The sequence below is a fragment of the Streptosporangium sp. NPDC001559 genome (assembly GCF_042893955.1).
GTDB lineage: Bacteria > Actinomycetota > Actinomycetes > Streptosporangiales > Streptosporangiaceae > Streptosporangium.
On the sequence record NZ_JBIAVG010000003.1, the window covers coordinates 1 to 451,399 of the forward strand.

Genomic DNA, 451,399 nt, shown 5'->3' on the forward strand with positions numbered 1-451,399 from the left:
CAATGGACGATTGGGTTGATAGGCCGGGTGTGGAAGCGCGGTAACGTGTGGAGCTGACCGGTACTAATAGGCCGAGGACTTGACCTCAAGGTTTTCTTGTCCATCGCAGACCATGGCTTCGGTTGTGGTGTGATGGGGTTTTGCTCGCGTCCACTAGGCAATTCTGAGGCAGCAAACACCCGTGTGTGCGGTTGTTGTTTGTGTGTTTCATAGTGTTACGGCGGTTATGGCGGAGGGGAAACACCCGGTTACATTCCGAACCCGGAAGTTAAGCTCTTCAGCGCCGATGGTACTGCACCGGGGACGGTGTGGGAGAGTAGGTCGCCGCCGGACAATCTTTGGGGGTCATCCTTTTGGGTGGCCCCCCCTTTTTTTTGTTTGGTAGGGGTGTGGTGGGGGTTGTTTCGAGCGGCCCCTCTTTTTCATGTTTGCAGGGGTGCGTGTGTGGGGGTGGCTGGGGCCGCCCCGTTTTTTGTGTGTGGGGGGTTCCCTGCGGGGGGTTGTTCCCTGGGTGTGGGGTGGCGAGGGCCGCCCCTTTTTTGTGTATGCCTGGCTTTGGGGTGCGTGTGGGTGTTTGAGGGGCGGCGGTAGCTGCCCCTTTTTTGTTTCAGGAGCGGGGTGGGAGGGCGTGTAGCTCGCCGGACAGGACGGTTACCGCTCGTCCGGCCAGTTCCACCCGGTCTCCTCGTACGGTCGTGCGAACCAGGCCGCCACGCTCGGACAGCTGGGCGCCGAGCAACGTGTCCGAGCCGAGCCGGCTCGACCACCAAGGCGCCAGGGCACAGTGGGCCGAGCCGGTCACCGGGTCCTCCGGGATGCCGACCCGGGGGGCGAAAAACCGGGAGACGTAGTCCACGCCCGGCTGCGATGCTTGGGCCGTGACGATGATCCCTCTCGCGTCCACGGCCTCCAGCGCGCGGAGGTCGGGAGAGGCGGCCCGTACCGCCTCCTCGGACTCGACCTCGACCAGATAGTCCCAGACGTTCCTACCGACCCACCGGGGCTCGACCCCGAGTGCCTCCAGTAGCCCTTCGGGAGGAGTGACCTCCTCAAGGGACTTGCTGGGGAAGTCCATGCTGATCAGGCCGTTGTTCTCCCTGGTCGTGGACAGGATTCCGCTCCTGGTGCCGAACCTGAGGGTGTCCGGCGCGGACCCGGTGGAGTAGAGCACATGCGCCGCGGCCAGCGTCGCGTGACCGCAGAGATCAACCTCGGTCTTCGGCGTGAACCAGCGCAGGGAGTACGGCTCGCCGGGTTCCCCACGGAGCAGGAACGCGGTCTCGGAGTGCCGCATCTCCGCGGCGAGGTCCTGCATCCAGCCGTCCGGCGTGGGGTCATCGAGTATACAGACCCCTGCGGGGTTGCCCTTGAAAAATTGATCGGTAAACGAATCAACTGTGTATATATGCACGGCGCAACTCTAGCCGTGTAGGAGATAAGCAGCCCAAAGCGGGTAGAGAGGCCAGACAGGACCGGTGCGCTAGCCGTACAAAGTGGGAATATGCGCTGGGCGTGTCGCGCGGCGAACCTTACTTCGTCGGTTAACGTCCAAGGTTGTAGGGACAGGCCGAGTACGGCGCGGTCCTGTAGGAAAGGACAAGCCGATGGGGGCAGTGCGTAAGGTGGCGAGCTACCTGGGGCTGGGTGGAGCTGAGGACTACGACGAGGCCTACGACTACGAGGACGAGGTCGAGGGCGAGGACTGGCAGCCGGCCTCGGAGCGTGCGGCCAAGCGCTGGCGCGCCGTCGTCGAGCCCTCCCGCATCGTCATGCTCACTCCGCGTAAGTACAACGACGCTCCGATCATCGGCAAGCACTTCCGTGAAGGCCAGACCGTCATCATGGATGTCAATTGCATGAGCACCGCGGAAGCGACAAGAATGGTGGACTTCGCGGCGGGGCTGGCCTACGGCTGCGAGGGGCACATCGAGCGCATCGCGGAGAAAGTCTTCCTGCTGGCCCCCGCGGATGTGGAGATCACCACCGCCTGATCCCCGAAGTCACAGCGGTGCCCCGGGTCGTGTGAGGCCGTACGGCTAGGCGGCCCGGGGGCCCCTGCGTAGCAGGCGGGTGAGTTCCGCCAGGTCGGAGGAGGCTCCCTGGGCGCGCTTGTCGGCCTCACGGGCGTACTCGTGCAGGGCCCACACCGCGCCGTCGGCCAGCTCCCGCAGTTCGGAGAGCTGCTTCGTGACATATTCGGCGTCCGCCCGCTCACGTCGTCGGCGTGACCAGAGCTGGTGCGCCCCTCCAGCGGCCAGCAGTAGCGCCAGCACGGCGGAGGGCAGCGTGGCCGGGGTGACGGCCGCGACGACCAGGGCGGTCACCGCCAGGGCCAGCAGGGAGTAGGCGAGCCAGGGCTTGCCCAGGGTCTGCACACCTTCCACGGCGATGTGCCGTTCGGCGGCGGCGAGGGATTCGGGGTCGGGGCCCGCGGGCCGCAGGATCACCCGGTGACCGAGGAGCGGGATGGAGACAGACTCGGGCGGCGCCACCTGGGTGGCCCTGGTCAGACTCTCCGCGGCGGCCCGTACGATCGGCGCGGCGACGTGCAGCGCGATGGCCGCGAGGGCCGGGTCGGAGGAGGGTCGCAGGTCCTCCAGCAGGTGCTCGATGAGCGGCTTCTCCGGCCGCTGCGGCCCCTTCACGACGCGCTCCGGCCGCACCAGGCCACGCAGTACGGTCAGGGTCTCCTCCGCCGACCACAGGGCGCGTGACGTACGGCCCGTGCCCGCGGCCCTGGTCGTGGTGATCTCAGTGCAGCGGCCGAGCAGGCGGGTGAGCTGGGCGGAGGCCTGGACCGGCTGCGCAAGCTCGGGAAACTCGGCCAGTTCGGGGAAGTCGACCAGCGAGGGCGGCACGACCATCGACGGTTCGTGCGGGGTCAGCGCGCTCAGCCATCTGGCCGGTTCGGATCGTGAGGGTACGGCGACCGCGTCGAGTTTGCGGAGCACGAAGATCTTGCCCGCCGGGCCGTACGCTCCCTGGGCGGCGGCGAGCCAGAGCGCGCGCTGGCCGTGGGACACCGGACGGTCGAGGGAGAGTTCGCCGAAGGCGGTGCCCATCCAGGAGGCGTGGATGCGCTCGCCCTGCCCGCACAGGGCCAGGGAGAGGCACAGGAACAGGGTGGTGCGCCGTTCGTCGAGCTGGGCGGCGCGGCCGAGCGGTTCGAGGGCGTTCTGTTCCCGCAGGAGGAGCAGCAGGGCCTCGACGGCGGGGGACAGCCAGTAATCGGGAACGTTCGTCGAGCTCGCGGGGGCGGGGATCGTGGAGCAGGTGGCGTCGGCGGCCAGGTTCGTCAGGAGCGCCTCGGCGTAGCGGTGCAACTCCGTCTTGGCGTGAGGGTTCGCGGTCAGGTCCATGCTCAAGGCAGAGAACTCTCCGAAGTTGTGACCGATGACCGCGCCAGCGTAGTGCGATTCGGTCATCCCCATCGGGAGGCGCGCCGAATCGAACTTTGCCGGATGATCACCTCGATTTGCCGAATCGAGGTGATCATCCGACGGAACGACTCACATACGGTCGGGTACCGGGACCCCGAGCAGGCCCAGACCGGTGTCCAGAACACGCAGGGTGAGCGCGCACAGGGCGAGCCGGGAGGCGCGCACGGCCGGGTCGACGTCGCTCTTCAGGACAGGGCAGTTCTCGAAGAACGTCGTGAAGGCGCTGGCGGTGTCGAAGAGGTAGGCGGCGAGTTTGTGCGGAGCGGAGTTTTCCGCCATTTCCGCGACGGCGGCACCGAATCCGAGCAGTCGCAGCGCCAGGGCCCGTTCGGCCGGGTGGCCGATGACGATCGGGCCGCTCGCCTGTGCCGGGTCGACCTCGCCCTTGCGGAAGATGGAGCGGATCCGCGCCTGGGCGTACTGCAGGTAGGGGCCGGTGTTGCCGGTCAGGGCGAGCATGCGGTCGAAGTCGAAGACGTACTCACTGTCGTGACTGACCGACAGGTCGGCGTACTTGACCGCGCCCATGCCGACGGCGTGGGCGATCTCCCTGCGCTCCTCGTCGTCGTAGTCGCTGTCGCGAACGACCTCGGCGGCGCGGACCTCTGCCTCGTCGAGGAGTTCGAGGAGCTTGACCGACTCGCCGCTTCGGGTCTTGAACATCTTGCCGTCGCTGCCGAGCACGCTGCCGATCTGGACGTGCTCCGCGTGGACGTGGTCGGGCAGCCATCCGGCGATCTTGGCGGAGGCGAACAGCATCGACATGTGCTGGGCCTGGGTCGCGCCGATCACGTAGAGGAGCCGGTCGGCCTTGAGGTCCTGGACGCGGTAGCGGATCGTGGCCATGTCGGTGGTGGCGTAGCCGTACCCGCCGTCGCTCTTGCGGATCATGAAGGGAAGCGGCTGGCCCTCGCGCCCGGTGAAGCCGGGCGGGAAGACGCACAGCGCGCCGTCGCTGACGACGGCGATGCCGCGCTCCTGGAGCTCGTCACAGACCTGGGCGAGCACGGGGTTGTACATGCTCTCGCCGGCGATGTCGTCGTCGGTCAGCGTGACGCCGAGCTGGGCGTAGACCTTGTTGAAGTAGCGGACGGTGGCGTTCATGAAGATGTGCCACAGCCGCATGGTCTCCGGCTCTTCGGCCTGGAGGGTGACGACCCGGGAGCGGGCGCGCCGGTTGAACTCCGGGTCGGAGTCGAACTTGGCCCTGGCCGCCTGGTAGTAGGCGTTGCCCTCGCCCGCCTCAAGCTGGGCGACGGCGGCCTTCTCACCGATGTCGAGCAGGTGCTCGATGAGCATGCCGAAGGGGGTGCCCCAGTCACCCAGGTGGTTCTGCCGGACGACCCGGTTGCCGATGTGCTCGTGGACACGGGCCAGCGCGTCGCCGACGATGGTCGTGCGCAGGTGGCCGACGTGCATCTCCTTGGCGGCGTTCGGCGCGGAGTAGTCGATGACCACGGTCTGCGGGGAGCCGGTCAGGGCGACTCCCGCGCGCGGGTCGGTGAGCGCCTCGTTGGCCTGGGCGGTGATCCAGTCGTCGGAGAGGGTGATGTTCAGGAAGCCGGGGCCGCTGACCTCGACGGTGCCGGGGAAGTCGGTGAGCCGGTCGGCGATCTCCTGGGCGACCTCCCGCGGGGCTCGTCGCAGTCGCTTGCTCAGACTCATCGCGACGTTCGCCTGGTAGTCGGCGAACTGCGAGGGACGGATCAGCGGGTCTGCGTCGGTGTACTCAGCGCCGAAGGCGGCGCCCAGCGCCTGCTGGACGCGCTCGGTGAGCACGAGTTGCGGGTCGGTCATACCTCAAGGGTATCGGTTGGTCTGTCCTGAACCGGCGATTTATCGGCCGGTCGCACGACCCGGAAGACGGCCGTCAGGGCGAGCGCGGCGACCACGCTGATCGCGACCGAGACCACGTCGTCGGCGGGGTCGCTGAGGGTGAGCGCGAAGAACTCCCGGGTGAACGGTACGGCGAGGGACAGCGCGAACAGCACCACCATGGCCCCGACCAGTGAGACGCGCCACCACAGGTACGGCCTGGCGATCAGGACCAGCGCCCACCAGGTCACCAGGAAGAGAGTGACGACGGCCGCGGTACGGCTCTCCTCCGGGGTCGCGCCGCGGGTCTCGGCCAGGAGGTACGACAGGTGGACGGCCAGCGCGCAGACCACTCCCCAGGGGATCGCCAGGCGGAGCACCCGGGGCACGAACCCCGGTTTGGCCCGTTCGTTGCTCGGCGCGAGCGCGAGGAAGAAGGCGGGGATACCGATGGTCAGCGCGTTGACCAGCGTGGAGTGCCGGGGGGTGAACGGGAAGGCGAGTCCGAAGATCCCGGCGAGCAGCGACAGGACGAGCGCGTAGAAGGTCTTGGTGAGGAAGAGGCTGGAGACGCGTTCGATGTTGGCCAGCACCCGTCTGCCCTCGCCGACCACGGAGGGCAGGCTGGTGAAGTCGTCGTCCATCAACACGACTTGGGCGACCGCCCTGGTCGCGCCGCTGCCGGAGCCCATCGCCACACCGAGGTCGGCGTCCTTGAGGGCCAGGACGTCGTTGACGCCGTCGCCGGTCATCGCGACCGTGTGGCCCCTGGCCTGCAGGGCGCTGACGAAGAGTCGTTTCTGGTGCGGGGTCACCCGGCCGAAGACGGTGTTCGTGTCGAGGATCTCGGAGAGTTTGTCCGGGTCGTCCTCCGGCAGGGTGCGGGCGTCGACCGCGTCGCGACCGCCGGGGACGCCGAGAGCGGTGGCGATGGCGGAGACGGACTCGGGGTTGTCCCCCGAGATGATCTTTATGGCGACGCCCTGTTCGGCGAAGTAGCGCAGGGTGTCGGCGGCCTCGGGGCGGATGCGCTGTTCGAGCACGACGAGGGCCCGGGGCTCGACGGAGCCCACGGGGTCGTTCAGGGTGGCGACCCTGCCGAGGGCGAGCACGCGCAGGCCGGTCGCGGCCAGATCGGCGGCCTGGCCGTACTCGGGGGTCTCGGGGGTGAGCAGGACGTCGGCGGCGCCGAGGACCCAGGCGCCCTTGCCGCCGAACTCCGCTCCGCTCCACTTGCGGGCCGAGGAGAAGGGGACGGTCGTGGTCGCGTTCCAGCCGGGCGGGGCGGGGTGGGCGACCCTGATGGCCTGGACGGTCGGGTTGGGGGTCTCCTCGAGGTTGGCGAGCGCGGCCAGAGCCTCAGTGGTGAGCGGGTCGTCGGCGAGCGGTCGTACCTCGGACAGGTTCATGCCGCCCGCGGTGAGGGTGCCGGTCTTGTCGAGGCAGAGCACGTCGACCCGGGCCAGGATCTCGATCGCGGGAAGTTCCTGGACCAGGCAGCGGCGGCGGCCGAGCCGGACGACGCCGACGGCGAAGGCGATGCTCGTCATCAGCACCAGCCCTTCGGGGATCATGGTGACGATGCCCGCGACGGCGCCGGTGACGGCCTGGCCGAAGTCCTCCGCCTTGTTGAGCTGGCTCCAGGTGAGCAGCAGGCCGATGGGGACGACCAGCCAGGTGATGTACTTGATGAACCTGGTGATGCCCGCGCGCAGTTCGGAGTGGGCCAGGCCGAAGGCACTGGCCTCCTGGGCGAGTTTGGCGGCGTAGGCGTCGTCACCGACCTTGGTCGCGACGTAGGACCCGGTGCCCGCGACCACGAAGCTGCCGGAGAGCACCCGGTCGCCGACGGCCTTGTGCACCGGGTCGGCCTCCCCGGTGAGCAGGGACTCGTCGATCTCCAGACCGCCGGATCCCACGATCTCGCCGTCGACCAGCAGGCGGTCGCCGGGGCAGAGCAGGATCAGGTCGCCGAGCACGACCTTCCTGGGCGGGATCTCGGCCTCCGCGCCGTTCCTTCTGACCCTGACCGGGGCCTCGTTGACGACGGCGAGCCGGTCGAGGGTGCGCTTGGCCCGTAGCTCCTGGACGATGCCGATCGCGGAGTTGGCCACGATCACCAGCCCGAAGAGGCCGTCCTGCCACTGTCCGAAGATCATGATCAGGACCCAGAGCGCGGCGATCACCGCGTTGAACAGGGTGAGGACGTTGGCGCGGACGATCGCCGACAGCGACCTGCTCGACCGCCTGCTCACCTCGTTGACCTGTCCCCGCGCCGTGCGTTCGGCGATTTCGGCCGTGGTCAGCCCTCGGTCGGCCAGCTGCTCCACGTGTCGTCCCCCCGAGGTCGGTGCGAATCCCACCATACGGGGATGGGGAACGCCGGGGGCGTCACCACAGACGATGGGGACGGTGCGCGGCCAGGCGTTCGCCGACGCGGCCGACCACGCCGGTTCTGGCCAGTTCCGCCGCCAGCACGCACGCGGCGCTCACGCCGGTGGCCTGGGAGGCGCCGTGCGCGATGACCACCGTGCCGTTCAGGCCGAGCAGTACGGCGCCGCCGTGCACCTCGGGGTCGAGACGACGCTGCAACCGCTTGATGCGGCCGCGTTGCAGCATGCCGCCGACCCTGGCGACGGGGCTCTCCTGGATCGTCCCGCGCAGTTCGGCGAAGGCGTAGCGGACGCTGCCCTCCATGGTCTTGAGCGCGACGTTGCCGGTGAATCCGTCGGTGACGATGACGTTGACGGTTCCGGTGAGCAGGTCGTGGCCCTCGACGTTGCCGGTGAAGTTCAGGCCGGGGGCGGCGGAGAGCAGTTCGTGGGCCCGTTTGACGAGCTTGTTGCCCTTCTCCGGTTCGCTGCCGATGGTCAGCAGGCCGATCCTGGGGTCCTCGATCCGCAGCGCGGTCTCGGCGTAGGCGGCGCCAAGGTGGGCGAACTGCACGAGCATCTCCGGCTTGACCTCGGCGTTCGCCCCGGCGTCCAGCAGGATGGTCGGGGTGGGCAGGGTCGGCAGGGCGACGGCGATGGCCGGTCTGAGCACTCCCTGCTGGCCACGGAGCCTGAGCTTGCCGGTGGCCACGATGCCCGCGGTCGATCCGGCGGAGACCACGGCCGACGCCTCGCCGCGCCGTACAAGGTGGCAGGCGACGGCGATGCTGGAGCGGGGGCGGCGCAGGCTGGCCAGGGCGCCCTCGTCCATGGCGAGTGCCTCCTCGGCGCGGACGATCGGGATCTCGGCGGTCGCGTCGTGGAGGGAGAGCGCCTCCTGGAGGGGGCGCGGCGCGCCGACGAGCACCACACCGATCCCGTGCTCCCTGACGGCCTGTACGGCTCCCGCCACGATCTCGTGGGGAGCGTGGTCGCCGCCCATCGCGTCGAGGGCTATGGGCGCCATGTCATGCGAAGCGGCATGTGAGGAGGCGTGCGGGGCGGCCGCTGCGGCGCGGGGAGCCTCGGTTTCGGGCAAGCGGTCACCTCGTGCGGGATGGTTTGTCCGCATCGTAGGCGTGCTCCGTGGTGAACGACGCAGTCGGGGGGACCGGGGCGTGTTTCCCAGGCCTCTCACGGAGGGGCTAGGGCCTGTCCGGGAGGTTCCAGTCGCTTCGCTCCCTGGAGACGATGATCTTACCGAAGGTCGCCTTGCCGGTGACCCTGATGACGGGGCCGTTGTCGGAGCCCACTCCGCCGGAGATGCCGCGCTTGGCGAACAGCGCGCTGACCTCGTCGATGACGTGGGCGTTCTCGGGAACCCTGACGATCAGCTTGCCGAACAGGGAGGTGACCTCAAGGGTGATCTCCCGGCCGGGCAGTACCGCGTCGGACAGGTCGACGATCAGCGCGCCGAAGGTGGAGGACAGCTTCGTGTGGCGGCCCGCGATCCACCGGCCGCTCCTGACGACCTTGCTGAAGACCGCGCTGACCTCCTGGTTCTGGGCGCTCAGGCCGCCGGACGGGGCCGTGACCTCCGGCAGGTCGTGGATGATCGGGGCGAGTTCACCGACCGTGACGGCGGAGTAGGTCGCCTCAAGGCGGTCGGCGTGCTCGACGCTGGTGAGGCGCCCCGAGGCGAGGGCCTCGGCCAGTACGGTCGCCACCTGGTCGCGGTCGGCGTCGGAGGCGCGCAGGGCGCGGCCGGCGCCGTTGGCGCCGTTGAGGCCGGGATCCCGCGACACGGGGGACAGGGGAGCGAACCGAGATGTGGGCTCTGGGGAGGTCATGGGGCGATTGTACGGCTATTCGAGATATATCGCGATGACCGATGGCAAAGAAATGACGAACCGGGGAACCGGCCGCTGAGCTGGTTACGTCCGGGTATATAAGCGCCAACGACGCGCGAGAAGCGGGAGAGGTTTACGTCAAAAGCAACAAAAATCGGAGGTAAAACTTAGTGAGCGTGCAAGAGAGCGTGGTGCGCGGGTTTCGCGCCTACACCGCGAAACACCTCGACGACCTGCTACGACGGGCCGGGCTTGACGAGGAGAGCCGGACTCGGGTGAGGGCGGTCGCGACCGTGCTGCCCTTCCGCACGAACGCCTACGTGGTCGATGAGCTCATCGACTGGGCGGCGGCGCCCGACGACCCCGTCTACCGTCTGGTCTTCCCCCAGCCGGACATGCTGCCCGAGGCCGACGTCTCCCGGCTGGCCACCCTGCTGAGGGAGGAGGCTCCCCAGGGAGAGGTCCAGGCCGCGGCGCACGAGGTCAGGCGGCGGCTCAACCCGCATCCCGCGGGACAGCTCAACCTCAACGTCCCCCATGTCGGGGATGAACCGGTGCCTGGAATGCAGCACAAGTATCCGGAGACCGTCCTCTTCTTCCCCAAACAGGGGCAGACCTGTCACGCCTACTGCACCTACTGCTTCCGATGGGCCCAGTTCATCGGCGAGCCCGACCTGAAGTTCGCCTCGGGCGACGTCGCGAGCCTGGTCGGCTATCTGAAGGAGCATCCCGAGGTGACCGGGGTGCTGATCACCGGCGGCGATCCCATGATCATGGGGGAGCCGGTGCTCAGGCGCTATCTGGAGCCGTTGCTCGGCCTTGAGCAGCTGGAGTCGATCCGCATCGGCACCAAGTCGCTGGCCTACTGGCCGCAGCGCTTCGTGTCCGACCCGGACGCCGACGACACGCTGCGCCTGTTCGCCTCCGTGGTCGAGGCCGGCAAGAACCTGGCCTTCATGGCGCACTTCTCGCACCCCCGCGAGATGGAGCCGCCCGTCGTCAGGGCCGCCGTCGAGCGGATCCGCGCGACGGGCGCGGTGGTCAGGACCCAGGCCCCGCTGATCAGGTCCATCAACGACCACCCCGAGACCTGGGCGTCCATGTGGCGTGCCCAGCAGGCGATGGGCATGGTGCCGTACTACATGTTCGTCGAGCGGGACACGGGGCCTCAGGACTACTTCGCGGTTCCCCTGGCCAGGGGGTACGAGATCTTCAGGGACGCCTACGCGAGCGTCTCGGGGCTGTGCCGTACGGTGCGGGGGCCGTCCATGTCGGCGACGCCGGGCAAGGTGTGCGTGGACGGTGTCGCGGAGGTGGAGGGCAGGAAGGTCTTCGTGCTCCACCTCATCCAGGCCCGTGACCCCGGTCTGGTCGGAAAGCCCTTCTTCGCGGAGTATGACCCGGAGGCGGTCTGGCTGACCGACCTGCGGCCCGCGTTCGCCGACCGCTTCCCCTTCGAACCCTCACTGGCCGAGCGCGTGCCCCTGGCCCGGCGGTTGTCGGTCTGATCGGTCGGCCGGAAGGGGTTTCCGGTCAGCGTGTTTCCCGCAGCCCTCCGTGTTGATCCCCGCGTCGACCTCTGTGTCGATTCCTGTGTCGGTTTCTGTGGCGGATCAGAGGCTCTGCGGGTCCTGGGGGCGCGGGGGGCGGACGGAGGTACGGCGGGCGATCTGGGCCTGGAGCCTGGCCATCTGCCAGTGCAGCTCGATGAGCTGCTCGGCGAGCTGCAGGCGTGGAATCTCGGACGGGTCCTCTGTGGCCAGGTGGTCGATCGCGGCCGACAACTCTCGCATCGCGCGCTCCCACTCCATGACGACTTCCTCGGATCGAAATAACGTTCGAATCATAGCGGAACGCCGATCACGATGTCCGTCAATTGCCGTCCGGTGTGGCTCGTCCCCAGAGGGCGCGCCGCCGACCAGGCGGGACGCCGGCGGTCGTGACGCGACACGCCGGTGCCCGCCTGGGGACGGGTCAGCTCTCGTAGACCGGGGCGATGTAGCCGCGGGCCACGGTGTGGGCGGTGATGTTGAAGCCGACGACCGCGGGAGGGGAGTCGGGGCTCACATCGAGCTTCTCCACGTCCAGGGCGTGTACCGCGAAGACGTAACGGTGCGGCCAGCCGGGCGGCGGGGCGGCGCCGCCGTAGGCGTTGATGGAGTAGTCGTTGCGGCCGTGCACGCCGAAGGCGGTGTCCGGGCCTCCCGCGCCCGCGGGCAGCTCGGTCACGTCGGCGGGGATGTCGAACAGCAGCCAGTGCCAGAATCCGCTGCCGGTGGGGGCGTCGGGGTCGAAACAGGTCACCGCGTAGCTGAGGGTGCCCTCCGGGGCGCCCGACCAGCGCAGGTGCGGAGAGACGTTCTGCCCGTTGGACCCCCACTGGTCGAACACGTGGGTCAGGGACAGGGTCTCGCCGTCGCGGACGTCGTCACTCTCGACGGTCAGCGCGGGGACCTGGGGCAGGAAGTCATAAGGAATCGGTGGCCGTGAGGACACGGATTCACCTCCGATGGGAGCGTAGTTCTTGGTCGCTCCTCATCCTGCCCTGTCAGGTGATCACATAGGTGTCTCAGGCGTTGTAGGCGGCGAGGACCGCCTTGGGGTCGCCGTCCATCTTGATCTTGCCCTTGTGCAGCCAGATGACGCGGTTGCAGGTCTCCTCGATCACGTCGAGGTTGTGGGCGACGAGGAAGACGGTGCCCGCCTCCTCGCGCATCTGCATGATGCGTTCCTGGCTCTTGCGCTTGAAGTCGCGGTCGCCGGTCGCCAGGGCCTCGTCGATGAGCAGCACGTCGTGGGCCTTGGCCGAGGCGATGGCGAAGCGGAGCCTGGCGCCCATGCCCGAGGAGTAGGTGGACATGGGGAACTGGACGAACTCTCCGATGCCGGAGAAGTCAACGATGTCGTCGTACCTCTCCCTGACCTGGGAGGGGGTCATGCCCATCGCGTAGCAGCCGAGGACGATGTTGCGCTCGCCGGTCAGCTCACGCATCAACGCGGCGTTGACGCCGAGCAGGGAGGGCTGGCCGTCGGTGTAGACCGCGCCCGAGTGCGGCGGCAGCAGTCCGGCGATGGCGCGCAGCAGTGTCGACTTGCCCGAGCCGTTGCGGCCGATGATGCCGATGGCGTCGCCGTGGTAGGAGACGAAGGACACTCCCCGTACGGCGTGCACCTCCTTCATCTCCGGCCTTCCCTGGCGCTTGACCAGGCGCATCAGGGCGTTGGCGGCGTTGCCCTTCTCGCTGTCCGAGGCCGCGCCGTACACGCGGTAGATGATGTGCAGGTCGTCCACGATGACCGTCGGGGTGCCCGCGCGGGGGTGTGGAGCCTTCTCCGGAGCGGGATGCACTCTGACGTCCGTGCTGGGGACGGCAGGCTTGTCGGCCTTCACTTGGGGCAGCTCCTCGGTCAACTCAGCCACGGCCGTACTTCTCCTCGGCTCGCCAGAAGTACCAGAAGCCACCGATCAGGGCGAACAGTGCCCAGAATATGCAGGTGAACCACACCCAGGGGCGGGTGGGGTGGAACTGGATGAGCAGGTCGCGCATCAGTTCGATGTAGGAGGCCGCCGGGTTGAAGTACATGAGGTCGGCGATCCACTGGGGCATGTGCCCTTGGGCGACGACCCTGTCCTGGATGGAGAAGAACACCCCGGAGGCGTAGAGCCAGGTGCGCGTGATGAAGGGCAGCAGCTGGTTCAGGTCACGTGCGGTCGAGCCGACCCTGGCCAGGACCATGCTGGCGCCGATGTTGAACATCGTCTGCAGCAGCAGGGCGACCGGGAGCAGCAGCCACATCCAGGTGATCGGCTGGCCGGTGACCAGCACGAGCACCATCAGCACGCCCATGGAGATCAGGACCTGCTGGAACTCCTGGATCGTGTAGGCCAGGGGAAGCGCGGCCCTCGGGAAGTGCAGGGCGCGGATGAGCGACAGGTTTCCGGAGATCGACTTCGCGCCGCTGGTCACCGAGCGCTGGGTGTAGGTGAAGACGAACACCCCGGTGACGAGGAAGGCGATGTAGACATTGGGGTCCATGTTGCCCCGGGCGCCCAGGATCACGCCGAACATCAGCCAGTAGATCGCCGCGTTGAGCAGGGGCGTCAGGACCTGCCAGAGTTGGCCCAGGGCTGAGGTGCTGTACTTCGAGACGTTGCGTGAGGTCGCGTACGTCATGACGAAGTGCCGTCGTTCCCACAGTTGGCGTAGGTAGACGGTCAGACGAGGGCGTGCGATGGCACGCCGAAGTCCGTAACGCTCGGCGAGCTTGGCCAGCGGCTCCTGCGGCTTGGCAGGGGTGCCGTTACTCGGGCCGCCCGCCTGGGCGTCCGCGATCGCGGATTCCGGCTGGCTCATGGCAAGGACTCTATTGGATGCGGGTGGATGGGGTGCCTGCGGCGGTGGTCCGCCGCACACATTGGACGGGATCTCCGAGAAAGAGGTTCCAGGGCAATTGTGCGGTTCGCCGCCGGAGCCTCGAACCCCCCGCGACCTCGCCAACGTTAGCCCAGCCGCGGCCCACCCGTGGGCGATGAACGCGAGCATCCTGGACGCGAGGGTATTTTTGCGTGACCCTTCCCGTATCGCATATGACTCTATGTCGGCTTTATATCCTGCTGTGAAGTTGGGCTGGGCCAGTTGGCGGCCGTACGGCATCCGCCGGGCGTGTACGTGACCGAACTGCAACATCACAGAGACAACTCGGTGTGGAGCGGTACGGGATAGTCGCGTCCGACCGGTGTGACGTCGGCGCGTCAGCCGGGACGGCGGGAGCGGAGGGCACGAGATCCTCCGCCGGTCGCGCGGGCTTCGGTAGCTCGCGGCGGCGCCGCCTGCAAAGGGAGGAAACACCGTAATGCGCGTTACTAAGGGCGCACAGGTCATCGCTGGTATCGCGCTGCTCGCTCTCGGCCTGGCCGCGTGTGGCGGACAGGGGGCGACGGGCACGGCGGCGGGCGATCCGCCGGTACGTATGCGGATCGCCGAGCCACAGAAACCGTTCTACCCGGGTGACACCATCGAGACCGAGGGCGCCGAGGTGCTCGGCGCGGTCTTCGCCCCGCTGGTGAGCTACAACGACGACAAGCAGGTCGTCAACAACGTCGCCGACTCCATCAAGACCAGTGACAGCCGGGTCTGGAAGATCGTGCTCAAGTCGGGCTACACCTGGCACAACGGCGAACCGCTGATCGCCGAGAACTACGTCGACGCGTGGAACTACGCCGCCAACCGCGACAACGCCCAGGGCGCCAACAGCTTCTTCAGCCGCATCGAGGGCTGGGAGGACCTGAACCCGCCGGAGGGCAAGCCGGTCACCGTCAAGGAGATGCGGGGCCTCAAGGCCCTTGACGAGCACACCCTCCAGGTCACGCTGAGCAAGCCGTTCTCCCAGTTCAAGACGATGCTCGGCTACGTCGCCTTCTACCCGCTGCCCAAGGCGGCCTTCGACGACAGGGGCAAGGTCACCGAGGCCTACGCCAAGCAGCCGATCGGCCAGGGCTACTTCAAGATGGACCGGCCGTACAACAAGGGCGTCGACCAGACGATCGACCTGACCCGCTACGACAGCTTCCCCGGTACGAAGCCCAAGTTCGACAAGCTCCAGTTCAAGATCTACGCGGACTCGGAGACGGCCTTCAACGACCTGCGCTCCGGCGGGCTGGACATCCACGACGCGCTGCCGCCCGCGGCGATCGCCAGCGCCAAGGCCGAGCTGGGCGAGCGCTACATCGACCAGGCGGACGCCGGTATCGGCTACATCGGCTTCCCGCTGCAGTTCAACAGCACCTACTCCAACATCAAGGTCCGCGAGGCCATCTCGATGGCGATCGACCGCAAGACGATCACCGAGACGGTCTTCGCCGGGACGCGCTCCCCGGCCGACGACTTCATCAACCCCCTCCTGGACGGCTACCGCCCCGGCATCTGCGCGGCCTGCACCTACGACCCCGCCAGGGCCAAGATCCAGTACGAGGAGAACAACGGCCCCAAGCTGATCGAGCTGGGCTACAACACCGACGGCGCGCACAAGGAGTGGATCGAGGCCATCGCCAACAACCTCCGCGCCAACCTCGGCGTCGAGGTCAAGGTCAAGACGTTCGAGAAGTTCGCCATCCTCCTCGACGGCCTGGTCAAGAAGGACTACGGCGGCATGTTCCGGATGGGCTGGTTCATCGACTACCCCTCGGTCGAGAACTACCTGACCCCGGTCTTCTCCACCAACGCCATCAAGACCGGCTCCAACTACGCGGGCTGGTCGAACAAGGAGTTCGACGACCTGCTGACCCAGGGCGACGGCGCGACCTCGCTGAAGGACGGCCTGAAGTACTACCAGCAGGCCGACGACATCCTGGTCAGGGAACTGCCGTACATCCCGATCTTCTACTACCGCACCAACGCGGCCTACTCCCAGCGCATCAGGGGACTGAAGATCAACCTGATCAACCTGGTCGAGTGGAACAAGATCGAGAAGGTCGGCTGAGGAAGGGCGGGGCCGTTCCCCGGCGCCGGGAACGGCCCTGACGGGTCCCGGCGCCGTGTGAGCGGCCGGTCCGGGAAGGCGTCCCCGACGTGGTACGTACCGGAGGCTGAATGGGCCGCTACATCATCAGGCGCCTGGTCCAGGCGATCCCTGTCCTGCTTGGCGCGACCCTGCTCGTCTACGCCGTGGTCTTCGCGCTGCCCGGCGACCCCGTGGAGGTGCTCGCCGGGGACAAGCGGATGGACCCGCACATCGCCGCCGTCCTGCGGGAGAGGTACCACCTGGACGACCCGTTCCTGCTGCAGTACTGGCACTACCTCACCGGCCTGTTCCACGGCGACCTGGGCGTCACGGTCTCCGGCGGGTCGGTCTCCGACATTCTGGCGGGCCGGTTCCAGGTGACCGCCAACCTGGCGATGACGGCCCTGGTCATGGAGGCGCTCGCCGGGGTGGGCCTCGGCCTGTACGCCGCGCTGCGCCACGGCAGGGCGCAGGACTCGCTGGTCCTGGCCGCCACGCTGATACTGATCTCCATCCCGCCGCTGGTCACCGGCTTCGTGCTGCAACTGCTGCTGGGCGTCAGGCTCAAGCAGGCCGGGCTCGACCTCTTCCCCGTCGCGGGCCTGGCCGAGGGATGGCGCGGCTACCTGCTGCCCGGCCTCGTGCTCGCCGGGACCTCGATCGCCTACCTGACCAGGCTCACCAGGACCAGCCTCGTGGAGACGCTGCGCGCCGACTACATCCGCACCGCGACCGCCAAGGGGCTGCCCCGGCGCCGGGTCGTCGGCAGGCACGCGCTGCGCAACGCGCTGATTCCGCTGATCACCTATCTCGGCGCCGACTTCGGAACGCTGATGGGCGGTGCGGTGATCACCGAGACGGTCTTCAACCTGCCCGGTATCGGTCAGCAGCTGTTCACCTCGGTCTCCCAGCGCGAACAGCCCGTCGTCGTGGGCGTGGTGACGCTCCTGGTGCTGATCTACGTCCTGGCGAACCTGGTCGTCGACCTGCTCTACGCCGTGCTCGACCCGAGGATCCGCTATGAGTGAGACCACAGCCGGGCGCCGGGGGCGAGGCGGGTCCACCGGCGGCAGGCACGCCAGGTACACGCCCACGGGGCCGGCGGGCGGACCGTCCAAGCCCGCGAGCCTGTGGAGCGACGCCTGGCAGGACCTGCGGCGGCGGCCGATGTTCGTCGGCGCGGCCTTCGTCATCGCCGTCTTCCTCCTGATGGCGGCCTTCCCCTGGCTGTTCACCTCGATCGACCCTCACAACGCCGCGACCTGCCACCTGTCGGACGCCAGACAGGGGGTGGGCGACCTGCACTGGTTCGGCACCGACAACCAGGGCTGCGACGTCTACGCCCGCAGCGTGTACGGCGCCCGCAACTCGGTGGTGATCGGCGCGACGACCGCCGCCCTGACCGCGCTGGTCGGCGGCCTGCTCGGCCTGCTGGCCGGGTTCGCGGGAGGGGCGCTCGACGCCCTGCTGTCCCGGGTCACCGAGATCTTCTTCGCGATCCCCTCGGTCCTCGGGGCCCTGCTCATCCTGTCGGTCTTCCGCACGGGAAGCGTCTGGACGGTCGTCCTGGCGCTGGCCGTACTGGCCTGGCCGATGACGTTCCGCATCACCCGGGCGGCGGTGATCACGGTGAAGGGGCAGGAGTACGTGCTCGCCGCGCGGGCGCTCGGCGCCTCCGCGTGGCGGATCATGTTCCGGCACATCATGCCCAACGCGATCGCCCCCGTGATCGTGGTCGCCACGATCAACCTCGGGACGTTCGTCGCGGCCGAGGCCGGGCTCTCCTTCATCGGGGTCGGGCTCCAGTCGCCCGACATCTCCTGGGGGCTCATGATCTCCGACGCCAGGAGGCGCTTCCTTGAGGCCCCGGAGCCGTTGCTGTTCCCGGCGCTGTTCCTGAGCCTGACCGTGCTGGCCTTCGTCATGCTGGGCGACGCCGTACGCGACGCCCTCGATCCGAGACTGAGGTAGGGAAAGCCGTGTGGAGGTCCTTGACGGCCGAGCGGGACGGGCACGTCCCCGGCGGGGAGGCGCTGCTGACCGTGGACGGCCTGCAGGTGGAGTTCGTCACCAGGCAGGGCGTGGTCAAGGCGGTCAACGGCGTCAGCTACCGGATCGACCCGGGGGAGACGCTCGCCGTACTCGGTGAGTCGGGCTCGGGCAAGTCGGTCACCGCGCACGCGATCATGGGGCTTCTCGACACGCCGTCCGTCCGTGTCCCGGCCGGAACGATCCGTTTCCACGGCACCGACCTGCTCGCGCTGCGGGAGGACGACAGGGCCAGGATCAGGGGACGGCGGATCGCGATGGTCTTCCAGGACGCCCTGTCCGCGCTGAACCCGGTCTTCACCGTGGGCGCGCAGATCGGGGAGATGTTCCGGGTGCACGAGGGCGTGTCGTGGCGGGAGGCGGAGCGCAGGGCCGTCGAACTGATGGACCGGGTCCGCATCCCCGCCGCCGCGCAGCGGGTGCACGACTACCCGCACCAGTTCTCCGGCGGCATGCGCCAGCGCATCATGATCGCGATGGCGATCGCGCTCGGTCCCGAACTGCTCATCGCGGACGAGCCGACCACGGCGCTCGACGTGACGGTCCAGGCCCAGATCATGGACCTGCTGGCCGAGCTGCGGCGGGAGAGCGGCATGGCGATGATCCTGATCACCCACGACCTCGGCGTGGTCGCCGACACCGCCGACAGGATCGTCGTCATGTACGGCGGTCGTGTCGTCGAGACCGCTCCCGTGCACGAGGTCTACCAGGCGCCCGCGCACCCCTACACCAGGGGGCTGCTGGAGTCGATCCCCCGCCTCGCCCGCAAGGGCAGGGCGTTGCCGGCGATCGAGGGCACCCCGCCGGACCCGCTGGCCATGCCCTCCGGCTGCGCCTTCCACCCCCGGTGCTCCTACCGTCAGGACAACTGCGTCACCGACGCGCCGCCGCGCTACCGGATCGGGCCGACACGCGACAGCGCCTGCCACTACTGGAGAGAGGTCCTCGATGGCAGCCACGGGTGAACCGATCCTGGAGGTCGGCGGCCTGGTCAAGCACTTCCCGATGTACCAGGGCGTCGTCATGCGACGGCGGATCGGGGAGATCAGGGCGGTCGACGGAGTCTCCTTCACGCTCAGGCGCGGCGAGACGCTCGGCATCGTCGGCGAGTCGGGCTGCGGCAAGTCCACCCTGGCCAGGCTCCTGATGGCCCTGGAGAGGCCGACCTCGGGCTCGGTGCGGATCAACGGACGCGAGATCACCCAGGCCAGGGGCTCCGAACTCAGACAGGTCCGCCGCAACATCCAGATGGTCATGCAGGACCCCTACACCTCGCTCAACCCCAGGATGACCGTCGGCGACATCGTGGGGGAGCCGTACGAGGTCCACAGGAAGGTCGTCCCCAGGCGTGAGCGGCGCCGCATGGTGCAGGAGCTGCTTGAGGTGGTCGGTCTCAACCCCGACCATGTGGACCGCTACCCGCACCAGTTCTCCGGTGGCCAGCGCCAGCGCGTCGGCATCGCCAGGGGGCTGGCGCTCAGGCCGGAGATCATCATCTGCGACGAGCCGGTCTCCGCGCTCGACGTCTCGATCCAGGCTCAGGTCGTCAACCTGCTCGAACGGTTGCAGGACGAGTTCGGCCTGGCCTACGTCTTCATCGCCCACGACCTGTCGGTCGTCCGTCACGTCTCCGACCGGATCGGCGTGATGTATCTCGGCAAACTGGTCGAACTCGGCGCGGAGGCCGACGTCTGCGAGCGGCCGGCCCACCCCTACACCCAGGCGTTGCTGTCGGCGGTACCGGTGCCCGACCCCCGGGGCCGCGAGACACGGGGGCGGATCGTTCTGCAGGGCGACCCGCCCTCACCCGCGAACCCGCCGTCGGGCTGCCGCTTCCGCACCCGGTGCTGGAAGGCCAGAGACGTGTGCGCGGAGCAGGAGCCACCGCTGCAGGCGCGGTTCAGCACCGGCCACGCCGTCGCCTGCCACTTCGTCTGACCCGCGGCACCTCCTCAGAGGGATTCGAGAGGGGTACGGCGGGGGCCTGAGGACAGGCGCACGTGCGCGCCCGGCGGCAGCGCGAGTCGCTGGGAGGCGTCGCCGTCGTTGACCGCGAGCGCGACCAGTCCCGCCGAGTCGGTGAAGGCGACCAGCTCGCCGGGAGACACCGCGGCGAAGGTCTCCCTGAACGGCACGGCGGCGTGCCTCCTGCCCAGCCAGACCACCAGGGAGCCGCCGGGCCGTACGCCCACGACCGCCAGGTCGGCCGCGCGGACCGACAGCTGGACGTTGCCGTGGCCGTCGACAGAGAGGACCTCGCCCTCGACCTCGTCGTCACGCACCAGCGACGTCGGCGCGCGCAGCGCGACCAGCCGCTCCGGCGGGATCGGCGGCCCCAGCTCCGCGAGGGGCAGCCCGGTCGCCACGCGCGCCGCCACGGGGGCGAAGACGTCACGGCCGTGGAAGGTCGGGGAGACCGGCTTCCTGAACAGGTCCTCGTTGGTGAGCTCGTAGGCCGTCCGCGCCCCGCCCGCGGCGGAGACCGCCCACGAGAGCACCCCGTTGTCGGGGCCGAGGAAGACGTGTTCGCCGGCCTCGATCGCCACGGCTCTGCGCGAGGCGCCGACCGGGTTCACCGCGGCGACGTGGACGCCGGGCGGGAGGTGGGGGATCGTCTGGGCCAGGATCGCCGCGGCGCGCCGTACGTCTCCGGTGGGGACCAGGTGGCACACGTCGATGATCCGGGCCTGCGGCGCCGTCAGGACGATCACACCGTGGCAGGCGGCGACGTAGCCGTCCGCCAGCCCGTAGTCGGTGAGAAGGGTGATCACTGGAGTCACATCTGGTGACTGTACGTCTCCGAACCGGCCATGAACAGCAGGAAATTCCCGACTATCCTGGCATCGCGCGGAGCCGTACGGCCTGCGGGGGCGCGACGGGAGGGGACAGCGATGGACGACGTGCCACCTCCCGGCGAGGGGACGGGGCCGGAGAACGCTCCCAGGCCCCTCACCGAGAAGGAGCGGGAACTGCTGGCCTTCGAGCGCCGCTGGTGGCGCCGTCCCGGGGCCAAGGAGCAGGCGGTGCGGGAGGCCTTCGGCATCTCGGCGACCCGCTACTACCAGCTGCTCGCCGAGTTGATCGACCGGCCGGAGGCGCTCGCCCACGACCCGATGCTGATCAAGCGCCTGCGCAGGCTCCGCGAGACGCGCAGACGCGAGCGCGCCGCCAGGAGGAGGGGACTACGTCCCTGACGTCCGGGGTACAGCCGGTCATGCGCGCCTGACGCCGCGCCGTACGACCCTTGCCTGACGACGAGCGGGAGAACACCCCATGGAGACCCCCGAAGGACTGCGCGCGATCCTGGCCGACCCCGCCGGAGCGGTGATCGGCCTCGACTTCGACGGCACGCTCTCCCCGATCGTGCCCGACCCCGACGAGGCCAGGATCCACCCGCGCGGCCCGGAGCTGCTGGCCAGGCTGGGCGGGCGGGTCCGCGCCGTGGCGGTCGTGACGGGCCGTCCCGCCGCGACGGCCGTCGAGTACGGCTCGCTGGCCGAGGTGCCCGGGGTGGTCGTGCTCGGCCACTACGGTCTCGAACGCTGGGAGGCGGGCACGCTCACCGCCCCGCCCGTCCACCCCGGCCTGGACAGGGCCAGGGCCGAGCTGCCCCGGCTGATCGAGGGTGTCGAGGGCGCCAGGTTCGAGGACAAGGAGCGTTCGGTCGCCGTGCACACCCGGGGGACCGCCGAACCGCAGGCCACGCTTGAGGCGCTGCGCGACCCGGTCGCCAAGCTCGCGGCCGAGGTGGGACTGGCGGTCGAGCCGGGCAAGTTCGTGCTGGAGCTGCGGCCTCCGGGGACGGACAAGGGGGCGGCGCTGGGGGCCTTCCTCGCCGAACGCGCGGCGCGCTCGGTGCTGTTCGCCGGTGACGACCTGGGGGACCTGGCGGCCTTCGCCGCCGTACGGGCCTCGGGGTTGCCCGGCGTGACGGTGTTCAGCGGTTCGGCCGAGGCGAGCGCGGAGGTCGCCGCCCAGGCCGACATCGTCGTGGACGGCCCGGAGGGGGTGATGGACCTGCTGTCGTCGATCGCCGATGCCATTGAACGTTAAGTGACCGACAAGTGGGGACGATTAACGTCCCCGGCATGAGAAAACTCGCCTTCGCCGCCGCCGTGCTCGCCGGCGCCACCCTGTTCACCGCCCCCCAGGCGGCCTCGGCCTCGGCCGCGCAGGCCTCGGGGACCCTCACCTTCCGCGGCATGACCCTCAAGCTTCCCTCGGGATGGCGGGTCTACGGCGGCGCCGACGGCGTCAAGGTGGTCACGGGGAGGTGCGCGAAGCCGCACTCGGCGTATTTCACCCCGAACTGTGAGGCGTTCTGGATCTTCGGCCCCAAGCAGATCAAGTACGGGCGTGAGCTGTTCTCCGCCTACCGGGGGGACCAGCCGTACTACCCCGCGACCGACGTGCAGCGCTGCCCGTTCGACGCCAAGAGCGGCCAGACGTTCGGCGACGCGTACGCCTCGGGGCTGCGGCAGGTGGGACGCGGGCACAAGGCGGCCTTCAAGGGCTGGCGCGGCGAGTGCTACAGCTACAACGGCAGCAAGCGGACCGGGACCTTCCGCCAGCGTGAGTGGTTCCTGCCCACCTCGAAGATCCTCGTCGTGGACGTGTGGGACAACCCGCGCCTGGCGTCCGTGCTCGGGGCGGCTACCTGGAGCTGACCAGGATGCCGCCGACGGCCAGCACGATCATCACGGGCACCATGAGGAAGGCCTGCTGGGTGCCGGACACGTCGGCGAGCGCTCCCAGCAGGAAGGGCCCGACGCCTGTCGCCGAACTCGAATAGAGGGAGGCGACGCCCGTCGCCCGCTCGGGATGTCCGGCCGTGGCCGTCAGCACCCGCGAGAGCGCGAGCGGGAAGTGCAGCGAGACCCCGACTCCTGAGACGAGCAGCCCCGCGTAGGCCGCCGGCGGGGCCGTACTCGTCCAGAACAGCAGCCAGCCGACGAAGGTGAGCCCCAGCGCGCCGATGAGCAGCGAGGCGGACGGGATCCGCAACGCCAGCCTGGCCCCGCCGAAGCGCCCGAGCGCCAGCCCGGCGGTGAAGGCGGTCAGCGCGCTCGCCGCGACCGCCGCGGACAGGCCCGTGTTGTCGCTGACCAGCTTGGCCGCCCAGAGGTTGAACGAGAACTCCAGCCCGACGCAGCAGAACAGCACCGCCCCCGCCAGGTGGAAGCGCCTGCCGAGCCCCGGGGAGCCCGAGCTCCTGGAGGGCGCCGCCTGATCCTCCCGGGCAGGCGCGGGGACCCACACGCGGCCCATGACGAGCGCGAGCAGCACGGTCAGCAGGGGGGTGAGCAGCAGCGCCGTCCGCCAGCCGAGCGCGCTCTGCGCCGCGAGACTGACGACGAACGGGGCGAACAGGCCGATGGTCCCGCCGACCGCGTTGGCCTCACTGATCGCGGACGGCCCCGCGGGACCGTGGTGCCGGCCGAGTACGGACATGCTCGTGTAGAGGCTGATCGAGCCCATCCCGCCCGCCAGGCAGTACGCGAAGAGCGTGACCTGCGGTGTGTGGCCGAGGACGACCAGCAGCACCCCCACGTTCATCCCGGTCAGGCCCGTCCAGACGGTGGCGCGCGTGCCGAGACGGCGGGTCAGCCGGGGCAGCGCGAGGCCGGTCAGGACGCCGCCGGCGGCCATCATGGTGCCGTGCAGCCCGGCGACCGTCTGTGAGAGGCCCAGCTCGGCGCGGAGCATGGGCAGGGCTGCGCTGAGGCCGTACAGGTAGGTGGCGAAGACACCGAGCTGCAGGTAGACGAGCCAGGTCGGACGATCACGGGTGAGCCTGGCGGTCACGGGTTCCCCCGAACATGAATGAAGCGCGAAGTCCCCTGAACTATCCCATATCAGGGCAAAATCTCAGCCTAGTGTGGCGAGCTGGTCAGCGAACCAGCGCTGCGGGGGAAGGGCGGTCGCCAGGCGGGCCAGCCTGTCCCCCCGTACGGCCCGCTCACACTCGGGCATGACGAGACCCTCGTGGATGGCCCGCGCCGTGGCCGAGACGTCGTAGGGGTTCACCAGCAGCGCGTCCGCGCCCAGTTCGGCCGCGGCCCCCGCCTCGCGTGACAGGACCAGCGCGCTGTTCGGGGACAGCACCGGCCCCTCCTTCGCCACCAGGTTCATCCCGTCACGGATCGGGTTGACCAGCATCACGTCGGCCAGCCGGTAGGCGGCCAGCGACCGGGGATAGTCGTCCTGGACGTTGAGGATCAGCGGATCCCAGTCCTCGGTGGCGTACTCGTCCTCGATCTCCGAGGCGCAACGCTGGACCGCCGCGGTGTACTCACGGTATTCGGGCAGGTCGTGGCGGGAGGGGTAGGCGAAGGCCAGGTGCACGACCCTGCCGTGCCACTCGGGGTGCGTCGCGAGGAACTCCCGGTAGGCGGTCAGACCCCTGACGATGTTCTTCGACAGCTCGGTCCTGTCGATGCGCACGATCAGCCTGCGGTCGCCGACCAGCTCACGCAGGGCGGCCATGTGGGACTCGACGTCGGGCTCGCGGGCGCGTTCCCACAGCGCCCGGCCGTCCACGCCCAGGCCGTGCACGCCGATCCGGGTGGTCCGGCCCGCGTGGGTCACCGTACGGCCCGCGCGCTCGACCCGAGCGCCCAGGACGCTCTCACAGCAGTCCATGAAGGCCCCGGCCCAGCGGTCGGTCAGGAAACCCGCCTGGTCGGCCCCCAGAATGCCCTCGAGCAGTTCGGCGGCGACCTCGTCGGGCAGCAGGCCGAAGTACTCGGGAGGGGCCCAGGGCGTGTGGGAGAAGTGGGAGACGCGCAGGTCGGGCCGTTCGCTCCTGAGCATGGCCGGGACCAGGGCCAGGTGGTAGTCCTGCACCATGACCTTGGCGCCGTGCGAGGCCTCCTCGGCCAGCGCCATCGCGAACGCCTCGTTGTAGGCCTGGTAGGACTCCCACTCCCTGCCGAACCTGGCGTCGAAGTGCGGCCTGTTCGGGGTGTCGTAGAGCAGGTGGTGGACGAACCACAGGGTCGAGTTGGCGACCGCGTTGTAGGCCCGCTGGAAGGTCGCCGGAGGGATGTCGAGCATCCGCAGCGCCCCGGTCTCGTATCCCGCCTGGTCGAGCCGTCCTCCGGGAGCGAGCCGTACGGCGCCGCGGTCGCCGTCGGACAGGGCGGCGCAGACCCACAGGACGTCGAGCTCCTTGGACACCTCGGACAGGCCGGAGACCAGGCCGCCGCCGCCTCTGCGCATGCTCAGCGCGCCGTCCTCCGACATGGTGAAGGAGACCGGGCCGCGGTTCGAGGCCACCAAAATCCCACTCATCTGACCTCCTCGCCCGGGAGGACGTGGCTTGTCCCGAAGGTTAACCAAACGATAACCGGCGACCATAGGATGTCGAGCGACCGTGACCGTTGATGGGAACCCGTGATGGCGCTGGACGAGACGACCGAGGAACTTGCCCGTGCGGCCGCCGGAGGCGACCACCGGGCACTGGGCGAACTGCTGAAGCGGATCGAACCCGAGGTGCTACGGCACTGCGGGCGGATCCTCCCCTACCGGCAGGACGCCGAGGAGGCCTGTCAGGACACCCTGCTCGCCGTGGCCCGCAACATCGCCAGGTTCGAGGGGCGGGCGCGGTTCAGCACGTGGCTGCACATCGTGACCGCCAACTGCGCGCGCACCACCTACCGCTCGCTCAAGCGGCGTTCCGCCGAGCAGAGCTCGGAGGAGCTGCCGCTGCACAACAAGCCCGACGTCGCCAGGGTGAGTGTGATCGCGGGCTCCCGCCTCGACCTGCTCGACGCGATGGAGGCCCTTGAGGCGGACAAGCCCGACCTGGCCCAGGCGCTGGTGCTGCGCGACATCTGCCAGCTCGACTACAACGAGGTCGCCGAGCAGCTCGGCATCCCCCTCGGCACCGCCAAGTCGCGCATCCACCAGGCCCGCAAGTACGTCCAGGGGGCGCTCGGCGACGCCTACGGCTTCTGAGGTTTGTCCGGTTAATGACACACTTCATCTCGTTTGGTGAGACAACTGGTCAGGAGGGGTACAAGGCGAGGTAGAGTGCTTGAGACCTGCATGTCAGGCCCACAACTGAACATTGCTCATCCAGAGGGGTGGAGGGACCGGCCCTGCGAAGCCCCGGCAACCCTCCCGGTTCAAGACTCGCGATCTGGCGAGGGGTCGACCGGGACAGGTGCCAATTCCGGTCTGTGACCAGGGTGGTCGCAGACGAAGATGAGGGAAAGGCCTCGCTTCATGGCGCTCGCGAACACCGCAACCACCACCGCTCTCGACTTCGGTCCCGCCGTCGCTCTCTCCTGTCGTGAGTGTGGTGCCCGCTACGACCTCGGTCCCAGCTTCGCCTGTATCGAGTGTTTCGGGCCCCTTGAGATCGCCTACGACTTCGGGAACGTCACCCGGGAGCAGATCTCGCAGGGGCCGGCCAACATCTGGCGCTACCGCTCCCTCCTGCCCGTCCCGGCGGACGTCGCCTCCAAGCCCAACACCGAGCCCGGCTGGACCAGGCTCGTCAAGGCCGGCAACCTGGCGCGTGAGCTGGGCCTGCGCTCGTTGCACGTGAAGGACGACTCGGGCAACCCCACGCACTCCTTCAAGGACCGCGTGGTCGCCATCGCCGTCGAGGCGGCCAGGAACTTCGGCTTCCACACCCTGTCCTGCTCCTCGACCGGCAACCTGGCGGGCGCGGTGACCTCCGCCGCCGCCCGGACCGGGCTCGACGCCTGCGTGTTCATCCCCGCCGACCTCGAACAGGGCAAGGTCGTCATGGCCTCCGTGTACGGCGGCAAGCTGATCGGCATCGACGGCACCTACGACGACGTCAACCGCTTCTGCTCCGAGCTCATCGGTGACGAGCTCGGCGACAAGTGGGGCTTCGTCAACGTCAACCTCAGGCCCTACTACGCCGAGGGCTCCAAGACCCTGGCCTACGAGATCGTCGAGCAGCTCGGCTGGCGGATCCCCGACCAGATCGTCATCCCGGTCGCCTCCGGCTCCCAGCTCACGAAGATCGACAAGGCGTTCAAGGAGCTGATCGCCCTCGGCCTCGTCGAGGACACGCCGTACAAGATCTTCGGTGCCCAGGCCGAGGGGTGCTCCCCGGTCTCCGCGGCCTACAAGGCGGGCCACGACGTGATCCGCCCCGTCAAGCCCGACACGATCGCCAAGTCGCTGGCCATCGGCAACCCGGCTGACGGCCCCTACGTGCTCGACATCGCCAGGCGCACCGGTGGCGGGGTCGAGGACGTCACCGACCCCGAGATCGTGGACGCCATCCGCCTGCTCGCCAGGACGGAGGGCATCTTCGCCGAGACGGCGGGCGGCGTCACCGTCGGGGTGCTGCGCAAGCTGGTCGAGTCGGGCCGGATCGACCCCGACGCCGAGACCGTGGTCCTCAACACGGGTGACGGCCTGAAGACCCTTGACGCGGTCGCTGACCAGGCGCGTCCCACCGCTGTCATCCGGCCCTCGCTCGACGCGTTCCGCGCTGTCGTCGCCTAGAACTCTGAAAGGTACTGAATTATGAGTGTTTCTGTACGGATTCCGACGATTCTCCGTACGTACACCGGCGGCGCAGCCGAGGTGAACGGCGAGGGTGAGACCCTGCGTGAGGTTCTGCAGAAGCTCGACGCCGACTTCCCCGGGATCGGTGCCCGTATTCTCGATGAAACGGGCAAGATTCGCCGTTTTGTGAACGTCTATGTCGGCGATGAGGATGTCCGTTTCGCCGACAACCTCGACACGGTGACGCCGTCCGGCGTTCAGGTCTCCATCATTCCGGCGGTCGCCGGAGGCTGACCCGGCGAAGGCCGCGCGGGGTCCTGAACGGGCCCTGGGCGGCCTCCCGGCGCCCGATGTCGTCCACTGCCATGGAACGGCGTCCCCAGAACACCCTCACGACACCCGCACCGGCCTGGCCGCGTGCGGGTGTCGTCTTTTGTGATGCAAGCTCACATTTTTGCGCGAAGACATAATGTAATATTTAACTAACTAGTAGTGATAGCAAAACTATGTTGGCGTGTTGAATGCGTCCGTAAAGCGGTAGTTTGCTGGTTGACTCTGTTGCCCCACGGGCTCTCACAGGTATGGTCGAGGACGATCGACGTAGGCGATGTCTCCGCCTCGGAGATTGAGGACCTCGCGAGAGGAATGGGCGGCGTCCTCAAGCCCAGTAAGAGGAGTCGGAAGTGGCGCAAGGCACCGTCAAATGGTTCAACGCGGACAAGGGCTACGGCTTCATCGCGGTAGACGGTGGTAAGGATGTTTTCGTCCATTACTCCGCGATCATGATGGATGGCTACCGTGCGCTCGAACAGGGCCAGAGGGTCGAGTTCGAGATCACGCAGGGACAGAAGGGACCTCAGGCGGAATCGGTCCGGACGGTCTGATCTCGTCCTCCGTCAGCTCGTCGGGAACCCGCTGGCGCATCCCGCGGCAGCGCAGTTCGCGCGGATCGCCCTCGGCATGTCGGCCCGGCTCGTCGCTCCCATCGGCGGGCCGGGCCTTCGCCTAAGCTGACACTCAGGTCAAAGGTCCTTGGCTTGCACTCGTCGGGGGAGAGTGCTAAACAGTGGTTAGCACTCCTCATTGGAGAGTGCCAAACCTGGATCGAGACGATGGGGCCCGCCGAACGGAGTCGCGGGCCCGTACGCCGTCGCGGGCGTCGCCTCGGTCTGGTGCAAGCCACCCTGTGTTTGGGAGGTCTAGCCGTATGGCAGCCAAGATGATCTCGTTTGACGAGGACGCCAGGCGCGGTCTCGAGCGTGGCATGAACCAGCTCGCGGACGCTGTCAAGGTGACCCTCGGCCCCAAGGGCCGCAACGTCGTGCTGGAGAAGAAGTGGGGCGCCCCCACGATCACCAACGACGGTGTCTCCATCGCCAAGGAGATCGAGCTTGAGGACCCGTGGGAGAAGATCGGGGCCGAGCTCGTAAAGGAAGTCGCCAAGAAGACCGACGATGTCGCGGGTGACGGCACCACCACGGCCACCGTGCTCGCTCAGGCGCTGGTCCGCGAGGGCCTGCGCAACGTAGCCGCCGGCGCCAACCCCATGTCCCTGAAGAAGGGCATCGAGGCCGCCGTCGAGCGCGTCTCCGAGGAGCTCTCCAAGCTGGCCAAGGACGTGGAGACGAAGGCGCAGATCGCCTCCACGGCCTCCATCTCCGCGGGCGACCCGCAGATCGGCGAGATGATCGCCGAGGCGATGGACAAGGTCGGCAAGGAAGGCGTCATCACCGTCGAGGAGAGCAACACCTTCGGCCTCGAGCTTGAGCTCACCGAGGGCATGCGCTTCGACAAGGGTTACATCTCGCCCTACTTCGTGACCGACCCGGAGCGCATGGAGGCCGTCCTCGACGACCCCTACGTCCTCGTCGTCAACTCCAAGATCTCCGCGAACAAGGACCTGCTCCCGGTCCTCGACAAGGTCGTGCAGGCCGGCAAGCCGCTGCTGATCATCGCCGAGGACATCGAGGGCGAGGCCCTGGCGACCCTGGTCGTCAACAAGATCCGCGGTCTGTTCCGCTCGGTCGCCGTCAAGGCTCCGGGCTTCGGCGACCGCCGCAAGGCCATGCTGGGCGACATCGGCATCCTGACCGGTGCCCAGGTCATCAGCGAGGACCTCGGTCTGAAGCTGGAGTCCACCACGCTCGACCAGCTCGGCCGCGCTCGTCAGGTCATCGTCACCAAGGACGAGACGACGATCGTCGACGGTGCCGGTGACGCCGAGCAGATCGCGGGCCGGGTCAACCAGATCCGTGCCGAGATCGACAACACCGACTCCGACTACGACCGCGAGAAGCTGCAGGAGCGCCTGGCCAAGCTGGCCGGTGGCGTGGCGGTCATCAAGGCCGGTGCGGCGACCGAGGTCGAGCTCAAGGAGCGCAAGCACCGCATCGAGGACGCCGTGCGTAACGCCAAGGCGGCCGTCGAGGAGGGCATCGTGCCCGGCGGTGGCGTGGCGCTGCTGCAGGCCGGCGCCAAGGCGTTCGACAAGCTCGAGCTGGCCGGAGACGAGGCCACCGGTGCGGCGATCGTGCGCAAGGCTCTTGAGGAGCCGCTGAAGCAGATCGCGGTCAACGCCGGCCTTGAGGGCGGCGTCGTGGTGGAGAAGGTGCGCAACCTGACCCCCGGCGAGGGCCTGAACGCCGCCACGGGCGAGTACGTCAACCTGTTCGAGTCGGGCATCATCGACCCGGCGAAGGTGACCCGTTCGGCGCTGCAGAACGCCGCCTCGATCGCGGCTCTGTTCCTGACGACTGAGGCCGTCATCGCCGAGAAGCCCGAGAAGGCCGGTGCCGCTCCCGCCGTTCCCGGCGGCGGCGACATGGACTTCTAGTCCGGCGCTTTCCCAAAAGAGGCGACCCCGAGGTGTCGGGGTCGCCCCTTTTTGTTTTCCACCCGATTTCTCACCGGTCCGTAAGGCGGGTGTTTCCGGTCGGCCACGTGGTTTACCCGGGCCGGGCGTGTGTTTCCCGGCCGCCGTGTTCGGAGAGCGGACGTTTCCCGGCCGCCAAGGCCTTCGGGAGAGGCGGCCTTTTCCAGCCGGACGGGCTATTCACGGCCCGCCGGTGGAACCGGTCAGCGGAGCTGGGCGGGCAGGTCGCCGGTGTGCAGGACGGTCAGCGAGGTCACCGCCCTGGTCAGAACCACGTAGAGACGGGCGAGGCCGCGTGGTTCCGCGGCCACGATGTCGGCGGGCTCGACCACGATGACGTGGTCGTACTCCAGACCCTTGGCCAGGCTCGCGGGGATCACCAGGAGACGGTGCTCCTCGGTCGCGTCCTGGCTCAGCACCCGGTGCTCCAGGGCCTCCAGGATGGCGGAGACCTCGGCCACCGCGGCGTCGGGGGCGATCACGCCGATCGAGCCCTCGCGGGAGAGCGTCTCGCCCACCACCTCCCTCAGGGACGCGGCCAGGTCCGCGGCGGGCCGTACGGTGAGGGAGCCAAGGCCGGGTCGCAGTGAGCGGGGCGGGGCGAGGTCGGGGGCGACGGAGGGCAGCAGCCTGGCCGCGTAGTCGAGGACCTCGCGGGGAACGCGGAAGCCGAGGGTCAGTTCGGTGACCACGCCCTCCTCGAACCCCAGATGGGCCAGGACCTCCTTCCACGAGCGGGCCGACCAGGGGGTCGTGCCCTGCGCGAGGTCGCCCAGGACCGTGGCCGACCCCGTACGGCACCGCCGTCCCAGCGCCCGCAACTGCATGGCCGACAGGTCCTGGGCCTCGTCGACGACCAGATGGCCCAGCGGGGCGGTCCGCTCGATCATGTCACCGAGCTCGTCCATCAGCGCCCCGTCGGCGGCCGACCACTTCGCGGAGCGGAAGGTCTTCGACGGCTTGGCCCACAGCAGCACGGCCTGTTCCTCGGCGGTCAGGTCGTCCCTGGCCGAGTCGGCGAGGAAGGCGGGGTCGCTGAACAGCCGATGGAGGACCTGCTGCGGGGTCACCTTCGGCCACACCGTGTCCACCAGCTGCTTGACCGGCTTGGACCTGGCGACGGCGTCCTGCACCCGGTCGTCGGGGGACTCGCCGCGCTGTTCCATCCGGACGAGGACCGCGTGGGCCAGCCGCTGGGCCAGGGCCGCGCGACCCGGGGCGTAGCGGGTGGTGCCGCGCAGGGAGGCGACGATCTCGCGGACCTCGTAGTCGGCCACCCGGTAGCGGTTGACCCCCTTGGTGAACAGCACGCCCTCGGTCGGCTTGACGATGTACGCCCACAACGCGCGGTTGAGCACGGGCACCATCCGGGCGTCGCCCTTGATCGCGCTGACCGCGGGGTCCTCGGGCGTCGCGTGGTCGCCCAGGATGTCGGCGACGGTGGTCTGGTCGACCTTGACCTCGCCGAGCGCCGGAAGCACCGAGGAGATGTAGGACAGGAAGGCCCGGTTGGGGCCGACGATCATCACACCGGACCTGGCCAGCCGTTCCCGGTGGGTGAAGAGCAGGTAGGCGGCCCGGTGCAGGCCGACCGCGGTCTTGCCGGTGCCCGGTGCCCCCTGGACGCACACGGTCGTGCCCAGTTCGGAGCGGACGATCTCGTCCTGGTCGGGCTGGATGGTCGCGACGATGTCGCGCATCGGCCCCGAGCGGGGCCGTTCGATCTCCTCGGTGAGGATCCTGCTGTGCCCGGCGCCGCCGCCGGGGGAGTCGCCCTGGTCCAGTCGTTCGTCCTCGTAGGCGGTCAGGTCCCCGCCGTGGTAGCCGAACCTGCGGCGGCGTCTGACGCCCATCGGCTCGGCCGGGCTGGCCTGGTAGAACGCCCGTGAGATCGGCGCCCGCCAGTCGATGACCAGGGGGCGGCTACGGTCGTCGTGGACGTGCCTGCGGCCGACGTGGACGGTCGCGGGCAGGTCGTCGTCCGTCGCGCGGTCCAGGCGGCCGAAGAACAGCGGGGCGCCCGCGTGATCGGCCAGCGCCGCGACCCGCTGGTCGAGCAGCGCCTGGAGGATCTGCTGGGACACCCAGTCGCCCGCGGCGTCGGAGGACAGGGACTGGGCGTGCTCGCGCATGGCGCGCAGGGCGGTCCGGGAGAGTGCCAGGTGCTCGCGCTCGGCGGCGAGGATCTCGTCGGGGTCCGTGGGCTCCGCGGGCCCTGAGGACTCTGTGAGGTCTGCGGGTTCTGTGAGGGGGTCCAAGGATATGTCGGGGGACAATGGATGTCCGGACACGGGAAAGCGCCTCCTGTTCGGTAAGCGGTGGTGGCCATCAGGCAGCGAATCCACCAGCCTAGCGACGCGCCTCGACGGCTCAAACCGATTAACGGCCGCATCCCTTGCGTGAGTGCGTTACCACCGTCCGTGTTTGTGCGTCCAAATCGCTAAAAAGGCGGGAAAATCCAGTGACGCGCACAGATCATGAGGGTATGTCGCCAGTGGCCGTCGAGGCCTAGCGAGGGGGTGGTCGCTTTGGAGAAAGCCTGCGGAATCTCGTGGACCTGACACGAACGACGGCGTGTTCGCCATGGGAACGCTAGTCGTCAGCGAGCACGTCGTCAGCGTCGATGATCTGGTAGGCGTATCCCTGCTCAGCCAGGAAACGCTGCCGGTGCGCGGCGAAGTCCTGGTCCACCGTGTCACGGCTGACCACGGAGTAGAACCGCGCCCCGCCACCGTCGGCCTTCGGGCGCAGCACCCGGCCAAGCCGCTGGGCCTCCTCCTGCCGTGACCCGAAGGTTCCCGACACCTGTACGGCCACCGCCGCCTCGGGCAGGTCGATGGAGAAGTTCGCCACCTTGGAGACGACCAGCACCTGGATCTCCCGGTCGCGGAACGCCTGGAACAGCCGCTCCCGCTCCTTGACCTTGGTCTCCCCCTTGATCACCGGAGCGCCCAGGTGCTCGCCGAGCTCGTCGAGCTGGTCGATGTACTGACCGATGATCAGCACCTGCTCGTCGGGATGGCGCCGGACGAGCGCCTCGGTCACCCGGGTCTTCGACGGGGTGGTCGCGCAGAACCGGTAGCGCTCCTCGGCCTCGGCCATCGCGTACGCGAGCCGTTCCTCGTCGCTCAGGGTGACCCGCACCTCGACGCAGTCGGCCGGGGCGATCCAGCCCTGGTTCTCCATCTCCTTCCACGGCGCGTCATAGCGCTTGGGGCCGATCAGGGAGAACACGTCGCCCTCCCTGCCGTCCTCGCGCACGAGCGTCGCGGTCAGCCCGACCCGCCGCCTGGCCTGCAGATCCGCGGTCATCCGGAAGATCGGGGCGGGCAGCAGGTGAACCTCGTCGTAGACGACCAGACCCCAGTCGCGGGCGTCGAACAACTCCAGATGGCGGTAGACCCCCTGCCTGCGGGTCGTCATCACCTGGTAGGTGGCGATGGTGACCGGGCGGATCTCCTTCTTCGTCCCGGTGTACTCGCCGATCTCGTCCTCGGTCAGCGAGGTCCTCCTGATCAGCTCCTGCTTCCACTGGTGGGCCGAGACGGTGTTGGTCACCAGGATCAGCGTCGTCGCCTTCGCGTGGGCCATCGCCGCCGCGCCGACGATCGTCTTGCCCGCGCCACAGGGAAGCACGACCACGCCGGAACCGCCGTGCCAGAACGCCTGCGCGGCCTCCCGCTGGTAGTCGCGAAGCAGCCAGCCTTCCTCCCGCAGCGTGATCGGGTGGTGCTCGCCGTCCACGTATCCGGCGAGGTCCTCGGCGGGCCAGCCCAGCTTGAGCAGGTGCTGCTTGATGTTGCCGCGCTCACTCGGGTGGACCGCGACGGCGTTGGCGTCGATGCGCTCGCCGAGCAGCGGCTGGATCTTCCTTGAGCGCAGGACCTCCTCAAGGACGGCCCTGTCGGTGCTGGTCAGGACGAGCCCGTGGACGGGGTGCTTGTCGAGCCTGAGCCTGCCGTATCTCGCCATGGTCTCGGCGATGTCCACCAGCAGGGCGTGCGGCACCGGGTAGCGGCTGTAGCCGATCAGCGCGTCGACCACCTGCTCGGCGTCGTGCCCGGCCGCCCGCGCGTTCCACAGCGCCAGCGGGGTCACCCGGTAGGTGTGCACGTGCTCGGGGGCGCGTTCGAGCTCGGCGAACGGCGCGATCGCCTTGCGGCACTCGTCGGCCCTGTCGTGGTCGACCTCGAGCAGCAGGGTCTTGTCCGACTGGACGATCAGCGGTCCGTCACTCACGGCTTCTCCCTCGTTGTACGGCGGGCGAGCCCATGGTCGCACTCACCCGGGGAACTCGCCCACCGCCTCCCCGACCTCGTATGTCCAACGGCGCCGAGACCCAGGACAATCCCGGAGGGTTCAGTCGAAGGCGCCGTTCACTCCGGCGAGGATGATGGCGCCGACCCCCAGGACGACCAGCCCGACGTTGATGCCGATGCTGATCCAGGTCCATTTGAGCAGCCCCTTCGCCCCCTGGGGGTCGCGCTCGACCTTGCCCAGCGCGACACCGGCCAGGACGGCCCCGGTGACGCCGCCGATGCTGACGTAGCAGGTCAGGCCCATGAGGATGCCGACGACCAGCGCGATGATCGCGTGCGTCCTGACGCCGTCGACGTTCTGCGGGGGACCCGGGTAGGGACCGGGGCCGTAGGCCGGGGGGTACTGCCCGTACGGCGACTCGCCGTAACCCTGGACGGGGCCGTAGCCGGGCTGCCCGTAACCCTGCGCGTAGCCCTGCCCGTAATCCTGGTCGTAGCCGGGCTGCCGGCCGTAGCCCTGATCGTAGGAGGGCTGCTGCTGACCCGACCCCTGGCTCGGCTGGGTGTTCTGCAGACCGTACGCGGGGGGCTGGCCGTAGGCGGGAGGCTGGTTGTACGCGGGGGCGTCGTAGCCGGGGGTCTGCCCGGGGCCGGTGCTGTAGGGACTCTTCCAGTCGTCGGGGTTCGCGCTGGGGCCTTCGGGGGGACCACTGCTCACGGGAGCCTCTCACTTCCTTCTTTCGTGCACCAACGATCCCACCGTAGGGGAAACCCGGAAATCCGGGCGCTCACTCGACGTCGGTGATCCCGGTGATGCCGGTGATGCGGTGCAGGGCGAAGCGGTGCACCGCCGCCCGGGTCTCGTCGTAGGCGGTGAGGTAGCCCCCCTCCATCCGGGCGGGTTCAAGGATCCTGCTGGTCGCGTTGCCCTGGGAGTCGAGATAGCCGATCCAGACCTGGGACCCCTGCCGGATGGCCTCACGCAGGGCGTTGATCGTCGCGGTCGCCGGAGAGCGCGGGACCTGCCCGGCCGGGGCGTCGACGGGCGCCCTGCGGGCCAGGTGCGCCGCGTCACCCGCCCTGACCGCCCGTACGGCCGCCGCGACGACCTCGGCCTCCGGGCCGGTGAACGTGACGACCTGACGCGGGAGGGGCTGCCCCTCGGTCCTGCGGACGTCGAGCTGCGCGATGATCACGTCACCGTCGAGGGACTCGGCGGCCGGGGCGTATCCCATCGCGCGCAGCGAGTCGACCAGCGTCCCCCGCGAGGTCTTGGAGGCGATCACGGTGGGGGCGAGCCTGCGCAGCCGCAGCGGGACGGCCCGTCGATCGGCCATCACCTCGTCGAGCAGGGAGGAGTCGTCACACCTGATGTACGCGCCGGCCGTACCGACACGCATGCGGCCGTGCCTGCGGGCCACGTCCGTGACCAGGTAACTCAGGGGCTGCGGCACCGGCGTCGTCGAGTGGCGCTCCAGCATGGACAGCATCTCGTCGGCGCCCTGCCCGGCGTCGAGAGCCCGTCTGATGGACTGCTCGCAGAACCGGTAGACCGTCGCGCCGCCGGTCGACTCGACGTCGGCGGCCAGCGCCAGCCAGCGCCTCAGGTCACCGGTGAGAGGGCCGGGCGCCACGGCGGTCAGGTCGGCCTGCAGGAGCACGTGGTCGAGCGGCTCGGGCAGCAACGGCGCCAGGGCCAGGGCGACCGCCCCGGAACGGCCGCCGCAGGACAGCAGGGCACGGCCGTGGCCCGCGATCGCGCCGAGGCCGGTCACCCCGATCTGCTCCGCCTCCCGCAGCGTGAACTCGACCAGCTGGTCGCGCCTGCCGCCACGACGGCGCGGCTGCTCCCACGTCAGGCGCCCGAGCACCGACTCAAGACCGGGCGCGACCCCGGGGCCCGCGGCGGCGAGCAGGCCGAGCGTGGTCGCGCGCACCTCGGGGGCCGAGGAACGCCGCAGGTCGGGGTGGAGGGCGTTGAGCAGCCGGTCACGCTCGTCACGCTCGCCGATCACCCCGGGAACCCGGTCGGTGGACAGCCAGCCGGACGCCAGCGCCACCCAGCGGTCCTCGGTGCTCTTGATCCGCCAGGCGTCGTAGAGCGGAGTCGGCAGCCAGTCACCGTCGACCGAGCCGCTCGCGGCGATCAGCCCGACCGTGTGGGCCACCTCGATGACCAGCCCCGTCGCCCACTCGGGCAGGTCGAGCAGGCCGGAGGTCCGCTTCAGGTCGCGTACGGCCAGCCCCCCGCCGCGTAGCACGCCGGGCGGGTCGGCGCTCCAGCGCTCGCACAGTTCCTCGACCGCCCGCACGAAGGTGAAGGCCTGCCCCGCCGCGGTGCGGTCGACCAGCTCCTGGTCACGGCCTGTGCCGTCGAGCGGGGGCGGGACGGGCGAGAGGTCACGGTGTATCCGGCCGCCGCGCAGGAACAGGCCCACCTCGCGGGGCAGGGTGACGCTCTCGTCGCCGGTGGCGGCCAGCAGCGCGCGGGAGAGCAGCTCCTCGATCGGGGAGTGGGCGCTCGCGGCGCGCACCTGCCTGCGGGCGTTGGGCACCCGGCCGCTCGGCGGCCCCCAGGCCAGCTCGTTGAGCGCGGACCTGGCCTGCGGCGAGACGCCCTCGACGAGCCGCGCGACGACCTCACGGTCACCGAGCAGCTCGGCCAGGGCCTGCCTGGTGTCGCCGCTCTCACCGCCGGCGTCCCGGATCAGCTCGGCCAGCCGCTCCGCGGGGTGGTGCCTGAACGCCTCGACCGCGGGCGGACCGAGCCCGGCGGGCGTCTCCAGGATCTCCCGCACCCCGGGGGCGGGCACCAGGGCGTTCTGCGGGCCGTACACCAGGGCGAGGGTCCGCAGCCGCTCGACCGTCTCCTTCAGGGCGGCCCGCAGCGCCGTGGCGGTGACCCCCTCGGGCAGCGCGCGGGCCATTTGCTCGCGCAGCGCCCGCTGGTCGGCAGGGGAGGGCAGCACGACGAGCGTCTCGACGACCGAGAGCGTGAACCGGTCGAGCCGGTCGAGCACGCGCCCGACGGCGGAGGGACTGCTCGCCCGCCCGGCCAGGCCCTCGACGTGGGCGGGGACCGGGGTGATGAGTTCGGGGCGCACCGTGACCAGCGCCCGCAGCTGCTCGTCGCTCCGGTCGCGCAGCCACTCGGTGAACTCCGTGCTCATTCCGTCAATGGTAGGAGCCCTGACCGACAAAGCTAGGTTTGGGAAAGTTCGGGTTCACGTGGACATCCTTGGGCCACGGGCAGCAGGCCGAGTGCGAGGGACACCCAGGAGGTGACGAAACGCTCGCGTTCCGTCCGGCCGGGGGGTTCGCCGACGGTCTCCTCGAAGAGAAGACAGTGGACGAGGGAGCCGCCGAGCACCGCGCCGACGGAGGACCGGTCGAGGCCGGCCCCGGCGTACTCGGGCTGGGCGCACAGCCAGGAGCCGATCGCGTCGAACATCGGCTGCAGCAGCCTCGCCCGCACGACCTCGACCAGCTCGGGGAAGTGCCCGAGGTCGCGGAAGAAGACGCGGACCAGCTCGTCCTCCTCCCGGATCACGGCCAGCCCGGCCTCGCACAGGCCCGTCAGCCGTTCCGCTACGGGGGCCGCGGGGTCGGCGGCGCCCATCGCGGCGACCCTGGCCTCGACCCGCACGGCACGTTCGTTCACCGAGGCGGCCAGCACCTCGTACTTGGACCTGAAGTGCCGGTAGAGCCCGCCCGCGCCGGGGGACAGCCCCGCGGCTGACTCGATCTCGGCCACCGAGGTCGCCGCGTAGCCTCGCTCAGCGAACAGGCGCAGGGCCTCTTCGAGGATGCGCTCACGCGTCGATCTGGTCATCTCTGTGCAGACACCTCCACCGCGACCCTATCCAGCGAAAATACGAAGTGCGGGTTCTCCGGGCGGGGATTTGGCATCCTGCCGGAAGCGCCGCCCGGAGGACTCCATAGGGTCTTCCCGCGAGGGCCTTCGGCAGGAGAAGGCCCTTTGGTGAGAGCTCTCACGAGAGCTTCTTGAGGGCCCTGCGGAGGCTTTGTGGAGGCTCCGCGGGGTTTTCGTGGAGGTTTCACGGGGGTTTTCGCGAGCGGAGGAAGGAAGGGCGTGGGCGGGGAGATGGACGCGGTCGGGTTCGACCTGGACATGACACTGGCCGACACACGCGCGGGCATCGCCGCGGTCTACGACGAACTGGCGCTGCGCGTCGGGGTGCCCATCGACAGCGCCGCCGTGGTCTCCAGACTCGGGCCGCCCCTGGAGTGGGAACTGGCCAACTGGCTGCCCGCCGAACGCATCCCCGAGGCCGTCGCGCTCTACCGGGCGCTCTACCCCTCGATCGCCGTCCCGGTGACCACCCCGATGCCCGGAGCCGCCCAGGCCGTCGAGGCCGTACGGCGCGCGGGCGGCAGGGTCATCGTGGTGACGGGCAAGAACCTCCCGGACGCCCGGCGGACGGTCAGAGCCCTGGGACTCGACGTCGACGAGGTCGCCGGATCGGTCTTCGGCCCCGCGAAGGGGCCCGCGCTGGTGGCCTTCGGCGCCGCCGCCTACGTGGGGGACCACGTGGCCGACGTAGAGGCGGCGAAGGCAGGCGGGGCGTTCAGCGTCGGGGTCGCGACCGGACACCATCCGGCGGAGGAACTACGCGGCCACGGAGCGGATGTGGTGCTCGCCGATCTGACCGAGTTCGCCGAGTGGTACGACGGTTGGCGCAGCCCAACCGTATTCGTGTAATTCAGGGCTGAATACACGGTCGCTCCCAGGCCGCGCTGGGCATAACCTACATCCATTCCTTTTCACGACAGTCTGAACGAGGTCACCCCTGTGCCGAGTGGCAAGGTCAAGTGGTACGACGCCGACAAGGGTTTCGGCTTCCTCACCCGCGACGACGGCGGTGAGGTGTTCGTGCATTCTTCCGCGCTCCCCGGTGGCGTGGAATCCCTCAAGCCGGGACAGAAGGTCGAGTTCGGCGTGGCCGAGGGACGCCGTGGACAGCAGGCGCTCTCGGTGCGTGTGATCGACCAGCCCCCGACTCTCGCCAAGACCGCCAAGCCCAAGGGCAAGCGCAAGAAGCCCGACGAGATGGTGGTCATCGTGGAAGACCTGATCAAACTGCTGGACTCGGTGTCGATGTCCTACCAGAAGGGCAAGCACCCCGAGGCCGTGCACGCGAAGAAGATCGCCGCGGTGCTGCGCGCCGTGGCCGACGACCTGGAGGACTGACCGCCTCCCGCTGACCTGCCTCCGCCCATCTCTCCCCGCGTGAGAACCGCTTCTCCCGCGTGTGGAGAGGCGGGCGGCGGTCCGTCCGGCGCGGGTCAGCCGTGCGGGTTGGTCAGCGGTTTGGTCCGCCTGTCCGGCGGAGGGGCGTCGCGCCGGACGACGGTGGTCGTCGTGTGGCCTGAGCCGTTCCCCGCAGTGGGAGCCGGTCGCTCCTCCGGTCGCCGTTCGGCGCGTTCCTCGGGGTCGTTCTCGGGCTCCTGTTCAGGGCGGGGCCGGGTCGCCCTGGCCGCCTCGACCCTGGCGTCCCGGGCGTCCACCCTCCTGCGGCGCCGTACGAGGAGCCAGCCCAGCGAGCCGGCGAGCACGACGGCCATCACGGTCAGCCCGGCCGAGCCGTCGGTGAACAGCGACAGCAGCAGTCCGACCAGGCCGCCGCCCACCCAGGAGACCTGGAGGAACGCCTCGACCACTCCGAAGGTGGACGAACGCACCTCCTCACCGATCTCCCGCTGCACGATCGCGTCGAGCGCCAGCTTGCCGAGCCCCTGGGCGAACGCGGCGACCAGCGCCACGGCGACCGCGGCCCACAGGGTGAAGAAGACGGCCGCCACGATCGTGGTCACCAGTGAGAGCGCCAGCGTGAGCAGCACGATCACCTGTGGGGAGCGTCCGCGCGTCCACGAGGCGACGGCCGTACCCGTCAGACCCCCGACGCCCGCCGCCACGGCCAGCAGGCCGATCGTGACCGGAGGGGCGAGCCCCGGCAGGTTCCTGTCCTGCACCAGGAAGAGCAGATAGAACAGCAGGAACCCCGAGTAGAGACGGACGGCCACGTTGGCCGCCATCGCCTCGGTCACCACCGGCCCGACGTTCAGCAGCGTGCGCCAGCGGGCGGGCCGCTCCTGACCCTCCTCATCGGTGTCCCCGTCGAGCACGTCGAGGTCGGGGGAGTCGACGTGCCGCGGCAGCCGTACGGCCAGCACGCCCAGCAGCAGGAAGAGGACCAGGGCGGCGCGCAACGTCCACTCGGCGCCGAGCCAGGCGCTGACACCCGCACCGACCGGCACCGCCACACCCGCCGTGATCAGGGCGAACAGGGCGACCCTCGCGTTGGCCGTGACCAGCGCGATGTCGGCGGGCAGCACGTTCGGCATGATCGCCGCCCGGGAGACGCTGTAGGCCTTCGACAACACCAGCACGGCCAGCGCCGCCGGGAAGATCGTGAACACGTCACCGGGGACGATCGCCGCGGCCATCGCGAAACAGAGCAGGCCCCGGCCGAACAGGGTGCCCGCCATCACGAAGCGCCTGCCCGAGCGGAACCGGTCGAGGACCGGCCCGACGAACGGCGCGACCACCACGAAGGGGATCATCGTGATCAGTAGGTAGAGGGCGACCTGCCCCCTGGCCTCGTTGACCGGCAGTTTGAACAGGGTCCCGGCCAGGGCGGCGGTGACCAGCGCGTCACCGGCGCTCTCCAGCGCGGTCAGCTCGATCAGCTGGCCGAGCCCGGTACGGCCCGCGCCCTGGGCGTGGGTCAACCGCCGGGAGGCCGCGCCGACCCGCCGGGTCCCGCTCGCCGCCCCCCGCCCGGCGCGGACGGTCATCCGGCCCGCCCCCCGGCCCGCGCGCGCCGTCGCCCGGCCGGCGCCCACCGCGGAGCGTCCGATCCGGCGGGAGACGTCGCCTGCCGTCCTGCGTGCTTGTTCCCAACCACCTGCCACGCATCCAGTCTTACCCATAGGGCGGATGGGATGTATGTGGCGGTCCGTCCTATCTAAGCCTTGAATGGTCAGTGAACAACGGGACAGGTTGCCGGTCGAGGGGAGAGCGCGTTACGGTCCGTTGGCGGCGACCCGGCGCGACCCCGCCCGGGGCCGGTGAAGGTGCTGTTCGCTCCGGGCATGGGTGAGAATGAACTGTGAGTCAGCGTAGCGAGCTAGGCAGTGGGGACAGCGGCCGTCAGGTCGCGAGGCCTGCGGAGGAGGACTCGTGACCCGTCCGAGAACCCGTGCCGTCGTCGTCGACGAGGCCTGCGCCGCCGCGGTCGACCTGGCCCGCTCCGCGATCGAGGAGAACGTCAGACCGGAGGAGATCGGCGACCATCTCGGCGTCGAACCCGAGGGTGACCGCGTCGTCACGCACTACTTCACCTGCCTCGACCGTGCCTACCGGGGGTGGCGCTGGGCCGTCACCGTCGTCAGGGCCTCCAGGGCGCGCAAGGTGACGGTCAGTGAGGTCGTGCTGCTGCCCGGCACCGGAGCGCTGCTGCCGCCGGAGTGGGTGCCGTGGAGCGAACGGCTGCTCCCCGGCGATCTCGGCGTCGGCGACCTGCTGCCGACCTCCGCGGACGACGTACGCCTCGCGCCCGGCTTCACCCAGACCGAGGACGACGTCGACCGTCAGATGATCTTCGAGTACGGCCTCGGCAGGGCCAGGGTGCTCTCCCCCACGGGCAGGGACCGCGCCGTGCGCCGCTGGCACTCGGGTGAGTCGGGGCCGCACACCCCGCTCGCGCACGCCGCGCCCGCCCAGTGCTCGACCTGCGGCTTCTACTGGCCGCTCGCCGGTGCGCTGGGCATCGGTTTCGGGGCGTGCACCAACGAGTACGCCCCCGACGACGGCCGTGTCGTCGCCGCCGACCACGGCTGCGGCGCGCACTCCGAGGCCGCCGTGCTTCCGCACCAGGTCGAGCCGACGTCGCCGATCCTCGACGACCTCGCCTACGACATCGCAGAGGAGTCCTCGGAGACGGACCTCGCCGGCTCCGTGGACGACACCGCCGCCGAGCCGCTGGGTCACTCCTGATCCGACGTCATCACAGGCACGCCGGAAGACCCCGGCGTGCCCCGATGCGACGTGACCTGTGGGGCCCCCGACCTTTGGACTCATCGCTGTGACTGACATCTTCGGCACCGACCGAATGCGCTCCGCCGTACTCGCGGCCTGGACCGCCTCGCCCGCGAGGTTCCGCGAGGACGCCAACGCGGAGGAGGACTTCGCGCTCGGCGGTTACCGGGACCGGCTGATCGTCGAGCTCGCCCAGAACGCCGCCGACGCGGCGCTGCGCGCCGGGGTGCCCGGACGGCTGCGCCTCTCACTGCGCGAGGGAGTGCTCTCGGCCGCCAACACCGGTGCCCCGGTCGACGCCGCCGGGATCGAGAGCCTGTCCACGCTGCGCGTCTCCAACAAGCGTGACGACTCCGGCGCCGCCGGGCGGTTCGGCGTCGGTTTCGCGGCCGTGGTCTCCGTCTGCGACGAGCCGGTGATCGGCTCACTCGGCTCCGGCGTCGTGCGCTGGTCCCGTGACCAGACCGCCGTGCTCGTGGCCGCGGAGGTCGCCCTCTCCAAGGAGTTCGCCGAGCGCGGCGGGCACGTGCCGCTGCTGCGCCTGCCCTTCCCCGCGGGGCCGATCGAGGTGCCCGGCGGCTTCGACACCCTCGTCCGGCTGCCGCTGCGCGACAAGACCGCCGTCGACGCCGTGCGCCGCATGCTCCAGGAGACCAGCGCCGCGCTGCTGCTCGGCCTGCCCGCCCTTGAGTCCATCGAGATCGACCTTGAGGGCGAGACGCGGACGATCCTGCCCGACGGCTGGAAGGTGGTCTCCGCCTCGGGACGGTTCTCCCCCGAGGAGGCCGCGGAACTGTTCGCCGACCGGCCGACCGAGGAGCGGGCCAGGCCGTACTGGCTGGTCCGCTGGGCGGTTCCGGTCGTCGGCACGGCGACGGGGCAGGAGGAGCCCAGGCCGCTGCCCGCCCGGGTGCCGCCCGTCGTGCACGCGCCGACGCCGAGCGACGAGCCGCTCGACCTGCCCGCGCTGCTGATCGCCTCGTTCCCGATGGCCACCGACCGGCGGCACGTGGCCATGGGGCCGCTGACGGACTTCCTGGTCGAGCGCGCCGCCGACGCCTACGTCGAACTGCTGTCCGGCCTCGCCCGTACCTCCAAGCTGCTCGACCTCGTCCCCGGTCTGATGGGCAAGGGCGAGCTGGACGCCCACATCCGCAGGGCCATCCTGCGCAGGCTGCCCGACGCCGCGCTGCTGCCCGCCCTCTCTCCGCCCGCCGACGCGGAGAACCAGCAGGACGCGGGTGAGGAGTGGATCGTGACCGGGCGGCAGGCGTCCGTGGTCTCCGCCCCCGGCGAGCTGCTGCGCAAGGTCGCCCCCATGGTCCCCGGCCTGCTGCCCGCTGGATGGCCGTCCAGGCACCCGGCGATCACCTCCCTCGGGGTACGGCGGGTCGAGCTGGCCGACGTGGTGGACATGCTGTCCGGCGACGTCGTCGCCGACCGGGAGCCGTCCTGGTGGCGGTCGCTGTACGAGGTCCTGCCCGCCGACGACCCCGAGGCGCTCGGCGCGCTGCCGGTGCCGCTGGCCGACGGCCGCCTGGTCAGGGGGCCGCGCGGCACGCTGCTGCTGACCGAGGGTTCCTCCCTCGACCCGGCCGTGCTCGCCCCCCTCGGGCTGCGCGTCGTCCACCCGGACGCCGCCCACCCGCTGCTGCTGCGCCTCGGCGCCGCCGAGGCCACGCCGAGGACGGTCCTTGAGGACCCGCTGACCCGTACGGCCGTCGCCGAGTCCCTGGACAGCGCGGACGCCGAGCCGGTCGCCCAGGCGGTGCTCGCCCTGGTCGACGCGGCCGGGCTGGTCGCCGGTGAGGCCCCCTGGCTGTCCAACCTGGCGCTGCGCGGCACCGACGGCGAGCTGTACCCCGCCGGTGAGCTGCTGCTGGCCGACGGCTCGCTGGCCGGGCTGCTCGACCAGGAGACCCACTTCGGCACGGCCGCCCCCGAACTCGTCGACCGGTACGGCCCGCGGGTCCTGGCCGCGGCCGGAGTGCTCGACGGCTTCGCCGTGGTCAACGACACCGACGTGATGATCGATCCCGACGACTGCGACCACGACCTGGACCGTGAGGACGAGTGGCTCGAAGCCGTGCTCGACCTGCTGCCCGAGGTGGACGTGCCGCCGGTCGCCAGGGAGTTCTCCGCGGTCCGCGACCTGGAGTACGTCGCCGACTGGCCCTCCGCGCTGGCCCTGCTGTCCCGCCCGCCGCTGCGCGCCGTACTGAACCCGCTGCGGCTGCTGGTCGCCGGCGAGGTCGTCGAGGTGCCGTCCTACACGGCGTGGTGGCTGTCCACCCACCCGGTCCTCGGCGGGCGCCGTCCCACCCAGCTGCGGCTGCCCAACGCCGACCCGCTGCTGTTCGGCCTGTACGGCGACGCCCCGGCGGTGGTGGACGAGGCGGCGCTGTCCATGATCGGCGTCCGGACGACCCTGACCGACCTGCTGGCCTCGCACGGCGGTCCCGACGAGCTGCTCGAACTGCTCGGCGACCCCTCCGTCGAGGTGGACCGGGTCCAGCTCCGTGCCCTGTGGGTGGCGCTGGCGGGGGTCGACCCGGTTCGCGTCGCCCCGCCTCGGGCGGTGCGGGCCGTACTGGACGGGGAGATCGTCGTCGCCGACGTCGAGGACGGTCACCTGCTGTCGTCCGGATCCGGATCGGATACGGCGGCGGGGGAGCCGGTGGTCGTCGAGGCGCCCGACCTGCTGCCCCTGGTGGCCGACCGGCCGTTGGTGCTGGCGCCGTTCGACCTGGCCGAGGCGCTGTCCGAGCTGCTCGACCTGCCGCTGGCCGGGGAGGAGGCCGCCGGGGAGGTGACCTCGGAGGGCGCGGTCCGCGAGGTGCCCGCCGCCGTGCGGTCACTGCTGCCCACCGCGCCGACGACCTACATGGAGCACGAGAAGCTGCTCGTGGACGGGGTCGCCGCCACCTGGCGCTTCCACGAGGGCACCGTGCACGCCTCGGGGGTCGAGGGCCTGGCACGCGGGCTGGCGTGGGCGTCCGGCCAGTGGGGTGACCGGCTCGCGGTGGCGGCCCTGCTCCGCGACCCGGCCGCGGTCCCGCTGCTGCTGGCCGAGGCCGACCTCGACAGCTGGACCGCCTCGACCTGACCCTTTTCCGGCCGGTCGTCCGGAGTCGCTCAGGGCCGCTCAGGGCCGCTCAGGGTCGTTCAGGGGAGAGGGGCGGGTTCGTCCTCCTCCCGGGACTCCCTGGAGGCCCGCCGGTCGCGGCGCCGTACGAACCACAGACCGAAGACGCCGCCGCAGATGCCGGACACGCAGGTCCACATCCACCACTGCTGCTCGGGGGCGGGCCGTACGACCAGGAGCACGACCAGGGCGACCGCCCACAGGACGGTCCCCACGAGGATCGTGGTCGTGTCGTTGGTCCGCAGCGGTCGCAGGTCCTGCGGGCGAGGGTGGTTCACGGCTCCAGCGTAGGCGACGAGCCCTTCCCCCAGGCAAAGCATCCTCGGCCAGGGCCCCTCGGGGCGCCGACGGGAGGCACGACCCCGTCCCCTCCGGCCCGGGGTCGCGGCGCGGGGCTACCCCGCCGGGCGCGGCGGTACCCGGCCACCGTGGGGCACGTGCGGGAACATGCGGTGAATTCTCATGTCGTACGGCTGTCCGCTCCATGAGACCATGCGAATCTGCCATACAAGAGTCGAAAGGCCTGCAAGCTTGGCGCTCTGCCGTCCACCTGACCATCGGCCGGCGTAGTTTCCCCCCAGGAGTTCAAGGCATGACCCGCTACACCTCTGTCACCGGTGGCGCCGTGTCCTGGAAGGCGTCGTTGTCCGCCGCCTTCGGGGCCCTTCTCGGCCGTCCGCTCGCCGGGTACGACCGCGGTGCCGAGTACGCCGCCTACTACCACGGGCACTTCTTCCACGAGACACGCATCGACAGGGACCCGATCTGGCTGAACCCGGCGGTCCTGTCCGGAGGCGAGCCGATCGAGGTCGGAGACCTCTACCTGTACGACATGGGGGAGCCGCCCCTGCGCTTCGACGCGGGCCGTTCGCTCTTCCAGTTCTCCAGTCACGGCCTGTCCGACGCCTTCGCCGCGGACCTGGCACAGGCCTGCCTCGCCCCCGACGTCGTCCGGGGCGCCGACCTGGCGCCGGTGCTGTGGCGTCACGACCTCGACCTCGCCGACCCGATCCTGGCGGAGAACTGGCACGTCTGCTACGCCAGGATCGCCTCGGACGGCTCGCTCCTGGACGCGATGCGGGTCGCGACCGGCATCGGCGACGGCCCCGGAAGTCTGATCCCCTTCGAGGGCAACGCCGACGAGACGTGGACCCCGGCCCTCGACGCCGTGGCCGACCCCCGGTTGCGCGCCCACCTCAGCCTGGGCTGTTGCGACGTGGCCGAGGCAGAGGGCCTGACCTACCTGGGCTCCGACGCCCCTCTCGGTCCTCTCCTCGAGGAGGGCGGCTGCTCGGTGGTCGCGGGATGGAAGGACGGCCACGGCCAGGTGGACGTGACGGTCCTCCAGCTCGGCGCCGCCGTCGCAGGCCCGGTCTGACCACGGCGCTCGTCGCCGTGAAGCCGCCCACGTCGTTCGTGTGACCGCACACACGCTCCAGGGCCGCCGATCGGGTCGCGGGGCGGCCCTGGCCTCCGGCTTTCGTCCATGCGTTTCCGCTCTCCGGAAAAAGGACCTCGGGTCGGCCGGGATATCGTGATGGGCTCCGCCCCCGTGGTCGACGTCGGGAACGCCGGCGGTCGTTCACGGGTGCGGTCCCCGGTCGCGACACCTCTTCCCTATCACGCTTCGTGTTCGAAAGATCGCGTGGTGTGGCATCGCGAGGTGAGGCCGGGGGCCGTGGGGCGACCTGGCACGCTGTACGGCTCACATCGAGAAAAGTTCGCGCGGAGGGAATCACATGAGCGGGTATATAGTTAGCAAAGGTAATGACTTATGCTAACGAACCCTCCCAGGAAGGACCCCGTCGCGAGCCTGCGCAGCGACGCCGGTCTGGCTTCGGCACTGCGCGTGTCGCTGGCACGCTTGAACAGACGCCTTCGCAGGCAGGCAGGGGGACACTCGTTGACCCCCACCCAGGTCGCGACGCTCGTCGCGGTGGAACGGCATTCCGGGATAACCCCCGGCGAGTTGGCCGAGCACGAGAAGGTGCAACCGCCCTCGATGACGCGCGTGATCGCCGCGCTGGAAGAGCGGGGGCTGGTGTCACGCACACCGCACCCGTCCGACCGGCGGCAGGTGAGCGTGAGCGTGACCGAGCGGGGCTCGGCCCTGTTGAGGGAGGAACGCCGCCGCAAGGAGGCGTGGCTGACGCAGCGGCTGAAGGAGCTGTCGCCGGAGGAGAGGGCCGTGCTCAGGCAGGCGGCTCCGATTCTGGAGAAGCTCAGCCGGAACTAGGCGACCCCGAGGAACCCAGGGCCTCGGCCGTCCGGCAGGACGCCGAGGCAGCCCCCGCGGCGGCCCCCGAGGCCACCGCTGAGACCGCTCAGGAAAAGGCCGCCGGGACGGTCTCCAGGCCCTCTCCCCGCAGGCGCCTCGTCGGGGTGCTCGCCGTACCCGTGCGGAAGCTCAGCACGCGGGCCAGGCGCGGGCGGATCGCGCGGGCGGCGGCGGCCAGCGAGGTGCAGGCCGTCGAGACCGGCTCCGCGCAGGAGGTTCCCGAGACGCGGGGCGGGATGTTCCGCTCACTGAGCATCTACAACTACCGGCTCTTCGCCATGGGCGGCGTGGTCTCCAACGTCGGCGGCTGGATGCAGCGCACCGCGCAGGACTGGCTGATCCTGGACCTGACGAAGGGCAGCGCCACCGCGCTCGGCGTGACCACCGCCCTGCAGTTCCTGCCGCAGCTGCTGTTCGGGCTGTGGGGCGGGATGATCGCCGACCGCTACCCGAAGCGGCCGGTGCTGATCGCCGCCCAGTCGATCATGGGTCTGCTCGCGCTCACGCTGGGCGTGCTGACCCTGACGGGGAACGCCCGGGAGTGGCACGTCTACGTGATGGCCTTCGCGCTCGGGCTCGTGCTGTGCGTCGAGGTGCCCACCAGGCAGTCGTTCGTGGTCGAGATGGTCGGCCGCAAGGACCTGCCGAACGCCATCGCGCTGAACGCCTCCAGCTTCAACCTGGCCCGCGTGGTCGGCCCCGCCCTCGCGGGTGTGCTGATCTACGCGCTCGGCGGCACCGGCCCGATCTTCGTGCTCAACGCCCTGTCCTTCCTCGCCGTGCTCGGCGGACTGGCGCTGATGCGGACCTCGGAGCTGACCACGCCGGAACCGGTGGCCAGGGCCAAGGGACAGCTCCGCGAGGGGCTGCGCTACGTCATGGAACGCCCTGACCTGCTGCTGCCCATCCTGCTCGTCGGGTTCGTCTCGCTGTGCGCGCAGTCGTTCTCGATGTCGATAGCGCTGATGGCCCGCGAGGTCTTCGGCGCCGGTGCCTCGTCGTTCGGACTGGCCTCCAGCATGTTCGCCGTCGGCGCGCTCGTCGGCGCCCTCATGGCGGCCCGGCGCGTACGGCCGAGCAGGAAGCTGCTGATCGGCGGCGCGCTGTCGTTCGGCCTGTTCCAGGTCGTCACCGGACTGGCCCCGTGGTACCCGCTCTACCTGCTCCTGCTCGTCCCCGCGGGCGTGGCGCTGATCTCGGTCAACACGACCGCGAACACCAGCGTGCAGCTCGCGGCCTCTCCCGAGATGCGCGGCCGGGTGATGGGCATCTACGTGCTGGTGTTCACCGGCGGCGCCCCGATCGGCGCCCCCGTGCTCGGCTGGATCGCCGAACTGGGCGGCCCCCGCATGGGCGTCGCGGTCGGCGGGGTCCTCACGATGCTCGGTGTCGGCGCGGCGATAATGCTGACCAAGGCGATCGGCAGGAGGTCCCGTGCGGTTGTTCGTGGGGGTGCTGCCGCCCCGGCGGGCGTGTGACGAACTGGCCCGCGCGCTGCGTCCCCTCCGGGGGGCGTGGCCCGAGCTGCGCTGGGTCGACCCCGCCAACTGGCACCTGACCCTGGCGTTCCTGGGCGAGGTGCCGCCGGAGGTGCTGCCGGAGGTGCTGCCGGAGCTGGAGACGAGGCTCGCCCGCGCCGCCTCGCGCCACGCGTCGATGACGCTGGCGCTGACCGGCGCGGGCGCCTTTCCCTCTGTCCGCCGGGCCAGGATCCTCTGGTCCGGACTGTCCGGCGCCCACCTCCCGCTCACCCGCCTGGCCGACTCCGTGACGGCGGGGGCGCGGCGGGCGGGAGCCGTACGGGTCGACGACCGCAAGCGCTTCAGAGCGCACCTGACCATGGCCAGGACACGCGCGGAGACCGACGTGAGCGACCTGGTCGAGGCACTCGGACCCTTCGCCGGAACCCCGTGGGAGGTGGGCACCGTGCACCTGGTGAGAAGCCACCTGGGATCCCCGGTCCGCTACGAGACACTCGCGGAGTACGCCCTGGCATCTCCGGCACCCGGTGAGCGGAGCTGAGCGCCGGCTCCTGCCCGCGGTGCTCGCGGTGCTCGGGACCCCGGTCTCCTGAGGTCCCCGCGTGCCCGGCTCAGCACCCCTGGGAAAGGAGTGCTGAGCCCTCCATGACTAACAGCTCAGGCCCTGAATGAAGCCGTCCGCCTGGCCGACGCCGTGACCGGCGGCCCAGCCGCCGGCGTTCCACCAGTAGTCCAGGTAGAAGCCTCCGCCCGCGGGGACCAGGTAGAGGGCCGTTCGTCCGGGGGCCGAGTAGACCCACGTGTCCTGCTGCACGTGGCAGAGCATCTGCGCGTGCGCCGGCGTGACGCCGGCCAGGGTGGCCGCGGCGACGGCGGCCGCGAGAGCGAGGGCGATCCGCTTCGGCGTGGAGATCATTGCGGTGCGCAAGGCGAGAGCCTCCGGGGTTCCGAAAAGGGAGCCTGGCCAGGCTTTATTTAGGAAACTTTCCTGTCTGGAACATACCTGACCAGTCGCGAACGTCAAGGGATCCCGGACCGGTGATCCTTCCGGCACTCCGGGGCTCGACCTCCCGCCGCGCTTCGCCGCCCTCTCCACGGGAATCCCGGGCTTGGTCAGAGGCCATCCCGGGCCCGCGGTCCGCTATGAGCCGATCGCCGAGTACGCCCTGGCGGCTCCGGCACCCGACGGGCGGAGCTAAGCTCCAGAGCGTGGACCGTCCCCGTCGCTGGCTCCTGCCCGTGGTGCTCGCCCTGCTCGTGCTCCTCGTGGTGATCGGCGCCCTCGTCACCTGATGCCGTGGCCTGACGCCGTGGTCGGCTCGTAGACAGCAGGCCGGCCGCCGGGGGAGGGGGAGGGCCCCCTCGCCCGGGGTGAGGTGGTTTCTACCAGGCGTAGTCCTCAGGGGCCGTCTTGTGGCCGGGGAAGATCTCGTTGAGGGTGGCCAGGGCCTTGTCGTCGAGGTTGATCTCCAGGGCCCTCGTGGTGCCGTCGAGCTGCTCGTGGGTGCGCGGGCCGATGATCGGGGCGGTGACGACCTTCTGGTGGAGCAGCCAGGCCAGGCCGACGTTGGCCGGGTCCTCGCCGAGCTCCTCGCAGAACGCCTCGTAGCGCTCGATCTTGGCGCGGTGCTTGTTCAGCTCCTCGACCATGCGCTCCGACGCGGACCGTCCCTTGTCGATCTTCTTGAGGATGCCGCCGAGCAGGCCGCCCGCCAGCGGGCTCCACGGGATCAGGCCCAGGCCGTAGTCCTCGCACGCGGGGATGACCTCAAGCTCGGGGGCGCGGACGATCAGGTTGTAGTGCGACTGCTCGGAGACGAGACCGAGCGTGTTACGGCGGGCGGCGGACTCCTGGGCCTTGGCGATGTGCCAGCCCGCGAAGTTGGACGACCCGACATACAGGATCTTGCCCTGCTGCTTCAGGACGTCCATCGCCTCCCAGAACTCCTCGAAGGGGGTGTTCCTGTCGATGTGGTGAGCCTGGTAGACGTCGATGTAGTCGGTCTGGAGCCGCTTCAGCGACGCCTCGGCCGCACGGCGGATGTTCAGCGCGGAGAGCAGGTTCTCGTTGGGCCAGTCGCCCATCGAGCCGTAGAGCTTGGTGGCGATGACCGTCTTCTCACGACGGCCGCCTCCCTGGGCGAACCACCGGCCGATGATGTTCTCGGTGATGCCCTCGCCCTGCTTCCAGCCGTAGACGTTGGCTGTGTCGAAGAAGTTGACACCCAGCTCGTGGGCGTGATCCATGATCGCGAAGGAGTCTTCCTCCGAGGTCAGGGGACCGAAGTTCATGGTGCCCAGGCAGAGGCGGCTGACCTTCAGGCCGGTACGGCCAAGCTGCGTGTATTCCATATGTCCACCCTAGGCACCTGGAGTGCGCTCCAGGCGAGACCTTGATCCGTGTCTCCCCCCGATCCGGTGCCCCACAGGGCATGATGGCGGGATGGGGAGTAGACCGGGGTATGTCGTGATTCGCGTGCTGGCCGCCGCCGTACTGGCCGGGGCGACGCTGGCACCGGGACTCGCGGCGGCGGACACGGACGAGGAGGGGCACCGGCTGTTCACCTTCAAGGACAGCCGGATCACCGAGTCGAGCGGGCTGGCCGTCTCGCCGACGCACCCGGACATCTACTACACCCACAACGACAGCTCCGACGGGCCGATCTTCTTCGCGGTCGGCGCGGACGGGCGCACCAGGGCGAAGTTCACCCTCCAGGGAGGGTCGGCCCGCGACTGGGAGGCGATGGCGGCCTCCAAGGACCCGAAGACCGGGCGGGGGGTGCTCTGGTTCGCCGACATCGGCGACAACTTCGACGGGGCGTGGCCCGACGTCTCGGTGTACCGGGTCCCCGAGCCGACCACGATGCGCGACGCGGTGATTCCCGCGACGCGCTACCGGTTCAAGTACGAGGACGGCGGCCACAACGCGGAAGGGATCATGGTCAATCCGGTCACCGGCCGCCTGTACGTGGTGAGCAAGGCGTTCGTCGGGGCGGTCTACGCGGCGCCGAAGCGGCTGCGCGCCGACAGGACCAACGTGCTGCGCAAGGTCGGCTCCGCCCCCATCATGGCCACCGACGCCGCCTACGCGCCCGACGGGTCGAGCTACGTGATCCGCACCTACTTCTCGGCGACCGTGTACCGCCCGTCGGGGGACCAGATCTCCCGGCTGTCGATGCCACAGCTCGAACAGGCCGAGTCGATCACCTACACGCCGGACGGCAAGGCGGTGCTGACCGGCAGCGAGGGCAGGAACAGCCCCGTCTACCGGGTGCCGCTGCCCGAACGCGTCCTGCGGGAGACCGCGCCCTCCCCGGCGCCGACCCCGACCGGTCAGGCCGCGGGGGCTGAGGGATCGAAGGACGACTCGACCAAGCTCGTGGCCGACGCGCGGGAGGCCGACGACCGTGAGGCGGGGGTGCCGGGCACCGCCGTGGCGCTCTGGCTGGCGGCGGCGGCCGGCGCGACCGGCCTGATCACCTTCATCGCGCGCCGCGTCCGATAAATACCTAAACGAGATTGAGTACGGCTCCGCAAGCGGTTCGCAACCTGGGCTAGGCATCCTTCGTGTCATGCACGACCAGACAAGGCCCGGCTGCCCCGGGTGCGGCCTGCCCGTCACGGGAGCCTTCGAGCGCTGCCCGCGCTGCGCGCTGACGCTGAAAGGGCCCGCGGCGGCCGAACTGTGGCGGCTCGACGTGGAGCTGGCCGGACTGCGGGCCAGGCAGATGACCCTGCTGGCCCGCAGGAACCACCTGCTCACCCTGCTGCGCGCGGAGAGCGCCCGTCCTGTGGCTCCGGTGGGACCCGGGATTCCGGTGGGGCCCTCGGTTCCGGCGGGGTTCACAGGGGAGGTCGCGCCCCGCAGGGACTTCTCTCCCAAGGCGGTGCAGAACCTGCTGCTCACCCTCGGCGGGCTGCTGCTGATCGTCGCGGCCGTGGTGTTCACCGTGGTCAGCTGGGGACACATCGGCATCGGCGGACGAGCCGCCATCCTGGCAGGGGTCACCGCCCTCACCCTCGCCGCGCCGAGGCTCCTCACGAGCAGAAAGCTGGACGCGACCGCGGAGACGATCGCGATGTTCGGCGTCGCGCTGCTCCTGCTGGACGGCTACGCGGCCCGGCAGGCGGGGCTGTTCGGCGCGGACGGCCCGGAGGCGCGCCACTACGCCGCCGCGCTGGTCGGACTGGTCGCGCTGTCCATGGCGGGATACTCCCGGCTGCTGCCGCTGCGGCTGCCGTTCCCCGTGGCCGTCGTGTTCGCCCAGATCCCCCTGCCGCTGCTCGCGTTCGACACGACGGCGCCGTGGTTCACCGCCTCCCTGGCGGCGGACGCCGCACTCGACGCCGCCCTCCTGCTGCTGCTCAGGACGCCGGAGGGAAAGACCAGGAACGGGTGGGCGACGGCCAGGGTCTGTTTCTGGGTGACGTGGACGCTGGGCGTGCTCTACGGGTTCCTGGACTCGGTGCTGGAGTTCACCGGTGGGGGACCGGTCACCGCCCTGGTCAGGGGCGTGCTGCTCGTCGCCCTGGCCGCCCTCGGCCTCGCCGTCGCCGGACGGGCCGGGCGGGTCGCGCTCGGATTCCTCACCGCCGGGTCGGCTCTCGCGCTGACAGCGGGCCTGGCCGCCCCGGTCTGGCCGTCGCTGCCCTCCGGGTGGCGGGGCGTGCCGTACACCCTGGGGGCGCTCGTGGCCGTCGCGGTCGCGCTGTACCTGCCGGGCCTGAACGCGCGGATCCGCCGGGCCGGAGCCGTCTCCGCGGGGGCCGTGGCAGGGCTCACGGCCCTGCCCGTCGTGCCCTGGGTCGCCTCCGAGGTGCTCATGCCGTTCAGGCTGCTGGAGCGGGTGTGGGCGTGGCCCGCCGTCCTCGACGACGGGTGGGCCGGGCCGCTCGCCTCCGCCGCGGTCGTTCCCGCCCTGCTGGCCACGGCCCTGGCGGTCGCGGCCGTGCGGTGGCCGACCACCGGTTCTCGCGGGGAGAACACCCGGCGGTCGCTGGGCCTGTGCGCTGTGGTGACGGGTGCGGCCGCCGTGCTCGCCGTTCCCGGCGCCTTCGCGCTCGGCCGTTCGGCCGCCCTCGTCGTCCCGTCGGCCCTGGCCGTGGCGCTCGTGGCCCGCATGACCCTGACGGGCGGGGCGTGGTGGGCGCGGGCTCTCGCGGCGGTCGCCGTACCGGTGACGCTGATCGGTGTCGTCACCGCGCTCGCCGGGCGGACCGAGACGTACGGCGCGCTGGCCGTGGCGCTGGTGGCGTGGGCCGTGGCGACGGTCGCGGGGCGGGAGCCGGGGGTACGGGCCGTCGCGCTGGCCATGGCGGTGCTCGCGGCGACCGGCCTGATCTGGGCGGTCGCGGTGGGAACAGGCCGGCAGCCGGCGCCCGAGGGTCTCGCGCTCGCCCTGGCGGTCGGCTCCGTGCTCGCGGTGGCCGCCTGCCTGGTGTACGGCACGGCCGTCACTCCGGAGACTGTCATCCCGGAGACCGCCACTTCGGAAGCCGTCGAGGAGGCGCCTTCCGACTCCGAGGAGGACGGCGCCAAGGAGGAGCCCAAGGGCGGGAGTCCGGTGGTCCGGCGTGACCCCAGGTGGGGGGTCGGGCTGGGGCTGGGGGCGACGCTCGGCGCGTGCGCGGCGTCGTCGATCGCCGTTCCCCTCGCCGGGATCGTCGGCTTCTACCGCCCGTTGTTCTTCCCGTGGACGGGGCAGCGGTTCCTGCCGGACCACCTTCCGATCCTCGTCGTGGTCGCGGCCCTGCTCACGGTCACGGCGGTCACGGTCTCCTGGCAGGTGGCGGGGCGCGGGACGGCGTCCAAGGCGGCCCTGGTCGCACTGCCGGTGCTCCTGGCGACGCTGCCGCTCTCGGTCGGCCTGCCGTACCCGGTGGAGGTCGGGCTGTTCGTCGTGGGGCTGGGGCCCGCGGCGTGGGCGGCGGCGCGTGGCCGTACCGGGTGGAGGTTCGGCGCGGTGACCGGGCTGTGGACGGCGTCGCTGGCGCTCTCCTGGTCACTTGTCGCGCAGACCGCCACGCTGGTCACGCTGCCGGTCGTGGCGCTGGTCGCGGCGGCGACCGCGTTCCTCGGGCGGGAACGGTGGGTGCGGGCCGGGGGTGCCTGTACGGCGACGCTGCTCGCCGGGGCGCAGGCGCTGGCCGTGGGCCTGGCGCTCGGCTGGCCCACGCGGACGGCGGCGTTCGGCGTGCTCGCCGTGGCCTGTGTCGCGGCGGCCGTCGCGGGCCGTTTCAGAAAGGAGACGTTCGCGGCCGGGACGGAGGCGGCCGGATACGCCCTGGCCCTGGCCGGTCTGGCGCTCGCCGCCGACGGCCTCGCGGCGGCCTCACTGGCCTGCGCCGTCGCCGGGGTGATGATGACCGGTACGGCGCTGCGTCCCGACCGCCGCCAGGCGGGATACGTGGGGACGGCCCTGCTGCTCACGGCCTCCTGGCTGCGGCTGCTGGCCTCGGACATCACGGTGGTCGAGGCCTACACGGTGCCGTTCTCGCTGGTCCTGCTGGGGTTCGGCTGGTGGCGGGCGCGTGGGAGGGCCCGTTCCTCCTGGCTCTCGTACGGCCCGGCCCTCGGCTCAAGCCTGCTGCCCAGCGCGGTCGCGACGCTCAACGGGACGGGATGGGTCAGGCCGCTGCTGCTCGGCACGGTCTGCCTGGTCGTTCTGCTGGTCGGGGCGCGGGCACGGCTGCAGGCTCCCGCGCTGCTCGGCGGCCTCACTCTGGCCGTCGTCGTCCTGCACGAACTCTCGCCGTGGATCGCGCGGGCCATGGTGACCGTGCCGCGCTGGGTGCCGATGGCGTTGGGCGGACTGCTGCTCGTGGTGGTCGGCGCGACCTACGAGGCACGGCTACGGGACGTGCGCAGGCTGCGGGCGATGGTCGGCCGGATGCGTTGACCCGGCCGACCATAGATCACCCCCCGGCGGGGGGTACGGCGAGCGTGGCCGGGGTCGTGACGGTGTCAGCGGTGGCGGCCTGGGTGATTCCGGTGGTCTCGGTGGTCTCAGCGCGCTCGGCTGGATCGCCGGTGGTCTCGGGGGCCGAAGCGGCCGGGGCCGTGGAGGCCGGAGTCGTGATGGTGCCAGCGGTGGCCGGGGTGGTCGAGGTCGTGGAGGCGGGAGTGGAGACGGCCGGAGCGGAGACGGCGGGGGTGGCCGGGGCGGAGATGACCGCGACGATCCGGCCCTTCGCGCACGAACCGTCCCGGTCACAGGCCTTGACCGGCACCTCCCAGATCGCCGGGGCCGTCGGCCTGAGCGTCACCCGGCCCTCCGAGGTGATCGACACATGGGGGCTCGCGGCGCCGTCCAGGAGGTAGGTGATCTCGCCGCCATCCGGATCGGAGGAGGAGAGGTCACCGGTCAGTTCGCTGTTCGCCGGGCCGGTCAGCAGCAGATAGGGCGAGGTCGGCGGCAGGTTCCGCACGCACGGGGGCTCGCACGAGATCTCCACCGAGTCGAGAAGATTGCCCTGGTCGGGCTGGTCGCCGGCCGTGGAGATGGAGACGAACTCGAACCGGGTGACGGTCTGGCCCGGCGGGACCGAGTACTTGCCCGTGTAGTGGCCCCATCCCGCGTTGTCGTCGGCTATGTCCGAGGTGTTCTGGCCCATGGGGACCTGGGTGACCCCGCCGATCCTGAGCTGGAGGACGTCCTCGCCCGCGGAACGTCCCCGGTGCGCGAGGTGCCAGGTCAGCGTCGCGCCGGGCACGGTCCTGACGTCCTGGGAGAGCGTGGCGGTCGCCGTACCGTTGACCTCGGCGAACTGCCTGCCCGTGTCGGGCCGTACGGCGGGCACGTCCGGACCCCAGATCTCGATGAGACCGTCACCGGCCGAGGTGCTCCACCCGGGCAGACCGGAGCGCAGGTTGCCCTGCCCGTGCAGGCTGCCGGGCTCCTCGAACCCACCGTTGACCAGCTTGCACGCGGGAGCCGACTCCAGGGCCGGGGCTGAAGCCGGGCCTCCCGAGTCCGGATCCGATTCCGAGGTCGGGACCGGAGTCACCGAACCCGGTCCCGGAACCGGAGCCGGAGGCAAGTCCAAGACTGAGGCCGAGGCCGAGGCCGAGGCCGAGGCCGGGGTCGGGATGGGAGCCGGGGCCGCTGAGGCCGGAAGGACACCGACGGCGGCCCAGGCGGTCGCACAGGTCCACGTGGTCACGCAGAGGAGGGCGGCACTCAGGCACGCCCGGGAACGCGGTCTTTCCATCTGTTCTCCCCCGATCCGAAGGGCACCTGGCCGGGGGGATCAGGCGCTGAGCGGGGAAAATGCTACAGCGATCATCGTGGCCTCCCACTGAGGGACGCGCGGGTCGCGGTGCCCCACGTGGAACGCCGCGAACGTATGGTTACGATCCCCAACAAGGCCCAATAAGGCGCGGTAAGTCCTTCACGTCAGGAGAGGGATGGCGCTAGCTTTCGCACATGGGCGTTCCGGCGGCGATCAGGGAGGTAGGGACGTGAAGGTCGGGGTCGTCGGTGCGGGGATCGTTGGCCTGGCCGTCGCCAGGGAGCTGGCGCTGACTCACGGGGCCACGGTGACCGTCCTCGACAAGGAGGACCGCGTCGGGGCGCACCAGACCGGCCACAACAGCGGAGTGGTCCACGCCGGCATCTACTACAAGCCGGGCTCGCTCAAGGCCAGGCTCTGCCGGGACGGGATGGCCCTGCTCAGGGAGTACTGCGCCGAGCACGCCATCGCCTACGACGAGGTCGGCAAGCTCGTGATCGCCTCGACCCCCTCGGAACGCGCCGGGCTGAACGCCATCGCCGAACGGGCCCGGGAGAACGGGGTCCCCGGAATCGCCGAGCTGGACGCGCTCGGGCTGCGCGAGATCGAACCGCACGCCGTCGGGGTGGCCGCGGTGCACTCCCCGCGCACCGCCATCGCCGACTTCCCCGCGGTCGCCCGTCGCCTGGCCAAGGACGTGGAGGAGACGGGCGGCTCGGTGCTGCTGTCCCACCCGGTGCGCGCGCTGCGGGAGACCGCCCGGGGCGTCGAGGTGATCGCGGGACGGCGCAGGCTCGCCTTCGACCGTCTGGTCGTCTGCGCGGGGCTCGGCACCGACAACGTCGCCAGGATGGCGAAGGCGACAGGGAACGTGCGGATCGTGCCCTTCCGCGGTGAGTACTACGCGCTGGCCGGGGCCTCGAAGGACCTGGTCAGGGGCCTGATCTATCCGGTTCCCGACCCCCGCTACCCCTTCCTGGGCGTGCACCTGACCCGCAGGATCGACGGTGAGGTGCTGGTCGGCCCCAACGCGGTCATGGCGCTGGCGCTTGAGGGCTACTCCTGGCGTGACATCGATCTCACCGACCTGCGCAGGATCCTGACCTGGAAGGGCACCAGGAAACTGGCCGCCCGCCACTGGCGCACCGGGGTCCGGGAGGTGACCGGCTCGATGCTCAAGGGCTCGTTCCTGACGGCGGCGCGCCGCTACGTCCCCGAGCTGACCGGCTCCGACCTGGTCAGGACGACCGGCGGCGTACGGGCCCAGGCTGTGGCCGGTGACGGAAGCATGCTGGACGACTTCGCCATCGACGTGCACGGCCGGGTGGCGCTGGTGAGAAACGCCCCCTCACCGGCCGCGACCTCCAGTCTGGCGATCGCCAGGCACATCGTGGGGTTAACCTCAGTATTGACCAATTAACTCCTTTTTCATGTGGGCGAGTGAAGATAAACCCGTGACCGATTCTCCCGAGGCTCGCCTCCTGATCGTCGAGGACGAGCCCAACATCCTCGAACTGCTGGCCGCCAGCCTGCGGTTCGCCGGATTCGGGGTGAACACGGCGGGCAGCGGAACCGAGGCCGTCGCCGCGGTTCAGCGCTATCGTCCCGACCTCATCGTGCTCGACGTCATGCTTCCCGACATGGACGGCTTCGACGTCGTACGGCGGTTGCGCGGCGGCGGCAGCGACACGCCCGTGCTCTTCCTGACCGCTCGCGACGCCACGGAGGACAAGATCCGTGGGCTGACGGCGGGCGGGGACGACTACGTGACCAAGCCGTTCAGCCTTGAGGAGGTCGTGGCACGCATCAGGGCGGTGCTGCGCCGTACGGGGGCGGGGGACCTGTTCGCCAGGCCGCCCCGGCTCACCTTCGCCGACATCGAGCTCGACGAGGAGAGCCACGAGGTGTGGCGCGGGGGCAAGCCGGTCTCGCTGTCGCCGACGGAGTTCAAGCTGCTGCGCTACTTCATGGTCAACGCGGGACGGGTGCTGTCGAAGGCGCAGATCCTGGACCACGTGTGGGACTACGACTTCCGAGGGGACGTCGGGATCGTCGAGTCCTACGTCTCGGTGCTCCGCAGGAAGATCGACAACGCCGATCCCCGGCTGATCCACACCCTGCGCGGCGTCGGGTACGTGCTCCGCCTGCCTCCGGGACACTGATGAGGCCGATGATCGGAGCCGCTCCGCTCAGGGTCAAACTGATCGCCGTCGTCCTCGTCCTGCTCACCATCGCGCTGGCGCTGATCGGCTTCGGCAGCGTCTCGATCATGCGGGGCTATCTCATCGACCGGGTGGACAGCCAGGCGCAGCTGAACGCGGACAGCGTGATACGCCGTCTGCACCGCAACGGCCCCTCCACACTGGTCGGCAGGCCGGTGCCGTCCGACACCCGGGTGGAGATCCGCGACCCGCGCGGTGAGATCGACCTGCTGCTCCAGGGCACCGACGTGGAGAACAAACGGGGTCCCCACCTGCCGTCCGTCGTGAAGAGCTACCCGTTCGAGATCGACGAGTGGCGGGTCCACCGCTTCCCCCTCGACGACGGCGGAAGCGTCGTGGTGGCCGTGGACATGTCCGAGGTCAGGCAGATCGTCGGCCAGCTCGCCCTGGTCGAGCTGCTCGGCGGAGGCGGCCTCATGCTGATGCTCGCCGGGGTCGGCGTGGTGATCATCAGGCGGAGCATGCGCCCGCTTGAGGAGATCGAGCGCACCGCCCAGGCCATCGCGGCCGGTGACCTGAGCCGTCGTGTCCCCGCGGCCAATCCGGCGACCGAGGTCGGCAGGCTCGGTCAGTCACTGAACAGCATGCTCGCCCAGATCGAGTCCGCCTTCGAGGCCAGATCGGAGTCGGAGCTGTCGGCCCGCCGCTCGGAGGAGCGCATGCGCAGGTTCGTCGCCGACGCCTCCCACGAGCTCCGTACGCCGCTGACGTCGATCAGGGGGTTCGCCGAGTTCTACCGGCAGGCCCCCGAGGTCGATCCCGCGCCGCTGATGCGCCGGGTCGAGTCGGAGGCGGTCAGGATGGGCCTGCTCGTGGACGACCTGTTGATGCTGGCCAGGCTCGACCAGCAGCGGCCCATGGCCATGCGCCCCGTCGACCTGCTCGCCATCGCCGCCGACGCCACCCACGACGCCCGCATCCTCGCCCCCTCCCGTGAGGTCACACTCACCGTGGACGGCGCCGCCCTCATCGTCTCCGGCGACGAGGTACGGCTGCGCCAGGTCGTCGGCAACCTGATGAACAACGCCCTGACCCACACCCCGGACGGCACCCCGGTCCGCATGACGCTGTCGGCGCAGGGCTCCATGGCGGTCGTCGAGGTGACCGACGAGGGGCCCGGACTCAGCGCGGAGCAGTGCGAGCGGGTCTTCGAACGGTTCTACCGGGTCGACTCCTCCCGGGGCCGTCGCGCTCCTGAGGACGGCGGCAGCGGTCTCGGCCTGGCCATCGTGGCCGCCATCGTGGACGCCCACGGCGGCGCCGTCGCCGTGGACTCCGACCTTGGCAAGGGCTCGACCTTCCGGGTGACCCTCCCCCTCGCCCCCGACTCCGCCTGACCACCACGACGGCCGTGCGGGAGGAGCCGGTGGCCGGACGGTGGGACGGCACGGTCCCTCCGCCCGGCCGGGTGGGCTACGAGAGGCCGCCGGGCCAGGTGCCGTCGGGGAAACCGCCGGTGGTGGCGCCGGTGGGCAGGACCACCCGGTCGTTCTCCGCGAGGCCCGAGGTGATCTCGACATACTGGTCGCTCCGCACGCCCGTCGTCACCACACGCTCGCCGCCGCCCTGCACGGTGACCCGCGAGACGCCGTCCTTGGTCCGTACGGCCTGCGCGGGCAGGTAGAGGGCGGCCTGGGACTGGGCGACGGCGACGGTGACCGTGGCGGTCTGGCCCACCAGGAGGTCGGCGGGGGCCTCGTCGAAGGCGATCGTGACGCCGTATCTCACGAGCTGGCCGGTGGTCGTCGCGGTCGGCGCGATGTGGGTGACCGTGCCGTCGTACTTCTTGCCGTCCCGGGTGGCCAGGGTGATCGTGGCGCGCTGCCCCAGCTTGAGGCTGCCGATGTCAGACTCGGTGAACAACGCCTCGATCTGGAGCTCGTCGAGGTCGCCGAGGGTGACGAAGGCGCCGGTGCCCGCCTCGTCGCCGACGGCGCCCGCGACGGACATCACGGTCCCGTCGGCGGGGGCGGTGATCCGGACGCCGTTCAGCTCCTCGCGGGCGTCGGTCAGCTCGGCCTGCGCCCGCTTGACCTGGGCCTGTGCCTGGTCGACGCTGGGCGCCCCCTGCCCGCCGCCGATGCCGTTCGTGCCTTTGGCGCCGCCGTTCCGAAGGCCGGAGGCGCCCTGGCCCTGGGCGTTCTGGCCGGTGCCGCGCTTGGCGCCCTGCCCGGTGCCCTGGCCGTTTCCGTTTCCGTTGCCGGTTCCTGTGCCGGTGCCGGTGCCGGTGCCGGCGCACGTGGTGGGGCCGGGGGAGGGCTTTCCGGTGGGCCTCGCGGTGGGCTTTCCACCGGGCTTCTCACCGGGCTTGGCGGTGGGCCTCGGGGTGAGGGTCGCCTCCGGGGCCGTGGGGGCCGGGTTCGAGGGGCCGGAGCGGGTCGGGGTGACCTCGGGGGTCGCGGTGACCGTGACCGTCACGGTCGCGGTGACGGTCACGGTGACCGTGGGGGCGGGCGCGGGGTGGCCCGACTCCCCGCCGTGCCGCCTCGCCCTGGCGGTCGGTGTCGGCGTAGGCGTCGGTGTCGGTACGGCGGCGGGCCCGGTCTTGACGAGGTATCCGGCGGGCACGATCGCGCCCGCCCCGGCCCGGCCCGCTCCGCCACTGGGCAGGGCGGTCGGGGTGACGGCCGGGACCTCGGTCGGGGCGCCGGTGGAGGTCACGGCGGGGGCGGGGGAGGACGTGCCGCCCGGCACCAGCGTCCGGCCGGGCTCGGCCGTACGGCTGTGCCCGGGTGAGGGGTTCGGCGTGGCCGTACCGGCCGGGGACGGGGCCGGGGAGGCCGGCGGACACTGCGCCCCACCGACCGGCCCGGAACCGGCCTGCCCCTGCCCCTGCCCCTGCCCCTGCCCCTGCCCCTGGCCTTGGCCCTGGCCTTGGGACTGGCTCTGGGGCTGGGTCGGAGTGGGGGAGGCGGCTCGGTCCTCGGCGGCGTCCAGGGCCTCCTGGGCCGCCGCGAGCTGTGCCTTGGCCGCGCTGTACCGTTCGCGGGCCGGTGCCGAGCCGATGGCGGCGAGCACCTCGCCCCTGCGTACCTTGTCCCCGGCCTTGACGTAGACCTTCCTGACCGTTCCCGAACCGCCGAAGGCCAGTTCCCTGGTCCGTTCGTCCACGGTGTTGCCCGCCGCCGAGACCGCGGCGGTCACGGTTCCGCGCCGGGTGGCGACGAGTTCGACCCGGGGCGCCCGCTCGGCGCCGTCGTCGAGGGCGTAGAACACGCCCGCGCCCACGAGGACGAGGGCGGCCAGGGCGAGTCCTCCTACGCGCGCGGGTTTCGGGAGGTTGGTCGGTCTCATGGCGGACCATCTTGGCGTGCCCGATTCACTACCTGCTCACAAAAACCTGAATATTTCCTGTATGTCCATATCGGTGGAAGGCTTGCAGGAAACACTCAGCAAGAGTTGGGTTTAGCCCAAGACTGATACGCCAGGGTCGAGCGCTGTGAAGCTGTCGACCAGGCGTGGGACGCTGCTCGTGAACGGGACCCTGGCCGTCCTGTTGCTGGGCGCCGTGGGAATCGCCTTCTCCTCTCTCGGGGGATCCACCTCCTCCTCCGCGGACGTCGCCTCGGCCGCAGGCGGTGCGGCACGGGCCGTCACGGTGACCCGGAGTACGGTGACCGCCTCGGTCTCCGCATCGGGCGCCGTGGAGAGCGCCCAGGCCCGCTCGCTGGGCTTCGGGACGAACGGCACGGTCAAGAAGATCTACGTCGAGGTGGGGGACAAGGTCAGGAAGGGACAGATCCTGGCCAGGCTGGACGACAGCGCGGCGCAGGAGAGCCTGGACGCCGCCGCGGCGGCGCTCGACTCGGCGGACGACGACACCTCGACCGCCGCCCTCTACGCCCAGTACGTCACCGCCAGGAACACCTACCGGGCGGCCGAACGCACGGTGGCGGCGACCGTCATCAAGGCCCCGTTCGCCGGTACGGTCACCGCCGTCAACGGCACGGTCGGCGGCCCGGCGAGCGGCGGCTCCGCGAACTCCTCGGGTTCCTCCGGCTCCTCGGGTTCCTCCACGGGCTCCTCGGGAGGTTCGTCGAGGACGGCGAGCGGCTCGACCGGATCGGGTTCGACCGGGTTCGTCGAGCTGGCCGACACCCGCGAACTCCAGCTCGTCGGCACCTTCACCGAGTCGGACATCACCAAGCTCAAGATCGGTCAGAGCGCCGCTGTCACGTTCGACGCGCTGCCCGGCGTCACCGCGACCGGCAAGGTCACCCAGATCCAGCCGACCGCCGCGACCAGCAACAACGTCGTCCAGTATCCGGTGACCATCTCCTTCGTCCAGGTGCCCTCGGAGATCAGGCTCGGCCAGACGGCCACGGTCAAGGTCGCCGTGGGACAGGCGGAGAACGTGCTGGCCGTCCCCTCGACCGTGGTCACCACGACGGGCGGACGCAGCACCGTGACCGTCCTGCGGAACGGCGCCCAGACCCCCGTGCAGGTCGAGATCGGGGTCAGGGGCGACACGCTCACCGAGATCACCTCCGGACTCGTCGAGGGAGACCAGGTCGTCCGCCCGGCCGCGACCGGGACCAACCAGCAGGGCGGCTTCCCCGGCTTCGGCGGCGGTGGCAACCGCGGTGGCGGCGGGCTCGGAGGCGTCAGATGACCGCCCCCGTCCTGGCCCTCACCGACATCACCAAGGTGTACGGCAGAGGTGACGCCGAGGTCAGGGCCCTGCGCGGGGTCTCGCTCACCGTCGAGCGGGGTGACTACGTGGCCGTCATGGGCGCCTCGGGCTCGGGCAAGTCCACGCTCATGAACATCCTGGGCTGCCTGGACGTCCCCTCCTCCGGCAGCTACCTCATCGACGGAGTGGACGTCGGGAGCCTGGACGAACGCAGACTCGCCATCCTGCGCAACCGCAAGATCGGGTTCGTCTTCCAGTCGTTCAATCTCATCCCGAGGATGAGCGCGCTGGCCAACGTCGAGCTGCCCATGGCCTACGGCGGGGTCACCGCCCAGGAGCGCCGGGCCCGCGCGCTGGCCGCCCTGGAGCAGGTCGGCCTGTCCGACCGGGTACGGCACGAGCCCAACGAACTGTCCGGCGGCCAGCAGCAGCGCGTCGCCGTGGCCAGGGCGCTGGTCACCTCTCCGGCCCTGCTGCTCGCCGACGAGCCGACCGGCAACCTCGACACCAAGGCGACCGGCGACGTGCTGGAGATCCTCGACGGGCTGAGCGAGTCCGGCCGTACGATCATGCTCATCACCCATGAGGACGACGTCGCCGCGCACGCCAAGCGGGTCATCCGCCTGGTGGACGGGCTGATCGTGGACGACCGCCGCCAGGCGCCGGTCGACGGTCCGCCGCCCCGTTCGGCCGTCAGGCTCCAGTCCATGCCGGGAGGCGCCTCGTGAGCAGGCTGGAGATCCTGCGCTTCGCGCTGCGCGGCCTCGCCGCCAACAAGCTGCGCAGCTTCCTGACCACCTTGGGCATCCTGATCGGGGTCGCCGCGGTGATCCTGCTGGTCGCCTTCGGCGAGGGCGCCTCGCAGAGCATCCAGAAGAGCATCCAGCGGCTCGGGGCCAACACCCTGACCGTCTCCGCCTCCTTCGCCGGGGGCGGGATCGGCGGCCCGGTCGGGGCCGGGTCCTCCCGGCAGGGCAACGGCCCCCGCACCCAGGCCAGGCAGCTCACCCTCGACGACGCCAAGGCGCTGGCCGACCCCGAGCAGGTGCCCTCGGCCAGGAGCGTCTCCCCGGTGGTGAGCACCGGTTCGGCGACCGCCGTACGGGACGGGGCCAGCCACACGATCTCCCAGCTCGTCGGCACCTACCCCAGCTACTTCGAGGCGATGAACAAGCCCGTCGAGACCGGTTCCTACTTCGTCAACGACGACGTGCTCGCGGCGCGGAAGGTCATGGTGATCGGCAAGACGGTCGCCGACGAGCTGTTCGGCACGGCCAGTCCGGTCGGGGAGCAGGTCAGCGTCTCCGGGGTGCCGTTCACGGTGATCGGGGTGCTGAAGACGTCGGGTTCCTCCGGCTTCGGCTTCCAGGACGCCGACGACGTGGCCATCGTGCCGCTGCCCGCCGTACAGCAGAGCCTGACGGGCTTCGGCGCGCTCAGCTCGATCGTGGTGCAGGCGACCGGGCCCGACACGACCACCTCGGCGCAGAACGAGGTGACCGCGGTGCTCGACCAGCGCCACGGCATCACCCCGACGGGCGGCGCGGACTACCGCATCCTGAACCAGGCGACCCTGCAGGAGACGGTCAGCTCGACCGTGGGGATCTTCACCAGCCTGCTCGGCGCGGTCGCCGCGATCTCGCTGTTGGTCGGCGGCATCGGCATCACGAACATCATGCTGGTCACCGTGACCGAGCGGACCAGGGAGATCGGCATCAGGAAGGCGATCGGCGCGCCCAGGAGCGCCATCCTCGGCCAGTTCCTGCTTGAGGCGACGGTGCTGAGCCTGCTCGGCGGGCTGACGGGCGTCGCGATCGCCTTCGTCGGCACCCGCTTCACGATCGCGGGCATCGAACCGGTGCTCGTGCCGTCGTCGATCGTGCTGGCCCTGGGTGTCTCCGTGGGCATCGGGCTGTTCTTCGGCGGTTATCCGGCGAACCGGGCGGCCAAGCTCAGGCCCATCGAGGCACTGCGCCACGAGTGAGCCACAGACGACCTGTACGACCTACGCGAGGAGAAGAGATGGGCGACGGCGCGGACGACAGGACCCCGGCGCGGGAGTTGCTTGAGACCTCCCCGTTCAAGGGCGACCTGGACGGTGAGCTCGCGGCCGGGCGCAGGCGCGGGATCTCCAGGCTCACGCTGGTGCTCGGCGCGGCCCTCGCACTCGTCGTCGGGGTGATCGTGGGCATCCAGGCGCAGAAGGCGCTCGGCGGGCCGACCGGCGACCGGGCCGCCGCCGTACGGCAGGGCCCCGGTGGTTACGGGGCTCCCGGCGGCTACGGCGGACGCGGTGCGTTCGGCCAGGGCGGTGGCCAGGGCGGTGGCCAGGGGAACGGCCAGGGCGGGTTCGGCAACGGACAGCGAGGCGGTCAGGGGGGTGTGACCGTCGGCACCGTGCAGAAGGTCGAGGGCGGCAAGGTCTACCTCAAGCAGCAGGACGGGACCGTCGTCACCGTGAACACCACCGACCAGACGAGCGTGCGGATCTCCAAGCAGGGCGAGGTAGGCGACCTGACCACGGGCGGCACGGTCGTCGTGCAGGGCGCCAAGGGCGAGGACGGCTCAGTGACCGCGACCGCGATCAACGAGGGCGGGGCCCGACGATGACGGTCTCCTCTCTCAGGAAACGTTCAGCCGGACCTGAGCTGCGTTCCAGGGGGGTGAGCAAGCCTCGTGATGTGCTGGACAAGGTCGAAGCCAGGTTGCTGATCGTCGACGACGAACCGAACATCCGCGAGCTGCTCTCCGTCAGCCTGCGCAGATCCGGCTTCGAGGTGGTGACGGCGGCGGACGGCAGGGAGGCCGTGCACTTCGCCGAGCGGATCCGCCCCGACCTGGTCGTGCTGGACGTGATGCTGCCGGACATGGACGGGTTCACGGTCGCCGGGCGGCTGCGGGCGATGGGCGGGCAGATCCCCGTCCTCTTCCTGACCGCCAGGGACGCGACCGACGACAAGGTCACCGGCCTGCGGGTCGCCGACGACTACGTGACCAAGCCGTTCAGTCTTGAGGAGGTCCTGGCCCGCATCCGGGCCGTGCTGCGCCGTACGAGGGGGGATCTGGACCTTCCTGTCCGGTTGAAGGTCGCCGACCTGGAGCTGGACGAGGAGGCGCACCAGGTCTGGCGCGCGGGCACGGCCGTACGGCTCTCGCCGACGGAGTTCAAGCTGCTGCACTACTTCATGGTCAACACGGGCAGGGTGCTGTCCAAGGCGCAGATCCTCGATCACGTGTGGAACTACGACTTCGGAGGAGACGCCGGGGTCGTCGAGTCCTATGTCTCCTATCTCCGTCGCAAGGTGGATATGACCGAACCGAGGCTCATACACACCTTGCGGGGGGTTGGGTATGTCCTTCGGCCACCCCAGAGTGGTTGAATATTCAGCGGACATTCAGCTTCGGCTCAAGTGACGCTGAGCTTCGGGTGTTCCAATGAACAGCGAGTGACCCCCGATCACCCCGCGGTCGCGCGGAAGGGTCGGGCTCGCCTCCAGCTGCGGGGGAGACGAGCTCGAACGAAGCCCTCACGCCGACTTCGGGGTTAAGGCCCCACCGCTCTACCGGGTTCGCCCCCGTGATCCGGTCGAGCGGTGGGGCAAAATCATGTCTAGGGGGCATTTACCGGGGAAAACCGCTCCTATGAGCCGGAGCGACGGGTTGCTCGCGGCGCTGCGCGAGCTGCGGCGCCACCTCGACCGCGACCTGTTCCCCCTGGCGGCAGGAGACGCGAGAGCCGGGCGCGCAGCCCAGAAGGAGCTGGCCGGCCAGCTCGACGACTACCTGATCCCCCGGCTCGCCGCGCTCGACGCCCCGCTGCTGGCCGTCGTCGGCGGCTCGACCGGGGCGGGCAAGTCCACCCTGGTCAACTCCGTCGTCGGTACCGACGTCACCGAACCCGGCGTGCTGCGGCCGACCACACTCGCGCCCACCCTGGTGACCAGCCCCGCGGACGAGGCGTGGTTCACCGCCCAGCACGTCCTGCCCGGTCTGCCCCGGGTGACCGGAGCCCGAGGGCAGCCGGGCACACTGCGCGTGGTCACCGCGCCCTCCCTGCCCGCGGGCCTGGCCCTGCTCGACGCGCCGGACATCGACTCGGTCGTGGCCGCCAACCGCGAACTCGCCGCCCAACTGCTCGCCGCGGCCGACCTGTGGCTGTTCACGACCACCGCCGCCCGCTACGCGGACGAGGTGCCGTGGGGCTTCCTGCGCGCGGCCAGGGAACGCAGCACCGCGCTCGCGGTCGTGCTGTCACGGGTGCCCCCCGAGGCCATGGGCGTCGTCAGGAAGGACCTGGCCAGGCTCCTCGACGAGAACGGCCTCGGCGGGACCCGGCTGTTCGAGGTGCCCGAGCTGACGCTGCCCGAGGAGAACGGCCGCCTGCCGCGCCCCGCCGTACGGGAGGTCGCCGACTGGCTGACCGGCATCGCCGCCGACTCACGGGCCCGCGCCGAGGTGGTGCGCCAGACCCTGTCCGGGGCGCTGGAGAGCCTCGCCGTACGGGTGCCCGCGCTGGCCGACGCCGTCGACCACCAGCACGCCGCCGCCGGGGAACTGCGCTCGCTGACGGCCGACGCCTACACCTCAGGCCTGGCCGCCTTCGACGAGGGCATGCTCGACGGGTCGCTGCTGCGCGGTGAGGTGCTGGCCCGCTGGCAGGACTTCATCGGCACCGGCGACCTGATGCGCTCCCTGGAGAGCAGGGTCGGCCGGTTCAGGGACCGCCTGGTCGCGCTGGTCACCGGCCGTCCCGCCCCGGAGAACGACCTGCGGGTCGCGCTGGAGAGCGGGGTCGAGGCGCTGATCAGGGCCTCGGCCGACGGTGCGGCGGAACGCGCGCTCGACGCCTGGACCGCGCGTCCCACGGGCCGTGCCCTGCTTGAGGAGGCGGGGGTCGTGACGGCGGGACGTCTCGGCAGGGCCTCGGCCGACCTGCCCGCCAGGGCCGAGGCGGCGGTCAGGGGCTGGCAGGGGTACGTGCTCGACCTGGTCCGTGAGGAGGGCGCCGACCGGCGGAGCGTGGCGAGGTTCACCTCCTACGGCGTCAACGGCGCCGGGCTGCTGCTGATGCTCGCGGTGTTCGCCTCGACCGGCGGCCTGACCGGGATCGAGGTCGGCATCGCCGGAGGCACCAGCGTGCTGAGCCAGAAGCTCCTTGAGGCGGTCTTCGGGGACCAGGCCGTGCGCACCCTCACCGTCAAGGCCCGCACCGACCTGCGTGCCAGGGTGGCCATCCTGCTCAACGAGGAGGCCGACCGGTTCACCGGCCTCCTGGACGTGGTCGAACCACCGGGGGAGGCCGGCCCCGCGCTACGGGAGGTGGCGCGGGCCGTACAGGACCGCCGAGGGGAGCTTCCGGTGACCGAAGACGGGCCACGTGCGGCCTCCCGGGGCGGGTCGGGAGAGATCCCCCGGGGTGAGACGAGGGAGATTCCCGGGGACGGGTCGGACGGGGTTTCCGGGGGAGGTGGAGGGTGGTGAAGCTGCTGCGCCGTAAGGAGTCCGCCTCCCTCGACGACCGGCTCGACGCGCTGGCCAGGGCGGCGGACCTGGCCGACGGACGGCTGGACGAGGACGCGGTCGCCGGGGCGCGTTCCGTGGTCACCCGCGCGGGCGTACGGCGTGGCCTGTCGGTCGGGCACACCGTGGTCGCGCTGGCCGGGGCCACGGGAAGCGGCAAGTCGTCGCTGTTCAACGCGCTGTCCGGCACCGACCTGGCCACGGTCGGGGTGACCAGGCCGACCACCTCGACCGCGCAGGCCGCGCTCTGGGAGGGCGAGGGGGCGGCGCCGCTGCTCGACTGGCTCCGGGTGCCCCGGCGCCACGAGGTGCCCCATGCCGAGAGTGAGGCGGCCGGGCTGATCCTGCTCGACCTGCCCGACCACGACTCGATCGAGCCGGCGCACCGCGTCGAGGTCGATCGGCTGGTCGAGATGGTCGATCTGCTGGTGTGGGTGCTCGACCCGCAGAAGTACGCCGACGCGGCCGTCCACGACCGCTACCTGCGCCCCCTCTCCGGGCACCGGGACGTGACGGTCGTCGTGCTCAACCAGGTCGACCGGCTCAGCCGGGACGCCGCCCGGCGCTGCCTCGACGACCTGCGGCGCCTGCTCGGTGAGGACGGCCTCGGCGGGGTGCCGCTGCTCGGGGTCTCCGCGCGCACCGGGGAGGGCATGCGCGAACTCGGTGCCCTGCTGGCCGCCCGGGTCACCGACCGGCGCTCGTGGGCCGTCCGCCTCACCGCCGACGTCGGTACGGCCGCAGCCCGCCTCACCACCGCCTCGGGGACCGGCTCCGGCCCCAGGGAGAACGTCGAAGACCTGGCCGGGCCGTTGACCGCCGCGTTGTCCGAGGCGGCCGGGGTGCCGGTCGTCGTCAGGGCGGTGGCCACCTCGCACCGGCACCGTTCGATCGCCGCGACCGGCTGGCCGCCGACCCGGTGGCTGCGCCGCCTCCGTCCCGACCCGCTGCGCCGTCTGCGCCTCGCCGTCCAGGCGGAGACCGCCAGGACCGAGGCCGCCCGGGCCGGAGGGCTGGTCGGCCGTACGTCGATGCCCGTCGCGTCCACCGTGCAGCGCTCCAGGATGGACACCGCGATCCGCAGGACCGCAGACGCCGCAGCCGAGGGGCTGCCCGAGCCGTGGGCGACGGCCGTACGGCGGGCGGCCAGGGCGCACGGGGACGAGCTTGAGGACGGCCTCGACCGCGCGATAGCCGCCACGTCGCTCGGCTCGGCCCGGCGGCCCGTGTGGTGGCGGGTGGTCGGGGCGGCGCAGTGGCTGGTGTTCGCGGTCACGCTGGCGGGCGGCCTGTGGCTGCTCGGCCTGGCGGGCCTGGACTACCTCCGGCTGCCCCGGCCGGACATGCCGACGGCCGGGGAGTTGCCCTGGCCGACGGTGCTGCTGGTCGGCGGCGCCCTGCTGGGGCTGCTGATCGCCGGACTCTCACGGCTGGCGGCCTGGGCGGGCGGCCGACGCAGGGCGCGCAGGGCGGAACGGGCGCTACGGGCGAACGTGGACCAGGTGGCCAGGGACCTCGTGCTGGATCCGATCGGCGACGAGGTCACCCGCTACCGGGATTTCACCGAGGCCGTCGCCTGCGCCCGTCCCGAGAACAGGAACGAGAAACGCTGAAGCGGGAAGTGCCGGGCGGTACGGAAGCCTTTCTCCCCGGCGTCCGCTGTGGAATTCAGCATTGGGCGGCATGGCCGGCGTTGTAGCCGTCCACCCAGCCTTTCCTGTCCCAGCTGTCCGATTCGTCGTAGGAGAAGCTCGCGGCCTTGTCGCACATGCGGGCCGAGTCGGCATACCCCTTCTCGTAGGCCTGCTGGTAGGCCGGTGGCTTGTCGCCGGGGGCCGTCACCCGCGCCGACGCGGTGGTGACGGGGAGGAACGCGACGCCCGCGAGGGCGAGGGCGGCGAGAAGCGCCGGGCTGGGACGATGCCTGCGGTCCATGGACTCCTCCTCTGACCAGGCCCCCGGAATGTCCACCGGAGGACACGATCGACAAGCCCAGAATACGAAGGGATTTATCCGTTAAGTCGGATTTATGGATTTATTTGGGAGGCCTTTCCCTGGCCCATATCCGGCCGTACGGAAGCCCCGAAGAAGCCGAAACCGGACTTCGGAAAGATTACCGTTCACGGGGGTTGGGCACGCCAGCCGGGTTGACGGCGGAGGCCGGAGGTGATGGAATCCCGCCTCAGCGTCGCAGTGCACCCGGCAAGGAGATCGCCGAGGGCATGGAGGCGCCGAACATGGGACGACCATGAAAACCCCCAACATCCCGGGCGATCGCCTCGCGGCGTTCGGCAACCAGCTGATCGAGGTGCACGACTGGCTCCGCGAGGAGCTGACCAGGCTCGGCGACGACATCGACACCTACCTCGAAGGCCGCATGGAGCGGCCACGGCGACTGCGGGCGCACTGCCTGGCCTTCTGCTCCGCGCTGACCCTGCACCACACCGGCGAGGACGCCGGAGCCTTCCCCGCCCTGGCCAGGCGCTTCCCCGAACTGCGCCCCGTCATCGAGCAGCTCGAACAGGACCACCAGCTCGTCGCCGGCATCCTGCACGACCTGGAGAACCTGATCGAGGGCCTCGGCGACCGGCCTCCCGGCCCTGAGGAGGCACGGCGGGTGCGCGACACACTCGACGGTCTGACCGCCATCCTTGAGTCGCACTTCGCCTACGAGGAGAGAAAGATCGTCGCGGCCCTCGACGCGCTCGGCTCCTCCGGCGACCCCGACTTCAGGCCGCCCGCCTGGCTCGAATCCCTCGGGAACGGCTAGCCGGGAAGACCGTTTCCTGCAAGACGCGTGCCGTACGGCCCGGCGACGATGGGGGCCATGAGCATTGATCTCGCCGCGGCGACGTCCTTCATGGCCACCCACGCGCGTGTCCTCGACCGCCGTCGTTTCGAACTGTTGGCGGGCCGGGCCGACCCCGTCGCCGTGCTGGCCGCGCTCGACGGTTACCGCAACGCCGACGGCGGTTACGGCTGGGGCCTTGAGGCCGACCTGCGCTCGCCGGAGAGCCAGCCGGGCGCCGCGCTGCACGCCTTCGAGGTGTTCGGGGACGTCGCCCCGGTCACCACAGGGCGGGCCGTCGAGCTGTGTGACTGGCTTGGGACGGTCACACTGCCCGACGGTGGTCTGCCCTTCGCCCTGCCGTTGACCGTCCGGGAGGGAACCGCCCCCTGGTGGGCGGCAGGGGCCGAGACCCCGGGTTCGTCGTTGCAGATCACCGCCGTGACGGCGGCCGCCGCGCACCGCGTCGCCGTACACGACCGGGGGGTGGCCGAGCACCCGTGGCTGGCCCGCGCCACCCGCCACTGCCTGGACGTGATCGGGGCGATCGAGGAACGGCCCTCCGCCTACGTGCTGCTCTTCGCCGTACTGTTCCTCGACGCCGTGCACGACACCCACCCCGAGGCGGCCGGGCTCCTGCGGCGTCTGGGGGAGCACGTCCCCGCGGACGGCGTGGTGGCCGTCGAGGGCGGCACCGAGAAGGAGGCGCTGCGCCCGCTGGACTTCGCGCCCCTGCCGGGTCGTCCCGCACGTGCCCTCTTCACGCCGGAGGTGATCGCCGCCGACCTGGAGCGCCTGGCCGGGGAGCAGCGGGACGACGGCGGATGGACCGTCGAGTACGCCAGGATCTCCCCGGCCGGTGTGCTCGACTGGCGTGGACACGTCACCGTCCACGCCGTCGAACTCCTGCACCGCAACGGAATCCTGGCTCTCAGCGGACCGGCCTGAGCCGCCACAGTGAGGTGACCTCGGCGGCGCGGGCCGCGTGCAGCGGGTCCTTCGGATCGGCCGCCCTCGGGTGCCGGGGCCGTACCTCCAGCCTGTCCGCCACCCGCAGCCCCGCCGACCCGAAGGCGGCCAGCAGCTCGGCACGGGTCCGCAGGGCCAGGTGTTCGGCCAGGTCGGACAGGATCAGCCAGCCCTCACCCTCCGGTTCGAGACGTTCGGCGAGCCCGTTCAGGAAGCCCTGGAGCACACGCCCGCCCGGGTCGTAGACCGCGCGGTCGAGCGGGGAGCGCGGCTCGGCGGGCAGCCACGGCGGGTTGCAGACGACGAGCGGCGCGCGCCCCGGGGGGAAGAGGTCGGCGCGCACGACGTCGATCCGGCCGGTCAGCCCCAGCCGTTCGACGTTGTCGCGGGCGCACGCCACGGCACGCGGGTCCTGGTCGGTCGCCACCAGCCGTTCGACACCCCGGCGGGCGAGGATCGCGGCGAGCACACCGGTCCCGGTGCCGACGTCGAAAGCCAGCGACCGCGACGGGAGCGGCGCGCTGGCGACCAGGTCGGCGTACTCCCCTCTGACCGGGGAGAAGACGCCGTAGTGCGGGTGGATCCGCCCGCCGAGCGCTGGCACCTCGACCCCCCTGCCGCGCCACTCGCAGGCGCCGACGACGCCGAGCAACTCGGGCAGTGAGACCACCGAGGGCCCTCGCGCGGGGCCGTACACCTGAGTGCAGGCCCGCCGTACGTCCGGGGCGCGCCGCAGGGGTACGGCGTGCTCGTGGTCGAGTGGCACCAGCAGCCTGCCCAGGACGACGGCACGCCGGGAACGGGCCTGGCGGTGCAGGTGGAAGGCCCGCGCAGGGGACGTCGGGGAGACAGCCGCCTCGGACGGAGCCCGTTCCACGCGTCGCGCCATGGCGCGCATGAGCCGGCGGGCGTTGTGGAAGTCGCCGCGCCACAGCAGTCCGACACCCTGCCGGGCCAGCCGGTACGCGGCGTCGGCGGTGAGCCGGTCGTCGGCGACCAGCACGCGGGTGGGCGGTGGCGAGCCGTTCTCGGAACGCCAGAGAGCGGACCGGGGCTCGCCGCCCTCGGTCCAGTGAATCGTGAGCACTCGGGGCTCCTCATGATCGAACCAGTGATGGTCACGAAGAGCGCCTCGTCGCGGTGTGGACGGTCTCCCGCCTGGTGACGGCGGGTTCTCGGCTCAGCGGGTGACGGCCTCCCGCGAGGAAGCGCGCGCCGGGACGTCACCGAGCACCATGCCGGGCGGTGGGAAGGACACGATCGACCTCCTCATGGGGACGGGAACAACAAGGTATGACAGATCATGGCAGTGAACGAGGCGTCCGGGGGTCGACGCCGTTCACCGGCCCGCGGGCACCCCGCCGGTGATCATGGGGCCGGAGCCAGGTGGTTCCGGCCCGCACCTCCACGCGCGCGCGGGTCATCCCCAGCGCTTGGCGGCGTCCTCCTCGGTGAAGCCGACCAGGGTGACGAGGAGCCGGTGGAGCTGGTCGTCGCCCTGTGATCTCGCCTTCTTCGCCGCGAGATAGGCCTTGGGCTCGAATTCGGGGTTCACCTGGGCGGACTTCAGCACCTCGACGAGGATGTCCCGGACGTTCCGCTCGCCCCTGATGGTGTAGCGGGTCAGCAGGTGCTCCACGTGGTCGGCGTAGCTGAGGAGAACCCGGGGGGCGGCACCCGCCGAGACCACGACGACGTCGCTGGGACCGGCGATGTGGCACCTGGCGTGCTCGTAGAAGACCCTGGTGTGCGTCGCGCTGAGGTGGTCGAGCGCGCCCAGGACGCTCTGGACCGAGCTGCCCCTGCCGGTCAGCGTGTCCTCGGCGGTGAACAGGACGACGCTCAACTCGCCGGGCGTGCCGAGAACGGCCCCGGCCTTGATCACGTCCGTGAAGAACTCCGTGACGCGCTCGGCGATCCGCTCCGAGGGCGTGCCCGAATCGGCGTGGGACAGGTAGGAGATGCCCGCCGTACGGCTCCACATGGCCAGCGCGGTGCAGGTGTGGATGCGCGTGGTCCACGCCCGCTCGGGGCCGACGTAGTAGTAGAGCTGCTTGGCCCGGAAGTCGGACTTGTCCTCGGCGTCCTGCTCGATCGAGATGCCCAGGTCGGACAGGTCGGCGGGGGCGCTCTCCGTCAGGTCCACGAGGTCGATCCGGCGTGCCGGGGTGCCGATGACGAGTCCGAGCGCGGCCACCCTGTTCACCTCGTCGGGGGTGCCGTAGAACCGGACGCGGGTGCGCTCGGGGTAGGCGTCCCGTAACGCGGCGCTCAGCGGGATGAGTCTTCCGGCCTCGTCGTCCACGGCGTTCCCGGCGATGGTCATGCCGACCAGGCCTTCGGTGAGGGAGCCGACGGTCCTGGGACCGGAGAGGGTGTAGGTCACCAGGCTTCCCACGGGGTGGTTCCTGAGGTCGGTCGGGATGTCGTAGGTCGCCTCGGTCTTGAGGTCGCGCAGAACCCCTGGGGTCATGAAGATGCTGCCGCTCGGCATGTAACGCTCCAAAGTGGGGGTGACCCGTTGCCGGGAATCCGAATGGTCCAGACGGGAAGAGTGGGGTCGGCCCCGGACCCCAGGGAAATCCACGCTGGCGAAAGCGGACCGAAGAGGCGAATACGGACCCGCTAATTATGGATGACCGGGACTCCCGCAGCGTAACACCGGCAAGCCTCGCAGAACAGTGAGCGCTTTTCCTCCTCTGATGGCCTGTCTTGCCAGGGTCGTGGCGTGGTTTTCCAGAGGCCTCGGTCGGGTGCTCGCGTGGGATGTCCCGGAATCCTGGCCGTCGCCGTCCATTCGCCGCGGTCTGTTCGGGCGGATAATTCCTGAAAAGCGCTATATAACGCTGAGTGAGAGATTATCCGCCCGCCGGATTCCGGTTTCCCGGCCCCGGTCACCCGGAGATTCCCGGCGCCGGTACGGCGTGCTCGGCCGCCCGGCTGACCTCCTCCCAGCTCCCCCACGTCTCCATCCGCCGTCGGCAGACGTCGAAGGCCAGGTCGTAGACCATGCTCCCGAGCAGCAACCGCAGCGGCGGTTCCGCGCTGTCGACCAGCTTCAGCACGGCCTCCGCGGCCAACTGCGGCTCGCTGTCGATCGAACCCTCCGCCCACTGCTTCTCCAGCTCGGCGCGGAGCGGGCCGTACGGCTCCGCGGGAGTGGTCATGGCCGGGTTGGTGTACAGGTCGGTCCAGTAACCGCCGGGCTCGACGATGGTGACCTTGACGCCGAAGCCCGCGACCTCCATGGCCAGCGCCTCGCTCATGCCTTCGAGCGCGAACTTGCTCGCGCTGTACATCCCGGTGCTCGGGAAGCCGCCGAGGGCGGCGATGCTGGAGACCTGCAGGATGTGCCCGGCCCCCCGCTCCCGGAGATGGGGCAGTACGGCCTGGCAGACCCACATCGCCCCGAAGAGGTTGACCTCAAGCTGGGCGCGGGCCTCGGCCTCGGTGAACTCCTCGACCATGCCCATGGACAGGGTTCCGGCGTTGTTGACGACGATGTCGAGGTGGCCGAAGTGCTCGACGGCGCCGGCCACGGCGGCGAACACGGCCTCCCGGTCGGTCACGTCCAGGGACAGCGTCAGCAGGCGGTCGCCGTACCGGTCGCCGAAGTCGTGCGGGGTGACGGTGCGGGAGACGGCGGCGACCCGGTCGCCGCGTTCCAGTGCGGCCAGGGCGAAGGCGCGGCCCAGGCCCCGGCTCGCGCCGGTGATGAACCAGGTACGTGGGGAGGTGCGCATACGGGATCTCCTCTTTTAGTGAACCGAGACGGTTCGTCTCGTTCGATGTCGGCAACCATAGGGGAGTCGTGTGGGTATGTCAAGACGGTCCGTCTCGTCTTGTGTTTTGCTAGGTTGGACGCGTGACCACGCGACGTCAGAGCACGCCCGACTCCTCCCGGCGCAGCGACGCCTCCCGCCGGGCCATCCTCACCGCGGCCTTCGACCTGGTCGGCGAGGTCGGATACGCCAAGCTGAGCATCGAGGGCATCGCCGCACGGGCCGGGGTCGGCAAGCAGACGATCTACCGCTGGTGGCCGTCGAAGGGGGCGGTGCTCTTCGACGCCTTCCTCGCGCTCAGCGAGGGGGAGGGCGGCGAGGCCGCGCTGCCCGACACGGGTGATCTGGAGGCCGACCTCAAGACGGTCATGCGCGCCACGGTCGTGGAGCTGAACGATCCGCGCTACGACGAGCCGATGCGCGCGCTCACCACCGAGATCGCACACGATCCCGGCCTGGCCGCCGTCTACCGCGAACGACTCGACGAGCCGATGAGGGAGATCAAGAAGCGAAGGCTCGCGGTCGCCCAGCGGGCCGGGCAACTGGCCGGGGATCTCGACCTCGACCTGGCCGTGGACCTGCTCTGGGGCCCCCTGCTCAACCGCTGGCTCCAGCGCACGGGCCCGCTGACCCCCGAATACACCGACGACCTCGTGGAAACCGCCCTGAACGGCCTACGTCCCCGGGGTTGACCTGCGAAGTCTCCTCGACATGGGCGGGACCTCGATATCGATGGAAGAGTCTCACTTTTTGTGTTTGGGTAAACGCGAGGCGTCATAACGAATCGTGTGCGAGAGGGGAGGCGACGTGAGCCGACGGGAGCTCAGGGGGCGCCGGACGAACGAGCCGGACGCAGCCGAGGTCTACGAGGCGGCGCGTCTCGCCTGCGAGCTGGGCAAGGTCGTCCGCGCGATGCGTGAGAGCCGGGGTTGGAGTCAGGACGACCTGGCCCGCACGGCCAGGATGACCCGGACGGCGGTGGCCCGCTTCGAGGCGGGCGTGAGCATTCCCACGCTGCCGATCCTGGACCGGCTGGCCCGCGCGCTGGACGCCGAGCTTGAGATTCGTCTGGCCCCTCGGGCGCCCGCCGCCTGAGGGGCCAGTGAAAGCCGGTTCAGCCGAGGGCGTCGGCCTTGAGGACGCCGACGAGGTTGGTCCATGCGGCCGGGGTGAGGATGAGAGCGGGGCCGGTGCGGTTCTTGGTGTCGCGGAGGGCGTGGTGCCCGCCGGGCAGGGCGGCGACCTCCACGCAGTTGCTCCCGTCGTCACCGGACAGGCTGGACTTGTGCCACCGGGCGGTGGAGAGGTGCCTGGTCAGGTCGTCCATCTGCGCATCGTCTCCTTGATCAGGTTGAGGGACTCGCGCCGGGGGAGGGCGTCGGCGCGGATCGCCTCGTAGCGGAACGCCAGATTCTTCATGTCGGTCGCCCGGTCGGTGACACGGTCGTCCAGACTCTGCGAGTCGATATAGGCCACCGGGCAGGTCTCCCTTGGCAGGTCCGCCAAGGTGAAGCTTCCCAGCAAGCCAAGCACGTTCCGCGCGGTGTAGGGAAGGATCTGTAGGGATACGCGCAGTTGCTCCCCGGCCTCAAGCAGTCGCTCGCACTGCCCCCGCATCACCTCGGGGTCGGCGATGGGACGGTACAGCACGCCCTCGTCCAACACGATCCACAACATCGGCGGCATCCGTCGCTTCAGGATCTCCTGTCGCTCCATCCTGGCCGTCACCTTGTCCTCGACCTGCTCGGCGGTGGCGCCGGGCTTGCGGCTCAGGATGGCCCGCGCGTAGTCCTCGGTCTGGAGCAGGCCGGGCACGATCAGGGCCTCCCAGATGCGCAGGGTCTCGGCCTCACGCTCGAACTCAAGCCAGGGCCGGAACCAGCGGGGGAGCTGGGCCTCCGCCCGGTTCAGCCGGTCGAGCAGGCCGGCGAGGGTCGTGCCGATGTTGAGGGCCTTGTCCACCCTCTTGGCCAGGGCCAGGGTCGGTGCGCGGTGACCGTTCTCGATCATGCTGAGCTGGCTGACCGACAGATGGATGACGTTGCCGAGTTCTCGCTGGCTGAACCCCGCAGCGAGGCGGAATTTGCGAAGTTCTGTCCCGAATCTAATTCGCGGGGAAATGTGGGGATCGATGGGGTCTGTCGGTTCTGCTGCCGACTCCTGTTCCTGCTCCTGTTCCGGGGGGACGACCATCTGCAGCTCCTCTCGGCTTCGCGGATCGGTACCAGGCCATTGTGTAGGTGGATTTAGGAGGTTCGGCAGACGTTCGTGGAACTGTGAAGGCAATGCGAACGGCTTTATGGCCCCCTCGGCTCATGGCTTTGCCACCGTATGAGCGCCGTCCAGGAGCAGGTCGGCGCCTTGGTCAACGAACCGAGTGAAACGGAAATCCAGCCCAATTCGGCTGGGGAAGGCGACCCATGAGACCGGAGAAAAACAGCGAAACCAGCTTTCCCGATCACCCAGAGTCCGCTTCACGGGCGCGCGACGAAGTCCGTGAATGGCTGGGCGCCGACCATCCCGCCTACGAGAACGTCCGGCTCGCCGTGTCGGAACTGGTCACCGACGCCGTACGGCACGCGGGCGGCGAGCCGGGGGACGGCTCGCTGACGCTGGGGCTGCTCGCGCTCGGTGACCTGCTGCGGGTCGAGGTCGTGGACCAGGATGGGGGCACAACCCCTCTCATGGCGTGGCCGGAGAGCTCCCTGCTGTCGGAGAGCGGCCGGGGCCTGGTCCTCGTCGGCCTGCTCTCCGGCGGAAGCTGGGGCTGCCGCTCCCTTGAGCGGGGCCGTACGGTCTGGTGCGAGATCCCCGCGATCCCACGGGACCCTTTTCCCGGGCCTGAGGGCTTTTTCGACCCGCCGGAAACCCTCGACCTTCCCGAGGCGGACGGGCCCGCCTTTCCCGTCTAGCCCCAATGCGATGGTCGCGGTATCTCCCGGAGTGCGATGACATTCCCGGCCGGAACGGAATTTCGGCTTGGCGTTTCCCTCGTTTTCCTATCACCTCTTCCATGCCCGTTGTCCGGTGTGCGCCTTCCGGAACCGGACGACGAACCGCATGGGAAAGGACGTGGGCCTCGTGTCGAGGGCCGGAGAAGCGGGACACGGTGAATGGGCGCGAATGCGGGAGGGATTCGATCGTCTGTGCGGTCCGGGTCGGCCGAGGGTGTTTCGGTCGGAACGATAATGACGTTTGGTGCGAGCCTCGCGTTAATTCACGAACAACGAAATATCCTGAAAAAAGGGGGTTGTAGGGCCGCGATGAGCGGCCTCCGGTTCCGGTCGGCACGAACACGAACGGTAGGAAAATCAGTGACCTCATAAGGAGGACGACAGTGCGCACTGTGATTCACACTGATGGTGTCGCGCCCGCCGAGCGGTTCGAATACTGGCGGCATCTGGTCTCCCGGACGCTGCTGCCGCTGGAGGTCGTCAGCGAGTCTCCCGCCGACTTCCACGGGGAGATGCGCAGCATGGATTTCGGCGCCGTCCACATCTCCCAGGTCAGTTGCTCGGACATATGGACGCATCGCACTGCGAAACACATCCGGCAGTCCGAACCGGAGCTGCTCCAGGTGGCGGTTCCCCTCCGTGGCCACGGCGCGGTGGTGCAGGGTCGCGAGCACGTCGTCATGGGTCCGTCGAACATCGTGGTCTACAACAGCTGGAACCCGTACTCCGTACTGACGACGGGCGACGACGAGGGCACGATCCGGGGCGTCTTCGCCATGGTCCCCCGCGCGATGCTTCACCTGCCGGAAACCATGTCCGAACGGTGCACCCCCTGGGTCTTCTCCAGCAAGGAGGGGGTCGGCGCGCTGCTCCTGGGATTCCTCGGCCGCCTCGTCACGGACGCCGACCGGTTCCAGCCCGGGGAGGCCACCCGTCTCGGCGTGACCGTGCTCGACCTGCTGACGATGCTGCTCGCCGGGGAGAAGGGCACGACGGCCCCTCCCGACACCAGGCAACGCGTCCTGCTGGCGCGGATACACGCCTTCATCCACCGGCGGCTGGCCGATCCCGCGCTCTCACCGGAGACCATCGCCGCGGCGCACAACATCTCCGTCCGGGCCCTGCACCGGCTCTTCCTGACCGAGGAACGCACGGTCGCCGCCTGGATCCGCGCCCTACGGCTGGACCACTGCCGCCGTGACCTGGCCAATCCCCAGCTCGAAGGCAGGCCGGCCCACGCCGTCGCGGCCCGGTGGGGACTCACCGACGCCGCTCATTTCACCCGCGCCTTCCGCACCGCCTACGGCATCACCCCCCAGGCGTACCGGCGCCTGCACGTCCCCGGTCGCGCACGGGCCTGACACTCACGGATAACGACCTGGCGCGTAGACGCAATGCCGTCGGAAGCGCGCGCGGTTCACTCTTGTCCTGCGGCGGGCACCACGGACGACCGGCCCAACGGTCTCCCGCCTCCCGTGTCACGCCACGCCACACCCGCATCGGTGCGGTCCCCGCACGCGGCCGTGAAGAGCGCCCCCAGGAAGACGGCCGGGGATCTCCCGCGGAAGGCGTCGAAACTCCACCAACGAAAGGACGACCGTCCATGCGTGCGAAGGGCATCACATCAGCCGTCACATCGGCCGTCACATCGGCGGGGCGTACGGCGCGGCCCCTGGCCGTGCTGTCGGGCGCAGCGCTGGCGCTGTTCCTCACCGCCCAGGGCGCGGGGGCCACGACCTCGCCCGACGATCCCGCGAACGTGACTTCTCCCGGAGAGGCCAAGAGCGCGACCCCGCCGGAGGCGCAGGCGGCCTTCGCGGAGCAGGGCAGGGCCGCGGGACTGACCGAGGAGCAGATCACCACGCTGCAGAACAGCGCGAACCTCTACCTGTCCACGCTGGGAGGCAGGCAGGTGGCTCTCAACAAGGTCGTCGTCGACGGGCGGGCGGACGTGTTCATCGCCCTCCCCGACGAGGACGCTCCCCGCGACCTGTCCCCCGAGGCCGGGCTCGTCTCCGCCAGCGGCTGCGCGGGGGGCAAGGCGGCCTACGGGCACTTCTGCGCCTGGCGGGAGCCCGGTTACAGGGGCACCACGATCGACATGTACAGCTGCGGGAGGTACACCATCTCCCTCGTCGGCAACGGGTCCTGGGACAACAACCAGACGAAGGGTACGAGGGCGCGGATGTACAACAAGAGCGGCAAACTCATCTACACCACCCCGCCGGCCCACAGCAGGGACAGCAGCGGCGACTGGACCCCCGTGCACAGCGTCAGGAACTGCTAGCGGGGTGACCCGGCTCCGTCGCGACGTCCCGTAGGGCGTCCAGAAGGGGGACGAGCAGGGGGTGGCGTTCCGCGCCGTGCCGTACGGCGGCGAAGACACGGCGTTCGGGGCCTGGGATCGGGCGGATCACCACGTCCGACAGGTCGGGGCCGCGCAGCGCCAGACGCGGAACCATCGCCACCCCGGCTCCGGCGGCGGCCAGCGCGACGACGGCGCTGAAGTCGTCGGAGGAGTGCGCGAACTCGGGGGTGAAACCCGCGTGCTCACAGGCCAGCGCGATCACGTCGTGGCAGGGGTTGCCGGGGTAGGGGCCGATCCAGGTCTCGCCGTGCAGGTCGGCCACCGTCACCTCCCGCCCCGCCAGCGGGTGCTCGCGGGGCAGGACCACGTCGAACGGCTCCGAGTAGAGCGGGATGCGGGAGAGCCTGCGGTCGGTCTCCGCGGGGGCGCCGCGGTACTCGACCGCGACCGCGAGATCGACCGCGCCGTCCAGGACCATGGTGAGGCTCTGGTCGCCCTCCGCGTCCAGGACGCGTACCCGGATGCCGGGCTCCTTGTCCTTGAGCCTGCCGATGGCCGGGGCGACGAGCAGGCCGATGGCGGTGGCGAAGGAGGCCACCTTCACCTCCCCTGCCGTGCCCGCGGTGTAGGCGGCGATGTCGGCGTCCGCCCGCTCCAACTGGGCGAGCACCTCGTTGGCGTGACCCAGCAGGATGCGGCCGACGGCGGTCAGCCGTACGCCCCGGCCGTCGCGTTCCAGCAGTCGGTGGCCGACCTCGTGTTCGAGGGCGATGAGCTGCTGGGAGACGGCCGAGGGGGTGAGGTGCAGCGCGGCGGCCGCGGCGGTGACCGTCCGGTGGTCGGCCACCGCACGCAGGGTCCTGAGCCGTCGCGTGTCTATCACCTGTCCATTTTCGCCGGAATTATTTACAGACGGGCACAAACAGGGGTTGTTTCCGGCCCGCTGGCGGTTATCCACAGGTTGACTTTCGGCGATGGGAGCACCCCTCGGGGGTGGATAACGTTGCCGGGATGGCTACGGGGACAGGGGGAAGGACGCTCACGGCGGTGCTGCTGTGGGCGTCGTTGGCCGTGCCGGTGCTGCTGGCCGGGTTCACCTCAAGGACCGCCCATCCCCTCGCGTGGTGGGGGGCGTTCACCTGCCTGGCGGTGATCGGCGTCGGGGTGGTGCTCGGCCGCTCCCGGCCGCTGGCGGCGATGCTGCTGGGGTCGGGGCTGTGGCTGGTCGAGGCGACACGCGGCAACCCGTTCACGGTGTTGGCGGCGATGGCGGTGTTCGCCTACCTCGCCGGGGTCCGGATGGCCAGGGCCGGTCAGGCGGTGGCCGCGCTCGGCGGGCTGCTGGTCCTGGCGGGGACGGTGACACCGCTGGTCAGGGACGCGGGAGCCGGGTTCGTCGCGGTCTCTGGCACCGTGCTGGGCGCGGTCGTGCCATGGCTGGCGGGACGCGCCCGCAGGCAGTACCTGCTGCTGGCGCGGGAGGGCTGGGAACGGGCCGAGGAGCTCGAACGCGCCCAGCGGCTCATCGCCGAGCAGGCCAGGGCCCGCGAGCGCACCCGCATCGCCGGTGACATGCACGACCTGCTCGGGCACGAACTCGGGCTGGTCGCGCTGCGGATCGGCGGGCTTGAGGTGGCTCCCGGCCTCGACGAGCGTTACCGGCTGGCGGCGGGCGAGGCGCGCAGGGCGGTCACGGCCGCCTCGGAGCGGCTGCAGGAGATCGTGGACATGCTGCGCCACGACACCGGGACCGCCCAGGAGGAGAGCGTCCCCGAGCTGGTCGAGCGGGCCAGGGCCGCGGGCATGCGGGTCGGGCTGAGGACCGTGGGCGACGGCCCCTTCCCGGACGGCTCCCGCCCGGACGGCCCTCTCTCAGGCGGCCCTCTTCCGGCCATGGCCGAGCGGGCGTTGCGGCGGGTGGTGCAGGAAGGCCTGACCAACTCCGCCAAGCACGCCCCCGGCGCTCCGGTCACCGTGACGGTCGAGCACCTGGCCACGGAGACCGTGGTCACGGTGACCACGGGTCCGGCACGCCGCCCTCAGGGTCACACGTCCGGCGGACACGGGCTTGAGGGGCTCAGGGAGCGGGTCCGGCTGTGCGGCGGCTCCCTGCGGGCGGGGCCGAAGGGCGAGGGGTTCGGGGAACCCGGGGGGCTCAGGGAGTCCGGGGAGCTCGCAAAGGGCGCGGGGCTCGGGGGAGGGGTCGGCCGGGAGCCCGGAGAGGGAGCGGGCGCCGTGCCCGCCGGGGAACCCGGCGAGGGGTTCGAGGTGAGCGCGCGCCTGCCCCACGCGCCGGGACCGATCGCAGAGCCGGGTCCGGTCTCGGTCTCCGCGACCCATCTGGCCAGGGCACGGCTCAGGGCGCGTCGCACGCGCGTCACCGCGATCGTCACCGCCGTCACCGCCGTCACGGTGGTCACCCTGGTGGTGGTGGCCTTCATGGTCTACGACGCCGCGTCCTCGGTGCTGACCCCCGAAGATTTCCAGCGACTGCGTCCCGGCCAGGACCAGGCGGCCGTGGCGCGGGTGCTGCCCGGCCGTTCCCGCATCGACGGGCCGGTGCCCGGCGAACCGGCCAGGCCACAGGGGGCGGACTGCCGTTACTACGGCACCCACGCCAACCCCTTCGACGCCTCGCACCGTGAGCTGTTCCGGCTGTGCTTTTCGGACGGCCGCCTGGCGAGCAAGGACTTCCTGCCCGCGGACCGGAGCCCGTAGAGGCCACGCGAGGGTCCCGCGGGGTCGCGTGAAGGTCCTGCGGGGTCACGTGTGAGGTCCGCAGGTTCCCGTATGAAGGTTCCGCAGGGCCGCGGGTGAGGTTCTTGGGGTTGGTGAAAGGGGACGACGGTGGTGCGAGTGGTGCTGGCCGACGACGAGGCGGTGGTCCGTGCCGGGGTGCGGATGATCCTGTCGGCGGATCCGGAGATCGAGGTGGTCGCCGAGGCCGCCGACGGGCGGGAGCTGGTCGAGGCGGTGCGCGCCCACCGGCCGGACGTGGCGCTGGTCGACATCCGCATGCCGCGCCTGGACGGCCTGGCCGCCACCGCCGAACTGCGTGCCGTGGCACCCGCGACGGCGGTGCTGATCATGACCACGTTCAGCAAGGACTCCTACATCTCCCGTGCCCTCGCCGACGGCGCCACCGGATTCCTGCTCAAGACCGGAGACCCGAGGGAGTTCCTGCTCGGGGTCCGGGCGGTGGCCGGGGGCGGCGCCTACCTCTCACCCAGCGTGGCGGCCCGGGTCATCAGGGAGCTGACCGGTGACGACCTGTCCAGGACGGCGGAGGCCCGTGACCGGGTCGCGGTGCTGACCAACCGTGAACAGGAGGTGCTCGCGCTGATCGGCGCCGGACTGTCCAACGCGGAGATCGCCCGCCGTCTCCATCTGGCCGAGGGCAGCGTCAAGACCTACACCAGCACGATCCTGGGCCGCCTGGGCGTGCGCAACCGAGTCCAGGCCGCGGTCGTCGCTCACGACGCCCGGCTGGTGCGCCGCGAGTGAGGACGACCCGGGCCGGAAGCGGGCCTCGGGAGTGGTCATCCGGTACGGCGGGCGGACGGTGAGTGAGGGCGACCCGGGCCGGAGCGGGCCTCAGGCGTGAGGCCGCCGGAGGCGAGCAGCAACGGGCGCAGCGCCGCCAGCCCGCGCAGCCGTTCGACCAGCGCGGTCGCGGGACCGCTGAGCGCGAGCACCACGACCGGCGTCAGCACCCCGCCGAGCAGCAACCCCACCACCACGTCATGCGGGTAGTGCGCGCCGACGAACACCCGTGACGCCCCGCCCAGCAGCGCCAGCACCACCACGTACGGCGCCAGCGCCCGCCAGGCGAGCACCAGCCCGGCCGCCGCTCCGGCCGCGAGCGTCGCGTGGTTGCTCGGCAGGGACCAGTCCCCGTACGGCGGGCACGGCACGATCGTGGACACCCCGCGCAGCGCCCGGCACGGCCGATCCTCCCGCAGCACCACCTTGACGACCTCGCTGACCACGTAGGCGGTCACCGTACCCACCGGGCCGAGCAACGCCAGCGCCATCGTCCCGGCGGAGCCTCTCCTGGCCCGCCACCACACCCACAGGGACAACACGGCGAACACCACGAGCATCCCGTCGGTGCCCGTCTCCGCCAGCCCCCGAAACCACTCCGGCGTTCGCGCCGCGAGTTCCACGACGTCCCGATACAGTCCGCCGTCCATGGCCCCTCCGCATATCCCCTGGTCAACGACCCTACGAAGGTAGAAATCAGGGGGTATGGCACACAGCCGCCGATCGTCGCCGGTGTGCGTTGACTTTCGTCAACCGTCAGGGCCGGGAGAGGTCACCTCCTGGCCGCGACGAACGCCTCCACGGCACGGTCCACGTCATCGAGCGAGTGGGCCGCGGACAACTGGACCCGGATGCGGGCCTTGCCGTGCGGTACGACGGGATAGGAGAAACCGATCACGTAGACGCCCTGTTCGAGCAGCCGTTCGGCCATGGCGCCGGCCTCGGCCGCGTCGCCGATCATGACGGGGACGATGGGGTGGTCGCCGGGCAGCAGGTCGAACCCGGCCTCGGTCATCCGGGTGCGGAACCGCTCGGTGTTGGCGCGCAGCCGTACCCGGGCGTCGTCGGAGGTGCTGATCAGGTCGAGGACGCGCAACGAGGCGGCGGCGATGGCCGGGGCGAGCGAGTTGGAGAACAGGTAGGGGCGGGACCGCTGGCGCAGCAGCTCGCAGATCTCCCTGCGCGCCGAGACGTAGCCGCCGCTGGCGCCGCCGAGCGCCTTGCCGAGGGTGCCGGTGATGATGTCCACGCGGTCCATGACGCCGTGCAGCTCGGGGGTGCCCCGGCCGCCGGCGCCGACGAAGCCGACCGCGTGCGAGTCGTCGACCATCACCATGGCCTCGTACCGCTCGGCTAGGTCGCAGATCTCACGCAACGGCGCGACGTAGCCGTCCATGGAGAACACACCGTCGGTGACGACCAGCCTGCGCCGGGCGTCCGAGGCCTCCTTGAGCCTGGCTTCGAGGTCGGCCATGTCGCGGTTGGCGTAGCGCAGGCGGCGGGCCTTGCTCAGCCGGATGCCGTCGATGATGCTCGCGTGGTTGAGCGCGTCGGAGATCACCGCGTCCCGTTCGTCGAGCAGCGTCTCGAAGACCCCGCCGTTGGCGTCGAAACAGGAGCTGTACAGGACCGTGTCCTCCTGGCCGAGGAAGTCGGCCAGCCGTGCCTCAAGCTGCTTGTGCACCTCCTGGGTGCCGCAGATGAAACGCACCGAGGCCATGCCGAAGCCCCAGCGGTCGAGCGCCTCCCTGGCCGCGTTGACCACTTCGGGGTGGTCGGCCAGGCCGAGGTAGTTGTTGGCGCAGAAGTTCAGCACCTCGCCGCCTCCGGCGACGGCGATGTCCGCCCGCTGGGGGGTGGTGATGACCCGCTCGGGTTTGAGCAGCCCGGCGGCGGCGATCTCGTCGAGGGTGTCACGCAGGTCGGCGCGGACGTTGTCGAACATCAGGCGGTCCAATCCATGATGACTTTTCCGGTCTTGCCGCTCGCCGCGGTGTCGAAGGCCGCGTCGAAGTCGCGGTGGGAGAAGCGGTCGGTGATGACGGGGGACAGGTCAAGCCCCTTCTCCAGGAGAACCGACATGGAGTACCACGTCTCGTACATCTCTCTGCCGTAGATGCCCTTGATGGTGAGCATCGAGGTGACGACGGTCGAGAAGTCGACCGCGAACTCCTCGGCGGGCAGGCCGAGCATGGCGATCCTGCCGCCGTGCGTCATGTTGGCGATCATGTCACGGAGCGCCCTCGGATTCCCGGACATCTCCAGGCCGACGTCGAAGCCCTCGCGCAGGCCCAGTTCGTGCATGCCGTCCGCGATGGAACGTTCCGCCACGTTCAGCGCCAGGTTCACGCCCAGCTTGCCCGCCAGCTCCAGCCGTTCGGGGCTGACGTCGGTGACGACCACGTTGCGGGCCCCGATGTGCGTGGCCACCGCGGCGGCCATCAGCCCGATCGGCCCGGCCCCGGTGATCAGCACGTCCTCGCCGACCATCGGGAAGGTCAACGCGGTGTGTACGGCGTTGCCGAACGGATCGAAGATCGCCGCCACATCCGGATCGACCGGGGTCCTGTGCACCCAGACGTTGGACGCGGGAAGCGTCAGGTACTCGGCGAAGGCGCCGTCACGGTTGACCCCGAGACCGACCGTGTTGCGGCACAGGTGCCGCCGCCCGGCCATGCAGTTACGGCACTTGCCGCAGACCAGGTGCCCCTCCCCGCTGACCAGGTCGCCGACCGCGACGTCCTCGACGCCGGGCGCCACCTCGACGACCTCGCCGCAGAACTCGTGCCCGACGATCAGCGGGGGCCGCAGGGTGTGCCTGGCCCAGGCGTCGAAACCACGGATGTGCAGGTCGGTGCCGCAGATGCCGGTGCGCAGCACCCTGATCAGCACCTCACCCGCACCCAGGACCGGCTCGGGCACTTCGGCCAGCCGGAGTCCGGGCTCCGCCTTCTCCTTGACCAGCGCTTTCATAGAAGATCCCCCCTCAGCTTCCGACCCTACGCACTGTGCCGGGCCGGTTCCCGAGGTGTCCATCGCGGTTTTCTTAACCCGTCCCACAGCATTGCTTCACGCTTGTGCCGAGCTGGGCTTTTCCTCCGCGCCCGAGGGGATCTTCCAGGGATCTAGCGTTCGGCTCTGTCCCGGTTCCTCGTCTCCAGGGGGTCGGGCATCGGAGGCACACCGGGGCCGATCTGGCGGGGGCCGATGTCGCTCTCCGCGGCCTCGGCGACCGCATCCGCGGCGGCCTGCTCGGCCTGGGCGGTCTCCCGCTCGGTCGCCTCCCTGGCGGCCTCGTCGATCGCGGGGATCTCCCTGGTCGCGCTCGACCGGGGCAGCGACTCGGTGAAGGCCTTCGACACGCCCTGGAGCGCGGAGGTGACCTCGCTGGGAATCACCCAGAACGTGTTGCCCTGGCCCTTGGCCAGCTCGGGCAGTACCTGGAGGTACTGGTAGGCCAGCAGCTTGGGGTCGGGGTCGTTGCGGTGGACGGCCTGGAAGACCTCGTCGATCGCCTGGGACTGGCCCTGGGCCTTGAGGATCGCGGCGCTGCGCTCACCCTCGGCGCGCAGGATCGCGCTCTGCTTGTCACCCTCGGCGGTGAGGATCTGGGACTGGCGCTGTCCCTCGGCGGTGAGGATCGCGGCGCGCTTGTCCCGTTCGGCGCGCATCTGCTTCTCCATCGCCTCCTTGATGGTCTTGGGCGGGTCGATCGCCTTGATCTCGACCCGGTTCACCCTGATGCCCCACTTGCCGGTCGCCTCGTCCAGCACACCGCGCAACTGGCTGTTGATCGTGTCGCGGGAGGTGAGCGTCATCTCCAGGTCGAGTGAGCCGACGACGTTGCGCAGGGTGGTGACCGTGAGCTGTTCGACGGCCTGGATGTAGTCGGCGATCTCGTAGGCCGCCGCCCTCGGGTCGGTGACCTGGAAGTACAGAACCGTGTCGATCTCGACGACGAGGTTGTCCTCGGTGATCACCGGCTGCGGGCGGAAGGAGACCACCTGCTCGCGCAGGTCGATCATCGGGTAGACACGGTCGATGTAGGGGATCACGAAGTTCAGGCCGGGCTTGAGCGTGGTCTGGTAGCGGCCGAGCCGCTCCACGTTGCGTGCCCGGGACTGAGGGACGATGCGCACCGCGCGCAGCACCGTGAACACGGCGAACAGCACGACGAGCAGTCCGGCGATCAGCAGTGGGTCCATGTGGTCACCTGTCGTCTACAAGTTGGAGGTCTCGTCCTTCAGGGCGGGAAGGGAAGCCGGAACGGCAAGGTATGCCGTTGTCGCGCGGGGAGGCTCGCTGCTGGGTGGGCCTGAGAACCGTGAACCTCAATGTGACCTCCTCCTCGTTGAGTGGTCGCTGTTGGAATCCCCCGCTTCGGGCGGGGAGGATGTCAGTCCCGGGGATAGACGAGCGCTGTCGCACCCTCGATCTCGATGACGTCGACGACGGCTCCCGCCGGGATCACCAGCGTCTCGTCGTACGCTCTCGCGGACCATTCCTCGCCGCCGATCCTGACCCGGCCGTCCCTGCCGGTCACCTCGCTCAGGGCGTAGGCGGACTTGCCGACGAGGGCCTGGACGCCGAACCGTCTGTCGGCGGGCGGCGGCATGAGGTGGCGTCTGGCGATGGGCCGTACCACGACCATTCCCATCACCATGGCGGCCGCGAACACCAGGAACTGAAGGGGAAGCGGCAGGCCGAGGGCGGCGGTGACGGAGGTGATCAGCGCGGCGCCGCCGAGAAGACCGAGGGCGGTGGTCAGCGTGAAGATCTCAGCGACGCCGAGCACTACCGCGAGAATTAACCAAATGACCCAGTAATCCATCTCCGGCCCTCCTTAATAATGAACGGCTCGGATGTCCAGGAGGTTCCCTTCCCTACGGTATGCCGATATTTGAAACCCGGTAGTCATTCCGCGGGGGTGTTTCGCCGCGTTTCGATGCCGTCGAGCAGACAGTCGAGTCCGATGGTGAAGGCCGTGTCCCAGTCTTTGCCGATCGGCGGGCCGTACTCGGCGAGGGTGGGGTAGCGCTCACGATGCGTCCGCAGGTGTTCCTCGGCCGCCTCCCGCGCCGCCCTCTCGTCGCGCGCCAGCCAGGTGGCCTGCATCAGCGCCGAGCCGATGACGTAGTTGGACAGGCCGTACGCCGCGGCGGACAGGTGTGGTTCGGTGAAGCCCGCGGCGACCAGCGCGGCGTGCAGGAACTCGGCGCGGTCCAGGACGTTCGGCCCCATGAGGGGGCGGCCGAGCAGGGCCGCCGACCAGGGATGGCGCAGCAGCGCGGCACGCCACCCGCCGATCAGGGCCGTGACGTCCGCGCGCCACCGGTCCGCCCCGCCGCCCGAGGGCAGCCCGACGTCGCCGAAGATCGCGTCGAGGGCGAGGTCGAGCACGTCGTCCTTGGTCTTGACGTGCCAGTACAGCGTGGTCGAGCCGGTGCCGAGGCGCTCGGCGAGCCGCCGCATGGTCAGCCGCTCCGCCCCCTCCTCGTCCAGCAGCGCGACCGCCTCGGCCACGATGCGCTCCCTGCTGAGCGGAGGAGCCTCCCTCCTGGTCCGTGCGGGCCGGAACCACACCTCGCCGGCCCCCTGCCGAGCCGTACGGGATGCCCTCACCTCGTCGTCGTCCACACGACCGAGTCTAGTGTCGACGGTCCGGCTGCTAGATCGTTGGTCCAGTCCCTTACGGAGCCGCCTGTCCGTGCACCCGCCGGAGGTATTCCATCGCGTGTTCCGCGGCTGGATCGTGGTTCAGCCGTTCACGGTAGAAGTGGAGCCGAGCCTCGCAGTCGTCGATGATCTCGCTCCAGGTGCGCGCCCAGATGCGGACACCGCCTCCCCACTCGGCGATGCAGCCCGGCGGCCGGTCCGGGGCGCTGGCGTCCCGTCTGACGATGTCCGTCATCTCTGTCGAGACGACCCAGAAGTCCCATGAGACACGGGCGTCGCGGAACTGGGGGTCGCTGACGATCGCCTCGGCGTAACTCTTGATCTGGGCGACCTCGCTCTGCCCGATCTTGACTCTGGGGGCCTTGAGCTCGACCACGAGGTGTTCCCGTCCCGTGCTGCCACGGTGCGCGCGTCCGAGCAGGAGATCGACGATGCCCGTCCTGCCGTCCTCGCGGCGGACAGGTGTCGACCCGCCGACCTCCGAGCCACGGCCCAGTTCCTCAAGGTGGCGTGTCAGTACGGCGTCCAGGCTCTGGTCGCTGACCATCAGCGCGTAGGCATCGCCGAAGATCCAGGTCTCACGCTCCAGGATCCTGTGCAACTCGCTCCGCTCTCTGACGGTCCGGCTGATTTCCGGCTCGAAGACCAGCTTCTTCAGCGCGGCCAGGAAGTCGAGTCGGTCGCTTACCTGCCCGGTCGCCTTGATCACCTCGGAGAGGCTCGTCCGCTGGAGGATTCGCCGGAGCTCCTCCTGTTCCGACTGGGGCAGCCGGAACAGTTCGTCCAGCACCGGATAGAGCCCGCTCGGGTCACGGGCGATGATCTCCCGGAGAAGTCGCAGAGTGGTTCTCTTGCTCTGCGTCGCGCCGGGCAGGCGCCGGGAGATCCTGGTGGCCACCTCGTCGAACATCTCGCGTTCGACCGCCTGGGCCGGTTCCGCGGGCTCCTCCGCGTACGGATAGACCCCCTCGGACTTCCACTCGTGGATGAGCCTGGCGCGGCGTTCCTGCTCACGCCTTTTGACGTGCGCGCGCAGGCTCTCCCGCGCGAGCGCGAGAAGAGGGCCGATCTCGTCCATCTCCGCCAGCGGCAGATCGCCCCGGCGCTCGACGAAGCCGTCCCACAGCAAATACGCCGTGAAGTGGTAGCCGGGTGCCTGGATGCCGGGAGAGAGCTCGTCCAGGACGACCCCGCTGGCGTCGCAGAGGGCGAGCACCCGCCCGACGTCCTTGGGCCATTCGATGACACGCAGTACCGGTGCGGGGTGGACGTCCTCCGACCAGGGCACCGTGTATTCGGCCGTGTCCGTCCACACCATGGCCGGATCGAGGAGCGTGCCCTGGTAGACGATCCGCACGTCGGGGTTGGCCGCGAGGAAAGGGGCGAAGGTCGAGGCCAGTTGCTGGGCGGTGTCCTCGTGGGTGAGACGGGTGACGAAATCGGCGGGAACCGACGCCTCAACCCGCGTCCCGCACGACCCCTCGACGGTCTCCGGCTCGGAGATCTCGAAGTCGGCGGGCCGGTCGACCGCTCCGCTGATCACCGTTCGCTCGGTCCGACCGTCCACCGCTTTCGCGACGCTGATCCAGCGGACCTGCTCACCGAGCGCGAACGCACGGAGCCTGCCCTGCCCGCTGTGTCCGTGCAGCCCGCGCTTCAGTTCGGGGGAGACCTTGGCGGTGGTCTTCCAGGACCCGCCCAGGCCGCCGAAGTAGTTCGCACAGGAGGCGTTCGGCATGCCGTGACCGTTGTCGGTGACGCGGACCGACTCCACGCCGTTCAGCTCGTTGAGCTCAAGATCGATGCTGACGAGGCTCGCCTCCGCGTCCAGCGCGTTCCAGACCATCTCCGCGACCGCGCCGATCGGGTCCCTTTGCTTGGCCAGGCGCAACAGATGGTCGGGCTTGGCCTCGATGTGAACCGTACGCACACGGTCACTATCCCAGACAGCGTGTGAGACCAGGCGAAAGATCACCGAGCCGGAAGAGTCTAGTATGGTGATCGACCACTGGATCAACGGTCTAGTGACTCGATCGCTGGTCCGGTGAGGAGAGGAGGGGTCGTGGGGCATGTCGAGGTCGAGCGGGTGGGGTATCGGTTGCCGGATGGGCGGGTGTTGCTCGACGAGGTGTCCTTCCGGGTCGGTGAGGGGGTCAAGGCCGGGCTCGTCGGCCCCAACGGGGCGGGGAAGACCACGCTGCTGAAGCTGGTCGCCGGTGATCTGCGGCCCGACTCCGGGCGGGTGGTCCACTCGGGCGGCCTGGGGGTGATGCGGCAGTTCATCGGTGGGGTGGGGGACGACAGGACGGTGCGCGATCTCCTGCTGTCCGTCGCCCCCGACCCGATCCGTACGGCCGTCGCCACCCTGCGGGACGCCGAGGCCGTACTGGCCGCGCGGGACGACGAGCCGGCCCAGCTCGGCTACGCGCAGGCGCTCGCCGACTACGGCGACGCGGGCGGCTACGACATGGAGGTCGTCTGGGACACCTGCGCGACGGAGGCCGTCGGCGTGCCGTACGAGGAGCTTCGCGACCGGCCGGTGAACACCCTGTCGGGCGGCGAGCAGAAACGGCTCGTCCTTGAGGCGCTGCTGCGCGGTCCCGACCAGGTTCTCCTGCTCGACGAGCCGGACAACTACCTGGACGTCCCGGCCAAGCAGTGGCTGGAACGGCGTCTGCTGGAGACCGCCAAGACCGTCCTGCTCGTCTCGCACGACCGGCGGTTGCTGGCCACCGTCACCGACCGCGTCGTCACCGTCGAGTCGCGCCGGGTCTGGGTGCACGGCGGCGGGTTCGCCACCTACGCCCAGGGGCGTTCCGACCGGGTCGAGCGGCTCGACGAACTGCGCCGCCGCTGGGACGAGGAACACGCCAGGCTCAGGCACACCGTGCACACCCTGCGGCAGGGCGCGACCGCCAACGACGCGCTCGCCTCCGCCTACCGGGCCGCCCGCACCCGGCTCGTCAAGTTCGAGGAGGCGGGGCCACCGGAGGCGGCGCCCAGGGAGCAGAACATCCGGATGAGGCTGCGGGGCGGACGCACCGGAAAACGGGCGGTCCTGTGCGAGAACCTCGAACTGACCGGCCTGATGCGGTCCTTCGACACCGAGATCTGGTACGGCGAGCGCGTGGCCGTCCTGGGTTCGAACGGCTCGGGCAAGTCCCACTTCCTCAGGCTCCTGGCCCAGGCCGCGGACGGGGCGACCCCCTCCGTGCGCCACACGGGGACGGTGCGGCTGGGGGCGCGGGTCGTCCCCGGGCATTTCACCCAGACCGACGTCCGTCCCGACCTCCACGGCCGTACGCCCGCGGAACTGATCACCACCGGGCACGCGCTGACCCTGAACGAGGCCATGGCCGCCCTCGCCCGCTACGAACTGGCCCCGGCGGGTGCCAGGCCGTTCGAGACGCTGTCCGGCGGACAGCAGGCCAGGCTGCAGATCCTGCTGCTCGAACTGTCCGGGGCGACCCTGCTGCTGCTCGACGAGCCGACCGACAACCTCGACCTGGCCAGTGCCGAGGCGCTCCAGAAGGGGCTCGACGCCTTCGACGGGACCGTGCTGGCCGTCACCCACGACCGCTGGTTCGCCGACGACTTCGACCGTTACCTGGTCTTCGGCGCCGACGGGCGGGTCCGTGAGTCGGCGGAGCCGGTGTGGGACGAGGGGCGGGTCCGCTGAACCCGGCCCCTCGGACGGCTCGGCCGGTCCTCGGGAGGTGGAGGCTCCTGGTTTCTCGACCCCCCTTCAATTACTCTTTGTGATCAGCCAACAACAAGGAGTGATCAGCTTGCGACGTGCAATGTCCACTACTCTGGGCGCTCTTGCCGCCTGCGCCACACTCGTCCTGGCCACCCCAGGCCTGGCCTCCGCCGCGTCCGGAACCTTCGAGTACACCTCCGCCGGACTCCCCAACTCCTTGCTCACGCCGAAGGACAACCTCTGCTACGGCGTCGGTTACTCCGCCGGGGCCACCAACAAGACCAACCGTGACGCGCTGCTGTACGAGGGAAACAGCTGCCACGGCAGGGTCATCAAGGAACTCTCCCCGGGAAGCTCGACGGACACCCGGTTCGAGAGCGTGAAGTTCGTACACTGACCCGCCTGACGCCCGTGCCGCGCTCGTCGGAGCCGGTGGGGGACGAGGGACGGGTCCGCTGACCCGTCCCTCGAATCAGGAGGGACTCAACGCGCGGGCAGGACGGTGCCGGAGACCTCGCCGAGGGTGATCACGGTGCCGTCGGGGCCGGGGGCCGTCGCGGTGATCGTGACCGTGTCGCCGTCCTCGAGGAAGGTCTTCGACGAGCCGTCGGGCAGCTTGAGCGGCTCCGTGCCGTTCCAGGTCAGCTCGATCAGCGATCCCCGCTGGTCGGGGTCGGCACCGGAGACCGTGCCGCTGGCGTACAGGTCGCCGGTGCGTAGGCTCGCGCCGTTGACCGTCATGTGGGCGAGCATCTGGTCGGGCGTCCAGTACATCCCCCGGTACGGCGGCCGCGAGACGACCTCCCCGTTCAGCGCGACCTCCAGCGTCAGGTCCAGCCCCCACGGCTCGTCCCGGCGCAGATAGTCAAGCGGCTCGGGATCCTGCGTGACACCGGGGACACGCGCCTCGGACAGCGCGTCCAGCGGCGTGATCCACGGGGAGACCGAGGTGGCGAAGGACTTGCCGAGGAAGGGGCCCAGCGGGACGTACTCCCAGCCCTGGATGTCCCTGGCGCTCCAGTCGTTGACCAGCGTCACCCCGAAGACGTGGTCGGCGAACCGGCCCGCCCGCTCGCCGAGGGCGGTCGGCGTGCCGACGACGAACCCCAGCTCCGCCTCGATGTCCAGCTTCGCCGACGGCCCGAACACCCCCGCGCCGCGCTGTCCCGACGGCCTGACGACCGGGGTGCCGGAGACGACGACGGTTCCCGCCCTGCCGTGGTAGCCGACGGGCAGGTGGCGCCAGTTCGGCTTCAGCGGCTCGTCGTTCGGCCGGAATATCCGGCCCAGGTTGGAGGCGTGGTCGAGCGAGCAGTAGAAGTCGACGTAGTCGGCCACCTCGAACGGCAGGTGCAGCCTGACCTGGTCGAGCGGGACCAGGTGCGCCTCGACGGCGCCGGAGTCGGTGCGCAGCTTGTTCTGGAGCACCGTCCTGGTGTCCCGCCACGCGGCCGAGCCCCTGGCCATGAAGGCGTTGAGCGAGCCGGTGGCGAACACCTCGTCGTGCAGGACTCCGGCGAGGTCCACGACGTGCTCGCCGTAGCGCACCCCGACGCGTGGGGGCTCCCCCTCGTGCCGGGAGAAGACCCCGTAGGGCAGGTGTTCGACACCCCAGGACATCACACGTTCTCCTCTACTGTTGCCGCGTTCTCGATGAGCCCCAAGGCTCGCAGGTCCTCGATCGGCGTGCTGGTGCTGCACGAACCGTAGGAGACCAGCAGCCGCCTGGCGCGGGTCGCGACCTCCCCGGAGACCTCGCGGGCCAGCCGTACCAGCTCGCCCACGTCCGTCGAGCCCAGCACGGTGACCGGGTCGCGGCCGTCGACGGCGGCGCAGACCGCCAGGACCAGGTTGAGGAAGCCGTGCCGGTCGACGCCGAGCGCCGGGTCGAAGTGGCGCACCGCGTTGTGCAGCCCGGCCGTCGCCTTGAACGGGATGTCGCGTTCGACGCAGTGGGAGATGAACGCGCCCAGGTCCTGGGCGGAGGGGAAGGCGGTGGCGACCGTCCCGCCGCACCTGACCTTGAGCCCCGCCCCAGGGGGCGGGGCGAAGGGCAGCCGGGCCGGGGCGACCTCGACGAACAGCCGGGCCTTGAGGTCACCGAGGTCCACGACCCGTCCGGGGACCTCGACCAGCTCGACGTCGAGATCGTCGAGCGGCGGCAGTTCGGGGGTGTCCAGGACGAGACCGAGCCTGATCGGGTGGTCCAGGTGCTCGCGCAGCTCGCCGATCCGGCTGGCCGCGCACAGGAAACGGTGGGTCAGCACCGGGCTGCCCGCCGCGAGGTCCGCGCGGTGCCTGGCCAGGGCCCTGGCCATGGGCAGCGCGGTCGGCGGGAAGAGCCCGGCGTCGTCGACCAGGGCGTCGAAGAGCGTCATCGGGCCCACGTCCAGGCGTAGGCGGGGTCCTCGACGGACAGGCCGGTCGAGCCGAGGTCGAGGGGCCGGAAGGTGTCGACCATCACGGCCAGTTCGCTCGTCTGCGTGTGGCCCTGCCGTACGGCCTCGACGGAGGCCTCGACGGCGCCCGGCTGGGGGCCGTGGGTGAACCCGGCGGGGTGCAGCGAGATCGAGCCGACGTCGATGCCCGAGCCCTTGCGCGCGGTGTAGTCGCCACCCGCGTAGAACATCAGCTCGTCGGAGTCCACGTTGTGGTGGTTGTAGGGGATCGGGATGGCCTCGGGGTGGAAGTCGAGGGGCCGGGGGCAGAACGAGCAGACCACGAAGTTCGGTCCCTCGAAGGTCTGGTGCACCGGCGGCGGGGCGTGGGTGCGCTTCACGACGGGTTCGAAGTCGCTGATGTTGAAGGCGTAGGGGTACAGGCAGCCGTCCCAGCCGACCACGTCGAAGGGGTGGTTACGGTAGACCAGCCGGGTCAGTCCGCCGCGCGTGCGGACCAGCACCGGGACCTCCTCGCCCTCGGCGAGCATCGGCTCCTGCGGGGTGCGCAGGTCGCGCTCGGAGTAGGGGGCGTGTTCGAGGAACTGGCCGTACTTCGACAGGTAGCGCTTGGGCGGCCTGATGTGCCCGGCGGCCTCGATGACGAAGGCCGTGACGCGTCCCTGGGGGACCCAGCGGTGGATCGTCCCGGTCGGCACGACGACGTAGTCGCCCTCCCCGGCTTCGAGCGCGCCGTAGGTGGACTCGAACGTGACCCGTCCCGAGGCGATGTAGACGCACTCGTCGCCCATGGAGTTGCGGTACAGCTCGCTGGGGGCCTCGGTCGCGGCGTACGACATGCGGACGTCGGCGTTGCCCGCCAGCAGGCCGCGTCCGGAGACCAGGTCACCGCCGGTCGGGAGGTCCTGGGTGCGGAAGTGCCTGGGGGAGAGCGGAAGGTTGGGGGTGAGCGTGGCGGAGGGGGACGCCTCGACCGCCTCCGCCTTGATGATCGCCGTGGGCAGGTACCGGTGGTAGAGGAGTGAGGAGTCGCTGGAGAAGCCCTCCTCACCCATCAGCTCCTCGGCGTACAGCCCGCCGTCGGGCCGCCGGAACTGCACGTGTCGCTTGCGGGGAATCTCACCCACGACGCGGTAGTACGGCATCCGCTTCTCCAAGCTCGTCCGTTTATCGGACATTGTTGTCCTTTATACGTACAACCTTCCGTCAACGAGTGAGCCGATGTCAAACATGGACTCCTGTGTCGGGGTGAAGTATCTTGATGTCGAGATAATTAGGGGGTTGTGGTGATTCATCATGTGCAGCTCGCCTGTCCTCCCGGGAGCGAGCAACTGTCACGGGACTTCTACGAGGGGGTGCTCGGCCTGACCGAGATCCCCAAGCCTCCCCTTCTCGCGGCCCGTGGCGGATGCTGGTTCAGGGGGCACGGCATCGAACTCCACCTGGGCGTCGAGGCCGACTTCCGCCCGGCCCGCAAGGCGCACCCCGGCCTCATGGTCGAGGATCTCGACCACTGGGCCCGGCGTCTGGGCGAGGCCGGTTACCCGGTCGACTTCGCCGACGACTTCCCGGGGATGCGCCGCTTCCACAGCGTCGACCCGCACGGCAACCGCCTGGAGTTCCTCTCACCTGAGGGAGGGCGTCCGTGAACGCCCGAGGGTGAGCGCGGCGACCGCGCAGAGCAGGGCGGGCACCAGGAGGGCGCGGGCCGTGCCGCCGGGGGCCGGGGTGAGCAGGGCGCCCATCACGACCACACCGAGGGTGGCGCCGACCTGCCTGGCCGCGTTGAGCAGGCCGCCCGCGGTGCCTGCCATACCGGTGGGGGCCGCCGCGACGACCGTGGTGACCAGCGCGGGCAGCGCGAACGAGACCCCGAAACCGGTGCAGAGCAGACCCGCGACCAGGAGCGGGTAGGCCGACCCGGTCGTGACCGCGACCGCGAAGATCACACCGCCCGCGGTCAGCAGGGCCAGGCCGGCGGTCACCGGCCCACGCGGCCCCGACCTGGCGACGATCCTGCCGGTGACCAGGGGGTTGACGGCGAACGGCAGCGTCATCGGCAGGAAGGCCACTCCGGTTTCGAGGGGGGACAGCTCCAGGATCCGCTGGAAGAGGAGCGGCAGCACGAACAACACCCCGGCCATCGTGAAGTTGACCGCCGCACCGGCCAGCAGCGCGGGCGTCATACCGGGGGCCCGCAGTACGGCGGGCGCCAGGACCGGCTCGGTGCCGCGCCGCTCAAGCGCCGCGAAGGCCACCCCGGCGGCGACGGCGGCGGCACCGGACCCCAGCGCGTGGGCCGGCTCGCCCGAACCGAGCGCGATGAGCGCGTCGGTACCCAGCCCGAGGGCCACGCAGACCGCGAGCTGGGCGGGCCAGCCGATCCCGCGGTCACCACGCGGGCAGCGCACCGCGCGCCCCGCCGTCATCGCCAGTACGGCCGCCGCCAGCGGGACGTTGATCAGGAACACGGCCCGCCAGCCGGACAGGCCGACCAGCAGCCCCCCGGCGATCGGTCCGGCGGCCAGCGCGGCCCCGCTGACGGCCGCCCACACCGACAGGGCCCTGGCGCGTTCCGCGGGAACCGGGTAGAGCGTGCTGACCATCGCCATTGAGGCGGGCACGCAGGCCGCCGCCGCGGCGCCGAGCAGCGCCCGCGCCGCCACCAGCGTCCACAGGTCGGGTGACAGCGCGCTCAGCAGCGAGCCGGTCCCGAAGAAGGCGACGCCCACCCGGAAGACCCGGTGCGCGCCGAACCTGTCGCTGATCGCCCCCGCGGACAGCAACAGGGCGCCGAACACGACGGTGTAGCCGGACACGGCCCACTGCAGGCCCGCGACCGAGCCGCCGAGCGAGCGTGCCAGATCAGGTTCGGCCACCGAGAGCACGGTCATGTCGAGCAGGACCGTGAAGTAGCCGAGGGAGATGCCGAACAACGCCAGGGAACGCCTGGTGGAACCGATGGTCATGCGGATCACTGTCGTGGGCCGGGCCGTACGGCTCCACCGGAGAGAACGCAGGCTCCGTTCGGAATATCCGAACGCTCCGCGGGGGTTCGCCGGACATGGAGCTTCGCCAGTTACAGGTCTTCGAGGCGGTCGCCAGGCACGGGACCGTCACCGACGCCGCCAACGCGCTCGGCAACGCGCCCTCCTCCGTCTCGGCGCAGATCCGCGTGCTGGAGAGGTCCCTGGGAGTGGCGTTGTTCGAACGCGGCCCCAGGGGAATGGGCCTGACCCCGGCCGGTGAGCGCATGCGGTCGTGGGCGCGGCGGCTCCTCGACCAGGCCGAACAGGCCAGGCTCGACGTCGCCGGAGGCAGGCGGGAGCTGCGTCTGGGCGCGCTGGAGACCATCGCCGCGACCCACGTGCCCGCGATCCTCACCCGGCTGGCCGTACGACGCCCCGAACTGCGGGTCGAGGTGCGCTCCGACGCCGCCAGGGACCGGCTGCTGGCCGACGTCGCCGAGGGCGACCTGGACGCGGCGCTGCTGCTGGACGCGGGGGAGGGGCTCGGCGGGCTCGGCTTCGGCCTGCCGTCGGCGCCGCTCGACTTCCTCGACCTGGAGACCGTACGGCTCGTGCTCGTCGCCGCCCCGGACCACCCGCTCTCCGGCAGACGGGAGGTGACCAGGCGGGACCTGTGCGGCCAGGACCTGCTGGTCAACGTGCCCGCCTGCTCGTTCTGGCTGGCCGGGGAGCGCCTGTTCGGGCAGGACATGCGCCGGGTCAGGGCGGGCGGGGTCTCCGTCATGCGCGCCTGGGCCGAACGCGGTCTCGGCGTCACCCTGCTGCCCGACTTCGCGGTCTCCGCCCAGCTCGACGAGGGCACCCTCGTACGGCTCGCCGTCGAAACCACCCCGCTCGCGCTGCGGCTGGTCTGGCGCGCCGACCGGGAGGACGTCCCCGGCCTGCGCGAGGTCCTGTACGCCGTGGCGGACCCAGGCCGTAGGTTGGGCGGGTGAGCACGTGGAGCGCGGAGCGGCGGATCTCCGCGGCGACCGGTTACCTGCTCCTGCGCCTGGGCGGCCTCGTCCGCGACCGGGTCGAGGACGAACTGCGGCGGTGGCGGATAACGGGCAAGGAACTGCGGGTGATGAGCCTCGCCCACGACCGGGAGGCGTCACAGCGCGACCTGTGCGAACTGTCCGGCCTCGACCGCACGACGATGGTCGCGGTGGTCGACAAGCTGGAGCGGCTCGGCTACGCCCGGCGGGCCCGCAGCGCGGCCGACCGGCGCAAACAGCTCGTCCTGCTGACCGAGGAGGGCAGACGGGCCGTCGAGGAGGCCGTGACGCGGATGACCGAGGTCGAGGCCGACTTCCTCTCGCCCCTCGACCCGGCCGAACGCGAGCTGCTCAACGAGATGATCGCCCGGCTCTACACGGTCCACGGCACCTCGCGCGATTACTGACCGTTTTGGTGTGACTACATAGGGAAATGATTCCTTATGTGGATATCGGGGGCGGCCCCTGGACTGAAGATCGACTGGGCCAGGATGCCCACGTACAACACGATCATGGCGGTCGCGGCGGGCGTGGGGCTGATCCTGGTGGTCGCACTCGGGCACAAGGTGCTGCGCGGCAGGATCAACGACCACTTCGAGGGCTGGGCCCTGGCCTTCGGGGTGCTCGGCCTGATCCTCACGACGACCGGCCTGCACATGACGCTCACCTGGCCGCTCGCCGGGCAGGGTTTCCCCTTCGACAACATCGTCTTCGGGGAGCCCTCACTGGCCTTCGGGGTGCTGCTGTTGTTCGCGGCCTTCTACCTGTGGCGCAAAGGCGTGCTGCTGGCCGCCGCGCTGGACCGCCCCGCCCTGCTCGCCCGTACGGCGGGCCCCGTCTCACTGTTCGTCGCGGGCATGGGGCTCGGATGCTTCGGCATCGCGGCGGCCGGATGGGCCTACACCCTGTTCGCCGCCCCACCCCAGGAGCCCATCTCCGGAGCCTTCGCCGACATGCCGCTGCTTGAGGCGACGTTCATCTCCGGCCTCTACGTCCTGGTCGGCCTGGGCGCGGTGCTCTTCCCGCTGGCGCTGCGGGCCAAGGGGGGAAGGCTCACGACCGTCGTCGGGGTGTGCTGGGGGGTGGCCGGAATCGCCTTCACCCTGTTCGGGGCGCTGAACTACTTCACCCACATCGGCCTGATCGTCAACACCATGTAGGCCGGGGTCAGGCCAGGGACCGGGACAGTTCGACGGCCGACGCGGCCACCCGGGGGCCGACGACGTCGGGGTCCAGCGGGGTGAAGGAGACCACGCCGACCGACGCCTCAAGCCACGGCAGCCCGGGCACGGGCGCCGCGATGCCCCTGGCCCCCTCCTGGAGGTGCCCCTCGGTGACCACGTGGCCCGTACGGCCTTCGCGCAGGGCGAGCACGGCCAGTCCGGCGGCCCCCTTGGACAGCGGGTGACGCGACCCCTCGCGGTAGGCGACGTGCATGTCCGTCCACGACGGTTCGACCACCGCGACGGCCAGCCCGTCCTCCCCCTCGGCGACCGTGAGGTGCGCGGTCGCCCCCACCTCCTCGGCGAGCCGCCGCAGGGCGGGCAGGGCGCCTTCACGCAGCAACGGCTGTACGGCCCTGGCCAGGACGAGGACGCCGAAGCCCAGATGGAGACGGCCCTCACCGTCCCGCCTGACGAACCCCTCGCTCTGCAGGGTGGTGAGCAGACGGTAGACCGTCGGGCGGCTCAGCCCCAGCTCCGCGGCCAGTTCGGTCGGGGTCCGGCCGGGCCTGCCGTCGGAGAGCAGGCGCAGCAGGCGCAGGCCGCGCTCCAGGGTCTGCGAGGACTCCGCGGGCATCAGGGCGTCCACAGGGCTGGGAACATGCCCCGATTATCCGTGGTGTCCCAATGTGGCGCCCGCGCGGCCTCCGCCGTACGGGACCGTCGTTATGGCTTTTCGGTATGGCCAAGCTGAGCTGACTGGGATATGGCGGGCTTCTGGCTATTTCCTGACTAAGCCTGTTGAGGGGTCGGAGATCTGTATAGGGTGCGAAACGATCGTTTTGACTGGATCACTGGGAGTTCGGGACATGCGAATCAACCTGCGACGGACTCTTGCCGTCGGCGCGGCCGTCGCGGTCATCGGAGCGCTGGCGCCGGCTGCGGCGGCCTTCTCACAGGACGACGATCGCAGCTGCAACGATCTGATGGGTGACGACGCCCCCGCCTTCATCGTGTGCCGCTGGCTGGCGAAGCCGGACGAGGCATACGACATCGTGAAGTTCTGGGGCGCGAACGACAACGCCAACCTCAAGGCCGCCACCCCCACCGACGGTCAGTTCATCGACTGCTCCGCCCCGGGAAGCTCCTGCCCTCAGCTTGAGGGCGACGGCACCGTGGGCGACGAGAACACCCCGCTCCCCGAGGGCGCGGACGCCGACGGCTCGCCCGAGTGCGAGGCGGGCCAGGAGTGCGCGGTCGGCGGGTACCAGGAGGGCGGCGACGGCACGGAGAGCGCGCCCGAGCAGAGCAGCGGCCTCAAGCCCACCGGCCAGGCGAACACCGCCCAGAACGCCACGACCCAGACCGCCCAGCAGGCGGCCGCCACGGTCCCGACCCAGCAGGAGGTCACCGCCGCCGCGCAGGGCCCCGTGGGCCAGGTGATCACCACCGCCAAGGGCACCGGCCTGCGCGTCTGGATCGACACCGAGCTGGCCGACGACTGGAAGGCGGGGGCGCAGAACTTCTCCGCCGCCGTCAAGCGGGTCGCCGCCCTGGCCGCCCGTCCCGAGGTCGCCGGAATCCGGTTCAGCTCCCAGCTCGGCTACAACTCGACCTTCAAGACCGACGACGAGGTGCTGGCCTTCGTCACTGCCGCCTCCGCCGCGCTGCGCCAGGCCGCGCCGGGCAAGCGTCTCGGCGTCCACACGGTCGTCCCCGAGCTGGCCTGCGGTGGGAACGAGGCCTGCAAGACCGAGATGCGCAAGCGTTACCCGCTGCTGGCCCCCGAGCGGGTCGAGTCGCACCTGATCTCCGGCCGGGTCGACCAGCTCTCCCTCGACAACGGCCTGACCTACGGCGGCTACACCGCCTGGAAGATCACCCCGGAGCAGGCCCAGGCCAACCAGTGGATCCAGGTCCGCGCCCGCGCCTGGGACGCCCTGGGCCAGGTCGCCGCCGAGGAGACCGGCCTGGTCGGCCAGGTCACCGGGGAGCAGATCGCGGCCAGGGTCTCCAAGCCCGTCCTGGACGGCTCCGCCCAGCAGGTGAACATCTGGACCCGGGTCCAGGACGCCAAGGGCACCGTCACCCGGCTGACCGCCTGGGACGAGTTGAAGAAGCTCGCCCCGATCCAGCGCCGCATGGCCGCCGTCTACACCCCGGCGACCCCCGAGGTGGACACGGCGACCGACCTCAAGAAGATCGCCGAAACCTTCAGCCAGGTCTACCTGACGATCGCCTGACCTCAGGCCGAACGCCGAAACCCCAGCCCACGACCCGAACCGTGGGACTGGGGTTTCGTGTTTCCGCCGAATCGGGGAGCGCCCCCGGCCCGGTCGGTCAGAAGACCGGGCGCCAGGAGCTGCCCGCGCCCTTCTCCGCCTCGAAGGCGGGTCTGGCCATCACCGTGTCGTAGATGATGTGCAGCGCCGTGACGCGCCCGTCGTCGGCCAGTTCGAGGACGTCGACGCACTCGAAGTTCGCAGGCTGCCCCGAGGGCAGGGTCCAGTCGAAGCGGAACCAGATGGTCACCAACGGGGCTCCGGTGACGGTCCTGCCCTGTGTCGTGCCGAGCAGCAGCAGTTTGGCGCGGCCCGTGTCGGCGAACAGCGCGGGGTAGAACTCCGCCGCGGGCATGGGGCCGTACAGGGGGGAGTGGACGATCCCTCCCTCCTGGTACAGGCCGAGCACGGCGTCGAGGTCGCCGCGTTCGAGCCCGTCAAGGTAGGCGTGGGCGAGTTCTTCCGGGGTCACGGTCTTTCACCTTCTCTGAGATCGTCGTTGTTCGGGGTCGTGAGACGTTCGAGGATGTCGAGGTCGAGCTCCATGGCGCTGGTTCCCGGCGGCAGGTCCATGGCGCCGACCGTGTCGGGACTCAACTGCCCGGCGTGGCCGAGCACGGTGGGACCCGCGAGCAGCGCGACACAGCGTCCGGGCAGCCACGGCGGGGGGCCTCCCTCCCGGGTGGTCAGTCGTACGCCGCCCCCTGAGGCGCCCGCGACCGTGCGGGCCGCGTCGACCAGCTCCGCCCAGCGGGGTTCTCCCGCCAGCGCGGCCGCCAGGTGGTACGGCTGCGCGGGGACGAGGTCCCGTAGCGCCCGGAGGTCGGTCTCGCCGGGCCGGGTCCCGGTGGGCACGCGGGGCGCCCGAGCCATGAGGACCGGGCAGGTGAAGACCGTGCCCTGCTCGAACAGGCCGAGGTTCGTGCGGCCGCGTGCGATGTCCCGGCGCAACGCGTCCAGCAGGCCGGGCAGCAGCGTGGTGCGCAGCTCGGGTTCGCCGGCGTCGAGCGGGTTGACGAGCGTGAGGGCGCGTCTGCGCGGGTCGTCGGCGGCCAGGCCGAGGGCGTCCCAGGCGGCGGTTCCGACGAAGGGGGAGGTCACGGTCTCGACGTATCCGGCCGAGGCCAGCGCCCTCCCGGCCGCCCGCCTGACGGTCCCGGGGCAGGACGGACCGGGCGGCTCCTCGGGCAGCGGCGTCTCACCGAGGGCGCGGATGTCGTCGAGGCCGTGTTTGAGCATCAACGTCCGCTCCACACCCACGCCGAAGGCGAATCCGCCGTACTCGGCCGGGTCGACACCGCAGGTGGCCAGCACCCTGGGGTGGACCATCCCGCAGCCGCCCCACTCGACCCACCCCGCCCCCGAGCAGGTACGGCACGCCCGTTCGGGAACGCCGCGGCAGACGGCGCACACCACGTCGATCTCGGCGGACGGCTCGGTGTAGGCGAACCAGTGGGGCCGCAGCCTGGTCACCACGCCCTGGCCGAACACCGCCGCCGCGAAGTGGTCGAGCGTGCCCGCCAGGTCGGCCATGGTCAGGCCGCGGTCCACGACCAGCCCCTCGACCTGGGTGAAGACCGGGCTGTGGGTGGCGTCGAGCGGGTCGGGGCGGAAGACACGCCCGGTGCAGATCATCCGGATCGGCGGAGAGGAGGAGAGCATCCGCCTGATCTGCACCGGGGAGGTGTGTCCCCGCAGCACCAGGCCACAGCCGCGTCCGTTGTCCGACGGGTCGGCGACGTAGAAGGTGTGGTCCCGGTCGCGGGCGAAGTGGCCCCTGTCCATGTTGAGGGCGTCGAAGGCGAACCACTCGGCCTCGACCTCGGGCCCGTCGGCGACCCGGTAGCCCAGGTCGGTGAAGACGTCCACGATCCGTTCGGACATCACGGTCACCGGATGTCGGGCGCCGGGCGGGGCGCAGGAGACGTACGGCGGGGCCGTACCGGTGTGGGGGGCGGGAACACGCCCCCCGGTCGCGGCTCTCATCATCCGTCCTTCAGGGTCCAGGCGGCGATGCGCTCGTGGACCAGGTCCATCTGGTCCCACGCCCGCCTGCAGGTCTCGGCGAGCGCGGGGAAGGCCGAGGGGGGAAGGGCCGTCAGGTGAGCCCTGCCGACGTTCCTGTGGTCGTCGTCCGCCTGGGCGTGCAGGGCGAAGTAGCCGCCCGCCTCCTCCTGGAAGATCTCCGAGGTGGTGAGACCGAACAGGTGGCCGCTCGACTCGACGACCATGTGCACGAGCACGATCCGCTGGGCCTCGTCCATCTGGTACATCTGGGCGACGAACCAGCTTCCCGCCGCCTCAAGGATCGGGTCGTAGACGTCGGTGTCCGCGTCGTACTGTTCGAGCAGCAGGCGGTCGTGACCGAGCTCCTCGCGCAGGTGCTCGCCGTACTCCGCGCGCAGAGGCTCCTCGGAGCAGGTGGCCTGGCGGGCGTGGAGCATTCGCTGGAAGTAGGTCGCCCACACGTAGAGAGCGGCCAGGAAACGCGCACGAAGCACGGGTTCCTTGGTCAGCCTGCCGCTGTCGAACAGGGTGAACAGCGCGTTGCCCCGGTGGCGCAGGAGCAGCGTCTCGTTCAGGCGTTCAAGCTCGGCCAGCGCCTCCCCGGAGCCGCCGAAGCTCGCTCTCGGCGTGTGCCCGTCCTCGTAGAGACCGGCCCCCTCGAACTGCACGGACAGACCGTGGAACTCCTCACCGGGACGGGTGCGGAACCCGTGGTCGCTCTCCGGAGGCACACACACGACGTCCCCCTCGGACAGTTCGCGTTCGTCGGAGCCGAGCAGCAGCACCGAGCCGCTGCAGACCAGGATCATGGACTTGGTCGGATGCCGGTGCACGGCCAGGCTCTCCCCGTCGCGTAGCCGTACCCAGGCGAAGGACGGTCTGCCCGCCTCGGGCAGGAAAGCGGCCAGGGCGTCGTTGCGGCGGAAGTCGCGTTGCTGGCCGAGCTGGTGGATGTCGCCGTCGACCCTGACCGAGGTGATGGCGCGGATGTCGTGGCGGGCGACGGTCGTCACGGACAGCGCCGTGGTCGTCTCGGTGCTCATGCCTGGAGTCCTCTCCCCCGGATCGCGGCGATCCCGCCGCGTGCCATGCGGAACGTCGTTTTCCTCACGCCGACCGAGGGCTCCTGCGCCGTACCGGCGGTCCCCTTGAGTACGGCGAGCAGCCGGGTGTTGTCCATGGGCCGTCCCACGGAGACGCGCACGTGCCCCGGCCAGCCCATCGGCTCGGGCAGCGTGTCGAAGCCCGCCCGCCAGAGTTCGTCGGCGAGGGCGTGTTCCCCCTCGACCGTGACGAAGCCCGCCTCGGCGAAGACGCGCCCGACTCCCGGGCATCCGGTGAGCCCGGCCGCCAGCCGGTCGCGCTCCCCGGTGAACGCCGCGATCCGTTCGCGCAGTCGCGTGGGCCGCGACAGCTCGGCGACGGCCCGCGCCGCCACCGGCCCCGGCAGGGCGTACGGCAGCCGCGTCTTGCGCAGCGCCGTGAGCAGGTCGGGGTGGGCGAACACGGCGCCGAGACGCAGAGCCGCGAGGCCGAGCGCCTTGGACATCGACCGTACGACCACGAGGTTGGGATGCTCGGGGATCAGGTGCCGGTACGACACACGGCCCGAGCACTCGACGTAGGCCTCGTCGATCACGACCAGGCCGTGGAAGGACCCAAGGAGCGCCAGGACGTCCCGCCGGTCCAGGCAGGTGCCGGTCGGGTTGCCCGGGTCGCACAGGATGACGCCCTTGACCGGGAGCGAGGCGAGCCGCCCGACGTCGAGCCGGTCGAGCCGCTCTCCCCGTAACGGGACGGGCAGGCGGGCGATCCGGTAGACCGTGGCCAGTTCGTCGAAGAGCGCGAAACTGGGCGGGGTCACGGCGACCGCGTCCGAGGCGGGTTCGAAGAACGTCCTGAAGACCAGGTCGAGGCCGTCGGCCGCGCCTCGTGTGATCAGGACGCTTTCCGGCCCCCACCGCCATCTGGGGCGGGTGAGGCCGTCGGGCACGGGCTCGACGGCGTCGAGCGCGCGGGTGTAGGCGGCGACCAGGTCGTCGTTCCCGTTGTCGGGATAGTGGCGGTGCGGTCCGCCGAAGGGATTCTCGTTGTCTCTCAGATTGACCAGGTCGTGGCGTTCCCGGCGGGGCGCCGTGGGGAACGTCGGTCGCATCGACCGGATCACTTCACGTGCGAGACCTCCGGCCATGTCTCACCTCCTGCGGAGAAAGCCGGATGGAGGACCCTGGAGACCGATCGGTCGTATGCCTGGGAATCTCCGGCTGGCTCCGCGCTGTCGCGGTGAGTCGGCGGGAGGTCGGCGAGGGGACGACCGATCCGCTGCGCAGGATTGGGGTCAGCTCACGCTGGAAAGCTGAACCGGGTGTGCGTGTGGGAGTCTTTCGTGGTGCGTACGGCGCTCGGAAAAGGCGTTCAGGGGGGCGTTTCCGGGGGCACGGTGCTCATGGGCCGTGTCGTGCGCGGGGGGACGGTGTGACCGTGTGATGCATTGAACCTCACCTCATCGCTACATTATGAAGCTCATTGGCTACTTTAAGTTATTAGGTCGTGAATGGAGAGTCAATAGCCCGCAAGGGCAGGAGCGAATGCTTTGCCATATCGCCGATCCACCACCGAATTTCATCTATTCAGGCGGTGTATTGGTGGATAAATCCACTTGAAGTGGTAAATGTCCGGCGACTATGACGGAAGGTCGGGCGGGGGGCCGTCACGGCCCCCACGGCCCTAAACGAGGAGAAACGGGGGAAATCAGCCGAGATATCCGGCGAATTCCTCCAGGGAGATGAGGCCGTCGCCGTCCCGGTCGATTCTGGCCACGGCATCGGCCGCCCCCTGAGGGGTGAGCGGCTGACCGAGCACCTCCATCAGCCGTGCGAGCTCGGGCGCCGAGATGAGGCCGTCGCCGTCCACATCGATGATCCTGAACGTCGTCGCGTAGTCTTCCGCCACGGTGTGTCTGCCTTCCAGAGGTCGGGGGGAACCGGATCCCCAGCACATTAGCGGCCCGTCCCCTCCCCGAGGAGGGGCCCGCCGAACCTCGGCACGGGCCCCGCCCCGGGCGTCCTGAGAAGGCTCAGAGGACCGCTCCCGACCCCTCCCTCGCACGGCTCCGCGTGGTCTTGGGGCGCGGCGGCGCCGCCTTGCCGCGCCGTTCGAACTCGATCGCCAGCGGCGCCGCGACCAGCGCGGAGGACAGCGTGCCGACGACGATGCCGATCAGCAGCGCGACCGCGAAGTCGGTCAGCGAGTCACCCCCGAGCACGGCCAGCGCCCCGAGGATGAACAGCGCGCCGAGACCCGTGTTCACCGTACGGGGCACGGTCTGCAGGATGGCGTTGTTGACCACCTCGGCGAACGGCGTCTTGCGCCGCGCCCCCCACAGTTCGCGGACCCGGTCGAAGACCACGACCTTGTCGTTGACCGAGTACCCGATCACCGTGAGCATCGAGGCTAGGAACACCCCGTCGATCGGCTTGCCCAGCCAGGCGAACGCGCCGATCACGGCCGCCGCGTCCACGACCAGGGCGAGCACCGTGGCCAGACCGAACGTCCAGCGGAACCGGAAGGCCAGATAGGCCAGCTGCGCGGCGAGCGCGACACCGAGCGCGATCATGGCGTTCCTGCGCAGCTCCTCGCCCAGGCTGGGGCCGATGAGCTCGTCACGCTGCTTGGTGACCGTACCGCCCCCGCCTTCCAGCGCCGTCTCGATGCGCGCCTGCTCGGCCTCGCCGATCCGGCCGGTCCGCACCGAGACACCCTCGTCCGAGGACTGCACGACCGCGTTCGGGAACCCGGCCTGGGAGACCAGTTCGCGGGCGGCGTCGGCGCTCAGCGGCTTGGTCGTTGAGTACTCCATCAGCCTGCCGCCGGTGAACTCGACGCCGAAGTCCAGCCCCCTGACCGTGATCCCGCCGATCGCCGCGACCATCAGCGCCGCGGTGACCAGGAAGTACGGCATCCGCCTGCGCATCAGGGCGGGCTGACGTTCGGTCAGCCACCTGCGGACCCGGCCGACGTCCGCCAGGCCGGTCAGCTTGGGCCGCCTGGCGACCGGGGGCAGGTTCACCGCCCACTGGGCCAGCACCCGGGTGACGACCATCGCGGTGAACAGCGAGGCCACGACACCGATGACCAGCGTGACACCGAAGCCCCGCACCGGCCCCGAGGCCAGGAAGAACAGCAGGCCGGCGGCCAGCAACGTCGTGATGTTGGAGTCGGCGACCGCGCTCCACGCGTTGCGGAAGCCCTTGTCGAGCGCGGGCCGCAGCCGGGGCTTGGCGGCGTACTCCTCCCTGGCGCGCTCGAAGACCAGCACGTTCGCGTCGACGGCCATGCCGATCGCGAGCACGAAACCCGCCAGACCGGGCAGGGTGAGCGTGGCGCCGAGCGCGACCAGCGCGGCGTAGGAGATCAACGCGTAGCAGAGCAGGGCGATGGTGGCGATCGCCCCCGCCAGGCGGTAGGTCACCACGATGAACAGCGCGGTGAGCAGCACGCCGATGACGGCGGCCTGGGCGCTGGCCAGGATGGCCGCGGCGCCGAGCGTCGGGCCGACGGTCCGCTGTTCGACGATCTCGACGGGCACGGGCAGCGAGCCGCCCTTGATCAGCGCGGCCAGGTCCTGCGCCTCCTCGACGCCGAAGGAGCCGGTGATCTGCGTCGAACCGCCCGTCAGCCCGACCCGGCAGCCGACGCCCTCGTTGACCTGGGGGGAGATGAGGACCTTGTCGTCGAGCACGATGGCGACCCTGCGCTTGGGGTCGCCGGGGGCGTTGCAGGCGGCCTCGCCGGTCAGCTTCGCCCACTCCTCGCCGCCCTTGTCGCGGAAGTCCAGCGTGACGAACCAGCCGCCGCCGCTCTGCGGGTCCGTCCCCGCCTCGGCGCCGCTGACGCCGTCCCCGGTGAGCCTGGCGGGGCCGACGAGCAGCTTGGCGCCGTCCTCGTCGGGGATGACGAGCTGGCCCTTGCCGGGAGTCGTCTTCTCGTCCGCCACGCCCTCGACGGCGTGGAAGGTCAGCTGCGCGGTCTTGCCGATGACCTCGGCGGCCCTGGCCGGGTCCTGCACACCGGGCAGCTCGACGATGATGCGCCGCTCGCCGGAACGCGACAGCGGGGCGTCCGCGACACCGAGCGCGTCGGCCCTGCGCCGCAGCACCTCAAGGGTGCGGTCGGTGGCCTCGGCGTCGGCCTTGGCGGTCGGGGAGTCCCTGGTCTCCAGCACGATCTGGGTACCGCCGCGCAGGTCGAGACCGAGGCGTGGCGTCATGGTGAACGCCACGAAGAGTGAGATGGCGATGACGGCGAGCGCCGTCACCGCGCGCACCACGGGGGCACGCGACATGGAAGCCTCCACAGGCTTGGAAGAAGTCCTTGGGTACGGCCCGCGGGTGTGCCGGAGCGCCACAGAGGTGCCACAGAGACGCTGCTGAGACGCCATCGCGGCGCCGTCAGGGTCCGCTGAGAGGCACTGCCGGGGCACTGCCGGGGTGTCCGCGGGCGCGCCGGGACGTTCGCGGGTACGGCGAAGTCCGGAAGGTGTTCCGGGACGTCCCAGGCGGTTCGACCGTCAGGGATCGGGCCGGACGGCGTCGCCACTCCGGAGGTGCCGGGGTGCTTCGCCGTCCTGAACGTCTCGGGCGGAAGCCCGTCCTGAACCTTCCGGACGGAGGTCCGTCCTGAACGTTCCTGGCGGGTGTCCGTCCTTGATGTCCCGGACGGTTGTCGTCCGCCCGGCGTGTGGCCGCCGGGCGGTCAGGTGGCGCTCAGGCGCCTGTGGAGGTGGCCGGAGGGGCTCTGGCGGGGCCGGTCCCCGGTGCCGGGGGTGGGAAGGGCGCCTCGCCCGTGGCGCGGGGCCGCGACCCGGTCGGCAGCAGGGCGGGCGCGAAGTCCGCCTGCGGGACGACGGCCGGGTGACCGCCGCTTCCCGCCGGTCCGGCCAGGACCGAGAGCAGGGTGGAGGTGAGGGTCCCCGGGAGGTGCGGGCGCTCTCCCGCCGACGACTCCTGGGAGAGCGGGCGCCGCTCCGTGGTGATCGCGAAGTGCCGGGGGGCGGCGGCCGTACCGGTGAGCGGGGCCGGGGAGGGGAAGGCGGCGGGACCGGCCGCGACGAGCAGCGGGAACAGCAGGCTGAGCAGCCACCCGAAGGGCGCGCCGTGCCTGAGCTGCCGCATGGTCCCCTCCACAGTCCAGCCTCCACCGTAGCCGTACCGACGCCGTAAGGGGAACGATCACTACTTATATCCCCCATAAACGGGTAAAGCCCGGGTAGTGCGGGCGCATGCGACTGACCCACACTGCCGATCTGTGGTGGAAGAACGCCGTCGTCTACTGCCTTGACGTCGAGACGTACAAGGACGGGAACGGCGACGGCGTCGGAGACTTCAGAGGGCTCACCCAGCAGATCGACCATCTCGACCGTCTCGGGGTGACGTGCATCTGGCTGATGCCCTTCTTCCCGACCCCCGGCCGTGACGACGGCTACGACATCACCGACTTCTACTCGGTCGATCCCCGCCTGGGCACCCTCGGCGACTTCGTGGAGTTCATGCGGACCGCCAGGGACCGGGGCATCCGGGTGATCGCCGACCTGGTGGTCAACCACACCTCCGACGAGCACCCGTGGTTCCGGGAGTCCAGGTCGGGCCGGGACTCGCCGAAGCGCGACTGGTACGTATGGAGGGACGAGCCAGGACCTTTCGACCCGAAGGCGATCGTCTTCCCCGACAAGGAGGACAGCATCTGGGAGTTCGACGAGGGGAGCGGCCAGTACTACCTGCACAGCTTCTACCGCTTCCAGCCCGACCTGAACGTGGGCAATCCCGAGGTCCGTGATGAGATCGCCCGCATCCTCGGCTTCTGGATGGAGCTGGGCCTTTCCGGCTTCCGGGTCGACGCGGTGCCGTTCCTGATCGAGGGGGCCGGTGGCGACCCGCACTCCTTCCTGGCGGACCTGCGCGCCTTCATGAACCGCCGCGACGGCGGCGCGATCCTGCTGGGCGAGGTCAACCTGCCCTACCCGGACCTGATGGCCTACTTCGGTGACGGCAACGGCAACGAGGTCACCATGTGCTTCGACTTCATCGGGATGCAGCGTCTGCACTTGTCGATGGCCCGGGGCCGTCCCGCCGCCCTGGCCGAGGCCCTGCGCGAGCGGCCCGCCCCGCCGAAGGACTGCCAGTGGGCCACCTTCATCCGCAACCACGACGAACTGACCCTGGACAAGCTCACCGACGCCGAGCGCCAGGAGGTCTTCGACGCCTTCGCCCCCGAGAAGGACATGCAGGTCTTCGGCCGGGGAGTACGGCGGCGCCTGCCGCCGATGCTCGACGGTGACCGGCGGCGGCTCGCGCTGGCCTACAGCGTGCTGTTCTCCCTGCCCGGTACGCCGGTGCTCTTCTACGGTGAGGAGATCGGCCTCGGCGAGAACCCGGAGGGGGAGGGCCGGATGGCGGTCAGGGTCCCCATGCAGTGGTCGCCCTCGGGAGGGTTCTCACCCGTCACCGAGCGGACCCCCGTCTCCACCCCGGCCGGGCCGTACGGCCCGCGCGAGGTCAACGTCGAGACCCAGCGCCGCGACCCCGACTCGCTGCTGCACTGGATCACCCTGCTCATCGAGCGTTACCGGGAGTCGCCGGAGCTGGCCTGGGGCGCCTACCGGGTCCTGGAGACGGCGGACGAGGCGGTGCTGGTCCATCGGGCCGACGCCGAGGGCGGCACCGTGGTCGCCGTCCACAACTTCGCCGACCGCGAGGCGAGGGCCGAGTTCGTCCTGGACGGCCTGGGCGAGGGGCAGGTGCTGACCGACCTGCTGGTGGACGGCACACTCGACCTGCCCCCAGACGGCAGGGTCGGCCTCACGCTTGAGCCGTACGGCACGCGCTGGCTGCGTGTGTCGGCGCCCGACGAGCCTCTTGAGGACGCCTCGGCCAAGGGGAGCTGACCACTGCGGGAGGTGGCCGTCGTGGGCCGGGTGCGGGGCCACCCATGGGACCGCATATGCTTCGCATGGCCAGATTTATGGATTTAGTGGGACTTAAAGGGAGAAATTGACCGTGTACAAGGAGTTCGCCGTCGAAGCCGTGGTGTGGCTGATCCCCGTCGTCGTCCTGCTGGGCCTGGCCTTCATGATCACCGCCTGACCGATCTCCGCTGGCGGCTGCTCCGAACTTCGGCTTTGATGACCACATGTTCGGAAAAGCCCGGGAACAGCCGCTGGACTCGCCGATGACACGGTACGCGGGCCCGGGTGTGCGTCCGCTCACTCGAGTACTGATCGGACCCCCCGGCCTCCCGCTGATCTCCGTGACCGGCCTGGCCTGCGTTCTCCTGCTGTACGGCGCCAGCGTCCCCGGCGGCTACTTCATGACCTCCATCTTCGGTGGTCTGCTGGCCGTGGGCATCGCCGTGGTCTGGGCTCCCCGGCTCCTCGTCGGCCTGGTACGCGCCGACGGCCGCCCCGGGCTGCGGCGGTACTGGGCGCGCTGGGCCGCGATCCCCCTCCTCGGGACCGTCACCGCCGTGCTCCTGACCTTCGACACCTCCTACGCCGTCCGGTTCGCGCTGTCGGAGAAGAGCATGGAGGCCATCGCCCGCGAGCTCGTGGCCGGGGGAAAGACCTCCGCCGACCCGGGATGGGCCGGGCTGTTCCAGGTGTCGTCCGTCGAGCGGCAGGGCGGAGCCGTGACCTTCCAGCTCCAGGACACGGGCTTCCTCGCGCGTTACGGCCTGACCTGGAGCCCCGACGGCAGGCCCGGGGTGGACTCCGACGCCGGCTACCGGCACCTCACCGGCCCCTGGTACGAGTGGATGGAGCGGTTTTGACCCTTCCCGGTAGGCCCGTCGACTGGATCCTCGGCGGCGTCGTCCTGACCCTCGTGCTGATCTTCCCCCTGGGCGGGATCGGCTGGCCGCTCTACCTGTTCGTCATGCCGCTGGCCATGACGGCGGCGACGGTCCTGGCCTACCAGGAGGCTGCCAGGGCACGGGCAGCGGACCTCAGCGTTCGGCCAGAACGATCACCGAGTCACCCTCCCCGAGGGTGACCGGACGGGACTTGTCGGGGTTGAGGACGACGCCGAAGTGCGGCGCCTCGTTCGCCCGCTCCGCCAGCCGGTAGCCGATCGCCGTCTCGCCCCGGCGTCTGGCCGACTCGATCACCGTGGCGAAGCCGACCGGCGTGTTCTCGCGGACGTACCGGGTCGCCGGGCGCGGGTAGATCTCCGACCCCCTGGAGTCGAAGAGGTAGCCGAACACCTCCGCCAGGTGCCGGTTCTCGGCGAGCTGGGCGAGCAGCAGGCCGATGACCGTGTCGCTGATCACGATGTCGTCGGCCTCGGTGACCTCGGCCAGGCTCCGGTTGTTCTCGTCGTGCATCTCGCTGACGATCGAGTACCGCTCGCCGAGCGCGGTCTGCATGTCCCTCAGCTGCAACAGCGTCATCAGGGTGCGGGTGTCGGCGTGCTCGGCGGGGTAGCGGTCGTCGGAGAGCACGATCACGTGCTGGTAGACGCCCAGGCCCAGCGATTCGAGCGCGTAGCGGTCGGTGGTCTCGCACTCCTTGGCGTTGACCGTCAGATTGGCCAGCCCCTCGAAGGGGATCGCGGCGTCCGGATGGTCGGAGGCGATGTCCAGCGCGGAGCCGGGCGCCACGTAGCCGTCGAGATAGTGGACGACCTGGCGGCCCCTGCCGTTCCAGTTGAGCACGAGCGTCCGCTCGGGGCCGGGCCTGACGTGCGGGGCCTCGACGATCGCCTCCTCGTCGGCCTCGGCGCCGCCCTCCGCGAGGTGGATCAGCGAGTCGTCCTGGGCGATCACGATGACCTCGTCCCGCGCGGTGATCACCGTGTCCGCCGGCGGGTTCAGCATGACGCCGCCGGGACCGCGCAGCCCGATGACCGTGGCCGTCCGGTAGGCCGGGAGCGCCTGGCCGTACGTCAGGCCGGTGAGGGCGGGGTCGGAGCGCAGGTAGATCTCCCCGGCGTCGAAGTTGAGCAGGTCCATGCAGACGACCGACATGCCCGACTGCCTGGACGACTGCACGATGAGCCGGGAGGCGGTGTCGTCGGAGTCCACCAGGTGGACGTCGGGGCCGCCCGCGAGCCGGGCGGCGGCCATGTTCGCGGTGCGGGCGATCGCGGCGACCACGGGAGGGTGGTCGCCCGCCCGCTTGGCCAGCGCGAGCAGAGTCTTGATGACGTGCGCGTCCGGGTCGTCGCCCTGCGGGGACAGGACGACCACCGAGCGGGCGGCGTCGAGGTTCATCAGGTCGAGGTCGGTGGGCTCGGTCGGCCGCCCGGTCCTGCAGACCAGCTTGGTCCTGCCGAGGTCTCCGACGTGGCGGCGGATCTCGTCCTCCATCCGGGACTTGTCCCGGTCGGCGAGGACCGTGATGACCGACCCCCTGCCGCTCGCGTGCGCCTGGATCAGCTCGGTGACGATCGTGAAGACCTGCTCGGACCAGCCGAGGACCACGATGTGGCCGTTCTCGATGATCCGGGACCTGCCCTCACGCAACTGCTCGAACTTGGTCTTGAGCCCGTTGGAGAGCACACCGACCAGGGCGCTGACGATGAACAGGCCGCCCATGGAGGCGATGAACATCAGGGCGACGAACAGGATGCTTCCGGTGTCGCTGGCGACCTTGCCGGGACTCAGCGTGCGCATCAGCGAAACCCACAGCATGCCGGGCAGGCCGCTGTTGCGCGCGGCGTCCTTGGGGGTCAGCCACAGGCTGAGCAGGCTGACCAGCACGATCAGCCCCAGTGAGATGAGGGCCAGCCAGCCGATCAACGCCACCGTGCCCCGCGACATGGTGTTGTCGAACCAGTACCGTAACCGCTCCCGGACCGTCGGCCTTGACACGGACCCCTCCCCGTAGGTGAACACCGGACCAACAATCGCACAAAAGTTGCATGTCGCTCTGGTGTTCGCAAATTCATGAAATATAGCGCGTTTTCCGTGTTTCTCACGCCGTGCCGGGGTGGGGCCGGAGCTTTACGCCTGCCGGGTCGGCGGCACGGCGATCCGCCGCAGGTCGACGTGCCGGGGACGGCTCGCCGTGTAGGCGACGTCCTCGGACGAGAGCGCGCCGACGGCCTCGAACGTCCGGCCGAGCCGGCCGTCGAGGCCCGGCTCCGGGTCGTCGGCGCGCACGACCGTGCCGGGCCCGGAGCCGGCGGGCGAACCCGCCCTGATCGCGCGGGGCGCCTCCCTCAGCCGGTCGTGAGCTTCGTCCACGGCCCCGGGGGATGGTCGTCCCTGGGCAGCCACAGCGAGGGCTGCAGATCACGCAGCCGGGGCGTCGCCTGGGCGTCCCAGGGGAACAGGCCCGCCCTGTCCGGCCAGACGACCTCCATGAAGGACAGCGGGGGCCTGCGGTAGAAACGCAGCGCCACACCGAACATCGAGCGGTACCAGCTGTGGTCGACCGTACGCGTGACGACCGGGTAGTTCCTGATGACGTCGTCCCGCTCCTGGCCGTCCGCCATCAGGTGACCGGCCGCGACCCGGTCGGCGAGGGTGTTCAGGCAGCGGCGCATCACCTCGACGTCCAGCCCGAACATGGCCGCCTCGGGCGACCTGAAGGTGTGCCACAGGCCGACGGTGAACGCCCACCCCGGGCCGTCCTCGTCCTCGGGGATCATGATCACGGCCCACCCGTCACGCTCGACCCTCCGGATGGTGCCGCGGTCGAACTCGTCGAGTTCCTCGTCGTGCGCGGCGCAGAGCGGACATTGGCAGATGAGCCGGTCGAACATGCCTCTGAGCGTAGTGGTCGGGTGGTCTGCCGCATTTGAGGGGCTTGCCAAGGTTGCGTGTGGGGGTGTCCCGACCTCGCGAAAATGTCGGTGCCGGCCCCTAATCTGGCGGAGCAGGGTTCCCGCCGGGCCCCGCTGGACGACCCGAAGGGCCTACGCCGTGACGACCCGCAACGACACCCTCACCGGTGAGCGCGCCGACCTGCTGGAGACGCTGAGCGTGCACCGGGCCTTCCTGCGAGGCACGGTCGCCGGTCTCACCGACGAGCAGGCCGCGACGCGCACCACCGTGAGCGAGCTGTGCCTGGGCGGTCTCATCAAGCACGTGGCGAACGTCGAGGCCCGCTGGATGCGCTTCGCGACCGGTGACCCCGAGGCGATGACGATGAACGAGGCCGACTGGACCGGCCAGTTCCGCATGCTCGACGGCGAGACGCTCGAAAGCCTGCTCGCCGCCTACGAGGAGGTCGCCCGCACGACCGACGAATTGGTCGCGACGCTCGACCTGGACGCCTCATACCCCCTGCCGCAGGCCCCGTGGTTCCCGCCGAACGCGCGCAGGTCGGTGCGCCGGGTCCTGCTCCACCTCATCGCCGAGACCTCCCAGCACGCGGGCCACGCCGACATCATCCGCGAGTCCCTCGACGGCGCCAAGAGCATGGGCTGACCCCTCGCGGGCCCCGTTCCCGGGCGCTTTCTGAGGCGGTCCACCTGCCCGGTGGGCCGCCCGTTCAGTCCGAGGGCCCGCCTTCACCGCACGGCGCTCCGCTCTCCGGCCCTCAGGAGGCCCCCTGCCGGGCCCCGGCCTCGGTGGCCTCGGCGGCCTCGAAGAGGCTCACGAGGGTCCGCAGCCCCTCCAGGATCTCGGCTCCGGTCGGCGCCTGCTCCGGGTCGGCCAGCCACTGCATCATCACGCCGGACAGCAGGGCCAGCTGTACCGAGCCGAGGGTGCGCGTCGTGCCCTCCTGGAGCGTGTCCTCCTCCACTCCCAGCAGGATCGAGGCCAGCCCCCGGCGGCCCTCCCGCTGGCCGTCGGCGAGATACCTCCGCAGCTCCGGTGAGTGCTCGGCCTGCACCAGCGCCTCGACGCTGGCCGCCCACAGCTTCCTGTGGGTGCCGAACGACTTCGACAGCCGTGTCCACAGGGCCTCGTACCGCTCCTCGGGGGTCGCGGTGAGATCGTCGTAGACGGCGGAGGCCGTCTGCCCGGTCTCCAGGCCCCACTCGTCGATCGCCTGGATGAGCGCCGCGTTCAGCAGCGCCTCCCGCGAGCCGAAGTGGTAGCCGATGGCCGCCATGCTCACCCCGGCCGCCGCCGCGATGTCGCGCACGGTCGTTCGCGCCCACCCCTTCTCCTCCAGGCAGCGCCTCGCCCCGGCGAGCAGGTCCTCGCGATTTCCCATAGCGGGATGCTACTCGCCCTGTTCACGGCGCCACGCGCTCTTGCGCAAATGCCTTAGGCATATGCATTGCGCAAATGCCCAAATCGCCGATACCTTCATGACAGGCGAGAGAGCGGGCCGTACCGGCATCCGCTCGCGAAGCCGTACGGAAGCCGAGTCGAGGAGAGAACCATGAACCATGTCATCGCGCCGACGGTGGCCCCGGTGCGGGCGGAGCTGGACATCGCGGGCCGCCGCCTGTCCTACGTCGACTTCGGCGGGCCGGGGCGTCCGCTGCTCGCCCTGCACGGGCACCTGTCGGAGGGGACGAGCTTCGCCGCCGTCGCCGCCGGGCTGGCCCCCGAGTGGCGGGTCATCGCACCCGACCAGCGGGGACACGGTGATTCGGACCGGGCCGCCGACTACTCCCGCGAGGGCTACCTCGCTGACATCCTCGCCCTGCTCGACCACCTCGGTCTCGACCGGGTGGCGGTGATGGGCCACTCGCTGGGCGGCATCAACGCCTACCACCTCGCCGCCCGCCACCCCGAGCGGGTCACCGCCTTCGTCAACGCGGACGCGCCGGTCGTCCTCGGCCTCGATGGGGGCCCCAGCCCGCTGGCGTTCGTCCTGCCGCTGCCGTACCAGGCGCCCACCCGCGAGGCGCTGGTCGAGGCCCTCGGCGAGGCGGCCCCCTACTTCACCGAGACCCTGCGGGAGAACCCCGACGGCACCTGGCGCCTGCCCTTCCACCCCCAGGACATGGTCGACTCGGAGGACCTCGTCCACGGTGACCACTGGGACGTCTGGCTCGCCACCACCTGCCCCGCCCTCCTCGTCAGGGGCGCCAAGGGCGGTGTCATCCCCGCCGGCCAGGCCCAGGCCATGATCGACCGCCGCCCGAACACCCGCCTCGTCGAACTGGCCACCGACCACTTCGTCCACACCGGCGACCTGCAGGGCTTCACCGCGGCCGTCCGCGGGTTCCTCGGCTCCCTGCCCTCCGCAGGCTGACGGTTCAGACCCCGAGGCGTTCGGCCTTCGAACGCAGGTAGCGCTGCTCGGGGATGCTGGCCGTGTGCCGGGCGGCCAGGAGATACTCCTCGTGGGCCGCGCGCGGGTCGTCGGCCATCTCCAGCAGGTGGGCGCGCACCGCGCGGAAACGGTGGTGCCTGGCCATCCGGTCGTCGCCCTCCAGCTCCTCAAGGAGCAGCAGACCGGCCCTCGGCCCCTCGGTCATGGCGACGGCGACGGCCCGGTTGAGCGTGACCATCGGGTTGGGCGTGAGCCGTTCGAGGATCTTGTAGAGGATCGCGATCTGCGTCCAGTCGGTGTCCTCGGGGTCGGCCGCCTCGGCGTGCACGGCCGCGATGGCGGCCTGGAGCTGGTACGGGCCCAGACCGGAGCGTGACATGGCCCCGGTGACCAGCGCCGTGCCCTCCGCGATCGCGGCGGCGTCCCAGCGAGACCTGTCCTGCTCGGCCAGCGGGATCAACGCGCCGTCGGCACCGGTCCTCGCGGGGCGCCGCGCCTCGGTCAGCAGCATGAGCGCCAGCAGCCCGGCCACCTCACCGTCGTCGGGAAGCCGCCGCAGCACCGCGCGCGTCAGCCGTACGGCCTCGCGGGTCAGGTCGGTCCGGTGCAGGTCGGGGCCGCAGGTGGCGGTGTAACCCTCGTTGAAGATCAGATAGAGCACCTGGAGGACCACGCGCAGCCGTTCGGCCTGCTCGTGCTCCGGCGGCTCCTCGAAACGCGCGCCCGCGGCCCTGATGCGCTGCTTGGCCCGGCTGATGCGGGGCGCCATGGTCGCCTCGGGGACGAGAAAGGCACGGGCGATCTCCGCGGCGGTGAGCCCGCCGACCGCGCGCAGGGTCAGCGCCACCTGGGAGCCCGGGGTCAGCGCCGGGTGGCAGCACAGGAACAGCAGGGTCAGGGTGTCGTCCCGATCACCCCACGAGTGCTCGTCGGGCCCCGGCACGACCTCGGGGAGCTGCGCCGCGACGGTGGCCTCGCGGCGGCGCCTGGCCTGCTCGGCGCGGAGCAGGTCGACCAGGCGTCGGGAGGCGACGGTCGTCATCCACCCGCGCGGGTTGTCGGGGACCCCTTCGACCGGCCACTGCTGCGCCGCGGCCAGCAGCGCCTCCTGGACGGCGTCCTCGCAGAGTCCGAAATCGTCGTACCTGCGGGCGAGCGTGCCGAGAACCTGCGGCGCGAGCGAGCGCAGCAAGTCCTCGAATCCGGTCGCGGCTGTCATGCCCCTCCGCTCACCCCAGGGACTGTCCGACTTCCAGTGTCACACCGGGCTTCCCGCGGAGAACATGATGGGCCGGACCTCGATGCCGATGCCGGGTACGGAGGCGTCCGGGATCATCGCGGCCAGTTCGAACGCGCGCTCCCTGCTCTCGCAGTCGATCATGTAGAAGCCCGCGAGATACTCCTTGGTCTCCAGGTAGGGGCCGTCGGAGACCACCGGGACGCCGCCGTTCACCCGGACGACGGCGCTGGTCGAGGGGCCTTCGAGCACCTGGTGGCCGACCAGCTCACCGGACTCCTCGACCGCTTTGATGAACGGCTGGTGGCCGTTCATGATCTCCTTGCGTTCCTCCTCGGTCAGCGAGTCCCAGATCTCGGGGTTCATGTGCATGATCAGCAGGAACTTCACGGGGTTCTCCTCTCGGCCCGTACCGGCTTCCACGGTGAGGTCGGAGACGGCGTCGAATTCTTGACTCCCCGGCGCAAGATCTGAGAACCCGTTCCGACCTCTCAGTGAGAGGTAACCCTATCTGTCACCTCCTCACCAACGGGACGCATCCACGAAGAGGAGCCCAATATGTCCGTCAGTAATACGGAGGAGACCGAGCCAAAGGCGACAAGCCGCGCCTGGATGGGGCTGGCGGTGCTGGCGCTGCCCACACTGCTGGTCGCGCTGGACATGAACGTGCTGTTCCTGGCGTTGCCGAGGCTGACCTCCGAGCTGGGCGCCGACAGCGTCGAACAGCTGTGGATCACCGACGCCTACGGGTTCATGGTCGCCGGACTGGTGATCACGATGGGCACGCTCGGCGACCGGATCGGGCGGCGCAAGCTGCTGCTGACCGGGGCGGTGTTCTTCGCGATCGCCTCACTGGCCAGTGCCTACGCGCCCAACCCGACGGTGCTGATCGCGGCCAGGACGGTGCTGGGCATCGCGGGCGCGACGGTGATGCCGTCCACCCTGGCCCTGATCACCAACATGTTCCGCAACGGCCAGGAGCGCGGCAAGGCCATCGCCGTGTGGGCCACCTGCAACTTCACCGGCGCCGCGCTCGGCCCGGTGGTCGGCGGCATCCTGCTCGACCACTTCTGGTGGGGGTCGGTGTTCCTGATGGCCCTGCCGATCATGGTGGTCGTGCTCATCGCCGGGCCGCTGGTGCTGCCGGAGTTCCGCCCGCCGCAGGCCGGACGGCTCGACCTCACCAGCGTCCTGCTGTCCATGCTGGCGATCCTGCCGATCGTGTACGGCATCAAGACCCTCGCCACCGGGAACGGCACGGCCACCGTGTCCGTCGTGGCGATCCTGGTCGGCCTGGTGTTCGCGATCGTCTTCGTCCGCCGCCAGCTCCACCTGGAGAACCCGCTGCTCGACCTGCGCCTGTTCACCCGGCGCTCGTTCGCCCTGGTCGTGCTCGCGCTCTCGCTGGCCGGGATCGTGATGGCCGGCGTCGGCCTGCTGGTCACCCAGTTCCTGCAGAGCGTGCTCGGCTACTCCCCGCTGGTCTCGGCCCTGTGGTTCGCGCCGATGGGCCTGGCGGTCGCGGTCGGCACGATGGTCACCCCGGCCTTCACCAAGTCCCTCAAGCCCAGCGTCGCCATCGCCGGTGGGCTGGCGGTCTCCACACTCGGCGCCGCCGTACTGATCGTGGTGAACTCGACGTGGGGGCCGGTGCCGGTCGTGATCGGCATCGCGATCCTGGCGGTGGGCACCGGGCCGCTCTTCACGATCGGCACCGGGCTGGTCGTCGGTTCGGTCCCGCCCGAGCGCGCGGGCTCCGCGGCGGCCATGTCGGAGACCGCGAACTTCCTCGGTGGCGCGCTCGGCCTGGCCCTGCTCGGCACGATCGGGGCGGCCGTCTACCAGCACCAGATGACCGGGGCCATCCCCGACGGGGTGCCCGCGGCGGCGGCGGAAACCGCCCGCGAGACCGTGGCGGGGGCCTCCTCCGTCGCGGCGAGCCTGCCCGCCGACCAGGCCGGCGAACTGCTGCGGCAGGCGCACAGCGCCTTCACCGCGGGTCTCAACGCGGCCGGCGTGCTCTCCACCGTCATCTTCGGTCTCTTCGCCGTTCTGGCCGCGGTCTTCTTCCGCAGGGCGGGCGGTGAGCAGAGCTGACCACGCCCCGAGTCCCCGGCCCGCCGTGTCGGGCGGACCGGGGCCCGGGACGGCCGTCTCACACCGGCGCGCCCACCTGACCACCGCCGGGCCTGGCCCGCCGGGCACCGCCCGCCGTACCGAACCGGCGCATGACGGGTCCCTCGAACAGGCGGAACGTCAGCCACGACACGAGGAGCGTCACGGCGAACAGCAGCGCGCTGATGGCGAGGGCGACCGGGGTCGGCCACGCCCCGCCCGCGCCGAGCAGGTCGTGACCGGTGATCAGGATCAGCCGGTGCCACATGTAGAAGGCGAAGGACACCTCGCCGAGCCACACCCACACCCGCCCGGAAAGGCCGGTGCGCCTGCCGTCCCGGTCGGCGACGGCGCCGTTGGCGATGACCAGCCCGAGCGGGACGCACAACGCCGCGACGAAGGCGTAGGTCGGCGGGATCAGCGGGGTCAGCGCGTAGACGACCACGCTGAGCAGCACGGACCCGGTGTAGCCGAGGGGGATCCTCCTGCCGGTCAGCACCATCTGGGCGAGGAGGATGCCGAAGACGAAGTCCAGCATCCGCACCGGCGGGAAGTGGTAGACGAACCAGGTCTCCCACTCGGTCACCCCGAGGATCGGGTACGGCTGCTGCGCGGGCAACAGGCCGGAGGCGAGCGGGACGAGGAAGATCACCGCCACCACGCCGGCGGCCCACATCCACAGCCGCTCCGGCCTGATCCTGCGCACGAGGCCGAGCAGGAAGGGGAAGCACAGGTAGAAGAACGCCTCACAGGAGAGCGACCACGCCACCGGGTTGACGCTGGTGATGGTCTGCGCCTGCGGGAAGAACGCCTGCAGCAGGAACAGGTTGCGTACGGCGTCCGCCAGGCCGACGGCGTTTCCCACCAGCAGGGTGATGACCAGGGCCGCGGCGAGGAACGTCAGCACGTGGTTCGGATATATCTTGAAGAAACGCCGACGCCAGAACGTCCGCGGCGTGTCGTCGGGGCGCGCCGACCAGGTCAGCACGAATCCGCTGAGCACGAAGAAGAAACCGACACCCGCTCCTCCGCCGAGGGCGAGCATTTTGAAGAGCATCGGGTGAGAGGCGCCGGAGGCGAAAATCCCCTCGACCATCACGTGCAGGGCGAAGACCATGGTTGCGGCGACGAATCGCATTCCCGTGAGTGAGGGAAGACGAGACGGAAGTCCGGTTGGGCGGGGTTCTGACAGGCTCGACGACTCGACCATGTGGCGCGACTCCAAACAGGCCCTCCGCCCGGTCGGCGGGGGAGAGCCGGTGTGCGGTTGGTGCGAACTCTCCGTGCCGTTCCGACGGCCGGGCGGGGTTTTCGAGTGCGAGGTCCGGTTACGGACGGCAGGGCGCTGAGCAGGGACTTCTCTCAGGTCTTCCAATCCGGTACGGCATGGCGACGCCTCCTCCTGCCATGGCTTCCCACGGCTCCTTCGCGGCCACTTCGCGGCTCTTTCCGTGTGCGGGCGCTCGGCGGCCCGGCACACCCGTCGCGGCACCCGTCCCCGATCCGGGCCGTCCGCGAGGAGCCGTCCTCACGGATATGTCGGAGCCGGGTTCGCGTTCTTGACGTCCGCCATCGTTCTTTTCGGGCTTCACAGCATTTTCAAAGAAATCGGGCCGGAGAAGTTGTGGCACTGTCAAGGAACCGCGGTCGGTTCCGACCTTTGAGCGGGAGGAAATCTCCGCCGGGAGACCGGGGCCCGCCCCGGCCCGTCGACTTTCGGGAGAGTGACCGCCAATGACCTCCACGCAGGAAGTAACTCCAGGAAACCTCTCGTCGCTGACCGGCCTGCGCGCCGTCGGCATGCTGTTCGTCTTCGTCGCCCACGGCGCCGCGGCCTCGGTGTTCGCCGACAAGGGCGTCGCCGCCGGTTACAACGCCCTCATCGACAACGGGGTCCTCGGCTTCCTCGCGGTCTCGTTCTTCTTCGTGCTCAGCGGGTTCGTGCTGACCTGGTCGGCCAGGCCGGGCGCGCGCCGCTTCTGGCGGCGGAGGCTGCTGCGCGTCTTCCCCAACCACCTGGTGGTGCTCGTCGTCTCGGCGCTCACCTTCGTCGCGGCCGGGGAGACGATCAGGCTCGTCCCGGCGGTCGCGAACGTGTTCCTGGTGCAGAACTGGTGGCCGGACGCGGACCTGATGTACTACCAGCTCAACGGCCCCACCTGGACGCTCTCCGTCGAACTGCTCTGCTACGCCGCCTTCCCCCTGCTGTACGCGCTGGTCAACCGGATCAAGCCGGGCAGGCTGTGGTTCTGGTTGGCGGTCGTCGGGCTGGTGGCCCTGGCCATGCCGCTGCTGAGCGAACCGTTCCTGGCCGGGTACGGGCCGAGCAAGGTCTTCGGGGTCGGCTCGTGGCCCCAGCAGTGGTTCCTGTACTTCTTCCCGATCACCCGCTCGCTTGAGTTCGTACTCGGCATGATCCTGTGCAAGATCATCCAGACGGGCCGCTGGGTCCGGGTCCCGGTCGTGGTCTCGGCGCTCTGCGTGCTGGGCGTCTACGTCGTGCTGTACTTCCTGCCGCAGAACTTCGTCTTCGCCGCGCTCTACCCCATTCCGATGGCCCTGCTCATCGGCTCGGTGGCGACGTCGGACCTCGCGGGCCGTTCCAGGGTGATGAACAGCAGGCTGATGGTCAGGCTCGGCGACATCTCCTTCGCGTTCTACATCGTGCACATCCCGGTGCTGTTCTCGGTGCACGCCGCGTTCGCCGGGGAGTGGGTCGGATACGCCAACCACTACACCCGGACCCAGTGGAACACCCCGACCGGGATCGCCTTCCTCGTCGGCGCCTACCTGCTGTGCGTGCTCGCGGCCTGGGTCCTGCGGACCGTGGTCGAGATCCCGGCGATGCGCCGCTGGGGCGGGAGCCGTAGGCGGGGGACGTCCGGCCTGTCGCGGCCGAAGGCCCCGGGGCCGCAGCTCCAAGCGTGAACACCGTCGACCGTCACCCCTCCAGGAGAGAACCGATGACCGACGCGACCTATCCGACGCTGTCCTATCCGATGCGGCGCACCTGCCCGTTCGAACCGCCCCCCGGCTACGCCGAACTGCGCGAGCGCCCGACGATCTCCAAGGTCAGGCTGCCGACCGGTGCCCTGGCCTGGGCGGTCACCCGGTACCGGGACGTCAGGGCGATGCTGGCCGACCCGAGGTTCAGCTCGGACATGCGTCACCCCGGCTTCCCCGTCCTGTACGAGCACCAGGTGCCCGCGCCCGGGTTCTCGACCTCGCTGATCGGCATGGACGCGCCGGAGCACACGATCGCCCGGCGGGCCGTGGCCGGTGAGTTCACCGTCCAGCGGCTGCGTCGGCTGCGGCCACGCGTCCAGGAGATCGTCGACGAGCACGTCGAACGCATCCTGGAGGGGCCGCGCCCGGTGGACCTGGTGCGGGCCTTCGCCGACCCGGTCCCGCTCATGGTGATCTGTGAGCTGATCGGCGTGCCGTACGCCGACCGTGACTTCTTCCTCAAGATCTCCTCGACCGTGATGAACGCGCCCTCGCCCGAGGAGGGCGGGCGCGCCATGGTCGAGCTGACGGACTATCTGGACGCGCTGGTCGGCGACAAGGAACGCGCCCCGACCGACGACGTGATCGGCAGGCTGGCGGCCAGGCCGGGGGAGCCGGGCGTCCCCGGACACAAGGACCTCGTCGGGATGGCCTTCATGCTGCTGATGGCCGGGCACGAGACCCCCGCGAACATCATCGCGCTCGGCACCCTGCTGCTGCTCGAACACCCCGACCAGCTCGCCGCGCTCCGCGCCGACCCGGCGAGGACCCCGGCGGCCGTCGAGGAACTGCTGCGGTACTTCACGATCGCCGAGATCGCCACCTCCCGGGTCGCGACCGAGGACGTCGAACTCGGCGGCGCCGTCATCAGGGCGGGGGAGGGCGCCCTGGCCCTCATCACCGGGGCCAACCGGGACCCGGACCAGTTCGCCACACCGGACAGGTTCGACATCGGTCGCGGCAACCACCACCACGTGGCGTTCGGCTTCGGCGGCCACCAGTGTCTCGGCCAGCACCTGGCGCGCCTGGAGCTGCAGATCGCCTTCGACACGCTGTTCGCGCGGATCCCCGGCCTGCGGCTCGCCGAACCGGTCGAGGCGCTGCGCTTCAAGGACGAGGCCATCAACTACGGCGTCTTCGAGCTCCCGGTCACCTGGTGACCGCCGTCTGACCCCGGCCGCGCCGTCCGAGCAGGCGGCGCAGCGCGGTCGGGGTGTGGCCAAGGTGCTCGCGGACGGTCCTGGTCAGGTGGGCCTGGTCGGCGAAGCCGAGGTCGGCGGCGAGGGCGGCGAGGCCATGCGCCGTGCCTCCGCCGCCCTCGTCGCTTTCGCCGCTTTCGATGGGTTCGCCGCTTTCGACGCGCCGGATCACCCGGCCGACACGGACCCGGTTGCGGTATCGCGTCAGTGAGACGCCCATCTCCCGGGAGAAGACACGACTCAGCCGGTACGGCGAGGCGCCCAGGAGAGCGGCCAGCGGGCACAGCCCGGCCGCGTCGGGGTGGTTCGTGATGATCGCCTCACGGGCCGCCGCGACGAGCGCCCGGTCGGCGGGGTTGCCCGGACGGCCCTGACGGTGGCCGGTGGCCGCGGCGACCAGCCCGAGCAGCTCCTCGGTGAGCGCGTAGTCGACGTCGCCGCCGCGCGCCGCGGCGAGCAGCCGCCGGTGGGCCAGGTCGACCCGGGCGTCCACGTAGACCGTCATGCCGGTCCACGGCCCGTCCCAGAGACGCGGGGAGACGGCCACAGAGGTGCACAGGTCACCGCCCGCCGGATGGGCGAACCGCTCCTCCTCACCCGGCGCCGCGAGATAGGCCATCGTCGGGTCCAGGTCGGCCTCGACGCCGTCGGCCCACCGCCTGAACCTGCCACGCCGTACCAGGACCAGCCGGTGCGCCCCGCCGGGATCGGGCTCCGACCAGCGGGTGTGGTGGGCGCGGCAGGTCACCGTGGACACGGCGAAGTGGGGGCGGACGGCGAGGGGCACGGCGGACAGCACGGGGGGACGTTACCCGGGGGGTGCGACAGAAACGGCCCGCAAGAATCTTCAAGACCATAACCGGTGTAGGCGGGAAGCTGGTTACGTAAACGACGACCACAGGAGTCACGATGACCGCTCTCGCGGGACCGACCGCCATCATCATCGACTGCGCCGACCCCCGGGCGCTCGCCGAGTTCTACGGGAAGGCCACCAGCTGGAGGATCACCTACAGCGACGACGAGACCGCCTACCTCGGGGACGGCCCGATCCAGCTCGCCTTCCAGCGGATCGAGGACTACCGGGGTCCGGGGTGGCCCGACGCGGCCAAGCACGCCCACCTGGACTTCAGGGTCGCCGACGTGGAGGCCGCCACGAAGGAACTGCTCGCGCTCGGCGCGACGAGGCCCGGCTTCCAGCCCGGTGGGGACGGCTGGACCGTCCTGGCCGACCCCGAGGGACACCCCTTCTGCATCAGCGCGGGCTGAGGCTCCCTCAGCCGGGGACGTGCGAGGCGTAGAGCGCGTGGAGCAGGTGGTTGAGCCGCTCGCGCTCACGCCGGTCCAGCGCGTGCAGGAAGCGGTCCTGCTCGGCCGCCGCCGCGACGGCGAGGGCGTCGAGCAGGGCGTTCCCGCCCTCGGTGAGGGCGACCGTACGGCGGCGCCGGTCGGTCTCGTGAGTCCTGCGCTCGACGAGCCCCCTGGCGGCCAGGGAGTCGAGGACCGGCACGATGTTGCGGGCGTCCACGGCGACCAGCTCGGCCAGGCGCCGCTGGCCGATGGGCCCCTGCGCGCCGAGCGTCGCGAGGACGACGTACTGGGCCTGGGTGAGGTCGTGGCCCGTCAGGAAGGCGGCCCACGACCGCGCCGCCAGCGACCCCAGCCGCGCCAGCAGGAAACCTGTGCCCCGCTCGAAGTCACTCACGCGGCCCAGCCTAGCCGATAGACATGTTTCATGTCGTTTGGTAGACATGAAACATGTCTATTGAGGAGCGGCACACCCACGTGCCGATCGCCGGATCCCCGCTGCACGTCGTCGAGACGGGCGACCCCCTGGGCAGGCCGGTGCTGTTCCTGCACGGCTGGCCGGAGTCATGGCGGACCTGGCGGGGCGTGATGGAGGCGGCGGGAACGGACGCCAGGCTCCTGGCCGTCGACCTGCCGGGGATCGGCGACTCCACGGGACCGGCCCCCGGCGGGTCCAAACTCCGCCTGGCGGGGATGGTGCGCGAACTCGTCCTGAGCCTCGGCCTCACCGACCTCACGCTGGTCGGCCACGACGCCGGCGGCATGATCGCCTACGCCTACCTGCGACGGTACGGCGCCGCCCGCGTGGTGATCATGAACACGGTGATCCCCGGCGTGGCCCCCTGGAAGGACGTCCTGGCGAACCCGTACATCTGGCACTTCGGCTTCCACGCCGTGCCCACGCTGCCGGAGACCCTGGTCAGGGGACGCCAGGCCGCCTACTTCGACTACTTCTACGACGTGCTTTCCGTCGACCCGGCGAGGATCACCCCGGAGTCACGCCGCGCCCACGCCGCCGCCTACGAGCGTGACACGGCGCTCACCGCGGGGTTCGACCTCTACCGCGCCTTTCCTCAGGACGCGCGGGACAACGCGGCCCTCGCCGAGGCGGGACCGGTCGACACACCTCTCCTCTACCTGCGGGGCGACGGCGAGGGCGGCGACATCACCGCCTACGCCCAGGGCTTCGGCGAGGCGGGCGTCCTGCGGCCGACCACCGCGCTGATCCCCGGCGTCGGCCACTTCGCCCAGGAGGAGGCGCCAGCCCAGGTCTGGAAGCTCGTCCACGACTTCACCAGGTGACGGGCAGCTCGCGCACGCCGTAGATCACCGAGTCGACGCGCAGACCGAGCTCCTCGACCGGACGGGCCAGGGCGAGGCCGGGGAAGCGGGCGAACAGCCGGGAGATCGCGACCTCAAGCTCGACCCTGGCCAGATTCTGGCCGAGACACTGGTGCGGGCCGAACCCGAACGCGACATGGAACCTCGGGTCACGCCGCAGGTCCAGCCGGTCGGGGTCGGGGAAGGCGCGCTCGTCCCTGTTGGCCGACAGCAGGGAGAGCACCACCCCCTCACCGGCCTGCACGGTCACCCCGCCCACCTCCAGCGGCGCCGTCGCCATCCGCGCCATGGGCCCCTGCGTGATCGTCAGAAACCTCAGCAGCTCAGCCACCGCGGGACGGACGAGGGCCGGGTCCGCGCGCAGCTCGGCGAGCTGCCCGGGGTGGTCGAGCAGGGTCAGGACGCTCAGCGCCAGCGCGTTCGCCGTGGTCTCGTGCCCGGCGATCAGGAGCACCCGCGCCATGCCGAGCGCCTCGTCATGGGTGAGCTCGCCGGCGTTCACCCGCGCCGCGATCCTGCTGAGCAGGTCGTCCTTCGGCTCACGCTCCCTGTCGGCCAGGAGCCGGTCGAGATAGACGGCGATCTCAGCGAAGGCGGGCCCCGCGACCTCGGGCGGGTTGGAGGACAGGATGGCCGCGCTACGGGTCTGGAAGAAGGCGTGGTCCTCGTACGGCACACCGAGGAGCCCGCAGATCACCAGAGTCGGCACCGGCAGGGCGAAACGCCGTACCAGGTCGACCGGACCGCCGCCCTTCTCCAGGTCGTCGAGCAGGCCGTCGACCACGCCCTCGATCGTCGGCCGCATCGTCTCGACGCGCGGGACGCTGAACTCGGAGGTGAGCATCCGCCGCAGCCGTCCGTGCTCGGGGTCGTCCATCCGGGTGAACGACAACTCACCCGGCTTGGCGCCGGGCAGCAGCTGGGGGAAGCCGGCGCGCCTGTCGTCGGCGCTGATCCGGGGGTCGGCCAGCACCGCCCGGACGTCGGCGTGACGGCTCAGTACCCAGTGCTCCTCGCCGTCGGCGAAGTGAAGGCGGCAGGGCGGCTCCCCGCGGAGCTCGGCGAGTTCCGCGGGGACGCCGTACGGGTCCGGTCGATGGATGGGAAACGTACGTGCGGTGGGTCGGTCCATGGTGCCCCTTCCTCACAGGCGGGAGGCAGTGTCCCCCAGTCAACCGGCTCGAATCATATGCAGCCGGTAATGCCTGGAGAAGGGGCGAAAAAAACAGAGCATTTTCCGATAAATGGACTTGAAAGGGGCGGCCTTTCCGTTCTCTCTTCCTGACACCCGGGAGTGGGCCGTTCGTACGGCCGTACTGCGTGAACCTGTACCGCGTGAACCTGTGCGGCATGGGCTTGTACGACCGGTGCGCCTACGGTGCGAGCGCGGCATGGAGCGCCCGGATCCGTTCGGCTCAGCCGGTCACACGGCCTTGAGGCAGTGCTCTCCGACGATCTCCAGCTCTCTGGCGTAGATCTCGCGCAGCCCTTCCCAGCCGTGGTCACGCGCCTTCTTTCCGCGGATCGGACACACCGGGTACCCGTCGAGAAGGTGTTCGGCGACGTTGAAGCACAGGTGCCACCCGGCCGCGACCTCCGGCATCCACCTGCGCTCCTTGAGCGTGTGCCGCAGGGTTAATCGTGTCCCGGAGCCGAGCGCGGTCAACTCCCAGCGCAGCCGGTCACCACCCCAGGTGTATTCGAGCAGAGTCGGCGGTTCCGCGCGGCTTACGAACTCGGACATCCCCGCGGAGATCCCCGGCCCGTCGTCGAGCATCGTCAGCGTCGTCTCGCCGACCGTCCCGAGGTCCCTGTCGGCGGTGTAGGGAGACCATTCACCCAGTTGGGCGGGGTCCGTGAGCGCCGCCCACACGCTCTCTGGCGAGTGCCGCAGGTCCCGGACGAAGACGAGAGTCCACCGTCCCCCGTCGGTCTGATAGCCGACCTCGGAGTTCGTCACTGCTCCTCCTGGTTGTCGAGATGGCGTTCAAGGGCGTCGAGATGCCGCTCCCACAGCCGGCGGTACGGCGCGAGCCACTCATCGAGCGCTTCGAACCGCCTGGGCTCGATCCGGTAGATGCGCTGCTGCGCAGCCGTACGACAGGAAATGAAACCGGCCTCCCTCAACACCTTCAGATGCTTGGACATGGTTGGCTGACTGACCGCGAGCACGTCAACAAGCTGCCCGACACTGCTCTCCGCCCTGAGCAGCCGATCGAGGATCCGTCTCCTCGTCGGCTCAGCAAGCACAGCGAACACATCCACAGGCACCCCCCAAATATGCCTCGCCGGGAATATACCTGACAAGCCCTACGGCAAGGCATGAGACGAACGATGGCCATCCGTTCGGTGAAGCGCTGATTTCTGCATGGGACACCCGATTTTCGGCCTGCCATGCGGCCTTATCGAGTTATCCCCAAACCCGGCTTTCAGCCGGCTGAGCCGAGCTCAAACCAGATCATCGTCCCGGCGGAGTCACGATGGAACCCCCACTGAGTGGCGAGGCCGTTGACGAGCGCGAGCCCACGCCCGCCCGTGGCGTCCGGCGCTGAGTTTCCCTGGCAGGGAATCTTCCGGGAACCCGAGTCCTGGACGGTGATCAGCACGCCCCGGACGACGAAGGACACAGTGACGAGGAACTCCTGAGGGCCGGAGGCCAGGCCGGTGGGGTGTTCGACGGCGTTGGTGGCCAGCTCGCTGGTGAGGAGCACCGCGTCGTCGCGGAGCGGGTGGTCGTCCCCGAGCAGCTCGGAGACGAAGTTCCTCGCGGGCCTGACCTGATCGGGGGTCGCCCTGAATCGTCGGGAGATCACGGGGTGGTCCACGAAGGCCGGTTCCGGCCGGGGAGCCCATCCCATGTCCGGACGGGACAGATCCGCGACGTCGCCAGTTGTTGCGCGGAGTCGATCATTGAGCCTTTTTCAACCTGAAATCGCAGGTCATGGGCGCGGTGCGGCGTGTGTCATCTGATCGACAAAGGAAGAAGCCCCTGGTAGAAGGGTTGTCGACCAAGATCAACCTATGCACCAGAGGCTCCAAGTTGTTGTTCTACCGTGCCGCGCTGTCGTTGTCACATCAGACGCTGTCCTATCTGTCCGCACTCATCCGCCGCCACCGCCACACGATCGGTTCGTCCTGGCGCCGCCTCGACCCCGGACGCCAAGCCCTGCTCGTCCTCGTTCACCTGCGTAAAGGAGAGACACTCGCCGAGGTCGCGGCCGGTTTCGGCGCGGGTGTGAGCACCGCCTGGCGCTACATCCGTGAGGCGATCACCCTGCTCGCCCGTCGATCCCCGACCCTGAACCAAGCCCTGCGGGCCGCCAAGCGTGCCGGACACGCCTTCGTCGTCCTGGACGGCACCCTCATCCCGATCGACAGGGTGGCCGCCGACCGGCCCTACTACTCCGGTAAACACCGCCGCCACGGGATGAACATCCAGGTCCTGGCCGCACCGGACGGCGCCCTGCTGTGGCCCTCCGGCTCGCTGCCGGGGTCGGCACACGACCTGACGGCCGCCCGGATCTGGGGCCTCCCGCGCCGCCTGAAGACCACCGGTCTGATCACCCTCGCCGACAAGGGCTACATCGGTGCCGGTGAACACGTCCGCGTGCCATACAAGGGCAGGGACAAACCCACCTCGCAGAAGGTCGCCAACTCCGCCCACGCCAGGCTTCGCGGCCCCGGTGAGCGAGCGAATGCGCAGTTGAAGGCCTGGCGCATCCTGCGCAGGCTACGCTGCTGCCCTCTTCGCGCAGGTCAGCTCGTCAAAGCGATCCTCACGCTTCAACTCCGTGAAGTGAGATGAAAAAGGCTCCTTCTATCGCTGAGAAGCTGATCATATGGATAACGCCATGAAGTGTTCACCGAATCGAGTATGACCATGTCGCGCGACATTGGACTCGTGCGGAGTCGGTGAGCGGTGTGGGGTCGAAGCGATGGAGGGCTTCGTCGCATAAGCGTATGGTTTTGACGGTTGGCCTGATAAGTGTCGTCGGCACCGCCTAGAGTGCCAGCTCATGAGCGATCTCGTGCCTGGAGCCTACGAGCAGATCTTGACGGAGGCTCTCGAACGGCGACTGCGCGTAGTCCCCGGTGAGTTGGTGGACATCGTCTCCGTTGAACAGACAGCTGCGGAGGACCACCTCGTCAGGCATATCGCGGGCCTGGCACGTCATGCATTGCGTGCGGCCAAGTCCCCTGAGCAGCAGATTGACCGCGCGAACCACATCGCTGAGGCGATCATCAAGGGGTTCCTCGACACGGAGGACGAGGGGGAACGGGTCGCGCAGCCCGCCCAACTGCTTACCGAGGTGCGGCGGACCTCGGGGGTTCCTGGGCGTCCGGAACCGTTGACCCGACCGATGACCCCACTGTCCGCCAGCGCTCTACTTGTGAACGGGCGAGGCCAACCGAGCATCGGCACCGAGGTCAAGCGAGAGTTCGCGACCGCTGATCGTGTCGACCTGATCTGTGCCTTTATCAAGTGGTATGGGCTGCGTCTCATTGAGGAGCCGATCAAGGAGTTCATCGCCAGAGGCGGTGAACTCCGAGTAATCACCACGACCTATATCGGCGCTACCGACAGAACCGCGCTGGATCGCCTGGTCGCCTTGGGCGCGACAGTCAAGATCTCTTACGAGACGCACAGCACCAGGCTTCACGCCAAAGCGTGGATGTTCCATCGGCATACCGGCTTCTCAACGGCCTATGTGGGCTCATCCAATCTGTCCAAGGCTGCGCAGCTGGACGGTCTGGAGTGGAACGTACGGCTCACCCAGGTCGAACAAGCCCATCTGCTATCGACGTTCACCGCTACCTTTGAGCAGTACTGGGCTGATCCGGCGTTCGAGGACTACGACCCGGCCCGTGACGGGGCTCGGCTGGCTGAAGCGCTCAAGAGGGAAAGCGGGTCAGCCCCAGCCGATCTGCCCTTGGAGATCGCGGCCCTGGATGTGCTCCCGCGTTGGTACCAGGCGGAGGCACTGGAAGAGCTGGAAGCCGAGCGTGAGGTGCACGGCCGTACGCACAACCTGGTCGTCATGGCGACCGGTACAGGCAAGACTGTTGTTGCCGCGCTCGACTATCGGCGACTGGCGGTTGCCGGTAAGGCTGACAGCGTGCTGTTCGTCGCCCATCAGGAGAAAATCCTGGACCAGAGCCGGGCCACCTTCCGGCAGACGCTTCGCGACGGGGAGTTCGGCGAGAAGCTTGTTTCCGGACACCGGCCGAAGAAGTGGCGGCATGTCTTTGCCTCAATTCAGTCACTAGCCAAAATTAACCTCGACGAGCTTGATCCATCACGGTTCGACATGGTGATTGTGGACGAGTTTCACCATGCAGAGGCTCCTACATACCGGCGCTTGCTTGAGCACCTTAAGCCTCGCTATCTTCTCGGCCTCACTGCTACTCCCGAACGTACTGATGGCGTTGACGTGGGAGTATTCTTTGGTGGGAAAATTGCTTACGAGCTGCGCCTTTGGCAAGCGCTTGAGCAGCAGCTTCTCGCTCCATTTCATTACTTTGGTATTCATGATGAAGTCTCGCTGGCCAACGTTGCATGGCGTCGTGGACGCTATGACGAGGCAGCGCTCAGCGAGCTTTACACTGGCAACCACGACCGTGTTCGCCTCATTTTGCAGGCCGTACAGGAAAAGATCGCCCATCCGAGAAAGATGCGCGCCCTCGGCTTCTGTGTGAGTGTTCAGCATGCCGAATTTATGGCTAATCAGTTCACTAAATACGGCCTTCCTGCTCTGGCTGTGACTGGCGCCACATCGCACGATGGTCGTCAACTTGCCGTACAGAGTCTCAGAAAGGGTGAGGTCAACGTTTTGTTCACCGTTGACCTTTTCAATGAGGGAGTGGACATTCCAGAGCTGGATACTGTCCTATTCTTGCGTCCCACGGAGAGTGCGACGGTTTTTCTCCAGCAGCTTGGTCGTGGTTTGCGTCGTGATCCCAACAAAACATGTCTCACCGCGCTGGACTTTGTCGGCCATCAACATGCTGATTTCCGCTTCGATCTGCGCCTGCGCGCACTCACTGGGCTGCCTCGGCGAAAGCTCCCGGAGGCGCTGCCCAATCCGACGCTTCCTGCCGGTTGTCACCTCCACCTCGACAGCGTGGTGACCGAGCTGGTCCTCGCGAACGTGCGCCGCGCCCTCCGCCTCCCCTGGAAGGACCTTGTCGCCGAACTCCGCTCGATGCCGGAGGTCTCCCTGGCCAGATTCTTAGAAGAGACCGGCTTTGAGCTGGAAGACCTTTATCGGTCAGGAAAGGGAGGGTGGGCCGAGCTACGTCGTCGTGCTGAGAACCTTCCTGTCGTGGAGGACAAGGCCGACCAGAAGTTTGGCCGAGCGATTGGACGCCTGCTACATGTAGATGACCCAGTACGGCTGGCAATGCTCCGCGACGGCTCTACCAGAGACCCGCGTCTACTAGCCATGCTGCATGTCGCGCTACTTGGTGGGGATGTCCCCTTCGACTCAGGCAAGGGGGTGCTGAGCTTGCTGGCGAGCCACCCTCAGCGGCGGGAAGAGCTTCGGGAGGTGGCATCTGTCCTTGAGGAACGCATGCACCGGGTTACTACGGAGATCGAGGGTTTGCCGCTACGTCTTCATGCTCGCTATTCCAAGAATGAGGCGTTGGCCGCATTTGGCGTGGACCGCCCTGGGAATGTTCGTGAGGGTGTCAAGTGGGTACCCGAGGCAAGGGCTGACACTTTTTTCGTCACCTTGCGTAAATCAAAGGGCTTCTCTCCGACAAACATGTACAACGATCGAGCGATCAGTTCGACGCTTTTCCACTGGGAGTCGCAGAGCACCACGCGCGCTTCGTCGCCGACCGGCCAGCGCTACATCAACGGCAGTTCGACCGTACATCTTTTTCTCCGGGAGACCAAGGAAGAGGACGGCTCTCTCGGTGCTCCACCATTTTTCTACGCGGGACCAATGACGTTTGTTTCATCGGAGGGTGAACGGCCGATGCAGATTCTCTGGAAGTTGGCTCACGCGCTACCCGCAGATATATTCTATCAGGCCAGCCTTGCCGCTACCTGAGCTGCTACGGAAAAAGCTGTCTGGGTGATGGTCTCATTGGGAATTCTCGTGGGGGTCTGGATCGCCCGGCTGGAGTTCTCGGAGAGTCTTCCCACTGGGGCAAGGTGGGCCCTGTGGGCTGGCGTGCTGCTACGGTCACGCCCGTGACACGCTCGGTTTATGTAACTCGTGCCGTCGATTTGCGGGTTGAATCGGTTGATGAGGTTCTCGATCGTGTGGAGCGGTCGCTTCAGACGCGCCTGAATCGGGACACCGTAGTACGCAAGCGCCGCTCGATTGGTGCGCGGACGGGCCGCGATACCTGGGTGCGTATTGAGAGGCGAGGGCTCGACCGAATCGGGATCCAGGGCGGGGACGGCACCGCGTCCGTCGAGGCCTTGTGCGGGATCGCGAAGCCGGCCTGGCTCGCCGGCGTCGCGTGGCGGGACGAGATAGAGCCGGTGATGTGGCGGGCGGACGAGACGGAGCTGCTGCTGGGGGCACCGGTGGGCAGCGCCGTGGTGACGGAGGATCCGCAGCTGCCCGAGGAGTGGTGGGCGGCGCTGAACGCCTCCCTGGATGCCCCCGCCACGCAGCACACCACCGGGTCGCGACACCGGATACCGAGACCCTCACGCAGGAACTGCTCACAGGGACGATCCACAGTGTTTTCCCCGGCGGCGATACGGCCGTGGTCGAATGGCGTCTGGCCCATGCAGATTTCAACTGGGCGAATATGACGGCGCCGGTGTTCTGTGTGTTCGATTGGGAGGACTGGGGCATGGCCCCGTACGGTCTGGACGCGGCGAGTCTGTGGGGTGCTTCCCTGGCCGTCCCAGCTCTGGCCGACCGCGTCCGCAGCGAGCGGCGTGACGATCTGGAGAGCCGGGACGGCAAGCTGTGACGCTGTTCGTCGCCGCGAAGATTCTCGGCCCCTACGCCGACCCGGACGACCCCCGACTGGGGGCTGCCCGGGAGACGGCGGAGCGAGTGGTGAAGGAACTTCAGACGGGCTGACGATGGGCCTGCAGCAGCTGCCGGTACTCCCGGACCATCTGATCGTCGAACTGAGGTTCTCCCCGCAGCGCGGACAGCTGCGGTCCGATGGAGAGGGCGCCTGCCACTGTGCAGGGGGTAATCATTCCTGGTACGGGGCATGATTCGGCGCAGGTACGGCAGGATGCCACGTATGGCCTCCTCTAACATCGTGCCGTCCGGCCGTAAGCCCGTTACCGTCCATCGGATCAAGGTCACCTTGGCAGGGTCACGGCCGCCGATCTGGCGTCGCCTTGAGGTTCCGTCTGAGATCACGCTGCGCGCGTTGCACGACATTCTGCAGGCGGCTTTTGGCTGGAAGAACTACCACATGTGGGTTTTTGAGAGCCCACAGGGTCGTTACGGCGTCGCCGACAGGGAGCTACAGACCGCCGGTGCCGCCACACGGCGACTCGACCAGATCGCTGCCGAACCTGGAGACCGGTTGGGCTACACCTATGACTTCGGGGACGACTGGGAGCACGTCATCCTCGTCGAGGCCGTCACCCCGGCGGAGCCAGGTGTCGCCTATCCACGCTGCCTGGCCGGCCGGCGGGCCTGCCCGCCCGAGGACTGCGGCGGTATCTGGGGCTACGACTACCTCATGGAGATCCTCGCCGATCCTGAACACGAGGAGCATGAAGACCGACTGGAATGGCTCGGCCTCGATTCGGCCGACCAGTTCGACCCCACCGCTTTCGACCTGGACCAGACCAACACGGCTCTGTCCCCCCTCGCGTCGGTCGTCATCAAGGACTGACTCACACGAGGTGACGGCCGGGTTGACCGGTCACCACCTCGGCATCGCCGATCCGGGTTCGGTACTTGTCGAAGGCCCGGACAGAGATTTCAGGCCAGAGACTGGACGAGTTCCGGGAGGATCGTGCCCAAGGGGGCGTTGAGGGTGAAGGTGGCGTAGGGGTCGCCTCGGGTCTCGCCCTGGTTGACGATCACCACGGGGATGCCGAGCCTGGCGGCGTGCAGGACGAACCGGCGGCCCGACAACACCGTCAGCGACGACCCGAGGACCAGCAGCAGGCGTGCCTTCGCCACGAGGGCGTAGCACGTGCGCACCCGGTCCGCGGGGACGGTCTCCCCGAAGAAGACGACGTCGGGCTTGAGCGTTCCCCCGCCGCACGCCAGGCACCCGACCACCCGGAACCCGCTGACCTCGGCGTCATCCAGATCGACGTCGCCGTCCGGGTTGATCGTGGTGGTCTGGAAGCCGAAGGAGGGGTTCGCCTGCCGGAGGCGATGGTTCAGCTCCTCGCGCGGGGTCGAGTCGCCACAGTCGAGGCAGACCACGTGGTGCAGGCTGCCGTGCAGTTCGACGACCTCCCGGGCGCCGCCCGCCTGGTGCAGGCCGTCGACGTTCTGCGTCATGATGCCGGTCACCAGGCCCTGCCGCTGTAGGCGCGCGACCGCGTGATGGCCGTCGTTCGGCGCGGCCTGGGTCATCGTCCGCCAGCCGACATGGCTGCGGGCCCAGTAACGCCGCCTGGCCGCCTCACTGCCCATGAAGGTCTGGTAGGTCATGGGGGTGTGCCGGCTCAGCGAGCCCTGCGGCCCTCGATAGTCGGGGATGCCTGACTCCGTGGACATTCCCGCCCCGCTCAGGACGACGACGTCCCCTTCGGCCAGCAACCCCGCCAGCCTGTTCCTGCCCTCGTTCACCTTTCCATGGTGCCTCACCGCGCACGCCGTACGGGCCCGGCGTCAGAGCCGATCGATCTTGGCTCGCGACGGCCTACCCTGGGCGTATGGCCCACGCGAAGACATCCTTTGTCTGTCTGCCTTGCCGTGCCTCGTACAAGCAGCTCTACCCCGGCCCTGATCACCGGGACCGGCTCTGCCCGCGCTGTGCCGCGGCGCTGATCCATGTCGGTTCCGCCTTCGCGGCCCCACGACGGCGGGACAGGGAGGCCTGGCGGGTGCTCTCGTTGTTGCTGCACTCGGGGGTCCGCTTCCACAAGAGCTGTTGCGGTGGCCCGGGCTACCGTCCGCGTACGCTCAGCGAAGCACGCGCACGGATGGCGTACGCCCGCACGAGCGGAGAGCCGTTCGCCAAGGCTCTGACGCGCTACGAACTGCCCTGACGAAGCACCGGGGCGGCGGGCCGGAACACCCGCCGCCCCGGTGCCTCCGGGGGATCAGGTGGTCGGGGCCTCGCTTTCCGCGGCGGTCAGGGCGCCGGCGAACTGGGCCGAGTAGAGGCGGTGGTAGGCGCCTCCGGTGGTGAGGAGTGCCTCGTGGGTGCCCTGTTCGACGATGCTGCCCGCCTCCATCACCAGGATCAGGTCCGCGTCACGGATGGTGGACAGGCGGTGGGCGATGACGAAGCTGGTGCGGTCGGAGCGCAGCGCGGCCATGGCGTGCTGGACCAGGACCTCGGTGCGGGTGTCCACCGCGCTGGTCGCCTCGTCGAGGATCAGCAGGGACGGATCGGCCAGGAAGGCACGGGCGATGGTCAGCAGCTGCCGTTCACCGGCGCTGATGTTGCCGCCCTCCTCGTCGATCACGGTGTCGTAGCCGTCGGGCAGGGAGCGGACGAACCGGTCGACGTAGGTGGCCCGTGCGGCGGCCTGGATCTGCTCCTCGGTCGCCCCGGGGTTGCCGTAGGCGATGTTCTCCCTGATGGTCCCGCCGAACAGCCAGGTGTCCTGGAGCACCATGCCGACGTGGGAGCGCAGGTCGTCCCGGCGCATCGCGGTGATGTCCACCCCGTCCAGGGTGATGCGGCCCGCCTCCAGCTCGTAGAAGCGCATGACCAGGTTGACGAGGGTGGTCTTGCCCGCGCCGGTCGGGCCGACGATCGCGACCGTGTGCCCGGGTTCGGCCACCAGAGACAGGTCCTCGATGAGGGGCCGCTCCTCCTCGTAGCGGAAGGACACGTGCTCGAACTCGACGCGGCCACGCCGTACGGTCGGCGGCACCGGGTCGGCCGGGTCGGGGGTCTGCTCCTCGGCGTCGAGCAGCTCGAAGACCCGCTCGGCCGAGGCGACCCCGGACTGCAGCAGGTTGGTCATGGAGGCGACCTGGGTGAGCGGCTGGGTGAACTGCCGGGAGTACTGGATGAAGGCCTGCACGTCGCCCAGGCTCATCGCCCCGGTGGCGACCCGCAGGCCGCCGACGACCGCGATGGCGACGTAGTTGAGGTTCCCGACGAACATCATCGTCGGCATGATGATGCCGGAGATGAACTGGGCGCCGAAGCTGGCCTTGAACAGCTCCTCGTTCCTGGTGCGGAACACCTCCTCGACCTCGGGGCCCCGGCCGAACACCTTCACCAGCTCGTGGCCGGTGAAGGCCTCCTCGATGTGGGCGTTCAGGGTGCCGGTGTGCGTCCACTGCGCGACGAACAGCTTCTGCGAGCGCTTCATGATCTGCCCGGTGAGAATCGTCGAGACCGGGATGGTCACCAGAGCGATCAGCGCGAGCAGTGGCGAGATCACGAACATCATCACCAGCACGCCGACCACGGTCAGCAGCGCGGTCAGCAGCTGGCTCAACGTCTGCTGCAGGGTTTGGGAGACGTTGTCGATGTCGTTGGTGACCCGGCTGAGCAGTTCGCCGCGTGGCTGGCCGTCGAAGAAACGCAGGGGGAGCCGGTTCAGCTTGTCCTCGACGTCGGAGCGCAGCCGGAACACGGTCCGCTGTACCACGTCGTTGAGCAGGTAGCCCTGTAGCCAGCCGAAGACCGACGCCGCGACGTAGAGCGCCAGAGCCCAGGACAGGGCCGTGGCCAGCGCGCCGAAGTCGATGCCCTGACCGGGGACGACGTCCATCCCGGAGAGCAGGGCGGCGAAGTTCTCGTTGCCCGAGGCGCGGGCGCTCTGGATGGCCTGTTCCGTGGTCGTCCCGGCGGGCAGGTGCCTGCCGATCACGCCGCTGAAGATCAGGTCCGTGGCCTGGCCGAGGATCTTGGGGCCGATGACGCCGAAGACCACGCTGATCACGGCCAGGCCGATCACCGCGACGATCCGCACGCGTTCCGGGGCCAGCCGCCGTATCAGCCGGCGCATGGAGGGCCCGAAGTTCATCGACTTCTCCACCGGCATGCCCCCGCCGCCGAAGGGACCGCGACCGAAGGGGCCGCCTCCCGCGGGGGGGCGCGGACGCGCGGTCGTCATGGGCCGGTTGCCGCTCATGCCGCCCTCTCTTCGGTGAGCTGGGATTCGACGATCTCGACGTAGGTCGGGCAGGAGGCGAGCAGTTCGTCGTGGGTGCCCCTGCCGACGACCACGCCGTCGTCGAGGACGATGATCTGGTCGGCGTCGGCGATGGTGGAGACCCGCTGGCCGACGATGACGACGGCGGCGTCGGCGGTGCGCGGGCGCAGGGCGGCGCGCAGCCGGGCGTCGGTCGTCAGGTCGAGAGCGGAGAAGGAGTCGTCGAACAGGTAGATCTCGGGCTTGCTGACCAGTGCCCTGGCGATCGAGAGGCGCTGGCGCTGACCACCGGAGACGTTCGTGCCGCCCTGGGTGATGGGCGCGTCGAGCCCTTCGGGCATCGCCTCGACGAAGTCGCGGGCCTGGGCGACCTCAAGCGCCTCCCACAGCTCCTCCTCGGTCGCCTCGGGGTTGCCGTAGCGAAGGTTGTCGGCGACGGTGCCGGTGAACAGGTACGGCTTCTGCGGCACCAGGCCGATGCGCGCCCAGAGCATCGCGGGGTCGAGGTCGCGCACGTCGACGCCGTCGACCAGTACGGTGCCCGCGGTGGCGTCGAAGAGGCGGGGGACGAGGGAGATCAGAGTCGTCTTGCCCGACCCGGTGCTGCCGATGACGGCGGTCGTCTGCCCGGCGGCGACGCGGAAGGAGACGCCGGAGAGGACCGGGGCCGCGGCGCCCGGGTAGCGGAACTCGACGTCGCGCAGTTCGAGCTCGGCGCGGGTGCGCACCTGCCGTACGGGGTCGGCGGGCGGGGGCACCGAGGAGTCGGTCCGCAGCACCTCGCCGATGCGCTCGGCGCAGACCGCGGCGCGCGGGATCATGATCGAGATGAAGGTGGCCATCATCATGGAACCGAGGATCTGGATCAGGTACATGAGGAAGGCGGTGAGCGCGCCGACCTGCATCTCCCCGCTGTCCACACGGAAGGCGCCGAACCAGAGCACGGCGACGCTGGAGGCGTTGAGGATCAGCATGACGACGGGGAAGATGAGCGCGGTCAGCCGTCCGACGTTCAGCGCGGTCGAGGTCAGCGCGTCGTTCGCCTCGGCGAAGCGCCGGGTCTCCTCACGCTCCCTGACGAAGGCGCGCACGACGCGGATGCCGGACAGCTGCTCGCGCAGCACCCGGTTGACCTCGTCGATCCTGGTCTGCATGGCACGGAACTGGGGGACCATCCGGGAGACGAGCAGGCCGATCGAGACCAGCAGCACCGGGACGCAGACCAGCATCAGCCAGGACAGGCCGATGTCCTGCCGCAGCGCCATGATGACGCCGCCGACGCACATGATCGGCGCGGCGACCAGCATGGTGCAGGTCATCATCACCAGCATCTGGACCTGCTGGACGTCGTTGGTGGTGCGGGTGATCAGCGAGGGGGCGCCGAAGTGGGCGAGCTCCCTGCTGGAGAAGCCGTTCACCCGGTGGAAGACGGCCGCCCTGACGTCCCGGCCGAAGCCCATGGCGGCACGGGCTCCGTAGTAGACCGCCGCGACCGAGCAGACGATCTGCACCAGGGACACGGCCAGCATCCAGCCGCCCGCGGTGAGGATGTAACCGGTGTCGCCGGTGGCGACGCCCCGGTCGATGATGTCGGCGTTCAGGCTGGGCAGGTACAGCGAGGTGATGGTGCTGACCAGTTGCAGCACGACGACGGCGATGAGGGTTGAGGTGTAGGGCCGCAGGTGGGTGCGCAGCAGGCGGCTCAGCATTGGGGGTCTCCACGTGGGGTCTCGTGGTCCGGGGTCTCCGGAGGGAGGAGATGGTCGTCGTCGTGCCGTCGGCGGATGCCGTCCAGCAGCATGGAGACGATCTCCGCGGGAGGTAGGGGGTCGTCCTCGACGAGCTTGGGATGGCTGCCGGCGACGGTCAGTAACTGCAGGCGGCGCGCCGCCTCCGGGGCGGTGCAGCGCAGCAGGTCGCGGTCGGGGACGATCAGGTTGACGATCGCCTGCCTGATGGCGGCGCGCGGGTCGCAGTCCTCCTCGCCGCGCTCGGCTCTGCCCTCACGGGCGATCCGGGTCACCCCTTCGGCGCCGAGCGCGTCCACCAGCCGGAAGACGTGCGTCGTGTGGTGCTGCATGATCTCGACGGCGGCGACGAGCCGCGCCCGCAGCGGGGCCGTACGGTCGACGGCCGTCAGGTCGCGGATCAGCGGCGTGGCGTCGATGGCGCTGATGATGGCCGCCTTGACCAGCTCGTCCTTGGTGGCGAAGACACGGAAGATCGTGCCTTCGGCCACCCCGGCGGCCTGGGCGATCTGACGGGTGCTGACGTCGGGGCCCTCGGCGAGGATGAGCGCGAGAGTGGAGGCGATGAGCGCGGCACGCCGCTCGTCCGGCGGGAGCGGCGAGGCGCGGGAGGAGGATGGAGAGGTAGAGATCACGCGAATCACCCTATATGAGTGAGTGACTCACTCACTCATATTTATTGGGCGTTGACCGGACGGGAAGGCGTCAGTGGGAGCGCCACTTGGCCAGAAGCTCGGCCTCCCGTTCACGGGTGATCGTGATCTCGGTGGAGAAGGCGGCCTCGGCGGCGCGGATCTCCCGCACCGAACGGCCGAGCGGACGTGGATCGAGTCCCGCGGCGCGGGCCGCCGCCGGGTCGGCGGTGTTGGCGGTCATCCACTCGTCGCCCTCCGACCACAGCGGCAGGGAGGCGCCGTTCTCCCCCTCGGTGAACAGGAAGTCCGCGCCGACCCAGGTCAGGGTCGTCCCGGGCGGCCCGACCTCGGCCAGGATCGCCTCCAGCATGTCGCCGAAGGAGTACGGCGGCGCCGGGCTGACCGCGTGGAAGACCGTGGGAGCGGCGGGGTCGAGCGGCCGGTCGAGCAGGGTGACGATCCAGGAGGCCAGGTCGCGCGCGTCGATCACCTGGATCGGGTCCGTGGGGTCGCCGGGCGCCAGGACCTCGCCGCCTTCGGCGATCCGGTTGACCCAGTAGGTGAAGCGCCCGGTGTGGTCGTGGGGGCCGATCACATAGGTCGGCCGTACGACCAGCGTGTTCCGGCCGAACCTGGCGGTGGCGGTCCGCTCGCACAGCGCCTTCAGCGCGCCGTACGTCTCGTTGGTCACCTCGGTGGGGACCGGGCCGTCGATCTCGGCCAGTGGTGAGTCCTCGGCGAAGCCGGGGGCGGGGGGCGGGGCGTAGACGGAGGTGCTGGAGATGAGCAGGTAGCGCCCGGTGGACAGCGTGTCGGCGAGGAGGTCGACCTGTGTGGGCAGGTAGGCGCTGACGTCGATCGTCGCGTCCCACGTCCGGTCGCGCAGGATCGACAGGTCGGTGTTGCGGTCGGCCGTCAGGTGCTCGGCCTCGGGGAACAGGTCGGCTCCGGTCCTTCCCCGGTGCAGCAGGGAGATCTCGTGCCCGGCCGCGAGGGCCGCCTCGGTGATGTGCCGTCCGACGAACCTGGTTCCACCGATGATCAAAATTCGCATGGCCATAATTTTGTCGTATATGTCGGCTGTGCGGTGGATGGAATTCCCGAGTGTTCCAGCAGGAATGGTCGATAACATGAAATGTCGGAAAAAGGCAGGTAGGGAGCTTTTGGGCTGTCCTTTGGCGGTCGTCGGCTTCGCTGAGAAAGGCGGCAGGGGGTACGTTGGACGTTACCCCTTCCCTACTTCAGGATCATCGCCATGGCAATTCGGCCAGAGCTGGGATCACCGGACAGCTGCCGCCTTCCGGGGCCCGTGCTCGCTCATCCCTCATCGGTTGACGCGGAGGCGTGATGGACACCGCGACAGCCGAACTCGATCCTTTTGTCCATCCTGCCCTTTTCTATCGGGGTGACCACGAGTATCTCCAGGCGACCCTGCCGTTCATTCGTGGCGGCCTGGCGGCGGGAGAACCCGTGGCGGTCGCCGTCCCCGAGCGCAATCTCCGGTTGCTGCGGACCTGGCTCGGCCCGCTGGCCTCCTCGGTGTGCTTCCTCGACATGACCAGGGAGGGCCGGAACCCGGGCCGCATCATCCCCGCGGTCCTGCGCGCCTTCGCCGATCCGCACGAGGGCCGCAGGGTGCGGATCGTCGGGGAGCCGGTCTGGCCGGGCCGCTCGGTGACCGAGTATCCCGCCTGCCTCCAGCACGAGGCGCTGGTCAACCTGGCCTTTCCCGGGCGGGCCGTCACGATCATGTGCCCGTACGACGTCGAGGCCCTGGAGCCCGCGGTCGTCAGGGACGCCGAGACCACCCACCCCGTCCTGCTCGACGGTTCCGGGTTGCGGGTCAGCGACGCCTACGCGCCGGAACGCGCGATCCGCGACGCCAACAGGGCGTTGCCCGACCCGAGAAGGGCCGAGGTCCTGAGCTTCGGGGGCGGTGAGCTCGCGCGGGCCCGTGAGTTCGCCGTCGGGCACGCCGCCCAGGCCGGGCTCCGCGGTGAGCGCCTCGACGACCTGCGGCTGATCGCGGGTGAGCTGGTGGCCAACAGCCTCGACCACGGTGGCGGCAGGGGAGTGCTGCGCGTGTGGACCGAGGACGGCCAGGTCGTGCTGGACGTCAGGGACGCCGGGCACATCACCGACCCCCTCGCCGGGCGCGGGCCGGTCGATCCCCGGCGGCGACGCGCGTGCGGGCTGCTCGTCACCAACCTGCTCAGCGATCTCGTCCGCGTCCACACGGGCGAGGGCGGAACCACCGTCCGGGTGTACTTCACGGTCTGACCATTCGACGAGGGGATTCAGCCGGGTTATATACGAAGTTGACAGGCGGACGCCGCTTTTTTGCCGCTGACGGATTACCAGTTGGAATTAAGGGCGTCGTATGCCGTTTTGGGTCTTTTCTCCGGACCGTGACTGGGTTATCAATGGCGCAGAGGCCAAAAGGCCGGCTTCATCCATCCCGTATCAGCACCGGCTTCCACCGGTGTCGCTCCCATATGCGCCATCACACCCCCCAGAAATAAGGATGGAGAAACGCATGCACCGGTTGAGAAAAACGTTTCTCGGAGTTCTGTGCGGCATCGCAGCGCTCCTCGCCGGACTCATCCCGACCACGAACGCCCAGGCGGCGGTCCCCGACCGCTGGGGATTCGCCTTCGTCGACGTCTTCTCCGGCGTCCCCTCCCTGGCCCACCAGGCGGGAAGCTGGGCGTCGGGACCGACCGTGACCGTCTCACCCGGGGCGACGGGCCAGGTGAAGGTGGTCTTCCCGGGTATCGCGAGCTCCGGCGGTGTCGCGCACGTGACGGCCGTCTCGCCGAACGCCGAATGGTGCCAGTTGCAGACCTGGCTGCCCTCCGGCCCTGACGAGGTCGCGGTCGTCCAGTGCTACAAGTACGGCGGCACCCCGGTGTTCACCCCGTTCACCATCGTCTACGAGACGAGCACCGGTCTGCTGCCCGCGCCGCAGGCGCTCGGTTACATCCACTACAACGGCGGCGGGATCGCCTCGCAGTTCAACTCGTCGGGCGCGGTCAACACGGTCGCCTCGGGCGGGACCGGTGTCTGGGGCGTCACCCTTCCCGGGCTCGGGTCGCCGGGCCCCGAGGGCGGCTTCCAGGTGACCGCCGTCGACCCGCAGCGGCCCGCCCGCTGCAAGATCGGCTCGTGGGGATCGGCCGTCAGCGCGCAGAACGTGAAGGTGATCTGCCATGACGCGACGAGCCGGCCGATCAACACCGGCTGGACGCTGACCTACCAGCGTCAGCGGGCGATCACCGGGGCCGCGGTTCCGCCCAGGTTCTTCGGCTACGTCCTCGACACCAACCCGACGGCGGCCGGGCCGTACGCGCCGACTCCCGCCGGGATCAACTTCAACACCCTGGTGCCCGGTGGGAACACCGTCCAGAACTTCGCGCCCGGACGGCAGGTGACCTTCCCCAAGATCGGTTATCTCCGTGACCACGTCCAGGTGACCGCGTTCGGCCCCGGCCCCGAGTACTGCAACATCTACAAGCTCTGGGTCACCCCGCCGAACGACGCCATTGTCAACGGCGTCAAGTGCTACAACGCCGTCACGTTGAAGCCGGAACGTTCCTTCACCAGCTACACCTCGGAGAAGTGACCGACGGCCGGTGGTCCCGTGCGTCCTCCGGGGCCACCGGCCGTTCAACGACTCCGGATTCCGGTGATCAACCGGATCAACTCGGCGCGCAGCGCGCCGGGGTCCTCGACCCGGTCGGCGATGATTCGCTCGGCCGGGTCTCCTTTCATGATCTCGGCGTAGGTCCGCCCGCCCAGGTCGGTACGGCTCACCATCACCCGGCGCCGGTCGGCCGTGTCCCGCTCGCGGACGATGTGACCGTCGCGTTCGAGCCGGTCGAGCACCGGCCGGATCGTCTGTTCCTCGACGTAGGTGTGGGCCGCGAGTTCCCGCTGGGTCCGGGGACCGTCCTGCAGGACGTGCAGGGTCAGGAAGCCCGCGTGGGTCAGGCCGCGTTCGGCGAGCACGGCGTTCCACTCGCGTTCCACCAGCCGCGCGGCCACCAGGAGCAGGCGGCCGGTCGCCCATGAGGCGTGATCATCCATAAACCCCATTTTTCCGGCCTTCGGCTGAAACCCTCCGTCCACGCTATCCGAAGGATGCTAAGGGTACTTAGTATTTTCGGCCCAAAGAGGGTCAAGGTTCGAAGAGGAGAGCGTATGGGCGTGACGGCGCCGCCGGAGACGGCGGAGACGAAACGGACGCGGTGGGCCGGGCTGGCCTTCATCGCGCTGGCCGTGGCGATGGTCATCTCCAGCACGACGATCACCAACGTGGCCGTCCCGCAGATCATCGGCGACCTCGGGCTCAGCTCGACCGACGCGCAGTGGATCCAGGAGTCCTACGCGCTGGTTTTCGCCGCGCTGCTGCTCACCTTCGGCAGGCTCGCCGACCGGCTCGGCAGGCGCGGACTCCTGCTGACCGGGGTCGCGCTGTTCGCGCTGACGTCCCTGCTGGCCGCCTTCTCCGTCGGCGGGCCGATGCTCATCGGGGCCAGGATCCTGCAGGGCGTCGGCGGAGCCATGATCTTTCCCACGACGCTGTCCCTGCTGAACGCGGGCTTCCGGGGCAGGGACAGGGCGACCGCGTTCGCCGTCTGGGGCGCCACGATCGGGGGGATGGCCGCGCTCGGGCCACTGGTCGGCGGCTGGCTCACCACGGACCTGTCCTGGCGCTGGGCGTTCGGCATCAACATCCCGGTCGCGGTGGCCGTACTGGCCGGGGTGCTGGTGTTCGTGCCCGAGTCGCGTGAGTCGGACGGCAGGCGGGGCGCCGACCTGGGCGGCGCGGTGCTGTCGACGCTCGGTTTCGGCCTGCTGGTGTTCGGGCTGGTCGAGGGAAGGGTCTACGGCTGGTGGCGGTCCGTCGAGCCCTTCACCGTCGGCGGGTGGCGATGGCCGTTCGCGCTGTCCCCGGTGCCCGTCGCCTTCGCCGCCTCCGCGCTGGCCCTGACCGCCTTCGTACTGGTCGAGCGGGGTCGTGGCCGACGTGACCAGGTCGCCCTGCTGGACCTGTCGTTGCTGTCCATCACCTCCTTCCGCAACGGCAACATCGCCGCGCTGATCGTCAGCCTCGGCGAGTTCGGCGTGCTGTTCGCGCTGCCGTTGTGGATGCAGTTCGTCCTGGGCTACTCGCCGCTGGAGACGGGGGTCGCCCTGCTGCCGCTCGCGGTCGGCTCCTTCGCCGCCAGTGCCTTCGCCTCCCCGTTGTCGCGGGCCAGGGGAGCGGCCTTCGTGGTCCGGCTCGGCCTGGCACTGGAGATCGCCGGGATCGCCGGACTCGGCCTGGTGATCTCCGCCGGCACCCCGTGGGCGCTGCCGGTGCCGTTCCTGTTCTGCTATGGCATGGGCATCGGGCTGGCGACCGCCCAGCTCACCGGGGTGGTCCTGGCCGAGGTCCCGGTCGAGCGCAGTGGTCAGGGCTCGGGCACGCAGAGCACGGTCAGGCAGATCGGCTCCGCGCTGGGCATCGCCGTACTCGGCACGTTGCTCTTCGGCGGGCTCAGCGCCGACCTCGACCACCGGCTGAGCCAGGCGGACGGTGTCGACCCGGTACGGCGTGAGCAGATCGTCTCGGCCGTGCAGCGCAGCGCGGGAGGGGCCATCGCCGGACTGTCCCGGCTGCCCGGGGTCGCCGAGGCGGCCAAGGAGTCCTTCGCGGCCGGCACGCGCTACGCGGCGTTCGGGGCGGCGGGCTTCCTCGCGGTCGGCCTGCTGGCCAGCCTGTCTCTCGGCGGGAGCCGTACCGAGGAGTGATCTGGGTAAATCTCCAGTCATAAATATAGACATTCGGGTATTGACGACATAGCATTTTTTGTGTCACGGAAAGCGAAAACCACCTGTGACAAGTGACGAAAAGCCGTGCGACGCAGGAGGCCGCCGGTCGCGCGGGATCTCTCGCGACACGGTCCCGCCCGGCGTCCGCCGCGCCGCGGAACGTGGGAAAGGGGAGACGGACACCACACCGCAGACCCACGGCTCTGGAGGTGGTTCCTCGTCGACTCATACGCGGTTCCCGCCCGCCCCGCCTTCTACGGGGGCGTACGCGGTCAAGGAAAACCGGCGACATAGCCGGTAGACGGTGTTGAACTCCTCGGGCCCCGGTGCTTCGCGCGCACCGGGGCCCGACACACGTCACGGAGGACGCGCCTCCGCCGGAGACGCTTCCGCCGCCGGCTCCGTCTGGCCGTCCGCGCCCGCGGGCTGCTCGACCAGGGCACCCCACTCGACGCGGCCCGCCGCGTCATCGCCCCGGAGACCGGCTTGAGGAGGCCCCGCGCCTGAACGCCGAGCTGAGACGGCGGGTGGAGTCTCCCGCCGAGTGCCCCGGGTGATCCCGCCGGTCAGCGGGTGGCGATGAGCGTGTCGAAGTCCGCGAAGTCGTCGGCCAGGCGACTGCCGGTGAAGTCCCCGACCCAGCCGTCCTCGTCGTGGAAGAACCGGATCGCCACGAAGTCGGGCCGGGTGCCCATGTCGAACCAGTGGGTGGTGTCGGCGGGCACGCTGAGCAGGTCACCCGCCTCGCACAGCACCGCGTACACCCTGTCGTCGAGGTGCAGGTAGAACACCCCGGCGCCCCGGGCGAAGAAACGGTCCTCGTCGTCGGCGTGCGTGTGTTCCGAGAGGAACTTCTCCCGCGCCCTGGCGGCCTGCTCGGCCCACCCCGGATCGTCGGAGGGCGTCATGCGCACGGCGTCGACCAGCACGTATCCCTCCTGGCCGATCACCCGGTCGACCTCGTCGCGGTAGGCGTCGAGCACCTGCTCCGGAGTCGGTTCCGCGGGCAGGTCCCTGACCGGCTCCCACCGCTCGAACCGGATCCCGAACGGCTTGAGCGCGTCGGCGACCTCCTCGGGGTCCTCGGTCCTGGTGAGCACGGTGTCCGGGTCGTCGTCGGCCCAGACGGTCAGCAACGTCATCGGATTCTCCTCGTCACGGGTTCCTGCGGTTTCCAGGGCTTCCCGTGATTTTCTCCCCCGAGCCCGGCGGACTTCTCTTACCTTTCGGGCTGATTTTCCCGTGTGTCGCCGGTGCGCTCCGCCGTACCCCAGAACCACTCGACCTTCGCGGCCCTCCTGCGCCGCTCGATCCACTCGGCGAAGATCCGCCGCTCGACCAGGTCACGGACCGCGTCGTCGAGTACGGCGGGCTCCACAGCAAGCACCTTGACCGTCAGGTCGCCCAGAGCCGTGGGGAAGGGGCCGGCGAGCGTTCCCGGCGCGGCGGACAGGACCATCTCGGCCGCCTCCTCGCCGATCTCCCCGGCCAGCTCCGGCCTGCGCGCGGTGACGAACACCTCACCCGGTACGGCCAGCCCCGCGGCGAACGCCCGCTCGACGTCGGCGAGGAAGTCGTCCGGGCTCCCAAGACCGGGACCGCCGGGGCTTCCGGGGTTTCCAGGGCTTTCGGAGTTTCCGGGGCTTCCGGGGGCGAGGACGACCCTGGCCAGCCGTACGGCGTCGAGTTCGCGGCCGTGGGCGGCGAACCAGTCCTCGACCCGCCCGGCGGCGACCCGCGAACGCAGCCTGGCGACCGAGGCCTCGACCGCGACCAGTTCCTCAAGCTCGGCGTGGGAGATGTGGTTGCGCTCCATCCAGGCCCGGGTCCCGGCGCCGGTCAGCAGTCCGCGCGCCCGGCGGAAGGCGTCCATCGCCCGCTGCAGTTCCGCGTCGGAGATCGGCTCGGGCTCCTCCTCAAGCGCCTCCCGCACCAGGCAGTCCGTCACCAGGCGGTCGGCGACCCCGCGCTCGTCCCAGACGAAGTCCAGGCAGGCGACGGCCCTGGCGACCGGGGTCTCGACGCCGTTGACCCGCAGCAGCAGGTGTTCGGCCGCCCGGTGCACGCCGCGCAGCGGCCAGGGCAGCGCCAGGTCGGGGGACCACGACAGGGAGACGGTCGAGCCGTCGGGTTCCTTGAGGAGCAGGGCGTGCTGGAGGGAGCCGTCGAACTCCTCCCGCTGGGCGACCAGCCGTACCCGGAGACCGGGGTTGGCGCGCCGGAAGGCGCCCAGGTCCGCGTCGTCGGTGAGCACGCGCAACGCCTCAGCGAGTGTCTGGCCGTCCACCATCACGTCAATCCGCTCATGAGCAGGTCGCGGATCGCCGCGCCGATGGGAAGTCCCGCCGCGGCCTCGATCCAGAGGAACTGGCCGTTCGGGTTGATCTCAAGGAAGACATGGCGGCCGTCGGGTGTGAGGATCAGGTCGATCGCGCCGTAGACGAGGCCGAGCCGTTCGACCAGCCGCACGCACCGCGTGGCGATCTCGGCGGGCAGCTCGTGCGTCCCGATGGGGGTGGCGCCCGGGTCGTAGTGCCGCCAGTCGTAGCGCGTGTGGTTGCTCACCTGGGAGTGGATCTCCGCGGCGAAGACCTGCCGCCCGACCACGGTCACCCGTACCTCGACCCGCTTGGGCACGTAGGCCTGGACGATGACCGGGCACAGCCGCAGCGCGTCGGCGTGCGCCACGTCCCCGGGGGTGACCGGCGCCGCGAACCGGCCGAACCGCTCCCCGTCCGCCTCGAACCGGTTGCCGTGCACGGGCTTGGTGATCACCCGTCCCTCGTGCCGGTCGTAGAAGTCGAGGAAGCCGTCCGGATCGGTGGTGATCAACGTCTCGGGCAGCTCGAAGCCGAGCAACCGCGCCTGTTCGAGCTGGTACGGCTTGCGCCCGGCCCGGTCGAGGACCGGTCTCGGGGCGGGAACCGTCAGGCAGTCGAGGCCGTCCCACAACCCCTCGGTCACGGCCAGGCACTCCTGCTCGACGTAGGCTCTCACGCGCTCCCGGCGGATGGCCGGGCTCACGGCAGGGGGCAGCGGCCTGCGGTACCAGAGCGAGGTCAGCTCGTCCAGCACGACCCTGCGCTCTCCGGTGTCGAGCACCCTGCGGGTCGAACCGTCACCCGACAGGCCGATCTCCACGCTCGCGCGGACCGGGTAGGAGGCGGGATCGAAGACGACGACGTCCGCGCCCGCGGACGTGAGGAGACCGGTCACGTGGTCGGCGTGGTCGTCTCCGGCGGAGGTCAGTACGAGGATCATCAGGGATCCCGCACGGGGACGCGGTCCCACACGTCCCCGTGGCGGACCGATCAGCTGTCGCCGGAGGTGTGGCTGTGGCCACCGTGGATCACGATGACCTGGCTCTTCGCGCCGCCGCTGACCTGGAGGAGCTGGTTCTCGTCGAGCTCGGGGCCGAGGGCCGCGATGTCGTCGAGCGTGGTACGCGACTTGCTCACGTCGTTCCTGCCTTTCCTGTTTCCGCGGGCCGTCCGGTGCGGTCCGATTCCGGAAGGCTAGGCGGAGGCGGTCGGGCGGGTCGTCCGTCACGCGGATGATCGGCCGTCCCCCTCCCAGGGGACTCCTTCGGTGATCATCGCGATCGGCAAAAGCGGCATAATGCCCGAGTTAGGTAATACCGGCGACCGATGCCTGGCCCGTGACGCTGTGCCAACGGGGGCGACACAGCCGTCATCGGTCCTCTCTGATCGGAGAACCCATGACCCACGATGTCGTCGGCGAAGGCCTGGTCAAGGCCCTCGCCGAAGAGGGCGTCACGGGCAGCCTCATCGGCCCGACGACCGTCGGCGTCAGTTATCCGGGTGTCACCGACTTCACCATCGACATCGGCGAGTGGCGTGCCCGCGCAGCCGAGGTCCCCCCGGCCGAACTGCCGTCGTTCATCTCGCACGTCGCCCAGGGGTTCGCCAGGTCGATCCGCGCGCAGGCACAGCCGTCACCGCTGTCGTCCGACATCGAGCGGCTGCTGGCCGAGGAGTCGCTGCGGATGCGCCTCTACACCGAGGAGGCGTTGTCCGAGCCGCCCGGCCTGCGGGACTCCCTGCTGACCCGCACGCTCGCCCCGGGACTCGTCGAGACGGTGGTCATCGACACTCCCGACTCGATCGTGCCGCTCAACCGCTCCCGGATCGGCGACAGGTCGGAGGAACAGGTCTTCGGCGCCGCGCTGCACGCCTCCCTGACCAGGGAACCCCACTACGCCAAGACCGACGCGATCTGGGGCGTCCCGATCACACACGTCGGGGAGACCCACCGCTACATCGGCTCCCACATCCACGTGCTCAGGCGCCACGTCGGAGCCGCCAGGTACGGCGCGCTGGTCTCCTTCCCCGTTCCCGAGTACCTGATCGTCCACGAGATCGGCGACACCCACATCGTCGCCGCCCTGGAGGCCATGCAGGAACTCGCCAGGACCCACGTCGAGAAGGGGGAAAAGGCCCTCACCGCGCAGGTCTACTGGTGGTTCCCCGGGGCCTACGAGCAACTTCCCGAGCCGGCCGCGCTCGCCGGCGGGCAGGTCCCCGACCTGCGGCCGGTCGAGGTCGAGGTGAACCACCAGGAGAAGAGCGTCACCCCGCTCACCGCCGACACCGGACGACTCATCGAACTCTGGATGAGCGACCGTGCCTGACCCGATGTGAAGCCCTCACGGCGGACGTTCCTGCGGCTCGGCGGGACGGTCGCGGCAGGAACGCTGCTCCTCGCGGCCGACGCCAGGCTCAGGCACCTCGGGGAGCGAGCCGGAGCCCGGTGGGACGAGCGCTTCGCCGGGTTGCGCCGTACCTGGCGGGACGTGACGGCGGGGGCCGGGTTCCACCCCGAGGCGGAGCCGTACCGGGCGGCGCTGGCACGGCTGGGCGCCATGGCGGCCCGGCACCGGGACGCCATGGCGCCGACCGACGCCTCCCTCTGGCCCGACCAGGTCTTTCCCTCGTTCGTCGCGACCCCGGCACGGCTGCGGACCATGGCCCGCGCCTACGCGTCGCCGGGAACCGGCCTGACCGGCGACGCGGACCTGGCCGAGGCCGTCGCCGCCGGGATCGACCACTACCGGCGGCGGGTGTACGCCGAGGACGCCGGGCAGACCGGCAACTGGTGGCACTGGCAGATCGGTGTCCCCAGGGCGCTCCTCGACGCGGCCGTGCTGGTCGGCCCGCACCTGACGGAGGCACGGAGCAGGGCGCTGCGCGACGCGGTCGACCACTTCGTCCCGGAACGCCGCCTGGCCGACTACAGCGGCACCAGCACCGGGGCCAACCGGGTGGACCTGTGCACGGTGACACTGCTGCGCGGTGTGCTCAGGTCGGACCCGGACCGGGTGGCGCTGGCCGTCTCGGCGCTCTCCCCGGTCCTGCGCCACGTCACCGAGGGCGACGGCTTCCACCGGGACGGCTCGTTCCTCCAGCACACCACGGTCCCCTACCAGGGCACCTACGGAGCCTCGCTGCTGAACGGCGTCGCCACCCTGCTGGCCGTACTGCGCGGCTCGCCATGGGAGATCACCGACCCTAATGTGCGGATAATTCATGACATGGTGGAACGATCGTTCGTCCCGGTCGTCCACGACGGTCTCTGCATGGACCTCGTCAGCGGCCGGGCCGTCGGCAGGCGGCCGTACGGTGACCACGACCGGGGACGCGCGATCGCCGCCGCGATCCTGCTGCTCGGGGAGAGCGCGCCGGCGGCCGACCGGGACCGCTGGCGGGGCACGGTCAAGGGATGGGCGCTGCGGGACACCGTCAGGCCCATGCTCACCGCCGCCGAGCGCGACGACCTGGCCTTCCACACCCGCCTTACCGCCCTCCTGGACGACGAGACCGTCCCCGCCCTGGCCGAACCCGCCGGGCACCGGCTCCTGGCGTCGAGCGCCCGCGCCGTCCACCGGGGGGCGGGCTGGTGCGCGGGGCTCAGCATGGCCTCCTGGCGGGTCGGCCACTACGAACACGGCAACGGCGAGAATCTCCGCGGCTGGCACACCGGCTCGGGAATGCTCACCTGGTGGGCCGAGGGGCACGGCGCCCAGTACTCCGACTCCTTCTGGCAGACCGTCGACCCCTACCGGCTACCGGGAACGACCGTCTCGACCCGGCGCCTGGCCGACGGCGAAGGACAGGGGTGGGGTGACACCTGCCCGCCGAGCCGCTGGGTCGGCGGCGCGAGCGACGGCGGGTACGCGACCGTCGGCCAGCACCTGTACGGCTTCGCGAGCACGCTGGAGGCCTTCAAGTCCTGGGTCTTCCTCGACGACGCCGTGGTCTGCCTGGGCGCCGGGATCACCTGCGCCGACGGCGTTCCGGTGGAGACCGTCGTGGACAACCGCAGGACCTCGGGCGCCCTCACCGTGGACGGCGACGCGGGCTGGGCGCACATCGAGGGACACGGCGGTTACGTGCTGCCGTGCGCCAGACTCCGCACGCTGCGTGAGGAACGCTCCGGCGGCTCACCCCGGGTACGGCGAGACTACGCGACCCTCTGGCTCGACCACGGTGTCGATCCCCGCTCGGCCGGTTACCTCTACCTCCTCCTGCCGGGAGCGAGCATGGCGGAGACCCGGGCCAGGGCCGCCGACCCCGGCTGGGCGCGCGTGCTCGCCAACACCGTCCTCCAACAGGGTGTCCAGGTCGCCTCACTGGGCCTGACCGCCGTCAACTTCTGGGCCCCGGGCACCGCCGGACCCCTGACCGTCTCCGCCCCGTGCGCGGTCCTCGTCAGGGAGACGGACGACGGTACGGCCACGCTCACCGTCTCCGACCCCCGCTGTGACCTGGACTCGTTGACCGTCACCTGGGACCGCGCGGTGGCCGAGGTGCTCGACGTCCCCCGGTCGCTGACGGCCGCCGTGACCGGCCCGCGTCTCACCCTGTCCTTCGGCCGCCTCGCCGACGAGGAAGGCGCCTCACACCCGGTCACCGTACGGCTCGCCCCGCGGGTCAGGGGGTGAACAGCCGTCGTGGCCCGGACCCCTCCTCGCCCATGACGTCGCCGGGATTGACCAGCGCGCACTCCCCGAACGACAGGCAGCCACAGCCGATGCACTCGGTGAACCGGTCACGCATCCGCTCCAGCCGTTCGATGCGCTCGTTGAGCCGATCGCTCCAGCACTCCGAGGCCCGGACCCAGAACTCCTTGCCCGGGGTGTGGTCGGCGGGCAGCAGGGCCAGGACCTCGCCGATCGCGGAGAGCGGGAGACCGACGCTCTGCGAGGCGCGGATGAAGGCCAGCCTGCGCAGCGTGCCCCTGTCGTAGCGGCGCTGGTTTCCCGTGTTGCGCCTGCTGTGGATCAGCCCCTGACGTTCGTAGAAGCGCAGGGCGGAGGCGGGGACACCGCTGCGAGCGGACAGCTCGCCGACGGTGAGTTCCCCGGCGCGTGTCATGCGGCCCACCCTAGCTTGACTTGAACTCTTGTTTAAGTTCCAGGTTTGTTCTCACCCCACCGTCTCGGGGTTCCCCGCTTCGGGGTCCCCAAAGGAGGACATGTCATGGAACCTTTGCGGCTCGCGGTGATCGTGGGCGGCGTCTTCCGCGCGTCCCTGAAGAACGCGATCACCCAGTGGCGGGCCGAACCGGTCGGCTTCGTCTCCTACGGTGGTACGTTCGGGGGCCCGCGGGCGACCGAGCACAGGAAGCAGGCGGCATGACGAACCTCGTCCGGGACCTCCACCCCAACCTGGGCCGCTCCGACGCCGGTGTCGTACTGGTCGGCCGGTGGCCCCTGCGGCACACGCCACCGGAGGTCGTCACCACGGCCTGGGAGAACAGACCGTGGCCCGAAGACCTCGTCTCGGTCAACGTCTACGTCAGCACCGACGGACAGGACGTGCTGGTGTACGAGCAGTGGGCGGGCGAACCGGACGGCCCCCGCTCCCCGATGGGGGCAGAACCGGTCGCCTACCGGGTCTACCGCAGCGGGACCAGGGAGAACGCGCCGGTGCCGGGATGCGTCGTCATCGTCTCCGTCGAGTTCGAAGGCCCCGACCGGGAGCGGCAGGAACGGTGGGTGGACACGGTCTTCGAGGCGCTGGCCGCCGAGACCGACCCGCACCCCGGAGGGATCTCCGGTCACTTCCACGCCAGTCTGGACGGCACCCGGGTGCTCAACTACGCGGAATGGACGGACGAGGCGTCCCACCGGGAGGCCCTGGACAACAGCGGGCGGGGAACCGTCGGCTCCGCACCCGAATGGCAACGGGTCGTGGAGTTTCCCGGCGTGCGGAAGAACGAGTTCAGGCGCTACCACCTCCACGCGAGCCTCGCCAGAACCGGTCCCACCGGAACAGGAGTAACCGGATGACGGATCCAGAGGTCCACGACAGCGGGACGGGCTGGGTGGCCGAGCACATCCGCCGGTACGTCGAGTCCGACGGCGCGGACGGCCACATGTACCAGGGATGGCCGACCCTGCTGCTCACCACCCGGGGCAGGAGGAGCGGCATGCTGCGCCGTACCGCGTTGATCTACGGCAAGGACGACGACCGCCATCTGCTGGTGGCCTCGAACGCCGGCTCGGCGGAACACCCCGCCTGGTATCTCAACCTGAGCGAGGACCCGGCCGTCGCGGTGCAGGTCGGCCCGGACAGGTTCACCGCGAGGGCCCGCACCGCGACCGAGGAGGAGAAGCCCCCACTGTGGCGGCTGATGACCTCGATCTTCCCCCTCTACGACAAGTACCGGGCCGAGGCGTCCAGGGACATCCCCCTGGTGATCCTGGAACGCGACTGACCGAGGACGCTCGACGCCCTGCCCCGGCCACACCGGGGCAGGGCACCCTCGGCGGCGTACCACCCCGACCGCCCCCCGGGCAGTGAGGCCGAACCTCTTCGAAGAACACTCGTTGGACCATGCGCGGTGTGACCCGGGCCCTCGCGTCCACCCTCACCCTGGGAACCGCCCAGGCCCTTCCCAGGGTCTACCGGGGAGGCACCCCCAAGGGCACATGGACCCACTGCGCACCTCACCCGCCGGGCCGCGTCACCTTGTCGAGCCACAGGCGGCGGTTGAAGCCGCCTCGCGCGGCTCGCTTACGGTGAGCCGCCTCCCGAATCTGATCATCGGAGAACCCGAGTGTCTCGGTGAGGGTCGTCAACACCTCGTGAATGTCGGCCAGTTCCCCCAGACGGTCGTCGGGGCTCGCCTGACGTAGCTCCTCGGCCTCCTCGACGAGCTTGGCGGTCAACGCCGGGACCAGCTCCGATTCGTCGAGCACCCTGATCTCGGCCGTCAGCCCATCGGCCTCGATGACCTCAGGAATCCGGTCACGGACCAGCTTGCCATAGGTGATTGTCCGGCTTTGGCGCAAAATGTCGCCCCCTTGATCGATACTGCACGGGTGGATTACCGACGCGGCGTGGTCACCGGTGAGAGCGTATGGCGTGCCATCGTCCTGTACGGCGCCAACTCGGCCACCTACAAGTTCGCCTTCGGCGCGACCCTCCTGAAGGTCGCCGCCACCGGCCGCACCCATGTGACGCTCGAAGAGCTGGCGGTGCCGTACGCGGAACTGCTCTGCCAGGCCCTGCGCCATCAGGACCGGCAGGGCACCGCCGCCCGCAGCAAGTTCCTGGACGCCTGCCGCGCGTTCAACGCGGGCGAACTCGACCGGGACACGCTGCACCGGCGCACCGTCCAGTTCGGCTTCGCCAACGTCGTCGACGCCTTCCCTCAGCTCGGCGGCGGCCCGGCGCCGGTGCGCTACTACGAGGACCGGCGCCGGGACTCCACCGCTCCGGGCCTGGTGTTGCGCGACGAACTCCGCGAACTCGCCCTGTCCGCCCACGCCCCGGACCTCGGCGCCGAGATCACCGCCCGCTGGCGGCTGGTGGAGACGGCGTGGGCGACCGGTGTGTCCGACGCCGTACTCGGGCTGGTCTACGACTCCGGAACCCAGGAGCTGGTTCTGCGGACCAGACGGCGTCGCAAGTCCGTGACCGGGGTCGTCGCCGCCCTCAGCGGATACCAGGACGGCCGTTGCGCCTACTGCGACCAGGTCATGACGGGGCCCGTCGTCGAACACGTCCTGCCGTGGAAACTGCTCACCCGGCACTGGAACGGCCCCGACGTCGACGCCATCTGGAACCTGGTCCTGGCATGCAGGCCCTGCAACGACGCCAAGCGGGACCGGGCGCCGTACGAGAAGTGGATGCCCTGGCTCGAACAGCGGAACAACGACCTCATCGAGTCGCGTCATCCGCTGCGCGAGGTCCTCATGGCCCAGACCGGCGAGACCGCGGCCATCCGGCACGCCACCCTCAAACTCGCCTACCAGAGGGCCACCGAACTCCTGCCCGCTGTCTGGACACCTCCCACGGGACGTACGGCCACCACCTTCCTCCGATGAGGGGGAAGGTGGTGGCCGCCCCCGTCACGTGGTCAGTTCGTCAGGGCGCCACCACCGGGCTGTTGTGGTAGGCGGCGATCAGCCATCGGCCGTCCCGCTTCTCGAAGACCCAGGTCGCGTTCACCTTGCGCCGGTCGTCCGGGACCTCGGTCTCGCCGGGGAACAGGATGGCGGACTCGCTGATGACGATCGCGCCGTCCCTGCCCACGAAACGGATGCCGAGCTGCTTGTTGTGGGTCCAGCTGCCCTTGAGCGGGCCCTCGAAGCCCAGGGCCATGTTCTTACGGATCACCTCACGGCTGCCGCGGAGCGAGCCGGTCATGATGGCGGTCGCGTCCTCGGTGTAGTCGGCGACCATGCCGTCGGCGTCGCCCGCCGCCCACGCCCTGTAGGAGGCGCCCAGCACGGCCTGGATCGCGGCCTCGTCTTCCACACGACTGTCCGACATCGGATTCTCCCCTGTGAACGGCTCGCCGGGGTGTTCCGGCGAGCTCGTCAGTACATACCGGCGGTGAGGTCGGAACTCATCGCGCCGGCGCGCAGAAGACGCCGAGACGTTTCGATCAGGTCCCGGCGACGGCGCGTCCCTCGTCGTCGAGCCTGGTCGCCAGGCCGAAGGTCGCGTAGACGGCGGGGTCCTGGAACACCGAGTTCCGGGTGACGCCGCCGTCGACGACGGTGAAGATCTGGAGCGTGTGCAGGCCGTACCCGTCGCCGACGCGCTGGTAGGCGGCGAAGCCGGGCTGGCCGCCGTTGGCCGTGACCTCCCTGAGGAGCCAGTCCTTGCCGGCCTTCTCGAAGACCCACTCCATGAACAGGCCGTAGTTGCCGCGGCCGGAGAACCAGTTGAGCATCGGCGGCATCTCCATGATGACGTCCTCGGTGAGCAGCCGTTTGAGGCCTTCGACGTCGGCGAGTTCGAAGGCCTTCATGTAACGCTCGATCCAGGCGCGCTGGTCGGTTGCGGACGGCTCGCTGACCCGTTCCCGCAGGTCGCCCATCTCCTTCATGCGGGTACGCGCCCGCTGCAGGGAGCTGTTCACCGACACGACGGTGGTGCCGAGGATCTCCGCCGTCTCGGCGGCGGAGAAGCCGAGCACCTCACGCAGGATCAGCGCGCCGCGCTGCCGGGCCGACAGGTGTTGCAGGGCGGAGGCGAACGCCAGACGCAGGCTGCTGCGGTCGATCACGGTCCCGGCCGGGTCACCCGTGTCCAGCAACAGGTCCGGCAGGGGCTGGAGCCAGGTCGCGTGCTCTCCCTGGACGAACGGCGCGAGCGGGTCGGAGGCGGCGACCAGCCCCGAGGGCAGCGGCCGACGCCCGCGAACCTCCAGGGCGGTCAGGCAGACGTTCGTCGCGATCCGGTAGAGCCAGGTGCGCAGCGAGCTGCGAGTGTCGTCGTACTGCTCCCGCGCCCGCCACGCCCTCAGGTACGTGTCCTGGACCAGGTCCTCCGCATCGTGGGCCGAGCCGAGCATCCGGTAGCAGTAGGCCAGTAGTTCCGCCCGGAACGGTTCTATCCGACGATCGAAGCCCTCTTCCCCCACCACGCCACGCCCCGTCCCGCTGCCGCCGCAATCGCCGTACCTGGCGACTGCGGCGACAATACGCCATGGGCGGATATGTCACCATTTAGTGGTCACTCTTCGGAGTGATGGTGTCCGTCGCAGTGCTTGGCCGTGTTGGCGGGCACGTTCAGCGTGGGGTTGCGGTCGAAGAACCCGTACGGCGTCAGCGAGAATCCGGTGTGGTCGACCGGCATCACCGGCCAGTCCTCGGGCCGTGGGAAGTGGGTCACGCCGAAGGTGTGCCACAGAACGACGTCCTCGCCGTCCAGAGGCCGGTCACCCGCCACGTACGCCGGCAGGCCGTCGCCGCCGGGGTTCTGGTTGACGAACTCGCCGGCCGGGTACCGCTCCTCGGGCGCGTACCGGGTGATCCACAGATCCCGGGTGGTGAACGCCGCCCGCGCGGCGATCGACGAGGACGCGTCCGCCAGCAGGGTCGGGTGCTGCTCGGCGCGCAGCACGTAGCCGGTCGGCTGTCCGAGCCGGTTGGTGCGCTCGGTGCTCACCACGTGCCATGACCGCCCGACGGAGGCGTCCGCGCTGCGCACTCCCTCGGCCTCGCTCGCGATCCGGGTCCGGGTGTGGCCGAAGGCGTTGCCGTACGGATTCTCCGGAGAGACCGGCACCCGGACCGCGTCGACCTCGTCGACCGCGTTCCGGACACCGTCCACCATCATGTCGAGGCGGGCGCTGAACAAGTGCTGGTGGAACGGGGCGCCCAGACCCGGGGCCACCTCTCCGGCGTAGGGCCACTCCTGCAGCCCGCGGTAGGCCGAGGTGAAGAGGATGCCGGTGAGCTTGGCCTCACACTCGATCCTGCCGTCGAGGTAGAGGTACCAGTAGAAGCCGTAGTCGTAGTTGCCGATCGTGGTGAAGAACGAGATCACCAGGCGGCGCTGGCGGCGGACCTCGGCGGAGTTCGGGGTGTAGATGTCGGTGTGCTTCCACAGCGTGCCGTGGTCCTCCTCGTGCAGGCAGATCGCGTTGGGGATGCGCCGCACGTCGCCGGTCTCGTCGGCCAGGTCGACGTCGACGTAGTGGATCTCGCCGAGACAGTCGCAGCCCAGAGTGAGCGAGTTCGCGAACCGGCCGAAGAGGTACTCCCCGGTGTCGAAGTAGTTCTGCCAGAACCGGACCGGCGCCGGATCGCCGTACGGCACGACCATCTCGGCGATGGAGGCGCGGTAGACGATCGGCCGGACCTCGCCGTCGTGGTCGGGGTCGGCGTAGGACAACTGGTGGAGCACCAAACCCTCACGGGCGTCGAACCCGAAGGTGAAGGACCAGTTCGCCCAGGTGATCCGGTCGCCCTCGACCTGGAACGACGGCCCCTCCGGCTGGGTGATCTCGATGGGCCTCAGGGTCTCCAGCGGCGCCGGGCGCCCCTGCGGAAGGTGGAACCTGCTCCGTTCCTCCGGCAGGGGGAAGACGCCGATGTCGATGATCTCGGTCGCCTTCTTCGCGATCAGGTCGACGTAGGCGCTCAACCCGTCCACCGGATGCGCCCAGACATGAGTGTCGGGGTCGAGTACGGCGAAGCAGAGCACCCGGATGATCCGTCTGCCCTCCTCGCCGGGCAGGCCGAAGACGCCGGCCGAGAGCGGGGCGCACACCACCTGCTCGGGGGTCAGGTCGCGCTTGGCCAGCGCGTCGACCCAGGCCGGGTCCTGGGCGAGGATCCCGTCGACCGACATGAACTCCTCGACCAGGATCGGCATCCCGCCGTGGGAACCGTCGACGTCGACGATCGCGGCCACCACGTCGGCGGTGAGGTCGACGGTCACGTCCCGGGCGTCACCGGTCGCGGTGTCGAGCAGCAGCACCCGTGCCCGGCGGTCAGGCCTGGGCCCGGTGCCCGCCTGGAAGGCGAGCACCTCCTGCTTGTGCGGTTCGAGCAGGCCGACGTAGACGAAGCGGACGCTCTCGCCGGCCAGACCGGCTTCGCGTACCAGGGCGGTGGTCCGCTCGATCTCGGTCGCGGTGAGGCTGGAAACCGGGGTGGTCATGGTGGTTGAGGAATCCTCTCTGGGGTGGTTCGCGTCGAGCCGAGCGGCTCGACGCCCTCGACGTCTCGTGTTCCGTCGCAGGGAGCGCACGCGTGCATTCCCGGGCTGCCGCGTTCAGTGGGAAGAACCCGCCTCCGGCCTGTCTCTGGGCTTCTGGAACGGCTTCCAGGGGGCGATCCACATGGCAGGCCCTGGAAAGAGCGGCCTGGTGAGCAACATTTATCAATGGGGCGTGATGGGCGCCAGTGCCAAAAATGTGGCTGAACTGACAGGATTGTTGTGGGCGGATTGAGTGCACCGAAAAGGAAAATGCCCATTGATATCAGCCGTTTTTATGTGAAAAGTCCTATTCGCGATGGTTGGCTGATCGAGGTTCCGGTAGGGATTCCCCTCTCTTTCGCCGGGCTGTCCTCATGGCCGTATGCGGACAAAGAAGGCCGGGCGTCGGCCGCCCGGCCCCAGGGGGTTCGGCCGGACACGAAGGCGCCGAGGGCGCGACCCTCACGAGTGCTCGCTTTGTCCCAGACGAGCACGATCGGAGCGCCGAGTCGCAGGTGCGCCATGGGGGTAGGTCCCGGCGGCCCGGCACCCTCACCACCGGCGTCGCCCCGCGCCGTCCCCAGGTGCGGGCCGTCGGCGGCCTCATCGTCCGGCCGCACTCGTCCTCGAAGCAGACTCACGCCCCCAGGTCCGCCGCGGTGGTTCCACGAGGGGCCAGACCTTGCGTCTTCCACACCGCGATCGCCTCTTCATCGCGCTCGCTCGCCCGGCGCGCCGGCACCTGACACGACCGGCCGCGCCGCCACCGCGGGTCCATGCTCTGCGCCACCGGTTGGCCGACATCCGCGTGACCCGCAGGTCCCTGGCCACCTGCTCATCGGTGTATCCGCATGTGAACAGCTCGGCCGCGCGCAGCCGTATCCGTTCACGCCTGGCTCGTTGCTCGGCGGTCAGCCCGCCGCCTTGCGCATACCGCATGGCCTGGGCATACCGCAGCGGCCCGGCACATTCACATGATCGCTGAACGCCACGAATTAAAGATCGGCACCGACCGGCGAACCGCACATCGGCGAAGGCTCCGCCGTTGGCGCCGAGACAGGAACAGGCACCGATACCCGGTGAACGCCCTCATTGTCTGGGGTGCCGTCAAGCGAACTACCGCTCCGAAGATGTTAGTCCTCACAGGACAGGGGCAACGCGGCCGAGGGACTTTGGCAGAAAACCTTGAATATTTGGCAGGAATTACGGTGGAGCAAACCCAAATCCCAATAGATACTGTGGATGAAATTACGCACGACACGAAGGGCAGTGAAATACGAATGCTTAACCGGATCCTCAAGACGGTTGGCGGCACGCTGGCCGCCCTGGTGCTGACCACTGCTCCGGTATACGCCGGCACCAACACGACCGCCGGCGGCCCGGGCGGCGCGAGCGCGCTCGTCGGCTGCGGTTACGACGAGGTCGGCGGGAGTGCCTACTACACCCACTGCAACTCAAACGTCAATGTCCTTATCCGTGTCGAACGGTACTGGGACCTGCCCGGATACGACCAGTGCGTAAGTCCGGGGTCAACCTTCCTTGGTCTTACATACGAGATCAAGTTCGCGTGGTATAAGGGCGTTCTTTGCTGAACAGGTCATTGAGATGATCTCAGCGAAATAGCTCGAACGAATGGATTTATTGGACGCGCTTCCGGCCTTCGAGAGGTGTTACCGAAGGCCGGAAACAGGTACGGAGTCCGAGCTGGAAGAGGGTCGTCTTCACGGAGGGAAGGCTTACCGCCCGGTTGATGACGGCCTTGGAACGCACGGCCCCGCTCGTACGCCTTGTCCACGTCGATGCCGTAGTTCTGGGCGACGATCTAATTCGTGGGGTAGGCCGGTCCCTGCCAGGGAGGGACCGGCCTGCTCCTCAAGCGCCGTAACCCCATGAATTAAAGACCGGTAAGCGGAGAGTCCGGAGTCACCCGTGGCCCGTCGGCCGGTCAACGGATTTGTCGTACCTCTCTGCGACCCTCCCAGGATGCTGAACGCGGAACTGTTGCGGCCGTTGCTGAGAGCCGCATGGGGACCTGACACCTGTGATCCGGTGGGCCGTGAACAGTGGCGGCCGGACAACCCGGCGAGGAGCCAGTGCGGCACGACGGCGCTGGTGGTTCAGGACCTGCTCGGCGGAGACCTGATCCTTGGCGAGGTCCATGTCGACGGGGTCAAGGCCTGGAACCACTACTGGAACCGGCTGCCTGACGGCACCGAGGTGGACTTCACCTCCGACCAGTTCGGCTCCGGCGAGGTCGTTGTCGGCGGTCGTGTACAGCATCGGCCACCGGCCCTGGGTAGTACGAGGCCAATAAGGAACACTGCGATGAGTATCCCTTCGCCAGCACATTGGAAGGGGCGGCCAGTGACGATTTCGACTTCTCGGTCAAGCCGATCCCGGAATGCGCGAACTGCGCGGCCGGTTCAACGCAGAGCATCTTCTGGATGCGGTACCGAGTGCTCCCTGGAGACACGTTCTATGTGAAGATTCATGACGGGCAGCCACCCGCCCAGTAAGCGCTGAGCCGGCGGGTGTTCCAGGACGCCCGCCGGCTCCTCACGATGGAGACCATGGCATGAGGGAAGACGACCCCACCCATTACGAGGGACTCGTCTCCGCGTGGTTCTCCGATCCCACCTGTCTGACCTGGTGCGAGGGCTCGGGGCTGGACGACGTGGCGCGAGCCTTCGGCGCCGACCTCGCCGCGGCCGAGTCACTGAGCTTCGAGGACGCCCAGCTCGAGCAGTACAACGCGGACATTCCCGGCCTCTTGCCCAGCCTGGTGGCCGGGATGATCGGCGACTGGACGCTGGTCGTCGAACCGAACGGGTGCGAGGGCGCACGACCCGAAGTGCTGAAGGCGTTGTCGGCCCAGGGGCGGGCGGTGAACGTGCTGCTCAACGGAGGCCGGTACGACCGGCTCAGCTACGCCGCCGCCGGGCGGTTGCTGGCCGTCCGGTTGACGTCCTCCCCGTCCGGCTCCGACCGCCTTCCGGGTGACGCCGACGCGGTCATCGACGCGGTCGGCACCGATGACGTCATCGGGCTCCAAGCCGCCGCACTCCTGGCGGCGGAGCACATCACCGGTGCCCGCCTCACGGAGGAGTGGCTGCTGGGTGGCGGTCTCACGCGTCTGCTCGTCGAGAATCCGCTCCCCGACGACATCGTTCCCGATCAGTTACGCGACCACCGCGTACTGAACCGACCCGAAGTACGGGCCATCCTCGATGATCTGTCGCCCGGCAAGGCGGCTTCCATCCGCTATCTGATGACGGAGGCGGTGGTCCAGGGTTCGCAACTGTCGCACCCCGCAGTGGCCGAGGCGCTGGAGTTCCTGCGCGGCGACGACGACGCCATCCGGCGGCGGGAGGTCCGCCGCCAGGTCGCCCTACTGCGCGACGAGGTCTCACGAGAACCCGGTCCGGACTGGACACCACGCCGTGCGGCCGTGAAGGTGCTGCTGGACGCGCTGGGAGACGACCTCACCGAATCCGCGGACGCGGTCGCGGGCCACGCCTACATGGGACATCTCGCCGACGATCAAAAAGCCCTCGTGGTCATCATGAAGCGGTGCCTGCAGCGCATCGGCCGCACCGCGCCATGAACGCGCATCAGAGCTGGTGACAAGCGGCAGGGCCGGTCATCGACGCGATGTGCCTCTGATCGCTCGTCCCGTCGCCCAGGGTGTAAGCCGGGCGGCGGTCGATGCGGCGACGGACCTCGTCGGTGCCGAAGTGGTAGTCGATGCGCTGGGTGGCCTCGGCCCAGTCCTCCATCGAGCGGACCGCTGACAGGGCCTCCACGACGAATGGGTCGCTCTATCGTTCCTTGACGCGCTCCCACAGCGTGCCGGCGTCCTCAGTGAGGAGACTGCCGACGGTGCCCTCGTAGACGGGCAGTGGTCCGTGGCCAGGGCGTTGCCCAGGGGAGCGACGACGCCCCCAATGGGGATGGCCGGTTGCTGTTCCGGGTTATACGCACGTATTTGGCACGATCGACGACTGCGTCGCCCGCAGGCGGAGGCGGTCGTAGCGGGTTGTCGCTGCGTGGATGACCCGAAATCAGGGGTTGACCTGGGGGAATGCTTCCAAGATTATCCCCCGTATGTCCCCTGATCATGGTCGTACGGCTGCGTACGGGCACTGTCCGCTGCCTATCGAGGATGACCAAACGAAAGACCTGCGGCTGTGAAACCGCAGGTCAGGGGCCGAATATGGCGATCTAGGTGAGTGCCCCCGGCATGATTCGAACATGCGACACCCGCTTTAGGAGAGCGGTGCTCTATCCCCTGAGCTACGGAGGCAGGGACTCTCCATAAGAGTAGCGAAAGTGTGGAGTGGATGCGCGCCCGGAGGGGGAGTTGGCGACGATCGCCGGGTTATCGGTTCGCTGAGCTGCGGTAAAAGGGCGGCAAGTGGACGAGTGCCGCCGGAGTGACGACGCTTAGTGTCACACTCCGTGACGGACGGGCAACGCAAGCGAATCCACGGGCACCGAGCGTTGCAGCTGCTCGTGCTGTGCGGGGCGATGCTGGCGCCCGTGCTTCTGGCGATAAGCCTGCTGGTGGCGGAACTCGCCGGATACCGGGCAGGCTCTCGCGGAGTCGCCGGGGGACAGTTCCGTGACGGTCTGCCTCGTGGACCTCGTATCCCACACGAGTCCCACACCCAGGGGTTTCATGGCATCCGTAAGGGTTTCGAGGGCTTCGACACGCAACCCGCCTTTCGAGGGCTCGGTGACATCGGTAGAGCCTTGAAGCACGAGAAGGACTGGGCTCTCGCTCGAGCCCATGATCGTGGCCGCCGTGAGTCCTACAGGGAAAGGGTGAAAACGGCGAGGCAGGCACTTGGGGTTTGGGGAGTGACGGAGGAGGAGGGAAACGGTGGTTCGTCGCGGGCCATCGCCCTGGTGCCCGTCACGATCGCACCGGTGCGGGATGTGGTGCGGAGGGCCGAGGCCGTTCCTCCAGGCACGCTCCAACGGCCGGAGACCGTCTCGCCGAGTACGGTCCTGAGACCGAAGGGCGTCCCGCATCGGCATGGGCTCGTCCGCGTCTACGGGAGGCGGGTGCCACCGGTGGCCGTCCCGAAGGCGCGCTCCGCGGGGGTCGCCAAGCCGCCTCCCCCGACTCGTGTGATCAGAAAGAAGCGTCCGGCTCCGCCGGTGCGGCGGCCTGTCCAGAAGCCTCCGCGCCCCGAACCGTCGAACGACAGATTCGAGTGCCCCAAGGAGTGGCGGAACACCTGGTTGTGGGAGGTCTGCATGGAAGAGATGCGTAACAAGACCTGAGCCACCAGATGGTCAAATGGGGTGTTTGGCGCATATCAGCTGTACTGAGTCCGACCCAGGCACTTGGTTGACTGTAGTAACGTGCGTGCCTGACCCAGGTCACGAGTTCGCAAACGGAGGGGTCGAACGTGCCACCTCGTCGATCGGCGGGCCTGATCGTCGTCGTCACGGCGATGTCTTCCCTCGTCCCGGGGGTGGCTGCCGCGAAGCCGACGCAGACGAAGGCCCAGTCGGTCGCCGCCGGTAAGTCGATCGCCCTCGCAGAGAAAACGCAGGTCGCCCCGACTGGAACCCTTCGTGACCCCGTCAACCTCACCGAGCTGCGGCGTGAGGCGGAGAAAGCCGCCAAGGAGCTGGAGAGCGCGACAAAGGCGTTGGAGCAGAGGCGCGCCAAGATCCAGGCCTCGGAGAAGGAGCTGGCCGCCAAACTCCGTGAGTTGCAGGTCGCGGAGCGGGCCTTCGCGCAGCTGCGACAGCCACTGTCGGACCTGATCGGCCAGCTCTACCAGCGTCCCCTCGGGGGCGACGCCCTCTTCTTCCTGGCCGGTGACGCCGACGCCTCCACCCTCAGAGCCATGGCCGACATCAACCAGATCGCGGCCGAACGCAACCAGGTCCTCGGGGACGGCGCCCGTCTGCAGGCGGAGAAGGAGCGCCTGGCGGGGGAGGCCCAGGAACTCCGGGCGAGCACCCTTCTGGCGGAAGCCCAGATGAACGCCGAGATCCAGACCCTCAGGGACCGCTCCTCCAAGATTGTGAAATCGCTGACGCAGGCACTGGTGAAACTGGGGGTCAAGGTCAACAGGTCGGGTAACCCCGTAGGAGGGTGTGATCCGACGAGGGCGACCTCACTGGAAGACTTCCCCAACGGTCTGATCCCCAAGGCGTATCTCTGTCCGCTTCAGCAACAGGGCAACCAGCTGAGGGCCGACGCGGCGTTGGCGTTCATCAGCCTGAACGAGGCCTACCGGCAGAGGTTCGGCAAGCCCATGTGCGTGACGGACAGCTATCGGAGTCTGGCCGAACAGCAGTCCGTCTACTACCGCAGGCCCGGATTCGCCGCCGTGCCCGGTCGCAGCAACCACGGTCTCGGGCTCGCCGTGGACCTGTGCGGAGGCGTGGAGCGGTTCCGGTCGGCCGAGTTCAGCTGGCTGGAGGCCAACAGCAAGAAGTACGGCTGGATGCATCCGAAATGGGCGTATGTCAGTCCTTTTGAGCCTTGGCACTGGGAGTACGACCCGAAGCTTGGCTCCCTGCTGTAGAGCTGCGACGCGGTCGCGAAACCAGGGCGCGTCTTTCGTGGCCGGCGCCTTTCGTGATCAGCGGACAGGGGTGACCTGGGCGGTGCACTGGGAACAGCGGACGGCGGCCCGGGGGATCTCGGAGAGGCATTCCGGGCAGTCGCGCAGGCTGCTCTCCTCCCGCCTGGCGAACCTGGAGGAGAGCTTCTCGTAGGGGCTGACGATGAGGAAGTAGATGACGGCCGCCACGATCAGGAACGAGATCAGGGCGTTGAGGAAGAGGCCGTATTTGATCTCGCCACCGCCGATGCGCAGGGTGAGCGCGGAGAAGTCGGGACGCCCGCCGATGGCGGCTATCAACGGCGTGAGGATGTCGCTGACGAAGGAGTTCACGATCGCCGTGAAGGCGGCGCCGATGATCACCGCGACGGCGAGGTCGATCACGTTGCCCCGCAGCAGGAATTTCTTGAATCCGTTGATCATGGTTCCCCCTCGTCCATGCGCTCAGCCGGCATTCGTTTCATCACCATGAGTATCTGTCACATTACTTTATGTGAGGGTTGATGGTGATCGAGAGGTGGCCACCAACCTGGGCGGACGCCAGCTCGGCGGCCTGTGCCGACGAGGTGGCCAGCACCACGAGCGCCCCCTGGTCCGCCTCGCCTCCAGGCGTGGCCAGTACGGTGACCCCCTCGGCCACGGTCCGGGCGGGGGCGGAGCCGTCCCAGGAGGACGGGGTGGCGAGCACGTTCACGACGTCACCGGCGGACAGCAGGCGCGCCGTCTGAGGGTCCGCGACCCGGACAGGGGTGGCGACCGTCCCCGGCCCCCGGGCGGACAGCAGGCCGGGACCCAGCAGACGGACGTTCGTCAGCGGCTCCCCTCGACGCACGGGGCCGGTCAGGACCCTGCCGACGATCGGCGCGCCGGGTTTCAGCGCGCCGTCGGGGACGGTCTCGGGCCGCATGGCGACCGCTCTCAGGTCGGAGGCGCCCAGTGCCCCTCCGGCGAGATCCCTGGCCGCGGTGAGCACGGTCACCGACGCGCTGCCGGGCCGTAACCCGACCAGGGCACAGGCCATCGCCAACGCGGCGACGAAGGTCGCCACGATCCGATGACGACGCCCTCCGAAACGGAGCAGGGCATCCACGCCACGGACAGGGGAGCCGGGAGCGGAGGGGGCACGAGGACGGACGGAAGACCGGGCCGGGGGACCGGCCGGATCGCGGAGGACGCGCATGTCTGGCTCCAGGGGTGGTCGAAGATCCGGTCGTCGGAACGGCCGGACATCGGTGGGTGGGGCGGCGGGGGAGAACGCCGGAAGGCGGGAGGCGTCGACGCGATGGAACCCGGTGAGGGGCCGCGGGAAGAAAGGCCTTCTGAGACACCGGAGGCCTGGAATGCGGCCTCGGGAGTGGTGAGGGGGCGCCTCTCGCGGAGCGAGGCGATGCTCGGCGGACTGAGGAGCACGCGGGTAGGTTGAGCGGCCGGATCCCGCCGTACGGAGATACGTCGTCTCGGGCGGTGGTATCGGGGACAGCCGAACAGAGCGGACAGGCGGTGCCGTACGGCAGGCCCGGCGCGGAAGCCGGGCGCCTGCCGTAGGAGAACTTGGTCAGCCGGGGAGTTCGAAGGGGAGGGACAGGCCGTTCAGAGTGTTGGGGCAGGGACAGGTGCGCTCTTCGGGCAGGGCGGTGACGACGTCGGCGACCAGGGAGCGCATCCGGTTGATGTTGGTGGAGAAGAAGGCCAGGACCTCCTCGTGGGTGACCCCTTCACCCACCTCGACGCCGGCGTCGTGATCGGTGACCAGGGACAGCGTGGTGTAGCACATGGCCAGCTCACGGGCGAGGACCGCCTCGGGGGAGCCGGTCATGCCGACGATCGTCCAGCCGTTGGAGGTGAACCAGCGGGACTCGGCGCGGGTGGAGAACCGGGGGCCCTCGATGACCACCAGCGTGCCGTCCTTCGCCAGCTCCCACCCGGAGGACTGGGCGGTTTCGATGGCCGCCGTGCGCCCCAGGGGACAGTAGGGATCGGCGAAGGAGACGTGAACGACGCCGCCGGTGTCGTAGTAGGTCTGGATGCGCCCGAGGGTGCGGTCGACGAGTTGGTCGGGAACGACCAGGGTGCCGGGGCCGAGCTCGGGACGCAGTGAACCGACCGCGCTGGGGGCCAGGACCTGGCGGACACCCAGGGAGCGCAGTGCCCACAGGTTGGCGCGGTAGGGGATGAGGTGAGGGGCGAAACGGTGGTCGCGGCCGTGCCTGGGCAGGAAGGCGACCGACCGCGATCCGATCCGGCCGACGGTGATGACGTCGCTGGGCGGGCCGTAGGGGGTGGTTACCTCGATCTCTGCCGCGTCGTCGAGCAGAGAGTAGAAGCCCGAGCCGCCGATGACTCCGATGTCCGCTTTGGTGACCATGGCGCCGAGATTAGCGTTATCGACGAGCCGTTGAGGAGGCCCATGCGCGTCCTGTGGATAACTGAAGAACAGCACATTCTCCCTGTGGAAAACCAGGTCGTAATCCTGGACAACCGCGTCATGGCTCGTGAAACCCGCTATGGGAATGGTCAAGGGCGGTGGGTCACGTAAAAGCCCATGATCCATGGGAAAGCGGTGCGGAAACGGTTCACCAGGGACGACGGCTCCTGTCGTAAAGGAATCGTCATCCGCTTCCTCCGGGGCGATCCGACAACCGTGAGAGCCGGACACGACGGGCGCCGCCGGGACAGACATGGCCCGGATGAACATGGTCCAGGCGAAGAACAAACCCGGTTGATCCCTGCCGGAGCAGGCCGTCGGAAACAAGGGCCGTGGGTAGGGGAACGGCATGGATGTCGCGCGCCGTACGGGGGCCGGGGTGGGGCTCGTCATCGGGGCGCTCATGCTGGGCATGTTGCTCGCCGCCCTCGACCAGACCATCGTCGCCACCGCGCTTCCCACGATCGTGGCCGACCTCGGCGGCCTCGGGGAGCTTTCCTGGGTGGTCACGGCCTACATGCTCGCCTCGACGGTCTCGACGCCGTTGTGGGGCAAACTCGGCGACCAGTACGGCAGGAAGGGACTCTTCCAGGCCGCCGTCGTCATCTTCCTCGTCGGCTCCGCGCTGTGCGGCCTGTCGCGGAACATGGGACAGCTGATCGGCTTCCGCGCGCTGCAGGGGCTCGGCGGGGGCGGGCTCATGGTGCTGGCCCAGGCGATCGTCGGGGACGTCGTGCCGGCCAGGGAGCGTGGGAGATACCAGGGGTTCTTCGGCGCGGTCTTCGCCGTCTCCAGCGTCGCGGGGCCGCTGCTCGGCGGCCTGTTCGTCGACCGTCTGTCCTGGCACTGGGTCTTCTACGTCAACCTGCCGGTCGGGGTTCTGGCGTTCGCCGTCATCTCCTCCGCGCTGCCCCAGGACACGGAACGGACCCACCACGTCATCGACCACCACGTCATCGACCACCTCGGCATCGTCCTGCTCGGTTCGGCCGCCGCCTGCCTGGTGCTGGTGACGACCTGGGGCGGCACCGTCTACCCCTGGACCCATCCCGTCGTCGTCGGCCTGGTGCTGGTGGCGGCGCTCCTGCTGGCCCTCTGGTGGTGGGTGGAGAACCGGGCAAGGGAGCCCGTGCTGCCGCCCCATCTGTTCCGGTCGAGGGCCTTCGGCGTGGCGTCGCTGATCGGCTTCGCCGTGGGCTTCGCGATGTTCGGCTCGCTCACCTACATGCCGCTGTTCCTCCAGGTCGTGCAGGGGGTGTCGCCCACGTGGTCCGGCATCCACCTGCTGCCGATGATGGCGGGCATGCTGGTGACCTCGATCGTCAGCGGTCAGATCATCACCAGGACCGGGAGGTACAAGGTCTTCCCGATCGCGGGCGGCGCGGTCACCACGCTCGGGCTCTGTCTGCTCTCCCGGGTCCGGGTGGACATCCCGGTCCTCGAACTGAGCGTCTACCTGCTCGTGCTGGGCGTCGGCATCGGCCTGGTGATGCAGGTGCTGGTGATCGTGGTGCAGAACGCCGTCGGTTTCGAGGACCTGGGGGTGGCCACCTCGGGGGTCACCTTCTTCCGCTCCGTCGGCGGCTCCTTCGGCGTCGCCGTCGCGGGCACGGTCTTCGCCTCACGGCTGACCGACGACCTCGTACGGCTGTCGCGGACCGTACGGCTCCCGCCGGGGGTCGCCACGGCGGTCCAGTCGGATCCGACGGCCGTCAGGAGGCTGGAGCCCGGGGCCATGGCGGCGTTCCTGGCGGCCTACTCGGACGCGATCGCCGGGGTGTTCCTGTACACCGCGCCCGTCGCGCTGGTGGCCTTCGCCGCGGCCTGGCTGCTGCCCGAGGTGCCGTTGCGCGAGACCACCAGGCCCGTGGACCTGGGGGAGTGCTACGGCGCGGTGTCCGCGCAGCGTTCCTCGCTGAGCGAGGTGGAACGCGGGCTGTGGCGGCTGGCCGACGCGGACATGCGCCGGGACTACTACCGTCGCCTCGGGGAGGCGAGCGGTCTCGACCTGCCACCGGGTTCGGTGTGGCTGATCGCCAGGTTGGGCACCGGGGGCGGTCAGAAAAGCGTGGAACTCGCCGAGCGGGCGGGGGTCACGGTCGAGAGGGGCAGGCCGTACGCGGATCTGCTCGTCACGCGAGGGCTGGCCCGCCGTACCGACGGCGGCGGGCGCCTTGAACTGACCCCGGCCGGTGAACGGGTGGCCGGGGTGCTTGTCGCCGAGGCCCGTGAGGGGCTGCGGCGGATGATCGACGACTGGGACCCCGCGCGGCATCCCGGGCTTCGTGAGCTGCTGGACAGGCTGCCCCACGAGATGCTCGGCTCAGCCTCCGACCGCCCCCGAGGAGCCGCCGGAGCGTGATGGGCGCCGCGTTAGGAGGCCGCGGGGGCCGGGGTGCCGGCGGCGGCGGGCTTGGACTCGCTCGACTTGGACTCGCTTGACTTCGATTCTCCGGACGAGCCGGAGGAGGCGGACGCCGAGGACGAGCTCACCGTGCTGGTCGAGGAGGACCGGCTGTCGGTCCGGTAGAAGCCGGAGCCCTTGAACACGATGCCGACCGCGGAGAACACCTTGCGCAGCTCACCGGCACAGGACGGACACTCGGTGAGCGCGTCGTCTGAGAACTTCTGGACGATGTCGAACTCGTTGCCGCATGCGCTGCAGGCGTACTGGTAGGTGGGCACCGTTCCTCCTCCTTCGATCCGCGCCGTCTGGCACTCTACTGACGCGACTGCTAATGATAGGCAGCCGACAAGCATAAACGCGAGTCGGATCTGTCGCATTCCGGGTAGGAATGGATGGATCAGCTGCCCAGCTCGCCGAACCAGCCCGCCAGCTTGCCCCGGCGGCTGATCGCCTTCATCCTGCGCTCGACCGTTTCCCTGCAGGCCGCGGTCGTCACGATCAGGAGTTGGTCGTCCATCTTGATCCTCGTCGAGTCCGAGGGAACGAACGTTCTGCCTTCCCTGACGATCAGGGTGACCTGGGCGTCGGTCGGCAACCGTAGTTCGAAGACCTCGACGCCCTGGAGCTTGGAGGTCGGCGGCACCTTGATCTGCAGCAGGTCGGCGTTGAGCTCCTCAAGGGGAGCGGACTCGACCTCGAGGTCACGTGCCTCGTCCGGTGTCGACAGGCCGAGGGCCTTGGCGACGAAGGGCAGCGTCGGCCCCTGCAACAGCGTGTAGACGACGACGATCACGAAGACCTCGTTGAACACGAGTTTCGCGACGCCGTTGTGCACCGAGTTGGCCGCCCAGGGGATGGTCGCCAGCACGATGGGCACCGCGCCGCGCAGTCCCGCCCAGGACAGGAAGGCCTGTTCCCGCCAGTTGAGCCGGTCGATCCGCGCGCTCCTGACGATCAGGGCGGAGACCACGATCGAGAGCGGTCTGGCGACGGCGACCAGGATCAGTCCGGCGACCAGGCCCGGAATGATCGCCGACGGCATCTCGGAAGGGCTGGCCAGCATGCCGAGCATGACGAACAGGCCGATCTGGGCCAGCCAGGCGACGCCCTCGGCGAAGCCCCTCGACGAGGCGCGGTGGGGCATCCGGGAGTTGCCCATGACCAGGGTGGCCAGGTAGACCGCGAGGAAACCGCTGCCGTGCAGGAGTACGGCGCCCGCGTAGGCGACGAACGCCAGCGCGAGCACCGCGATCGGATACAGGCCGGAGACCGGCAGCGCGATACGGCGCAGCGCGTAGACGCCGAGCGGCCCGACCGCCAGGCCGACGACCGCTCCGACGGCCAGTTCGACGACGACCATGAGCAGCGCCTCTCCCAGGCTGGGGGAGGTGGCGGCGCTCAGCAGCATGACCGCGATGACGGTCGGCGCGTCGTTGAACCCGGACTCGGCTTCGAGGATGCCCGCCAGCCGGGAGGGCAGGGGCAGGCGGCGCAGTACGGAGAACACCGCCGCGGCGTCGGTCGAGGCGAGGACCGCGCCGAGTAGCAGCGAGGTCCGCCAGTCCATGTCGAGCAGGGTGTGCACCGCGGCGGCGACGGTGGCGATGCTCACCCCGACTCCGACGGTCGCGAGCACGAGCGCGGTGGGAATGGAGCGTCGTACGTGGCTCCAGTTGGTGGTCAGGCCACCTTCGGCGAGGATCACCGCCAGGGCGATCAGGCCCATCTGCTGGGCGAGCACCGGGTTCTCGAACTGGAGCCCGAGGCCGGACTCACCGATGAGCAGACCGAAGGCCAGGAAGATCAGGAGACTGGGAAGTCCGCTGCGGTGGGCGACCCGTACCGCGATGATCGCCGCGATGACGACACCCGCACCGAGAAGCAGCCAGACATCCAACCCCATCCGGTCCCCTCTCTGATTCCAGGGACCATTGTGTCGTATTGGACAGAGTCGTTAGGCACATCAAGGGACAATTCGGGTGATTCCATTTGGTTGCGCGACGTAACGAACCGGTATGTCGTGCGGTTCTCCGGGGACGTCCTCCCACAGCTCATTCGCATAGAGCAGGGCGACCGTGGGCACATTCGGGCCGACCCTGGCCAGGGCCCTGTCATAGGAGCCGCCACCGCGGCCGAGTCGTACCCCGGTGGAGCGGTCTACCGCCAGGGCGGGCACGATCACCAGAGCCGCGGTTTTGACGGCGTCCACGCCGCGCCGGGTGTCGACCGGCTCCATGATCCCGAAACGCCCGGGGGTGAGGGTGTCGGGGCCGTCGTAGACCGCCCAGTCGAGATCGTCGTCCTCACGCAGCACCGGCAGCATCACGGTGGCGCCGTGCTTCCACAGCGCGAAGACAAGCCCGTGGGTCGAGGGCTCGGTGCCGATCGACCAGTAACACGCCACCAGCCCCGCCATCTGGACCCACGGCTGTTCGAGCAGCGACTCCCTCGTCATGACGGAGGCGGTGTGCCTGTCGTCCTCGGAAACCGCGGCGCGCGCGGCTCCGATCGCCGACCGCAGCCTCGGCTTGTCCACAACCCCTCCACTATCGTTTTCGTATGGCCGACTTCGATCTCGTGACCAAAGCCGTCGTCCCTGCCGCGGGCCTGGGCACCCGCTTCCTACCGGCGACCAAGGCGACTCCCAAGGAGATGTTGCCGATCGTCGACAAGCCCGCAATCCAGTATGTCGTCGAGGAGGCGGTCTCCGCCGGTCTGCTCGACGTCCTCATGGTCACCGGCAAGAACAAGCGCTCCATCGAGGACCACTTCGATCGAGCCATCGAGCTGGAGGAAGTCCTGGAAGCCAAGGGCGACGACGAACGGCTCTCGCAGGTGCGCGAGCCCGCCGACCTGGCCACCCTCCACTACGTACGGCAGGGCGAGCCGAGGGGTCTCGGCCACGCGGTGCTGTGCGCCAAGCAGCACGTCGGAGACAACCCCTTCGCCTGTCTGCTCGGTGACGACCTGATCGACTACCGTGACGAACTGCTCAAACGCATGATCGAGGTCCGCCAGGCCCACGGCGGCAGCGTCATCGCCCTGATGGAGGTCCCCAAGGAGCAGGTCTCCCTGTACGGCTGCGCGGCCATCGAGCCGACCGAAGAGGACGACGTGGTCCGGGTCACCGACCTGGTCGAGAAGCCCCCGGCGGAGGAGGCTCCGTCCAACTGGGCGATCATCGGCCGTTACGTGATCGACCCGGCCGTGTTCGAGGTCCTTGAGAACACCCCGCCCGGTCGCGGGAACGAGATCCAGCTCACCGACGCCCTGCGCACCCTGGCCGCCCGCGGCGGCGACGAGGGTGGCCCGGTGCACGGCGTGCTGTTCCGCGGCCGTCGCTACGACACCGGCAACAAGCTCGACTACCTGCGCACGGTGGTCCAGTTCGCCGCCGACCGACCCGACCTGGCGCCCGAGTTCCTGCCCTGGCTGAAGGAGTTCCTGGCCAACCGATGACCTCGATGAGATCGGTCGACGAGCACCTCGCCGACATCCTGCTCGCCGTACGGCCGACGGCCCCGAGGGAGACGGGGCTTCAGGAGGCGCTGGGCACGGTCCTGGCCGAGGATGTCGCCTCTCCCGTCGCGCTGCCGCCCTTCGCGAACTCGGCCATGGACGGCTACGCCGTACGGGCGTGTGACATCGCGGAGGTCCCGGTGACGTTGCCGGTCACCGGTGACGTCGCGGCCGGCGAGGGCGGACGGCCGGTCGTCGCGCCGGGAACGGCCATGCGCATCATGACCGGCGCCCCCATGCCCGGGGGCGCCGACACGGTCATACCGGTCGAGTGGACGGACGGCGGTAGGGAACAGGCCAGGTTCGAACGGTCCGCGCCCGCCGGGAACGCGATCCGCCTGGCGGGCGAGGACGTCATGGCGGGCGACGTCGTGCTCCCCGAGGGAACGCTGATCGGACCCGCCCAGCTCGGCATCCTGGCCGGGGTCGGCCGCGCCCACGCGCTGGTACGGCCCCGCCCCCGGGTGGTGGTCATCTCGACCGGCTCCGAACTGGCCGAGCCGGGCACGCCGCTGGGGCCGGGGCAGATCTGGGAGTCCAACAGCTACGCCCTGGCCGCGGCGGTGCGGGAGGCGGGCGGTGAGGCCTACCGGGCCGGGATCACCGCCGACGACGCCGCGGGCTTCCTCGACCAGCTCAACGCGCACCTGCCCGAGGTCGACGCCGTGATCACCAGCGGCGGGGTCTCGATGGGCGCCTACGAGCCGGTCAAGGAGGCGCTCGGCGATCTCGACACCTTCCGCTTCGAGAAGGTCGCGATGCAGCCGGGCATGCCCCAGGGCTTCGGCGTCGCGGGGGAGGGCCGGATCCCGGTCTTCGCCCTGCCGGGCAACCCGGTGTCGTCGTTCGTGTCGTTCGTCCTGTTCGTCGGGCCCGCGCTGCGGAAGATGCGAGGGCTGGCGCCGGGGCCCACGCACACCGTACGGGCCGTGACCCTCGCCCCGCTGCGCTCACCCCAGGGCAAGCGGTCCTACCTGCGCGCCGTGCTCATCGGGGGGTCCGTCACCCCGGTGACCAGGCAGGGCTCCCATCAGCTCGCCGCGCTCGCCACGGCGAACGCGTTGATCGTGGTCGACGAGGACGTAACCGCGGTGTCCGAGGGAACGGAAGTCGAGGTCATCCCGCTATGAGTGGCTTCACGCACATCGACGAGACCGGCGCGGCGCGCATGGTGGACGTCTCGGCCAAGGACGTCACGGTCCGTACGGCCCGCGCGACCGGCAGGGTGCTGCTGTCCGAGCAGGCCGTCGCCCTGCTGCGGTCGGGCGAGGTGCCCAAGGGCGACGCGCTCGGCACCGCGCGGATCGCGGGCATCATGGGGGCCAAGCGCACCCCTGACCTGGTCCCGCTCTGCCATCCGATCGCGCTGCACGGGGTGAAGGTCGAGCTGGCCGTGGCCGACGACGGGGTGGACATCGTCGCCCTGGTCAGGACCGCCGACCGGACCGGCGTCGAGATGGAGGCGCTGACCGCCGTCTCGGTCGCGGCCCTCACACTGATCGACATGGTCAAGGCGGTCGATCCGGCGGCCGTGATCACCGACGTCCGGGTCGAGGAGAAGACCGGCGGCAAGACCGGGACGTGGACCAGGACATGAGAGCCTTGGTGATCACCGCCTCCAACCGGGCCTCTGCCGGGATATACGAGGACAAATCAGGAAAGCTTCTGGCGGAGCTGCTCGCCGAGGCCGGATGCCAGGTGGACGGCCCACGGGTGGTCCCCGACGGGGAGCCGGTCGAACAGGCCCTGCGCGCCGGGATCGCCGAAGACTACGACGTGATCGTCACCACCGGCGGCACCGGGCTGACCCCCTCCGACCTGACCCCGGAGATGACCGCGCGGGTGCTCGACCGCGAGATCCCCGGCATCGCCGAGGCCGTACGGCAGGCCAACCGTGACCGGGTGCCCACCTCGATCCTGTCCAGAGGGCTCGCGGGACAGGCCGCCGACACCCTGGTCGTCAACCTCCCGGGCTCCTCCGGCGGGGTCCGCGACGGCATGGCGGTGCTCGCGCCGATCCTCGGCCACGCGGTCGACCAGATCAGGGGAGGCGACCACCCCCGATGACGCCCTCCTGCCGCACACGCTGACAGGCCGGGGGACTCCATGGCACGTCGGCGCGTCTTGGGGGGATGATGGGGAATGTGGATCGACTTCGTGGCTGGCCGGTGACCTTGACGGAGGGCCCGGTGGGACTCCGGCCGCTGCGCCTGCGAGACGTTCGTGTCTGGCGCGAGACACGGCTGCGCAACGCCGGCTGGCTGCGCCCCTGGGAGCCGAGCAATCCGGAGACCCCGCTCTTCAGGACCGGTCTCGGCCCCTACGTCTCGATGGCGGGCACCCTGCGTAGGGAGGCCAGGCAGGGGCTCGCCCTGCCCTGGGTGATGACCTACCGTGGCGCCTTCGCCGGGCAGCTCACCATCGGCGCCATCGTCTGGGGCTCGGCCAGGTCGGCTCAGATCGGCTACTGGATCGACGGCGCCCTGGCGGGCCGGGGCATCACCCCGACCGCCGTGGCGATGGCGGTCGACTACTGCTTCTTCACCACCGGTCTGCACCGGGTTGAGGCGAATATTCGCCCGGAAAATCACGCGAGCCGACGGGTGGTTGAAAAACTGGGGTTTAGGGAAGAAGGCATAAGACGGCGCCAGCTGCACATAGATGGCGCTTGGCGCGACCACATTTGTTACGCGCTCACGGTTGAAGACGCACCGAGAGGTTTGCTGGTGCGTTGGCGCAGGGCCCGGGAGGCGGCGGCCCATGGTGGCCCTCCCCATGAAGAGGCTTGAAGATCTCGCGACACACCGCACTGAATACTCGTCAAATAGTGACACGCGGTCTTACTGTGCGTGACGTGAGCACATTGGAGACGCCAAAGGACCCCAGGCGTTTCCATGCTGCCCGGAGGTGGCCGTGAGCAGTGTTCTTCTGTACCTGGCCATTGTCGTCATGTGGTTGTGCGTGCTAGTGCCCATGTGGTTGCGTCGCGACCGGGCCGCCTTCACCGAACTCACCGAGCCGTACGTTCAGGATGAGGAGGAACTGCCCTCAGAGGACTCGATCGAAACGCAGCGTGACATCGTCCTCCCCTCGACGTCGTCGGCCCCGGTCGTTCGGGAAAACCTGGACAGACCGTCCGACCCCCATCCGGCAGGGACCTCCGACCCCCGTCAGGCTGGAGCGTCCGATCGTCCGGCAGGGGCGTCGTCCGGCTTCCGGGAGACCTCGGCGGAGGCGCCCGCGCCTCGTGGGACCTCCGTCCCGCCTCCCCGGCCCCTACGGCGCTCCGCCATGGAACGCAGGCGCGCGGAACTGCGCGGCCGGGCCAGACGGGTGGCCAAACGCAGACGGTTGACCCTATGGTGCTTTCTCCTGGTCGTCGCCTCAACGGTGACGGCCTCTGTTCAGGTCATCCCCTGGTGGGGCGTGGCGCCCTCTGTGACCCTTCTCGGCCTCTATCTGGTGGTCCTCAGGAGCGCCGTACGGCTCGACGCCCAGCGTCGTCAGGCCGCGGCCCAAGCGCGTGCGGAACGCGTCAGACGGGCCCGCAGGCGGGCCGAGCTTGAGACGCGGCGCCCGGCCGCCGAGATCATCGACCTGTCGGCCCACCGCGACGAGATCTTCGACCAGTACGCCGAACCGAACCGCCGCGCGGTCGGCGACTGATCTCCTCCACACCCTGATGCACGGATGGCGCGAGCGCCTCCGGATGTTTGCTAATCTAGGGGACGTCTTCGGGGATGTAGCGCAGTCCGGTAGCGCACTTCGTTCGCATCGAAGGGGTCAGGGGTTCGAATCCCCTCATCTCCACCTAAGGCCGTTCTTGAGACGGCTGGACTGAGGTTGACGGGATCCCGTCCGATCATCGCGATCGGGCGGGATCTTGTCGTTTCAGGGGTTTCCGAATCTGGTTCGTCCTGGTTTAGGGACCGCAGAGCAGGTGTCCGGGTGGTGTCAGGCCGCTGGTGGAGGACCGAGATCCGGCCGTTGGGCATGGCGAAGCCGACGGTGGGCTGGGCGCTGCGGTGGGGTGGCGGGTTTTGCGGCTTATGGGCCGGGTGGTGGTCTGCTCTGGCCTGCGGGTGGCGTGCCGTCGAAGGGCTCGACCGGGGCCCGCGTGGTGTCGGCGGGTGTGATCGGCTCGTTTTGGGGCTGGTGGATGTGGCGCCACTGGTCGAGGAAGTGGTCGTTGGCGACCGTGACGAGCAATGCGACCAGGATGGTCTGGGCGACGCGTCCGTGGGCGAGCCGGTTCTTGGGATCGCCGAGGTCGAGGTCATGTCCCTTGAGCCTGCCGTTGATGCCTTCGGTATTGGCGCGGACAGACTTGTAGGTCCTGATCCAGGCAGGACTCAGGTAGGTCAGGTCCTGGCGGAATTTGTCGAGGTGGCCCAGGTCGCCGGTGTGCAGGGTGATGGTCTGCTGGTGGCAGATCTTCGGCAGTTCGCCGGTCTTGTGGTCGGGTGTCGGGGGCAGGACGCGGGGTTTAGCCGCCGGGGTGGGCGGCTCGCTGCCGGGCGTCGGTCAGGTCGACCGCGGTGGGGCGGCTGGGCCCGCGCTGGTGGAGGCGGTCGAAGCGGGGGCAGGTGAGGGACGGGGAGGGTCCTGCTGCCGGGCACTGCAAGCGGATGGCGCCGTCTGCGTTCGCGCTCTGTTTGAGGCGCAGCAAGTACGGCTCTCGCGCAGCGATCAACGCGGTGAGTTCTTCCGATGGTGTGCGGACGGCGGCGTCGTCCAGGCTGGTGGTGGCATTGGCGAGTCGGCGGGGCATCAGCGGGCAGGCCAGAGAGCCGTCGATGAGCAGGGCGCCGTGGGCGCTGCCCTGCACTCCCCGCTGACCTACTTTGTAGTCGAGCGCCAGCTTGAAGCCCAGAGCCCGGGCGGGCCGGGCGAAGTGATCGGCGGCCTGGTCAGTGTAGGCGCGGTCGACGACGGCGAAGGCGGTGGGCAAGCCGAGCCGGGCCAGTGGGCGCAGAGTGGTGATGGCGTTGGCGCCGATGCGCTTGTGTGGGGTGTCGAGGACCAGGCCGAGCGCCAGCTGCGGGAAGGAGCCGAGCATGGAGCGGGTGCAGGCGGCGACAGTGAGCGTGGCCGAATAGCCGTACTCGGGTGGGTCGTTGCCGGCCGAGTGGTGCCAACCTGCGGTGATCTCGGTGGAGGCGATCAGTTCGCCAGTGGAGCGGCTCATCCGGAGCTTCTGCATGGCGTCCGGGACGCGGTAGAGCTGGCTGTCATCAGCCATGGCGAACCTCCGGCGCAAAGGAAACGGCCAGTGCGGATTCGCCACGTGTGAAGCCCTGTCCGGCGTACTGCCAATGGCCGAGGACGAAGGTGGTTTCCGGGTCATACGACAGGCGGGCGCGGGTCCAGTCGATGCGGGCCTGGCGCAGGTCGCCGAGGGTGGTGGAGTAGGCGCGGCTCTTGGTGAAGAAGTACCGCAGCAGTACGTCGAGGTGATCAACGATCAGGTACGGGCGGCGCCGCGCTGGCGCGAGCTGACCTGGGGTGAAGGTCCACAGGTACGGGCGCACAGTCCGGCGGACCTGATAGCGACGGCCCGGGCGGAGATCGCCCAGCAGGCCGTCGACCTGTTCGGCGGCCCCGGTATCGCCGAGCTGCGAGCCTGCCACGCCCCGGACTGCGGCTGTACTTCCTCAAGCGGGGCTTGATCACTGCCGATCGGTTTCCTCGCCGGTCACCGCATCCTCGCGGCCGATGAACGTGGCCCTGCCGCTGCGGACGTCGTGGTCGGTGCCGGGCGCGGCGAACTCCAGCAGCCGGGCGCCCTCGGCCTCGACCTCGGCGCGCTCGGTGGTGGCCAGCGGCCGGAACGGGTCGATCTCCAGAGTCGCTGATGCTTTGCCCAGATGGAGCTTCCAGGCGCCCGTCACCTGCCCGTCCACCAGGAAGGTGGCGCGCATCCCGTTGCGCGTCATGACCCGTTTGCGGTCCTGCTCCGAGATCACGCGGGTGCGGTCGGCGTGGGAGGCCAGCAGGTTGTCGTATTCGGGCAAAAAGCGAACCGGCGCGTGGGCGTCGGCGCCGGGGCGTGGCGCATCCGGCAGGTCGAACAGCTCGATCCCGTGCTCGTCGTGGAAGACCGCCAGTTGCGGCCGTAGTCTCTCCAGGACGGGACGCAGCCGGGTTCGGCCGGCCCATGTCTGCACGTCGGTGACCGAGGCCGGGCCGAACGCGGCAAGGTAGCGCAGCACGATGTGTTCGGAGTCGGCGGCGGGGGCGGGCTCGGCTCCGGTCCAGTCGGCCGCCGTCGCGTACCGGGTGGTGCCACCGACGCCCCAGACGGCGCGTGGTGGCACCTGCACCAGCGGTACCAGGTTGCGCACTACGGTGGCGAGCGCGTGGGGCTCGCGGTCGGGCCACCGCTCGTGCAGCGCCGCCCTGAGCTCCTTGGGGGTGAGGTGCCGTGCGCCGAGCAGCGCCCGGCCCGACTCCGCCACGGCCACACGGTCCAAACCGGTCAGGATCGTCTTGAACGCGGTGTCCAACTCACGGTCGAGCGCGGGCTGCGCCCATGGCCGCAACGAGCGGTAGTCCGCCGTGGTGACCAGGTGGATGGTGCTGCGCATCAGCGCGACCCGCACCAGGCGGCGCTCGGTCAGCGCGTCCGCCAGGTCGGCGGTGCCGAACTTCCGCAACCTGCTCCAGAGCCCGAAGTAGGGCGCGTACGGCGCCTGCGCCTGCATGCCGACCAGCCGGGTGACCGCCTCCTCGGCGGTCGCCTCGGCCCGTTCCAGCAGCCACTGACGGGCCAGCAGCGCTCGCCCCAACTCCCGTCGCCCCAGCATCTGTGCCACCGTGCCGTCCTCTCCGTCCACACCGTTGGGGCGGCGGATGCCGCCCCAGCCTCGTTGATCAGCCGCCGAAGTCGGCCCGGTGATCCGCGGCCCACCGGGCGTAGGCGCGCGCGGGGTGCCCTGTGATCTGCTCGATGACGTCGTTGACCGGCGCGGGCTTGCCGACCGCCTGCGCCATGAGACCGAACAGCGCCGCCAGAAACTCAGGGTCCATGAACCGGCTCATCTGCTCCAGCACCGCCTCCGGGTCGAGGTCCTCGACGGTGAGCGGGCGCCCCAGCATCTCGCCGAGGATGCGGACCTGCTGTGTCTGGGTCAGCGACTCGGGGCCGGTCAGGTCGTAGGCCCGCCCTGCGTGCCCGCCGCCGATCAACGTCCGCGCGGCCACCTCGGCGACGTCCCGCTCGTGCACGGCGCTGAAGGCCGCTTCGGTGTACGGCGCGCGAATGACGTCACCGCCCTGGAGCTGCATCGCGAACGTCAACGAGTTGATGGCGGGGAACAGCAGCCGCAGGAACGTCCACTCGATCCCGGACGCCTCGATGGCCCGCTCGACATCGCGGTGGTACTGGGCGATCACGTCGGGCTGCCGCTCGGCGCCTGGGACGACCGCCCCGGAGGACAGGAACACCAGCCGCCGTACCCCGGCCTGGCCCGCGGCCGCCAGCAGCGGAGCGACATCCATCCCGTACGGCAGAACCAGGAAGGCGGCCTCGACGCCGGCCAGCGCCGCCGGCAGCGTCTCAGGCTTGGTCAGATCGCCCCGGACGACGTCGACTTCCTCCGGAAGCTCCGCCCGCTCCGGAGTACGGGTCAGCGCCCGCACCGGCGCACCCGCGGCGACCAGCTCCTCTACCGCCTGACGTCCGAAGTGAGCCGTGGCACCGATGACGAGATACATGAGTGTTTCCTTTCGCGCGAAGACATGGGGGCTGAGGGGAGTCCGCCGAAAAACCGGCGGCGGTCAGCGAACCTTGCGGAAGAACTGCCGTATGTCGTGGACGAGCAGATCGGGGGCGTCGTGAGCGGCGAAGTGGCTGCCCCGGTCATAGACGTTCCAGGAGAAGATATTTTTGTGGTCGCGGTCGGCGAACGTCCGGATCGACTGAAAGTCCCAGGCGAAGTTGGCCAGGCCGAGGGGCACGGTGGTCGGCTCGGGCACGGAGGTGCCCCGGCCGTTCGACTTCTGCTGTACAGGGGCCGCCGCCGCGTCCTCGTAGTAGAACCGGGCGGCTGAAGCGGCCGTGTTGGTCAGCCAGTAGATCATCACGTTCGTGAGCACGAAATCCGGGTCGAGCGAAGCGCCGAGCAGCTGCGCGTGCCAGCCCAGCAGGCCGGCCGGTGAGTCGGCCAGTGCGTGCGCCAGATTCTGCGGCTCGGTGGACTGGAGCTTGTCATACGCTCCCCGGTTCTGGGTGAACCACTCGGCGAACGCGAGCTTTCCGCGCTCCTCCTCAGACAGACCGGCCGACTCGGCGGGGTCGCCCGACGGGAACGAGAAGACCTGCGTCACGTGCACTCCACAGACGTGCCCAGGGTCAACCCGGCCCACCTCGGGCGAGATCAGCGATCCGCCGTCGTTGCCAGCCGCGCCGTACCGGTCGTACCCGAGCCGGCGCATCAGCTCGGCCCAGGCCCGGGCCACCCGGTACCGATTCCAGCCGCGCTCCCGGGTCGGCCCGGAGAAGCCGAAGCCCGGCACCGACGGAATGACCAGATGGAACGCGTCCGCCGGGCCGCCGCCGTGCGCACGCGGGTCGGTGAGCGGGCCGATCACGTCCAGCCACTCGACCACCGAGGTCGGCCAGCCGTGGGTCAGGATCAGCGGCGTCGCGTCCGGCTCCGGCGACAGCACGTGCAGGAAGTGGATGTTCTGGCCGTCGATCTCAGTGGTGAACTGCGGGTACGCGTTCAGCTTCGCCTCCCAGGCCCGCCAGTCGTACCCCGTGCGCCACCGCTCGACCAGTTGCTTGACGTAGCCCACCGGGACGCCGTACTCCCAACCCGGCGGCACCGGGCCGACCGGCGCCGACTCGCTCGCGGGCAGCTCCTCCGCCCACCGAGTCCGGGCCAGCCTCTGCTGTAGATCGTCGAGCTCGGCCTGAGGGATGTCGATCCGGAACGGGGCGATCGTGCTGTCGTTCGTCATGGTCATCAGCGTAGGAACCAATTAGGTAAGAACCGTTCCTAATGAACGGGCAGACTCGAAGAATGTTGGAAACCTCGGCGCGGCTGCTGCGCCTGCTCTCGCTGCTCCAGACGCCCCGCGAGTGGACCGGCGCCGAACTGGCCGAACGGCTGTCGGTCAGCACCCGCACCATCCGCAACGACGTGGAACGCCTGCGAAACCTCGGCTATCCGGTGCACGGCAACCGAGGCGCGGTGGGCGGCTACCGGCTCGGTGCCGGGGCCGCGCTGCCGCCGCTGCTGCTCGACGATGAAGAGGCGGTCGCGGTGGCGATCGGACTGCGCACCGCCGCCGGAGGCACGATCACCGGAGTCGAGGAGACCTCGCTGCGCGCGCTGGCCAAACTGGAGCAGGTGCTACCGACCCGGCTCCGGCGCCGTGTCAACGCCCTCCAGCGGTACGCCGTCGCGGTACCCCGGGACGACCTGGGCCCACGGGTGGACGCGGACACGCTGAGCGCCCTCGCCGCCGCCTGCCGGGATCACGAGCGCCTGCGATTCGACTACCGAAGCCACGACGGCTCCGAGAGCCGGCGCGAGGTGGAACCATACCGACTGGTCAACTGGGGACGACGGTGGTACCTCGTCGGGTTCGACGTCGAGCGGGCCGGCTGGCGGACGTTCCGGGTGGACCGGCTCCACCCACGCACCCCGACGGGTCCCCGATTCACCCCCCGCGATCTCCCCGAGGAGGCCATCGACCAGGTACGCCGGGGCGTGTCGTCGGCTGCCTGGCGATACCGGGCCCAGGTCGTCGTGCACGTACCAGCCGAACAGCTCGCCGAACGAATCAACGCCGCCATCGGCACGATCACGCCGGTCGACGACACCCGCTGCCTGCTGGACACCGGCGCGGACAGCATCGAGGCGCTCGCCGTTCACCTCGGCCTGCTCGGCGTCGATTTCACCGTGACGGAGCCCGCGGAACTCGTCGAACTCGTGCGTGCACTCGCCGACCGCTATCACCGCGCCACCGAGCCACAGCCGCAGCACACCTGATATGGCGGGCGTCCTTGTCAAGTGGGCCTGCGGTTATCTGGGGTAGTCAAGCGAACTGGCTGGTCAGCCGCCTGAGGGTCGTTCAGACACGTAAGGCAAGTAGGTTGCTCGCGTTCGGCGCGTAGATGGATGGTCGAGAGGTCTATCAGCCGCTTGAAAGGACCCCCACCGGGCGCTCGAGGACGTGCCCGAGGGCGGCGTCCACACCTTTGTGACGGACGGGATCGAAAGCGCCCTGCGGCAAGGCCAGGGAGGTCGCCGGCGGCAAGAACGTCGCCGTGATGGGCGGCGCGGACCTCGGGCGGCAGTTCATGAGGGCGGGGCTGGTCGACCAGATCGGGATCCATCTGGTGCCTGTGCTGTTCGGCGGGGGCCAGCGGCTCTTCGACCACCTGGGGGCGACCACATCCAGCTTGAGGTGGTCAACGTGGTCGACACCCCGCTGGCCACCCATCTGCTCTACCGCATCGTGAAATGACCCGTCATCGCTGAGCGGGCCTGTCCGGAATCGCCTTGGCCGGGGCATGGAGCTGGACGCTCATCTCTCGGTCGTCGCGGAGCCGCCGAGCCCGGCCTGGCGGGCTTTGACGATGGCTTCGGCACGATCGGTGGTGTGGAGCTTGGCGAAGATGTTGGAGATGTTGTTGCGAATGGTCTTCTCGCTGAGCACAAGTCGTTCGGCGATGGCGGTGTTGGACTTCCCGCGGGGCCATGAGGTCGAGGATGTCGCGCTCCCGGGACCTGGCCGACAACCCGCAGGCCTGGCCCCACGCGAACCTCGCCGGCCATCCCGCCGCCGCGGCGGCAATGCCGTAGGACTGGACCCCATGGCTCCGTCATGCCAGCGGACAGTCGGCCTGTTTCCCTGCCGATCAGATTGCCGCGGTAGGCGCGCGGAGTGTGCCCGGACCTTTCCCGTCTTCCCTATCGAGGATCAGCCGGCCTGTCGAGCTCCATCTCGAGATCCGGCGCGGTCACGAGCTCACCGGTTTCACCTAGGGCGCGGATGGCGTGACCCTCCAGGTCAGCGGGCCGGACGGGCCGTACACGATCGAAACGCGCTACCTGATCGGCGCCGACGGCGGGCACAGCATCGTACGCAAGCTGGCCGGGATCGCCTTCCCCGGCGTGACGACCGACGAGACGATCGCGCGCACCGCGCACGCCGTCGTGCCGGCCGAGCTCGTCGATCCGGTCACCGGCCGGCTCGACATTCCCGGGTACGGACCCATCCCGCCGTTCCTGCACCACCGGACCGAGCGCGGGTTGTTCGTGTACGCGGCCCTCCCGGGCGCCCCCGCACCGTTGATGTATTTGCTCGGAAAGGTGGCCGGAATGCGGCGAAACCCACATGCAGGACCCGCCGATGACGCCCGGCCGTACCCGACAGCCCGGGAAACGATCAACTCCTGTCCGGGAAGCGATCTCTGACGACGCCACTGCTCCGCAGGTCAGCTGTACTCGTGAACACCCCACCAGGACAAGAGGCCCGGTTCCAGAACATGGAGTCGGGCCTTTTCGCTGTGTCACCGGTCAGGTCCACCAGTCTCGCTCGGGCAGCCTGAGCCACATGTCAGGTTGGTCGGTGATCGATCGGGCGTCGGTCGGCCGCAGGGCCGCACCGGCGAAGCAGTAGGCCACGGCTTGGCGGTGGTAGAGGTAGGTGGCGAGGATCTCCTCGGCGGGCTCGTCGGCGGAGACGCCGCCGCCGCCGGGGTGCGTGTCCCATTCCTCGATGACGCCGTTGCGGGCGACGGCTCCCTGATTGCCGCTCTTGGGGTTGGCGTACATCCCGTGGCAGACGGTGCCGGTCGACAGGCGCTTCATGACGCCAGGGGTGGATGCGTTGTACGCCCACGGTTGGAAGACGACGCACCCACCGGGCACGTCCGTGACGCCGATGACGGCCAGGCTGTCGTCCTCATCTTCCCAGGGATCCTCCATGAGCTCTTCGACGTCGGCGTCATCGGCCGGTACGGCCTCCAGTCGCTGCGCCGCCTCGGTCGCGGTGACGCTGGCCACACAGGCGAGGCTGAAGCCGTTGTGCTCCAGGCGTCCCAACGTGGTGATCAGGTGCCTGGCCTCGACCGCGGCGGCGGTCTCGGCGGAGGACAGGCCGGCCTCGCCGTCGGGAAGAGGGAACAGGTCAGGGGTGAGGGAAGCCAGGCTGAGCCGTCCGGGGGACCAGCTGTTCATCATCGGTCGCCACGGGTCGGCTCCGGCGGCGACCAGCGCGCGGGCGTTGCCGGGGCGGTTGTTGAAGACGGCTTCCCAGAGCGCGGTACGGTCCTCGTGCTCCGCGTCGATGTCGTCAACGTGCCGGGCCAGTTCCGCGACCACCTCGGGCGAGCCACGCTCGGCCGCCACGTGCAACGGCCGTCCGAGGAAGGACACCTCTGAATTTGGGTCGGTACCCGCGTCGAGCCGGGCGCGGATCAGATTGAGATTCGTCCAGCCATCCCAGCCGATACCAGACCATCCGGTTTCGTCGTTGACGACCATGACACTCCTTGGGGACATACGGGATATATGAGTGCTGATCATGGCGTATGGCGCTGACAGATTCGGCTGGGACCGCAGTCGCCACCTGTTCGAGGGCTACGAGGGCGGTTCCTCACTCAGGTGGACCCTCTGGCTGTCTTGGCGATCGGTAGTCCTTGGCGGGGGTAAGCATGGGTGACGGCGAGTCGGGTCGCCGTCTCCCATGCGCCGGGATGCTACGCGGGCGGCTGGAGGACGGTGACCACGTGGGTGGTGCTCGCTGACTTGATGGTCGAGTTGCCGAGCAAGTTGACGGTGTACGTGTGTTCGCCGGCCGTGGTCGGCGTATCGGAGAAGCTGAACGACCCGTCGGCGGCGGGCATCAACTTCACCAGGCTCTTCGAGGTGACGGTGCCATCCGGGCTGACGACCTTGCGCGAGACGGTGATGATTGTCCGCGGGAAGATGATGCCGTCGGCGCCGAAGGTGCCGCTGAAGTCGAGTCGCTCACCGATGTTGCCCGTCGCCGGTCCGGTCACAGTGAGCGTCGGCTCATATAAGGCCACCGTGACGGTCACCGAAGAGCCGCTGCCCCGGAACCATGAGTTGCCCGGCCAGTACACCTGATATTTGAAGGCCCCGACGGACGGCGGGGCGTCGGTGAATCGGTAGGTCCCGTCCGCTGCCGTGGTGATCTCCTGGAACGGCCGGGAGGTGCCGTCGGGAAGCCAGCGGTGCAGTTCGAGCGTCTGTACGCCGGGCGGCAGCCCGCTGCTCAGCGTGAGCCGTCCGCCGAAGGTCGACTGCTTGAGCGCGGTCACCTTGGCGGGAGCCGTCAAGGTCAGCGTGGAGGAGTGGTAGGGCGAGGGTGGCAGCCGCCAGAGGTGCATCCGCCCGGTGCCGGGCTCTTTCAAAACCGCGAAGGTGAGCGTGCCGTAGAACTCGATGCTGCCCGCCACCACCGTCTTCCCCTGGTGGGCGGCCGTGTAGATGACCTCCGCGGTGGTCGCGTCGTACACCACGAGCTCGGCCGCGTCGCCCGCGGAGGAGTTCCAGCCGCCCACAACGTAGGCGTCGTTCGGGCTGGCCCCGACGGCGGTGGGGATGCCGTGCTCGCCGAATCCGCTGCTGTCGTAGACGCGGCCCCGTGTCAGGGCCGTCGTGTCCCAGGCGTCGAACCGGCGGGTGTCGTCCAGCGCGGACAGCGCCGTCGCCCCGTGCTCGGTGAGTGCGAGATCGCGCAGGGCCGGCAGTTCGTTCGCGTCTCCGTGGATCTCGCCACGCGACGTGGCGGGCGTGGTGCTGATGTCGTACACCCTGACCGTGGCGGGGCCGACCCCGGGCTCTCCGGCCACCAGCGTGTTCCCGGAGACGGCCACGAGCGGGGCCTGGGTCGTGGCCGGCCCGACCCGGACGAGGGTGGGGGTCGCCGCCGACGTGATGAGGCCGAGAACGCCTCCCCCTCCCGCTTCGCCGCAACCGAACCCGATCCACAGCCGGTCGTACTCCTGCGCCAGGCTCGACGGGCACGGGTATGCGGTGAGGTCGATGCGCCTGGTGACGGCGAGCGTGGTGCTGTCGATCTCGATCACTTCGTTCGAGTCGCGCAACGCCGCGTACACCTTCCTGCCGTCCTCCGGCGAGGCAAGGGCGACAGCACCGGACAGGCCGGGGATCGTGCCACTGACCTTGCCGTCGGTGGACGCGACCACGATCTGGTCGTCGGCGGCGACGAAGACCTTCCTGTTGCGCGCCACCACGTCTCCTCCCTTCCCCGCGACGCCGAGGTCGGTGACGGTCGCGGCGGCCGCGGTGGGCGCCTGGGTGACGAACAGGGCCACCGTCAGGAGGAGGGTCCCGGTCCAGGCGACTAATCGGCGGGATAGAGAAGCAGGGGCAGAGGTCGATGGGCGCACAGGCACTCCGTTCCGGAGGAGAAGGGGAGCGTCGAGCGTCCCGGCATGACTACGGGACCCGCTCCCCTTGGTGATCTTCATCAATCGAACATATATTCGCATAACGTGAGATCGTCGTCCAGGGCGGCTGTCGGGCGTGGTGCGGAAGCAGGCCGGGACACATCGAGACCACCCGCGGTGACCCCTCGTCGTCGGCGTGGGATCGCCGACGGCCGCGCAAATGCCGCAACGGGTGCCCCTGGTTTCTCACGGCTGTCTCGGTTCGACGCGGTGTCCATCGCTCACGGAAGCCGGGGAGGCCCGCCGACAGGTCGTCCGGGTGGCCCGGCCTGGGGTTCAGCTGGATCCGGTGTCCACGACGCCGACGACGTCCGAGACCGCGATCGTGCCGTGCTCGGCGGTGTCCTGGTAATAGCGCGAGTCTGCGGATATATCGCGGTTGTCGCCCATGATCCAGAGTCGGCCCGGCGGCACGTCGCGCTCGAAGGCCGCGGCGGAGGCCGGATGCGCGGACACGTATGGCTCGGACAGCGAGCGTCCGTTGACCACCACCTTCCCGGTGGCGTCGCAGCAACTGACGGAGCTCCCGGGAGTGCCGATGATCCGCGCTACGCGGAAACCGGCGTCCGGCTGGGAACCCGGGTCGGTCCATGACGCGGGTGGCCGGTAGAGGATGACCTCGCCGGTCTTCGGAACGAAGTCTTCGCCGACCATGCGGGCGATGAAGTGCTGGCCTTTCTTGATGGTGGGCTCCATCGCGGCGCTTCCGGCTCGGAAGCCTCTTCTTCCCGTGGTGTCCTCCACCATTCCGCAGGCGGTCGTGGGGGCGATGAGTAACACCGCGATTAGGGCCCTCAGTCTTCTGAACACCACCCGGGCATTGTCCGAGTCACACGCGGTTCTGAACTGGCGATTCTTGTCACGATCTCATTCCACCTCCACGGCGCGTCGGAAGGCGGCCGGTTTCGTTCCCGAAGGGAAAGCCCGGAACGCGAGTTTCGGTTCCAGGTTATGGATTCGTCGCCGCGAGGCGGAAAGAGGCGCCTTGTGAACGTTCAGGACCTGAAACTGTAGGCGCGTTCGACCCGGGCGATCTGAACGTCGTAGTACTCGTACCAGCGCTCGCGTCCGAGTCGTTGCGCCTCCAGGTGCTCGACGTCAGCCTTCCAGCTGGCGATCGCCTCGGCGTCGGCGTAGTAGATCACCGTCAGTTCGTGGCCGTCGGCTCTGGCGACGGACTCGCGACCCAGGTAGCCCGGCCACTTGGTGCCGAGCTCGACCATCCGGGCCGCCATCTCGTCATACCCCTCCAGGCCGGTGTCCTTCAGCTTCTGGGTGATGATCACCGCGTAGTAGGGGGGGTGTAATAGGCGTCATGTGTCTATGCTACTGACAATCCCGTTTCGGCGCGCTTGATATTAGAGGGGGTCCCGCTCGTCGGAGTCCCTTTCGGCCAGGCCGAATGCGCCTGCTGACGGATAAGGCGCCGCCGAAAAGAATCGTGTGATCACCGACCGTTATCGTTTCATTCGGGCGCGCCTTACTTCGCTGACCGTCCTGGTTCTTGTGGCGCTGCCGGTCCGCGGAACGGCTGGGAGACGCCCGCTGCTGTCAGGGCGAACGCGGTGCCGGCAGGACGGACAGTTCGCAGGCGTAGGCGTCGGGGGGCGCGTTCAGAACCCAGACGATCATCGCGGCCAGGGACTGCGGCTGAATGCACAGTCCGGGGTCGTACGGGCGCCCGAAGGCGTGCCTGACCTCTCCCAGCAGGTCGGTCGCCGTTCCCCCGGGGAAGACCGTGGTGACACGCACCCCGTGGGCCGCCTCCTCCGCGCGCAGCGACTCGGCCAGTTCCCGCAGCGCCGCCTTGCTGGCGACGAAGGCCGACCAGCGGGGGACGGCGGTCATTCCGGGCGAGGCGTTGACGAAGATCACGTGACCTCCGGACCGACGCAACGCGGGCAGCGTCAGCCGTACGAGCTCGGCGGCCGAGGCCACGTTCACCGCCAGTGTCCGCCGCCACGTCTCAGGGTCGGTCTCGGCGACGGCCTCGACGGGGGAGACACCCGCGCAGTGCACCAGCGCCTGGATATCCTCCAACCCTTCCAACGCGGCGGCCAGGGTGGTGGGTTCGGCCAGGTCGGCCTCGATGCCACGGACGTCGAGCCGCCCGACGTCACGCCCCACGGCGATCACCCGATGTCCCGCCTCGGTGAGCGCGTCGACCAGCACCCTCCCGATCCCTCCCGTGGCCCCGGTCACCAGTACGTTCACGATGCCAGCCCATGGGCGAGGTCGAGCAGGTGCGGCAGGCGCAGGACCCGGCCGCCGCCTCCCGGGAGCGGGACGTGGAGAGGTTCGGTCCAGCGAGTCGGGATCGCGGTCAACCCGTGGACGGCCCCGGCCAGGCCGCCGGTGACCGCGGCGACGGTGTCGGTGTCGCCGCCCAGGTCGATCGCGGCGCGGACCGCGTCCTCGTAGCCCCGGGTGGTGCGCAGAGCCCATACCGCCGAACCGAGGCAGGCCCAGACGGCGCCGTTGGACTCGGTGGCCTGGCTGGGATGCCAGTCCGGCGCCAGGACGACGGCGTATCGCTCCCGGTGATCGGGGTGAACGGCGGAGAGAGTCAGGGAAAGGGAGTCCAACGGGTCGGCACCGCTCAGGGCGGCGCGAACCAGGTCGTGGAAGATCGCGGTGCCCTCCCAGGCCGCGGGGTCGCCGTGGGTGAGGGCGGCGATGCGGCGGGCGGCGTCCATGGTGGCGTGCCGTCCCCTGGGGGCGAAGTACACCGCCGAAGGGGTGGCCCGCATCAGCGAGCCGTTGCCCGCGGCGCGGTGACTGCTGCGGTAGTGGGCGACGGCGGCCTGATCCCAGGGCAGGCCACGCGTCAGGACGTCCTCGGTCTGCAGCCCGATGTCCTTGGGGTCGTCGGCCGCCCAGCGCAGGAAACGCGTGAAGATGTCCGGCAGGTCCAGGCCGTCGCGTTCCAGGAGCGACTCGGCGACGTGAACGGCCATTTGTGTGTCATCGGTGGCCTCCCCGGCGTTCCAACCGCCGCCTTCGCTCATCTCGTTTCCAGAGCCGGGTGCCGGAAAGCGGGCGGAGAACGCGCCTGGCGGACCGAACTCGAAGGGCGCGCCCAGAGCGTCACCGACCGCCGAACCGACGATCGCCCCGGCGGCACGCTCCATGTGATCCACAACAGCAGGGTACTGACCGGCCCTGCGGACCGCGTTAGTCTCATTCGCAGACGACTCGGATGGAGGCGGGTGTGGAGGTTGATCCGCACGTCCACGTTGAGCGGCAGGTGTTGCGGTCCGGTGCCGACTTTCGCAATGTGATCGTTTCGTCGTTCGGGCTCGTGCCCGACAGCCCGGGTGTCGTCACCGCCGGGTGTGGGCTTCAGGTGCCCTACGCGATGACCTCGATCCGCCCGGAGAGCGTCACCTGTCTGCCGTGCCGGGAGCACGCGCACCGGGAGTATCTCGGCTTCGCCGAGCAGGTGGAGCGTCTGAGCCGGATGCCCGGCGCGCCCGTCTCCAGCGACCAGGCGGCAGAGGCCGCACGACGGGCCCGAGACCTCGCACAGCGATTCTCCGGTTGAGCCACGGCGGTTCTCCCACGCTGGACCACCGTGGTTCTCCGGTCGGGTCACGGCGGTTCTTCCGCTGAGCCGTGGCGGCTCTCCTGTCGAATCGCGGTGGTTCTCCCGCCGGGTCACGGCGACCCTCCGGCCGAGTACGGTGACCACGCGTCGGGACGGGGGCCCTCCGCGCGGACGGCCGGAAGGCGCCTCGAACCGATCGGCCGGGCGACGGATCCTGCCGGCCCGGCTCCATCGATCTCTGAGCAGGGCGGATACGGCGACCACGCCCCCGATCAGGACGGTCGCGAGGTGGCGGGAGCCGTACGGATGACCGGTGAAAGCTCAGCCGGGGAGGACCGAAGGCTGCCGGGGTTGTGGGGGTTGAGCATGTAACGCTTCTTTTGGCTTCTTCCAAGCACTGACGTGTTCGGGAGGACGACGAAGGGAGCACGGCCAGTGCGCCTCAAACACACGGGATCGGTGGCGATCTCCACCGATCCCGAGGCTTTCGAAGCCTTCTACAGGCGCCACGTCGAAGCGGTCACGCGATTCATGGCCCGCAGGGTGGACGATCCGCACACGGTCGCCGACCTGGTCGCGGAGGTCTTCGTCGCGGTGCTCGACTCGGCGCACACCTACCGCTCTGGCCTGGGCAGTGAGATCGGCTGGCTGTACGGCGTGGCGCGCAACACCCTGTCGGCGGAACGGCGGCGGACGGCGAGCGAACTGCGCCTCACCAGCAGGATCAGCGGACGGAGGCTCCTCGACGCGGACGACCTGCTGCGGCTTGAGGAGCGTCTGGACGCGGAGAGTCCGGCCCGGCGGGCCTTCGAGGCCATGGCCGGTCTGCCGGAGAGCGAACGCGCCGTCCTGGAACTGGTCGTCGTCGACCAGCTCTCCATTCCTGAGGCGGCGACCGCGCTCGGCATCCGGCAGGGGACCGCCAGGGTCCGGCTGTACCGCGCCCGCCGCGCGCTGCGCCACGCTCCCGGCGTCATCTCCCCCACGGTCATGGAAGGACTCCGATGAATTTCGAGGAGAGACTGCTCATGGAACTCAAGGCAGAGATGAGCGAGCGGATGGCGCGGGGGCCCGTCCGCAGGCCCCTGCGCAGGCGCCTGCTGACAGGGGTGGCGGTGGCGGGACTGGCCGCCGCGGCGCTGGTGGCCGTACCGATGATCACGGGGACGGAGAACTCGGCGTACGCGCTGACCGAGAACCCGGACGGATCCATCACGTTGAAGATCAACGAGTTCCGGAACCCGGACCAGGTCGAGCGGGACCTCGCCGATCTGGGCGTGAAGGCGGACGTCTCCTACGTCCAGCCAGGCAAGAGGTGCGCTCCGGAGCGGTTCACCACCATCGGTGAGCCGTCCTTCACCCCCGAGGAGCTGCGGAGTAAGGACCCCAAGGTTAGGAAGCGGGTCCTGGAGGCGACGGAGGGCACACCCTCACGTCAGGTGTACGACACCGTGCCGGGGGGCGGCCTGAAGATCTACCCGGAGAGGATCAAGCCGAACTGGACCGTGGTCATGGAGTTCACCGAGAACGAGGACCAGACCTCGGGCCCGGAGAAGCCGAGGGCGCTGTGGCAGTTCCTCTTCCAGGTCACCGACGGCCCCGTCAAGCCCTGCGTGGTCGTCGACGATCCGTCCTGGGACGTGATCGGCCCCGAGGGGCTCCCGCCCGCGGGTAGCTGATCCCCGGTAGGACGAGCCATCGCGGAGCACGGAACTCACCGACGAAGTTCGTTAGGTAGCGCCACTATCGAATATTGGATAACATCACTATCCAAGGAAGGTGAGTTCTATGACCGTGATCGTCCTTTTCGTGGCCACGCTGTGCTTCCGTCTGTCGGGGGCGGTGTTCGGCGTGGCGCGCTTCGCCACCTGGAGGGTGAGCGCCGCCTGTGGGCTGGCCGTCATGCTGGTCATGACGGCCAGTGCCCATTTCGTCCCGCCGAGCGTGACGTTCATGCCGAACCACGCCGACATGGTGGCGATGGTTCCGCCGTTCGTCCCGTTGCCCGCCTTCGTGGTCTATCTGACCGGTGTCCTGGAGCTGGCCGGGGCGGTCGGGCTGGTGCTTCCCGCCACCCGGCGGGCGGCCGGGATCTGCCTGGCACTGCTGTTCGTGCTCATGCTTCCGGCCAACGTCTACGCCGTGCTGGCCGGGACGACCCTCGCAGGGGAGCCCGCGACACCGCTGTGGCAGCGGGTCCCCGAGCAGGTCCTCTTCATCGGCGTCGCACTGTGGGCCGCGGGCGTCGCGGCGCGCGGGACGCGGGAGCCCTCCGCCGTGCGTTGATCAGCGCGCGACCCTGGTGCCGCCGAAGATGAGGCCCAGTGGCATCGGGCTGGTCAGGAACGCGTGCGGGAAGCCGAGATCGACGGCACTGGCCTCGTCGAGGGCGGTCACCTCGTCCTCGGTGAGGCGCAGTTCAAGGGCGCCCAGGTTGTCCTCAAGCTGCTTGAGAGTCCTTGCTCCGACGATCGAGGACGTGACCGCCGGGTTGAGCAGCGTCCAGGCGAGCGCGACCTGCGCGGGAGTGGCCCCCTTACCCGCGGCGACCTCCTTGACCACGTCGGCGATGGCGAGACCACGCTCGGTCAGGGAGCCGTTGGACACCGCGATGTTCTTCCGCGTCCCCTCGGCGGTGGCCGACACCGCTCCGGTCTCCAGGTCGGCGCGGGTGTACTTGCCGGTCAGCACGCCGCTGCCGAGCGGGGACCAGGGGATCACCCCGAGTCCCATCTCACGCGCCATCGGGATGAGGTCACGCTCGACGGTCCGCTCGATCAGGCTGTACTCGATCTGTAGCGCGATCAGCGGACTCCACCCGCGAAGGTCGGCGATCGCCTGCATGCGTGAGACCTGCCAGGCGGGGGTGTCGGAGATGCCGACGTAGAGCACCTTGCCCGCCCTGACCAGGTCGTCCATGGCGCGCAACACCTCCTCGACCGGAGTGGTGCCGTCCCAGGCGTGTAGGTAGAGCAGGTCGATGTAGTCGGTGTTCAGCCTGCGCAGGCTCGCCTCGACCGAGTCGACCATGCTCTTGCGGTGGTTGCCGCCCGAGTTGGGGTCGCCGGGGCGGGTGGCCAGCGTGTACTTCGTGGCGAGCACCAGACGTTCGCGGCGGCCGTACGCGAACTCGCCGAGCAACCGCTCCGCCGTACCGTTGGTGTACTGGTTGGCGGTGTCGACGAAGTTGCCGCCCCGGTCGAGATAGGTGTCGAAGATCTGCCGTGCCTCGTCCTTGTCCGATCCCCAGCCCCAGTCGGACCCGAAGGTCATGGTGCCCAGGGAGAGAGGGGAGACGCGCAGGCCGGAACGGCCGAGCAGCCGGTAGAGGTCGAGGGAGACGGGTTCGGACACGATGGCCTCCTGTGTGCCGGATTCGTTTCTCCCATGCTGGAACGATCACGTACGGCCAACCAGTGAAGGTCCTTCCTGGGACTGGCTCTCCCAGGCAATGGGACCGGCTCTCCCAGGCGACCGGAGGCCTCCGCCCGTTCAACGGCGACACCGGATTCGAGGCCCGGGGACCGGCTCGGCCGCGGTGCCTGAGCCCGGCCCTTGCAGAGGGCCGGAGGTAGGATCGAGACGGTGAACGGCAACGCGTACGTGACCAACGAGCTGGCGGTGTTTCTGCGCACCCGCCGTGAACGGCTGGCACCTGACGACCTCGCGCTTCCGCGAAGCGGACGTTCGCGCCGCACTCCCGGCCTCAGGCGGGAGGAGGTCGCCGAGCTGGCCGGGGTGAGCGTCGACTACGTGATCCGCCTTGAGCAGGGGCGGGGGTTGCGCCCCTCACCGGAGGTGCTGGACGGCCTGGCCGGGGCGCTACGGCTGAGCGACGACGAGCGGGCCTACCTGTTCGACCTGGTCGGACAGCGGGCGGTGACCCGGGTTCCGCCGTCGAGGCAGGTTCCCCCGCCGGTCGCCCGGCTGGTCCACGACCTGTCACCGCTGCCGTGCATGCTGCTCGACCACCGGTTCGACATCCTCGCCTGGAACCGTGAGATGGCCGCGCTGATGATGGACTTCGGCGCCGTGCCCGCCCGGCAGCGCAACTCGCTCTGGCTCTGCTTCGTCCACCCTGGGCTGCACGACTTCTACCGCGACCGCGAGCGGGTGATGCGCGAGGGCATCGCCGACCTGCGCGCGGCGTGGGCCGCCCACACCGACGACGCCGCGCTCGGTGACCTGGTCACCGAGTTGCAGGAGCAGAGCGAGGAGTTCGTCCGTCTGTGGGCGCTCCGCGACGTGAAGGTGAACGGCCGGGGCCGTAAGCCGCTCATGCATCCCAGGGTGGGGCCGCTCACCGTCGACTTCGAGGTGCTGAACCCGTTGCAGGACCCCGGTCACCGGCTCGTCATCTACCGGGCCTCCGACGCGGCCTCGCAGGCAGCCCTGGACGCCATCGCCCGTGAGGCCGAGGACGGCCCGCGCACGCTCCACCGGGCCGCCGGGTAGGGCCTCGAAGACCGCGGCTCAGCGGGGCCTCGAAGGCCGCGGCTCAGCGGGTGGGAGGCGTGACGAACTCGGGCTGGTCGAGCAGGCGCAGCCAGCTCCCGTCGGGCTGGCGCCGTACGACCTGGGCCCGGGCGCCCGAACCGTCCTTCGGCGGGGTGGAGGTGAGGGCGATGTCGTCGCTCACCAGGGTCGGCAGCGGTTCCTCCGCCTCGAAGCGCGGTCGGTTGGCCAGGACCTTCTCCCACAGCACGCGGATCGCCTCCCGGCCGACGGTCTGGCCGCCGGGCGGGTAGGCGAGGACCGCGTTCTCCTCGTAGAGGGCGGCGACCCCGGCCGCGTCGCCGGCGTTGGACCGCTCGACGAACAACCGGGTGATGTCCTCGGGGCGCATGGCCTTCTCGTACTCCGTCATGGGGTCCTCCTGGTCGTCGGTTCGGACGTTCTCCAGTCTTGTCACCCTCTTTTCAGAAGTCCAACAGATTGTTCTTCTCATAACTAGAATCTGTGGTTATGGAGCTGAGGCAGCTGGAGTACTTCGTCGCGGTCGCCGAGGAGCGCAACTTCACCCGGGCGGCCGAGCGGGTCCGCATCAGTCAGTCCGGGGTCAGCGCCCAGGTCCGGCAGCTCGAACGGGAGGTCGGGGCGGAGCTGTTCGACCGCTCGGCGCGTGTCGTGACCCTCACGGTCGCGGGCAAGGCCGCCCTCGGGCACGCCCGTGCGGCGCTCGCCGAGGCCGCCGCGTTCGGCCGGGCGGTGGGGGAGGTGACCGGCCTGGTCAGGGGGAGCCTCACGGTCGGGATGGTCGTCGGCTGCACCGTCACACCGCTCTTCGACGCCCTGGCCGCCTTCCACCGGGCCCATCCCGGGGTGGAGATCTCACTGTTCGAGGCGGGTTCCGACCGGCTCGTCGAGGAGGTGCGCGCGGGCACCGCGGACCTGGCCCTCGTCGGCAGCGCGGGCACGACCCCCGAGGGGCTGGAGGCGTTGACGGTCATCAGGGAGGGGCTCGTCGCGGCCGTGCCGTACGGTCACCCGCTGGCGGAGCGGCCGAGTGTCACCCTGCGGGACCTGATCACCCACCCGATCGTGTGCATGCCGCCGGGCACGGGGCTGCGCACGGTGTTCGACCGGGCCTGCGCCGTCCGTGGCCTCACCCCGGTGGTCGCGTTGCAGGCCAGTGCCGCCGACGCCGTGGCCGACCTCGCCGCCCGCGGCCTGGCGGTCGCCGTCCTCAGCGCCTCGATGGCCGCCTGGCACCGTGACCGGCTCGCGGTCCTCACGATCGAGGACGCCGAGGTGCCCGCGCTGCTCGCGCTGGTCTGGCGGGACACGCACAACCCCGCGGTGCGTGAGCTGCTCGCGTACGGCAGGCGGGCGTTCGCCGGCTCGGGCCCCTCGGAGGACGGGGGCTGACCGCCGCCGTCAAGGTCTCACGTGTGCGGGCACCGGGGCGGGCTCCACGCCTTGGAGTTCGCGATGGCGCCCAGGTCGAGCTGGGCCCAGAGCGCGCGCTCGGCTCTCGTGGCCCTGACCTGCGGGATCAGCCGTTCCGGGTGGCCGGGCGGCGGGCCGGGGGGCGACGGGCAGCGGTCGCAGGGCTCGGCGGGCAGGGCGTAGGCCTCGCGCGGAATGTGCCAGTGCATCGAGGCGAGCGAAGGGCCGATGTGCTCCGCCACGTTGAAGGCCAGGCGCAGCAGTCTCCGGCTCAGCTTCCATGACGGCGCGGGTCTGTTCGGTCGCACGGCGATCGTCGCTCCTTGTCCGGCCCTGGTGTCGCATTGACGGAGATCATGCCCACGACGGCGGCACCTCCCACATCTTTCGCTCCGGCTGTCTTCGGAAGTGCCCGCGAACGTCGCGGGAGACGGCGCGTGCCATCGTGTTCCATGAACAGGGGTCGTTTGGAACGAGCCCGTCAACGTCCCACAGAGGAGTCGACATATGTCCACAGACGCACCGACGCCGAAGAGCCGGAACGAGGCCGTCATCGAGGAGTTCCGCGCGAACAAGGGGAAGGTCGGAGGCTTCTTCGAGGGGACCGACCTCCTTCTGCTCACCACGGTGGGGGCCAGGAGCGGCAGGCCGCACACGACCCCGGCGGTCTACGTCAGGGACGGTGACACGGTCGCCGTGGCGGCCTCCTACGCCGGGGCGCCGAAGCATCCGGCCTGGTACCACAACCTGGTGGCCAACCCGGAGGTGACCGTGGAGATCGGCGCGGAGAGGTATCAGGCGACCGCGGTTCCCGCCGAGGGCGCCGAGCGCGACCGGCTTTTCGCCCTGATGGTGGCGGGGACCCCGCGTTTCAACGACTACGCGGAGAAGACGACACGGGTCATCCCCATGGTCGTCCTGCGCGCTCTCTGAGCTTCGACCCGGACCGGGCCGCCTTTTGTGAAAGGCGGCCCTCCGTCTCATGCGCGGGGGGAGTCGTCCAGGAACAGGGCCGCCAGCCGGGGCAGGCGGCGGCGCATCTCGGCGGGGTCGTCGAAGTCGAAGTCCTCGCCCATGTCCGGCTCGTCGAGTCGCTGTGGGTGCCGCTCCCTCTGGGCAGCGAAAAGGCCGTCGTCGCCGGTGACGCGCCTGTAGGCGTTGGCGGGCGCGTAGGTGAAGTCCTCGTAGAAGAGGTCCTCGCCGTCGCCTGCCAGGACGAGCGGGAGGTCCGCGAGGCGGTCCGGGCCGGTGAGGGCGATCCGGTGACACTCGCGGCCTTGGGCGATGACGCCGGCCCGGAAGTCCATGAAGGAGTCGTCGCCGCAACCGCCGCCGATCAGGTAGGCGGCGGCCCAGACGTCCCAGCGGTTGAGCGCCGTCCTGTGCTCGTCGTAGCGCTGACGGTAGTCGACGATCGCCTCGGCCGGCATGTCCGCCAGGACCGTCTCCAGGGCCTCGTGGAGAGGGCCGCCCAGAGCACGGGCTCGTTCGATGGTCGCCCAGAAGTCGTCTTGGTCCATGGCTGGATGGTGCCAGAGGGGGGCAGACGAAAAAGAGTCCATGGCGTCAACTTCGGGTTGACGACCATAGAGCGTCAACCTATGGTTGACGTATGACGGATTCAGTTCGCATGACGAACCAGGTTCGCCTCGACGATCTGATCGAGGCCATCAAGAAGTCCCATTCCGACGCGCTCGCGCAACTCTCCGGGGCGGTCATCGTCGCCGACCACCTGGGTGAGCTGGCGGATCACCTGATCGGTCACTTCGTCGACCAGGCGAGGCGTTCCGGCGCCTCCTGGACGGACATCGGCAAGAGCATGGGGGTGACGAAGCAGGCGGTGCAGAAGCGTTTCGTGGCCAAGGGCGACGCCTCCGGCGACCCCGGTCAGATGTTCGGCCGGTTCACCGACCGGGCGCGGAACGTCGTGATGGCCGCGCACAACGAGGCCCACGCCGCGAGCAACGACGAGGTTCTCCCCGAGCATCTGGTGCTGGGCCTGCTGGCCGAGCCCCAGGGGCTGGCGGTCAAGGCGATCGGCAAGCAGGGGGTCACACCGGAGGCCCTCAGGCAGGCGGCGGTCGCCCTGCTGCCCGAGGCGGCGGCCGAGGTGCCCGACCTCATCCCGTACGACGCGCGCTCGCGCAAGGTGCTGGAACTCACCCACCGGGAGGCCCTGCGCCTGGGTCACAACTACATCGGAACCGAGCACATCCTGCTCGCCCTGCTCGAATTCGAGGACGGACAGGGCGTGCTGTCAGGCCTGGGGATCGACAAGGCCGCCGCCGAGGCCGGCATCGGGGAGGACCTCGCAGCCTTCCTCGCCGCCCGGAAGGGCCAGGGCTGACCTCTCCTCCGGAACGCCGCGGCCGTGCGACGGCCGCGGCGTTCCCCCTGGTGGGAACGCTGCCAAACCCCACCAATCACTCTGTTATCTAATCGTTGCATGATCCGGTACGCATAACGCGGTTTTCGGTTGTCTCACATATGGAGCGCGCCAGTAGCTCAAACGGGCGCGGAAGCATGCATATGAGGAGCAGACCGTGAAGACCATCAGGCGGACGGCCCAGGCCTCGCTCGCCCTCGTGGCGCTCGCCGCCGTTGCGGCCTGCGCCGGGGAGGGCGGCTCGGTCGTACAGGCGGCGCCCGTGTCCGTGTCCAGCGCCGCCTCGGCCACGGACAAGGCGGCGGTTCCGCCCCCGGCGGCGGGTAAGGCCGCCAAGGCCGCACGGCGCGGCAAGCCCATACTCGGCATCGCCGACATCACGCCCATGGGGGAGAAGGTCGAGCGGATCGGTGTCGGCGCGCCGATCATCGTCACCTTCGACAGGTCGGTCGCCAAGCGGGCCGCGGCGGAGGCCGTACTCCAGGTCCAGGCGGACAAGCCGGTCCAGGGCGCCTGGCGCTGGGTCTCCGACCGCAAGGTCATATACCGCACCAAGACCTACTGGAAGCCGCACCAGAAGGTCCTCTTCACCGCCCGGCTGAGCCAGATCCCCGGCAACGAGGCGGCCAAGGACGTCAGCCGCCGCTTCGCGATCGGTACGGCCAACATCTCGACGGTGAGCACCACCAGGCACGTGATGAAGGTCTACCGGGACGGCAAGCTCGCCAAGACCATCCCGATCAGCGCGGGCCGGGGCGGTCTGGTCAAGAACGGGGTCGACGTCTACCTCACCACCAGCGGCGTCCACCTCACGATGGGCAAGAAGGCGGTCGAGACCATGACCTCCTCCTGGCTCGGCGTCACCGACCCCAAGGACCCGCGCTACTACAAGGAGGAGATCCCCTGGGCGGTGCGGATCTCCGACAGCGGTGAGTACGTCCACCAGAGCGCGGGCTACTACCAGTACCTCGGCCGCTCCAACCAGAGCCACGGCTGCGTGCGCGCCACGCCCGAGGGTGCCAAGTGGTTCTATGGCATCGCCCAGCGCGGTGACGTCGTGAAGATCGCCGGCACCAAGCGCAAGCTCGACTGGCGCAATGGCTGGGGCTTCTGGCAGCTCAGCTGGACCGAGTGGAAGAAGGGCAGCGCCCTGCCCGCTACCGGGGTCCCCACGCCGACCCCCACGCCCAGCGCCCCCGCGACGCCCCCGGACACGGGTGAGGAGCAGGCGGGCCAGGAGAGCGGCGTCTGACACGCCTCCCTTCCCGTACGGCGGGCCCGGTTCTCCGTGACACGGAGAGCCGGGCCCGTCCGGTCAGGGGAGGTTGACGTACTGGCGGGGGCGCAGGGCGTGGTTGCGCAGGGCGGCCAGGGCGGCGGAACGGCCCGCGGGCGTCAGCCTGCCCCCGATCCTGAGCCCGAAGGCGTCCAGACGCCGCCCGAGTTCGGCCAGCGACGCCTCGACCTCGGCCGCCTGCCACTTCTCACAGTCGATCACCGCCGTGACGTGCTCGCGCTCGGCGGGGGAGCCGTCGACCAGCAGCATCAGTGCGACCTCCCGCGCCGAGGCGCCGAAGTCGTTCTCCCCCGGCACCGGCGTCAGCAACGCGGCCGCCGCGGACTCCCAGAGCAGGACGGGGTCGGCCAGCAGGCGCTGCCCGATCGAGGTGGTCACCAGGCGCCTGCCGACCCGGTGCAGCGCGCCCAGCTGGGTCTGCGCCATCTCCCTGGCCGCGGCCAGTTCCCCGGCGCTCCAGGTGCTCTCCGCGAGCACGGCGCGGGCCAGGTTGTGGCGCTGGGTCAGGGAGACGCCGCCGGGCCTGTCGCCCACCCTCAGCAGCCACCGCAGCGCTTCGAGGTGGTCCTTCTCCGGAGCGGGGATCGGGGCGTGCAGGCACACCTCGAAGGGCTGGGCGAGTTCGCGCCACGCGGTACCCCTGCCCAGCACCCAGCGGTTGAGCCGTTCACCCTGGACCCGGTGCAGCCAGTTGTCCCCGCCGAGTTCGGCGCGGGGCGTGGTGAGCCAGCGGCGGGTCAGCGCGATCCGCTCCCGCGAGTCGGGACTCAGCTGCCCCGAGACGATGGCCAGTTCGAGGGCGGCCGAGCAGGCGCCGTGCGCGCCCAGCTCCTCGGGGCCCATGATCGAGCTCCACCGCAGCTCGGGGACGTCGGGCGGGAGCACTCCGGTGGCGTCGAGCGCGCTCTGGTAGGCGGCCATCCCGGCCTCCTCACCGGCGTGGGCGTAGACGCGCAGAATCCTGGTGGTGGTGGGGGAGACGCAGATCGCGGCGTAACGTTCGAGGCCGCCGAGACGCAGCAGACGGCTCAGGGCATGGGCGATCGCGGCCCGGTCACCGCGGGCCTTGGTCGGCAGCGTGTACCAGAGGAACTCGCACACGTTGAGCTCGGTGATCGTCTCCAACGGCTCGCCGCCGGTCAGCCAGTCGACCGCGTTGCGGGCGCGCTCGGCGCAGTCGGGTTCGGACCGCTCAAGCTCGGACAGAAGCGCGGCCACGTCCGGTGCAGGCATGCTTCGAAGTCTGCCGTATGCGGGCCTGCCCTGACGATGAACGTGACGTAATGGATCGCGCACGTCGCCTACCCTAGGAAATCGGTGCTAAGCGGATCGTGAGCCGGAGCTCAGATCCACCCCTTCTTGAAGAGCATGCGGGAACTCCAATCCGCGTAGGGAATGATCTCGGCGGTCAGCACCGGGTAGAGCCACCAGAAGTTGATGATCGAGATCACCGCGAACGCGCCGACCACCACGGAGCCGAGCAGCCGCCGCGACGGTATGGCGTCCGCGGGGCCGATGATCAGCCCGGCCGCCAGGGTGATGGCCAGGATCATGAACGGCACCATGGGAATGGCGTAGAACATGAACATGGTGCGGTGGTCGGCCAGCGCCCAGTAGAACCAGGGCAGCCAGCCCGCGGCGTAACCGAGCAGGACGGCCCCGGCCCGCCAGTCCCTGGTGGCCACGTACCAGGCGATCATGGCGACCAGGGCGGCCAGCCCGCCGTACCAGATGACCGGGGTGCCGACGCCGAGGACGGCCTGTGAGCAGGTCTCGGCTCCGCAGGCGCTCTTGGGGCCCTCGTAGAAGAAGGCCACGGGGCGAAGCAGCAGCGGCCAGCTCCACGGCTCCGACTGGTAGTTGTGCGGGGTCGACAGGCCGGTGTGGAAGCTCAGCACCTGGAAGTGGTAGTTGAGCCACGACCGGATGGAGTCGAAGACGAAGAACGCCGGTCCCTGCGAGGTGGCCTGCGCCCAGTTGCGGCCCCAGCCGGTGGCGCTGATGAACCACCCGGTCCAGGAGACCAGGTAGGTGAGGGCCGGCAGCAGGCCGACCGCTCCGAGCAGTGTCGGCAGGTCCTTGCCCAGCGCCCCGCTGTACGGCCTGCGCAGCCCCACGGCACGGCGGGCTCCGGCGTCCCACAGCAGTGTCATCACCGCGAAGGCGATCAGGTAGAACACTCCCGACCACTTCACCGCGCAGGCGGCGCCCAGGAGCACTCCGGCGGCCATTCGCCAGGGCCGCAGTCCCAGCCAGGGCCCCTGGTCGCTGATCGGGGAGTTCTCGTACCAGTCGACCAGTCTGCGCCTGGCGTGGTCGCGGTCGGTGACCAGGCAGGCGAAACCGGCCAGCACGAAGAACATCAGGAAGATGTCCAGCAGCGCCGTACGCGACAGCACCAGGTGCAGGCCCTCGACCGCGAGCAGCAGACCGGCCAGGCATCCCAGAAGGGTGGAGCGGGTCATCCTGCGCGCCACCCGCGCCAGGATCAGGATCGACAGGCTGCCCAGCACCGCTCCCGCGAAGCGCCACCCGAACGGCGTCATCCCGAACAGCTGCTCGCCGATCGAGATCAGCCACTTGCCCAGCGGCGGGTGGACCACGTAGGAGGCGCACTTGTCGATCTCGGCGGGCGCGCACTTCTGCCAGATCTCGGTGCCGCCGGACATCAGGACCTTGTCGGCGTCCTTGACCATGGTGCGTTCGGCGAGGAAATTGACCAGGGACCACGCGTCCTTGGCGTAGTACGTCTCGTCGAACATCACCGCGTTCGGGCGACCCAGGTTGACGAAGCGGAGGAACGCCCCGAACACCGTCACCAGCAGCGGGCCGATCCAGCCCCACATGGCGCCGCCGGGCATCGGCGGCACCAGCCGGTCACGCACGGAGACGGCCGAGTCGGTGCTCGGTTCTGACTCCGGCTGTTCGAACGCCTGGTTGGGGAAGTCGGTCACGGCCACCCGGCCATCGTACGGGCCTCCTCCCCTCACGAACCTAAGAAACACCGCCTACATGTCCAATTACGGAACTTCTCCCCTTGTTGGGACCCCGTGTCGGATGCGGGAGGATGGAGCCGTGAACGACAACGGCAGGCTGGTGCTCGCTGGAGCCCCGATCGGACAGACGGGCGACGCCTCGCCGAGGCTGCGCGAGGCGCTGGAGACCGCCGACGTGGTCGCCGCCGAGGACACCCGCCGCCTGCGCCGTCTGGCGGCCGACCTGGGCGCGGAGATCGGCGGCAGGGTCGTCTCCTACTACGACGCCAACGAGGCGGGCCGGGCGGCCGAGCTGCTGGGCGAGCTGCGGGACGGCAGGACCGTCCTGATCATCACCGACGCCGGGATGCCCGGTGTCTCCGACCCGGGCTACCGCCTGACCCGCCTGGCCGTCGAGGCCGGGATCACGGTCACCTCGCTGCCGGGGCCCTCCGCGGTCACCACCGCGCTGGCCGTCTCCGGCCTGCCCAGCGACCGCTTCTGCTTCGAGGGTTTCCCGCCGCGCAAGCCGGGCGAGCGCGACCGCAGGCTGCGGTCGCTGGCCGCCGAGGAACGCACGATGGTGTTCTTCGAGGCGCCCCACCGGCTCGCGGCCGCGCTCGGCGCGATGGCCGAGGCGTTCGGGGCGGAGCGCAGGGCCGCCGTCTGCCGCGAGCTGACCAAGACCTACGAGGAGGTACGGCGCGGCGGTCTGGGCGAGCTGGCCGCGTGGGCGGCCGACGGGGTCAAGGGCGAGATCACCGTGGTGGTCGCCGGGCACGACCCGCAGGAGGTCGAGCCGGACATCGAGGACCTGGTCGCCGAGGTCGCCAGGCGCGCGGAGACCGGGGTGCCGAGGAAACAGGCGATCGTGGACGTCGCGAAGTCGGCGGGGATTCCCAAACGAGATCTTTACGATGCTGTCCACAGAGGGTGATTTTTCTCCATACTTCCCTAAATGGGATTAACCAGAGATCGACTTCTGCCCCCCATGCCGGGAAACGTCCTGCTGGGCTGGCTGGGACCGTTGTTCGTCGCCGCACTCGGGGCGTTCCTGCGGTTCGACCGTCTCGGGCTGCCGAAGGCGGTGGTGTTCGACGAGACCTTCTACGCCAAGGACGCCTACTCGCTGAGCCTCTTCGGCGTTGAGCGGGCCACACTCGGTGACGCGTCGAACCCGATCTCCGACCGGATGCTCATCGCGGGGAACACCGACATCTGGATCGGCTGCTCCCCGCCGGAGGCCGCCCCCTGCCCGCAGTACGTCGCACACCCGCCGCTGGGCAAGTGGCTGATCTCGATCGGCGAGCAGCTGTTCGGGATGACGCCGTTCGGGTGGCGCTTCGCGGGAGCGGTGCTGGGCAGCCTGTCGATCCTGATCCTGGCGCGGGTGGCGCGCAGGATGACCCGCTCCACCCTTCTGGGATGCCTGGCCGGTCTGCTGCTCGCGGTCGAGGGCCTGCACCTGGTGCTGTCGCGTACGGCGCTGCTGGACATCTTCCTGATGTTCTTCGTGCTGGCCGGTTTCGCCTGCCTGGTCACCGACCGCGACCACGCCAGGCGCAGACTGGTCGACTGGTACGAGAACTCCCCGATCAGCGACCAGGGCCCCTGGCTGGGACTGCGGCCCTGGCGAATGGCCGCCGGAGTGCTCCTGGGCGCCGCCTGCGCGGTGAAGTGGTCGGGCATCTTCTACCTGGTCGCGTTCATCGTCATGTCGCTGCTGTGGGACGCCGGAGCCCGCAGGGCGGTCGGTCTGGGCAGGCCGTACAGCGGGGCGCTGGGCAAGGACCTGCCGACGTTGCTCGGGGCTATGGGCCTGCTGCCGGCCCTCACCTACCTGGTCTCGTGGACCGGGTGGTTCATCAGCGCCACCGGCTGGGGCCGCAACTGGGCGCAGGCCACCTCGCAGGGACCGGTCTTCTTCGTCTTCGACTCCATCCGGTCGTGGCTGAGTTACCACTTCCAGGTGCTGGGCTATCACACCGGCCTGTCGGCCTCCCACCCCTACCAGTCGGAGCCGTGGAGCTGGCCGCTGCTGCTTCGCCCCGTGGCCTTCTTCTACGAGGGCACGGACAACGTCTGCGGGGTCAAGACCTGCGCCTCGGCCATCCTCGGGGTGGGCACCCCCATCATCTGGTACGGCGGGCTGGCCGCCCTGGTCGCCATGATCGTCTGGTACGTCTCGTCCCGGGACTGGCGGGCCGCGGCCGCCCTGCTCGGCTACGTCGCGGGCTGGCTGCCCTGGTTCTACTGGGCGCTGGCCGACCACCGCACCATGTTCAACTTCTACACGATCCCCATGGTGCCGTTCATGATCCTGGCCATCACCCTGGCGGCCGGGCTGATCATCGGCCCCGCGGACGCCACACCGAACCGCAGGGCCGTGGGAGCGGGCGTGGTCGGCCTCTTCACCCTCCTCGCGATCATCAACTTCTGGTGGCTCTACCCGGTGCTGACCGCCGACGTCGTTCCGCACGAGGAGTGGTGGCGGCGGATGCTCTTGCGGAGCTGGGTCTGAACCCGTGCCGCAGCGCGATCGCCGCCGCCAGGCACGCCAGCGGTACGGCGGGCAGCACGTAGCGGTAGTCGAACTCGGCCGTCGCGGCGGGCGCCAGGATGAGCCCGAAGGCGCCCAGCCACGGCAGCAGGACCGGACCGCCCAGGGTGCGCCAGCGCGCCACCACCCCGGCGAGGCCGATCAGCAGCAGCACGCCGACCACGATGCCGGGCAGCCTGACCGTCTGCTGGTAGCCCTGCATGAACCTCGCCCACGGGTCGTGGACCGCGGTGCCGATCACACTGGGCTTGCCGCGGATCTGGGCGGTCGCCAGGCTCGGGTCGTAGATCTGGGCGTCACGGTCGCTGGTGCCCCTGTACGACGGCCAGGTGGGCAGCACCTTGCCCTCCGGCAGGAACTCGTACTGCCGGTAGGTGTTGGCGTCGGGGAACTGCGGCCGGTCCCAGCGGAAGGCGCGGAAGAAGTCTCCGGCCATGACGCCGAGATAGTCGAGCGGCTGGGCCAGGATCGCCCGCCTGGCGAACGCCCCCGCGGCCCGGTTGATGTCGGGGGTGAAGGTGGTGTTGGGCCCGAAGGCGTGGAACCGCTGCCCGGGCTGTGCCCACCACAGGTACTTCTGCCCGGAGAAGTGACGCTCGCTCGGCGGGGCGCTGATGCACAGCAGCGCCAGTTCGAGCTCCTTACGGGGATCGACCCTCATCGTCCTGCAGTCGGCGAACAGCGCGGTCCGCATATAGAGGATCGCGCCGTCGCTGCTGGTCATCGCGAAGTTGCCGTACGTCGCGGCGAACCAGGCCATGTAACCGGCCACCGGCACGCCGCAGGCCGTGATCATGGCCACGATCGGCTTCCAGCCGGTCCGCTTGACGAGCATGTAGACCGCGACCAGGGCCAGGATCGGCAGGCCGATCGACCTGGTCAGCGCGGTCAGCGCGAGCAGCAGGCCCACCACGGCCCCGACCTGCCAGGACATCTTCCGATGCCAGAGCACCAACGTCACGACGCCCACGACCAGCAGCATGAACATGGCGTCCGACATGATCAGGTGTTCGAGCTGGATCTGGTAGGCGTCGAACAGCACCGGCAGCGTGGCCAGCGTCGCCCCCCACCCGGGCAGCCCGAACCTCCTGCGCAGCAGGACGTAGATCAACAGCGCCACACCCAGGCCCATCAGGTGCTGGGTGAGGACCACCAGGGAGAAGCTGTGGAAGGGCCGCAGAAGGAGCAGCCAGAAGGAATAACCGTTCGGTCGCAGGGCACTGGGTCTGCCAGGATTGACCGCCCCCGAGACGTACTCGAAGGAGTCGTTGAACCACAGCGCCGGACCGTATCCCAGCATCGTGACCACACGCAGCGCGAACGCCAGCGCCACGGCCACGGCGAACAGCCGGTGGCGGCCGAGAAGAGCCAGCGCGCGCGAGAGCACACCCGTCGCGGGTGAGTCGAGGCGCGGTGCTTCGGTGACGGTCACCATGCATTACAGGATGCCAGCCGTTTGGTGGAGTTGACCCGCACAGTAGACGTTAGAGGGCATCATGATGAGGTTGGGCTGTGCCGTAACTGAGAGGTTGAGACGTGGAACTAACCGTGGTCATGCCTTGCTTGAACGAGGCGGAGACCGTGGAGACCTGCGTACGCAAGGCACTGGCCTGCATGCGGGAGCACGGGATAGACGGAGAGGTGCTGATCGCCGACAACGGCAGCACGGACGGCTCCCAGCAGCTCGCCCGTGACGCGGGCGCCCGCGTCGTGCACGTCGACGCCAAGGGGTACGGCAACGCCCTCATGGGGGGCATCAGGGCCGCCCGGGGCAAGTACGTCATCATGGGCGACGCCGACGACTCCTACGACTTCACCGCGCTGCTGCCGTTCGTCGAGCAGCTGCGCGACGGAGCCGACCTGGTGATGGGCAACCGCTTCAAGGGCGGCATCGCCCCCGGCGCCATGCCTCCGCTGCACCGCTACCTCGGCAACCCGGTCCTGTCCTTCATCGGCAGGCTGTTCTTCCCCAGCGCCATCGGTGACTTCCACTGCGGCCTGCGCGGCTTCCGGCGCGACTCGATCCTCAGGCTCGGCCTGCAGACCGGGGGCATGGAGTTCGCCAGCGAGATGGTCGTGCGCTCGACCCTGTCCGGTCTCGACGTGCGCGAGGTGCCGACCACCCTGTCACCCGACGGCCGTTCCCGCCCGCCGCACCTGCGCTCCTGGCGTGACGGCTGGCGCCACCTGCGCTTCCTGATGCTGTACAGCCCGCGCTGGCTGTTCTTCATCCCCGGCCTGATCCTGATGACCCTGGGCCTGGTCGCGGGCGCCGCCCTGAGCTTCGGGCCGATCTACATCGGCAAGCTCGGCTTCGACGTCGACACCCTGGTCGGCGCCTCTGCCGCCGTGGTGATCGGCTTCCAGGCGGTCCTGTTCGCCCTGTTCACCAAGGTCTACGCGGCCGAGGAGGGCTTCCTGCCCGAAGACAGGCGCGTGCGCAAGCTCGTCGACATCGTGACCCTGGAGAAGGGCCTGATCGCCGGAGGCCTGCTGGCCCTGGCCGGTCTCTTCGGCCTGGGCGCCTCGCTGGTCCACTGGCAGACGCGCAGCTTCGGCCCGCTGATCCCGTCAGAGTCGCTGCGCCTGGTCGTCCCCTCGGCGACCGCGCTGATCATGAGCTTCCAGACCATCTTCGCCGCCCTGTTCATCAGCATCCTGGGCATCCGCCGCTCCAAGGAGACGCCGATCGACGTGGCCGCCTCCGCGGCCGAGGAGGCCGCCCAAGCCGTCAGCCTGGACGGCGAGGAGCAGACGGCCCCCCGAGAGAGCACCAAGGCCTGAGCCCCTCCCGGGAGAGCGGCACGGCCCGATCCCCGGGAGAGCACCAAGGCCTGAGTCGGCGTCCCTTAGGCTTGGCTACATGTCCCAGCACATCCTGACCGCGGTCGCGTGGCCGTACGCCAACGGCCCCCGCCACATCGGGCACGTCTCCGGATTCGGCGTGCCGTCCGACATCTTCAGCCGCTACCAGCGGATGGTGGGCAACAAGGTCCTCATGGTGAGCGGGACCGACGAGCACGGCACCCCGATCCAGGTCCAGGCGGACAAGGAGGGGGTGTCCGCCCGTCAGCTCGCCGACCGCTACAACCGGGTCATCGCCGAAGACCTCCAGGCGCTCGGCCTGTCCTACGACCTGTTCACCCGGACCACGACGGACAACCACTACGCCGTGGTCCAGGAGGTCTTCAAGGGTCTGCACGCCAACGGCTACGTCTTCCCCAAGACGACGATGGGCGCCATCTCCCCGTCGACCGGGCGCACCCTGCCCGACCGCTACATCGAGGGCACCTGTCCCATCTGCGGCTACGACGGCGCGCGCGGCGACCAGTGCGACAACTGCGGCAACCAGCTCGACCCGATCCAGCTGGTCAACCCGGTCAGCAGGATCAACGGTGAGAAGCCGGTCTTCGTCGAGACCGAGCACTTCATGCTCGACCTGCCCGCCTTCGCCGAGGTGCTCGCCACCTGGCTGCAGTCCAAGCAGGGCGACTGGCGGCCCAACGTGCTGAAGTTCGCCCTCAACCTGCTGGGCGACCTGCAGCCCCGGGCGATCACCCGCGACCTCGACTGGGGCGTGCCGATCCCGCTCGACGGCTGGAACGACCAGGCGAACAAGCGGCTCTACGTCTGGTTCGACGCCGTCATCGGCTACCTCAGCGCCTCCATCGAGTGGGCCCGCCGATCCGGCGACCCCGAGGCCTGGCGGCAGTGGTGGCAGAACCCCGACGCCCGTGGTTACTACTTCATGGGCAAGGACAACATCGTCTTCCACGCCGAGATCTGGCCGGCGCTGCTGCTCGGCTACAACGGCCAGGGCGCCAGGAACGGCACGCCGGGGGCGCTCGGCGCGCTGGACCTGCCCTCGGAGGTCGTCTCCAGCGAGTTCCTGACCATGGAGGGGCGCAAGTTCTCCTCCTCCCGTCAGGTCGTCATCTACGTCCGTGACTTCCTGGCCCGCTACGACGCCGACGCGCTGCGCTACTACATCGCGGTCGCCGGGCCGGAGAACCAGGACACCGACTTCACCTGGTCGGAGTTCCTCAACCGCAACAACGGCGAGCTGGTCGCGGCCTGGGGCAACCTGGTCAACCGGTCGATCTCGATGGCCGCCAAGAACTTCGGCGCCATCCCCGAGGCGGGCGACCTCACCGACGCCGACCGCGCCATGCTCGAACGCAGCCGGGCCGCCTTCCCCAAGGTCGGCGCCGAGCTCGGGCGCTCCCGCTTCAAGAACGCCACGAACGAGGCGTTCGACGTCATCCGCGAGGCCAACAAGTACCTCGCGGACCAGGAGCCGTGGAAGATCAAGGACGACCCCGAGCGGGTCAAGTCGATCCTGCACGTGGCCCTGCAGGTCGTCGACGACGCCAAGACGCTGCTGACCCCGATCCTGCCCTCCTCCTCCAACAAGATCCACGAGATGCTCGGCGGGGCCGGCGTCTGGTCGGGGATGCCGGAGATCAGGGAGGTCGAGGAGAACGGCAGGCCGTACCCCATCATCACCGGCGACTACGACGGCCAGGCGCGCTGGGAGCACACCCCGATCCGGCCCGGGGTCCCGCTCGCACCGCCGACCAGGCTCTTCACCAAGCTCGACCCGAAGATCGTCGATGAGGAGCTCGCCCGGTTGGGGTGACGCGACAGGCTCGATAGGTTGGGGCGGGTGAGCACGACGAAGCTTCCCGCCCCTCCCGAGCCCCTGGCCGCGGAGGTGTTCGACAGCCACTGCCACCTCGACATCATGGTGGGCAACCGTCAGGCGTCCTCGGGTGACCCCGTCGCCCAGGCGGCGCAGGCGGCCCAGGCGAGCGTCGAGAGCATCCTCGACCAGGCCCGTTCCGTCGGGGTGACCCGGCTGGTCACGATCGGCTACGACCTGCCCTCCTCCCGGTGGAACGCGGAGGTGGCCGAACTGCACCCCGACGTCTACGCGGGGGTCGCGATCCACCCGAACGAGGCGCACGCCTCGACGCCCGAGGTGCTCGCCGAGATCGAGGCGCTGGCCCGGCTGCCGCACGTCAGGGCGGTCGGGGAGACGGGCCTCGACTACTACCGCGACTGGGCGTCGAAGGACGACCAGCACGCCAGCTTCAGGGCGCACATCGAGATCGCCAAACGGACCGGCAAGGCCCTGGTGATCCACGACAGGGAGGCCCACGACGACGTGCTGGACGTCCTGGCCGACCAGGGGGCGCCGGACGTCGTGGTCTTCCACAGCTTCTCCGGCGACGCCGAGATGGCCGCCAGGTGCGTCCAGGCGGGTTACTACATGTCCTTCTCCGGCCCGGTCACCTACAAGAACGCGGGCTACCTCCGGGAGGCCGCCGCGGTCGCGCCCACGGAGCTGATGCTGGTCGAGACCGACGCGCCCTACCTTCCGCCGACGCCGCACCGGGGCAAGCCGAACGCCCCCTATCTCATCCCTCTCACGCTGCGCTGCCTCGCCGAGGTCAAGGGGATCGACCCGGGCGAGCTGGCCACGGCCATCAGCGCCAACGGGGAGGCCGTCTTCGGCACCTGGTGAACAGCCGGAACACAGCCAGGCCACACGATGGCCCCGCCACAACGGCTTTCGGCCACGGCGCCGTTTTAGCCCGCAGCGCCTCGGCCCACGGCTTCACCTCGCGGAGACTTTGACCTCACAGCGTCTTCAGCCCACGGAGGTTCTCAACCCACCGAGGCGCCGAACTCCGCAGGCTCCCCGTCGTCCCGGGCGGGGGGCAGCGGGGTTCCCACGGTGTCGTTGCGACCGAGGACCGTCACCGCCCCCGAGCCGTCGCGGTCCGGAGCGCCGACCACGAGGCGGTTGCCGCCGAACCCGACCGCCCAGCCGAACCGGTCTCCCGCCTCCCCCCGCTCGACCACCCGGGCCGCAGACGGATCTCGCACCGGGACCACCACGACCCGGCCCCGTCCGCCGGGACCGCCGAACGGGGCGCCGACCGCCAGCCGGGCGCCGCCCTCCCCGGTGAGGGCGAGCGAGAAGCCGTACCCGTCACCGGTGGTACCTCGGGAACCCTGGCTGAGGGTGGTCAGCGGGGTGATCTCCTCGGTCGCCGAGGAGCGGAAGAGCCGCACCAGCCCCGAGTCGCGTACTCCACCGCCGTCGCCGAGCGGCGCCCCGACCGCGAGGTAGCCCGCCTCCCCCTCCTCCGCGTAGGCCATGGCGTAGCCGAACCGGTCGCCGGCGTGGGTCTCCACGATCCGGCGCAGGTCCCACTTCCTGCTGGTGTAGGCGTCCCTCGTGCCGGAAACGTCGTAGATCACGGCGATCGAGCCCGTGTCCGCGGCGCCCCCGCGCTCCTGGCGTCCCGTTCCGTCGTCGTTGTCGTACGGCGCGCCGACCGCGAGGTCGGCCGCGTCCCGCCGGCCGCCCAGCCTGCCGACGGCCACCGACCAGCCGAACATGTCGCCGGGTTCGCCGCTGCCCGGCACCCCCGGTGTGTCCTGGGAGATCCGCCGCCCCTCACCGAACCCCGCGCCCACGTCGAACAGGTGGACCGCGCCGGAGTCCTCGACCCCGTCGGCGTCCTCGTGCGGGGCGCCGACGGCGAGCGTGCCCCGCCACACGGCCAGCGACCAGCCGAAGTGGGCGCCCGCCTCGGGAGAGGAGGGGAGCAGGCGCACCGGAGGGCGGGCGGCCGTACCGTACACGATGTAGACGGCACCCGCGTCCGGCCGCCCCGCCACGTCCGTGTACGGCGCGCCGACCACCAGGTCCGCGCAGCGGTCGCCGTCGAGGTCGGCCAGCCGTACCGACCAGCCGAACCCGTCGCCCGCCGCGGGCGCGGGGGCGCGCACGACCCTTGTCTCGTCGCCTCTGCCGGACAGGACGTGTACGGCTCCCGCCCCGGTCGCCCCTCCCGGGGAGGCGAACGGGTCGCCGACGGCGGTGTCCCGGCCACAGCTCGCGGGGGACGACGGCGACGACGGCGCGGCCACGAGGGTGAACAGCAGCGCGAACGGCACGGCGGCCCGTGGGAGGAACCTCACAGCCGCACCTCGATCCGCCGTCCGCCGTCGGTCACCTGGCCGCTCAGCCGGGCCGGTCGCCGTTCGGGAGGCAGGTCGTAGACCAGGACCTGGTCCAGTCTGCCCCCGGGGGCGAGCGTGTCCGTCAGGCCCGCCACGGGCGCCTCGGGGGTGTGGGGCGTTCCCGCATCGTCGAGCAGGGTGAACGGGTCACGACTGAGGGGGACGCGTTCGCCACCCGGGTTGAGCAGGGTGAGCGTGACCACGCACAACCTGCCGCGCGCCGTCGTGCCCTCGTAGGAGGTCAGGCCGCAGCGCGGAGCCCGTGGCACGATCAGCTGTGGATCTCCGATCGGGGAGCCGATCGGGATCCGCCTGCCCACGTCGGTCGGACCGCCGCCCGAGGAGGTCCCGCCTCCTGCGCCGCCTGTGCTGGCAGGGCTCCCGAGGACGTGGGCCAGCACCGCGACGGTGATCGCGAGCGCGGCGGCCACCACGAGTCCCACCATGATCGATTTGTTCCGCCTGGACCGGGCCGCGGGGGGCGTCCCGGGAACGCCGAGGTCACCAAGGCCACCGAGGGCCCGGGTGGTGTCCGGTTCCACGTTGGCCGGAGGCCGCCACGTGCCGCCGAGCACGTCGACGACCGGCGTCGGCGGGCCTGCGGCCGGCGGATCCACAGAGGCCGGGGCGCCGCCGACCAGCGCGATCAGCAGGTCCTGCGCGGTCGGGCGTGTCCCAGGGTCCATCGCGGTCGCCCTGCGGACCAGGTCGTCGAGCGGGGCGGGAAGCGAGCCAAGGTCGGGCGGGGTGTTCAGCAGCCGCGTCGCCATGGTGATCATGTCGCCTCGGCCGTACGGGTGGCGGCCGTTGCCCGCGTAGGCGATCAGGCACCCCCAGGCGAAGACGTCGGCGGCCGGAGTGATCTCAAGCCCTTTCACCTGCTCCGGCGCCCACCATCCCGGGCTGCCGAGCACCTCGCCGGAACGGGTGAAACCACGGGTGGAGTCCAGCGCCCTGGCGATGCCGAAGTCGATCACGCGCGGTCCGGACAGGGACAGGATCACGTTGGCGGGCTTGAGGTCGCGGTGGACCAGCCCGGCGACGTGGATCGCCGCCAGCGCGGCGGCCACTCCGAGGGCCACACCGTGCAGCTGGGCGGGGTCGAGCGAGCCGTACACGCTGATCTGGCGTGACAGGGGAGTGCCCGGGATGTACTCGGTGACCATGTACGGCCTGCCGTCGTCGGCGTTGCCGTCGCCGAGCACCTGGGCGGTGCAGAACGAGGCGACCCGCCGGGCGTTGCGCACCTCCGCGTGGAACCGTTTGGCGAAGCCGTCCTCGACGGCGACCTCGGGCTTGATCACCTTCACCGCGACCAGGCGCCCCTGCGGGTTCCGTGCCAGGTAGACGGTGCCCATGCCTCCCTCGCCGAGGCGCCCGAGAAGCCGGTGCTCCCCGATCCGTCCGGGGTCGCCGGGACGTAACCCCTCGACGCCGGGCTGGTTGGCATCCATCACGGGGGCAATCCTTCCATCGCCGACTAACCCCCGTACGGATCACGTTATCCGGAAGGGCCGGGCGTCCTCACCGGGGGATTCCATGCGCGACACTTGTCGGATGACATGGGGAGCATGTGGTGAGTGAGGGGCGGCGATGAGCCTTCTCGGCCCGGTCGAGATACGTGAGCTGGCGGAGCGGCTCGGCGTCCGCCCGACCAAGAAACTCGGCCAGAACTTCGTGATCGACGCCGGTACGGTGCGCAGGATCGTCCGGGTGGCCGATCTGCGCCCCGACGACGTGGTCATCGAGGTCGGGCCCGGTCTCGGGTCGCTCACCCTCGCGCTGCTCCCCGAGGTGCGCGGCGTCGTGGCGGTCGAGATCGACCCGGTCCTGGCCGAACAGCTCCCGCTGACCGTCGCCGGGCACGCCCCCGAGCTCGCCGACCGCCTGACCGTGGTGCTCGCGGACGCCATGCGGGTGCTGCCCGAGGAACTGCCTGAGGACAAGCCGACCGCCCTGGTCGCCAACCTCCCCTACAACGTGTCGGTCCCGGTGGTGCTGCACCTGCTGGAGACGCTGCCGTCCCTGCGTGGCGTCCTGGTCATGGTGCAGTCCGAGGTGGCCGACCGGCTGGCCGCGGCGCCGGGTTCGAAGGTCTACGGCATCCCCTCGCTCAAGGCGGCCTGGTACGCCGACGTCCGCAGGGCCGGTCCCGTCGGCAGGACGGTCTTCTGGCCGGTGCCCAACGTGGACTCCGGGCTCGTCGCGATGACCCGCAGGCAGCCCCCGGAGACAACCGCCTCGCGCGAGGAGGTCTTCGCGGTGGTGGACGCGGCCTTCGCCCAGCGCCGCAAGACCCTGCGCGCGGCCCTCGCCTCCTGGGCCGGTACGGCCGCCGCCGCGGAGCAGGCGCTGCGCGCCGCCGGGATCGATCCCACGCTCCGTGGCGAGCAACTGTCCATCGAGGACTTCGCGCGAATCGCTGAAAATCGCACTTGAGCTGATTTGTCGGGGAGCTTTGCGAGGACGTGTGCGGGGACCCCGTTACGATCGGGGACCGTGACGAGCGATGAGAGGGACGCATGAACTCGGTGACCGTCCGGGTGCCCGCCAAGGTCAACCTGCGGCTCGCGGTCGGGCCGCTCCGCGACGACGGCTTCCACGACCTGGTGAACGTCTTCCACGCCGTGTCGATCTTCGACGAGGTGACGGCCGTCGCGGAGACCGGTATGCGGGTCCGCGTCGAGGGTGAGTCGGCGAGTGAGGTGCCGCAGGACGCCGACAACCTGGCCATCCGGGCCGCCCTCGCGCTCGCCGGGCACGCCGGCAGGTCCTATGGTGTCAGCCTCGTCATCCGCAAGACGATCCCGGTCGCGGGCGGCATGGCGGGCGGCAGCGCCGACGCGGCCGCCGCCCTGGTCGCCTGCAACGAACTGTGGGGCCTCGGCCTGCCGGTCGAGGACCTGATGGAGATCGCCGCCGACCTCGGCAGCGACGTGCCCTTCGCCCTGCTGGGCGGTACGGCCGTCGGCACCGGCAGGGGGGAGCGGCTGACCTCCCTTGATGCGGATGGCACGTTCCACTGGGTTTTCGCCCTGGCCGACGGCGGCCTGTCCACGGCGAGGGTCTACGCCGAGTGCGACCGCCTGCGCGCCGAGAGCGGTGACCAGGTCGGCCCGCCCCGGGCGTCACAGCCTCTGCTGGCCGCGCTGCGCGCCGGAGACGCCAAGGCCCTGGGCGCCGAACTGGCCAACGACCTGCAGCCGGCCGCCGTGTCCCTGCGCCCCAGCCTGGCCAAGACCCTGGACGCGGGCCGCGAACACGGAGCCCTGGGCGCCCTGGTCTCCGGATCCGGCCCCACCTGCGCCTTCCTGGCCGAGTCCGCCGACCACGCCGTCACCCTGGCCGCCTCCCTGCGGGCCGCCGGAGTGGCCAGGGACGTCCTGACCGCCCAGGGCCCCACCCCGGGCCCCACGGTCGTCTGAGGTTGTGCGGGGCCGGGCTCGTACGCGCTAGCCGGGGATCTTGTCCTGCTGACGTGGGCACAGGTTGCCGATGGCGAGCGTCGCTATGTACGCGGAAGTCTCCTCGTCGAACCCGCTGCGCCCAAGAACCACGGCCTCGGCGAAACCCTTGCCCTCTTCCAGAGCCTCACACATGTTCCAGCCGAGCCGTCCCAGCTTGTAGGGGTCGGCGTCCTTCAGCGCCTTGCGCTGTTTCACCGCCGCCGTGAACGCCGCCTCGAGTGCCGACGCCGACGGGTCGGGTGCCGCCGTCGGCTCCGTACTCGGCGTGCTCGGCCTGGTGTCCTTCTCCACCGGGGGCGGTGTCCTCATGGGCGTCGGCGTCGAGGCCGCCGGGTTCGCCACGGGTGTCCCGGCGCCGTCGTCGGGCGGGGCGGCCAGGCCACCCAGCAGCCTGAGCACGCCTATCACCGCGACGGCCGCGATGACCACGGAGATCGCCATGATCCTACGACTCCTCCGGGACGGCGATTCCGGCCGCCAACCGGGTGGCGGACCTGTGGGGGAAGGCTGCTCAGGGGGGCGCATCCGCGCACCATATGCCACATGTGCACCGATTGATCAGCAAACAACCGATACGAACACCCCAAAATGATCATCAGGGGAGTCCCAAATCCCACCCCGCTCGCCCCCTGGGTCCCAGCCCTCCAGGTAGCCCCGGTCCCCGGTCCCTGACAAGACAGCGCGACAGGCCGGCCAAGGTTCCAGCTCTCCCCAACCCAACTCACAACCATCGGCATCGGGTACGAAGGGTTTGATCTCGGCCTTACCGGCGCCAAGTGTGAGGAGTGTCGGTTCGGGCGCGCCGACGCTTGGACTGAGGAGTGAGGGAGCGAAGCGGACGAACGACGAGGGAAAGCGTTGGCCCAAGGCGCCCGAACCCGCGACGCCGCCAGGCGGAGCAAAGAGACGCAGTAACCTTATGAAACGATGAATCTGGTCAATCTTGAGTCGGTTTCCCACTCCTACGGTCCCAAGCCTCTGCTGAGGGATGTCTCCCTGGGCATCGAGGCCGGTGACCGTGTCGGGGTGGTCGGCCGCAACGGTGGTGGTAAGACCACGCTCATCTCGGTGATCGCGGGTGCCCTCACGCCGAACGCGGGACGGGTCACCCACAACCGGGGTCTGCACGTGGGGGTTCTGTCCCAGGGCGACGACCTCGATCCGGCGCTGTCGGTGCAGGAGATCGTCGTCGGCGGCAGGCCCGAGCACGAGTGGGCCGGTGACGCGGGCATCCGCGAGATCATGGCCAGTCTGCTCGGCGACATCGACCTCACCGCGCTGGCCGGGACCCTGTCGGGTGGTGAGCGGCGCCGTACGGCGTTGGCGAGGCTGCTGGTCGGCGAGCACGATCTGATCGTTCTGGACGAGCCGACCAACCACCTGGACATCGAGGCCATCGACTGGCTGGCCAGGCACCTGTCCGCACGCCGTACGGCGTTGCTGGTGGTCACCCACGACCGGTGGTTCCTGGACGCGGTCTCCACCAGGACCTGGGAGGTGGTCGACGGCACGGTCGAGCGTTACGAGGGCGGGTACGCCGCCTACGTGCTGGCCAAGGCGGAGCGGGCCCGGGTGGCCGCCGCCTCGGAGGCCCGTCGGCAGAACCTGATGCGCAAGGAGATCGCCTGGCTGCGCCGGGGCCCGCCCGCGCGTACCTCGAAGCCGAAGTTCCGCATCGAGGCGGCCCAGGCGCTGATCGCGGACGAGCCGCCGCCCAGGGAGAGCGTCGAGCTGGTGAAGTTCGCCGCGGCCAGGCTGGGCCGTACGGTCTATGACCTTGAGGACGTCACGCTGCACGCGGGCGGTCCCGGGGCGGGGCCGTTGGTTCTGGAGCACGCGACCTGGCAGTTCGGCCCCGGTGACCGGGTCGGCCTGATCGGGGTCAACGGTTCGGGCAAGTCCTCGCTGCTGCGGCTGCTGGCCGACACGGTGCGGCCTGATTCCGGCAAGGTCGTGCGGGGCAAGACCGTCCGGCTGGCCCATCTGTCGCAGGAGCTGGCCGAGCTGGACCCCACGCGGCGGGTGCTGGAGACCGTCGAGGAGATCCGCAAGTTCATCCAGGTCGGCAAGAAGGAGTGGACCGCCTCCCAGTTGCTGGAACGCCTCGGCTTCCGGGGTGAGGCGCAGTGGAAGGTGGTCGGTGACCTGTCGGGTGGCGAGCGGCGCCGCCTGCAGTTGCTGCGGCTGCTGATGGACGACCCCAACGTGCTGCTGCTGGACGAGCCGACCAACGACCTCGACATCGAGACGCTGAACGAGCTTGAGGACCTGCTCGACGGCTGGCCGGGCACGTTGATCGTGGTCAGCCACGACCGCTACTTCCTGGAGCGGGTCTCGGACAGGACGGTCGCGCTGCTGGGAGACGGCAAACTGTCGATGCTGCCCGGTGGCGTCGACGAGTATCTCGAACGGCGTGCCTCAGGCGGGGCGCTGTCGGCCAGGGCCGCGGCTTCGACGGACGCCCGTGTCACGCCGCAGCCGACGGAGGCCACCGGCCTGTCGGCGAAGGAGGAACGGGAGCTGCGCAAGGAGCTCTCCCGCCTTGAGCGTCAGCTCGACAAGCTGGGCACCCGCGAGGAGAGGCTGCACGCCTCCATGGCTGACGCCGCCGCCGACTACGGCAGGCTGGCCTCCCTCGACGCCGAGCTCAAGGAGGTCCTCGCGGAGAAGGAGACCGTGGAGACCGAGTGGCTGGAGCTGGCCGACCGTCTGGGTGAGTGAAGTCAGAGGTTTGCCCCTCGATGTGAGGGCAGTGGAGTCAGTGCGCTCCGGTGTCGGTCGCGTCAAAAGGGACGAGTAGCGTGCGCAGCAGGTCCGCGAGGGCCTGCTGTTCATGCTTTCCGAGGCCGGCCAGTAAGTCGCGTTCGCGGCGGAGCAGGTCGGCGAAGGCGTCGTCGACCCGGACCCGTCCGGCGTCGGTCAGGGAGACCAGCACCCCTCGCCTGTCCTCGGGGTCGGGGCGGCGCCGTACCAGACCGGCGGCGGCGAGCCTGTCGATCCGGTTCGTCATGGTTCCCGAGGTGACCAGGGTGGCCCTGAGCAGCGAGCCGGGGCTCAGCTCGTACGGCTCGCCCGCCCGGCGCAGCGCGGTGAGGACGTCGAACTCCCAGTTCTCCAGGCCGTGTTCGGCGAAGGCCGCCCGGCGGGCGCGGTCCAGGTGACGGGCCAGCCGGGAGACCCGGCTCAGCACCTGGAGGGGCTCGACGTCGAGGTCGGGGCGTTCCTGGCGCCAGGCGGTGACCAGCCGGTCCACCTCGTCACGGGGCCGGTCGAGGTCGCGGCCGGAGCGGTGCACGGTCATGCGGTGAGTCTATCTGTCTTGACATCGAGATAAATAACCCGTTATGAGTTGTCTTGATGTCAAGAGATATATGGAACCCACGGGTCTACGGCCGGTACGCCGACGAGCGGTCACGGCCCTTCTTCGACCTGGTCGCGAGAATAGCGGCGCGGAGCCCGCGCCGGGTGGTGGACGCGGGATGTGGCACCGGCGAGTTGACCGCCACGCTGGCCGAACGCTGGCCGGAGGCCGAGGTGCACGGCTTCGACTCCTCGCCCGCGATGCTCGCCGGGGCCCTTTCCGGGGCCTTTTCCGGGATCCCCGCGACGGGCGGGCTGAGCTTCTCCGTCGAGGACGTCATCCGGTGGAGTCCCCGCGAACCGGTCGACGTGATCGTGTCGAACGCCGTTCTGCAGTGGGTCCCCGGCCACCGTGACCTGCTGCCGCGCTGGGTGGAGGCGCTCGCCCCGGGAGGCTGGCTCGCCTTCCAGGTCCCCGGCAACTTCGGCGCCCCCAGTCATGCGCTGGTGCACGAGCTGTGCCGTACGACGTGGCGTGATCGGCTCGCCGACCTGGTCAGGCCGGCTCCGGTCGGTGAGCCCGCCGAGTATCACGACCTGCTGGCCGGGGCGGGCTGCCGGGTCGACGCCTGGGAGACCACCTACCTGCACGTCCTCACCGGCGAGGAGACCGTGCTCAGATGGATCACCGGCAGTTTCCTGCGCCCCATGCTCGACCGGCTGTCCCCCGAGGAGGGGGACGACTTCCTGCACGACTGCTCCGACGTGCTCGCGCGGGCCTACCCCCGTGGCCCCCACGGCACCCTGTTCCCCTTCCGGCGGATTTTCGTGGTAGCCCAGAAGATGACCGAAAAATGAACAAATGCTTAACGAAAGGCGTTGTCCGGACGGGGTGGGGTCTGTACCCGATGGGTAATTGCAGGTCGATCGTCCGGAGTTGTGGACGAATGGTGGGGCGTCAATAAATACTGCAGGGACTGAGATAGATATCTGGGCACATCAGGGGACGGCCTGTGGCTATAGAAATAGAAGACAAGTTCGACGTGCCGGTGGACTACGAGCTGCCCGAACTGACCGGTCTGCCGGGCTGCTCGGGGGTCGTCGGTCCCAAGACCCACCAGCTCGTCGCGCTCTACTTCGACACCCCTGACCTGCGGCTCGCGGCCCGGGGCATCACCCTGCGGCGGCGCCGGGGCGGCACCGACCCGGGCTGGCACCTGAAGCTCCCCAAGGCCAAGGGCGTCCGGCAGGAGATCGTCCACCCGCTGACCCGCAGCGCCAAGATCGTGCCCAGAGAGCTGGCCGACCTCGTGCTCGCCTACACCAGGGGCGCCCCCCTGACCCCCGTCGCCGAGCTCGACACCCGCCGTTCGGTGACCCACCTGGTGAACGGGGCCGGGGTGCGACTCGTCGAGATCGCCGACGACCGGGTCAAGGGCACCGTGCTGGGTGAGCAGCCGCACCTCGAACGCTGGCGTGAGGTCGAGGCCGAACTGATCGAGGGCGACGTCAAACTGCTCGCCAAGGTCGGAAAGCGGCTGACGAAGGCGGGGGCCTCGCCCGCCGACTCGTCGAGCAAGCTGGCCCGCCTGCTCAACTCCGCCGCCCCCGTCCCCACGGTACGGCTCGCCGAGACCAAATCCGGTTCGGCGGGCGAGGTCGTCATGGGCTATCTCGGCGCCCAGGTGACCGCTCTCCTGGCCCAGGACCCCCGGGTACGGCGCGCCGAGGAGGACGCCGTCCACCAGATGCGCGTCGCCTCCCGGAGGCTGCGCAGCGCGCTGAAGTCCTTCAAGACGGTCGTCGAGGGAACCGAGACCCTCCAGGAGGAGCTGAAGTGGCTGGCCGGGGTCCTCGGTGAGGCCCGTGACCTGGAGGTCATCAGGGAGCGTTTCGCCCGCAGCCTCGCGACCCTCGACCAGGAGCTGGTCGTGGGCCCGGTCGGGACCCGCCTCAGCTCCGACCTGCTCGACGCCGAGCACGAGGCCTACGACCGGATCAGGGAGGTGCTCGGCGGGGAGCGTTACTTCGCGCTGCTCGACGCGCTGGACGACCTGGTCGCCACGCCCACGCTCACCAAGGCCGCCAAGCGGCCCGCCGACTCCCTCGAAGCCGTCGCCGCCAAGGGCTGGAACCGGGTCACCAAGGCGTACGCGGCGGCCCAGGCCGTTGAGGGCCCGGAGCGCGAGGAGGCCATGCACGAGGTGCGCAAGACGGCCAAGCGGGCCCGCTACACCGCTGAGGTGCTCGGCCTGGGCAAGCTGGCCAAGCACGCCGAGGCCGTACAGGAGGTGCTCGGCACCCACCAGGACGGCGTCGTCGCCCAGGAACGGCTCGCGGCGGAGGCGGCCAACGCCAGGCTCGCGGGGGAGGACACCTTCACCTACGGCGTGCTGACCGGCCTTGAGCGGGCCGGAGCGGCACGGGCGTGGGAGGAGTTCCCGGCGGTCTGGGCCGAGACCTCCAAGGCCGTGGAGGAGCTTCTGTCGGCTTTCAGGTGATGTAGCGGTCCACGCCGACGACCCTGCCGCCTGCGTGGTGCAGCACCATGAAGGCGCCCTTGCGTAACTGCACGTCTCCGGGCCGGTCGGTGATCCCGGCGATCAGCTCGGGAAGCACCTTGCCGTGGCTGCACAGCACCGTCGAACGCTCCGAGTCCAGCACCTTCGACACCAGCCGCAGCGCGGCCCTCGGGTCGTGGTAGGTCTCGGAGAGCAGTCGCTCCTGGCGGATCTCAAGCCCGGCGCTCGCGGCGTACGGCTCAAGCGTCTGCACGCAACGGCTGCTCGTCGAGCTGATCAGTTCGACGGGACGGTAGGCCGCCAGAGCGTCGGTGAGGACCTCGGCCTGGAGCCTTCCCACCTCGTCCAGGGGACGTTCGTCGTCGTCGCCCTCCCACTCCTGGCGCGAACCGGCCATGCCATGCCGTACCAGGACGAGGGGGGTGGTCGCGAGCGGGACCGCGGTGAGGGCGCGCAGCAGGCCCGCGTCCCACTCGTAGGTGAGCCGCCGCCTGGCCTCCTTCAGCGAGAGCCAGACGACCTCGTCGACCTCCTCGACGTCGGTGTACGGCTCGCTGGTGGCGGCCTTGGCCACCCAGTAGTCGACGCGCTTGAGCCGTTTGCCCTTCAGGTAGTGGATCGGCGGCAACGCCCGGCCGAGCAGCGCGGTGATCCCGGTCTCCTCGGCCACCTCGCGCAGGGCTCCGGCGATGACGTGCTCACCCGGCTTCAACTTGCCCTTGGGGAAGGTCCAGTCGTCGTACTTGGGACGGTGGACGAGTGCGACCTCGGGGGCCGTCTCCGGCCCCCGCCACACCACCGCCCCCGCGGCGCGGATCATGTCGGTCGGATGGACGTCCAGTTCAGTCATCTATCGTCCTCCACCGCCGGGTGCTGATCAGATGGTTCTGCAGGTCGTCACCGGGGTGCTGGGCCCAGCTGCCGTCCGCGTTGAGCCACCAGGTCGAGGTCTCCTCCGACATGGCCCGGTCGAGCAGTGAGCTGAGGTACATCCGCTGCTGCTGGCTGGTGACCTTGACCAGTGCCTCGACGCGGCGCTCCAGGTTGCGCCGCATGAGGTCGGCGCTGCCGATCCAGATCTCCGGCCTGCGCCCGTGGCCGAACTCGTAGATCCTGGAGTGTTCGAGGAAGCGGCCGAGCACGCTCCTGACCCGGATGTTCTCGGAGAGCCCGGGGACGCCGGGACGCAGCGTGCACACCCCGCGTACCCACAGGTCGACCGGGACGCCCGCCTGCGAGGCGCGGTAGAGGGCGTCGATGACCAGCTCGTCGACCAGGGAGTTGGTCTTCATCCTGATGCTGGCCGGGCGGCCCGCCTCCTGGTGGGAGATCTCCCGCTCGATCCTGGCGACCAGACCGCCGCGCAGCGAGTGCGGGGCGACCAGCAGCCGCCGGTAGGCCGAGTGGTTGGAGTAGCCGGTCAGGTGGATGAACAGGTCGGTGACGTCCTCGCCGACCAGCGGGTCCGCGGTCAGCAGGCCCAGGTCCTCGTACTGCCTGGCGGTCTTGGGGTTGTAGTTGCCCGTGCCGATGTGGCAGTAGCTGCGCAGCTCGCCGGAGGGCTCCTGCCGTACGACGAGGGCCAGCTTGCAGTGGGTCTTCAGGCCGACGACCCCGTAGACCACGTGGCATCCGGCCCGCTCCAGCTTGCGCGCCCAGGTGATGTTGGCGTGCTCGTCGAACCTCGCCTTGATCTCCACGACCACGACGACCTGCTTGCCCGCCTCGGCCGCGTCGATCAGCGCGTCCACGATCGGCGAGTCACCGCTGGTCCGGTAGAGCGTCTGCTTGATGGCCAGCACGTTCGGGTCGGCGGCGGCCTGCTCGATGAAACGCTGCACGCTGGTGGAGAAGGAGTCGTAGGGGTGGTGCAGCAGCACGTCCCGTTCGCGCAGGACGGCGAAGATGTCGTCCTCGACGTGGACCACCTCGGCGGGCACGAAGGGACGGAAGCTCAGCTCCCCCCTCTCCAGGTCGGAGATCGCGTGCAGCCCGGTCAGGTCGAGCGGGCCGGGTACCCGGTAGATCTCGTGCTGGGCCACTCCCAGCTCGTCGACCAGCAGGTCGAGAACCTCGGGGGTGATGGTGTCCTCGACCTCCAGGCGCACCGGAGGGCCGAAGCGGCGCTTGAGCAGCTCCCGCTCCAGGGCCTGCATGAGGTTCTCCGTGACGTCCTCGTCCACGTCCAGGTCCTCGTTGCGGGTCACCCTGAAGACGTGGTGCTCGACGACCTCCATGCCCTTGAAGAGCTGTCCCAGGTGGGCGGCGATGACGTCTTCGAGGGGGACGAAGCGGTCCTTGGAGGCCGCGACGAACCGGGGGAGCCTGCTGGGCACCTTCACCCTGGCGAACACGGTGTTGCCGGTCGCCGGGTTTCGGACGGTCACGGCAAGGTTGAGCGAGAGTCCGGAAATATAGGGAAAAGGATGGGCGGGGTCGACGGCCAGCGGGGTCAGAACCGGCCGGATTCGCTCCCTGAACAGCTTGCGCATCTCGGTGCGCTCGTCCCGGCCGAGGTCGTCCCAGCGCACGATCTCGATGCCCTCGGAGGCGAGCTGAGGGCGCAGTTGCTCGTGGAAGCAGGCCGAGTGCCGCTGCGCGAGCCCGTCGGCGATCGCGGCGATCCTGGCCAGTTCCTCGCGGGGCTTGAGCCCGCTCTTGGTGCGAAGCAGCAGGCCGGTGGCCATTCGCCGCTTGAGGCCCGCGACCCGTACCCGGAAGAACTCGTCCAGGTTGCTGGCGAAGATCGCCAGGAACCGTACCCGCTCCAGCAGGGGCAGGGACGTGTCCTCGGCCAGCTCAAGAACCCGCTGGTTGAACTGCAACCAGCTCTCCTCGCGGTTGAGGAAGCGTTCCTGGGGGAGAGGAAATCCTTCGGGGGTGGGGTGCGCGGGATCGGCGGACATATGACCAGAATGCCCGCTTTGATTGAACGGAACGTTAATTTGGGATCAACGGCTGCTGTTGGTTACTCGCTTGTTTCCAGGTTTTCCCCATCTCCGGCGGCCGTCGCCGGCCCTCCCGCGGGTGCCCTCGCCCCTCTGGCACGGAGCTTCTCCTGCTCCCGCAGCTCCCGCTCGCGGAGTTTCTCCTGCTCCCTGAGCAGCCGTTCGCGCTCCTTCTGTTCGCGCTCGCGGGCCTTCTCCTGCTCCTTCAGCTCCCGCTGCCTGATCTTCTCCAGGTCGCGGGCGAGCTTGTCGGCCTCGCGTCGTTCCCGCTCGCGGGCCTTCTCCTGCTCCTTCAGTTCGCGTTCACGCGCCTTCTCCCGCTCGCGAAGCTCCTTCTCGGTCGGCACGGGGGCCGTGACGCCGTGGGATTCGGGGCCGCGGGGCTCCAGGCCGTGGGAGAAAGAGGTCAGGCGGGGGGTCGGGGACAGGCCGGTGAGGCCGTTCCAGGCCAGGTTGACCAGGTGCGCGGCCACCTCCTCGCGGGCGGGCCTGCGGACGTCGAGCCACCACTGGCCGGTCAGCGCGACCATGCCGACCAGCATCTGGGCGTACATGGGCGCCAGCTTCGGGTCGTAGCCGCGCTCGGCGAACTGGTCGACCATCACGTCCTCGACCTGACTGGCGATGTCGTTGATCAGGCTGGCGAACGTGCCCGTCCCAGAGGCCGCGTGTGAGTCGCGGACCAGGATGCGGAAGCCCTCGCTGTTCTCCTCGACGTAGGCCAGCAGCGCCAGCGCGGCCCGCTCCAGCTTGATCAGCGCGTGTGAGGCGGAGAGGGCCTCCGTCACCAGGCCGAGCAACTTCTGCATCTCGCGGTCGACCACGACCGCGTAGACGCCCTCCTTACCGCCGAAGTGCTCGTAGACCACGGGCTTCGAGACGTTGGCGGTCGCCGCGATCTCTTCGACCGATGTGCCGTCGAACCCCTTCTCAGCGAACAGGGTCCGGCTGATCTGGATCAGCTGCTCCCGGCGTTCCTTGCCTGACATGCGTCGTCGGGGTTCGCTCACGTTTCCAATGATGGCGCTCCCAGGTTGCGAAACGGGAACCGTATTTCGCCGGACCGGGGCCCGCCGCCCCCTTCTTGAGGGGGGCGCGAGCGTGTTGTCCAAGGTGTCAGGGGGAACACCGGAGGTGCGGCGGGGTGCCATGATTCAGGCGGATATGCGCTTGGCCGCCAGTCGTTCCGGCGTCGGCCAGCGGACGTCGTAAACCCAGCCTGCCTTCTCGAACCAGCGGATGACACCCGCGCTGAGGTCGATCTGTCCCTTGAGCGCGCCGTGCCTGGCGCACGTCGGGTCGGAGTGGTGCAGGTTGTGCCAGGACTCGCCGAACGACGGGATGGCCAGCCACCACACGTTGCGCGACTTGTCACGAGACTCGAAGACCTCCTCGCCGAAGACGTGGCAGATGGAGTTGATCGACCAGGTCACGTGGTGCAGCAGTCCGATCCTGACCAGCGTGCCCCAGAAGAAGGCGGTGAGCATGCCCCACCACGACCAGGTCAGCAGGCCGCCGAGCAGCGGGGGGAGCACCATCGAGGAGATCGCCATCACCGGGAAGAACTTGTGCAGCTTGACGATGTCGGGGTCCTTGAGCAGGTCGGGGGCGTACTTCTCCCGGTTGACCCGGTCGGTCTCGAACAGCCAGCCCGCGTGCGCCCAGAGCAGTCCCTTGGTCAGCGACAGGAAGCCGCTGCCGAACCGCCACGGCGAGTGCGGGTCGCCCTCCTTGTCGGAGAACTTGTGGTGCTTGCGGTGGGTGGCCACCCAGTCGAGCACCGACATCTCCAGCGAGAGGCTGCCCGCGATGCCCAGCGCGATCTTCATCGGGCGCTTGGCCTTGAAGGAACCGTGAGTGAAGTGGCGGTGCAGGCCAACGGTCACGCCCAGCCCGGAAACCGCGTAGAACACGAAGAAGATCGCGACGTCGGTCCAGCCGAGCCCCCATCCCCACGCGAAGGGAACGGCGGCGAGCAGGGCGAGCAGAGGCGCGGCCACGACCACGCCGAAGGTGACGAGTTCGATCGTGGTCTTCGGCTCTGGGTCCGCCTCCGGCTTCGGGCCGGGCGCGGGGCGTTCTTCGATGACGGTCATGCACTACCTCACGGAAGCTGGGAGGAGGTGGGCGTTTGTCGGGCTACGCAACCGTAACCTACGCCATCGTAAGTTAGGAATCCCTAAGTGCTTAATGTGGGGAAGGTGACTCTTGGGGGAACGTCGTCTAGGGGTTTAACGACTTGCGCGCCGCTCGGCCGTCTGCTAGACGGCACTTGGCCTGCGCCTGTCCGGTGCCGTTCCGGCGACCGGCGCGCCCTGTATCAGATGAGGTCTCCAAACGAGGCGCGTTTGATAGCAAGGGGTCGGTATCGTAGGGGAGTCGGGCGATCGGATGTGATCCGAGTCGCCAGGCTGATCCGGCATTGGGTAATTGGCAGCCCGCAAGGTTTTGGTCCTTGTTGTCCAGGTTCGAGTCCTGGTGCCGGAGCTGTCCGTTCTGCCTAGTTTGGCAACCCGGCTGGTCGGCTGGGTGGGTTGGTGGACGGGAAGGTATCCTCGCGTTGTCGAGTGGGTGACGGGACGGTTCCCAGGCGGTAATCGCATCTCATCCCGCTTTGTCATGTCTCAGCTGCGACGCCGAGGGAGCCTCGTCCGTGAGTGTGCCGCGCCCGGCCGCCGTCATCGTCCTCGCCGCAGGCGAGGGCACCCGGATGAAATCGAAAACACCCAAGATCCTGCACGAGCTGTGCGGCCGCACCCTGGTCGACCATATGCTCACAGCCGCCCGAGGCCTCGAACCCGGGCGGCTCATTGTTGTCATCGGTCATGAGAGAGATCGGGTCCAGGAACACCTGTCGAGAACCGGTCCCGATGCGCTGCCCGTGATCCAGGAGGAGCAGCGGGGAACCGGTCACGCGGTCAGAGTCGTGCTCGAAACGGTCGGTGCGATCGAGGGAACCGTCCTGGTGACCTACGGCGACACCCCGCTGCTGAGCACCGAGACCCTCGCCGCCCTGCTGGAGCGGCACGAGGCCGACGGCAACGCCGTCACCGTCCTGTCCGCAGAGGTCCCCGACCCGTACGGCTACGGCCGCATCGTGCGCGACACCACGGGGGCGGTCCTGCAGATCGTCGAGGAGAAGGACGCGACCGCGGAGCAGCGGGCGATCAGGGAGATGAACTCCGGCGTCTACGCCTTCGACGGGACCCTGCTCGCCGACGCGGTCAAGCGTGTCTCGACCGCCAACGCCCAGGGCGAGGAGTACCTCACCGACGTGCTGTCCATCCTGAGGGAGGACGGCCACCGGGTCGGCGCGCACGTGGCCGCCGACCACGTCGAGGTCGAGGGCGTCAACGACCGGGTGCAGCTCGCCTTCGCCCGCAAGGTGCTCAACACCCGGCTGCTCGAAGCCCACATGCGCGCCGGGGTCACCGTGATCGACCCCGCCAGCACCTGGGTCGACGTCGAGGTGACCATGGAGCCCGACGTGGTCCTCCACCCTGGAACCCAGTTGCACGGCCGTACGGCGATCGCGGAGGGGGCGGAGGTCGGCCCCGCCACGACGCTGACCGACACGCTCGTCGGCGAGCGCGCGGTCGTGCGCAACGCGGTCTGCGTCGAGGCGGAGATCGGCCCCGAGGCCCTCGTCGGCCCCTACGCCTACCTGCGTCCCGGCACCGTGCTCGCCAGGAAGGCCAAGGCGGGCACCTACGTCGAGATGAAGAACGCGAAGGTGGGCGAGGGCGCGAAGGTGCCGCACCTGACCTACGCGGGAGACGCGGTCATCGGGGCGGGGGCCAACATCGGCGCCTCGACGATCTTCGTCAACTACGACGGGGTCGACAAGCACCAGACGACGGTCGGCGAGCACGCCTTCGTCGGGTGCGACACCATGCTCGTCGCGCCGGTGAACATCGGCGACGGCGCCTACACTGCCGCGGGCTCGGTCATCGCCGGCGACGTCCCTCCCGGGGCGATAGGGGTGGCCCGCGGGCGGCAGCGCAACATTGAAGGGTGGGTCGCGCGCAGGCGCGCGGGCACCAGGTCGGCGGAGGCGGCACTGCGGGCAGCCGAGGCCGAAAACCAGCAGGGGAGCAAGACGTGAGCGAGCGAAGCAAGCGGGCCATCAGGCGCGGCGGCGTCGCTAATGCAACGGTGGGCCGTCACGGCGGGAGGACGGCATGACCAGCGGTACGAGCAGCGGTATGAAGCAGACCGGCCAGAAGAACCTGATGTTCTTCTCCGGACGCGCCTACCCGGAACTGGCCGAGGAGGTGGCCAGCCACCTCGGTGTCAGGACGACGCCGACGGCCCTGCGGGACTTCGCCAACGGGGAGATCTACGCCCGGTACCTCGAGTCGGTCCGGGGGTGTGACGCCTTCGTGATGCAGAGTCACACCGGGCCCATCAACAAGTGGATCATGGAACAGCTGATCATGGTGGACGCGCTCAAGCGCGCCTCCGCCAAGCGGATCACCGTGATCATGCCGTTCTTCGGTTACGCCCGGCAGGACAAGAAGGGCAGGGGCCGCGAGCCCATCACGGCCCGTCTGATGGCCGACATGTTCAAGACGGCCGGGGCCGACCGGCTGATGTCGATCGACCTGCACACCTCCCAGATCCAGGGATTCTTCGACGGCCCGGTCGACCACCTGTTCGCCATGCCCGTGCTGGTCAACTACCTCAGGGACAAGCTCGACCTGGAGACGACGACCATCGTCTCGCCCGACACGGGCCGGGTGCGCCTGTCCGAACGGTGGGCCGACACGCTCGGCACCCCCCTGGCCTTCATCCACAAGCGCCGCGACCTCGACGTGGCCAACCAGGTGACGGTCAACGAGGTCGTCGGCAAGGTGCGGGGCCGTACCTGTGTGCTGATCGACGACATGATCGACACCGCGGGGACGATCTGCAAGGCGGCCGACGCGCTCTACGAGCAGGGTGCGACCAACGTGCTCGTCGCCGCCACCCACGCGGTCTTCTCCGACCCGGCGGTCGACCGGCTGAAGAACTCCAGGGTCTCCGAGGTGATCGTCACCAACACGCTGCCGCTCGCCGAGGACAAGCGCTTCGACAAGCTCACCGTGCTGTCGATCGCCCCGCTGATCGCCCGCGCGATCACCGAGGTGTTCAGCGACGGCTCGGTGACCAGCCTCTTCGAGGGCGACAGCTGACCCTCCCCTGAGGTACGGCCCGGCGTCCCGGGCCGTACCTCCCCGCGGAACCCACTAAGCTAGTGGGGTTCGCGAGGATGCCGCAGATGTCCGAGACCGCACGATGGGTGAGGACATCGGCTCGAAGGCATCCGAGCCGCCGGGCGTCAGCCCGGCGAAGAAGCACAGCGCTCGTAACGCCTTCCGCTAGGGCGGGTGAGGGAGAGCGCGTCCTTTTCCGCCGACGAAGATCCCTAGGAGATCCACCGTGTCCGAGGTAGTCATCACCGCCGAGTCCCGCAACGACTTCGGCAAGGGCGCCGCCCGCAAGATCCGTCGCGAGCACAAGGTGCCCGTCGTCCTCTACGGTCACGGTACCGAGCCCCAGCACCTGTCCCTGCCGGGCCACGAGCTGCTGCTCGCGCTGCGCACCCCGAACGTCCTGATCCGCCTCCAGGGCGCGGTCTCCGAGCTGGCGCTGCCCAAGGGCGTCCAGCGTGACCCGCTCAAGGGCTTCCTTGAGCACGTCGACCTCCTGCTGGTCAAGCGCGGCGAGAAGGTCACCGTCGAAATCCCGGTCACCACGACCGGTGAGGTCGCCGACGGCATCCTCGACCAGCAGCTCGTCTCCGTCTCCGTCGAGGCCGAGGCCACGCACATCCCGACGGGTGTCGAGGTCGACGTCGAGGGCCTGGAGATCGGCGCCCAGGTCACCGCGGGCGACCTGAAGCTGCCCAAGGGCACGACGCTGGTCGCCGACCCCGAGACGCTGGTCCTGCACGTCACCGCCGCCCCGACCGCCGAGCCGGAGCCCGAGGCCGCCGAGGGCGAGCAGACCGCCGAGGCCGCCGAGGGCGAGTCCGCCGAGGCCGCCGAGTAGGACACCGGGTAAGACCGGTACACCGGGCCGCGCGCCGTACGGGCGCGGGCCCGGCCCGTTCCGCCGTACGGCGGCCGCGGGGAAACCGAGCACGCCGGGGTGCGCGGTCGTCGCGTCGTCCCCTGTCAGGGCAGTCCGGGACCGGGCTGCCCTGACGCGCGTGCGAGACCTGACGCGCATGTGAGAAGGGATGCCGACCGTGGACCGCTGGCTGGTCGTTGGTCTGGGGAACCCCGGTCCCGAGTACGCGGGGAACCGGCACAACGCGGGCTTCATGGTGCTCGACGAGCTCGCCGCGCGGGCCGGGGGGCGCTTCAAGGCCCACAGGTCACGGGCCGAGGCGCTTGAAGGGCGGGTCGCCGGCCTTCCCGCGGTGCTGGCCAAGCCGTTGTCGTTCATGAACCTCTCCGGCGGCCCGGTTAAGGCCCTGGCCGACTTCTACAAGGTCGAACCGGCCCGGGTGATCGTGGTCCACGACGAGCTGGACATCCCCTACGGCGCGCTCAGGGCCAAGCTCGGCGGTGGCGACAACGGCCACAACGGGCTGAAGTCGATCACCAAGTCCCTCGCGACGCGTGACTATCTGCGGGTCCGTTTCGGGATCGGCCGCCCGCCCGGCCGGATGGACGCCGCCTCCTTCGTCCTGCGCGACTTCGCGACCGCCGAGCGCAAGGATCTGCCGTTCCTGGTGGACAAGGCGGCGGACGTGGTGGAGTCGCTGATGAAGGCGGGGCTCGAACCCACTCAGAACGCCTTCCACGCGACGGACCTGAACATCTCAGGGCCGCCCCGGTGATCGACTTCTAGCCGTTCGTACGAACGGCGCGCGTTTCGGCCTTCGAACCTCGTACCTCCCGTTCCTGGCGCTAACATTCGGTCACTGTCCGTTGGTGCCTGGTTACGCAGGGGGAGTGTGTGCGTGACGTAATCGTCGACCGGGCGAGGCCGAGGGCCGCGTGGGCGGTCCGTCCGAGTCTGCCGGACTGGGTCCGTCGTTACCGGGTGCGAGCCGCGGTGGCCGATCTCGGCTCAGCCTCCCTCGCCGGGACGCTCGCGCTGTTCGTCCGGTTCGGCGAGGTCACCCCGTATGTGACCCCGTACGTGTTGCTGAGCCTCGCGCTTCCGGTCGTCTGGGTCTGCGCGATCAGGATCAACCGTGCCTACGAGCCCCGCCTGATCGGGCTGGGGGCCGAGGAGTTCCAGCGGATCTTCCAGTGCGGGTTCACCCTCACCGCGGCTCTCGCCATCGGCGCATACGTGACGAAGACCGACGTGGCCAGGGGATACGTCGTGCTCGCCCTGCCGCTGGCGACGCTGCTGACCATCCTCGCCAGGTACGGCCTGCGCCGCCGTCTGCACCGCAGGCGGGCCCAGGGGGCCTGCATGCGCCGGGTCGTCGCGGTCGGTCACCGCGCCGCGGTCGCCGACCTCATCCGTCGCTTCCGCAGGGAGCGCTACCACGGCATGGAGGTCGTCGGGGTCTGCGTGCCGTACGACGGGGCGGGGGACGTGGAGGGGGTCGCCGTGCTCGGCTGTCTGTCGGATGTCCCGATCGCCGTGCCGCAGGTGTCGGCCGACACGGTCGCGGTCCTGGCCTGTCCCGAGATGGACGGAGTGGCGCTGCGGCGCCTGGCCTGGCGCCTCGAACGCACCGAGACCGACCTGGTCGTCGCTCCGGCGCTGATGGAGGTGACCGGGCCGCGGATCACCATCCGCCCCGCGGCCGGGCTGCCGCTGCTGCACGTGGAGCACCCCGAGCTCACCGGCCCGCGGCAACTGGTCAAGAACCTCTTCGATCGGGTCGGCGCCGGAGTGCTGCTCGTCGCGTTGCTGCCGCTGTTCGCCGTGCTGCCGCTGGCCGTACGGGCCTCGGGACCCGGGCCGGTGTTCTTCCGGCAGCGGCGGGTCGGCAGGGACGGCGCCGAGTTCACGATCTACAAGTTCCGCACCATGACCACCGACGCGGAGCGGCGCCGGATCACCTTGACCGGAGACGGCCAGGGCGTGCTCTTCAAGATCCGCAACGACCCGCGCATCACCCCGGTGGGCGCCCGGCTGCGGCGTCACTCCCTGGACGAGTTGCCGCAGCTTGTCAACGTGCTGCTCGGTCAGATGTCGCTGGTCGGCCCGAGACCCCCGCTGCCCGAGGAGGTCGCCCGGTACGGTGACGACGTCCGGCGGCGGCTGCTGGTAAAGCCGGGCATGACCGGCCTGTGGCAAGTCAGTGGGCGGTCTGACCTATCTTGGGAGGAATCTGTACGGTTGGACCTACGTTATGTGGAGAACTGGTCCCTCACGCTGGACCTGCAGATCCTGTGGAAGACCTGGTCGGCTGTCGCGCGAGGGGCTGGAGCATACTGATGACGATTCGCGACGACCACGTTCTCGCCGCGGACCTGGCGACTCAGGCGGGCGAACTGCTGCTCGCCCTGCGCGAGAAGAGGGGCTTCGACGACCCGGCCGCGCTGCGCGCCGAGGGCGATTCCTCCGCGCACCGCCTCCTGATGGACGCCCTGGCGACCTCACGTCCAGGTGACAGTGTGCTATCCGAGGAGGCGACTCAGGATGAGCGCCTCGACCCCCGGCGACTGACGGCGGAGCGGGTGTGGATCGTCGATCCGCTCGACGGAACCCGCGAGTTCGCCGAGGAGGGCCGCGACGACTGGGCGGTGCACGTGGCGCTGTGGGAGAACGGCGCACTGAGCGCGGGGGCGGTGGCGCTGCCCGCCGTCGGCACGACGCTGTCCACCCTGGAACCCCCCGTCCTCCCGCAGCTCACGGTCGGCACCAGGCCGAAGATCGCGGTCAGCAGGAGCAGGCCCCCCGAGTTCGTCGTCGAACTGGCCCGCCGTACGGGGGCCGACCTGGTGCCGATCGGGTCGGCGGGCGCCAAGATCTCCGCGGTCCTCACCGGACGGGTCGAGGCCTACGTGCACGCGGGCGGCCAGTACGAGTGGGACTCCGCGGCCCCGGTCGCCGTCGCCCTCGCCTCGGGAGCCCACGCCAGCCGGATCGACGGCTCACCCCTGACCTACAACCAGGGCGACCCGTCGCTGCCGGATATCCTTGTTTCCCTACCGGGACTGGCGCCGACCTTGCTCGCCGGAATCCGGGATCTCCACCGATAATCCCCGCTAGGAGAGTCAGATGCTTCAGTGCGACTACACCACGTCGCAGCTCGATGTCCTTGAGGCAGAGGCCATTCACATCATGCGTGAGGTGGCGGCCGAGTTCGAGCGTCCCTGTCTGCTCTTCTCCGGTGGTAAAGACTCGATCGTCATGCTCCGTCTCGCGGAGAAGGCCTTCTGGCCGGCGCCGATCCCCTTCCCGCTGATGCACGTCGACACCGGGCACAACTTCTCCGAGGTCATCGAGTTCCGCGACCGCAGGGCCGCCGAGCTGGGCGCCCGCCTGGTCGTGGCGAGCGTGCAGGACTCCATCGACGCCGGGCGCGTCACCGAGCAGACGGGCCGCAGGGCCTCCCGCAACCGGCTGCAGACCACGACCCTGCTCGACGCGATCGAGGACAACGAGTACGACGCCGTGTTCGGCGGCGCCCGCCGGGACGAGGAGAAGGCGCGCGCCAAGGAGCGGGTCTTCTCCTTCCGCGACGACTTCGGCCAGTGGGACCCGAAGAACCAGCGACCCGAGCTGTGGAACCTCTACAACGGCCGAATTCGCAAGGGCGAGCACATCCGGGTGTTCCCGCTGTCCAACTGGACCGAGCTCGACGTCTGGGACTACATCCGGCGTGAGGGCATCGAGATCCCGTCGATCTACTACGCCCACCGGCGCAAGGTGTTCGAGCGCGACGGCATGCTGCTGTCCGACACCGAGTTCATCCCCCGCGACGAGGACGAGCCGCTCGTCGAGATGATGGTCCGCTACCGCACGGTCGGTGACGTGACCTGCACCGGCGCCGTCCAGTCGACCGCCACCACGGTCGAGGAGATCATCGAGGAGATCGCGGTGACCCGGCTCACCGAGCGCGGCGCGACCCGCGCCGACGACCGGGCCTCCGAGGCGGCGATGGAGGACCGCAAGCGGGAGGGCTACTTCTAGTGCGCGAGGTCCTGCCGCACCGGCCCGTTCCCGCCCGGGAACGGCCCCGCCCGCTCGGCCCGCTCGCCGCGCGGCCTTCCCGTGCCAGCCGTACGATCTCTGGAGAGCAGCTCTGATGGACATTCTTCGCTTTGCCACCGCGGGAAGCGTCGACGACGGGAAGTCGACCCTCATCGGCCGCCTGCTCTTCGACTCGAAGGCGATCTTCGAGGACCAGCTCGAAGCCGTCGAGCGCACCTCCCGCGACCGCGGCACCGAGTACACCGACCTGTCGCTGCTCACCGACGGCCTGCGGGCCGAGCGGGAGCAGGGCATCACGATCGACGTGGCCTACCGCTACTTCGCCACGCCCAAGCGCAAGTTCATCATCGCCGACACCCCGGGCCACATCCAGTACACCCGGAACATGGTCACCGGCGCCTCGACCGCGGACCTGGCGATCATCCTGATCGACGCGCGCAAGGGCGTGGTCGAGCAGTCGCGGCGGCACGCCTTCCTGACCACGCTGCTGCGGGTTCCGCACCTGGTGCTCGCGGTCAACAAGATGGACCTGGTCGACTACTCCCAGGAGCGGTTCGAGGAGATCCGCGAGGAGTTCACCGCCTTCGCCGCCAAGCTGAACGCCCCCGACCTGACGTTCATCCCGATCTCGGCGCTGCACGGCGACAACGTGGTCTCCCGCTCGGAGAACATGCCCTGGTACAACGGCTCCTCGCTGCTGCACCACCTTGAGCACCTGCACATCGCCTCCGACCGCAACCTGGTGGACGTGCGCTTCCCCGTGCAGTACGTGATCAGGCCGCAGCGGGCGACCGATCCGGCCTTCCACGACTACCGGGGCTACGCGGGCCAGGTCGCGGGCGGCGTCCTCAAGCCGGGTGACGAGGTCATGCACCTGCCCTCCGGGCTGACCACACGCATCGCCTCGATCGACACCTTCGACGGCCCCGTGGACGAGGCCTTCCCGCCGATGTCGGTGACCCTCCGCCTTGAGGACGACATCGACATCTCCCGGGGCGACATGATCTGCCGTCCGAACAACCAGCCGCAGGCCGCCCAGGAGCTTGAGGCGATGGTCTGCTGGATGACCGACGCCAGCAAGCTGGGCCCGCGCGCCAAGCTGACCATCAAGCAGACCACCCGTACGGCCCGCGCGCTGGTCCGCGACCTGCACTACCGGCTCGACGTCAACACCCTGCACCGCGACGAGTCGGCCGAGGCCCTCGGCCTGAACGAGATCGGACGGGTCTCGCTTCGCGTCACCCAGCCGCTGTTCGTCGACGACTACGCCAGGAACCGCCTCACCGGCGGCTTTATCCTCGTGGACGAGACGACCAACAACACCGTCGGCGCCGGGATGATCGTCGAGGCCCGATAACGCCCCGTCTCCGGTCCCCTTCACCGCCCGCCGTACGCGGGTGGGGGAGGGGACCTTCGCGTTCACGCGGCCGAGCCGTCCCAGCGGGCCCGGGAGCCGCGCCACGTGGGGGTCGGTAGATCGTTTGACCGTTCCCCACCCCGAATGTGACTCTCCGCGCTAGTCTCGGCACGTTCCGTATCCATCCGGTGAGGATTCGTGCCCGTGTCTGACAGTCCGTCTCCCGCCAGGGTCGTCTTCCTGGGTGGTCTCGGCCGCAGCGGCACCACACTGCTCGAACGGCTGCTCGGTGAGGTCCCCGGCATCGCGCCGCTCGGCGAGGTCGCCCACCTCTGGACGCGGGGCGTGCTCGCGAACGAGGACTGCGGGTGCGAGAGGCCGTTCGGTACCTGCCCCTTCTGGCGCGAGGTCGGCGCCCGCGCCTTCGGCGGCTGGTCGGAGGACCTCGCAGAAAGGGTCGTCACACTCGGCCTGCGGGTCGACCGCACCCGGCGCATCCCCGCCCTGGCCCGGCTCCTGGCCGGCGGCCGGTCGTCGCGGAGGCCCGCCGCGCTGGGCGAGTACGCCGCCGCCCACCGCCGTCTCTACGACGCGGCGAGTGAGGTCGCGGGCTGCCCGGTCGTCGTCGACTCGAGCAAGCACGCCTCCCTGGCCTTCTGCCTGGCCGCCTCCGGGGTCGACGTGCACGTCGTACACGTCGTGCGTGACCCCCGGGCGGTCGCCCACTCCTGGCACAGGCGGGTCATCCGCCCGGAGAGCGGCTCCCCGATGACCCGCTGGTCGCCCGGCCGCACCTCGGTGCACTGGCTGGCGCAGAACCTCGGCATCGAACTGCTGGCCCGTGGCGGCGTGCCGGTCACCAGGGTCCGCTACGAGGACCTCGTCCGGGCCCCGGCGGAAACGCTCGGGCACCTGGCCGCCAGGATCGGCCTGCCCGCCCGCCTCGACTTCCTGACCGGTGAGAAGGCCCTGCTCTCCAGGGCGCACACGGTCGCGGGGAACCCGGTGCGTTTCGCGGTCGGCCCGATCGGGCTGGTCCCCGACGAGGCCTGGCGCACCGCGGCCCCCGTCCTGCACCGGAGCCTGGTCACCGCGCTGACCTGGCCACTGATGATCAAGTACGGCTATCGCGGGAGGCTTGTGTGAGTCCGTCGGTGGGAGTGGTCATCCCCACGAGAGGTCACAGGCCGGAGCACCTGCGCGCCGCGACGCGCGCCGCCCTCGGCCAGGTGTGCTCCGGCTCGGTCGAGGTGGTCGTCGTCGTCGACGGCACGGACACCGCCGAGGTCACCGACCAGCTGGCCGACTTCCTCGCCCGGGGGGCGGGGACGACCTCGCGGAGTGTCCGGGTCGTGGCCAACCGGCGTCTCCCCGGCCTTCCCGGGGCGCGCAACACGGGCATCGAGGCGCTCGACACCGACCTGGTCGCCTTCTGCGACGACGACGACGAGTGGGCACCGGGCAAACTCGCCGCCCAGATGGGCGCGCTCACGGCGCGGCCCGGCGCGGAGTTCGCCAGCTGCGCCATCGAGATCGAGTACGGCTCCCGCCGCGTCCGGCGCCTGGCGGGCACCTCCTCCATCACCCGGGCACACCTGCTGCGCTCGCGGATGGCGATGGTGCACTCCTCGACGTTCCTGTTCAGGCGTGGAGCGTTCCTGGTCGACGAGAGCGCGCCGAACGGTCAGAACGAAGACTGGGACCTGGCACTGCGCGCCGCCGCGCGCCGTCCCATCGTGCATGTGGACCGTCCGCTGGTGCGAGTCCGCTGGGGCGCCTCGCAGTATGCGACCAGGTGGGCGGACCGCATCGCCGGGCTTGAGTGGATGCTCGCCCGGCACCCGGATCTGGCCGTGGACCCGCGCGGCGCGGCACGGGTCTACGGTCAGATCGCCTTCCACAACGCGGCCCTCGGCAGGCGCAGGGAGGCCGGGCGCTGGGCGTTCCGGGCGTTCACCGTACGGCGCGGCGAGCCACGCACGCCCATCGCGCTGGCCGTCGCGGCCGGTCTGGTCTCCGCCCACACGGTACTGGGCGCGTTGCACCACCGCGGGCACGGCATCTGATGGCGACCGGTACGGCCAGGCAGACCCCGGGCCCGGCCCATGGCAGGCGGCGCCGGGACAAGAGCCAGGACAGGGGGCGGGAGGAGGCGGCCCGTAAACGCCGCAGGGTGCGGGTCGCCGGTCTCGTCCTCGACCCGATGACCGAGGGCGAGGTCGTCGAGCATGTGATCGCCTCGCTGAAACGCGGCGAGGGCGGCCACCTGGTGACTCCCAACGTGGACATCGGCTGGGCCGTCGCCCGCGACCCCGAGGCGCGTGAGCTGGTCGAGAAGGCCGATCTGGCGGTCGCCGACGGCATGCCGCTGGTGTGGGCGGCCGATCTGCTCGGCACACCCGTCCCCGGCAGGGTCACCGGCGCCGACCTGATCTGGTCCCTGTCGGACGCGGCGGCCTTCTACGGCTACCCGGTCTACCTGCTCGGCGGCCCGCAGGGCGCGGCCGCGCAGGCGGCGTCCCGGTTGCGCGGACGCCACCCCCGGCTGCACGTGGTGGGGGCGGACGCCCCACCACACGGGTTCGAGACGACCGAGGAGGGCTACACGGAGGTCAAGGACGCCATGCTGGCCGCCGCGCCCCGGGTGGTGTTCGTCGGCCTGGGCTTCCCCAAGCAGGACCGGCTCATCGCGAGGCTCCGCCAGGACATGCCCGCGACCTGGTTCATCGGCTGCGGCGCGGCGATCTCGTTCGCGGCGGGTACGGCCCGCAGGGCGCCCGCGTGGATGCGGCGCTCCGGGCTCGAATGGCTCTTCCGGCTGGTCAACGAACCCGGCAGGCTGGCCCGCCGTTACCTCCTGCACGACCTGCCGTTCGCGCTCAAGCTGCTCACGGTCTGTCTGCTGCGGCGCCTGTTCTCCTAAAGGCGGCTCACCCGCCGGAGGCCAGCTCCAGGACCCGGCGGGTCTCCTCGGGATTCAGCCGGTTCGCGGCGTGGGCCAGGGCCAGGCGGGAGTCCATGGGGCGGTAGGCCGTACGGGACAGGCCGTGCCACACGAAGCCGCCCGCCGGTCCCGTGGCCGCCGTACACGCCCTGAGAACCCTTTCGCGCGCACGGGCCGACCAGGCCAGGCCCAGCCTGCCGTACAGGGCGCGGAAGCCCTCCTCGGGGGCGGCGGCGAGGTCCTCGTAGCGGACCAGGGTGATCCCCGGATGCCCGGCGGCCAGGGTCGTGACGACCCGCCTGGCCGCCCGCCACAGCGCGACGGCCTTGGCGACGCGGTCCTGGCAGCCGACGAACGCGCGCAGCGCCTCCAGGTGGGGGTGGTCCCTGATGAGCAGTGGCTGTTCGAGCAGTTCGTGGAAGTAGACGGTCCAGCCGAGCCGTTGCCAGCTGCCCACGAACGGCACCGCGTCACGTTGCAGCACGACCACCTGGCAGCCGAGGCGCTCTGCGAACCACCCGGCGGAGAACAACGCGAACGGGTCGTCGAGCAGCGCCCGCCGCCCGGTCAGGCGCCCCAGGGTGAAGGCCGTGCCGTACCTGGCCATCCGCGCCAGGTCGTACGGCGAGCGGTTGCGCCGCAGCTCGGCCAGGAACCGGTAGCGCAGCGCGACCGTGTCGGTGAAGGCGGGCAGCCAGAGGTCCTCGTTGTCCGGGCAGATGTACTGGAAACGGTGGGTGACGTGGGCGTTCAGCACCCCGGGGCAGCGGCCGGGCGGGTGTTGGGGGTTGAGCGGCTCGTTGACGTAGACCAGGCCGCCACCCGCCGCCAGCATCTTGCCCGTCCAGCTCGTGCCGCTCCTGGGCAGCCCCGTGACCAGCACGGGAACCCCGCCCGTCATCGGGGCCGCCAGGGTCGCAGCGCCCCCAGACTGTGGGCGCCGAAGGGGCGCAGGCCGAGGCGGCGGTAGATCTGCCACAGCGGCAGCAGGTTCTTGACCAGCGTGCCCGAGGCCCAGGCGAGGGCCGCGCCCGCCGCGCCGTACATGGGGGTCAGGAACACCCCGCAGACCGTGGTCACCGTGATCGCGGCGACCAGATTGGCCAGGCTGGAGCGGGTGTGCCCGGCGGCGGTCAGCACCACGTCCACCATGCCGCAGGCCCCGGCGAGCATCATCGTCACGGCGAGGACCAGCGCCACGGCGGCACCCGAGGCGTACCCGTCGCCGAGGAGGCCGAGCAGCCACGGCGCGCACAGGGCGTACCCCAGCCAGAGCGGCCAGGTCAGCGCCACAAGCCATGTCGTCGCCGACTGGTACAGCACGCGGGCGCGGCCCAGGTTCCCGGCGGTGAGCGCCTCGACCAGCCTGGGCTGCGCCGCCTGGGCCAGCCCCCGGTTGACGAGCTGGCCGACCACCTTGAAACGGGTGGCGGCGGTGTAGACGGCGGCCTCCTCAGGCCCGGCGAGGACCGCGACGACCATGACGTCCAGCCGCTGGAACACCGCCTGGATCGCGGCGGCGGCCGATCTGGGCCAGGTGTGGCGCCACAGCTCACGCGCGGCCTCCAAGGCGTACGACCCGGCGTACGGCGTGTGGGGCAGCCGTCCACGCAGCCAGAGCGCCGCCAGGCACAGCACCGGGACGTACGGCAACGCCCAGGCGGCCACCAGGACCGGGACCGTCCGCACCCCGGATGCGACGGCGAGGGCGACGAGCGCGAGCTGGGCGACGGGCTGGAGCAGGCCGTCGAGCAGCAGGGTCGGCAGCATCATCCCGAAGCCGCGTGTCGCGGAGACCAGGACGTCCGCGCACACGACGGCGGGCAGCGCGACCGCCAGCACCCGGAAAGCCGGGTCGGACAGGCAGGCGAACAGGACCGTCCCCACGGCCACCGAGAGCGCCGCGACCGGCGCCAGCGCCGCACGGATCTGCCCTCGCGCCCGGTCGTGACCGGAGGCGCCGGTCCCGGCGATGACGTGGACGAGCCCGTTGCCCGCGTCGAGCCGCAGGACGCCCGCGACGGTCAGGCACAGCGCGGTCGCGGTGAAGAAGGCGCCCGCCGTCTGCCGATCGGTGCCCCTGGTGACCAGCACGACCGTCAGGAACTGGGCGCCCGCTCCGACCCCGGCGCCGACGAGCCCCGCCAGGCCGTCTCTGGCGGCTCCTCCGGCACGCGGCAGCCTGGTCAGGCCCGCGGAGATCAGCGGCGCCACGAGGGGGACGCGCCGAGCCAGTGGGGCAGCTTGGCGTCCCACTCCTCGAAGTGGTCGGTGAGCTCACGGCGCAACGAATCGGGCATCGGGCCGGGCCGGGGACGGGCGTTGTGCCGTTCGAAGACCGGATCGCCGATGTGCGGCAGCCCCAGAAACTCCAGCACACGGTCGTAGACGATCTCGGGCTCGCCGAAGAACCGTCCGCTGTCGATCACGAGTATCCGGTCCCTGCCGATCAGCGGCTCGAACCGGGCGAGCTGCTCGGCGTAGCGGCCCCTGGCGAGGTAGGCGTGGTGACGGTGCGCGTGACTCGTCGAGTACGGCGCGGCGCACAGTCCCTCCGCGGCTCCGGCGAGCCGTTCCTCCTCAAGCTCGATCGCCCTGGCGAAGGAGGGCTCCGTCTCGAACCCCCTGGCCAGTTCGTGGGCGTGCGCGGAGAAGGCACGCTCGACCGGGTCGCGCACCAGGACGATCAGCTTCACACCCGGCAGGTCACGGGCGATGCGGGAGGCGGCCAGCGGGTGGAACAGGTAGTAGGGGGAGGACTCGAAGACGTGGGGGCGGCAGCCGTACCGGCGGGTCAGCCTGGAGGTCCCGGCGCGCAGCGGGAAGTGCGCCCGGTACCACGACAGGCCACGGTCATAGGCCACGTCGAAGTAGTGCACCCCCTTGTGGAGGCCGGGCTTGAGGATCAGCGGGTGCTGGGAGAGCGCCCGGTAGAGCGAGGTGGTGCCCGCGCGCTGCGCCCCGGCGATCAGGAAGGAGGGCAGCACCCGTCCTCCGGCGGTGAACCGGCCGGCGGTCCGCGCGACGGCGTGCACGGAACGTTTCAGCATGGGCTTCACGACAGGAGCTCCTGGAAGTCGACGGTGGGGTTGAGCCAGTGCTCCGGCGGGCCGAGAGGGGCGTGGCCGTCGGCCGCGTGCCGGTCCGCCAGCGCGATCAGGTAGCGGATCACGGTCAGCTTGGCCTCGGCCGCGGAGAGCCCGAAGGGCGCCAATGCCGGAAGGGCCTGGGCGAGGCAGGCCCTGGCGGTCGTCGCCGGGCCGTTGCGGCGCAGCAGGCGGTGGAAGAGGTGGTGGACGGCGTCGAAGCCGAACGGGACACCGGTGCCGAACCGTTCCCAGTCCCACACCAGCAGCCTGCCGTCCGCCGCACGTGCGATGTTCCAGGGGGCGAAGTCGCCGTGCCAGGCGAAGCCCCGCCTGTGCGGGACGGGCAGGTGACCGATCTCGGTGACGGCCTCGACGAGGAGGCGGCCGGGTACGGGGGTCGCTCGGGCGCTCCGCCGTACGGGCAGGGGGGACAGCGCGAGCACGGACAGGCCTCGCCATGTTCCGTGGTGGAGCACGGTCGGGGCGACGACGGTCTTCAGGGGGATGTCGGCGAGCATGGCGAGCGTGCGCGCCTCGTGCGTGACGAGGTCACGGATCCGGGGCGTGTCGCCGATCTTCACGAAGGCGGCCAGCCCGTCCCGCGCGTGGGCTTCGAGGATCGGCTTGCGGTTGGCGCGCCTGGGGGGACGGACGTGCAGCACGACCCGGATCGGGGTGCCGAGCGCCTGGCTCAGGTAGGTCTCGATGGTGTCGTCGCCCGAGGGCACCAGCACCCTCCTGCCCGGGTGCCACCACGCGCGGGGCGCCAGCCTGCGGGGAAGCGTGCGGTGGGGGAGCAGGCTGTAGGGGCGGGGCTCGCCTTCCGCGGGGAACAGCAGGCCGACCGTCCTGGTGAGGTAGCGCAGCCGGACACGGGTGTCGTTCATGCGGCCCCACTCGTCATCGAGTTCCTCCAGAGCAGCGCGAAAGAGATCAGATACAGGCTGAGCGGTGTGACCAGCCCGTCGTAGACGAACATGTAGAGCAGGGTCAGGATCATCACCAGCACCCCGGCCAGGCCGACGGGGCTCCGGTCGGGCCAGTGGCGGCGGATCGCCCCGACGAAGAACGCCACGTACAGTCCGGCCCCGACGAACCCCTGGGTGATCATCAGATGCCAGAGCTGACCGTCGCTGCCCAGCGGTGGATGGCCGCACCCCTCGCACCAGTCGGTCCTGCCGGTGGTGATCGTGTTGTGGTTGCCCATGGCGTTCCTGGTGTTGCCGTAGCCGATGATCGGCGAGGTGCGCGCCGCGGCGACGGTCGCCGAGACGGTGAAGGCGCGGATGTCGTTGCTGTGCGGGTTGTCCAGCCGTTCGGCGACCAGGGTGCGCAGCGGGCTCAGGAGCAGCAGCAGCGCCCCTGCGGCGATGGCCGAGCAGGCCATGATCCGCGTCCGCGCGCCCAGGCGCAGCAGCAGGTAGACGGCCGCGACCCCGAGGCCGATCCACAGGCCCCGGTTCAGGGAGTAGACGACGGGGACGGCGCACAGCGCGAGCATCGGGGCCACGGCCAGGCGCCTGCGCGGCCCGCCGTACGTCCACCAGCCGACCACGAACCAGACCAGCAGCACCGAGACGTTGCTTCCCCAGGCGTTGGCCCATTCGAAGGGGGCCTCGGGGCGGGGGGAGGCGTGGCCGAGAACCTTCTGCACCTGGGCCGTGGTCGGGTGGATCAGGTTGTGCACGTAGGGGTTGTCGGCGATCCAGTGAGGCAGCACCATCTCGACCGGTGAGGTGAGGTCGGCGCCGGGGACGAGAACCCCGAGCAGGCCGCCCACGACGGTCGTGACGAACAGCGCGCCGAGCATGCGCACCAGGGTGAGCTGGGGGAGCTCCCGCTCGGTCAGGTTGCCCAGGTAGAGGACCATGATCAGCAGGGAGACGTACAGGGCCAGACGCATCAGGTAGCCGAGCACCCGCCCGAGGCCGAAGTCGCCGTAGGTCCCCGGCGGCATCTCCCCGAGCATGAGCGCGCTGATGAGGTAACCGGCCAGCAGCATCAGCCAGAGGCCGAACCCCCGGGGAACCCTGATCGGCCGTCGCCGCCACAGCACCGCCGCCATCGCCGGGGCCAGCACCACGATCGACAGACCGCCGAAACCGAGCGCCCACCAGACGGGGTAGCCGACGAGCAGCGCGGCGATCGGCCAGGCCGCCCGGTCCAGGCCTCTCACGGGGGGAAGGCCGTCTCTGGCGGGGACAACGTCCTGATCGGCACGGTGGGCATCGAGGCCCCGGCGACCCACCTGCCCGGCTCGGGGACGCTCTCCGTGGTACGGCCCGCGGCGCGAGGTGTGGGGCGGCTCACCGGGAAGGAGGTGGGCCAGTCGCCGGGGGCCTCGTCGCGGCGCGGCGCGACGCTGTGCGTCTGGCGCGGTGTGTCCTGCGGGGGGTGTGGCGGGATCTGCTGGGCGGGGCGCTCCACCGTTCGCTGCGGGGGAGCCGGGGGGGTGAGAAGGCCGCCGACCACCGGCATGCCCTGCCGTCCGAGTCGCCGTACGGCCCGCGCCATCCCGCGTGGGGAGATCCCGGCGACGCTGACCAGCAGAACCGCGCCCTCCTTGCCCGCCAGTCTCTCGATCTCCTCGGGGCGTGCCCGCAGGACGGCGCCGGGCCCCGTCCCTCCGGTCGCGGGCGTGTCCGGCCTGGCGGGGCGGTCGCGGAACCAGGCGAGGCCGACCCCGGCCAGGAGCCCGGCCATCAGGCCGCTGCCGAGGTAGAGGGGCGGGCTCGGCTGGCTGGGGGCGGTCGGGGGGACGGCTTCGCTGATCACGGTGCCGGGGGTCACGGCCACCGTCCGCAGCGCGTCGTACTTCACGGTGAGGTTGTAGACCTGGCGGCCCAGGACGTTCTGCCGCTGCGCGGCCAGGGTTCGCTCCGCCGTGCCTTTGGGCAGGCCGGGGAGGGAGGCGACCACGGCGGACAGGCTCGCGTTGACCTGCTTCAGCTTGGACTGGAGCGCCTCCAGCTGGGCGTCCATCGCCCGTGCCGCGGTCTCACGCCGGTTGTCCAGGTAGGCCCTGGCGTAGGCGCCGGCCCCCGCCGCCGCGGCGGCCGGGTCGGAGGCGGTGTAGGAGATGTCCAGGACCGAGGTGTTCGGGGGCACGGAGACCTCCACCGGCCCCGGGGCGCCCCCGAGTGCGCGCCCTGCCTTTCTCGCGACCACGGCGGACTGGGCGACCTGGGCCTCGGTGTCGAGGTTGAGCGCCTCGCGCTGCCGGTTGGTGACCTGGTTCGTCTGCTCCTGCAGGCCCGTCGGGGTGACCAGCACCTGGGCCGAGGCGGTGTAGGCGGGAGGGATCACGCACAGCAGCACGGCGCCCGCGCCCGCGCCACCGGCGAGCAGGAACAGGATGGTCGGCCAGCGGCGGCGGAGGAAGGACACGTAGTCCGTCAGGTCTCCGCCGGAGCGGCGGACCGAGGCGTCCGGCGGAGGGCTCATATGTTTCGAGTCCTTTTCGAGGGGGTTTGATATGGGGGTTCGATGATTTCGAACGCTAGGAACTATAGGTCCGCCTGTTGTTTTCTCGATCCGATACACAAGATTTTCGTGACGGGTGCCGTCGCGGTGGAAAGAAAATAAACACCATTTATCCGATATTTCCTTGCGATTGCCATGCGGGGGTGGCTCGGGAACGTCGAAGCCGGTGACATGGCACGTCCGCGCGGTGGCAGGCTTGGGGCGCGGCGGTGACCGCAGGGCCAGAAACCGGAATGACCGGAATGATCGGAATGTTCGTGAGGAAACGATGGTTCTGACGGTGTATTTGTGTGATGCCGCCATGCGGCTTTTTTCGCGGAAGGCGTTGGTCGCCGTTTCGGGTCTGTCACTGGTGCTCGGAACCGGGGCGTGCGCTCCTTCCGAGGGCGCCTCCCGCGACCGGCCGCGGAGCACTCCGGCACGGGCCGACGTGAAGCCGTCCGCCTGCGCGGTCGACGCCAAGCTCGTCCCCGCCTGCGGCGCCTGGTGGGGGATCGCGCCGGAGATCTTCACCGGCAGGCCCCCGCAGCGGGCGATCGCCCGCGCGGAACGGCGTATGGGCCGCCGCGCCGACATCGTGCACCTCTACCACCGGGGCGCCGAGCTGTTCCCGACCCCTCAGGAACGCCGGATCGCCCGCGACCCGAAGGGTCGCAGAATCCTGCTGGTCAACTGGAAGCCGTCCCTCGACCACACCTGGGCGCAGATCGCCAAGGGCGCGATCGACTCCCGCATCGACCGGCTGGCCGCGCACATCACCGGGAGCTTCCCCGAGAGGTTCTTCCTCACCGTCCACCACGAGCCGGAGAACGACGTACGGCAGCGCCCGGGTTCGGGCATGACCGCCGAGGACTACGCCGCGATGTTCCGGCACGTGGTGCTGCGGCTGCGGCGGGACGGCGTGCGCAACGCGGTCACGGTCATGACCTACATGGGCGCGCCCAACTGGGGGGCGAGCCTCTGGTTCGACCGGCTCTACCCCGGCGACGACGTGGTCGACTGGGTGGCGATGGACCCCTACGCCGACGAGCGGGTGCGGGACTTCGGCGACCTGGTCGACAGGACCCGCGAGGGGTTCGCCCGCTGGCCCGGGGCCTACCGGTGGATGAACGCGCGCCTGCCGGGCAAGCCCGTCATGCTCGCCGAGTGGGGCGTGTTCGAGCGGCCGGGCGACCCCGGCTTCAAGGAGAGGTTCTTCGCCGGGACACGGCGGCAGGTGCGTGACTATCCCCGGATCAAGGCGCTGGTCTACTTCGACTCGCCGCACGCCCCGAGGGGGGACACCCGCTTCGACACCACCCCGGGAGCCCTACAGGCCTTTTCCGGCCTCGCGCACGACCCCGACCTGCGCGCCCCCGCGGTTCCGCAGAAGTGACCAGGCCACGGCGCCCACGACGGACATCCCGCCGACGCTCCACAGCAGGGCCGTGTTGCCGACGCCCAGGAGCTTCAGCGCCGAGGCGAGCAGCACGACCGCGAGCAGCGCGCGGATGACGCCGCCCGGCGCCCAGGCGGAGATCCTGGCACCGATGTAGACACCCGGGATCGAGCCGACCAGCAGGGAGGTGGTGATGGACAGCTGGAAGTCGCCGAACAGCAGGTGGCCGAGGGCGGCCGAGGCGACCAGCGGCACGGCCTGGACCAGGTCGGTGCCGACGAGCTGGTTGGCCTTCAGCGCCGGATACAGCGCGAGCAGCGCCACGATGATCAGCGAACCCGAGCCGACCGACGAGATGCCGACGACCAAGCCTCCGACCATACCGACCAGTAAGGTCGGAATAGGGCGCACGACGATGGACGACAGCTCCGCCGCGTCCTTCCCCCGGTCGTCACGTGACATCCAGGCCTTGGCGACCAGCCCGACGACCGCCAGCAGCAGGGCGACACCCAGGGCGTACTTGACCACCTCCTGGACCTGCTCGCCGTCCCCGAAGGCCCTGGCGGCGAAGACCCCGCAGAAGGCCGCGGGCACCGAGCCCGCGCACAGCCAGCCGACCAGGCGCAGGTTCACCGTCCCGCGCCGCATGTGGACGACCCCGCCGACCGGCTTCATGACGGCGGAGGCGACCAGGTCGCTGGAGACGGCGGCCAGGGGAGGGACGTTGAAGAACAGCAGCATCATCGGCGTCATCAACGCGCCGCCGCCCATGCCGGTCAGCCCGACGATGATCGCGACGATGAAGGAGCCGGCTGCCAGGGGGAAGTCGATGGCCATCGGTCGCTCACCATTTCTCGGTCATTCTGGGTCATTCTGGGTCGTTCAGGGTCACTAAGGGTCACTGTGGGGCGGGCGGCGCGGGGCCGCCCGTTGCGGGGGCCCGGCGCCCCGGGCCCCGGGGTCAACGGACCCACCCTCCCCGGATCAACGGGTCGAGCACCTGCCGTACTGCCTGGTCCACGCTGATCGAGGTGGTGTCGACGACCAGGTCGGCGTCGTCGGGATCCTCGTAGGGGTCGGAGATCCCGGTGAACTCGGGGATGAGACCCGCGCGCGCCTTGGCGTAGAGCCCCTTGCGGTCACGGCGCTCGCACTCCTCGAGCGGAGTGGCCACGTGGACCAGCAGGAAGTCGGCGCCGACCGCCTCGACCATCTCCCTGACCTCCTCGCGGGTCGCGGCGTAGGGCGCGATGGGCGCGCAGATCGCCAGCCCGCCGTGCCTGGCCGCCTCCGCGGCGACGAACCCGATCCTGCGGATGTTCAGGTCGCGGTCCTGCTTGGAGAAGGTCAGCCCCGCCGACAGCAGCCGCCTGACCACGTCCCCGTCCAGATAGGTGACCGTACGGCCGCCGCGTTCGAGCAGCGCGTCCCGCAGCCCCCTGGCCACGGTGGACTTCCCCGAGCCGGACAGGCCGGTGAAGAAGACCACCAGGCCGCGCCGGTGCGGCGGGCCGGGCAGCGTCACCGGCTCGGGGCCCGCCAGGTGCTCGGTGGCGCCGTAGGCCTCCGCGACACGCTCACGCAGCTCCAGATCGATGCTGGGGTCGTCCCTGCGGGCCAGGGGCACCACGGCCAGGAGGGCGTCCTCGCCGAGCCTCTCGCGCGCCTTCAACGCCGCGCGGACCACCGCGGGGCCGCCCTCGCCGAACGCCAGCGGCAGCAGCAGCACCACGGCGCCCAGCTCCCGCGCGGTCGCTGCGATCTCGCCGAGGTCGTCCAGCGGGCCGCGCATGGTGACCGCGAGCGCGGGCCGCTCACCCAGCTCCTTGCGGATCTCCGCCGGGGTGAGACGCAACCTGGCGAAGGGACCGTGCTCCGGGGCGTCGAGCGCCTCGACCGGACCGGCGACGAGGCCGTCGTGACGGTCGGTGACGGTGAGCACGGCCAGCGCGGCGCCCTCGGGGTCTCGCAGCGTGACCTGGTCGCCGGGGGCGGCCGGGTGGTCGTCGGGCAGCGCGAACGTGACCGGCGCGGGCCAGCTCGTGCCGTCCGTCAGGACGCCGTGCCCGTCGACGGAGTGCGCGTCGGCCGAGCTCATGAAGCCCGTCAGAGGCTGGAAGGCGCCGGAGAGCAGCAGCTCCAGGTCGGCCAGCTCATGGGCGTCGGGGGTCCACTCGAAAGGGGCCGTCATTTGCTCCACAATCCCGATCAACTTAGTCGGATTTCATCACCTTACCTACTCCAGTTGTCCCACACCAACCCCTCCGGCTCATATCAACCGGGCGAAGTGGTTCTGCGGCTTGCGGACGACCATGATGATCTCGTCGTGCGAGGCGGGCCGCCGCCCCCGGGAGGCCGTCTCGACCGTGGAACAGGCGAGCCTGACCAGGGCGTGCTTCGGCCCGCTCAGCGCCGGGCCGCTCGTGGCCGACATGTCGTCGGTCACCATCAGGCCGCGCGTCAGGCAGAAGGAGTGCATCCCCTCGCGTGAGGTGATCTCGCCGTAGAAGGCGCGCAGCGGGCCGACCGCGCCCTCGGGGGCCAGTTTCGGCCACAGCAGCCGCCGCAGCACGGAAGGCAGCAGCCGGTCGCAGGTTCCGTAGGCCGAGGCGCGGTCGCGCATCCGCAACAGCACCACGCCGCCGGGGCGCAACCCGGCGAGCAGCCGGTCGAGCACCAGCTCGGGGTGCTCGATCCGTTCGAGCAGGAACGGCACGTGCAGGACGTCGAACGCGCGGGGCGGCACGGGCACCGAACGCAGATCTCCCAGCGCCAGCGCGTCGAGGTCCTTGCGGGAGCCGGCGCTCACCCGCAGCGCGGGCAGGTCCTCGTCGATCCCGGTGACCCGCGCCTGGACCCCTTCGAGGTCAAGTGGTTCCGGCCATCCGCATCCGGCGACCAGGATGTCCAGCCGCCTGCCGGGCTGCCCCGCCGCCTGCTCTCGAATCCGCCTGCTGAATATGTCGTCCCGCGAGACGACCGACCGTACCTCAGACATGCAACCGACAGTAGTCAATTGTTCACCGATAGTCGCGCATTGGCCACCGCCCGACGGTGACGATTGCGGTCCCGGCCCTCAGGGGTCCCGCGTGTCCACCGGGCGGACGGCGGGCGGACGGCGGGCCGGAACACCGTGGACGAACACCGGTAGCCTGGGAGAGCCCCGTGCCGGACCCGGCCCGGGGCCTGCCGTGTTGCCGTCGTGGGGCTGTGGGCGAATCTGATGAGCCTTTCCGGACTACTTGACCTTGTCGCTGGAGAGCCGAAGCTGGCCTCCGTCCTCCGTGACGTGCGCGGGGGCGACCTCTCCGACGTCGCGCTGATCGCGCCGCCCGCGCTGCGGCCGTTCACCGTGGCCGCGCTGGCCAGGGACGGGGCCGAGGACGGCGCGCGGACCGTTCTCGCGGTGACCGCGACCGGCCGCGAGGCCGAGGACCTCGCCGCGGCGCTGACCAGCCTCATCAACGGTGACTCGGTCGCGGTCTTCCCCGCCTGGGAGACCCTGCCGCACGAGCGCCTCTCGCCGCGCAGCGACACGGTCGGGCAGCGGCTGGCCGTACTGCGCAGACTGGCGCACCCCGTCGCGGGCGACGCCGCCGCCGGGCCGCTGCGGGTGATCGTCGCCCCGGTCAGGGCCGTGCTCCAGCCGATCGTGCGGGGCCTGGGCGACCTGCGCCCGGTACGGCTGCGCGCCGGTCAGGACGCCGACCTCGACGCCGTCGTCGCCCAGCTCGTCGAGAACGGCTACAGCCGGGTCGACATGGTGGAGAAGCGCGGCGAGGTCGCGGTCAGAGGCGGGCTGCTCGACGTCTTCCCGCCCACCGAGGAGCACCCGCTGCGCCTTGAGTTCTGGGGCGACACCGTCGAGGAGATCCGCTGGTTCAAGGTCGCCGACCAGCGCTCCCTGGAGGTGGCCGAGGGCGGTCTGTTCGCGGCCCCCTGCCGGGAACTGCTGCTGACCGAGGAGGTCAGGGAGCGGGCACGGCTGCTGGCCGAGGAGCACCCGGCGCTGACCGAGATCCTCGGGCAGCTGGCCGAGGGGGTCGCCGTCGAGGGCATGGAGGCGTTCGCGCCCGTGCTCGCCGGGGAGATGGACCTGCTGGTCGACCACCTGCCCGCGCGCGCCGCGGTGTTCGTCTGCGACCCCGAGCGCATCAGGGGACGGGCCGAGGAACTGGTGCGCACCAGCCAGGAGTTCCTCGAGGCGTCGTGGATCAACGCCGCCTCGGGCGGCGAGGCGCCCATCGACCTCGGGGCGGCGGCCTTCCGCAGCCTTGAGGAGGTCCGCGACCACGCGCGGGAGCTGGGCCAGCCCTGGTGGTCGATCGCGCCGTTCGGCGGCGACGACCTGGGCGACGGGCTGCTCCTGCCCGCCAAGGAGGCGGAGAGCTACCGGGGCGACACCCAGCGGGCGCTCGGCGACATCAAGGGCTGGCTTGAGGAGGACAGGGCCGTCGTGCTGCTCAGCGAGGGCCACGGCCCCGCCGAGCGCATGGTCGAGCTGCTCAAGGGCGTGGACCTGCCCGCCCGTCTTGAGGCGGGGCTCGACACGGCTCCCGACCCCAAGGTCGTGCACGTCACGACCGGCCTGGTCGAGCACGGTTTCGTCGCCCCTGGGCTGGCCGTACTGACGCATCTGGACCTGGTGGGGCAGAAGGCCTCGACCAAGGACATGCGCAGGCTGCCCTCCAAGCGGCGCAACATGGTCGATCCGCTCCAGCTCAAGGTCGGCGACCACGTGGTGCACGAGCAGCACGGCGTCGGACGCTACGTCGAGATGGCGCAGCGGACCGTGCAGGGCGCGACCCGCGAGTACCTCGTGATCGAGTACGCCAAGGGCGACCGCCTCTACGTGCCGACCGACCAGCTCGACGAGGTCACCCGCTACGTCGGCGGCGAGGCCCCCACGCTCAACCGGATGGGCGGCGCCGACTGGGCGAAGGCGAAGACCAAGGCCAAGAAGGCGGTCAAGGAGATCGCCGGGGAGCTGATCCGCCTCTACTCCGCCAGGATGGCCTCGCCCGGGCACGCCTTCGGGACCGACACCCCCTGGCAGCGGGAGATGGAGGACGCCTTCCCCTACGCCGAGACCGGCGACCAGCTCGAGGCCATCGACGAGGTCAAGCGCGACATGGAGCGGGCAGTCCCGATGGACAGGCTGATCTGCGGCGACGTCGGCTACGGCAAGACCGAGATCGCGGTGCGGGCGGCGTTCAAGGCCGTCCAGGACGGCAAGCAGGTCGCGGTGCTCGTGCCCACGACGCTGCTGGTCCAGCAGCACCTGTCGACCTTCACCGAGCGTTTCTCCGGGTTCCCGCTGAACGTCAGGCCGCTCTCGCGCTTCCAGACGGACGCCGAGGCCAAGGCGACGATGGAGGGACTGCGCGAGGGCTCCGTCGACGTGGTGATCGGCACCCACAGGCTCTTCTCCCCGGAGATCAGGTTCAAGGAGCTCGGCCTGATCATCATCGACGAGGAGCAGCGCTTCGGCGTCGAGCACAAGGAGGCCATGAAGCACCTGCGGACCCAGGTCGACGTGCTGGCCATGTCCGCGACGCCGATCCCGCGCACACTGGAGATGGGCCTCACCGGCATCCGGGAGATGTCGACGATCCTCACCCCGCCGGAGGAACGGCACCCGATCCTCACCTTCGTCGGGCCGTACGACGACAAGCAGATCGCCGCCGCCATCCGGCGCGAGCTGATGCGCGACGGCCAGGTGTTCTTCGTGCACAACCGGGTCTCCAGCATCAACAAGGTCGCGGCCATGCTGCACGAACTGGTGCCCGAGGCCAGGATCGCCGTCGCGCACGGCCAGATGCAGGAGCACCAGCTCGAACGGATCATGGTGGGCTTCTGGGAGCGCGAGTTCGACGTGCTCGTCTCGACCACGATCGTCGAGTCGGGCCTGGACGTGCCCAACGCCAACACGCTGATCGTCGACCGGGCCGACAACTACGGCCTGTCCCAGCTCCACCAGCTGCGCGGCCGGGTCGGGCGTGGCCGTGAGCGCGGCTACGCCTACTTCCTGTATCCGCCGGAGAAGCCGCTCACCGAGACCGCCCACGAGCGCCTGGCCACCATCTCCCAGCACACCGAGATGGGCGCGGGCATGTACGTGGCGATGAAGGACCTGGAGATCCGCGGCGCGGGCAACATTCTCGGCGCCGAGCAGTCCGGGTTCATCGCGGGAGTCGGCTTCGACCTGTACGTACGGATGATGGCCGAGGCCGTCCAGGAGCAGAAGGCCAAGCTGTCGGGCGCCCCCGTCACGCAGGAACGCGCCGACGTCAAGGTCGAACTGCCGATCGACGCGCACATCCCGCACGACTACGTGACCTCCGAGCGGCTGCGCCTTGAGGCCTACAAGCGCATCGCCGCCGTCGAGTCCGACGAGCAGGTCGCCGCGGTCCGTGACGAGCTCCTCGACCGGTACGGCAGGCCGCCCCAGCCGGTCGAGAACCTCCTTGAGGTCGCCCGCTTCAGGATCCGGGCCCGTACGGCGGGGCTGACCGACGTCACCCTCCAGGGGCAGAACATCCGCTTCGCCCCCGTGGACCTGAGGGACTCCCAGCAGGTCAGACTGCAGAGGCTGTACCCGAAGGCACTGCTGAAGCAGGCGGCCGGTACGTTGCTCGTACCCGTGCCGAAGACCAGGCCGCTCGGCGGCCAGCCGCTGCGCGACCTGGACCTGCTCAGGTGGTGCGGTGACCTGGTCCAGGCGATGTTCCTTGAGAACCAGCCGGTAAAGTAAACGGCGTCTGTCGTGAAGGGATCGCAAGTGAAGTCGACTCGACTGCGCGTCATCCTGGCGGTCGCCGCCGCAGGAGCCGCGCTGACCGCCTGCTCTCCGGGGCAGGCAGGCACCGCCGCCATCGTCGGCGGTGAGCGGATCAGCACCGGCGAGCTGGACAGCAGCGTCAAGGAGTACGAGGAGGCCCTCGCCAAGGCCAACGTCTCCCCCGCTGACCTGCAGTTCCCCGGTAGCGTCTCGCAGGTGGTGCTGTTCCAGCTGGCCACCGCCAAGCAGTACACCAAGGCGGCCGAGCGGCAGGGCATCACGGTCACCGAGGCCGAGATCGACCAGGTGGTCGCCGCCTCCGGTGGCGAGGCCCAGCACGAGCAGCGGATGCTCCAGCAGGCCGTCGCGCCGTCGCACTCGCGCGAGTTCACCAAGGCCGGTCTGATGCTCACCAAGCTCATGGCCAAGTACGGCGGCGGCGCCGACCAGGAGGCGCTCCAGCGGGGCCAGGCCCAGGCGATCAAGGACCTGCAGGCCGTCAAGGTCACCTGGAGCCCGCGCTACGGCGTGCTGAACGACAACCGCAGCGAGCAGTCTCCGCAGCTGTTCGTGGACGCGGGCCGTTTCGGCGCGATCCCTCCCGCCGCACGGGCCCAGTAGTCTCGGGGGCATGCCCCTGATCGTCGTCACCACCTCGCCCAGGGTCGCCCCCGGGCTGCTCAGCCACCACGCGTGGCGGGTCCTGCGGGAGGGGCCGGTGCGCACCGGCTCCGCCGGACATCCGCACCTGCCCCATCTGGAGGAGGCCGGCGTCACCGTCGAGGTCGTCGAGCCCGATCCGGCGGCCCTGGTGCGCGAGGCCCGTGACGGGACCGTGGTCTGGCTCGGAGCCGACGAGACGTTGATGCGCGCGGTCGGCCACGCGGCGCTCGCCCTCGACGACCCGCCGGTGATCGAGGTGGTGCCGGGGTCGTACGACCTGCCGGGCGGGCGGCTGCTCGACCTGGTCGAGGTGATGGACCGTCTCAGGACGAACTGTCCGTGGGACGCCAAACAGACTCACGAGTCGCTGGCGCCGTACCTCCTTGAGGAAGCCTACGAGGTGCTGGAGACCATCGAGGAGGGCGACCACGCCGCGCTGCGTGAGGAACTCGGCGACCTGCTCCTTCAGGTGGCCTTCCACGCCAGGCTCGCCCGTGAGCGCTCCGCGGGGGAGGGCGGGTTCGACATCGACGACGTGGCCGACGGGATCGTCGCCAAGCTCGTCCGCCGCCACCCGCACGTGTTCGCGGACGTCAAGGTCACCGGCGCCGAGCAGGTCGGTGACAACTGGGAGGCCATCAAGGCCGCCGAACGCGCGGCCAAGAACGACGGCGACGCCGGGTCCGTCCTCGACGGGGTCCCGATGGGTCAGCCCGCTCTCTCCCTGGCGGCGCAGCTCATCCGGCGCGCCGGGCGGGTCGGCGCACCGGACGGCCTGCTCGTCGACCCCGAGGCCGCCGGAGACGACCTGGGGGCGCGCCTGTTCGCCCTCGTGCGGCGGGCGCAGGAGGCCGGTCTCGACCCCGAGGCCGAACTGCGCGCCACCGCCCGCCGCTACCGCGACCGGGTCCGGGCCTGGGAGGCGGGGGAGACCGGGGAGGCCTGAACCGGGTCAGACGAGGCGGCCGTTGACGAACTGGACGAGGCCGTAGGCGCGGTGGCGCAGGCCGGAGAAGCCGAGCCGGGCCAGGGCCTCGACCACCTCCTCGTCCCCGAACAGGCGCACCCCCGAGGCCACGCCGACGAGGGCGTTGAGCGGCCCGCCGTACGGCACCCGCCTGGTCGTCATGACGGCGATCCTGCCGCCCGGCCTGAGGACCCTGGCCATCCCGGCGAGAGCCTGGAAGGGGTGTTCGAAAAGGTAGAGCGCCGCCAGGCAGGAGACCGCGTCGAAGCTGCCGGGCAGGAACGGCAGGTCGGCGGCGTCACCCCGGACGTAGCCGATGTTGCCGAGATCACGCGCCCGGGTGTCGCGCACCGCGCGGGCGAGCATCGACGCCGAGGCGTCCAGGCCGACGGCCAGGCCCGCGGGGCCGACGCCGTCCGCCAGCGCCCGGGTCACGTTGCCCGGCCCGCAGGCGACGTCCAGCACCCGGTCGCCGGGCCCGAGTTCGAGCATCCGGCCGACCAGTGCCAGTTCCTGGCGGGTGCCCGGCCCGAAGGGGCCCTTCATCGCCCCGAGGACCGCCGGGCGCCAGACCCGCTCGTAGATCCTCGGCAGGAAACCCGAACGCATCAGCCACTGCACGGGCGATCCGGCGGGCTCCGCGCCGAGCAGGTCCAGGTAACCGCCGGCCGTGGCGTCCCGTCCCGCCAGGTCGAGCAGGGTGGGGTCCAGCAGTTCACGGACCCGGTCGAGTGCCGTGGCTTGGCTCATGGTTCTGATTTGAGCACATCCGGAATTCGAAGGGGGAAGCCGCCCACCGTACTGGGAGGTAGGCCTCGATAGGCTTCTGCGGCAAACTGTCCTGCGACTTTAGGAGCGCTTCGTGGCTTCCATCGAGGGTGTCACCGCCCGCGAGATCCTTGACTCCAGGGGCAACCCGACGGTTGAGGTCGACATCCTGCTCGACGACGGCAGCGAGGGGCGTGCAGCGGTGCCGAGTGGCGCCTCGACCGGTCAGTTCGAGGCCGTCGAGCTGCGTGACGGCGGCAACCGCTACGGCGGCAAGGGCGTCGAGAAGGCCGTGCTCGGGGTGACCGACGAGATCGCCGACGAGATCCTCGGGTTCGACGCCGCCGAGCAGCGCAGCATCGACCAGGTGATGATCGACCTCGACGGCACGCCGAACAAGAGCCGTCTTGGCGCGAACGCCATCCTCGGCGTCTCCCTCGCCGTGGCGAAGGCGGCGGCCGAGAGCGCGGAGCTGCCGTTGTTCCGTTACCTCGGTGGCCCGAACGCGCACGTGCTGCCCGTGCCGATGATGAACATCCTCAACGGTGGCGCGCACGCCGACACCAACGTCGACATCCAGGAGTTCATGATCGCGCCGATCGGGGCCGAGTCGTTCCGTGAGGCCGTGCGGATGGGCACCGAGGTCTACCAGGCGCTCAAGGTCGTGCTCAAGGAGAAGGGCTACGCCACCGGGCTCGGCGACGAGGGCGGCTTCGCGCCCAACCTGCCCTCCAACCGTGACGCGCTCGACCTGATCCTGGTCGCCATCGAGCGGGCGGGTTACGTGCCCGGTGAGGACGTCGCCCTCGCGCTCGACGTCGCGGCCTCGGAGTTCCACTCCGACGGCGTCTACACCATCGACGGCAAGGGCCTCTCCTCCGCCGAGCTGGTGGCCTTCTACGAGGACCTGGTCGCCAACTACCCGCTGGTCTCCATCGAGGACCCGCTGAACGAGGAGGACTGGGAGGGCTGGAAGGCCATCACCGAGGCGCTTGGCGACAAGGTCCAGATCGTCGGTGACGACCTGTTCGTGACCAACCCCGAGCGGCTCGGCCGGGGCATCGCCGAGGGCACGGCCAACGCCCTGCTGGTCAAGGTCAACCAGATCGGCACCCTGACCGAGACCTTCGACGCGGTCGACCTGGCGCACCGCAACGGCTACCGCTGCATGATGAGCCACCGCTCCGGCGAGACCGAGGACACCACGATCGCCGACCTCGCCGTGGCCACCAACTGCGGTCAGATCAAGACCGGCGCCCCGGCCCGTTCCGACCGCGTGGCCAAGTACAACCAGCTGCTGCGCATCGAGGAACTGCTCGACGACGCCGCCCGCTACGCGGGTCGCGCCGCTTTCCCGCGCTTCCAGCGGTAGTTTCGCCTGTACGGCTTGCGCCCGATTTGCTCGGGCGCAAGCCGTACGGCGGGCACCCAGGGCCCGGCCGTACGGCGAGGCGGGCGAAGCGAGCGGGGACGGGGAGGCGCGGGTGGCGAGACGGCCGCAGTTGACGGGACGGGCCGCGGTCCTCGCGATCGTGGTGTGCGCGATCGCCATGAGCCTCGCCTACCCGATCAGGGAGTACGTCGCGCAACGGCGCTACATCGCCCAGCTCGAACAGCAACGGGCCAAGGAACTGGCCGAGATCAAGGAGCAGGAGGACCGCTACCGCCAGCACTTCGACCCCGGCTACATCAAGCGGCAGGGCAGGGAGCGGCTCTTCTACTGCGACCCGGGCCGCAAGTGCTACGTCGTCATGCGGGAGCGGCAGGGCCAGAGCCAGGGACAGGGCGGAAGCATCCCGGCCGGGGGGAAGAAGGCCGTGACGTCGCCGTGGTACCAGACGCTCTGGGAATCGGTCGAGGCGGCGGACTCGGGAACCGGCGCGAAGGTGGCCGGGACCGGCGGATGACCCCGATACCCTGGATGTCGTCTTTCAGGGGGTGTCACAGATGGTTGACGACCGCGACGTCGCGGCTGTGGAACGGCAGCTCGGCCGGACCCCACGGGGTCTGCGGGCGGTCGCGCACCGCTGTCCGTGCGGACTGCCGGACGTGGTCGAGACGGCTCCCAGGCTGCCCGACGGCTCGCCGTTCCCGACGCTGTTCTACCTGACCTGCCCCAAGGCGGCCTCGGCCATCGGCAGGCTCGAAACCTCGGGGATGATGCGGGACATGCAGGCCAGGCTGGCCGAGGATCCCGAACTGGCCCGGGCCTACCAGGCCGCGCACGACGACTACGTCGCGCGCCGCGACAAGGCCGCGGCCGAGCTGGGCATCGAGCCGCTGCCCAGGGACATGCAGAGCACCGGGGGCATGCCGGTCAGGGTCAAGTGCCTGCACGCCCTGGTCGGGCACGAACTGGCGGCGCCGGGGGTCAACCCGTTCGGCCGCGAGGCGCTGGACGCGCTCGGCGAGTGGTGGGCGGACGGCCCCTGCTGCGCCGAGGAAACCCAGTCTTCAGACACGACAACCAACGAGGAGACCATGTGACCCGTGTCGCCGCGATCGACTGTGGCACCAACTCCGTCCGCCTGCTCATCGCCGACATCGACGGGGGCGTCCTGACCGACGTCGAGCGTCAGATGGAGATCGTCAGGCTGGGACAGGGCGTCGACAGGACCGGCAGGCTGGCCCCGGAGGCGCTCGAACGCACTTTCGCCGCGATGCGCGGTTACGCCGGGCTCATCGAACGGCACGGCGTCTCGGCGGTGCGGGTCGTCGCCACCAGCGCGACCAGGGACGCCGCCAACCGTCAGGACTTCGTCGGCGGTGTCAGGGAGATCTTCGGCGTCGAGCCCGAGGTGATCACCGGTGCCGAGGAGGCCGAGCTGTCCTTCACCGGGGCCACCCGTGACCTGGTACGGCTCTCGCCGGAGACCGGCCTGCCGACCCCGGAGGGGACCAGGCCGCCCTACCTCGTGTTCGACATCGGCGGTGGCTCGACCGAGTTCGTGCTCGGTTCGACGCACGCCGAGGAGGCGATCTCGGTGGACATCGGCTGTGTCAGGCTGACCGAGCGGCACCTGCGGGGTTCGACGGCGCCGCCGTCCCCCGAGGTGGTCGAGGCCATCACCTCCGACATCGACGACGCGCTCGACCGGGTCGCGGAGAAGGTTCCGGTAGAGCGGGCGCTGACGCTGGTGGGTCTCGCGGGCTCGGTGACGACCGTCGCGGGAATAGCGCTTGACCTGCCGGAATATGACCCGGATAAAATTCATCACTCGCGAATTCCGGCAAATCGGGCACACGAGATTTCCCGTCGACTGCTGGGGATGACCCACGAGGAACGCGCGGCCATAGGGGTCATGCATCCCGGCCGGGTGGACGTCATCGGCGCCGGCGCCCTCATTCTCGACCGCGTCCTGCAGCGGTACGGATTCGACGAAGTCGTTGTCAGCGAACGTGACATCCTCGATGGAATCGCATGGCTGACATCTAAACTTTAATGAGATCTAGACATTTGACTTGTTGATGGGGTATTGAGAGATCGTTCCGTTCATGATTAGGTAAAGGGGCTTTAGCGAGGCTTTGCCGTGGGGCCCGGCACAGCTGGTGTCGGGGCGGCAACCGTCTCCGGAGCGCATTCGCTTCCTAACGAAACGGAGCAACCCCTCATGAAGTCCGGACTAGCACGCAGGCTAGCCGCGGTGAGCGCCGGCACGGCCATGCTGGCGACGATGGCGACGGCCCTGATGGCCTCGCCCGCGGCCGCTGCGAGCGCATCCACCCAGACGGCCGTCTCGGCCGTCGCCAAGCCGAGGCCCGCGGTCTCGGTCGGCACCCCCAAGGCGTCTCCCTCGAACTACAAGGGTGACTGCCCCGTCAACGTGACCTTCTCCTCGACCGTCAAGGTGAAGGCCGTCGCCTCCCGGACCACCGTCGCCTACCGCTGGCTGCGCGGCGACGGCTCCAAGAGCAAGGTCAAGACCCTTGTTCTGAAGGGCAAGGGCAACAAGTCGGTCACCGTCAAGGAGACCTCGAAGTTCAAGGGTGACGTCAAGGGCTGGCAGGCCCTGCAGGTCTTGGCCCCCAGGGGCGCGACCTCCAAGAAGGGAAGCTTCCGGGTTTCCTGTGGTGGTGGCGACGAGGGCGGCGGCAAGGAAGTCATCCAGGTCGGCGTCGGCGCCCGCGCGTGGGTCAACGAGGGCAACTGCCAGGCCACGCTGGTCGGCCGCATCACCGCCTCCAGCCCCACCTGGGTGCGGTACCGCTGGGTCGTCAACGGTGACGTCGTCGACCGTGACGTCGTCCGCGTCAGCAGCTCGACCAAGGTGTTCCACGTGATCAGGCCGCGTCACAGCCTGAGCGGCTGGGCCGTTCTGGAGATCGTGGACCCGGTTCAGAACTCCTCCAACCGCGTCGGCTTCAGGGTCTGGTGCAAGGACGAGTCGCCGAAGGTGACCGCGTCCGTCAACGCTCCCGACTCCTACACCGGCAACTGCCCGGTCACCCGTAACTTCACCGGCACGATCTCGGTCTCCGAGGGCCGTGGCAGCGTCAAGTACCGCTGGATCCGTGACGGCGTCGCCGGCTCCTGGCAGGACGTCTACTTCGGTGGCCACGGCTACCAGTCCCGCACCGTGACCGACTCCTGGAGCGCCTCGGCCTCCGGGACGAGCAAGCGGGCGATCGAGCTCTACCGTGGTTCGACCACCGGCACCGTCGAGGGCAAGGTCACCTGTCAGGCCCCCGCCCCCGAGGTGAAGGTCTGGGTCGTGGGCGAGAGCGTCTCGGCCACGCAGACCGCGGGCGCCTGCCCCGCGGCCTCCCTGTCCGGCTCCGGCCAGATCTACGCCAGTGGCGCGACCACGCTCAACTACCGCTGGACCGTTGACGGCGTGACCGTCTCCTCCGGCCCGCTGGTCTTCACCGAGGCCGGCACCAAGACCGTGACCTTCACCAAGGCGACGAACGGCACCCACGGCGGCAGCGCGAAGCTGGCGATCGACGGGGCCGGCTCGCAGTCGGTGAACTTCAACGCGGTCTGCCAGGCCTGAGCGCGTGCCGGGGGAACCCTCCCGGCTCCGTGACGGCCCGCCCCGCGTCTGACGCGGGGTCGGAAACGAGTTGAGAGAGCGGCGCTCGCCTCAGGCGGGCGCCGCTTTCGCGTGCCCGAGGTTAAGGGCGTGTTTCCTCCTGGCACGATCGAGGACATGACATTCGTTCCTCCAGGGTCCGGCTGGCCCGAAGACCCCGCCCTGCCGGACACCCCCGTCGCCCACGACCCCGCCCAGGTCGTACGGCTGGCGGCGGCGAGCCGTTCGCTCGGTGAACTGACCGCCAGGCAGTCCGTCTGCCGGGCCTGCCCACGCCTGGTCGCCTGGCGGGAGGAGGTGGCGACGGTCAAACGGCGGGCCTTCGCGGAGGAGACCTACTGGGGCAGGCCCATCGCCGGGTGGGGGGAGGACAGGCCGGAGGTCCTCATCGTGGGGCTCGCCCCCGCGGCGCACGGCGGCAACCGCACCGGGAGGATCTTCACCGGTGACCGCAGCGGGGACTGGCTGTTCGCCTCGCTGTACCGGACGGGGCTGGCCGTACAGGAGACCAGCACGCACGCCGGGGACGGGCAGCGGCTCGTCGGTGCCCGGATGCTGGCCTCGGTGCGCTGCGCCCCTCCGGGCAACAAGCCGGAGCCCGCCGAACGTACGGCCTGCTTCCCCTGGCTGGCCAGGGAGATCGAACTGGTCGCCGACGACGTCCGGGTGATCGTCGTGCTCGGGGGCTTCGCCTGGCAGGCGATCTGGCCCGCGCTGCGGGAGGCCGGGTACGTCCTGCCTGCCCGCAGGCCGCCCTTCGGGCACGGCGCCGAGGTCGAGATCTCCCGTGGCGGGAAAACGGCCCGTCTTCTCGGGTGCTACCACCCGAGCCAGCAGAACACGTTCACCGGCCGGGTGACGGCCGAGATGCTTGACACCCTTCTGAACAGGGCAAACGCGCTGCGGAGCTTGTGAACTCGATCACAAAGAGAAGATCGTCAAAACTTCGCTCTGAAATGTCCGGATTTTCTCGCCGTTCTGGAAACTATGGCGAAAGTTACACGGGGGGTGCCTGGTCTGGTTTTCGGGGGAGACGTATGCTTGTGAAAGCTTTCACAAGGCATCGACCTAAGGATGGCGTCGAAGTGAACCGTACCGCCAAGCACATCGTGGTCGTCGGCGGAGGTTACGTCGGGCTCTACACCGTGCTGCGTCTGCAGCACACCCTTCGTAAGGAACTGCGCGACGGTAGCGTCCGGATCACCGTTCTCACCCCCGAATCCCACATGACCTACCAGCCGTTCCTTCCCGAGGCGGCGGCGGGAAACCTCTCGCCCCGGCACGTCGTCGTCCCGCTTCGGCGGGTGCTGTCGAAGGCGACGATCCTCAACGGCAAGGTCACCAAGGTCAACCACGCGGCCAAGACCGTGGCCTTCGAGCCGAACGTCGGCACCCCGCACGACATCGGCTACGACATCCTCGTCATGGCGGCGGGATCGGTTTCGCGCACACTGCCCATTCCGGGCCTGGCCGACGCCGCGATCGGCTTCAAGACGGTCGGTGAGGCCATCGCGCTGCGCAACCGGGTGCTCGAACTCCTCGACCGCGCCGAGACCGACGAGGATGAGGCGCTGCGCCGCAGGGCGCTGACCTTCGTCGTGGTCGGCGGCGGCTTCGCGGGCGTCGAGGCGCTGGCCGAGCTTGAGGACATGGCCGTCGACGCCGTCCGTTACTACCGCAACGTCTCCCGCAAGGACATGCGCTGGGTCCTCGTCGAGGCCACGGACCGCATCCTGCCCGAGGTCGGCCCCGAGATGGGCAAGTGGACCGCCGAGCAGCTGCGTGAGCGCGGCATCGAGGTCAAGATGAACACCCGCCTCGACTCCTGCGAGGGCGGCCTGGTGAAGCTCTCCGACGGAGAGGAGTTCGAGGCGGCCACCATCGTCTGGACCGCGGGGGTCAAGCCCAGCCCCGTCGTCAACGCCGGGGACCTGCCCCTGGACGAGCGCGGCCGGATCAAGACCACCACCCGGCTGACCGTGGCCGGCGTCGAGGACGCCTTCTCGGCGGGCGACGTGGCCGGTGTGCCCGACGTGACCAGCCCCGGTCAGTACTGCGCGCCCAACGCCCAGCACGCCGTACGGCAGGCCAAGGTGCTGGCCGACAACATCACCCGGCATCTGCACGGCCAGCCGCTGGTCGACTACCGCCACAAGTACGTCGGCTCGGTCGCCGGGCTCGGCCTGCACAAGGGCGTCGCCAACGTCTACGGGATCAAGCTCCGTGGATTGCTCGCCTGGTTCATGCACCGCACGTACCACCTGTCGCGGGTGCCGACCGTCAACCGCAAGGTCCGCGTGACGATGGACTGGACCCTCGCGCTGTTCTTCAAGCGGGAGACCGTCTCGCTCGGTGAGATCGAGGCGCCCCGTGAGGAGTTCCGCAGCGCGGCCAGGACCTGACGGCCACCTGGCGGTCACTGAAGGTGGCCACCGTCCGTCGCGAGCCCCTTCCCGGTCCGTTCCGGGAGGGGGCTCGTGCGTTCACGCCGTACGGCCGGGACCGGGGGCGGTCTCGGAGATCGGAACGCTGTGGCATGGTTTGTGTGACGCCTGATACAAAGTTGTGCTCCTCTGATGAGTGGTCAGTTACGTATGATTACGGCGTCCCCGTAGCCCAATGGCAGAGGCAAACCCCTTAAAAGGGTTCGAGTGAGGGTTCGAGTCCCTCCGGGGGCACTCGTAGTGATCCGCGAAGTTCGGCCCGTGACCAGGAAAAATCGGTCACGGGCCGCTCTGTTGTGTGGGAAAACCCCGGGTCAGGGCGTTTCGTGTTGGCCCGTCGTTTGTGTGCCGATCGTATGTGGTCCTGTCGGCCAAATTATGGCGCGGAAATCCCGGTCTTCCAGATCGGCCGGATGTCGTGATCTGTTCAGGGCGTTTTCGGGGCGCCGTTGCGGTGCCGTACGGCACCTCATATAGTCGGTTCCTGATATCAGGAGGCGACTATAGCTGGAAGTGTGGACAACCCTCTGGCCCTGGGAGTGCTCAAGCCGCTGCTCGAAAGGCCCATGCACCCCTACGTGCGGGAACGCGGCAAGGACGCCTTCGCGCGTCGGCTCGACGGGCAGATCCGCGCCCCCGGCGCGAATATCCCCTCCTCCCCACCGCCGTCGCCCACCTCGGCGCCCTCGGCTCCGAGCGCGCGCGGGCGGCGCTGCTGGAGCGGGCCGAACGGCTGCGCGCCGCCATGGCCGAGGACCGGCGGGCCCTCGACGACGCGTCGGCCTCGGGACAGGCGCCCCGCCTGTTCGCCAGCGAGGCCGAATACGCCCTGCACATGACCCGTGGCGAACTCGACCGGGTCACCGGCACCGCGGAGGAGATCCGCACAGGAAGCCTGACCTGGCCCGACGACCGAAAGGACCTCACATGACATCGGACGGCCCTCTCTTCGGGATCTACCCCGGCGGAGCGGTCGGCGACGAGAACGGCGGCGTGCTCCAGGGGCCGCCGGACGACCCGCGACGGATCACCGAGGCGCTCACCCACCTGCGCCCTGACGGCGGGCCCTTCCTGGTCCGCGGCTATGTCAGCTTCGCCGATCCCGGAGACGTCTACCCGCAGGCCCCCGAGGGCGTCGAACGGTACGCCACCGACGGGCGCGCGCTCGACCTGGTCGCGCAGTACCGCTCCCACAGCGGCGACGTCGCGGGCTACGTCGCCTTCGTCCGCGACCTCGTCCGCCGTCACGGGACGCGTGTCGCGACCCTCCAGGTGACGGAGGAGCCGAACCTGCCGCTGTACGACGGAGGCCATCCCCGGGTGCTCGAAGCCCTCGTCGAGGGCGTCGTCGCGGCCAAGGAGGAGGCGCGCCTGCTGGGCCTGGACCACCTCAGGGTCGGGTTCAACACCACGCCCCTGTTCGGCCCCGCCGAGGGCTTCGTCGCCGCGCTCACCGCCGACGGCGGACGGTGCTTCGTCGAGGCCGTCGACTACGTCGGCCTCGACCTCTTCCCCGACGTCTTCCAGCCCGCCCCGGCGGCCGGGCTGGGGGAGGCCGTCACAGGACTGCTCGGCCACCACCGCGACCGGTGCCTCACCCCGGCGGGCATCGACGAGTCGGTCCCCCTGTGGATCACCGAGAACGGCTGGCCGACCGGGCCGGACCGGAGCCCGCAGCGACAGGCCGAGGTCCTGGAGACGATCGTCACGGCGGTCGTGGACCACCGCACTCGGCTCAACATCGGTGGCTACACCCATTTCGCCCTACGGGATGCCGACAGTGCGAAACCCGGCCTGTTCCACAGGTTCGGCCTTCTCGGTGATGACTACCGGCCTAAACCCGCGTTCGACACTTATCGGCGACTTGTCGAGCGCTTCGGTTGATGGAGCGGAACACGCTTTCGACGGTGCACGGTTGTTTTCCCCGCTGTGACCGTGTCGTTTTCCTTACCGGAGACGCCGGGTAGGGAAAACAGCGCGACAAATCCACGGGCGGCCGGTTTCCGGGAGCGGACCGGCTGATTCCGGGAAGCGTTTCCCGCTCCCACTCCGGCCGTTTCCATTGACCCACCGGCGACCCGCCGGCCCCTTCCCGGTCCTCCTGGCGGGGGAGGGGCCTGGCGTGGACCCGGCGGGCGGGCCATGATGCCTCCATAGGGCCGGGAACCCGGCGCTGCGGCCGTTCGTTGGAATCCTCGGCGGTAGCCGTACGGTCACCTGACCCTAAAACGGACAACAACACGATACGGCCGTGTGACAACCGATCTATACGCCGATCGCGTAGGTCGCAGCGTGGAGGCTAGCGATGGAAAGCAAGAATCCCGTGTTCAGCAGGCAGGCGCCCGGGAGCCAGCAGGCCTGGGGCACCCCGACCCCCGAGCAGCTCAGGGGAATGTACGACGCGCCCTCCTACGCGCCGCCCGCGCAGCGGAGGATGACCATCGACGACGTGGTCGTGCGCGGCTTCATCACCTTGGGCACGCTGGTCGTCTCCGCCGCGCTCGCCTGGGCGCTCAACCTCGGAAGACCCGCACTGATCGCCGGCGTGCTCGTCGGTCTGGTGCTCGCGTTGATCGTCTCGTTCAGGCAGAGCACCAACCCGGTGCTGATCCTCGGCTACGCGGTCTCCTACGGCGTCGCCATCGGTGTGATCAGCCACGCCTACAACGACCTGTACAACGGGGTCGTCTTCCAGGCGGTCGTCGGTACGGCACTGGCCTTCGGCGCCATGCTGGCGGTCTACACGTTGCGCATCGTCCGGGTGACGCCGAAGTTCACCAAGTTCGTCGTGGCGGCCGGGCTCAGCCTGATGGGCCTCATGCTCGTCAACTGGCTGGCGACCTTCTTCATCGAGGACGGCGTCGGCATCCGCTCCGGCGGCCCGCTGTCCTACGTCTTCAGCATCGCGGCGATTCTGGTCGGCTGCTTCTTCCTGCTCCTCGACTTCGACTCGGTCGAGCAGGGCATCCGCGCCGGAGCCCCCGCGAAGTACTCCTGGCTGATGGCCTTCGGCCTGACGGTCACCCTGGTCTGGATCTACCTGGAGATCCTCCGTTTCGTCAGCTACTTCACCAGTAATGACTAGCTGCCCGACCACCCCGAACACCCCGCGCCACCCCCGGTGACGCGGGGTGTTCGCTGTCCGCCCCCGGTTACCCCCGACGCCGTGCGTAAGAGGTTCGCCGGTGCCTCAGGCGCCAAGCGTGAGGGGCTTGGTCTGCGCTTTACGGTGCCGTGCGTGAGGGGTTTTCGGCTTGGGCGCGTCGGTGCTTGGACTGAGGAACGCAGGAGCGCAGCGACGGAGTGACGAGGGAAAGCGCCGACTCGAAAGCGCCCAAGCCCGCGACGCCGTAGGCGGAGCAAGGAGACACAGCGACGAGGGAAAGCGCCGACTCGAAGGCGCCCAAGCCCGCGACGCCGAAGGCGGAGCAAAGGGACACAACCCGCGACGCCGAAGGCGGAGCAAAGGGCCACAGCCCGCACTGCCGGAGGCTACGCAAAGAGACGACAAGGCGACGAAGAATGATGGATGGGCAGGTCCGGAGGGCTTGCTATCTGGGGACACGTGAGGCACTGTCAAGCAAAGGAGCCTATCCGTGGAGGTGCCCATGTCGTTGAGCCACTCACTGGAGACGCAGAGCAAGCTGATCGCTAGAGTCACGGATATCACCGGCCGCGCACTCCCAGAGTGGTTCCAAGCCATCGACAACGGCCCGTCCTTCCTGCGCTGCGAGGAGCGGGCCAACTGGCTCGCCCAGGAGCACGGGCTGTCCCACGGCTATGCCGCCGCCATCGTGCGTGAGCACGAGCGTCGCCGCCACAGCCGCCGTATGTAAGTTATCCGTCTTCCGCGAGCCCGCGCCTCCCATCGGGGGGTGCGGGCTTCTGTGTGCCCGGTCCATGATGGGGATCATGGATCTCGACAAGGCACGTGACTTCATCCGCGTCAATCACCGTGCGGTTCTGCTGACCAAGCACGCCGACGGACGTCCGCAGCTCTCCCCGGTGACGGTCGGGCTGGACGCCGAGGGGCGCGCGATCGTCAGCAGCAGGGAGACCGCCGCCAAGGTTCGCAACCTTCGCAGGGACCCCCGGGCCACGCTCTGCGTGATGAACGACGCCTTCTACGGTGACTGGATCCAGATCGAGGGGGAGACGGAGGTCCTCTCGCTGCCTGAGGCGATGGAACCGCTGGTCGGCTACTACCGGGACATCTCCGGCGAGCACCCCGACTGGGACGACTACCGGGCCGCCATGGAGCGGGATCGGCGGGTCCTGTTGCGCGTCACCATCACCCGCGCGGGCCCCGACATCCACGGCTGAGACGCCGCCGCGCCGTACCCTCGTGCCGGAGGGGTACGGCGCGGCGTTTCCCGGCTCAGCTGAGGCGTTCCAGGATCATGGCCATGCCCTGGCCGCCGCCGACGCACATGGTCTCCAGGCCGATCGTCCTGTCGTGGAAGCGGAGACCGTTGACCAGGGTCGAGGTGATGCGGGCGCCGGTCATGCCGAAGGGGTGTCCGACCGCGATGGCGCCGCCGTTGACGTTGAGCCGGTCGAGGTCGACGCCGAGGTCGCGGTAGGACGGGATGACCTGGGCCGCGAAGGCCTCGTTGATCTCGACGAGGTCCACGTCGCCGATGGCCATGCCCGCCCTGGACAGGGCCTGCCGGGAGGCCTCGACCGGCCCGAGTCCCATGATCTCGGGGGACAGGCCGGTCACGCCGGTCGAGACGATCCTGGCCAGCGGGGTGATGCCCAGTTCCGCGGCCCTGACGTCGCTCATCACGATCACCGCGGCCGCGCCGTCGTTCAGCGGGCAGCAGTTTCCCGCCGTGACGGTCCCGTCGGGCCGGAAGACCGGCTTGAGCTGGGAGACCGCCTCGTAGGTCGTTCCCTGGCGGGGGCCGTCGTCCCTGGTCACCACGGTGCCGTCCGGCAGGGTCACCGGGGTGATGTCGCTCTCCCAGAAGCCGTTGGCGATGGCCCGCTCGGCGAGGTTCTGTGACCGGACGCCGAACTCGTCCTGTTCCCGGCGCGAGACGCCCCTGAGCGCGGCGACGTTCTCCGCCGTCTGGCCCATGGCGATGTAGGCGTCGGGCAGCTCGCCGTCCTCACGCGGGTCGTGCCAGACCTCGCCACCGCCTTCGGCGGCCCGCGCCGTACGGCTGCGCGCCTCGGCGAACAGCTCGTTCTCTGTCTCGGGCAGCGAGTCGGAGTTGCCCTTGACGAACCGGGAGACGCACTCGACGCCCGCCGAGACGAAGACGTCGCCCTCGCCCGCCTTGATCGCGTGCAGGGCCATCCTCGTGGTCTGCAGGGACGACGAGCAGTAGCGGGTGACGGTCGTGCCGGGCACGCCGTCGAGTCCGAGCAGCGTGGCGACCACCCGGCCCATGTTGAACCCCTGCTCACCGCCGGGCAGGCCGCAGCCCAGCATCAGGTCGTCGATGGTCGTGGGGTCGAGCTGGGGCACCTTGGCCAGGGCGGCCCTGACGATCTGGACGGTCAGGTCGTCAGGGCGGATGTCCTTGAGCGATCCCTTGAAGGCGCGTCCGATGGGCGAGCGCGCGGTCGCGACGATGACTGCCTCGGGCATGGGCTCTCCTGGGTTGTCGGGCACTCCTGAGCGGAGGCTACTCCCCGGTAGGGCGAAGGTCGCGAGTGGGGCGGCCCGGAACAGAACTTTGTACGGGGGCGTCAGCCGTACATGCCGGGGGCGGTCGGGGTGCCGTCCTTGACGCCGTGCAGCCCGCCCAACTCGTCGCGCCATATCCGCCAGCCCCCCTGGCTGCCGGTGAACCACGCGGGCGGAGCCTCGGAGCCGTTCGTCCTCTTGCCGCTGGCCAGGTCGAACTCGCACAGGGAGGCCACCGGGTAGAAACCCGCCGCCTGGTGTTTGAGGGGGAGCGGCCTGGGGTCGGTGACGCAGAAGGACCAGCCACGTTGGTCCCTGATCTCGGTGCCGCGGCCCGTGGCCAGGTCGAAGACGTTGCCCTGCTGGTCGTGCTTGAGGAAGCCGAGGGTGTCCATCCGGTCGGGGAAGGCCAGCCACCAGCCGGAACCGGGGATCTGGGCCGCGGAGATCTGACCGAGGACCCGCCCGTTGCTCGCGTCGAGCCTGGCGAACCCGCCGTACTGGCCCCGTGGGTCGACGGGGCGCACGACGGGGGCCAGGCCGGGGCTGCCGCTGGGGTAGACCCGCACCACGGAGGGCCGCAGCCAGTTGACCGTGCCGTCGGTGAGCTTGACGGAGAACAGGCCGAAGGCGGAGACCCGTTTCTTCGAGGGGCCGGTGTAGGGGGCGACGTAGCCGACGAGGTCGTCGGCCGTCGAGCCGAAGGCCCACCCGCCGGACAGGTCGACCCCGGGGCCGAGCGCCTCCTCGACGGGCAGCCGCCACGGCCGCCTGCCCGAGGCCAGGTCGTAGGCCTCAAGGACGGGGTGACGGGCCATGCGCAGGAGCACGGCGTGGGAGGCGCCGGACCACTCGACCTCGGCGATGCCGGGCAGCTGCCACATCGGTTTGCCGGTCTCCGGGGCCAGGACGGACATCCGGGCCTTGGACAGGGCGGTGTCCTCGGAGACGCACACGAACGCCCCACAGCGCTGCGGCCCGAAGGTCGAGTGCAGCGGGCGTGTCCACAGCCGGTTGCCGGTGCGCGCGTCACGGCCGACGAGGACGGCGTTCCAACGGCCCTGGCGGACAGGGTCGACCGTGACCGCGACGAGCCGTCCGCCGGAGGACTGGACGATCGCCGGGGCGGGGACGCCCATGCCCGGCAGCCGACCGGCCATGGTCGCGGGGTGGGTCCACAGCTTCCTGCCCGTGGCCAGATCGAGGGCGATCGTCTCCAGCGTGCCGTCCGCTCTCATGGAGGTCGTCATGGCGACACCCGCGGCCGAGGTGGTACGGCTCACCGCGTTCACCTCGCCGTTGTGCCAGGTCGGATGGGCGGGAACGGCCGCCTCACTGCCGGAACAGCCGGTCAGGGCGAGCACTCCGGCGAGGACCGCAGCCTTCTTCACGTGGGGCCGGATCGCGGGCATTGCACTCCAAAAAGGCGAGACGTCACGGCCTCACCGCGGAGGGTAACCGTGGTCAGGCGTCGTTGGGCAGCACCCCGTGTCTCCGACGGAGCAGTGTCGCCCACCGTCCGTGGGGTCCGGTTGCTCGGCCGGCGACGCGAGTCGCGGAGACTTCGGCACCGGGTTCCTCCGCGGCCTTGGCCGCCACGAGGTAGATCGACTCACCGCGTTCGGAGCGCGGCTCCGGCCACAGTCCAAGCGCGGTGCACACAGAAGGTAGCACCGCGTAAGCAACCTGTAGATAGCCTTGGACAGATGGGTGGAAACGATCGGGTCCGAACATCTCGTCCGGATTTGCGGAGAACTCACCGCCAAGCAGGTCGGCGAAGGCGACCGTACGGCCACCCGCCTCGACCACGGCCACGGTCTGCGCCGCGGCGAGCTGACGACTCCAGCGCCGGGTCACCCAGCGCAGCGGCTGCGCGATCGGCCTGACCGTCCCCAGATCGGGACAGGTGCCGACGACCACCTCCGCCCCCGCCTCACGCAGCCGCCACACCGCCTTCTGCAGGTGCCGTACGGCGTGGGTGGGCTTGGTCTGGGTGGTGACGTCGTTCGCGCCGACGAAGATCACCGCGATCTCGGGGGAGGCTTCGAGCGCCAGATCGGTCTGGTCGTCCAGATCGGCGGAGACCGCGCCGGACCTGCCGGCCACGGTCAGCCGCACCGGACGCTCGGCGACCGAGGCCAGCCCCGTGGCGATCAACACGCCCGGGGTCTGCGCCGCCTCGGAGGTGCCCAGGCCGACCGAGGTCGAATCGCCCAGCATGACCATCCGGACCGGCTCACCGGTGAAGTCGCCGTAAACCCCGTCGGAGGGCGGCCCCTCCATGCCGTGCGGGCGGCCGACGATGCGCCGGGCCAGCAGGGCCTCACCCATCAGCAGACCGTACGTGACCGCGCCGAGCGCGGTGAGTCCTCCTCCGCCGACGGCCGCGGCGGCGGCGATACGACGGGCGGCCCGAGCCGCCCCCGGTGTCCAGATCACCTGGCGTTGCCCCTTCGGTACCCCACGACGGGTAGCGTTGCCTTGAACCTAGCCGAGAGTCCCACCAACCCCCTTGGGGGCACGGCGTTCAGCACAACAAGCCGACCTGGCTCTGTATTTCGAGGTGATCGTCGCGATGCGTGTGTATGACTCGCTTGTGGAACTGATGGGAAACACGCCGCTTGTCCGGCTGCGGAAGGTGACCGCCGGGGTGTCCGCCCAGGTGCTCGCCAAGGTGGAGTATTTCAACCCCGGCGGCTCGGTGAAGGACCGGATCGCGGTGCGCATGATCGACGCGGCGGAGCGGTCGGGCGCGCTGGTGCCCGGCGGCACGATCGTCGAACCCACCTCGGGCAACACCGGCATCGGCCTGGCCATGGTGGCGCAGCAGCGCGGCTACCGCTGCCTGTTCGTCGTGCCGGACAAGGTCGCCCAGGACAAGATCGCGGTACTGCGCGCCTACGGGGCCGAGGTCGTGGTCTGCCCGACGGCGGTCTCCCCGGACCACCCGGACTCCTACTACTCGGTCTCCGACCGGCTGGCCAGGGAGACGCCGAACGCCTGGAAGCCCGACCAGTACTCCAATCCCGGCAACCCCGAGAGCCACTACCACTCGACCGGGCCGGAGATCTGGGAGCAGACGGAGGGGCGGATCACCCACTTCGTCGCGGGCATCGGCACCGGCGGCACGATCAGCGGCACCGGACGCTACCTCAAGGAGGTCTCCGGCGGCCGGGTCAAGATCATCGGGGCCGACCCCGAGGGGTCCGTCTACTCGGGCGGCACCGGCAGGCCGTACCTCGTTGAGGGCGTCGGAGAGGACATCTGGCCCTCCACCTACGACACCACGATCTGCGACGAGGTCATCGCGGTCTCCGACAAGGACTCCTTCGGCATGACGCGCCGTCTGGCCCGTGAGGAGGCGCTCCTGGTCGGCGGCTCCTGTGGGATGGCGACGGTCGCGGCGCTTCGGGTCGCCAGGCAGGCCGGCCCCGAGGACGTGGTCGTCGTGCTGCTGCCCGACGGCGGCCGGGGCTACCTGTCGAAGATCTTCAACGACGAGTGGATGGCCGACTACGGCTTCCTGACCACCTCCTCGGAGGAGGGCCTGGTCAGGGACGTGCTGGTCCGCAAGGGCGCGGGGATGCCCGAGTTCGTGCACACCCACCCGCACGAGTCGGTCGACACGGCCATCGCCATCATGCGGGAGTACGGCGTCTCGCAGCTGCCGGTGATGAAGGAGGAGCCGCCGGTCATGGCCGCCGAGGTCGTGGGCTCGATCGTGGAACGCGACCTGCTCGAAGCCCTCTACCGGGGCCGCGTACGGCCGACCGACCCGCTGGCCGAGCACATGTCCCAGCCTCTGCCCATGATCGGCGCGGGAGAGCCCGTCTCCATCGCGATAGAGGCCCTGGAGAAGGCCGACGCCGCCGTGGTCCTGGACGACGGCAAACCCGTGGGCCTGGTGACCCGTCAGGACCTGCTGGCATTCCTGGTCAACAACTAGTCGCGCTCCCCTTCCCCCTCGCGGCGCCTTCGGTGCCGCGAGGGCTCGGGCGCCGCGGGCCCATGCCTTCCCCTGTCGCTCCTCGGCCCGAGCTGTGGGCGATCACCGGACCGTTGTCGCAGGCCGGACAGGCTTCCGCGACGGACCAGCGGCCCGTCACGATGTGGCGGGCTCGCCGACGAGGTGGTCCTGGTTGTCGGCGGCCCACCGCGCGAGCTGCGCCAGGGGCCGTTCGCGAACGATTCGCCCAGTGCGGACGCGCGAAAGCCGGAGGTAAGGACGCTGTCATCTGTACAAAAGACGGCAGCCGTCAGCTCCCGATGTCGATCACCTGAGCGTCAAGGACGTCATCGGGCCGGCCGAAGGCGCGTTCAAGGCCGTCTTCCGCCCATCCTCGTCAGCGGCGGCCCCGAGCCCTTCTCCCGACGTCGGAGGCCGAAGCCGGAGGTGTCCGCCTCCAGGGGCCTCGCCCGGGTCGGGGTCGTCGGAGAAAAACGGCTCCGTTGAGAACCTTCACCACCGTTCCGCAGTCGAACAGATCATGATGAAGACGATGATCGGGGCGTCGCTCCTCGCCGGTTCACTGCTGGTCCTCGGCACCACCGTGGCCGACGCCCAGACGAAGCCCACGCTGGGCCCCTACGGTTATGGTGCCGTCAAGCTCGGTATGACCGTCACGCAGGCCAAGAAGACGGGGGGCGTCGTCAAGAAGCTGTCCGGCGACGGCGGCTGCTCCGGCTGGGACCTGAAGAACTTCCCCACTCCCAAGGACTCGGTCGGCGTCTACATCTCGCCGAAGGTGGGACTGGCCGCCATCTTCGCCGCGAAGGGCATGAGAACCCCGGAGGGCATCGGGATCGGCTCCACCGCCAAGCAGGTGAAGACCGCCTATCCGCACGTCAGGAAAGACGTCCACGACTTTTACGTGATCACGGTTCCCGGAAACAAGAAGGCCTACTACACCTTCGGCGTCACGCGCGGCAAGGTCACCCAGTACGGCATCGCGCTCAACAAGCAGGACTGTTTCAACTGAGCGGCGTGACGTCGCGGACCGAGGCGGAGGGGCGCCCACCCCGCTGCCGGCGCCGAGGGGCGATCCACGGGCCGGTGGGGTGAGGCCCCCGGCCGGTCCGGGCCACTGTCGGGCCAGCGGTCATGGACGGCCCCTCGCCATCACAGGCGATCGAGGTCAGCCGAAGGAGGCACGGAGAAACACGGCCCTAGGCACCGCCAAGGAACACAGGGAAGCCCGCCACCACTTCCCAGGCCCCCGTGTAGGTGTGGCCCGCGGTCAGGCGGCCGCCCAGGGCCTCCACTCGTTCGGACATGCCGACCAGGCCGAATCCGCCGCCGAGGCGGGAGATCCTGGCGTCGGTCGCCGAGCCGTAGTTGCGTACGCGCAGCCACACCCAGTGTGATCCCTGGTGCTGCTCCCTCCTGGGAGGCCCGGGGGGAGATCCGGCGGGGGGCCCGTCGGGAGGGCCGCCGAGCCGTAGGTCGGCCTCGACCCAGCCGGTGCCCGGGGCGTGTCTGCGCACGTTGGTCAGGGCTTCCTGCAGGACCCGGTGGAGGGTGGTCAGCACCTCGGGGGCCATGGTCTGGTCGTTGATGCCCTGGCCGATGTCGAAGGCGACCTGGGGGCCGCCCGCGGAGAACCGTTCGACCAGGGTGCGCATGTCCATGAGCGTGCTGCCGGGGGAGCGGGCGGCCCCGTCCTGGGCGCGCAGCACGCTGACCAGACGGCGCATGGAGGTCAGCGCGTCGGCGCCGGCCCCGGCTATCGCGTCGAGCGCGGGGACGACGGCCTCGGGCTTTTGCTCGGCCACGATCTTGGCGGCCTGGGCCTGGACGACGATTCCGGTGATGTGGTGGGCGACCAGGTCGTGCAGTTCCCTGGCGAGTTCGAGGCGTTCGGCGCGCCGTACCGAGTTGACGGCCTCCTTGCGGCGTTCGAGCTGGAAGCGCAGGTAGGCGCCCACCCCGGCGGCGATCGACCAGCCGACGAAGACGAGGAAGCCGACCGCCAGGGACGGGGTGTCCTCGCGCAGCCGTCCGGCGGCGCTCTCCAGTACGACGACGGACGCGATGGAGAACATCGCGGCCCTGCTGATGGGTTCGATCCAGCGCAGGCCCGCGATGGTGAGGATCAGCAGTGACCCGGTCTCGGCGAAGGAGGGCAGTCCGCTGACGTGGCTGGAGCCGATGATCAGGGTGGTGACGAACGACGCGACGAGCAGGGTGGCGTATCCGCTGATCCTGTGAGTACGGCGCAGCAGCACCGCCAGGACGCCGATGGCGCCGCAGACCGGGCCGAGCCAGACCACGGGGTTGTCGGGCCGGGTGAGCACGACCATCACGTCGAGCAGCAACAGCAGGGTGAGCCAGCCGATCAGAGCGATCTCGCTGAGCCGTTGGATCCAGTAGACGATGCGATGTGTCTCCCCCACGGCCACTGAGCCTAAGACTCTTGGCCAAATCGGACATCAGCCATTCGGTGGAGCGGCGTCACGGGGAACCGGTCCTTCAGCGGAGGCGCCCGCCGGGGTCCGCGGCCGATGCTTGAGGAGTCGAAGGGGGGACGGAGATGACCGTCATCGGAGTCCTGGTACTGATCGTTGGGTTCGTGGTCGCGCTGGCTCTGGCGCTCGCGGACCCGGTCGTGCTCTCGCGGATCAACGGCCAGGGCGGCGAGGGCGCCAGCGGCCGTCACATCGAGGTGCCGCCGGTCGAGGCGGGGGGTGAGGTCGTGTGGCTGCCGGGGCGTCACACGGCCGGCAGCGGGCACCGGGCCGCCTGACGGCGAATCCGCCGGCGGGGGGCCGGCGGGCCTGATGGTGCGCCCGTGGTGGCTCTACCTGGGGGTACGGCCAGGCGGGCCGGTCGTCGGGGGACGGTCCGGCACGCCTGGCCGGGTGGACGCGACATGTGCCCGCCCGGGTGCGAGTAGCGTTGCCCTATGACTGAAGGATTCGAAACTCTGGCCATCCACGCAGGTCAGGAGCCGGACCCGTATACGGGGGCCGTCGTTCCGCCGATCTACGCGGTGTCCACGTACAAGCAGGACGGCGTCGGCGGTCTGCGCGCCGGATACGAGTACAGCCGTTCGGCCAACCCGACCAGGACCGCCCTTGAGGAGGCCGTCGCCGCGGTCGAGGGCGGCGCGCGAGGTCTTGCCTTCGCGTCCGGTCTGGCGGCCGAGGACACGCTGCTGCGCACGGTGTGCAGGCCGAGTGACCACGTTCTCATCCCGAACGACGCCTACGGCGGCACCTACCGGCTGTTCTCCAAGGTGAACCGGCCGTGGGGCCTGCACTACGACCCGGTGGCGCTGGGCGACCTCGACGCGGTCGCCGGCGCCATGACGCCGAAGACCAGGATCGTCTGGGTCGAGACGCCGACGAACCCGCTGCTCGGCATCGCCGACATCGCGGCGCTGGCCGAACTGGCCCACGACAACGGCGCGCTGCTCGTGGTGGACAACACCTTCGCCTCGCCGTACCTGCAGCAGCCGCTGGCGCTCGGCGCGGACGTCGTCGTCCACTCGACCACGAAGTACGTCGGCGGGCACTCCGACGTGGTCGGTGGCGCGCTCGTCACGGCAGACGCCGAACTGGGCGAAAGGCTCGCCTTCCACCAGAACGCCATGGGCGCGGTCGCCGGGCCGTTCGACGCGTGGCTGACGCTGCGCGGGCTCAAGACGCTCGCGGTGCGGATGGAACGGCACTGCGACAACGCCGAGCGGGTCGCCGATCTGCTGCTCGCCCACCCGAGGGTCTCCTCGGTGCTCTATCCCGGTCTGCCGGACCACCCGGGGCACGAGACCGCGGCCAAGCAGATGCGGCGGTTCGGGGGCATGGTCTCGTTCCGGGTCGCGGGGGGCGAGGCGGAGGCGGTCGAGATCTGCAACCGGACCAAGCTCTTCACGCTCGGTGAGTCACTGGGCGGTGTCGAGTCGCTGATCGAGCACCCGGGGCGGATGACACACGCCTCGGCGGCCGGGTCGCCGCTTGAGGTGCCGGCGGACCTGGTCCGCCTGTCCGTCGGCATCGAGTCGGTCGACGACCTGCTCGCCGACCTCAGCCGGGCGCTGGGCTGAGGCCGGGCGCTGGGCTCTGAGGCTGAGCGGCTGGGTTGAGGCCGGGCCGGGCGTGCCCCTTCCGCCCGGCTTCGTGTGCTCTGTCGCCTGCTCCCGTGCGTTCCGGTGAACCGCCCCGGCACGGGAAAAGGGGAATGGCAGTGAATCGGAAACTCCCTGCCGGAAAAGGCGCTTTTCGTGGTGCTCCCGAAAAGATCCTTTCCTGGCTGACGGCCGGGCGGAGGTGATCTCGTGCCCGCCGTCTTCCGGGGCGGCCGTCTCCGCCGTCGTCAGAGGTCTTCGGTCTGCCCTCAGGCGGGGCTGCCCCAGACCATCAGCACCAGGATGACCAGCCAGATCAGGGCGATCACCCCGGAGAAGGCGGCGATCCGGCCGCGCTGGGCCTTCGCGTCGTCGGTCGAGGGCTCGGCGCTGAGCAGTTTGATGGCGGCGGCCTGGTCGCGGTCCACGATGACCAGGAGGACCGCGGCGACGATGAACAGCGTCATGGAGATCGACAGGTACGGCCTGCCGAGGTACTCGCGGCCGAGCAGCAGGCCGGCGATGAAGACGCCGATGGCGCCGATGGCGTAGATCCGGGTGGTCCTGTGCAGGTAGCGCAGGACGTTGAGGTCCCTGGAGCGGATGAACTTCGGTGTGGACATCGTCACCGCGGTGAGCGGTCCGAGCGTGAAGATCGCGAAGCCGATGTGCAGCCAGAGCAGCAGTTGGGTCATGAACCAGACATTAGCCCTCGGTGATCTCGGTCAAGGAAGGCACGCCCTGGGAGGCCGGGCCTGCGGCTCCGCTGGATCGTGAGTGTCCGGGAGCGTGGAGGCCCGCAGGAGAAGTTTGTGGACAGAACATCACAATTTGGATAATCCGCATTTATGGTGATGTGCGATGGTAGATCTTCTTATTAACGCGCTAAGCATCCCATTGAAGTGAGTAGGATCACCGGTGGGTTCGCTCTTGGGCGCTGGGGCCGTCGGCAACGAGATCACGGCCGTGCCGGGCGAGCAGTCAATCAGATCATGCACGACGGCACAAGGGAGTGCCCCCTGTGGGTGTGAGACATGTGGAGCCGTACACCGAGGAGTGGCGCGGTCAGCCGTCCTCCTACGTGAGCCGCGTCGTCGAGGCGCTGGGCGTCCAGGCCACCGGCTGGTGGGCGGGACCCTGCGACCCGAGGGCCGCCACGATCCTGCTGACCGGCGGCGACGCCCTGGTGTGGGACGAGGAGAGCGGCTGGTGCCGGGGCCGCTACGTGTCCGGCGACCGTGAGCGCTGCACCGTCCTGGCCGACCCCCGCTATCTGGGCGGAGGCCTGCTGCCCAGCCCCGAACGGGTTCCCGCCGCGGTCGAGGACGCCCGCGCCGGAGTCGGCAACAGTACGGCCTGGCGGCCCTGCTACCGGTCGTACCGCCACTACCGCGACGGTTTCGACCTCGCGCTCAACCACTACCTCGCCTACGCCGACGCCTGACGGGCCCTTCGAGGAAGGGCTCAGCGCTTTCTGCGGGTCCGCAGGAAGTCGCTGACGACGTACTCGCCGAGCCGGTCGGCGTTCGAGGAGAAGACCCGGCCGCCGTTGCGCCTGGCCACCTCGTTCACGAAGTCCCTCAGCCGCTCGTCGTCGGCGAGCATGAAGACGTTGAGCGTCGCCCTGCGCCGGGTCATCTTGTCCACCTCGGCCAGCGTCAGGTCGAGCGTCTCGCGCGTCGGCGGCCACTCGAAGGCGGCCGAGCCGTTGCGCCGCAGGTGGGCGGTCGGCTCACCGTCGGTGACCACGAGCACGACCGGCTCGAAGTCCGGATGGCGGTCCAGGTGGCGGCCCGCGATCAGCAGCGCGTGGTGCAGGTTGGTGCCCTGGACCATGTCCCATTCGAGCCCGGCCAGCTCGTCGGGCTGCAGGACCCGGGCGTAGTTGGAGAAGCCGATGATCTGCACCGAGTCCTGGGGGAACTTCGAGGTGACCAGCGCCTGCAGGGCCATCGCGGTCTGCTTGGCCGCCGCCCAGGTGCCGCGCAGCGCCATCGAGTAGGACAGGTCGACCAGCAGGCACACCGCGGCCGCGGTGCGCCGCTCGGTCTCGGCCACCTCGAAGTCGTCGACCGACAGGGTCACCGTCCCCGCCGCTCCGCCGCGCCGTACGCCGTTGACGACCGTGCGGACCACGTCGATGGGCTGCTCGTCGCCGAAGCGCCACGGCCGGGTGGAGCCGGTCAACTCCCCGGCGGAGCCCGCGTCCACCTGGTCGTGGTCGCCCCTGCGACCGGAGTCCAGGGAGGCGAAGACGCGGCGTAGGGCGGTCTCGCCGAGGCGGCGCACCGCCTTGGGGGTGAGTTCGAGCTTGCCGCGCTGGCGGCGCAGGTATCCCTGCCGTTCGAGTTCCCGTTCGATCCGCTTGAGCGCGTCCAGGTCGTCGACGGCCGAACGGCCGAGGGCGCGGCGGATCGCCGCCTCGTCGATGTCGTCGAGGCGGGCGCCCGGGTAGTCCTGGCGCAGCGCGGCCTCAAGCTGGGTGAGGTCGGCCAGCTCCTCAAGGGCGCTGACCGCGTCGCCCATCCCCAGGGGATCCTCGCCGGAGAGCCGTTCCGGGGTGTTCCAGGCCAGGTCGGGCCGGCGGGCGTAGAGGGAGTCGCCGAGGCGGCGCATCTGCTCGCCGAGCCCGGCCTGGTCGAGCGTCTGGTCGACCAGGCGGCTGAGCTCCTCGCGCTGGCGGGGGGTGAGCGAGGCCATCAGGCGCTGGGTGGCGGCCGCCCTGCGGGCGAGGAGGTCGACCAGCTCCTCCAGGTTCCGTGGCGCCTCCGGAAACATGTCCCCATATTTCGACATGAAGGCGTCGAAGTCTTCTGGGGTGTGTTCGCCCCGCGCGTCCCGGTCCAGCATGTCGTTCAGCGCCGACATCATCTGCCTGACCCGCTCCATCGCGGCCGGATCGGGGTTGGCCAGCGCCTCGCGCATCCCGCGGAACTGGCTGTCGAGCACCTCCCTGCGCAGCAGGTCGCGCAGTTCCTCGAAGGTCTGACGCGCGGCGGCCGAACGCCAGCGGTAGCCGCTCAGCTCCTGGATCGCGCTGGCCGCGTCGGAGGGCAGGCCGTCCAGCTCCGCCTCACGCAGCCTGGCGTCGTCGGACGGGTCGGGGAACAGCTCCGCCCGCTCCTGGCCGATCGCCTTGTCCAGCAGCGCCCTGGCCCGTTCGAGCGTCCCGTCGAGACGGCCGCGCTCGCGCAGCTCACGCCTGCGCCGCCGTACCTCGCGGAGCAGGTCGTCCAGGCCGCGCCGGTCGCCCGCCCCCGGCAGGCCCTGCTTGAGCAGGTCACGCAGGGCATGGGACGGGTTGGCCCCGGCCAGCACGGAGTCGCCCATCTGGTCGAGCGCCGAACGCACGTCGTACGGCGGCGCGAGCGGGTCGGGCCCTTCCCGGTACTCGCCATAGCGATAGCTCATCGAACGCCCTCCAACACGCGCCGCCGGGCCTCAGGTGCGGTAGACCGTCGTGCCGTCAACCTCGTCCTTGGACAGACGCCGCAGGAGATACAGGCCCTCAAGGGCGAACTCAAGGGCCGCTGCGGCGTGCCCGGGGGACTCGTCGCCGATGCCGAGCCCCGACATGATCTTGGCGAGTCCCGGCACGGGGCCGATCCCGCGCAGCAGGTCCGCGGCGGGGACCATGGCCCCCGACTCGACCTGGGTGCCCTCGGAGAACCGTTCGAGCAGCGGGGCCAGGTCAAGGCCGCCGATGGTGCCGCGGAAGGTCTCCGCGACGGCCCTGCGCAGCAGGTGGGACAGGACCTCGGTCTCCCGGCCCTCCTCGCTGACCTCGAACTCCACCTTGCCCCGCAGGGTGTGCACGATGCCAGGCAGGTCGGCGACCCGGGTCACCGCGCGCTCCTCGCCGGTCAGCGCCGCCCGCCGTACGGCTGAGGCGGCGGCGGTCTCGGCGGCGGCGATGGAGAAGCGGGCCGAGACCCCGGAGCGCGCGTCGACCGCGGTCGACTCACGGACCAGGCGGGTGAAGCGGGCGATCACCTCGACCAGGTGGTCGGGCAGGTCGGCGCCCACCTGGTCGAGCGCGGCCTCCTGGCGGATGAGCCGGAGCTCGGTCTCGACGGACAGGGGGTAGTGGGTGCGGATCTCGGCGCCGAAGCGGTCCTTCAGCGGGGTGATGATCCGGCCCCGGTTGGTGTAGTCCTCCGGGTTGGCGCTGGCGATCAGCAGGATGTCCAGCGGCAGGCGCAGGTTGTATCCCCTGACCTGGATGTCGCGCTCCTCAAGCACGTTGAGCAGCGAGACCTGGATCCGCTCCGCCAGGTCGGGCAGCTCGTTGACCGAGAAGACACCCCGGTTGCTGCGGGGGACCAGGCCGTAGTGGACGGTCTCCGGGTCGCCGAGTGTGCGCCCCTCGGCGATCTTGATGGGGTCGATGTCACCGATCAGGTCGCCGACGGAGGTGTCCGGGGTGGCGAGCTTCTCGCCGTAACGCTCGTCCCTGTGCCGCCAGGAGACCGGAAGCTCCTCGCCCGCCTCGTCGGCGAGCCTGCGGCAGCGGGCGCAGGAGGGCGCGTAGGGGTGGTCGTTGATCTCACAGCCGTCGACGACCGGCGTCCACTCGTCGAGGAGACCGGTCACCGTGCGGATGAGCCGGGTCTTGCCCTGCCCCCGCTCGCCGAGCAGGACCAGGTCGTGCCCGGCCAGCAGGGCTGTCTCCAGGTGTGGCAGGACGGTCTCGTCGAAACCCACGATGCCGGGGAACCTCGGCTGCCCGGCCCGTAGCCGGGCCAGAAGGTTCTCGCGGATCTCGGCCTTTACCGTGCGGTGGACATGGCCGCTCTCGCGAAGATCGCGCAGAGTACGTGGCTCTGGGATTTGAGGCACGAGATTGAGCCTACGTCCCCGAAGCCGAAACCGGGACTGTTATCCCGCTTTCGGATCTTGGACATCGTGTGCCGTCCGGTGCGCGTGCATGTCCTCACAGTGGGGAGAATCGCTGCAAGGCAAGGCTTCGGACAAGAAGGGGAGGTGAGACGAGTGGCGCTGTTGACGAGCTGCTTCTCCGACGGTCTCGCCGTGGGCTCCGACCTGGTCATGGCGGCGGAGACCGCCGTGCGCCAGGCCATCTCCGGCCTGACCGGGCCGCCTCACCTGGTCTGTTTCTTCATCTGCGGCGACGACCCCGACGAGGTCGCCCAGGCGGGGCTGCGCGTCATGCGGATGACACCGGAGGCGGCGGTGATCGGCTGCAGCGCGACGGGCGTGATCGGCGACGGGCGGGGCGTGGAGGTCACCCCCGCGGTGAGCGCCTGGGCCGCGACCCTCGACGGAGCCCGGCTGACGACCTTCGCCCTGGACACCCTCAGGGCCGATGACCGTTTCGTGGTCGTCGGCCTGCCGGAACCCCAGGCCGACGACCACGCGGCCATCCTGTTCGCCGACCCCTACAGCTTTCCGACCGACGGCTTCGTCGAACGCTCCGACGAGGTTCTCGGCGACCTGCCGTTGATCGGCGGCCTGGCCAACGCGCTCAGGGGAAGGGGGGCCGTACGGCTGTTCGCCGACGGCGAGGTCTACACCGAGGGAGCGGTCGGCGTTCTGCTCGGCGGAGCCGTCGAGGTCAGGACCGTGGTCAGCCAGGGCTGCCGTCCGATCGGCCCGACGATGGCCGTCACCGGGGTCGAGGACAACCTCCTGCTCGAACTCGCGGGCCAGCCCGCCCTCGCCAGGCTTGAGGAGGTGGTCAGCGCGCTTGACGAGGACGAACGGGAGCTGGTCGCCTCAGGACTGCAGATCGGCGTCGCCATGGACGAGTACGCCGAACGACACGAGCACGGCGACTTCCTCATCCGGGGGGTGCTCGGCATCGACCCGGAACGGGAGGCCGTCGCCATCGGGGACGTCGTCGAGATCGGCCGTACGGTGCGCTTCCAGGTGCGTGACGCCGCGACCGCCGATGAGGACCTCTACGAGCTGCTCGACGCCCACCGTGAGGAGTTCGGCGGGGTGGACGGCGCGCTGCTGTTCTCCTGCAACGGCAGGGGGTCGGCCATGTTCGGCAGCGCCGACCACGACGCCGTCGCGGTCAGGGAGACCCTCGGCCCGATCGGCGTCGCCGGGTTCTTCGCCGCGGGTGAGGTCGGCCCCGTCGGGGGCCACAACCACGTGCACGGTTTCACCGCCTCCGTCCTGGTCTTCTCCTCACGCCCCGGCGGCGACAGACCGTATGATCGCTAGATGTCCGGATCGGTGCTCGCCGTCGACATCGGCGGGACGAAGTTCGCCGTCGCCCTGGTCGGCAGTGAGGGAGAGGTCCTCAGGGCCCGCAGGACGGCGACACCCCCGGGTGGCGACGCCCAGACGCTGTGGAGGACGCTCGACTCCCTGATCGACGCGCTGCTCACGGAACCGGCCGAGGTCGTGGGCGTCGGGGTCGGCTGCGGCGGTCCGATGAGCTGGCCGGAGGGCGAGGTCTCACCGATCAACATGCCCGGCTGGCGTGACTTCCCGCTCAGGGCGCGGCTGGCGGAGCGCTTCCCCGGCGTGCCGGTGCGCGTGCACAACGACGCCGTCTGCCTGGCCGTCGCGGAACACTGGCGGGGTGCGGGCCGGGGCAGCGCCAACATGCTCGGCATGGTCGTCTCGACGGGGGTGGGCGGCGGGCTCGTCCTGGACGGCCGGTTGATCAACGGTGGCAGCGGCAACGCCGGGCACGTCGGGCATGTCGTGGTCGAACCCGGCGGGCCGGTCTGCGGGTGCGGGGCCAGGGGCTGCCTTGAGGCCGTCGCGCGGGGCCCGGCCCTGGCCGCCTGGGCGCTGGGACGCGGCTGGCAGCCGGGCGCCGCCGTACGGGAGATGCCCGCTCCGGGGGAGGCCGTGCCGTACGTGGAGGCGGCGACGGCGAGCGGGCGGCAGCTCGCCCTGGACGCCGCGGCGGGCGACCGGCTGGCGCTGGCCGCGATGGAACGGGCGGGACGGGCCCTCGGTCTGGCCGTCGCCGCCGCCGTCAACCTCTGCGACCTCGACCTCGTCACCGTCGGCGGCGGCCTCTCCCAGGCCGGGCGCCTGCTGTTCGACCCGCTTGAGGCCGCGCTCGGCGAGCACACCCGGATGGGCTTCGCCCGTCGCGCCAGGGTGGTGCCCGCCGCCCTCGGCCAGGACGCGGGCCTGGTGGGCGCCGCCGCCCTCATCCTCGCCGCCTCCCACTACTGGCCCCGCTAACCGACCTTGAGCTGCTCGTCTCCGAAGTCGGCGATCAACCTGAGCGTCCCGCCGAGTGCGGCGACATACCGATCCAGAACCTCGCGCGTTGAAACGTCGCCTTTCTCGATCTGGGACACTCTGCCCACCGAGATCCCCATGCTCTCTGCGACGTCGTTCTGGGTGAGTCCACGTCGTCTGCGCATGTCGGCCAGACGCCATGCCTGAGCTTCGTCGCACATGTGCTGGACCTCGGCCTCGAACCGGTCGGGCCCGCCTGCGGTCTCGACCGCGCGCTCCAGATGGCCGCTATCCCGCCACCGACGATGGCTGCTCATCGCGTCACCTCCTTCTGCCGATCCACCAGGTAGGTCTCGTACAAACGCTCAGCGCGCGGGATCGCCGTTCGGTACCAGCGTTCCCAGCTAGCAGCCTTGTCTCCCGCGACCAGCAGAATCGCTGCCCGCCACGGATCTAAGCCGAACAGTCATGTTAGAGATCTTGGATCCTGTGATGCTGTCGACCAGTGGTCGTCCCTCGGCTGGGCCGTTGCGTTCCAGGATGAGAATGGCCTGATCGACCAGTTTGTGCGACTGCCGATCGGTCTTGTAGAGGGTGTCGAGAAACTCTTCCACCTCGTCGGTCAAGAAGATCTCCCGGTCGTTCACGGCACCCCCGGGCTTGGCTGAAGTTTAGAATATTCTAAACTTTTCGGCTATGCCTCGGAGGGAAAACAAGGGTCTGACGTGGTGCTCGCCGCGCTGGCGGGTCGTCACCTTTTCGCGTGGCCGAACGCGGGGGACGGTTGCGACGGTTGTGTCCCCGGTACGGCGGGGCCGTACCGGGGAAGGGGGTCAGGGGGTCTTCCAGAGCCTGACCTCGGGGTTCTTCGGGGAGGGGCGGTTGAGCAGGGGGGAGGGGACACCGCGCAGGTGCAGGTCGAAGAAGGCCCGCACGTAGGAACGGGTGATCGGCACCGCCCTGGCGGAGGGGAGCGCGCCCGGCGGCATGCCGAGCTGCTCGCTCAGCACCGGGTAGTCGGTGAACGACTCGTGCTCGGCGCCGGTGACCGTCGCCCAGCGCTTCCAGCCGGTCAGCCGGGGCCAGTTGTCCCGCCAGGACGTCTCCTCGTCGGGACCGCCCGGCAGGAACGACCCCTCGGTGCCGAACAGCATGAACGGCCTGGCCAGGCCGCTCGCCGGGAGCGGGACGATGAACGAGCCGTCCATGACGAGGCCGGCGTCGATCCTGGGGTCGTCGACCATGGCCTGGGCCGCGCTGTTGCCGCCGATGGAGTGGCCCGCCATGCCGATCCTCGACGCGTCGATCAGGCCGGGCGGCCCCCACACGGGATGAGCGCCGGTCAGCCTGCCGATGAGGAAGGACACGTCGGCCGAGCGGATCGTCGGGACGAGGCCGGGGGAGTCCTCGATCTCGCAGGCCGCGCAGGTGACGGTGGTGCCGTCGGGCAGGGTGGTCGCCGTCGCCTCGTACGGGTGCCCGACCGTGGCGACCGCGTAGCCCCGGCTGGCCAGCTCCTCACTGAGCGTGGTGAGCGAGGAGCGCGGCAGGCCGAACCCCGGTGAGAGGACCACCAGGGGCAGCCCGGAGCGCAACGGCCGCGCCCCGGTCCTGGCGTTCGTCCTGATCCTGTTCAGCAGGTCCGGCGGGGCGCCCTCGACGCCCTGCCCGGCCAGCAGCAGCGCCGACTCCGCAGGGGTCACGTACCGCGTCCTGACGCCGGTCTTGGCGCGGGCCGGGTAGCGGAGCGTGACCATCAGCTCGCGCCGCCGCTCCGGTTCCCACGGGTCGGCGCGGGAGGAGTCGACCAGGTGCAGGTCGACGGCGCCGACCGGGTGGGGGCCCGTCGGCTTCGGCAGGACGGGGGCCGTGAACCGGGCGGCGCTCACGGACGCGGGAGCGGAGGAGGGAGCGGCGTGGGCAGGGGCGGCGACCACGGCCAGAACGACGCAGGCCGCCAGCCCTCTCACGAGAACTTTGATCATTCGACGAACCTAATTCCGGCTTTTCCCGCGGGCGTGGGGCCGCACGCCAAAGGTTGCCGGTCCCGCGTCGTCCCCGGCGCCAAAGCGGTGTCGTCAACTTTGCGTCCACGGCCAAAAGGTTCGTGGCACCGTGTCGTGCATAGTGAAGCCATGGATCTTGAACTGGTAAAACGCGAGGTGGCGGCCCTGGTCGGGCCCGACGCCCCGGGGCTCGCGGTCGGCGTCTACGCCGACGGCAAAGCTCTGCTCACCACCGCCCAGGGGATGGCCTGCGTCGAGTTCGGCGTCCCGATCGACGCCCACACCCGCTTCGACATCGCCTCGGTCAGCAAGCAGTTCACCGCCGCGTGCGTCATGCTGCTGGCCAGGGACGGCAGGCTCAGCCTCGACGACGACATCAGGAAGCACATCCCGGGCCTGGCGCTGACCGTACCCGTCACACTGCGGCAGTGCCTGCAGCACACCGGCGGGCTGCCCGAGTGGTACACGCTGCAGGCGTTCACCGGGACGCCGTTCACCGCGCTGACCGAGGAACGGCTGCTCGACGAGGTCCGGGGGATCCGGCACACGGCCTTCCCGCCCGGGACCGACTTCAGCTACTCCAACACCGGCTACGTCCTGGCCGCCGTGGTGGTCCGCACGGTGACCGGGCAGTCGATCGCCGAGTTCGCCCGCGAGCGGATCTTCGGTCCGCTCGGCATGGACGACACCCTGTTCAGGGACGACACCACACTGCCGCTGCCCAGGCTGGCGTACGGCTACGGCAACGCGGACGGCGAGCCGAAGCGGGCCGACACCCTGGAGAGCGCGGTCGGCGACGGCGGAGTGGTGACCAGCGTGGCCGACCTGGCCCCCTGGTTCGGCTTCCTGGCCGACGGGCGGGTCCTGGGCGACGACCTGCGGCGGCAGCTGCTCGAACCGACCGTGCTGGCCGACGGCACCCCCCTGCGCTACGCCAGCGGCATCTACCACACACCGATGGCGGGCAGCGCGGGCTACGGGCACGCGGGAGGCGTCCCCGGCTACCTGTCGAACCTGCTGTACCTGCCCGAGGCCGGCTTCGGTGTCGCCGTGCTGTCCAACCAGACGGCGGTCGACCCGGTCAGGCTGAGCGAACGCCTGGCCAGGACGCTGCTGGGCGAGGCGCCCGGGGAACCCTTCGAACCGGCGGAGACGGTGGACCCGGCGGTCGAGGTGCCGGCCGGGTACTGGCACGACCCGGTGGGAGACGCCTTCCTCACGCTCGAAGCCGCGGAGAACGGCCGGGTCAGGCTCGACAGGAGCGGTGACGTCGCCGAGTTCGCCCTCGCCAAGGACGGCCGCTGGTACGGCCTCGGCGACGCGGACGGGCTCTGGCTTGAGCGCCGGGACGGCGGGCTGGCGCTGGACAGCGGTCTGGGGGCCCGGCGTCCGATCGCCTACCGGCCGTGCGAGGCGCCGGGCACCGAGCCCATGCCCGGCGGGACCTACCACAGCGAGGAGCTGGACGTCCGCGTCACGGTCAGGGACGGCGTGCTGCGCGCCGGACGTGAGCTGCGGCTTCCCGTCGAACCCGCCCCGGCGGGGGTGTGGGGGGCGGGGCCGTTCACGCTGCGGCCCGACGGAGGCGACCTGCTGATCAGTGGGGGCGGCCTGCGCCGGATGCGCTTCACGGGCGAGCCCGGAGGCGACCTCCATGGATGAGCCCGGAGACGGTCTTCCCGGGTGAAGTCCGGAGACGGCCTTCCCGGCCAGCCCGAGACGGCTTTCCGGGGTGGCCCGGGAGCGCTGGAGGGCGGGGCCGAAGCGGGGGAGCGGGGGCCCATGTTGGCCTGCAGCACGAGGGCGGGACCGAGGGTTTTGGCTGCGGGGTCAGTGAACGAGGGCCGGACGGCTTCTAGCGTCCCACTATCCCGCTCCCCTCCCGAGGTGGTCACCATGAAAACGCCGACCATCAGGGCCGCCGTGGTCGCCCTGCTCCTCCTTCCCGTCGCGGCCTGTGCGGGCTCCCCGCAGAAGGGCGCGACCGGCGCCGACCGCGACACCCTGGTCTGGGCGTCCTCCGCGGCACCGAACAGCCTGGACATCGCGCACGGCTTCAACAACGCCTCGACCACCATCCAGCTCGCGGTGCTGGACACCATGGTCACCCTCGACGCCAAGGGGGCGCCCGCCCCGGGACTGGCCACGTCGTGGACCCAGCCGACGCCGGACAGCTACGAGTTCACCCTGCGCAAGGCCGTGACCTTCACCGACGGCTCCCCGCTGACCGCCGACGACGCCGCCTACTCCCTGAGCCGTCACCTGGACCCGGCCGTCGCCTCCCAGGCGGCCAGCTACTTCACCACCGTCAAGAAGGCCGAGGCCGTCGGAACCGACAAGGTCAGGGTCACCCTGGCCCGCCCCAACCCGGCCTTCCTGTCGGTGGCGGCCATCGCCTGGCAGGTCGTGCCGCGCAAGCTGGCCGAGGCGCACCCCAGGGACCTGGGCAGTCCCGAGGTCGGCACGATCGGCACTGGCCCCTTCAAGGTCGTGAAGTTCTCCCTCACCTCGGGCACCGTGCTGGAGCGCAACGAGTCCTACTGGGGGCCGAAGCCCGCGCTGCGCCGGGTCGAGATCAAATCCATCTCCGACGCCGAGACGCTCAGGATGGCCGTCAGGTCGGGGGAGGTCGACGCCACCGACGGTCTCAACGCCCGTGACGCCCGCAAGTGGACGAACCTCCCCGGTGTCACCACGAGCTTCTATCCCGGCAACAACATCGCCTACCTGTCGCTGGCCGTCGGCAACGGCCCGCTCAAGGACGTCCACGTACGGCGGGCCATCGCGCACGCCGTGGACCGCCAGGCCCTGACCACCCTGATGACCGGGGGGCACGGCACCACGGCGAGGGCGATGCTGCCGATGCCGCAGATGACCGCCCTCTACGGCGACGACACGCCGAAGTTCCCCGACCACCCGTTCGACCTGGCCGCGGCCAAGGCCGAACTGGCCAAGTCGGCCTACCCGGACGGGTTCACGATGGCGGTGCCGTACTCCTCGGGGTCGGACGGCGCGACCGTCATGCAGGCCGTCTCCGCCGACCTCGCGAAGATCGGCATCAAGCTGACCATGGAGCCGAGCCCCGGTGACAGGTACATCGCCATGCTGATGGACCACAAGGGACTCGGCGTGCAGTACGTCAACCTCTCCTACGGCACCCCGGAGCCGATCGAGGTCCTGCCCGACATGGTCGGCCGCGCCGCCGCCAAGCCGCAGGGCTTCAACTTCTCCGGGTACGGCTCCGCCGAACTGGACGCCCGGCTCGACGCCCTGAGCGAGGCCACCGGTCAGGAGCGCCAGGACCAGGTGACCGCCCTGCTCACCGAGATCGGGGAGCAGGTGCCGTACGTCCCCCTGTTCCACATGGACAACGGCATCGCGCTGCGCGACGGGTTCACCGCGACGGGACTGAGCGTCTGGAACCCCAACTTCTTCGTCGTCATCCGCCCGGCGGGCAAGTGACATGGCCGTCCTCACTCTCGTCGCCCGCCGCCTGGCCGCCGCGCTGGTCCTGCTCGGCGCGCTCTCGGTGATCACCTACGGGCTGCTCGTCGCCTCACCCGGCGGTCCCGAACAGGTGCTGCTGGGCACCCGCCCCTCGACGCCGGAGACCAGGGCGGCGATCAGGGCCGAGTACCACCTCGACGACCCGTTCCCGCTGCGCTACGCCCGCTGGCTCGGCGACGCCGTACACGGTGACTTCGGCGTCTCCATCTACTCCAGGGAGCCGGTCGCCGACGTCATCGCCGACCGGCTGCCGGTCACCGCGGGCCTGGCGGGCTACGCCCTGCTGATCACCTTCGCCGTCGGCGTCCCCGTCGGGCTGGTGGCCGCGATGGGCCGGGGCGGTCTCCTCGACCAGGGCATCACCCTCGGCTCCCTGGTCCTGCTGGCCGTACCGCCGTTCGCGATGAGCATCCTGCTGCTGTACGGCTTCGCGGTCACCCTCGGCTGGTTCCCCGTCTTCGGCGCGGGCGAGACGTTCGCCGAACGCGTCACCCACCTGACGCTGCCCGCGCTCGCCCTGGCCGCGGCGCAGGGAGCCATGGTGGTACGGCAGATGCGGGCGGCGGCGCTCGACCTGGCCGGGCAGGACTTCCTGACCTTCGCCAGAGCACGGGGGCTGCCGCGCGCGCGTGTCTGGATCGGCTACGCGCTGCGCAACGCGGCCCTGCCCGTGCTGACCGTCGGCGGACTGCTGCTGGCGGCGAACCTGACCGGCGCCCTCTTCGTCGAACAGGCCTTCGGCCTGCACGGGCTCGGCGCCCTGCTCATCGCCGCCGTCAGCCAGAAGGACATCCCCGTGGTGCAGGCGCTCGTCCTGTTCAGCGGCGCGATCGTGGTCGTGGTCAACCTGCTGATCGACCTGGCCTACCTCGTGGTCGACCCCCGGGTACGGCACGGCGCGGTGGCGCTGTGAGGGGCGTGCTGGCCGGGGTGCTCGGCCTGGCGATCCTCGTCGGGCTGTTCGGCTCCCACCTGGCTCCCTACGACCCGGCGACGCAGGACCTGGCGCTCGGCGCGGCCGGTCCGGACGCGGCCCACTGGCTCGGTACCGACGACCTGGGCAGGGACGTGCTGTCCCGCCTCCTGACCGGGGCCGGGTCCGCGCTGCTGTGGCCCGTCCTCGTCGCGCTCGGCACGACCACGCTGAGCACCTTGCTCGGCCTGTTCGCCGGGTACCGGCTCGGCTGGATCGACGCGCTGATGATGCGGACCGTGGACCTGGCCATCGCGATGCCCGGAATGCTGGTGCTGATCGTGCTGGTCGGTGTGCTCGGCGGCGGGTACGGCTGGTCCGTGCTGGCCATGGCCGTACTGTTCACACCGGGCGACATCCGGGTGATCCGCAGCCTGACGCTCGCCCAGCGCGACCTGGCCTACGCCGAGGCGGCCAGGACCCTGGGGCTGCCGCCCCGGCGGGTCATGTTCCGCCACCTGCTGCCCAATCTCGCCCCCACGGTCGTCTCCAACGCCCTGCTGAGCTTCGTGGCCGCCCTGGTCTCGCTGGCCGGGCTCTCCTTCCTGGGCATCGGCCTGCCCGCGGGCACCCCCGACTGGGGGCTGATGGTCGAGGAGAACCGGGACCTGCTCGACCTCAACCCCTGGGCCTCCGTCGCCCCGGTCGTCCTGATCACCCTGATCGCGACCTCGGCCACCCTGCTGGGCGACCGGCTGTTCGACACCCTCTCCAAGGGAGGCGCCCGATGACCCTCCTCGACGTCACCGGCCTGACCGTCACCGGCCGTCACCTGGTCGTGGACGGCGTCGACCTGACCGTCTCCGCGGGGGAGACCGTCGGGCTGGTCGGCGAGTCGGGCAGCGGCAAGTCGCTGACCGCCAGGGCCGTGGCGGGACTGCTGCCCAAGGGCATGACCGCGACCGGCTCGGTCACCCTGTCCGGCCTGCAACTGCTCGGCGCCCGTGAACGCGTGCTGCGGTCGGTGCGCGGCAGCCGGGTCGCACTGCTCATGCAGGACCCCTTCGCCATGCTCAACCCGCTGATCACGGCCGGCGCCCACATCGCCGAGTCGCTGCCCAGGACCGGGGCGGCGCGCCGGAACCGTGCCCAGCGCGGGGAGGAGGTGACGCGGCGGCTGGCGGAGGTGGGCATCGACGACCCCTCGGTCGCGGGACGCTACCCCTTCCAGCTCTCCGGGGGCATGCGGCAGCGGATCGCCCTCGCCGCGGCCCTGGCCGGCGACCCCGAGCTGCTCATCGCCGACGAGCCCACGACCGCGCTCGACGCGACCACCCAGCACGAGATCCTCATGCTGCTGCGCGAGGTCCAGCGGGCGCGCGGGATGGGGGTGCTGCTGATCACCCACGACCTGCGGGTGGCCTTCGAGATGTGCGACCGGGTCGCGGTCATGTACGCGGGCCGGATCGTCGAGAGCGGGCCGGGCTTCGACGTGGCCAAGGTACCCGCCCACCCCTACACGTCCGGGCTGCTGGCGGCGCTGCCCTCGGTGAGCGTGACGCTGCCCAGGCTTGAGGGCATCCCGGGCGCCGTGCCGTCCGCGGGGGACGTCACCGGGACGTGCGCCTTCGCCGACCGCTGCTTCCAGGCCGAATCCGGGTGCGGGCACGCCCGCCCGCCGCTGCGCGAGGTCACCCCGGGCAGGAGCACCGCCTGCCTGTACGAGGTGCGCCCCCGCCCCCGGCCCCATGCCGGGTCCCATGTCGGGCCACAGCCCGCCGCGCTCCGCGAGACCCCGGCGGGCGGCCCGCTGCTCACCATCGACGACCTGCGCAAACGGTACGGCGGGCACACCGCCCTCGGCGGTGTCTCGCTGACCGTCATGGAGGGCGAGAGCGTCGGCGTCGTCGGCGAGTCGGGGTCGGGCAAGACCACCCTGGCCCGGTGCGTCCTGGGCCTGTCCACCCCGGACGGAGGCCGCGTGGAACTGGCCGGGCTCGACCTGACCCGGCGCGGGCGGCGGGGAGACCGGGCGCACCGGCTGGTGCAGTGCGTCTTCCAGGACCCCTCGACCTCGCTCAACCCCTCGCTGACCGTGGGTTCGACGCTCGCCGAGGCCGCCGCCCAGGGATCACGCGAGGGACGGCTCTCCGTTCCCGAACTGCTCGACCTGGTCGGCCTGCCCGCCTCCTACGCCGAGCGCCGCCCCAGGGCGCTGTCCGGCGGCGAACGGCAACGTGTGGCCATCGCCAGGGCCCTGGCCGTACGGCCCGCCCTGCTGATCTGCGACGAGCCGGTCGCCTCGCTGGACGTCTCGGTCCAGGCCCACGTGCTGGAACTGCTGCGCACGGTGGGCCGCGACCTGGGCACCAGCCTGCTGTTCATCACCCACGACCTGGCCGTGGTCAGACAGATCACCGACAGGACCGTGGTCCTGTTCAAGGGAGAGGTGGTCGAGGAGGGCCGAACCCCCCAGATCCTGGACGTCCCCACCCACCCCTACACCCGGAAACTCCTGGCCTCGGTCCCCCCAACCCCCTAGGCCCCGTTCCGGCCCTCCCAGCCTCGCGCGTGAGGAGTTCGATCTTTGCCTTACCGGTGCCGTGCGTGAGGAGTGTCGGCTTGGGCGCGTCGGTGCTTGGACTGAGGAACGCAGGAGCGAAGCGACGGAGTGACGAGGGAAAGCACCGACCCGAAGCGCCCAAGCCCGCGACGCCGCCAGGCGGAGCAAAGAGACACTGCATACTTTGGTCGCTTGTGGCCGGAGTAGCGAGAAAGGAAACCTTGCATCATGCACGACCTGCTGCTCAGCCATGGAAGCGTTCACGACGGGTTCGGCAGCCCGGAGAAGGACGCCGACGTCGCGATCTCCGAGGGCCGGATCGTCGCCGTCGGCCGTGACCTCGGACCCGCCAGGCGGGTGATCGACGTCTCAGGGATGGTCGTCGCCCCCGGTTTCGTCGATCCGCACAGCCACTCCGACACCGTGCCCTTCCTCGCCGAACCCCAGCCCTTCAAGCTCCACCAGGGCGTCACCACCGAGATCGTCGGCAACTGCGGCTTCTCCTGCGGACCGGCGAACCCGGAGACGGCCGGGTTCATGCCCGCCGTACTGGCCGAGCAGGCGTTCACCACGTTCGGCGAGTACCTTGACGCGGCGCGGGCGGCGGGGCCGAGCAACAACCTGGCCGTCATGGTGGGGCACAACACGCTGCGGCTGGCGGCGAGCGGGATGGAGGCGAAGCCGACGGGCGAGGCGCTCGACCGGATGCGTGTCATGGCGGCCGAGGCGTTCGAGGCGGGCGCCGTCGGGCTGTCCAGCGGCCTTGAGTACGTCCCCGGCGCCTACGCCGGCACCGACGAGCTGGTCGCGCTCGCGCTGGTCGCCCGGCGGTGGAACCTGCCCTACGCCACGCACATGCGCAGCGAGAGCGAGGGGCTGGCCGACGCGCTCGACGAGGCGATCGCCGTCGCCACCCGGGCCGGGGTGCGGCTGCAGGTCTCACACTGCAAGGCGTCGGGCCGGGCCGTACACGGGTCGTCGGCCATGCTGCTGGCCAAGCTCGCCGAGGCGCGCAGGTCGGGCCTGGACGTGCGCGCCGACGTGTATCCGTACCTGGCCTTCGGCACCGGCCTGGTCGCCGTGCTGCCGCCGGTCGCCTGCGAGGGCGGTCAGGAGGCACTGCTGGCCAGGCTCGCCGACCCCCTGACCAGGGCCGCGCTCCGCGAGATGGCCGAGGACCCGGTGACCGGCACCGGGGTCGGCCTGTGGCGCGAGCTGCACCCGGCCGACGTGCAGATCCTCACCCACTCCGACCCCGCCGTCGAGGGCAGACGCCTGGCCGACCTGCCCGGGGATCCGTGGGAGGCCCTGTGCGACCTGCTTCGGCGGGACCCGCACGCCTCCGGGGTCTTCCACACCATGCACGACGACGACGTGACCGCGATCATGGCGGATCCGCTGGTCTCCATCGGTTCGGACGGCGGGCCCCCGGTCGGCCCCAACCACCCGCGCACGTTCGGCACCTTCCCCACCTTCCTGGGGACCTACGTCAGGGAGCGGAAGGTCGTCCCGATGCCCGAGGCGATCCGCAAGGTCAGCTCGGCCGTCGCCGCCCAGTTCGGGCTGACGGACCGGGGCTGGCTCGGTCCCGGCGCGGTCGCCGACGTCTGCGTCTTCGACCCCGCGACCGTCGGCCACGACGGCACCTACGAGGTCCCCGACGTGCGTCCCCACGGGGTGCGGCACGTGTTCCTCGCCGGGCGGGAGGTGGTCGCCGAGGGCGAGTTCACCGGGGGCAGGCATGGAACGGTCCTGCGCCGGGGGATGTCATGACGGCGCGCGGCCGGGTCACGCTCGGTGTGCTGCTGGACAGTCTCGGTCCCGAGATGGTGCGTCCGCTCGCCCTGCCCGGCGGCAGGGAGCCGTTGATCGGCACACCGGTCATCTACGACCCCGAGGAGGCCATGACCGGTCTCGACGGCGCCGTGCTGCTGGTCACCGGGCGCCCGTCCGCCGAGGCGCTGGCCCGCGCGGGTGAGGCGGGTGTCGCGGTCGTGGTGGTCAAACCGGGCATGAGCGACCCGGAGTCGCTGGCCGAGGTGGCCGAGGCGGCCGGTACGGCGTTGCTCGCCGCCGCCCCCGACCTGTCCTGGGGGCAGCTCTACACGCTGATCGACGCCCTGCTCGCGGTGGTAGCGCCCGTCGAGTCGCTGGGCGACGCCAGGGCGGCCGACCTGTTCGCGCTGGCCAACCAGGTGGCGGTACGGCTCGGTGGGGCCGTGGCCATCGAGGACCTGGCGATGCGGGTGCTGGCCTACTCGACGGTCGAAGGGCAGCAGATCGACGACCTGCGCAGGGAGGGCATCCTGGGCCGCAGGGTGCCCGAGCACCCGACCAACACCGAGGAGTACACCGCGGTGCTGCGCGCCGAGGACGCGGTGTGGAGCTACGAACCGCGCGAGTACTACCCCCGGCTGGCCATCGCCATCCGCGCGCACGGTGAGGCGCTCGGCACGATCTGGGCGCTCAGGGCGGAGGAGCCGCTGGCGGCCGACGCCGCGCAGGTGCTCGCGGAGGCCGCACGCGCCGCCGCGCCCCACCTGGCCAGGATCACCCTGGCCGCGGACGAGGCCCGCAGGCGCCGTGACGAGTGCCTGGGCAACCTGCTGCGCGGCATCGGGCCGGTCAGGGAGCTGGCCACCTCCTTCGGCCTGCTGCCCGACGAACCGGTCACCGTGGTCACCATCGGTCCGCACGGCCGTACGGCTGACGCCTTCGCGGCCACCCACACCGGTGACCTGCTGCGCACTGCCTACGCCGCCTACCGGATGCGCGCGGCGACCGGGGCGGTCGACGGGCGCGCCCACGCGATCGTCGCCACGGACTCGGTGACGCCGCTGCTGCGCAGGATCACCGCCGACGTCCTGGCCAGGATGCGCGACCGGCTCGGCGGGCAGTGGCGGGCGGGGATCGGCCGGGTGGTCCCCGCGGCCGCGCTGGCGCCGACCAGTGCCCGTCAGGCGGAGGAGGCGTTGCGGGCGGTGTGCGGGCCGTACGCGAGGGCCGAGGTCGGGCACCACGAGGAGTTGTCGGCGGCGCTGTTCCTGATGGACATGGACGCCTCCGTCCGGGCCAAGCCCTCCCTGCACGGCGAGCCGCTCGGGGTGGTCGCCGCGCACGACGCCAGGCACGGCACCCACTACGTGCGCAGCCTGCGGGTGTGGGTGACCGCGCACTACGACGTGCCCAGGGCGGCCGACACACTGTCCCTGCACCCCAACACCCTGCGCTACCGGCTACGCAGGATCGGTGAGCTGATCGACCTGGACGACCCGGACACCCGCCTGGTCCTCGCGCTCCAGCTCCGGCTGAGCGGCGCCGCGGGACCGGACGGCTCCTGAACGGCTCCCGAACGGCGCCGCCGGACCGGGCAGGCTTCGAGCGGCGCCGCCCCGGGCCGTACGGGTTCCGGCGATGTCGCGAGGTCGTGCGAATGCCGGACGGGTGAGCGTGGCGCTGAGCGGGACCACAAATCCGGGCGGGTGAAGTTCGGCGTGTGCGCCAACGCTCCGGCGGCCTTCCGGCAGGATGCTGTCTGCCATGGTCGAACTCCTCGCCTCGGCTCGGGCCGGGGTACGTCTCCTCTCTCTGCACGGCACCGCCGACCTGCAGCGCGCCGACCGGCTACTCCGCCAGATCTGGGGGACCAGGCCGGGTGACGATCCGCCCATCTCCCTGGACGTGATGTGCGCGCTGGCGCACGTCGGCGGTTACATCGGCGGCGCCTTCCTCGACGAGGAACTGGTCGGCGCCGCCGTGGGGTTCCTCGCCGCGGACAGGAGCCTGCACTCCCACGTCGCCGGGGTCGCCTCCCAGGCACGAGGACTCGGCGTCGGCCTGGCGCTCAAGGAGCACCAGCGAGCCTGGGCGGCCGAGCGCGGCCTCGTCGCCGTCTCCTGGACCTTCGACCCGCTCGTACGGCGCAACGCCTACTTCAACCTGGTCAAACTCGGCGCGAAGGTCGTCGAGTACCTCCCTGACTTCTACGGCCCGATGAGCGACGGCATCAACGACGGGGACGTCTCCGACCGGCTGTTCGTCAGCTGGCCCGTCACCCCGGACCCCGCCCCGGCCACCGAACGGGCGGCAGGGCCGTCCGAAACCGCCGCCGTGACCGTTCTCGACGAGGCGGGGACCGTACGGCCCGGCGGAGGGGCGCCTCTGCTACGCTGCGCGACTCCGCCGGACATCGAGCGGCTGCGCGTGGACGAGCCCGGCGAGGCCAGACACTGGCGGGCCGCCCTGGGCGGGGTGCTCGGCGCGGCGTTCGCCGACGGTTACCGGATCACCGGCTTCACCCGATCCGGGTGGTACCTGCTGGCCAGAGGAGGCACGGCGTGAAACTGACAGGTGTGGAGCTGCGTAAGGTCGCGCTGCCGCTGGTCACCCCGTTCAGGACGTCCCTGGGCACCCAGACGGTGCGGGACGCGCTGCTCGTGCGGGTGGTGACCGACGAAGGCGAGGGCTGGGCGGAGTGCGTCGCCGAGGACGAGCCGAGCTACTGCCCCGAGTACCTTGAGGGCGCCGCGGACGTGATCCGCCGGTTCCTGCTGCCTGCGCTCCTCCCCCTCGACCTGGACCCGGCGGTCGTCGCCCCCGCGTTCGGCCACGTGCGCGCCCATCAGATGGCCAAGTCCGCCGTCGAGACGGCCGTGCTCGACGCCTGGCTGCGCGCCCGGGGCGTCTCCCTGGCCTCCTACCTGGGCGCGGTACGGCACAGCCTGCCCGTCGGCGTCTCGGTCGGCATCGCCGAGAGCATCGACGCGCTGCTCGACACCGTGGACCGGCACCTGGCCGCCGGATACGCCAGGGTGAAGCTGAAGATCGAGCCCGGCTGGGACCTCGAACCCGTCAAGCGGGTCAGGGAGACCTTCGGCTCCGGCGTGATGCTCACCGTGGACGCCAACACCGCCTACGAGGCCGCCGACATCCCCCATCTGACCAGGCTCGACGCCTACGGCCTGGCGATGATCGAGCAGCCCTTCGCCCCCGGCGACCTGCACACCCACGCCCGGTTCGCGGCCAGGTCGAACACCCCGGTCTGCCTGGACGAGAGCATCACCTCGGCGCGTGACGCGGCGGCGGCGATCCGGATGGACGCCTGCTCGATCATCAACATCAAGCCGGGCCGGGTGGGCGGCTACCTGGAGGCGCGGCGCATCCACGACGTGGCCCGCGCCAACGGGCTGCCCGTGTGGTGCGGCGGCATGCTGGAGACCGGTCTCGGCAGGGCCGCCAACCTGGCGCTCGCCGCGCTGCCCGGGTTCACACTGCCCGGCGACATCTCGGCGACCGCGCGCTACTACGAACGGGACGTCACGGCGCCGTTCGTGCTGACCGGGGGAGAGATGACCGTGCCCTCAGGGCCGGGGATCGGCATCACCCCCGTCCAGGAGGACTTGGACGCGCTGACCACCGAGACCGAGTGGATCGCCGCCCCCTGACCTCGGGTCCGTGGGTCAGAGAAAGATCAGGAGGGCGATCAGGACGAGGAGGACGGCCACGGTCACGGTCACGACGGCGCTGAACCTGGCGGGTGAGAAACGCTGACGCAGCAGTTGCCGTCTGACCGCGTTGTAGCGCAGCGTGCCGTACACGATCAGGGTCAGCCCCGCCGTCAGCAGGGCGAGGCCGGAGACCGTGGCGTGCATGCCCTTGCCGGGGGCGAACTTGGCGACGGCGACGCCCAGCGCCGCCGTGCTCAGTCCGGTCCGCAGCCACGCCAGGTAGGTGCGCTCGTTGGCCAGGTGGTCCGAGGCGTGCCCTCCGGCCTGAGCCCCCGATTCGTCATCGCTCACTCACCAACGGTAACCGGCGCCTACCAGACGTCACCGTCACGCCAGTCGCAGGTCAGCGTGCCCGACAGGGTGAGCGGAGCCGTCACGGGGAGGACGTGGACCCCCTCGTCCTCCTCCTCGGTGCGTTCGAGACCGTCCGGGGTGAGCGCGAACGTCTCGCCCCGCCACTGCCGCCAGCCGCGTCCCCGGTAGAAGGGCACGGCCTCGTCGGACGCGCTGAGCGCGCCGAGGTCGTAGGCGCCGTGAACGACCCGTTCCAGCGCGTCCATCAGGGCGGTGCCGTACCCTTCGCGGCGTAGGTCCGCGCGGACCCCGACGGCCTCGACGTAGCCCGCGCGCAGCGCCCTGCCGCCGTGCAACATCCGCCGCTGGACCACCGAGGCGTGCCCGACCAGTTCGGCTCCCCGCCAGGCCAGGGCGTGCACCCCGCCCAGGGCGTGCTCCCAGTCGTCGTCGCTCAGGTCTCCGTCGAAGACCTCGACGAGCAGTCTCCTGGCGGTTTCGAGGGTGGCGGTGTCCAGTTCCGAGGTGTGGGCCGTACGAACGTCGATCATCTCTCCATCCTGGCAGCCGTGATCCGCTTGTAGTAGTGGTTGTTTTGGATGTAGTAGGTGTACTACATTCGAAAGCATGGATGCTGTGATTAGCGTTCGCGGGCTGCGAATGTCGTACGGCCGGAACGAGGTGCTGCGCGGGGTCGACCTTGAGGTGCGACGCGGGGAGACCGTCGCGCTGCTCGGGCCGAACGGCGCGGGGAAGACAACCACCGTCGAGATCCTCGAAGGCTTCCGCCTCCCGTCGGCGGGCGAGGTCGAGGTCCTGGGCGTCGATCCCGCGCGGGGCGACGACGCCTGGCGGGCCAGGCTCGGCGTCGTCCTGCAGAACTGGCGGGACCATCCGCGCTGGCGGGTGGGCGAACTGCTCGGCCATGTCGCCGCGCACTACCCGGCGCCGTGGAACACCGGAGAGCTGCTCGACGCCCTCGGCCTGTCCGGGAAGGCCACCGCGAAGGTCGGTCAGCTCTCCGGCGGCCAGCGCCGCAGACTCGACGTGGCGCTCGGCGTCGTCGGCAGGCCCGACCTGCTCTTCCTCGACGAGCCGACGACCGGCTTCGACCCCGAGGCACGGCGTGAGTTCCACGACCTGGTCCGCGGGCTCGACACGACCGTCCTGCTGACCACCCACGACCTGGCCGAGGCGGAACGGCTCGCGGACCGCATCGCGGTGCTGGTCGAGGGACGCGTCGCCGTCTCCGGCACACCCGCCGAGCTGGCGGCCGCCGTACGGGCGCCGTCGCGGGTGCGCTGGCAGGACGGGTGCGAGCTGACCGACGACCCGTCACGGCTGGCCTGGGAACTCCACCAGAGGTACGGCGGGCCCGTCCCCGACCTGGAGATCCGGCGCCCGACGCTGGAGGAGAGCTACCTGAGCCTGATCGATCGGAGCGCGGCATGAACGGCACGTTGGGTCTCGGGATCCGTCGAGGACTGATCGAGCAGGGCACGCTCCTGCGGGACAGGAAGGAGGTGACCGGCCAGCTCGTCGGCGGGGTCGGCGTCTTCCTGCTGCTCACGCTGTGGATAGGCGGCAACCCGGCCGGTGGCGGGGTCGACATGGCGACGTTCATGGCGGTCGGGTTCACGGCGTTCATGGTGTTCTCCACCGGGGTGACGACGTTGCCGATGCTGATCGCGGCCGACCGGGAGGAGGGCGCGCTGCTCCGGCTGCGGACGCTGCCCCGCGGCATCCCGGTCTACGTGACGGGACGCGCCGTCTCGGTGCTGTGCCAGATCCTGACGCAGGCGACGCTGATGCTGCTGGCGGGCGTGCTCGTCGCGGGCGTCCGGCCCCCCGCGACCCCGCAGGCGTGGATGACCTTCGGCTGGGCGCTCGTGCTCGGGGCGCTCTCCGTGGTGCCCATCGGGGCCGCGCTCGGCGCGATGCTGTCCAACCCCAAGAGCGCGGCGCTGATGCTCGGGCTGCCGTCCATGGTGCTGATGCTGATCTCCGGGGTGATGCTCCCGCTGCGGACGCTGCCCGAGGTGGTGGGCCGGATCGCCCAGGTCTTCCCGCTCTACTGGCAGGGACACGCCCTGCGGGCCGCGTTCCTGCCGCCGGGCGCTGCGGCGGCCGAACTCGGCGGCGCCTGGCAGCTCGGGACCGCCGCGACGGTGATGGGGGTCTGGGCGATCGCCGGTATGGTTCTGGCACCCTGGCTGCTGCGCAAGGTCACCCGCGGGGAGCCCGGGACCCGGCAGGCCGAGCGGCGGATATGAGGCTCCCGAATGTCCAGCGAGATCGTCTACAACCGCATCTCGATGCTGCGCGCCGAACGCGGGATCTCCCGCAAGGACCTGGCGACGGCCCTGGGTGTGCACTACCAGACGGTCGGCTATCTGGAACGCGGCGAGTACAGTCCCAGCCTGTTCCTCGCGCTGCGGATCGCCGAGTACTTCGAGGTGCCGGTGGAGGTCGTGTTCTCACTGACCCCCTTCGCCCGGCTGGGCAGCGGGGGTGGGGCATGAGGAAGGGAGGACCGATGCGTCGCTGGGCCGACCGTGTCGTCCGCGAGCGTATGGCCGTCATCGAGAACAGCCCGGCCCGCCGCGTCTGGACGGGCAGGCGCAACCGCAGGCGGCTCGTGATCGCCGGGGGCGCGGCCCTGCTGGTGCTCTGGGCGGGCCTGGTGGTCATCGTCAGGCTCGCGCCGAGCGACCTGGCCCGCAACGTCTACCTGTCCATGTTCGCGCTCGCCGTGGCCGTCCTCTTCCCGGTGCACGGCTGGCTCACCCTCGCCACCAAGGGCGTCACCGCCATCCCCGCCGAGTATCTCGACGAACGGCAGCGCGGCGAACAGCAGCGGGCCTACACGGGCGCGCACACCCTCACCACGGTCGTGCTGGCCGTGCTGGTGGTCCTGGCCGGCCTGTGGAGCGTGGGAGGCCGGCTGACCCTGAACGTGCCGACCGCCCTGCTGCTGCCCCTGGCCCTGACCCTGCTCGCCACCCACTACACCCTGCCCCTCCTCCTGGAGGGCTGGCGGCTGCCCGACCCGCCCCCCGACGAGGACGACTGATCGATCCGCTGTGGGCCCTCTCAGCCCGGCTCAGCTTCGCCACAGGACCACCTGTGTAGGTTCCGGAGCCGAACGGGGGTCGGCTCATGACTGACATCGCACATCCATCGTCACCCGATCGGCGGTTGGCGTGGACCGGATACGCGGCCTTCGGCTGGGCGGTGGTTTACGGGGGGTTCGGCCTGGTCACGGCGCTGACCGGAACCGCGATCTTCTACCGTGCCGCGCATCCGCTGCCGGTCGGCCTGAACTGGGCCGCCGTGACCGCCGCCGCCCTCGTGGCGGTGACGACCCTGACCGTGGCGCGGCCCCGGGGCCCGCGGCTTCCCCGGCGGGTCGTTCTCGCCGCCCTGGTCGGGTTGTGCGCGCTGATCGGCGTGGCCGCGTTCGGCCTGCTGATGGACGTGGTCACGCTCGTCTTCAGCCAGACCGTCGACAACTGGACGGGAACGGCCAACCGGGCGCTCGCCGGGCTCGGAGTGGTACTGCTCGCCGCCACGGCCCTCTCCTACCGCTCCTCGACCTCCGGCGTCTGCCCGCGGTGCGGTGCCGTACACACCTCCTCGACCGTGTTGCGCAGGCCGGAGCCCACACCCGCTCCACGGCGCGTCCGGGCGTCGGCCTACGTGGGCGCCGCGGCCTTCCTGCCCTACGTGGCCATGAAGACGACATGGGTGCTCGGCGGGACCTTCGCGGGGATCACCGGCGAGGAGATGACGGCGATGCACGAGCGCAACGGCGCCTCGGGGCTGTGGCTCACCCTGGACCACTGGGGCATCGACCCCACGGCGCTGCTGGCGGCGCTCGGAGTGTTCCTCCTCCTCGGTCTGGTGCGGCCCTGGGGCCAGGTGTTCCCCCGCTGGACGCTCGTCCTGCGGGGGAGGCGGGTGCCCCGCTGGCTGCCGCTCACCCCGGCGGTGATCGGCGCCGCCACGCTCGCGCCCTACGGGGCGGCCGGAGTCGTCTACGCCACCCTCGGCACGGCGGGCGTGATCACCGTCTCCAGGGGAGACTTCCCCAGCGTGGGCGACGCCCTCCTGGTGACCTGGTTCGGCCTGGGCGCCTTCGCCGCGTACGGCCTGGCCCTGGCTCTGGCCGCCTGGTCCTACTGGCGCCGCACCCGGCCGACCTGCGCGGCCTGACCGGTTCTCGTGCGGGCCGCGCGCTCGTGTTCGTGCCCGGTCGTGACCCGGGCGGGGACACAGGGTCGGAGAGCGGTTGGACGGTTCACGACGTCGTTCCGGTGGCGTCACGGCCGAAGAGGGCCAGCAGGCGGGTCTGGTCGTCGGCGTCGTCGGCCACGGCGCGCTCCGGCCCCAGCATGCCCGCCTCCCGGCCCTGCGGAGCGAAGAGCCTCGCCGTCTCCAGGGCCTGACGCGTGAGGCCGGGGTCAAGGACGACGTCCTGCCCGGTGGCCCGCGCCAGGTCCCAGGTGTGCACGAGCAGCTCCAGTGGATACTGTTCGAGCCACTGGCCCAGCGTCACCTCCAGGTCCAGGGCAAGTGGAATCCGGCGAGCCAGCGCCTCAGGCTCCAGCGCGGCCGTCATGTCGGCGCGTACGGCCCGCCACGTCGCCACCGGATCCGGGCCCGCGACCTCCCGCCAGTCGGGGTCGGCCTCGGGGAGCGCCTGGCCGACGGCACGGGCCTTGACCACCGACAGTCCGGCGATGACATGACCGGCCACATCGACGGCGCGCCAGCCCTCACACGGGGAGGGCGAGTCCCACCGGCCGGAAGGCACGGCGACCAGCACCGTCTCGAACCCGTCAAGAGCGCGAACGAAACCCTCGGGAACCACGAACGGACCACCTTTCCTGGAAATCAGGCGACGAGCCAATGATGATCAAATTTCCAGCTATATGAGTACGCCTTGGGCTGAGCGACATCGGGAAGGTGGGGAAATGACGACCGGGTGGTCTCGGGAGGAGGTCTTCGCGGCGCTCAGGGGGTGTCTGCTGCGGGTGAGGGTGCTGACGGAGGGGGCCTTCGTCGTCGATGTCGTCGCGGAGCCGTACGGCATGCTGGTGGTCTTCCGCTGGAGGAAGGACCCGAACACCTACGCCGTCGAGGTCGCGTTTCCCTCGGGGCCACAGGACTCCGTGATCGGTGAGTTGATGACCTCGCCGGAGGAGTGGGCGGCGGACGCCGGTTACCGCCTCGCGGAGGAACTCGTGACCGGGCTGGTCCGCCGGGGGCGCAGGACGGTCAGGGACGGTTATGTGGTGCTGGGCGTTCGCGGTGCCCCGGACCCCTGGCCTGCGGGGTTCTATGTCAGTGAGGTCCCGCTCATATCCCTGCGAAGGGGATTCCGTCTCTCGCGGAGGCGGACGGTGGTTCCCGTCGCCGCGTCCGAGGCCGGTTCCTGGCTGGCCGAGGCGGGGATGGACGTGACCGTTCCCCGGAGGCTGGTCGCCGAGAACAGGCTCGTCCGCTGGTTGCAGGCCTACGCCGACAACGAGCGGGGAGAGCCTTTCTTCGGTCAGGCCGCGGCCTCCTGGGAGGACGCGGCACGCACCACCGCCCGCCTGGAACTGGCGCACGTCCAGCCCGGCGTCCCCACGGAGGTGCGTGCCGCGCTGGTGCGTGCCGTGATCCGCGAGGCGGCCGAGGCGGGTGCCCTACGGGTGGTCACCGCGCTCGACGTTCCCGAACTCCACGAACTGGGGTTCCGGCCCCTGGACGGCGGCGGCCTCGCGCTTCACACCACCGTCGCCGAGCCGCCCTCCACGCCCGGAGGCTGACCCGGCCCACCGGGGAGGACGGCCGCCGAAAGACGGCCACCGGGGAGGACGGTCTGGGGAGGACGACCCCGGAGGACGGCCTGGGGAAGGCGGTCAGCGGCGGCGGATCTTCACGTCGCGCATGTCGACGGCCGAGACCGACAGGTCGCCGTGACCGTACTCGCCGAGTCTGGCCTTCACGGCGGCCAGGGCCAGTTCGACGGCCTCGGCCTCGCCCTCCTCGTCGTCGACCGCGATGACGTAGCGGAAGCTGAACGGCCCGATGGCGGCGTCGTAGGCGAAACCGCCCTCCCTGGTGAAGCCGTTGAGCAGCATGTCGCGGTCGGCCAGTTGCGCGGTCAGCTCGGCCCGCTGGTCGTCGGTGAGACCGGCGAACCTGCCTCTGATGGTCACCCGGTAGTCGTGCATCAGTCCTTCTTTCGCGTGTCGAGTGCCGCCCAGGAGTCGACGAGGAGGGTGACGGCGTCGGTCGCCGTGCGATCGTCGACGTCGTCGGGGGTGAGCAGCCTCTGCACGAGCAGGCCGTCCTCCAGGGCGTGGACGATCATGGAGAGCAGCTTCGGGTCCGCGGGCGGGCCCGCGTCCCGGCGGACGAGCTCCCGCCGTACCCCCTCGGTGATCGCGTCCCTGGCGAACAGCTCCCGCTGGGCGAGCAGCGGGCGGATCTCCGGGTTGCGCAGGGCGTAGAGGAGGAGCTCAAGGCGTAGCGCCAGCCAGCTCTCCTGGTGCTCGGCGTGGTCGCGGTGCCAGGCGTACAGCAGGTTCGTCAGATCCTCGGACGAGGCGGCCTGGCCGAACATCTCGGCCATCTCCTCCCGCGCCCGCTCGGTGCGCCTGGTGAGCAGTGCGACGACCAGCTCGTGCTTGCCGTCGAAGTTGCCGTAGAAAGCCCCTCGGGTGTAGCCGGCCCGCTCGGCGATCTGTTCGATGGAGGTGCCGTTGACCCCGCGTTCCGCGAACAGCTCCGAGGCCGAGGCCAGCAGCTTGCGCCTGGTCTCCTCACGGCTCTGCTCCCTTGACAACCGCATCCACATACCTCCGCGCTCAGATACAGAAGTGTATCTGAAAGAGATCAGTACGGGCGCGCGCCGTGGAACCGGGTGGAACGTGCGATCTACCCAGGGTCGGATCGCTCAATCCGCACAGTCGGGACGGTACGGCCGGCGGCGGCGGCGCCCGTGGAGGAGTGGGAGGCAAAGACCCGTCCATGGGACGGCACCGGGACGGGCGAGGTTTCTCCGGCGTCGGTGACGACTCACCGGTCGAGGGGCAGCAGATTCATATGGCACAGCACCATATGGCACACAACACGCGGATGACGGGCTGGATCGGCTGGATCTGGTTCGCGGGCGTGGTCATGATCGTGGACGGCTTCTTCAACGCCATCTCCGGTCTGTACGCGATCTTCAACAACGATCTCTACGTGCAGATCCGCGACAAGCTGCTGGTGCTCAACCTCACCGGATGGGGCTGGGTCCACCTCATACTCGGCATCCTGCTCGTGGCCGTCGGCATCACCCTGCTGATGGGTCAGGAGTGGGCGCGGATGGCGGCCATCGTCCTCGTGGCGATCAACGCCATCACCCAGATGGCCTGGCTCGCGGCCAATCCGTGGTGGTCCATCGTCGTCATCGCGGTCGACGTCGTCATCCTGTACGCGCTGATCGTGCACGGGCGCGAGGCCGCTGCCGTGCGGGACTGATCCTCTCGCCCGGCTCGGACGGCGGAGGCAGCGGTGCCTCCGAGGGACGGGTCCCGTCGAACAGAAGCGCCAGGTATCTCCGGTGGCCGTCGAGACCCGTCGGGCCGATCGTGGCCAGGGTCATCACCACCATCGCCGCCAGGTCGCGGACCAGCAGGTCGGCGCGGACCAGCCCGCGCCGCTGGGCGTCGGCGAGCACGTCGCCGAGCGGCGCGCCGAACCGCTCGAACAGGGACTCGGTGAACGCGCCCGCCTCCCGCGCCGCGGTGAGCAAAGCGCGGTGCGAGGCCAGCGTGTCCACGATGGCGCCCAGAGCCTCGGCGAGCCCCTGCCGAGGGTCGGTCGCCCGGCGGGCCGCCAGCGCGTGCGGTTCGACCTCCTCGGTGAAGTACGTCTCGAAGCAGGCCCTGATCACGCCGTCACGGTCGCCGAACCGCCGGTAGACGGTGGCGATCCCGACCCCGGCCCTGCGGGCGATCTCATCGAGGGGCACGGCGGTGCCCCCCTCCCGCAGGGCCGTGATCGCAGCCCTGACGATCCTGTCGGAGTTGCGCAGGGCATCGGCTCTGTGTCGTTGCTCTGGCACACACCGAACGCTAGCAGTCCGGATGCGGACGGTTACCAGGCGACCTGCAGGGAGGTCAGGCCGTACACCACGTGGAAGGTGCGGAAGTGCGCCTCGGGATCGACGACGCGCAGCCCGGGGAAGCGCCGCAACAGCGCGGGGAAGGCGACCCGCATCTCCATCCGCGCCAGCGGGGCCCCCAGACAGTGGTGCACGCCGTGCCCGAAGGCCATGTGGCCGTAGGCGCCCCTGGTGATGTCCAGCCGTCCGGGGTCGGGTACGAACGCGGCGTCGCGGTTGGCCGCGGGCAGGGAACACATCACCAGCTCACCCGGTTCGATGACCTGCCCCGCGATCTCGGCCTTCGTCGTCGCCATCCTGAAACCCCCGGAGTGGACGATGCTGAGCCAGCGCATCAGTTCCTCGATCGCCGCCTCGACACGCTCGGGCTCCTTCCTGAGCAGGTCGAGCTGGTCGGGGTGGCGCAGCAGGGCCAGTGTGCCGATGCCCAGCATGTTGGCGGTGGTCTCGTGCCCGGCCACCAGCAACAGGCTGCCGATGCCGGCGAGCTCGTCGTCGCTCAGCTCGTCGCCGTGCTCGCGCACCAGCATGCCGAGCAGTTCCTCACCCGGGTCCGACTTGACGTGGGCGACCAGCTCGGCCATGTACTGACGCGACTCGCGCTGGGCCGCGATCCGCTCCTCCGGCGCGAGGGACAGGTCAAGCAGCCTGCCGGTCCTGCGCTGGAAGTCCTCCCGATCGGCGTACGGCACGCCGAGCAGCTCGCAGATCACCAGCGAGGGGATCGGCAGCGCGAAGGAGGAGACCAGGTCGGCGGGGGATCCGGCCTTCTCCATCGCGTCCAGGTGGTCCTCGACGATGCGCGTGATCCGGGGTTCAAGCCTGCGCATCCGGCGCAGCGTGAACTCCGGCGTCAGGATCCGGCGTATCCGGGTGTGCTCAGGAGGGTCGAAGGAGAGCAGGTTGCCCGCGCGCAACCTGGCCCTCTCCTCCTCGGTCCGGTACGGATCACCGGGCACGGGATAGTGGCTCTGCCAGTCGTTGCTGAAGCGCTCGGCGTCACCGAGCACGGCCCGTACGTCGTCGTGGCGGGTGACCAGCCAGGCGTCGAAGCCCAGCGTCGTCGTGATCCGCCTTATGCCCTCCTCGTCCCGCAGTGTCTCCAGCTCGGGAGCGGGGTCGAACCCCGCCCGCCACATGTGCAGTGGCAGCGCAATGGACTCGGTCATGCGACCCCCCGGTTGACTCACCTTCCGGCCGTTCTGTTCCTTCCAAAAACGATAGCAACCTATCGATTAGTGGCAAAGAATCACTCACTGGTTGTCAGTCCAAATTGGGATTTGTCCTGCTCTTCCCCGCGAGGGCGCAGGGATTTTGGGTATCGGTGCTTCCTTCCATGTATGCCCGCTTGAGCAGGCAAGATGGTGGTTTGGTGATATTTCGGGTGCTCTGCGGAGGCAAAATTGCCATGCCCGTTTCGTTCTCCACCCGCGAAGCGCCGAACCGGAACGTGCCGATCACCCCGGGCGGGGTTTGTCGCGGGACCGCTGTGTCGCCGTGACCCTTCGGGGCGTCCGCCCGCGTGCCGTCCGGTCCGTCACGCGGGCGACAAGTGAGGGCGGCCCCTGCCTCCCCGCTTTCGCCTGCCGGGCAAGCGGATGATGGGCGGTGTACGGCGCGCTGTTCCTTGTCGCGTGTGATCGGATCGTGAAACGGGGCCCGCGCGAGAGTCGGCAAGAAGGGTCATGGATCGTCCTTGCCGGGACGGTCGGAGAACCTGAGGTGTTCGTGTTGTTCCGGCGGAGTGCCGACGGCGTGAAAACCAACCCTGGGGCGACGCCGGGGGTCATCGGCCGGCGGGGCCGGTCGGTGAGGATTCGTGGTGTTGACGCCTTCGGCGCAGTGCTCCCGGCCGTTTCCCGCTTCAGGGGGAATCCGCAGAAAGGGCGTCGGCCCGACGTCCCGTAATGCCGGACCGAATCCCGCTCTGGCGCATCCCGCGAAGAGAACGCATCGTCAACGCACGACTCCCCTCCGCTTATATAGCTTTTTATCATAACGGAGGGTTATATTTCCGTTTAGCATCCCCATTGGGATGTCCAGGGGATTTATCTGGCTGTTTCGGTCAGTCGGGAGCCCCGATACGGACCACGTCGGTGACGAAACTGACCTTTGTCTCGCCGAGAGAGGCGGACACATGCCAGCAGCCCAGATGAGGAAGCGGCAGCGAGATGGGCTGCACACCGGGCACCGGGTAGGGACCGGGGCTCTCCCCCCGTACGGTCTCACCGGTCTTGACCGAGACGGCCTCGACCGTCAGCGCCTCGTCGCGATCCCGCCACCACACCGTCTTGACGGCCACCGTCTCGCTGGAACGCTTGTAGGCGACGTCGGTCGTGTCCAGCAACGTCCACAGGCCGCCCACGCCGTACCAGTCGCCGGGGGTCAGCTGTTCCTGCCGGAACTGTTCGCCCACGTCCTGCGGCATGTCACCCCGGCTGCGCAGCTTGGTCACCGGGCACCCCTTGGTCTTCCTGCCGGGCACACCGGGACCAACCGTCATGGAGGGCCGGGGAACGGGCGACGACGGAGCAGAGACCGACGCGGTCAGGGACGAAGACGGCGAGGACGACGGCGCCGGAGCGGGGATCTGGGCGCTCACGGCGCTCTGACCACAGGCGGAGACCGTCGTCAGCAGCACGAGGACGCCGGCGACCCGGCTCCCGCGCATCAAGTGAGCCGGGCGAGCTCGGGGGCCCCGGTGCTTCCTCCGGAGAATGAGGACTTTCGCCATGCGGTGGTGCTCAGGTCCATTCCTGTTTACCTTCCTCTGGCATGAGATGACACCGGTCCCCGCGCCGTGAGGGGCGGGCCGGTGTCATCCGACGCGTCGTCCTGTGACCGATCAGGAAAAAACCCTAGACCAACCGGTCGAACTCACCGGTTTTGACGCCCTCGACGAACGTCCGCCATTCGGCGGCGGTGAAGAGAAGGCTGGGCCCTTCGGGGTTCTTGCTGTCACGCACCGCCGTGCCGCCCGTCAGGCCGGCGACCTCGACGCACTGGCCGCCGTTTCCGCCGGAGAGCGAGGACTTTCGCCACACAGTGGTGCTCAGGTCCATTCCTTTTTCACTTCCTCGATCATGCGGAGGGATGCGTGCTCAGGATAGGCCCACAGTCGTATGGCTTCATAGCGTTTCCAGAGGGAGGCGACGGTGTCACGCTCGGAGGAAACCCGTCCCTCCGCCGAAGAATCCACATGGACGATGTCGGGATCGCCGTTCGGAAGTTTTGCGATCATGAAAGCGCCGAGCATTCCCGGCAGGCATTCCGGGGCGACGAGCTGAAGGGAGACGGAGGGGTGTCTCACCGCGTCGAGCAGGTGGTCGAGCTGCTCCCGCATCACCTCGGGGCCGCCGACCGGGCGCCGCAGCACACCCGTGTCCATGAGGACCAGCAGGGAGGGAGGGTTCCGTTGGTCGAGGATCTGCCGCCTGCGCATGCGGGCCTGGACACGCTCGTCCACCTCGGTGGCGGTGATCCTCGGCTCCAGGCTGAAGATCCGCCGCGCGTAGGCCTCGGTCTGCAACAGCCCGGGAATCAGCAGGGGGTCCCAGGAATGCAGGGCCAGCGCATTGGGCTCGATCTCCTCGACCCAGCCCATGAACCACTTCGGGCCGCCCGGTCTGGCCACGATGCGCCGGTGCAGACCGACGAAATGCTGTCTGTCGGCCAGGTTGAAGATCTGGTCCAGTTTCTCCGCGTCCGCCCTCGACGGGGTACGGGTGGCCATCTCCAGCCTGCTGATCTGGGTCTGCGTGCATCCGAGACGGGCGGCGACGGCGGACTGGGACAGGTGCGCCGCCTCACGCAGGCGCCGCATCTCCACGCCGAACCGGACACGAGGGGAGCCGGGGTCAAGGGAGGGGGCGTCACCCATCGTGGCCCCTTCGGGACGCCGGTAACCCGGTTCCCGGTGTCGTCCCGGCATCGGGAGGGGAACGGAAACCAGACCGGGAAAACCAATCAGCTGTCATTGTCCTGCCCACTCTGACCTGGGAATCCTTTTCACGGGAACTCTGACCTCGAAAGCAGTCCGACAAATAATTCATAACTCATGGTGAGGGGGACGGTACCAGGCGTTTTCGTGCCGGGACACCGTCGGACGGAACAGACCGGTACGGCAATTTTTCACTTCATGGGCATGCTCATTCAAGCCATGTTGTGTCTTTTTGCTCCGCCTACGGCGTCGCGGGCTTGGGCGCCCTGAGTCGGTGCTTTCCCTCGTCTCTTCGTCGCTTCGCTCCTGCGTTCCTCAGTCCAAGCACCGACGCGCCCAAGCCGGACACCCCTCACGCTTGGGGCCGGTAAGGCACAAGCAAACCCTTCACGCACGACACCGGAAAGCGCAGGTCGAACCCCTGGGCTTGGCATGGGGAAGGCGCAGGTCCTTGGCATCGGGAAGCGCGGGGCGAACCTCTCCGCGCGGTATCGGGAAGGGCGAAGACAAAGTCCTCACGGAGGGTGCTCGGAAAAAGTGGGCCGAACCTTCACGCGTGGTGCCGGTAAGGTCCGGAGAACCCTTGCGTGTGGTGCGGAAAAGTCCGTGAACCCTTCGTGCGCGGCGCCGGGAAAGCTCGGACTCCCGGTTCGCGGTGCGGGAAGGTACGGATCGAATCGGGTCAGATTGGTTTGCTCAGCCGTACGTCTTCTTCGGTGAAGCCCAGGGAGTGGTAGAAGGCGCGGGCGGGGAGGTTGGCGGCGCCGGTCTCCAGGGTCACGCGGTGCAGGCCGTGCGCGCGTGCCCATGACTCGGCCGCGGCCATCAGGGCGCTTCCCACGCCCGTGCGTTCGGCCTCGGGGGAGACGACGAGTTCGCCGACGTAGGCGTCCCGTGGGCCGGTGAAGTGCGCGCGGGTGGTCACCGTGACGAACCCCGTGACGCGGCCGTCGCGAACCGCCACGAACGCCCCGTGGCCGTCGTTTCCCGTCTGCTCCAGGGACCCGGTCACCCAGTCGAGCACGGCGGTGTTCACGGCGTCGGGGTCCCGCCAGGCCGCGACTCCCTCGGCCAGGCGTGGGGCGAGCGCGAGCACGGCGTCACGGTCTTCGGGCAGGTAGGGGCGGACGGTGATCATGGTCGTGATTCTGGCACCGTACCGGGGGATGAAAAACCCCCGCGGCGCGCCGGGTTCGGGACATGTGGGGGTTGTCCGGAGTCCCGGCGAGCGGCGGGTCACACGTCGGCGAAGGGAGTCCGACGCCGAAGAGCCTCGAACGAGGGGGAACCCTACGAAGGCTGGTAGAGCTGGATCTCGGCGTTCGGCGGCAGGCCGAACACCTTGCGGCCCTCGACCCGGTTCTCCTCGCTCAGCGCGGAGAAGTCGGAGTCGCTGATCTCCAGGGCCCGGGGCGCCCCTTCGGCGGAGAACATCTCCCGCACCGAGGAGCGCACCAGGTCGCCCTCAAGGGCCTCCTGGATGTCGACGACGCGGTAGGTCTCGCCGTTCGGTTCGACGGTCAGCAGTGACAGGTTCTTGTACTGGCTGCTGGCCAGGAGCTTCTGCCCGACCCGGGCGTACTCCTCGCACGAGGCGGCGATGCCGACGAGCTGCTGGCTCTCGCTCTTCTTCCGAACCTCGACGAGGTTCTCGTGACAGAACATCCTGGGCTTGAGTTCCGGCTTCAACGCGGCCAGTACCTGGGGCTTCTCCCGCTTGGGATCGGTCGTCTCCAGGTACCGGTCGACGGCCTCCATCAGGGAGGCACGCGTCTTGTCGCCGACGACGACGACCGGCTCACGCGCGAGGCCCGTCGAGTCCGGTTCCTGTAACTGCCAGATCATCCAGCCTGCGACACCGACTACGAGCGCGCCGCCGATGATGCCCGACGCGAGGGGGAGCGATTTCATCGGAAGATGATTGCCTATCCGCCACCCAGCGTCCATAGGCCGGGAACAGGCCGTTCACCGGCCATTCCCCGAAGGGGTTCACCACCGCGGCAGCCCGTCCTTCCAGCCGAACTCCTGAAGGGTCCTCTCCATGATCTGCCTGCGCCTGGGCAGGAAGGGGGTGTAGAAGTCCCTGCCGCACTCCAGATCCTCAAGGGACGCCCTGATCTCCCGGCTTGGCCGTCTCGGGAGACGGTTCCTCGGGGGACTTCTGGAGTTCGGTCTGGAAGCGCTTCCAGCCGTTGCGCTCCATCAGGCTCGGCTTGGACCAGGGCACCGCCCATCCCTTGCCCTTGAGGCGGTCACCGTAGGGTCCGGCCGGCTTGACCAGCTGGGCGTCACCGTCGATCTCGCCGGTCATGGCCTGGGAGTACAGCTTGTCGGCCTGCCGCGACCGGGAGGGGACGTACGGCAGGTACCTGAATCCCCGTTGCCTCATGCAGTCGACGCGCATCGCCTCCATCTTCCGGCGCTTGCCGTACTGGCCGGTGGACGCGCCGGCGAGCATCTCGGGCCTGTACGAACGGGGATAGCCCAGCGGTAACCGCCGGTAGCGCCGTTCCAAGAGCCCCACGCCCACCCCCGTCGGAGCGTGGGGACCCATGGCGGCGGTCATGAGAACGCCGGTCCGTGCATGGTTCGCCCGGTCACGATCTGAGCCGTCCTCCGCATGCGCAGAGCCTCCGCCGTCACCAGGGACTCTCCCTCGTCGGTGAGCCGGAAGTATCTCCGCGGCCTGTCGTTGACGATCTCCTCGCGGTCCACGGCGATCAGTCCGTTCGCCGCGAGCCGGTCCAGCGCGCCGTACAGCGTGCCGACCGGCAACCTCACCCGGTTCTCCGACAGTTCCAGGGTCTGCTTGATGATCCCGTGCCCGTGCAGAGGTCCGTCGAGCAGGCAGGCGAGGATGAAGTAGGTCGACTCGCTGACCACCGGTGGTCCTTTGACCATGAGAGGCCATACTTCGCCCGACGAAGTATGGTCAGGCCTGGCCGGTCAGGCGGGAGACCGGGTGCCCCCGGGGAGTTTGGTGAGCAGGGCGCGCAGGGCGCGCAGCTCCTCCTCGCCGAGGTCGAGCAGCTCTGGGGGTGTCATGTGCATCCCCCTGGTCATCTCCTCCTTCGTCGTCACGCCCAGCGGGGTCAGGACCACGAGTCTGACGCGCCGGTCACCGGGGCGCGGACGCCGTTCGGCCATGTGGAGGCGTTCGAGCCGGTCCACGGTCCAGGTCGCGGTCGAGGCGTCGCAGCTCCACTCGGCTGCCAGTTCCTTCATGGTGCGGCCGGTCTCCCCGTCGAGGGAGTCCAGCGCCTTGGCCTCGGTGGGGGTCAGTCCGAGTCCGGTGAGCACGGCGTCCCTGCGGGGCCGAGTGTGCATGATGAATCCGAACATGCTGCGCCACACCTGCTCGGCGACGGTGGTCTTGTCACTGTCGTCTGCCATGTGCTGAGCATACTGAGGCGGCGACAGGTATTTAAGCGATCAAAATATTTGATAGCTCAGTTATTTTGACTTGTCCAAGATTTTCCGTGTACGGCACGCGTACGGCAGGGACAGGCCTGTCCGGCGCCCGTCCATGAAACCGGTCCGGCCGGTGTGACACGGGGAAAACCCCGAGATCAGCACCGTCGACACCGGGCGTGATCGGCGAAGCGCGGGGGAAAGCCACCGGGTGGTGGCAGGATGTCCCGCATGTCAGACCGTCAGGTGACCTACGACGACGTGGTCGCCGCCAGCGAATTACTGGCCGATGTGGCCCTGCGAACACCTCTGGTGCACTCGCACGTCCTCTCGGCGGCCATCGGCGGCCCCGTCCACCTCAAGTGCGAGAACCTCCAGCGTTCCGGATCGTTCAAGGTGCGCGGGGCCTACGTCAGGATCGCGGGCCTGACCGAGGAGGAGCGGGCCCGGGGTGTGGTCGCGGCCAGCGCGGGCAACCACGCCCAGGGCGTCGCGCTCGGCTCCGGTCTGGTCGGCACCTCCTCCACGGTCTACATGCCGCACGGCGCGCCACTGCCCAAGGTCGCCGCGACCAACTCGTACGGCGCGCGGGTGGTCTTCTCGGGTGACACCGTGGACACCGCCCTGGCCAGCGCCGTCGAGCACGCCGAACGGACCGGGGCGGTGTTCATCCACCCTTTCGACCACCCGGACGTCATCGCCGGGCAGGGCACCATCGGGCTTGAGATCCTGGAGCAGCTTCCCGAGACGGGCACGATCGTGGTCTCCCTGGGTGGTGGTGGACTGGCCGCCGGGGTGGCGCTGGCCGTCAAGTCGCTGCGGCCCGGCGTGCGGATCATCGCGGTCCAGGCGGAGCGGGCCGCCGCCTACCCGGCCTCGCTGGCCAGGGGCGAGCCGGTCACGGTCCCGCCCGCCACGACCATGGCGGACGGCATCGCGGTCGGCCGCCCGGGAGAGCTGCCCTTCGAGCTGATCCACTATCTGGTGGACAGCGTCGTCACGGTCTCGGAGAGCGAGATATCCCAGGCGCTGCTGCTGTGCCTCGAACGCGCCAAGCAGGTCGTCGAGCCCGCGGGCGTGGCGGGGGTGGCGGCGATCCTGGCCCATCCGCACGTGTTCGAACCGCCCGTGGTCGCGGTGCTCTCCGGGGGCAACATCGACCCACTGCTGCTGTCGAAGATCCTCAGGCGGGGACTGGCGGCGGCCGGGCGCTATCTGACCCTGCGCGTCCCGCTGTCCGACCGCCCGGGGGAGCTGGCCGGCCTGCTGGCCAAACTGGCAGGCCTGGGCGCCAACGTGCTCGACATCGTGCACGAACGGATCGGCGTGCACCTGGGCGAGGCCGAGGTCCAGCTGCAGCTGGAGACCAAGGGCCCCGCCCACTCGGACGAGGTGCTCGGGTCCCTGCGCCAGGACGGCTACCGGGTCGTCTGCGACTGACCCCGGCCCGCCTACCAGGTGGTCGGCTTCCTCGGGGTGAACAGCCACGCGTCGAAAAGGTCGTCGAGCCGCTTGCCGGAGATCCGTTCGGACAGCGCGACGAACTCCGGGGTCGTGACGTAGCCGTACTTGTGCTCGGCGTTCCAGGTCTTCAGCACCCGGAAGAACGCGGGGTCGCCGATCCGCTGCCTGAGGGCGTGCAGCGTCATGGCGCCCCGGGTGTAGACCGAGTCGTTGAACAGGTCGTCCGGCTTGGCGCGGCCCGGGGCGTACTTCCAGATGGCGGCACCGGAGTCGACCGCGTAGCGGTTGCGGAAGATCCGCTCGGCGCTGGCGTTGCCCTTGTGCTCGGACCAGAGCCACTCGGCGTAGGTGGCGAAACCCTCGTTGAGCCACAGGTCCCGCCAGCGCCTGATGCTCATGCTGTCGCCGAACCACTGGTGGGCCAGCTCATGGGCGATGACGTCGTCACCGGGGTTGAAACCGCCGTACATCGGCTTCGTCTGGTTCTCCAGGGCGTAACCCGCGGGGAAGTCGTCGATCACACCGCCGGTCGAGGAGAACGGATAGGGGCCGAACACCTTGCTCCAGTAGTCGGTGATCTTGGCCGACTGGTTGTAGAGCCGGTTGAGCGAGCCGCTGTACCGCGGATCGACGGCCGCCACGTTCTTGGTCCCCAGAGCCGTCCTGCCCTCGCGCAGCTCGAACCTGCCCATCGTCACGGTGGCGAGGTAGCTCGCCATCGGGTGGCTCTCCCGCCAGTTGTAGGTCGTCTTCCCGTCCGAGGTGACCGGGCTGCCGACCTGCTCGCCGTTGGCCAGTGCGGTCACGCCCTCGGGAACGGTGATCTCGAAGTCGTAGCGCGCCTTGTCGGCCGGGTGGTCGTTGCCGGGGAACCAGGTCCGCGCGCCGTTGGGCTCACAGGCCACGAACGCGCCGTCCGAGGTGGGGATGAACCCGTACGTCCCGAGGTTGGGGGAGTTGCGCACCGGCTTCGGCTCCCCGGCGTAGGTGACCTCGACGGTGAAGGCCGACCTGTCGGGAATCGTCCTGGACGGGGTCACGACGAGTTCGTCCCCGGAACGGGAGAACCGCGCGGGGGCGCCGTTCACGGTGACCTTACCGACCGTGAAGCCGGACAGGTCGAGGTCGAACCTGGACAGAGTCTGGGTCGCCTTCGCCTGGATGCCCGCGACACCGGAGAGGTACTTCCGCTCCGGGTCGTAGTCGATCTTGAGTCGGTAGTGGCCGACGTCGTAGCCGCCGTTGCCGTCGTTGGGGAAGTCGGGATCGCCGATGCCGGCCGCTCCCGCCCTGCCCGCGTGCCGGGCCGTCGCCTCGTCACCGGGCATGGAGCCGTCGGCGACGACCGTGGTGGAGCCGCTGTCCCCCCGCGACGCCGACCCGCAGGCGCCGATTGTCCCGATGAGCACCGCCGTCGCCACGACTGCGAGCCTGCCGGACGCCATGATCACAAATCCCCCTCCCGCGCCCGGTCGTGCCGGGCGTCCTGTCGCACACTACGCGAGCGAGACGGGGGAGCTCGGATGATCAGGAATCCACGACCACAGTCTTGGCCGCCATGTCGTGGATGGCCTGTTTGCGGCCGGTGAAGAGGATGAAGGCGAGGTTGATCCATCCCAGGCAGCAGGTGGCGTACAGCACCCACGCGACCAGTTCGCGGATCGCGGCCTGCCCGACGCCGACCCTGCGCCCGCTGATGTCGGTCACGCGCAGCCCGAACAGTTTCTTGCCCACGGTCCTGCCGTCCCAGAAGGCGGTCAGCAGCCAGTAGTAGAGGAAGCCGACCACGCTCGCCAGCAGCGTGTGCTGCACGGGGATCTGGACGAAGACGCCCTTCCTCGTGTCCCACACGGTGTTGAACGACTCGTAGGTGAAGGGCGAGGAGATGATCCCGACGATGACGATGTCCAGGATTCCGGCGAACAGCCGGCGCCAGCGTCCGCCGAGTCTGGGCGGCCCGGCGCCGTACCCGGGATACTCCGGCCCCGGCGGCCCCGCGCCGTGCCGGGGACCGTACGGCCCGGCGGGGCGCCCGGGGCCCGGCGGCTGGTCGGACCAGGAGGAAGGTCCTGAACTGTCCGATGGCGGTGATCCCATAAGTCGTGAATCACCGCATAACGGCTATTCCAAAGCCAAGGGGAGTTACAAGTTGTCCCTCACGCCCCGCGAGACCACACAAGCGCGCAGACGTTGACAGAGAAACCGGGCGCCCGCGGGACACGCGGGCGCCCGGAGAGGACTACAGGTTGCCGCGAAGGTCCTGCTCGCGCTCGATCGCCTCGAACAGCGCCTTGAAGTTGCCCTTGCCGAAGCCGAGCGACCCGTGCCGCTCGATCAGCTCGAAGAACACCGTCGGGCGGTCCTGCACCGGCTTGGTGAAGATCTGCAGGAGGTAGCCGTCCTCGTCGCGGTCCACGAGGATCTTGCGCTGCTTCAGCTCCTCGATCGGCGCCCTGACCTGACCGATGCGGGCCCGCAGTTCGGGGTCGTCGTAGTAGGAGTCGGGCGTGTCGAGGAACTGCACCCCGGCGGCGCGCATGTGGTCGACGGCCGTCAGGATGTCGTTGGTGGCCAGCGCGATGTGCTGCACGCCGGGGCCGCCGTAGAACTCCAGGTACTCGTCGATCTGCGACTTCTTCTTGGAGATCGCGGGCTCGTTGAGCGGGAACTTGACCTTGCGGCTGCCGTCGGCGACGACCTTCGACATCAGCGCGGAGTACTCGGTCGCGATGTCGTCACCGATGAACTCCGCCATGTTGGTGAAGCCCATGATCCGGCCGTAGAAGTCGACCCACTCGTCCATCTTGCCGAGTTCGACGTTGCCCACGCAGTGGTCGACGGCCTGGAACACCCGGCCGTTCTTCACATCGGGACCCGGGACCATCGGCTGGGCGGCGACGTATCCGGGAAGGTAGGGGCCGCTGTAGTTGGAGCGGTCGACCAGGGTGTGCCGGGTCTCGCCGTAGGTGGCGATCGCCGCGAGCACGACCTTGCCGTGGTCGTCCTCGACCGTGTGCGGCTCGACGAGGCCCGTGGCGCCCCTGGCGACCGCGCCGCGGTAGGCCGCCTCGACGTCCGGGACCTCGATGGCCAGGTCGATCACGCCGTCCCCGTGCTCGGCGACGTGCCGGGAGACCCCGGTGCCCGGCCGTACGGCGCCGCGGAACTCGAAGCGGGCGCTTCCTGAGGTGAGGACGTAGGCCACCTCTTCACGGCTGCCGTTCTCCGGCCCGCGATAGGCCACCAGCCGCATGCCGAAGGCGCTTGAGTAGTAGTGGGCGGCCTGCTTGGCGTTGCCGACGGCGAAGACCACGGCGTCCATGCCGTTCACGGGAAAGATGTCGCTCATGCGAATACTGTCCGTTTCGATGAGCTGGTTGTGCAAGAGTTAGCTTATTTAGTGGACAATGTGTGCAATCGACTGCCACTCCCACCGGAGTACCTGTACACAATGACGATTGATCACCTTGACGCGCGGCTCATCGCGCTGCTCGCCGCGGAACCGAGGCTGGGCGTGCTGGAGTGCTCCCGGCGGCTCGGGGTGGCCAGGGGGACGGTCCAGGCCCGCCTCGACCGGATGGCCGCCAGGGGCGTGATCACCGGATACGGCCCCGACGTCGCCCCGGCCGCCCTCGGCTACGTGGTGACGGCGTTCGTCACCCTGCAGATCCGGCAGATCAGCGGCCACGTCCCCGTCGCCGACCAACTCGCCGCCATCCCCGAGGTGCTGGAGGTCCACACGATCACCGGCGGTGACGACATGCACTGCCGGGTCGTGGCGCGCAGCAACGCCGATCTGCAACGGGTGATCGACCTGATCGTGGAGGTCCACGGGGTGGTCAGGACCTCCTCGGTCATCGCCTTGGACACACCCGTGCCATACCGGGTCCTTCCCTTGGTGGCCGACGCGCCGCGTCAGGGGAGGACCTAGCCGTACTATCCCAAGCAAGGCTCAGACACCGTTATGCATCGTTTACCCTTACGGTTCCGTACGGCCGGCGGGGGGTCGGCCGCAGACGGAACAGGGGGACGAGTGCTCAAGTACCGGAAGAGGGCGGGCAAGGCCGGACCCAGGAGAAGGCTCCTGAAGGTGGCGCTCATCGTCTTCGGAGCGCTCGTGATCTCCCTGGTCGGAGCGTTCGCCCTCGCCTGGGCGATGACGCCGATCCCTGGAAGCACCCAGCCGCAGGCCACCGCCCAGGGGTCGGTGATCTACTACCGCGACGGCAAGACCGTGCTGGCCAGACAGGGCGTCAACCGCAAACGCGTGCCGCTCGAACAGGTCCCGCAGCACGTCAGGAACGCCGTGATCGCCGCGGAGAACCGCTCCTTCTACCAGGACCAGGGCATCTCCCTCACCGGCACCGTACGCGCCATGTGGTCGACGCTGACCGGCCGGCAGCTCCAGGGCGGCTCGACGATCACCCAGCAGATGGTCCGCAACTACTACAGCGGCCTCAGTCAGGAACGGTCCATCGTCCGCAAACTCAAGGAGATCATGATCTCCCTGAAGGTCGATCAGTCGAAGTCGAAGGACTGGGTGCTCGAGCAGTACCTCAACACGATCTACTTCGGCCGCAACGCCGACGGCATCCAGGCGGCCGCGGACGCCTACTTCCGCAAGGACGTCGGCAAGCTGACCGTCGCCGAGGGCGCCTACCTCGCCGCCGTGATCCAGCAGCCCTCCCGGTTCGCCAACCCCGAAGGCGCCGACCTCGACGCGGCCAGGGCGCGCTGGCGCTCGGTGGTCGACGGCATGCGGCAGACCGGCGCCCTCACCGCGGAACAGGCCGCGGCGACCACGTTCCCCCAGCTCAAGAAGCCCCGGCCGATCTTCGCCCCCAAGGGACAGGAGGGCTACATGCTCGACCAGGTCGCCGCGGAGCTGAGGCGCAGGGGATACACCGACGAGACCATCAACCAGGGCGGCCTGAGGATCGTCTCCACCTTCGACAAGGACCTGATGGCCGCCGCCGAGCGCGCCGTCACCTCGGTTCTGCCGGAGAGCACCCCCAAGGAGGTCCGCACCGGCCTGGCCGCGGTCGACCCGGAGACCGGCGAGGTCGTCGCCTTCTACGGCGGGCGCGACTGGCGCAGACAGCCCTACGACAACGCCTTCGGCGCCAAGGTCCAGGCGGGCTCGACCTTCAAGGCCTACACGCTGGCCGCCGCCCTGGACAACGGCCTCGGCCTCGACACCCGGGTCGACGGCAACTCCCCGCTGCGGATCACGACCGACGGCAAGGGCATCCCGAACTCCGGCGGATACTCCTACGGGCAGATCAACCTGGTCAAGGCGACCCAGAGCTCGGTCAACACCGCCTTCGTCGACCTGGGGCGCAAGGTCGGCCTGGACAAGGTCGTCGAGACCGCGGAGAAGGCGGGCATCCCCACCGGCCAGCTGGCCCCGCACAGCGCCGCCGCCACGCTCCCGCTGGGCGTGGCCTCGGTGAGCGCCGTGCAGAACGCCTCGGGGTTCGCCACCTTCGCGGCCGGAGGCGTCCACCGCGAGGCCCACGTGATCCGCTCGATCACCGACGCGAACGGCGACACCACCAAGATCGAGGCCAAGGGGAAACGGGCCTTCGCCGAGCAGGCCGCCGTCGACGCCACCTACGCGCTGACCCAGGTCGTCACCGCGGGGACCGGCTCTGCCGCCCGCCTCTACGACCGTCCGGTCGCCGGGAAGACCGGCACCACCGACAAGTCGGCCTCGGTGTGGTTCGCCGGGTTCACCCCGCAGCTCGCGGCGGCCGTCGACATGTTCCGCGACGACAACAAGCCGGTCGTCGTGGACGGCAGCGCCCTGTACGGCGGAACGTACCCGGCCCAGGTCTGGCGCGCGTTCATGACGGAGGCGATGGCGGGCAAGCCGGTCAAGGAGTTCGCCGAGCCGTCCAACTACGGCTACTCCAACTACGGCGACACCTACCGCTCGGACACCGGCGACTATTCGGACGACGGCTCCCAGGACGACACCGCCCCGCCGTCCCAGCGCTCGAACCCGACGACATCCCCGGCCCCCGACCACACCTCCCAGCCCGGCGGCCATGACGACGGGCCGAACGGCGACGGCCCCGGCGACGGCGACGGTAACGGCCCTGGTAACGGCAATGGCAACGGCAACGGTCCGGGCGACGGCCAGGGCGACGGCTCGGACAACGGTCCGGGCAACGGCAACGGCAACGGCAACGATCAGGGCAACGGCGACGAGACGGGAATCGGCGGCAGGGAACAGGCTCCGAATCAGGACAGCGTCACCCAGTCTCGCCCGAACTGACCGGGCTCTTCCCTGGGCCCGCCGAGCGGTCGCCGCCTGGGCGACCGCGGTGGGCGTGAATCCGTGAACGGGTCCCAGGAGAGTGGCTCGGTGCGGGCCCCGGGACCTGTCCGACGGATGAGGTTGCCGCGAACAGGTCCTAGGCGAGCAACTCGGCCTTGAGCGCCGAAGGGGTGGTCACCGGCATCCTGCAGGTGAACCCCCGGCACACGTACGCCGCGGGAAGGCCGCCGACCAGACCGCGCCCCTCAAGCAACGGGGCGCCCACCGAGCCGGGCTCGCCGAGCGCGACGACCAGGCCGGGTACGGCCGACAGCAGGGCGGCCCTGTGCAGGGCCGTGGTCGCCGGGTCGCCCGCGGGGCCGACGACGGCGACCTCGACCGGCCCGGAGAGGGCGGCCTGCGCGACCGCGAGCCCCCACCCGGCGAAGCGCGCGTGCTTGCCCGCCAGGACGGTCACCGTGCCCAGGGCCTCCTCGGCCGCCTTCCGGTGCCTGATCGAGCCGGTCAGCGCGGCGTAGGTCAGCAGCGCCCCGGCGGCGGCGAACTGGCCGGACGGGGCGGCGTTGTCCGTGGGGTCCTGTGGACGCTGGAAGAGCCGTTCGGCGTCGGCGGCGGTGTCGAAGAACCCGCCGGAGCCGTCGGAGAAACGGTCGAGCACCGCGTCGAGCAGGACGCCCGCCCGGTCGAACCAGCGGGTCTCGCCGGTCACGCCGTACAGGGTGAGCAGGCCCTCGGCCAGGTCGCCGTAGTCTTCGAGGACCCCGGCGTTGCTCCCCGCCCTGCCGTCGCGTGAGGTGCGCAGCAGCCGGTCGCCGTCCGTGTGGAGGTCGTCGATCAGCGTGGCCGCGACCCGCGCCGCCTCGACCAGGTCGGCCCGCCGGAAGAGGGCCCCGGTCTCGGCGAGCGCGGCTATGGCCAGGCCGTTCCACGCGGTCACGACCTTGTCGTCCCTGCCCGGCCGTACCCGGCGGCCCCGGGCGGCCAGCAGCCTGGCGCGCACGTCGGCGAGGCGCTCGGCGTCGTCGGGGTCGGCGAGCAGCTGCAGGACCGAGGTGCCGTGCTCGAACGTCCCGGTCACCTCGAACAGGGCGACCGCCCAGTCGCCGTCCTCCTCGCCGAGGACCTCGCGGATCTCCTCGGGCGTCCAGACGTAGAACTTCCCCTCGACGCCCTCGCTGTCGGCGTCCAGGGCCGAGGCGAAACCGCCCTCAGGGGTGCGCATCTCGGCCAGCAGCCACTCGGCGGTCTCCAACGCGACCCGTCTGGCCAGGGACGACCCGGTGAGACGCCACCAGTGCGTGTAGACCCGCAGCAGCAGCGCGTTGTCGTAGAGCATCTTCTCGAAGTGCGGCACCACCCAGTCGGCGTCCACGCTGTAGCGGGCGAACCCGCCGGCGAGCTGGTCGTAGATCCCGCCCCTGGCCATCGCCTCCAGCGTCCGCTCGGCCATCAGGACCGCGGGCTCCTCGCCGGGAGACGTCTTGGCGGCGGCGCCGTACCTGAGCAGGAACTCCAGCACCATCGACGGCGGGAACTTCGGCGCCCCGCCGAACCCGCCGCGCACCGGGTCGAAGGACCGGCCGAGCGTCTCGACGGCCTCGGTGAGCGTCCTGGCCGTCGGCAGCGGTCCCGTGGGCAGCGCGCTGCGCTCGTTCAGCGCCTCCACGATCGTCGAGCTCTGCCCGACGACCGCCTCCCGGTCGCCGGCCCAGGCGTTGGCGACCCCGGCCAGCAGCCGCTGGAAGTGCGCCCTGGGGAAGTAGGTCCCGGTGTAGAAGGGGTGGCCTTCCGGGGTGGCGAAGACCGTCATCGGCCAGCCGCCCTGACCGGTCATGGCCTGGGTCGCCGCCATGTAGACCGCGTCGACATCGGGCCGCTCCTCGCGGTCCACCTTCACGTTGACGAACCGCTCGTTCATCATCGCCGCGGTCGCCGGGTCCTCGAACGACTCGTGCGCCATCACGTGGCACCAGTGGCAGGCCGAATACCCGACGGAGATCAGCAGGGGAACGTCACGGCGCCTGGCCTCGGCGAACGCCTCCTCGCCCCATTCGAACCATTCGACGGGGTTGTCGGCGTGCTGACGGAGGTACGGCGACTGGGCCTCGGCCAGTCTGTTCATGCCACCCACTCTGCCACAGGCGGCACGCCGGACGAGGACGGCGTGCGCGGCCGCCGGGCCGCGTTCCAGGTTGCGACCCCGGGAACCGGCTGTTCCGCCGGGGAGCGCGGGGTTCAGGTCTTGAGCGGGGCGGGAGCGGGGTCCGGCCGGGGGGCTTCGACACGGTGGGCCGACGGGGTGGCGAAAACCGCTGCGAGGGAGAAGACGGCGGCCAAGCCGAAGCCCGCGGCGTAGCCGCCGACGCCGATCAGCTCGCCGGCCAGCGGCGGGGTCAGTGACGCGGTCAGGTTCTGCCCGGTGTTCTGAACGCCCAGCGCGCGCCCGGCCCAGTGAGGACCGGCGATCTCCGCGGTCGAGGTGAAGGACAGACCGTTGGTGCTGGCGGCCAGGCCACATGCGGCTATCAGCACCACGTCCGCCGCCCAGGAGGGCCACAGCGCGCACAGCGCCATCAGAAGCATCAGCACACCGTTCACCAGGGCGAGCTGCCGCATCGGACGGAGCCGGCTGCCGACGCGGTCGGACCACTTGCCCACCGCTATGCGGCCGAGCGCGCCCGCCAGCTGGCCGACGGCCATCAACCGGCCGGCGTCGGTGACACTCCAGTGCTGGACGTCGACGAGATAGAGCAGTCCGAAGGCGCCGACGGTGAACTGCGGCCAGACCAACAGGGCGCTCGCACCGTGGACGCGCCACAGGACCGGGCTGCGATAGGGGGACGGAGGCTTGATCGTGGCCCCGTCGGCGGTGGGCTTCGGGGGGCGCGGTGGGTCGACCACCCAGATCACGACGGCCAGCCCGACCACACCGGTCAGCACGGCGGTGAACAGCAGGGCGGCGGAGATGCCGTACCCGGCGGTCAGCGGCGGGATGGCCAGGGCGGCGATGCCCATGCCGAGTGGGGTGGAGGTCTGTCGTACGCCCATGGCCAGGCCACGTTCCTTGGCGTCGAACCAGCCCATGACGACTCGGCCACTGGCCGCGTAGACCGAGGCACCGGCGGCCCCGGCCAGGAAGAAGACGACCCAGAGCAGGACGAGGCCGTGCACCGCGAGGCCGGCGAACAGGATGAGGGTCGACAGGGCGAGGCCGAGGCCCAGGACGACGCGCTCGCCGTACCGGTCGGCCGCGGCCCCCCAGGCGACCAGGGCGGCCATGAGCCCGATCGTGGGGGCGGAGATCACCACCCCCGCCTGCGCCAGCGACAGGTGCTCCGTCGAGCGGAGCTCGGGGACGAGGTACGGGACTCCGTAGACGAAGACGCAGGCGACGGCCTGGGCGGCGACGCCGAGGCCCAACATCAGCCAGCGCTTGCGGCCGGTGTCGCCCGATGCCGGGGCGGCCGACTTGTTCACGGTGGTTCTCCTCTGGACGGTCTGATCGTTCATCCGGCGAGCTGTGTTCCCTCCTGACTACTCGCCAGATGAGCTGCGATCAATATGAGAGATGCTTTGTATCGAACAGTGAGATGATCGCCGGTGTCCGGTATTCGAAGACAAGCAGTTCCGCGTCTCGCAGCAGCGTGGTCCGCAGCGGGGCGTGGGCCGGGTGGTCGCTCCAGGCCGCGATGTCCTCCGCGTCACCGAAGCTCAGCACGAACATCCGGTCGTAGCCGAGGCAACGACCACCGACGTCCGCGGCCACCTCGATGTCCCGCAGGCAGGGGATGGTGCCCCTGAGCCCCGCCAGACGGGCGAGTTCGTCGTCGATCCGAGCCGGCCGATCGGTCTTGACCAGCACCACGCGCTTGATCACTCCGGCCTCCGGCTCTCCGCCGGCACGCTGGAGCTGCCGAGGCTGAGCCGCACCTCCATGGCGGTCGCCCTGCCGTTCTCGTCCTCGAAGGCGGGCGGCGCCCAGGCGCCGACGCTCAGCGCCACGTCGTCGTCGAAGCTCTCCAGATGGCAGATCATGTTCAGCGGCCAGCCCCCGTTGCGGAACAGGTATTCGTCCATCGCGGTCGGGCGGTGGCTGAGCAGCTGGCCGTTGGCGTGCTCGGGCCAGAAGCGGTGCATGTCCGCGTGCATATGGATGGAGCCGAGCACGTCCAGCCCCTGCGACTCCGCCTCGCGGATGATCTTCAACAGCTCGGCCGGATCGCACCAGTAGCCGCGCCTGCCGTTGGTATAGGAGGAACCGAAACACGGCACGATGACTTCGGAGAACTCCTCCAGCACCGCCTCGTCGCTCTCCCGGACGTTGCCCGCCCAGCGCAACTCCTGCACCCGAAGGGCGCCTTGGTCCATCCGGCCCAGCAGCAGGGCCCAGCAGCGGGGAAGGTAGGGCTCGCCGCGGCGGGAGCCGTCGCAGGCCCGCCGGTACTGGGAGAGCGCGTCGTCCAGCAGCGGGTCGAGGACCCCGGGGGCGACCAGCACCAGCGGCGCGGGGGCGGCGTCGGGGAGGGTGTCGGGGACGGCGGACCGCAGGACCATGAGGTTTCCTTTCCCTGGGCGAACGCGCGGGTGGACGCACGGTTCAGGACGGTTCGGGATGGTTCGGGATGGTTCAGGACGGTTCGGCAGGAGAGAAGCGCCGGAAGAGGTCGGCGGAGACCACGGGCAGCAGATCGGCCAGGCCGTGCCGGTAGAAGTGACCGCCGGGCAGCACGTGCGCGGCGAATCCGCCGGTGGCGACGGATCGCCACTCCAGGGCCAGGGACGGCTGGAACTCCGTCTCCCCCGCCCCGACGAACGCCACCACGGGGCAGCCGACCGCGACAGGGGCGGCGGGCCGCCAGGACGCGGCGGCCCGCACATCGGCCCGCATCAGACGGGTCAGCAGCCTGCGGGCCGTGTCGTTCCCGGCCAACTCGGCCGGCAGGCCGCCCAGCCCCAGCAGGTGGCTCCACAGACCGTCGTCGTCGAGGTGGACCAGGGGTTCGGCGGTGGAGCGAAGCCACGGCGGAGCGGCCGCGCTCAGGTAGAGCACGCTCGGCGGCCGGCCCCGGCGGTGTGCCCTGGCCGCCCAGGCCGCGGCGGCCAGGGCGCCCATGCTGTGCCCCAACAGGGCCCAGGGACTCCCGGCCGGGGGTGTGAGCTCGTCGTCGAGTGCGCCCGCGAGCTCCGCCAGATCGGTGAACGGCGGGGCGGCCATCCGGCGCCCGCGACCCGGAGGTTCGACCGGGCACGGGGTGACCCCCGGCCCGAGCGCGTCCGGCCAGTCGCGGTAGAGCGTGGCCGAGCCACCGGCGGCGGGCAGCAGGAACAGCGGCGGCGATCCCTCGGCCGGGGTACGGCAGGGCAGCGCGGCTGATCGACGCGCCGGAACGGCTTCGGTCACCGCAGCTCCCGGGCGATCACCATGAGCAGGGCCTCGTCGCTGCCACCGGCCAGGGCGAGGCCGGTGGCGTCGCGCAGCGCGCGTTCCGCCAGCCCCGGATCGGCCGGGTCGAGTCCGGCGAAGCGCGGCCGGGTCGAGGCGAGTTCCGCCTCGACCCGGAGCGCGGCCTCGGCCGTACGCCGCAGCACGTCGGCCGATCGGAGCTTGCAGCCCGCGGCGGTCCGGGGTGGGCAGCCACCGGCTCCGAGCAGTTCAAGCGCCCGTCGGCAGGACGCCCGCTCCTGGGCGATGTCGACGAACAGCTCGGCGGCGGCCCGGTCGGCGTACCCGGAGGGTGGCCCACCGGCGGAGCGGAGCAGGGCGAGCAGCCCCTCGGCCATCGCCGTCATCCGCAGCGCCACCATGACGCGCTCGTGGACCCAGTGCCTCATCAGGGTGAGCAGGCCCGTACCGGGTGAGCCGAGCAGTGCCTCAGGCGCCAACCGGACGCCGGTCAGCCGGATCCGCCCGGTGACGCCCCGGTGCCCCAGGGTTCGCAGCGGGTGGACCTCAACCCCCGGCGCGCCCACGGGGACCCGCACCAGGGAGTGGCGCCCGAGCGCCGAGTCGGCGAAGGCGGTGTCCCGGGCCAGCACCAACAGCTCGTCCGCGAAGGGGGCGTTGCTGGAGAGCCACTTCTCCCCGTCGACGACGATCCCTTCGTCACCGCGGCGCACCGAGGTGGTCATGGCGTCGAAGTCCAGGCCACCGCCGGGCTCGGTCACCGCGAGCGCGGCGAGCGACCGCCCCGCCAGCGCCTGACGGGCGGCGGGGGCGGTGGCCGGGAAGGCGGCCAGCAGTTTGGCGGCCACCTCGACCTGGGTGAGGACCACCGCCCCGGCGGGCAGCAGACCCAGCTCCTCGTGCAACGCCGCCGTGAACTGCCAGGACGGCACCCGGCCCGGCTCCGGCAGCGCCTCTCGAACCGGGGCGGTGGCCGGGGCAGGGACAGGGGCGGCGGCCGGGGCGAGCAGTCCGGCTCGGCCCAGCAGGGCCACGGCCTCCCGTCCGGGCGGAACGCGGCCGGGGACGTCCCAGGCCTCCGGAGCGAACACCTCGGGGTGACGGTCGACCAGCGCCCGGACACTCCGGCGGAACTCGGCCGGGGTGGCGAACCCCGGTCCTGGCTGCCCGTGCTGCGGGGCCGTCACGGTCGAAGGCTCAGTCATCGGCCCCTCGCAGGTGCCGGGCGACGGCGTCCAGCAGTCGTTCGTCGGAGACTCCGTCGGCGGGCCGGTGACCGGCGAGCAGGAGCCGCTGAGCCGGGTGGCCCGCGACATACCCGCTGGCGCCGTGCAGGTGCAGGCAGACCCTCGCGGTACGGCGCAGCAGCTTGCGGGCCTGGAGGCGGGCGGCCTCGACCATGCCGTCCCCCCGCCCGCCGGCCGCCGTGTCGGCCGTGACCGCGTGCACCAGATGCCGCGCGCCTTCGACGTACGCCATCAGCTCCGCGAGCCGGAACCGTACGACCTGGTGGTCGATCAGGCGCTGCCCGAAGGAGTGCCGGGTGCCGAGCCAGCCGCCGGTCGTGGCCACCAGGCGGGCCGAAGCGGCGACCTGCAGCGCGGCCACCGGCAGGCCGGCGCCCGCTCCCGGCCGGTCGTGGCGGGCCAGCACCTCGGCGGCCGGGTCGAAGTCCAGCGCCGCGGCGAGACTCTCGGCGAGGACGACCCGATCGGGGAGTCCGGGGAAGCGCAGGCCCGCGGCGTCGAGCGCGGCGACGACCGGCCCGGCACGGTCGGAGTCGCAGTCGCGCAGGCACTCGGTGGTGCGGGCGCGCAGCCCGGCGGGCGCCAGGTCGTCGACGGGCGAGCCGGTCGGGGCCGCGGCGCGTGGCGCGTTCACGCCTCCCCCCGAGGGGAGGCCGCGGTCAGGCGCCGCACGATGCCGCGGACGTCGGGTTTCCCGCTGGAGAGCAGCGGCACCGCGTCCAGCAGCCGGAAGTCGGCGGGCACCATGTAGCCGGGCAACCGCTCCGACAGGTGCGTCCGCAGCGCGCGCGCCCGGTCGGCGTCCAGGGCGGGCAACGGGCTCTCGTCGCCGGGGACGCTCGCCGGGGCGCCGGGCGGGGTGACCGCGCAGGCGAGGATCTCCCGGCCGCGTCCGTCCCGGGAAGCGGTGACGAACGCGCGCCCCACCGTCCGGTGGGCCTCCAGCGTCTGGCGCACCTCCTGCGTGTTGACCCGGTAGCCGCGGACCTTGACCTCGTCGTCCCGTCGGCCGTGGAAGTGGAGCACGGCGTCGGCGTCACGGTGCGCCTGGTCACCGGTGCGGTAGAAGCGGGTGCCGTCGAGGTCGAGGAAGGCCCGCCGTTCCTCCTCGGGACGCTCCAGGTAGCCACTCATGAGCTGGGCGCCGGCGACCAGGAGCTCGCCGGGTCCCTCCTCGTCGATGTGCCCGTCGTCGCGCAGGAAGCGCACGGTGACCCCGTCCAGCGGACGGCCGATGGGGTAGGGCGCGGTGCGGTCCGGTTCCCGTTCGTCGATGGGGTGGGCGACGACCAGGCAGGTGGCCTCGGTCGGGCCGTATCCGTTGATCACGACGAGTTGGGGGGCGGCGGCCAGCCAGCGCTGCACGGTGTGCGGCTGGAGCACCTCCGCTCCGGTCATCACCCTGCGCAACCGCGACAGGTCGCGTCCGGCGAAGCCGCGGGCGTGGTCTGCGAGCAGGGTCAGGGTCGAGCCGACCGCGGCGAAATAGGTGATCCGCTCCTGCTCGATCAGCCGGTTCAGCAGCGGCGGCATCGGGACGGCGGGCGCCAGGTGCACCGTCGCGCCTCGTGTCAGCGGGTAGAGCAGATCGACGACCGAAACGTCGAAGTGCAGCGCCGAGGTGTTCAGGCAGCGGTCGTCCGGCCCGACGCGGAGCAGCGGATGGACCGCCGAGAAGAAGGCGTCCACCGCCCGGTGCGGGATCTGCACCCCCTTGGGGCGGCCGGTGCTTCCTGAGGTGTACATGCAGTAGGCGATGCTCTCCGGGGAGATCTCCTCCGGCAGCGAGGCCGCCGCGGACTCCGCGGCGGCCTCGTCGGTGCCGAGCGGGAGGGTCCCGGTCTGTTCGGCCAGGTCGCGCGCTAGGCCGGTGTCGGCGGCGGAGACCAGGACGAACGGGCAGCGCGCGTCGGCGACCAGATCGGCGAGCCGGGCCGCGGGCGCCCGCGGATCGAGCGGTACGTAAGCCGCGCCCGCCCGCTGTACGGCGAGCAGCGCGACCACCGCGTCCACGGTCTTGTGGCCGACCACGGCGACCCGCTGGGTGGGGCCCACACCCCGGCGCACCAGCGCCGCGGCGGTCCGCTGGACGCGCTCGTGCAGCTCCCCGTAGTCGACGTCGCGATCGTCGGCGACCAGGGCGGTGCGCCGGGGGGTGCCCTCGGCCAGGGCGGAGAGCGCGCCGAGGAGCGACGGGAGACGGCCGGGGCGCGGGTTCATCGCGTCCTCCGGTCGCGGACCAGGGCGGTCAGGGTGCCGAGGGCGGCCAGAGCCGGAAGGTCGTCGGCCTCGGCGCCGACCTCGATCCCGTACTCGGTGTCCAGGCGCACCGCCAGTTCGACGAAGTCGAGCGAGTCGTACTCGAGTGCGGAGACGTAGTCGTCGGTGTCGCCGAGGGCCGTGGGGTCGCTGTTCTTGATCCGGCAGACCAGCAGCCGCAGTTCTTCACGCAGGACGTGTTCGGCGTGCGGCGGCCGGTCGTGCTGGGGGACAGGCATGGCGGACTCCAGGGGGTGCGGGTGTGTGGGGCCGGAGGGCGGGCCTCCGGCCGTGGGACACATCACTGCTCAGGAGCGGGAGCGCGCCTCTGCCAGCCGCTCGTCCAGGTAGCGCGCGGAGGAGTTGAGTCTCAGGAGCGCGCCACGGGCGATGCCGCGCCGCATGGCCGGCGACTCCGCCGCCGGAATGATCACGTTGTGGAACCACCCTGCGGCGTGCAGGGAGTCGACCGTGATGTGCAGCCGGTGGTAGACGATGCCGACGTCCGGCAGCCCCAGCCGCTCCCAGGCGTGGACCACCTGGACGAAGCGGTCAGGGGCGAACCACTCGGTCATCCCGAGGAAGCCGACGGCCTCCGGATACAGGCGCCGGTAGCGGCAGAGCATCACCGCGAGGTTGCCGGACAACAGGGCCTCCGCCGTCAGCGCGCCCTCCAGCTCGTCCGCGCCGATGTCGAACACCTGGAAGATCTGGTTGAACAGATGGGTGTGGACCTGGTCGGCCTCACCGTTGCCCATCTCGTCCCAGTAGTTGCGGGCGATCTCAAGCTTGGCGTCGTCCGCGGTTCCGACCTGCATCATGGCCAGCAGATCGTCGAAGCGGCCGTCGACCACCGACTCCTGGATGACGTAGGTACGCAGGTCCTCGCGTCCGGCCCGGTCGCGGATGAACTCGGCGTAGTACGGATGCTTGTAGGCGGGGTGCCTGCGGGCGAGGTTCTTGAGCCAGGACAGGTAGTCCTTCGGGTCGGCGGGCGCCTCGTCCAGCAGGACGGTGTCGACCCCGTGGTCCTCGCGGGCCAAAGTGGCCTCCTCCAGCAGCCGGACCACTTCGTGGAGTATCACGGAACCTTCGGCGGTGACCGCCTGGGGGAGTCGCAGCACCAGGCCGTAGAGCCTGGAGAGAAGCAACTGTTGTTGATGGAAAGCCGCTGAGTCGCCACCGCCCGCCAATTCGTTCATCGTGCGCACGGCCTCGATCACGATCCTGCGCTGGTCGGCGTTGACGGTGAGATCGAGTTCGGTGGCGGGAATGTGCAGCCAGGAGCTGATGATTTCGACGAGCGCACGGGGGTTGAGAGCGTCCGCGCATCGGGGAAGGGCTAACTCCACAGAAACGGACATAGCGACAATCTCCTTCTGTGAACGGCCACTCGGCCATCTCCCGGGCAGGGTTGCGCCGTTGGCGAAGCTACTTTTGGAGGTCGAGTATGTCTACGATTCCGGCTAAAAATCTCAGAATTCGAGACTCAATCTCGACGGGTTTAATCCATAGGGAGATTCCAGATATTCCGAAGGGGGTTTAGTCCGTAAAGAGATTGGGTCTTCTTCGGCCTGTGCCGTTTTGGGATTTGGCTCCGGAAGCGGCTTGTGATCGACTAGAGTCCGGTCCGTTGCGAGACGTGTCGTCTCACATTTCAAGATAATGCACGGAAACTCGGAGGGCCGTATGGGACGGACAATCGCCGAGAAGGTCTGGGACGAGCACGTCATCCGACGTGTCGAGGGCGAGCCCGACCTCCTCTACATCGATCTGCACATGCTTCACGAGGTCACCAGCCCGCAGGCGTTCGAAGCCCTCCGGCTGGCCGGTCGCTCGGTACGGCGCACCGACCTGACCATCGCGACGGAGGACCACAATGTCCCGACCGACGTGATCGACCGCATCAGCGACCCGGTTTCCCGCAACCAGATCGAGACGCTGCGCCGCAACTGCGACGAGTTCGGTGTGCGGCGGCACTCGCTGGGCGACGCCGAGCAGGGCATCGTCTTCGTCATGGGCCCGCAGCTGGGCTTGATCCAGCCCGGCATGACGGTGGTCTGCGGAGACTCGCACACCTCGACCCTGGGCGCCTTCGGTGCCCTGGCGTTCGGCATCGGCACCTCGCAGGTCGAACACGTGCTGGCCACCCAGACCCTGCCGATGGCGCCGTTCCGGACGATGGCCGTCACCGTCGAGGGGGAGCTGCCGGAGGGGGTCACCGCCAAGGACCTGATCCTGGCCGTGATCGCCGAAATCGGCACCGGCGGAGGCCAGGGCCATGTGATCGAGTACCGCGGTGAGGCGATCCGCGGGTTGTCGATGGAGGGCCGGCTGACCATCTGCAACATGTCCATCGAGGCGGGCGCCAGGGCCGGGATGATCGCCCCGGACGAGACCACCTTCGCCTACCTGAAGGGCCGTCCGCACGCGCCGCAGGGCGAGGACTGGGACGCGGCGGTGGCCTACTGGAAGACGCTGTACACCGACGAGGACGCGGTCTTCGACAAGGAGGTGGTGATCGACGCCGCCGCGTTGACGCCCTTCGTCACCTGGGGGACCAACCCCGGACAGGGCGCTCCTCTGGGCTCACTGATCCCGGCCCCGGAGTCCTTCGCCGACCCGGTCGAGCGCTCCGCCGCCGAACGGGCGCTGTCCTACATGGGGCTTGAGGCCGGCACGCCGCTGCGCGAGGTCCAGGTCGACACGGTGTTCCTCGGCTCGTGCACCAACGGCCGGATCGAGGACCTGCGCGCCGCCGCCGACGTGCTGCGGGGCCGCCGGGTCGCCGAGGGCGTCCGGATGCTGGTGGTCCCCGGCTCCGCCAAGGTCCGGCTGCAGGCGGAGACAGAGGGCCTGCACCAGGTCTTCACCGAGGCCGGCGCCGACTGGCGGTTCGCCGGCTGCTCGATGTGCCTGGGGATGAACCCGGACCAGCTGGCGCCCGGCGAGCGCAGCGCGTCCACCTCGAACCGCAACTTCGAGGGCCGGCAGGGCAAGGGCGGCCGCACCCATCTGGTCTCGCCCGTCGTCGCCGCCGCGACCGCGGTCACCGGTCGCCTCTCCTCCCCCGCCGACCTGCTGGAGGCCTGACACCATGGAGAAGTTCACCGTCCACACCGGCCGGGCCGTCCCGCTGCGCCGCAGCAACGTCGACACCGACCAGATCATCCCCGCCCACTTCCTCAAGCGGGTGACCCGCGACGGCTTCGAGGACGCGCTCTTCGCGGCCTGGCGCGCCGACCCGGAGTTCGTGCTGAACCGGCCCGAGCGGCAGGGCGCGACCGTGCTGATCGCCGGGCCCGAGTTCGGTACCGGCTCGTCGCGCGAGCACGCGGTCTGGGCCCTGCAGAACTACGGCTTCAAGGCCGTGATCTCCTCCCGGTTCGCCGACATCTTCCGCGGCAACTCGCTGAAGAACGGCCTGCTCACCGTGGTGCTGCCGCAGGAGGTCGTGGACCGGCTGCAGTCCCTGACCGAGGCCGACCCGGCGGCCGAGATCACCGTGGACCTGGAGTCCGGTGAGGTACGCGCCGACGGTGTGACCGCCCCGTTCGAGATGGACGAGAACGCCCGCTGGCGGTTGCTCAACGGCTTGGACGACATCACTCTGACACTGGGCCACGAGGACGAGATCGCCGCATTCGAGGCGAATCGCCCGTCCTACAAGCCGCGGACCCTGCCCCGTCCCGCGGCCTGACCGAGGCTCGCCGTCCCAGACGCGCTGCACCTGATTCATCGATCACGGCGCCGGTCCGAGGCCGTCCCCGGCCGGCGCCGACGGCTTCCCGACCCGGAGGTAGCGTTATGCCGATCGTCACCATTCAGGTTATCAACGAGAACCTCACCGCCGAGAAGAAGAAGCAACTCATCGACGGCGTCACCGACTTGGTGCACGACGTGCTGCGCAAGGATCCGGAGCGGATCTACGTCATTGTTCAGGAAGTGCCGCTGGACAACTGGGGCGCCGGAGGATTCACTGTTTCTGAGCGTCGTGCCCAGGGCTTCGACGGTTTGTGCACCTGCCCGAAGCACGAGTGCCCACCGCATTCCGTTCCAGAATAAGAGAAAATCGATCCCGGCCTCTGGTTCGTCACCGACGCGTACGGCATAATCGTCGCGTCGGCTGATTCGACTCCCATGGCGAGTCTGGAGGATTTACCCGTCGGCCCGTTTTCGACAGCCCCGCCGATAGTTTCCGGATTTCCTTTTCCGGCCCTGGTCGAACGTTATCGCCCATGGTCGGGGCAGCTTTCCGGCGGGCGCTGAACGTCCTCGTATCCTGTCGTCCAATTTCCTGTGCCGCTGCCCGTGGGGCCGCGGAGAGGAAACATGAAAGGACTGTTATGGCCACGAACGACTTCGCTATCCGGGGCATTCCCCGTCGGCACTCCTTCGAGCTGCTTGAGGGTTACATCATGTGTTCGGTCCTCGCCTCGCTCGACGACCTGGGCGTGCTGGACATCCTTGAGGAGAAGGGGCTGCGCGTCGAGGACGTGGGCGGCAACCTCCAACTGGCCCGGGACACCGTCTTCTACCTGGTCGACCGCGGAGTCCTGGCACCCGACGGCGACGTCTACCGGCTCACCGGGTACGGCCGGGAACTGCTGCGCGACCGTGGCTACATCTTCTGGATCGCGGGCGGCTTCGGCGAGCCGTTCTGGCGCTTCGGCGAGCTGGTCTCCGGTAAGAGCAAGTACGGCAAGGACATCTCGCGCGACGGCCGGATCGTCGCGGTCTCCTCGGCCGACCTCGGTCTGGAGGACCTCAAGCCGTATGTGCACTCCCTGCTGTCCGAGATCGAGTTCACCCGGGTCGCCGACTTCGGCTGCGGGAACGCCCGCAACCTCATCGGGATCTGCGGGCTGAAGGACGCCGACGGTCTGGGCGTGGACATCAGCGCCGACGCGATCGCGGAGGCCCGCCGCGAAGTGGCCAAGGACGGCCTGACGGAGCGCATCACGGTGGTCGAGGCGGACGCCTCCAACGCCGCCGCGATCCCCGGCCTGGAGTCCGTGGACCTCGTGGTCGGTTTCTTCTTCATGCACGAGGTGCTGGAGCAGGGTCTCGACTACTTCATCTCGTACCTGCGTGGCCTGGCCGAGCGGCTCCCGGCCGGGGCGCACGTGCTCGCGGCCGAGGTGCTTCCCCCGCAGCGGGACCGCGCCTGCCCGGAGACCTTCACCCCGGAGTTCACCCTCATCCACGCGCTGATGGGTCAGGGCCTGCTCAGTGAGGAGGGCTGGAGCGACGCCTTCCGCCAGGGCGGGTTCGAGATCCGCAAGACGGTCCGTCCCAACATCCCCGGTGGCCTGCTGCTGCTGGCCCAGAAGACCGACTGACCTGGACGGACCTGAGCGGGGTGCGCCGTCGCCGTCCGGTGGCGCGCCCCCTCACCTCGTCCGTCGTCGCCCATCACCGACAATGAGCTCTGGGAGCGGCCGAATGTTCCTGGTACTGCTGTCCTATCTGGTCCCGGAGGAGCGAATTCTCCCGCTGCGCGATGAGCACTACGTCTTCATCGACCAGCACTTCAGGAGTGGGACGTTCCTTCTGGGCGGCCGCAAGGTGCCGGCCACCGGAGGGTTCATCCTCGCCCAGGGGGTGTCCCGGGAGGAGCTCGACCACATCCTGGGGGAGGACCCCTATCTGCGGGCGGGTCTGGTGGCGCACGAGGTCACCGAGCTGCTGCCGACCCGGGCCCGGCCCGACCTGGCGGCGGTGATCGGCGTTCCCTGACAGATCACCGGGCACGGCGGAGCACGGCCCGGGCCTGCTCCGCGACTTCTCCCCACCCGCCTCGGAGGCTTCCGTGAACGATCTCACCCGGGCCATGCGCGCCGTCCTGGAGCCCTACCATCTGGTGGCCGTCCTCGCCCCGCAGGCCGGCGAAGCCTTCCGGCGGCTCGGGCTGACCGGCCGCTGGACGCCGTACTTCGCGCTGCGCACCGCTCCGCTGGGGGAGGTCTCCCCGGCCGTTGTCCACGCGCTGTTCCACCACTTCAGCCCGCGCATGGTGGAGCGCGAAGTCCGCGCGGTCCGGGCGGAGACGAACCCCGAAGCGGTGCTCGCGGCGCGACTGACCGCCGCCGACGCCGGCCTCCGCGCCATCCTCGGAGAGCGGTCCGTCGCCGCACCCGAGCTGGCCGAAGCGGCCGGGCTCGCCGGGTTCGCCGCGAACGCCTGCCGGGACGTCCCAGGCCGCCCGCTGGGCAGCGCCAACGCCGCGCTGCCTCTGCCGTCGCGACCTCACCTGGCGCTCTGGCAGGCCGCGACCACTCTGCGTGAACACCGGGGTGACGGCCACTTCGCCGCGCTGTTGCACTCCGGCGTCGAAGGGCCCGAGGCCCTGGTGCTGGTCGTCGCCGCCGGCGCGGACCGGCGCGAGCGGCTGCAGGGGATCCGGGAGTGGACGGACGACGAGTGGGAGGCGGCCGAGCGGCGCCTGATCACCCGCGGGCTGCTGGAACCCGACACACGCGGACTCACCACCGCGGGTCAGGCCCTCCGCCGGGCGGTCGAGGAACGGACCGACGAACTCGCGGAACGCCCCTGGGCCGCCCTCGGCGCGGACGCCACCCGTCGGCTCCACGACCTGCTCGCCCCCGTCGCCGACCGGATCATCGCGCACCTCGGCCTGCCGGCCCGGCCGGGGGCCGCGCACACGCCGGAGGCGCCGGTGGACGGTTCACCGCGCAACCGTGAGGGGGCCGGCCGATCGTGACGGCCTTCCCGTCAGGGCACGACGGAGAAGCGGTCACGGGACGTCACTGCCGGTAGGTGGACAGGAAGCCCCCCAGACGGCCGATGGCCTCTTCGAGATCGTCGGCGTGCTGGAGGGTGACCAGGCGGAAGTGGTCGGGGCGGGCCCAGTTGAAGCCGGTGCCCTGCACGATGAGGAGCTTCTCCCGTTCGAGCAGGTCGAGGGCGAAACGGACGTCGTCGGTGATCGGGTGGACCTCGGGGTCGAGCCTGGGGAAGACGTACAGCGCGCCCAGGGGCTTGACGCAGCTCACCCCGGGGATGTCGTTGAGCAGCTTCCAGGCGCGGTCGCGCTGCTCGCACAGGCGTCCGCCGGGCCGTACGAGGTCGTCGATGCTCTGGTGGCCGCCGAGGGCGGCCTGGATGGCGTGCTGGCCGGGCACGTTGGGGCACAGGCGCATGTTGGCCAGGATGTCGAGGCCCTCGATGTAGGAGGACGCCCGCTCCCTGGGGCCGGAGAGCACCATCCAGCCCGAGCGGTAGCCGCACACCCGGTACGTCTTCGACAGGCCGGAGAAGGTCAGGCAGAACAGGTCGGGGGCCAGCGCCGCGATCGAGGTGTGGACGGCGCCGTCGTAGAGGATCCGGTCGTAGATCTCGTCGGCGAGGACGACGAGACCGTGCCTGCGGGCCAGGTCGGCGAGGCCTTCGAGCAGCCGGGGCGGGTACACGGCGCCCGTCGGGTTGTTCGGGTTGATGATCACCAGGGCCTTGGTCCTGTCGGTGATCTTCGAGGCGATGTCGTCGAGGTCCGGCAGCCAGTCGGCCCCCTCGTCGCAGACGTAGTGGACGGGGGTTCCGCCGCTGAGCGAGACCGCGGCCGTCCACAGGGGGTAGTCGGGGGAGGGGACCAGCACCTCGTCGCCGTTGTTGAGCAGCGCCTGCATCGCCATCACGATCAGCTCGGAGACGCCGTTGCCGAGGTAGACGTCCTCCACACCGAGGTCGGGGAAGCCGTGCCCCTCGTAGTGCTGTACGACGGCCCTGCGGGCGCTGAGGATGCCCTTGGAGTCACCGTAGCCGTGGGAGACGGGCAGGTTGCGGATGATGTCCTGCAGGATCTCCTCGGGAGCCTCGAAGCCGAACGGAGCAGGGTTGCCGATGTGCAGCTTGAGAATGTGGTGACCCTGGGACTCCAGCTCTGCCGCGCGCTTCGGTACGGGACCGCGAATGTCGTAGCAGACGTTGGCCAGCTTGTCGGACTGCCGTACGTACATCATCACACTTTAACGGCGGATTCATCCGATACCGCCCACCGATCCCGCCTGTGGAGCCGTTCAGCGGGCGCCCCCACGCCCGCTGAACGACCTCGCTACAGCATCGGTACAGCTTGATACGGCCCCGGTACGGTTACGCCGCCCGGCAGGTTCCCCTCGGACGGGCCCGGGTGGCCAGGTCCACGTGGGCCGCGGTGCCGTCGATCCAGATCACCCTGCCGCCCTCGCCCGAGGCGAACTGGGCCTGCTCACCCCGGTTGCAGGTGACCCGTACGGCCTTGCCGCCCTTGGCCGGGATCTGGGTGATCTTGGGCAGGGTGTCGTTGCTGATCACCGTCAGGTCGGGGTAGACGCTGTAGGTGATGGCCGTGTCCGTGGCGTCCATGTCCAGCAGCTTGGGCGCCGTGGCGTCGTCCGGGGTGAGCGCCACCGGGGAACCGCCGTCGGCGTTGGCCCGCATGATGCCCTGAAGGCCGTCCTGCTGGGCGTCCTGGAGCCAGAACAGGGAGGTGCCGGTCAGCACCGGGCCGCTCACGAGCCCGATCACGTTCGGCGGGCTCGGCGGGGTCGGCAGGTCGGTCTCCTGGCCCGTGGCGAGGTCACGGGTGGTGATGACCATACGGCGGGGGCCGCCCTCCCACAGGTACAGCTTGATGTAGGCGATCCGGCCGTTGCTGATCGTCGGCACCCTGCTGAAGATCCCGGGCTGCGGCGTCATGTTGACCGGGGCCGCGTCGCCCTTCTTGACCCACAGGTCGTAGCCGCCCGTGGTCGAGTCCCAGACCGAGTAGGCGATCGTGTCACCGTCGACCGCCATGTTGGGCACGTCGCCGTCGCCCTCGTGGATCAGCCGCTGCGGCTGGGAGCGGTCGAGCGGCCTGCTCCACAGCTGCATCTTCCAGCCGTCCTCCCGCTGGACGTAGGTCGTCCACACCGCGCTCCTGCCGTCCGTCACGGCGTCGTAGCTCGACATCTCGTTCGGCTCCGAGAGCTGGACGGCCTTGCCGCCGCGCACCCGGCCGGTGTAGACGGCCGCGGGGGCGGTCTGGTCGGCGGAGGAGTTGGTGACCACGTAACGGTCGCCGGCCGCGTCCGGCTGGGCGTAGGGGTCGGTGACGCCGCGCAGCAGGACGTCGTGGTCGGTGGCGATGCGGCGCTCCCAGCCGTTCCTGATGCCGTGGGCGTCGAAGGCCCGCGCGATCGTCAGCAGGTCCCGCGCACCGAGCCGGGACCGTACGGCGGCCGCCAGCACCGCGCGCCTGCCGTCGCTGAAGTCGTCGAGCGGGGTCATGTACTCGGACAGGGCCTTGAGCACGACCTTGTCGGCCCTGGCGCCGAGCTTCTCGCGGATGTCCCACAGCGCGCCGCTGAAGATCGTCGAGTTGAGGTGGACGCCCGCGCTGTCGATGCGGCCGGTGGAGCCCACATAGTCGTCGGCGGCCACGCGCCCGTCGTTGAGGTCGCGCAGGGCGCACTGACGCGGCGTCCCGGTACGGCAGAGCGTCTCGCCGAGCAGCCCCGCCTCGGGGTCGGCCGGGTCGATCCCCTCGGCGTCGCCCTGGATGGCGTTGCCGAAGTAGTCGGCGATGCCCTCGTTCATCGCGCCGGACTGACCGAAGTAGACCAGGTTGGCGGTGTGCTCGACCACGCCGTGGGTCATCTCGTGGCCGACCACGTCCAGGGCCGAGGCCAGCGAGTAGTACTGGTCACCGCCCCCGCCGTAGACCATCTTGGTGCCGTCCCAGAAGGCGTTGATGTACGGCCTGCCGGAGGAGGTGACGTTGACGACGGAGAGCATCGAGCCGCCCTTGCCGTCGAGCCCGTCACGTCCGAGCCGCCGGTAGTACTCGTAGACCTGGTTCGCGCCCCAGTGCGCGTCCACCGCGCCGATCTCCGTGGTGGTGCCCGTGAAGGTGGGGGTGTCGGAGGCGACGATCGGGGTGTCCGCGGGCAGCGAGCCCTGGAACCGCGAGACGTCGCGCTTCTGCGCGTCGTAGGTGACGACCTCGCCGACGGTGCCGTTCCACCGGGTGCGGTCGCGCAGCTCATACTTGCCGTCGGCCCGCTGGTAGGCGTTGATCGGCACCGTGGCGCCGCGCACCGTCGTGCCCGTGGTGGCGACGTGCCCCTCGGCGGAGCTCTCGACGGCGGTGCGGATCCGGTCGGAGGCGAACAGCGGGGCGCCGTTCCCCGCGTTGACGTAGACGTCGGTGAGCAGCGGCAACTGCCTGCGCGCGTCGGTTCCGGTGACGGTCACCCGCCAGGCCAGCAGGCCCTCGCCGGTCGGGACGACGACGAGGCCGCCGGAGACCGCGGTGAGGGCCTCCTTCTCGCCGCCGGTCCGTGCCGCGGTCCGGGAGCGCGCGACGTCGAGAGCGAGCCTTTCCGGGAATTTCGGCGTGGTCGAAACACTCAATTCGGTGAGGAAACGGCCGCCCGCTCCGGTGACCCGGTGGGCGTTGCCCTCCTTCGTCATCTGCACGAGGTAGTTGGCGCCGAAAACGCGGATGCCCTGGTAGCGCTGCTCGAACCGGACGGTCTCGTCCTGGCCGTCGCGGACCACGTCGAGGGGGACCAGGTCGGTGTTCACGTTCGTGATCCCGTACCGGCCCTGGCGGAGGTGGTGCCGGGCGACGGCGACGGGGTCGCCGCTGACCGGGGCCTCGTTCAGGCCGCTGACCAGGGCGGGGGTTTCGGTGCCGGTACGGGGCTCTACCTGGGCGGGTGGGTCGGCCGCGTGGGCGGGGGTGTTTGTCACAAGGGCCGCGGTGAGGGAGAGGATCACGGCGACGGGCGTCGCCGTGGCGACACTTCTGGGGGGTCGTGGCACGAGTTCTCCTGACGTCTCGAAGATCGCCGAGACTGCTCAAAAGGCGATAATCATGATCTAGCAGGAGATTGGCGAAAAATCATGACTATTAGTCATGTCTGTTGTCTGATAGATTTAAAGCGACCAATGGGGAATTGGTGCTTTCTAGATGGCTTTCCTGGCGCCGGGGAAAACGGCCGGTGGGATGGGTGAGGTGTCCCGGCGATCCCTCTTTGGACGCGGGGAGGAAGTTTACGGGCTGGGAGGTGTGTTCGAGCGGCTTCGCGCGTAGGCTCACTGGGCGTGGATCTCGACTTCGTCTGTGTGCACGCGGGACGGCCCGCCCTTGAGCTGACCCGGCGTGACGTGGCCCGCGCGCTGCTCGCCGTACCCTCGGGAGTCGCCCTGGTGGCGGTTCCCGACCTGCGCAGGGCGCTGGCGGCGCTGGGCAACCCGCTGTCCCCCCACTTCTGGGACTCGGCCAAGACGACGCTTGGCGCGATCGAGTCCGGCAACGCGACGGTCGGTGACGTGCAGCGGTGGCTGGAGTCGACCGGCACGGAACCCCTCCTGCTCACCCGCAGCTTCTTCGTCTGGCCCGAGGAGGACGAACGAGGCCCGGTCGCCAGGGAGATGTTCCAGCGGATGGTGTCCTTCCTCGAGGAGCGGGTCGCCTCGGGGGAGATCGACCCGGACGCGCTCGCGCTACGGGACGAACGGGCCAGGGAGGCCTACGAGGACCTGCAGGAGCGCTGGCTCAACGGCCCGCTGCCCGACGGCCGGGTGCCGGGGATCGCGGTGAGCGACGAGCAGGACGAGGAGTTGTTCGCGGCCTGGGACGAGGAGGAGGCGTTCGCGCTCGGCGAGCTGCGGCGCATCCTGGCCGAGCTGCCGCCCCCGGAGCGCCCCGCCGCGGACCTGCGTGCCGCCTGCGTACGGCTGCGCGAGGTGCTGGCCGACCCCGGCTACCCGGGAAACGTGCTGCGGGCCTGTGCGGGCTACGAGGGAGAGCCGCTTCCCGCCGACGACGAGGAGCTGTGGCTGAGCGTCACCGCCGGCATCGCGGGACCGGTCTCCGACCTGCCGGAGGACGACGACGTCCCCGAGGAGTTCGCCGACCTGGACGGTGAGCTGAGCCACGAGGACGCGGTGCTGGCCGCGCTGTGCGCCATCCACCACGCCGACTGGCTGGCCGTGGTCGCGACACTGGCCAGGCGGGGGCCCGGCGTGCTGGCCTCACCGGAGCGGATCGCCAGGTTCATCGCCGAGTCCGAGGACATCGACGTCCAGATGGACGACCCGGAGGACCTGGAGGCGGCGGAGACCCTCTTCAGCTCGGTCACGCCGCTGTGGGCCTGCCTGGGCATCGTCGACAAGAGCGAGGTGCTCACCCCGCTGGGGCGCTGGGGCCTGCCGAAGGCCCTTGAGCGCGCCTGGTCATGAGATCGGCGTGGCGCCGTCCCTGTCCCGCTGCCGCAGCTCGGCCTCGGACGGCACCTCGATCTTGGAGATCTGCCGGCGCATCGACTTGACGAGCAGGTAGAGGGCGAGCCCGAGCGCGGCGACCATCAGGAAGCCCAGCAGGCCGGGGCTGACCAGGGAATTGAGAGAGTTCGGATCTGTAGGCACCCTTCAAGTCTGCCATCCCGACCCCGTGGTCCCGCCTCCGGCGGGGCCGAAGGGGCCGGTGATTTCCCTAGTGGCAGGCGGGGGAGACCTCGGCGGCGTGGATGCCGGCGAACAGGTCGTCCTCGGGGAGCGTGGTGTCGATCAGGGAGCGGGCCAGGTGGTAGTCCTCCGTCGGCCAGATCTCCGCCTGGAGCTCGCGCGGGCAGACGAACCAGAAGCCGTCCGGGTCGACCTGCGTCGCGTGCGCCAGGAGCGCCAGGTCGCGGACCTCGAAGTAGTCGCCGCAGGGCACCCGGGTGGTCACCGGCCACTTCTCCGGCCGGTCCTCCCACCGGGAGATCCAGTCGGCGTACGGCGAGCCCATGCCACGGGCGTTCATCGCCTCGTGGAGCGCCTCGAAGCGCGCCTTGGTGAAGCCCATCTGGTAGTAGAGCTTGAGCGGCTGCCAGGGCTCGCCCGCCTCCGGGTAGCGGTCGGGGTCACCCGCCGCCTCGAAGGCCTCGACCGAGACGCGGTTGGTCATGATGTGGTCGGGGTGCGGGTAGCCGCCGTCGTCGTCGTAGGTGAGGATGACGTGCGGCCTGAACGAGCGCACCGCGGCGACCAGCGGCGCGGCGGCGATCTCAAGCGGCTGCAGGGCGAAGCAACCCTCGGGCAGCGGCTCGCTCTCGTCCTCGGGAAGGCCCGAGTCGACGAACCCCATGAAGCGCTGCTCGACGCCGAGGATCTCCCGCGCGCGTTCCATCTCCAGGCGCCTGACCTCCCCGATGTTCTCCAGGATGTCGGGACGGTCCATCTTGGGATTGAGGATCGAGCCGCGTTCCCCTCCGGTGAGGGTACAGACGAGCACATCCACGCCCTCGGCGACATAGCGTGCCATGGTCGCGGCACCCTTGCTCGACTCGTCGTCGGGATGAGCGTGAACTGCCATCAGCCTCAGCGGTGCACTCACGGGCTCGGTGTCTCCTCTTCGTTGGGCGCGCTGGGGTCCGCGCGGGCCGCACGGACGCGCTCATCGCCGTGACGTGCTCGGCCCCCGCCTGCCGCACCGCTCCCCGGGTTGGGCTGGGTCACTCTAAAGAGAGGTTAGTTTCTCTTGGGCGGTCGCGAGGGCAAGGCCCCCGCGAGAGACAATTGTCTTGGATAACACCGAGGTAGCGCAGGGAGATTCCGCATGGCCACCAGCGAGGCCGGGACGGGCCGCCAGACCGGCCCCGTGCTCGGCACCCCGGACGACTTCCCCGACCGTCCGGAGCGCAGGGGGCGCTTCGTCGTGCACGTCGTGATCGCGATCCTCTGCGCGGTGTGCGCCGGGGGCTGGGGATACGTGATGTGGGCGTCCAAGGGCAACACCGAGGTCATCGACCAGGTCATCGCGTTCGACACCAGCCGCGGCGATTCTCTGCAGATCACCTTCGAAGTGGTCAAGCCCTCCGGCCGCGCCGCCGTGTGCAGGATCAGGGCCATGGATGTGGATCATGTCGAAGTGGGCAGCCGTGAGGTCAATATTCCCGCTGGTGAGGGGTATGTCCGCCTTACCGAGAGGCTAGAGACCAGTAGCCGGGCCACTTCCGGCGACGTTCACTACTGCTATCTCGTATAGTGAGACATTTGGGGAAGCGCTCGGCCGGTTAACTTGTTAGCCTGTCGAAATTCGAACGAGCGCTACCCCTTAGTACCAAGCCCCACAGAGGAAGCAAGGAGAACCCGTGGCCGACTCCCGAAACGAGAGCGTCACCTGGCTAACTCAGGAGGCGTACGACCGCCTGAAGGCGGAGTTTGAGTACCTCTCGGGGCCCGGGCGTGTCGACATCGCGAAGAAGATCGAGGCCGCCAGGGAAGAGGGCGACCTGAAGGAGAACGGCGGCTACCACGCCGCCAAGGACGAGCAGGGCAAGATGGAGGCCCGCATCTTCCACCTCCGTCAGATCATCGACAACGCCAAGGTCGGTGAGGCCCCCCGTGCCGAGGGCGTGGTCGGGCCCGGCATGACCGTCACCGTACGGTTCGAGGGAGAGGACGAGGAGGTCGCCTTCCTGCTCGCCTCCCGCGAGGAGAGCGGTGCCCCGATCGACGTCTACTCGCCCAAGTCGCCGCTGGGGGCGGCGATCAACGGCAAGAAGATCGGCGAGAAGGCCACCTACACCATGCCGAACGGCAGGTCCAACACGGTTGAGATCATCGAGGCCGTGCCGTACATCGGCAACTGATCTCCACCGGACAAGCTGATCCGCCGGGACCGGGTCCCGGCGGATAGCCATGTCCATGCCCATGTCCAGGGCCCTTCGGGCCGGCCGAAACCCCACCGTCACCGCACAGCGTGTCGTGTTTGGAGCGTTTTGGTGAGTTCCTGCGCATTGCGGCGCGGCGTACGGCACTCTACGTAGGGGTGGATCAGGACGGGTGGAAGGGAAGATGTCGTGCCCGACAGGCGGACGCGTGTCTCCCGGTTGATCGACGAGACCAGACAGGACCTCGCCTACAGTCCGCGCCCCCGCATCCGCACACCGCGCCTGGCCGTTCCCATCATGGCGACGGTCGCGGTGGTCATGCTGACCGCGGCCGTGGTGATCGTCCTGAGACTGCCCGACGACCCCTCGACGACGGCCCTGCGCAGGCCCGTCGCCAGACAGACGCTTCAGGGAGCGCTCCAGGAGGTCCCGCAGAACACGGCGACCCCCACCCCGGTCCAGACCCCGCCGCCCCCGGTCGCCCCGCTGGCCACGATCCGTAAGCCTCACCTGTTCGTCGTGACGAACAAACCGCTCAGCTCGGCGGCCGTGGCGAAGGTGACCCGGCTCTCCGGGGTGCGGGCGGTGGAACGCGCCGACGCCGCCGAGGTCGTCCTGGACGGGAAACGGGTGCAGACGCTGGGGGTCAACCCCTCGACGTTCCGCGCCTTCACCCCCAAGCCGACCGCGCGCTCCGACCGGCTCTGGCGCAACGTCTCCGCGGGAGAACTGGTCGTCTCCTTCGTCCTGGGCAACGACGGCGGCATGACCCTGGGCAAGACCGTCTCCACCTCCAGGACGAGCCTGCGCGTCGGCGCCTACGCGACCATGGGCATGGGCGCCATCGACGCCGTCGTCTCCCAGCAGACCGCGCGTTCCCTCGGTTTCCCCCAGGACAACGCGCTGGTGGTGAGCGCGCCGGGCGCCGACTCGGCCGAACTGCGCAACAGGCTGCTGCGCGTCCTGCCCAAGGGCAGCCAGGTCGCCACGATCAACCCGGTGTTCACCGCGCCCAGGCGCACCGCCTGGCCCGTGGGCGCCTTCCCGACGGCCCCCCAGATGAGGACCGTCCTCACCGCCGCGATCAGCAAACTCGGCCGCCCCTACGTGTGGGGAGCGGAGGGCCCCGACACCTTCGACTGCTCAGGCCTGGTCCAGTGGGCCTACCGCCAGGCGGGCATCCAGGTCCCCCGGGTGACGCACCAGCAGTTCGTCTCCGGGCCGCGGATCGAACTCTCCCAGGCCCAGCCGGGTGACCTGCTGTTCTGGCGGAACGACCCGACCAACCCCGGCTACGTCTCCCACGTGGCGATCTACTGGGGCGACGGCAAGATGCTGCACGCGCCGAGGACCGGTGACGTGGTGAAGCTCGTCCCGATCTACACCAGAAACTTCGCCGGCGCCGTCCGCATCAGCCCCCAGATAGCCGCCCAAGTCAGGTAGTTGTTGCTCTGTCTCTTTGCGACGCCTGGCGGCGTCGCGGGCTGTGTCCCCTTGCTCCGCCTGCGGCGTCGCGGGCTTGGGCGCTTTCGGGTCGGCGCTTTCCCTCGTCACTGCGTCGCTTCGCTCCTGCGTTCCTCAGTCCAAGCACCGACGCGCCCAAGCCATGTCTCTTTGCGACGCCTGGCGGCGTCGCGGGGGCTCGGGCGCCCTGAGTCGGTGTCTTCCCTCGTCGTTCGTCCGCTTCGCTCCCTCACTCCTCAGTCCAGACACCGACGCGCCCAAGCCGGGTCTCTTTGCGACGCCTGCGGCGTCGCGGGGCTTGGACGCTTCGGGTCGGTGCTTTCCCTCGTCTCTTCGTCGCTGCGCTCCTGCGTTCCTCAGTCCAAGCACCGACGCGCCCAAGCCGCTTGGCATCGGAGGAGTTCTAGGCCTTTAGACCCGATTCGAGGAGGGACAGGGCTTCGTCGACCGTGTCGGCGAGGCGGGTGACGCCGCCGGACTCGGCCCAGCCGAACAGGGCGGGCAGGATCGCGCCGACCACCGCGCCCGCGGCCGTACGGCTCAGCGGATCGCCGCTGTGGCGGCCCAGGCGCCCGGCGAGGGCCTCAGCGAGGGTGTCGATGGTGCAGATCATGCTGTCCACGGCCCTGGCCCGCAGCGCGACGTGGCGTAACTGGAGCCTGGTCATGGCGAGGATCTGCGCCTCCTCCTCGGGGGCGAGCCGGGTGAAGGCGGTGTGCACCGCCGCGCGCAGCGCCGGGACCGGCGCCAGCTCAGGGGGCTGGGCGGCCAGTTCCGTCATCACCAGGGGGGTGTGGTCGTCCTGGACGACGACATCCTCCTTCGTGGGGAAGTATCGGAAGAAGGTGCTCGCCGAGATCTCCGCGGCCTCCGCGATCTGTTCGACGGTCGTCTCGTCGTAGCCCTGCTCGGCGAACAGGCGCAGCGCCTGCTCCTGGATGGTTCGCCGGGTTCTGGCCTTCTTGCGTTCGCGTAGTCCCTCGGGGCGCTGAGGTGAGCTCATGGGCCGATTGTCGCGTCTAGGTGACAGGTGTGAACACTGCAACGAGTGCCACAGGAGGCCCACCTGTCCCTGTCCGGGGCCGGCGATGGTCCCCTTGGATGAAGCGATGTAATCTCGATTACATGGATAGTGACGAAGCGGTCGAGAAGCTGCGTGGCTGGTTCTCCGGACGGTTGCCCGAGGAATGGTTCGAGGGGCGTCCCGAGATCGTGTTCGACCGTGAGGAGATCACGGTCGTCGGCAGGCTCGCCGCGCCCACGCCCGCCGAGGGCGTCTCCGAGGTCGAGCGGGCCGCCGCCGTCGAGGGCGGCGTCCAGCGCTTCCGCGAGGAGACCAGGGAACGGCGCGTCGAGATCGCCAGGGAGGCCGAGCACCGCTTCCGCAGGAAGGTCTCGTGGGGCGTCGTGGTGGGTGACGAGACGGTGATGTTCACCACACTCTCGGTCCCGGTCATGACACGTCTGCGCCAGCCCGAGCGGCGCGTCCTGGACACTCTTGTGGCGGCTGGGGTCGCACGCAGCCGCAGTGACGCGCTCGCCTGGTGTGTGCGTCTGGTGGGTGCCCACACCGACACCTGGCTGGCCGATCTGCGCGACGCGCTTCAGCACGTCGACCGGGTGCGTGCCTCCGGCCCGGACATCGGTTCCTGAGGCGGGCCAGGGGAAACGGGCCGAAATTGGTCTGAACCTGTGCGGTGATTGGTTTAGACCTCTGTTAATGGCCTATACCACTGCCGGAACACGCTCCTTTAACGTCGCTTCTTTTGGGTAGGTCACCCGGAACATCATGACTCCTGCCTGCCCTTATGCCGGTCGCCGGGGCCGGTTCGGAGTCGTTGCGGCGACGGACAGCCGTTATTCACTGGTCTATGCCAATTGGATTAACGGCGGTTTGGTCGTCAATGATGACCTGGCCCTGAGGAGCGTAAGGAGCCGTAGCAGTGTCCGTTATCGAGGACGTAACCGCCCCCAGTCCTACCACCCACGAAGAGTTGGCCGCGTGGGTCAACGAGATCGCCGAGCTGACCCAGCCCGACCGGATCGAATGGTGCGACGGCTCGGAGGTCGAATGGACCCGGCTGACGAACCTGCTGGTCGAGCAGGGGACGCTCACCCGCCTGTCCAAGCGTCAGAACAGCTTCTACGCCGCCTCCGACCCCACGGACGTCGCCCGCGTCGAGGACCGGACCTACATCTGCTCCGAGCGCGAACAGGACGCGGGCCCGACCAACAACTGGATCGCCCCCGACGAGATGCGCCGGACCTTCGCCGGGCTCTTCAAGGGCTGCATGCGCGGGCGCACGATGTACGTCGTGCCGTTCTGCATGGGGCCGCTCGGCGGTGAGATCTCCCAGCTCGGCGTCGAGATCACCGACTCGCCGTACGTGGTGGTCTCCATGCGGATCATGACGCGGATGGGGGAGCGGGCGCTGCGGCTCATCGAGGAGCGCGGTGGTTACGTCAAGGCCGTCCACTCGGTCGGCGCGCCGCTCGCGCCCGGCCAGGCCGACGTGCCGTGGCCGTGCAACTCCACCAAGTACATCAGCCACTTCCCCGAGACCCGCGAGATCTGGTCGTACGGCTCCGGCTACGGCGGCAACGCCCTGCTTGGCAAGAAGTGCTACGCCCTGCGCATCGCCAGCACGATGGCGCGCGACGAGGGCTGGCTCGCCGAGCACATGCTCATCCTCAAGCTCACGCCCCCCTCAGGGCAGACCCGTTACATCGCGGCGGCCTTCCCCAGCGCCTGCGGCAAGACCAACCTGGCCATGCTCCAGCCGACCATCCCGGGCTGGAAGGTCGAGACGGTCGGCGACGACATCGCCTGGATGCGCTTCGGCGACGACGGCCGCCTGTACGCCATCAACCCCGAGGCCGGGTTCTTCGGCGTCGCCCCCGGCACCGGCGAGTCGACCAACGCCAACGCGATCAGGACGCTCTGGGGCAACAGCATCTTCACCAACGTCGCCCTGACCGACGACGGCGACGTGTGGTGGGAGGGGCTCACCGACGAGCCTCCGGCGCACCTGACCGACTGGCGGGGCCGCGACTGGACGCCGGAGAGCGACGAGCCCGCCGCCCACCCCAACGCCCGTTTCACCGTGCCCGCCGGGCAGTGCCCGACCATCGCCCCCGAGTGGCAGGACCCCAGGGGCGTGCCGATCTCGGCCATCCTCTTCGGCGGGCGCAGGGCCAGCGCCGTACCGCTGGTGACCGAGTCGCTGAGCTGGAACCACGGCGTGTTCGTCGGCGCCAACATCGCCTCGGAGAAGACCGCCGCCGCCGAGGGCAAGGTCGGTGAGCTGCGCCGCGACCCGTTCGCGATGCTGCCCTTCTGCGGCTACAACATGGGCGACTACTTCGCCCACTGGATCGGCCTGGGCAGGCGCGAGGGCGTCAGCCTCCCGCGGGTCTACTACGTGAACTGGTTCCGCAAGAGCGAGGACGGCCGGTTCATCTGGCCCGGCTTCGGGGAGAACAGCCGCGTCCTGAAGTGGATCGTGGACCGCCTCAACGGTGAGGCGGAGGCCGTGCGGACGCCCATCGGCCTGCTGCCCGCCGAGCTGGACACCGAGGGCCTCGACATCCCCGCCGAGGACCTGCGCACCCTGCTCACCGTGGACGAGGAGGTCTGGCGCCAGGAGGCGGCCCTGGTCCCGGCCTTCTTCGAGACCTTCGGCGACCACCTGCCCAGGGAGCTGTGGGACGAGTACCGGGCGCTGGTCGAGCGTCTGGGCTGATCCACGCGTCCCCCTCGCCGGGGATATCCGACACGCCGGTTCCGGTACGAACCCCTCGCGGGCACGTATCGGGACCGGCGTGTCGTGTCGTACGGGTGCCGTACGGGGGTAGGGGAAGACCGAGGCGACAAAGATGACGACAAAAAGGCGGTACGGCGCAACCTCGGGGACGTTCCCCACGTCTACCTGACAGAACAGTCACACGCGCACGCCTTGCCTTTCCCCCCGGAGGCGGACATGGAATTCACACTGCTCGTCATCGGCGTCACTCTCGTGGCGGCTGTATGGACCACCGCGGTGGGGCTGCGGAGCGAGCATCGCAGGGTACTCGCGGGCACCCCGAGGGGTACGGGCGCGCCCCTGGGCCCCTACGAGCTGGCCTATCTGGCCGGTGGGCCGCTCAGGGCGGTCAACACCGCGCTCGGCGTGCTGGCCAGGGCGGGTTCGATCCGGGTCGCCAGGGGCGGCCGGATCAGCCTCGTGATGGGCGCCCTGCTCCCCGCGGAACCGGTCGAGAAGGCCGTTCTCGACGCTCTCAGGGAGCGGGGCGGCTCCTGCCCGGCGGCGGAGCTGCGCCGTACGGTGGGGACCGGGATCGCCGTGGACGGCCTGCGTTACCGCCTGCTGGGGATGGGGCTGCTGGTGCCCGAGGGCGCCTTCGCCGAGGCGCGCAGACTCCACGGCAGGCTGCTGGTCCTCACCGTGATCGCGGCGATCTTCGAGTTCGGTTCGCTGATGTCCGTCCTGTCGTGGGGGCACCTGGGCGTGCTGTCCACGCTGGCAGGGGCGGTGGCCTCGGTGAGCGGCCTCGTCGTCTACTCGCGGATGCGGCGAGCCCTGCGGGGGGCGCTCAGCCGGGCCGGGCACGAGACGCTCGCCGCCGCCCGAGGGGTCCACGTGCGCGGTGCCCGTCCCGCGACCTCCGACCTGGCCTTCGCGGTCGCCTTCCCCGTGGCCCTGTACGGCCTGGGCGAGCTGGGCGACCCGCTGCTGACCGAGGAGCTGAACAGGAACGCCCACACCGCCGGCGGCGGGTCGAGCTGCGCCGCGGGCGCCTGCGGCGGAGGTTTGTCCTCCTCCGAGGGCTCCTCCTTCGGCGGCGGCGGTGACTTCGGCTCGGGAGACTGGGGCGGCGGCGGGGACTCGGGCGGTGGTGGAGACTCGGGCGGGTCGAGCTGCGGCGGCGGCTCGGGCTGCGGTTCCGGCTGCGGAGGAGGATGCGGCGGTGGCTGAGCAGGGGGAGGCCGGACGGCTGGGGGTCGGCCTGGGCTGGCGGCCCGAGATCGACCTGACCGTCGAGCGCATGCCCGGCGTCGACTTCGTCGAGGTGATCGCGGAGAACCTCCGGCCCGGCGCGCTCCCCGAGTCGCTGCGGGTGCTGCTGGCCCGAGGCGTTCCGGTGATCCCGCACGGCGTCGGCCTCGGGATCGGCGGCGCGGAGCCGCCGGACCCGGACAGACTGGCCCACCTGGACGCCTGCGCGCGGGCCCTGGGCTCGCCCCTGGTCAGCGAGCACCTGGCCTTCGTGCGGGCGGGCGGCATGGAGGCGGGCCACCTGCTGCCCGTGCCGCGAACCAGGGCCGCCCTGTCGGTCGTGGTGGAGAACGTACGGCGGGCCCAGGACGCGCTGGCCGTACCGCTGGCGCTGGAGAACGTGGCGGCGCTGTTCGGCTGGCCCGAGGACGAGATGACCGAGGCGCAGTTCCTCGGAGAGCTGGTCGAGGCGACCGGGGTCGGACTGCTGGTCGACGTCGCCAACCTCTACACCAACCAGGTCAACCTGGGGCTCGGGGCGGTCTCCGCGCTGGACGGGCTGCCGCTTTCCGCGCTGGCGTACGTCCATGTCGCGGGCGGCCACTCCCACCACGGGCTCTGGCACGACACGCACACCTCCCGGGTGCCGCAGGAGGTGCTGGACATCCTCACCGAGCTGTGCGCCAGGACCGAGCCGCCGGGTGTGCTGCTCGAATGGGACGGCGACTACCCCAGTGACGCCGTGTTCGAGGAGGAGCTCGGCCGTATTCGCGGTGCGATGGCCCGTGTCTGAGCCTTCCCGTGAGCGGGCGCGGCAGGAGCTGGGCAGGGCGCAGGCGGAGCTGGTCGCGGCCCTGGTCGCGGGGGGCGAGGTCCCCGAGGGGTTCGACACGGCGCGGCTGCGGGTCCAGGAGGGCGCGCTGATCTCCAAACGGCGCGGTACGGTCGCCGGGATCAGGCCCGACCTGGTCGTCCTGCTCGGCGACGGTTTCGCGGCCCACTTCGACGGCTACGCGCGCGGGCGCCCCAAGCCGGAGGGCGGCTCCCGGGCCGACGCGCGTGACTTCGCGGCCTGGCTCGGCGAGCGGGGGCTGCTCCCTGAGCCCCCCGGCGCCGCCGCGCGGGCCGGCCGTTCCGGTGGGCTGGGACGGCTGCTGGGCCGGGTCCTGGGGAGAGGGAGCGGTTGAGCCGGGGCGCGGGTGACCCATGGTGGCCCGCTCGACCCCGGAGACGTTTTGGCAGCCTGTGCCAGGGATACCCTCTCTGGGGTGGGGGGATTGCGTTGCCTTGATGGGTCGTACCTGACCGTTACGCCGGTGGCGTGCCGCGACAGCATCGGCTCGCCGTACGAGGTCACGCTCGAACTTCACCGGGACGGCGCGCTGTACGGAACGGTTGGCGAGAGGTGCGGGTGGTTCCTCGTCGGGCTCGCCACGGGCGTCGCGGAGGCCCGCGCGGGTCAGCAGGACCAGTGGCCGGATCCGGACGACCGTTTCCCCGAGGACGACGAGCTGTTCACCTTCAGGTACCGGACGAGGAAGGGGATCGTCAGCGGGGGTGAGCTGCGCTGCCAGTTGCGCACCATCCCGATCTGGATTCCCGGGGGCCGGGACCGCCCGGGAGAGTGGCGCCTGGCCAGGAGGGCTTTTCTCGAGGCCTGGGGCCACGGAGGCGTCGGGATGCGCGCGGTGCTCACCTCAGCGGAACTCGGGGCTTTCGTGGACGGACTCGTCGCCGAGGCCGAGGAATGTCTGGGAGCACAGAAGTCCGGCAACTCCCCCAGAACCCCGATAGAGGGGGCGCGGAGGTCTCTGGGGCGGCGATAATTGCCTGGCGGCGCCCTTCGACGGCGGGCGTTGAGGGGAGGGCTTCAATGGGCGTGCGTGATCTCGTCTACCGGCTCTACGAGAGGCGGCTGGAAGGGAAGCTGTCCCGTCAGAGCGAGATGGTCCCCCGGCATGTCGGCGTGATCGTCGACGGGAACAGGCGCTGGGCGCGTTCGATGGGCCTGGATGACATCAGCCGAGGTCACCGCAAGGGCGCGGACAAGATCTCCGAGCTGCTCGGCTGGTGCCGGGAGGCCGGGGTCGAGGTGGTCACCGTGTGGCTGCTGTCCAGCGACAACCTCAACCGGTCCAAGGACGAGCTGGACCTCCTGGTGAAGATCATCGAGGACGTGGTCCAGGAACTCGTCGATGACGGCTGGCATGTCAAGCCCATGGGAGCGCTTGACCTGCTGCCCGATCACACGGCCCGTGTCCTGAAAAACGCTAAAGAGGCAACATCACACCGTCCGGGTTTGATTGTGAACGTTGCCGTTGGGTATGGGGGAAGGCGTGAGATCGCTGATGCGGTGCGCTCCCTTCTCCAGGAGCACGCCAGCAAGGGCGCGAGCATCGAGGACATCGTGGAGGTCCTCGATGTCGAGCACATCGCGGAGCATCTCTACACGCGCGGCCAGCCCGACCCTGACCTGGTCATCAGGACCTCGGGGGAGCAACGGCTGTCCGGCTTCCTGCTGTGGCAGAGCGCCCACTCGGAGTTCTACTTCTGCGAGGCCTACTGGCCTGACTTCCGCAGAATCGACTTCCTGCGGGCCCTGCGCTCGTACGCCGCGCGGCACCGACGGTACGGCTCCTGAAACAGGACGTGAACTCCGTCTTTCAGCAGGACTTGCCCTGTTGGAAGACGGGCATTCAGGACGTACCGTAACAAGTAGACGGGCGCAGCTCGTCTACTCCGGAGAGGGCCCACCTTTGCGTCACGACCTGCCAAGGAGGGCCGGTCACCGGTGCCTCCTCGTCATGCCGCGAGTGTGGGTCCGGGTCCGGTCCGCATCCCAGCTCATGGCAGGGCGCCCCCCATGGCGCCCGGGGGAGAACGCGTGGCAAACCCTTCGTCGTCCTCACCGACGTCGCCGGTCACCAACCGGCGTACGTACGTCCTGGACACCTCGGTCCTCCTGGCGGATCCAGCGGCGATAAGCCGTTTCGCGGAGCACGAGGTGGTCCTCCCGATCGTCGTCATCACCGAGTTGGAGGGCAAGCGCCATCATCCAGAACTCGGATACTTCGCGCGCAAGGCGCTGAGGTCCCTCGACGACCTGAGGGTGACACACGGACGGCTGGACGAGCCGATGCCCATCGGAGAGGGCACCATCCGGGTGGAGCTCAACCACAGCGACCCATCCATCCTTCCCGTCGGCTTCCGGCTCGGCGACAACGACACCCGCATCCTGACCGTGGCGCGCACGCTCGCCGCGGAGGGGCACGACGTGGTCCTGGTCTCCAAGGACCTGCCGATGCGGATCAAGGCCGCCTCGATCGGCCTCGCAGCTGAGGAGTACCGGGCGGAACTGGTCGCCGTCGAGTCGGGCTGGACGGGCATGGCCGAGCTCCAGGTGACCACGGAGGACGTCGAGACGCTCTTCGAGCACGGTACGGCCGACCTGGCGGAGGCGCGTGACCTGCCCACCCACACCGGCCTGCGGCTGCTGTCCAGCCGTGGTTCCGCCCTCGGCCGGGTGCAGCCGGACAAGTCGGTCCGCCTGGTGCGCGGCGACCGGGAGGTCTTCGGTCTGCACGGCCGTTCCGCCGAGCAGCGCATCGCGCTCGACCTGCTGATGGACCCCGAGGTCGGCATCGTCTCGCTGGGTGGCAGGGCGGGAACCGGCAAGTCGGCCCTGGCCCTGTGCGCGGGCCTCGAAGCCGTACTCGAACGGCGTCAGCACCGCAAGGTCATCGTCTTCCGCCCCCTGTACGCCGTCGGCGGCCAGGAGCTGGGCTACCTGCCCGGTTCGGAGAACGAGAAGATGGGCCCGTGGGCCCAGGCCGTCTACGACACCCTGGGCGCGGTGACGAGCCCCGAGGTGATCGAGGAGGTCATCGACAGGGGCATGCTGGAGGTCCTCCCGCTGACCCACATCCGCGGGCGTTCGCTCCACGACGCCTTCGTCATCGTGGACGAGGCGCAGTCGCTGGAGCGGGGCGTCCTGCTCACCGTGCTGAGCAGGATCGGCGCCAATTCCAGGGTCGTGCTCACCCACGACGTCGCCCAGCGCGACAACCTGCGGGTCGGCAGGCACGACGGCGTGGTCGCGGTGGTCGAGAAGCTCAAGGGACACCCGCTGTTCGCCCACGTCACGCTGACCCGTTCCGAGCGCTCGCCGATCGCCGCGCTGGTCACCGAGATGCTGGAGGACGTCACGATGTGATCGGGCCGCAGGGCCCGTGACGATCACGGGGGGAGTCGCACCCCTTTGGCCGCGAGATCGCGGTACTCGAAGCAGGTGTGCTCCCCCCAGGTCTTCGGCGCTCCGGGGAACAGCCTGGTGACCTCGACGCTCCAGATGCTCTCCTGCTTGTTCTGCCGGATCGTGCAGGTGATCTGGGCCAGCGCCTCCCTGGACATCTCCCCGGCGCCCGTGACGATCACGGTCAGCCGGTAACCCAGGTTGCCCGACGGGTCGTTGCGCGGCGACTCGTCGCGGTACCTCGTGGTCTCGGTGTCGTGGTGGCTGAAGGAGCCGAGCGCGCTGGTCAGCTTCAGTTCCGGCTTCGGCGGCTGCTTGCCCGCCCTGAACAGGGCGTCGATGATGTTCTTCGCCGAGTTCGAGCCGACCGGGACGTTGGCGGGCTCCAGACGGCCGTTGTGGAGCAGATAGACCGTCACCCACGTGGGGCTGTAGCTGATCACCGGGGGGCGTCCCAGGTCTTGCACCTCGGTCGGTGCGATCCCGCACGCGCTCAGCGTCAGGACGGCCGTCAGCAGGCAGGTGAGCCGCCGCGCGCGCCGCATCGCCGTTCTCCTCGTTCTCCTGGTGTCGCGGTTCATGCGGGGGGCAGCCAGACCGTGAAGAGCGTACCCGGGTCCTGCGGGCGCACCGAGATCGTGCCGCCGTGCAGGTGCGCGTTGGCCCGTGCGATGGACAGGCCGAGACCGCTGCCGTCGCCCCTGGCCCCGGCCTTGTAGAAGCGGTTGAACACGTGCGGCAGGTCGGAGGCCGGGATGCCCTTGCCGTGGTCGCGTACCTTCACCTCAAGCCCGTTCGGTGTGCTCCGCGCGGTCACCACGACGGGGGGCTCGCCGTGGCGCAGGGCGTTGCCGACCAGGTTGGCCACGATCACGTCGAAGCGCCGGGGGTCGAGGGAGAAGGTCAGGCCCTGCGGCACGTTCGTCCGCACCTTGTCCAGCCAGCCCCGCACCTCAAGGCAGTCGCTGACAGCGTCGGCGACGTTCACGCTGTCCAGGTGCAGCGTCGCCGTCCCCGAGTCGAACCGGCTGGCCTCGATGAGCTGCTCGACCAGGGTCCGCAGCCGCGCGATCTCCCTGAGCACCAGCCGTACGGCCGCCGCGGGCTCGCTGGGCAGCCGGTCCGCCTCCTCGGAGAGCATGTCGGTCACCGCGGTCATCGCGGTCAGCGGGGTCCGCAGCTCGTGGGACACGTCCGCGACGAAACGGCGGGACATCGCCTCAAGCGCGCGCAGCTCGGAGACGCTGCGCTCAAGGGCGGCCGCGGTGTCGTTGAACGTCGCGGTCAGCTCGGCCAGCTCGTCCTGGCCGTGCACCGGCAGCCGGGTGTCCAGGTGGCCGGCGCCGAGGGCGCGCGCGGCGGAGCCGAGCCTCCTGACGGGCAGCAGTACCCGCCTGGCCGACAGCAGGGCGACCGCGAGCGCGATGCCCAGCATGATGACCCCCGCCGCCGCCAGGGGCTGGCGCAGGTCGTTCAGGAGCTGTTCCTCCTCGGACAGCGGGACGAAGGCGAAGATGCTCATCCCGGTCGGCTGGGCGGTGTGGATCGGCTCGATCCGCCACACCGGGGTGCCGACGATCAGCCACATGCGGCCGTTGATCCGCTGCCGTTTGGTCGCGATCTTGCGGTCGGCCCCGAGGACGAGGTCGGTCGGGACGTCGTTCATGCTGAAGTCGCCGTCCGGGTAGAGGTACTCGTCCCGCGGCACTCGGGGGTCCTCGTAGCGGACGACGACGGCGCCGTTGGGGGTCCGCAGTCTCTTCTGCAGTTCGTCGATCTCCGTGTCGGTCGGCGGTGTCTCACCGGGCCAGAGGCCGCCGATGGGCACCCTTATCCCTTCGAGGGTGTTGCGCACGTCGCCGACCGCGACCTGTTCGGCGCGTTCGATCACCCGGGTCTTGACCAGCTCGTAGCCGATCCCCGCGACGAGGGAGGAGGCCGCGATGGCGATCAGGGTGAAGGTGATGACCAGGCGCCCGCGCAGACCGGTGTAGATCCGTCTCACGGCGGACTGAAGCGGTAGCCGAAACCGCGCACCGTGTGGATGAACTCGGGCTCGGCGGGCACCGCCTCGATCTTGGCGCGGACCCGCTGGACGCAGGCGTCGACCAGCCGGGAGTCGGCGACGTGGGTGTGGTCCCACACGGCCCGCAGCAGGTATCTGCGGTTGAGGACCTGGCCGGGGTGACGGACCAGTTCGAGCAGCAGGCGCAGTTCGGTCGGGGTCAGGTGGACCTCCCGGCCGGCGAGGGAGACCTTCAGCGCGCCACGGTCGACGACCAGGTCGCCGAAGGTGATGCGGTCGGAGGCCAGGGACTCGACCCGGCGCAGGACCGCGCGGATCCGGGCGTCGAGGACCCTCGGCTCGACCGGTTTGATCACGTAGTCGTCGGCCCCGGCCTCAAGCCCGACCACCACGTCCAGGTCGTCGCCTCGCGCGGTGAGCAGGATCACCGGGAGCTGGTCCAGCTTCCTGATCCTGCGGCACACCTCGACCCCGTCGATCCCGGGAAGCATGACGTCGAGCACGGCGATCTCGGGGCGGCGCGACCGGATGTGGTCGAGTGCCTCCTCGCCGGTGCCGTACGAGGTCACGGTGTGGCCTTGACGGCTCAGCGCCAGCTCAAGCCCGGTCCGGACCGAGGGGTCGTCTTCTACAAGGAGGATGCCAGCCACGCGGTCATTATTGTTGCAATGCCCGATAGCACCTGCCACGTCACGAAACTGTGACGAGGGTTGGGCGAGATCATGACGCTGTTCTGTGAGGCTTGACCGAGGCCACTTCCCTCGGAACAGGGGCCCGTGGGACAGGTCTCCCGAGAAAAGTGTGATTAACATCACAATTGCCGGTCAGTGTCAAGGAAAGACCATGTAGTCACGCACCTAGGTCGCACGAATCCCATTGGACGTGCTGTTGAACAGCCGTCAACTCCATCGTTCGGGTTGCGAAGCACCCCCCAGAGCACGGCAAGCTCATAGGTCGTGAGTTCAGGATCACCACACTCGGAGGAGCCCCGGGCTCCGCGCTCTCGCCGTACGGCCCGCTCCGACGGGACCGGCAGGCCGCGGAGATGGCTGACTCCCAAGCGCGCCGTCATCATCGGCACGTCGATCGTCGTGGTGGTCGGAGGCGGGGGGTTCACCGTCCGCACCGCCATCCAGAACGCCTCGGCGACAGCCTCGGAGTCCGCGCTCTCGGTGGACGAACTGGCCAGGGTGTTCGGCGGAGGCGACCCCTTCGCGCCGGACCCCAAGACCGACGTCATGAAGGCGCAGGCCGCCCAGGCCGCCAAGGAGGACAAACTCAAGGCGGCGCGCGGTGACCGTGACCCGCTGGACCCGATCGTCATCCCGAAGAAGGCGCCGGGCGGCAACGGCTTCGACCCCAAGGCCTTCCCGCCGGGAAGCGCGAACCCCACCGGCAACAAGGCCCTCGGCAAGAGCATGCTGGAGGCCATGGGCTGGGGCGACCAGTGGGGCTGCCTGGAGAAGCTCTGGATGAAGGAGAGCGGCTGGAACGAGCGGGCGATGAACCGCTACAGCGGCGCCTACGGCATCCCGCAGTCCCTGCCCGGCAGCAAGATGGCCAGCGCGGGCAGCGACTGGCAGGTCAACCCGGCCACCCAGATCCAGTGGGGCCTCACCTACATCAAGGGGCGTTACGGCACCCCTTGTGGTGCTTGGGGCCATTCCCAGGCCACGGGGTGGTACTGAGACTCCAAGAGTCGGCAAGTCTGACCATCTCGAAGACGCGGGCGTCGCACGCTTGGGCGCATGGATGTAAAAGTCAGCGTCGTAGTGCCGGTGTACAACCCCGGTGATGCCGCCGACGCGTGTATCCGGTCCGTGCTCGAACAGTCGATGGCCTCGGAGGAGTACGAGGTCATCTTCGCCGACGACGGATCGGACGACGGAATCCAGCTCCGCCTCGACGCCATCGCCGCGGTCCGCTCGAACGTCCGGGTCCTGCACCTCGGGCGGACCGGCTCGCCGATGCGCGGGCGCAACGTCGCCATGGCGGTCGCCAGGGGCGAATACGTCTACCTGCTCGACCAGACGGACCGTCTCGACCGCCTCGCCCTTGAGCGCATGTACGACCGGGCGGTCGAGACCGGCGCGGACATCCTCATCGGGCGGCTGGCGGACGGCCAGGCGCCGCCGTCCAAGATCTTCGAACGCAACCGGGAGAACGCCGACCTGCTCGGGGACCGGCTGCTCACCCTGCCGACGCCGCACAAGCTGTACCGCAGGGATTTCCTCGACGAGGAGGTGCTCACCTTCCCCGACCCCGGGGGGACGCTGGCCGAGCAGACGTTCGTGACCAGGGCCTACCTGCGGGCCAGGACGATCACCGTCCTGGCCGACCGGGTCTGCTGCCGCCTCGGGGAACGCCCGGCGCGTCAGGAGGACGACCCCTACGTCCACGCCACCGAACTACGCGAACTGCTCGACGTCGTCGACTACGAGGTCCCCCAGGGGCGGCGGCGCGACCGGATGTACGCGCACTGGTTCCGCACGGCCGTACTGCGCCGTCTCGCGGGGGCCGGGTTCGTCACCTCGTCAAAGGACAGGGCGGCGACCTTCACGACCCTGCGCGAACTGGTCGTGCAGCGCTTCCCCCCGCGTCTGGACCGCTACCTGCCCACCCACATGCGGGTGCGCGCGGCGCTGCTGCGCGCGGGCAGGCTCGACCAGCTCGTCGAACTCGCCCAGGCCATGCGCGGCACCCGCCTGCGGGCCGACCTCAGGGGCCTGTCCTGGGAGGACGGCGCCTTCACCATGAACCTCGCCGTGGAGATCGTCCGCGCGGGCGGGGAACCGGTGCGGTTCGTCCGGTACGGCGACGACGGCCTGGCCTGGGTCCCGCCCATCCCCCTCGACGGCCTCAGCCTGCGGCCCGAGCTGGCCGACGTCACCCACGCCGCCTCCCGGGCCAGGTTCGAGGTCTACGTCAGGCACGAGGAGAGCGGGCTCATCTACTTCCTGCCCGTCACCTGCTCGGTGATCCAGAGCAGGCACCACAACGGGGTCAGGCTCCAGGTCACCGGATCGGCCAGGCTCGACGCCTCCTCGGCGGCCCTCGGGGAGGCGCTGCCCCCCGGCCTGTGGGAGGTCCACGTCCGCATGTACGGCGGCGCCCACCAGGTCCGCGCCCGGGTGACCGGCTCCCCGCCGAACCGTACCGGGACACTGGCCGACAACTCCGCGCGCCTGGTCATCCCCTGGTGGTCGGACCGGGGCGAGCTCGGCGTGTGCGTCGAGCCCCGCTCGTTCGCCGAGTCGATCGCGCTGGTCTCCCCGGGGGCGACCGTCACCTCGCAGCGCGACCACGTGTTCGTCGTGGTGCCCGTGCCGTACGTGCCGCCGAGCGGGGGGCCCGCGGCGGAGCTGGTGCTGCGCAGGGCGAGCAGGGGGGAGCACGAGATCTGCGCGCCCGCGCTGGTCGAGCCGGGCGTGCCGGGGCAGCTCGCCGGGCGGCTCGTCGCCAAGGTGCCGGTACGGCGGGTCTACCGTGAGGGCTTCCTCGCCCCCGGCGACTGGCGGCCGTTCCTGCGGATCGGGGATCGGGAGGTCGGACTGCGCTTCAAGGTCGGGATGAGCCTCGGCGGCCGGGTCGAGGTCCGCGCGGCCTCCGCCGCGAGGAGACCGGCCCCGCGTTACCCGCTGTTCAAACGGGTGGCGCTGCGCATCCCGGGGGTTCGCAGGGTCGTCAGGGTGACGAGGGCCGCCCAGCGGCGTTACGTGCCCGGCTGAACCGGCGGCGGGACCGAGCCCGGCCGGCCGCTGAGCCGGTGCAGCCGCAGGGCGAGCTGGACCTCCAGGGCCCGTTCCGGGGCCTGCCAGCCCGGCCCCAGGAGCTGCGCCACCCGGTCAAGGCGCTGGGTGACCGTGTTGACGTGGATGTGCAGGGCCTCGGCCGTACGGGACAGGGAACAGCCTGTGCCGAAGTAGGCGGTGAGCGTGCGCACCAGCGCCGTCCCCCGCCGGGCGTCGTAGTCGAGCACCGGACCCACGGTCGCGGTGAGGAACGCCTCGATGTCACGTCCCCCGCCGACGAGCAGCCCGACGAAGCCGAGCTCGGCGACGCCCGCGCCCTCTCCCTCGCGGCCCAGGGCCACCAGGGCGTCCGCGCAGCGCCTGGCCTCCTGGTGGGCCCCGGCCACCTCTCCGGGGCCGCGTACGGGGCCACAGGCGCCCGCCGTCGCCGGACGGCCGAGGCCAGCGCCGAGTTCGGCCGCCACCCGCCTGGCGAGCGCGCCGGGGTCCTCGCCGGGCAGCAGCAGTACGACCTCGTCCCCGCTCTGGGCCGCCAGGCCGCGGTTGAGCGCGGCGTGCGAGGAGGCCCAGAAAGCGGCCCGCTCCCGCTCGTCGCCGTAGCGGGCCACGACGACCACGTGGGCGGCCCCGAGATCGACGCCGACCCGCCTGGCCCGCTCGGCCAGGCCGTCCATGCCGGGCCGGGAGATCAGGTCTTCGAGCAGCTCGCCCCTGACCCGGCCCTCGGCCTCGGCGACCGTACGGCGGAACAGCGTCAGCAGCGCGGTGACCAGCGCCGCCCTTTCCAGGATGCGCTGGTCGGTGTCGGCGACCGGTTCCGCGGCTCGCAGCACGAGCGTGCACAGCGGTTCCGCGCCCACGTCGACCGAGGCGACCAGCAGGTTGCCCCTCCTGACCGTACGGCCGAGCGCGCGGGACGTCCTGGCCGCCTCGGCGATCACCGCCGTGACGCCCTCACCCAGCTCGCCCGGGTCGCCGGCGATCGGCCTTCCCGCGTCGTCGAGCACGACCAGCGAGCCGCCGAGCACCTCGGTCACCACGGCGGCCACGTCCTCGACGCCGCCGCCGCGCAGCACCAGCCCGGCCATCCGGTCGTGGGCGTGCGCCGCCCGCTCGACGGCTCCGCTGTGCGCGCTGGCCAGGCGGCTGGTCTCGCTCAGCTCCTCAAGGGCGTTCCTGGTCTCCTGCAGCAGCCTGGCGTTGTCGATCGCCACCGCCGCGTGCGCGGCCAGCGAGCCCAGGAGCACCACCTCGTCCTGGCTGAAGGGCCGCACGCCGCGGTTGGCCGCGAACAGCACACCGATGACCCGGGCGCCGAGTTTGAGCGGGACACCCAGGATGGCGACCAGCCCCTCCTCGACCACGGCGTCGTCGATGTCCGTCCTGTGGCGGAAACGGGGGTCGGCGAAGTAGTCGGCCGTCGAGTACGGCGTCGCCGTCTGGGCCACCAGCCCGCCGAGACCGGCCCCCATGGGCAGCCGCAACGCCCTGAACTTGGCCGAGACCGAGCCGTCGGTCACCCGCATCCAGGTGTCCCCCCGGTCGGGGTCGTGCAGCGTCATGTAGGCGGCGTCGGTGCCGAGCAGCTGCCTGGCCCGGCGCACGATGGCCTCAAGGACGGCGTCGAGGTCGCGCAGCCCGGCCAGGTCGCCCGCGGTGTCGAACAGCGCCGACAGCTCGGCCTCACGCCGGGCCCTGCGCCGCAGCAGCTCCCGCACCCGCAGCGCGACGATCTTGGCTTCCTCCAGGTCGGCCAGCGTCGCGGCGTCCGCGCCCGCGCTCCTGGCGGCCAGGACCGGGCCCTCGAACTCCACGGCGGACGCCTCCCTGGCCAGTAGTTCGAGGAAGACCCGCGCGCTCATGTCGTCATTGTCGCGCCCACCCCGGCGATGGCTCTCAGCGGGCCGTCCAGCCTCCGTCGAGGGGCAGAGAGGCCCCGGTGACGAACGAGCCGTGCGGGCCGCACAGGTAGGCGACCAGCTCGGCCACCTCCTCCGGTTCGATCAGCCGTTTGATCACCGCCGGGCCGAGCATGATCCGCTCCACGACCTCGTCCCTGCCGATGCCGTGGTTCCTCGCCTGGTCGTCGATCTGCTCCTCGACCAGGGGCGTGCGGACGTAGGCGGGGTTCACGCAGTTGGAGGTGACGCCGTGTTCGGCGCCTTCGAGCGCGACGACCTTCGACAGCCCTTCGAGCGCGTGCTTGGCCGTGACATAGGCCGACTTGTACGGCGAGGCGCGCAGCCCGTGGACCGAGGAGACGTTGACGACCCGCCCCCAGCCCCGCCGGTACATCCCCGGCAGCACCGCCCTGACCAGCAGGAACGGCGCCTCGACCATGACCTTCAGCATCGTGGAGAACACCTCGGGCGGGAACTCCTCGATCGGCGCCACGTGCTGGAACCCGGCGTTGTTCACCAGGATGTCCACGTCGGCGGGGACGAGGTCGACGAAGCCAGGCGAGGCCAGGTCGGCGACGACCGGCGTCCCGGCGACCTCCCTGGCCACCTCGGCGGCGGTCCCCGCGTCCCTGTCCAGCACGACCACGTGCGCCCCGGCGGCGGCCAGCCGGTGCGCGCACGCCCGCCCGATCCCGCTGCCCGCCCCGGTCACCAGGGCCAACCGCCCCGCCAGATCAGTCATGACATCGAATGTAGTGTCCGGTCCCGCCGATCCGGTGGACGTGCGGCCCGTCAGCCGACGGGGTAGCGGATGATGGTCCGCTGCTTCTCCAGGGCGGTGCGGCGGAAGTCCGACAGGTAGATCTCGTGATGCCTGCCCGCCAGGGCCAGACCCTGCCCGGTGATGAACTCCATCAGCGTCTTGACCGTCGCGGGCTCCTCGCTGAAGGGGCCGATGTGCAGGATCTGGGCCGACCTGCCCTCGTTCATGGTGCCCAGCCGCAGGCCGTCGAGCCGCGTCTCGGGCCGCTTACGCCGTACGGTCTCCACCGCCCGCTCGACGATCTCGGCGGTCACCTGGGCGGGCTGGGGGATGAGGGCCGTCCAGCGCATGGTGGACAGGTCCCCGGGGTCGCCGTCCCAGAGCCCTTCGATGGGGGCGACCGAGTAGGTCACGACCGGCTTCAACTCGGCGCGTACGGCGTAGGAGACGCCGTACAGGGCGGCGACGGCGTCGAGGTACGACTCGTCAGAGGGGGCGCCCGAGCCGTCGAACATGAGGCAGGGCAGTTCGGGGACGTCGAGGAGGCGTGGGGTCGCGGTGGCCGTGTAGAGGTCGCGGTGGATCTGCTTCATGCCGTAAGGCTGGACTCTCCCACGAGGGGAGAGTCCAGTCGCCTCAGACGGAAACCGGGTAGGTCAGCGTGAGCTCGTCACCGGGCAGGCCCCTGATGCCCCAGTTGACCTGCGGAGACTCGATGATCACGATCTCCAGGTCGGCGGCGGGCAGGTCGAGCCGCTCCTGGGCCCTGGCGAACAGCGTGCGGATGAGGTCGCGTTTGGCCTCGTCCGTCCTGCCGGTGAAGCAGACGATCTCCACGATGAGATACCGCTCGCTCCGTTGCGGGCAGAGGAGGTCCTCGGCGTCGAGCAGCAGGAACCGGTGGAAACGCTTGTCCTCCGGCAGCCGCCACACCTCGGTGAGGCACTCGTGCAGGGTGTCGGACACCTCCCGGCGCCGGTCGGCCCAGACGTCGCGGCGACCGTAGATCTTGATCTGTGTCATGTCCGGGAGTCTCCCCGATCCTCGGGGGCGGACGGCGGCCGGGTCATGGAGAGCACGTCGAGCAGCGCGTCGAGCTGCTCCTCGGTGAGGGTGCCGTTGGCGACGTGACCGCGCTCGACCACGATCTCCCTGATCGTCCTGCGCTGTTCCAGAGCCTGCTTGGCGATCTTCGCGGCCTCCTCGTAGCCGACGTGCCGGTTGAGCGGGGTGACGATCGAGGGGGACGACTCGGCGTATTCGAGCAGCCGGTCCACGTTGGCGGTGATCCTGACGACGCAACGGTCGGCCAGCAGCCGGGAGACGTTGGCCAGCAGCCGGATCGACTCCAGCACGTTGCGGGCGATGACGGGCAGCATCACGTTGAGCTCGAAGTTGCCCGAGGCCCCGGCGAAGGCGATGGCCGCGTCGTTGCCGATGACCTGGGCCGCGACCATGCACACGGCCTCGGGGACGACGGGGTTGACCTTGCCCGGCATGATCGAGGAACCGGGCTGGAGGTCGGGGAGGTTGATCTCCCCGAGTCCGGTGCGCGGCCCCGAACCCATCCAGCGCAGGTCGTTGGCGATCTTGTTGAGCGAGACGGCGACGGTGCGGAGCTGGCCGGACAGCTCCACGATGGAGTCCCTGGCCCCCTGCGCCTCGAAGTGGTCGGGGGCCTCGGAGAACGGCAGGCCCGTCGCCTCGCGGAGTTTCTCGATGACCTTGGGGGCGAAGCCGGGCGGGGTGTTGATCCCGGTCCCCACGGCCGTGCCGCCGAGCGGCAGCTGCACGAGGCGGGGGATCACCCCGCGAACCCTGGTGACGGCGTTGTCGATCTGGGTGGCGTAACCGCCGAACTCCTGCCCCAGCGTCACCGGGGTGGCGTCCATCAGGTGTGTACGGCCCGCCTTGACCACGTCCTCGAACTGCAGCGCCTTGTTCCTGAGCGCGGTCGCCAGGTGCCGCAGGGACGGGATCAGGTGGTAGGTCACCTCGGTCGTCGCCGCGACGTGGATCGAGGTGGGGAACACGTCGTTGGAGGACTGCGAGGCGTTGACGTGGTCGTTCGGGTGGACGGGACGGCCGAGACGCTCTTCGGCGAGGGTCGCGATCACCTCGTTGGCGTTCATGTTGGAGGAGGTGCCGGAGCCGGTCTGGAAGACGTCGACGGGGAACTCGGCGTCCCACTCGTTCTCCGCGACGTCCGTCGCCGCCTCGGCGATCGCCTCTGCCATCTCCTTGTCGAGCACGCCGAGCTCGGTGTTGACCTCGGCCGCGACCGCCTTGATCAGGCCGAGTGCCGCGATGTGCGCGCTGTCCAGACCACGGCCGGAGACGGGGAAGTTCTCGACGGCCCGTTGTGTCTGCGCCCGCCACTTCGCGTCCGCCGGGACCCGCACATCGCCCATCGAGTCATGTTCGATCCGAAACTCGCTCATGCTTCCAGTTTGCGCCTTCGCCGGACACGGACGCCTGGGGTGACGTGTCCATCCCTGATGGCGTTTGCGAGACTCCTCCCACAGTCGTGGTCGCCCGGTCCCTGCCCGGAAGGTCCCGTCCAGGAAAGGACGCCGTTGAACGCCGTGCTCGCCGAGACGGTCTCGGTCCTCCTGCTCCTGGCGGTGCTGGCCTGCGCGGTCATCCGGCCGTGGGGCTGGCAGGAGGCCGTGGTCGCGGTCCCCGCCGCCGGAGTGGTCGTCGCGATCGGGGCGATCTCCGTGGAACAGGCCGTCGCCGAGATGGCCCGGCTGGGGCCGGTCGTCGGCTTCCTGGCGGCCGTACTCGTTCTGGCCAAGCTGTGCGACGACGAGGGGCTGTTCCACGCCTGCGGCGTCTGGATGGCCCGTGGCGCGGCGGGGCGGCCACGTCACCTGCTGGTCCAGGTGTTCGCCGCGGCCTCGCTCATCACCGCGGTGCTCAGTCTGGACGCCACGGTCGTGCTGCTGACGCCGGTCGTGCTCGCCACCGCGGCCAGGCTCGGCGCCCGCCCCGGGCCACACGTGTACGCCTGCGCCCACCTGTCGAACACGGCCTCGCTGCTGCTGCCGGTCTCCAACCTGACGAACCTGCTCGCCCTCGCCGCCAGCGGCCTGAGCTTCACCCGTTTCACGGCCCTGATGGCGCTGCCCTGGCTGGTCGCGGTCGGGGTGGAGTACGTCCTGTTCCTGAGATTCTTCGCCACGGACCTGGACGCGGGGGCCGTGGCCCCGGTCGTCGCCGAGCCTCGTGAGACGCCGGTCTTCGCGCTGGCCACCGTCGTGTGCACGCTGGCCGGGTTCGTGGTCGCCTCCTGGCTGGGGATCAACCCCGCGTGGGCGGCCCTGGCGGGCGCGGCCGTACTCGCCTGCCGTGCCCTGGCCAGGGGGCGCACCACCCCGGTGGCCGTCGTGCGATCGGCCGCGGTGCCGTTCCTGGCCTTCGTCCTGGCGCTGGCCGTCGTGGTGCGGGCGGTGGTCGGCAACGGCCTCGCCGACGCGCTCGGTCACCTGGTCCCGGGCGGTACCGGCCTGCCCGCCCTGCTGGGGATCGCGGCGCTGGCCGCGGTCCTGGCGAACGTGATCAACAATCTGCCCGCCGTACTGGTCCTGCTGCCGCTGACCGCCCCCGCCGGGCCGGGCGCGGTCCTCGCGGTGCTGATCGGGGTGAACATCGGGCCCAACCTCACCTACGCCGGGTCCCTGGCGACCCTGCTGTGGCGGCGGATCGTGCGCGAACACGACACCGGGGTCGGGCTGGGGGAGTTCACCCGGCTCGGCCTGCTCACCGTCGGCGCCACGCTGCCGCTCGCGGTCGTGGCGCTGTGGGTGTCCCTGAACGTGATCGGGGTCTGACCCGGCGGTGCCCCGTGGCGCCCGGTCCGTCGCCGGGCGCCGTGATTCAGCCGGTTCAGCCGGTCAGGAAGGACACGCCCAGGATGACGATCACCACCAGGGCGATGGCCGCCACGCCCATGAGGACGAGCACCCCGGCCCGGTTCCCGGAGGGGTTCCGCTGGGGCGCCTGACCGTTCTGGGTGGAGGGACCGTTCTGCCCGGCGATGGCGAACAGGTCGGTCCCGAGCCCGTGGGAACGAGGAGGAGCACCGTCCCCCGGCCGCCCGGCGGGCGTCCAGGGGCCCTGCGGTCCCTGCGACGGCCCCGGCGGCGGTCCCTGCGGCGGCGGTACGGCTCCGCCGGGCGGGAAGCCGGGGGGAGGGGGAGAGACCGAGGGGCCCGCGACCGGCCTGTCCCGCGCAGGAGAAGCCGGAGGAGCCGGAGGGGAGGGAGTCCGCGCTCCCGCGACCGGCGTCCCGAGGCCGGGTACGGCAGGGCGTCCGCCGACCGGCGCGGGGGCCGTCGGCGGGGCGGGAGCGGCGGACTGCGGGCCGGGAGGCAGGCGCAGACCCCCCTTGGGGCGGATGACCACCACCGTGCGGTTGGCGTCGAACTCCTCGTCCCCGTCGTCTCCCTGCGCGGCGACCGGAGCGGGGGCCTGGGCGGGAGCGGGGGCGGGGGGCTGGGTGCGGGGCGGCTGAGCCGCGGAGGGCCGGAGCGGGGGCTGGGGTGGGGGCTGGACGGGGTTGACGGGTGCCCCGGCAGGCCTGGACGCCTCAGAAGCGGCCTTGGCGGCCTTTGCTCCGGTGGCTCCGGTGGCCGTTCTGGACGCGGCCTTCTGGGACGCGCCGGGGGCCTCCAGGGGCGGCACGACCGGGATGGACCCGGTCGGGGTGTCCGCGACGGTCCTGAGCATCGCGATCGCCTGCAGGTGCGAGGGACGGGCGGTGTAGTCCCTCTCCAGGAGGTGTTCGAGCACCGGCCGGAGCGGTCCGGCCTGGGTCGGCGGATCGGCCTTGTCCGTCATCAACGCGGCCAGGGTCTCGGCCACCGAGGAACGCTCGTAGGCCGGACGGCCCTCGACGGCGAAGTACAGCGTCGCGCCGAGCGACCACAGGTCGGACTCGGGGCCGGTGTGCTCACCGCGTGCCCGCTCCGGCGCCGTGTAGCCGGGCGAGCCGATCACCATGCCGGTCTTGGTGAGGCTGCTGTCCCCCTCCGCCTTGGCGATGCCGAAGTCGGTGAGCACCACCCGGCCGCTCTCGGTGACCAGCACGTTGCCCGGTTTGACGTCCCGGTGCAGGATGCCCTGGTCGTGGGCGGCGCGCAGCGCGCCGATCAGGTCCACGCCGATCTCGGCGACGAGCCGGGGAGGCAGCGGCCCCTCCTCCTCGATGACCTGTTCGAGGGAGCGGGCCTGGACGAGCTCCATGATGATCCACGGGCTGCCGTCCTCGACGATCGCGTCGTGGACGGTGGCCACCGAGGGATGACTGATGCGGGCTGCCGTACGACCCTCACGGATCATGCGCTCCCGAAGTTCGGCGCGTTGTGCCTCGCTGAGCCCGGGCTCCTGACGGATCTCTTTGATCGCGACCTCACGACCGAGGGAACGGTCGTGGGCCCGCCAAACGGTCCCCATCGTCCCCCGGCCGAGCGGTGTGATCAGCTCGTAGCGGTCAGCGAGCACGCGCGTCTGCTGTTCCGGCATGAGAAGAAGATAGCGATTCTTCCTTGAAGCTCGCTTTATCTTCGCTTACGGAGCTCCTTAGGCCACAACAGCCGAGGGAGCACCAGGCGGATCAGAGGCGTAACGAACCGGACAAACGGCCGCGGCTCGGGGGCCTGGCTCATCGGCTTGCGGTGCATCCCCTCCGCCGGGCGGCGATGCGCCCTGGACGAGGGCGGCGGGTACGGCGGGGGCGGTACGGGAGGCTGCGCCATGGTCCGCGGGGGCGGAGGTATGAGCGGGGGCGGCGGCAACGGCGCGGAACCCGCTCGGTGCAACCCACGGTGCTGTGGACGGCGGTTGAACGAGGGGACCGTGAGCGTCGCGGTGTTCCTGCCGATCCTGCCCGCGGTCCTGGCGAGCGGCTCCTCGGCCGTCCCGCCCGCCGCGACCCTGGCGAGCATCATCGAGGCGCGTACCGCGTCGAGCCTGGCCGCCGGGTCGATCATGAGCAGGCCGCGCAGCACCGGGGTCAGCGGGCCGGCCTTCTCCATCGGGATCGGCTCACCGCTGGTCAACGCGGCCAGGGCGGCGGCCGCCGTACGGCGTCCGTGCAGGCCGCGGCCCTCGACGGCGGTGTAGAGGGTCGCGCCGAGCGACCACAGGTCGGCCGAGGGGGTGGCCTTGGCGCCGAGCACGCGCTCAGGGGCGATGTATCCGGCGGAGCCGAGCACGATGCCCGCCTGGGTGATCGACACGTCGCCTTCGAGCGCGGCCAGGCCGAAGTCGGTGAGCACCGCCCGGTCGTCGGTCACCAGGACGTTGCTCGGCTTGACGTCCCGGTGCAGGATCCCCTTGGCGTGTACGGCCCGCAGCGCCCCGAGGACCTGGCGGCCGATCTCGGCGGTCTCACGGGGCGGCAGCGGTCCCCGGTCTTGCAGGAGCTGCTCCAGGGACCTGGCGCGCAGCAGCTCCATCACGATCCAGGGACGCTCGTCCTCCGTCACGACGTCGAAGACGGTGATGACCGAGGGATGGGCGACCATCGCGGTCGCCCGTCCCTCGCGCTCGGTCCTGGCGCACAGTTCCGCCCGCAGGTCCTCGTCCAGGACGAGGGGCAGCCGCACCTCCTTGACCGCGACCTCGCGGTCGAGCAACTCGTCGTGCGCGCGCCAGACGGTACCCATGCCGCCGCGCCCGACCGGCTCGGAAAGCCGGTAGCGCGCTGCAAGGAGGTAACCGGAGGGCGCACGCATGATGGGCAGCTTACCGATTTGCGTAATGCGACCAGTAGAGACCGGGCCGAAACTTCTTGCGTTCTTCGGTCAGATTTTCGCGCTCGTCGCTGTCGAGAAGCGCCGCTTCACGTCGTCCCAGTTGATCAGCGACCACAGCTTCTCGACGTAGTCGGGGCGCACGTTGCGGTACTGGAGATAGTAGGCGTGCTCCCAGGCGTCGAAGACCAGCAGCGGCGTGGTGTTCAGCCCGACGTTGCCGTGGTGGTCGTAGATCTGCTCGACGACCAGGCGGCGGCTGAGCGGCTCCCAGGCCAGCACGCCCCAGCCGGAACCCTGCACCCCGGCGGTCGCGGTGGTCAGCTGCTTCTGGAAGGCCTCGAACGAGCCGAAATGCTCGTCGATGGCGGCGGACAGCTCACCGTCGGGGCGGTCGCCGCCGTCGGGGGAGAGGTTCTCCCAGAAGATCGAGTGCAGCACGTGGCCGGACAGGTTGAAGGCGAAGGTCTTCTCAAGGCCGACGAGACCGCCGAACTCGCCCTTGTCGCGGGCCTCGGCCAGCCGCTCCAGGGTGTCGTTGGCGCCCTTGACGTAGGCGGCGTGGTGCTTGGAGTGGTGCAGCTCCAGGATCTCGCCGGTGATCGCGGGCTCAAGCGCCGCGTAGTCGTAGGGCATATCCGGAAGGGTGTACTCACCCATGAAGGTCTACCTCCTCGTTGGTCGGTACTCCGCCGACACTACTGCCGGATACATGCATGTGCATCAGACTTGCGACCTAGGACTCTCAGTAGTTGCAAGTAATTCGCAATTACATCATGATGGCAGGTGTCAGCTGGTCCGGAGGGGGTCCCGCGCACCCGTACGGCGCGGCGCGGCACGGACGTCCGTGGGGTCCGGGTCGTCCCGAGCCGGTCGGATCGAGGGCGTTCGCACCGCTCTCCGCGCGGGGCCTTTTCTCAGCCCTCCCTCGACGGATCGCTGAAGGGATCGCTGAAGGCCCATCCCGTCCACGACGTCACCTCGATGAGCACGACGGGGCCGTGCGGAGGCCGTTCGCGATACTGCGGGTAGCGCCGGGCCAGGCGGGTCAGGGCCCGATCCCTGTCCGGTCCGTCCGTGACGATCCTGGCCCTGCCGTCGGCACGGACCCACCACAGCCGCGTCCAGTCGTCCTCGTAGTGGTCGGCCAGCAGGCACACCCGCCCGTCGGCGGCGATGTCACGCAGCCGCCGCAGATCCGTCGTGCGCTTCGGCTTGTGGTCGATCGCGAAGGCGACCGTGTCACCGTCCACGTCGAAGGTCACGGGGACGATCCGGGGCGCGCCGGTGGCGCTGGTGGCGGCACCCGCAGCGGCGCCCATAGCGGAGTCCGCAGTGGCGCCGGAGGCGGCGCTGATGGTGGCGAGGCGGGCGACCCTGGCGGTCATGAACAGGGCCCGCGCCCGTGAGGTGTCCATCCGGCCATTGAAACGCGGACTCCGGGACGCCCTCGCCGGGACGTGAAACGGAACACGGAAAAGGGGGCGAGGATCTCCCCGCCCCCCTCTCAGGGTCGTCTCAGGTCAGCGCCGCCCGATGGACAGCACCGGTCCCGTGCGGTCGGTGAAGAAGTCGTCGCCCTTGTCGTCGACCACGATGAACGCCGGGAAGTCCTCGACCTCGATCTTCCAGACGGCCTCCATGCCCAGCTCCGGATACTCCAGGACCTCGACCTTCCTGATGCAGTCCTGGGCGAGCCGGGCGGCGGGGCCGCCGATGGAGCCGAGGTAGAAGCCGCCGTGGGTCGCGCAGGCGTCGGTGACCTGCTTGGAGCGGTTGCCCTTGGCCAGCATGACCATGGAGCCGCCCGCGGCCTGGAAGCGCTCGACGTAGGAGTCCATGCGGCCCGCCGTCGTCGGCCCGAACGATCCGGAGGCGTATCCCTCGGGGGTCTTGGCGGGGCCGGCGTAGTAGACCGCGTGGTCCTTCATGTACTGCGGCATCTCGCCGCCCGCGTCGAGCAGCTCGCCGATCTTGGCGTGCGCGATGTCGCGGGCCACGACCAGCGGGCCGGTCAGGGACAGGCGGGTCTTGACCGGATACTTGGTCAGCTCGGCGAGGATCTCCGGCATCGGGCGGTTGAGGTCGATCCGCACCACGTCGTCGGACAGGTGCTCGTCCGTGGTCTCGGGCAGGAACCTCGCCGGGTCGGTCTCCAGCCGCTCAAGGAAGATCCCGTCGGCCGTGATCTTGGCGAGGGCCTGGCGGTCGGCGCTGCAGGAGACCGCGATGGCGACCGGGCAGGAGGCGCCGTGCCGGGGCAGGCGGATGACGCGGACGTCGTGGCAGAAGTACTTGCCGCCGAACTGGGCGCCGATGCCGAGCTTCTGGGTGAGCTCGAAGACCTTCGCCTCAAGCTCGGTGTCGCGGAAGCCGTGGCCGCTGGGGGAGCCCGAGGTGGGGATGGAGTCCAGGTAGCGGGCGCTGGCGTACTTGGCCGTCTTCAGGGCGAACTCGGCCGAGGTGCCGCCCACGACGATCGCCAGGTGGTACGGCGGGCACGCGGCGGTGCCCAGGGAGCGGATCTTCTCCTCAAGGAAGGCGAGCATCCGCTTCTCGTTGAGGACCGCCTTGGTCTCCTGGTACAGGAAGGACTTGTTGGCGCTGCCGCCGCCCTTGGCCATGAACAGCAGCTTGTACTCGTCGGGGTGCCCGTTGGGGTCCTCGGCGTACAGCTCGATCTGGGCGGGCAGGTTGGAACCGGTGTTCTTCTCCTCCCACATGGTGATCGGGGCCATCTGGGAGTAGCGCAGGTTCAGCTTGGTGTAGGCGTCGTAGACGCCGTGCGAGATGTGCTCGGCGTCCGCGCCGTCGGTGAGCACGTGGCGCCCCCGCTTGCCCATGACGATCGCGGTGCCCGTGTCCTGGCACATCGGCAGCACGCCGCCCGCCGAGATCGAGGCGTTCTTGAGCAGGTCGAGCGCGACGAAGCGGTCGTTCCCGCTCGACTCGGGGTCATCGATGATCTTGCGAAGCTGGGCCAGGTGGGAGGAGCGAAGGTAGTGGGAGATGTCGTGGACGGCCGTCTCGGTCAGCAGTCGCAGCGCCTCGGGATCGACTTCGAGGAACCTGCGGCCCGCCGCCTCGACGACACGCACCCCCTCGGTGCTGATCAGGCGGTACTCGGTCTCGTCCTGTCCCAGCGGAAGCAGGTCGGTGTAGTCGAACTCGGGCATCGTCCTCGGTCCTCCGTGCCGGTGGCCTTCTCCGGTCCTCATAGAGGGTACGGCCTGCCGCTCACGCCTCCTCGCCGTGGTCGGGCGCCACCAGCCCCCAAAAGGCATATATCAACATTTGGGCCTTTAATGACGACTTTTCGACCACTCTTCGCGAAGAAGAGGAGAAAGGTGGAAAGAGAGAAGGCCGGAGGACGTCATGGGAACCGTGAACACCATCCTGAGCAGCAACATCGTGATGCTCGCGATCCTGGCTCTCCTCGTGGTCGCGGGACTGGCGGTCTCGCTGATCGCGATAGCGCTGGCGACCATCAGAAGCAACGACGGCGAGGCGCCCCAGCAGCCGGCCGACATCTCCAAGGCGGAGCAGCGCAGGCGCCGGCTGGAGAGGAGTGACCTGCCCAGCCAGCGCAGCGCCCCGGAACAGACCCACGGGCAGATCCACGGACAGACCCACGAGCGGCTCCACCACTGACCTCCGGAGGAGGTGACGGATCAGACCGCCTTGAGGAAGCCGCCGTCCACCACGAAGTCGGCCCCCGTGGTGCTGGCGGACCTCGGGGAGGCCAGCAGCGCGACCGCGTCGGCCACCTCCTGCGGGTCGACCAGGCGGCCGGTGGTCAGGCGCATCATCTCCGGCGCCAGGCGGTCCATCACGTCGTCCCGGTCGGAACCCGTCATCGAGGCGATGACGTCGGCCGCGCCTCCCTGTTCGGTCCACCACGGCGTGCGGACCGGACCGGGGGAGACCGTGTTCACCCGGATGCCCTGCGGGCCGAACTCCTCGGACAGAGCCTTGGTCAGGTTGTTCACGCCCGCCTTGGCCGCACCGTAGTCGACGTTCATCTGCGAGGGCTGCCTGGCGTTGCCCGAGGAGACGTTGACGATCGCCCCGCCGCCCCGCCGCAGCATCAGCGGGACGGCCGCCCGTACGGCCCGCACCACCGAGAACAGGTTGAGCTCGAACATCGTCCGCCAGTCGTCGTCACCGGCGTCGAAGAACGACGAACGCGGCAACGTCACCCCGGGCGGCCGCCCTCCGGCGTTGTTGACCAGGATGTCCAGCCCGCCGAACTCCTCGGCGGCGCGGGCGACCGCCAGTCCGGGAGCCGACGGCTCCATGAGGTCGACGGCGACGTGCACCAGGTGGTCTCCGGCGAGTGCCTCCAGCCCCGGGCTGCTCCTCCGCGAGGCGGCGACCACCCGGGCACCCTCGGCCAGCAGGGTGCTCACGATCGCCAGCCCGATTCCCTTGGACGCCCCGGTGACGACGGCCACCTGTCCGGACAGTCGCAGGTCCATGTGTTCTCCCCTTGTCGAACCCCGCGACCCGGTCCCGGGCCGCGGTTGTCGAAGGTAGTCCGGCCGCCCGCTCCGGCCCCGGCGCAGGTCGGACGGGTAATTCGCGCGGGAATCGGCCGTCGTTACGTCGGCGTCCACGCCCGCCGTCATACCGTGTGCGGCGGTGGGTCTTGTGGTCGGGCCGACGGTGTTATACGCCTGCCGGTAACGGTCAGGACACGCTGGAGGCAGCATGGGCGAAGGATCATGCGAAACACGACGTCGGGAGAGACCATGACCCTCGTCCCCGCGGGTACCTCCACCTTGACGCCGTGGGCGCTGTGGATCACCCCGGAGACGGCGGGCTGGAACCACGCCGGGCTCCGCCTGCTCACGCTCTCCGACGAGAGCGTGCTCTTCTGCACCGGCGACGAGGAGATGCTGGTCCTGCCCCTCTCCGGTTCGTGCCGGATCGAGTGCGACGGCGTACGGCTCACCCTCGAAGGGCGAGTCTCCGTCTTCCACGCGATCAGCGACTTCGCCTACCTGCCCGTCGGCGCGACGGTCAGGATCACCGGCGCGGGCCGCTTCGCCTTCCCCACGGCCCGCGCGAGCAGAAGCTTCCCCGTCAGGTACGGCCCGGCCCGCGGGGTGCCCGTCGAGGTGCGCGGGGAGGGCCGGACGAGCAGCCAGATCAACGGCTTCTGCGCCCCCGACGCCTTCGAGTGCGACCGGCTCGTCGCGGTCGAGGTGCTCACCCCGGGCGGCAACCGTACGCCCTGCCCGCCGTACGAGCACGACGCGACGCCGGAGTGCGGGGCCGTGCGCGAGCGGATCTACTACTTCGAGGGAGGGCCCGGCTACCAGCGGATTCACGGCGCCCACGAGACGGTGACCGAGGTCTCCTCAGGGGACGTGGTGCTCGCCCCGCACGGCTGCCACGGTCCGTCGACGGCGGCACCGGGCCACGACCTCTACCACCTGAACGTGCTGGCCGGGCCCGAGCGCCCGGCGGCGGCCACCGAGCCCCGGGCGCACGGCTGGATCCCCGACCCCCGCCTGCCCATGACGAAGGCGCCCTAGACGGCCTCCCGGACGGCACCCTGGGCGGGGCCCGCGGGAAGAGAGAGCCGGAACCCTCCGGCGAGCGGCACGATCAGGGCCACCAGGACCGCGGCGGGCACGAACGCCCACCTGGGGCCCAAGCCGTCGTTGACGCCGCCGACCACGGCGGCGCCGACCAGGAAACCGACGTAGTTGAACACGTTGACCCGCGCGATCGCCGTCTCCGCCCCGGCCCCGAGGCGGCCCGCCGCGGAGAACGACTGCGGTGCGATCACCGACAGGCCCACGCCGATCAGCCCGAACGCCAGGACGGCCACGACGACACCGGGGGCGACGACGACGCCGGCCGTCCCCGCCGCCGCGATCACCGCGCCCGCCCGGACGACCGGGGCCGGGCCGTACCTGCGCACGGCCAGGTCACCGGGGACGCGAGCCAGGAGCATGGCCGCCTGATACAGCAGATAGGCGAACGGCACCAGCCAGCCGCTCGCGGCCAGGGCGTCGCTCATGTAGAGGGTGCTGTAGCTGGAGACCGCCGCGTCACCCACGTACAGGAAGGCCATGGCCAGGCAGAGCGGCAGGATCGACCGCCACGGCACCCGCGCTGCCCCCGCCGTGTCCCGGGCGACGCGGCCGTGGAGTTCCTCCTCCCGGTCGTACAGGCCGGGCAGCGCGACCGCGGAGAGCACGGCCCCGGCCAGCACGGGCGCCGTGAACGACCAGCCGAGAGACACTCCCAGGGCGCTGAAGGCGGAGTTGACGGCGGCACCGAGCATCGAGCCGACACTCCACACGGCGTGGAAGCCGCTCAGGACGCTCATGCCGTACCGCCGTTCGACCGCGACCGCCTGCATGTTCATCGCCGCGTCCACCGCCCCGACGAACAGGCCGAAGGCCGCGCAGAGCGCGTAGAGCCCGGCCAGACCGTCGTTCCACCCGGACAGGGCGACGACGACGCAGACGGCGAGCTGGGAGACCCGCAGGACCGGGGCGCTGCCGTACCTGGCGGCCAGCGGGGCGACGGCGGCGCTGCCCGCTCCCGCGACCACCGGGACCAGCAGCAGGACGAGCATCAGGTCGTCGTCACCGAGACCGAACCTGTGCTGCAGGTCGATCACGTGCGTGATCAGCGTGGCGAAACAGAGGCCCTGGACGAGGAAGGCGGCCCAGGTCGCCACGCGTGCCCGCCTGTCACGCCGGGGAGGGGGAGAGGACGGCACGACGGCCTCCAGCAAACGTGAAGAACGTTCAGATTTCCGCCAGGGTAGGGGCGCCGTACCCGACGGTCAACGGACACTCACGCGGCGGCTTCACGGGTCCCCCGGAAGGTTATGGTCGAGAGGTGGACAGCTACCCTCCCCCGGCGCCTCGCGATCCCGCGTACGAACCGCGTCCCGGCGATCTGAGGGCGGGCAACGACGACCGGGAGCGCGTGGCGGCGGTGCTGGCCGACGCACTCGCCGACGGCAGGCTCACCCCCGACGAACACGAGGAACGCCTCACCGCCGTCTATCAGGCCAGGACCCTGGGCGAGCTCGCGGCGTTCACCACCGACCTGCTCCCGCCCGAGGAACAGCCCCTGCGCACCGACGTCCGGCCCGTCATGGCCTTCTTCGGCACCCAGACACACGCGGGCCGCTGGGTGGTGCCCACCCGCTACTCCGCCACCGCCATCTGCGCCAACGTCACCCTCGACCTGCGCGAGGCGGTGCTCCAGTCGAGCCACGTGACGCTGAACGTCACCGTGATGGCCGCGACCCTCACCCTGATCGTCCCCGAGGGCGTGCGCATCCTGATGTCCGGATCGGGGTTCATGGCGGGAAGGAAGAACCAGGTCCCACCCTCCCCGGACGGGCCGGTGATCGAGATCACCGGCCTCGTCACCATGGGCAACGTCGTCGCCAAGTCACCCAAGCGTCCCCGCAGGCCGTGGTTCCGCCGCCGGTCGGCGTGACGGGTCAGCTCGCGTCGTCGAAGTTGATCGCGCTGTAGGCCCGCAGCTTCCAGAGCTGGTGCTCGCTCTCGATCTTGCGGATCGTGCCGGAACGGCCCCGCATGACCAGGGAGTTGGTCACCGCCCGCCCGCTTCGGTAGCGCACGCCCTGCATCAGCTCGCCGTCGGTGATCCCGGTCGCGGCGAAGAAGACGTCGTCCGACCTGACCAGGTCGTCGGTGGTCAGCGTGGCGTCGAGGTCGAGGCCGGCGTCCAGGGCCCTGCGCCGCTCGGCGTCGTCCTGCGGCCACAGCCTGCCCTGGATGACCCCGCCCAGGCACTTGAGCGCGCACGCCGCGATGATGCCCTCGGGCGTGCCGCCGATGCCGAGCATCAGGTCGACGCCCGTGCCCGCGCGGGCCGCCATGATGGCACCGGCCACGTCGCCGTCGGTGATGAGCTTGATCCGGGCACCCGCCTCCCGGATCTGCCGGATGACCTTGTCGTGGCGCGGCCGGTCGAGGATCACCACGGTCACGTCGGAGGGCGCGCCGCCCTTGGCACGTGCCACCGCGGCGATGTTGTCGGCGACCGGGGCGTTGATGTCCACCGCGTCGGCCGCCTCGGGCCCGGTGACCAGCTTGTCCATGTAGAAGACGGCCGACGGGTCGTACATCGAGCCGCGCTCGCTGACCGCGATGACCGAGATGCCGTTCGGCATGCCGAGCGCGGTCAGCCGGGTGCCGTCGATCGGGTCGACGGCCACGTCGCACTCGGCGCCGCTGCCGTCGCCGACGCGCTCACCGTTGTAGAGCATCGGCGCGTTGTCCTTCTCACCCTCACCGATCACCACCACACCGCTCATCGACACGGTGTTGATCAGCTGGCGCATGGCGTTCACCGCGGCGCCGTCCGCGCCGTTCTTGTCACCCCGCCCGACCCAGCGGGCCGCGGACATCGCCGCCGCCTCGGTCACCCGGACGAGTTCGAGGGCGAGGTTGCGATCAGGTGCGTGTTCACCCGTGGCCAGTTCGGCTGGGACGGTCGTCTGATCGGACATGGCGGAGGGCCCCTCTCGTGGATTGCTGCACATCGATCGTAGTTGTCCCTCTTCTGACCGAGCAGCGGAGGATAATGTCCCCACGATGAGCCGTGACACGGAACGGGAACCGGCGGGCCTGACCGCACGCGCCTCGGAACGAGGCGCCGCGACACGTACGGCCCTGCTCTCCGCCGCCAGGGAGGCCTTTCTCACCGGCGGTTTCGCCGACACCGGCGTCACCGACATCGTCTCCAGGGCCGAGGCGAGCGTCGGTAGCCTCTACCACCACTTCTCCGGCAAGGCCGACCTCTACCTGACGCTGTTCGAGGAGTTCCAGGAACGTCAGGCCCGGCGGACCAGGCAGGCCGTCCACACGGCCCGTGCCACGGGTGAGGACGACCCCGTGCGGCTGTTCGTCGCGGGTGCCCGCGCCTACCTCGACGGCTGCCTGGCCGAACGCGAGATCGCCGCGCTGTTCCTGCGCGGCGACGGGCCGCCCGGCTTCGAGGTCGTCATGCGCGAACGGCTGCGCCAGTGGACCAGGCGCAGCGCCAGCCTGTTCGACGGTGAGAACGCGCTGGTCGTGGTGCTCACCGGGGCGCTGGACGCCGCCGTCACCGAGGTCGTCCTGTCACCGGACGAGGAGACCTCCCGAGCCCTCGCGGAGAACGTACTGGGCATCATCGGGCAGATCCGGCGCCCCTGAGGCGGGAGCGCCCCCGTGAGCGGATAGTCTCGGTGGTCGTGCGACGGTTCACTCAGGGTTTCTACGGATACGCGTTCGCGATGATGGTCTGTCTCGCGGGCGTCGGTGTCTTTCTCCTGGTGACCCCGCAGAGCCGTACCGAGCACATTCCCAAGATCGACTACTCGATCGACGTGGCCAACATGCGCCGGGACGCGCCGTACCAGGTGTGGTCCCCCGAGTCCGTGCTCGCCAACTGGGTGCCGACGAGTTCGCGGATGACCAAGGGCAAGGACAGCGAGGGCAAGGCGACCGTGACCTGGCGGCTCGGCTTCGCCACCGCCAAGCGCGCCCACGCCCTGATCGCCCAGAGCGACGAACGGCCCGCCGCCGGGTTCGCCAACCGGATGGCCAACGGCGACCGGCCCCAGGGCAGCCTCCAGGTCAACGGGGTGACCTGGGAGAAGCGCTTCCGCGAGGACAAGAACCAGCGCTCCCTGGTGCGGGTCCTGCCCGACGTCACACTCGTCGTCACCGGCACCGCCCAGTGGGACGAGCTGTCCGCCCTGGCCGCGACCCTCAAGCAGCAGTCCAAGCTGACCTAGAAGGGCTGGAAGGGCGCATCCCCCGCCGGGTCCGGCCCCCTGCGCTGCGCCATGGCCGCCGCCAGTTTCACCCGGGCGCCCTGCAGCCACTCCTCGCACAGCGCCGCGAGCCGCTCGCCCCGCTCCCACAGCTGGATGGACTCCTCCAGGGTGAGCCCGCCCGCCTCAAGACGGCGGACCACCTCGGTCAGCTCCTCACGCGCCTGCTCGTACGACGGTGTCTTCTCATCGGCCACGCCCCCACCCTAGGGCTTGTTCCGCGGGGAGCCGCCTGGGCGGCCGCAGGAGGCGGAAAGATCCACAGAACGAGCCCCCGGCGCGGACCCCGCCGACCGCCGACGATCTTCCGCCTGGGAGACTGGGCCGGTGAGTGTTCGCCCCGCGACATCCGAGGACATCCCCGAACTGGTACGGCTCCGCCAGATCCTGGCCGACCGCATGGCGATGGACGGCAGTTTCCCGATCGACGGAGGCTGGCGCGAGTCCTACGCCGACAGCCTCAGCGAGCGGATCGGCAGTCCCGACACCGCCGTCTACGTGGTCGACGCCCCCGAGGGCGGACTCGCCTCCTGCGGGGTCGGTCTCATCTTCGACCGCTTCCCCGGCCCCGGCCTGCCCGACGGACGCTACGGCTACATCCAGGGCATGACGACCGACCCCGCCCACCGCAGGCAGGGGCACGGCAGGGCCGTGCTGGCCGCCCTCATGGCGTGGTACCGCGCCAGGGACATCCGCAGGATCGACCTGCACGCGACCTCCGACGGGGCGCCGCTCTACCGGGAGATGGGCTTCACCGCCGACGGCTACCCCTCGCTCACGTGGCGGAGTCCCGCCTGACGGTGACTCGGTCGTCGGGGAACCTGATCGTCAGCTCGGCGCCGGGGGCGACGTCGGCCGCCCGCCGTACGACCTCGCCGCCGGGGCGCTGCACGATCGCGTAGCCGCGCTCCAGCGTCGCCGCGGGCGACAGCGTGACCAGCCGGGCCCGCAGATGCCCCAGGGCGTCCTCAGCCCGGTCGAGAGAGGCGCCCAGGGAGCGCCGGGCACGGTCCCTGAGCTGCTCGGCCTGCTCGGCCCTGCGCTCGATCTCCCGGACAGGGTCGGCCAGCGCGGGCCGGGACCGTACGGCCGCCAGCCAGGTCAGCTCGCGGTCGAGCCACCCGCCCGCGACCCTGCGCCCCCGGTCACGTAGCTGGCGCACCAGCGTGAGCTGCTCACCGACGTCGGGCACGACCTTCTTGGCCGCGTCCGTGGGGGTGGACGCCCGCACGTCGGCGACCATGTCGAGCAACGGATTGTCCTGCTCGTGGCCGATGGCGCTGACCACCGGCGTACGGCAGGCCGCCACGGCCCTGACCAGCGACTCGTCGGAGAAGGGCAGCAGGTCCTCAAGGGAGCCGCCGCCCCGCGCGATGACGATGACCTCGACCTCGTCGTCCGCGTCGAGCCCGCGCAGCGCCTCGGTGACCTCGGTCACGGCGTACGGCCCCTGCACGGCGACCGTCTCCACCTTGAAACGCACCGCGGGCCAGCGGCGCCGCGCGTTCTCCAGCACGTCGCGCTCCGCGGCCGAGTCACGGCCGCAGATCAGCCCCACGACGCCGGGCAGGAACGGCAGCCGCCGCTTGCGGTCCACCTTGAACAACCCCTCGGAGGCGAGCAGCTGGCGCAGGCGTTCGAGCCTGGCCAGCAACTCGCCGACCCCCACGGGGCGCATCTCCAGGGCCGTGAAGGCGAAGGAACCCTTGTTGACCCAGAAGTCCGGCTTCAGGTGCATGACGACCCGGGCGCCGTCCACCGGGCGGGGGACGGTCGCCTCGTACACGCCACGCGGGCAGGTGACACGGGCCGAGACGTTGGCCACCGGGTCGCGCAGCGTCAGGAAGACCGTGCCACCCCGGGCGGTCAGCTCGGTGATCTGCCCCTCGACCCACACGGTGCCGAGTTTGCCGATCCAGCCGCCGACCATCTGCAGCACCGTGCGGACGGGAAGCGGCTGTTCGGGGGTGGTCTTCGAGGTCATGTCCGCAGAGCCTACGCGGCCCAGGCCGTCATTCGGCGGCCTGGAGCTTGGCCAGGCGGTTCTCGTACATGCGCACGACCTCGGGCCTGGCGGAGGTGGCCCGCTCGTAGGCGAGCAGCTCACCGATCTGCTCGGCGGACTTGCCGCGCATCCGGGCGCGCAGGGAGGCGATCGTCAGGGTGGCGTACCCCGGCATCGGCTCCGCGAGGGCGCTCTCCTCGGCGGCCTTCGCCTCTGAGGCCTCTGAGGGCTCAGCGGTCTTAGCGGCGTCAGCGGCCTCGGGGGCCTCGGGGGCCTCGGCGGTTTCGGGAGTCTCCGTGGTCTCGGACTCGGTCGTCACCGCGGGGGACCCGTCGGCGGAGCCCCCGGCGACGGCCTCGGTGGTCTCGGCCTGCGAGGCGGTCTTCTCCGGGGCCTCGGCGGCGGGCGTGACGGAAGTCTCAGCGAGGGGCTCGGCAGGGGCCTCCGCAGGGGCCTCGGCGGGGGCATCCGTGGAAGCCTCGGCGGGGGTCCCGGTGTGGACCTTGGCGGCGGGCTCGGCGGAAGTCTCAGTGGGAGCCTCAGCGGGGGCCTCGGCCGAAGGCTTGGCGGGGACGTCGGCGGGGGCGCTCACGGCGTCGGCGGGGGCACCGGCGGGGGAGTCAGCGGGGGCGACGGAGGTTTCCCCGGTGGCCTCACCCGCGGGCTTGGCGGTGGGCTCAGCGACGGGCTCAGTGGTGGGCCCAGCGGTGGACTTCGCGGGGGCGAAGATGACGGGCTCGGGGCGCGTCCTGGCGCCGTTCGCCTCGGCCTTCGGCTCGACGGGCTCGGTGGTCTCCTTGGCGGCGGTCCTGTCGGGACGTGGGGCGAAGATCACCGGCTCCCTGCGGGCGGGCCTGTCGTCGGTGGCCTGCTCAGCGGTCGCGGTGGTTTCGGTCTCCTCCTCCACGTCCTGCCCGGCGAGGCGCCTGATCCTGTCCTTCACGCGGCCGCCGAACTGCAGGGCCTGGCCGACCCCGCTCAGCGTGCTCTGCAGCACGTAGAGCGGCAGATCCTTGGTCTTCTCCTTGAACTCCTCACGGCTGGAAAGCGCCTCGCGCACGTTTCTGGTGACATTGCGAATGATGTCGGGGACTGACATGTCGTCTCCCTGATGGATCTGTTTGGGTCGTTCCGTATGGCAAGTGTCGGGCAAGACGATGCCTCATGTGGCCACAGGACGAGTGGGCGCTCCACGTAGCATAAGAACATGACGTCAGAGACCCCCACGATCCGGCGTGTCCTAGTGGCCAAGCCTCGTGGTTACTGTGCCGGAGTGGACCGCGCGGTCCAGGCTGTGGAGAAGGCCCTGGAGCGGTACGGCGCGCCGATCTACGTCCGCAAGCAGATCGTCCACAACACCCACGTGGTCCGGACGCTCGAACAGCGCGGCGCGATCTTCGTCGAGGAGACCGAGGAGGTGCCCGAGGGTGCCATCGTCGTCTTCTCCGCGCACGGGGTCTCCCCAGCCGTCCACGAGGAGGCCGCGCAGCGCCGCCTGAAGACCATCGACGCCACCTGCCCGCTGGTGACCAAGGTGCACAACGAGGCCAGGCGCTTCGCCTCCCAGGACTACGACATCCTCCTCATCGGCCACGAGGGCCACGAGGAGGTCGAGGGCACCGCGGGCGAGGCGCCCGAGCACATCCAGCTCGTCGACGGCCTCGACTCGGTCGAAACGGTCAAGGTGCGCGATCCCGAGCGGCTGGTGTGGCTGTCACAGACCACGCTGTCGGTCGACGAGACCACCGAGACGGTCTCCCGGCTCAAGGCGCGCTTCCCCAACCTCATCGACCCGCCCAGCGACGATATCTGCTACGCCACCCAGAACCGCCAGGTGGCGGTCAAGGAGATCGCCGCCCAGGCCCAGCTCGTCATCGTCGTCGGCTCGGAGAACTCCTCGAACTCCAAGCGCCTGGTCGAGGTCGCCCTCGACCACGGGGCCGACGCCGCCCACCTGGTCGACGACTCCTCCTTCATCAGGGACGAGTGGCTCGACGGCGTCACGACGGTCGGCGTGACCAGCGGCGCCTCCGTCCCCGACGAGCTGGTCGCCGGGGTCCTGGACCGCCTCGCCGGGCACGGCTTCGACCACGTCGAGGAGGTCGAGTCGGTCGAGGAGAGCGTCCGCTTCGCCCTGCCGCACGAGCTGCGCAAGGACCTGCGCGCAACCGTCTGACCCGCCCCGCCGTCGGGCCGCGCGGGTGTCGTACGGCACCCGCGCCCTACCGGCCGTCCGCCGCCTGCTCCTGGGCGGGCCGCTCCTCGGTGGGCTGTTCCTCGCGCGGCGTGCCGTACACCTTGGGCTCGAAGTAGCCCTCGGGCTCCGGGGCGAAGCCCGCGCCGGTCGCCTTCTGCCGCGCCGGGGCCGGTCCCGCCGCCCGCAGCTCCTCACGCAGCTCGCGCACGCACGTGGCCAGGCCACGCCGCCAGGCGACGAGCAGGACCAGCAGCGACCCCGCGAACAACCACGGGGCACCGGCCGACAGCAGCGCGAACATGCCGAGCCCGAACGCCTGGATCGGCACCTTGGCCCCCAGCGCGCCCACGGCCTCGGTGACCAGCGCCGCGACGAAGAAGACCAGTGGTGGGCTGACCACCAGCGAGAGCAGGTCCCGCCGGTTCACCAGCACGACCGCGCCCGCGCAGCCGGCCACGAACGTCAGGCCGAGCAGCGCCGGCGGCCCGACCACCGCCTGCAGCACCCTGCCCGCCAGCGTCGAGACCAGTACCAGCGCGATCGCGCCCCTCGCGGTCAGCCGGACGCCGCCCGCCCGCCCGTGTTCGTCCTTACGCCCCGTCCCGCCCGTACGGCCGGCGGCCCCACCCGTACGGCCCGCCCCGTTCGACTGGCCGGTCCCGCCCGGCCGGTCGGCGCCGCCCACCCGGGCGGCCTCGTCAAGCGGTTGCCCGCCGCCTCGCTCGTTCACCACTGTGCCCCCCTCGACCTCGGCCCGCGTCGACCCCCCTGTCCGCCTGCGGTCTCCGGCCGCCTGCGCTTCGCGGGGAACAGCATCTCTAGGGCAGGTCGCCCGCCAACTTACCGTTCAGGCGGGAGATGGGAGACGGGCTTGACTCCTCTTCTGCCAGCAGTTCGGGCGAGGTCAGCGCACGCGGCAGGTTCTCGACGCTGCCGGGACCGTCCAGTTCGCCGTCCACCAGGCCCAGATCGTTCAGTTTGCGCGCGCTCACCAGAACACGGCTCTCCAGGGAACCGACGGTCTTGTTGTACGCCTCGACCGCCCTGCCCAGGGAACGGCCCATCGTCTCCATGTGCTGCCCGAGGGTGCCGAGCCGTTCGTAGAGCTCCTTGCCCAGCTCGAAGACGGCCCGCGCGTTCTCGCTGAGCGCCTCCTGCTGCCAGGCGTAGTGCGCGGTGCGGAGCATCGTGATCAACGTGGTCGGCGTCGCGATGTGGACCCGCCGTCGCATGGCGTGTTCGAGCAGCCCCGGGTCGCGTTCGAGCGCGGGCGCCAGGAAGGCCTCACCGGGGATGAACAGCACCATGAACTCGGGCGCCGGGCTGAACGCCTGCCAGTAGGCCTTGCCCGCCAGCCGGTCCACGTGCTCGCGCACATGCCGGGCGTGGGCGTCCAGCCTGACCGACTGGCGCTCGGGGTCGACCGACTCCGCCGCCTCCAGGTAGGCGGCCAGGGAGACCTTGGAGTCGACCACGATGTTCTTGCCGCCCGCGAGCCGTACGACCATGTCGGGCCTGAGGGCGCCGTCGGCGGTGGTCACGCTCGCCTGCTCGTCGAAGTCACAGAACCGCTGCATCCCGGCGATCTCGGCGACTCTGCGCAGCTGCAGCTCGCCCCACCTGCCCCTGGCCTCGGGCCGCTGCAACGCCCGCACCAGCGCCGTCGTCTGCAGCCGCAGCTGCTCGTTGCTCTCCCTGACCACGTCGATGTGCTTGGCCAGCTCGGCGTGGGCGGCCCGCTGACCGGCCTGGGTGTCGCGCAACTGCGTCTCGACCCGTGCCAGGGTGTCCTTGAGCGGCTCGATCAGGTGCTCGACGGCCTGCTTGCGCTGTTCGAGCTCACCCGCGGCCTCCGCACGGCCCGCCGCGAGCCTGGTCTCGGCCAGTTCGAGGAAACGCAGGTTGTTGACGTCGAGCGCCTTGGCGGACAGCGCCTGGAACCGGTCGGTGAGCTGTCCTTCGACGTAGGCGAGCTTCTCCTCGGCGGCCTTCGCCCTCGCCTCGGCGTCCGCCATACGCGCCACGACGTGGTCCGCCCCCGTGGAGGCACGGGATCTGCCGAGCAGGAATCCGATGGCGAGCCCGGCGGCGAGTCCTACGGCGAGTTGGAAGGCGAGCGCCATGACATCCACCACGGAATGATGTCAGCACCGCCGGTTCCCGGTCCCCCGACACGCCTCGGCGGTCAGCACCGGGTGATTCGCCGTAAACTCGGCTGACGTGAGCCTGAGCATCGGCATCGTCGGATTGCCCAACGTCGGCAAGTCAACGCTTTTCAACGCGCTGACGAAGACCGCTAACGCCCTGGCGGCGAACTACCCCTTCGCCACCATCGAACCCAACGTGGGCATCGTCGGCGTTCCCGACCCCCGTCTGGAGAAACTGGCCGAGATCTTCGGCTCCGCGAAGATCCTCCCGGCGAAGGTCGAGTTCGTGGACATCGCCGGACTGGTCAAGGGCGCCTCCGAGGGGCAGGGGCGGGGCAACCAGTTCCTCGCCAACATCCGGGAGACCGACGCCATCTGCCAGGTCATCCGCGTCTTCGCCGACCCCGACGTGACCCACGTGGACGGTGCCGTCGAGCCGGGCCGTGACATCGAGACGATCAACACCGAGCTGATCCTCGCCGACCTGCAGACCCTGGAGAAGGCGCTGCCCCGCCTCCAGAAGGAGGCCAGGACCAACAAGGACCGCAAGTCGGCTCTCGACGCGGTCGAGGCCGCCGTCAAGCTCCTCGACGGCGGCACCACCCTGTACGCCGGGGCCAAGGGCGCGGGCATCGACATCGCCGACCTGCGTGAGCTGCACCTGCTGACCGCCAAGCCGTTCCTGTACGCCTTCAACCTCGACGCCGACGAGCTGACCGACGACGACCTCAGGGCACGTCTGTCCGCGCTCGTGGCCCCCGCCGAGGCGGTCTTCCTCGACGCCAAGATCGAGTCCGAGCTGGTCGAGCTGTCCGAGGAGGAGGCCCTTGAGCTGCTGCAGTCCGTGGGCCAGCAGGAGTCGGGCCTGGCTCAGCTCGCCCGCGTCGGCTTCGAGACGCTCGGCCTGCAGACCTATCTGACCGCCGGTCCCAAGGAGACCAGGGCCTGGACGATCCGCAAGGGCGCGACCGCCCCCGAGGCCGCCGGGGTCATCCACACCGACTTCCAGCGTGGCTTCATCAAGGCCGAGATCGTCTCCTTCGACGAGCTGGTCGAGGCGGGCTCCATCGCCGCCGCCCGCCAGGCGGGCAAGGCCCGCATCGAGGGCAAGGACTACGTGATGCGCGACGGCGACGTCGTCGAGTTCAGGTTCAACGTCTGACGGCCCTCGTGGATCCGCGACCGTTGTGACGCAGGTCGATCGACCGGCTGTCGCCGGAGGCCTGGCGAGACGCTCGGCTGGGGTTTCCCCGCCGAGCGTTTCGCGTGGGGCGGCCGTCGCGCCCGGTTCTGGTCCTTGGTGGAGCGGACCCGCCGGGGTCTGTGGCCTTGGGGAAGTGCCGGCGCGGCAGGCCGTCGGCGTTCTCGTCGGAACCGCGCCGCCACGGGCCGGCCGGGTCGCGGAAGCAGGCGGGGATGCCGGTGGCCGTCACCGGGCCCTGGTCCCGGTCAGGGAGCGCCACAGGCGCGCTGGAACGGTCCGTTTCGGGCCGTGCGGTGTCGGAGATATGTCGGCGGGGCGAGGCTTCCGCTCGCCGTACCCGTTCCTCGGCCGTTTCCGCGACGGACGGTGCGACGGCCCCCGTCCCGGTCTTCGTGATCATGGACACGAGTGCCTCTGACGTGTCGGTTCCGGCCCGCACGGCGGCTTCGCCACTCTCGGCGCCCCTCCCCGCCTGCCTCCCGTGTGCTGGGAGCGATCCTGCGCGAACGGTCACGGTGAGTGATCGGTTCGGAGGGGAAAGGGCAGGTCGGGACAGTGTGGGGACCGTTTGGATAGCAATGCGTGGCGTTTGAGTAATCGACGTAGGGGCTGGCCAGGTGGAATGTGCTTTCTTCGTCTTGTTGTCCCTGGATGGGCCGTCAGCCGGGTTCCAGACCCGGTTTGCTCGGTAACCATGATGCCTGCAGCATAGGCGTGGCTTTCCTGGAACAATCGTCAAGGCGGTTAGAGTAAGGGCTTGACCATGGTTTACGGGGTCGGGAGTAATACGAGACCGCGTCAGCCGGGGGTTTGGCGCGAGCGGAGGCAAGATGGCTCGAAGGTCAACCGTCCGTGATCCTCGGATCACCGACGACCCTGAGCTGTCGGCATACCCGGGGGCGCCGCACGACCCCGAGTTCGACCGCGCTCCGGCGCGGGGACGTGGTGCGCCGTCCAGGGGTCGTTGGTCCGGTGGCGGTGGTCGTTGGCTCGTATGGGCAGGTCGCGCCATACTTTGGGCGCTAATAGTGGTCATCGTGGTGAACGGGGTCCGTGCACCTTTTGAACGCTTCACCCAGCAGAACACGACCAGTGGAACCCCGCAGATTTCCCCCGACGCCGAATTCCCCGTCAGCAGGGCCACCTCTTTCGCCAGCCAGTTCGCGGCGGTCTATCTGAATTTCGACGCCGTCCGCACCCAGGAAAGGGCGTCGCGGCTGGCCCCCTATCTCCCTGACGGCGCCGAGCCGCAGTTCGGCTGGGACGGTCTGGGCCGGATGGCCGCCGGGGCGGTGCAGCCGTACGGTTCGGAGATCATCGACAGGCAGAACGCCGTCGTGACGCTGGCCTTCCAGTCGGACGACCGCCGTCAGCTGCTGTCCGTGCCGGTGTTCTACGACACGGAGACCGAGAGGTTCGTGGTCTCCGGCCGCCCGGCCGTCCTGCCCGCGCCCTCCTCGGCGAACCTGCCCGCGATCCCGGCGGGAGACAGGGACGCGGCCGCCGAGACCGAGCTGCGCACACCCCTGGCCGACTTCTTCAAGGCCTACGCCGCGGGCAACAACGTGTCGTTGCAGCGTTACGCCGCCGCCGGGGTGACCCTGGAGGGCTTCGGTGGCGCCTTCACCTTCGTGAGCCTCAAGGACCTCGTCGTTCCCGCGGGGAGTGGAGCCACCCGGGAGGTGACCGCGACGGTCGTGTGGGGAGTGCCCGCGCGGACGACCACGTCCCTCGACTCGACCACCAACGCCGATCCCGGCGAGGCGAGCGGGAAGCTGGAGCAGGCCTACCGGCTCACCGTGGTGAAGCAGGGCGACAAGTGGTTCGTCAAGGACATCCGAGGCGCGAAACGGTCTGTGGGGTAACACATGATCGAATGGTGCCGGTCCACAGTGAACAAACCCCCCCTGATCGGTGAGTCGGCAGTGAGCGGGTTCCCATATGCGCGTCGCGGACCCGTTATCCCCCGGGCCGTGATCATGAGCACGGAGGACGAGAAATGATCCTGAAGACGATCCTGCTGCACGCGGTCGATCTCGCCCAGCCGACGTCCCCTCCACAGGGTGTGAACACCCAGGGGCTGGCCACCTTCCTCAGGAGCTTCTTCGCGCCGCTCTTTCTCGTCATCGTCTCCGTGGTGGCGCTCTTCTTCCTCTTCACGCGTGAGATCACCAGGTTCGTCCAGTTCATCATCCTCGCGATAGCCATCGGAGTGATCTTCTACGTGCCCAACATCATCGAGGTGACCGCCAAGGCGATCGCGGGAGCACTGGGCATCTCGGCGGGTTGAGACCGCGTGTTTGCGGTCAAAGAACGAGTGGCGGAGAGGAGGAGCGTGTGGATCTACCCACGTATACCAATATCTGGCGGATCGAAAAGCGGCTCTACAAGCTGTACGACCTACGGCTGCCGACGCCGCTGCCGATCGTCTGGATCGGTGTCTTCGTGGGTGTGGCGGCCCCCTGGTCGCTGCTGCTCGCGCTTCTCGGTCTGCCCTTCGACGCCCCCTGGCACGTGGTCTACCTCGTGCCGCCCGGGGTGGTGACCTGGCTCTCGACCAGACCGGTGATCGAGAGCAAGCGGCTCACCGAGCTGCTGCAGTCGCAGGTCCGCTACATGGGGGAGCCACGCTCCTGGTGCCGGATGGCGCCGACCTCCGAGTCCGACGAGATCGCGCTGACCGGTCGGGTGTGGCGGGCCGATCCCAGTCCCACGCGTGTGAAGGGCCGTGTGAAGGGCAAGGCGAAGGGCGCCACGGCTCCGGCTGTCGCCCCCTCGGCTCCGGCCCGTGAGGTCCGTCCCGCCGTGGCCGCTGCCGCCGCGGCGGCGACCACCGCTCCCGCCGTCCGCGAACGCCCGGTCAAGGGCTCGTCTCCGGTCCCACGCAGGGGTACGGCCCCGGCCCTCGGGACCGAGACGCCGAGCCCGGTCGAGCGGGTCTTCGCCCCGTCCGCGCGCCCCCTCCCCGAGCAGGCCCCGGTCCGGAAGGCCGAGGCGGCGCCCGCCGCACCGGTGGCGCGGGTCCAGCCCGTGGCCCAGGCTCAGCCCTCCACGGCGTCCGAGAGCACGCGAACCCCGGCTCCGGCGTCCCTCGCCGAGACGGCCACGCGCCAGGCCGCGGCGCCCCGGAACCCCACTCCCACTGCGCAGAACCCCACTGCGCAGGATCCCGCGGCCCAGGGCCCCGAGATCGCGGTCTCCCAGGCTCCGGCCCCTGGTCCTCAGGCCGTCCCCACGGTCGCGGAACCGGCGGCCTCCGAGCCGGTGGCCCCCACGGCGTCGGCGGTCGCGGCGTCCACGCCCGCGGACTCCGTACCGGTGAACCCCGCCTCAGAGGAGTCCGCTCCCGAGGAGTCCGCCCTGGCGGCCCAGGAGGCCCCGATCGGTCCGGAGGCGCTGCGACGGCTGCGCAGGCTCGCCGCCGCCACCGAGGCCGAGCGCGCCGCCTTCCGCGCCGACCCGCCCGCGATCGAACAACCCACGACCGTCACGCGGAACGACAGGCCGGAACGGCAGGCCGTGCTTCCCGGGCCGTCCGAGCGGGCCACCCCCGTCGAGGCCGTGACCGCCCCGGCGCCCGAGGCGCCGAAGGCCCATGAGAAGCCCGCCGCGGAGGCCCAGGTCCAGAAGGCCGTGGCCCCCGGCACCCCGGTCCCCGAGACCGCGGTGCCCCGCACCCCGGCGCCGGGCACTCCGGCCTCCGAGACGGTGGCGCCCGGCACCCCGGCACCCGGCACCGTGATTCCCGAGACCGCGGCCCCCGCCGCTCAGGCCGCTCAGACCGCGGTCCCCGAGACCGTGACCTCCGCGACGGTGGCCCCCGGTGTCCCGGTGGCCGGAGCCCCGGCTCCAGGGGTTCCGGACCAGGAGCCCGTGAAACGGCCCGGAGCGGCGCCGTACAGGAACGTCCCGCCCGTGGGCGCCCCCGCCGGAGCCGACGAGGGGGTTCGCGCCCAGCATCGCAAGGGGCAGCCCGTCCCCGCGGAGCAGTTCGCCGAGCGCCGCCGCCTGGCCGAGGAGCAGCGGGCCGCGCAGGCGGGCAGGGGGCAGGACCGGTTGGTCGCCAGAGCGCCGCGCGCCGAGCAGATCCCCCAGGTACGGCGGAGCCAGGACCAGCAGGCCACCGGGGAACACCCGGTGCAGCGACCGCCGCAGCGCCCCGCACAGCGGCAGGGGCCCCCGCAGGGCGTCTCGATCAGGGCGGTCCCCAGCGGGCCGACGGCGGGCCCGGCACCGGTCGTGCCCCCGGTCCCCGTGTCGAGGCCGGGGCAGGCCGAGCCCAAGGTCCGCCGGGTCGAGTCGGTCGTCGGCAGAGACTCGGCCGGCGGCTGGCGACGTCTCGCGCAGGTCGTGATCGGGCCGGGCGCGGGCCGTACCGACGGGTCGGAGATCGACGAGGCGCGGGCCAAGGCGATGTTCACCGGCAGCCGCAGGGTGGTCGTGCTCGGGTGCACCGGCGGTGCGGGCCAGACGACGACCGCGCTCATGCTGGGACACACCCTGGCCAGGCACCGTGAGGACCGGGTGCTCGCGGTGGACGCCAACACCGGGGCGAACGCCCTGTCCGGCCGGATCCAGGCCGAGTCGCCGGAGACGCTGACCTCACTGCTCGCGGGTCTGGACGGCGTCAACGGTTACCTCGGCATGCGGGCCTACACCAGCCGGTGCGCCTCCGGTCTCGAAGTCCTGGCGGGTGACGCCGACTCGGGCGCCGAGCAGCGGCTCTCCGACCGGACGCTCTTCTCCGACCGGCGGCTCGGCAGGACCATGGACCTCCTGGACCGGCACTACAAGCTGGTCGTGGTCGACCCGGCCGCCGCGCTGGCGGCCAGGGTGCTGCCCTACGCCGACCAGCTGGTCCTGGTCGTCCCGGCCAGTGAGGACGGCCCCGACGCGGTCGCCATGACGTACGAGTGGCTTGACGGACACGGCTGCGCGGACCTGCGCAAGCGCGCGATCATGGTGGTCAACGGAGTGAGCCGCCGCAGCATGGGCGACGTCGAGCAGGCCGAGGCCGTCGCCAGAGGGCGGTGCAGGGCGATCGTGCGGGTGCCCTGGGAAGACGAGCTGGCTCCGGGAAGGTCGGAGCGTGTCGAGCCGTCCCACCTGCGTGCTCCCGGCCGCCGGGCCTACCTCGCGCTGGCCGGGGTCGTGGTCGCGGGCTTCGGGACGGCGCAGGCGGTTCGACCGAGCGAGGAGGAAGTGGCGCAGTGATCCCCCTGGCGCGAGGAGACAGCGAGGTGCTCAGGTGAACCCCCGAAAGGTCGTGCCGGTTGGGGGGCACGGGTGAGCCGCTCTTCGCGGGCGCGCAACCGTCTGGCCGTCCGCTACTTCGACGACAGGATTCTGCTGACCGACACGTCGGTCTGGGCGTACTTCCGGCTGCCGACCGTCAGCTACGAGTTCATCACCCCCGATGAACGGGAGGCGCTGGCCACCAACATCACGATCGCGCTCGCGGCGATCAGGATGCCGGACGCCGAGGTGCACCTGCGGGTCGCGCACCGCACCTACCCGGCGGCCGAATGGGCGATGGCGCTGGACGCCACCTCCGACGAGGGGCCGGGCTGGCGCGACTACCTGGAGGAGATGTACCGGCACGTCTGGGCCAAGGACTTCTGGACCAAGGAGGTCTACCTCGGCGTACGGCTCGGCGCGCGAGGCAGGCAACTCGGCACCGGGGTGCTGTCCCAGCTGTTCGGCTTCTACCAGCGTGGTGAGAAGGTCCTGGGCATCGAGGACGACCACGTCCCCAAAGCGGAGATCACCCGGTGGAGCGAGCAGGCCGAGCGTCTGGGACGGGCCCTGTCGTCGAGTGCGCTGTACGCCAGGCACGCGACCTCGACCGAGATCGCCTGGCTGTTCCAGCACGCCGCGACCGGTTCCCTGGGCGATCCGCCCCCTTCGGCCAGCCCGAGGCGGCAGTGGGGGAGGGGCGAGATCGAGTCCCTCGTGGAGGGGCAGATCCACAACGGCAGGTCCCTGCTGCGGATCGAGCAGCCGGACGGCGACTCCTACGTCGCGCACCTGTCCTTCGCCCGCTTCCCCGACCTGATGCCCTTCCCCGACGGCGAACCGTGGATGCACTTCGCCGACCAGCTGCCCTTCCCCGTCGAGATCAGCTCCAGGATGCGACTGATCTCGCCGATCAAGGCGAGCAAGGACGTGGCGCGCAAGCTCGCGCACGCCCGTGACATGGACATCCACATCCGCGAGGCCGGGGCGGAGGCGCCACTGGCGCTCGCCGAGCAGATCGACGCGGCCCGGATGCTCGAACACGGCATCACCAAGGAGCGCCTGCCCTTCGTGTACGGCTGGCACCGGCTGATGGTGTCCGCCCCGACCGAGGAGATCTGCGTGCAGCGGGTCGAGGCGGTCGTCGAGCACTACCGGGACATCGGCATCGACATCGTCAACTCGACCGGCGACCAGTTCTCGCTGTTCTGTGAGGCGCTTCCCGGGGAGAAGGTCAGGGTCAACGCCTACGCCCAGCGACAGCCGCTGCGCACGATCGCAGGTGGCATGGCCGGCGCGACCGTCGATCTCGGTGACCGGGTCGACGAGGGCAACGCAGGCTGGATGGGACCGTACATCGGGGAGACCCTGGGCAGGGCCCGCAGCATCGTGCACTTCGACCCGTTGGTCGCGGCGACCCGTAACCGGCCGACGGCCATCGCGATCACCGGTGAGCCGGGTGGCGGCAAGACCACGCTGGCCCTGCTGATGATCTATCAGATGGCGCTGCGCGGGGTGACGGTCGCGGTGATCGACCCCAAGGGTGACGCCGACTCCCTGGTCCAGCTGTTGCGGGCGCGGGGCAGGAAGGCACGGGTCATCCCGCTCGGTTCGGCGGCGCCGGGCCTGCTCGACCCGTTCTCCTTCGGCGACGACATCGCGGCCAAGAAGACCATGGCCAGCGAGACGCTGCGGCTGCTGCTTCCCCGGATGTCGGAGGAGCGCGAGTCGGCGATGATCCAGGCGGTCGCGGCGGTCTCCGCCAGGCCGGATCCGTCGCTGGGCAAGGTCGTCGACTTCCTCGAACAGACCGAGGACGCGGCTTCGAAGAACCTGGGCGCCGTGCTGCGCTCGATGTCGGAGATGCACCTGGCGCGGTTGTGCTTCGACCCGTCGGGCGGCGACCAGATCGACACCGAGGGCTGGACGACGGTCTTCACGCTGGGGGGTCTGACGCTTCCCGACGCCTCGACGGGCCGAGACGACTACTCCTACGAACAGCGGCTGTCCGTCGCGCTGCTCTACCTGGTCGCGCAGTTCGCCAGGGGACTCATGAACGGCCTCGACCGCAGGACGCCGAAGGCGATCTTCCTGGACGAGGCGTGGGCCATCACCTCGACCCCGGAGGGCGCCAAGCTGGTGCCCGAGGTCAGCCGGATGGGGCGTTCGCGCAACACCGCGCTGGTGCTGGTCTCACAGAACGCGGGCGACCTGCTGAACGAACAGGTGACCAACTGCCTGTCGTCGGTGTTCGCCTTCAGGTCCACCGAACGGGTGGAGGTGGACCATGTCATGGCGCTGCTCGGGGTCGAACCCTCCGAGGAGCACAAGGCGGTGCTGCGCTCGCTGGGCAACGGCGAGTGTGTTTTCCGGGATCTGGACGGGCGCGCGGGGCGGATAGGGGTGGACCTCATCTCCGATGAGCTGCTCCGTTGGCTGGACACGAATCCGACCCACGACAAACCCGCCGAGAACGTGCATGATCTTTCCGGGGGCGACAGAGTCAGTAGGCCGGGGGCCACGGCGCTGGAGGTACGGTCATGAAGGGCTCCCGCGAGGGCAGCAGAAACTCCCGCAAGAGACGACTACGCAGGCGGATAGCCATCACCCTGGTGGCCCTGGCCGCCTTCTTCGCCTTACCGATGCTGGTGCCGACGGGGGCCTCGACCGCCGTCGCCGCCGGCCCCTGCGACCTCTCCCCGGACCTGGCCCCCGAGATCGTGGGCTCGGGTGTGGACGGTCTGGTCAAGGCGCCGCCTCCGGACACGCCCACGGCGGGCGCACCCACCGCGGCACCCACCCCGGCGCCGACCGCGCCCGGCGCCGCCCCGCAGAGCAACTACGCCCGGTACGGCACCGGCGGCCAGTTCTGGCACACCTACGGGCTCGGCTGCGGCGACGTCGCGGCGGTCATGGGCAACATGACCGCCAACACCGTCTTCTCCTGGGCCAAGGCGCTCGACCGGCTGACCATCACGACCTACCAGGCGGCGGCGACCGAGGGGCCGCTTGAGTCGATCAAGGGCGTCGTCGACGACATCGTGGGCAACCTGGCCGACGCGATGTACTGGCCGTACCTGCGGCCCATCGTCATCCTCGGCGCCATCTGGCTGGCGTGGTACGGCCTCATCCGCAAACGTGCGACCACGACCGCCGAGGGCATCATCTGGATGGTCCTGGCCGTCACCGTCGCCGTCTGGTTCTTCAGCAGGCCGGGCGACTTCACCGGCCTCGGCAAGACCGTGACGGACAAGACCGGAGAGGTCGTCAACTCGGCCTTCTCCAATCTGCCCAACGCGGGCGGTGCCTCCTGCCTTGCTCCCAAGGACGTCGCCAATCCCCAGGCGAAGCCCGGTGGTTACGGTCAGACCGGCGTCCCCGGCGTCGACCAGAACGCCGAGGCGCTCTGGTCGACCCTGGTGTGCAAGCCGTGGCTCATGGGTGTGTTCGGTACCGCCGACCCCAACGCGCCGGTGGTGAAGACCTTCGGGTCGAAGCTGCTGGACATCCAGGCACTGGACGCGGCCGAGCTGAAGGCGAACCAGACGCCAAACACCAATGCCCACCAGGCAAGATACGAGGAAGAGGTCGCGAGCAAGCTGCAGAACACCCCCATTTTCTTCCTCTTCCAGGGAAAGGACTGGACGAGCAGGCTCGGCATCGCGATCGGCGCCCTGATGGCCGCGATGGTCGCGGGTTTGTTGATCTTCCTGGTCGCGGTCTCGCTGCTGGTCCTGAAGATCGGGTTCCTGCTGCTGCTGATCCTCGCGCCGGTCTTCCTGCTGATCGGCGTCCATCCGGGGTCGGGGCGGATCATAGCGATGCGCTGGGTGGAGATGCTGATCGGCACCCTGCTCAGACAGGCGGTGCTGGCACTGGTCCTCGGCGTCCTGGTGTACGGCTATGCCCTGATCATCGCCACCGAGCTGCCGTGGGGCATGCAGGTCATGTTCATGGCGCTGATGACGATCGCGGTGTTCTTCTACCGGCGGCCGTTCCAGCACCTGTTCTCCTCGATGGACGGCCACACGTTCACCACGCGCATGCTGGGTGAGGCGGCCTCCGCGCCGACCCTGCAGCGCGCGGCAGGAGTGCTGCCCCCGGTCGCGGCGGCCAGGGCGGGCCGGTGGGGGATGCGCAAGGCCGAGCCCGTACTGCAGGCGGCGGCCATGGCGGGCGGCGCCTCCGTCGCGACGGCCGCGGCGGCGGTCGCCCAGGGCAAGGTCAGGGGCGAGGAGGGCGACCGGGGCGCGGGAGCGGGCACCCGGGTCCCGGCAGGCGCGCAGCCCGCGCCGCTGGACACCGAGGCCCAGTCAGGCAACCGGCGCAAGGGTGTGGGGCGTCCCGTCACCGCGACCCGCACGGGCGCGGCCCCGCCGCTGAACCTGTCCGGTGGCGCGGGCGGCTCCGCCCCGGCCAGGACGGGCTCAGCCGGTCGTGGCACCGGCTCGGGCGGCTCGGGTGGTTCGAGCGGCTCGGGTTCCGGCGGTGGCTGGTTCGGCGGGTCGTCGGGGGGCTGGGCTCCACGGGGCTCCTCCGGCGGGTCGTCCACGGGCAGATCGTCGGGCGGCGGCCGGTCCTCCGCGCCGTCCTCGGGCAGCAGGCCGTCCTCCGGCGGCGGCAGGTCGTCCGGTTCCTCCGGCGGTGGCCGGTCCGGCGGCGGCCTCTTCGGCGGCGGTGGCGGCAGCAACGGCGGCGGGTCCCGGCGTGCCGAGTCGAGCCCGCGGGGCTCCGGCTCCTCGGGCGGTTCCTCCAGGTCCGGCGGCAGCATCTTCAGCTCTTCCGGTTCCCGGGACGACGCGGGACGCGGCCGGTCCTCCGAGGCACCGCCGCTCTGGCTGGCCAGCAGGCCGGAGCGCGACAGGCAGGCAGGCGAGGCGGCGCCGTTCTGGCTGCGTGCCTCGAACCCCGATAAGGACTGACGATGGTCGAAGGCAGGCGGGGCGTCGTCTTCGCGGTGCTGGTGGCGGTGCTCGCGCTGGTCGGGCTCTACCTGACCATGTGGTCCGGTCCGGACGGCGGCGGGCAGGAGCCCGCCGCCGAACCGGCGGGCGTGAGCCGTACGACACGGGGAGAGGCCGAGCCGCCGCACGCCGAGGCGACGGCGAGCAACGCGCCCTTCGACGTCTACTCCTACCTGCCGATGACCAAGCAGGAACTGGCCGCCGCCGCCGACTACGCCCGGCGGTTCACCGTCGAGTACGGCACGTTCAGCTACGACGAACAGCCCTCCGCCTACGGTGACCGGCTCAGGAGCTACACCACGTCGGACTTCGCCGACGTGCTGCTGCGCACGGTCACCTCGCCGGGCACCATCGCGGCCAACACCGCCGACGAGGTGGTCTCCGTCGGGTCGGCGAAGGTGAAGGAGATCAGGCAGATCCAGCGGTCCTCGGTGATCTTCGTGGTCACCGGGACCCAGACCGTCACCGCCAAGAGCGGCGCCAAGGAACGCACCGCCGACTACGCCGTGACGGTCGTCGAGATGGGCACCGAGTGGCGGATCCACGACCTGCAGCCCGCCGACGAGGGACAGGACGGAGACGACCAGTCCTCGGGCGCGGCCGGATGAGAGGGAAACCGATGCTCGTCCGCCTGATCCCGTACGGCGCGCCTTCCGGGTTCCCGGGGGCGGCCGGATGAGGGACAACAAAAGGATCCGTCTCGCGCTGATCCTGGCCGTCGGAGCGCTGTGCCTGTTCACGCTGAGCATGGCGCCGGTGCTGATGGTCGGCGCCTTCCCGTCCTTCACCGGCGGTGAACTGCCCGACTGCAACGACAGGGCGCAACCGGTCGGCGACGAGTCGGAGACCGCGGCCTCCGACATCCCCTCCGAGTACCTCAAGCAGTACCGCGCCAGCGCCAAGAAGATCGGCGTGCAGTGGAACGTGCTCGCCGGGGTCGGCAAGCGGGAGACCGACCACGGACGCTCGACGCTGCCGGGGGTCAGCAGCGGCACCAACTACGCGGGCGCCGCGGGGCCGATGCAGTTCCTGATCAGCACCTGGGGCGGCAAGGCCAAGATCAAGATTCCGTCGACGTTCAACGGCTACGCCTCGGACGGCGACGGCGACGGCTGGGCGGACGTCTACAACCCGGCCGACGCCATCCTGGGCGCGGCCAAGATGCTCAAGCACAACGGCGCCCCCGAGAACGTGCGCAGGTCGCTGTTCGTCTACAACCGGGCCTGGTGGTACGTCGACCAGGTCATGGAGATCGCCGAGCGGTACGCCAAGGACGGCGCGGTCGGTGTGCCGCCACAGGCGGAGGAACTCTGCGACGAGCCGCTGATCGCGGCGGCCCCCTCCGGCACGGTGGCCGGGATCCTGGAGTACGCCCTGAACCAGCGTGGCAAGCCGTACCTGTGGGGTGGCACGGGGCCCGACGCCTTCGACTGCTCGGGGATCATCTACATGGCCTACCGCAGCGTCGGCCTGACGATCCCGCGCACGACCTTCGGGCAGTGGCCGTTCGGCGTCAAGGTGCCCGAGGGGCAGGAGCAGGCGGGAGACCTGGTCTTCTTCAACGCCGGGCCCGGCACCTCGGCCGACCGGCCGGGACACGTTGGAATGATCGTCTCACCGGGCAAGATGGTCGAGGCCAGGTGCCGTCTGTGCGGGCCGATCAAGGTCACGACCTACAAGGACCGCACCGGCATCGTCGGTTTCACCCGGCCGCTGGCCAACCCCCAGGTCGTCGAGCAGCTCAGGCTGAGGGAGCAGGGCTGACACAATCGGGCCCATGGACAAGGTCGTTGTGGGAGCCGCGATCGTCGACGGCAACGGGAGACTGCTCACCGCGCAGCGCGCCGACCCCCCTGAGCTGGCGGGCGGGTGGGAGTTCCCCGGAGGGAAGGTCGATCCGGGGGAGGACGACCGCACCGCGCTGGTCCGGGAGTGCGAGGAGGAACTCGGCGTCCTGGTCGAGGTGGGGCAGCAGATCGGCGGTGACTGGCCGCTGGCGGGTGGATACGTGCTGCGGGTCTGGCTGGCGCGGATCGTCGAGGGCGAGCCGGAGGCCAAGGAGCACCTGGACCTGCGCTGGCTGGCCGGTCACGAACTCTACGACGTGCCGTGGCTTCCTGCGGACCTGCCGATCGTGCGGGCCGTACAAGGTCGGCTCGGCGGGGGTTGATCGGCTACTCACTGTGACATAACACCACTGAACGTTTGTTGTCGCGTGTCCGAATCGGGGGATCGGAGAGATGTGGTGACCGGATGGTGGCGGTGTGCCCGGATCATGTCGGCGGTTGGGGCGGGGGCGTTCGTCCTTGGCGGGGGGCCGGGGATCCACGCGGCCGGGGCGGGCGACGCCGTACCACCGGACGTGGGCCGTGCCGACGGGACGGCGGGGTTCCGGGTGTGGCTGAGCGGGCCGGGCAGTGAGGCGCGGCTCACGGTCGTGGCGACGCCGGGTACGGAGATCCGGTTCGTCGGCTGTCCCGCGTCGGGACTCACGCCGGGGCCTGGATCGGGACCTGAGCCGGGGGCCGCGGTGGAATCCTTGGAGGGCTCGGGGCCGTCGGGGGCTTCGGAGGGGTGGCGGGAGTGCCTCCTGGGGGAGGTGGGCGCGCGCACGTCCGTTGACGTACTGGTCGGCGCGCCCACGGCCGGCGACTGGCCCGTTGGGCTGGCCGCGCTGCTGCGGATGCGCACCCCGGAGGGTGAGTGGGTGACCCGTACGGCCACCGGCCTGCGGGGGGCACGGCCCGCGGGCGGCCTCGGGGAGGCGGACCCCCTGACGCGGCAGCGCTCCGAGGGGATCGGGATCGAGCCGATCGCCTGGGAGCGGCCTGAGGGAAGCGGTTCGTCGGCACCGGGCACCTCCGGAACGCCGGAAGTCCGGGGGGTTCCTGGCTCGCCGGGAGAGGCGGGGGCAGGAGGGCGGGAGAGCGCGTGGGCCCCGTCGATCCGGGGGCCGGGAACCATTCCACCGGCCCAGGGGGCTCCGCCGGTCCGGGAGCAAGGGGAGACCCTTCCAGCGCAGGGGACAGGGGTCCCCCATCCGGTCCTGGGGGCGGAGGTCGTGCCGCCGGTCCGGAAACCGGGGGCCGCCCGTCCGGTACAGGGATCGGGAGCAGTCCCTCCGGCTTTGGGTGTGGAGGTCGTCCCGCCGGTTCAGGGGTCGGGGAGTGTCCGTCCGGTTCCGGAGGCGGAGGTCGTGCCGCCGGAAGGCGGTTCCGGGGAGGTGGACCAGGGGGTTGACCCCGGGCGGGACCGAGGTGAGGTCGCGGAGGCGGGTGTCCAGCCCGGGCCTGGGCCGTACGAGACGGTCAAGCCGCCCAGGTCGCATGGGGCGGCCAAAGCGCCGAAGGGGCCGGGTGCCGGGCGGCGGGCGGAGGTTCCCAGGCCGCCGGTCCCGGCCGGTGTTCCAGGGACCGGGCAGACGGCCAACATGCCGGGGGCCGGGGCGGCGGTCAGTGTGCCGGGGGCCGGGCAGGTACCTCCGCTGTGGAACGACCCCGACCTGAGGATGCCGCTGGCGGCGCCGACGGCCGTCGGCGCCGGACCCCCCGTGTCCCCCGCGATCGCCACGGACGTCCCGCCGCCGGGCGCGCCGTTGCCCCAGGACGTGGACGGGCCGGGTCAGGAGATCGAGCCGGTGGCCCTGTGGACTCCGTCCTTGACTGGCGCGAATGGATTTCCCGTGGTGGGGGGTTCTGTCGGCGGCCTGCTCGGTCTGCTGTGGCTGCAGGCGCGTATTCAGCGCAGACGCGGTACGCGATAGGTGTCATGAAACAGGGGTTTGTTATTCCTTTTATCCGACTAGTATTTCCTTGACTTGACTGGGCTTGTATAGGGAATCCTCGGAGGGCACCTGTGAGGCGATCACGGCGTGCGGCGACCGTCTCAGCCGTCCTGGTGTCGGTGGGAGTGTGCGCGGGACTGGTCGTCGCCAACGCGCCGTTCGCGAACCGGACCCCGGTCGGTGTCACCCGGCTGCTGGCCGCCAACCCCTCGGAGATCCCGGGATGCGACATCGACCCCGCCGGGCCGTGTGAGGAGGAGCCGACGCCGGTCGTCACCGTCACGGTCACCAGCGACCCGGACCCGCTTCCCCCTTCGCCGACCCCGCAGAAGACGGTGACCACCACGGTCACCGTGACGCCGAGCCCGAAGCCCAAGAAGACCAAGAAGCCGCAGGTTCCGGAGCCGACTCCCGCCCCGGTGGTGGTCGACACGCCGACCTCCGCGCCGGTGGTTCCCGATTCGACGCAGGCGGCCGATCCGACACCCTCCGACCAGGCACCGGTCTTCCCCACCACTGAGGAGACCCAGCAGCCGACCCCCACCCCGACTCTGGCCCCCGTGACCGGCGCCACGCCTGAGCCGACCGAGAGCTCCACGTTCGAGGACAACGGGCCCGCCTCGGTGCCCTACGAGATCCGTAACGCGGGCTCCGACTTCGACGCCGCCGGGCTGAGCCAGCGGCTCGGCATCCCGGCGCTGGTCCTGGCGCTGCTGGTGCTGTTCGCCGTGTTGATCTTCGAAGGCAGGCTGCGCCGTCTGGCCCACGCCTCCGCCGTACGCAGGGCCGGGCCGCGTGGCCCCGGTGCCGGACTCGACCCGAGGCTCTACCCGCAGGGCGCCGCCTACGCGCCCGCGCCGGGCATGCCGCCCACGGTCTATCAGGGCGGTACGGCCTACGCCCCGATCATCAGCTTCGTCCCCATGCAGATGTACGCCCCGGTTCTTCCCGAGGGCTACGCGCCGGAGCAGTACGAGCAGCCGACGAGCTACATGCCGGTTCCCGGCCAGGAGCAGCCCTTCGGCCAGGAGCAGCATCCCGGGTACGGCGAGCCTCCGCGGCCGGAGGAGTTCACCGGGGACGCCGTGAGGCCGTTCCCCCAGGGCTCGGAGCGCTTCGACGGCCCCCTCCCGCAGGATCCTCCGGGCGCTCCTCGGAGGGACGTTCCCGGCGCCGTGCAGGGGGACTTCCCCGGGGCGCCGTTCCCGCAGCGACCGGACGAGTTCCCCGGAGCGCCGTTCCCGCCCGGCGACCTTCCCGGCGGAACGAGCGAGTTCCCCAGCGGGACGGGCGGCTTCCCCGGCGGAACCGGCGAGTTCCCCGGTGGAGCAGGAGGGTTCCCCGGAGGGCCTGGGGAGTTCACCGGCCCGATTCCCGGGCCGCAGGGACCGGGCGGGTTCCCGGGGGCGCCGTTCCCGCAGGAGCCGCAGGACGCCAGGCGTCCCTTCGGTCTCGAACCGCTGCCCGGCACCAAGCCCGCGGGGGAACAGAAGCCTCGGCGTCCCTTCGGCCTTGAGCCGCTGCCCGGCACCAGGCCCGAACCCTCGGGGGGCCCGCAGGAGCCGCAGGGCGCCCGCCGTCCCTTCGGGCTGGAACCGTTGCCCCCGGCCAAGTCCAGGAAGGGCAGGTCGAAGGCGCCCAAGCCCGAGGCTCCCCAACCTGAGGCGCCGGCCCCCGAGGTCTCCAACTTCGAGCCACCCGGTTCGGGCCCCTCGGGCACCGCGGTCTACCCCCTCCCCGGAGAGGGCGGCAAGAAGAAGCGCGGCCTGTTCCGCAAGAAGTAGTCACCTACCCCCGGGCGACCGCCCGGGGGTATTTGGTGTGAAATACCTGGTCAAAGGCGTTATGTCGGCCAGAGGGCGAGTTTTCCGGCCCCAATAATTCATCGGCATTTTTCCGGATATGTCCTGACAGGAAATGGCCGGTCAACGCGGTGGCGCGAGCCGTACGGGGTCGCCCCTGACATGCCGAGGCGCCGGTCACAGGGGTGACCGGCGCCGGGGCGGGGGTGTCAGCTCTTCGAGCCGGACCGCTTGAAGATCTTGTTGCCGAGCCAGACCAGCGGGTCGTACCTACGGTCGACGACCCGTTCCTTCATCGGGATCAGCGCGTTGTCGGTGATCTTGATGTGCTCGGGGCAGACCTCGGTGCAGCACTTGGTGATGTTGCAGTACCCCAGGCCGTGCTCCTCCTGCGCGGAGTCCTTGCGGTCGGCCACGTCGTAGGGGTGCATGTCCAGCTCGGCGATCCGCATCAGGAAACGCGGACCGGCGAAGGCGGGCTTGTTCTCCTCGTGGTCACGGATCACGTGGCAGACGTTGTTGCACATGAAGCACTCGATGCACTTGCGGAACTCCTGGGACCGCTCGACGTCGATCTGCTGCATGCGGTACTCGCCCGGCTGTACGTCCGCGGGAGGGGTGAAGGACGGGATCTCGCGGGCCTTCTGGTAGTTGAAGGACACGTCCGTGACCAGGTCCTTGATCACCGGGAACGTCCGCATGGGCGTCACAGTGATCGTCTCGTCCTCCGTGAAGGTGGACATCCGGGTCATACAGCCCAGGCGCGGCTTGCCATTGATCTCCATGGAACACGAGCCGCACTTGCCGGCCTTGCAGTTCCAGCGGACCGCGAGGTCAGGGGCCTGGGTGGCCTGGAGCCTGTGGATGATGTCGAGGACGACCTCGCCCTCGTTCACCTCGACGGTGAAGTCCTCAAGCTTTCCCTCGCCGCCCTCGCCCCGCCACACGCGGAACTTCGCCTTGTAACTCATGGCTACTCCTTGACCAACGCGTCGAAGTCGGCCAGCTCATCCTCGGTGATGTACTTCTTCAGCTCGGCCCGGTCGAAAAGCGTGATCAGGTCGTCGCGCATGGGGGACTGCGTCTTCTCCTCGACGGACACGCCGGAGCCGTCGGAGGACAGGGCGCACACCAGGAGCTTGCGCCGCCACTCGGCGGACATGCCGGGGAAGTCGTCCCGGGTGTGGCCGCCGCGGCTCTCCTCACGGATGAGAGCCGCCTTGGCGACACACTCGGAGACCAGCAGCATGTTGCGCAGGTCCAGGCAGAGGTGCCAGCCGGGGTTGTAGATCCTGCTGCCCGCGGCGCCGACCCCGTGGGCCCGCTCCTTGAGCTTGCCCACGGCCTCCAGAGCCTCGGTGACCTCCTGGGCGTTGCGGATGATCCCGACGAGCTCGTTCATCGTCCGCTGGAGCTCCTGGTGGACCTGGTACGGGTTCTCACCGGTGCGCTCAAGCGGGGCCAGCGCCTCCGCCTGCGCGGCCGAGACCGCCTCCTCGGTGGCCTGCGGCCTGGCGGCGAGCCCGTTGACGTACGCGGCCGCTCCCGCTCCCGCCCGGCGGCCGAAGACCAGCAGGTCCGACAGCGAGTTGCCGCCGAGCCGGTTGGAGCCGTGCATGCCGCCGGACACCTCACCCGCGGCGAAGAGGCCGGGGACGTCCGCGGCTCCGGTGTCGGCGTCCACCTCGACCCCGCCCATGATGTAGTGACAGGTCGGGCCGACCTGCATGGGCTCGGCGGTGATGTCGACGTCGGCCAGCTCCTTGAACTGGTGGTGCATCGACGGCAGCCGCTTGATGATCTCCGCGGCCGGGAGCCTGCTGGACACGTCGAGGAAGACGCCACCCTGGGGTGAGCCGCGACCGGCCTTCACCTCGGCGTTGATGGCCCTGGCGACCTCGTCACGGGGCAGCAGCTCCGGAGGGCGCCGGTTGTTGGCCTGGTCGGTGTACCAGCGGTCGCCCTCCTCCTCCGTGGTGGCGTACTTGTCCTTGAACACGTCGGGGATGTAGTCGAACATGAAGCGCTTGCCCTCGGAGTTGCGCAGCACCCCGCCGTCACCGCGGACCGACTCGGTGACGAGGATGCCGCGAACCGAGGGAGGCCAGACCATCCCGGTCGGGTGGAACTGGATGAACTCCATGTTGATCAGCTTCGCCCCGGCCAGCAGTGCCAGCGCGTGGCCGTCGCCGGTGTACTCCCAGGAGTTGGAGGTCACCACGTAGGACTTGCCGATGCCGCCGGTGGCCAGCACGATCGCGGGGGCGTCGAAGACGATCAGCTTGCCGTTCTCCCGCCAGTAGCCGAAGGCCCCGGCGATCGCGTCGCCGTCCTTCAGCAGCCGGGTGATCGTGCACTCCTGGAAGACCTTGATGTAGGCCTCGGGGTCGCCGTGCAGCCGCTCGTCCTCCTGCTGGAGCGCGACCACCCGCTGCTGGAGGGTGCGGATCAGCTCAAGGCCGGTACGGTCGCCGACGTGGGCCAGCCGGGGGTACTCGTGGCCGCCGAAGTTACGCTGGCTGATCTTGCCGTCCTTGGTGCGGTCGAACAGCGCGCCCCAGGCCTCAAGCTCCCAGACCCGGTCGGGGGCCTCCTTGGCGTGCAGCTCGGCCATCCGCCAGTTGTTGAGGAACTTGCCGCCCCGCATGGTGTCGCGGAAGTGCACCATCCAGTTGTCGTCGCTGTTGACGTTGCCCATGGCCGCGGCGGCACCGCCCTCGGCCATGACGGTGTGAGCCTTGCCGAACAGCGACTTGCAGACGATCGCGGTGCGCTTGCCCTGCTGGCGGGCCTCGATGGCAGCCCGTAGTCCCGCCCCGCCCGCGCCGATGACGACGACGTCGTATTCGTGACGCTCGATTTCCACTGGTGATCCTTATGCGAACGGGAAGTTGACGATGCCCTTGGCGACCAGCCGTACGTAGAGGTCGGCTCCCATGACGGTGAACATCGAGATGAGGGCGAGTTCCTGGTGCTTGGCGTTGAGCTTGGAGACGAAGCCCCAGGCCCGGTAGCGGACCGGATGCTTGGAGAAGTGGTTCAGCCGCCCGGCCGTGATGTGCCTGCAGGAGTGGCACGACAGCGTGTACAGGTTGATGAACACGGCGTTGACCACCAGGATCAGCGTCCCGAGGCCGAACGGCTTCTCCACCAGGGCCAGCACCGCATCCCAGGCGAGGATCAGGCCGACCACGATCGCCGTGTAGAAGAAGTAACGGTGGACGTTCTGCAGGATCAGCGGGAAGCGGGACTCACCGGTGTACTTGCTGTGCGGCTCGTTGACGGCGCACGCGGGCGGCGAGAGCCAGAACCCGCGGTAGTAGGCCTTGCGGTAGTAGTAACAGGTGAAGCGGAATCCCGCGGGCAGGACCAGGATCAGCAGGCTGGGCGACAGGGTGTACCAGTCGCCGAAGGGCGCGAACCCGAACAGGCGCGCCCCCTCGGGGCAGCTCGTGGCCAGGCACGGGGAAGAGAACGGAGCGATGTACGGCGCCGCGAAATAACTGTTGTCGAAAAGCGTCCACGTGGCGTAGCCAAGGAACCCCACGAAGATGATGAAGGTGACCAGCGGATAACGCCACCACTGGTCGGTGCGCAGCGTGCGCTCCTTGATCTGCGCGCGCTGCCTTCTGGCCGGGTTCTCGGCCGCTGTCTGGGTCATCGGAGACCTCTCCACCTCCCGCGGACCCCCGCTGCTCGCCGGAGGGGTCCGGGTCGTTTCAGTTGTCCGCGCACCGCGCCGTGGTCGCGCCGGATCACCGTGCGCGCGCTTGTTGGTGGGGATACGTTACGACGCTGCTACCCGCTCATGTGAGAAGCGTCACTCACATTTTCCGTCACCCGGTGTGATTCCTGTCACGTTGGTCAGGAGCAGGGAATAAGGACGTCACATTCCGCGAGCTGGGAAGGGTCGAGTGGAGATCCTCGGTCACGGGCCCCGCAGGGCCCGCCCGGGTCAGTAATGCTGGTCGGAGCTGGGCAGTTTGACCACGGTCACGAAGAAGTCGTCGATCCTGCGGACCACGCTGATGAACTGGTCGAAGTCGACGGGCTTGGAGACGTAGGCGTTGGCGTGCAGGTGGTAGCTGCGCAGGATGTCCTCCTCCGACTCCGAGGTGGTCAGCACGACCACCGGGATACCGCGCAGCTTCTCGTCGCCCTTGATGTCCTGGAGCACCTCCCTGCCGTCCTTACGGGGCAGGTTGAGGTCCAGCAGGATCAGGTCGGGCCGGGGCACGTCGGCGTACTCGCCCTCCTTGCGGAGGAAGGCCATGGCCTGCTCGCCGTCGTTGACGACGTGCAGCTTGTTCCTGACCTTGTTCAGCTCGAACGCCTCACGCGTCAGCAGGACGTCGCCAGGGTCGTCCTCGACGAGGAGCACGTCGATCCAGCGCAGGTCATTCATCGCTCTCTCCAGGGGGAAGGGTCCACCGGAAGGTCGTTCCCGGGTGCTCGGGAGCCTCGCTCTCCACCCAGATGCGGCCGCCGTGGTACTCGACGATCTTCTTGCACAGGGCCAGACCGATGCCGGTGCCCGCGTAGACGTCCCGGCCGTGCAGTCGCTGGAATATCAGAAAGATCCGGTCAGTGTACTTGCTCTCGATGCCTATCCCGTTGTCCGAGCAGGAGAACTCCCACATGTCCCCGGCGCGCCGTACGCCGATGTGGATCACGGGGGGCTCCTCGGAGCGGAACTTGACGGCGTTGCCGATGAGGTTCTGGAAGAGCTGGACGAGCTGGGTGCGGTTGCCGTGCACCGTGGGGAGGTCATCGGAGGTGATCGTCGCCCCGGCCTCCTCGATCGGCGCGGCGAGGTTCCTCAGCGCCGCCTGCAACGGCACGTCGGCGTCGACCGGGGCCGGTTCGCCGCCCTTCCTGCCGACCCGGGAGAAGTCGAGCAGGTCGTTGATCAGCAACTGCATGCGCTTGGCGCCGTCGACCGCGAAGGTGATGTACTGCTTGGCCCGGTCGTCGAGCTGGTCGCCGTAGCGCTGTTCGAGCATCTGGGTGAAGCTGGCCACCTTGCGCAGCGGTTCCTGCAGGTCGTGGCTGGCCACGTAGGCGAACTGCTCAAGCTCGCCGTTCGAGCGCCGCAGCTCGGCCGCCTGCTCCTCAAGCTTGACCTGGGCGTCCTCGACCCTGCGCCACTCGGCGATGATGCGCCGCCGCATGGAGTTCACATGGCCGGACAACTCCGACAACTCAGAGGGGTGGTCGACCTTCAGCCGGTGCTCGAAGTCGCCCTGCGCGACCGCCCGGACCTGCCCGCTCAACTCGGCGAGCGGCCGCAGTACGGCGTTGCGCACGATGAACGCGGCGCCGACCGCGGCCAGGAGCAGCGCCACGACCACCCCGCCGAGCGCGAGGTACAGGGCCCGCCAGCCCCGGTCGAGACGTTCGCTGCCCTCGACGTGCAGCCGGTCGAGATTCTCCTGGAGGGTGACGATCGAGCGGCGGACGTCGGCGAACCGGCTGGCGTTGACGGGGGCGTTCCGCGAGGCCGTCTCCGACTTGTGGACGGGGATCTCGGCGATGACCTTGTCCACGTAGTCGCGGCGCCACGTCTGGGCCGCGGTCCTCAGACGTTCCACGTCGGCTCTGATCGGCCGCTGGTCCGGCATCCTGGGCAGCAGGCCGTCGAGCGCGCGCAGGGCGTCGGTCTCCGCGGCGACGGCCTCCCGGTAGTCCTCAAGGGAGACGGCCTCGTTGGTCCTGCCGTACGTCCTGGCCGCGCTCTCCTGCGCGGACAGCGCGTTGGCGACGTCCATGGTGCGCAGCGCCGCGGGATCGACGACGTCGACCACGGCCACGCTGGCCGCCCTCGTCTCCTCGATCGAGGAGATCGTGAAGGCGGCGGAGATCGCGAACAGCAGGGTGATGGCGACCCCGGTGAGCGCGAACCACTGACCGACCCGCAGCCTGCCGAAGCCGCTCGCCGGGGTGACGGCGGGCAACGGCTTGATCTCCGACCGCCGGCTCACCGTCCGCCGTTCCCTGAGGAGCCGCGGGAGATGAGCACGGTGGCGAGGTCGTCGCTGAGCGAGTCGCCGTTGAGCTCGATCACCCGCTCGATCAGCCGGTCGAGGTGGATGCCGCCGTGCTCGTGCACCAGGGCGAGCAGGCCCTCCGTGCCGAGCAGGTCGGGGCCTCCGCCGACGGTCGCCTCGATCAGGCCGTCGGTGTAGAACAGCAGCGACCAGTCGCCGCCGAGCGTGACCTCGATCTCCGACCAGACGACGTCCTTGAAGATGCCCAGCGGCGGTCCCGAGGGCGTGCCGGGGACCACGCCGATCCTGCCGTCACGGATCAGCAGTGGCGGCGGGTGGCCGACCACGTGCATCCGCGCCCGGCTGAGCGTGGGGTCGATCGTGGCGATGCACAGCGTCGTGAAGATCTCCCCGGACTTGCGCTCCAGGCGCAGCACGGAGTCGAGGACGCTCAGCAGCTCGTTGCCGGTGTGCCCGGCGAGCACCAGGGCCCGCCAGGCGATGCGCAGCGCGACCCCGAGCGCGGCCTCGTCGGGCCCGTGCCCGCACACGTCGCCGACGACCACGTGCACGGCGCCGTCCGGGCTCTGCACGGTGTCCCAGAAGTCACCGGCGAGCAGGGCGCGCCTGCGGCCCGGCAGGTAGCGGGCCTGGTGTTCGAGGCCGCCCTGTTCGAGCAGGGGGACGGGCAACAGGCCGCGTTCGAGCCGGGAGTTCTCCTTGGTGAGCAGTTCGGCCTCGACCAGCCTGCGCTGGGCCAGGTCGGCGCGCTTGCGCTCCATCGCGTAACGGATGGCCCGCGCCAGGAGCCTGGCCTCCACGTCCTGCTTGACCAGGAAGTCCTGGGCGCCCGCCGCGACGGCCTCCACGCCCACGTGGGCGTCGTTCAGCCCGGTCAGCACGAGCACGGCGGCGTCGGGCACCATCGCCAGCACCTGTTCGAGCGCCTCAAGACCGGTGGCGTCGGGCAGAGAGAGATCGACGAGGACGCACTGGACGTCGTCGGTCAGCCGTTCCCGGCTCTCCTGCAGACTGCGCACCCAGATGATCTTCGGCGGGTTGTTGGCCTGGGCGAGCAGTTCCTCCACGAGAAAGGCGTCACCCGCGTCGTCCTCAATGAGTAGGACGGTGAGCGTTTCGTTGGGCGGGGCGGTCACTGACCCCTCTTCGCTGTCTCAGGGGGAACCTACTTGACGGTATGCAGAATAGTGCGGCACCCGGACGTACGGGACAACGACCGCCCGGACGGCGCGGTCCGGACGCGCGCTCGCTCAACCCTGGACGATCAGCTCAAGGCCTTCGGGAAGGCTACCCTCATGGGAGGCCTCGGCCAGGAAGAACAACAACGTGTCACGGAACGCCTGGGCGGCCCTGGTCGGTTCGACGTCCTTGCGGTGGGCGATGGCGATCGTACGGCGCAGCCCGGGAGGCGCCAGCGGCGTCCCGGTCAGCCCGGGGCGGCCGTCCAGGACCATCGAGGGCACCAGGGCGATGCCGAGCCCGGCCTCGACGAAGCGGAGCACGGCGTCCATCTCACCGCCCTCGACCGACAGTCTCGGCTCGAACCCCGCCTGACGGCAGGCGCCCAGCGTCGCCTCCCGCAGGTCGTAGCCCCGCCGGAACATCACCATCGGCTGCCCGCGCAGGTCCTCTATCCGCATGTACGGCCTGCGCGCGTGTGAGAGGGACGGGGCGACGACGACCAGGTTCTCCCGCAGCACCTCCTCGGTGACCAGGGAGGGGTCGTCGTTCTGCAACGGCATGATGATCAGCGCCATGTCGAGCTGGCCACGGGCGAGGGCGCGGACCAGGTCGCGGGAGCCGCCCTCCTCGACGAGCAGCTCGATGCCGGGGTAGGAACGGTGGAACCTGGCCAGGGCGTCGGCCATCAGCCCGGCGCACAGCGAGGGGGTGGCGCCGAGCCGTACCCTGCCGCGGCGCAGGCCGGCCAGTTCGGCGACCTCGCGCCTGGCGGTCTCGGCGTCGGCGAGCATTCTGCGGGCCAGCGGCAGCAGCGCCTCCCCGGCGGCGGTCAGGGTGACGTTCCCCCGGGCCCGGCTGAACAGCGGCGCGCCGAGATCGGCCTCAAGAGCCCTGATCTGCTTGCTCAGCGAGGGCTGCGCGACCCGCATCCGCTCGGCCGCGTGGGTGAAGTGCCGGGAGTCGGCCACAGCCACGAAGTAGGCCAGTTGCTGGAGCTGCACGTTTCCCTAGCGTACGGATGGGCCGGTGGCGGATTCGGGGCGGCCCCCCGCCGCCGGGAGAATGGAGGCCCAGGGTGAGATCGGGTGTGAGATTGCTCGCATCCAGGTGAGGGCCGTCGTTGTAAAACCCGCATAAACCCAGACCTGATAGCCGCGGGCTATGGGAACCACATCCACGATGACTTGGACGAGGGGAAACCACCCTACCTAGCGTCGAGATGTGACTGCCACGATTGAGCGCGGCGCCGCCACAGCGCCGGTCAAACCCTCCGGGTCAGCCAAGACCCCGTCCCCCAGGAGGTCAGGCGGCTTCCTGGGCTCGTCCAACGGTAAGAAGGCCGTGATGGCCGTCACCGGTGCCATCCTGGTGCTCTTCCTGATCGGCCACATGGCCGGCAACCTCAAGAGCTTCTTCGGCGCCGAGGCGTTCAACACCTACGCCGAGTTCCTGCGGACGATGGGCGAGCCGCTCGTGCCGCGCAGGGTTCTGCTCACCCTCGTCGAGGTCGTGCTGGCCGCCTCCGTCGTGCTGCACATGTGGTCGGCCGTTTCCCTGGCCCGCAGGGCGAACAAGGCCCGCCCGGTCAAGTACGCGGCCAAGCGCAAGTCCCAAGCCAGTGGTTACGCCACCCACGTCATGCGCTGGGGCGGCCTGACCATCCTGCTCTTCGTCGTCTGGCACCTGCTCGACCTGACCTTCGGCGTGGTCAACCCGGCCGGTTGGGACGGCACGCCGTACGACAAGCTGGTCGAGGGGTTCGCGACGTCGCGCTGGTGGGTGACCGCCTTCTACGTGCTCGCCGTCGTCATGGTCGGCCTGCACCTGCGGCACGGCCTGTGGAGCGCCTTCCAGACGCTCGGCCTCGCGGGAGCGCGCAGCTACCGCCCGCTGAAGGCCGTCGCGGCCGTGGTCTCCGCCGTGCTGGTGCTCGGCTTCCTCGCCGTCCCCGTCGCGGTCATGATCGGAGTTGTCAAGTGACGAAGTACACCGTCGGTGAGCCGATCCGCGACACCAAGGCCCCCGAGGGGCCGATCGAGGATCGCTGGGAGAAGCGCAAGTTCGGCGCCAAGCTCGTCAACCCGGCCAACAAGCGCAAGCTGCACGTCATCGTGGTCGGCACCGGCCTGGCGGGCGGTTCGGCCGCCGCGACCCTCGGTGAGCTCGGCTACAACGTCACCTCCTTCTGCTACCAGGACTCGCCCAGACGCGCCCACTCGATCGCCGCCCAGGGCGGCATCAACGCGGCCAAGAACTACCGGGGTGACGGCGACTCGATCTACCGGCTGTTCTACGACACGGTCAAGGGCGGCGACTTCCGGGCCCGTGAGTCGAACGTCTACCGGCTCGCCCAGGTCAGCGTGAACATCATCGACCAGGCGGTCGCCCAGGGCGTGCCGTTCGCCCGTGAGTACGGCGGCCTGCTCGACACCCGCTCCTTCGGCGGAGCCCAGGTCTCCCGCACCTTCTACGCCAGGGGCCAGACGGGCCAGCAGCTGCTGCTGGGCGCCTACCAGGCGCTCGAACGGCAGATCGCCGCGGGGACCGTGAAGATGAACACCCGTCACGAGATGCTCGACCTGATCATCTCCGACGGCAGGGCGCGAGGCGTCATCGTCAGGGACATGGTCACCGGGGAGATCGAGCGGCACGTGGCCGACGCGGTCGTGCTGGCCAGCGGCGGCTACGGGAACGTCTTCTTCCTGTCGACCAACGCCAAGGGCTGCAACACCACGGCCATCTGGCGCGCGCACCGGCGCGGCGCGATGTTCGCCAACCCCTGCTACACGCAGATCCACCCGACCTGCATCCCGGTCAGCGGCGACTACCAGTCCAAGCTGACGCTGATGTCGGAGTCGCTGCGCAACGACGGCCGCGTGTGGGTGCCGGTCAAGGCGGGCGACGACCGCCCGGCGGCGCGGATCCCCGAGGACGAGCGCGACTACTACCTGGAGCGCATCTACCCGGCGTTCGGCAACCTGGTCCCGCGTGACATCGCCTCCCGCGCCGCGAAGAACGTCTGCGACGAGGGCAGGGGCGTCGGCCCCGGCGGCCTGGGCGTCTACCTCGACTTCGCCGACGCGATCCGCCGCCTCGGCCGTGACGCGGTCGAGAAGAAGTACGGCAACCTCTTCGAGATGTACGAGCGCATCACCGGCGAGGACCCCTACACCCAGCCGATGCGCATCTACCCGGCCGTCCACTACACCATGGGCGGTCTGTGGGTGGACTACGACCTGCAGTCCACGATCCCCGGCCTGTTCGTGATCGGCGAGGCCAACTTCTCCGACCACGGCGCCAACCGCCTCGGCGCCTCGGCGCTGATGCAGGGCCTGGCGGACGGTTACTTCGTGCTGCCGACGACCATCGGCGACTACCTCGCCAGCGGCCCCTACGGTGAGGTCGAGGAGCAGGACGTCGCCGACGCGGAGACCGCGGTGCGCGAGAAGATCGCGAGGCTGCTCGCGGTCAACGGCGACCGTACCCCGGACTCCTACCACCGTGAGCTGGGCAAGCTCATGTGGGACTACTGCGGCATGGAGCGCACCGAGGAGTCGCTGCGCAAGGCGCTCGAACGCATCCCCGAGCTGCGTGAGGAGTTCTGGAGGAACGTCAAGGTCTCCGGGACGGCCGAGGAGCTCAACCAGGTGCTCGAAAGGGCCGGGCGGGTCGCCGACTTCTTCGACCTGGCCGAGCTGATGTGCCTCGACGCGCTGCACCGCACCGAGTCGTGCGGCGGTCACTTCCGCGCCGAGTCGCAGGACGCCGACGGCGAGGCCCTGCGCGACGACGAGAACTTCGCCTACGTCGCGGCCTGGGAGTACGGCGAGCAGGGCCCGGTCCTGCACAAGGAAGAGCTCGACTACGAGTACGTCAAGATGAGCCAGCGGAGCTACAAGTGAGCGCCTCCCGCGTGGCTCCAGACCGACGAGTGGTCCGTACAGCGAACGAGGAGCGGTAAGCGAGCCATGGGTATGAACCTGACACTCAAGGTCTGGCGCCAGAAGGGCCCCCAGGACGAGGGGCGGATGGTCACCTACCGTGTCGAGGACGTCTCGCCGGACATGTCCTTCCTGGAGATGCTCGACGTGCTCAACGAGCGTCTCATCCTGGAGGGCGACGACCCGATCGCCTTCGACCACGACTGCCGCGAGGGCATCTGCGGCATGTGCGGCATGGTCATCAACGGCGTGGCGCACGGCGAGCAGGTGGCGACCACCACCTGTCAGCTGCACATGCGGCACTTCGCGGACAACGCGGTCATCACCATCGAGCCGTGGCGCGCGGCGCCGTTCCCGGTGGTCAAGGACCTGGTCGTGGACCGCTCCGCGTTCGACCGGATCATCCAGGCGGGCGGCTTCGTCTCCGTCCCCGCCGGGTCGGCCCCCGACGCGCACAGCGTCCCGGTGAAGAAGGACGACGCCGACGCGGCGTTCGACGCGGCGACCTGCATCGGCTGCGGCGCCTGCGTCGCGGCCTGCCCGAACGGCTCGGCGTCGCTGTTCACCGCGGCCAAGATCACGCACCTGGGCCTGCTGCCGCAGGGCCAGCCCGAGCGTGACGCCCGCGCCAGGGCCATGGTCGAGCAGATGGACGCCGAGGGCTTCGGCGGCTGCACCAACACCGGCGAGTGCACGGCGGTCTGCCCCAAGGGCATCCCGCTGGACACCATCGCCAGGATGAACCACGACTACCTCAAGGCCTCCAGGTAGGCCCACGGCCAAGAAGGCCCGGTCCCCGTGGGGCCGGGCCTTCGGCGTGCCGTCCGGAGGCGTGCGGTCCCGGGCGCGGCGTCAAGGCTGGACGAAGACCGTCGCCCCTTAAGGGACCCCCCGAGGTTTTCCAGGGACATCCCTGATGCGCTCTCGTGGGGCCGTTGGGAGGATCGTCGGGTGAAGAAGATCGTGGCGGGCGGGGGCCTGCTGACCGTCGTGGCGCTTCTGACGGGATGTGGGCTGACCAACCTCGGCTCCGCCTCCCATCATGAGACCGCGACCCACCAGGTAACCGAGAAGATCACCAAACTGAACGTCAGGGGCAGGTCGGGCGATGTCTCGGTGACCGAGGCGGCCGGGGCCGCAGGGGGCGCCGTCAAGGTCGTCGAGATGACCCGGTGGAACGACGAGAGGCCGGAGACCACGCGCAAGGTCCAGGGGGAGACCCTGTTCGTGAGCTACAACTGCCCGTCGAGCATGGACAACTGTGGCGTCGACTACCGGATCGAGATCCCCAAGGGGACGGCCGTCGATCTGCAGACGGGCTCGGGGCACGTCAGGCTCACCTCCCTGACCGGGGCGATCACCGCCGTCACGGGGTCGGGCGACATCACCGGCACGGGGCTGTCGGGCAAGAAGGTCTTCACCAAGGTCGGCTCGGGAACCGCCGAGCTCGGATACACCGCAGTCCCCGACGAGGTCGAGATGAGGGGCGGTTCCGGCGACGTGACCGTCCGCCTCCCCGGCGGGCCGTACAACGTGTCGACCAGGGCGGGATCGGGTGACAGGAAGGTCTCCGTGCCGCAGGATCCGGCCTCCGCGCACAAGGTCGTGATGTCCACGGGGTCCGGTGACATCAAGGTGCTGGCCGGCTGACGCGCTTCACGGGCGAGTTGCGCGTGATCCCTTTTATCTGAAATAAGGGGACCCGCAACTCGCTCGGAGTCAGACCACGGGGGACGTCACGTGTTAGATGCCCGGCGCCATGATGACCTCACTCCCCAGCTGATCGACTCACCGATCTGGCACGACCAGATGGTCCAGGAAGCGGGCATCCCGTTCCACGACGTGCCGCTGGTCTCGGTGGGCGGGGGACTCGGCTCCTTCACCCTCGTGGACGTGCTGAGGATCTGCGGGGTGCCCACCTCGTCCATACGCGTGCTGTCCAGCAGCGACACCCCGTGGCAGAGCTGGGAGTACCTCACCCGCGTCTCCCAGCTGCCGCCGGAGGAGCGCATCCGCTCCGACGCGGGGGCCAGACCCGACAACATCTGGGGCTTCCCGTCCTACGCCGTGCACGAGGCCTGGCGGGACAGGTCACCCAAACTGCTCTGGCAGGTCCTGGTCGAGCCGCTCCTGACCGACTTCTTCAGTCCCAGGGCCTCGACGGTCTTCTCCACCGTCAAACGCGAGGCCGACCGCGTCTCGTACTGGGAGATGCTGCTCAAGGGACAGGTACGGATGGTCCGCCGCAGGTTCGGGGGCGGCTACTTCACGCTTCTCACCCCTCCGGCGGGCATGACGCCGACCAAGCGGGTGGCGATCCGCTCCCGGTACGTGCACTTGGCGGTCGGTTACCCCGGCCTGAAGTTCCTTGAGGACCTCCAGTGCTTCCGGGAGACCTACAACGACTACCACCACGTCGTCAACGCCTACGAGCCGCACGAGCACGTCTACGAGTTCCTCAAGACCAGGCCGGGCACGGTGGTGGTGCGCGGCTCCGGGATCGTCGCCTCCCGGGTGCTCCAGCGGTTGATGGACGACCGGGAGCGCTACGGCCTGCACACCCAGATCGTGCACCTGCTGCGCACGTACGTGACCGGACCCCACGGCCCGAGCCCGTGGATGCGACGCCCCGGCGGGGACGGCTGGGCCTACCAGGCGTTCACCCTGCCCAAGTCGGCCTTCGGCGGCCAGCTGAAGGCGCGGTTCCGCCGGGCGGAGGGCGCCGAACGCGCGGCGCTGGCCAAACTCGTGGGAGGCACGACCACCCCGAAGCTGCGCCGCTGGCAGGAGCAGATGCGCCGGGGCCGGGAGGGCAACTGGTACCACCCGATCCAGGCGGTGGTCCACCGGGTCGAACCGACCCCGGACGGACGGCTGGTCAGCTTCACCGGCAGCGACGACGGCAGGGCCGGGCAGGTCGTCTCGGACTTCATCGTCGACTGCACCGGGCTTGAGGCCGACATGCCCGAGCACCGGGTCCTGGCGGACCTGCTCGAACACGGCGGAGCCCAGCGCAACGGCGCCGGTCGCCTGGCGGTCGGCAGGAACTTCGAGGTGAGCGGCGCGGGCAGCGGGGACGGCATGCTGTACGCCTCCGGTGCCGCCGTCGCGGGCAACCACTTCCCGGCGGTGGACAGCTTCCTCGGCATGCAGACCGCCGCCCTCGACATCGCCGCCGACCTCTCCCGGCGCGGGTTCTGCGCCGGGCTCGGCCCCCTGCGCTCGGTCAGCCAGTGGTTCAAGTGGGCCGCGGGCCGTCCCATCTGAGGAGTTCACGTCGTGATCCCCACCCTCGCCGGTCGTCTCCAGACCCGGATCTTCCTGCTCGCCACCGTCGGCGTGGTCCTCACGGCGCTGATCGTGCCGGTGCTGCCGGGCACGAGAGGCCCCATGTCCAGGACGTACGGCGTCGCCTACCTCATCCTGCTCGCGGTCGCCGTCATCGGCCTGCTCTGGGAGCTGCTCTACCACCTGCTGATGCAGTTCCGCTGGGACAAGGACTGGCCGACGCTCTTCGGGCTGCTCACGATCGTCCCCGAGGGCCTGCTCATGTGGGTCCTGCTGGACCAGAGGCTGATCCCCGGCATCACCCGCCCGGTGGCCTTCTCGACGTTCGCGACCATGTTCACGGTCGTCTGGATCGGCCAGTGGCTGTTCGCCAACGGCCCGATGCGGGTGCTGTCGGTCCACTGGCGGCTGCGCGGCGGACGGATCATCTGATCTACAAGCGGTTCACAAGTCACGGATGATGCACTGTTCGACGAACCAAAGCGGTGTGGAACGCATCGAACAAGCAGACATCTCGCGGTAGTGACCGAGACCCGATCGGGCTCATCTCCCAGGTGTCACCCCCCTGACGATCGTGATCCCGAGGGAACTCATGAGCAAACGGCCCGTGGGCGGCATCGACTTCGCCCACCCCCTGGCTTTCTGGACCGGATTTCTCACCTGCGTGGCCGGGGTGGCGCTGCACATCCCGATGTACGTGCACGCCGCGGACATGGGCTTCCACATGGCGGGCATGCCGATGGACACCCCGATGATGGCCGGCATGGCGTTGATCGTCGTTGGACTGGCGGTGACCACGTACGGGCTCGTCCCGCGTGACCTCAAGGCCGCGAGGCAGGCCGGTGAGGTGCGCATCCGCACCTCCGACGACGCCGGGCTCCGCCCCGCGCACATCGGCCTGATCCTCGTGATGACCGCCGCGGTGACCATCGACGCGATGAAGCCGATCACGCTGGCGTTCGTGGCCCCGGGCATGGGCAAGGAGTACGGCCTCAAGTCGGCCCTCAACCCGGGCGGCGACCTGCCCGTCGCGCTCCTTCCGCTGTTCGGCCTGACGGGAACGGTCCTGGGGTCGTTCCTGTGGGGATGGCTCGGCGACCGGATCGGACGGCGGGCGGCCATCCTGCTGGCCGGGGTGATGTTCGTGGCGACCGCGATCTGCGGGGCGATGCCGTCCTTCGGGTGGAACCTGGTGATGTGCCTGGTCATGGGGCTCGCCGCGGGCGGCATGCTGCCCATCACCTTCTCGCTGCTGGCCGAGACGATCCCGGGACGGCACCGGGGCTGGGTCATGGTGCTCATCGGCGGCAACCTGGCCCTGGCGTACGCCATGACGAGCTGGCTGTCGTCCGAGCTCATCCCCGTCTATTCGTGGCGGTCGCTGTGGCTGCTGGGCATCCCCACCGGAGTGGTGCTCATCCTGCTGAACCGCTGGATCCCCGAGTCGCCCCGGTTCCTGCTGGCCCACGGCCGTGAGGAGGAGGCGCGGGCCATCATGGTCAGGTACGGTTCCACGGAGGCGGCCGAGGCCCAGGTCGAGCGGGCCGTCACCGAGGAGAGCGCCGCGGACAAGGGCGGCTACACGCCGCTGTTCCACCGTCCCTTCACCGGTCTCAGCGTCGCGGTGGTGGTCCTGGGGCTGAGCGTCGGGCTGGTCACCTACGGTTTCCAGCTCTGGATTCCCTCCAACCTGCAGAAGCTGGGCCTCGCCCAGCAGGCCGCCGACCGCGCGCTGCGGGACTCGGCGCTGCTGGGTCTCCCGCTGGTCTTCGTCGCCGCCGCGATGTACGGGCTGTGGAGCGCGAAGAAGACCATCGTCGTGCTGAGCGCCCTGGTGGCCGCCGCCCTGCTGGCCTTCTCCGTGGCGGGGGATTCGCTGGTGCACGACGACACCTGGCTGTACGTGCTGCTCGCAGGCCCGATCGTCGGCACCGCCACGATCGCCGCGGTGGTGGCGGCCTACAGCTCGGAGATCTACCCGACCCGGATCCGCTCGCGCGGCTCCGGCCTGTCCGCCGGGGTCGGCAAGTTCGGCGGGGTCGCGGTCACGGCCGTCCTGGTCGCCGGGGTCACGGTCCCCTCCATCGGGGCCACCGCCCTTCTGGGCGCGGTTCCCCTGGTCCTGGCGGTCCTGGCGATCGCCCTCTTCGGCGTCGAGACCCGCAAGGCGAAACCGCTGGGAACGACCGTGTAATCTCCCTCATCCGTCGTGACACCGTTCCGCGAGCCGCCGCGCGGCTCGCCGGTTCGGCACGGTCCTCATGCCACGATGCGCCGCCGGTCGACCGCGGCGCGTCTTCTCGGCGTTTCGCCCGTCCATGACGGCGCGCCGGTCGCCGTCATTCACGCCGGCTCGGGAAGGTGAAGCACCCCGCGCCGGACGAATTCTTTCCGGAGGCCCGCGCGGCCGGTTTCCGGATAACCCGTATAGGCGTCGTGAAAACAATGTGAGTCGATGCCCGTTCGCGATCTCGGGCACGTGGCCGACGGCGGAGGAGCACACGGCCGAAGGCGGGCCGAGAGGCCGCCCGGCGTGTGCACAGGAATGCCGAATTTGCCGGCGGAACCCGCCCGCCGCCGGTCACGATGTTTATCGGCTACCTTTTATTCGGCGGTAACGGCCGCCTCTTACCTAGCAGTAGCAGGTCTTGACGTCGCACCCGCATCCGCTCTGGCAGTACGCGTCACAGGGGGCGTTCCAGCCGCATCCGAAGATGTCCTTGCACTCCCAGCAGCTGGAGTAGCTTTTGATCACGACGGGACCGCAGGCCGCCGAGGCCTCGACCCGGGGCACGAACATGCCAAGGAGACTGCTTCCCATTGCTTCGAGCTTCTTGAGCACGGCACTTCCTTTCGGCTGGTTTACACATATGGCGCCGGTCATGCCGATGATTACAAACGGATTTTGTGTTTGCAACGGGCTTTATTGCGAGTTTGTCGTAACAGCGATTTCTGGTGATGTCAACACTTGATGGCCGTGTATTCGGATGCCATACTGAAATTCAATTGTTGATCATGTGGAGGGCGTCCGGTGCAATATCTGGCGATCGGGCTTCGCTGTGTCGTCGGCGCCGTGTTCCTAATATCTTCGACGGGCAAGCTCATCGGGCGCGACACGTTCGGTGACTTCGTTGCCTCAATACGTGATATGCATTTGGTGCCGCCGGCCTCGGCGCGTTCCGTCGCTCGAATTGTGCTGGGCGCCGAACTCGCGACATGGTTGTTGCTCGCGACACCCACACCCGTCACCGGCGTCGCCGGATTCGTGGTCGCGGCGGGACTGCTCGCCGTGTTCGCGGTGGTCGTCGTTCTTGTGGTGCGCAGAGGGACGCGGGCGGCGTGCCGGTGTTTCGGGGCGTCCGCCGTTCCAATGGGGCCGCGCCAGGCCGTACGGAACGTGATTCTCGCCGCGGTCGCCGTCATCGGCGTGATCGGGACCCTGACACCGCAGAAAGGCCTGGAGACCGCTGGAGTGCTGATCGCCGTCCTTGGCGGGACGATGCTCGGCGTGCTGGTCACCGCGCTCGACGACATATTCGAGCTTTTCCAACCAATGAACAAGGGTATTGGGCGTCGCCCATCCCCTCCGGCAGTCGGTTGAAGGAGGACGTCATGCCTTTTGTGATCGCGGCCCTGGTGCTCGTGGGGACGCTCTGCGTACTGAATCTGCTCCTTTCTGTAGGGGTGATCAAACGCCTCAGGGAACATACCGAACTGTTGTCCAAGCCCGGCCGCGGAAAAATCATGCCCTCTCTCGGGGTGGGTGAGGAGGTCGGCGAATTCCTCACCTCGACCGTGGACGGTGGAACGTTGAGCAGGGAATCGCTGGCCGATGACACGGTGGTCGGGTTCTTCTCGCCGAACTGCGGCCCCTGCCGGGAACAGCTGCCGAGGTTCGTGGAGTACGGCGGGGCGCTGCCCGGCGGGCGGGGCCGCGTGGTCGCGGTCGTGCTCAGCCACGACGCGGACGAGGCGAACGCCCTTGTCGCCGACCTGGCGCCGGTGGCCTCCGTGGTCGTCGAGACCTCCTCGGGTCCCCTCAGCAAGGCTTTCAAGATCAAGGCCTACCCGACCGTGCTTCGGGTGGCGGCGCGGGAAGGCAGACTCGTGGTCACCGACGAGGCCGTGGACCTGGGGCAGACGGCCACCGCCGTGGCATGAGCCGTACGCGATCCTCCGGGCGGGCACGGGCCTCCGGCGAGAGCCGGACGGACGGGGAGCCGGAGCACATGAACGCTCTGACCGTGACGCGCCGGGTCGTCGCCTCCTGCGCGCTCACGGCCAGGGCCGCACCGGGCGTCCTCACCCTGTACTGCCTCGTCACGCTGGTCACCGGTGCGCTGCCGGTCGCGACCGCCTGGCTGACCAAACTGGTGCTGGACGCCCTGGTCGGCGGTGCCTCCGCGAGCGCGTTGGTCGCGCTGACCGCGGGAATCGCGGCGGCGGCCGTCGTCACCGGGACCCTGCCGCAGGCCACCCAGTATCTACGGACCGAGATGAACCGCCGGGTCGGGTTGCTCGCGCAGGACCGGCTCTTCGCCGCGGTGGAGGGTTTCACCGGGCTGGGCCGGTTCGAGAATCCGGGTTTCCTGGACCGGCTGCGCATCGCCCAGCAGTCCAGCGACATGCCGAACCAGGTGGTGGACGGAGCGCTGGGCATCGCCCGCGGGACGATCACGATCGTGGGCTTCCTCGTGTCGCTGACGGTGCTCAGCCCGCTGATGGCCGTCCTGGTGCCGCTGTCGGGAGTGCCGTCGCTGCTCGCCGAGATCGCGATGTCGAGGCGGCGTTCCCGGATGTTCTGGAAGGTCGGCCCGATCGAACGGCGGGAGTTCTTCTACGCCGGGTTGCTGTCGAGCGTGGAGGCCGCGAAGGAGGTGCGGCTGTTCGGCATCGGTCCTCTGCTGCGCAAGCGCATGACGAACGAACGGCGTGCCGCCAACGCCGCGAGACGGACGGTGGACAGGCGGGAGGTCGCGGTTCAGGCCGCGCTCAACCTGCTCACCGCGCTGGTGTTCGGCGGGGGCCTGTTCTGGGCGGTTGAGGCGGCGCGATCGGGAAGGCTGTCGGTCGGTGACGTCACCGTCTTCGTGGCGGCGGTGACGAGCCTGCAGGCGGCCCTCGCCGGTCTGGCCAGGGACATCGCGCGGTCACATCACGCCCTGACGATGTTCGGCCACTACACGGCGGTGATCACGGCGCCCCCGGATCTGCCGCTCGTTCCGCGGGCCCCGGCGCCGCCGCCGATGCGGTACGGGATCGAACTGCGCGACGTGTGGTTCCGCTACTCCGAGGAGCACCCCTGGGTGTTGCGCGGGGTCAGTCTGCGCGTTCCCCGCGGCGGGACGGTCGCGCTCGTCGGGTTGAACGGCTCGGGCAAGTCCACTCTGGTGAAGCTGCTGTGCCGGTTCTACGACCCGACCAGGGGTTCCATCCTGTGGGACGGGCAGGACATCCGTGACGTCGACGCGGCCGGATTGCGGGACAGGATCAGCGCGGTCTTCCAGGACTACATGCACTACGACATGACGGCCGCGGAGAACATCGCCCTTGGAGACCCCGCCGTTTGGGGAGACCGCGAACGCGTCCGGTCCGCGGCGGAACGGGCCGGTGTCCACGACACGCTCGCCGGACTGCCCCACGGATACGACACGCCGCTGACGCGGATCTTCTTCTCGGAGTCGGAGAAGAACGACTCGGAGGCCGGCACGATGCTGTCCGGCGGACAGTGGCAGCGGCTCGCGCTGGCCCGCGCGCTCCTGCGCGACGGGCGGGACCTGATGATCCTCGACGAGCCCTCCGCGGGGCTGGACGCCGAGGCCGAGCACGAGATCCACGCCTCGCTCACCGCGCACCGCGCGGAGCGGACCAGCCTGCTGATCTCACATCGGCTCAGCGCGGTGCGTGACGCCGACCTCATCGTCGTGCTCCGCGACGGGCGGATAGCGGAGCAGGGCGACCACGCCCGGCTGATGGCCGACGGCGGGGAGTACGCGCGGCTGTTCGCCCTTCAGTCGTCCGGCTATCGGGATCCCGCCGCCGAAGGACCGGCGCTGACGGCGGGGGGCGCGGGATGACCGCCGACGTCGGCCCTCGCCGTCCCGGCCGCGAGCACGTGGCGGGTGAGACCGGGGTGCCGGCCGGCGGCCCGGGGCGGGGTCGCGCGCCGACGGCCCCCACCCGGCGCCTCTCCCGGCCGCCGCGTGCCCGGACGCTGACGGTGATCGGCGTGCTCCTCCTGTGGGGAGGGGCGCTCGCGCTCCTCGTCAGGGGGGCGTGGGGATGGGCGGTGGTCTGCGGCGCGTCGGCGGCGGTTCTCGGTCTGGGCCTGCTCACCTCCGCGGCGATGGCCCGCGGGCTGGTCGCGGTGACGGTGCGGGGGTCGAGCATGAAACCCGCCTACCGGGACGGCGACCGTGTCGTCGCGCGGCGCGGCCGTCCCTTGAGGGCCGGGCAGGTGGTCGTGGTGGAGCAGCCGACGCCCGAACGCGAGTGGCCTGATCCGCCGGTGCCGCAGGGGGCCGGGGAGGCGTCGATGTCCGAAAGGAGCTGGATGATCAAACGGATCGTCGCGGTTCCCGGCGACCCCGTCCCGCGCGCCCGGGTTCCCGCGCTGTCCGACGCGCCGGAGGATCGTGTGCCGCCGGGCAGGCTGGTTCTCCTGGGTGACAACCAGGAGGCCAGTTACGACTCCCGGCACGTGGGTTACTTCCCCGCCGAGCGTGTCCTCGGAGTCGTGCTGCGCCCACTCCTCCGGCGCGGTTTTCGAAGCCGGAGTGCAGGCTGATAATTCGCTTTTCATGCCATCCGAAAGAGAATCCACCCTCTGGAAAGGAGGCGGAACGCTCGGGAGCCTCGAAGGCGTGGGGGCGGCCCCGCCCGATGTGTTTCCGCTCCGGACCGAGGTGGGATGCGCGGTGGCCGGGCTGGAAGTACTTCAATATCTGCTACGAATGCCCGGTTTCATGCCCGAACGGAACGTGTTGCACGCCCTGTTACGGATGATGTGCCGCCGGTCGCGGGGGTGGTCACAGTAAGTCCCGCCGCGTAAACACAGAGGCGTGCCGAGCTGCCAGGAATGGCGGCATGTCAGATATATTCTCGGCACGTATGGGGCTCTCTGGCGACAAATGACCACTTTTCGTCGCTAGTTCTAATGGAAATGATGTTGAATGTCGACTTGGGGCGCCCTTATTCGTATATGGTCGCTCCATCGGCATGATCACCTTTGGTGGGCACCGAAGGTGAGCCGTCCCCGGGCCGTCACGATCCGCGGTGGCCGGGAGGCCGGCGTCCCCCTACTGAGCGACGGTTGGATTTCGCGTGGTCACGGCATTGGAATCCCGGCAGGAACGCCTTTCCCGGTATAGGTGGATTCGCGGGAGTCTTTTGCGGCATCGCTTGTTCGCGGTGGTCGTGACCCTCGCCCTGGGGCTCCGAGTGCTGACGATGCTGGGATTCCGGCCCGGACGGATCTACTGGTACGACACGTACACATACCTTCAGCTCGCCTACGAGCTGACGCCCCGGGAGGATCTGAACCCGAACGGCTACCCCTTCCTGCTCCGGTTGCTGATGCCCTTTCACAGCATTCCGGTGGTCGTGGGAGTCCAGCACGCGATGGGACTGGGCGTCGGTGTGATGATCTACGCCCTGCTTCGCCGTAAGGGCGTTCCCGCCTGGGGGGCGGCGCCGGCGGCCGTCCCGGTGCTGTTCGACACCTCGTTCCTGCGGCTTGAGCACGCCGTGCTCGGCGACACGTTGTTCGTCTTCCTGCTGGTCGCCGCGACCGTGCTGCTGTCGTGGTCGTCCGCTCCGCCGCTCTGGGCGGGGGCGACGGCGGGCGTGTTCCTGGCGTGGGCCGCGCTCACCCGGACCGTCGGGCTGCCGATCTTCCTGGTCGCCCTCGGCTGGCTGGCCGTACGCCGCGTCGGGTGGCGTCCGCTGGTCGTCACGGCGCTCGCCGGCGCGCTTCCGCTGCTGTCGTACGCCGCCTGGTACCAGGCCGAGTACGGACGCTTCAAGCTGGTCGGCGGTGACGGGGCGGCACTCTGGGCGCGGGTCATGACCTTCGCCGACTGCGACGTGATCAAGCCGCCGCCCGCGGAGGCGCCGCTGTGTCCCAACGGGACGTGGCGGGACGCGGCGGAGGGCTACTACTGGGCGCCGGAGGCGTCGCTCAACCGCATGCCGGGAGGCAGGAAGGAGAACGACTCGCTCGCCCGGTCATTCGCGGTCCACGCCGTCCTCGCGCAGCCTCTGGACTATCTGCGGACCGTCGCCGGTGATGTCTCGCTGGCTTTTCACTGGACCCCGGCCGACCATCCGATGCGGATGTCCGGGCCGCTCAGCCTGTGGGGAGGCGTGGCGGCGCCGGCCGTCCCCGACTGGGCCCGTTCGTACCTGCGGAGATACGCGCCGGGCGTCACCGGGGAATACGAGGCGGTCCAGCCGTACGCCGGATTCCTGCAGGCCTTTCAGAACCCCTCCTATCTGCGTGGGCCGTTCCTCGGGGTGATCCTTCTGCTGGGGGCGGCGGGCCTGCGCCGTAAGGATGTGCTGCTGCCGTGGGGGACGGCGGTGGTTCTGCTGGTGCTGCCCGTCGCCGTGCTCGATTTCGATCACCGTTACGTGCTTCCCGTCGTGCCGTTCGCATGCCTTGCCGCGGCCCTTGCGGTCTCCGCCCGCTTCCGGGCCGGTTAGGCCCGGGCCGGAGAGGGGCCCGGTCCCCGTACCGGCCTATGCCCGGGAGGCGCCGCTCTGATCCTGGCCGAGCTCTGCGACGATCTCCCGGCGCAGTGCCCCCGTGTCGATGCCCGCGTCGGTGATGACGCGAGAGCCCAGCCCTCTCCCCTCACGGAGGATGCCGAGCAGCAGGTGGCCGTCGCGGATGCCCTTCTGCTTGAGTGCCAGCGTCTCGCGCAGGGACAGCTCCAGGGCCTTCTTGGCCTGTGGGGTGAAGGGGATGTGCCGTCCGCTGCGGAGCCCGTTCCTGGTCGTGACGGGGTCGCGGTCGAGGGAGCCGGGCCCGAAGGCGGCCTCGACCCTCTCCCTGATGGCCGACAGGTCGATGCCGATCGTTTCGAGGGCCTCGGCGTCGAGGGCGGTGGCGCGCTTGACGGGGGTGAGCCGTACGACGGCCTGGTAGGCGCGTTCGTAGTCGAGGCCGTGTCCGGTCAGCACCCGGGTGACCATGCAGGAACGCTGGTCGAGCAGGCCGAGCAGGATGTGCTCGGTGCCGCAGCTGTCGTGGCGCAGTCGTCTGGCGTTCTCCTGGGCGAGGGTGACCGCCTGGCGGCTCTCCTGGTGGAACCGTTCGAACATCGCTACCTCTCCCGTCTCAGCAGCCCGCGGCCGCCGGCGTACTTCTTGTGGACCGCCTGCCTCGTCACCTCAAGGCAGTGGGCGATCTCCTGCCAGGACCAGCCCTGTTGTCTGGCGTTCTCGACCTGGAGGGCCTCCAGCCGATCGACGAGGATCCGCAACGCCCGTACGGCCCGCAGGCCGACGGCCGGGTCGCGGCTGCCCGCGTCCGAGGCCAGCTGTGCCGTGTCGCTCATGTATGTCAATGTAAGTTGACGCCATCGATGATGTCAACCTTGATTGACGAGAGCCGTCTCACGGTCAGAAAACGGTTTGCCGGGTGATCGTGGGGTTTGTCAGCCTGGTAGGGCTATGCGTTCCCTGCCTGCCGCTGATCCCGGCGATCCTGATTCCCGAAGTCCCTTCCGATATCTCCTCTGGACCGCCCGCTCACAGGCCGGTCCCCTGCTCATTGGCATCGGCTACGCCATCCTGTGGTGGACCTCGATGGCTCTGATCCCCGCCGCGATCGGTCGCAGCGTGGACGCCATCTGGAACCAGGACATGCGGAGCCTGCTCACCTGGACGGCGGTCGTGTTCGGCCTGGGAGTGGCGCAGGCGGTGACGAGCACCCTGCGTCACCGGATGGCCGTCTTCAACTGGCTGTCCGCCGCCTACCGCACGGTCCAGGTCACCGTCAGGCAGGCCACCAGGCTGGGGGCGACCCTGCCCAGGCGGGTGTCGACCGGCGAGGTGGTCAGCGTCGGCAACTCCGACATCGCCCACATCGGCAACGCGATGGACATCCTGCTGCGGGGCACGGGGGCGGTCGTCGCCATCGTCACGGTCACCGTCATCCTCATCGGCACCTCGCCCGCGCTCGGACTGACCGTGCTCGTCGGCGTTCCGATCATGGCCGTCGCGGTCGGCCCCCTGCTCAGGCCGCTGCACCGGCGCCAGCACGCCCACCGCGACCTCCAGGGAGAGCTCTCGACCAGGGCCGCCGACATCGTCGCCGGCCTGCGCGTGCTGCGCGGCGTCGGCGGCGAGCAGATCTTCGCCGAGCGCTACGCCGAGGAGTCCCAGAAGGTACGGCGGGCCGGCGTGCGGGTCGCCGCGGTCGAGGCGACGCTCGAGGGCGCCCAGGTCCTGCTGCCCGGTCTGCTGATCGCGGGCGTGACCTGGCTCGGCGCCAGGTTCGCACTCAGCGGGGAGATCACCGTGGGCCAGCTCGTGGCCTTCTACGGCTACGCCGCCTTCCTGATCTCCCCGCTGCGCACGCTCACCGAGGCCGCGGACAAGCTGACCAAGGGACACGTGGCCGCCCGCAGGGTGGTGCGGATCCTCAACCTGCGGCCCGAGATCACCGGCGGCACCGGGTCCTCGCCGGGCGGCCTGCTGCGTGACGTCGCCTCCGGCGTCGCCGTACGGCCGGGCGCCCTCACGGCCGTCGTCTCGGCCGTCCCCGAGGAGAGCGCGACGATCGCCGACCGGCTCGGCCGGTACGCCGACGGCGACGTGGACTTCGGCGACGTACCGCTGGACAGCCTGCCGGTCGCCGAGGTCCGCCGCCGGATCCTGGTCGCCGACAACGAGGCCGGCATGTTCGCCGGGGTGCTCAGGGACGAGCTGGACGTGACCGGGACCGCCTCGGAGGAGGCGATCAACCGCGCCCTGCGCGCCGCGTGCGCCGAGGACGTCGTCGAGGCGCTGCCCGGCGGTCTCGACGCGGCCGTCGCCGAGGCGGGCCGGGAGTTCTCCGGCGGCCAGCGGCAGCGGCTGCGGCTGGCCAGGGCGCTGGCCGCCGACCCCGAGGTGCTCATCCTCATCGAGCCGACCAGCGCGGTCGACGCGCACAGCGAGGCGCGCATCGCCGTACGGCTGGCGGAGGCCAGGGCGGGCAGAACCACCCTCGTCTGCACCACGAGCCCGCTGGTGCTCGACCACGCCGATCACGTGGTCTACGTGGAGGAGGGCGTCGCGCGGGCCCAGGGCACCCACAGGGAACTGCTGGCCGTCAGCGCGGACTACCGCGCCGTGGTCACCAGGGGAGAGGAGGAGTCCACGCGGCCCCCGGAACCCGCCGGCGCCGGACGCGGGAACCCAGGAAAGGAGGCCGCGTGAGCGGGCAGATCCTCCCGGTCGCCGACCGGGCACAGGTACGGGCGTACGCCCGCAGACTCACCCTGAAGTATCCCGGCACGCTGTCGGCGGCCCTCGGCCTGCACGGCCTGGCCGCGGCGGCGGGCCTGGTCGTGCCGTGGATGCTCGGCGACCTCGTCTACGGCATCAAGAACGGCACGGAGATCGACATCACCGTGGTCGCGCTGGCCATCGCGGGCTTCCTGGCCGCGCAGGGGGTGCTCGTCAGGTTCGCGGTCTACGTCTCCTCACGGCTCGGGGAGAAGGTCCTCGCCGAGCTGCGCGAGGAGTTCGTCGGCCGGGTCCTCGCCCTGCCGCTGTCCACGGTCGAGCGCGCGGGGTCCGGCGACCTGATCACCCGCACCTCGCGGGACGTGGACACCCTCTCCCGCAGTGTGCGGCACGCCGTACCGGAGACGGTGATCGCCCTGGTGGCCTTCGTGATCACCGCGGGGGCGCTGGTGCTGACCGGGCCGTTGCTCGTGCTGCCCGCGCTGCTGGTCGTACCGCTGCTGTGGATCTCGACGCGGTGGTACCTCAGGCGGGCGCGGGACGGCTACCTGCGGGAGAACGCCGCCTACGCGGACATGACCGAGGGGCTGGCCGAGACGGTCGGCGGCGCCCGCACCGTCGAGGCCCTGGGACTCCAGGAGCGCAGGCGGCGCCGTACGGACGTCGACATCGCCAGGTCGTGGGCGGCCGAGCGCTACACCCTCGGGCTGCGCATGGTGTGGTTCCCGGCCGTCGAGTTCGGTTACGTGCTCCCGATCGTGACGACGCTGCTGGCCGGGGGAGTCTTCTATCTCCAGGGCTGGGTCACGATCGCCCAGGTGACGACGGCCACGCTGTACGTGCAGCAGCTGGCCGACCCGCTCGACCGGCTGATGTCGTGGGTGGACGAACTCCAGGTGGGCGGCGCCTCCATGGCCCGGCTGCTCGGCGTCGCCGAGGTTCCCGACGACCGGGAGGCCGGTTCCGAGGCTCCCGAGGGGGAGGAGTTGCGGGCCGAGGACGTCCGCTACGCCTACCGCGAGGGGTACGACGTGCTGCACGGCGTCGACCTGGTGGTCAGGCCGGGGGAGCGGCTGGCCATGGTCGGCCCCTCGGGGGCGGGCAAGTCGACGCTCGGGCGCCTGCTCGCGGGCGTCCACGGGCCGCGTACCGGTTCGGTCACGGTCGGCGGCGCCCCGCTGGTCGAGCTCCCGCTCGACGACCTGCGCGGCCACGTCGCCCTGGTGACCCAGGAACACCACGTGTTCCGGGGCACGCTGCGGGAGAACGTGCTGATCGCCCGTCCGGACGCCGACGAGGGCCAGGTCAGGGCGGCGCTTGAGGCGGTGGACGCCTGGGAGTGGGCCACCGGCCTGCCCGACGGGCTGGACACGATGGTCGGTTCCGGCGGTGAGCCGGTCCCGCCCGCCCAGGCCCAGCAGCTCGCCCTGGCCCGGCTGGTTCTGGCCGACCCGCACACCCTCGTCCTGGACGAGGCGACCTCGCTGATCGACCCCAGGGCGGCCCGTTCCCTTGAGCGTTCGCTGGCCGCCGTGCTCGACGGCCGTACGGTGATCGCCATCGCCCACCGCCTCTACACGGCGCACGACGCCGACCGGGTCGCGGTGGTCGAGGACGGACGGATCAGCGAACTCGGCTCCCACGACGAGCTGGTCGCGGCGGGTGGCTCCTACGCCGCCCTGTGGAGCAGCTGGCACGCCAACGGCGGAGTGAAGGAAAACCGTCCTGTCCGGTGGGGAAAGGAGGGGAACCTCCGGGTGCACCTTCCGGGGGAAACGGCTCCGCGCGACTACAGTGATCGTCACTGACAGTGGTCAGTCGAGTGCAAACAGTCGCAGGAAAGGGGTGCCCCCGTGTCACCTGAATCGATCGCATCCGTCACGAGTTCGACGCTGGGCAGGTTCCTGGCGGGAGCCGCCCTTCTTGTCCCCGCCTTCATGATCTGTGGGGGACCGGCCGAGGCCGCCGCGCCCGCCACCGGTCACGTCGTCACCGCGGACCCGGCCCCCGTGGCGGCCCCCTCGGCCGGCCCGACGAAGACCAGACGGCCCGCCAAGCGGGACAGGGCCGCCGAGGACGCCGACCAGGACGTCCGCGCGACGACCGGCGGCCACAGCGGCGGCAAGGTCGGCGGCAGGGGCGGCGGCAAGGACGGCGGCGCCACCGGCCCGCAGGGCGGGGACACCTACGACCCCGAGGCCGGAGCCGACGACGCCGCCCCCGGGGGTCGCAGCGCGGGTGCGGGCCCCGGCTCCAACACGGGCCCCGCCACCGGTCACGGCCGCAACGGCATCAAGCGGTCGGCGGGCAAGTGGCAGCGGTTCAAGTGACGGCGCTTCGGATGACGGCGTTTCACGTGACGCCCCAGGGCTGAACGGGAGCGGCCGCCGTACCTCGGGGAGGGTACGGCGGCCGCTCCTCGTCAGGACAGGGCCTTGTTGAGGAAGTCCACCTGGAGCAGCAGGAGGTTCTCGGCCACGACCTCCTGCGGCGTCATGTGGGTGACGCCGGACAGCGGCAGCACGTTGTGCGGGCGCCCCGCGGCCAGCAGCGCGGACGACAGGCGCAGTGTGTGCGCGGCCACCACGTTGTCGTCGGCCAGGCCGTGGATCAGCAGGAGGGGGCGTTCGAGCTTCTCCGCGTCCGCGAACAGCGACGAGGCGTCGTAGTGCCCCTCGGCGGGCTGGCCGAGATAACGCTCGGTGTAGCAGGTGTCGTAGAGCCGCCAGTCGGTGACCGGGGCCCCGGCGACGGCGGCGTGGAAGACGTCGGGCCGCCGCAGCACGGCCAGCGCCGCGAGGTAGCCGCCGAACGACCAGCCCCTGATGCCGACCCTGGACAGGTCCAGGTCGTCGGGGAAGCGCTCCGCCGCGCCGTGCAGGGCGTCCACCTGGTCGTCGAGGACCGGGGTCGCCAGGTCGTGCAGGATCTCCCGCTCGAACTCGGGGCCACGGCCCGGGGTCCCCCGGCCGTCGGCGACCACGACCGCGAAGCCCTGGTCGGCGAACCACTGGCTGGTCAGGTAGGCGCCCGAGGCGGACAGGACACGCTGGGCGTGCGGGCCGCCGTACGGGTCCATGAGGACCGGGAGCCTCGCCGAGCCGGGCACGTGCCCTGACGGGAAGACCACGGCGGTCGACAGTTCGCGCTCGCCCGTGCGGATCAGGGAGACCCGCAGGTCGAGGCCGTGGCGTTCGGCGTGGGAGGTGATGTGCCCGACGTGGCGGCCGTGGTGGGAGACGCGGGTGACCGGTCCCTCTCCGTCGAGGGTCTGGCCGGTGACCACGAGGGTCCCGCCCGCGGCCTGGCCGCTGTAGACGCCGCTGTCCTGCGGGCTGACCAGGGTGATCCGCCCGTCCTTGTAGGCCCACAGCGCGATCTCGGACGGCTCGCCGCTGGCGCGGAACAGCACCGTGTCGCCGCTGACGCCCGCGACGTCGCGGACCTGGAGGGAGGCCGGGGTGACGGGCTGGTCGCCGACGACCAGGCGGCGGCCCCCGTCGAGGTTCGTCACCCAGACGAGGGAGCCGTCCGACAGGTGGGCGGGGACGCCGGTGACGACGTCGACCCAGGCGGCGTCGGTGTCCTCGCGGACGAGGGAGGAGGTCCCGGTCTCGGGGTCGACGTCGAACAGGCGCATGGTCCGCTGGTCACGCGTCATGGTGACGATGGACAGGCCGTGGTCGTCCCAGGAGGCGTTGACGAGGTACTCGTCGGTGAAGGGCACCGGGACGCGGCCACCGGCCAGGGACAGCACGAACAGCTCGACCTTGGCGTTGGGGGACCCCGCCGCGGGGTAGCGCTGCTCGGTCGCGGGCCTGGCGGGGTTGGCCGGGTCGGCGATGTGCCACTTCTCGACCGGTGAGTCGTCGGCCCGCTCGACCAGTACGGCCTCGCCGGACGGGGACCACCAGTAGCCGCGCATCCGGTCCATCTCCTCGGCGGCGATGAACTCGGCCAGGCCGTAGGTCACCTCGGGCGCCTCGGGGCGGGCGAGCGCGTGGTCGACCTCGTCCTCAAGGTCCTGGACGTGGAAGGCGCCACCGGTCACGTATCCGACGTGCACACCGGTCGGGGAGAGCCGGGGGTCGATGACCGGGCCCGGGGTGCGCAGGTGGCGCACGCTCCTGGTCCGCAGGTCCACGACGTACAGCCCGCCGGAGAGCGCGAAGGCGACCGTGGTCACCGCGGCGTCGGTGCTGTAGGCGACGATGCCGCCCGCCGACTCCCTGGCGCGTTCGCGGCGTGCCCGTTCCTCCGGCGGGAGGTTCTCCTCGTCGGCGGCGATGACCCGGGGATCGGCGATCAACCGTTCCGTGCCGCTGGCCACGTCGAACTCCCACAGACAGGTGACCGGGTCACAGCCGCCCTTGGTCCGCAGGAAGACAATCCGCGCACCGTCGGGCGCGACCGTGAACGCACGGGGAACGCCGAGGGTGAAGCGGCGGGTCCTTGCGTGCAGCCGAGGAAAACTCTCACTCATACCAGTCATCTTGCCAGTACGGCCCCGCGAAGGGATCTCCCAGGATGGTCCAAATGAACGTGATCATGGGAGAAACTTGGGTGAGTGACGCTTACCGCGCGAATCGCTCGCTCCCCCGGGGCGCCCGCCGTTCTGGCCTTCGCGTTCGTGATGTGGGGGATCGGCGTCCCCTCGTTCTGGCGTGACGAGTCGGTCAGCGTCCTGGCGGCCAGGATGTCCTTCGACGAGCTGCGCGAGCTGCTCTCCCACATCGACACCGTCCACGCGCTGTACTACCTGCTGCTACGTCCCTTCGCCGCCCTCGGCGGGGAGGTCGCGGTCAGGCTGCCCTCCGCGCTCGCGGTCGCCGGGGCGACGGCCGGGATCACGGCCCTGGGCCGCAGGCTCTCCGCCCCCGGCTCCTGGACCGGGACCTACGCGGGTCTGGCCTACGCGCTCATCCCCATGGTCAGCCGCTACGGTCAGGAGGCACGCAGCTACGCCCTGGTCAGCGCGGTCGCGGTGGCCTCGACCCTGGTCCTGCTCGGCGAACGGCGCTCCCGCCACGCCGGTTACGGCCTGCTGGTCGCCCTGCTCGGCTGGTTCCACCTCTACGCGCTGCTCCTGCTGCCCGCGCACGCCCTCGTCGTGCTCCGCCGCGGGCGCGGGGAGATCCTGCCCTGGCTCGCGGCGCTCGCCGGGGCGGTGGCGCTGCTGGTTCCCCTGGTCCTCATCGCCTCCGGGCAGCGGGACGAACAGCTCTTCTGGCTGAAGACCCCGGACCTGGCGGCCCTGGCGCAGCTCGGCGTGGAGATCTCCGGAGGCCCCGTCTCCTGGCAGGACTCGGCCACCCCGCCGCTGTTCCTCGCCCTCCTGGGTCTGCTCGCCCTGCTCGGCGTCTGGTACGGCAGGGCGTCGCTCACGGAGGTCGCCCTGCCGTGGGCCCTCGTCCCGGTCGCGCTGTCCTACGCGATCTCCCAGGTGTACCCGGTCTACAACCCGCGCTACGTCATGTTCGTCCTGCCCGCCCTGGCGCTGCTGGCCGGCGCCGGTCTGGCGGGGCTGCCCCGGCCGTTCTCCGGGCGGGCACCGATCGGCCTGGCGGCCCTGGCCGCCCTCGCGGCGCTGTCCATGAGCGCCCAGCTGACCGTCAGGGGCCCCGCCAACCGCCCCGACGACCTGCGCGCCCTGGCGGCCGAACTCGGCGCCGCGGAACGTCCAGGCGACGCCGTGCTCTACATGCCCGAGCGCTTCTGGCTGTTCGTCTCCGTGTACGGTGGGCCGTACGGGAAGCTGGTGCCCTTCGACCCCGGAGCGGAGCGGGTGTGGCTGGTCTCCCGGCGGATCCTGGGGGCCGAGTGGCGGAGCGACCCCCGGCTGGCCGCCCTGAAGCGGGGCTTCACCAAGGCCGGGCCCACCCGGACATCCGGTGCGGTCCGCGTCACGCTCTACACCCGGCGGCTACCCTCGAAGCATGAACGACCGCCGTCTGCTGCTCGTGCACGCCCATCCCGATGACGAGACGATCGGCACCGGCGCCACCATGGCGAAGTACGCCGCCGAGGGGGCCGGGGTGACCCTGGTGACCTGCACCCTGGGCGACGAGGGCGAGGTCATCCCGCCCGGCCTGGCCCACCTGACGTCCGACCGCGACGACACCCTCGGCGGGCACCGGATCGGCGAGCTGGCCGCCGCCTGCGCGGCCCTCGGCGTCACCGACCACCGCTTCCTCGGCGGCCCGGGGCGCTGGCGCGACTCCGGCATGATGGGCGTGGCCTCAAACGACCACCCCGCCGCCTTCTGGCGGGCCGACCTGGACGAGGCGGCAGGAGAACTGGTCAGGGTCATCCGCGAGACGCGTCCCCAGGTCCTCGTCACCTACGACGAGAACGGCTTCTACGGCCACCCCGACCACATCCAGGCGCACCGCGTCTCGGCACGGGCCTTCGAACTGGCCGCGGACCCGGCCTTCGGCGAGGGCGAGCCGTGGCGGATCGCCAAGTTCTACGTCACCGCGGTGGCCAGGTCCACGATGCGCAGGACCGCCCAGGCGCTGGTCGAGGCCGGGACGCGCTTCCTTCCCGAGCAGGTCGAGGACCTGCCGTACGGCTGCGCCGACGAGGACGTCACCACCGAGATCGACGCCCGCGCGCACATCGACGCCAAGTTCGCGGCGATGCGGGCGCACGCCACCCAGATCAGCGTCGAGGCCCCGTGGTACGCCCTGTCGAACGACGTCGGCCAGGAGGTGCTGGCGGTCGAGCACTACATCCTGCGCTCCGGTCTCCCCGGCTCCGGCGCTCCGGCGGCACCGGTCGAAGTCGGCGGCCTCGGCGAGCCGTACAAGCCGGAGGACGATCTCTTCGCCGGGATCGACTAGCCTCCATGGTTGTGATGGAGCAGGTCCCCACGGCCGAGCGGTCCTCGGGCAGGGCGGTCGCCGTGGCGGCGTACGTCGTCCTCTTCGTTCTCGGCCTTCTCATGGGCCTTCTGGGAGCCTTCCAGCATTCGTGGTACCTCAGGCCGACCACGGTCCCGGTCTCCTCCTTCGGCTGCGTCCTGGCGCTGTTCGCCGTCTGCTACGGGGCGGGGCGGATGATGCGCGGCAAGCTGGCGGCGCTGGCCGCCGCGAGCGGCTGGCTGGTGATGACGATGACGTGGCTCTCCGGCAGGCAGGAGGGCGACGTGATCATCGCCGCCGACCTGTCGGGCTACGTCTACCTCTACGGAGGCATGATCGCCGCCCTGGTGGCCGTCCTGGCCTCCCCGACCTCACACGGCGGCTCCTGGCTCCTGACCCGTCACTAGGGCGTCCCCGGCGTCTCGGCCAGGGCCTTGAGCTGGGCGGCGCGGGCGGACCACGAGGCGTCGAGCACCGAGGCGCGCAACTCCTCGGCGGACCGCAGGCCGCCCTCGCGCAGGGTCGTACGGACGGCCTCGACGAATCCGGCGGGGTCCGCGGCGATCCGTACCCGGTCGGCGTAGTGCCTGATCTGGTGGAAGTCGGTGCTGACCACCGGCAGGCCGAGCGAGAGATACTCCTTGAGCTTGATCGGGTTGGAGTGCCTGACGAAGGAGTTGTCCAGCCACGGCATGAGCGCCACGTCGAACCCGGACCCGTACGCGGGGACCTCCTCGTACGGCCGCCTGCCGAACCAGTGGACGTTGGGATGGCGGGTCAGGCGCCCCATGGGGACGTTGGCGTCGCCGACCAGCACGAGCGAGACGTCAGGCAGGTCGGTGGCCACCCGTTCCAGCAGGTCGAAGTCCACCAGATAGTCGTCGAGCGAACCGAAGAAGCCGACCCGGGGACCGGGGACGCGACGCAGGTCGGGTGGTTGCCGGTTCACCGGCCTGCGCCGGAAGTGCTCGGTGTCCACCCCGTGGTCGAGGAAGTGAGCCCGTGACCCGGTGAGCTCGCGTTCACCCTCCATCAGCACGTCGCTGACGTAGACCACGTGGTCGGAGCTCCTGAGCAGGTCGCGTTCCATCACCTCGATGACCCGGCGGTCGGACTCGGGGAAGGCCGAGTGCTGGTCCGAGCGGTTGAAGACCAGCGACCGCCTGGGCATCGGCCTGACCGCGTCCCAGGCCGTCGGCAGGGTCACCATGATCACGGGGGTGCGCAGCCCGAGCATCCAGGACACGGCGCGCACCTGCGTCCTGACCAGCCACGCGTTCAGCCGCCGCGTCGTGGCCGAGCCGTACAGGGGCAGGGGGAGCGGGGACATCACGAAGAAGTTCGGCAGGTCGCGCAGCGGGCGCCTGACCAGCATCGCGACGCTGCGCAGCTTGCGCAGGACGCGCCGGACGACCTGGGTCGACCTGCCGGGCGTCGGCATGCGCAGCCCGATGCTGTTGACCACCAGGACCCTGCGGTCGGCGGCGATCGAGCGCATGAGCTGGAAGTCCGAGTGCGCCTGGTTGTGGTACCACCAGTCTTGGGCGGCGAAGCAGATGTAGTCGGGGGCTCTCATGCGGGGGCCGTTTCTGCTCGGTTTCCGAAGGGACGGTTCAACGGGACCGCCCGGCCGTCACCCGCCGGAACGCCACACCGGCGAGCATGGCGAGGGCGAACGGGAGGTCGTCGCGCAGGTAGCGCCCGGCCAGGCGGCGCGGCTCCTGGGCCAGCCGGTAGAGCCACTCGGCGCCGGCCCGCTGCATCGTCCGCGGCGCCCGCCGGAACTGTCCCGCGGCCATCGGGATCGCGGCTCCGCAGCCGACGTACCAGGCGTCGGGCAGCTCGGCGCGCAGCGCGTGGATGAGGCGTTCCTGCTTGGGGAAGCCCAGCCCGACGAGGACGAGGTCGGGAGCGGCCGGGATCACCCGGCGGACGATCCCGCGCACGCCCTCCGCGGTGGCGTCGAACCCGAAGGGAGGCGAGTGGGCTCCGGCGACGCGCAACCCGGGGTAGCGGGTGGTGAGCGCCAGCGCGGCACGCTCGGGAACGCCCGGTTCCCCGCCGAGCAGGTAGACCGAGCGCCGCTCGCGGGCGGCGCGTTCGGTGAGGGTGTGGATGAGCGAGGAGCCGGTGACCCGGCCGGGGAAGCGCAGCCCCGCCAGTCTTCCCGCCCACACCACCGGCATGCCGTCGGCGACGACCAGTTCGGAACAGGTGATCAGGTCCGCCAGGGCGGGGTCACGGGCGGCGGCGCGGAGGATGTCCACGTTGGCGGTGACGATCGCGCCACCGCGTCGCAGCCGCCAGGCGTGTGAGACGAGGTCGAGCACGTCGGCCTCGCTGATCGCCATGACCTCGACGGCGCCGAGCCGTACGCGCAGGGGACGCCTTCCCCGCTCGTCCCAGAACGGGAGGGGGATCACCGGTCACGCGCCCGGCGCGGGCGGGCGTGTGACGGCGTCGGATCTTCATGTCGTGCGAGGGGGCTCCCGGGGAAACGCGGCGCGTCCACCGGGATGGGTAAGCATCCTGAGGGGCAGGTCGTCATATGTCCACCACCAGACACAAACGGCCGTACAAGTCGGGTTTGGCAAAATCGTAACCTCGGACTCGCCAACGGTCACGAGGTAGACCATCTGGTCATCTCCCGTACCGGAAAGCCGTTGGCTCCCCGCGGCACGGCGGCGCACAATCCTGGTATGCGGCGGTTGCATCGCGTACGGCGCACGCTCAACTACCTCAACCTGTCCACTCCGCTCGGACTGTTGCTGGTACGGCTGGGCGGTGCCAGGAGGAGGGCGGGGCCGGACGGGCTGATCCTCGCCTACGGCTACCGCATCCCGTTCCCCGTCGCCGGGGCGTTCACCGTCGGCAACGTGGTGCTGACCAGGTCGCCGGAGGGGAGCCTGACCGAGCCCCTGGTCAGGCACGAGGGCAGGCACGCCTCGCAGTACATGTTCTGCGCCGGCCTGCCGATGCTTCCGCTGTACGTCGTGGCGGTGGCCGTCTCGGTGCTCGTCTGCGGCGACCCCTCCTCATGGAACGTCTTCGAACGCCTCGCGAACCTGGAGGACGGCAACTACATCCGTAAATCGCCGTGGTGGTTCAGGAAGCGATTTTAGGTTTCCGCGAAAGCGGAAGAGATCGGCGGTGAATCTTTGTCGTCTGGCAGGGATCACGGTGGATCCGGATTTCGTCCGGTGGACGGTTTCGACGAAATTCCAGCCGGCATACGAAGGTGTGCGTACGAGAATCCTCACGGCGATCGGTGGAACGCTCGCGGCCCTGGCGCTGTCCACCGCGCCCGCGTCCGCCGGCACCGGCACCACCGCCACCACCACGGCCGCCGGCGGCAGCACCGCCCAGGCCGGGGCGCCGGCCTGCGGCTGGGACCCGCGCGCGTCCGAGTGCCTCGCGAACCTGGAAGACGGGAACTGGACCCGTAAATCGCCCTGGCGGTTTCGGCTTAAGTCACCTTAATGGGAATAAATCACCTCATATAGGGATCATCGCCCGGACCGGTGGTTGCCAAGGGGGTCACCCATGTCTCAGACGATCCAGCCTGAGATCTCGCCGCGCGCGCCGGAACGGGCGTGGCCACGTAGCTTCAGAGACCGGCTGACCTCTCCGTTGCCCGCCTTCCAGGAACTGCTCGCCGCCATGTGGCACGGCGGGTTCCGGCCGGAGACCGGGGACGCCGACCTGATCCCGGTGACCAGGAACGGGCTGCCCAGGCCGACGGCGACCGAGACCGTGGTCACCTGGGTCGGGCACGCGACCTACGTCCTGCAGATGGGCGGCCTGACGATCCTCACCGACCCCGTCTGGGCCAGGCGCATCCCCGGGGGCAGGCCCAGGCTCACCCCGCCCGGCGTCGCCTGGACGGACCTGCCCAGGATCGACGCCGTGGTGATCAGCCACAACCACTACGACCATCTGGACGCCCCGACCGTACGGCGCCTGCCCCGGGACACCCCCGTCCTCGTCCCGGCCAGACTGAGGCCCTGGTTCACCCGGCGGGGCTTCACCGACGTCGTCGAACTCGACTGGTGGGAGAGCACCAAGATCGGCGAGGTCTTCTTCGACTTCGTCCCCGCCCACCACTGGAGCCGCAGGTCGATCAGCGACACCTGCAGGACGCTGTGGGGCGGCTGG

At 70.1% G+C, this 451,399-nt stretch carries 423 protein-coding genes, 4 tRNA genes, 2 rRNA genes, 2 pseudogenes and 1 riboswitch (1 of these 432 cut by a window edge); of the genes and pseudogenes, 229 read left to right on the top strand and 202 right to left on the bottom strand.

What is annotated here, in order from left to right; genetic code table 11:
- Together ACFYY8_RS07020 and rrf are read left to right on the top strand one after the other, a co-directional pair.
- Window positions 1-87: ribosomal RNA gene (locus ACFYY8_RS07020) — 23S ribosomal RNA — on the top strand; the annotation flags it as partial.
- 129 nt (window positions 88-216) lie between these two features.
- A 5S ribosomal RNA gene (rrf, locus tag ACFYY8_RS07025) occupies window positions 217-333 on the top strand.
- A gap of 274 nt (window positions 334-607) precedes the next feature.
- Here rrf and ACFYY8_RS07030 read toward each other — a convergent pair.
- Window positions 608-1,411: a PhzF family phenazine biosynthesis protein gene (locus ACFYY8_RS07030; RefSeq protein ID WP_390038022.1), complete on the bottom strand. Its 804-nt coding sequence runs from the start codon at window positions 1,409-1,411 to the stop codon at window positions 608-610.
- A gap of 193 nt (window positions 1,412-1,604) precedes the next feature.
- On the opposite strand from ACFYY8_RS07030, the gene ACFYY8_RS07035 reads away from it, so the two are divergent.
- Entirely contained in the window at window positions 1,605-1,991 is a 387-nt protein-coding gene (locus tag ACFYY8_RS07035; RefSeq protein ID WP_352014340.1) for a cell division protein SepF, read from the top strand.
- Between the two features lie 45 nt (window positions 1,992-2,036).
- On the opposite strand, the gene ACFYY8_RS07040 is transcribed toward ACFYY8_RS07035, so the two are convergent.
- The 5 genes from ACFYY8_RS07040 to ACFYY8_RS07060 form a co-directional block, all read right to left on the bottom strand.
- Window positions 2,037-3,359, bottom strand: a complete 1,323-nt coding sequence (locus ACFYY8_RS07040; RefSeq protein ID WP_390038024.1) for a hypothetical protein — start codon at window positions 3,357-3,359, stop codon at window positions 2,037-2,039.
- A 150-nt stretch (window positions 3,360-3,509) separates the two neighbouring features.
- The gene (gene argS, locus ACFYY8_RS07045; protein WP_390038026.1) at window positions 3,510-5,237 is read right to left on the bottom strand and encodes an arginine--tRNA ligase; all 1,728 of its coding nucleotides are present in this window, start codon (window positions 5,235-5,237) and stop codon (window positions 3,510-3,512) included.
- A complete protein-coding gene (locus ACFYY8_RS07050) occupies window positions 5,234-7,585 on the bottom strand; it encodes an HAD-IC family P-type ATPase (protein WP_390038028.1) in 2,352 nt (783 codons plus the stop codon). The genes argS and ACFYY8_RS07050 overlap by 4 nt, the downstream gene beginning before the upstream one ends.
- A 61-nt stretch (window positions 7,586-7,646) precedes the next feature.
- Window positions 7,647-8,654, bottom strand: a complete 1,008-nt coding sequence (gene plsX / locus ACFYY8_RS07055) for a phosphate acyltransferase PlsX (protein ID WP_390039043.1) — start codon at window positions 8,652-8,654, stop codon at window positions 7,647-7,649.
- Window positions 8,655-8,832: 178 nt separating this feature from the next.
- Window positions 8,833-9,477, bottom strand: coding sequence for a DUF1707 domain-containing protein (locus ACFYY8_RS07060; protein ID WP_390038030.1), 645 nt, complete (start codon window positions 9,475-9,477; stop codon window positions 8,833-8,835).
- A 170-nt stretch (window positions 9,478-9,647) separates the two neighbouring features.
- On the opposite strand from ACFYY8_RS07060, the gene ACFYY8_RS07065 reads away from it, so the two are divergent.
- Entirely contained in the window at window positions 9,648-10,985 is a 1,338-nt protein-coding gene (locus tag ACFYY8_RS07065) for a KamA family radical SAM protein (protein WP_390038032.1), read from the top strand.
- Between the two features lie 105 nt (window positions 10,986-11,090).
- Here the strand turns inward: ACFYY8_RS07065 and ACFYY8_RS07070 are convergent, their stop codons facing one another.
- From ACFYY8_RS07070 to ACFYY8_RS07085, 4 genes are all read right to left on the bottom strand, one after another.
- Complete coding sequence (locus ACFYY8_RS07070) at window positions 11,091-11,288, bottom strand: hypothetical protein (protein WP_390038034.1); 198 nt, start codon at window positions 11,286-11,288, stop codon at window positions 11,091-11,093.
- A 163-nt stretch (window positions 11,289-11,451) separates the two neighbouring features.
- Complete coding sequence (locus ACFYY8_RS07075) at window positions 11,452-11,973, bottom strand: YbhB/YbcL family Raf kinase inhibitor-like protein (RefSeq protein ID WP_390038036.1); 522 nt, start codon at window positions 11,971-11,973, stop codon at window positions 11,452-11,454.
- Between the two features lie 73 nt (window positions 11,974-12,046).
- Window positions 12,047-12,898, bottom strand: coding sequence for an ABC transporter ATP-binding protein (locus ACFYY8_RS07080; protein ID WP_390038038.1), 852 nt, complete (start codon window positions 12,896-12,898; stop codon window positions 12,047-12,049).
- On the bottom strand, window positions 12,891-13,832 hold the full coding sequence (locus ACFYY8_RS07085; protein ID WP_390038040.1) for an ABC transporter permease: 942 nt from the start codon (window positions 13,830-13,832) through the stop codon (window positions 12,891-12,893). The genes ACFYY8_RS07080 and ACFYY8_RS07085 overlap by 8 nt, the downstream gene beginning before the upstream one ends.
- A gap of 499 nt (window positions 13,833-14,331) precedes the next feature.
- Between ACFYY8_RS07085 and ACFYY8_RS07090 the strand changes: the two genes are divergently transcribed.
- From ACFYY8_RS07090 to ACFYY8_RS07110, 5 genes are all read left to right on the top strand, one after another.
- Window positions 14,332-15,957 (top strand): ABC transporter substrate-binding protein, encoded by a 1,626-nt coding sequence (locus ACFYY8_RS07090; RefSeq protein ID WP_390038042.1) that lies wholly within the window; start codon window positions 14,332-14,334, stop codon window positions 15,955-15,957.
- A gap of 110 nt (window positions 15,958-16,067) precedes the next feature.
- Window positions 16,068-17,006, top strand: a complete 939-nt coding sequence (locus ACFYY8_RS07095) for an ABC transporter permease (protein WP_390038044.1) — start codon at window positions 16,068-16,070, stop codon at window positions 17,004-17,006.
- Window positions 16,999-17,949: an ABC transporter permease gene (locus ACFYY8_RS07100; protein ID WP_390038046.1), complete on the top strand. Its 951-nt coding sequence runs from the start codon at window positions 16,999-17,001 to the stop codon at window positions 17,947-17,949. Before ACFYY8_RS07095 ends, ACFYY8_RS07100 begins: the two co-directional genes overlap by 8 nt.
- A gap of 20 nt (window positions 17,950-17,969) precedes the next feature.
- Entirely contained in the window at window positions 17,970-18,992 is a 1,023-nt protein-coding gene (locus ACFYY8_RS07105) for an ABC transporter ATP-binding protein (RefSeq protein WP_390038048.1), read from the top strand.
- On the top strand, window positions 18,976-19,965 hold the full coding sequence (locus ACFYY8_RS07110; RefSeq protein ID WP_390038050.1) for an ABC transporter ATP-binding protein: 990 nt from the start codon (window positions 18,976-18,978) through the stop codon (window positions 19,963-19,965). Before ACFYY8_RS07105 ends, ACFYY8_RS07110 begins: the two co-directional genes overlap by 17 nt.
- A gap of 14 nt (window positions 19,966-19,979) precedes the next feature.
- Here the strand turns inward: ACFYY8_RS07110 and ACFYY8_RS07115 are convergent, their stop codons facing one another.
- On the bottom strand, window positions 19,980-20,807 hold the full coding sequence (locus ACFYY8_RS07115; RefSeq protein WP_390038053.1) for an S-adenosyl-l-methionine hydroxide adenosyltransferase family protein: 828 nt from the start codon (window positions 20,805-20,807) through the stop codon (window positions 19,980-19,982).
- Window positions 20,808-20,918: 111 nt separating this feature from the next.
- On the opposite strand from ACFYY8_RS07115, the gene ACFYY8_RS07120 reads away from it, so the two are divergent.
- The 3 genes from ACFYY8_RS07120 (at window position 20,919) to ACFYY8_RS07130 (ending at window position 22,694) form a co-directional block, all read left to right on the top strand.
- Window positions 20,919-21,221 carry a DUF3263 domain-containing protein gene (locus ACFYY8_RS07120; RefSeq protein WP_362779199.1) on the top strand — a complete coding sequence of 101 codons (303 nt, stop codon included), beginning with the start codon at window positions 20,919-20,921 and terminating at the stop codon, window positions 21,219-21,221.
- Window positions 21,222-21,300: 79 nt separating this feature from the next.
- On the top strand, window positions 21,301-22,080 hold the full coding sequence (gene otsB / locus ACFYY8_RS07125) for a trehalose-phosphatase (protein ID WP_390038055.1): 780 nt from the start codon (window positions 21,301-21,303) through the stop codon (window positions 22,078-22,080).
- 35 nt (window positions 22,081-22,115) lie between these two features.
- Complete coding sequence (locus tag ACFYY8_RS07130; protein WP_390038057.1) at window positions 22,116-22,694, top strand: hypothetical protein; 579 nt, start codon at window positions 22,116-22,118, stop codon at window positions 22,692-22,694.
- Here the strand turns inward: ACFYY8_RS07130 and ACFYY8_RS07135 are convergent.
- Entirely contained in the window at window positions 22,681-23,832 is a 1,152-nt protein-coding gene (locus ACFYY8_RS07135) for an MFS transporter (protein WP_390038059.1), read from the bottom strand. The two genes, ACFYY8_RS07130 and ACFYY8_RS07135, sit on opposite strands and share 14 nt — an antisense overlap.
- Window positions 23,833-23,895: 63 nt before the next feature.
- The gene (locus tag ACFYY8_RS07140) at window positions 23,896-25,320 is read right to left on the bottom strand and encodes a trehalose-6-phosphate synthase (protein ID WP_390038061.1); all 1,425 of its coding nucleotides are present in this window, start codon (window positions 25,318-25,320) and stop codon (window positions 23,896-23,898) included.
- Window positions 25,321-25,425: 105 nt separating this feature from the next.
- Between ACFYY8_RS07140 and ACFYY8_RS07145 the strand changes: the two genes are divergently transcribed.
- The 5 genes from ACFYY8_RS07145 to groL all read left to right on the top strand — a co-directional run bounded on the left by ACFYY8_RS07145 (window position 25,426) and on the right by groL (window position 30,355).
- The gene (locus ACFYY8_RS07145) at window positions 25,426-25,986 is read left to right on the top strand and encodes an RNA polymerase sigma factor (RefSeq protein ID WP_352014320.1); all 561 of its coding nucleotides are present in this window, start codon (window positions 25,426-25,428) and stop codon (window positions 25,984-25,986) included.
- A 113-nt stretch (window positions 25,987-26,099) separates the two neighbouring features.
- Window positions 26,100-26,242, top strand: a riboswitch (SAM riboswitch).
- A 14-nt stretch (window positions 26,243-26,256) separates the two neighbouring features.
- Entirely contained in the window at window positions 26,257-27,519 is a 1,263-nt protein-coding gene (gene thrC, locus ACFYY8_RS07150; RefSeq protein WP_390038063.1) for a threonine synthase, read from the top strand.
- 21 nt (window positions 27,520-27,540) lie between these two features.
- Window positions 27,541-27,816 carry a MoaD/ThiS family protein gene (locus ACFYY8_RS07155; RefSeq protein WP_390038065.1) on the top strand — a complete coding sequence of 92 codons (276 nt, stop codon included), beginning with the start codon at window positions 27,541-27,543 and terminating at the stop codon, window positions 27,814-27,816.
- A gap of 389 nt (window positions 27,817-28,205) precedes the next feature.
- Window positions 28,206-28,406: a cold-shock protein gene (locus ACFYY8_RS07160; RefSeq protein WP_113704857.1), complete on the top strand. Its 201-nt coding sequence runs from the start codon at window positions 28,206-28,208 to the stop codon at window positions 28,404-28,406.
- Between the two features lie 323 nt (window positions 28,407-28,729).
- Window positions 28,730-30,355 carry a chaperonin GroEL gene (groL, locus tag ACFYY8_RS07165; protein ID WP_352014317.1) on the top strand — a complete coding sequence of 542 codons (1,626 nt, stop codon included), beginning with the start codon at window positions 28,730-28,732 and terminating at the stop codon, window positions 30,353-30,355.
- Between the two features lie 242 nt (window positions 30,356-30,597).
- On the opposite strand, the gene ACFYY8_RS07170 is transcribed toward groL, so the two are convergent.
- The 5 genes from ACFYY8_RS07170 to ACFYY8_RS07190 all read right to left on the bottom strand — a co-directional run bounded on the left by ACFYY8_RS07170 (window position 30,598) and on the right by ACFYY8_RS07190 (window position 38,485).
- A complete protein-coding gene (locus ACFYY8_RS07170; protein ID WP_390038068.1) occupies window positions 30,598-32,652 on the bottom strand; it encodes a HelD family protein in 2,055 nt (684 codons plus the stop codon).
- 334 nt (window positions 32,653-32,986) lie between these two features.
- Entirely contained in the window at window positions 32,987-34,633 is a 1,647-nt protein-coding gene (locus tag ACFYY8_RS07175; protein ID WP_390038070.1) for a DNA repair helicase XPB, read from the bottom strand.
- Between the two features lie 120 nt (window positions 34,634-34,753).
- Entirely contained in the window at window positions 34,754-35,371 is a 618-nt protein-coding gene (locus tag ACFYY8_RS07180) for a hypothetical protein (RefSeq protein WP_390038072.1), read from the bottom strand.
- Window positions 35,372-35,441: 70 nt separating this feature from the next.
- A complete protein-coding gene (locus ACFYY8_RS07185; RefSeq protein ID WP_390038074.1) occupies window positions 35,442-37,823 on the bottom strand; it encodes a helicase-associated domain-containing protein in 2,382 nt (793 codons plus the stop codon).
- 32 nt (window positions 37,824-37,855) lie between these two features.
- On the bottom strand, window positions 37,856-38,485 hold the full coding sequence (locus ACFYY8_RS07190; RefSeq protein ID WP_390038076.1) for a TetR/AcrR family transcriptional regulator: 630 nt from the start codon (window positions 38,483-38,485) through the stop codon (window positions 37,856-37,858).
- A 261-nt stretch (window positions 38,486-38,746) separates the two neighbouring features.
- On the opposite strand from ACFYY8_RS07190, the gene ACFYY8_RS07195 reads away from it, so the two are divergent.
- Window positions 38,747-39,376, top strand: a complete 630-nt coding sequence (locus ACFYY8_RS07195) for an HAD family hydrolase (protein WP_390038078.1) — start codon at window positions 38,747-38,749, stop codon at window positions 39,374-39,376.
- 90 nt (window positions 39,377-39,466) lie between these two features.
- Window positions 39,467-39,865 (top strand): cold-shock protein, encoded by a 399-nt coding sequence (locus tag ACFYY8_RS07200; protein ID WP_362917559.1) that lies wholly within the window; start codon window positions 39,467-39,469, stop codon window positions 39,863-39,865.
- Window positions 39,866-39,960: 95 nt separating this feature from the next.
- On the opposite strand, the gene ACFYY8_RS07205 is transcribed toward ACFYY8_RS07200, so the two are convergent.
- Window positions 39,961-41,589, bottom strand: coding sequence for an MFS transporter (locus tag ACFYY8_RS07205; RefSeq protein ID WP_390038080.1), 1,629 nt, complete (start codon window positions 41,587-41,589; stop codon window positions 39,961-39,963).
- A gap of 268 nt (window positions 41,590-41,857) precedes the next feature.
- Here ACFYY8_RS07205 and ACFYY8_RS07210 point away from each other — a divergent pair, with 268 nt between their 5' ends.
- Together ACFYY8_RS07210 and ACFYY8_RS07215 are read left to right on the top strand one after the other, a co-directional pair.
- Window positions 41,858-42,673 (top strand): DUF3027 domain-containing protein, encoded by an 816-nt coding sequence (locus tag ACFYY8_RS07210; protein ID WP_352014309.1) that lies wholly within the window; start codon window positions 41,858-41,860, stop codon window positions 42,671-42,673.
- A gap of 88 nt (window positions 42,674-42,761) precedes the next feature.
- Complete coding sequence (locus tag ACFYY8_RS07215; RefSeq protein WP_390038082.1) at window positions 42,762-45,821, top strand: sacsin N-terminal ATP-binding-like domain-containing protein; 3,060 nt, start codon at window positions 42,762-42,764, stop codon at window positions 45,819-45,821.
- Between the two features lie 59 nt (window positions 45,822-45,880).
- On the opposite strand, the gene ACFYY8_RS07220 is transcribed toward ACFYY8_RS07215, so the two are convergent.
- Window positions 45,881-46,138, bottom strand: a complete 258-nt coding sequence (locus ACFYY8_RS07220; protein WP_390038084.1) for a DUF2530 domain-containing protein — start codon at window positions 46,136-46,138, stop codon at window positions 45,881-45,883.
- A 314-nt stretch (window positions 46,139-46,452) separates the two neighbouring features.
- Here ACFYY8_RS07220 and ACFYY8_RS07225 point away from each other — a divergent pair, with 314 nt between their 5' ends.
- The 4 genes from ACFYY8_RS07225 (at window position 46,453) to thpR (ending at window position 50,160) form a co-directional block, all read left to right on the top strand.
- Complete coding sequence (locus ACFYY8_RS07225; protein ID WP_390038086.1) at window positions 46,453-47,238, top strand: hypothetical protein; 786 nt, start codon at window positions 46,453-46,455, stop codon at window positions 47,236-47,238.
- A 396-nt stretch (window positions 47,239-47,634) separates the two neighbouring features.
- Entirely contained in the window at window positions 47,635-48,096 is a 462-nt protein-coding gene (locus ACFYY8_RS07230) for a MarR family transcriptional regulator (RefSeq protein ID WP_352014301.1), read from the top strand.
- On the top strand, window positions 48,003-49,616 hold the full coding sequence (locus ACFYY8_RS07235; RefSeq protein WP_390038089.1) for an MFS transporter: 1,614 nt from the start codon (window positions 48,003-48,005) through the stop codon (window positions 49,614-49,616). Before ACFYY8_RS07230 ends, ACFYY8_RS07235 begins: the two co-directional genes overlap by 94 nt.
- On the top strand, window positions 49,573-50,160 hold the full coding sequence (gene thpR, locus ACFYY8_RS07240; RefSeq protein ID WP_390038091.1) for an RNA 2',3'-cyclic phosphodiesterase: 588 nt from the start codon (window positions 49,573-49,575) through the stop codon (window positions 50,158-50,160). The genes ACFYY8_RS07235 and thpR overlap by 44 nt, the downstream gene beginning before the upstream one ends.
- Window positions 50,161-50,268: 108 nt before the next feature.
- On the opposite strand, the gene ACFYY8_RS07245 is transcribed toward thpR, so the two are convergent.
- Window positions 50,269-50,547, bottom strand: a complete 279-nt coding sequence (locus ACFYY8_RS07245; protein WP_390038093.1) for a hypothetical protein — start codon at window positions 50,545-50,547, stop codon at window positions 50,269-50,271.
- A 215-nt stretch (window positions 50,548-50,762) separates the two neighbouring features.
- Between ACFYY8_RS07245 and ACFYY8_RS07250 the strand changes: the two genes are divergently transcribed.
- The gene (locus ACFYY8_RS07250; RefSeq protein ID WP_390038095.1) at window positions 50,763-50,912 is read left to right on the top strand and encodes a hypothetical protein; all 150 of its coding nucleotides are present in this window, start codon (window positions 50,763-50,765) and stop codon (window positions 50,910-50,912) included.
- A gap of 90 nt (window positions 50,913-51,002) precedes the next feature.
- Here the strand turns inward: ACFYY8_RS07250 and ACFYY8_RS07255 are convergent, their stop codons facing one another.
- Entirely contained in the window at window positions 51,003-51,971 is a 969-nt protein-coding gene (locus ACFYY8_RS07255) for an aldo/keto reductase (RefSeq protein ID WP_390038096.1), read from the bottom strand.
- A gap of 91 nt (window positions 51,972-52,062) precedes the next feature.
- On the opposite strand from ACFYY8_RS07255, the gene ACFYY8_RS07260 reads away from it, so the two are divergent.
- Together ACFYY8_RS07260 and ACFYY8_RS07265 are read left to right on the top strand one after the other, a co-directional pair.
- On the top strand, window positions 52,063-53,124 hold the full coding sequence (locus ACFYY8_RS07260) for a hypothetical protein (protein WP_390038098.1): 1,062 nt from the start codon (window positions 52,063-52,065) through the stop codon (window positions 53,122-53,124).
- Window positions 53,125-53,191: 67 nt separating this feature from the next.
- On the top strand, window positions 53,192-56,518 hold the full coding sequence (locus ACFYY8_RS07265) for an SCO7613 C-terminal domain-containing membrane protein (RefSeq protein ID WP_390038100.1): 3,327 nt from the start codon (window positions 53,192-53,194) through the stop codon (window positions 56,516-56,518).
- A gap of 16 nt (window positions 56,519-56,534) precedes the next feature.
- On the opposite strand, the gene ACFYY8_RS07270 is transcribed toward ACFYY8_RS07265, so the two are convergent.
- Window positions 56,535-57,626: a hypothetical protein gene (locus ACFYY8_RS07270; RefSeq protein WP_390038102.1), complete on the bottom strand. Its 1,092-nt coding sequence runs from the start codon at window positions 57,624-57,626 to the stop codon at window positions 56,535-56,537.
- 454 nt (window positions 57,627-58,080) lie between these two features.
- Between ACFYY8_RS07270 and lhgO the strand changes: the two genes are divergently transcribed.
- From lhgO to ACFYY8_RS07285, 3 genes are read left to right on the top strand one after another with little or no spacing between them, the layout of a single operon-like run.
- Complete coding sequence (gene lhgO / locus ACFYY8_RS07275; protein WP_390038104.1) at window positions 58,081-59,271, top strand: L-2-hydroxyglutarate oxidase; 1,191 nt, start codon at window positions 58,081-58,083, stop codon at window positions 59,269-59,271.
- Between the two features lie 34 nt (window positions 59,272-59,305).
- Entirely contained in the window at window positions 59,306-60,013 is a 708-nt protein-coding gene (locus ACFYY8_RS07280; protein WP_352014289.1) for a response regulator transcription factor, read from the top strand.
- 8 nt (window positions 60,014-60,021) lie between these two features.
- The gene (locus ACFYY8_RS07285; protein ID WP_390038106.1) at window positions 60,022-61,410 is read left to right on the top strand and encodes a sensor histidine kinase; all 1,389 of its coding nucleotides are present in this window, start codon (window positions 60,022-60,024) and stop codon (window positions 61,408-61,410) included.
- Between the two features lie 76 nt (window positions 61,411-61,486).
- Here ACFYY8_RS07285 and ACFYY8_RS07290 read toward each other — a convergent pair whose 3' ends face one another.
- The gene (locus ACFYY8_RS07290) at window positions 61,487-63,367 is read right to left on the bottom strand and encodes an efflux RND transporter periplasmic adaptor subunit (protein ID WP_390038108.1); all 1,881 of its coding nucleotides are present in this window, start codon (window positions 63,365-63,367) and stop codon (window positions 61,487-61,489) included.
- 145 nt (window positions 63,368-63,512) lie between these two features.
- Here ACFYY8_RS07290 and ACFYY8_RS07295 point away from each other — a divergent pair, with 145 nt between their 5' ends.
- The 7 genes from ACFYY8_RS07295 to ACFYY8_RS07325 all read left to right on the top strand — a co-directional run bounded on the left by ACFYY8_RS07295 (window position 63,513) and on the right by ACFYY8_RS07325 (window position 71,839).
- A complete protein-coding gene (locus ACFYY8_RS07295; protein WP_390038110.1) occupies window positions 63,513-64,685 on the top strand; it encodes an efflux RND transporter periplasmic adaptor subunit in 1,173 nt (390 codons plus the stop codon).
- The gene (locus ACFYY8_RS07300) at window positions 64,682-65,434 is read left to right on the top strand and encodes an ABC transporter ATP-binding protein (protein WP_390038112.1); all 753 of its coding nucleotides are present in this window, start codon (window positions 64,682-64,684) and stop codon (window positions 65,432-65,434) included. The genes ACFYY8_RS07295 and ACFYY8_RS07300 overlap by 4 nt, the downstream gene beginning before the upstream one ends.
- Window positions 65,431-66,690 carry an ABC transporter permease gene (locus tag ACFYY8_RS07305; protein WP_390038114.1) on the top strand — a complete coding sequence of 420 codons (1,260 nt, stop codon included), beginning with the start codon at window positions 65,431-65,433 and terminating at the stop codon, window positions 66,688-66,690. Before ACFYY8_RS07300 ends, ACFYY8_RS07305 begins: the two co-directional genes overlap by 4 nt.
- A gap of 38 nt (window positions 66,691-66,728) precedes the next feature.
- The gene (locus ACFYY8_RS07310; RefSeq protein WP_390038116.1) at window positions 66,729-67,316 is read left to right on the top strand and encodes a hypothetical protein; all 588 of its coding nucleotides are present in this window, start codon (window positions 66,729-66,731) and stop codon (window positions 67,314-67,316) included.
- Window positions 67,317-67,369: 53 nt separating this feature from the next.
- A complete protein-coding gene (locus ACFYY8_RS07315) occupies window positions 67,370-68,086 on the top strand; it encodes a response regulator transcription factor (protein WP_390038118.1) in 717 nt (238 codons plus the stop codon).
- Window positions 68,087-68,348: 262 nt separating this feature from the next.
- Window positions 68,349-70,187, top strand: coding sequence for an ABC transporter (locus ACFYY8_RS07320; RefSeq protein WP_390038120.1), 1,839 nt, complete (start codon window positions 68,349-68,351; stop codon window positions 70,185-70,187).
- Window positions 70,181-71,839: a GTPase gene (locus tag ACFYY8_RS07325; protein WP_390038123.1), complete on the top strand. Its 1,659-nt coding sequence runs from the start codon at window positions 70,181-70,183 to the stop codon at window positions 71,837-71,839. Before ACFYY8_RS07320 ends, ACFYY8_RS07325 begins: the two co-directional genes overlap by 7 nt.
- A 55-nt stretch (window positions 71,840-71,894) precedes the next feature.
- Here the strand turns inward: ACFYY8_RS07325 and ACFYY8_RS07330 are convergent, their stop codons facing one another.
- Window positions 71,895-72,161, bottom strand: coding sequence for a hypothetical protein (locus ACFYY8_RS07330; RefSeq protein ID WP_390038125.1), 267 nt, complete (start codon window positions 72,159-72,161; stop codon window positions 71,895-71,897).
- A 313-nt stretch (window positions 72,162-72,474) separates the two neighbouring features.
- Between ACFYY8_RS07330 and ACFYY8_RS07335 the strand changes: the two genes are divergently transcribed.
- Together ACFYY8_RS07335 and ACFYY8_RS07340 are read left to right on the top strand one after the other, a co-directional pair.
- Entirely contained in the window at window positions 72,475-72,996 is a 522-nt protein-coding gene (locus tag ACFYY8_RS07335; protein WP_390038127.1) for a hemerythrin domain-containing protein, read from the top strand.
- Window positions 72,997-73,053: 57 nt separating this feature from the next.
- Window positions 73,054-73,962, top strand: a complete 909-nt coding sequence (locus ACFYY8_RS07340; protein ID WP_390038130.1) for a hypothetical protein — start codon at window positions 73,054-73,056, stop codon at window positions 73,960-73,962.
- Here ACFYY8_RS07340 and ACFYY8_RS07345 read toward each other — a convergent pair.
- The 3 genes from ACFYY8_RS07345 to ACFYY8_RS07355 all read right to left on the bottom strand — a co-directional run bounded on the left by ACFYY8_RS07345 (window position 73,946) and on the right by ACFYY8_RS07355 (window position 77,726).
- The gene (locus ACFYY8_RS07345; RefSeq protein ID WP_390038131.1) at window positions 73,946-75,070 is read right to left on the bottom strand and encodes a methyltransferase; all 1,125 of its coding nucleotides are present in this window, start codon (window positions 75,068-75,070) and stop codon (window positions 73,946-73,948) included. The genes ACFYY8_RS07340 and ACFYY8_RS07345 overlap by 17 nt on opposite strands.
- 333 nt (window positions 75,071-75,403) lie before the next feature.
- Window positions 75,404-76,477 (bottom strand): hypothetical protein, encoded by a 1,074-nt coding sequence (locus ACFYY8_RS07350; RefSeq protein ID WP_390038133.1) that lies wholly within the window; start codon window positions 76,475-76,477, stop codon window positions 75,404-75,406.
- 400 nt (window positions 76,478-76,877) lie between these two features.
- Window positions 76,878-77,726: an SDR family oxidoreductase gene (locus ACFYY8_RS07355; protein ID WP_390038135.1), complete on the bottom strand. Its 849-nt coding sequence runs from the start codon at window positions 77,724-77,726 to the stop codon at window positions 76,878-76,880.
- 122 nt (window positions 77,727-77,848) lie between these two features.
- Between ACFYY8_RS07355 and ACFYY8_RS07360 the strand changes: the two genes are divergently transcribed.
- Together ACFYY8_RS07360 and ACFYY8_RS07365 are read left to right on the top strand one after the other, a co-directional pair.
- Window positions 77,849-78,457 (top strand): TetR/AcrR family transcriptional regulator, encoded by a 609-nt coding sequence (locus tag ACFYY8_RS07360; RefSeq protein WP_390038137.1) that lies wholly within the window; start codon window positions 77,849-77,851, stop codon window positions 78,455-78,457.
- Between the two features lie 115 nt (window positions 78,458-78,572).
- The gene (locus ACFYY8_RS07365) at window positions 78,573-78,860 is read left to right on the top strand and encodes a multiprotein-bridging factor 1 family protein (RefSeq protein ID WP_390038139.1); all 288 of its coding nucleotides are present in this window, start codon (window positions 78,573-78,575) and stop codon (window positions 78,858-78,860) included.
- A gap of 19 nt (window positions 78,861-78,879) precedes the next feature.
- Here ACFYY8_RS07365 and ACFYY8_RS07370 read toward each other — a convergent pair whose 3' ends face one another.
- On the bottom strand, window positions 78,880-79,092 hold the full coding sequence (locus tag ACFYY8_RS07370) for a DUF397 domain-containing protein (protein ID WP_352014270.1): 213 nt from the start codon (window positions 79,090-79,092) through the stop codon (window positions 78,880-78,882).
- On the bottom strand, window positions 79,080-79,958 hold the full coding sequence (locus ACFYY8_RS07375; RefSeq protein ID WP_390038141.1) for a helix-turn-helix domain-containing protein: 879 nt from the start codon (window positions 79,956-79,958) through the stop codon (window positions 79,080-79,082). The genes ACFYY8_RS07370 and ACFYY8_RS07375 overlap by 13 nt, the downstream gene beginning before the upstream one ends.
- Window positions 79,959-80,185: 227 nt before the next feature.
- Here ACFYY8_RS07375 and ACFYY8_RS07380 point away from each other — a divergent pair, with 227 nt between their 5' ends.
- The 3 genes from ACFYY8_RS07380 to ACFYY8_RS07390 all read left to right on the top strand — a co-directional run bounded on the left by ACFYY8_RS07380 (window position 80,186) and on the right by ACFYY8_RS07390 (window position 83,006).
- On the top strand, window positions 80,186-80,677 hold the full coding sequence (locus ACFYY8_RS07380) for an ATP-binding protein (RefSeq protein ID WP_390038143.1): 492 nt from the start codon (window positions 80,186-80,188) through the stop codon (window positions 80,675-80,677).
- Window positions 80,678-81,111: 434 nt separating this feature from the next.
- Entirely contained in the window at window positions 81,112-82,080 is a 969-nt protein-coding gene (locus ACFYY8_RS07385; RefSeq protein WP_390038145.1) for a helix-turn-helix domain-containing protein, read from the top strand.
- 242 nt (window positions 82,081-82,322) lie between these two features.
- Window positions 82,323-83,006 carry a hypothetical protein gene (locus ACFYY8_RS07390; protein ID WP_390038147.1) on the top strand — a complete coding sequence of 228 codons (684 nt, stop codon included), beginning with the start codon at window positions 82,323-82,325 and terminating at the stop codon, window positions 83,004-83,006.
- On the opposite strand, the gene ACFYY8_RS07395 is transcribed toward ACFYY8_RS07390, so the two are convergent.
- Entirely contained in the window at window positions 82,993-83,910 is a 918-nt protein-coding gene (locus ACFYY8_RS07395) for a LysR family transcriptional regulator (RefSeq protein ID WP_390038148.1), read from the bottom strand. The genes ACFYY8_RS07390 and ACFYY8_RS07395 overlap by 14 nt on opposite strands.
- Before the next feature lie 128 nt (window positions 83,911-84,038).
- Here ACFYY8_RS07395 and ACFYY8_RS07400 point away from each other — a divergent pair, with 128 nt between their 5' ends.
- Together ACFYY8_RS07400 and ACFYY8_RS07405 are read left to right on the top strand one after the other, a co-directional pair.
- Window positions 84,039-85,745, top strand: a complete 1,707-nt coding sequence (locus tag ACFYY8_RS07400) for a sensor histidine kinase (protein WP_390038150.1) — start codon at window positions 84,039-84,041, stop codon at window positions 85,743-85,745.
- A gap of 129 nt (window positions 85,746-85,874) precedes the next feature.
- Complete coding sequence (locus ACFYY8_RS07405; RefSeq protein WP_390038152.1) at window positions 85,875-86,531, top strand: response regulator; 657 nt, start codon at window positions 85,875-85,877, stop codon at window positions 86,529-86,531.
- A 35-nt stretch (window positions 86,532-86,566) separates the two neighbouring features.
- On the opposite strand, the gene ACFYY8_RS07410 is transcribed toward ACFYY8_RS07405, so the two are convergent.
- From ACFYY8_RS07410 to ACFYY8_RS07440, 7 genes are all read right to left on the bottom strand, one after another.
- Complete coding sequence (locus ACFYY8_RS07410) at window positions 86,567-87,220, bottom strand: phosphatase PAP2 family protein (RefSeq protein WP_390038154.1); 654 nt, start codon at window positions 87,218-87,220, stop codon at window positions 86,567-86,569.
- Between the two features lie 122 nt (window positions 87,221-87,342).
- Window positions 87,343-88,515, bottom strand: a complete 1,173-nt coding sequence (locus tag ACFYY8_RS07415; RefSeq protein WP_390038156.1) for a glycine C-acetyltransferase — start codon at window positions 88,513-88,515, stop codon at window positions 87,343-87,345.
- The gene (gene tdh, locus ACFYY8_RS07420; RefSeq protein ID WP_390038158.1) at window positions 88,515-89,543 is read right to left on the bottom strand and encodes an L-threonine 3-dehydrogenase; all 1,029 of its coding nucleotides are present in this window, start codon (window positions 89,541-89,543) and stop codon (window positions 88,515-88,517) included. Before tdh ends, ACFYY8_RS07415 begins: the two co-directional genes overlap by 1 nt.
- A gap of 152 nt (window positions 89,544-89,695) precedes the next feature.
- Window positions 89,696-90,775, bottom strand: a complete 1,080-nt coding sequence (locus ACFYY8_RS07425; RefSeq protein WP_390038160.1) for an SPFH domain-containing protein — start codon at window positions 90,773-90,775, stop codon at window positions 89,696-89,698.
- Window positions 90,776-90,966: 191 nt separating this feature from the next.
- Window positions 90,967-91,401: an NfeD family protein gene (locus tag ACFYY8_RS07430; RefSeq protein WP_390038162.1), complete on the bottom strand. Its 435-nt coding sequence runs from the start codon at window positions 91,399-91,401 to the stop codon at window positions 90,967-90,969.
- 83 nt (window positions 91,402-91,484) lie between these two features.
- Entirely contained in the window at window positions 91,485-92,207 is a 723-nt protein-coding gene (locus ACFYY8_RS07435; protein ID WP_390038164.1) for a TetR/AcrR family transcriptional regulator C-terminal domain-containing protein, read from the bottom strand.
- A 52-nt stretch (window positions 92,208-92,259) separates the two neighbouring features.
- Window positions 92,260-94,176 (bottom strand): ATP-binding protein, encoded by a 1,917-nt coding sequence (locus tag ACFYY8_RS07440; RefSeq protein WP_390038166.1) that lies wholly within the window; start codon window positions 94,174-94,176, stop codon window positions 92,260-92,262.
- 132 nt (window positions 94,177-94,308) lie between these two features.
- Between ACFYY8_RS07440 and ACFYY8_RS07445 the strand changes: the two genes are divergently transcribed.
- Entirely contained in the window at window positions 94,309-95,925 is a 1,617-nt protein-coding gene (locus ACFYY8_RS07445; RefSeq protein WP_390038168.1) for an ABC-F family ATP-binding cassette domain-containing protein, read from the top strand.
- A gap of 109 nt (window positions 95,926-96,034) precedes the next feature.
- Entirely contained in the window at window positions 96,035-96,343 is a 309-nt protein-coding gene (locus ACFYY8_RS07450; RefSeq protein WP_390038170.1) for a hypothetical protein, read from the top strand.
- A gap of 86 nt (window positions 96,344-96,429) precedes the next feature.
- Here ACFYY8_RS07450 and fahA read toward each other — a convergent pair whose 3' ends face one another.
- Genes fahA through ACFYY8_RS07465 form a run of 3 tightly spaced genes read right to left on the bottom strand, consistent with a single transcriptional unit; the run spans window position 96,430 to window position 99,490 of the window.
- Window positions 96,430-97,566, bottom strand: coding sequence for a fumarylacetoacetase (fahA, locus tag ACFYY8_RS07455; RefSeq protein ID WP_390038172.1), 1,137 nt, complete (start codon window positions 97,564-97,566; stop codon window positions 96,430-96,432).
- On the bottom strand, window positions 97,566-98,324 hold the full coding sequence (locus ACFYY8_RS07460) for a hypothetical protein (RefSeq protein WP_390038174.1): 759 nt from the start codon (window positions 98,322-98,324) through the stop codon (window positions 97,566-97,568). Before ACFYY8_RS07460 ends, fahA begins: the two co-directional genes overlap by 1 nt.
- Window positions 98,321-99,490: a homogentisate 1,2-dioxygenase gene (locus ACFYY8_RS07465; protein WP_352014251.1), complete on the bottom strand. Its 1,170-nt coding sequence runs from the start codon at window positions 99,488-99,490 to the stop codon at window positions 98,321-98,323. The genes ACFYY8_RS07460 and ACFYY8_RS07465 overlap by 4 nt, the downstream gene beginning before the upstream one ends.
- Window positions 99,491-99,631: 141 nt before the next feature.
- Between ACFYY8_RS07465 and ACFYY8_RS07470 the strand changes: the two genes are divergently transcribed.
- Window positions 99,632-99,994 (top strand): VOC family protein, encoded by a 363-nt coding sequence (locus tag ACFYY8_RS07470; protein WP_390038176.1) that lies wholly within the window; start codon window positions 99,632-99,634, stop codon window positions 99,992-99,994.
- On the opposite strand, the gene ACFYY8_RS07475 is transcribed toward ACFYY8_RS07470, so the two are convergent.
- Complete coding sequence (locus ACFYY8_RS07475; protein WP_390038178.1) at window positions 99,971-101,314, bottom strand: MFS transporter; 1,344 nt, start codon at window positions 101,312-101,314, stop codon at window positions 99,971-99,973. The two genes, ACFYY8_RS07470 and ACFYY8_RS07475, sit on opposite strands and share 24 nt — an antisense overlap.
- A gap of 95 nt (window positions 101,315-101,409) precedes the next feature.
- On the opposite strand from ACFYY8_RS07475, the gene ACFYY8_RS07480 reads away from it, so the two are divergent.
- From ACFYY8_RS07480 to ACFYY8_RS07490, 3 genes are all read left to right on the top strand, one after another.
- Complete coding sequence (locus tag ACFYY8_RS07480; protein ID WP_390038180.1) at window positions 101,410-102,309, top strand: LysR family transcriptional regulator; 900 nt, start codon at window positions 101,410-101,412, stop codon at window positions 102,307-102,309.
- Window positions 102,306-102,758 carry a MarR family winged helix-turn-helix transcriptional regulator gene (locus tag ACFYY8_RS07485; RefSeq protein ID WP_390038182.1) on the top strand — a complete coding sequence of 151 codons (453 nt, stop codon included), beginning with the start codon at window positions 102,306-102,308 and terminating at the stop codon, window positions 102,756-102,758. Before ACFYY8_RS07480 ends, ACFYY8_RS07485 begins: the two co-directional genes overlap by 4 nt.
- Before the next feature lie 84 nt (window positions 102,759-102,842).
- The gene (locus ACFYY8_RS07490; protein WP_390038184.1) at window positions 102,843-103,511 is read left to right on the top strand and encodes a DUF981 family protein; all 669 of its coding nucleotides are present in this window, start codon (window positions 102,843-102,845) and stop codon (window positions 103,509-103,511) included.
- 7 nt (window positions 103,512-103,518) lie between these two features.
- Here the strand turns inward: ACFYY8_RS07490 and ACFYY8_RS07495 are convergent, their stop codons facing one another.
- Window positions 103,519-104,151 carry an IclR family transcriptional regulator gene (locus ACFYY8_RS07495; protein WP_390038186.1) on the bottom strand — a complete coding sequence of 211 codons (633 nt, stop codon included), beginning with the start codon at window positions 104,149-104,151 and terminating at the stop codon, window positions 103,519-103,521.
- Window positions 104,152-104,383: 232 nt separating this feature from the next.
- Between ACFYY8_RS07495 and ACFYY8_RS07500 the strand changes: the two genes are divergently transcribed.
- The gene (locus tag ACFYY8_RS07500) at window positions 104,384-105,757 is read left to right on the top strand and encodes a hypothetical protein (RefSeq protein ID WP_390038188.1); all 1,374 of its coding nucleotides are present in this window, start codon (window positions 104,384-104,386) and stop codon (window positions 105,755-105,757) included.
- Between the two features lie 97 nt (window positions 105,758-105,854).
- Here the strand turns inward: ACFYY8_RS07500 and ACFYY8_RS07505 are convergent, their stop codons facing one another.
- The 7 genes from ACFYY8_RS07505 to ACFYY8_RS07535 all read right to left on the bottom strand — a co-directional run bounded on the left by ACFYY8_RS07505 (window position 105,855) and on the right by ACFYY8_RS07535 (window position 113,976).
- On the bottom strand, window positions 105,855-106,268 hold the full coding sequence (locus tag ACFYY8_RS07505) for a nuclear transport factor 2 family protein (protein WP_390038190.1): 414 nt from the start codon (window positions 106,266-106,268) through the stop codon (window positions 105,855-105,857).
- Window positions 106,265-107,785 (bottom strand): hypothetical protein, encoded by a 1,521-nt coding sequence (locus tag ACFYY8_RS07510; RefSeq protein WP_390038192.1) that lies wholly within the window; start codon window positions 107,783-107,785, stop codon window positions 106,265-106,267. Before ACFYY8_RS07510 ends, ACFYY8_RS07505 begins: the two co-directional genes overlap by 4 nt.
- Window positions 107,782-108,846: a cupin domain-containing protein gene (locus ACFYY8_RS07515; protein ID WP_390038194.1), complete on the bottom strand. Its 1,065-nt coding sequence runs from the start codon at window positions 108,844-108,846 to the stop codon at window positions 107,782-107,784. The genes ACFYY8_RS07510 and ACFYY8_RS07515 overlap by 4 nt, the downstream gene beginning before the upstream one ends.
- Window positions 108,843-109,958 carry an aminotransferase class I/II-fold pyridoxal phosphate-dependent enzyme gene (locus ACFYY8_RS07520; RefSeq protein ID WP_390038196.1) on the bottom strand — a complete coding sequence of 372 codons (1,116 nt, stop codon included), beginning with the start codon at window positions 109,956-109,958 and terminating at the stop codon, window positions 108,843-108,845. Before ACFYY8_RS07520 ends, ACFYY8_RS07515 begins: the two co-directional genes overlap by 4 nt.
- Before the next feature lie 596 nt (window positions 109,959-110,554).
- Window positions 110,555-110,755: an EF-hand domain-containing protein gene (locus ACFYY8_RS07525; RefSeq protein WP_390038198.1), complete on the bottom strand. Its 201-nt coding sequence runs from the start codon at window positions 110,753-110,755 to the stop codon at window positions 110,555-110,557.
- Window positions 110,756-110,879: 124 nt separating this feature from the next.
- Window positions 110,880-113,147, bottom strand: a complete 2,268-nt coding sequence (secD, locus tag ACFYY8_RS07530) for a protein translocase subunit SecD (protein ID WP_390038200.1) — start codon at window positions 113,145-113,147, stop codon at window positions 110,880-110,882.
- 421 nt (window positions 113,148-113,568) lie between these two features.
- A complete protein-coding gene (locus tag ACFYY8_RS07535) occupies window positions 113,569-113,976 on the bottom strand; it encodes a hypothetical protein (protein WP_390038202.1) in 408 nt (135 codons plus the stop codon).
- 107 nt (window positions 113,977-114,083) lie between these two features.
- Between ACFYY8_RS07535 and ACFYY8_RS07540 the strand changes: the two genes are divergently transcribed.
- The 3 genes from ACFYY8_RS07540 (at window position 114,084) to ACFYY8_RS07550 (ending at window position 116,847) form a co-directional block, all read left to right on the top strand.
- Window positions 114,084-115,745: an alpha-amylase family protein gene (locus ACFYY8_RS07540; RefSeq protein ID WP_390038204.1), complete on the top strand. Its 1,662-nt coding sequence runs from the start codon at window positions 114,084-114,086 to the stop codon at window positions 115,743-115,745.
- 245 nt (window positions 115,746-115,990) lie between these two features.
- The gene (locus tag ACFYY8_RS07545) at window positions 115,991-116,626 is read left to right on the top strand and encodes a hypothetical protein (RefSeq protein WP_390038206.1); all 636 of its coding nucleotides are present in this window, start codon (window positions 115,991-115,993) and stop codon (window positions 116,624-116,626) included.
- On the top strand, window positions 116,623-116,847 hold the full coding sequence (locus tag ACFYY8_RS07550) for a hypothetical protein (protein ID WP_390038208.1): 225 nt from the start codon (window positions 116,623-116,625) through the stop codon (window positions 116,845-116,847). Before ACFYY8_RS07545 ends, ACFYY8_RS07550 begins: the two co-directional genes overlap by 4 nt.
- On the opposite strand, the gene ACFYY8_RS07555 is transcribed toward ACFYY8_RS07550, so the two are convergent.
- The 3 genes from ACFYY8_RS07555 to ACFYY8_RS07565 all read right to left on the bottom strand — a co-directional run bounded on the left by ACFYY8_RS07555 (window position 116,801) and on the right by ACFYY8_RS07565 (window position 119,562).
- Window positions 116,801-118,666, bottom strand: coding sequence for a potassium transporter TrkA (locus tag ACFYY8_RS07555; RefSeq protein WP_390038210.1), 1,866 nt, complete (start codon window positions 118,664-118,666; stop codon window positions 116,801-116,803). The genes ACFYY8_RS07550 and ACFYY8_RS07555 overlap by 47 nt on opposite strands.
- A gap of 132 nt (window positions 118,667-118,798) precedes the next feature.
- Window positions 118,799-119,041 carry a hypothetical protein gene (locus tag ACFYY8_RS07560; protein WP_390038212.1) on the bottom strand — a complete coding sequence of 81 codons (243 nt, stop codon included), beginning with the start codon at window positions 119,039-119,041 and terminating at the stop codon, window positions 118,799-118,801.
- Window positions 119,017-119,562, bottom strand: a complete 546-nt coding sequence (locus ACFYY8_RS07565; RefSeq protein WP_390038214.1) for a DUF4262 domain-containing protein — start codon at window positions 119,560-119,562, stop codon at window positions 119,017-119,019. Before ACFYY8_RS07565 ends, ACFYY8_RS07560 begins: the two co-directional genes overlap by 25 nt.
- A gap of 160 nt (window positions 119,563-119,722) precedes the next feature.
- Between ACFYY8_RS07565 and ACFYY8_RS07570 the strand changes: the two genes are divergently transcribed.
- Window positions 119,723-120,229: a DinB family protein gene (locus ACFYY8_RS07570; RefSeq protein WP_390038216.1), complete on the top strand. Its 507-nt coding sequence runs from the start codon at window positions 119,723-119,725 to the stop codon at window positions 120,227-120,229.
- Between the two features lie 112 nt (window positions 120,230-120,341).
- On the opposite strand, the gene ACFYY8_RS07575 is transcribed toward ACFYY8_RS07570, so the two are convergent.
- Window positions 120,342-120,965 (bottom strand): TetR/AcrR family transcriptional regulator, encoded by a 624-nt coding sequence (locus ACFYY8_RS07575; RefSeq protein WP_390038218.1) that lies wholly within the window; start codon window positions 120,963-120,965, stop codon window positions 120,342-120,344.
- A gap of 171 nt (window positions 120,966-121,136) precedes the next feature.
- Between ACFYY8_RS07575 and ACFYY8_RS07580 the strand changes: the two genes are divergently transcribed.
- The gene (locus tag ACFYY8_RS07580; RefSeq protein WP_390038220.1) at window positions 121,137-121,958 is read left to right on the top strand and encodes an alpha/beta fold hydrolase; all 822 of its coding nucleotides are present in this window, start codon (window positions 121,137-121,139) and stop codon (window positions 121,956-121,958) included.
- A 4-nt stretch (window positions 121,959-121,962) separates the two neighbouring features.
- Here the strand turns inward: ACFYY8_RS07580 and ACFYY8_RS07585 are convergent, their stop codons facing one another.
- Both ACFYY8_RS07585 and ACFYY8_RS07590 read right to left on the bottom strand, forming a co-directional pair.
- On the bottom strand, window positions 121,963-123,198 hold the full coding sequence (locus ACFYY8_RS07585; protein WP_390038222.1) for an RNA polymerase sigma factor: 1,236 nt from the start codon (window positions 123,196-123,198) through the stop codon (window positions 121,963-121,965).
- Between the two features lie 39 nt (window positions 123,199-123,237).
- On the bottom strand, window positions 123,238-123,606 hold the full coding sequence (locus tag ACFYY8_RS07590; protein ID WP_352014228.1) for a YciI family protein: 369 nt from the start codon (window positions 123,604-123,606) through the stop codon (window positions 123,238-123,240).
- Between the two features lie 168 nt (window positions 123,607-123,774).
- On the opposite strand from ACFYY8_RS07590, the gene ACFYY8_RS07595 reads away from it, so the two are divergent.
- A complete protein-coding gene (locus ACFYY8_RS07595; RefSeq protein ID WP_390038224.1) occupies window positions 123,775-125,313 on the top strand; it encodes an MFS transporter in 1,539 nt (512 codons plus the stop codon).
- Between the two features lie 58 nt (window positions 125,314-125,371).
- On the opposite strand, the gene ACFYY8_RS07600 is transcribed toward ACFYY8_RS07595, so the two are convergent.
- Window positions 125,372-126,469 carry an acyltransferase family protein gene (locus ACFYY8_RS07600; RefSeq protein WP_390038226.1) on the bottom strand — a complete coding sequence of 366 codons (1,098 nt, stop codon included), beginning with the start codon at window positions 126,467-126,469 and terminating at the stop codon, window positions 125,372-125,374.
- Between the two features lie 596 nt (window positions 126,470-127,065).
- Here ACFYY8_RS07600 and ACFYY8_RS07605 point away from each other — a divergent pair.
- Window positions 127,066-128,259, top strand: a complete 1,194-nt coding sequence (locus tag ACFYY8_RS07605) for an acyltransferase family protein (RefSeq protein WP_390038228.1) — start codon at window positions 127,066-127,068, stop codon at window positions 128,257-128,259.
- Between the two features lie 35 nt (window positions 128,260-128,294).
- Window positions 128,295-129,497 carry a cytochrome P450 gene (locus tag ACFYY8_RS07610; protein WP_390038230.1) on the top strand — a complete coding sequence of 401 codons (1,203 nt, stop codon included), beginning with the start codon at window positions 128,295-128,297 and terminating at the stop codon, window positions 129,495-129,497.
- Here the strand turns inward: ACFYY8_RS07610 and ACFYY8_RS07615 are convergent.
- Window positions 129,487-130,335, bottom strand: a complete 849-nt coding sequence (locus ACFYY8_RS07615) for an AraC family transcriptional regulator (RefSeq protein WP_390038232.1) — start codon at window positions 130,333-130,335, stop codon at window positions 129,487-129,489. The genes ACFYY8_RS07610 and ACFYY8_RS07615 overlap by 11 nt on opposite strands.
- A gap of 110 nt (window positions 130,336-130,445) precedes the next feature.
- Between ACFYY8_RS07615 and ACFYY8_RS07620 the strand changes: the two genes are divergently transcribed.
- Window positions 130,446-130,802, top strand: a complete 357-nt coding sequence (locus ACFYY8_RS07620; RefSeq protein WP_362779376.1) for a VOC family protein — start codon at window positions 130,446-130,448, stop codon at window positions 130,800-130,802.
- A 7-nt stretch (window positions 130,803-130,809) separates the two neighbouring features.
- Here ACFYY8_RS07620 and ACFYY8_RS07625 read toward each other — a convergent pair whose 3' ends face one another.
- The gene (locus ACFYY8_RS07625) at window positions 130,810-131,238 is read right to left on the bottom strand and encodes a MarR family winged helix-turn-helix transcriptional regulator (protein ID WP_390038235.1); all 429 of its coding nucleotides are present in this window, start codon (window positions 131,236-131,238) and stop codon (window positions 130,810-130,812) included.
- Between the two features lie 53 nt (window positions 131,239-131,291).
- Here ACFYY8_RS07625 and ACFYY8_RS07630 point away from each other — a divergent pair, with 53 nt between their 5' ends.
- The gene (locus tag ACFYY8_RS07630; RefSeq protein ID WP_390038237.1) at window positions 131,292-132,143 is read left to right on the top strand and encodes an alpha/beta fold hydrolase; all 852 of its coding nucleotides are present in this window, start codon (window positions 131,292-131,294) and stop codon (window positions 132,141-132,143) included.
- Here ACFYY8_RS07630 and ACFYY8_RS07635 read toward each other — a convergent pair.
- The 4 genes from ACFYY8_RS07635 to ACFYY8_RS07650 all read right to left on the bottom strand — a co-directional run bounded on the left by ACFYY8_RS07635 (window position 132,133) and on the right by ACFYY8_RS07650 (window position 134,995).
- Window positions 132,133-133,314, bottom strand: a complete 1,182-nt coding sequence (locus ACFYY8_RS07635) for a cytochrome P450 (protein WP_390038239.1) — start codon at window positions 133,312-133,314, stop codon at window positions 132,133-132,135. The two genes, ACFYY8_RS07630 and ACFYY8_RS07635, sit on opposite strands and share 11 nt — an antisense overlap.
- 291 nt (window positions 133,315-133,605) lie before the next feature.
- Window positions 133,606-134,142: an SRPBCC family protein gene (locus ACFYY8_RS07640; protein ID WP_390038242.1), complete on the bottom strand. Its 537-nt coding sequence runs from the start codon at window positions 134,140-134,142 to the stop codon at window positions 133,606-133,608.
- The gene (locus tag ACFYY8_RS07645) at window positions 134,139-134,453 is read right to left on the bottom strand and encodes a metalloregulator ArsR/SmtB family transcription factor (RefSeq protein WP_352014217.1); all 315 of its coding nucleotides are present in this window, start codon (window positions 134,451-134,453) and stop codon (window positions 134,139-134,141) included. The genes ACFYY8_RS07640 and ACFYY8_RS07645 overlap by 4 nt, the downstream gene beginning before the upstream one ends.
- A 158-nt stretch (window positions 134,454-134,611) precedes the next feature.
- Window positions 134,612-134,995: an ATP-binding protein gene (locus ACFYY8_RS07650; RefSeq protein WP_390038244.1), complete on the bottom strand. Its 384-nt coding sequence runs from the start codon at window positions 134,993-134,995 to the stop codon at window positions 134,612-134,614.
- A 227-nt stretch (window positions 134,996-135,222) separates the two neighbouring features.
- On the opposite strand from ACFYY8_RS07650, the gene ACFYY8_RS07655 reads away from it, so the two are divergent.
- The 5 genes from ACFYY8_RS07655 to ACFYY8_RS07675 all read left to right on the top strand — a co-directional run bounded on the left by ACFYY8_RS07655 (window position 135,223) and on the right by ACFYY8_RS07675 (window position 141,014).
- A complete protein-coding gene (locus tag ACFYY8_RS07655; protein ID WP_390038246.1) occupies window positions 135,223-135,987 on the top strand; it encodes a transposase family protein in 765 nt (254 codons plus the stop codon).
- A 211-nt stretch (window positions 135,988-136,198) separates the two neighbouring features.
- Window positions 136,199-139,240 (top strand): DUF3427 domain-containing protein, encoded by a 3,042-nt coding sequence (locus ACFYY8_RS07660; RefSeq protein ID WP_390038248.1) that lies wholly within the window; start codon window positions 136,199-136,201, stop codon window positions 139,238-139,240.
- Window positions 139,241-139,383: 143 nt separating this feature from the next.
- Entirely contained in the window at window positions 139,384-139,959 is a 576-nt protein-coding gene (locus ACFYY8_RS07665; protein WP_390038250.1) for a hypothetical protein, read from the top strand.
- Window positions 139,960-139,976: 17 nt separating this feature from the next.
- A complete protein-coding gene (locus ACFYY8_RS07670) occupies window positions 139,977-140,123 on the top strand; it encodes a hypothetical protein (protein WP_390038252.1) in 147 nt (48 codons plus the stop codon).
- Between the two features lie 285 nt (window positions 140,124-140,408).
- The gene (locus ACFYY8_RS07675; protein WP_390038254.1) at window positions 140,409-141,014 is read left to right on the top strand and encodes a plasmid pRiA4b ORF-3 family protein; all 606 of its coding nucleotides are present in this window, start codon (window positions 140,409-140,411) and stop codon (window positions 141,012-141,014) included.
- Between the two features lie 89 nt (window positions 141,015-141,103).
- On the opposite strand, the gene ACFYY8_RS07680 is transcribed toward ACFYY8_RS07675, so the two are convergent.
- Window positions 141,104-141,928, bottom strand: a complete 825-nt coding sequence (locus ACFYY8_RS07680) for an NAD-dependent protein deacetylase (protein WP_390038256.1) — start codon at window positions 141,926-141,928, stop codon at window positions 141,104-141,106.
- A 257-nt stretch (window positions 141,929-142,185) separates the two neighbouring features.
- Here ACFYY8_RS07680 and ACFYY8_RS07685 point away from each other — a divergent pair, with 257 nt between their 5' ends.
- Window positions 142,186-142,350, top strand: a complete 165-nt coding sequence (locus tag ACFYY8_RS07685) for a hypothetical protein (RefSeq protein ID WP_390038258.1) — start codon at window positions 142,186-142,188, stop codon at window positions 142,348-142,350.
- A 54-nt stretch (window positions 142,351-142,404) separates the two neighbouring features.
- Here ACFYY8_RS07685 and ACFYY8_RS07690 read toward each other — a convergent pair whose 3' ends face one another.
- The 4 genes from ACFYY8_RS07690 to ACFYY8_RS07705 all read right to left on the bottom strand — a co-directional run bounded on the left by ACFYY8_RS07690 (window position 142,405) and on the right by ACFYY8_RS07705 (window position 147,860).
- Complete coding sequence (locus tag ACFYY8_RS07690) at window positions 142,405-144,402, bottom strand: ABC transporter ATP-binding protein (protein WP_390038260.1); 1,998 nt, start codon at window positions 144,400-144,402, stop codon at window positions 142,405-142,407.
- Window positions 144,399-146,132, bottom strand: coding sequence for an ABC transporter ATP-binding protein (locus ACFYY8_RS07695; RefSeq protein ID WP_390038263.1), 1,734 nt, complete (start codon window positions 146,130-146,132; stop codon window positions 144,399-144,401). Before ACFYY8_RS07695 ends, ACFYY8_RS07690 begins: the two co-directional genes overlap by 4 nt.
- Window positions 146,126-146,806: a TetR family transcriptional regulator gene (locus tag ACFYY8_RS07700; protein WP_390038265.1), complete on the bottom strand. Its 681-nt coding sequence runs from the start codon at window positions 146,804-146,806 to the stop codon at window positions 146,126-146,128. The genes ACFYY8_RS07695 and ACFYY8_RS07700 overlap by 7 nt, the downstream gene beginning before the upstream one ends.
- 70 nt (window positions 146,807-146,876) lie before the next feature.
- Entirely contained in the window at window positions 146,877-147,860 is a 984-nt protein-coding gene (locus tag ACFYY8_RS07705) for an NAD-dependent epimerase/dehydratase family protein (RefSeq protein ID WP_390038267.1), read from the bottom strand.
- Window positions 147,861-148,153: 293 nt separating this feature from the next.
- Here ACFYY8_RS07705 and ACFYY8_RS07710 point away from each other — a divergent pair, with 293 nt between their 5' ends.
- Both ACFYY8_RS07710 and ACFYY8_RS07715 read left to right on the top strand, forming a co-directional pair.
- Window positions 148,154-149,086, top strand: a complete 933-nt coding sequence (locus ACFYY8_RS07710; RefSeq protein WP_390038269.1) for an anti-sigma factor RsbA family regulatory protein — start codon at window positions 148,154-148,156, stop codon at window positions 149,084-149,086.
- 256 nt (window positions 149,087-149,342) lie between these two features.
- Complete coding sequence (locus ACFYY8_RS07715; RefSeq protein ID WP_390038271.1) at window positions 149,343-150,428, top strand: hypothetical protein; 1,086 nt, start codon at window positions 149,343-149,345, stop codon at window positions 150,426-150,428.
- 44 nt (window positions 150,429-150,472) lie between these two features.
- On the opposite strand, the gene ACFYY8_RS07720 is transcribed toward ACFYY8_RS07715, so the two are convergent.
- Window positions 150,473-150,892 (bottom strand): MarR family transcriptional regulator, encoded by a 420-nt coding sequence (locus ACFYY8_RS07720; protein ID WP_352014208.1) that lies wholly within the window; start codon window positions 150,890-150,892, stop codon window positions 150,473-150,475.
- Between the two features lie 114 nt (window positions 150,893-151,006).
- Between ACFYY8_RS07720 and ACFYY8_RS07725 the strand changes: the two genes are divergently transcribed.
- Window positions 151,007-152,602, top strand: a complete 1,596-nt coding sequence (locus tag ACFYY8_RS07725) for an MFS transporter (protein WP_390038274.1) — start codon at window positions 151,007-151,009, stop codon at window positions 152,600-152,602.
- 587 nt (window positions 152,603-153,189) lie between these two features.
- Here ACFYY8_RS07725 and ACFYY8_RS07730 read toward each other — a convergent pair.
- From ACFYY8_RS07730 to ACFYY8_RS07745, 4 genes are all read right to left on the bottom strand, one after another.
- Window positions 153,190-153,765: an acireductone dioxygenase gene (locus tag ACFYY8_RS07730; RefSeq protein WP_390038276.1), complete on the bottom strand. Its 576-nt coding sequence runs from the start codon at window positions 153,763-153,765 to the stop codon at window positions 153,190-153,192.
- 77 nt (window positions 153,766-153,842) lie between these two features.
- Complete coding sequence (locus ACFYY8_RS07735; RefSeq protein WP_390038278.1) at window positions 153,843-154,913, bottom strand: TIGR04500 family putative peptide maturation system protein; 1,071 nt, start codon at window positions 154,911-154,913, stop codon at window positions 153,843-153,845.
- Complete coding sequence (locus ACFYY8_RS07740) at window positions 154,913-155,884, bottom strand: MvdC/MvdD family ATP grasp protein (protein ID WP_390038280.1); 972 nt, start codon at window positions 155,882-155,884, stop codon at window positions 154,913-154,915. The genes ACFYY8_RS07735 and ACFYY8_RS07740 overlap by 1 nt, the downstream gene beginning before the upstream one ends.
- A gap of 50 nt (window positions 155,885-155,934) precedes the next feature.
- Window positions 155,935-156,081 (bottom strand): hypothetical protein, encoded by a 147-nt coding sequence (locus tag ACFYY8_RS07745; protein ID WP_390038282.1) that lies wholly within the window; start codon window positions 156,079-156,081, stop codon window positions 155,935-155,937.
- A gap of 260 nt (window positions 156,082-156,341) precedes the next feature.
- Here ACFYY8_RS07745 and ACFYY8_RS07750 point away from each other — a divergent pair, with 260 nt between their 5' ends.
- Window positions 156,342-157,274, top strand: a complete 933-nt coding sequence (locus tag ACFYY8_RS07750; RefSeq protein ID WP_390038284.1) for a hypothetical protein — start codon at window positions 156,342-156,344, stop codon at window positions 157,272-157,274.
- A 6-nt stretch (window positions 157,275-157,280) separates the two neighbouring features.
- Entirely contained in the window at window positions 157,281-159,584 is a 2,304-nt protein-coding gene (locus ACFYY8_RS07755) for a polysaccharide lyase 8 family protein (RefSeq protein WP_390038286.1), read from the top strand.
- On the opposite strand, the gene soxR is transcribed toward ACFYY8_RS07755, so the two are convergent.
- On the bottom strand, window positions 159,574-160,017 hold the full coding sequence (soxR, locus tag ACFYY8_RS07760) for a redox-sensitive transcriptional activator SoxR (RefSeq protein ID WP_390038288.1): 444 nt from the start codon (window positions 160,015-160,017) through the stop codon (window positions 159,574-159,576). The genes ACFYY8_RS07755 and soxR overlap by 11 nt on opposite strands.
- Before the next feature lie 105 nt (window positions 160,018-160,122).
- Here soxR and ACFYY8_RS07765 point away from each other — a divergent pair, with 105 nt between their 5' ends.
- Genes ACFYY8_RS07765 through ACFYY8_RS07775 form a run of 3 tightly spaced genes read left to right on the top strand, consistent with a single transcriptional unit; the run spans window position 160,123 to window position 161,362 of the window.
- Entirely contained in the window at window positions 160,123-160,281 is a 159-nt protein-coding gene (locus tag ACFYY8_RS07765) for a hypothetical protein (RefSeq protein WP_390038290.1), read from the top strand.
- Window positions 160,278-160,934 carry an antibiotic biosynthesis monooxygenase gene (locus ACFYY8_RS07770; protein WP_390038292.1) on the top strand — a complete coding sequence of 219 codons (657 nt, stop codon included), beginning with the start codon at window positions 160,278-160,280 and terminating at the stop codon, window positions 160,932-160,934. The genes ACFYY8_RS07765 and ACFYY8_RS07770 overlap by 4 nt, the downstream gene beginning before the upstream one ends.
- Complete coding sequence (locus ACFYY8_RS07775; protein WP_390038294.1) at window positions 160,931-161,362, top strand: nitroreductase family deazaflavin-dependent oxidoreductase; 432 nt, start codon at window positions 160,931-160,933, stop codon at window positions 161,360-161,362. The genes ACFYY8_RS07770 and ACFYY8_RS07775 overlap by 4 nt, the downstream gene beginning before the upstream one ends.
- Window positions 161,363-161,594: 232 nt before the next feature.
- Here the strand turns inward: ACFYY8_RS07775 and ACFYY8_RS07780 are convergent, their stop codons facing one another.
- The gene (locus ACFYY8_RS07780) at window positions 161,595-161,939 is read right to left on the bottom strand and encodes a phosphoribosyl-ATP pyrophosphohydrolase (protein WP_390038296.1); all 345 of its coding nucleotides are present in this window, start codon (window positions 161,937-161,939) and stop codon (window positions 161,595-161,597) included.
- 30 nt (window positions 161,940-161,969) lie between these two features.
- Here ACFYY8_RS07780 and ACFYY8_RS07785 point away from each other — a divergent pair, with 30 nt between their 5' ends.
- Complete coding sequence (locus ACFYY8_RS07785) at window positions 161,970-162,977, top strand: HNH endonuclease (protein WP_390038298.1); 1,008 nt, start codon at window positions 161,970-161,972, stop codon at window positions 162,975-162,977.
- Between the two features lie 40 nt (window positions 162,978-163,017).
- On the opposite strand, the gene ACFYY8_RS07790 is transcribed toward ACFYY8_RS07785, so the two are convergent.
- The 4 genes from ACFYY8_RS07790 to ACFYY8_RS07805 all read right to left on the bottom strand — a co-directional run bounded on the left by ACFYY8_RS07790 (window position 163,018) and on the right by ACFYY8_RS07805 (window position 167,529).
- Window positions 163,018-163,425, bottom strand: a complete 408-nt coding sequence (locus ACFYY8_RS07790) for an SgcJ/EcaC family oxidoreductase (protein WP_390038300.1) — start codon at window positions 163,423-163,425, stop codon at window positions 163,018-163,020.
- A gap of 115 nt (window positions 163,426-163,540) precedes the next feature.
- Window positions 163,541-164,527, bottom strand: a complete 987-nt coding sequence (locus tag ACFYY8_RS07795) for an RNA polymerase subunit sigma-70 (RefSeq protein ID WP_390038302.1) — start codon at window positions 164,525-164,527, stop codon at window positions 163,541-163,543.
- An 89-nt stretch (window positions 164,528-164,616) separates the two neighbouring features.
- The gene (locus ACFYY8_RS07800; protein ID WP_390038304.1) at window positions 164,617-166,641 is read right to left on the bottom strand and encodes a primary-amine oxidase; all 2,025 of its coding nucleotides are present in this window, start codon (window positions 166,639-166,641) and stop codon (window positions 164,617-164,619) included.
- 552 nt (window positions 166,642-167,193) lie between these two features.
- Window positions 167,194-167,529: a helix-turn-helix domain-containing protein gene (locus ACFYY8_RS07805; RefSeq protein WP_390038306.1), complete on the bottom strand. Its 336-nt coding sequence runs from the start codon at window positions 167,527-167,529 to the stop codon at window positions 167,194-167,196.
- 140 nt (window positions 167,530-167,669) lie between these two features.
- On the opposite strand from ACFYY8_RS07805, the gene ACFYY8_RS07810 reads away from it, so the two are divergent.
- The 3 genes and pseudogenes from ACFYY8_RS07810 to ACFYY8_RS07820 all read left to right on the top strand — a co-directional run bounded on the left by ACFYY8_RS07810 (window position 167,670) and on the right by ACFYY8_RS07820 (window position 170,194).
- The gene (locus ACFYY8_RS07810) at window positions 167,670-168,182 is read left to right on the top strand and encodes a DUF6355 family natural product biosynthesis protein (protein WP_390038308.1); all 513 of its coding nucleotides are present in this window, start codon (window positions 167,670-167,672) and stop codon (window positions 168,180-168,182) included.
- Window positions 168,183-168,914: 732 nt separating this feature from the next.
- Window positions 168,915-169,106: pseudogene (locus ACFYY8_RS07815) on the top strand (hypothetical protein); the annotation flags it as partial.
- Between the two features lie 59 nt (window positions 169,107-169,165).
- Complete coding sequence (locus ACFYY8_RS07820; protein ID WP_390038310.1) at window positions 169,166-170,194, top strand: DUF6461 domain-containing protein; 1,029 nt, start codon at window positions 169,166-169,168, stop codon at window positions 170,192-170,194.
- A gap of 7 nt (window positions 170,195-170,201) precedes the next feature.
- Here ACFYY8_RS07820 and ACFYY8_RS07825 read toward each other — a convergent pair whose 3' ends face one another.
- Both ACFYY8_RS07825 and ACFYY8_RS07830 read right to left on the bottom strand, forming a co-directional pair.
- A complete protein-coding gene (locus tag ACFYY8_RS07825) occupies window positions 170,202-170,393 on the bottom strand; it encodes a hypothetical protein (protein WP_390038312.1) in 192 nt (63 codons plus the stop codon).
- Between the two features lie 427 nt (window positions 170,394-170,820).
- Window positions 170,821-170,893 (bottom strand) — tRNA-Arg (locus ACFYY8_RS07830).
- Between the two features lie 1,114 nt (window positions 170,894-172,007).
- Here ACFYY8_RS07830 and ACFYY8_RS07835 point away from each other — a divergent pair.
- The gene (locus tag ACFYY8_RS07835; protein WP_390038314.1) at window positions 172,008-173,141 is read left to right on the top strand and encodes a D-alanyl-D-alanine carboxypeptidase family protein; all 1,134 of its coding nucleotides are present in this window, start codon (window positions 172,008-172,010) and stop codon (window positions 173,139-173,141) included.
- Window positions 173,142-173,198: 57 nt separating this feature from the next.
- On the opposite strand, the gene mscL is transcribed toward ACFYY8_RS07835, so the two are convergent.
- The 3 genes from mscL to ACFYY8_RS07850 form a co-directional block, all read right to left on the bottom strand.
- Window positions 173,199-173,603: a large conductance mechanosensitive channel protein MscL gene (mscL, locus tag ACFYY8_RS07840; protein WP_390038316.1), complete on the bottom strand. Its 405-nt coding sequence runs from the start codon at window positions 173,601-173,603 to the stop codon at window positions 173,199-173,201.
- Between the two features lie 61 nt (window positions 173,604-173,664).
- Window positions 173,665-174,228, bottom strand: coding sequence for an SAF domain-containing protein (locus ACFYY8_RS07845; RefSeq protein WP_390038318.1), 564 nt, complete (start codon window positions 174,226-174,228; stop codon window positions 173,665-173,667).
- Window positions 174,229-174,735: 507 nt separating this feature from the next.
- Window positions 174,736-175,545 (bottom strand): S-methyl-5'-thioadenosine phosphorylase, encoded by an 810-nt coding sequence (locus ACFYY8_RS07850; RefSeq protein WP_390038320.1) that lies wholly within the window; start codon window positions 175,543-175,545, stop codon window positions 174,736-174,738.
- A 409-nt stretch (window positions 175,546-175,954) separates the two neighbouring features.
- Between ACFYY8_RS07850 and ACFYY8_RS07855 the strand changes: the two genes are divergently transcribed.
- Window positions 175,955-177,967: an MFS transporter gene (locus ACFYY8_RS07855; RefSeq protein WP_390038322.1), complete on the top strand. Its 2,013-nt coding sequence runs from the start codon at window positions 175,955-175,957 to the stop codon at window positions 177,965-177,967.
- Between the two features lie 11 nt (window positions 177,968-177,978).
- Here the strand turns inward: ACFYY8_RS07855 and ACFYY8_RS07860 are convergent, their stop codons facing one another.
- The 3 genes from ACFYY8_RS07860 to ACFYY8_RS07870 all read right to left on the bottom strand — a co-directional run bounded on the left by ACFYY8_RS07860 (window position 177,979) and on the right by ACFYY8_RS07870 (window position 180,548).
- Window positions 177,979-178,290: an FmdB family zinc ribbon protein gene (locus ACFYY8_RS07860; protein WP_390038324.1), complete on the bottom strand. Its 312-nt coding sequence runs from the start codon at window positions 178,288-178,290 to the stop codon at window positions 177,979-177,981.
- Window positions 178,291-178,409: 119 nt separating this feature from the next.
- A complete protein-coding gene (locus tag ACFYY8_RS07865; protein ID WP_390038326.1) occupies window positions 178,410-179,915 on the bottom strand; it encodes a potassium/proton antiporter in 1,506 nt (501 codons plus the stop codon).
- Between the two features lie 60 nt (window positions 179,916-179,975).
- Window positions 179,976-180,548, bottom strand: a complete 573-nt coding sequence (locus ACFYY8_RS07870) for a 5-formyltetrahydrofolate cyclo-ligase (protein WP_390038328.1) — start codon at window positions 180,546-180,548, stop codon at window positions 179,976-179,978.
- A gap of 23 nt (window positions 180,549-180,571) precedes the next feature.
- Here ACFYY8_RS07870 and galU point away from each other — a divergent pair, with 23 nt between their 5' ends.
- The 7 genes from galU to ACFYY8_RS07905 all read left to right on the top strand — a co-directional run bounded on the left by galU (window position 180,572) and on the right by ACFYY8_RS07905 (window position 185,341).
- Window positions 180,572-181,471, top strand: coding sequence for a UTP--glucose-1-phosphate uridylyltransferase GalU (gene galU / locus ACFYY8_RS07875; RefSeq protein WP_390038329.1), 900 nt, complete (start codon window positions 180,572-180,574; stop codon window positions 181,469-181,471).
- A 5-nt stretch (window positions 181,472-181,476) separates the two neighbouring features.
- Complete coding sequence (glp, locus tag ACFYY8_RS07880) at window positions 181,477-182,661, top strand: gephyrin-like molybdotransferase Glp (RefSeq protein WP_390039045.1); 1,185 nt, start codon at window positions 181,477-181,479, stop codon at window positions 182,659-182,661.
- A complete protein-coding gene (gene moaC, locus ACFYY8_RS07885; protein ID WP_390038331.1) occupies window positions 182,658-183,128 on the top strand; it encodes a cyclic pyranopterin monophosphate synthase MoaC in 471 nt (156 codons plus the stop codon). The genes glp and moaC overlap by 4 nt, the downstream gene beginning before the upstream one ends.
- Window positions 183,125-183,598 carry a MogA/MoaB family molybdenum cofactor biosynthesis protein gene (locus ACFYY8_RS07890; protein WP_352014180.1) on the top strand — a complete coding sequence of 158 codons (474 nt, stop codon included), beginning with the start codon at window positions 183,125-183,127 and terminating at the stop codon, window positions 183,596-183,598. Before moaC ends, ACFYY8_RS07890 begins: the two co-directional genes overlap by 4 nt.
- A gap of 68 nt (window positions 183,599-183,666) precedes the next feature.
- On the top strand, window positions 183,667-184,320 hold the full coding sequence (locus tag ACFYY8_RS07895) for a GNAT family N-acetyltransferase (RefSeq protein ID WP_390039047.1): 654 nt from the start codon (window positions 183,667-183,669) through the stop codon (window positions 184,318-184,320).
- Window positions 184,321-184,444: 124 nt separating this feature from the next.
- A complete protein-coding gene (locus tag ACFYY8_RS07900; RefSeq protein ID WP_390038334.1) occupies window positions 184,445-185,197 on the top strand; it encodes a hypothetical protein in 753 nt (250 codons plus the stop codon).
- A 70-nt stretch (window positions 185,198-185,267) separates the two neighbouring features.
- A tRNA-Ala gene (locus tag ACFYY8_RS07905) sits at window positions 185,268-185,341 on the top strand.
- Between the two features lie 237 nt (window positions 185,342-185,578).
- On the opposite strand, the gene ACFYY8_RS07910 is transcribed toward ACFYY8_RS07905, so the two are convergent.
- The 3 genes from ACFYY8_RS07910 to ACFYY8_RS07920 form a co-directional block, all read right to left on the bottom strand.
- Window positions 185,579-185,740, bottom strand: coding sequence for a hypothetical protein (locus ACFYY8_RS07910; protein ID WP_390038336.1), 162 nt, complete (start codon window positions 185,738-185,740; stop codon window positions 185,579-185,581).
- Window positions 185,741-186,017: 277 nt separating this feature from the next.
- Window positions 186,018-186,773, bottom strand: a complete 756-nt coding sequence (locus ACFYY8_RS07915) for a hypothetical protein (protein ID WP_390038338.1) — start codon at window positions 186,771-186,773, stop codon at window positions 186,018-186,020.
- Window positions 186,766-187,062 carry a replication initiator gene (locus ACFYY8_RS07920; RefSeq protein ID WP_390038340.1) on the bottom strand — a complete coding sequence of 99 codons (297 nt, stop codon included), beginning with the start codon at window positions 187,060-187,062 and terminating at the stop codon, window positions 186,766-186,768. Before ACFYY8_RS07920 ends, ACFYY8_RS07915 begins: the two co-directional genes overlap by 8 nt.
- Here ACFYY8_RS07920 and ACFYY8_RS07925 point away from each other — a divergent pair.
- Window positions 186,985-187,200 (top strand): hypothetical protein, encoded by a 216-nt coding sequence (locus tag ACFYY8_RS07925; RefSeq protein WP_390038342.1) that lies wholly within the window; start codon window positions 186,985-186,987, stop codon window positions 187,198-187,200. The two genes, ACFYY8_RS07920 and ACFYY8_RS07925, sit on opposite strands and share 78 nt — an antisense overlap.
- On the opposite strand, the gene ACFYY8_RS07930 is transcribed toward ACFYY8_RS07925, so the two are convergent.
- The 3 genes from ACFYY8_RS07930 to ACFYY8_RS07940 form a co-directional block, all read right to left on the bottom strand.
- Window positions 187,201-188,337 carry a winged helix DNA-binding domain-containing protein gene (locus ACFYY8_RS07930; RefSeq protein ID WP_390039049.1) on the bottom strand — a complete coding sequence of 379 codons (1,137 nt, stop codon included), beginning with the start codon at window positions 188,335-188,337 and terminating at the stop codon, window positions 187,201-187,203.
- A 67-nt stretch (window positions 188,338-188,404) separates the two neighbouring features.
- Window positions 188,405-189,247, bottom strand: coding sequence for an NAD(P)H-binding protein (locus ACFYY8_RS07935; protein ID WP_390038344.1), 843 nt, complete (start codon window positions 189,245-189,247; stop codon window positions 188,405-188,407).
- A gap of 63 nt (window positions 189,248-189,310) precedes the next feature.
- Entirely contained in the window at window positions 189,311-190,501 is a 1,191-nt protein-coding gene (locus tag ACFYY8_RS07940) for an epoxide hydrolase family protein (RefSeq protein WP_390038347.1), read from the bottom strand.
- Window positions 190,502-190,557: 56 nt separating this feature from the next.
- On the opposite strand from ACFYY8_RS07940, the gene ACFYY8_RS07945 reads away from it, so the two are divergent.
- Both ACFYY8_RS07945 and ACFYY8_RS07950 read left to right on the top strand, forming a co-directional pair.
- The gene (locus ACFYY8_RS07945) at window positions 190,558-191,532 is read left to right on the top strand and encodes a YafY family protein (RefSeq protein WP_344211092.1); all 975 of its coding nucleotides are present in this window, start codon (window positions 190,558-190,560) and stop codon (window positions 191,530-191,532) included.
- Window positions 191,533-191,804: 272 nt separating this feature from the next.
- Window positions 191,805-192,005, top strand: a pseudogene (locus ACFYY8_RS07950) (dihydrofolate reductase family protein); the annotation flags it as partial.
- A gap of 65 nt (window positions 192,006-192,070) precedes the next feature.
- On the opposite strand, the gene ACFYY8_RS07955 reads toward ACFYY8_RS07950, so the two are convergent.
- The gene (locus ACFYY8_RS07955) at window positions 192,071-192,202 is read right to left on the bottom strand and encodes a LuxR C-terminal-related transcriptional regulator (RefSeq protein ID WP_020545272.1); all 132 of its coding nucleotides are present in this window, start codon (window positions 192,200-192,202) and stop codon (window positions 192,071-192,073) included.
- A gap of 341 nt (window positions 192,203-192,543) precedes the next feature.
- On the opposite strand from ACFYY8_RS07955, the gene ACFYY8_RS07960 reads away from it, so the two are divergent.
- A complete protein-coding gene (locus ACFYY8_RS07960) occupies window positions 192,544-192,963 on the top strand; it encodes an FAD-dependent monooxygenase (protein WP_390038350.1) in 420 nt (139 codons plus the stop codon).
- 102 nt (window positions 192,964-193,065) lie between these two features.
- Here ACFYY8_RS07960 and ACFYY8_RS07965 read toward each other — a convergent pair whose 3' ends face one another.
- The 6 genes from ACFYY8_RS07965 to ACFYY8_RS07990 all read right to left on the bottom strand — a co-directional run bounded on the left by ACFYY8_RS07965 (window position 193,066) and on the right by ACFYY8_RS07990 (window position 199,120).
- Window positions 193,066-194,034 carry an ankyrin repeat domain-containing protein gene (locus tag ACFYY8_RS07965; protein ID WP_390038353.1) on the bottom strand — a complete coding sequence of 323 codons (969 nt, stop codon included), beginning with the start codon at window positions 194,032-194,034 and terminating at the stop codon, window positions 193,066-193,068.
- Between the two features lie 215 nt (window positions 194,035-194,249).
- Window positions 194,250-195,854, bottom strand: a complete 1,605-nt coding sequence (locus ACFYY8_RS07970; protein ID WP_390038355.1) for a YncE family protein — start codon at window positions 195,852-195,854, stop codon at window positions 194,250-194,252.
- A gap of 411 nt (window positions 195,855-196,265) precedes the next feature.
- The gene (gene lepB, locus ACFYY8_RS07975) at window positions 196,266-196,736 is read right to left on the bottom strand and encodes a signal peptidase I (RefSeq protein ID WP_390039051.1); all 471 of its coding nucleotides are present in this window, start codon (window positions 196,734-196,736) and stop codon (window positions 196,266-196,268) included.
- A 248-nt stretch (window positions 196,737-196,984) separates the two neighbouring features.
- Window positions 196,985-197,275: an antibiotic biosynthesis monooxygenase family protein gene (locus ACFYY8_RS07980; RefSeq protein ID WP_390038357.1), complete on the bottom strand. Its 291-nt coding sequence runs from the start codon at window positions 197,273-197,275 to the stop codon at window positions 196,985-196,987.
- A gap of 265 nt (window positions 197,276-197,540) precedes the next feature.
- Window positions 197,541-198,203 (bottom strand): SDR family NAD(P)-dependent oxidoreductase, encoded by a 663-nt coding sequence (locus tag ACFYY8_RS07985; RefSeq protein WP_390038359.1) that lies wholly within the window; start codon window positions 198,201-198,203, stop codon window positions 197,541-197,543.
- Window positions 198,200-199,120, bottom strand: a complete 921-nt coding sequence (locus ACFYY8_RS07990) for an ADP-ribosylglycohydrolase family protein (protein WP_390039053.1) — start codon at window positions 199,118-199,120, stop codon at window positions 198,200-198,202. The genes ACFYY8_RS07985 and ACFYY8_RS07990 overlap by 4 nt, the downstream gene beginning before the upstream one ends.
- Before the next feature lie 80 nt (window positions 199,121-199,200).
- On the opposite strand from ACFYY8_RS07990, the gene ACFYY8_RS07995 reads away from it, so the two are divergent.
- The 4 genes from ACFYY8_RS07995 to ACFYY8_RS08010 all read left to right on the top strand — a co-directional run bounded on the left by ACFYY8_RS07995 (window position 199,201) and on the right by ACFYY8_RS08010 (window position 201,822).
- The gene (locus ACFYY8_RS07995; RefSeq protein WP_390038361.1) at window positions 199,201-199,533 is read left to right on the top strand and encodes a hypothetical protein; all 333 of its coding nucleotides are present in this window, start codon (window positions 199,201-199,203) and stop codon (window positions 199,531-199,533) included.
- Window positions 199,534-199,971: 438 nt separating this feature from the next.
- Window positions 199,972-200,544, top strand: coding sequence for an RNA polymerase sigma factor (locus tag ACFYY8_RS08000; RefSeq protein ID WP_390038363.1), 573 nt, complete (start codon window positions 199,972-199,974; stop codon window positions 200,542-200,544).
- A gap of 20 nt (window positions 200,545-200,564) precedes the next feature.
- Entirely contained in the window at window positions 200,565-201,215 is a 651-nt protein-coding gene (locus ACFYY8_RS08005) for a hypothetical protein (protein WP_390038365.1), read from the top strand.
- A gap of 109 nt (window positions 201,216-201,324) precedes the next feature.
- Window positions 201,325-201,822, top strand: coding sequence for a hypothetical protein (locus ACFYY8_RS08010; RefSeq protein WP_390038367.1), 498 nt, complete (start codon window positions 201,325-201,327; stop codon window positions 201,820-201,822).
- Here ACFYY8_RS08010 and ACFYY8_RS08015 read toward each other — a convergent pair whose 3' ends face one another.
- Window positions 201,823-202,890 (bottom strand): aldo/keto reductase, encoded by a 1,068-nt coding sequence (locus tag ACFYY8_RS08015; protein ID WP_390038368.1) that lies wholly within the window; start codon window positions 202,888-202,890, stop codon window positions 201,823-201,825.
- A 231-nt stretch (window positions 202,891-203,121) separates the two neighbouring features.
- Between ACFYY8_RS08015 and ACFYY8_RS08020 the strand changes: the two genes are divergently transcribed.
- The gene (locus tag ACFYY8_RS08020) at window positions 203,122-203,991 is read left to right on the top strand and encodes a helix-turn-helix transcriptional regulator (protein ID WP_390038370.1); all 870 of its coding nucleotides are present in this window, start codon (window positions 203,122-203,124) and stop codon (window positions 203,989-203,991) included.
- A gap of 43 nt (window positions 203,992-204,034) precedes the next feature.
- Here ACFYY8_RS08020 and ACFYY8_RS08025 read toward each other — a convergent pair whose 3' ends face one another.
- On the bottom strand, window positions 204,035-204,403 hold the full coding sequence (locus ACFYY8_RS08025; protein ID WP_390038372.1) for a YybH family protein: 369 nt from the start codon (window positions 204,401-204,403) through the stop codon (window positions 204,035-204,037).
- A gap of 98 nt (window positions 204,404-204,501) precedes the next feature.
- Between ACFYY8_RS08025 and ACFYY8_RS08030 the strand changes: the two genes are divergently transcribed.
- A complete protein-coding gene (locus ACFYY8_RS08030) occupies window positions 204,502-205,404 on the top strand; it encodes a LysR family transcriptional regulator (RefSeq protein ID WP_390038374.1) in 903 nt (300 codons plus the stop codon).
- Window positions 205,405-205,421: 17 nt separating this feature from the next.
- Here ACFYY8_RS08030 and ACFYY8_RS08035 read toward each other — a convergent pair whose 3' ends face one another.
- Window positions 205,422-205,733: a DUF6059 family protein gene (locus ACFYY8_RS08035; protein ID WP_390038376.1), complete on the bottom strand. Its 312-nt coding sequence runs from the start codon at window positions 205,731-205,733 to the stop codon at window positions 205,422-205,424.
- Window positions 205,734-205,932: 199 nt separating this feature from the next.
- Here ACFYY8_RS08035 and ACFYY8_RS08040 point away from each other — a divergent pair, with 199 nt between their 5' ends.
- Window positions 205,933-206,358 carry a nitroreductase family deazaflavin-dependent oxidoreductase gene (locus ACFYY8_RS08040; RefSeq protein ID WP_390038378.1) on the top strand — a complete coding sequence of 142 codons (426 nt, stop codon included), beginning with the start codon at window positions 205,933-205,935 and terminating at the stop codon, window positions 206,356-206,358.
- A 47-nt stretch (window positions 206,359-206,405) separates the two neighbouring features.
- On the opposite strand, the gene ACFYY8_RS08045 is transcribed toward ACFYY8_RS08040, so the two are convergent.
- Entirely contained in the window at window positions 206,406-206,945 is a 540-nt protein-coding gene (locus ACFYY8_RS08045) for a DUF4240 domain-containing protein (RefSeq protein WP_390038380.1), read from the bottom strand.
- Between the two features lie 92 nt (window positions 206,946-207,037).
- On the opposite strand from ACFYY8_RS08045, the gene ACFYY8_RS08050 reads away from it, so the two are divergent.
- Window positions 207,038-207,772: a Clp protease N-terminal domain-containing protein gene (locus tag ACFYY8_RS08050; protein WP_390038382.1), complete on the top strand. Its 735-nt coding sequence runs from the start codon at window positions 207,038-207,040 to the stop codon at window positions 207,770-207,772.
- Between the two features lie 196 nt (window positions 207,773-207,968).
- A complete protein-coding gene (locus tag ACFYY8_RS08055; RefSeq protein ID WP_390038384.1) occupies window positions 207,969-209,063 on the top strand; it encodes a L,D-transpeptidase in 1,095 nt (364 codons plus the stop codon).
- A gap of 63 nt (window positions 209,064-209,126) precedes the next feature.
- Here the strand turns inward: ACFYY8_RS08055 and ACFYY8_RS08060 are convergent, their stop codons facing one another.
- Together ACFYY8_RS08060 and ACFYY8_RS08065 are read right to left on the bottom strand one after the other, a co-directional pair.
- Entirely contained in the window at window positions 209,127-210,341 is a 1,215-nt protein-coding gene (locus ACFYY8_RS08060; RefSeq protein WP_390038386.1) for a hypothetical protein, read from the bottom strand.
- Between the two features lie 110 nt (window positions 210,342-210,451).
- Window positions 210,452-211,969 carry a dolichyl-phosphate-mannose--protein mannosyltransferase gene (locus tag ACFYY8_RS08065; RefSeq protein ID WP_390039055.1) on the bottom strand — a complete coding sequence of 506 codons (1,518 nt, stop codon included), beginning with the start codon at window positions 211,967-211,969 and terminating at the stop codon, window positions 210,452-210,454.
- A 196-nt stretch (window positions 211,970-212,165) separates the two neighbouring features.
- Here ACFYY8_RS08065 and rsmI point away from each other — a divergent pair, with 196 nt between their 5' ends.
- Entirely contained in the window at window positions 212,166-213,020 is an 855-nt protein-coding gene (gene rsmI, locus ACFYY8_RS08070; protein ID WP_390038388.1) for a 16S rRNA (cytidine(1402)-2'-O)-methyltransferase, read from the top strand.
- A 54-nt stretch (window positions 213,021-213,074) separates the two neighbouring features.
- Window positions 213,075-214,604: a dolichyl-phosphate-mannose--protein mannosyltransferase gene (locus tag ACFYY8_RS08075; protein WP_390038390.1), complete on the top strand. Its 1,530-nt coding sequence runs from the start codon at window positions 213,075-213,077 to the stop codon at window positions 214,602-214,604.
- On the opposite strand, the gene ACFYY8_RS08080 is transcribed toward ACFYY8_RS08075, so the two are convergent.
- Window positions 214,513-216,078, bottom strand: a complete 1,566-nt coding sequence (locus ACFYY8_RS08080) for a hypothetical protein (RefSeq protein WP_390038392.1) — start codon at window positions 216,076-216,078, stop codon at window positions 214,513-214,515. The two genes, ACFYY8_RS08075 and ACFYY8_RS08080, sit on opposite strands and share 92 nt — an antisense overlap.
- Before the next feature lie 101 nt (window positions 216,079-216,179).
- Between ACFYY8_RS08080 and ACFYY8_RS08085 the strand changes: the two genes are divergently transcribed.
- From ACFYY8_RS08085 to ACFYY8_RS08095, 3 genes are all read left to right on the top strand, one after another.
- The gene (locus tag ACFYY8_RS08085) at window positions 216,180-217,427 is read left to right on the top strand and encodes a glycosyltransferase (protein ID WP_390038394.1); all 1,248 of its coding nucleotides are present in this window, start codon (window positions 216,180-216,182) and stop codon (window positions 217,425-217,427) included.
- A gap of 79 nt (window positions 217,428-217,506) precedes the next feature.
- Window positions 217,507-219,282, top strand: a complete 1,776-nt coding sequence (metG, locus tag ACFYY8_RS08090; RefSeq protein WP_390038396.1) for a methionine--tRNA ligase — start codon at window positions 217,507-217,509, stop codon at window positions 219,280-219,282.
- Window positions 219,283-219,309: 27 nt separating this feature from the next.
- Window positions 219,310-220,170 carry a TatD family hydrolase gene (locus ACFYY8_RS08095; RefSeq protein ID WP_390038398.1) on the top strand — a complete coding sequence of 287 codons (861 nt, stop codon included), beginning with the start codon at window positions 219,310-219,312 and terminating at the stop codon, window positions 220,168-220,170.
- Between the two features lie 143 nt (window positions 220,171-220,313).
- Here ACFYY8_RS08095 and ACFYY8_RS08100 read toward each other — a convergent pair whose 3' ends face one another.
- Both ACFYY8_RS08100 and ACFYY8_RS08105 read right to left on the bottom strand, forming a co-directional pair.
- A complete protein-coding gene (locus tag ACFYY8_RS08100) occupies window positions 220,314-221,639 on the bottom strand; it encodes a hypothetical protein (RefSeq protein ID WP_390038400.1) in 1,326 nt (441 codons plus the stop codon).
- Window positions 221,636-223,135 (bottom strand): serine/threonine-protein kinase, encoded by a 1,500-nt coding sequence (locus ACFYY8_RS08105; RefSeq protein ID WP_390038402.1) that lies wholly within the window; start codon window positions 223,133-223,135, stop codon window positions 221,636-221,638. The genes ACFYY8_RS08100 and ACFYY8_RS08105 overlap by 4 nt, the downstream gene beginning before the upstream one ends.
- Window positions 223,136-223,274: 139 nt before the next feature.
- Between ACFYY8_RS08105 and rsmA the strand changes: the two genes are divergently transcribed.
- Window positions 223,275-224,120 carry a 16S rRNA (adenine(1518)-N(6)/adenine(1519)-N(6))-dimethyltransferase RsmA gene (rsmA, locus tag ACFYY8_RS08110; protein ID WP_390038404.1) on the top strand — a complete coding sequence of 282 codons (846 nt, stop codon included), beginning with the start codon at window positions 223,275-223,277 and terminating at the stop codon, window positions 224,118-224,120.
- 83 nt (window positions 224,121-224,203) lie between these two features.
- Window positions 224,204-225,106, top strand: a complete 903-nt coding sequence (locus tag ACFYY8_RS08115; protein ID WP_390038406.1) for a 4-(cytidine 5'-diphospho)-2-C-methyl-D-erythritol kinase — start codon at window positions 224,204-224,206, stop codon at window positions 225,104-225,106.
- 27 nt (window positions 225,107-225,133) lie between these two features.
- Here the strand turns inward: ACFYY8_RS08115 and ACFYY8_RS08120 are convergent, their stop codons facing one another.
- Complete coding sequence (locus ACFYY8_RS08120) at window positions 225,134-225,589, bottom strand: DUF732 domain-containing protein (RefSeq protein WP_390038408.1); 456 nt, start codon at window positions 225,587-225,589, stop codon at window positions 225,134-225,136.
- Window positions 225,590-226,075: 486 nt separating this feature from the next.
- Here ACFYY8_RS08120 and ACFYY8_RS08125 point away from each other — a divergent pair, with 486 nt between their 5' ends.
- A complete protein-coding gene (locus tag ACFYY8_RS08125) occupies window positions 226,076-227,869 on the top strand; it encodes an ABC-F family ATP-binding cassette domain-containing protein (protein WP_390038410.1) in 1,794 nt (597 codons plus the stop codon).
- Between the two features lie 37 nt (window positions 227,870-227,906).
- Here ACFYY8_RS08125 and ACFYY8_RS08130 read toward each other — a convergent pair whose 3' ends face one another.
- Complete coding sequence (locus tag ACFYY8_RS08130; RefSeq protein WP_390038412.1) at window positions 227,907-228,449, bottom strand: MarR family winged helix-turn-helix transcriptional regulator; 543 nt, start codon at window positions 228,447-228,449, stop codon at window positions 227,907-227,909.
- A gap of 56 nt (window positions 228,450-228,505) precedes the next feature.
- Between ACFYY8_RS08130 and ACFYY8_RS08135 the strand changes: the two genes are divergently transcribed.
- Together ACFYY8_RS08135 and ACFYY8_RS08140 are read left to right on the top strand one after the other, a co-directional pair.
- Window positions 228,506-229,306, top strand: coding sequence for a trans-aconitate 2-methyltransferase (locus ACFYY8_RS08135; RefSeq protein WP_390038414.1), 801 nt, complete (start codon window positions 228,506-228,508; stop codon window positions 229,304-229,306).
- 155 nt (window positions 229,307-229,461) lie between these two features.
- Complete coding sequence (locus ACFYY8_RS08140; RefSeq protein ID WP_390038416.1) at window positions 229,462-230,949, top strand: CHAD domain-containing protein; 1,488 nt, start codon at window positions 229,462-229,464, stop codon at window positions 230,947-230,949.
- On the opposite strand, the gene ACFYY8_RS08145 is transcribed toward ACFYY8_RS08140, so the two are convergent.
- The 4 genes from ACFYY8_RS08145 to ACFYY8_RS08160 all read right to left on the bottom strand — a co-directional run bounded on the left by ACFYY8_RS08145 (window position 230,942) and on the right by ACFYY8_RS08160 (window position 236,014).
- A complete protein-coding gene (locus ACFYY8_RS08145) occupies window positions 230,942-231,820 on the bottom strand; it encodes an NUDIX domain-containing protein (protein ID WP_390038418.1) in 879 nt (292 codons plus the stop codon). The genes ACFYY8_RS08140 and ACFYY8_RS08145 overlap by 8 nt on opposite strands.
- Entirely contained in the window at window positions 231,813-233,876 is a 2,064-nt protein-coding gene (locus ACFYY8_RS08150) for an RNA degradosome polyphosphate kinase (RefSeq protein ID WP_390038420.1), read from the bottom strand. Before ACFYY8_RS08150 ends, ACFYY8_RS08145 begins: the two co-directional genes overlap by 8 nt.
- A gap of 62 nt (window positions 233,877-233,938) precedes the next feature.
- Window positions 233,939-234,928, bottom strand: coding sequence for a TetR family transcriptional regulator (locus ACFYY8_RS08155; protein ID WP_390038422.1), 990 nt, complete (start codon window positions 234,926-234,928; stop codon window positions 233,939-233,941).
- 144 nt (window positions 234,929-235,072) lie between these two features.
- The gene (locus ACFYY8_RS08160) at window positions 235,073-236,014 is read right to left on the bottom strand and encodes an acyl-CoA desaturase (RefSeq protein ID WP_390038424.1); all 942 of its coding nucleotides are present in this window, start codon (window positions 236,012-236,014) and stop codon (window positions 235,073-235,075) included.
- Between the two features lie 319 nt (window positions 236,015-236,333).
- Between ACFYY8_RS08160 and ACFYY8_RS08165 the strand changes: the two genes are divergently transcribed.
- The 12 genes from ACFYY8_RS08165 (at window position 236,334) to ACFYY8_RS08220 (ending at window position 248,314) form a co-directional block, all read left to right on the top strand.
- Window positions 236,334-236,405, top strand: a tRNA-Gln gene (locus ACFYY8_RS08165).
- A 166-nt stretch (window positions 236,406-236,571) separates the two neighbouring features.
- Entirely contained in the window at window positions 236,572-238,023 is a 1,452-nt protein-coding gene (gene glmU / locus ACFYY8_RS08170; protein ID WP_390038426.1) for a bifunctional UDP-N-acetylglucosamine diphosphorylase/glucosamine-1-phosphate N-acetyltransferase GlmU, read from the top strand.
- Window positions 238,024-238,099: 76 nt separating this feature from the next.
- The gene (locus ACFYY8_RS08175; protein WP_352013916.1) at window positions 238,100-239,092 is read left to right on the top strand and encodes a ribose-phosphate diphosphokinase; all 993 of its coding nucleotides are present in this window, start codon (window positions 238,100-238,102) and stop codon (window positions 239,090-239,092) included.
- 247 nt (window positions 239,093-239,339) lie between these two features.
- Window positions 239,340-239,951 carry a 50S ribosomal protein L25/general stress protein Ctc gene (locus ACFYY8_RS08180; RefSeq protein ID WP_390038428.1) on the top strand — a complete coding sequence of 204 codons (612 nt, stop codon included), beginning with the start codon at window positions 239,340-239,342 and terminating at the stop codon, window positions 239,949-239,951.
- A gap of 190 nt (window positions 239,952-240,141) precedes the next feature.
- Window positions 240,142-240,747 (top strand): aminoacyl-tRNA hydrolase, encoded by a 606-nt coding sequence (gene pth / locus ACFYY8_RS08185; protein WP_390038430.1) that lies wholly within the window; start codon window positions 240,142-240,144, stop codon window positions 240,745-240,747.
- A 119-nt stretch (window positions 240,748-240,866) separates the two neighbouring features.
- Window positions 240,867-242,312 carry a sugar transferase gene (locus ACFYY8_RS08190; protein WP_390038432.1) on the top strand — a complete coding sequence of 482 codons (1,446 nt, stop codon included), beginning with the start codon at window positions 240,867-240,869 and terminating at the stop codon, window positions 242,310-242,312.
- Window positions 242,312-243,079 (top strand): 3'(2'),5'-bisphosphate nucleotidase CysQ, encoded by a 768-nt coding sequence (locus ACFYY8_RS08195; protein WP_390038434.1) that lies wholly within the window; start codon window positions 242,312-242,314, stop codon window positions 243,077-243,079. The genes ACFYY8_RS08190 and ACFYY8_RS08195 overlap by 1 nt, the downstream gene beginning before the upstream one ends.
- A 19-nt stretch (window positions 243,080-243,098) precedes the next feature.
- On the top strand, window positions 243,099-244,013 hold the full coding sequence (gene cysD, locus ACFYY8_RS08200; protein ID WP_390038436.1) for a sulfate adenylyltransferase subunit CysD: 915 nt from the start codon (window positions 243,099-243,101) through the stop codon (window positions 244,011-244,013).
- A 115-nt stretch (window positions 244,014-244,128) separates the two neighbouring features.
- Window positions 244,129-245,391 carry a sulfate adenylyltransferase subunit CysN gene (gene cysN / locus ACFYY8_RS08205; RefSeq protein ID WP_352013911.1) on the top strand — a complete coding sequence of 421 codons (1,263 nt, stop codon included), beginning with the start codon at window positions 244,129-244,131 and terminating at the stop codon, window positions 245,389-245,391.
- Between the two features lie 204 nt (window positions 245,392-245,595).
- The gene (locus tag ACFYY8_RS08210) at window positions 245,596-246,537 is read left to right on the top strand and encodes a sulfotransferase (protein ID WP_390038439.1); all 942 of its coding nucleotides are present in this window, start codon (window positions 245,596-245,598) and stop codon (window positions 246,535-246,537) included.
- Window positions 246,534-247,457, top strand: a complete 924-nt coding sequence (locus tag ACFYY8_RS08215; RefSeq protein WP_390038441.1) for a glycosyltransferase family 2 protein — start codon at window positions 246,534-246,536, stop codon at window positions 247,455-247,457. The genes ACFYY8_RS08210 and ACFYY8_RS08215 overlap by 4 nt, the downstream gene beginning before the upstream one ends.
- Window positions 247,457-248,314 carry a WecB/TagA/CpsF family glycosyltransferase gene (locus tag ACFYY8_RS08220; RefSeq protein WP_390038443.1) on the top strand — a complete coding sequence of 286 codons (858 nt, stop codon included), beginning with the start codon at window positions 247,457-247,459 and terminating at the stop codon, window positions 248,312-248,314. The genes ACFYY8_RS08215 and ACFYY8_RS08220 overlap by 1 nt, the downstream gene beginning before the upstream one ends.
- Before the next feature lie 7 nt (window positions 248,315-248,321).
- On the opposite strand, the gene ACFYY8_RS08225 is transcribed toward ACFYY8_RS08220, so the two are convergent.
- From ACFYY8_RS08225 to ACFYY8_RS08250, 6 genes are read right to left on the bottom strand one after another with little or no spacing between them, the layout of a single operon-like run.
- Window positions 248,322-249,236, bottom strand: a complete 915-nt coding sequence (locus tag ACFYY8_RS08225) for a sulfotransferase (RefSeq protein ID WP_390038445.1) — start codon at window positions 249,234-249,236, stop codon at window positions 248,322-248,324.
- The gene (locus ACFYY8_RS08230; protein ID WP_390038447.1) at window positions 249,233-250,549 is read right to left on the bottom strand and encodes a lipopolysaccharide biosynthesis protein; all 1,317 of its coding nucleotides are present in this window, start codon (window positions 250,547-250,549) and stop codon (window positions 249,233-249,235) included. The genes ACFYY8_RS08225 and ACFYY8_RS08230 overlap by 4 nt, the downstream gene beginning before the upstream one ends.
- A complete protein-coding gene (locus ACFYY8_RS08235) occupies window positions 250,537-251,385 on the bottom strand; it encodes a sulfotransferase family protein (protein WP_390038449.1) in 849 nt (282 codons plus the stop codon). Before ACFYY8_RS08235 ends, ACFYY8_RS08230 begins: the two co-directional genes overlap by 13 nt.
- 5 nt (window positions 251,386-251,390) lie before the next feature.
- Window positions 251,391-252,311 carry a hypothetical protein gene (locus ACFYY8_RS08240; protein WP_390038451.1) on the bottom strand — a complete coding sequence of 307 codons (921 nt, stop codon included), beginning with the start codon at window positions 252,309-252,311 and terminating at the stop codon, window positions 251,391-251,393.
- Window positions 252,308-253,600, bottom strand: a complete 1,293-nt coding sequence (locus tag ACFYY8_RS08245) for a hypothetical protein (protein WP_390038453.1) — start codon at window positions 253,598-253,600, stop codon at window positions 252,308-252,310. The genes ACFYY8_RS08240 and ACFYY8_RS08245 overlap by 4 nt, the downstream gene beginning before the upstream one ends.
- Window positions 253,597-254,868 carry a Wzz/FepE/Etk N-terminal domain-containing protein gene (locus ACFYY8_RS08250; protein ID WP_390038455.1) on the bottom strand — a complete coding sequence of 424 codons (1,272 nt, stop codon included), beginning with the start codon at window positions 254,866-254,868 and terminating at the stop codon, window positions 253,597-253,599. The genes ACFYY8_RS08245 and ACFYY8_RS08250 overlap by 4 nt, the downstream gene beginning before the upstream one ends.
- Before the next feature lie 340 nt (window positions 254,869-255,208).
- Between ACFYY8_RS08250 and ACFYY8_RS08255 the strand changes: the two genes are divergently transcribed.
- Window positions 255,209-256,282, top strand: coding sequence for a glycoside hydrolase family 26 protein (locus tag ACFYY8_RS08255; RefSeq protein WP_390038457.1), 1,074 nt, complete (start codon window positions 255,209-255,211; stop codon window positions 256,280-256,282).
- Here the strand turns inward: ACFYY8_RS08255 and ACFYY8_RS08260 are convergent.
- The 3 genes from ACFYY8_RS08260 to ACFYY8_RS08270 all read right to left on the bottom strand — a co-directional run bounded on the left by ACFYY8_RS08260 (window position 256,217) and on the right by ACFYY8_RS08270 (window position 259,283).
- The gene (locus ACFYY8_RS08260; RefSeq protein WP_390038459.1) at window positions 256,217-257,122 is read right to left on the bottom strand and encodes a sulfite exporter TauE/SafE family protein; all 906 of its coding nucleotides are present in this window, start codon (window positions 257,120-257,122) and stop codon (window positions 256,217-256,219) included. The two genes, ACFYY8_RS08255 and ACFYY8_RS08260, sit on opposite strands and share 66 nt — an antisense overlap.
- Before the next feature lie 124 nt (window positions 257,123-257,246).
- On the bottom strand, window positions 257,247-258,476 hold the full coding sequence (gene cysC / locus ACFYY8_RS08265) for an adenylyl-sulfate kinase (RefSeq protein ID WP_390038461.1): 1,230 nt from the start codon (window positions 258,474-258,476) through the stop codon (window positions 257,247-257,249).
- Between the two features lie 78 nt (window positions 258,477-258,554).
- A complete protein-coding gene (locus ACFYY8_RS08270; protein WP_390038463.1) occupies window positions 258,555-259,283 on the bottom strand; it encodes a class I SAM-dependent methyltransferase in 729 nt (242 codons plus the stop codon).
- A gap of 225 nt (window positions 259,284-259,508) precedes the next feature.
- On the opposite strand from ACFYY8_RS08270, the gene mfd reads away from it, so the two are divergent.
- The 3 genes from mfd to ACFYY8_RS08285 are packed head-to-tail and all read left to right on the top strand — an operon-like array spanning window position 259,509 to window position 264,675.
- Window positions 259,509-263,039, top strand: a complete 3,531-nt coding sequence (gene mfd / locus ACFYY8_RS08275; protein WP_390038465.1) for a transcription-repair coupling factor — start codon at window positions 259,509-259,511, stop codon at window positions 263,037-263,039.
- 27 nt (window positions 263,040-263,066) lie between these two features.
- Window positions 263,067-263,687: a SurA N-terminal domain-containing protein gene (locus ACFYY8_RS08280; protein ID WP_390038467.1), complete on the top strand. Its 621-nt coding sequence runs from the start codon at window positions 263,067-263,069 to the stop codon at window positions 263,685-263,687.
- A 10-nt stretch (window positions 263,688-263,697) separates the two neighbouring features.
- Entirely contained in the window at window positions 263,698-264,675 is a 978-nt protein-coding gene (locus ACFYY8_RS08285) for a MazG family protein (protein WP_390038469.1), read from the top strand.
- Between the two features lie 6 nt (window positions 264,676-264,681).
- Here the strand turns inward: ACFYY8_RS08285 and ACFYY8_RS08290 are convergent, their stop codons facing one another.
- Window positions 264,682-265,446: a methyltransferase domain-containing protein gene (locus ACFYY8_RS08290; RefSeq protein WP_390038471.1), complete on the bottom strand. Its 765-nt coding sequence runs from the start codon at window positions 265,444-265,446 to the stop codon at window positions 264,682-264,684.
- Window positions 265,447-265,558: 112 nt separating this feature from the next.
- Between ACFYY8_RS08290 and eno the strand changes: the two genes are divergently transcribed.
- From eno to ACFYY8_RS08355, 13 genes are all read left to right on the top strand, one after another.
- Window positions 265,559-266,836, top strand: a complete 1,278-nt coding sequence (gene eno / locus ACFYY8_RS08295; protein WP_390038473.1) for a phosphopyruvate hydratase — start codon at window positions 265,559-265,561, stop codon at window positions 266,834-266,836.
- Between the two features lie 112 nt (window positions 266,837-266,948).
- The gene (locus tag ACFYY8_RS08300) at window positions 266,949-267,371 is read left to right on the top strand and encodes a septum formation initiator family protein (RefSeq protein WP_390038475.1); all 423 of its coding nucleotides are present in this window, start codon (window positions 266,949-266,951) and stop codon (window positions 267,369-267,371) included.
- A 40-nt stretch (window positions 267,372-267,411) separates the two neighbouring features.
- Complete coding sequence (locus ACFYY8_RS08305) at window positions 267,412-267,951, top strand: DUF501 domain-containing protein (RefSeq protein WP_390038477.1); 540 nt, start codon at window positions 267,412-267,414, stop codon at window positions 267,949-267,951.
- Entirely contained in the window at window positions 267,948-268,907 is a 960-nt protein-coding gene (locus ACFYY8_RS08310; protein ID WP_390038479.1) for an exopolyphosphatase, read from the top strand. The genes ACFYY8_RS08305 and ACFYY8_RS08310 overlap by 4 nt, the downstream gene beginning before the upstream one ends.
- A 201-nt stretch (window positions 268,908-269,108) precedes the next feature.
- Window positions 269,109-270,458, top strand: coding sequence for a hypothetical protein (locus tag ACFYY8_RS08315; RefSeq protein WP_390038481.1), 1,350 nt, complete (start codon window positions 269,109-269,111; stop codon window positions 270,456-270,458).
- Between the two features lie 156 nt (window positions 270,459-270,614).
- Window positions 270,615-271,412 (top strand): uracil-DNA glycosylase, encoded by a 798-nt coding sequence (locus ACFYY8_RS08320; protein ID WP_390038483.1) that lies wholly within the window; start codon window positions 270,615-270,617, stop codon window positions 271,410-271,412.
- Between the two features lie 170 nt (window positions 271,413-271,582).
- Window positions 271,583-272,899 (top strand): NAD(P)/FAD-dependent oxidoreductase, encoded by a 1,317-nt coding sequence (locus tag ACFYY8_RS08325; protein WP_390038485.1) that lies wholly within the window; start codon window positions 271,583-271,585, stop codon window positions 272,897-272,899.
- A gap of 203 nt (window positions 272,900-273,102) precedes the next feature.
- Window positions 273,103-273,175, top strand: a tRNA-Leu gene (locus ACFYY8_RS08330).
- A gap of 511 nt (window positions 273,176-273,686) precedes the next feature.
- Entirely contained in the window at window positions 273,687-273,872 is a 186-nt protein-coding gene (locus tag ACFYY8_RS08335) for a hypothetical protein (RefSeq protein ID WP_390038487.1), read from the top strand.
- Complete coding sequence (locus ACFYY8_RS08340) at window positions 273,869-274,825, top strand: hypothetical protein (protein ID WP_390038489.1); 957 nt, start codon at window positions 273,869-273,871, stop codon at window positions 274,823-274,825. Before ACFYY8_RS08335 ends, ACFYY8_RS08340 begins: the two co-directional genes overlap by 4 nt.
- A 421-nt stretch (window positions 274,826-275,246) precedes the next feature.
- Window positions 275,247-276,026, top strand: a complete 780-nt coding sequence (locus tag ACFYY8_RS08345; RefSeq protein ID WP_390038491.1) for a Bax inhibitor-1/YccA family protein — start codon at window positions 275,247-275,249, stop codon at window positions 276,024-276,026.
- A gap of 511 nt (window positions 276,027-276,537) precedes the next feature.
- Window positions 276,538-276,777: a DUF4287 domain-containing protein gene (locus ACFYY8_RS08350; protein WP_390038493.1), complete on the top strand. Its 240-nt coding sequence runs from the start codon at window positions 276,538-276,540 to the stop codon at window positions 276,775-276,777.
- Window positions 276,778-276,853: 76 nt separating this feature from the next.
- On the top strand, window positions 276,854-277,264 hold the full coding sequence (locus ACFYY8_RS08355; RefSeq protein WP_390038495.1) for a PPOX class F420-dependent oxidoreductase: 411 nt from the start codon (window positions 276,854-276,856) through the stop codon (window positions 277,262-277,264).
- A gap of 55 nt (window positions 277,265-277,319) precedes the next feature.
- Here ACFYY8_RS08355 and ACFYY8_RS08360 read toward each other — a convergent pair whose 3' ends face one another.
- The 3 genes from ACFYY8_RS08360 to ACFYY8_RS08370 all read right to left on the bottom strand — a co-directional run bounded on the left by ACFYY8_RS08360 (window position 277,320) and on the right by ACFYY8_RS08370 (window position 281,018).
- Entirely contained in the window at window positions 277,320-278,540 is a 1,221-nt protein-coding gene (locus tag ACFYY8_RS08360; RefSeq protein ID WP_390038497.1) for an acetyl-CoA C-acetyltransferase, read from the bottom strand.
- A 101-nt stretch (window positions 278,541-278,641) separates the two neighbouring features.
- Window positions 278,642-279,991 carry a PQQ-binding-like beta-propeller repeat protein gene (locus ACFYY8_RS08365; RefSeq protein ID WP_390038499.1) on the bottom strand — a complete coding sequence of 450 codons (1,350 nt, stop codon included), beginning with the start codon at window positions 279,989-279,991 and terminating at the stop codon, window positions 278,642-278,644.
- A 52-nt stretch (window positions 279,992-280,043) separates the two neighbouring features.
- Entirely contained in the window at window positions 280,044-281,018 is a 975-nt protein-coding gene (locus ACFYY8_RS08370) for an SGNH/GDSL hydrolase family protein (RefSeq protein WP_390038501.1), read from the bottom strand.
- A gap of 136 nt (window positions 281,019-281,154) precedes the next feature.
- Here ACFYY8_RS08370 and ACFYY8_RS08375 point away from each other — a divergent pair, with 136 nt between their 5' ends.
- Together ACFYY8_RS08375 and ACFYY8_RS08380 are read left to right on the top strand one after the other, a co-directional pair.
- A complete protein-coding gene (locus ACFYY8_RS08375) occupies window positions 281,155-282,525 on the top strand; it encodes a cystathionine beta-synthase (protein ID WP_352013879.1) in 1,371 nt (456 codons plus the stop codon).
- A 553-nt stretch (window positions 282,526-283,078) separates the two neighbouring features.
- Complete coding sequence (locus ACFYY8_RS08380; RefSeq protein WP_390038504.1) at window positions 283,079-283,558, top strand: hypothetical protein; 480 nt, start codon at window positions 283,079-283,081, stop codon at window positions 283,556-283,558.
- A gap of 187 nt (window positions 283,559-283,745) precedes the next feature.
- On the opposite strand, the gene ACFYY8_RS08385 is transcribed toward ACFYY8_RS08380, so the two are convergent.
- The gene (locus ACFYY8_RS08385; RefSeq protein ID WP_390038506.1) at window positions 283,746-284,972 is read right to left on the bottom strand and encodes a sensor histidine kinase; all 1,227 of its coding nucleotides are present in this window, start codon (window positions 284,970-284,972) and stop codon (window positions 283,746-283,748) included.
- A 137-nt stretch (window positions 284,973-285,109) separates the two neighbouring features.
- On the opposite strand from ACFYY8_RS08385, the gene ACFYY8_RS08390 reads away from it, so the two are divergent.
- Window positions 285,110-285,322, top strand: a complete 213-nt coding sequence (locus ACFYY8_RS08390) for a hypothetical protein (RefSeq protein WP_390038508.1) — start codon at window positions 285,110-285,112, stop codon at window positions 285,320-285,322.
- A gap of 159 nt (window positions 285,323-285,481) precedes the next feature.
- A complete protein-coding gene (locus tag ACFYY8_RS08395; RefSeq protein ID WP_390038510.1) occupies window positions 285,482-286,621 on the top strand; it encodes a cystathionine gamma-synthase in 1,140 nt (379 codons plus the stop codon).
- 290 nt (window positions 286,622-286,911) lie between these two features.
- Here the strand turns inward: ACFYY8_RS08395 and ACFYY8_RS08400 are convergent, their stop codons facing one another.
- Window positions 286,912-287,337, bottom strand: a complete 426-nt coding sequence (locus ACFYY8_RS08400) for a hypothetical protein (RefSeq protein WP_390038512.1) — start codon at window positions 287,335-287,337, stop codon at window positions 286,912-286,914.
- A 326-nt stretch (window positions 287,338-287,663) separates the two neighbouring features.
- On the opposite strand from ACFYY8_RS08400, the gene ACFYY8_RS08405 reads away from it, so the two are divergent.
- Window positions 287,664-288,086, top strand: a complete 423-nt coding sequence (locus tag ACFYY8_RS08405) for a DUF6292 family protein (protein WP_390038514.1) — start codon at window positions 287,664-287,666, stop codon at window positions 288,084-288,086.
- 20 nt (window positions 288,087-288,106) lie between these two features.
- On the opposite strand, the gene ACFYY8_RS08410 is transcribed toward ACFYY8_RS08405, so the two are convergent.
- Together ACFYY8_RS08410 and ACFYY8_RS08415 are read right to left on the bottom strand one after the other, a co-directional pair.
- The gene (locus ACFYY8_RS08410) at window positions 288,107-290,053 is read right to left on the bottom strand and encodes a VWA domain-containing protein (RefSeq protein ID WP_390038516.1); all 1,947 of its coding nucleotides are present in this window, start codon (window positions 290,051-290,053) and stop codon (window positions 288,107-288,109) included.
- 30 nt (window positions 290,054-290,083) lie between these two features.
- Complete coding sequence (locus tag ACFYY8_RS08415; protein ID WP_390038518.1) at window positions 290,084-291,481, bottom strand: sigma 54-interacting transcriptional regulator; 1,398 nt, start codon at window positions 291,479-291,481, stop codon at window positions 290,084-290,086.
- A 210-nt stretch (window positions 291,482-291,691) separates the two neighbouring features.
- Here ACFYY8_RS08415 and ACFYY8_RS08420 point away from each other — a divergent pair, with 210 nt between their 5' ends.
- On the top strand, window positions 291,692-292,834 hold the full coding sequence (locus ACFYY8_RS08420; protein WP_390039057.1) for an FIST N-terminal domain-containing protein: 1,143 nt from the start codon (window positions 291,692-291,694) through the stop codon (window positions 292,832-292,834).
- Window positions 292,835-293,818, top strand: coding sequence for an ROK family protein (locus ACFYY8_RS08425; RefSeq protein WP_390038520.1), 984 nt, complete (start codon window positions 292,835-292,837; stop codon window positions 293,816-293,818). It begins immediately after the preceding gene.
- On the opposite strand, the gene ACFYY8_RS08430 is transcribed toward ACFYY8_RS08425, so the two are convergent.
- The 3 genes from ACFYY8_RS08430 to ACFYY8_RS08440 all read right to left on the bottom strand — a co-directional run bounded on the left by ACFYY8_RS08430 (window position 293,815) and on the right by ACFYY8_RS08440 (window position 295,803).
- Window positions 293,815-294,135: a helix-turn-helix domain-containing protein gene (locus ACFYY8_RS08430; RefSeq protein WP_390038522.1), complete on the bottom strand. Its 321-nt coding sequence runs from the start codon at window positions 294,133-294,135 to the stop codon at window positions 293,815-293,817. The two genes, ACFYY8_RS08425 and ACFYY8_RS08430, sit on opposite strands and share 4 nt — an antisense overlap.
- Window positions 294,136-294,222: 87 nt before the next feature.
- Window positions 294,223-294,465: a hypothetical protein gene (locus tag ACFYY8_RS08435; RefSeq protein WP_390038524.1), complete on the bottom strand. Its 243-nt coding sequence runs from the start codon at window positions 294,463-294,465 to the stop codon at window positions 294,223-294,225.
- A gap of 186 nt (window positions 294,466-294,651) precedes the next feature.
- On the bottom strand, window positions 294,652-295,803 hold the full coding sequence (locus tag ACFYY8_RS08440; RefSeq protein WP_390038526.1) for an alpha/beta hydrolase family protein: 1,152 nt from the start codon (window positions 295,801-295,803) through the stop codon (window positions 294,652-294,654).
- A 150-nt stretch (window positions 295,804-295,953) separates the two neighbouring features.
- Here ACFYY8_RS08440 and ACFYY8_RS08445 point away from each other — a divergent pair, with 150 nt between their 5' ends.
- The 9 genes from ACFYY8_RS08445 to menC all read left to right on the top strand — a co-directional run bounded on the left by ACFYY8_RS08445 (window position 295,954) and on the right by menC (window position 308,251).
- Window positions 295,954-297,486 (top strand): serine hydrolase domain-containing protein, encoded by a 1,533-nt coding sequence (locus ACFYY8_RS08445; RefSeq protein ID WP_390038528.1) that lies wholly within the window; start codon window positions 295,954-295,956, stop codon window positions 297,484-297,486.
- 234 nt (window positions 297,487-297,720) lie between these two features.
- On the top strand, window positions 297,721-299,286 hold the full coding sequence (locus tag ACFYY8_RS08450) for an ABC transporter substrate-binding protein (RefSeq protein ID WP_390038530.1): 1,566 nt from the start codon (window positions 297,721-297,723) through the stop codon (window positions 299,284-299,286).
- Between the two features lies 1 nt (window position 299,287).
- Complete coding sequence (locus ACFYY8_RS08455) at window positions 299,288-300,244, top strand: ABC transporter permease (protein WP_362776726.1); 957 nt, start codon at window positions 299,288-299,290, stop codon at window positions 300,242-300,244.
- On the top strand, window positions 300,241-301,035 hold the full coding sequence (locus tag ACFYY8_RS08460) for an ABC transporter permease (RefSeq protein ID WP_390038532.1): 795 nt from the start codon (window positions 300,241-300,243) through the stop codon (window positions 301,033-301,035). The genes ACFYY8_RS08455 and ACFYY8_RS08460 overlap by 4 nt, the downstream gene beginning before the upstream one ends.
- Entirely contained in the window at window positions 301,032-302,786 is a 1,755-nt protein-coding gene (locus ACFYY8_RS08465; RefSeq protein ID WP_390038534.1) for a dipeptide ABC transporter ATP-binding protein, read from the top strand. Before ACFYY8_RS08460 ends, ACFYY8_RS08465 begins: the two co-directional genes overlap by 4 nt.
- 249 nt (window positions 302,787-303,035) lie before the next feature.
- Entirely contained in the window at window positions 303,036-304,580 is a 1,545-nt protein-coding gene (locus ACFYY8_RS08470; RefSeq protein ID WP_390038536.1) for an amidohydrolase family protein, read from the top strand.
- A complete protein-coding gene (locus tag ACFYY8_RS08475) occupies window positions 304,577-306,148 on the top strand; it encodes a PucR family transcriptional regulator (RefSeq protein WP_390038538.1) in 1,572 nt (523 codons plus the stop codon). The genes ACFYY8_RS08470 and ACFYY8_RS08475 overlap by 4 nt, the downstream gene beginning before the upstream one ends.
- Before the next feature lie 199 nt (window positions 306,149-306,347).
- On the top strand, window positions 306,348-307,148 hold the full coding sequence (locus ACFYY8_RS08480) for a GNAT family N-acetyltransferase (protein ID WP_390038540.1): 801 nt from the start codon (window positions 306,348-306,350) through the stop codon (window positions 307,146-307,148).
- Window positions 307,145-308,251, top strand: a complete 1,107-nt coding sequence (menC, locus tag ACFYY8_RS08485; protein WP_390038542.1) for an o-succinylbenzoate synthase — start codon at window positions 307,145-307,147, stop codon at window positions 308,249-308,251. Before ACFYY8_RS08480 ends, menC begins: the two co-directional genes overlap by 4 nt.
- Window positions 308,252-308,266: 15 nt before the next feature.
- On the opposite strand, the gene ACFYY8_RS08490 is transcribed toward menC, so the two are convergent.
- Together ACFYY8_RS08490 and ACFYY8_RS08495 are read right to left on the bottom strand one after the other, a co-directional pair.
- Window positions 308,267-308,605 carry a YidH family protein gene (locus ACFYY8_RS08490; RefSeq protein WP_390038544.1) on the bottom strand — a complete coding sequence of 113 codons (339 nt, stop codon included), beginning with the start codon at window positions 308,603-308,605 and terminating at the stop codon, window positions 308,267-308,269.
- 20 nt (window positions 308,606-308,625) lie between these two features.
- Entirely contained in the window at window positions 308,626-309,159 is a 534-nt protein-coding gene (locus ACFYY8_RS08495; RefSeq protein ID WP_390038546.1) for a GNAT family N-acetyltransferase, read from the bottom strand.
- A gap of 76 nt (window positions 309,160-309,235) precedes the next feature.
- Between ACFYY8_RS08495 and ACFYY8_RS08500 the strand changes: the two genes are divergently transcribed.
- The 5 genes from ACFYY8_RS08500 (at window position 309,236) to ACFYY8_RS08520 (ending at window position 312,823) form a co-directional block, all read left to right on the top strand.
- Window positions 309,236-310,060, top strand: coding sequence for an ABC transporter ATP-binding protein (locus ACFYY8_RS08500; RefSeq protein ID WP_390038548.1), 825 nt, complete (start codon window positions 309,236-309,238; stop codon window positions 310,058-310,060).
- A complete protein-coding gene (locus ACFYY8_RS08505; RefSeq protein WP_390038550.1) occupies window positions 310,057-310,881 on the top strand; it encodes an ABC transporter permease in 825 nt (274 codons plus the stop codon). Before ACFYY8_RS08500 ends, ACFYY8_RS08505 begins: the two co-directional genes overlap by 4 nt.
- 9 nt (window positions 310,882-310,890) lie before the next feature.
- Window positions 310,891-311,130 carry a helix-turn-helix transcriptional regulator gene (locus tag ACFYY8_RS08510; protein WP_390038552.1) on the top strand — a complete coding sequence of 80 codons (240 nt, stop codon included), beginning with the start codon at window positions 310,891-310,893 and terminating at the stop codon, window positions 311,128-311,130.
- A 14-nt stretch (window positions 311,131-311,144) separates the two neighbouring features.
- Window positions 311,145-311,681: a hypothetical protein gene (locus ACFYY8_RS08515; protein WP_390038554.1), complete on the top strand. Its 537-nt coding sequence runs from the start codon at window positions 311,145-311,147 to the stop codon at window positions 311,679-311,681.
- A 125-nt stretch (window positions 311,682-311,806) separates the two neighbouring features.
- Window positions 311,807-312,823, top strand: a complete 1,017-nt coding sequence (locus tag ACFYY8_RS08520; RefSeq protein WP_390038556.1) for a hypothetical protein — start codon at window positions 311,807-311,809, stop codon at window positions 312,821-312,823.
- Window positions 312,824-312,908: 85 nt separating this feature from the next.
- Here the strand turns inward: ACFYY8_RS08520 and ACFYY8_RS08525 are convergent, their stop codons facing one another.
- The gene (locus ACFYY8_RS08525; protein ID WP_390038558.1) at window positions 312,909-313,481 is read right to left on the bottom strand and encodes a TIGR03086 family metal-binding protein; all 573 of its coding nucleotides are present in this window, start codon (window positions 313,479-313,481) and stop codon (window positions 312,909-312,911) included.
- 103 nt (window positions 313,482-313,584) lie between these two features.
- Between ACFYY8_RS08525 and ACFYY8_RS08530 the strand changes: the two genes are divergently transcribed.
- Window positions 313,585-314,424 carry a hypothetical protein gene (locus ACFYY8_RS08530; RefSeq protein ID WP_390038560.1) on the top strand — a complete coding sequence of 280 codons (840 nt, stop codon included), beginning with the start codon at window positions 313,585-313,587 and terminating at the stop codon, window positions 314,422-314,424.
- Window positions 314,425-314,517: 93 nt separating this feature from the next.
- Here the strand turns inward: ACFYY8_RS08530 and ACFYY8_RS08535 are convergent, their stop codons facing one another.
- Together ACFYY8_RS08535 and ACFYY8_RS08540 are read right to left on the bottom strand one after the other, a co-directional pair.
- Window positions 314,518-314,832: a DUF6204 family protein gene (locus ACFYY8_RS08535; RefSeq protein ID WP_390038562.1), complete on the bottom strand. Its 315-nt coding sequence runs from the start codon at window positions 314,830-314,832 to the stop codon at window positions 314,518-314,520.
- Entirely contained in the window at window positions 314,832-315,452 is a 621-nt protein-coding gene (locus ACFYY8_RS08540; RefSeq protein ID WP_390038564.1) for a TetR/AcrR family transcriptional regulator, read from the bottom strand. The genes ACFYY8_RS08535 and ACFYY8_RS08540 overlap by 1 nt, the downstream gene beginning before the upstream one ends.
- A gap of 269 nt (window positions 315,453-315,721) precedes the next feature.
- Between ACFYY8_RS08540 and ACFYY8_RS08545 the strand changes: the two genes are divergently transcribed.
- Window positions 315,722-316,126 carry a hypothetical protein gene (locus tag ACFYY8_RS08545; RefSeq protein ID WP_390038566.1) on the top strand — a complete coding sequence of 135 codons (405 nt, stop codon included), beginning with the start codon at window positions 315,722-315,724 and terminating at the stop codon, window positions 316,124-316,126.
- Here ACFYY8_RS08545 and ACFYY8_RS08550 read toward each other — a convergent pair.
- From ACFYY8_RS08550 to ACFYY8_RS08595, 10 genes are all read right to left on the bottom strand, one after another.
- Window positions 316,071-316,712 carry a TetR/AcrR family transcriptional regulator gene (locus tag ACFYY8_RS08550; RefSeq protein ID WP_390038568.1) on the bottom strand — a complete coding sequence of 214 codons (642 nt, stop codon included), beginning with the start codon at window positions 316,710-316,712 and terminating at the stop codon, window positions 316,071-316,073. The two genes, ACFYY8_RS08545 and ACFYY8_RS08550, sit on opposite strands and share 56 nt — an antisense overlap.
- 32 nt (window positions 316,713-316,744) lie before the next feature.
- Window positions 316,745-317,941 carry a cytochrome P450 gene (locus ACFYY8_RS08555; RefSeq protein ID WP_390038570.1) on the bottom strand — a complete coding sequence of 399 codons (1,197 nt, stop codon included), beginning with the start codon at window positions 317,939-317,941 and terminating at the stop codon, window positions 316,745-316,747.
- Window positions 317,942-318,837: 896 nt separating this feature from the next.
- Window positions 318,838-319,275, bottom strand: a complete 438-nt coding sequence (locus tag ACFYY8_RS08560) for a hypothetical protein (RefSeq protein ID WP_390038572.1) — start codon at window positions 319,273-319,275, stop codon at window positions 318,838-318,840.
- Window positions 319,276-319,630: 355 nt separating this feature from the next.
- The gene (locus ACFYY8_RS08565; RefSeq protein WP_390038574.1) at window positions 319,631-319,834 is read right to left on the bottom strand and encodes a DUF397 domain-containing protein; all 204 of its coding nucleotides are present in this window, start codon (window positions 319,832-319,834) and stop codon (window positions 319,631-319,633) included.
- A complete protein-coding gene (locus tag ACFYY8_RS08570; RefSeq protein WP_390038576.1) occupies window positions 319,825-320,652 on the bottom strand; it encodes a helix-turn-helix domain-containing protein in 828 nt (275 codons plus the stop codon). The genes ACFYY8_RS08565 and ACFYY8_RS08570 overlap by 10 nt, the downstream gene beginning before the upstream one ends.
- 742 nt (window positions 320,653-321,394) lie before the next feature.
- Window positions 321,395-321,850, bottom strand: coding sequence for a GNAT family N-acetyltransferase (locus ACFYY8_RS08575; protein WP_390038578.1), 456 nt, complete (start codon window positions 321,848-321,850; stop codon window positions 321,395-321,397).
- 152 nt (window positions 321,851-322,002) lie between these two features.
- Window positions 322,003-322,623, bottom strand: coding sequence for a hypothetical protein (locus tag ACFYY8_RS08580; protein WP_390038580.1), 621 nt, complete (start codon window positions 322,621-322,623; stop codon window positions 322,003-322,005).
- 190 nt (window positions 322,624-322,813) lie between these two features.
- Complete coding sequence (locus ACFYY8_RS08585) at window positions 322,814-323,236, bottom strand: hypothetical protein (RefSeq protein ID WP_390038582.1); 423 nt, start codon at window positions 323,234-323,236, stop codon at window positions 322,814-322,816.
- Window positions 323,237-323,274: 38 nt separating this feature from the next.
- On the bottom strand, window positions 323,275-323,595 hold the full coding sequence (locus ACFYY8_RS08590) for a PadR family transcriptional regulator (protein ID WP_390038584.1): 321 nt from the start codon (window positions 323,593-323,595) through the stop codon (window positions 323,275-323,277).
- A 63-nt stretch (window positions 323,596-323,658) separates the two neighbouring features.
- Complete coding sequence (locus tag ACFYY8_RS08595; RefSeq protein ID WP_362914094.1) at window positions 323,659-324,105, bottom strand: MarR family transcriptional regulator; 447 nt, start codon at window positions 324,103-324,105, stop codon at window positions 323,659-323,661.
- A gap of 249 nt (window positions 324,106-324,354) precedes the next feature.
- On the opposite strand from ACFYY8_RS08595, the gene ilvA reads away from it, so the two are divergent.
- Entirely contained in the window at window positions 324,355-325,563 is a 1,209-nt protein-coding gene (gene ilvA, locus ACFYY8_RS08600; protein ID WP_390038586.1) for a threonine ammonia-lyase, read from the top strand.
- A gap of 11 nt (window positions 325,564-325,574) precedes the next feature.
- Here the strand turns inward: ilvA and ACFYY8_RS08605 are convergent, their stop codons facing one another.
- The 3 genes from ACFYY8_RS08605 to hppD form a co-directional block, all read right to left on the bottom strand.
- A complete protein-coding gene (locus ACFYY8_RS08605; RefSeq protein WP_390039059.1) occupies window positions 325,575-327,032 on the bottom strand; it encodes a M1 family metallopeptidase in 1,458 nt (485 codons plus the stop codon).
- A gap of 82 nt (window positions 327,033-327,114) precedes the next feature.
- A complete protein-coding gene (locus ACFYY8_RS08610) occupies window positions 327,115-327,684 on the bottom strand; it encodes an RDD family protein (RefSeq protein WP_390038588.1) in 570 nt (189 codons plus the stop codon).
- Between the two features lie 142 nt (window positions 327,685-327,826).
- The gene (gene hppD, locus ACFYY8_RS08615; protein ID WP_390038590.1) at window positions 327,827-328,936 is read right to left on the bottom strand and encodes a 4-hydroxyphenylpyruvate dioxygenase; all 1,110 of its coding nucleotides are present in this window, start codon (window positions 328,934-328,936) and stop codon (window positions 327,827-327,829) included.
- 102 nt (window positions 328,937-329,038) lie between these two features.
- Here hppD and ACFYY8_RS08620 point away from each other — a divergent pair, with 102 nt between their 5' ends.
- Together ACFYY8_RS08620 and ACFYY8_RS08625 are read left to right on the top strand one after the other, a co-directional pair.
- Complete coding sequence (locus tag ACFYY8_RS08620) at window positions 329,039-329,518, top strand: Lrp/AsnC family transcriptional regulator (RefSeq protein ID WP_352013834.1); 480 nt, start codon at window positions 329,039-329,041, stop codon at window positions 329,516-329,518.
- A 102-nt stretch (window positions 329,519-329,620) separates the two neighbouring features.
- On the top strand, window positions 329,621-331,867 hold the full coding sequence (locus tag ACFYY8_RS08625) for a transglycosylase domain-containing protein (protein WP_390038593.1): 2,247 nt from the start codon (window positions 329,621-329,623) through the stop codon (window positions 331,865-331,867).
- Window positions 331,868-332,006: 139 nt separating this feature from the next.
- Here the strand turns inward: ACFYY8_RS08625 and ACFYY8_RS08630 are convergent, their stop codons facing one another.
- The 10 genes from ACFYY8_RS08630 to ACFYY8_RS08675 all read right to left on the bottom strand — a co-directional run bounded on the left by ACFYY8_RS08630 (window position 332,007) and on the right by ACFYY8_RS08675 (window position 342,144).
- Complete coding sequence (locus ACFYY8_RS08630; protein ID WP_390038595.1) at window positions 332,007-333,992, bottom strand: thioredoxin domain-containing protein; 1,986 nt, start codon at window positions 333,990-333,992, stop codon at window positions 332,007-332,009.
- A 113-nt stretch (window positions 333,993-334,105) separates the two neighbouring features.
- Entirely contained in the window at window positions 334,106-335,347 is a 1,242-nt protein-coding gene (locus tag ACFYY8_RS08635) for an MFS transporter (protein WP_390038596.1), read from the bottom strand.
- 79 nt (window positions 335,348-335,426) lie between these two features.
- Complete coding sequence (locus ACFYY8_RS08640) at window positions 335,427-335,747, bottom strand: Dabb family protein (RefSeq protein WP_390038598.1); 321 nt, start codon at window positions 335,745-335,747, stop codon at window positions 335,427-335,429.
- The gene (locus ACFYY8_RS08645; protein ID WP_390038600.1) at window positions 335,744-336,424 is read right to left on the bottom strand and encodes a hypothetical protein; all 681 of its coding nucleotides are present in this window, start codon (window positions 336,422-336,424) and stop codon (window positions 335,744-335,746) included. The genes ACFYY8_RS08640 and ACFYY8_RS08645 overlap by 4 nt, the downstream gene beginning before the upstream one ends.
- A 73-nt stretch (window positions 336,425-336,497) precedes the next feature.
- The gene (locus tag ACFYY8_RS08650) at window positions 336,498-337,271 is read right to left on the bottom strand and encodes a thioesterase II family protein (RefSeq protein WP_390038602.1); all 774 of its coding nucleotides are present in this window, start codon (window positions 337,269-337,271) and stop codon (window positions 336,498-336,500) included.
- Window positions 337,268-338,479: an acyl-CoA dehydrogenase family protein gene (locus ACFYY8_RS08655; protein WP_390038604.1), complete on the bottom strand. Its 1,212-nt coding sequence runs from the start codon at window positions 338,477-338,479 to the stop codon at window positions 337,268-337,270. Before ACFYY8_RS08655 ends, ACFYY8_RS08650 begins: the two co-directional genes overlap by 4 nt.
- On the bottom strand, window positions 338,472-339,155 hold the full coding sequence (locus ACFYY8_RS08660) for an acyl-CoA dehydrogenase family protein (RefSeq protein WP_390038606.1): 684 nt from the start codon (window positions 339,153-339,155) through the stop codon (window positions 338,472-338,474). Before ACFYY8_RS08660 ends, ACFYY8_RS08655 begins: the two co-directional genes overlap by 8 nt.
- Entirely contained in the window at window positions 339,152-340,741 is a 1,590-nt protein-coding gene (locus tag ACFYY8_RS08665) for an amino acid adenylation domain-containing protein (RefSeq protein ID WP_390038608.1), read from the bottom strand. Before ACFYY8_RS08665 ends, ACFYY8_RS08660 begins: the two co-directional genes overlap by 4 nt.
- Window positions 340,738-341,019 carry an acyl carrier protein gene (locus tag ACFYY8_RS08670; protein WP_390038610.1) on the bottom strand — a complete coding sequence of 94 codons (282 nt, stop codon included), beginning with the start codon at window positions 341,017-341,019 and terminating at the stop codon, window positions 340,738-340,740. Before ACFYY8_RS08670 ends, ACFYY8_RS08665 begins: the two co-directional genes overlap by 4 nt.
- Before the next feature lie 69 nt (window positions 341,020-341,088).
- The gene (locus ACFYY8_RS08675) at window positions 341,089-342,144 is read right to left on the bottom strand and encodes an iron-containing redox enzyme family protein (RefSeq protein ID WP_390038612.1); all 1,056 of its coding nucleotides are present in this window, start codon (window positions 342,142-342,144) and stop codon (window positions 341,089-341,091) included.
- A gap of 325 nt (window positions 342,145-342,469) precedes the next feature.
- Between ACFYY8_RS08675 and leuC the strand changes: the two genes are divergently transcribed.
- The 6 genes from leuC (at window position 342,470) to ACFYY8_RS08705 (ending at window position 347,504) form a co-directional block, all read left to right on the top strand.
- Complete coding sequence (gene leuC / locus ACFYY8_RS08680; protein WP_390038614.1) at window positions 342,470-343,873, top strand: 3-isopropylmalate dehydratase large subunit; 1,404 nt, start codon at window positions 342,470-342,472, stop codon at window positions 343,871-343,873.
- A gap of 4 nt (window positions 343,874-343,877) precedes the next feature.
- Window positions 343,878-344,480, top strand: a complete 603-nt coding sequence (leuD, locus tag ACFYY8_RS08685; protein ID WP_390038616.1) for a 3-isopropylmalate dehydratase small subunit — start codon at window positions 343,878-343,880, stop codon at window positions 344,478-344,480.
- A 107-nt stretch (window positions 344,481-344,587) separates the two neighbouring features.
- On the top strand, window positions 344,588-344,845 hold the full coding sequence (locus ACFYY8_RS08690; RefSeq protein ID WP_390038618.1) for a 4-oxalocrotonate tautomerase family protein: 258 nt from the start codon (window positions 344,588-344,590) through the stop codon (window positions 344,843-344,845).
- A gap of 281 nt (window positions 344,846-345,126) precedes the next feature.
- Window positions 345,127-346,122, top strand: coding sequence for an SAM-dependent methyltransferase (locus ACFYY8_RS08695; protein ID WP_390038621.1), 996 nt, complete (start codon window positions 345,127-345,129; stop codon window positions 346,120-346,122).
- A 103-nt stretch (window positions 346,123-346,225) separates the two neighbouring features.
- The gene (locus ACFYY8_RS08700; RefSeq protein WP_390038623.1) at window positions 346,226-346,519 is read left to right on the top strand and encodes a YciI family protein; all 294 of its coding nucleotides are present in this window, start codon (window positions 346,226-346,228) and stop codon (window positions 346,517-346,519) included.
- A 73-nt stretch (window positions 346,520-346,592) separates the two neighbouring features.
- Complete coding sequence (locus tag ACFYY8_RS08705) at window positions 346,593-347,504, top strand: hypothetical protein (protein WP_390038625.1); 912 nt, start codon at window positions 346,593-346,595, stop codon at window positions 347,502-347,504.
- 43 nt (window positions 347,505-347,547) lie between these two features.
- Here the strand turns inward: ACFYY8_RS08705 and ACFYY8_RS08710 are convergent, their stop codons facing one another.
- Together ACFYY8_RS08710 and ACFYY8_RS08715 are read right to left on the bottom strand one after the other, a co-directional pair.
- Window positions 347,548-348,759, bottom strand: coding sequence for a pyridoxal phosphate-dependent aminotransferase (locus tag ACFYY8_RS08710; protein ID WP_390038627.1), 1,212 nt, complete (start codon window positions 348,757-348,759; stop codon window positions 347,548-347,550).
- 133 nt (window positions 348,760-348,892) lie between these two features.
- Window positions 348,893-351,589 carry a M4 family metallopeptidase gene (locus ACFYY8_RS08715; protein ID WP_390038629.1) on the bottom strand — a complete coding sequence of 899 codons (2,697 nt, stop codon included), beginning with the start codon at window positions 351,587-351,589 and terminating at the stop codon, window positions 348,893-348,895.
- 282 nt (window positions 351,590-351,871) lie between these two features.
- Here ACFYY8_RS08715 and ACFYY8_RS08720 point away from each other — a divergent pair, with 282 nt between their 5' ends.
- A complete protein-coding gene (locus tag ACFYY8_RS08720) occupies window positions 351,872-353,011 on the top strand; it encodes a hypothetical protein (protein ID WP_352013814.1) in 1,140 nt (379 codons plus the stop codon).
- Here ACFYY8_RS08720 and ACFYY8_RS08725 read toward each other — a convergent pair.
- Both ACFYY8_RS08725 and mca read right to left on the bottom strand, forming a co-directional pair.
- Complete coding sequence (locus ACFYY8_RS08725; RefSeq protein ID WP_352013813.1) at window positions 353,006-353,197, bottom strand: hypothetical protein; 192 nt, start codon at window positions 353,195-353,197, stop codon at window positions 353,006-353,008. The genes ACFYY8_RS08720 and ACFYY8_RS08725 overlap by 6 nt on opposite strands.
- Before the next feature lie 67 nt (window positions 353,198-353,264).
- Window positions 353,265-354,149: a mycothiol conjugate amidase Mca gene (mca, locus tag ACFYY8_RS08730; RefSeq protein WP_390038632.1), complete on the bottom strand. Its 885-nt coding sequence runs from the start codon at window positions 354,147-354,149 to the stop codon at window positions 353,265-353,267.
- A 222-nt stretch (window positions 354,150-354,371) separates the two neighbouring features.
- Between mca and ACFYY8_RS08735 the strand changes: the two genes are divergently transcribed.
- The 3 genes from ACFYY8_RS08735 to ACFYY8_RS08745 all read left to right on the top strand — a co-directional run bounded on the left by ACFYY8_RS08735 (window position 354,372) and on the right by ACFYY8_RS08745 (window position 356,871).
- Window positions 354,372-354,800: a DUF4307 domain-containing protein gene (locus ACFYY8_RS08735; RefSeq protein ID WP_390038634.1), complete on the top strand. Its 429-nt coding sequence runs from the start codon at window positions 354,372-354,374 to the stop codon at window positions 354,798-354,800.
- Window positions 354,801-354,906: 106 nt separating this feature from the next.
- Window positions 354,907-355,407, top strand: coding sequence for a transcription elongation factor GreA (gene greA, locus ACFYY8_RS08740; RefSeq protein ID WP_352013810.1), 501 nt, complete (start codon window positions 354,907-354,909; stop codon window positions 355,405-355,407).
- A gap of 210 nt (window positions 355,408-355,617) precedes the next feature.
- Window positions 355,618-356,871, top strand: coding sequence for a C40 family peptidase (locus ACFYY8_RS08745; RefSeq protein WP_390038636.1), 1,254 nt, complete (start codon window positions 355,618-355,620; stop codon window positions 356,869-356,871).
- A gap of 424 nt (window positions 356,872-357,295) precedes the next feature.
- Here the strand turns inward: ACFYY8_RS08745 and ACFYY8_RS08750 are convergent, their stop codons facing one another.
- Entirely contained in the window at window positions 357,296-357,895 is a 600-nt protein-coding gene (locus ACFYY8_RS08750) for a TetR family transcriptional regulator (RefSeq protein ID WP_390038638.1), read from the bottom strand.
- 122 nt (window positions 357,896-358,017) lie between these two features.
- On the opposite strand from ACFYY8_RS08750, the gene ACFYY8_RS08755 reads away from it, so the two are divergent.
- The 8 genes from ACFYY8_RS08755 (at window position 358,018) to ACFYY8_RS08790 (ending at window position 366,102) form a co-directional block, all read left to right on the top strand.
- Window positions 358,018-358,545, top strand: coding sequence for a hypothetical protein (locus ACFYY8_RS08755; RefSeq protein ID WP_390038640.1), 528 nt, complete (start codon window positions 358,018-358,020; stop codon window positions 358,543-358,545).
- A 290-nt stretch (window positions 358,546-358,835) separates the two neighbouring features.
- Window positions 358,836-360,635, top strand: coding sequence for a phosphoenolpyruvate carboxykinase (GTP) (locus ACFYY8_RS08760; RefSeq protein WP_390038642.1), 1,800 nt, complete (start codon window positions 358,836-358,838; stop codon window positions 360,633-360,635).
- A 237-nt stretch (window positions 360,636-360,872) separates the two neighbouring features.
- On the top strand, window positions 360,873-361,868 hold the full coding sequence (locus ACFYY8_RS08765; protein WP_390038644.1) for a TIGR04222 domain-containing membrane protein: 996 nt from the start codon (window positions 360,873-360,875) through the stop codon (window positions 361,866-361,868).
- Window positions 361,861-362,682 carry a DUF692 family multinuclear iron-containing protein gene (locus ACFYY8_RS08770; protein WP_390038646.1) on the top strand — a complete coding sequence of 274 codons (822 nt, stop codon included), beginning with the start codon at window positions 361,861-361,863 and terminating at the stop codon, window positions 362,680-362,682. Before ACFYY8_RS08765 ends, ACFYY8_RS08770 begins: the two co-directional genes overlap by 8 nt.
- Window positions 362,675-363,076, top strand: a complete 402-nt coding sequence (locus tag ACFYY8_RS08775; RefSeq protein ID WP_390038648.1) for a hypothetical protein — start codon at window positions 362,675-362,677, stop codon at window positions 363,074-363,076. The genes ACFYY8_RS08770 and ACFYY8_RS08775 overlap by 8 nt, the downstream gene beginning before the upstream one ends.
- 129 nt (window positions 363,077-363,205) lie before the next feature.
- Window positions 363,206-363,715 carry a hypothetical protein gene (locus ACFYY8_RS08780; RefSeq protein ID WP_390038650.1) on the top strand — a complete coding sequence of 170 codons (510 nt, stop codon included), beginning with the start codon at window positions 363,206-363,208 and terminating at the stop codon, window positions 363,713-363,715.
- Window positions 363,716-363,762: 47 nt separating this feature from the next.
- Window positions 363,763-364,530: an isoprenyl transferase gene (locus tag ACFYY8_RS08785; protein WP_390038652.1), complete on the top strand. Its 768-nt coding sequence runs from the start codon at window positions 363,763-363,765 to the stop codon at window positions 364,528-364,530.
- Window positions 364,531-364,752: 222 nt separating this feature from the next.
- Window positions 364,753-366,102, top strand: a complete 1,350-nt coding sequence (locus ACFYY8_RS08790; protein WP_352013800.1) for a PhoH family protein — start codon at window positions 364,753-364,755, stop codon at window positions 366,100-366,102.
- A gap of 23 nt (window positions 366,103-366,125) precedes the next feature.
- Here ACFYY8_RS08790 and ACFYY8_RS08795 read toward each other — a convergent pair whose 3' ends face one another.
- From ACFYY8_RS08795 to ACFYY8_RS08805, 3 genes are read right to left on the bottom strand one after another with little or no spacing between them, the layout of a single operon-like run.
- A complete protein-coding gene (locus tag ACFYY8_RS08795; protein ID WP_352013799.1) occupies window positions 366,126-366,686 on the bottom strand; it encodes a hypothetical protein in 561 nt (186 codons plus the stop codon).
- A 32-nt stretch (window positions 366,687-366,718) separates the two neighbouring features.
- Complete coding sequence (locus ACFYY8_RS08800) at window positions 366,719-368,146, bottom strand: ATP-binding protein (protein WP_390038655.1); 1,428 nt, start codon at window positions 368,144-368,146, stop codon at window positions 366,719-366,721.
- The gene (locus ACFYY8_RS08805; protein WP_352013797.1) at window positions 368,143-368,817 is read right to left on the bottom strand and encodes a response regulator transcription factor; all 675 of its coding nucleotides are present in this window, start codon (window positions 368,815-368,817) and stop codon (window positions 368,143-368,145) included. The genes ACFYY8_RS08800 and ACFYY8_RS08805 overlap by 4 nt, the downstream gene beginning before the upstream one ends.
- Window positions 368,818-369,123: 306 nt before the next feature.
- Here ACFYY8_RS08805 and ACFYY8_RS08810 point away from each other — a divergent pair, with 306 nt between their 5' ends.
- Both ACFYY8_RS08810 and ACFYY8_RS08815 read left to right on the top strand, forming a co-directional pair.
- A complete protein-coding gene (locus ACFYY8_RS08810; protein WP_390038657.1) occupies window positions 369,124-369,855 on the top strand; it encodes a lytic transglycosylase domain-containing protein in 732 nt (243 codons plus the stop codon).
- Window positions 369,856-369,915: 60 nt separating this feature from the next.
- Window positions 369,916-371,895, top strand: coding sequence for a glycosyltransferase family 2 protein (locus ACFYY8_RS08815; RefSeq protein WP_390038660.1), 1,980 nt, complete (start codon window positions 369,916-369,918; stop codon window positions 371,893-371,895).
- Here the strand turns inward: ACFYY8_RS08815 and ACFYY8_RS08820 are convergent.
- Genes ACFYY8_RS08820 through ACFYY8_RS08840 form a run of 5 tightly spaced genes read right to left on the bottom strand, consistent with a single transcriptional unit; the run spans window position 371,880 to window position 377,024 of the window.
- Complete coding sequence (locus ACFYY8_RS08820; RefSeq protein WP_390038662.1) at window positions 371,880-373,781, bottom strand: helix-turn-helix domain-containing protein; 1,902 nt, start codon at window positions 373,779-373,781, stop codon at window positions 371,880-371,882. The genes ACFYY8_RS08815 and ACFYY8_RS08820 overlap by 16 nt on opposite strands.
- A 34-nt stretch (window positions 373,782-373,815) precedes the next feature.
- Window positions 373,816-374,562, bottom strand: coding sequence for a 3-hydroxybutyrate dehydrogenase (locus tag ACFYY8_RS08825; protein WP_390038664.1), 747 nt, complete (start codon window positions 374,560-374,562; stop codon window positions 373,816-373,818).
- A 50-nt stretch (window positions 374,563-374,612) separates the two neighbouring features.
- Window positions 374,613-375,176 carry a GyrI-like domain-containing protein gene (locus ACFYY8_RS08830; protein WP_390038666.1) on the bottom strand — a complete coding sequence of 188 codons (564 nt, stop codon included), beginning with the start codon at window positions 375,174-375,176 and terminating at the stop codon, window positions 374,613-374,615.
- 43 nt (window positions 375,177-375,219) lie between these two features.
- The gene (locus tag ACFYY8_RS08835) at window positions 375,220-375,606 is read right to left on the bottom strand and encodes a tautomerase family protein (RefSeq protein ID WP_390038668.1); all 387 of its coding nucleotides are present in this window, start codon (window positions 375,604-375,606) and stop codon (window positions 375,220-375,222) included.
- Window positions 375,603-377,024, bottom strand: coding sequence for a class II fumarate hydratase (locus ACFYY8_RS08840; RefSeq protein WP_390038670.1), 1,422 nt, complete (start codon window positions 377,022-377,024; stop codon window positions 375,603-375,605). The genes ACFYY8_RS08835 and ACFYY8_RS08840 overlap by 4 nt, the downstream gene beginning before the upstream one ends.
- Window positions 377,025-377,168: 144 nt before the next feature.
- On the opposite strand from ACFYY8_RS08840, the gene ACFYY8_RS08845 reads away from it, so the two are divergent.
- Window positions 377,169-378,416 (top strand): SLC13 family permease, encoded by a 1,248-nt coding sequence (locus ACFYY8_RS08845; protein ID WP_390039061.1) that lies wholly within the window; start codon window positions 377,169-377,171, stop codon window positions 378,414-378,416.
- Between the two features lie 55 nt (window positions 378,417-378,471).
- Here the strand turns inward: ACFYY8_RS08845 and ACFYY8_RS08850 are convergent, their stop codons facing one another.
- From ACFYY8_RS08850 to ACFYY8_RS08870, 5 genes are all read right to left on the bottom strand, one after another.
- Window positions 378,472-380,109, bottom strand: a complete 1,638-nt coding sequence (locus ACFYY8_RS08850; protein WP_390038672.1) for a serine/threonine-protein kinase — start codon at window positions 380,107-380,109, stop codon at window positions 378,472-378,474.
- A 35-nt stretch (window positions 380,110-380,144) separates the two neighbouring features.
- Entirely contained in the window at window positions 380,145-381,323 is a 1,179-nt protein-coding gene (locus tag ACFYY8_RS08855; RefSeq protein WP_390038674.1) for a serine/threonine-protein kinase, read from the bottom strand.
- 69 nt (window positions 381,324-381,392) lie between these two features.
- On the bottom strand, window positions 381,393-382,001 hold the full coding sequence (locus ACFYY8_RS08860) for a superoxide dismutase (RefSeq protein ID WP_390038676.1): 609 nt from the start codon (window positions 381,999-382,001) through the stop codon (window positions 381,393-381,395).
- 257 nt (window positions 382,002-382,258) lie between these two features.
- Window positions 382,259-382,759 carry a TIGR03668 family PPOX class F420-dependent oxidoreductase gene (locus tag ACFYY8_RS08865; protein WP_390038678.1) on the bottom strand — a complete coding sequence of 167 codons (501 nt, stop codon included), beginning with the start codon at window positions 382,757-382,759 and terminating at the stop codon, window positions 382,259-382,261.
- A gap of 105 nt (window positions 382,760-382,864) precedes the next feature.
- Complete coding sequence (locus ACFYY8_RS08870) at window positions 382,865-384,517, bottom strand: fumarate hydratase (protein WP_390038680.1); 1,653 nt, start codon at window positions 384,515-384,517, stop codon at window positions 382,865-382,867.
- 199 nt (window positions 384,518-384,716) lie between these two features.
- Here ACFYY8_RS08870 and ACFYY8_RS08875 point away from each other — a divergent pair, with 199 nt between their 5' ends.
- Window positions 384,717-384,992, top strand: coding sequence for a hypothetical protein (locus tag ACFYY8_RS08875; RefSeq protein ID WP_390038682.1), 276 nt, complete (start codon window positions 384,717-384,719; stop codon window positions 384,990-384,992).
- 20 nt (window positions 384,993-385,012) lie between these two features.
- On the opposite strand, the gene ACFYY8_RS08880 is transcribed toward ACFYY8_RS08875, so the two are convergent.
- A complete protein-coding gene (locus tag ACFYY8_RS08880) occupies window positions 385,013-385,819 on the bottom strand; it encodes an SDR family NAD(P)-dependent oxidoreductase (protein WP_390038683.1) in 807 nt (268 codons plus the stop codon).
- 273 nt (window positions 385,820-386,092) lie between these two features.
- Between ACFYY8_RS08880 and ACFYY8_RS08885 the strand changes: the two genes are divergently transcribed.
- The gene (locus ACFYY8_RS08885) at window positions 386,093-386,881 is read left to right on the top strand and encodes a 5-deoxy-glucuronate isomerase (RefSeq protein WP_390038684.1); all 789 of its coding nucleotides are present in this window, start codon (window positions 386,093-386,095) and stop codon (window positions 386,879-386,881) included.
- Here ACFYY8_RS08885 and ACFYY8_RS08890 read toward each other — a convergent pair.
- Window positions 386,878-388,083, bottom strand: a complete 1,206-nt coding sequence (locus ACFYY8_RS08890; protein ID WP_390038685.1) for an MFS transporter — start codon at window positions 388,081-388,083, stop codon at window positions 386,878-386,880. The genes ACFYY8_RS08885 and ACFYY8_RS08890 overlap by 4 nt on opposite strands.
- Window positions 388,084-388,205: 122 nt before the next feature.
- Between ACFYY8_RS08890 and ACFYY8_RS08895 the strand changes: the two genes are divergently transcribed.
- Window positions 388,206-388,817 (top strand): DUF1707 domain-containing protein, encoded by a 612-nt coding sequence (locus ACFYY8_RS08895; RefSeq protein WP_390038687.1) that lies wholly within the window; start codon window positions 388,206-388,208, stop codon window positions 388,815-388,817.
- A gap of 4 nt (window positions 388,818-388,821) precedes the next feature.
- Here the strand turns inward: ACFYY8_RS08895 and glpX are convergent, their stop codons facing one another.
- Window positions 388,822-389,856 (bottom strand): class II fructose-bisphosphatase, encoded by a 1,035-nt coding sequence (glpX, locus tag ACFYY8_RS08900; protein WP_352013780.1) that lies wholly within the window; start codon window positions 389,854-389,856, stop codon window positions 388,822-388,824.
- Window positions 389,857-389,941: 85 nt separating this feature from the next.
- Between glpX and ACFYY8_RS08905 the strand changes: the two genes are divergently transcribed.
- Window positions 389,942-390,544 (top strand): TetR/AcrR family transcriptional regulator, encoded by a 603-nt coding sequence (locus ACFYY8_RS08905; protein ID WP_390038690.1) that lies wholly within the window; start codon window positions 389,942-389,944, stop codon window positions 390,542-390,544.
- Between the two features lie 38 nt (window positions 390,545-390,582).
- Window positions 390,583-391,128: a DUF4245 domain-containing protein gene (locus ACFYY8_RS08910; RefSeq protein ID WP_390038692.1), complete on the top strand. Its 546-nt coding sequence runs from the start codon at window positions 390,583-390,585 to the stop codon at window positions 391,126-391,128.
- Here ACFYY8_RS08910 and ACFYY8_RS08915 read toward each other — a convergent pair.
- Window positions 391,125-391,364 carry an exodeoxyribonuclease VII small subunit gene (locus tag ACFYY8_RS08915; RefSeq protein ID WP_352013777.1) on the bottom strand — a complete coding sequence of 80 codons (240 nt, stop codon included), beginning with the start codon at window positions 391,362-391,364 and terminating at the stop codon, window positions 391,125-391,127. The two genes, ACFYY8_RS08910 and ACFYY8_RS08915, sit on opposite strands and share 4 nt — an antisense overlap.
- Before the next feature lie 130 nt (window positions 391,365-391,494).
- Here ACFYY8_RS08915 and ACFYY8_RS08920 point away from each other — a divergent pair, with 130 nt between their 5' ends.
- Complete coding sequence (locus ACFYY8_RS08920) at window positions 391,495-391,965, top strand: GNAT family N-acetyltransferase (RefSeq protein WP_390038695.1); 471 nt, start codon at window positions 391,495-391,497, stop codon at window positions 391,963-391,965.
- On the opposite strand, the gene xseA is transcribed toward ACFYY8_RS08920, so the two are convergent.
- Window positions 391,943-393,151, bottom strand: a complete 1,209-nt coding sequence (gene xseA / locus ACFYY8_RS08925; RefSeq protein WP_390038697.1) for an exodeoxyribonuclease VII large subunit — start codon at window positions 393,149-393,151, stop codon at window positions 391,943-391,945. The two genes, ACFYY8_RS08920 and xseA, sit on opposite strands and share 23 nt — an antisense overlap.
- A 28-nt stretch (window positions 393,152-393,179) precedes the next feature.
- Entirely contained in the window at window positions 393,180-394,271 is a 1,092-nt protein-coding gene (locus tag ACFYY8_RS08930; RefSeq protein ID WP_390038699.1) for a hypothetical protein, read from the bottom strand.
- A gap of 108 nt (window positions 394,272-394,379) precedes the next feature.
- Here ACFYY8_RS08930 and ACFYY8_RS08935 point away from each other — a divergent pair, with 108 nt between their 5' ends.
- Window positions 394,380-395,348 carry a 4-hydroxy-3-methylbut-2-enyl diphosphate reductase gene (locus tag ACFYY8_RS08935; RefSeq protein ID WP_390038701.1) on the top strand — a complete coding sequence of 323 codons (969 nt, stop codon included), beginning with the start codon at window positions 394,380-394,382 and terminating at the stop codon, window positions 395,346-395,348.
- Between the two features lie 46 nt (window positions 395,349-395,394).
- Here ACFYY8_RS08935 and ACFYY8_RS08940 read toward each other — a convergent pair whose 3' ends face one another.
- On the bottom strand, window positions 395,395-396,099 hold the full coding sequence (locus tag ACFYY8_RS08940) for a DUF6542 domain-containing protein (protein ID WP_390038703.1): 705 nt from the start codon (window positions 396,097-396,099) through the stop codon (window positions 395,395-395,397).
- A gap of 88 nt (window positions 396,100-396,187) precedes the next feature.
- The gene (locus ACFYY8_RS08945) at window positions 396,188-397,492 is read right to left on the bottom strand and encodes a DNA recombination protein RmuC (RefSeq protein ID WP_390039063.1); all 1,305 of its coding nucleotides are present in this window, start codon (window positions 397,490-397,492) and stop codon (window positions 396,188-396,190) included.
- A gap of 97 nt (window positions 397,493-397,589) precedes the next feature.
- Between ACFYY8_RS08945 and ychF the strand changes: the two genes are divergently transcribed.
- The 11 genes from ychF (at window position 397,590) to ACFYY8_RS09000 (ending at window position 414,487) form a co-directional block, all read left to right on the top strand.
- Window positions 397,590-398,678 (top strand): redox-regulated ATPase YchF, encoded by a 1,089-nt coding sequence (ychF, locus tag ACFYY8_RS08950; RefSeq protein WP_390038705.1) that lies wholly within the window; start codon window positions 397,590-397,592, stop codon window positions 398,676-398,678.
- Window positions 398,679-399,760: 1,082 nt separating this feature from the next.
- Window positions 399,761-400,585, top strand: coding sequence for a conjugal transfer protein (locus ACFYY8_RS08955; protein ID WP_390038707.1), 825 nt, complete (start codon window positions 399,761-399,763; stop codon window positions 400,583-400,585).
- A 134-nt stretch (window positions 400,586-400,719) separates the two neighbouring features.
- Complete coding sequence (locus ACFYY8_RS08960) at window positions 400,720-401,010, top strand: hypothetical protein (RefSeq protein ID WP_352013769.1); 291 nt, start codon at window positions 400,720-400,722, stop codon at window positions 401,008-401,010.
- A 47-nt stretch (window positions 401,011-401,057) separates the two neighbouring features.
- The gene (locus ACFYY8_RS08965; RefSeq protein ID WP_390038710.1) at window positions 401,058-403,934 is read left to right on the top strand and encodes a TcpE family conjugal transfer membrane protein; all 2,877 of its coding nucleotides are present in this window, start codon (window positions 401,058-401,060) and stop codon (window positions 403,932-403,934) included.
- Between the two features lie 72 nt (window positions 403,935-404,006).
- The gene (locus ACFYY8_RS08970; protein ID WP_390038712.1) at window positions 404,007-406,499 is read left to right on the top strand and encodes an ATP-binding protein; all 2,493 of its coding nucleotides are present in this window, start codon (window positions 404,007-404,009) and stop codon (window positions 406,497-406,499) included.
- On the top strand, window positions 406,496-408,877 hold the full coding sequence (locus ACFYY8_RS08975) for a type IV secretion system protein (protein WP_390038714.1): 2,382 nt from the start codon (window positions 406,496-406,498) through the stop codon (window positions 408,875-408,877). Before ACFYY8_RS08970 ends, ACFYY8_RS08975 begins: the two co-directional genes overlap by 4 nt.
- A gap of 2 nt (window positions 408,878-408,879) precedes the next feature.
- The gene (locus tag ACFYY8_RS08980) at window positions 408,880-409,527 is read left to right on the top strand and encodes a conjugal transfer protein (RefSeq protein ID WP_352013765.1); all 648 of its coding nucleotides are present in this window, start codon (window positions 408,880-408,882) and stop codon (window positions 409,525-409,527) included.
- A 67-nt stretch (window positions 409,528-409,594) separates the two neighbouring features.
- Window positions 409,595-410,683 carry a C40 family peptidase gene (locus ACFYY8_RS08985; protein WP_390038716.1) on the top strand — a complete coding sequence of 363 codons (1,089 nt, stop codon included), beginning with the start codon at window positions 409,595-409,597 and terminating at the stop codon, window positions 410,681-410,683.
- Window positions 410,684-410,696: 13 nt separating this feature from the next.
- Window positions 410,697-411,089, top strand: coding sequence for a (deoxy)nucleoside triphosphate pyrophosphohydrolase (locus tag ACFYY8_RS08990; protein ID WP_352013763.1), 393 nt, complete (start codon window positions 410,697-410,699; stop codon window positions 411,087-411,089).
- Window positions 411,090-411,194: 105 nt separating this feature from the next.
- Window positions 411,195-412,682, top strand: a complete 1,488-nt coding sequence (locus ACFYY8_RS08995) for a hypothetical protein (protein WP_390038718.1) — start codon at window positions 411,195-411,197, stop codon at window positions 412,680-412,682.
- A gap of 92 nt (window positions 412,683-412,774) precedes the next feature.
- The gene (locus ACFYY8_RS09000; protein WP_390038720.1) at window positions 412,775-414,487 is read left to right on the top strand and encodes a hypothetical protein; all 1,713 of its coding nucleotides are present in this window, start codon (window positions 412,775-412,777) and stop codon (window positions 414,485-414,487) included.
- 227 nt (window positions 414,488-414,714) lie between these two features.
- Here ACFYY8_RS09000 and ACFYY8_RS09005 read toward each other — a convergent pair whose 3' ends face one another.
- From ACFYY8_RS09005 to ACFYY8_RS09035, 7 genes are all read right to left on the bottom strand, one after another.
- Window positions 414,715-415,476 (bottom strand): succinate dehydrogenase/fumarate reductase iron-sulfur subunit, encoded by a 762-nt coding sequence (locus ACFYY8_RS09005; RefSeq protein ID WP_352013759.1) that lies wholly within the window; start codon window positions 415,474-415,476, stop codon window positions 414,715-414,717.
- 2 nt (window positions 415,477-415,478) lie between these two features.
- Window positions 415,479-417,371 (bottom strand): fumarate reductase/succinate dehydrogenase flavoprotein subunit, encoded by a 1,893-nt coding sequence (locus tag ACFYY8_RS09010; protein ID WP_390038723.1) that lies wholly within the window; start codon window positions 417,369-417,371, stop codon window positions 415,479-415,481.
- Window positions 417,372-417,380: 9 nt separating this feature from the next.
- Window positions 417,381-418,166 (bottom strand): hypothetical protein, encoded by a 786-nt coding sequence (locus ACFYY8_RS09015; protein ID WP_390038725.1) that lies wholly within the window; start codon window positions 418,164-418,166, stop codon window positions 417,381-417,383.
- A gap of 294 nt (window positions 418,167-418,460) precedes the next feature.
- Window positions 418,461-418,910, bottom strand: coding sequence for a response regulator (locus ACFYY8_RS09020; protein ID WP_352013756.1), 450 nt, complete (start codon window positions 418,908-418,910; stop codon window positions 418,461-418,463).
- Window positions 418,903-420,486: an ATP-binding protein gene (locus ACFYY8_RS09025; protein WP_390038727.1), complete on the bottom strand. Its 1,584-nt coding sequence runs from the start codon at window positions 420,484-420,486 to the stop codon at window positions 418,903-418,905. The genes ACFYY8_RS09020 and ACFYY8_RS09025 overlap by 8 nt, the downstream gene beginning before the upstream one ends.
- Complete coding sequence (locus tag ACFYY8_RS09030) at window positions 420,483-421,649, bottom strand: PP2C family protein-serine/threonine phosphatase (RefSeq protein WP_390038729.1); 1,167 nt, start codon at window positions 421,647-421,649, stop codon at window positions 420,483-420,485. The genes ACFYY8_RS09025 and ACFYY8_RS09030 overlap by 4 nt, the downstream gene beginning before the upstream one ends.
- Before the next feature lie 114 nt (window positions 421,650-421,763).
- Window positions 421,764-422,696 carry a LysR family transcriptional regulator gene (locus tag ACFYY8_RS09035; RefSeq protein ID WP_390038731.1) on the bottom strand — a complete coding sequence of 311 codons (933 nt, stop codon included), beginning with the start codon at window positions 422,694-422,696 and terminating at the stop codon, window positions 421,764-421,766.
- A 220-nt stretch (window positions 422,697-422,916) separates the two neighbouring features.
- Between ACFYY8_RS09035 and ACFYY8_RS09040 the strand changes: the two genes are divergently transcribed.
- The 7 genes from ACFYY8_RS09040 (at window position 422,917) to ACFYY8_RS09070 (ending at window position 431,118) form a co-directional block, all read left to right on the top strand.
- A complete protein-coding gene (locus tag ACFYY8_RS09040; RefSeq protein WP_390038733.1) occupies window positions 422,917-423,675 on the top strand; it encodes a succinate dehydrogenase cytochrome b subunit in 759 nt (252 codons plus the stop codon).
- Window positions 423,672-425,597, top strand: a complete 1,926-nt coding sequence (locus tag ACFYY8_RS09045; RefSeq protein ID WP_390038735.1) for a fumarate reductase/succinate dehydrogenase flavoprotein subunit — start codon at window positions 423,672-423,674, stop codon at window positions 425,595-425,597. The genes ACFYY8_RS09040 and ACFYY8_RS09045 overlap by 4 nt, the downstream gene beginning before the upstream one ends.
- A gap of 72 nt (window positions 425,598-425,669) precedes the next feature.
- Window positions 425,670-426,407 carry a succinate dehydrogenase/fumarate reductase iron-sulfur subunit gene (locus ACFYY8_RS09050; protein ID WP_352013750.1) on the top strand — a complete coding sequence of 246 codons (738 nt, stop codon included), beginning with the start codon at window positions 425,670-425,672 and terminating at the stop codon, window positions 426,405-426,407.
- A 180-nt stretch (window positions 426,408-426,587) separates the two neighbouring features.
- Window positions 426,588-427,286 carry a DUF4097 family beta strand repeat-containing protein gene (locus ACFYY8_RS09055; protein WP_390038737.1) on the top strand — a complete coding sequence of 233 codons (699 nt, stop codon included), beginning with the start codon at window positions 426,588-426,590 and terminating at the stop codon, window positions 427,284-427,286.
- A 90-nt stretch (window positions 427,287-427,376) separates the two neighbouring features.
- Window positions 427,377-428,903: a hypothetical protein gene (locus ACFYY8_RS09060; RefSeq protein WP_390038739.1), complete on the top strand. Its 1,527-nt coding sequence runs from the start codon at window positions 427,377-427,379 to the stop codon at window positions 428,901-428,903.
- 12 nt (window positions 428,904-428,915) lie between these two features.
- Complete coding sequence (locus ACFYY8_RS09065) at window positions 428,916-429,356, top strand: hypothetical protein (protein WP_390038741.1); 441 nt, start codon at window positions 428,916-428,918, stop codon at window positions 429,354-429,356.
- Between the two features lie 160 nt (window positions 429,357-429,516).
- Entirely contained in the window at window positions 429,517-431,118 is a 1,602-nt protein-coding gene (locus ACFYY8_RS09070; RefSeq protein WP_390038743.1) for an MFS transporter, read from the top strand.
- A gap of 438 nt (window positions 431,119-431,556) precedes the next feature.
- Here the strand turns inward: ACFYY8_RS09070 and ACFYY8_RS09075 are convergent, their stop codons facing one another.
- Window positions 431,557-431,745: a hypothetical protein gene (locus tag ACFYY8_RS09075; protein WP_390038745.1), complete on the bottom strand. Its 189-nt coding sequence runs from the start codon at window positions 431,743-431,745 to the stop codon at window positions 431,557-431,559.
- A 210-nt stretch (window positions 431,746-431,955) separates the two neighbouring features.
- Between ACFYY8_RS09075 and ACFYY8_RS09080 the strand changes: the two genes are divergently transcribed.
- From ACFYY8_RS09080 to ACFYY8_RS09100, 5 genes are all read left to right on the top strand, one after another.
- The gene (locus ACFYY8_RS09080; RefSeq protein WP_390038747.1) at window positions 431,956-432,525 is read left to right on the top strand and encodes a MauE/DoxX family redox-associated membrane protein; all 570 of its coding nucleotides are present in this window, start codon (window positions 431,956-431,958) and stop codon (window positions 432,523-432,525) included.
- 11 nt (window positions 432,526-432,536) lie between these two features.
- Window positions 432,537-433,085, top strand: a complete 549-nt coding sequence (locus ACFYY8_RS09085) for a TlpA family protein disulfide reductase (RefSeq protein WP_390038749.1) — start codon at window positions 432,537-432,539, stop codon at window positions 433,083-433,085.
- Window positions 433,086-433,153: 68 nt separating this feature from the next.
- Entirely contained in the window at window positions 433,154-435,001 is a 1,848-nt protein-coding gene (locus ACFYY8_RS09090) for an ABC transporter ATP-binding protein (protein ID WP_390038751.1), read from the top strand.
- Entirely contained in the window at window positions 434,998-435,711 is a 714-nt protein-coding gene (locus tag ACFYY8_RS09095; protein WP_390038753.1) for a S26 family signal peptidase, read from the top strand. The genes ACFYY8_RS09090 and ACFYY8_RS09095 overlap by 4 nt, the downstream gene beginning before the upstream one ends.
- Window positions 435,712-436,313: 602 nt before the next feature.
- Entirely contained in the window at window positions 436,314-437,627 is a 1,314-nt protein-coding gene (locus ACFYY8_RS09100; RefSeq protein ID WP_390038755.1) for a phospholipid carrier-dependent glycosyltransferase, read from the top strand.
- Window positions 437,628-437,663: 36 nt separating this feature from the next.
- Here ACFYY8_RS09100 and ACFYY8_RS09105 read toward each other — a convergent pair whose 3' ends face one another.
- Window positions 437,664-438,248, bottom strand: a complete 585-nt coding sequence (locus tag ACFYY8_RS09105; RefSeq protein ID WP_390038757.1) for a Clp protease N-terminal domain-containing protein — start codon at window positions 438,246-438,248, stop codon at window positions 437,664-437,666.
- 2 nt (window positions 438,249-438,250) lie between these two features.
- Window positions 438,251-438,484 carry an RNA polymerase subunit sigma-70 gene (locus ACFYY8_RS09110; RefSeq protein WP_352013739.1) on the bottom strand — a complete coding sequence of 78 codons (234 nt, stop codon included), beginning with the start codon at window positions 438,482-438,484 and terminating at the stop codon, window positions 438,251-438,253.
- A gap of 250 nt (window positions 438,485-438,734) precedes the next feature.
- On the opposite strand from ACFYY8_RS09110, the gene ACFYY8_RS09115 reads away from it, so the two are divergent.
- The 3 genes from ACFYY8_RS09115 to ACFYY8_RS09125 are packed head-to-tail and all read left to right on the top strand — an operon-like array spanning window position 438,735 to window position 442,711.
- Window positions 438,735-440,351 carry an ABC transporter transmembrane domain-containing protein gene (locus ACFYY8_RS09115; RefSeq protein ID WP_390038760.1) on the top strand — a complete coding sequence of 539 codons (1,617 nt, stop codon included), beginning with the start codon at window positions 438,735-438,737 and terminating at the stop codon, window positions 440,349-440,351.
- On the top strand, window positions 440,348-442,189 hold the full coding sequence (locus ACFYY8_RS09120; RefSeq protein ID WP_390038762.1) for an ABC transporter ATP-binding protein: 1,842 nt from the start codon (window positions 440,348-440,350) through the stop codon (window positions 442,187-442,189). Before ACFYY8_RS09115 ends, ACFYY8_RS09120 begins: the two co-directional genes overlap by 4 nt.
- A 45-nt stretch (window positions 442,190-442,234) precedes the next feature.
- Entirely contained in the window at window positions 442,235-442,711 is a 477-nt protein-coding gene (locus ACFYY8_RS09125) for a hypothetical protein (RefSeq protein WP_390038764.1), read from the top strand.
- 92 nt (window positions 442,712-442,803) lie between these two features.
- Here the strand turns inward: ACFYY8_RS09125 and ACFYY8_RS09130 are convergent, their stop codons facing one another.
- Window positions 442,804-444,864 carry a prolyl oligopeptidase family serine peptidase gene (locus tag ACFYY8_RS09130; RefSeq protein ID WP_390038766.1) on the bottom strand — a complete coding sequence of 687 codons (2,061 nt, stop codon included), beginning with the start codon at window positions 444,862-444,864 and terminating at the stop codon, window positions 442,804-442,806.
- A gap of 84 nt (window positions 444,865-444,948) precedes the next feature.
- Between ACFYY8_RS09130 and ACFYY8_RS09135 the strand changes: the two genes are divergently transcribed.
- The 3 genes from ACFYY8_RS09135 to ACFYY8_RS09145 are packed head-to-tail and all read left to right on the top strand — an operon-like array spanning window position 444,949 to window position 447,651.
- Window positions 444,949-446,361 carry a hypothetical protein gene (locus tag ACFYY8_RS09135; protein WP_390038768.1) on the top strand — a complete coding sequence of 471 codons (1,413 nt, stop codon included), beginning with the start codon at window positions 444,949-444,951 and terminating at the stop codon, window positions 446,359-446,361.
- Window positions 446,318-447,223: an N-acetyl-1-D-myo-inositol-2-amino-2-deoxy-alpha-D-glucopyranoside deacetylase gene (gene mshB, locus ACFYY8_RS09140; RefSeq protein ID WP_390038770.1), complete on the top strand. Its 906-nt coding sequence runs from the start codon at window positions 446,318-446,320 to the stop codon at window positions 447,221-447,223. Before ACFYY8_RS09135 ends, mshB begins: the two co-directional genes overlap by 44 nt.
- Before the next feature lie 5 nt (window positions 447,224-447,228).
- Window positions 447,229-447,651: a DUF6113 family protein gene (locus ACFYY8_RS09145; protein ID WP_390038772.1), complete on the top strand. Its 423-nt coding sequence runs from the start codon at window positions 447,229-447,231 to the stop codon at window positions 447,649-447,651.
- Here the strand turns inward: ACFYY8_RS09145 and ACFYY8_RS09150 are convergent.
- Both ACFYY8_RS09150 and ACFYY8_RS09155 read right to left on the bottom strand, forming a co-directional pair.
- On the bottom strand, window positions 447,648-448,820 hold the full coding sequence (locus tag ACFYY8_RS09150) for a glycosyltransferase (RefSeq protein WP_390038774.1): 1,173 nt from the start codon (window positions 448,818-448,820) through the stop codon (window positions 447,648-447,650). The genes ACFYY8_RS09145 and ACFYY8_RS09150 overlap by 4 nt on opposite strands.
- A gap of 37 nt (window positions 448,821-448,857) precedes the next feature.
- A complete protein-coding gene (locus tag ACFYY8_RS09155) occupies window positions 448,858-449,667 on the bottom strand; it encodes a WecB/TagA/CpsF family glycosyltransferase (RefSeq protein ID WP_390038776.1) in 810 nt (269 codons plus the stop codon).
- Between the two features lie 276 nt (window positions 449,668-449,943).
- Here ACFYY8_RS09155 and ACFYY8_RS09160 point away from each other — a divergent pair, with 276 nt between their 5' ends.
- The 3 genes from ACFYY8_RS09160 to ACFYY8_RS09170 all read left to right on the top strand — a co-directional run.
- Window positions 449,944-450,366: a hypothetical protein gene (locus tag ACFYY8_RS09160; protein ID WP_390038778.1), complete on the top strand. Its 423-nt coding sequence runs from the start codon at window positions 449,944-449,946 to the stop codon at window positions 450,364-450,366.
- A 58-nt stretch (window positions 450,367-450,424) separates the two neighbouring features.
- Entirely contained in the window at window positions 450,425-450,724 is a 300-nt protein-coding gene (locus ACFYY8_RS09165; RefSeq protein WP_390038780.1) for a hypothetical protein, read from the top strand.
- Window positions 450,725-450,787: 63 nt separating this feature from the next.
- Window positions 450,788-451,399: the 5' portion of an MBL fold metallo-hydrolase gene (locus ACFYY8_RS09170; RefSeq protein WP_390038782.1), read on the top strand. It continues 357 nt past the right edge of the window; only the first 612 of its 969 coding nucleotides appear in the window; it begins with the start codon at window positions 450,788-450,790; the stop codon falls past the right edge of the window.

Excerpts from the sequence above, each read along its gene's own strand:
- lepB (WP_390039051.1), bottom strand. The coding sequence starts at position 196,736 with ATGGTGGAGGACACCACGGGAAGAAGAGGCTTCCGAGCCGGAAGCGCC.
- ACFYY8_RS08470 (WP_390038536.1), top strand. The coding sequence starts at position 303,036 with ATGCACGACCTGCTGCTCAGCCATGGAAGCGTTCACGACGGGTTCGGC.
- ilvA (WP_390038586.1), top strand. The coding sequence starts at position 324,355 with ATGTCAGACCGTCAGGTGACCTACGACGACGTGGTCGCCGCCAGCGAA.
- ACFYY8_RS09145 (WP_390038772.1), top strand. The coding sequence starts at position 447,229 with ATGGTTGTGATGGAGCAGGTCCCCACGGCCGAGCGGTCCTCGGGCAGG.
- ACFYY8_RS07265 (WP_390038100.1), top strand. The coding sequence starts at position 53,192 with ATGCACGACCAGACAAGGCCCGGCTGCCCCGGGTGCGGCCTGCCCGTC.
- ACFYY8_RS07070 (WP_390038034.1), bottom strand. The coding sequence starts at position 11,288 with ATGGAGTGGGAGCGCGCGATGCGAGAGTTGTCGGCCGCGATCGACCAC.
- ACFYY8_RS08750 (WP_390038638.1), bottom strand. The coding sequence starts at position 357,895 with ATGAGCTCACCTCAGCGCCCCGAGGGACTACGCGAACGCAAGAAGGCC.
- ACFYY8_RS08125 (WP_390038410.1), top strand. The coding sequence starts at position 226,076 with ATGAATCTGGTCAATCTTGAGTCGGTTTCCCACTCCTACGGTCCCAAG.
- ACFYY8_RS08945 (WP_390039063.1), bottom strand. The coding sequence starts at position 397,492 with ATGGCGCTCGCCTTCCAACTCGCCGTAGGACTCGCCGCCGGGCTCGCC.
- ACFYY8_RS07820 (WP_390038310.1), top strand. The coding sequence starts at position 169,166 with ATGAGGGAAGACGACCCCACCCATTACGAGGGACTCGTCTCCGCGTGG.
- ACFYY8_RS08160 (WP_390038424.1), bottom strand. The coding sequence starts at position 236,014 with ATGACCGTCATCGAAGAACGCCCCGCGCCCGGCCCGAAGCCGGAGGCG.
- ACFYY8_RS07335 (WP_390038127.1), top strand. The coding sequence starts at position 72,475 with ATGAAAACCCCCAACATCCCGGGCGATCGCCTCGCGGCGTTCGGCAAC.
- ACFYY8_RS08540 (WP_390038564.1), bottom strand. The coding sequence starts at position 315,452 with ATGCGGTTGTCAAGGGAGCAGAGCCGTGAGGAGACCAGGCGCAAGCTG.
- ACFYY8_RS08850 (WP_390038672.1), bottom strand. The coding sequence starts at position 380,109 with ATGCCGGAACAGCAGACGCGCGTGCTCGCTGACCGCTACGAGCTGATC.
- mscL (WP_390038316.1), bottom strand. The coding sequence starts at position 173,603 with ATGATCAACGGATTCAAGAAATTCCTGCTGCGGGGCAACGTGATCGAC.
- ACFYY8_RS08120 (WP_390038408.1), bottom strand. The coding sequence starts at position 225,589 with ATGGCGATCTCCGTGGTCATCGCGGCCGTCGCGGTGATAGGCGTGCTC.
- ACFYY8_RS08115 (WP_390038406.1), top strand. The coding sequence starts at position 224,204 with ATGAACTCGGTGACCGTCCGGGTGCCCGCCAAGGTCAACCTGCGGCTC.
- ACFYY8_RS07855 (WP_390038322.1), top strand. The coding sequence starts at position 175,955 with ATGGATGTCGCGCGCCGTACGGGGGCCGGGGTGGGGCTCGTCATCGGG.
- cysC (WP_390038461.1), bottom strand. The coding sequence starts at position 258,476 with ATGACGGCCCCTTTCGAGTGGACCCCCGACGCCCATGAGCTGGCCGAC.
- ACFYY8_RS08080 (WP_390038392.1), bottom strand. The coding sequence starts at position 216,078 with ATGGTGACCGTCACCGAAGCACCGCGCCTCGACTCACCCGCGACGGGT.
- ACFYY8_RS07390 (WP_390038147.1), top strand. The coding sequence starts at position 82,323 with ATGCGTGCGAAGGGCATCACATCAGCCGTCACATCGGCCGTCACATCG.
- ACFYY8_RS09150 (WP_390038774.1), bottom strand. The coding sequence starts at position 448,820 with ATGAGAGCCCCCGACTACATCTGCTTCGCCGCCCAAGACTGGTGGTAC.
- ACFYY8_RS08785 (WP_390038652.1), top strand. The coding sequence starts at position 363,763 with ATGGGCGTGCGTGATCTCGTCTACCGGCTCTACGAGAGGCGGCTGGAA.
- ACFYY8_RS08655 (WP_390038604.1), bottom strand. The coding sequence starts at position 338,479 with ATGACTGAGCCTTCGACCGTGACGGCCCCGCAGCACGGGCAGCCAGGA.
- ACFYY8_RS07585 (WP_390038222.1), bottom strand. The coding sequence starts at position 123,198 with ATGACAGCCGCGACCGGATTCGAGGACTTGCTGCGCTCGCTCGCGCCG.
- ACFYY8_RS07425 (WP_390038160.1), bottom strand. The coding sequence starts at position 90,775 with ATGGACCCACTGCTGATCGCCGGACTGCTCGTCGTGCTGTTCGCCGTG.
- ACFYY8_RS07690 (WP_390038260.1), bottom strand. The coding sequence starts at position 144,402 with ATGAGCGGCAACCGGCCCATGACGACCGCGCGTCCGCGCCCCCCCGCG.
- ACFYY8_RS08610 (WP_390038588.1), bottom strand. The coding sequence starts at position 327,684 with ATGGGATCACCGCCATCGGACAGTTCAGGACCTTCCTCCTGGTCCGAC.
- ACFYY8_RS09085 (WP_390038749.1), top strand. The coding sequence starts at position 432,537 with ATGCCTTTTGTGATCGCGGCCCTGGTGCTCGTGGGGACGCTCTGCGTA.
- hppD (WP_390038590.1), bottom strand. The coding sequence starts at position 328,936 with ATGAGCGACATCTTTCCCGTGAACGGCATGGACGCCGTGGTCTTCGCC.
- ACFYY8_RS08440 (WP_390038526.1), bottom strand. The coding sequence starts at position 295,803 with ATGATCAAAGTTCTCGTGAGAGGGCTGGCGGCCTGCGTCGTTCTGGCC.
- ACFYY8_RS07355 (WP_390038135.1), bottom strand. The coding sequence starts at position 77,726 with ATGCGCACCTCCCCACGTACCTGGTTCATCACCGGCGCGAGCCGGGGC.
- ACFYY8_RS09160 (WP_390038778.1), top strand. The coding sequence starts at position 449,944 with ATGCGGCGGTTGCATCGCGTACGGCGCACGCTCAACTACCTCAACCTG.
- ACFYY8_RS07720 (WP_352014208.1), bottom strand. The coding sequence starts at position 150,892 with ATGGATGATCACGCCTCATGGGCGACCGGCCGCCTGCTCCTGGTGGCC.
- ACFYY8_RS08790 (WP_352013800.1), top strand. The coding sequence starts at position 364,753 with ATGGCGCCCGGGGGAGAACGCGTGGCAAACCCTTCGTCGTCCTCACCG.
- ACFYY8_RS08580 (WP_390038580.1), bottom strand. The coding sequence starts at position 322,623 with ATGAAATCGCTCCCCCTCGCGTCGGGCATCATCGGCGGCGCGCTCGTA.
- ACFYY8_RS08420 (WP_390039057.1), top strand. The coding sequence starts at position 291,692 with ATGGCGGCGGAGACCGCCGTGCGCCAGGCCATCTCCGGCCTGACCGGG.
- ACFYY8_RS08250 (WP_390038455.1), bottom strand. The coding sequence starts at position 254,868 with ATGAGCCCTCCGCCGGACGCCTCGGTCCGCCGCTCCGGCGGAGACCTG.
- ACFYY8_RS07400 (WP_390038150.1), top strand. The coding sequence starts at position 84,039 with ATGGCTACGGGGACAGGGGGAAGGACGCTCACGGCGGTGCTGCTGTGG.
- ACFYY8_RS07260 (WP_390038098.1), top strand. The coding sequence starts at position 52,063 with ATGGGGAGTAGACCGGGGTATGTCGTGATTCGCGTGCTGGCCGCCGCC.
- ACFYY8_RS08825 (WP_390038664.1), bottom strand. The coding sequence starts at position 374,562 with ATGACTGATCTGGCGGGGCGGTTGGCCCTGGTGACCGGGGCGGGCAGC.
- ACFYY8_RS07940 (WP_390038347.1), bottom strand. The coding sequence starts at position 190,501 with ATGACCATGACGAACGACAGCACGATCGCCCCGTTCCGGATCGACATC.
- secD (WP_390038200.1), bottom strand. The coding sequence starts at position 113,147 with ATGTCGCGTGCCCCCGTGGTGCGCGCGGTGACGGCGCTCGCCGTCATC.
- ACFYY8_RS07660 (WP_390038248.1), top strand. The coding sequence starts at position 136,199 with ATGAGCGATCTCGTGCCTGGAGCCTACGAGCAGATCTTGACGGAGGCT.
- ACFYY8_RS08815 (WP_390038660.1), top strand. The coding sequence starts at position 369,916 with ATGGATGTAAAAGTCAGCGTCGTAGTGCCGGTGTACAACCCCGGTGAT.
- ACFYY8_RS08355 (WP_390038495.1), top strand. The coding sequence starts at position 276,854 with ATGGATCTCGACAAGGCACGTGACTTCATCCGCGTCAATCACCGTGCG.
- ACFYY8_RS08075 (WP_390038390.1), top strand. The coding sequence starts at position 213,075 with ATGCCGGGAAACGTCCTGCTGGGCTGGCTGGGACCGTTGTTCGTCGCC.
- ACFYY8_RS08320 (WP_390038483.1), top strand. The coding sequence starts at position 270,615 with ATGACATTCGTTCCTCCAGGGTCCGGCTGGCCCGAAGACCCCGCCCTG.
- ACFYY8_RS08515 (WP_390038554.1), top strand. The coding sequence starts at position 311,145 with ATGCGTCGCTGGGCCGACCGTGTCGTCCGCGAGCGTATGGCCGTCATC.
- ACFYY8_RS08630 (WP_390038595.1), bottom strand. The coding sequence starts at position 333,992 with ATGAACAGACTGGCCGAGGCCCAGTCGCCGTACCTCCGTCAGCACGCC.
- otsB (WP_390038055.1), top strand. The coding sequence starts at position 21,301 with ATGGAGACCCCCGAAGGACTGCGCGCGATCCTGGCCGACCCCGCCGGA.
- ACFYY8_RS07580 (WP_390038220.1), top strand. The coding sequence starts at position 121,137 with ATGAACCATGTCATCGCGCCGACGGTGGCCCCGGTGCGGGCGGAGCTG.
- ACFYY8_RS07935 (WP_390038344.1), bottom strand. The coding sequence starts at position 189,247 with ATGTATCTCGTCATCGGTGCCACGGCTCACTTCGGACGTCAGGCGGTA.
- ACFYY8_RS08365 (WP_390038499.1), bottom strand. The coding sequence starts at position 279,991 with ATGCCCGCGATCCGGCCCCACGTGAAGAAGGCTGCGGTCCTCGCCGGA.
- ACFYY8_RS08560 (WP_390038572.1), bottom strand. The coding sequence starts at position 319,275 with ATGACGGTTGGTCCCGGTGTGCCCGGCAGGAAGACCAAGGGGTGCCCG.
- ACFYY8_RS07350 (WP_390038133.1), bottom strand. The coding sequence starts at position 76,477 with ATGCCGAGCGGCAGCATCTTCATGACCCCAGGGGTTCTGCGCGACCTC.
- ACFYY8_RS07495 (WP_390038186.1), bottom strand. The coding sequence starts at position 104,151 with ATGCCCGCGGAGTCCTCGCAGACCCTGGAGCGCGGCCTGCGCCTGCTG.
- ACFYY8_RS08535 (WP_390038562.1), bottom strand. The coding sequence starts at position 314,832 with ATGCACGACTACCGGGTGACCATCAGAGGCAGGTTCGCCGGTCTCACC.
- cysN (WP_352013911.1), top strand. The coding sequence starts at position 244,129 with ATGGACATTCTTCGCTTTGCCACCGCGGGAAGCGTCGACGACGGGAAG.
- ACFYY8_RS07620 (WP_362779376.1), top strand. The coding sequence starts at position 130,446 with ATGACCGCTCTCGCGGGACCGACCGCCATCATCATCGACTGCGCCGAC.
- ACFYY8_RS07695 (WP_390038263.1), bottom strand. The coding sequence starts at position 146,132 with ATGCTGAGCCGCCTGCTGCGCACCCACCTGCGGCCCTACACCTCAACC.
- ACFYY8_RS07140 (WP_390038061.1), bottom strand. The coding sequence starts at position 25,320 with ATGAGTGGGATTTTGGTGGCCTCGAACCGCGGCCCGGTCTCCTTCACC.
- pth (WP_390038430.1), top strand. The coding sequence starts at position 240,142 with ATGCCGACCGTGGACCGCTGGCTGGTCGTTGGTCTGGGGAACCCCGGT.
- ACFYY8_RS07965 (WP_390038353.1), bottom strand. The coding sequence starts at position 194,034 with ATGGTCGTCAACGACGAAACCGGATGGTCTGGTATCGGCTGGGATGGC.
- ACFYY8_RS07300 (WP_390038112.1), top strand. The coding sequence starts at position 64,682 with ATGACCGCCCCCGTCCTGGCCCTCACCGACATCACCAAGGTGTACGGC.
- ACFYY8_RS07510 (WP_390038192.1), bottom strand. The coding sequence starts at position 107,785 with ATGATGAGAGCCGCGACCGGGGGGCGTGTTCCCGCCCCCCACACCGGT.
- ACFYY8_RS08755 (WP_390038640.1), top strand. The coding sequence starts at position 358,018 with ATGGATAGTGACGAAGCGGTCGAGAAGCTGCGTGGCTGGTTCTCCGGA.
- ACFYY8_RS08990 (WP_352013763.1), top strand. The coding sequence starts at position 410,697 with ATGGACAAGGTCGTTGTGGGAGCCGCGATCGTCGACGGCAACGGGAGA.
- ACFYY8_RS07475 (WP_390038178.1), bottom strand. The coding sequence starts at position 101,314 with ATGACCATCGGTTCCACCAGGCGTTCCCTGGCGTTGTTCGGCATCTCC.
- ACFYY8_RS08455 (WP_362776726.1), top strand. The coding sequence starts at position 299,288 with ATGGCCGTCCTCACTCTCGTCGCCCGCCGCCTGGCCGCCGCGCTGGTC.
- ACFYY8_RS08010 (WP_390038367.1), top strand. The coding sequence starts at position 201,325 with ATGACCGTGATCGTCCTTTTCGTGGCCACGCTGTGCTTCCGTCTGTCG.
- ACFYY8_RS08795 (WP_352013799.1), bottom strand. The coding sequence starts at position 366,686 with ATGCGGCGCGCGCGGCGGCTCACCTGCCTGCTGACGGCCGTCCTGACG.
- ACFYY8_RS08545 (WP_390038566.1), top strand. The coding sequence starts at position 315,722 with ATGGCACACAACACGCGGATGACGGGCTGGATCGGCTGGATCTGGTTC.
- ACFYY8_RS08735 (WP_390038634.1), top strand. The coding sequence starts at position 354,372 with ATGGCCACCAGCGAGGCCGGGACGGGCCGCCAGACCGGCCCCGTGCTC.
- ACFYY8_RS08175 (WP_352013916.1), top strand. The coding sequence starts at position 238,100 with ATGACCAGCGGTACGAGCAGCGGTATGAAGCAGACCGGCCAGAAGAAC.
- ACFYY8_RS07430 (WP_390038162.1), bottom strand. The coding sequence starts at position 91,401 with ATGGATTACTGGGTCATTTGGTTAATTCTCGCGGTAGTGCTCGGCGTC.
- ACFYY8_RS08835 (WP_390038668.1), bottom strand. The coding sequence starts at position 375,606 with ATGACACAGATCAAGATCTACGGTCGCCGCGACGTCTGGGCCGACCGG.
- ACFYY8_RS08495 (WP_390038546.1), bottom strand. The coding sequence starts at position 309,159 with ATGATCGACGTTCGTACGGCCCACACCTCGGAACTGGACACCGCCACC.
- ACFYY8_RS08430 (WP_390038522.1), bottom strand. The coding sequence starts at position 294,135 with ATGAGCAGCCATCGTCGGTGGCGGGATAGCGGCCATCTGGAGCGCGCG.
- moaC (WP_390038331.1), top strand. The coding sequence starts at position 182,658 with ATGAGTGGCTTCACGCACATCGACGAGACCGGCGCGGCGCGCATGGTG.
- ACFYY8_RS08960 (WP_352013769.1), top strand. The coding sequence starts at position 400,720 with ATGATCCTGAAGACGATCCTGCTGCACGCGGTCGATCTCGCCCAGCCG.
- ACFYY8_RS08025 (WP_390038372.1), bottom strand. The coding sequence starts at position 204,403 with ATGACGGAGTACGAGAAGGCCATGCGCCCCGAGGACATCACCCGGTTG.
- ACFYY8_RS07675 (WP_390038254.1), top strand. The coding sequence starts at position 140,409 with ATGGCCTCCTCTAACATCGTGCCGTCCGGCCGTAAGCCCGTTACCGTC.
- ACFYY8_RS07725 (WP_390038274.1), top strand. The coding sequence starts at position 151,007 with ATGGGCGTGACGGCGCCGCCGGAGACGGCGGAGACGAAACGGACGCGG.
- ACFYY8_RS07120 (WP_362779199.1), top strand. The coding sequence starts at position 20,919 with ATGGACGACGTGCCACCTCCCGGCGAGGGGACGGGGCCGGAGAACGCT.
- ACFYY8_RS08390 (WP_390038508.1), top strand. The coding sequence starts at position 285,110 with ATGACCGTCATCGGAGTCCTGGTACTGATCGTTGGGTTCGTGGTCGCG.
- ACFYY8_RS07085 (WP_390038040.1), bottom strand. The coding sequence starts at position 13,832 with ATGAGCCAGCCGGAATCCGCGATCGCGGACGCCCAGGCGGGCGGCCCG.
- ACFYY8_RS07715 (WP_390038271.1), top strand. The coding sequence starts at position 149,343 with ATGCACCGGTTGAGAAAAACGTTTCTCGGAGTTCTGTGCGGCATCGCA.
- ACFYY8_RS07535 (WP_390038202.1), bottom strand. The coding sequence starts at position 113,976 with ATGCGGCAGCTCAGGCACGGCGCGCCCTTCGGGTGGCTGCTCAGCCTG.
- ACFYY8_RS07155 (WP_390038065.1), top strand. The coding sequence starts at position 27,541 with ATGAGTGTTTCTGTACGGATTCCGACGATTCTCCGTACGTACACCGGC.
- ACFYY8_RS09095 (WP_390038753.1), top strand. The coding sequence starts at position 434,998 with ATGACCGCCGACGTCGGCCCTCGCCGTCCCGGCCGCGAGCACGTGGCG.
- ACFYY8_RS08500 (WP_390038548.1), top strand. The coding sequence starts at position 309,236 with ATGGATGCTGTGATTAGCGTTCGCGGGCTGCGAATGTCGTACGGCCGG.
- ACFYY8_RS08840 (WP_390038670.1), bottom strand. The coding sequence starts at position 377,024 with ATGAGCGAGTTTCGGATCGAACATGACTCGATGGGCGATGTGCGGGTC.
- ACFYY8_RS08105 (WP_390038402.1), bottom strand. The coding sequence starts at position 223,135 with ATGGATGCCAACCAGCCCGGCGTCGAGGGGTTACGTCCCGGCGACCCC.
- ACFYY8_RS08880 (WP_390038683.1), bottom strand. The coding sequence starts at position 385,819 with ATGGACCTGCGACTGTCCGGACAGGTGGCCGTCGTCACCGGGGCGTCC.
- ACFYY8_RS08290 (WP_390038471.1), bottom strand. The coding sequence starts at position 265,446 with ATGAGCCAAGCCACGGCACTCGACCGGGTCCGTGAACTGCTGGACCCC.
- ACFYY8_RS09070 (WP_390038743.1), top strand. The coding sequence starts at position 429,517 with ATGAGCAAACGGCCCGTGGGCGGCATCGACTTCGCCCACCCCCTGGCT.
- ACFYY8_RS07915 (WP_390038338.1), bottom strand. The coding sequence starts at position 186,773 with ATGGCTGATGACAGCCAGCTCTACCGCGTCCCGGACGCCATGCAGAAG.
- ACFYY8_RS08605 (WP_390039059.1), bottom strand. The coding sequence starts at position 327,032 with ATGGCGTCCGGCAGGCTCGCAGTCGTGGCGACGGCGGTGCTCATCGGG.
- metG (WP_390038396.1), top strand. The coding sequence starts at position 217,507 with ATGTCCCAGCACATCCTGACCGCGGTCGCGTGGCCGTACGCCAACGGC.
- ACFYY8_RS08335 (WP_390038487.1), top strand. The coding sequence starts at position 273,687 with ATGGCCGAGGACCGGCGGGCCCTCGACGACGCGTCGGCCTCGGGACAG.
- ACFYY8_RS07540 (WP_390038204.1), top strand. The coding sequence starts at position 114,084 with ATGCGACTGACCCACACTGCCGATCTGTGGTGGAAGAACGCCGTCGTC.
- ACFYY8_RS08135 (WP_390038414.1), top strand. The coding sequence starts at position 228,506 with ATGTCAAGAGATATATGGAACCCACGGGTCTACGGCCGGTACGCCGAC.
- ACFYY8_RS08050 (WP_390038382.1), top strand. The coding sequence starts at position 207,038 with ATGACGGATTCAGTTCGCATGACGAACCAGGTTCGCCTCGACGATCTG.
- plsX (WP_390039043.1), bottom strand. The coding sequence starts at position 8,654 with ATGGCGCCCATAGCCCTCGACGCGATGGGCGGCGACCACGCTCCCCAC.
- ACFYY8_RS07575 (WP_390038218.1), bottom strand. The coding sequence starts at position 120,965 with ATGGGAAATCGCGAGGACCTGCTCGCCGGGGCGAGGCGCTGCCTGGAG.
- ACFYY8_RS07410 (WP_390038154.1), bottom strand. The coding sequence starts at position 87,220 with ATGGACGGCGGACTGTATCGGGACGTCGTGGAACTCGCGGCGCGAACG.
- ACFYY8_RS07635 (WP_390038239.1), bottom strand. The coding sequence starts at position 133,314 with ATGGACCGACCCACCGCACGTACGTTTCCCATCCATCGACCGGACCCG.
- ACFYY8_RS07990 (WP_390039053.1), bottom strand. The coding sequence starts at position 199,120 with ATGGAGCGTGCCGCCGGGGCGATCGTCGGTTCGGCGGTCGGTGACGCT.
- ACFYY8_RS08195 (WP_390038434.1), top strand. The coding sequence starts at position 242,312 with ATGACGATTCGCGACGACCACGTTCTCGCCGCGGACCTGGCGACTCAG.
- ACFYY8_RS07100 (WP_390038046.1), top strand. The coding sequence starts at position 16,999 with ATGAGTGAGACCACAGCCGGGCGCCGGGGGCGAGGCGGGTCCACCGGC.
- ACFYY8_RS08145 (WP_390038418.1), bottom strand. The coding sequence starts at position 231,820 with ATGACTGAACTGGACGTCCATCCGACCGACATGATCCGCGCCGCGGGG.
- ACFYY8_RS09020 (WP_352013756.1), bottom strand. The coding sequence starts at position 418,910 with ATGAATGACCTGCGCTGGATCGACGTGCTCCTCGTCGAGGACGACCCT.
- ACFYY8_RS08670 (WP_390038610.1), bottom strand. The coding sequence starts at position 341,019 with ATGCCTGTCCCCCAGCACGACCGGCCGCCGCACGCCGAACACGTCCTG.
- ACFYY8_RS07490 (WP_390038184.1), top strand. The coding sequence starts at position 102,843 with ATGCCCACGTACAACACGATCATGGCGGTCGCGGCGGGCGTGGGGCTG.
- ACFYY8_RS09115 (WP_390038760.1), top strand. The coding sequence starts at position 438,735 with ATGGCTCTGATCCCCGCCGCGATCGGTCGCAGCGTGGACGCCATCTGG.
- ACFYY8_RS08885 (WP_390038684.1), top strand. The coding sequence starts at position 386,093 with ATGACCCTCGTCCCCGCGGGTACCTCCACCTTGACGCCGTGGGCGCTG.
- leuD (WP_390038616.1), top strand. The coding sequence starts at position 343,878 with ATGGAGAAGTTCACCGTCCACACCGGCCGGGCCGTCCCGCTGCGCCGC.
- ACFYY8_RS07375 (WP_390038141.1), bottom strand. The coding sequence starts at position 79,958 with ATGGTCGTCCCCCCGGAACAGGAGCAGGAACAGGAGTCGGCAGCAGAA.
- ACFYY8_RS07480 (WP_390038180.1), top strand. The coding sequence starts at position 101,410 with ATGGAGCTTCGCCAGTTACAGGTCTTCGAGGCGGTCGCCAGGCACGGG.
- ACFYY8_RS09110 (WP_352013739.1), bottom strand. The coding sequence starts at position 438,484 with ATGAGCGACACGGCACAGCTGGCCTCGGACGCGGGCAGCCGCGACCCG.
- ACFYY8_RS07380 (WP_390038143.1), top strand. The coding sequence starts at position 80,186 with ATGAGACCGGAGAAAAACAGCGAAACCAGCTTTCCCGATCACCCAGAG.
- ACFYY8_RS08510 (WP_390038552.1), top strand. The coding sequence starts at position 310,891 with ATGTCCAGCGAGATCGTCTACAACCGCATCTCGATGCTGCGCGCCGAA.
- ACFYY8_RS07775 (WP_390038294.1), top strand. The coding sequence starts at position 160,931 with ATGACGGATCCAGAGGTCCACGACAGCGGGACGGGCTGGGTGGCCGAG.
- ACFYY8_RS07740 (WP_390038280.1), bottom strand. The coding sequence starts at position 155,884 with ATGATCCTCGTACTGACCTCCGCCGGAGACGACCACGCCGACCACGTG.
- ACFYY8_RS08255 (WP_390038457.1), top strand. The coding sequence starts at position 255,209 with ATGCGGCTTTTTTCGCGGAAGGCGTTGGTCGCCGTTTCGGGTCTGTCA.
- ACFYY8_RS08450 (WP_390038530.1), top strand. The coding sequence starts at position 297,721 with ATGAAAACGCCGACCATCAGGGCCGCCGTGGTCGCCCTGCTCCTCCTT.
- ACFYY8_RS07520 (WP_390038196.1), bottom strand. The coding sequence starts at position 109,958 with ATGCGACCGACGTTCCCCACGGCGCCCCGCCGGGAACGCCACGACCTG.
- ACFYY8_RS08830 (WP_390038666.1), bottom strand. The coding sequence starts at position 375,176 with ATGAAGCAGATCCACCGCGACCTCTACACGGCCACCGCGACCCCACGC.
- ACFYY8_RS07790 (WP_390038300.1), bottom strand. The coding sequence starts at position 163,425 with ATGTCGGACAGTCGTGTGGAAGACGAGGCCGCGATCCAGGCCGTGCTG.
- ACFYY8_RS08505 (WP_390038550.1), top strand. The coding sequence starts at position 310,057 with ATGAACGGCACGTTGGGTCTCGGGATCCGTCGAGGACTGATCGAGCAG.
- ACFYY8_RS07710 (WP_390038269.1), top strand. The coding sequence starts at position 148,154 with ATGGACACCGCGACAGCCGAACTCGATCCTTTTGTCCATCCTGCCCTT.
- ACFYY8_RS08620 (WP_352013834.1), top strand. The coding sequence starts at position 329,039 with ATGACGATTGATCACCTTGACGCGCGGCTCATCGCGCTGCTCGCCGCG.
- ACFYY8_RS07290 (WP_390038108.1), bottom strand. The coding sequence starts at position 63,367 with ATGAGACCGACCAACCTCCCGAAACCCGCGCGCGTAGGAGGACTCGCC.
- ACFYY8_RS07415 (WP_390038156.1), bottom strand. The coding sequence starts at position 88,515 with ATGTTCGACAACGTCCGCGCCGACCTGCGTGACACCCTCGACGAGATC.
- ACFYY8_RS07145 (WP_352014320.1), top strand. The coding sequence starts at position 25,426 with ATGGCGCTGGACGAGACGACCGAGGAACTTGCCCGTGCGGCCGCCGGA.
- ACFYY8_RS08480 (WP_390038540.1), top strand. The coding sequence starts at position 306,348 with ATGGTCGAACTCCTCGCCTCGGCTCGGGCCGGGGTACGTCTCCTCTCT.
- ACFYY8_RS08030 (WP_390038374.1), top strand. The coding sequence starts at position 204,502 with ATGGAGCTGAGGCAGCTGGAGTACTTCGTCGCGGTCGCCGAGGAGCGC.
- ACFYY8_RS08565 (WP_390038574.1), bottom strand. The coding sequence starts at position 319,834 with ATGGACCTGAGCACCACTGTGTGGCGAAAGTCCTCGCTCTCCGGCGGA.
- glp (WP_390039045.1), top strand. The coding sequence starts at position 181,477 with ATGAGATCGGTCGACGAGCACCTCGCCGACATCCTGCTCGCCGTACGG.
- ACFYY8_RS08980 (WP_352013765.1), top strand. The coding sequence starts at position 408,880 with ATGGTCGAAGGCAGGCGGGGCGTCGTCTTCGCGGTGCTGGTGGCGGTG.
- ACFYY8_RS08305 (WP_390038477.1), top strand. The coding sequence starts at position 267,412 with ATGGTTGACGACCGCGACGTCGCGGCTGTGGAACGGCAGCTCGGCCGG.
- ACFYY8_RS08975 (WP_390038714.1), top strand. The coding sequence starts at position 406,496 with ATGAAGGGCTCCCGCGAGGGCAGCAGAAACTCCCGCAAGAGACGACTA.
- ACFYY8_RS07565 (WP_390038214.1), bottom strand. The coding sequence starts at position 119,562 with ATGTTCGACCGGCTCATCTGCCAATGTCCGCTCTGCGCCGCGCACGAC.
- ACFYY8_RS07765 (WP_390038290.1), top strand. The coding sequence starts at position 160,123 with ATGGAACCTTTGCGGCTCGCGGTGATCGTGGGCGGCGTCTTCCGCGCG.
- ACFYY8_RS07805 (WP_390038306.1), bottom strand. The coding sequence starts at position 167,529 with ATGCGGTATGCGCAAGGCGGCGGGCTGACCGCCGAGCAACGAGCCAGG.
- tdh (WP_390038158.1), bottom strand. The coding sequence starts at position 89,543 with ATGAAAGCGCTGGTCAAGGAGAAGGCGGAGCCCGGACTCCGGCTGGCC.
- ACFYY8_RS07370 (WP_352014270.1), bottom strand. The coding sequence starts at position 79,092 with ATGGACGACCTGACCAGGCACCTCTCCACCGCCCGGTGGCACAAGTCC.
- ACFYY8_RS07040 (WP_390038024.1), bottom strand. The coding sequence starts at position 3,359 with ATGGACCTGACCGCGAACCCTCACGCCAAGACGGAGTTGCACCGCTAC.
- ACFYY8_RS08380 (WP_390038504.1), top strand. The coding sequence starts at position 283,079 with ATGATCGGGGCGTCGCTCCTCGCCGGTTCACTGCTGGTCCTCGGCACC.
- ACFYY8_RS08865 (WP_390038678.1), bottom strand. The coding sequence starts at position 382,759 with ATGGACACCTCACGGGCGCGGGCCCTGTTCATGACCGCCAGGGTCGCC.
- ACFYY8_RS08225 (WP_390038445.1), bottom strand. The coding sequence starts at position 249,236 with ATGACGGGCGGGGTTCCCGTGCTGGTCACGGGGCTGCCCAGGAGCGGC.
- ACFYY8_RS07630 (WP_390038237.1), top strand. The coding sequence starts at position 131,292 with ATGTCTATTGAGGAGCGGCACACCCACGTGCCGATCGCCGGATCCCCG.
- ACFYY8_RS08220 (WP_390038443.1), top strand. The coding sequence starts at position 247,457 with ATGGCGACCGGTACGGCCAGGCAGACCCCGGGCCCGGCCCATGGCAGG.
- ACFYY8_RS08530 (WP_390038560.1), top strand. The coding sequence starts at position 313,585 with ATGACGACCGGGTGGTCTCGGGAGGAGGTCTTCGCGGCGCTCAGGGGG.
- ACFYY8_RS08045 (WP_390038380.1), bottom strand. The coding sequence starts at position 206,945 with ATGGACCAAGACGACTTCTGGGCGACCATCGAACGAGCCCGTGCTCTG.
- ACFYY8_RS09050 (WP_352013750.1), top strand. The coding sequence starts at position 425,670 with ATGAACCTGACACTCAAGGTCTGGCGCCAGAAGGGCCCCCAGGACGAG.
- ACFYY8_RS08860 (WP_390038676.1), bottom strand. The coding sequence starts at position 382,001 with ATGGGTGAGTACACCCTTCCGGATATGCCCTACGACTACGCGGCGCTT.
- rsmA (WP_390038404.1), top strand. The coding sequence starts at position 223,275 with ATGAGCCTTCTCGGCCCGGTCGAGATACGTGAGCTGGCGGAGCGGCTC.
- ACFYY8_RS07310 (WP_390038116.1), top strand. The coding sequence starts at position 66,729 with ATGGGCGACGGCGCGGACGACAGGACCCCGGCGCGGGAGTTGCTTGAG.
- ACFYY8_RS07285 (WP_390038106.1), top strand. The coding sequence starts at position 60,022 with ATGATCGGAGCCGCTCCGCTCAGGGTCAAACTGATCGCCGTCGTCCTC.
- ACFYY8_RS07185 (WP_390038074.1), bottom strand. The coding sequence starts at position 37,823 with ATGAGCACGGAGTTCACCGAGTGGCTGCGCGACCGGAGCGACGAGCAG.
- ACFYY8_RS09015 (WP_390038725.1), bottom strand. The coding sequence starts at position 418,166 with ATGACCCAGACAGCGGCCGAGAACCCGGCCAGAAGGCAGCGCGCGCAG.
- ACFYY8_RS08710 (WP_390038627.1), bottom strand. The coding sequence starts at position 348,759 with ATGTACGTACGGCAGTCCGACAAGCTGGCCAACGTCTGCTACGACATT.
- ACFYY8_RS07605 (WP_390038228.1), top strand. The coding sequence starts at position 127,066 with ATGACCTCCACGCAGGAAGTAACTCCAGGAAACCTCTCGTCGCTGACC.
- ACFYY8_RS08935 (WP_390038701.1), top strand. The coding sequence starts at position 394,380 with ATGACGTCAGAGACCCCCACGATCCGGCGTGTCCTAGTGGCCAAGCCT.
- ACFYY8_RS07330 (WP_390038125.1), bottom strand. The coding sequence starts at position 72,161 with ATGGACCGCAGGCATCGTCCCAGCCCGGCGCTTCTCGCCGCCCTCGCC.
- ACFYY8_RS08675 (WP_390038612.1), bottom strand. The coding sequence starts at position 342,144 with ATGTCCGTTTCTGTGGAGTTAGCCCTTCCCCGATGCGCGGACGCTCTC.
- ACFYY8_RS07500 (WP_390038188.1), top strand. The coding sequence starts at position 104,384 with ATGCGAATCAACCTGCGACGGACTCTTGCCGTCGGCGCGGCCGTCGCG.
- ACFYY8_RS08235 (WP_390038449.1), bottom strand. The coding sequence starts at position 251,385 with ATGCTGAAACGTTCCGTGCACGCCGTCGCGCGGACCGCCGGCCGGTTC.
- thrC (WP_390038063.1), top strand. The coding sequence starts at position 26,257 with ATGGCGCTCGCGAACACCGCAACCACCACCGCTCTCGACTTCGGTCCC.
- ACFYY8_RS07545 (WP_390038206.1), top strand. The coding sequence starts at position 115,991 with ATGTTCGGAAAAGCCCGGGAACAGCCGCTGGACTCGCCGATGACACGG.
- ACFYY8_RS08695 (WP_390038621.1), top strand. The coding sequence starts at position 345,127 with ATGGCCACGAACGACTTCGCTATCCGGGGCATTCCCCGTCGGCACTCC.
- ACFYY8_RS07610 (WP_390038230.1), top strand. The coding sequence starts at position 128,295 with ATGACCGACGCGACCTATCCGACGCTGTCCTATCCGATGCGGCGCACC.
- ACFYY8_RS08475 (WP_390038538.1), top strand. The coding sequence starts at position 304,577 with ATGACGGCGCGCGGCCGGGTCACGCTCGGTGTGCTGCTGGACAGTCTC.
- ACFYY8_RS07890 (WP_352014180.1), top strand. The coding sequence starts at position 183,125 with ATGAGAGCCTTGGTGATCACCGCCTCCAACCGGGCCTCTGCCGGGATA.
- ACFYY8_RS08930 (WP_390038699.1), bottom strand. The coding sequence starts at position 394,271 with ATGTCAGTCCCCGACATCATTCGCAATGTCACCAGAAACGTGCGCGAG.
- ACFYY8_RS07735 (WP_390038278.1), bottom strand. The coding sequence starts at position 154,913 with ATGGTGGACGGCCAGACACTCGCTGAGGCGTTGCGCGTGCTCACCGAC.
- ACFYY8_RS08340 (WP_390038489.1), top strand. The coding sequence starts at position 273,869 with ATGACATCGGACGGCCCTCTCTTCGGGATCTACCCCGGCGGAGCGGTC.
- ACFYY8_RS07090 (WP_390038042.1), top strand. The coding sequence starts at position 14,332 with ATGCGCGTTACTAAGGGCGCACAGGTCATCGCTGGTATCGCGCTGCTC.
- ACFYY8_RS08870 (WP_390038680.1), bottom strand. The coding sequence starts at position 384,517 with ATGCCCGAGTTCGACTACACCGACCTGCTTCCGCTGGGACAGGACGAG.
- ACFYY8_RS07130 (WP_390038057.1), top strand. The coding sequence starts at position 22,116 with ATGAGAAAACTCGCCTTCGCCGCCGCCGTGCTCGCCGGCGCCACCCTG.
- ACFYY8_RS08855 (WP_390038674.1), bottom strand. The coding sequence starts at position 381,323 with ATGCGTGCGCCCTCCGGTTACCTCCTTGCAGCGCGCTACCGGCTTTCC.
- ACFYY8_RS08345 (WP_390038491.1), top strand. The coding sequence starts at position 275,247 with ATGGAAAGCAAGAATCCCGTGTTCAGCAGGCAGGCGCCCGGGAGCCAG.
- ACFYY8_RS07110 (WP_390038050.1), top strand. The coding sequence starts at position 18,976 with ATGGCAGCCACGGGTGAACCGATCCTGGAGGTCGGCGGCCTGGTCAAG.
- ACFYY8_RS08645 (WP_390038600.1), bottom strand. The coding sequence starts at position 336,424 with ATGGTCCTGCGGTCCGCCGTCCCCGACACCCTCCCCGACGCCGCCCCC.
- ACFYY8_RS08130 (WP_390038412.1), bottom strand. The coding sequence starts at position 228,449 with ATGACCGTGCACCGCTCCGGCCGCGACCTCGACCGGCCCCGTGACGAG.
- ACFYY8_RS09005 (WP_352013759.1), bottom strand. The coding sequence starts at position 415,476 with ATGAGTTACAAGGCGAAGTTCCGCGTGTGGCGGGGCGAGGGCGGCGAG.
- ACFYY8_RS07600 (WP_390038226.1), bottom strand. The coding sequence starts at position 126,469 with ATGCGATTCGTCGCCGCAACCATGGTCTTCGCCCTGCACGTGATGGTC.
- ACFYY8_RS08570 (WP_390038576.1), bottom strand. The coding sequence starts at position 320,652 with ATGGGTGACGCCCCCTCCCTTGACCCCGGCTCCCCTCGTGTCCGGTTC.
- ACFYY8_RS07850 (WP_390038320.1), bottom strand. The coding sequence starts at position 175,545 with ATGGTCACCAAAGCGGACATCGGAGTCATCGGCGGCTCGGGCTTCTAC.
- soxR (WP_390038288.1), bottom strand. The coding sequence starts at position 160,017 with ATGACACGCGCCGGGGAACTCACCGTCGGCGAGCTGTCCGCTCGCAGC.
- ACFYY8_RS08465 (WP_390038534.1), top strand. The coding sequence starts at position 301,032 with ATGACCCTCCTCGACGTCACCGGCCTGACCGTCACCGGCCGTCACCTG.
- ACFYY8_RS08665 (WP_390038608.1), bottom strand. The coding sequence starts at position 340,741 with ATGAACCCGCGCCCCGGCCGTCTCCCGTCGCTCCTCGGCGCGCTCTCC.
- ACFYY8_RS08360 (WP_390038497.1), bottom strand. The coding sequence starts at position 278,540 with ATGCCCGAGGCAGTCATCGTCGCGACCGCGCGCTCGCCCATCGGACGC.
- ACFYY8_RS07035 (WP_352014340.1), top strand. The coding sequence starts at position 1,605 with ATGGGGGCAGTGCGTAAGGTGGCGAGCTACCTGGGGCTGGGTGGAGCT.
- ACFYY8_RS07750 (WP_390038284.1), top strand. The coding sequence starts at position 156,342 with ATGACCCACGATGTCGTCGGCGAAGGCCTGGTCAAGGCCCTCGCCGAA.
- ACFYY8_RS08240 (WP_390038451.1), bottom strand. The coding sequence starts at position 252,311 with ATGAACGACACCCGTGTCCGGCTGCGCTACCTCACCAGGACGGTCGGC.
- galU (WP_390038329.1), top strand. The coding sequence starts at position 180,572 with ATGGCCGACTTCGATCTCGTGACCAAAGCCGTCGTCCCTGCCGCGGGC.
- ACFYY8_RS08765 (WP_390038644.1), top strand. The coding sequence starts at position 360,873 with ATGGAATTCACACTGCTCGTCATCGGCGTCACTCTCGTGGCGGCTGTA.
- ACFYY8_RS07770 (WP_390038292.1), top strand. The coding sequence starts at position 160,278 with ATGACGAACCTCGTCCGGGACCTCCACCCCAACCTGGGCCGCTCCGAC.
- mshB (WP_390038770.1), top strand. The coding sequence starts at position 446,318 with ATGAACGACCGCCGTCTGCTGCTCGTGCACGCCCATCCCGATGACGAG.
- ACFYY8_RS08395 (WP_390038510.1), top strand. The coding sequence starts at position 285,482 with ATGACTGAAGGATTCGAAACTCTGGCCATCCACGCAGGTCAGGAGCCG.
- ACFYY8_RS08690 (WP_390038618.1), top strand. The coding sequence starts at position 344,588 with ATGCCGATCGTCACCATTCAGGTTATCAACGAGAACCTCACCGCCGAG.
- ACFYY8_RS07465 (WP_352014251.1), bottom strand. The coding sequence starts at position 99,490 with ATGCCGTACTACCGCGTCGTGGGTGAGATTCCCCGCAAGCGACACGTG.
- ACFYY8_RS07460 (WP_390038174.1), bottom strand. The coding sequence starts at position 98,324 with ATGACGCTCTTCGACGCCCTGGTCGACGACGCCGGGCTCTTCCCGCCG.
- ACFYY8_RS08270 (WP_390038463.1), bottom strand. The coding sequence starts at position 259,283 with ATGTCTGAGGTACGGTCGGTCGTCTCGCGGGACGACATATTCAGCAGG.
- xseA (WP_390038697.1), bottom strand. The coding sequence starts at position 393,151 with ATGACCTCGAAGACCACCCCCGAACAGCCGCTTCCCGTCCGCACGGTG.
- rsmI (WP_390038388.1), top strand. The coding sequence starts at position 212,166 with ATGCGGGAGGATGGAGCCGTGAACGACAACGGCAGGCTGGTGCTCGCT.
- cysD (WP_390038436.1), top strand. The coding sequence starts at position 243,099 with ATGCTTCAGTGCGACTACACCACGTCGCAGCTCGATGTCCTTGAGGCA.
- ACFYY8_RS09105 (WP_390038757.1), bottom strand. The coding sequence starts at position 438,248 with ATGTTCGAACGGTTCCACCAGGAGAGCCGCCAGGCGGTCACCCTCGCC.
- leuC (WP_390038614.1), top strand. The coding sequence starts at position 342,470 with ATGGGACGGACAATCGCCGAGAAGGTCTGGGACGAGCACGTCATCCGA.
- argS (WP_390038026.1), bottom strand. The coding sequence starts at position 5,237 with ATGACCGACCCGCAACTCGTGCTCACCGAGCGCGTCCAGCAGGCGCTG.
- ACFYY8_RS08040 (WP_390038378.1), top strand. The coding sequence starts at position 205,933 with ATGTCCACAGACGCACCGACGCCGAAGAGCCGGAACGAGGCCGTCATC.
- ACFYY8_RS07595 (WP_390038224.1), top strand. The coding sequence starts at position 123,775 with ATGTCCGTCAGTAATACGGAGGAGACCGAGCCAAAGGCGACAAGCCGC.
- ACFYY8_RS08595 (WP_362914094.1), bottom strand. The coding sequence starts at position 324,105 with ATGGCAGACGACAGTGACAAGACCACCGTCGCCGAGCAGGTGTGGCGC.
- ACFYY8_RS07515 (WP_390038194.1), bottom strand. The coding sequence starts at position 108,846 with ATGAGCACCGAGACGACCACGGCGCTGTCCGTGACGACCGTCGCCCGC.
- ACFYY8_RS08150 (WP_390038420.1), bottom strand. The coding sequence starts at position 233,876 with ATGTCCGCCGATCCCGCGCACCCCACCCCCGAAGGATTTCCTCTCCCC.
- ACFYY8_RS08820 (WP_390038662.1), bottom strand. The coding sequence starts at position 373,781 with ATGAGCGCGCGGGTCTTCCTCGAACTACTGGCCAGGGAGGCGTCCGCC.
- ACFYY8_RS09090 (WP_390038751.1), top strand. The coding sequence starts at position 433,154 with ATGAACGCTCTGACCGTGACGCGCCGGGTCGTCGCCTCCTGCGCGCTC.
- ACFYY8_RS08375 (WP_352013879.1), top strand. The coding sequence starts at position 281,155 with ATGCGTGTGTATGACTCGCTTGTGGAACTGATGGGAAACACGCCGCTT.
- ACFYY8_RS08065 (WP_390039055.1), bottom strand. The coding sequence starts at position 211,969 with ATGCCCGGCGGCGCCATGTGGGGCTGGATCGGCCCGCTGCTGGTGACG.
- ACFYY8_RS07730 (WP_390038276.1), bottom strand. The coding sequence starts at position 153,765 with ATGACGTTGCTGACCGTCTGGGCCGACGACGACCCGGACACCGTGCTC.
- ACFYY8_RS07190 (WP_390038076.1), bottom strand. The coding sequence starts at position 38,485 with ATGACCAGATCGACGCGTGAGCGCATCCTCGAAGAGGCCCTGCGCCTG.
- ACFYY8_RS08260 (WP_390038459.1), bottom strand. The coding sequence starts at position 257,122 with ATGGCCATCGACTTCCCCCTGGCAGCCGGCTCCTTCATCGTCGCGATC.
- ACFYY8_RS08985 (WP_390038716.1), top strand. The coding sequence starts at position 409,595 with ATGAGGGACAACAAAAGGATCCGTCTCGCGCTGATCCTGGCCGTCGGA.
- ACFYY8_RS07340 (WP_390038130.1), top strand. The coding sequence starts at position 73,054 with ATGAGCATTGATCTCGCCGCGGCGACGTCCTTCATGGCCACCCACGCG.
- ACFYY8_RS09130 (WP_390038766.1), bottom strand. The coding sequence starts at position 444,864 with ATGAGTGAGAGTTTTCCTCGGCTGCACGCAAGGACCCGCCGCTTCACC.
- glpX (WP_352013780.1), bottom strand. The coding sequence starts at position 389,856 with ATGTCCGATCAGACGACCGTCCCAGCCGAACTGGCCACGGGTGAACAC.
- ACFYY8_RS08005 (WP_390038365.1), top strand. The coding sequence starts at position 200,565 with ATGGAACTCAAGGCAGAGATGAGCGAGCGGATGGCGCGGGGGCCCGTC.
- ACFYY8_RS08575 (WP_390038578.1), bottom strand. The coding sequence starts at position 321,850 with ATGATCACCGTCCGCCCCTACCTGCCCGAAGACCGTGACGCCGTGCTC.
- ACFYY8_RS08285 (WP_390038469.1), top strand. The coding sequence starts at position 263,698 with ATGCCCCTGATCGTCGTCACCACCTCGCCCAGGGTCGCCCCCGGGCTG.
- ACFYY8_RS09075 (WP_390038745.1), bottom strand. The coding sequence starts at position 431,745 with ATGGGAAGCAGTCTCCTTGGCATGTTCGTGCCCCGGGTCGAGGCCTCG.
- ACFYY8_RS07895 (WP_390039047.1), top strand. The coding sequence starts at position 183,667 with ATGGGGAATGTGGATCGACTTCGTGGCTGGCCGGTGACCTTGACGGAG.
- groL (WP_352014317.1), top strand. The coding sequence starts at position 28,730 with ATGGCAGCCAAGATGATCTCGTTTGACGAGGACGCCAGGCGCGGTCTC.
- ACFYY8_RS07930 (WP_390039049.1), bottom strand. The coding sequence starts at position 188,337 with ATGCTGGGGCGACGGGAGTTGGGGCGAGCGCTGCTGGCCCGTCAGTGG.
- ACFYY8_RS07250 (WP_390038095.1), top strand. The coding sequence starts at position 50,763 with ATGAGCCGATCGCCGAGTACGCCCTGGCGGCTCCGGCACCCGACGGGC.
- ACFYY8_RS07705 (WP_390038267.1), bottom strand. The coding sequence starts at position 147,860 with ATGCGAATTTTGATCATCGGTGGAACCAGGTTCGTCGGACGGCACATC.
- ACFYY8_RS07230 (WP_352014301.1), top strand. The coding sequence starts at position 47,635 with ATGCTAACGAACCCTCCCAGGAAGGACCCCGTCGCGAGCCTGCGCAGC.
- fahA (WP_390038172.1), bottom strand. The coding sequence starts at position 97,566 with ATGTCCTGGGGTGTCGAACACCTGCCCTACGGGGTCTTCTCCCGGCAC.
- ACFYY8_RS08905 (WP_390038690.1), top strand. The coding sequence starts at position 389,942 with ATGAGCCGTGACACGGAACGGGAACCGGCGGGCCTGACCGCACGCGCC.
- ACFYY8_RS08060 (WP_390038386.1), bottom strand. The coding sequence starts at position 210,341 with ATGCCTGCACCGGACGTGGCCGCGCTTCTGTCCGAGCTTGAGCGGTCC.
- ACFYY8_RS08400 (WP_390038512.1), bottom strand. The coding sequence starts at position 287,337 with ATGACCCAACTGCTGCTCTGGCTGCACATCGGCTTCGCGATCTTCACG.
- ACFYY8_RS08410 (WP_390038516.1), bottom strand. The coding sequence starts at position 290,053 with ATGAGCTATCGCTATGGCGAGTACCGGGAAGGGCCCGACCCGCTCGCG.
- mfd (WP_390038465.1), top strand. The coding sequence starts at position 259,509 with ATGAGCCTTTCCGGACTACTTGACCTTGTCGCTGGAGAGCCGAAGCTG.
- ACFYY8_RS07095 (WP_390038044.1), top strand. The coding sequence starts at position 16,068 with ATGGGCCGCTACATCATCAGGCGCCTGGTCCAGGCGATCCCTGTCCTG.
- ACFYY8_RS08995 (WP_390038718.1), top strand. The coding sequence starts at position 411,195 with ATGTCGGCGGTTGGGGCGGGGGCGTTCGTCCTTGGCGGGGGGCCGGGG.
- ACFYY8_RS07225 (WP_390038086.1), top strand. The coding sequence starts at position 46,453 with ATGACCCGCTACACCTCTGTCACCGGTGGCGCCGTGTCCTGGAAGGCG.
- ACFYY8_RS07060 (WP_390038030.1), bottom strand. The coding sequence starts at position 9,477 with ATGACCTCCCCAGAGCCCACATCTCGGTTCGCTCCCCTGTCCCCCGTG.
- ACFYY8_RS08875 (WP_390038682.1), top strand. The coding sequence starts at position 384,717 with ATGGGAACCGTGAACACCATCCTGAGCAGCAACATCGTGATGCTCGCG.
- ACFYY8_RS08445 (WP_390038528.1), top strand. The coding sequence starts at position 295,954 with ATGGATCTTGAACTGGTAAAACGCGAGGTGGCGGCCCTGGTCGGGCCC.
- ACFYY8_RS07865 (WP_390038326.1), bottom strand. The coding sequence starts at position 179,915 with ATGGGGTTGGATGTCTGGCTGCTTCTCGGTGCGGGTGTCGTCATCGCG.
- ACFYY8_RS07320 (WP_390038120.1), top strand. The coding sequence starts at position 68,349 with ATGAGCCGGAGCGACGGGTTGCTCGCGGCGCTGCGCGAGCTGCGGCGC.
- ACFYY8_RS08555 (WP_390038570.1), bottom strand. The coding sequence starts at position 317,941 with ATGACCGAGTCCATTGCGCTGCCACTGCACATGTGGCGGGCGGGGTTC.
- ACFYY8_RS08425 (WP_390038520.1), top strand. The coding sequence starts at position 292,835 with ATGTCCGGATCGGTGCTCGCCGTCGACATCGGCGGGACGAAGTTCGCC.
- ACFYY8_RS07255 (WP_390038096.1), bottom strand. The coding sequence starts at position 51,971 with ATGGAATACACGCAGCTTGGCCGTACCGGCCTGAAGGTCAGCCGCCTC.
- ACFYY8_RS08700 (WP_390038623.1), top strand. The coding sequence starts at position 346,226 with ATGTTCCTGGTACTGCTGTCCTATCTGGTCCCGGAGGAGCGAATTCTC.
- ACFYY8_RS07945 (WP_344211092.1), top strand. The coding sequence starts at position 190,558 with ATGTTGGAAACCTCGGCGCGGCTGCTGCGCCTGCTCTCGCTGCTCCAG.